Genomic DNA, 422766 nt, shown 5'->3' on the forward strand with positions numbered 1-422766 from the left:
AATTCTTCGGCGGCTTGTAAGGCAGACCTTTTCCTTTTTCGATATCCTCCAGAATACGGTCAAAGAACTTACGCGCCCCTACATTCGTTTTTCCACCACGGCGGCCGCAATTTAGCACAAGGTTCCTGACGTTAGATTCCATAACTTCAATCTGCTTGGCATGCGGTGTCCAATCGGCAAAAGGATTAACTTCCAGAATGATCATCTGTCCACCTCCGCACAACAATCTGTGTAGGCTGCTCATCTTGGTCTGATTTCTTCAAGAGATGGAGTTTTTCTTTTTCTATTGCTAGTCTTTCATTGACAATGCCCCGCTTATAGTCTGCTTCCAGCATCTCATGCTTCTGCTTAATTGCTCTAAGCAGCTTATCAGTGACGCGGGTGAGTGCTTCTTCAATGTTTAAAATATCGTCGATGGCACGGAACTCCGTTTCCTCAATCTCTGTAGTGACCAATTCCTCACGCTGCACCGGAACCACTTTCGTCTGGCCAGTCTTTTCATCGTGCACAGTGACCGCATCCTTCACTTTGCGCAGTTCCTGCAGAACACGCCGCTGTTTCTCTGTCAGTCCGTTCTCCTTTTGCTTAATACGTTGCATCATCCTGTGCTCGCGCCAGGACAATTCTCGGATTTTTAAATCGATTTGAACAAGCGGATCCGTAGGAATGGCAGCGAACCGTTCCTTTTCTTCGTCATCAAGTAAATCCAACATTAAGGATTCGTACTCGCCAGTGGTTACGGCATTTTTATTTCCTGGCGGTGCGCCACCGCCACTGTTTCCTGCAGCCCGTTTGTTCCCCGGTGGAGCGCCACCATTATTCCCTATTGCGTTTTTATTTCCAGGTGGGGCTCCTTTCCTTTTGGAACGTTTCGTATTTTTTAGAGCGTTCCGTTTTTCTGATTGGAACGTTCCATTTAATCTTTCTTCCCAGTTATCTTTGTTCTTCCATCCTCGGACCGTTCCATCAGCTACGCCTAAAGCAGCGGCAATATCCTTTAAACTTAACGTTCCGCCACTCTCTTTCCACATTTCAAACGCTTTTCTGCGATTTGGATTTCTTTCTCGTCCCACTACATTCCACCCACCTCCATAATCTGGTTTGAGTTGAGTTTGTTTTTATAAGTCATCTCGCTGCAGCTCCAAATCGATTTCAATCAACTTCTTCAAATCATCCACCGTTTTAATTTCAATCCTGCCTTCCTGGAAATCTTTCACCCATCGTGCAATGCCAGCATGGATGATTTTCCGGTACTTTGACTTCGACTCTATGATGCTTTCCATAATCTCGACTTCGTGCTGCAGAAGTAGGTTTGCATCCTCATCAGAATAAGAACGTTCGTTTGCATTTTTCATTGAATATACCCCCGTGTTCCATGTAAAATGGAAACAGGATAGCAGCTTTCCCTTCCGTGGCCACGGTGTTCTGCTATCCTTCGTCGGGGGTACCCGGCAGCTTGTCAGGAGGGCGTTCGCAGCGTCCTCCTTTTGCTTTTCTACTGTTATGCCGCTTCATCGATGCGAGAAACGAGTACCGGCTCAATACCGGTTGCTTCGTAGAATCGCTGCTTAATCACATCACAAAATACCAGGTCCAGTTCAAGCGTCCGGCATTCACGTCCCATCTGTTCGCATGTCATAAGCGTCGAACCACTGCCACCGAAGAAGTCGACAACAATATCCCCTTTCTTGCTGCTGTTGCCAATCGGAATCGCTAACAAATCCAACGGCTTCTGTGTCGGATGAACATATTTCGTCACATCGCCACGCGACACTTCCCATACGGTTTCCGGTTCCGGAATCTCAACCGGTAGCCCGGCCTTCCATACCGTCGTTTGCTTCCGGTCCCCATACCAGGCTGGCGCTTTCCCTTTGATGTGCGCATAAAATACCGGCTCGTGCTTATATCGGTACTGCGCCCAACCAAAGGTCGGTGCGTTCTTCACCCAAATACACTGTGAACGTGTCACAATTCCAGCGGCATTCATCGCGTTCTCAAACTCTCGCTGATAGGAAGATGGATGAAAAATATAAATCGCCGCGTTCGGCTTCATAATCGCGGCGTAGTTCGTAAATATTTGATTTAAAAACACGACAAAATCTTCATCGGACATGTCGTCATTTAAAATCGACTCCCGACCATCTGCAGCCAGGCGTTCTGAATCACTTTCCACAGCCACGTTATACGGCGGGTCCGTGACAACCAGGTTCGCTTTCTTCCCCTGCATAAGCCGCTGCACATCTTCTAAACGTGTAGCATCGCCACAGACAAGCAAATGTCTTCCTAATCGCCATATATCCCCATACCTTGTTTCCGGCTCTTTGATCGCATCCAACGCAGCCTGTACATCATATTCATCGTCGACAACCGGCTCATCCGGTTCTGTATCGGCCGGTAAAGTAGAAAGCAGCTCGTCCAGAGCCTCTTTATCGAAACCAGTCAGCTCAATGCCAATTTCACTCTCAGCCAATTCCTGCAGCAAGATCGCCAGCTTCTCTTCATCCCATCGTCCACTGATTTTATTCAGCGCGATGTTCAGCGCCTTCTCGCGTGCTTCGTCCAGGTTAACCACAGATACTTCGATTTCTGTATAGCCTTGTTCCAGTAGAATTTTAAAGCGCTGGTGGCCACCGACCAGATTGCCGGTGCGCTCGTTCCAAACCAGCGGCTCGACATAGCCGAATTCTGTGATGGAACGCTTCAGCTTCTCGTATTCCGGATCTCTAGGCTGTAAATCCACACGCGGGTTGTACGGCGCTGGGTTGATGCTAGCAATCGATACTTTTCTTATTTCCATATCTATCACTCACCTCTGTTTTAAAGTAAAAGAAAAAGCGCCTATCGTGGCGCTTTTCAATATCCTACTTCATCCCACATATTTTGTTGTATAATTTCCATAAATTCTTTTTGTTGCTCGTATTTATTTTCTTTATTTGCATCTAGTTGTCCATCAACACCTGAGAAAAAGTGTCCTAATTCATCTATGCGTTGTTTTAAATTAAGCAAATCTATACGATATTCTTTATCCAGAGTAGGGGCTAATTTTTTGGTAATTGGATATCTAAACGTAAAAGAAGTCTTATCAAAAGCATGAAATTGATTTATGTAATCTTCTACTACTTTAATTGTTTTATCATCATCATTAGAGTTACATCCTTCTTGGATTAACGGCTTTATCTCATTCCATATTCTTAACAAATTATGACCTGCTTTGTCGATGGTTTTAACTTTATCCTCTGTGCTATGTTCAGAATAATTTAGATAAATTTCTTTCATTGAAAGCTCTAAAAATTGTCTGTAGAGAAAGACAATCGGAAAAACGTATGTATCTAAAACAGCAATATTTTCAGACTTAATAGCCAAATCTACTAAGTTATCAGCTGCTTCTTTATATCCCCTGATATATCCATGAAATTGCGAATCTTGTCCTCCCCATCCAAAATGAGCGATTTGATAATAGCTACCTGATTTAAACAGTTTTTGTCCTTCCTTAGGCCATGGATATGACATTTTAATTACTCCCTCTTTTTTCGAAGTAGTTTACCAAAATAACATCTCTTCTCTATAATTCTTCTCTAATACAAAATAAAAAGTTATGGAAGCTGTCCCCATTCCTCTAAAACAACGTTTTTATTTTCATCTTTCACTATTCTGTAAATCGCTTTGCAATTATGGTTCAAACATACATACACAGTAATCTCTCTTCTTTGTTGTTCATAAGTATCTTGTAATTGCATCATAGCACCACATTTTTTACATTCTTTAAACATACTATCCCCTCCCTCTCAATTCACATTCGACGAGAGGGACTATTTTCCTGCAACTGTAACGCAAAGTTTTAACGTTACAAGCCAACCAGCAAGCAAGGCATTAGATGAAGCACTTTTTCTGTTACACTGTTTCGCTGGCTCGTTTGTAACGTTACGCAAAAGAAAAAGCACCCTTTAGGATGCCTTTTTACTTACCTCCTAGACTTGCCCAAAATTTGATACAAAATTTACCATGTAGAAAGAACCGAAGGTTCTCCTAGGCAGCTTGTAACTGATTTTTTATCAAATCCAGCTGCGTTCCTGCCTTTGCTTCATAGTAAACAAATTCGATCCAACTCTCTGTCTTTTTGTTTTGCCAACTTCGTAGTCCTGTTAAGATATCACCGTGTCCTGTTACACTGCAGAACATGGCTGTAAAAGAAAGCAATGTCCAAAACCGCTTAATTGCAACGGTACTACGTATTTGATAACCGTTAAAGGAAAAGTTGCTTTTCATGGTACGAAAATAAGTCTCAATCGCCCAACGTTTACTGTAGTACGTTAGAATTTGCTCATTAGATAAGGAAACGTCTGTACTTAAGAATGCCCGCATAGTTTGGAGAGTCATTGGCTGGGTCGCATCCCAACACAGTAGTACCACAGCATTTTCAATGAAATTTAGCTTGCCTTCATAACGATAGACGTGATAAGAAGCGTGACCGACGGTCACAAGGTCGGTATCTTCTTTATGGATGTGCGAGGCAAATTCCTTTATTGACTGCCGAATACCATATGGATAAATAATACGATTGGTTTTTATACCGCTAATGACGTGAAATCCAGATAAAGCGCAGGTTTCGAGTACAGATTGAGCAGGATACCATGTATCCATAAGAACATAAGTAGAAAAAGAACTTTTTGGCACCATAGAAAGCAGTTCACATGCAATATCAATTTTGCTGTTTTGCTCTGATTCGTATCGGCTAAACGCATAAGGGAATGCTTTTTCACCACATCGAATGAATTCCTGAACTACTGCATGCCCCCATACTGACTTACCTTCGGTATGGGAATAGTGAAAATCTGTTCCTTGCATAGGGGACAATGCCTGTGACGAGGGCTTTGTCTTTCTACAGACCGTATCATCGATAATAACGAAAATCGGCTCTTGTGTATGTTTCGCTTCCCTCTTGATGCTCTCCCATGATTGTTGCTGAATTATACGCATCAAATGCTGCTCATTCCACTTCCCATGAGTAAGAAAATGGCTCAGTGTCCGTCGGTCTTGTGAATGGCAGCTTTCACGATGGATATCGGTTAACGTTCCAGAAAAACCTCTGGTCATCACACCATCGAGAAAATGAACCATATGGTTCATTACCGGCTTAGAAAAATAAAGTGGGAAACGCCAGGTACGTAAAATATTGTTGATTTCCTGTTGATGTGCTACCCTATACGTAAGAGGCATATAGTCTTCTCCTTTGCGTAAAAGTGGTTGGTGGTACTTCTATTTTTACACAGGGTGAAGAGATATGTCTCTTTTCTATTCAATTGTAAATTTGTGTAAGTGTTTTTGGGCAACTACAGTTACCTCTTTAATTTCCTCATTAATAATATACTGTAATAAGATACTTCGCTTTAATTGAGCAAAGTTTTTCTTTGCCCAAATTACTGATAAACCAACAAACACAACCATCCCTATCACCATCATATACCATAGTATATCAACAGAGTTATTAAATAGCATATTCATGGCTTGCTGAGTTTCTAGGTCTTCAGGTCTTTCTATAATAGACTCTATAAGCTTTTCAAACAACCCTCCTACAACACCATATAAACCTCCAACCCCCGCTATTACGAAGCTAAGTAAAATCGTTGATACTATTCCTGAGATTTGCAATAAATGCTTTGCTCTATTTTCCTCTATATTTGCAATCACCATTAATTTTTCCAATCTCTTTAGTTTATCCGAATCTGGAAGTTTATGTTGCAGATGTTGTTTTACAGCACTATAGCCGTTTTTACCTCTTACCTTTGTATCTAAAGAGTGGTAAGTATTATGTATTTCCTCTTCAAACAAAAACTTCTTCCCAAACATAAAGTCCCTCCTCTTCTCATTTAATAATAATTTACGTAGGAAAAAAGGAGAAAGATTCATGTTTTTAGCTATATTTTCCTATCTCCAAGGCAAAACAAGAAGCATCACGTGGGTGCTTTATCAAAAATTATTTTTATTAAAGGGATTGTATGATTCCAAATATTTTTTTATTTTTATACGGATATTATGTACTTCTTTTTCGATTTGAGAAATTCCACACCCTTCTTTATACAACCTCTTATTTATCTTATTTTTAATATATATTTCAGAATCCTTAATCTTATCTTTATATAGCCCCTGAGCTAGCTCTTCCATATACTTTCTTGACTCTTCAATAAATATAATATGCATAGAATTTAGCCTTTTTTCTAAATACCTTACTACTTCATTCGATATTTCTTCTGGAATAAACGGATCTGATTTGACACGATTAAGGATTTCTTCCAAAACAGCTTGTGACTTAGTATGAGGTATTCCTATACGAAAATTTTTTGAGTTCAATATTTTCTGTTCATTTTTTTTATAGACTTCTAATATTTTTGATATTATTTCTTTTTCCGGATCTAGTCTTACCCAATAATTTTCAGAGTTAGGATTAAATTCATTGTATAATGAATCTGATAATTTTTCTAAGTGATCCATTACCCTTTTTTTATATTCAGTGTTAACAGTATTTAAAAATCCCTTTTTAGCACTTCTATAAGTCAATACACCAACAATAGCTCCTACTATATAAAACAATATTTGAACTACCTTCAGTATAATATCTAGAAAATCCTTAACTCCAGTTGTATTTAAACCGATTGTTATTTTTAAACACCAAACCACAACTATTAAGAGTATAAAAATCATTACTCCAAGACTTGTATAACTTTTTACTTTTTCTATAAATCCTTTATTCATTTTAATCCCCCCTAACCTATACATCATAAGGCTAAGAGGTATTTATTGTAAACAAAAAGACCGCTCCTTGGAACGGTCTTCATTACAATCTTTATCAAGTTCGGATTTGTCTCATGTTTCTAAGAATACGACGATTCATTGCAACCGTGTTAGTAATTTCGTTAAAGGCTGTGATTGATTCTGTGTTCCTATCTATAGAAGGTACACTAAATTGATCAAGTTTTGACCTCTTTTTTGTAACAAAACCATCTTCTTCAGGATCGAAATATCTCATGGTATCGATAACTGCACCCGGAGAGTTGATCGCTGCTTTGCAGATAAGAGAGTCATTTAAACTTCCTTCAAGTGATGTCCTAAGGTGAATAAAGTCTGTTAAGGATATATCATTGTTCCAAACTGTTTTCATGGCTTCGCTCTCAGCGATATCCGCAGAAAGGATTACTTCTTCTCCTAGTAACCTTCCGTTATTAATTTCCTTAACCTTAACTTCAATAACTCTGTGGGTATCAAATAATCTTAAAAAAGACTCGTTTCCTTCTGGCAGTAGGACAGGAACAAAAGTACAGTTCGAGTTAAAAAGTTCGTTAAATGCACTATTAAATATGTCATTTAATCGGTCTAATGTTCTGCCTGGTTTTAAGTTTTCTGGTGGATACTTTTTGTTTTGGATTAAAAATGCTCTGGTACTAAAGTCGAATGCAAAAAACGTTCTGTCATACGGTTCAACATCTTCCCTAGGAACAATGCTTCTATCTTCTTCAACTTCATATATGTTTGGAACGTATTCCTGGCTAAATGTTCCTGCTATTACACCTCTATCTAATTCGATATCACTATTAATAACATAACGCAAACCATGTTCCGCTACATAAAAGCCTGTGTCTTGCAGGTAATTATAGAGTAATGCTTCTCGATTTTCTACATTCACTTCTTCATAAACTTGATACACAAAAAAATCCACCAGAACCATCCTCTCCCTTGTAAGATGATTCCATTATACTAGATATAACCAAAACGTCAAACTAGACTTTCCTCCAATTGATATACAGATTCAGAAGAAATCCACATTTTCTCCCCTGTCTTTTCTACCACAATCCTTAAATCAATTCCAAATTTGTGTTCTTCTACATCAATAACACGTGCTCGAAGTCCGTTCAACTCACCATTTTCACTATCGATAATTTCAACAAACTTTACACTTTTAAAATCCTCCACACTACATACCTCCCTGCTCATTATTAAATACACCTACCTTCTTCTATAATTATTTTGGAATTTCCTTCTAAGTGACATTTTTATTTTTTATTTTTCGCAATAAGTAAAGAGACCTGTCTTATATTGACAGGCCCCTTCGCTTATCTTCTGACACTATCATCATACCACCCCTATCTCAAAATAGTGCGCCAACTTTGCGCCAAAACTTTGCCATTTTTACGCCAAAAGTTCGCCACTCCCTAAACGGTTAATGGCTCCTCATTCTTCTCGATAACTTCCATCCTCAACATAAATGCCAGTGAATAAATAGCTCGCGCCTTCTCCCGGTCATACGTCCGGCTGGAAATGTTCAATTCGGTATACACCATATAATCAAAGTTCCGATCAACATCATCATTCAGATAGCGCATCTCAATAATTTGACGCTGGCGCTTCGGCAACCTCTTTACCGCTCTCTCTACGCGCTCTGTAAGCTCCCTGATGCGTTCCTCAGCATCCACATTCCAGGAGGCATTGTCACCTACCTGGTCACTCGTCGCGTTCGTCTGACCGTGAAAGCGAGGCTCGTATGAAGGAGTATTTCTTACCTCGCGTCTTTCAAAGCCGATGCGACGATAAATACGCGCAGTATCCAGTACGCCTTCTATTCTTTTCTGCGTAGCTTTCCGGTCAATTTTCGGCAAAAACGACATTTGCATGACGACTCCCCCTGCTCATGGTAAAATATTCTTGTGAGAGTAAGAACAGGGAATCCCTCTCCGGATGGCCGTCCAGAGAGGGGGTTTTTGTTTATTTATCAGGGAAAGAGGATATACTTAAGTAGTAGGATCTCTGTACCTTTTTTCTCTCCCTTACCCTTCTGCATTTCAGAGGGGATTTTTATTTCTGATTAGCGACCGCTATTCTCAATCGACGATTCGCTTCGCTAAACTTATCAACCAGCTTTTGAAGCTCTTCATTGTCCTTCCGCAACCGTTCAACCTCATCCAGCACCGCTTGAAAATACGGTGGTTCTGTTTTCAGCTCGTGCGTTTTCACTTCTCCTCATCCTCCCTTGCTTCATACTTTCTGCAGCTCTGCCACTTCTTCCGGAAGTCCGTTCCCGGCCCGTTGGAGTCGCCATACAACTCGCATTTGAAATACGTTCCGCCCCACTTTTTTCGATACAGGTACCGGCAAGTACCGCATGTTGTCCCTTCTGGCCCCGGACCTAAATGTTTCCGCATCTTATTCGGCTCTTTCTCCATTTCAGCCGGAGAAGGCGTAGGCATATCCGGGAATAAATCAAGCTGCTCTACCTCGTTCATACATTCTCCACCTCCAGCAGTTCTGGATTTTCGTAGATGTTGCCGATAATCTCTAGTTCGCCGGTCTAATACCGGCCTTTTTTATTTCTTCTCACCCTTTGGGTGTCTGTTCATAAAATGTTAGAGACTCTACACCCAGGAGGGAATTTTCATGAATCTATATACAAGTGATATAACGCAAGGATACAGTCCATATCCATTTGCGTTTACACCCGTACAGTATCAAGCCCAACCTGTACCACCTTCATATGCGATGTATCAAACCAATTTACAGGCCGTTCTTCCTCTTTTACGACAAGCAGTACAAGGAGAACGTAACGATGAACTTTTTTACGATTACCTGATTCAAAACGCTCCATCAAATCAGGACAAAGAAATCATTATCTCCATTCGTGATGATGAAAGGCGCCATCGTCAGATGTTTAGGCAGATGTACTATTCTCTAACAGGTCAAACTATTGGGCCGAGCGATAGCGAATCGTTTGAGAAACCAACCACCTATCTTTCGGGAATCGAAAAGGCCTTATTTGGTGAACTAAGCGCAGTAGAGCTTTACCGAAAAATTTACTTTATGATCCCGGGTACAGTATTCAAAAATATGGTGTTTGAGATTTTAACAGACGAGATTAAACATGCTAGTAAATATAATTTTCTGTATGCTAAAAATAAATAGGCTAGCAACGTTCCTTTGCTCTAATCAAGGGAGTGTTTTTTTGTGCCACCCACCGGGTCTCCCCGGCGGGCAACCGATTTATGCAATTACTTTCCACCCACGCCGCTGCCACCTATGCAACTCGTTCCAACGAATTAATTCATAGCGATAAACAACGTGAGCAGAGCCAAACCCTTTCTCTTTGCGACGAAGCAAATAGTAGCGTGCTTTCTTCATTACGCCACCAGCCTCGGCCGCCATACTTGGATAAACAGCAATAACTGATTGAACTCTGAGCGCCGCACATCACGGTAACTCGGAACAGCAAAACAATCTTTGATAGCTCGATGAATTTCACTGAATAACTTCCGGCGCTCTTTCTCCAAATCCGGCACAATCTCTTCCGTTCCATCAAAACAAAGCTGTTTAAATGCTATCTGTTCAGCCAGTTCGTACACACGCTTCGCAATTTCCTTCTGCACCTTGCGTTGCTCATGACTATTGAGTGTAATTTGCTCTTCCACTTTCCGATCCACTTCTGCCAGCTTCATTTCAAGCTGCTGTTGTCCTTGCCACAACTCTTCCTGTCCCTCCAACAAGTCTGCTGTAGTCCGCAAAACTGTTATTAACGCCCGTTCTTCCGAAAGAGGGACGACATTGTTAGATTGGACACTATAGCTTCCTGTTTTGCGGATTGAAGGTATGACCTCTTCTGCAAGCCAATCCGTAAATTTTTCTGCTTCCGGTTTTGTGCTTGCGAAAGTAATTTTATAAACACCAGCTTCGTTAATTACCGTCGTTTCTTGCACTCGACCGATGGCGTCGGTAACTCCGACGGCACGTTTCATCGAATTTTTTAATCTGGCTGTAGCGTCACGATGATTCTTAATTTCGAGCACTTCACAAACATCTTTGGCAACGAACCACGGCTCATTATTTACCATCACGACTCGTACTTCCCGATCTTTGAAATTGAAAATAGTTGGCATATTGCTCATCATTTCTTCACCTCGTAAATTTCAATTTCGGAACGTTGCTCCTTCGCTGTATCCACCTTCACCTTTTCGATTGTTAATTTGCGCACCTGCCGATCGTCGATCCAGGCAATGCCATTAAGGGAGTCCAAATATGCCTTCGCTAGATTATCTGCATCCGGCTCTCGAAGGCCATGGAGATAAGCAATTGCTTTTACTTCTACCAGCCCTTCTGCTCTCTTGATTTTCTCTGCTTTCGCAAGCCACCCGATGTAATTTTTGTACTCAAGGTAGCGCTGCGCTTGCTTATTGACAAACTTACTCCGCTGTGTCATGCGTACCGCCGGAACCGGGCGACCGGGTACAACCAACCGAATCATGCTTTCTTCCTCCGTTGCTCATTCCCAGCAAGTAGTCCCTGTTCTCTCCATCGCTTTTTCCGGCTATAAAGTCCCGACGGAGTGATATCGTACTGTATCGCGATTTGCCAATCTCTAAGCCCTTTTTCCCTATCCTGCATATAGCTTTCCGGTGTAAGCTCTTCGCGCGGTTTCGAGACAACTTCCATGAGTTTGATAGGCTTTGGTCGTACTTTTAGCACCGGTTGTACTTCAATCGACCCCGGCCGTATCTGCACTCCTTCGAGTTTCGAAGCCAGCGCATGCAGTTGTTTTCCGACCGGGCACTGCGTATTGCAGTATGCCTGCAAGCTTTGATTCGCTGCGTCCCAAGCGCTGCCGCTCTTCCCTTTCAGTGCTTGTTTCTTGGTCTCGCAGTTGCCGCAATGCTCGTCCAGTGTCCGGCATATCTGCAATCGAAGCGCTCGTTTTTCCTTCCTGGAAAGAGCTGTGTTACTCATCCGGCTCATCCTCCACTTCGATTTCAATCGCTCGTGTCTGTTTGTTAATCCGAATACCCGTGACTGTCTTGTCCAAATTCTCTGTACGGTTCATCTGCGAAAGTAAACTTTGTAGGCAGCACACCATATTCCGCACCTTTGCTTTGTCTGGAATAAGTACAAAGTATTTCATCTGGCTTCTCCTCCTAAAGATTCCAGTTGAATTTGAGTGATGAGAGTGAAAACGCAGTATTCTTGTACTTTATTCTCCTTCCATCCTAATGCTCACTTTACGCACCACTCATTTCCCTGAATCGTTTAACAGCCAGCTCACGCCGATAACTCGTCGCCTTATTTTCTATGATGATGCTTGTTCCAATGATTCGGTCATGAATCCGCTGCGCCTTGATTTTGTCCTCTTCTGTCGGCTCCAACGGCATAAAACGTATCAACAAATCGGCCGGAAAAAAGTTTGTGGTATACAGCGTCGGCTTTTTCTTGCGGTAACGGCCGTCAATAATCCGGAACATCACATCGAGTACCCAGTCTGTGATTTTCTCAGCACCGATATCGTCCAGAACGAGTAAGTCACAATCCCGAAGCGCCGTCATAATCTCGCTTTCCGTCTCTTTTTCTTTCTTGTTGAACGTGTTTCGAATACGCTCCAGTAATTCAGCCATTGTCTGAAAAACAACGGTAAATCCTTTATCTTTGACTTCGTGTGCCACTGCCGCAGCAAGGTGTGTCTTGCCGTTCCCAGGGATTCCCCAGAGCAGCAGCCCTATTTCTTCCTGGTGGTGCTCGAAGTTTTGGGCATAATCTCGTGCCATTTGATATGCCTTTTCAGCGCCAGGACGTGATTGAAACGTATAAAACTTACACTCTTCAAAGCGCTTACCCAGCTCTGAAATGTTAAACTTCCGCTCAATCATCTTTCGCTGAATAAGGGTCTCTGCTTGCTTTTGGTCATAGATGAACTTGTCAATTTCGCACTGGCAACGACTTTGTACAATACGCACTTTGCCGAACAACTCGATTTGTGTCTTTGGCACAAACCTGCCGCAAATCGGACAATAGTGATCCCCTTCTGCGTCTTTAGAAAGAGAGGGAATTAATTTCATCACGGAACGCTGGATCAAGTTCTCTGCTGGCTGCACTGCGTATGCCTCCTTTTGATTCTCTGATTTCGAACCTATTCTTGCTTTGACGGTTCAACATCCGCATTAGTTTTCTATAAGCCTCATCATCCCTTGTGTTTCTAAGAATCCCTAGCGTGTACTGCTCGCGTTTATCGTCGTGTTTTTCAAAGTGATGCCATACAGCGAAGTTAATTTGATTTGCGGAGTATTTTTTCATCTTCGCAAAAACCTGGAGCAAAACGTTTTTGGAAATCTTGCATGTACTTCTCGTTAGCCGCAGCATGTCACAATAACGAATTAAGAGTTTTCGGTTTACACCGGACGGCAAAACGTCGATGTTCTCATCGACAAAGGTTTCGATGTCTTTTTCTGAAACGAGCGACGTATTAGGTTTATTATTACTGCTGTTTATATTGCTGTTCTTATTGTTGTTACTATATATAAGTTGTCCCGTTTCTCCATTTGCTTGTGCCTTCGCTTGTACCGTTTCGCTGTTTGCTTGTTCCACTTCCATTTTGTTAGTGGGTAAATCCCAGGAAACACAAGGTTTTTCACCATCGTTTACTTGTACCATTTTGCCGCTTGCTTGTCCTTTTGCTTGTGCCATTTCCCCGTTTGCTTGTACCGTTTTTCTATATTTTGAGAGATTTTGATAAGCAGAATAGTTTACGATCATCACCCTAACACCGCGCTTCCCTCGAAGAGTTTCCATTGTGATAACTCCACCTTTTTGAAGTCGAGAAAGCGACGTGCTTATCTCTTTTCTTGACCATCCTGTTTGCTCTTCAAGTTGGGAAAGAACGAGAACAGCTTCTCCCGTATTCCAGTCAGCTTGTTCAAGCAAATGGTAGAAAAGGAGTTTGTCTCTTACATTTTTAATCGAGAGTCGGGGCAGAATCACAAACCCCGACGCTTGCATGATGATGTCTTTTTGCTCTTCCATACCCCGACATCTCCTTTGATTATTTAATAGAATAGAGTGTGAAAAATCCCGCGTATATTACCTCGCTGAGCGTTTAGTACGCGGCATTCTGTCTTCGTAGCCTAACGGGTCTTCCCACGCCCCTGAGCTATTTTCTAACCCAGGGGCTTCATCAAAAGGGAGGTCATCGTCCGATATGTCAATCGGTTTATTCATTGGAGTTGGACTGTCTCCTGCGCTTATCATAGCTAACAGTTCATCCGGACTCGTTTCTTGTAAAAGCTTGATTAAGTCACTCGCTTCTTTAGAAGTAAGCTCTGATACACTTTGCTTATTGTTTAGATATTGAATCAGGCGTTTTATTCCCTCTTCATCAAGCCCTTTCCCTTTGGCGATGGCGAAAATGGCCCTTTGCTGTTTTTCTGAGGCTATACCATTACCAGAAGATTGGTTATTGCTCCGTGAACCATGGGAAGATGAAGCTTGTTGCCTTGGCTGCTGATGCTCCTGCATCGGTATATCATCCATATCTTCAAGATCCTGTGTAAACAGTCCCGATGCTCCTGTAGCCTGCAGTGTCGCTCCAACCAACGCTCGCTTAATCGCCATTTTCTGAAGCGTATTCACCAGCATATAAGGGTCCTGATTTCGATATCGCTTTTCTTTGCTATTTGCCGAACCCTCACATTCAGCTAAAACCATTTCTGTACCATTCGGTAAGGTCTTAACGACCGTTACTTTGTAATTAAAATAAAAGAAGCCGTTATCCCAATCCTTTACCTGTTCAACAGCCTGAACACGGTGACCAAGCCCGTAAAACCTTAGTAGATTTTCAGCTCCTGGCTTTAAAAGCGACGGCTTCGGAGTGCCTGGAACAACACCGTAATCCGTTCCGTTTACGAGCACCTGCTTTGTGATTTGTTTCAGTGCCTGATAGGCTTGGAGAGCCTGCTGTGGCGTCACAGCGACTTGTGAAATATACGTCTGTTGTGGGTATTCCATGAGTTGGTTTTCTGGCATAGCCAATTCAATCACCTCTAGTTAATAAATTCCTTCCAGCAACATGAGCATATGACTCCGTATGGCTCCTCTTCTCTTGCGTGATACACCGGAGTGATTTTCTCCCCCGGCTCAATCGGTGCGCCACACATTTGGCAGTTTTCCATACTTATCACTTTCCTTTGCAAAGCTCACGGAAGGAACAATATCCGCAAGCAAACCCTTCTTCATTTGGATAAAAGACACCAGCACTAATCGCCTGCCCAACGCCCTGAATGGTTGCCTTTAAACGTTCCATTCGTCCTTTATCTATCTCCGTCTCTAATCGAGTAATCTTCGGGCCTTTCTTTAAGTTGACCACGTAATCCAGCCCAACTTTCACTTCCTTTTGCCCAGTAAGCTCTCGATAGGCAAGAGCGTAAGCTGCCAGTTGAATCGAAGAATCTACTACGTCAGCTGTAGGTGATTTAGATGCTGTCTTAAAATCTCGAATCGTTCCATCTGTTTCTGCTAAATCAATAAATCCTTGAAATGGAATGCCCTCGACTTCCATCATGAAGCCCGTTTCTACAAGGAAAGGGCTCAGATTTCGCCCATGTTCCTCATAATAAGCCATGGTCATTTTCAAGCCAGAATCCTTCAATTGACCTTTATCCTCGTCTTCCTTCCACTCCACTTCTTCCTTTTCAGTCTCCCAAGCATCCGAAAAAACATCAGCTACCTGCTCAGTTTCAAAAATTTCACCCGTTTCCATCTTGGCACGGTTTGCTTCTTCAATCGCTTTGTGAAAGGCTCGTCCCAGCAAAAAGCTACTGCCAAAAGTAGTCTTCATCCCGTAAACATACTGATATTCATACTGCTTTGGACAACGCTGGTAAGTCCGAATTTGCGATACAGACAGGTATCCACGCGGTAATTTTACTGGCACGTATATCCCTCCAATATTTGATTTTCAAAGAACTTTCGTGGTACATTGATAAAAAGTGATTTTTTAAGTGAGTGACCTGTTGCAGCAGGTCATTTTTTATTTACCCTGCAACCTTCTCAGTTGCAAAATTAGCAATGTACCCTCGAATACAATTATGTTCATCATGGAGATATCCCTCGTCTGTTTCCCAGACTTCTTCACCTTCATAGACCTCCCCACCACAACAAAGGCATTCTCCAACAACACGCGCTTCTTGTGGATCTGCAAAACCTTGTGAGAATCGGTCTAAGCTTGGCATATTCTTTTCACCACCTTTCTTCAAAGTTGCCAGCGCCCCTACCCCTACCCCTACGCTGGCTGTACAACCCCGATGGCTGCGCCTATGTAATTCTTGATGTTTGGCGACCCGTGCCGGAGTCGAACCGGCAATACCCATCGGGTCAAGAAGCCAGGGCACTTGCCCTAAAATTAGTAGGATTTTCCTCCCTTTTGTCTAATCATGTTAGATAGAGAGGAGGTGAAATTATGAAATCTTTAGGCATGAGTTATAAAGATCTTGAAACTACAGGATTTGTCGAGTATCAAACAGCCGTGCTTGATGTAATGGATGAAGAAGAAAAAGAGATTCAATTAGGTTCACCGTTATACAGTACTTTGTTATCCGAAACTCCACATGAAGCACTTATTCGAGCTGTTGCAAAGATGATTGAAGAAAACAACGCCGTGCTTCTAAAGCAGTTAAAAGCTCTTGGCGTCGTTCAGGACACTGAATGAATTTCTCAATACGTTGTTTTCTTATTTCAATTAAGGCTAGTTCGCCATCAATCCAAGCCGCCGGGCCACGGGCGGCTTCTAACTTCTTCACACGCGCTTCCAGTGCAGTGATACGTTCTTCTATGGTCAAGCTTCTCACCCCACTTTCAAGTTAGTTCTAATTCCAAATTGTGCTTTAGAGTTTCCTCCGGATGCTGTCAAGGCTCTAAGGCAGTTCAGCGAAGCCTACATGGATACAGTTGATATACTCAAGAAGACTGGCTCCTTTAAAGAGTGCTGGAGTATCTCTTTAGAAGGAAACTCTACTCTCCTACCAGGTCCTATAAACGAATTTGAACATGTGTCATTCGGTTACGAGAAAGAAAAAGAACAATCCTATTGGCAACATCGCCGCAAGCCTTATGAGGCTAAAATCCAGAATATCGATGATGAAGAACTTCTATTTTAGTTTGTTATCCGGTTCTTGTTTGCCATCACATTCAGAGCTTGTCTTAAATAGCAAGCAACGTTCTGAGCTTGTTCATAAGTAAGACCGTATGCAGAACAAACTTTAATCAATTCACTAACAACCTTGATTTCATCCGGGGTTGCCTCTTTTTGAGTGGTAACCCCCCTTTTTTCCAGCTTCTCGACCCGCGCTTCCAGCTCGGCAAGGCGTTGCTCAATCGCTTCCACATCATTCCCTCCTCTCTATGTATTGCACTTCTCGGAAGTGCTGCCGGAACCGGGGAAAAGACGTGGGTAAGAGAAAAGGTGGAGTTCAACTTCCCGGCCCCGGCAGCAAGCCCGAGAGCTTGCCGCACACACGAACATGTGTTATTCTTTTTTTGATAAGTGCTAACTAAGCTGTTTCTGTGTTGCCGCACAGGACAGCTTTTTTCTTTTCCAGCCTTTCTCGGTTCTGCCGAAGACGCTCCCTATACGCTTGACTCTGTTCTTCATCCATAAGCGACATGTCATAGGCAGCCGTTCTTTCCAATACTTCCTGTAAACGCAGGTTAATCTCCAACGCGGTTACCGCACGACCTGTCGCTTTTTGCTGCTCGGATATTTGTTCCAAAACCAATGTGCGTTCCGGCATCGTTAATTCCAGCCAATCTTTCGGTTTCATTCCCTTTCACTCGCTTTCGATAAAATGTTTCCATGTCTGCCAGTGTCAAAACACTTCTTCCCTTCGACTGATCGCCATCGCATACAATGTCAATCATGCTTGGACGTTCATCATGCTCGATAGCCATGCTTATCGCTCCCCTTGCTTGACCTGGTACTCATGCTTTTTAATCAGCGCCTCTCGATCCAAGCCAAACTCTTCTTCCAGCACGCCCATCATAATGACTCCCTTGTCTACTACATCCTTAAGCTCAAACCACACCTTCTCGGCTGCTTCCTTTCGCTTTTTCTGGCAGATATGCCTGACAAGGATGATTTCCCCTAGCGCCTGCATCCCTTCTTTCAGCTCCTTCAGCAAAAGCTCTTTCAACGCGGATGGGTGCAGGTCAAAGTTTGGAACAAGCTTTAACAGATTGGAGATAAATCCACCTGTTCGCTCATCAGCTAGCCATAACGTGAAGCGCCAGTTGATCGAAGCAAGTTTTGCATCACTGCTTTCCGGCCACTTCCTTGCCCCACTTTCCACTTTGCTCATCATGGAGCGTTCAAAGTTCAACTGGGCGGCCAGCTCACCCTGGGTGATGTTCTTTTCCTTCCGGTACTGGCGTATGAAGTCACCAATTGTCATCTCGTTTCCTCCTTTCGTCACGTTCCCTTCATTTTGTTTTGTCACTGACTCATGATACGCTTTCCTCAGGCCAGTACCGGACATGGAACCGACGTCCTCGAATCTCTACACATTCGGGCAGCTCGTAATTCACCGCTTGTCCGAAGGTAGCCCGGATGACGGAAAGGACACAATGGCCGTATACGGGTTTGCCGTTATCATAAGCAATCGGCTGGGCTTTAATTTGACGAAGGAGCGCTTTCGCTAATGCTGCATGAGGCCGACCTCTTTTTGTCAGCAAGCCGAGGGCTTCGGCAACTTCAGATGGCGTGTACATATGATTCACCCCCTTTCCAGCAAGGAAGGAATATGATTATGCAGTTGTGTTGTTCTGGCTCTTCCTGGTGAGCCATTGAAAGAACTCGTCACGCTGAACTCGACGAATGCGACCTTCAAAGGTTAGCAAAGGAAAGTCTGTGCGTTTCATAAGTTCGTATGCTGTTGGTTTGGATACACGCAAGATTTCTGCGATGTCTTTGGCTGTTAGAATCATTGGGTAATCTTGAATGGTTTTGGGTTGCGTCACAACCCTTACCTCCTTCCGATTAATTTTGCTAATTAAAATCTGCTAAATATTTTTAAGCTGTTTTATTCCCCAACTTTTTGTTGGGTTGTTTCTTAAAAAAAATTTCTTCTAATGGTACATTGAAGAGTTTAGCTATTCCCAAAGCTATATCCAATTTTGGGGTTCTTACGCCTTGCTCAATCATTCCATAATAACTCTCCGTAATTTCAATTCCATACGAATGTTTCAAAAGATAAACAACATCCTTTTGAAACATATTCCTTTCCTTACGCAAGGCGATTAACTTTAGTCGCTTATTATTCATTTTGCACCTCCCAACTTTTTGTTGTCTTTATATTAAACCAACAAAAAGTTGTATGTCAACACAAAATAACAATTTTTTGTTGTTTTTCGTTAAAAACAAGACTTCACCCAACTAATAGTTGTATAATAAATTTGAAGCATAGCTAGAAAGGATGTTTTTATGGCTGAGCTAAAACAAAAATTGCGTGAACTTAGGAAAAAACATAAATTAACTCAAAAAGAAGTGGCTGATTTCCTAGGGATTACGGAAAGTGCTTATGGATACTATGAACAAGGAAGAAACGAGCCCTCTCTAGATACTATTCGAAAATTAGCAAATAAATATGGCGTGTCGATTGCTTACTTAATAGGAGAATCGACAGACAGCTCAGCACATGAATCTTTACATTCAATTCAAGTATCTGGCCAAAACATTAAATTATCATCAGCGGAGTTCCAAGTTCTCCAAGAAATGAGGAAACATCCTAAGTTTGCAGCTATGTTTCATGACTTAGCCACTGCTCCGGAAAAGAAAGTCAAAACTTTAATCAAGATGTGGGAAGTTATCAAAGCAGACTTGGATGAAGAAGATGATTCAGAAGACATCATTGAAGATTAACATACATAGACTAACGACCTAGATTAACACCAAGAAACCCCTTCAGAAATTGTAGGGGTACTTTTTTGCATTCAGAGGTTGGAATTGTAATGCAACAGAGGGAATTATTACATAAAACACCTTTGGAGTACTGGGAAGAAAGGGCTAATCATGTTCTTTCTCACTTTAATTATCAGGAACCAGACGAAATCGACATCTATGAGATTTGCTATCGATACGGTATTAAGGTTAAGCATCACAATAAGGATACAACCTTCTCTGTTCCTAAAGAGGGGCGCAGAGGGATTATATATCTTCAATCAAATCTCCCCGCTGATGAAGAAAGAGTCGTACTAGCTGAAGAGTTTTGTCATTTGTATGCACATGCTATAGACCAGTTGAGTGCTAGTGAGTATTTCGTCGGGAAGCAAGAGAACCAGGCAAAACGAATGGCAGCATATCTGCTCATGCCTAGCTGGTTTATGGAAAATGTGTATAAGATGGCTGAGTTTAATGAAATCGGGGTTTTGATTGAAGAGATAGCTGATTATTTTGTTGTTCCTGAAGAGTTTGCTCACTATCGATTGCAGTTAGATGCTAGTCGAGAAATGGGACAAACTTTGCGGAGATGGAGAGGTGAATACGGGAGTATTGAGTGGATGGAATAAAAATATTGAGTTACTATGTCATGGCTAAAACCTATAGAAGTGGAGACATTGAAGCAGTTTTATTTCTGATGTGAAATTCTAAGGAGGGTTTTCTAGTGTTAAAAGTTTTTGTCCCAATAGATAATTTTAATATTGAAAGACAGTTTGAATTAGGGGTGTTAAAGCCGATGATAAAATCCCCAATATAGCCGGAATAAAATTCCCCAACCTACAATAAGAACCATAGACATCTGAGAGGAGCTATGGTTCATGATTACGAGAGGGGAATTTTTTATGATCAAGGAGTTATACCGGAAAGGAATGTCTATCTCTGACATTGCCCGGCAGTTGGGGATTGATCGAAAAACAGTTCGTAAGTATCTTGGGGAAAACTCCCCGCCTTTGAAAAAGAAACGAACGAGCCGAGGAAGTAAACTAGACCGCTATAAAGACTACTTGCATAAACGCATGATAGAAGATGGTGTGTTTAACAGCGAGAAACTGTATGGAGAAATCCAGAGCCTTGGTTATACAGGGGGAAGAACGATCCTGAAAGACTACATCAAGCCCTTTCGGGATACGCATAGAGCGAAGTATACCGTACGGTATGAAACGTTGCCTGGAGAACAGATGCAGGTAGACTGGAAAGAAATTGGCACCGTGATCCTACATGGCGAACCAGTCAAGCTGACAATGTTCGTTGCCGTATTAGGATACTCCAGAATGAAGTATGCAGAAGTGACAACGTCTCAAGACCAGGAGCACTTGATGCAGTGTCTCATTCATAGTTTCAAGTATTTTGGCGGTGTTCCGCAACATATCTTGTTTGACAACATGAAGACTGTGACAGATGGACGGGAACAAGGTGTGGTGAAGTGGAATGAACGATTTGCGGAGTTTGCCTCTTACTACTCCTTCACTCCGAAGGCTTGTAAGCCCTACAGGGCTCAAACAAAGGGCAAAGTAGAGCGAGCCATTCAGTAAATTATAACTAGACTTGCCCAAAATTTGATACAAAATTTACCATGTAGAAAGAACCGAAGGTTCTCCTAGGCAGCTTGTAACTGATTTTTTATCAAATCCAGCTGCGTTCCTGCCTTTGCTTCATAGTAAACAAATTCGATCCAACTCTCTGTCTTTTTGTTTTGCCAACTTCGTAGTCCTGTTAAGATATCACCGTGTCCTGTTACACTGCAGAACATGGCTGTAAAAGAAAGCAATGTCCAAAACCGCTTAATTGCAACGGTACTACGTATTTGATAACCGTTAAAGGAAAAGTTGCTTTTCATGGTACGAAAATAAGTCTCAATCGCCCAACGTTTACTGTAGTACGTTAGAATTTGCTCATTAGATAAGGAAACGTCTGTACTTAAGAATGCCCGCATAGTTTGGAGAGTCATTGGCTGGGTCGCATCCCAACACAGTAGTACCACAGCATTTTCAATGAAATTTAGCTTGCCTTCATAACGATAGACGTGATAAGAAGCGTGACCGACGGTCACAAGGTCGGTATCTTCTTTATGGATGTGCGAGGCAAATTCCTTTATTGACTGCCGAATACCATATGGATAAATAATACGATTGGTTTTTATACCGCTAATGACGTGAAATCCAGATAAAGCGCAGGTTTCGAGTACAGATTGAGCAGGATACCATGTATCCATAAGAACATAAGTAGAAAAAGAACTTTTTGGCACCATAGAAAGCAGTTCACATGCAATATCAATTTTGCTGTTTTGCTCTGATTCGTATCGGCTAAACGCATAAGGGAATGCTTTTTCACCACATCGAATGAATTCCTGAACTACTGCATGCCCCCATACTGACTTACCTTCGGTATGGGAATAGTGAAAATCTGTTCCTTGCATAGGGGACAATGCCTGTGACGAGGGCTTTGTCTTTCTACAGACCGTATCATCGATAATAACGAAAATCGGCTCTTGTGTATGTTTCGCTTCCCTCTTGATGCTCTCCCATGATTGTTGCTGAATTATACGCATCAAATGCTGCTCATTCCACTTCCCATGAGTAAGAAAATGGCTCAGTGTCCGTCGGTCTTGTGAATGGCAGCTTTCACGATGGATATCGGTTAACGTTCCAGAAAAACCTCTGGTCATCACACCATCGAGAAAATGAACCATATGGTTCATTACCGGCTTAGAAAAATAAAGTGGGAAACGCCAGGTACGTAAAATATTGTTGATTTCCTGTTGATGTGCTACCCTATACGTAAGAGGCATATAGTCTTCTCCTTTGCGTAAAAGTGGTTGGTGGTACTTCTATTTTTACACAGGGTGAAGAGATATGTCTCTTTTCTATTCAATTGTAAATTTGTGTAAGTGTTTTTGGGCAACTACAGTTATAAATTCATTCTATGTAGGGACATCTTACGATTCGGTAGAGGATCTGAACCAACAGCTTCTTCGATGGCTGGATCGCGTTGGAAACCGCAAGAAAAACGATACGACAGGGGTTTCTCCGCAAGAGCGTTGGGCAGAAGAAAAGCTTCAGCCGATTCTCCAGAAAGCGGACTATGACACAAGTTATCGTTCCTATCGCAAGACGCATTTCGACGGGACGTTCTCCTATCGTGGCGTGAAATGGATTGTGGATCCAGAGTACTCACAAAAAGAGATACTGGTCAAAGAGTCCCTAGATGGACAAGTGACAGCCTACTATCAAGGAGTGCGCATCTCGTGCAAACAGCTTCACGAGAACGTGATTTTCCTTCCGCAAAAGCAAAATGAGAAACAGGACATTGGAGTTGGCCGCTCTCAACCCGCTTCTCATTTTGAGGTACATACTCGTTCGCTTTCTGAATATGACGAGCTCACCGGAGGTGAGATGTCATGATGGAGAAAATCGAAGAGTACTGTCAAAGATTAAATTTACCGACCATATGCGATATGTGGTCGGAAGCAGCAGAACAAGCTGCCAAGAATAATGTACCATACTCTGCGTTTTTATTCAGCCTTCTAGAAGCAGAAATTGCGCAGAAGCATCAACGTACAACGGAAACGTTACTCAAGTTGGCGAAACTACCGTTTCGCAAAACGTTGGACGAGTTTGACTTCTCTGTGCAGACTTCTGTAGATGAACGGCGTATTCGAGAATTGATGACCCTTTCATTCTTGAAACACAAAGAGAACCTCATCTTTCTTGGTCCTCCCGGCATTGGGAAAACACATCTTGCCGTTTCCATCGCTCTTGAGGCAATTGGACAAGGGCATAAGGTATATTTCATTACAGCACAGGAGCTAATCTCCCAGTTACGAAAAGCGGACCAAGAAGGAAAGTTGGAGAAAAAGCTTCGCACATTCGTAAAGCCAAGTTTACTCATTGTGGATGAGATGGGTTATATGCATCTAGAGCACGGAAGTGCCCACTATCTTTTTCAAGTCATCTCTCGCCGCTATGAACGTGGTTCTATCATCATGACCTCCAACAAGTCATTTGGTGAATGGGGAGAAGTATTGGGAGATCCAGTTATTGCGACAGCGATGTTGGATCGACTTCTGCATCATTCTCGTATCTTTAACATGAAAGGTGAAAGCTACAGATTACGGGAAAAGAAGGCTGCATCACGAAAACAGAAGGGTTCGTGAGGAGCCCTTCTGGGGAATTTTAAAACGGCGATTTTGGGGAAGTTATAGCCGGCCTTGACAAGGGGGAGTTTGCTTCTTCCCAGCTCAATTTTTACATGTTGGAGAATATCAAATAGATACAATAAAAAAAGGGGAAGTCGAAGCTTTTAATGACGGAGCAATCGCCTTAACGTTCGAGGGAGAAAGTCTAAGAGATTTAAAAAGTTTGTTGACCAGGGTTACCCCTAATGAACTATTTAATATGTCTGTTGCTTCTATAGACATCGAATGGCCAGAAGAAGGCTATTTTAATAATTCAAAAGAGGAAGATGAACAATTACTTCTTTTAGCATGTAACAAAGTTGATAGGGTTTTAGACATTATCAGAGTAATGTATTGTAGAATGGATAACCCTTTGATGAATCCAGGTCTACCTGGACTAACACCCAGTGGCTACAGTGCTGTTGCTATAGTTAGACCTGATGATTCTAAAAGATATAGAATCATTGGAACACGTTTGTATGGGTTAACCTTAGTTAATGGATTGGGCCTAGAATTGGATAACTATGAAATAGATTCTATCTTTAAGAATTCTTCACTTTTAGATATCGCTCTAAATTGCTCTAATAAATACGTTCCATTATTATGTAAAAGTATATTAAAAAGATTAAGTGAAGCGATGTACATACCATTAATTGATTCTAAATTTACTTATTTAATGACTACACTAGAAATAATCGCTTCTCCTAAATACATAAATTTCAAGAAAGTGAAGTCAAAAATTACTCCTCTGATAGCTAATAATAAACAAAGTTATCATCAATTATCCGAGGAGTTACGAGTGCTTTCTGAAGAAATTCGAACAGAAATTGTACATAACGGAAAAAGCTTAGTTGAAATTCAAAAAGATAATTATAAGAAAATATTACTAAACCTACAATCGATTATTGTTAAATGCGCTATTGCTATGTCCCAATCAGGTTGCGAGTCAATTGAAAATATAGCAGAATACAGAGAAAAAAGAAAAAAAGAGCTAGGCATTTAATATCGCCTCAGGGGGGTGAAATAACTTGGTTTTCCCCCTGAGTGTTTCAATGAAAAGATACCCCTAAATTAATCGATAATTACTTTTTCTTTGCCCCCTCAAAATCTTTAATTTAGCCTATCTTGTTTCCTAATTAGTTTATTTCCATGTCTAAACTCTTCCACAAGGTGCACATTGAGCATATTATTTTCCTGCCAGATCTCTTTGGGTATGTGCTCAAGTACAATAAATTGAAATTCAGACCCAAGTTCGGTATTCATTCGTGTTATAAAATCATTTAATAGTTTAAATACAACTGTAATTTTTTCTCTATCTGTAGCCCTTTCTTCATCATTATCATAATAAGGCCTGCTTGGCTGATCAAGAAATAAGAAAGGTGGAATAAAGGGAACCTCTTGTCTGATAATTAACTCGTGTAATCCTAGAAAAAAACATAAATGTAAAAATAGTTGATTAGAGCTACTACCAATTACTTTTGTTATCTTGGCAGAGCCTTCTTTTCTTAGCCTTAAAACTTTCTCTTTATAAATAAAGGCTGCTTTATAGTTCTTATAATTCTCTAAAGCATCTCCTAATTGATTTAAGTATACTTGAATTAATTCCTCTAATAACCTAATAACAGCGTTACGTTTTTCTTCTTTGTCTCCTAGTTGTTCTAATAAGTTGTTAAGTTCCTCCTCTTTTTCGAAAATTTCTGTGACAAAATCTTCTTCTTCCCATTTTTTTTCGTAAATTTCTAATCTCGTTTTTATTTCGCCAAATAATATATATTTTTCAACTTCATTGGCAAACTCTTTACTGGTTGTAGGATACTTATCAATTTCTTTTTCTATCTTGGAAAGCTCCTTGTTCAACTCTCGAATTTTCTTCTTAATATCAGTTTGAACAGGAGACTTCTTATTAATAGCATCTTTTATTAGTAAAAATTCATTTCTGAGATTATAAATAAATTCTTTTAACTCCTTAGTTTCGATTATTTCCGAAAAGTTATCTTCGATATAATTGATTGGTTTTAGGCTATCGTAACTATTACTCAAAATCTTTTTATACTGCTCATATTCATATTCAAATTTTTTCAGGGTTTTAATCTTCCGAATCAGTTCAAGTCGAGTTTTTTCTAACTTTTCAAGTTGGTTTAACTTCGCAGATACAAAATTATAATTATCGAAAATTACTAGCATCTTCAACTTTTTTATATTCTCAGTTATATCAGTTGAAGAATCATCAATTAGCCCATATTCCTGTGATCTCTTAATTATCTGACTCATCTCTTTTTCAAACAACTCATTTTCTTTTTCATAAGCTGCTTTTTTCCTTTTTAATCTTCTAATCTCTTTTTCAATCTCTATTACTTTTTCGTTTATCAGTGTTTCTTTTACATCACTGATACCTATAGCCAAATCAAATATACGGTTCAACGCCTCTTTATATCTTGAGTTTGTTTGCTTATCAAAAAGTGTATCAGTATGCGTTATGGTGTTCTCGTCTTGTGTATTAAAAAGTAGGAAATAGCGAAAAGATATTTTACTCCCTTTTTCTATATATTTTCCCCCATAAGGGATTTTAACGTTTTCATCGATTGAAAATTCAGGTTCTATTATTTCTCTGATATCATCTTCTTTATTATTAGGAATAGGTACAGTTGGTATATCACCTGTTCCAGAGAAATAGTAATCTTTCGAAGGAGTTCCATGTGATGTAAGACTTGCTCTAGCTATTGTGTATAATTTATTATTTATAGAAAACTGTATTCCATACCAGCTAATATTTTCATTAATAACTTCTTCTGGAATCTTAGGCTTACTAGAAAAGAGACAATAATCGATTATAGACCAAATAACTGTCTTGCCGGTGTTGCTAGCACCCGTAATAACATTTACTTTATTAGGCTTAAATTCTAATGTTCTTATGTTTCCGTTTTTCGTCCATAATATTAGTTTATTTATATAAAATTTCATATTTGCACCCTCAAATGTAAATATAAATCACTAACATCCTGTTTCAATAGATTAGAAATGTTATTCGTCGCCTTCAAAATATCACTAGTTCTCTTTCCTAATGATTCATCTTCAAAATTAAATTCAATTTTTTCATTATAATAAATACTTCCATTACCAAGCTTAACGATTCCCATCTCATTTAATAGCATAATAGAATTAATAGAAACTGGTATTAATTCTATAAATCTCTCATTAAAATTTGCAAGATGATTACCTCTTCGGGCTACAAGTTGTTCTATACTTTTTATAGTAGTCTGTTCCCTTTTTAAGAAGTTAATTAATTCTTTATGTAAGGCTATGGGAAGAATTAACAATGCCTTTGCATAACTGACTTGTCTTACTTTCTTGAGAACCGCAGCAATAGAAATAACCCCAATAGCTTCATTATTATATACCATTCTCATTTTCCATACCTCTTCTCCCACTCTAACAACCAGCCTATTAATAATCTGTCTGACAATGAATAGAATTGTCCATTACTTTTTTCAATTCCTAAGTCAGTTTCATCCACTTGTAATTCAATACTCCGAATCTTATCTAGACATTTCAATGCATTTTGTTTTATCATTTCTTCTTTCTCTTGAGATGTATATTTATCACTTTTCAAAATCCTTTTACTTTCCCTATGTGCCTCTCTAAAGGCATTTTTCCAATAAGCCATGCAATTTCTTTCGAATTCCTCTTTCTCATCCTCTGTTATTAACCCGTCTTGCAGCCAACTTTCTAAAAGTGTAACAACTTGCATTTTGTAGGTTGTAAATTCGACTATTTGTATATAGTCATCCTCTTCAATATCTTCAATATCAAGCAACTGTCGGACAAAAATTTGCTCATTTAAGCTATCCGGCAAAACTATTTCTACTGTCCTTATTGGCAATTTGTTGCTTCTTCCTTTTTGAAAACATTTATGGAATCTTTTCCTAACTTCTTCAAAAGTTATTTGTAATTTTTCTCCCTTTTTTACATTTTCAAACTTCCAAATATTCATAGAGCTATTTATCCAATGGAGCACATCTTCAACTTTATCGTCATCAACATATTTTTCTCTGATTTTATCTTTAATTTTCTCAACCAAATCATCTTGTTCTAAATCAAATTTGATATTTTTAAAAAATAATGCTAACCAATCATCAGATTGCGAAAGCAATTTTTGCACATAAATTTTAGTTATATTTTTCTTTTCATCAGATTCTTTTGTCTCTCTTTCCAAATCGATCAAGTATTTTTTGATATCATCAAGACTTATTTCATTAGCTTGATACTTTTTGATGTTATTTACAAAATCATTACTTTTACTTTCAGCTTTATTAGATACTAATATAAATTCAGTGTTCCTTAGAAACTCTAGGCGACTTTTAGAATCTTTTCGTCCGGAATTTTCATCATTAATAACATTAATCCAGTTATAAATTGTTTTCCATAAATCTTTGTCTCGTTCAGTTAAATTTATAATGCTATTATCTGCTTTCTTTTGTACCGAATGTTTAATTTGCATCAATACATATTTTCCACTATCTAGTTCAATATGTACATCATCTTTAACTTCGTATCCAATAGACTGTCCTCTCTTAAGCTCCAATAAGGTATATAGGAAGTAGTAATACTGATAATCAAATCCTACAGAAGTTTTATCAGCAGAAGTTATTTCTTCATGACTTCTTGGATTACCCATTTTTCATACCTCTTACTTTACTAAAGTTAAATTATTTTTACCTATGATCTATCCCGTTTGTTATAGATATACCGGGCTCCTCTTCATATTCATAGTTAGCACGACACTTACTAACACGAATAATGAAAATATTGTAATAACTCTCCCTATTGTTATAATAAACACTGTATAGACAATATCTTTTGTTTTTGATGATTTGGACACAGTCAGTTTAGTTTCTGTTTGTGGCATAGTATCTGCACTGGCTAACGGGGCAAAAGAAGCACACACAAGTGCTGCCGACATTGTTATGACCCCTGCTTTTTTGACTATTTGTTTCATGACTCCCTCCTAATATTTATTTAATGAGTTTATATTTATATATCATTAATTTACTTTATTTGTATCTATTTTCCTAGTTTTTCTTTATAAATTTTAGGAATTTAGTATAATTTAGAATAAGGGAAGTATATAGAGGTAAACTCTGTAAATAGATTATGAAAATAGACGGAGGAGAAATAGATGGGAACATCGAGAAGGAAAACAAGTGACAAAGTAAAAAAACTGCTTGAAAAACAAAAAGAACAAGATATTAAAAAAGCATTACCTAAAGTTACTTCCGTAGTATTAACCCCTAAACTATTAGGCCACATTTTTAACGAAAAAGAATTTAAAACAATAGTATCTGTTGGTATAGCGGGACTTTCCGCTTTAAAATCAGGTTCATTTTCAGCAGATTATAATTTTGGTGAAGACCTAGTATCTTGTGACCTTCTAAAGGAAAATCCTCTGACATTGAATCAGGTGATTGATAAAATCTTAGAAGCTGCTGAGGAACTGGACCCTAACCTTTCCGAGTTATTAGTAACAGCTTTTAAACTAACTATGGCTAAGATGATTAAGGAAGAGCAAGATGTACATTCCTTTGCTCTCGAACTTTGTATATTTTTGATTTATCTGTTGTTACAACAGGAACTTATAGAAGCATTTAGTGATGTCTTTCAAGAATTCGGACACAAAGAAATCAACCAATTAATTAAAGATTTAGCCCGTAAAATCGCAAATTCCATTCAAACGGATATAAATGATTTTGTTCAAGGAAAGATGGAGCTGGAAGCACTATTGCAACTAATTTCTGATAAGGCTTCCGATACCACTCTTGGGGAGTTTTAAAAATGAAAAAAAGCTTCATGGCAGAACTAAACAGTCCTCCACACTCTTTTTTCGGCAAAGAGCACATCAACTTTGATTACTCACAACCAGAGAGCTATATAATTCTTGATCTAATCGATGTTTTTGGAAGCATCTACTACAAAGATATCACTGTAGAAAAAGATAAGAGTTTATCAGTTCCAAGGAATATTGAGCTACATATCCCGGTAACTAATAAGAAATTATGGGAAAAGACAGTTAGCACTTTGCAAGAAATCGTCAAATTCGTTAGTAAAGACAATCTAAAGATTGAGTTTTATGAAGAAGAAAAAGAATACCTTCCTGAAGGATTCCGCTTTCCATATGAAGGGTATAAAGTGGTCACACTATTGTCTGGAGGGTTAGATTCTTTCAGCGGTGCCTATATGAATATTCATAGCAATCTCAATAGCATTTACTCTGGATATGTCAATAGCAATCAAGAGCAGAAACCACAGAAAACAATAAGCGATTTTGTGAGAAAACAAGATCGCACAAGTTCTATATGTTTATTTCCCAAACTAGATGTTGAAAAGCGGGAACCTACCCAAAGCACAAGGTCTTTATTGTTTTTAACCCTGGCTTGCAGTATAGCCTGTACCAACCAAATTAAAACTGTGTACATATACGAAAATGGGGTTCTATCCTTGAATCCTACATTAAACGGAAGATTTACTACTAGAACAACACATCCTAAAACATTATTTCTGTACAACCAAATATTAAAAATGTTAAATTTAGACTTGAAGATTGAAAATCCTTTTGTTTTTGAAACTAAAGGAGAGATCATCAACAGATTAAGCGATGAATTCAAACAACAGATACGATACACTCATACATGCAGTACCAGTCGTCAAAATCAATATGTCGGTAAACATCAATGCGGTTGGTGTGTACCTTGTTTGTTAAGGAAAATTTCAATATGCGCTTACGATTTAGAACACTATGATACTGAATACCATGTGCCCTATGGTGCAAAGCTAAAAGATATTAAAGAAGAATACAGGCAAAATGAATTTAAATCATCAGTCGAATACTTCCGAGAAGTAAAAGCATTAATTGATAGTGGGGAAATCTTTCTACACATTGATGGATTCGAAAAAGAGTATTACGAATGTACCGATTACCAGGAAAAAACGTATGATATGTTGAAAAGGTTTAGCCTAGAATTCGAAAGGTTTTGGAATAAAAATGAAATTTATTGACTTTCATGTGCATATTGATCACTATGCTGATCCAGTGAAAGTTGCAAATGAGTATGAAAAACTTAATATTTACGCTCTTTTTGTGACTAATCTACCTGAATTATTTGAGAAACATCTGTCTACTTTTAACCACTATAAACATGTCCGACTTGCACTTGGGTACCACCCGGTTCTGGCTGGGGAGTACCCTTTTAACAGGCAATTGTTTGATAAGTTGGTTGTAAATACGAAGTATATCGGGGAAGTTGGTATTGATTTAACTAAAGCGAATAAAGAGTATAGAATGCAACAGATGGAAATCTTTGATTATGTAACACAACCAACATATAACAAAGGCCGTATTTATTCTGTGCATTCGAATAGTGCAGAGGATGAGGTTTTGGAAATTCTTAAGAAGAACAATGTAAAACATGCCGTTTTTCATTGGTATAACGGAAAAATTTCTACCTTGAAGCAAATCATCGATTCAGGGTATTTTTTTTCAATTAACTATCGCATGCTTACATCTCAGAAAGGACAAAAGCTCATCAGTCTAATGCCGCCTGATCGAATATTATTTGAAACCGATGGTCCATTTATTAGATATGAACGAAAAATTATTCAGCCTCAGCTGATAAGCAAGATATACGAGGAATTTAATGGCTCAACTCATAATTTTACCGAACTTGTCTTCAAAAATTTCAAACGATTGCTTCTGGAAAGAGATTTAATTGAAAAGTTAGCCACTCTCAAATAAAATAACCCTCACTTCAATTTCTTTAGAGCTATGAAGTAAGGGTTATTTTACTTTAACGTGTCAATTTTGAAGCAATATAATTTTGTTTCATTGATGGGGATTGTTCTTACTTTCAACTAACCGTTATGAGATTTTCAACTTTTCCATTAGAGCTAAACTGAAACGCTTCCTGAAGAACAGCTTGCATAAGCAGCTCACTTAATAGAAAGAGCGGCCAATTTGCCCGCTTGTCTTGTTTATTGTAACCGTCAAATGAAATCGAACATTTTTTGCTAAATAGGACTGTCTCTACCAATTTATGAAAAAACTATCATGACTGAATAACCTCTCTATCACGTTTTACGCTCACTTTGAACTTACATCGTGGATACCCTGAGCACCCCAAAAACACTCCGTATTGCCCGGTGCGCTCTACTAACGGACTGCTGCAGCTAGGACATATCCCGTTCTCCACTTGCTCTGCGCGCTTTTGAATGTCGGTGACATGCCGCTTCCGCGTTTTCTCGCTCGTAATATTCACTTCCCATAGCACATCTGCCATCTTGTGTACCTGTTCAACCGACAGCTTATGCTCGGTATGCTTCTGGATCGCGGCCAAAAGTTCATTCTCCTGCACCACCACCGCTTTTGTTGCTTCCACTTCTACATCTTTCGTTCCAACAAATACAACGATAGAGACAAACGGCAGCGTACCAACTATATCATTCAGTACGGTCTGCAACATCCTAATATGCCCCTCGTTTTGCTTAATTGGATTGTAAAACTCATGTCGCTGCCCATTCTTTAGAAACTGAACCCAGTTCTTTGCATCCTCATAACCTTTGACATAGCTACTATAGGCTTTCGTTTCGAGGACGAAGATGCCGTATGGTGACAAAACGATATGATCAATTTGTGCGGTGCGGCCGCTGCTGCCCTGGATCATGACGTCATGCAGGCTTATGTACTCGTTTCCCAACCGGGATAGAATGCTTTGTACAATCGCTTCCCCCATCTGGCCTTTGCGTTCAGCTTTTTCGTTCGAGTGGGCCGGTACTCTGTGTAACTTCCTCTTTTTCTTTCCGGCAGACTTGATTTGCGCCAGGATAAATAATAGTAAAATGATACTACCTAGTAAAATATATTCCATTAAAATCCTCCCCACTGCCAACGTTATTAATTGGCTCTCGTATTTTTCTAGCAATATATATCAATAATTTACAATAACCACATCTATTTTCCTATATTTTCATTTATAATATTTGGGAATTTAGTATAATTTAAAGAAAGACAACGGAATTTAAGTGTAATTTTTTATCATACGTCGTCATCTTTTTAAGGGGAATAGGGAACATGAAGCAAACTACACTCATGATTGATGCTGACCAATTGCGTGAGGTTGTTGTTCGTCTGGCCAATGATGTGGTGCGCGAACTGTCCCGGAACCGGAAAGAAAAGATGGTGGATAAACTTGAGTTTCATGCAGCACTGCAAAAGAAACTTCTAGAACTGGCGCCGGATTTCTGCTGCTATGGGGAAAAGGAGCACCCAATTCCTAATATGCAATCCAACGGTCGAAGTGGCCGAATTGATGTTGCCTGGTGGACACTAGCCGATCGAGAATTGTTGGCCGTGTTTGAAATTGATTCAACCGTTCGCACAAAGTCTCTTCGTAAAATTCTACATGCCAACTCCCCTCATCGCTTCTGGGTGTATTATGGAAATGGTGAAATTAAAGATTTGATTGAAACATTAGATACCGAGCACAAAATTACAATCATCGATTTCTCCATAGCATTTGAAAAGCGAAAGAAGAAACTAGAACAAAAAGAAATGGAACAACTGGTATTGGATATATAAAAAATACCTGAAAGAAACACTAAGTTCCTTCAGGCAGTTTATTAATTTCTTCTCTGGATTGTTGATGTCCAGTTGGCCCTAAAAAACACCCCACAGAATAGGGATGATTTTTCATGTATGTATAATTACAATTATTTTGATTTATATTTTATGTATTGCGTAAGAACATTTGTGAACTACCCGCCACCTACGTTTCGCTTAGAGGTGGGGGCTTCTAAGGTAATCGCACCTAACGGTACGAAATTTACTTAGCTATCGAGCCTGTTCCATGCTCTATCTATGATGATGCTAACAGTCGCAATCCTTCATGCTTGATGTTGATAGAAGCGTTCCAATCTCTATCTGCCACAAAACCACAATCACAGTGGAATGTGCGCTCAGAAAGAGATAGAGACTCCTTTACTTGACCGCAACATGAACAAGTCTTGGAAGATGGAAACCACTTATCTATTTTGATGAGTTTCTTCCCTTGCTCTTCCAACTTGTATTGGAGAAATGTCGTAAACATGCCCCATGCATTATCAGCAACGCTTTTGCCGAAATTGAGGGCTTGGGACATTCCCTTCATGTTGAGGTCTTCAATAACCACGCAATCATACCGTTTCGCTAATTTGTGCGATTCCTTATGTAGAAAGTCTTTTCGTTGATTTGCAATTTTCTCATGTAGCTTCGCTACTTTCAGACGCTGTTTGTGCCAACGATTAGAGCCTTTCTTTCTGCGTGATAGAATACGCTGTTCCTTCGCTAATTTTTCCAAGGCTTGGCGATAGAAACAAGGGTAATTGGCTGTCTTACCTTCTTCACTATCGACAAATAAGCCATTCATGGAAAAATCTAAGCCAACAACAGCTTGTACTTCTTTTTGTACAGGTTGATGTTCGTATTCGGTGAGAATAGAAACGTAGTATTTTCCTGTTTTTGTTCGAGAAACCGTACAAGACTTGATGATATGATGCGACGGAATTTCCCGATGTTGCTTCATTTTCACAAGTTTCAGTTTCGGTAATTTGATATAGCCATCCAAAAGCATAATGTTTCCGTTGACCACGTTGGTTGTGTAGGACTGTCTCGCCTTACGGCTTTTGAACTTAGGAAATTCAGCACGACCGGAGAAGAAGTTTTGATATGCCTTCTGCAAATTCAGTTGAGCGTTTGCCAACGCAAGGCTATCGACTTCTTTGAGCCATGCAAACTCCTTTTTGTACTTGGCAGGAGTCGGGTATTTTTGCTTTTTCAAGGCTTCTTTGTCGTCCTTGAACTTCTCATATGTTTCCTTTCGTTCAGCCAACATTTTATTGTAGACGAAACGAACGCAACCGAAGGTTTTCGCAAGAAGTTGCTCTTGTTCTTGTGTTGGGTATAGGCGGAACTTATATGCTTTGTTTGCCATATCGAATCACCTCACTTCATACCTTGATTTTCTATATATTTCTTTATCACTTCGGTGGGCGCACCGCCTGTTGTAAGTAAGCAAAAGCTTCTTGACCAAAAATACTCTTTCCAAAGTTTTCTTTTCACTTGTGGAAAATGCTTTTTGATAAGTCGAGAACTTGCACTTTTATAGGCATTGATGAACTTTGACATTTCAGTATTCGGATGTGCTTTGAACAAAATATGCACATGGTCAATATCGTGATTCCATTCGACTAAGGAAATATTGTAATTTTCACCCAATCGAACAAACATATCTTTCGCATAGTCAGATATGGCATCGTCAATCACTTTTCTGCGATATTTTACAACCAGAACAAGATGGTAATACAACAAAAACACTGAATGATTATTATTGTCTAATTTCATTGATACAACAGCCTTTCGCTTATCTAATACTGATTATATCATAACAAAAAAAAGAGACAACTTTAGGCTACACCTAACCGAAATTCATCTCCCACTTTCACTGGTGCTTCCGCACCTTCACGTTTAGAAGTGGGAGACTTCTTTCGGAGGTAAGTTAAAATCTGACGGCCTTAGTACGCCTCTAGGTGCCAATCTGGACGGTATTCGAATAAGCAGCTCAGAATCAAGTTCAACATAAGAGGGAGTATCTAAATTTGCATCTCTCCAAAAAAAGATTGGAACACGATGTGGAAAATGGAGCGTGGGGCCTGATTTCGTTATTTTAAGAGAAACTGCAAGAGCAGTTCCAGTTGAAGAAACAGCCACAATAAGAGCCGGGCGGATTTTACCTGCTCCCTGTCCCGGCTTGATTGGTGGCTTAAAAGGGAAAAATAAGTCGTATATTTCCCCTGGATTCATTAATCATCCAACCATTTCCTATGTTGAGGATTGTTGGGATCAAAATTCATAACCACACCGTTTTCACTGATTACTAGTGGTTCAACATCAGCAAACAGTTTGTCCACATCAATACTGGAGGAAAGTTTTTGATTTAACATTTCTATGCGTTTTTCAGAGCGAATGCGAGTAGTGCGATTACCAAGAGTAGAAGCACTGCTTTTTGCTTTTAATACTGCTCTTGTCACTCTATAATTCCTCCTTCGTTTCACCTGCATACCACCTTTATCATAATGATAATAACAGTATATGCAAGTGAAAAAACAAATAAGCTGTATAATCCAACATTTTCTACTTATATGTTACCCAATCTAATAGAGGGTGTCAAATAACCGTGACACTATCAAGTTCAGGAATCATCCTTACCACCCTTTCACGTTTCTCTGATAGTAGAAACGTTTGAGGGAGTTATTTTGAGCCACTTTTTCTAAAAAATTTTTTCCCCTGCTACTTTAATGTAACTACGATATCCTCTGCAAAAGAGTATGTCTGTGCCAGCTTCTCCATAATCGCCTCTTTAATTTCCTCCTCCATATCCTTATGGAACATGCGAGGAATCGGGGCGATCAGCTGCGTCATTTCCTCGGAATAGTTTACTTCAATCCCAACATAACAGAGCTTGTCCTTTTCATCCACGTCCAGGATTACACTGGCCGGCAGTACTTCCTGTAACACCTGCTTCTTGTACGTAATATCCGCATCCAGCTTAAACAGGAAATCGTTTTCCCTCTCCTCTACTTCTTTCACTTCGAAGCTAAATTTGAATGGCTCATAAATGAACAGTTCCCCTGGTGACACTTTGAGGAATTCACACAGTGTATTAAACGTATCGTACTGAATTCCCTTCGCATTGTGGTTCATCAGGGAGCTGATTGTCGTCCGTGACATCCCCGTTCCACTGGCAATATCGGCGATTTTTAATCCTCTCTCCGCCATTAAAACAGCTAAATTACACTTTATCATACACAAAACCTCATATTTAAAATACCATATACACTTCATAATAAATAATATATTGTTCATTTTGTCATTGACCAATTTTTTATCACTATGTACAATATAAATCGAAAATAAACAGATTATTGTTTATTATAACGATATTTTTGTTTATTGAGGTGATTCAAGTGATTCAACCGAACTTACCAATCCTGATGGCGAAGCATGGAGTGAGAACGTTAGCTGAGGTTGTAAGACAGACAGGCTTGTCCAGGACAACGCTGACTACGGTCTACTACAGCAGGGGAAAAGGGATTCAGTTCGATACGATGGATGCCCTGTGTGAGATGTTCGGGGTTGGCGTTGGGGAGCTGCTGGTATATAAGAAAACGGAGAAGGAGTTGGATAAACGATAAAGGCGGCCTTGCAGTTGAATGGAATGTCTCAAATTTGCGGGATTGATGTTTCTAACATTATTGGGGGATTCGGCCAAGATAAAAAAGCTATGCTGGTTAAACATATCGCAGAGCTACATGAAAAGAAACTCTTCAAAGTAAACGAACTTATAAATCGGAATCGTAACCGATTTATTGATGCCGTAGATATCATCGACGCCCAAAAATATCCAGAAATTGTAATCCTTTTTAGGGATAACAATGTTCTAAGTAAAATGGAAGTTTCAAAAGCAGACAATATCTACCTCCTTTCAGAAAGAGGATATGCAAAACTCATCAAAATCTTTGATGATGATAAGTCATGGGAAATGTATGACATCTTGCTGGACGAGTATTTCGAGTTAAAAGAACAGGCTCAAAAAGAAATGAATAAGCCTACTGCTGATTTAGTTGAAGTTATTAAAGAAGAATTTAGTGTCGTTGAAATTATTGCCAGATTTTCCGGGGTACAAAAAGGAATTGCTTTATCTGTTGCAATTGACCGAACTGAGAAGAGAACAGGAAAAACACTAGAAGAATATAAAAACCTTCTTCCTGCTGCTGAATATAATACAGGCTTCTTAACAGCATCACAAATTGGTGTCAAACTTAATGGTATGACAGCTCGAAATGTTAATAAGAAACTCTGTGACTTGGGACTACAAATACAAGAAGAATTAGAGTACATATCTCAGAAATCAGGGAACGTGAAAAAACAAAACAATGGCGATTAACAAGCAAAGGCAAACAGTTTGGTGAAGAGTTCCCATACACACGCAACAGCCACAGTGGGTATCAAATCAGGTGGAACGAGTCTGTGATTCCGTTGTTACAAACATTAAGGCATACGATATAAGATTTCAATGAAGAATTAGGGTTGGTTCTCTCCATGGTTATCATAACCATGGTACCCTAATCAGAAAAGGGGAGGTCATTACGCCCCCACCTTTTTATTACTCCCTGTCTCATATCCCATTTCCAGTGTGACCACTTCAGATGTTTACTCATGAAACTTGGCTGTTGTGTCACATCTTACATGTAGAAAGAGACAACGCTCTTTTTCCCCATTATTCATCTTACGGATCTTGTATGATAACGAAAAAGGAAGGTGAATGATTGTGAAAGGATACTTTCGTAAGAGAGGAAGCAAGTGGTCATTTTCCGTGGATATTGGGCGTGACCCGAAGACCGGAAAACGGAAACAAAAAACTGTATCAGGGTTTAAGACAAAAAAAGAAGCTGAAAAGGCGTGCGCCGAACTTATTGCACAAATTGAAAATGGTAACTACATCGACGAATCGAAAGAAACGTACGGGGAATACTTACTGGAATACATGGAGAACACCGCACGACATTCGGTACGTCCCTCAACGTATGACTTCCATCTCTTTATAGCAAAGAAACATATTATTCCCGAAATCGGAAAAGTAAAGCTCAAGGACTTAAAGCCGCGCCATCTTCAAAAAATGTACTCTAAAAAGGTGCAAGAAGGACTTGCAGCGAGCTACATCCGTAATATGCATGCTGTTATAAGCAAATCCCTGCGTAAAGCAGTTGAATGGGGATTAATTAAAGAGAATGCGGCATCTGCAGCTACTCCACCACGCATCGAGAAACGCCAGGTAACAACGTGGTCACTCGAAGAAGCAAATCATTTTCTCTCAATGATTAAAAAGCGAAAGACGGGGAATAGCAAATTTTATATTGCCTATGTATTAGCTATTTACTGTGGTATGCGTAAAGGAGAAATTTTAGGACTGCGCTGGCAAGATTGCGATTTAGAGAATGGGTTTATTCGAATTCAGCAAACCCTAGTAAAAACAAACGGAAAATTATCCTTTCAAGAACCAAAAACGAAAGGATCAATTCGAACAATAGTGGTGCCAGATTTTGCTCTGCAAGCGCTGAAGGCTCATAAAGTAAAACAGAACGAGGTCAAATTACGCCTGGGTGCTGCCTACAAGGATCATGACTTAGTTGTAGCAAACTGGACGGGTACTATGATACTCCCTACCGATATTAATTATGATTTCAAACTCGCCTGTGATTTTGCAGGTGTCCCTCAAATTCGCTTTCATGATTTGCGACATACTCATGCTACCCTCCTTCTACAACTAGGAGAAAACCCAAAAGTGGTTAGTGAACGTCTTGGACATGCAGATGTAAACATTACGCTAAATACGTATTCTCATGTTCTACCTACAATGCAGAAAGATCTCGCACAAAACTTTGATATCGCAATGAAGAATAAGGCCAAAAAATCACTTTAACACACTAAAGGTGGTCAAAATGTGGTCAATCACCTTATTTTTAAGATTAAAAAAGTCGTGAACCCCAGTAATATCAAGGGTTTCACGACTCAACATTCAAGTTTTAAATTACACTTCCATAATGATCGGCAGAATCATCGGGCGGCGGCGCGTCTGCTCATACAAGTAACGTCCAAGAGAGTCGCGTACATTCGTTTTCAGCGATGACCATTCGTTTACATTTTCTTCCATACAACGGTTCAGCGTCTGGCTTACAATTCGATTTGCTTCTTCAAGCAAAGCTTCCGATTCGCGGACGTACACAAACCCGCGGGAAATAATGTCCGGACCCGAAAGAATCGTTCCGTTTTGTTTGCTCAATGTAACTACAACAACTAAAATACCATCTTGCGATAAAAGCTTCCGGTCACGCAAAACAATGTTTCCAACGTCACCGACGCCAAGTCCGTCGATGAGTACGATACCGGCTTGGACTTTCGGACCATAGCGGGCCTTGCCTCCGCTAATCTCAACGGTATCCCCGTTGTCAAGCAAGAAAATGTTCTCTGGCCGAACGCCGCATTGCTCGGCCAAAATGGCGTGTTGGCGCAGCATTCTAAATTCCCCGTGAATAGGAATGAAATACTTCGGTTTCATTAAATTCAGCATCAGCTTCAATTCTTCCGCACTGCCGTGTCCGGATACATGAATATGATTGCCATATATCACATCCGCCCCGATCCGGTACAACTGATCAACCGTACGCGCCACGTATTTCTCGTTCCCCGGAATCGGCGTCGCAGCAATCAGCACAGTATCCCCTGGCAAAATATCAGCTTTACGGTGCGCCGAACGCGCCATGCGGGTCAACGCCGACATCGGCTCTCCTTGACTGCCCGTGGAAAGAATAACTACCTTTTCCGCCGGGAGTTTATTGATTTCTTCCGGCTCTACCAACATGCCCTCCGGAACACTCAAATAACCGAGATCCATCGCAATATTTACAACGTTCACCATAGAGCGTCCGATAACCGTTACTTTCCGGTCATATAATGCGGCTGCATCAATAACCTGCTGAATGCGGTGGATATTAGAAGCGAACGTAGCGACAACGATTCGACCCTTACACTTGTGGAACTGCTCTTTAATCGCCTCACCGACTTCCCGCTCTGAACCAGTAAAGCCAGGGCGTTCTGCATTCGTGCTGTCCGACAACAAAGCAAGGACGCCTCGTTCCCCGATTTGCGCCATTTTTGCCAGATCAGCCACTTGGTTATTAACCGGCGTATGATCGAATTTGAAATCTCCGGTATGTACCACGTAGCCTTCCGGTGTATCGAGGCAAATACCTACGGAATCGGGAATGCTGTGGTTCGTCTTGAAAAACGTTGCCGTGAAGCAACCAAGCTTAACTTCCGATCTGTTGTCGATAAGATGCAGCTTAGCGCTTCCAAGAAGACCCGCTTCTTTCAGCTTCACTTCGATCAGTCCGAGCGTCAGTTTCGTGGCGTACACCGGCACATTAATATGACGCAACACATACGAGAGCGCCCCAATATGGTCTTCGTGCCCGTGCGTAATCAGAATGCCGCGTACCTTTTCCCTGTTCTCCTGCAGGTACGTAATGTCCGGGATAACGATATCGATACCAAGCATTTCTTCTTCGGGGAACTTAAGACCAGCATCGATTACCACGATGTCATCCGCGTACTGGACTACATACATGTTTTTGCCAATCTCGCCCACGCCGCCCAAAGCGAAGATTGACAAAGCTTTTTGGTTAAGTTTCGACAAATTCATTCCTCCTAAATATTCAGTTGTAGTTACAGCTCAACAAACAAAATATTCATAAAAAAACCGAACCAGTCACTTGTTAATATTATACATGATGCGTCAGAGAAAAAACAAGTGCTATCATCTGTTACTATGTACGCCTAGCATGCTAAATATGTAAAACAAAAAAAGAGCAGGAAGACGTTTCATACTCTCCTGCTCCTTTTTTCTACATTATTATTTAAATAGACCTTTCACATAGTCTCTCTCTTCTTCGGTAAGTTCGACGAGTGGTAGACGTACCCCGCCGACGTCAATGCCTTTAAGAGCGAGTGCCGCTTTTACCGGAGTCGGGTTGGCTGCAATAAACAGACCTTCGAATACCGGAAGCAGCTGTCGGTGCAATTGGCTTGCTTTCACAATATCGCCGTCCACAAACGCTTCAATCATCTCAGCCATTTCCTTGCCGATGACATGGCTCGCAACGCTTACCACGCCTTTGCCACCGATGGACATGCATGGCAGCGTCATTTTGTCGTCGCCTGTGTACAGCACAAAATCATCTGCTGTGCGTTCAATAATTTCAGCCATCTGGCTTAAATCATCGCTCGCTTCTTTAATCGCGATGATATTTTCCACATCGTTCGCGAGACGAATCGTCGTCTCCGCTTTCATGTTAATAACGGAGCGACCCGGAATGTTGTATAGCATAACAGGAAGCTTTGTCGTTTGTGCAATGGTTTTAAAATGCTGATAAAGCCCTTCCTGAGACGGTTTGTTGTAATACGGCACAACCAGCATAATACCGTCCACGCCGCACTCCACCGCTTTTTGCGTTAACTCGATCGAAGCCGCTGTATTGTTGCTGCCTGTGCCCGCAATCACCGGAATTCGTCCGCCTACAATTTCCACTACATGGCGATACAAATCGACTTTTTCCTGACCTGTAAGCGTCGGTGACTCACCGGTCGTCCCCCCCACCACAAGGGCCGTCGAACCGTTGGCAATTAAATGCTCAACCAATTCTTCGGCTTTCTTTTTGTCCACATTCAACTGTGCATCGAACGGGGTGACCATTGCCGTTACTAATCGTCCTAAATCAATCACAGTTATCCTCCTCAAAATTGTACCTTATCAAGGTCAAACGCTTTGTGCAACGCACGCACCGCACGCACCATATCCACTTCGCGGACAAGCACCCAGATCGTGGTATGGGAATCGGCAGACTGCAGAATCTGGATGTCTTCTTTCGTCAGCGCTTCAACGATGCGCGCCATAACACCGGGAACGCCAGCCATTCCGGCACCGATGACAGATACTTTCGCGCAATGGCGAGTCAAAAGTGGTTCATACCCCATCTCCTGTAAAATACCAACCGCTTTCTCTACTACTTCATCGCGTACCGTATAAGCGACGCCACGCGGATTGACGTTAATGAAGTCGACGCTAATCCCATTCTCAGCCATCGCTTTAAATACCCGCATTTGCAGATCATATTCGCCCTCTCTGGCCATCACTTTAATCTGTGTTACGTTAGGTACATGCGCAATACCTGTGATCAGCCGATCGTTCATTTCACCTGCCAAACGATTGACTTCCGCCACACTTGTCACAAGCGTGCCCTCGTCATCTGAAAACGTCGAACGAACACGAATCGGCGTATTTGTCTGCATCGCGATTTCCACCGCGCGCGGGTGAAGCACTTTTGCTCCTTGGTACGCCATGTTGCAAATTTCCGTGTACGTAATGGTAGACAGCGAGCGAGCTTCCTCTACAATCCGCGGGTCCGCCGTCATAATACCGTTCACGTCTGTAAAAATATCGACCATCTCCGCTTTCAAGGCGACACCCAGCGCTGTAGCTGACGTATCGCTGCCACCGCGACCAAGCGTTGTTGTATCCCATTCGGTCGTCCGGCCTTGAAAGCCGGTTACGATAACCACTTTGCCCTGTTCCAGTTCACGCTGAATGCGCTGCGGATTAATCGTTAAGATCTGGGCATTTGTATAGTCATCATTTGTCAAAATGCCGGCCTGGCCGCCTGTAAGTACAATCGTATCAAGCCCCTTGGCGTTTAGCATACTGGCCATCGTCGCGGCCGAAATGACCTCGCCGCACGCCATCAGCATATCAAGCTCCCGCTTACCGAGAGTGTTCCCATTTTCTTTAATCAAATCAAGTAAAGTATCGGTCGCGTACGGATCGCCTTTTCGCCCCATAGCAGATACAACGACGCATACTCTGTACCCTGTTTCCAGCGCTTTAAGAATGTGGTAAATCGCACGCTCTCTTTTTTCGGCGGTCGTCAAAGACGAACCCCCGAATTTCTGGACAATTATTCTCATGCTGCTCTCATTGCTCCTTAATTAAGTTCCGTTTCACAAGTTCCTCGGCGATTTGCACTGCGTTCCATGCCGCACCCTTTAACAGGTTATCGGAAACAATCCACATATGCAAGCCCCGCGGATTGTCAAGATCGCGGCGCAGGCGACCGACGAACGTTTCGACTTTATCAGCCGCATCGATCGCCATCGGATATACCTGTTCTTCGGGATTATCCTGAACAACAATGCCTGGCGCGTTCGCAAGGAGTGAGCGTACTTCCGCCAGGTCATAATCGTTTTTAAGCTCTACATATACGGACTCCGAATGACCTTTGATAACCGGAATACGTACGCATGTCGCAGCGACCGCGATCGAGTCATCAGAAAAAATTTTCTTCGTTTCGCGCACCATTTTCATCTCTTCATTCGTAAAGCCATTATCCAAGAACACATCAATTTGCGGAATGGCATTAAAGGCGATTTGATGCTTTTTCGGCAGTGATCCGACCGGCAATACTTCTTTTTTCACTTCTTCGCCGCGAATAATCGCTTCCGTTTGGTTGCACAGTTCCTGAATCGCCTTGGCCCCTGCACCGGATACCGCCTGATAAGTAGACACAATAATACGCTCAATTCCGTATTGTTGACGCAACGGCTCCAGAGCAACCACCATCTGAATTGTTGAGCAATTCGGGTTAGCGATAATACCATGATGCTCCTTGAGCGCATCCGCGTTTACTTCCGGTACAACAAGCGGCACATTCGGGTCCATGCGGAACGCGCTTGTATTGTCGATGCAAATCGCGCCACGCTTTGCCGCTTCCGGGGCGAGCGCCTTGCTTACGCTGCCGCCTGCGCTAAACAGGGCGATTTGTACGCCTTCAAATGCGTCCGGAGTCGCTTCCTCAATAACGATATCTTCTCCTTTGAACTTAACTGTCTTACCAGCCGAACGGGCGGAAGCCAGTACCTTCAAAGACGTAAGTGGGAATTGCCTCTCCTCCAGCATCTTCAGCATCTGTTCTCCTACTGCGCCAGTAGCACCTACAACTGCAACATGATATCCATTCTTTTTCTCCATCTTCCCCACTCCTTCGCATTTTACTGAACATATTGCACAGCCTACATAATATTTTTATAGATGAAAATAGCAAAAATTACTATTGCATATAGCGGTATTTCTCCACCAACATCGGTTGAAGCTGTCTTCCTTCGAGCGCCGCTTCGCACGTCTCCTTAAGCAGTTCCATGCGGGCGACAAGAGAATTCGGCTTTTTGTCCGGCGCATCCTGGCCGTACGGCACCATGTAAATATTCTTGGTTGCAACAAGTTTTGCAATATTCGCCGCATTCAGACCGAGTCCGTCGTTCGTCGATATCGCGATGACGACCGGCCGCAAGTTGCGAAGCGTTGCTTTTGTCGCCATCATTACTGCGCTGTCCGTCATTGCATTGGCAAGTTTGCTGATGGACGTGCCCGTGCAAGGGGCAATGATCATAAGGTCCAACTTTTTCGACGGTCCGAACGGCTCCGCGTCCACAATCGTCGAGATAATTTCATTTCCGGTAATCGCGCGCAATTGCGCCTGCCAATCGCTAGAATTGCCAAAACGGGTATCCGTCGTAGCCACCGTATGGCTAATAACAGGAATAATGTTCGCGCCTGCATCTACCAACCTTTGAATCTCTGGCATTACTTCTGCAAATGTGCAATGCGAACCTGTCAGCCCGAAGCCGATCGTTTTACCCTTGAGATCCATTTTGATTCCTCCCGTTTACCATTTGTTCAAAAACGAGACGTGACAGTATATTGGCAGTAATCTGTCCCGCTGTTTTCGGAGCAACGATTCCAGGTAAACCAGGAGCAAGGATCGCTTTAATCCCCCTCTTCTCCGCATACCGGAAATCGGTGCCGCCCGGTTTGGAGGCCAAATCAATAATTAAAGCGTGGTGTTGCATATTGGCAATCACCTTTGCTGTAATGACAAGGTGGGGGATCGTATTAAAAATCAAGTCCGCGTCATCAACATGTTGGCTTAGTTCATCGATATGGAATGGGGTCAATCCCATCTCGAAGATACGGGCCAAATCTGCCGACTTGCGGGCACCCACGCGCACGTGAGCACCAAGCGCGTGCAAAACGCGCGCCATGGATAAACCAACCCGGCCCAATCCGAGAACCAGACTGATAGAGTTATGAATAGTAAAATCAGTATTTTGGATTGCCATCATAAGCGCGCCTTCCACTGTGGGAATGGAATTATAAATCGCCACATCATCACGGTTCAGAAATTCCTGCAAACTGAGATTGTGAAGCGCAGCCATGTTTCTCAGAAAGCTGCGGGCCATCCCCGTATAAATGCAGCAGCGGGAAGGAAGCACCGTCAAAAGCTCTTCCGTTAATTGCAGGGGTTTAGAACAAAAAATACTTTCAACATACCCCTTATCGTCCGACCCTACAATCGGTAGAATCAAAGCATCCACATCGCGCAAGACATCAGCAGAAAGCGGACGCTTCACCGCTCCAGTGAAGTTGCTCTCCCAATTATCAAAGCCGATGAGGGTTACCGCGGCATCCAATTCGATAAATTTCTTGATGACTTCAAGCTGGCGGGCATCGCCCCCGATGAAGGCAGCATGAATTCCTGTCAGCATAAGATAACCCCTTTCAAACCATTTTACTGCAAACCTGCGCCAAGATAAAGCACAAAACGACCGCCGCAGCCATGGTTTCCCGAAATTCGTTGCATTTCTACCCTCATCGTATTCGTAGGTGCCCGGTGTGGTGACAAATGCCCACCCATCCTTTCCACTATTCTTTTATCAACGTTCCCGGCTTCATTTCGATAATAATCATTTCGCTTCCGATTTTACGGATGGCTTTCCACGGAATCATCATCTCTTCTTTTTTCTTGCCAAATCCAAGTAAACCGCTTGCCGGAATAATAATGGACTCGATTTTGCCCGTATCTGGATCAATAACCAGATCGGATTGCCCCACTACCCCCATTCGCTCACCATTATCCAAATCAATAATTTCTTTTCCGCCAAGTTCGCTGTACCGCATTGAACCGCCTCCCCGCATGCTGAATTTGCTTTTATACAATATAAATAGATAAAACAAGGGGAGGACATTCGTCTTTTCCACAATTAAAAAAAGAGGAAGAAAAACATCTCCCTCTTTCTTTACACTCCTGTATGTCCAAAGCCTCCGCTACCGCGCTCTGTTTCTTCAAGCCTGTCCACTTGCTTCAGATGCACGCGCGGCACCCACTGAAATACAAGCTGGGCGATGCGGTCTCCCCGCTCAATCACAAACGGCTCCGATCCGTGGTTAATTAAAATAACGCCGACCTCTCCCCGGTAATCCGCATCAATGGTACCGGGCGAATTCAGTGTGGTAATTCCTTTTTTGTATGCCAATCCGCTGCGCGGACGCACCTGTGCTTCCAAGTTCGCTGGCATCGCCATCGCAAAACCGGTCGGAATCAGCGCGCGCTCACCGGGCTGAAGCGTTACGGGAGCATCTACCGCGGCTTTAAGGTCAAAGCCGCTCGCAAGCTCCGTCATTTTCTCAGGCAAACCAATGTCTTCGTTACCAGGAAAAACCGTGATCTTTACCGTTACATCTACATTAGCATCGTACAAAGATATCGCTCCTCATATAATCTGGAATTGCTTCAAGCGGACTAACAAGCGCCATTGCCATCGGCTGTGAAAAGATATCTTCCGCTACTTTTTTCACATTCTCTAGTGTAACATTTTCCACACGCTGAATCATTTCGTCCAGCTCTATATGACGCTTAAGTAAAAGCTCATTTTTGCCGAGACGACTCATGCGGCTGTTGGTGCTCTCCAAGCTCAGCATCAAGCTGCCTTTCAACTGCTCTTTCCCTTTCTTCAGTTCTTCGGCCGTAATCCCCTTGTCACGCAATTCGGCGACCGTATGTATCATTACGTTATATACTTCTTCAAGCTGCTTGGTCGCCGTTCCGGTATACAGCGTAAATGTACCTGCATTTTTAAATGCGGAATGGTAAGAATATACGGAGTAGGCCAACCCGCGTTCTTCACGTACTTCCTGGAACAGACGCGAACTCATACTACCGCCGAGCACGTTATTCATCAAAATTAACGAATAAATGTCCTTGTGTCCCACCTCATATCCGGGAAATGAAAGACAAAGATGCGCTTGTTCCGTATCTTTCTGCTTGCAAATCGCGCCAGCTGTAAAATCCGGTTTTACATCCGGTGTTAGTTCTTTAGTAACGCGCTTGTATCCGGAGAAATAGCGAGAAATTTCGCTAAGCAGCTTATCCGATACATTGCCTGCTACCGCAATCACTGTTTGCTCCGGCGTATAACGCGCCTCTATGTAACGGTGGATATCATTGCGAGTAAGACGATTCAGCACTTCCTCCGTGCCAAGAATACTGTAACCGAGCGGGTGGGTCTCATAACACGCCTTAGCCACGATATCGTGTACTAAATCGTCAGGTGTATCATCATACATGCGGATTTCTTCAATTACCACATTTTTTTCCTTTTGTAATTCCTGCTCATCAAATACCGAATTAAAATACATATCGGCCAAAATATCAAGCGCGACCGCCGCATGCTCATCAAGCACCCGCGCATAATAGCATGTATACTCTTTGGAAGTAAAGGCATTCACGTGTCCGCCAATTTGGTCAAATGCTTCGGCGATTTGTTTGGCCGACCGCGTTGCTGTGCCTTTGAAAAGCATATGTTCAATAAAATGAGAAATTCCGTTCCATTCTATGCTTTCAAATTTCGACCCTGTTCCGATCCAAACACCAAGGGCTACAGAGCGAACCGTTGGAATTTTTTCGATAATGACGCGCACGCCGTTTTCTAGCGTGTATTTTTCTATCACTACGCCTTCCTCCTCCAGATGACAAGAATGTCACATATTTTCTTACTATAGCAAACTTATGTTTTTCACTCAATAGGGGGAACGCGCCTGGTAGATAGGGTTTCGCTTACCGTGCCGAGCGCCAATTTCTTTTCTTTTATATACTGAATGAGCCGTGGAAGTGCTTCGGCGGTCGGAGACGTTGGATGCATCAGAATGAGAGCGCCATTATTGATTTTTGGGACAACTGTACGGAACCATATTTCTGGAGATGGTTTACGCCAATCCACTGTATCCGCCGTCCAAAGAATTGTCTTCAAATGATAACGCGCGGCCATATTAACGACCCGTTGGTCAAAATCTCCAGAAGGAGGTGCGAATAACGTCGGTGTAATCCCTGTCGCTTCTGTAATTACCGCGTTTGTTTTTGTGATTTCCTGTTCGATCCTTGTTAAAGAAAGCTTGCTCATATTCGGATGCGAATACGCATGACTGCCAATTTCATGGCCTGATTGGACAATTTTTTTCGCTTCGTCCGGATATTTTTTCGTCCAACTGCCGTCCAAGAAAAACGTTGCTTTTACATTTTCTTTCTCAAGCGTCTTTAAAATAGAATCCAAGTATTCATTCCCCCAAGCAACGTTAATCATAATTGAAACCATTGGCTTGGCCGGATTTCCACGATAGATAGGAGCCGGAGACAGTTGGTCAATCTGGACGGACGGCTCAACTTCGCGGTAAACAATAAGTGACTCGTCCCATTTGCCAGCATGAAGCATCCGCTTTATGCTCGCTTCTTCGTCAATAACCAATCCGTTATAGCCGGGAATCCCTTTCCAAATCGGATCAATGCGCGCGTCCACCGGAGGGACATTTTTCGTTCTCGCAAGCTCCTTTATCTTTGCCTCCCATTGCACCGTTTGGGTCTGAAGCGTCTCCTGATCCTTTTTGCGTGATGCAATATAGGAATTTACGGGTTCCGAAGTCATAACACTATATAAAAGAAAAGTAAAACAAAGCACCGCAAGCAATCTTTTCATGATATCCACCACTCCCGCACACCAATAGGTTTGTACCATCGTATGCGGACAAAGCAGAAAAATGACTATAGCTAGCAACAAATATGCTTTTTTCTGTCCTATTTGATAGAATATAAAAAATTAAATAGCGACTGACTCAGAGTCACACGTCGCTATTTTCTGGCTTACTGTTTATTGTTAACCTGAGCGGCCGCTCGTTCTTTTTGCTTTTGTTCTTTTAATACCGCTTTATGCGAAAGATTAATACGGCCTTGATTATCGATCTCCGTAACTTTTACCATTAGTTTATCCCCAATGGCTACGACATCTTCTACTTTGCCTACGCGCTCTTCCGCAAGCTGGGAAATGTGAACAAGCCCCTCTTTGCCGGAGAATAGCTCCACAAACGCGCCGAATTTCTCGATGCGCTTCACGGTGCCATTATATACTTGTCCGACTTCAACTTCACGCACAATATCTTCGATGATGCGCTTCGCCTTTTCGTTCATTTCCGAATCCACGGAAGCAATATAAACGCGGCCATCCTGTTCAATGTCGATTTTCACGCCAGTTTCTTCGATAATCTTGTTGATGACACGGCCGCTTGGCCCGATAACATCACGGATTTTGTCCGGATTGATACGCAGAGTCGTAATTTTGGGCGCATACGGTGACAGCCCTTTGCGCGGCTCCTTGATCGCCTCTTCCATTTTGTCGAGAATAAACAACCGGCCTTCGCGTGCCTGCTTGAGCGCCTGCTCGAGAATTTGACGGTTAATTCCTTCAATCTTAATGTCCATCTGTAGCGCGGTAACACCTTTACGTGTGCCTGCCACTTTGAAGTCCATATCGCCCAGATGATCTTCCATCCCTTGGATATCCGTCAAAACGCTGATATGCTCGCCATCTTTTACAAGCCCCATCGCGATACCGGCTACCGGAGCTTTAATCGGCACCCCGGCCTGCATCAACGCCAGTGTGCTTGCACAAATACTTGCCTGGGAAGTAGAACCGTTCGATTCAAGCACTTCGGACACAAGGCGAATCGTATAAGGGAACACATCTTCGCTTGGAATAACCGGCTCCAGCGCGCGTTCACCCAACGCACCATGCCCGATTTCACGGCGTCCCGGCGCGCGCAATGGACGGGCTTCTCCTACGCTATAAGGTGGGAAATTATAGTGGTGCATAAACCGCTTCGATTCTTCAAGGCCGAGGCCATCGAGAATTTGCACATCACCAAGCGCCCCAAGCGTACATACGCTAAGCACCTGGGTTTGTCCGCGCGTGAACAGACCGGAACCGTGCGTGCGCGGCAACAGGTCGACCTCGCAGGAAATCGGCCGGATTTCATCCAGCGCACGACCATCTGGACGAACTTTTTCATGCGTAATAAGACGGCGCACTTCTTTTTTCACAATGTCATGCAAAATTTCTAGCAACATCGCTTCCTGTTCCGGATAGATTTCCGCGAAATGCGTGAGCGTTTCTTCATTAATCGCCTCAATCGCGTCGTAGCGCGCCTGCTTTTCCTCAATCCGTACCGCTTCAAGCAGTCGGGCTTCCGCATATTCTTTAACGGCTGCCTCCATCTCCGGATCGATGGAATGCAGTTCCACTTCCATTTTTTCTTTACCGACTTCGGCAACCATTTTCTCAATTTCTTTTACGATTTTGCGAATTTCTTCATGGCCATACATGATCGCTTCTAACATCGTTTCTTCCGGCACTTCGTTAGCGCCTGCTTCCACCATGTTGATTGCGTCATACGTACCGGCTACAGTTAGGTGTAAATCGCTTTTTTCCATCTGTTCGACGGTCGGATTGATGAAGAACTCGCCATTTACACGGCCTACAATAACGCCGCCGATCGGTCCATGAAACGGAATGTCAGAAATGGAAAGCGCGGCGGACGTTCCAATCATGGCGGCAATTTCTGTTGAGCAATCCTGATCTACGGATAGCACCGTATTGACAACCTGCACTTCATTGCGAAAACCTTCCGGGAATAGCGGACGGATCGGACGGTCAATCAGACGGCTCGCCAACGTTGCTTTTTCGCTTGGACGTCCCTCACGCTTAATGAAACCGCCCGGGATTTTTCCAACGGCATATAACCGCTCTTCATAGTTTACTGTAAGCGGGAAAAAATCGAGTTGAGACGGCTTTTTGGATGCCGTTACCGTACTCAGTACCGCAGAATCGCCATAGCGGACGAGCACCGCTGCGTTGGCCTGCTTAGCGAGTTTGCCGTATTCGATCGACATTTTTCGTCCCGCAAGGTCAAACTCGTATATTTTCACATCCATATCCATAAACCTATAAATGCCTCCTCTCTTGCTCAACAAAAAGTATCATTTCGTCATTTTTTTAGTATCTCCTGCACTGAATAGAAATAATAAGGAAAAAATGTATCCAAACATATCCAAAATTTTCAGGCATGAAAAAAGCGGGGAAACCCCGCTTTTGCTTATCGGCGCAAGCCTAATTTGTCAATTAACTCACGGTAACGAGCAATGTCCTTATCTTTCAGATAAGCAAGCAAGTTGCGGCGTTGACCTACCATCTTCAGAAGACCACGACGAGAATGGTGGTCTTTCTTGTGCACGCGCAAATGCTCGTTCAGGTAGTTAATTTTCTCAGTAAGGATAGCGATTTGTACTTCTGGAGATCCTGTATCAGATTCATGAGTACGGAATTCCTGAATCAGCTGTTGCTTCCGTTCTTGCGTCAGTGCCATCCTGTTCACCTCCTCATAAAAATCCCCAATGCCCTAGAAAACCGTCGGTGAGTCGATCTTCCAAGCCATGGTTATTAACTTAACGAAACATATTATATCATACGCACAAGATAGAGTAAACCCCTGTCCCTACACAATTGAATATTTCGCAAACTGTTTTTTCACCGTTTCGACATCTTCGTGAATCTGCACAACCAGCGCGTCGACACTGGAAAACTTCTGTTCTTCGCGAATAAAAAACCAAAACTCTACTTCTATCGCTTTGCCGTAGATATCACCCGCAAAATCAAACAGATGCACTTCCAGCGACTTTTCTTTCCGCTCGTTTTCAAACGTGGGCTTAATTCCCACGTTCATGACACCATAATACGTTTTATCTTCCAGTTCGACACGCACACCGTACACACCGTTCCGCGGAACGATGTATGGAGCAGACAGCTGGATATTGGCTGTCGGAAATCCGATGGTTCGCCCACGTTTTTCCCCGTGCACAACAGTGCCGCGCACCCGGTATGGACGACCAAGGAATTGTGTCGCTTCAACAATTTTTCCACTGTACAAATATTCACGAATCAACGTGCTGCTAATTTTTTCGCCGAACCGGTTTACCGGTGCAATCACCTCAACGCCGTAGCGGCCGTTCGCGTGTTCTTTGAGCGTAATGGCCGTACCTTTCCCCCTATGTCCGAACGTATAATCAAATCCGACCACTACATGTTTCGGACAAAGCTGCACCAAAAACTCGTCAATGAAGTCCTCCGGATAAATGGCGGCGAACGAAATGTCGAAATAAACAACGTAAGCAATATCTACCCCCATTTTCTTCATCTGTTCAAGCTTTTCATCGATAGGCGTTAAGTACTGGGTATACCCGCTTTGACCAAGCACTTCGCGCGGGTGTGGATCAAATGTCATAACCGCCGACTTTACGCCGAGCGATTTCGCTATATCAATCGCTTTTTGAATAACGCGGCGATGTCCAACATGCACACCGTCGAAGTACCCCATAGCCAGTACGCACACCTCGCCCTGAAAATCAGGCGGCAGCGGATAATGCAAACGTTGAATTTCCATTTATGCCTCCCCCTCCGGAAACACTCTGACAGGTTTGGATTCGACACCTTTTTCTCTATCTATATCTATCACTTCGTGTAGCGCAAGAAAAGATCCATCCGGGCTGTATAAGCGAAGCCTGTCCCCGATTTGCCAGTTACCGCCCTTCAAGTGACGCTGATTTAGTCCGTTGAGGATCGCCTTGACACGGCCTGCGGGGACTGTCACTGCCGGATACTGCGTCAGCCCTTGATCAAGTGAATACAGCAGTTCCGCAAGCCTCCCCTCGGCCTGAGCCTGTTCCACTTGTTCTAGCGTTACGCACTCGTCCAAAGTAAAGGGCCCGCTTTTAATGCGCTGCAAACGAGTCATATGGGCCGGAAACCCAAGCGCAGCACCAATATCGACGCACAGCGTTCGAATATACGTTCCTTTGGAGCATGTCACGGTGAACGTAACCTCAGGTTGTTCGCGCTCAAGCGCCATGTTTTCGATTGTCATCTCATAAACGGTGACGCGGCGCGGTTTCCTTTCTACCGTTTTGCCCTGCCGCGCCCATTCATGCAATCGCTTGCCGCCCACTTTTACCGCTGAATACATTGGTGGCACCTGTTCGAATTCGCCAATAAAGCGGGCGAGTACGGCGCGAACTTGCGCTTCGGTTAACGGTGGCTCGACGCTTTTACGCTCAACGACCACTCCGCTAGCGTCCTGCGTATCGGTCGCCGTTCCTATCTTCATCGTCGCCCGATACACTTTCGGCACCTCATGCAGATAATCTGCAACTTTGGTCGCCGGGCCGATGCAAATGGGAAGCACTCCGGTGACACCTGGATCCAGCGTACCGGTGTGGCCCACTCTTTTCATGCGCGTAATTCTCCGCACTTTCATTACGCAGTCGTGCGACGTCATTCCAGCTGGCTTGTATAAAGGAAGGATGCCTGAAAGTATGCTCATGCCCGCTCACCACATTTTCGCAACACCGCGCTTACTTTTTGTGAAACGACTGCTTTAACCTCCGCAAGTGTCCCTTCCACCGTGCAGCCGGCAGCACGAATGTGCCCGCCACCGCCCAGTGATTTGGCGATCGCCGCGACATCGACTTCACTGCGCGAACGAAAGCTGACTTTCACTTTGCCGCCCGCAACTTCTTTATACAGTACGCCTACTTCCACACCTTCGATGTTACGAGCATAAGTAACAAGCCCTTCCGTATCATCATTGCCCGCGCCTGTCTTCGCCATATCAGCGAGCGTAACGGTTAGGTAAGCGGCGCGGTCGCCGTCCATTAGTTCCAGCGTTTGCAAAGCACGACGCAATAGCTCGACATGCGCCTTTGTAATGGTCTCAAGCACCTGCTCTGCGATGCGCGCAGGTTCTACCCCGTGCTTCAATAATTCGGACGCAGCTTCCATCACGCGCGGCGTCGTATTGGAATAGCGAAACCCGCCGGTGTCCGTCAACAGACCGGTATACAGGCAAGTTGCCAATTCAGCGTTAATGGTAAGCTCCATAAATTTCACCAGATCAAAGATGACCTCCGCCGTTGCGGCCGCGTCTATACGCACCAGATTTACATCTCCAAATAAATCATTTGTGGGATGGTGGTCAATGTTAAGCAATTCGCATTTCGGAGCGAACCATGCCGCCACTTCCCCGATGCGGGCGAAATCAGCACAATCGCATGTAATAACGGCATCGTATGTATCGTGCTCTGTCCGGGTGGACATGTTCACAATCGCATCCGCCCCAGGCAAAAAACTAAATTTGGCAGGAGTTTCTCCTTCATTCACAAGCGTCACCCGCTTGCCGAGCTGGCGCAAAAGCCAGCCCATCGCAAGCAGGGAGCCGGTGGCATCCCCATCAGGATTTACGTGATTTACAACGAGAAAATGCTGATGCCGATGAATAAAACGTACAGCCGCTTCCAGGGATGCCTGATAGGAACTCATTGTCTGTCTTCCCCTTTTCCCTGATTAATTTGGTTCAGCAGCGACTCAATTCGACTGCCGTACTCAACGGATTCATCGAACTTGAACACCAAATCGGGCGTATGCCGGAGAGTAATGCGGCGCCCAATTTCAGAGCGCATAAATCCTTTCGCTTTTTCAAGAGCTCGCATCGTATCTACCTTCTGTTCATCTCCGCCGAGCACACTGATAAACACTTTGGCAATCGATAAGTCGCCAGATACTTCCACGCCGGTTATAGTAACGAATCCGATGCGCGGATCTTTTATTTCCTGTTGTAAAATTTGGCTTAATTCTTTTTTAATTTGTTCGCCTACACGATTCGTACGAATGTTGCCCATCATATTCACCTCGTTCTATCTGTGCTTGCGCAGCCAAGGTTATTGGGCGACTTCCTCCATGACGAACACTTCGAGGATGTCCCCTTCTTTGATGTCATTGAATTTTTCAATCGTCACACCGCACTCGTAACCCTGTGCCACTTCGCGCGCATCGTCTTTAAAACGCTTGAGCGTGTCGATTTTTCCTTCATAAATCACAATACCATCACGAATCACACGAATGCCGGCGTCGCGCTGAATTTTGCCGTCCGTTACATAGCAACCTGCGATCGTTCCGACGCGGGATACTTTAAATGTCTGGCGCACCTCGGCCTGACCGATCACCTTCTCTTCGTATACCGGTTCAAGCATACCTTTCATAGCCGCTTCGATTTCTTCGATGACCTTGTAAATGATGCGATGGAGACGAATATCGACTTTTTCCGCTTCCGCGGTCGCACGCGCGTTCGGTTCCGGACGCACGTTGAAGCCGATGATAATCGCGTTGGATGCAGAAGCCAAAATTACGTCGGATTCCGTAATTGCCCCGACGCCTGTGTGAATAATTTTTACGCGCACGCCCTCAATATCGATTCTTTCAAGCGAGCCGCGCAACGCTTCTACCGAACCTTGCACGTCCGCTTTGATAATGACGTTAATTTCCTTCATATCGCCTTCTTTGATTTGATTGAACAAATCGTCAAGCGATACGCGTGCGGAGGCGCGCAGTTCCTTTTCACGGCGGGTCGCTGCCCGGCGTTCACCAATTTGGCGCGCCATTTTTTCGTCCTCGAATACCATGAACTGGTCACCAGCCTGCGGCACGTCATTCAACCCGGTAATCTCCACTGGGGTGGACGGCGGAGCTTCTTTGATACGGCGGCCTTTGTCGTTCATCATCGCACGAACGCGTCCATACGCCGTACCAACAACGATCGGATCTCCGACTCTCAGCGTACCGGATTGCACAAGAACGGTCGCTACCGGACCTTTTCCTCGATCAAGCTCGGCCTCGATAACCGTGCCGCGCGCGCGCTTATTCGGGTTGGCTTTCAACTCTTGCACTTCCGCTACAAGCAAAATCATTTCCAAAATGTCGTCCAATCCTTCGCGCTTAAGGGCCGAAACGTGCACAAAAATTGTGTCACCGCCCCAATCTTCCGGCACAAGCCCATGTTCCATCAATTCCTGTTTTACTCGGTCAGGGTTGGCGGTCGGTTTATCCATTTTATTTACCGCCACAATAATTGGCACGTTGGCCGCCTTCGCATGGCTAATGGCTTCTACTGTCTGTGGCATAACACCGTCATCGGCCGCCACCACAATAATGGCGATGTCTGTAACCTGTGCGCCGCGCGCGCGCATCGTTGTGAACGCAGCGTGTCCTGGCGTATCAAGGAATGTAATTTTCTTGCCGTGTTTTACAACCTGGTATGCACCGATATGCTGCGTAATACCGCCGGCTTCCGTCGATGTTACGTTTGTCTCGCGGATGGCATCAAGCAACGTCGTTTTTCCATGGTCAACGTGCCCCATAATCGTAACAACCGGCGGACGTTCTTCTAAGCTTTCCGGATCATCCACTTCTTCGATATTTTCAAAATCACTATAGTCCACTTCGATTTTTTCCTCAACTTCAATGTCATAATCGGAGGCAATCAAATGGATGGTATCCAGATCAAGTTCTTGGTTAATCGTAGCCATTACGCCAAGTCCAAACAATTTTTTAATAATTTCGGAAGGTGATTTTTTAATTTTTTTGGCCAGCTCCGCTACCGTCATCGAACCGGATACAGTGATTTTATCCACCTTCACCTCCGGCTTTGGTTGTTGTGATTTACTTGGACGTTTAAGCGCTTTATTCGATTCAGCCGATTTTTTGTTATCGTCGAAACGTTTCGGGCGGGCGTTTGACTTCTGCATTGTTTTACCGCGACTCAAATGGTGACGATCTTCACGCGGCGGTTTTGCCCCCACTTTCGGCTTGTTACCCTGCTTACTTTTTCCATTTCCTTTGTTTCCTTGACTTCCGTTTCCTTTACCTTCATTTTTTACATTCCGTTTTGCCTGTTCTTGATTTTTCTCCATCTTACCACTCTTTTCCGTATCGCGCTTTTGTTGTTGACTGTCTGCGCGTTCTTTAACTTGTTTTAAATGTTGTTTTACCTTTTGCACTATGCTGTCTTCCAGCGTGCTCATATGGTTATTAACCGATATGTCAAGTTTATGAAGCAAATTAATTAGCTGCTTGCTACTAATGTCAAGCTGCTTAGCATACTCATACACTCTTAGCTTACTCATGTATCCACCCCCGACAGTTATTGGTGAATCAACTGTGTCAATCTTGCTGCAAAGCCGACGTCAGTTACGCCGATGACGACTCGTTGCTCCTTCCCAAGCGCAGCGCCGAGCGTACAGCGGTCGCCGTACGTCTCGCAGGGGACATGGTAACTGCTGCACTTATCCATTACCTTTTTGCGAGTGTTCGGGGATGCGTCTTCCGCCAAGATGACCAAGCGCACCTGTCCCTGGCGGATCGCTTTGATGACGAATTCTTCACCCGTAATAATCTTGCGGGCCCGCTGCGCGAGGCCGAGCATTTGCTCCACTTTGTTCATTTGCGCACAAGCCTCGCAAATTCGCGTTCTAGCTCCTCATACATTTCATCCGTCACTTCTGCCTTCAAGGCGCGATTGAGAAGCTTCTTCTTCTTCACAATTTCAAAAGCTTCCCAAGAACGGGAAACATACGCGCCACGCCCGGAGGCTTTGCCAGTTGGATCAATTTTGATTTCACCCTCCGGCGTCCGCACGATGCGCAGCAAATCGCGCTTATCGAACATCTCCTGGGTGGCGATGCATTTTCTTTGTGGAGTTTTTCTCGTTTTCACGAAAATCTACTCCCTTTCATCCCCGGCATTTGAAGCAGGTGCTTCTTCCACCGGCTTGTTTTCCTCTTCGTTCTCCTGTTCGTACGCCTCGTTCTGCATCCATTCGTCTTTCGACTCATCGGCTTTGTCTTTGGATACGACGGACACCGGCTCACTGTAGACAAAACCTTCCTCTGCGGCCTGGCTCTCGCTCTTAATGTCAATCTTCCAACCGGTCAGCTTAGCAGCTAAACGCGCGTTCTGTCCACGCTTGCCGATGGCGAGAGATAGCTGATAGTCAGGTACAATGACGCGCGTCATTTTTTCCGCTTCGTATACCGTTACGTGCATGACTTTGGACGGGCTAAGAGCATTGGCTACATACTCTGCGGGGTCTTCTGACCATTTCATGATATCGATCTTTTCGCCCTTTAGCTCCTGGACAATCGTCTGCACGCGCATTCCCTTAGGTCCAACACAAGCGCCAACCGGATCCACATTTGGATCGGATGAATATACTGCAATTTTGGAGCGATCGCCTGCTTCGCGCGCTACCGATTTAATCTCTACTACACCATCAAAAATCTCCGGCACTTCCAATTCAAATAGACGCTTGAGCAAACCCGGGTGCGTGCGAGACACAAAGATCTGTGGCCCCTTCGTCGTCTTTTCAACCTTCGTAATAAATGCTTTAACGCGATCTCCCTGCTTAAATGTCTCGTTCGGCATTTTTTCATTGAGCGGCATAAGCGCTTCTACTTTGCCAAGATCAATATAATAAAAACGATGATCCTGGCGTTGGACAATACCTGTTATAATATCTTGCTCACGATCGACAAACTCGTTATAAATAATGCCACGCTCAGCCTCACGAATGCGCTGCGTTACAACCTGCTTGGCCGTCTGTGCGGCAATGCGGCCGAAATCACGCGGCGTAACTTCCATATCAATAATGTCGTCAACCATGTAGTTAGGATCGATTTCTTGGGCTTCTTCGAGTGAAATTTGCGAACGAGGGTCTGTTACTTCTTCTACCACTGTTTTGCGGGCAAAAACTCGGACGTTCCCCAGCTCGCGGTTAATATCAACACGCACGTTTTGCGCGGAGTTAAAATTGCGTTTATAACCGGAGACCAGCGCCGCTTCAATCGCTTCAATTAGCACCTCTTTGCTAATTCCTTTTTCTCTTTCTATCTCGTTTAAAGCTTCAATGAATTCGGCATTCATCGTTATCCCTTATCCTCCTTTCAAACATTAAAACACAATGGCAAGCCGGGCACTGGCCACTTTTTCCCGTGGAATGACCACGCTTGTTTTCCCTTCTTTAATCTCCAATTGTTTTCCATCGTAAGATATGAGCTCGCCTTCGAACACTTTAGCTCCGTTAATCGGTTCGTATGTGGTAACATGCACATGCCTGCCCACGGCACGTTCAAAGTCTTTTTCTTTTTTCAACGGGCGCTCAGCTCCAGGAGAAGAAACTTCGAGAAAATAAGCTCCTGGAATCGGATCCGCTTCATCCAGCTTCTTGCTTAACTTTTCGCTGACTCGTCCGCAGTCCTCGATATCCACACCTCCTTCTTTGTCGATATAGACGCGAAGAAACCAGTTAGCGCCTTCTTTTGTGTACTCAATTTCGACAAGTTCCAAGTTTTCTTCTTCAAGAATCGGTGTGACAAGTTCTTCTGTCACGGCGATTACGTGTTGGCTCAAGAACATAAACCCCCTAAGCAAAGTTCGATAGAATCGTGCAGCAAATAGCTAGAACGCTTATTTGGCTAAAAGGAAAGAGTGGGTTTCCCCACTCTTCGCGTCATTAGATACGTATACTTAGTATTACCAAAACGCATTATAGCATAATTACCGCGTTCAGGCAACAGGTGCCATCTATAACGTGCCAACAAGGAGCGTTGCCGTTCTTTAGAATAGGGACAACTGGTTCGTTTCCGGCAAACTGTCAAGGCATCCCTGTTGCTGTAGCAATTCGATAACGGAACGCGAGCAACGTGCGCGTTGCTGCAAGTCTTCAATCGACAGAAATTCGCCTTCCTCGCGTGCTTTAACAATGTTAATCGCGGCGCTTGTACCCACGCCTGCCAGCGCGTTAAACGGCGGAATCAGACTATTGCCGTCAATAATAAACCTAGTGGCGTCCGAGCGGTACAGATCAACATTTTTAAAGCTGAAACCGCGCTCACACATCTCCAGACACATCTCAAGCACCGTGTACAGCGATTTTTCCTTCGGTTGCGCGTCATTGCCTTTTTCAGCAATTTCTTTCATACGTGCACGAATCGCAGCGGAACCCTGCACTGCAAGCTCAATATCAAAGTCGTCTGCACGTACGGTAAAATACGTCGCATAGAAATGAATCGGATAATACACTTTAAAGTACGCAATCCGCACCGCCATCAGTACATACGCTGTCGCGTGCGCTTTCGGGAACATGTACTTAATCTGCTTGCATGACCAGATGTACCAATCCGGCACGTTGTGTTTCTTCATTTCTTCTTCCATCTCCGGCGTAAGACCTTTCCCTTTCCTTACGGACTCCATGATTTTAAACGCAAACGAAGGCTCAAGCCCTTTGTGCATAAGATAGACCATAATATCATCGCGGCATCCGATCACGTCTTTTAATTCACATGTACCATTGCGCACAAGTTCCTGGGCGTTGTTGAGCCATACGTCTGTGCCGTGTGACAGACCGGAAATCTGCACAAGTTCCGCAAATGTAGATGGACGGGTATCTTCGAGCATTTGACGGACAAACTTTGTTCCAAATTCCGGAATACCAAGTGTTCCGACATTGCTTTCAATTTGTTCAGGCGTTACGCCTAGCACTTCAGTGCCACTGAAAATCTTCATGACCTTCGGATCGCAGACTGGAATTTTTTTCGGATCAAGGCCTGTCAAATCTTGCAGCATCCGAATCACCGTCGGATCGTCGTGACCGAGAATATCCAGCTTGAGCAGGTTATCGTGGATGGAGTGGAAGTCGTAATGGGTTGTACGCCATTCCGCATTTTTATCGTCCGCTGGATACTGGATCGGGCAAAAGTCATATATCTCCATGTAATCCGGTACGACGATAATCCCCCCGGGGTGCTGACCCGTTGTTCGTTTAACACCTGTACACCCGGCCGCAAGGCGACTCATTTCAGCGTTGCGCCAGTTCTTTCCTTTTTCTTCTGCGTATTTGCGGACAAAGCCATACGCCGTTTTCTCAGCCACTGTACCGATCGTTCCCGCGCGATACACATAATCCTCGCCAAACAACACTTTCGTGTAGTTATGGGCGTGCGGCTGATATTCCCCTGAGAAGTTCAAGTCGATATCGGGAACTTTATCTCCTTTAAACCCAAGGAACGTTTCGAACGGAATATCGTGGCCGTCGCCTACCATCGTCGTGCCGCATTTCGGACAATCCTTAGATGGAAGGTCAAACCCGGAACCATACTCGCCTTTCGTAAACCATTCGCTATGCTTGCACTCTGGACAGCGGTAATGCGGGGGCAGTGGATTTACTTCCGTAATTTCCGTCATAGTGGCGACAAATGACGAACCGACCGAGCCCCGGCTACCAACAAGATAGCCGTCTTCGATTGATTTTTTTACAAGCTTGTGCGAAATCAAATAAATAACGGCAAATCCATGCGTGATAATACTGTTTAATTCTTTTTCCAGCCGTTTCTCCACAATTTCCGGGAGCGGGTCTCCATATAATTCTTTTGCTTTGTTATAGCTCATCGTGCGGATTTCTTCGTCCGCTCCTTCGATTTTCGGAGTGTACAAATCTTTCGGAATAATTTCCAGCTCTTCAAACTGGTCGGCCAGCATATTCGGGTTCGTAATAACAACTTCCTTCGCTTTTTCTTCGCCCAAATACCTGAACTCTTCCAGCATCTCTTCGGTCGTGCGGAAATGAGCATCCGGCTTGTACTGCTCTTTCAGCGGGCTGAAGCCGGTAATGCCGTGAATTAAAATCTCCCGGTAATCTTTTTCGTAAGGATGCACATAGTGCACATTGCCTGTCGCAATAACCGGGATACCAAGCTTCTCACCAATTTCCACGATTTTGCGGTTTGCTTCCATTAGCGCCGCCTCGTTCGGCACCAACTGTTTTTCAATCAGATGGCGATTGATCTCAATCGGCTGAATTTCCAAGATGTCATAGAAACGGGCAACTTCTTCCGCTTCTTCCTGGCTTTTATTCAAGACCGTTTCAAAAAATTCGCCTTTTTCGCAGCCTGAACTAATCAGCAAACCTTCTCGATGCTTTTGAATTTGCGCGCGCGGAATGCGCGGCGTTTTGTACAAGTATTCAGTATGAGACAAGGAAATGAGCTTATACAGGTTCTTCTTGCCTATCTCATTCAGCGCGTAAATATTGCAATGGAACGGACGCGCATTTTGCAGATCAAGCCCAACATGGTTGTTCAAATCGTCCAAGTTGGTAATATCCTGTGCCAGCACGTCTTTTAGCATATGAAAAAAGATATGACCGGTTGCTTCGGAATCATCCACAGCGCGGTGATGATTCTCTAAGCTAACATTGAATTTTTCCGCAAGCGTATTCAGCCGGTGGTTGCGCATGCCGGGGTATAGAAATCGTGCAAGTTCGAGCGTATCAAAGAACGGATTCCCGATCGGAGGCAAACCAACCTTCTTTAAGCTTGCCTGCAAAAAACCCATATCAAACTTCGCATTATGCGCTACAAGCACCGCGTCACCGACGAAGTCGACAAACTCACGAATGACTTGATCAAGTTCCGGGGCATCTTTTACCATATCGTCAGTAATGTTGGTCAGTTGCTGGATATTCAGCGGAATCGGCTCGTGCGGATTGACAAACGATTCGTAGCGGCCGATAATTTCACCGTTTTTCATTTTAACGCCAGCAATCTCAATAATCGTGTTGTTAACAACGGAAAGACCGGTCGTCTCCACGTCGAAAATAACATACGTATCGTCTGCAAGTTCCCTGCTCTGCGGCTGGTGCACGATCACTGCAGAGTCAGGCACCACGTTCGCTTCCATACCGTAGATCACTTTAATGCCGTATTTCTTCGCAGCAGAAAACGCCTCTGGAAATGCCTGCGCTACTGCGTGATCGGTGATGGCAATCGCTTTGTGTCCCCATTCAGCTGCCTGCTTGATTAACCGTTCCGCTGAAGCAACGCCATCCATCGCGCTCATGTTGGTATGACAATGAAATTCTACGCGCTTCTCCGTGGCGTTGTCCATCCGGGAAGCGGTCGGCTGCACCTGGACAATATCTTTTGCCGTCATGACAAGCTCACGTGCAAATGTATCTTCTTGGATTGTACCACGTACTTTGACCCAGATGCCGTTTTTAATCGCCATCAGCTTTGGCACGTCTTCTTTGTCGCGGGCAAAAACTTTTACCTGTAGGGAATCCGTGTAGTCGGTAATGTTAAACATACACAGCGTGCGCCCGCTGCGCAGTTCGCGAATATCCGTACCAAACACCAGTCCCTGAATAACCGTGCGGCCCATCTCTTCTTGAATCTCACGGATCGGGATTGGCTCTTCTTTGATTTCGTAACCGATTTGCAGTTCATTCCCTGCCACGGCAGCCTCTTTGCTCGCTTCGATTTTTTCTTTCTCTTTCTGCTTTTCAAGCAGCGCCTCCATCGCACGGGTTCTATCTTCTTCCTCCCGCTGCTCCACGAACTGTTGATACGTTTCTTCGTTTCGCGCCACGTAATAGGTGACCACCAACGATTCCCCGCACAGCTTTTTTACCGTCTGGTTAATCCAGTCATCCACTTTGCGCTGCTTCATTTTTTCTATCGCAAACGTGTCAAGCACGCCCAGCTTCAATTTGTTATCTTCCACCTCATAAGTAGCGTTCTTTAAATAGGTTGCCGTGGAGTTGATGTGAGGTGTTACTTTCTCCACGATGAGCGGCCAATATTCTTTGACAAAACCCGCTAACGGAACCGGCTGCGCGTAGCGCATATCGCAATCAACGGCGGCGATATTGCTGAACGTTTGCGTTAGCTTAGCATAAAATGCCTGATATACATTCAACGGCAAAAGTTCCGGAAGCTCAAAAAAAAAGTGCCAGCGCTTTTCCTGTCGGTAGACATCCACTTTATCAATCAGGCCGCCGACAAAATATTTCTCGACAAATTCAGGCGGAATGGCCAATTGTTGAAGCAAAAGGTTAAAACGCTCCTGCTTCGCCAAGTGATTCCCCATGATAGCACCTTCCTCCTGCAAGAGTAAGCAGGTACCCCAAAAAAGGAGTACCCTGTCCGCTTCTTATTTATTATTGTAGTGAAGTAGCAAAGTGTTGAATATGGGCCAAAAGTTCGTCCACATGCACATCCTGGCTTTCACCGGTTTTACGCACCTTACATTCCACAATCCCCTCACTGGCTTTGCCGCCCACCGTCACACGAATCGGCAAGCCGATGAGATCCGCGTCTTTGAATTTTACACCAGCGCGCTCCGGACGGTCATCAAGTAGCACTTCATATCCCGCTCGCCCAAGCATTTCGTAAATGGATTCTGCCAGTTGTTTTTGTTCTTCATTTTTCACATTGACCGGCACAACATGGATGTGGTACGGCGCCAGCGACCAAGGCCAAATAATACCGTTTTCGTCATGGTTCTGCTCCACGCACGCAGCCACCATACGAGAAATGCCGATACCATAGCATCCCATAATCATCGGTTGCTCTTTGCCATTCTCATCGAGGAACTTTGCGCCCATCTTCTCGCTGTAGCGTGTACCTAGCTTGAAGACATGACCCACTTCGATTCCGCGTGCAAACGCTATATGGCCGCCACAGCGCGAACATTCATCGCCCTCTACAATATTGCGCAAATCCGCATACGCTTGTACCGTAAAATCGCGACCTGGCACCACATGTGTATAGTGGTAGTCTTTTTCGTTTGCGCCCGCAACCGCACTTCCCATATCCTGCACAGCGAGGTCAGCGTACACTTCCACTCCCTCCGGCAGATGGAACGGACCGACAAAGCCGAGCGGAATGCCTAGTTTCTTCATTTCTTCTTCCGTTGCCATCGCTAGCACGTTGGCATCGACAAGATTCTTCAGTTTCACATCGTTCAGCTCATGATCCCCGCGCACAAGGGCAACAACAAAGCGATCGTCCGCTTTAAAGACGAGCGCTTTAATAAACTGACGCGCTTCCATATTGAAATGATTCATTAGTTGTTCGATCGTTTTCACGCCCGGTGTCGGCACTTTTTCCATCGGCGCTTCTGTCACAGTACGCTCTGCAACAGGCTTGTACACAACTTCGGCCTTTTCAAGGTTTGCCGCGTAGTCGCAAGACGTGCAATAGGCGATGGTATCTTCCCCGATTTCAGACAGCGCCATAAATTCATGCGTGCCCTTGCCTCCAATGGCTCCCGCATCCGCTTCGACCGCCCGGAATGTAAGCCCGGCCCGCGTAAAGATGCGGGTGTACGCATCGTACATGCTTTGGTAGCTTTTGTCCAACCCTTCCCGGCTTACATCAAAACTGTATGCGTCCTTCATGATAAATTCGCGGGAACGAATGACCCCAAAGCGTGGCCGCACCTCGTCACGGTATTTTGTTTGAATTTGATAAAGGTTAATCGGCAATTTTTTGTACGTATTCAAGTTATCCCGCACAAGGCTGGTCACAACCTCTTCATGCGTCGGACCGAGCACAAAGTCGCGATGATGGCGATCTTTGAGGCGCATTAATTCAGGGCCATAGGCATCCCAGCGTCCTGTTTCCTGCCATAATTCAGCGGGTTGAATGGCCGGCATGGAAATTTCCTGCGCACCTGCTCTATCCATCTCTTCGCGGACGATCTCCTGCACCTTGCGCAGAACTCTAAGTCCAAGCGGCAAATATGTATAAACGCCAGATACAAGCTGACGCATCAGCCCCGCGCGCACCATTAGCTGGTGGCTTGCAATTTCCGCCTCTGCCGGCACCTCCCGAAGCGTCGGGAGAAATAGTTTGGATTGCTTCACAACACTCTACCTCCTCATAAATACGACTTGTAACTTCTGTGAAAATGGATGACAGCATGAATATGTTGCTTTCATACCGGGGCTTGTAACTGACAAAACATGATGGTTTTATTAAAAGAAACGTTGAATGTCGTTCCATGTTACCACGAGAATAAGCACCATTAGGAAAGCAAAGCCAAGGAAATGAACCATGCCTTCTTTTTGCGGGTCAATCGGTCGTCCCCGCAACGCTTCAATCCCAATAAACACCAGCCTTCCTCCATCGAGCGCCGGCAACGGAAGCAAATTCATGATCCCTAAGTTCACACTAAGCGCTGCCGCCCACTGAACAAGAACGACAAGCCCGTTTTCCGCTGCTTTGTAGGTATAATTGAAAATCCCCACCGGCCCCGACAGCTCCTGTACCGGAACTTGACCGGTAAACAATTTACCAAGCATTTGGTAAATCAATTTGGAAAACTCGTATGTCGTTACCGCCCCGTACTTGGCTGCGCCGAGCGGAGATTTGGATGTCGGCGAATACACGCCGATCTTCCCGATCTCTCCCTCTTTCACCGGGGTAACAGGCACGGAAAACTGTTCTCCCTCTCGCTCAATAACAAAAGTTAGCTCTTTTCCGGGTGATGCACTCACAATTTGAACAATATCTTTCCACGTATTCATCGGCTTGCCGGCCACGGACAGCACTTTATCCCCTTGTTTCAAGCCGGCCTGCGCCGCTGGCTGATCCGGGATCGTCTGCCCGATGATCGGTTTATCTACAGGAACGCCGTAAGCCAGTCCCAATCCAGTAAGCAATACAAACGCAAGCAAAAAATTAGCCAGCGGTCCTGCAAAAATGGCAGCCGCGCGTTGTCCTACCGTTTTGCTGCCAAACTGACGATCATAAGGCGCGATCTGCGTCTCTTGGTTATGCTGCAAAATCACCGCTTTCGGATGGACAGGATAACTCACTTCTTCCCCGTCCTCTATCCCCCGGATCAACAGCTGATGCTCCAAATCAGCTTCTTTCACCGTCACTACAGTCGCTTCCGGGTGATTGCGGATGTTCGTAAGAATAATGTGCGTCACTTTCCCGTCTTTGTCAAACGTAAGGCCTACATCTTGTCCGTGATGAATCTCAATCACTTCCGGATCCTCTCCGGCCATGCGCACGAATCCGCCAATCGGCAGCAGGCGAAGCGTATACCGCGTTTCGCCCTTTACAAACGAAAACAATTTCGGCCCCATGCCAATGGCGAATTCTCGACATAAAATTCCTGCGCGTTTGGCAAGAAGAAGATGTCCTAACTCATGAATAAACACTAACAGTCCGAACACAAGAACAATGGCTAAAACTTGTACCAACGGGGTTCCACCTTTCCTGATTGTTTGACCTTTCTATTAGACCGGTTGATACTGCGTCGCTACCTGACGCGCCCACATGTCCGCCTCAAAAATCTCATCCAGGTTCGGATGTTCCGCGACCTGGTGCTTTGCCATCACGTGCGCGATCGTATCCTCAATGGCCAGAAACGGAATTTCCTTACGTAAAAATCTCGCTACTGCGACTTCATTAGCAGCGTTCAACACAGTCGGCATCGTACCGCCTATTCGGCCCGCTTCATAAGCAAAACGAAGACAGGGGTAACGCTCAAAATCCAGCGTCGCAAAATGAAGGCTAGAAATTTTTACGAGGTCTAACGGTTCCGTTTCCAGCGGCACCCTTTCTGGATAGCTAAGCGCATATTGAATCGGAATGCGCATATCGGGTGTCCCCAGCTGGGCCATTACCGCTCGATCCGTAAACTCCACCATGGAATGAATAATGCTTTCTTTATGGAGAATCGTGTCGATTTTCGAGTACGGCAAATCAAACAGCCAGTGGGCTTCGATAATCTCCAGCCCTTTATTCATCATTGTAGCCGAATCGATTGTAATTTTAGCCCCCATGCTCCAATTTGGATGGGCAAGCGCCTGTTCCACGGTTACATTCCGAAGCTGATCCCGGCTTAAATCGCGAAAAGATCCGCCAGATGCAGTAATAATCAGGCGTTTTATCGTCCTTCTATCTTCTCCCTGTAAACATTGGAAAATGGCGGAATGCTCGCTATCTATCGGAATGACGGAAACGTCACGCGTTTTCGCTTTTTGCATCACAATATGGCCGGCGGTAACCAGCGTTTCCTTATTGGCCAGGCCAATGCACTTCCCCGCTTCAATGGCGGCGAGCGTCGGCGCTAGACCTGCGCTGCCTACCATAGCAGAAATGACAAAAGTTGCGTCAGGATGAGTCGCTACAGCAAAGGCTCCTTCTTCTCCCCATGTTACCTGAATTTCAGAAGGCAGTTGCAGTTTAATGTTTTCAGCCAGTTCTTTTGTACTTACCGAAACAATACGCGGCTTAAATTCTCTGGCCTGCTCGGCCAAAAGCCCAATGTTTTGTCCCGCCGCGAGTGCCGCAACGGAAAAGCGCTCCGGATGCTGCCGTACCACATCGAGCGCCTGTGTCCCTATTGATCCTGTAGAACCTAGGATGGCGATTTTTTTCATATTTCCTCCTATGGATGGTCTACCTTCTTTCTCTCTTTTTCTCATTTTATAACAAATGAAGCAAATGCAGAACAGGGAAGACAATGATTAAACTGTCAAACCTGTCAAGCACGCCCCCATGACCGGGCAGAATTGTACCCGAGTCCTTAACGTTCAGCGTACGCTTGATGGCCGATTCCATTAGATCACCAATCTGGCCGCTTATCGAAATAATAAATGCGATCAGCACAGCGCGCGGAAGCGTCAGTGAATCTGTTACGAGGGAAAAAATAACCATCGTAAGAATAGCCAATATCACTCCGCCAAGGGCACCTTCCACCGTTTTGTTCGGGCTGATAGATGGCCATAGCTTCGTTTTTCCCCGCGCTTTTCCGACGAAGTAGGCGCCTGTGTCCGTCGCCCACGTACTGAATAAAATAGCCAGTGTCACCATCAGCCCGTTTGTAATCCGGGTTTCATTCATAAAATGGAACCCGATGCCCAAATAAAACGCGCTAAACAAAAGGTAAGCGACCTGGTGGTATTCGACACGGTTTTTAGAGGCAACGGTAATAAACAAAAACGCTAATACAAACAGGAACACGACATCGCCGCGCAACATTTTTTCATCCCATACTACATTTGGGAAAAGCAAAACCCAAAGAAAAACAAGGCCTGTCAGCCCATGCCAATCCACCAGGCGGATTCGGTTCATGCAAATGAGCTCATAATATGCAAGCGTAGCAAGAAAAAAAACAAGGGCAGTATACCAAATTCCCCCCTGATAAACAACAAGAAGAAAGCCTGCCCCTCCAAAAATCCCTGTAATTACCCGTGTTTTCAAGCGTTCCACCTCTTATCCGGCGCGCCCGCTGTTACGTTAGCGCTCCGTATCTTCTGTTGCGCTGCTGATACGCTTTAATAGCCTCAAAAAAATGGTTCCGGGAAAAATCAGGCCAATACACGTCGCTAAACCAGAATTCACTGTACGCAAGCTGCCATAGCATAAAATTACTCAGACGAAGCTCGCCGCTTGTTCTGATAAGCAAGTCAGGATCAGGCAGTCCTCTTGTAGTCAGGTAAGAGCCAAACATCTCTTCATTAATCTGCTCTATATCCAATTTACCTTCTTGCACTTCCTGCACGATTTGCTTCACGGCCGTGACCATTTCCGCACGGCTACCGTAATTCAGCGCAAAATTCAAAATCAGCCCGGTATTGTGGCGTGTTTTTTCCCTTGCTTCACGAACCGCTTTCAACGTATATTCGGGGAGACTTTCCTCATATCCCACCATGCGCACCTGCACATTGCGCTCAATCAGTTCTTTCAGTTCTGTTGCCAGATACTCCTGTGGCAGGCGCATCAAATATTCAACTTCATCCGCGGGGCGCTTCCAATTCTCCGTTGAAAAAGCGTACAACGTCAGCACTTCAATCCCAATTTCGTCCGCTGCTTTCGTAATTTCTTTCACTGTCTTCATCCCGGCTCGATGCCCAGCTACGCGCGGCAAAGCGCGCTGCTTCGCCCATCTGCCGTTTCCATCCATGATAATGGCCACATGCTTCGGAATGTTATGCGGGTTCAGATTCCATTCGCCCGGCAGAGAATCTTCTTCACTTCTTTGCATCCACCTGGTTAGTTTATTAAGCATACGTACGTTCCCCCGTACAAAGGAATATATCATAAACCCCCTCATCGAAGAGGGGGTTTACGCGTTACACTTCCATGATTTCTTTTTCTTTTTCAGAAACGATTTGATCCACCAGATTCACATGTTTATCCGTTACTTTTTGCACCAAATCCTGATTATGCTTCATGTCGTCTTCCGTAATTTCGCCGTTTTTCTCCATTTTCTTAATTGCATCGTTGGCATCTCGGCGAATGTTGCGGATGGCGATTTTCGCTTCCTCGCCCTCTTTTTTCGCCAGTTTCACCAGCTCCGTCCGGCGTTGTTCTGTTAACGGCGGAATCGCGATACGGATGACGTTTCCGTCGTTTGTCGGCGTCAATCCAAGTTCGGATTTAAGAATCGCTTTTTCAATCGGTCCCAGCATGCTTTTTTCCCACGGCTGGATAACAATCAAGCGCGGCTCCGGCGTACTAATATTCGCAGTCTGGTTCACCGGTACTTGAGAGCCGTAGTAATCAACCATTACTTTATCAAGCAAAGCCGGAGTCGCTCTACCGGCACGCAGAGTTGACAACTCGCGTTTTAAAGAAGCGATCGCTTTATCCATTCTTTCTTCGGCTTCTTTTATTACTTGCTGTGGCATCGTCGCTATTCTCCTTTCACAATCGTACCGATTTTTTCGCCCATAATCACTCGCTTAATATTCCCCTCTTCAAGAATCGAGAAAACAATAAGCGGAATATTGTTATCCATGCACAGGCTTGAAGCGGTGGAATCCATCACGCCCAATCCCTTATTTAACACTTCGAGGAACGTAAGTGTTTCGTATTTCACGGCGTTGGGGTCAAGCACCGGATCGGCAGAATATACCCCGTCCACTTTGTTTTTGGCCATAAGGATAACTTCCGCTTCAATTTCAGCCGCACGCAACGCCGCTGTTGTATCGGTAGAGAAATAAGGATTACCCGTACCGGCCGCGAAAATCACGACACGGTTTTTTTCCAGATGGCGCACGGCTTTTCTTCTTATGTAAGGTTCGGCAACTTGCCGCATTTCGATCGAGGTTTGCACGCGTGTCGGAACGCCTACTTTCTCAAGACCATCCTGCAGTGCCAAGCTATTCATAACCGTAGCAAGCATTCCCATATAATCGGCGGTTGTACGGTCAATGCCCTTAGCGCTTCCAGCAAGGCCACGCCAAATATTTCCACCCCCGACCACAATGGCAACCTGCACGCCAAGCTCCACGATTTCTTTGATTTGATGGGAAATGGATGTAATTACGTCGGAATCGATCCCATACCCCACATTTCCGGCGAGGGCCTCTCCGCTTAATTTTAATACAACACGCTTATACGCGGGAAGTGGCATTGAAAAACAACTCCAATCCTTTTTAAATTCTTCGTGAATACAAAGGCAAATTCCTGCTTTTCAGCAGTTTATAAAATAGGGAACACGGTGTGTTCCCTATTCGGTCATTAGGCATTATTGTTTTTTCGTTTGCGCCATTACTTCTTCCACGAAGTTATCAGCTTTTTTCTCGATGCCCTCGCCCACTTCATAGCGAACGAAACGCACAACTTCCGCGTTTTCAGCTTTCAGCAAATCTTTTACTTTCTTATCAGGATCTTTCACGAATGCTTGCTCGACAAGGCAAACTTCTTCATAATACTTGTTCAGGCGGCCTTCCACCATTTTTTGCACAATATTTTCCGGTTTGCCTTCGTTAAGCGCTTGCGCTGTCAAAACTTCACGTTCTCTTTCAAGTTCTTTCGCGTCTACTTGGTCGCGAGTTACGTAAGTCGGACGCGCAGCCGCGATTTGCATCGCAATATCTTTGGCCAATTCTTCATTTGTCGTGTTTGCAAGTTCAACCAGCACGCCGATGCGGCCACCCATATGTAAATATTGCCCGAACAGATTACCTTCCGGCTTCTCAAGAATTTCAAAACGGCGAATGTTCATGTTTTCGCCAATGGTAGCGATTTTCTCATTCAGCACATCTTGCAGTTTTGCGCCTTCTCCCTTGAACGGTTGTTCAAGCGCTTCCTCTACGTTCGTCGGACGCTGGCTCAAAAGATGTTCTGTAATGTCTTTTACAAAGCTTTGAAATTGTTCATTCTTAGCTACGAAATCTGTTTCAGAGTTTACCTCTACAATGCAAGCCGCATTTCCCTGAACAGCCACAGCAGTGAGACCCTCGGCAGCGATCCGGTCAGATTTTTTCGCGGCTTTTGCGATTCCTTTCTCACGAAGAATGTCAATCGCTTTTTCCATGTCTCCATTCGCTTCTTGCAGCGCTTTTTTACAATCCATCATGCCCGCGCCTGTTCTTTCGCGCAGTTCTTTTACCATGCTTGCAGTAATCGCCATGAGAAAATCCTCCTACACCTTAGTTATGTTCAGAAAATAAAAGGATACACTTATGTTGTGCTTCATGTTCTTAGTGTAACAAAAGGGTGGAGAAAGGTTACACCCTCCGCCCACCCTTACATTGCTTGCGGAACTTATACAGTAGCTGCGACCTCTTCACCAGAACCCTGGTTCGCTTCGAGCACCGCGTCTGCCATTTTTGCAGTGAGCAGTTTCACAGCGCGAATCGCGTCATCGTTACCAGGAATTACGTAATCAATTTCATCCGGATCACAGTTTGTATCAACGATACCAACGATCGGGATACCAAGCTTGCGAGCTTCAGCAACTGCAATGCGCTCTTTGCGGGGATCGATTACGAAAATCGCATCCGGAAGTTCTTTCATGTTCCTAATACCGCCGAGGAATTTCTCCAGGCGCTCTTTTTCTTTACGAAGCAAAATCACTTCTTTTTTCGGAAGAATTTCAAAAGTGCCGTCGTTCTCCATTTCTTCCAGTTGGTGAAGACGTGCTACGCGTTTTTGGATTGTAGCGAAGTTCGTCAGCGTACCACCTAACCAGCGCTGGTTGATGTAGTACATACCGCAGCGTTCAGCTTCTTCAGCTACAGATTCCTGCGCTTGCTTTTTTGTACCTACAAACAGGATTTTACCTCCAGAAGCAGCCAACTCACGAACAAAGTTGTATGCTTCCTCCACTTTTTTCACAGTTTTTTGCAGGTCAATGATATAAATTCCGTTACGCTCCGTGAAGATATAGCGGGCCATCTTTGGGTTCCAACGACGAGTCTGGTGACCAAAGTGTACACCGGCTTCCAGTAATTGCTTCATAGAAATTACTGCCATCTTCAACGACACCTCCTTAAATGGTTTTTAAAAATTCCTCCGCCCTTCGCATTTTTAGATGAGACTCACACCTGAAAGCGCAAGCACCCTCACCCAAATTGAAGAACGTGTGTATTTTTACACCGTCTGTAAATATACCATAGGTGTTAAAAAAATGCAACAAGCCGTCAAGAAAATTTTATGACAAATGAAGCAAGGCTATATTTTAGGAAAGAAAACCTTGTTTTTTCAACATTTGCAATACCATCTCAACTTCTCCGTTGCCGATCCCGAGCTTGCGGGCGATATCATGCGAAGACATCCCCTGCACGTATAGATCGGGGATGTCTTTGTAGTCATCCTTCAAAAAAACAGGAATAGAAGTCGAACCGGAAAACATTACACCACTTGAGAGACCAGCTTGATGGTGATATTGAAGCGAAGATAGCGACTGTCGCAACTGCTCATTTTGCCTCGTAAGCGCCTTTACTTGTTCCTGAAGCGTTTTCAGTTCTTCTTTCACTCCGGTCAATTCTAAATCCGTCGTCCGTTTTAACTGGGCAATCGAACGTACAAGCTCCTTATTTTCTTGATCAAACTCGGTGATCAATGTTTGAAGCCTCTCTTCATCTGCCGTGTTCTGCGATCCTCCCCCACTGTTTTTCAAAAGACGCAGCACTATCAGCAGCATAACAACAGTAAGACCGGAAAGCCAAATTTCAACCATGCACATTCACCAACTATACAAATATTCTTGGATATTTTATGAGTTCCTTTGGCGTCCCTCTGTATTTCCTCTCTCTTACTACACAACGAATATCAAAAGATTAAAGGGAATCTAAAGCGAAATATCCAAACTATGTCCTTTATAAGGATGCAGGTTTTGCTTTTCACTCTGAATGAATTTCTTTTTTCGCCTGCGCTTTTTAGCTTCGTCCTGTCCCCTGTAATCAGCTCCTTGCTTTCCGTCACGGGCCACACGGCTTTCAACCGCTTCTTCTGCTTTTGCCACACGCGTTCGGTTCACTTCATCTTTTTGTTCCCGCTCTAAACTAAGATTCATCTGCTCCTGCTGAGGTCTTTCCTTCAAATGCTCCTGAATTTTTCCAATATCCTGCATACGTGGAATCGCAATTTGCAATTCTAGGGCGCGTAACGTCATCCGAGTCCCTTCTTTCCCTTATTTGCTTTCCAACAGCGTTGAGGTAATCTGACCGTCTTCTCCAAGAATGAATGCGACTTTGCTACAATTATCCTTAATGAACCGCACCGCATTACCAAAAACTAACTTGGTTCCGCTGTACATAACATGACGACATTCCACCCGTGCATTTTCCATTCCATTTAATTTTGCTTCGATTTCATCCATTCTTTCTTTTGCCTGAGCCAGTTTCTTTTCAGCCAATAGTTTAGTGTTTTTGAGCTTGATTTGCATGGCCTGCTTCTCAGGAGTAAGCTTCCCTTGCATCGCCAATCGGTCAATAAAACGAAGCCCCTGAGCCGACTTTTCAATCGACTCCATACATTCTTTTATGTCTTTCCGCAAAGTGTGCAATTCTTCACGCAATTGAGGATTCGTCCCTACTTCAACGGTGGTCGGAGTATTCGTGGCATTGCCGATAATGTTAGCCACAACCTTCTGCCCGGCCTGCACGATCCCACCGACAATCAGACCTTTCGTCGACCTACAGATAATGTCACGACCCGCGCTCACGTTGCTGTGCATAATGACCTGTGACACAATGACATCATTTTCTGCTTTGACAACCGCACTCTGAATAAAGCTTGTTTTCACATCAACGCCTGCTGTAATTGTCCCTTTATGATGACCGATAACACCTCCCCTGATTTCAATGGTTCCTTTCGCTTCCAACGTTGCTCTTTCCACAGTACCAGCGATCCGGATATCGCCTCCCGCCCGAATGGTAAAACCAGGGTGCACGTTTCCATGTACAATCACATTGCCGATAAAGTCAATATTTCCAACGCTGAAATCCACGTCCTCTTTTACTTCAAACACCGGAAGAACATTCAGCCTTCCTCTTCCAGTCATAGAAAGCTGGCCATCTATCGCAGCGTAAGCACGCATCTTATCTTGATCAAGCAACACATTTTTTCCGATTCGAAAACGCGCTTCTTTCCCATCTTTGCTCCGCACGCTCTCCCCGCTAACATTTGTTCCCGGTTGCCCTTTGGTCGGTGGAATTTTCTTAGCAAGCAACTGTCCTTTTTTAACATTTAGCAATTCCAGAACGCTATAATAGTCGACACTTCCGTCTTCGCGCTCCTGCGGGCCTTTTTTGCCGGACGAACGCACAAGAAGTTCGATAGAACCATCTTTGCCGGCAACCGGCGGATTTCCACGCGCAACGATCAACCTTTTTCCTGTATAAAGGTAAGGATTTTCGACGACTTGCCGAAGCAGCTCATCATCAATTCCAAATGTAACACGGTTACGGTGTAAAATCGCCAGAAGTTCTTCATATGTGACATTTATTTTATCTTCCAAAAACAATTCCATGGTTGCTTCCATTTTATCTTTGGAAATCTTGATTTTCACCATATCCGCCAGCGCTTCTGAGGTAGAAGTTTGCTCTACTTTACTTTCTGATTCTTCCATATTCAAACTCCTTCTCCCCCTTTTACTCATTTAATAAGTAATCTCTCGCCCGCTGCAACGCTCCCCGCATCCGAAAAATAGCTTTGGAATGCAGCTGGGAAATACGCGAGGCGGACAGCCCCATGATTTCCGCAATCTCCGTTAAAGAGCATTCCTCATAGTAAAACAACGCGACAATTGTTCTTTCTTTTGGCGGAAGGCGATCAATGGCTTCCGCGAGAATTTGTTTCCTTTGTTCCCTGTGAAGCGCCGCCTCCGGTCTCTCTGCTTGCTCATCAATAATCACCGATTGCCGGGAATGCTTCTGATCCTCTTCGTCCTGAATCGGCTCATCTAGTGAAAACATGGAAGCGAATGCTACATCCTGCAATATCTGATTCAGTTCCTCTACGGACATATTTAGATGCCTGCTTACCTCCTCATCGGTAGCGGATCTAAGATATTGCTGCTCCAATTGTGCATACGCCTCTTCGATTTTTTTCGCTTTATCGCGGATAGAACGGGGAAGCACATCATTCTCACGCAAGCCATCAATCATCGCCCCCCGGATCCTCCACATTCCATACGTTTCAAATTGAAGCCCGCGCGTATAATCAAATCTCTTTAAAGCGTCTAACAAGCCCAAGCGACCAAAGCTAATTAAATCATCTCTGTCCACGATATCCGGCAAGCCGATGGACAACCTGTTAGCAACGTAGTTAACCAGCGGTAGATACTCCTCAATTAATTCAATTTCTGCCTGCCGATCCCCTTCTTCCCGCCACCGTTTCCATTTATTCATATCAATTTGTTTCTTAGGTTTTCGCGCCATCATACGCCCACTCCCTTCTATTCATCGGAGAATACACGCAGAGCCCGCGCGATCTCTTCCGGGTTGATATTTTCCCTGTTGCTGCGCGTAATGGTGGGGAAATCAGTAGCGGTGAATTGCGAAAAGTCCGCCCGGGACGGTTGCTTCTCCCGGCTCTCGTCTTCACCGCTCTGCTGACTGCGTTCATATTCAAGATCTTCCGGCGTTATCAAATCTACGTGCCGTCCTTTTGTCTCCGAAGGGATATGCTGCAAAGCTTCTTTGCCGACGGCTTTACCTGCTAGATAACGAAACAAAAACATAAGAAGAAAAAATAGCAAAAAAGCAAGCAGAGAACGTAAAAGGCTCTCCCAAAAGAGGTTATTCATAAGCGAAAACAATAGCGTGAAACCGCCGATCATTCCCGCAACAATAAAGTTCCATTTTATTGAACCTACCCGCATATTACAATTCCTTTACTCCTTGATTTACCGTACGAACGTTTAAAATACCGGTATAGCTATCTAGTTCAATCGTACGCCCGCAATTTCCTCCCGTATCTTCGGCAACAATTGGAATACGTGCCTCATGTAACACCTGCTTGCAAGCCTCCACATTGCGTGGGCCAATTCGCATGGTATCGCTCGCAACAGAAAACGCAAACATTTGCGCTCCTCCGGCCAGCTTTGCCACCAGCTTGCGGCGATTTGCTCCCGCTCTTTCCATATCTTCTATTAATTTTGGAATGGCCGTGTCCGCGTATTTCGCCACATTTAGCGGCCCTTTGCTCAAAGAGGAATCAGGAAGCATAATATGAGCCATACCTCCTATTTTGTTCTGTCCATCAAACAATACAACCCCTACACAGGAGCCTAGACCTGTCGTGCGAATCCGATCTGGAGATTTTGCCACGTTTAAATCCGCCATACCTACTTTAATAATATTCATTCAAAAGGAACCCCTAGCGCCTGGAAAAGTCGAGAGAAAGCGTCTGGATCAGGAATGAGAAAGAAGTGACCGGATATCTCTTCATTCCCCTGAAAAAAGGCCGTGTCAATAGTAAGGGCAAAATCTCCACTGTAACCAACTTCAAGCAAACCATAAGACAAAATTGCACCGGCCATATCAATGGCAACCGCCGGTACTGACGGTTGCATGTTCAGGTTCGTAAAATCGGCCAATGAGGATAAGTAGGAACCAGCAAGAATATTGCCGATTTCGTTAAGCATGGACAGTTCCATATCATCGAAAGAGCCTTCTTCCTTTGTTTCCATTCCCAGCAGTTCTTTCATTAAATTTTTGGCCGATTCTATAGAGATAATAAAAAACATGCTGGCCGGGACATCTCCTAACACCCGCAAAAATACGCACACGACAAGTGCCTCCGCTCCGCCGACAACATCTGCAATTTCGTCAAAAGAAATAATATTCACCTGCGGAATCTGCATATCAATTTCTTTTGAAATCAGCTTTGAAAGAGCGGTGGCCGCATTCCCGGCCCCGATATTCCCTATTTCCCGCAGGACATCAAGCTGAAAATCACCAAAACTTTCGAATTTCATCGCCCTATGCCTCAATATTCTCCAGTTGCTTGATTTCTTCAGTGCTTAATACTTTATCAAGATTAAGAAGAATCAGCAGACGGCGATCCAGCTTCGCCACACCGCGCAAGTATACCGCCTCAACGCCTCCGACCACTGCCGGTGGCGGCTCGATCGCATTGACAGGAATATCAATAACATCATTTGCTGAATCAACAATCAAACCAACTTCCACTTCCCCAACAGCCACAATAATGATCCGCGTCGCCTCGTTATAAGCGGTTTCTTCAATACCAAAGCGGCGGCGCAAGTCGACGATCGGAGTGACAACGCCGCGCAAATTAATGACCCCTTTAACAAAATGCGGCGTACGCGGAACCCGGGTAATATGTTCAAGGCGTTCAATAGACTTAACCTGACCCACCTCGACCCCGTATTCTTCATCTTTTAGACGAAACACGATCACTTTAATTTCTTCTTCAATATCTTTATGATCCAGCATGGTTATTCCTCCTCTATTTAATTAAGGCGTTACAATCGATAATAAGGGCTACCTGACCATCCCCAAGAATCGTCGCTCCGGAAATGGCAAAGACATTCGTAAGATATTTGCCAAGCGATTTCAATACGATTTCCTGCTGACCGATAAAAGAATCTACAACAAGTCCGGCCATTTTGTCCCCTTTGCGTACAATAACAACCGAAATGTCACTTTCTTTCGGCTTTCCGTTATCCGGAATGTTGAAAATCGACTTGAGCGAAACAAGCGGCACAATCCGCCCGCGAAAATCGATGACGTTCTGCTGATGTGCATGCATAATTTCATCTGGCGAAAAGATGGCCGTTTCGATAATGGAACTTAAAGGTACAGCAAATTTTTCATCTTCCACCTGCACAAGCATCGCCGAAATAATAGACAACGTAAGCGGAAGCTGAATCAAAAATGTAGTTCCTGCTCCAGGGGTTGAATCGACGCTGCATGAACCGCCAAGCGACTCGATTTTTGTTTTTACAACGTCAAGCCCGACACCGCGACCGGAAACATCGGAAATTTTGTCCGCTGTGCTTAAACCAGAAGCAAACAACAATTCATCGATTTGCTTATTCGAAAAAGAGCTTACCGCTTGCTCTGTCACAATCCCGCGCTCAATCGCTTTTTTCAGCACTTTTTCGCGATTAATGCCTCTGCCGTCATCCTTTACCTCAATAAATACATGATTGCCGCTGTGATACGCTTTAAGCTGTACTAACCCTTCCTCTGGCTTACCGGCCGCGCGCCGTTCTTCCACCGATTCAATGCCATGGTCAATAGAATTGCGTAACAAGTGAACAAGGGGGTCACCAATTTCATCAATAACGGTACGGTCAAGCTCTGTTTCGGCACCGACAATTTCGAGATTGATTTTCTTGTTTAATTCTTTCGCTAAATCGCGAACCATGCGCGGAAAACGATTAAACACCTGCTCCACCGGCACCATGCGCATCGTAAGGATGATATTTTGCAAGTCGCCGCTAATACGGCTCATGTGCTCCACCGTTTCCATCAGGGCACTTTGTCCAGATTCGCGAGCCAACTGCTCCAGCCTGCCGCGATCGATCACCAGCTCGCTAAACAGGTTCATTAATACATCAAGCCTCTCAATATCGACACGAATGGTCTTACTTGCTGCTGCTTTTTTCAGTACGGGCGTCTGCGACGTCTTCTCTTCTTTGATACTTTCCGCCCCTTTTCGTGCCGTCCGTGCAGCCGTGACTGCTGATACCTGCTTTTCTTCCTGCTTTCTTTTCTCTACCTTATGGGCTGCAAGGTCAATAACTTCCACTTCTACCGCTTCGATTTCTGATACGTTCATTACCGTTTGCTCTATTTTTTCGCGTGGTTCTTTGCTGATCAGAACGATTTCGAACGACTTATCAAACTTTTCTTCTTCAATTTCTTCGACGGGAGGCGTCGTTTTGATGACTTCCCCGAGCGATTCCAAACCGTCATATACCATATACGCACGCGCCGCTTTCAACACGCAATCATCCCGAATTAACGTTTTAATCCAATAGGCGCAAAATCCCGACTGAATCGATTGCTCAATGACTGTAATTTCGTAGGCATCCAAGCTATAGTGACTGGGCGCTGCAACTACCTCCGTTGTGGCGGCTGTTTCCCCGGTCGTCACGATATGTTCGCCTGTATTTTTCTGCGCAGTTCCTGGCGCCTCTCCCCGCAGAATCGCTTTAAGCGCGGAAACAACACGAGATACGTCTTCCTTTCCGTCACCGCCTCCCGCGATGGAATACAACATCGTTTCCAATAAGTCTACGCACTGAAAAATCACATCCATAATGTCCGTGTTAAGTACAAGCTTATGGTTCCGAGCCTGATCAAGCACATTTTCCATTTCATGAGTAAGGGCCGCCATATCTTCAAAGCCCATGGTAGCCGCCATTCCCTTCAACGTATGAGCAGAGCGAAAAATTTCGTTGATCAAATTTACATTTTCCGGCTCATTCTCCAATACGAGCAAATTGTCATTGATCGCCTGAATGTGTTCTTTTGATTCTTCAATAAACATATCTAAATATTGATTCATTTCCATAAACCATCCCCCTCCCTAACTGCTTAAACACCGCATAAGCTGGACAGAAATTTCATGAAGCGGCGCTACAATGTCAACCGTTCCAGCTCGAATGGCAGCCCTTGGCATACCAAATACGACGCATGTTGATTCATCCTGAGCAATCACAGTACAGTTTCCAGTTTCTTTTAACTTTTTTAACCCTGCTGTACCATCGCTTCCCATTCCCGTCATAATAATGGCGTATTTAGCGGGATGATGGATGCGTGCAATGGATTCAAACAACATATCAACAGAAGGTCTGTGTCCTCCACGCGGCTGTGATTGGTTCAGCGATATGTACAGCTCTCCATCAGTACGTTGCCTGATTTCCATATGATAGTTTCCAGGCGCGATGTACGCGTGACCTTCCTTAAGAACCTGATTATCTTCCGCTTCTGTTACCTCAATTTCACACAACGAGTTCAGACGCTGGGCCAACGACTTTGTAAAACCAGGGGGCATATGCTGGACGATTACCACCGCTCCTCTAAAATCGCGGGGAAAATCACGCAATAGCACCTGAAGCGCTTTTGGCCCTCCTGTAGAAGTACCGATCGCTACCAAATTATGCACATTTCTTCTTCCATCTTCTGCATGCCATATTTTTTTCTCGTTGTCGTCTCGAACCGTTTCTTTTTCAGCTAAGACAGAACCCGGATGGTGCTGACCGCCTGACCGAAGCAAGGGGGACACACGAAGCGGCGCTATTTCACTCTTAATAAGCCGGGAAACTTTTACACCCGCTGCCTCTTTCACCTTCTGTACAATCTCTGCGCCTATCTTGTGCAGATCAAGGGAAATGGCTCCAGACGGCTTAGAAATAAAGTCAACCGCTCCCATTTCAAGGGCGCGAATGGTTTCACTTGTCCCGTGCTGTGTAAGGCTGCTCAACATGACAACCGGAAGAGGAGAAACTTTCATAATTTGCTCAAGCGCCTCAATCCCACTCATCACCGGCATTTCCACATCTAACGTGATCACGTCAGGCGACAACTTTTTTACCAACTCGATGGCCTCCAAGCCATTGCGCCCTTTTCCCACTACTTGAATATCGGGATCTCCCGCAAGCAAATCGCTGATTATTTTTCTCATAAAAGCTGAGTCATCGACAACGACAGCTCGAATTGGATACACTGCATGCTCCCTCCCTTCTGCTTTATTTCCATAACACCCGTAGCCGTGAAATAAACCCTTTCATCCCTTCTGTGTTTGCCTCTTTGCCACCCGTAAGATATGCTTCTGTCAAGTTTCGAATGCAGTTCGCCGCTTTGCTTCGAGGGTAAGCAAGACAAAAAGGCTGCTGCTTTTTTACCGCTTTTGAAACATGAACATCGTCGTATATAAAGCCAAGCATGTTCATTTCTAAATTTAGAAATTCCCGGGCTACAAGCACTAATTTTTCTCCAGTCACTTTCCCTTCTTTCCCGCCTACCGCACGATTAACCACAATGTTGAAGCGAATATCATACTTTTGGCTATGCGCCATTTTAACCAAAGCATAAGCATCTGTTATGGCAGTCGGTTCAGGAGTCGTGACCAGGATCACTTCATCCGCAGCGAGCAAAAAGCGAAGCGTGTCTTTGGACATACCTGCACTCGTGTCTAAAATAATTGTATCAGCATATCCGTGCAAATGGGTTAATTGTTCGAAAAAATAATGTAATTTTATCTCGTCAAGCTCAAAAATTTGCGAGAGTCCCGATCCGCCAGCAACAAATTCTAGGTCATTAGGCCCTCTTTCAATAATATCCCAAATAGAGAGCCTCTTGTCTATTAAATCGACAATATTTCTTCGGGTCGAAATACCCATTAACACATCAATATTAGCGAACCCTACGTCCATATCAAAAAGCACAACTTTTTGCCCTTTTTGCTGTAAACACAAAGCAAAGTTAAGGGAAACATTCGATTTTCCCACTCCGCCCTTTCCGCTTGTTACCGCAATCACCCTTGTTTTTGCCGTTTTGGAAGAATAGCTTGAGGACGCGGCTGAGCGTACGCTAAGTTTCTCCCTTAAGCGCTGTGCCTGATCACTCATTCGCATAACTCTCCCAAAAGCATGGTCGCCACTTTTTCCGGGGTTGCGATTTCAATGTCATCAGGTACATTTTGTCCTGTCGTAAAATAAGAAAGAGCGAGTTTGTACTTTACCACCAAATTCAGGATCGAGCCATACGTTCCTGTCTCATCGATTTTCGTAAAAATCACCTTGTCAATCCGCGTTTCTTTAAAACTTTCAACAACAGTTTCCAGATCGCCATGTTTAGCAGTCAGGCTCAACACAAGAAACGTTTCGCTCGGCAAAGGGGACTGTAAAAGCTTGTTAATTTCATCTACATACTCTTTATTACGGTAATTGCGTCCTGCGGTATCCATAAATAGTAAATCACACCCGGCAAGACGCTCCACACTAGTAGCTAGCTCTTCCGGTGAATAAACGACTTTAAGCGGCACATTTAAAATATTGGCGTATGTTTTCAATTGCTCCACAGCCGCCATCCGATACGTATCAGATGTGAGCATTCCAATCCTTTTTTTGTCCCGAAGTACACTTTCCGCGGCCAGCTTCGCCAGTGTCGTCGTTTTTCCCACTCCGGTCGGTCCGACAACATTCACAAATGCAGTCGTATCTCGGAGCGGTCCATGGGCGGAATTGGCTTCCCTTACTATATCAATAATCGTTTCTTTTACTTTTTGGCGCACCTGCCGTTCATCTTGCAACTTTTCCAGTTCCAATTCTTTTATTACTTTTTCGAAAATCAAGCCTACGATATCTTGCGCAACATCTTGACCTATCAGGCGTTGACGAATAGGAAGAAAGGGCTTAGGAAGCGAAGCTCCGGCTGTATCCGCCATCACAAGTTTCCACAGCATGCTTCGCATCTCGTCCAACTCCCGCGAAACGCGGTTTTCCTGCTCCTCTTTTTTCCGATCATGGTTTGATGCGCTTTGCGTCCGAAAAGCCGCCGTTTGAAGAATAGCGGAAAATGGCGCTTTTTCTCCTGTTTCTTCTTTTGTTGCTGGAACGGGCGTAGAAAGCCTGGAATGTTTCGAGGGCGACAACATTGTTTTTTGGGAACGCTCGGCCCCCTTTTCTTCCTCTGGCTCGATAGCGGCGATCACTTCAAGCTGTCGCTTGCGAAACATACCTAAAAACCCACCTGTTTTGATGGGTTTTGTAGTAAGAATGACCGCGTCTTTGCCCAAATCGCTTCGGATTTGCTGTAGCGCTTCTGCCATCGAATTAACAACATATTTTTTTACGCGCATTAGATGCTCACCACCCCTACGCTTTGAATTTCAATTTGCGGCTCCAATTCGTTATAAGATAAAACAGGGACTTCCGGCATCATTCGCTCCACCAATTGGCGCAAATACATGCGAATGGCCGGCGAAGTTAAAATAATCGGCTGCTGACCCATTTGGAGCATACGGTTTACCTGTTCGGATAAAGCGTTAAAAATCCGTTGCGACGTATCTGGATCAATCGCCATATAGTTCCCCTGCTCCGTCTGCTGGATAGAATCAGAAATCGCTTTTTCCAAACTTGGACCCGCGGTAATGACTTGCAGGGGTTCACCCGGGTTAGCAAATTGTAGCGTAATTTGCCGCGAAAGTGCCTGACGTACATATTCCGTTAACAGATCTGTATCTTTCGTATATGTACCGTAATCTGCCAGTGTTTCGAGAATGGTCGGCAAATTGCGAATCGAGATCTTCTCTTTCAGCAGCTTTTGCAGTACTTTTTGTACATCTCCAACCCCCATAATGTTCGGGATTAGCTCTTCTACCAAAGCAGGGGCGGTCTCACGCACATTGTCAATTAACGCCTTCGTTTCCTGACGGTTCAGCAGTTCGTGCGCATACCGCTTAATGATCTCGGTAAGATGCGTAGCTACTACAGAAGGTGGATCAACCACCGTATAACCGGCCATTTCCGCGCGCTCTTTTACTTCTTCCGTTACCCAAAGAGCCGGCAATCCAAAGGCTGGCTCAACCGTTTCAATTCCGACAACGGATTCGTCATCAATCCCAGGGCTCATTGCCAAATAGTGGTCAAGCATAATCTCGCCGCGTGCTACCTGATTCCCCTTTATCTTAATCACATACTCGTTCGGGCGTAGCTGGATATTGTCGCGAATGCGAATAACAGGCACGACAAGACCGAGTTCAAGCGCACATTGCCGGCGAATCATAATGACCCGGTCAAGCAAATCCCCTCCCTGATTCGCATCAGCAAGCGGAATCAGCCCGTAACCAAATTCAAACTCAATCGGGTCGATATAGAGCAGGCTCACCACGCTTTCCGGACTGCGCACATCTTCCATATCCGCCTCTTCCGGCACAGACTCGAGTTCGATTTCTTTTGCTCTTATGCTTTTTTGCAGGCGAAATCCGCCAAATGCAAGCACCCCTGCCACCGGAAACGTGCGCAACACGCCAATCGGTGTAAAGATTCCCATCAAAGCGACAGTGGCCGCTACCACATACAATAATCGCGGATAAGAAAGCATTTGCTTCATTAGATCATCGCCGATATTATCCTCCGATGCCGCACGGGTTACGATAATCCCTGTCGCGGTGGATAACAGCAAAGCGGGGATTTGACTCACCAAGCCGTCACCAACCGAAAGCAAGGTAAAGGTTTTGGCTGCTTCGGCAAAATCCATCCCATGAATAACCATCCCTATGACAAGTCCGCCGATAATATTGATAATAAAAATAACAATGCCGGCAATCGCATCACCTTTGACAAATTTGGTCGCACCGTCCATCGCGCCGAAAAATTCGGACTCCTGACTGATTTTCTTCCGTCTCGCCTGCGCTTCCGCGTCCGATATCGCACCAGCGTTCAAGTCAGCGTCAATGGCCATCTGTTTTCCGGGCATCGCGTCAAGCGTAAAACGGGCCGCCACTTCAGCGACACGCTCCGAGCCCTTCGTGATAACCATGAAATTAATCAATGTTAAAATTAAGAAAACGACAAAGCCGACAATTGCATTCCCGCTGATCACAAACGAGCCGAAAGCCTCAATGACATTTCCCGCTTCCCCTAGCGATAAGATGTTACGCGTTGACGAAACGTTTAACGCCAAACGAAAAATCGTCGTAATCAGCAACAAGGACGGGAAGATCGAAAATTGAACGGGCTCATTAGTGTTCATTGCCACCAAAAGAATCGTTAGAGACAATGAAAGATTAATGATTAAAAGAAAGTCGAGGAGAGGATTCGGCATGGGAATAACAAGCATAATAACGACGCAGATAACAAATCCCATAACAAGTAAATCCTTGCGATTCATCTTTTTCTCCCCCTTTCATTCCTTAAATTTTTCCTTTTACTCTGTAGACGTAAGCCAAAATCTCAGCTACCGCCTGAAACAATTCTTCAGGAATTTGCTGGTTGATTTCTACTTGCGCGTACAATGCGCGCGCAAGCGGCTTGTTTTCTATTGTCACAACTTCGTGCCGTTCAGCAATCTCTTTTATTCGCAACGCAACAAAATCCTGTCCTTTCGCCACCACAGTCGGCGCCTGCATTGTGGTTCCATCATACTTAAGCGCCACTGCAAAGTGCGTCGGGTTCGTGATTACGACGTCAGCGTTTGGCACCTCCTGCATCATGCGCCGCATAGCCATTTCACGTTGCTTCTGTTTAATCTTTCCTTTAATTTGCGGGTCGCCTTCTATCATTTTGTGCTCATCTTTAATATCCTGCTTGGACATGCGAAGCTGCTTTTCGTATTGGAATTTTTGATACATATAATCAAGGATGGATAAAACAACGAGCAACCCGGCGACCATAAATCCCATCTGCAGTGTAAGCTTTCCTACAACGGTCAGCATGTCCCCTACGGATTTAGTCGCCAGCGTCAATAATTCCTCTTTGCCAGCCCACAGTACCAGCCATACTGCTATTCCAACAAACACGACCTTTAGAATGGATTTGATTAAATTAACCAGAGCCTGCAACGAAAAAATTCTTTTTGCTCCTTTAATCGGGTCAAGCTTATCCAGCTTCAGTTGCAAAGGCTTTGTGGTAAACAATAAACCAAACTGAAGATAATTCGCAAAAAAAGCAATGGCCATGGAAATCAAAAAAATCGGCCAGACCATCAGCGCAGCTTGGTATACCATCTCCGTCATTAATTTTTCCGTTGTTTCTTCAGTAAGTTCAAATAACAAATACCTATTAAAAAAAGCTTGAAAAAATTGATAGATTCTATCTCCCATGCTCTTGCCCATAAAGAGTAAAAACAAAAACAAACTGAACAGAACAAGGGCGGCAGGCACTTCCTGACTTTTGGCAACCTGTCCTTCTTCTCTCGCTTTCTTCCGTCTATGCGGCGTTGCTTTCTCGGTTTTTTCCCCTGAAAAAAACTGCAAGTCTACCTGAAAGCGAATCGTGTTCATGGAACTGCCCCCATTATTTCGATCATGCGTGCCATTGCGGAAAACAATACTTCCAGAAGGCGGGTCATAACAAAAAAGTAACCCGGAAAAACAACAACCAGAATCAGAAAGCCTGCGAGAATTTTGACCGGCATCCCCACTACAAAAATATTCATTTGCGGCACCGTTTTCGCCATGATGCCAAGCGCAAGATCAATGACAAACAAAGAGCTTACCAACGGTGCGGCCAGCAACATTCCCGACATGAACATATATGAAAACTTCTCGATCAAAAACGTGGACAATGTCCCATCACTCATCCCGCTAAACCAACGATCCAGCGGCACAACTTGATAGCTTGACAGTACACCTTGAATTAATAAATGGTGACCATTTGCCGATAAAATAAATAACATCGTAAGAATGTACTTAAAGTTTCCCATCAATGGTGCTTGTGTTCCCGTTAGCGGATCAACGACCGACGCCATTGCCAATCCCAGCATCATATCAATAATGGAACCCGCTACCTGGACGGCAGCCAGAAACAAGGCTGCAAGAAATCCAAGCAATAGGCCGGTTAGCACTTCTTTTATAACAAGATATACATAAGTCCAGTCAACCGGAATCACATGATTCGCTTTCACAAGCGGAAAAGCGATAAAAGCAATAAAAAAAGAAAGACCAATTTTGAATACGGCCGGAATGCTTCTTGTCGAAAAAATAGGTGCTGTTACAAAGAAAGCAGTAAGCCGAACGAATACAAGCAAAAACGCAGGCAACAACTCTAGCAATTGCATACTTTCGTTATCCTATAAATTTGTAGAGGTTCGATAGTATATTTGAGGTGAATTCCAGAATATGACTCAGTATCCACGGTCCAAAAATAACGAGTGCAATGAGTGTAGCGACAATTTTCGGGGCGAATGCCAGCGTCGCTTCCTGAATGGATGTTGTAGCCTGGAATATGCTAATAATGAGCCCGGCAATCAGCGCCACACCTACAAGAGGCGCACTTGTTAGCAGAACCGTAAATACAGCTTTTTGCGCAAGTGAAATAATAAACTCCTGTGACATATCCTATCCCTTCACCTCATTGAAAACTTAGTAACAGCGATTTTACGACAAGGTACCAACCGTCGACCAAAATAAACAATAGAATTTTAAAAGGAAGTGAAATCATAACTGGTGGAAGCATCATCATTCCCATGGCCATCAATACGCTCGCTACAACCATGTCGATCACGAGAAATGGGATGAATATCATAAATCCCATTTGCATCGCGGTTTTCAATTCGCTAATCGCATAGGCCGGCACCAGAGCAGTTAAAGGAATGTCTTTTACCGTTTTTGGCTTTGGGGACTTCACATAATCAAGAAAAAGCTTTAAATCTTTTTCTCTTGTATGTTTCACCATAAAATTTTTAAAGGGAAGTACCGCCCGTTCAATCGCCTGCTCCTGAGTAATTTGCTTTTTGAAATATGGTTGCAACGCCTGGCTATTCACCTGGGAAAACGTCGGCGCCATAATAAAAAACGTTAAAAACAGAGCAAGCCCAATTAATACTTGTGTCGGTGGCGCCTGCTGCGTGGACAGCGCCGTTCTAGTAAAGGAAAGCACGATCACGATTCTCGTAAAGCAAGTCATCATGACAAGAATAGAAGGAGCGATCGACAGAACAGTAAATAATAAGAGAATTTGCAATGTCAGCGATACATCTTCCGGTTTGTCAGATGCTCCTATCTTAATATCCAGCCCGGGAATCGATACCTGAGCGGCGGCGCTATGTTCGGGAAGAAAAAATATAAAGAGCGTAGCCAGACTCACAAATATACCCATTCTTTTCATTTCTCTTCTCCCTTTTCCTTCTCCCCATTATTGAACAATTCTTTTTCCATAGATTCCCGCCGCTGTCTTGCCTCTTTTACCTTCATTTGAAACATACTTTCAAAGGCTTCTCCTGTGCCAGCCTTCTTTCTGAACCATCGATTCACCAGCTCTCCCATAAATACAGGGTTCGATGCCGATGCTCCCCGCACTTCCAGAAGATCAAGAAGTTCATTCACTTCATCAGGGTCATCGATATAGCGCAGCAAATGAACGTTTTCTCCCACGCCTACGATATAAAGCGTCGTCCCTATTTGCACAATTTGCAGCGACTTCTGCGACCCAAGCGAACAGCCGCCCAGCATGCGAATTCCCGTTCTTCCAAACAAAGCGTTTGAACGCTTGCTAACAAAGCGAAGCAAAAAATAAATAACCGCAATGATTAACGCCAGTGCAATGATCGTTTGCAGCAACAAAGCAAACATCGAAGTCGACTCCTGCGCCGTCGTCCCCATTTCATCCAGTTTCATTGGTCGTATCCTTTCCCTTTAGAAACACTTCTTCAACATCATCTATGATCCCAACGTTTTCTTAATTGCCTCAATGACGCGATCCGCCTGAAACGGCTTTACGATAAAGTCTTTGGCCCCAGATTGAATCGCGTCAATAACCATAGCCTGCTGCCCCATTGCTGAACACATAATCACTTTAGCATCCGGATTGATTTTCTTAATTTCTTTAAGCGCTGTAATTCCATCCATCTCCGGCATGGTAATATCCATCGTTACGAGATCAGGAGATAATTCTTTGTACTTTTCAACGGCCTGTGCACCATCGCTTGCTTCCCCCACCACGTCGTACCCGTTCTTCGTCAAAATCTCCTTGATCATCATGCGCATAAAAGCTGCGTCATCCACAATGAGTATACGATTGCTCATAATGTAATTTCCTCCTTAAAATATAGATTTTTATTGCAAGTTTTGAATACGATCCCACTGGCTGATAATATCGGTCACGCGCACACCAAAATTCTCATCAATTACAACAACTTCGCCCTTAGCGATCAGCTTGTTATTTACAAGAATGTCCACCGGTTCTCCGGCAAGCTTATCTAATTCAATAATCGAACCAGGCGACAAATCTAAAATCTCCCTAATCTGTTTTTTCGTTCTTCCTAACTCCACTGTAACTTTAAGCGGAACATCCATAAGTATTCCTAGATTTTGTGGATTTCCCTGCTGGGAGAATCCCGTGTCAAACGAAGCAAACTGTACCGGTTGCACATTCGCCGGCGGCGTCTGCTTTCCTCCATAAGCCGGCTGTTGTGGCGGCTGTTGATACCCAGGTTGCTGCGGATAAGGCATTCCTCCCGGACGGCTTTGCGCTGAAGCAGGGGGCTGTGGTGGATAAGGGGTATTCATTCCATAACCTCCTGAAGCTTGAGCGGTCGTTTCGGCGTATGCCGACGCCGGCGAAGAAGTCGGCTGCTGGCTTTCTGGCGCCGATTCCGATGCCGCTGTCGTTGTTTCGTTCCCCATATTGCCCAGCAACGTCGAGACAAGAGAACGGGCAAACGGAACAGGAATCAACTGCATAATATTCGAATCAATTAATTGCCCGACTTTTAGCCGAAAAGAAACTTTTATGAGAATATCATCATCAGGAACATTTTCCACTCCCTTGCCGCGCGGCAAATCCATCATATCAATGCCCGGCGGGGAGATGTTTACAAGCTTATTAAAAACCGTCGACATGGACGTAGCAGCTGAACCCATCATCTGGTTCATCGCTTCTTGTACAGCGCTCAAATGAATGTCCGACAATTCCTCTGGCGGGGAACTTCCATCTCCGCCCATCATCAAATCAGCGATCACTTTCGCGTCTTCCGTACGGATCACAAGCAAGTTAATCCCTTGAAACCCTTCTGTATATTCAACATGTACAGCCACATAAGGTCGCGGAAACTCCGTCTGAATTTCATCGCGCCGGATAATGTCGACTCTTGGGGTCGTAATGTCTGTCACCTGCCCGAGCAAATTGGACAGGGCGGTGGCGGCGCTACCAAACGTGATATTTCCTATCTCACCGAGAGCGTCCTGTTCTAACGGTGTCAAAACTTCATTAATATCCAACGCATCGCTCTCGTTGTCATCATCCATTTCATCTTCTAAATGATTCTGCCGCAGCAAGGCGTCAATCTCCTCCTGAGATAACATTTCCCTACTCATCGTCTTCCACCTCTTCCTCCAACACGTTTTCAATCATTACCGCCACGCGGCCTCTCGATGTTCCCGGTCGCGCGAGATATTTTACCTTCTGCCCGATCCGAACTCTAATTTTATCTTCCGTACGTTGTTCCAACTGAATGACATCCCCAATTGCTAAATTCAAAAATTCACCCACGGAAATGACGGAAGTTCCAAGTTCTGCGATAAGAGGAAGTTTCGCTTTCCGCACTCTTTCTTCAAGAACTTGTTTTTCGACTTCATTGCGCGCTTTTTTCTGCGTGGACAGCCAGTAATGGGCCGAAAGCTTGACCATCAACGGTTCAAGCACGACATGCGGCAAACAAAGGTTAATCATCCCCGTCGTTTCCCCAATCTTCGTGCTAAAAGAAATGACGGCCACCGTTTCGTTTGGAGAAACAATTTGCATGAACTGCGGATTCATTTCAAGAAACTCCAATTCCGGTTCAAGTTCAATCACATCTTTCCATGCTTCCGCAAAATTACATAGCGCCCGACTAAACATCCGCTCCATAATAATGGTCTCGATTTCGGTCAGCGCGCCGAGCTTATTAGGAGCCGCTCCCTGACCGCCCAGCAGGCGTTCCAGCATAGCATAGGCGATATTCGGATTTACTTCCATGACCATTCGTCCCTCTAACGGTTCAGCTTCAAAGATATTCAGAATCGTCATTTTCGGAATGGAACGAATGAATTCTTCATAAGGAAGCTGGTCAACAGACGCAACACTTATTTGGACAAATGTTCGCAGCTGTGCCGAAAAATAAGTGGTAAGCAGTCTGGCATAGTTTTCATGAATGCGTGTCAACGTGCGGATCTGATCTTTTGAAAAGCGAAGCGCACGTTTAAAATCATACGATTTTATTTTTCGCTCCGCTTCTTCTTTTTTTAGATCTTCCGCGTTCATTTCTCCGGAAGAAATCGCTGCGAGCAAAGCATCTATCTCTGCCTGGGACAATACCTCTGTCATAAGTGTCACCCCCTTCTCCTCATCTGGTAGGCACGAAACGAATAGTATAAATCATCGTTATATACATTTTATACATCAACAATTCGATGAGTGGTTATTACATTGACTACTTTTCCTTCCTCCAAAAGCTGATTCAGTTCTTTCTTAATAGCCTCTTCCACTTTCTTCATTCCGGCCGGCCCCTGAATTTCTTCCGGCTTCATGGAGGAAAGGGTTTTTAAAATGATATGTATTACCTGCGGCTTACGAAGCTCCAGTTCATGCTTCGTTTTTTCATTTTGCGCCTGGATGGCAAATTTCGCGAGAATTAAGTCACCTGTGAGCAGGTTCGTACGGATTTCTTCCGTTTCCAGCGTGGCTTTCTCGAATTCCTCAGCGCTAACTTTTGCTTCAACCTGCTGAATCTGCATAGCCGATTCAGGTTTTTTGTAAGTCTGCCACAGGATAAAGCTGACGACAACGATAAGTGTGATCGACATCAAAATAATTAGCGTTATACTCAGCAGTCTGCTGTTAGCCATTCTCCATCCCCCCTTTTTCGATTTCTGTATGCTGTATGATGCTTGCTTTTATGGCATTGATGTCTCTGTAAAATTCTTTAAGAGTGTGAATGACCTCAGGAATCGACTCTCTAATCACGAACTTTTTGCCATTGATAAGCGTGATCATTGTGTCCGGCGTCGCTTCCAAACTTTCAATAAGCAAAGCATTGAGCACATACTCTTTTCCGTTTAACCGGGTCAAACGAATCATATCGCTCCCTCCACATAAAACAGGGGAGGAGCGGCCCTCCCCTGCTGCATCATCGTCGTTTTATCGTTTTAAATTTACGAGTTCTTCCAAGATCGAATCTGACGTAGTAATGATTCGGGAGTTCGACTGGAAGCCACGCTGTGCCACGATCATCTCGGTGAATTCCTCGGCCAAGTCAACGTTGGACATTTCAAGTTGGCCAGCAATTAAAACTCCACGCCCTGATGTTCCCGGCAAACCTACCAAATCAGTAAAATTCTTTTTGGTATCTGCTGCCGGCGCCCACTTATACATTGAATTCCCGATTTTTTCAAGGCCGCTAGGGTTTGTGATATAAGCAATTCCTATTTTTTTATCATCAGAACTCGAATTCGTTATAGTGGTTCCGTCTGATTTTTGAATAGAAACCGTTATCGTACCATCCTGACCAATCGAATAAGATTTGATATTGTCGGTACCTGCCGTTCCTCCACCTATATCATAAAGATTAATCTTGCTTCCACTCTTACTTAAAACGTACTGTCCGTTTGTTGTAACTAAATCACCTTTTGCATCAACGATAAAGTTTCCGGCACGCGTAAAATTGAAATCATTCGTTCCTGTTCCTACCACAAAAAAGCCGTTTCCTTGAATAGCAATATCCGAAGGCAATCCTGTGGTCATAGGTGCACCTTGCGTATGAAGTACATCGATTGAAGATATGGTAGCGCCCAGCCCGATTTGTTTTGGATTTACCCCTCCTACAGGCGGTGTTCCAGAAGGATTAGGTGCTGTTCCACCTGCTAACGTTTGGCTCAAAATATCCTGAAACATTACACGGCTCTTTTTAAAACCTACAGTGTTTACATTGGAAACATTATTTCCGATAACATCCAGCTTATTTTGGAAATTGCGCATCCCGCTAATACCCGAATACATGGAACGTAACATGTCTTTTACCTCCTTTATTTCGTGCGCCGCGTCAATCGTTCGGCGGCGCAGGGCTTCCCACTAAAGGTCCGGCCCTTTATCATTTTTATAAAATAATTGCGCTGTCAATGTTGGTAAACACGCTTTCCTGCATCGAGTCCCCGTCAACCGCCGTGATTACTTTTTTGTGTGGAACACTTACAATGTATGCCACATTGTTCATCAGTACGAGCGACTCTTTTGCCCCTTTGTTCTGCGCCTTTTCTACCGCGCCTGCCAGTCTGGCGATTTCTTCGCCGCTCAGCGTAATTCCGCGCTCCTCCAGTCGCTTGCGCGCATGATTCGAAAAATCGATCTCGGCTGTTGCTTCCGTCAGCTTCTGCTGCATAACCGCATCAAACGAAGTCCCGGTGTTCGACTGTTTCGGTTTTGCAACAGCATGCGTAAACGGCTGCGGATAAAAGATGTGCCCGGCTTTAATCCTGTTCATCGTCCTGCACCTTCATTCGTTTGCCGCTGTTCTCCGCTGCCATTTCCTTCTGTCTCTTTGGTCCGGCTTTCATTTTGGCCACCTGAACCCTCAGACAAACGTTGCGACTCCTGTTCTGCGGCCGGGGCGGCTTGCATCTCCACCGTTTCTACCACACCAACATCAATTTTTGAGCCGTCCGCCAATACGAGCTGCACTTTGCCATCCTTGAAACTAATCGCCTTGACAGTGCCTTCTTTCGGCGTTTCTTTTATTACTTCATTGCCATTTTCGTCCGATTCCTTTACGTGTTCTGTCCACGTGACTTTCTTGCCAATCATACTGGACAAACCATTCAAACTTTGCACTTCCATGAACCTTGTAAACATATCGTTCAGATTGACCATCTGTTCCAGCATACTGAATTGGGCCATCTGTGCGATAAACTCTCTGTCCTGCAACGGTTGGGTCGGGTCCTGATGCGTCAACTGGGTAACCAGCAAACGCAGGAAATCTTCTTTTCCCAGCGATGATTGTTCCTCGAATGTTTTTGGTTTCGCTCCATATGAAGTACGGTAATGAGTGGCATCGATAACCGTCATCTTTTTCCCTCCCTTCTTGTGCGTTTCACTACGCTTCAGTCAACATCTCCGCTCGTTCTTCTAGCAGTTCTTCTAAGTTAAAAACAGCTTCGTCCGACGTTTCTTCCTTTGGCTGCTCATGTTCCTGGCGCCCGGAACCCCCTTCTTTTTCCTGATCTAACGTACGGTTATCTGATTCGCTTGATGTGACCGAAACATGATTGACCTCTATTTTTTCCACCTGAAGCCCCTGCTGAATGAGCGCCTGTCGCAACTGGTGCAGCTGCTGTTCAATCGCTTCTTTGCCGGCGGAAGTAGCAGCCGTAAATTGTGCGGTAATTGCGCCATTTAATGCCGTAATCTTCACGTCAACTCGGCCCAAATTTTCAGGGAAGAGACGAAGCGTCGTTTCCATCGCGCCCGTACCCTGGTTCAACCGCATATGCTTCACGATATACACTTCCATCTCATTCGCGAAAAATCTTGCAGGAACAAGTGGCACATGCGCATTTCGGTTGCTAAAAACAACGCTTGCTTCTGCTTTTCCTGCTGCAGCTGTTCCCTGCATTTGGTGGTGCATAGCTTTCGTAAGCGTGCCTTCTTCCAGCGCAAATCCAGACTCCCGTTTACCGGAACCAGCCTCCGATTGTATTCCCGTACCTGGCACGTTTTGCTCACTATTGCTTCCAGCATTCAACATGCCCGCCACTTTCTGCTCACTACTGCTTCCAGCATTCAACATGCTCGCCACTTTTTGCCCGCTATCGCTTCCAGCATTCAACGCCCCTATTCCATTCATGTTTCCAGAACGTACCGTCGCAACTTCACCGCTTTGTTCTTTCAGAAACAAAAGCGCTGCTTTTAGTCTGGTTATCAGTTCTGGCGGTAAAACATTCCCTTTTGTCTCTCCTATTCCATCAAGTACATTCTGTGTTTTTTGTACCATCAAAGAAAGCTCCTGAACCTTCTCTCTGCTTCCGAATGGAATGAGATTAGGAAATTGTTTCCAGTCTGCTTCAGCTTGCGCGACACCAAGCAGATCGCTTCGGCGCTGTGTTTGTCCGGTTATCTGCTGCAATTGCTGCAATAATACATAAAGCTGCTGCAACGCCGCGAATATTTCCTGTGTTGCTTCACTGCTGTCCGTTTCTTTTGTCTTTTGAACCTGCTCTTCAATAACGGTTACCAGCTTTTCAATTTGCACAACTACTTCCGACACCGCATTTTGCTTTTCTTCTGCACCATCTGATAAAGGTTGCAAAAAGAGCGCGCTTAACGCTGTTTGCATTTCGCTCGCAAATAAACCGGAAACACTGCCCACATTGTTTGTTTTAGCAGCGCTCGGCACGTTTTTAGTAAAAAAGCTAATTCTATTTATTAGAATATCATCCATTTATTTCATTCACCCCCTTTCTAGCAAAAATACATGTATTCAGATGTATTTCTTCTTTACTATCAATATGTCAACAGCTTTTGACTAATTTTTGCGGCCACGGCTGCACCGTTCGGATTCTCTGCCAGCTTTGATAAAATTTGGCCGCGCTGCTCGGCATTCATCTGGCTCAAAACGAGCACCGCTCTTTTTTCATCCGCTTTAAACAGCTTTTCTACTAAATCAGCTGCGCTTGCCGGTTGCATGCTTGAAATAGAAGAAGCCAATTCACGCACAGAAGCGTTATATTTAAGTTCCAAAAGCTGCTGTTGTATGGCACTCGGTTCAGCCAAGTCCTCAGGTGATGCTTCTTTTAGCAACAAGGATAAGTCGGCTGCTTTTTTCGGATCCATCTTCGCCATAATGGCTGAACGTTCTTCCGCCTTCATGGTCAAAAGAAGTTGGGCCGCCTCCTCCGGCGCCATTTTTTCTAGTATCGGCGCTGCTTTTCCCGCAGACATTGACGTATAAATCTTGGCGAGATTCTTTATTTTCTTTTGCTCTTCTTCAGTCGCTTTTTTTTCTGCCGCTTTCGTCGCCTCTTGGTGCTTCTGCGCTTGCTGCAGCACCTGGTCCATTTTTTGCTTCTCTAATTCAGCTTTTCTTTTTAAGTCTGCAATTTCTCTTTCTTTCGCCTCGAGTTTAATTTCCAGTTCGCTAATTTTGCTATCTTTTTCATCCGCTTTATTCCCGTCTTCTGCTGGGGCAGATGAATCAACGGCAGCATCAGGGATCACTTTTTCCAGAACGGGAACTTTGTTCAACTCTTTCGCCAGTATGCCCATAACGTTATAACCAAACATCTGGGCAATCACAGCCGAAAGCACAAGAGTAAATAATAGCGGAATAAAAATAATGTAAAAAAACCATTCCAGTTTGCTATATTTCCGTTCTTCTGCCATTTCTTCCATAAAAACACCCCTAGCGCGGATTCACTTTTTGCCTATAATAACGAGCGACCGCCATTTCATCTAACTCTTTTTGCTCCGCCTGCCGCGTCTCCGCTTTATATCTTTCGAAAACATGATCTTTCAGTTTTTCCCATACTTTATGCTCTATCGCCCGCTCAGACAGAATAAACTGTTTTGCTTCCACTTCTTTTTCCGCCTGTGCCTTTGACTCATTTGCCTGTATAATGAGACGCTGCAAGTGCCCAATATACTCATAATTTATTTTCAATTCCGCAAGAGATATGTTTTTGCCCTGCTGCATTATACGTCGTTCCATCTCCTGTTTGTTTTTTTCAAGAGAAACAAGGCGCTGCTGCTCTTTTTGTAACAGTTGCACAGATTTACTGTAATCCATCTGCGCTTGTTCCTTCTCCTTTTCTTTCATATTCAGGATTTTTTGAAATGTATAAGTAAACGCCATGATAACCACCCGCTTACTTTGGAATAAAGTCAGTCATCAGCTGACGAATCGCTTCCTCCAAATTCGAATGTTCTTCTATACCTTGTCCGGTATACCGCATAATTGCGTCTTTATAACGGATGGCCTGATCAATGTCCCTGTTCGCACCGCTTTTGTATGCGCCAATATTAATTAAATCTTCGGCGTCTCGATATACTGCCAATAAGCGTTTCAATTCATTGGCTGCAGCGTAGTGTTCAGGCGTGACAATTTCTTTCATCACCCGGCTTACGCTCGCCAACACATCAATCGCAGGATAATGACCAGTATGAGCAATACGGCGGCTTAAAACGATATGACCATCGAGAATCCCCCGCGTAGAATCGGCAATCGGATCATTCATGTCGTCGCCCTCTACAAGTACGGTATAAAAGGCCGTAATCGAACCTTTATCTGATGTGCCTGCCCGCTCTAACAAGCGCGGCAACAAAGCAAAAACCGACGGCGTATATCCCTTTGTTGTCGGAGGTTCTCCAATCGCCAGTCCTACTTCGCGTTGCGCCATCGCGAACCGCGTCACCGAATCCATCATCATCATGACATTTAATCCCTGATCCCGAAAATATTCGGCAATTGCTGTCGTCAGCAAAGCCCCTTTAATGCGGATAAGCGCTGGTTGGTCGGATGTGGCGACCACGACGACTGAACGTTTTAATCCCTCTTTTCCCAAATCGCGTTCAATAAAATCCGCCACCTCACGTCCCCGCTCACCGATCAATCCAATTACGCTTACATCCGCTTCCGTATTTCTCGCAATCATGCTAAGAAGCGTACTTTTTCCAACGCCGCTCCCCGCGAAAATACCAATACGTTGCCCTTTACCAACTGTCAGTAAGCCATCAATAGCTCGTACCCCTACCGAAAGGGGTTCGCAAATCCGTGGGCGCGAAAGCGGATTGGGCGGCTGATTGTCAACCGGGTATTCGACCATCGCATTGGACAGTTGTCCTCCATTCATTAACTTGCCTGTCCCATCCAGCACTTGCCCGAGCAATTCCATACCTACTCGAACCGTTAACGGCTTTCCGGTAGCCACAACATCGCATCCAGGGCCAATCGCCCCTAATTCTCCCAATGGCATGAGCAATACTTTATTATCTTTAAATCCGACAACCTCAGCAGGAACAGGGGCCGGAGAAGATTCAGGATAAATATTGCATATTTCCCCTATTTTTACATTTGGCCCCATAGACTCTACCGTCAAACCGATCACTTGTGAAACTTTTCCGTTAACACGAATCGGATTTACTCTCTGTAACACATCCAAATACTTGTTAAGCTGCAGCATGATTACGACTCGCTTTCATTTCCGATCGTTTCTAGGAGCGCTTTTTTTATTTCTTCTAATTGCGTGTCCACCCGCGCATCCACACTTCCCATTGTAGTCCGAATCACTGCTCCACCGTCGGAGATTGACCCATCAGGCACGATGGTTACTTCTACTTGGCTGTCCAAAACCTCAAGCAGCTTTGCACGATTTTCCTGAACGTACGGGTAAACATCCGGGCTTACCGCCACAACCATTGATTTGTACTCTTTGGTATGGGATAGTGCCTTGTGAATAAGAGCGAGTACATTATCCTTATCCATCTCAAGATGCTCCCCGATCACTTTCCGGGCAATGGCCAGCGTCAAATTAAGCACAAAAGGTTCAGCTTCCGCTATCATTTTTCGCTTAACAGCAGGCGCCTCTTCAAGAATTGCGGCTGCTCGCCGAAGCATTTCCGCATATTCCTCGTAAATAAGGCGACGGCCTTCTTCTTTGCCTAGCTCAATTCCCTGTGCAAAACCTTCTTGCTGAATATGTGTGCGAATTTCTTCATCTTCCTGCCGTTTGGCGGCCCACCATGCATCAATGTCTCGCCGGGCTTCCTCTATGAGCTCCTTTGCCTGTTGCTTCGCTTCTTTAATGATGCAAGTTGCCTTTGCTTCCGCTTCTCTTACGATTTCGTCCCCCTGCGGGGTTGAATATTCTTGAATTGTAACGGCTGAATCATGGTGCGGTTTGTTTTCTTTCCGGTACGGCAACTCAATTACTTTCTTATTTTCGGCAGTAAGGTAGAAAGAAGATTTTATTACTCTAGACAATAATCTCATCTCCTCCGCCGCGGGCGATGATAATTTCGCCGGCTTCTTCTAAGCGACGAATGATTGCCACAATACGCGTCTGCGCTTCCTCCACATCACGCAAGCGAACAGGCCCCATATATTCCATCTCTTCTTTGAACGTATCCGCCATTCGCTTGGACATATTGCGAAATACGACGTTCCGCACTTCCTCATTTGCAACTTTAAGCGCAAGCATAAGATCGGAATTATCCACATCATGAATGACGCGCTGAATGGAACGGTCATCAAGCGAAACAATATCTTCGAATACGAACATTCTCTTTTTGATTTCTTCTGCAAGCTCCGGGTCTTGAATTTCCAATGCATCCAAAATGATGCGTTCCGTACTGCGATCCACATTGTTCAGCATATTGACCACAGATTCAATACCTCCTGCCTGCGTATAGTCCTGCACAACCGTAGAGGACAACTTCTGCTCCAGCACGCTTTCTACCTGACTAATCACTTCGGGAGATGTACTTTCCATAAGCGCAATCCGCCGCGCCACTTCCGCTTGCATCTCCTGCGACAACGCGGAAAGAATAGCAGCAGACTGTTCAGGTTCAAGATAGGAAAGAATAAGCGCAATGGTTTGCGGATGTTCATTTTGAATAAAATTCAAAATTTGCGCAGGGTCGGCTTTACGCGCAAAATCAAAGGGACGAATTTGCAAATGCGCTGTCAACCGTTGAATAATATCGTGCGCTTTTTGCTGACCTAACGCTTTTTCCAGAATTTCTTTCGCGTAACTAATACCACCCTGAGAGATGTATTCTTGAGCTACACAAATCTGATGAAATTCTGTTAACACCGATTCTTTCTCCGAGCTGTCCACTTTTCGCACGTTTGCAATTTCAAGAGTTAATTGTTCAATCTCCTCTTCACGCAAATGTTTAAAAACCTGAGCGGAAACTTCAGGCCCAAGCGATATCAAAAGGATAGCCGCTTTCTGTCTCCCGCTCCATTCTCTCGGCGCACGTGCCATTTACATCCCTCACTCCTATTCCTCTACTAACCAAGTGCGCAACAAATTAACAAACTCTTCCGGCTTCTCTTTGGCAAGCTTTTCAAGCTGCTTGCGCACAATCACGTCCTCCCCATCTTCGGCCTGCTGCAGATCCGGAATTTCAAACGATCGTTGCTCTAATTCCTCTGCTTCCACTGCAGCCGCGTTTCTTCGTCTGCGCATGACTATGAATACCACGACAGCTCCTATTACCAAAAGCCCAATGCCGCTTGCAAGCAAAATGGTGAGCCAATTATTTTTCTCTGACGCCACTTCCGGCTTACCGTTAAACGCCTGGGCAAACACTTTCACCCGTTGATCAATCTGCTCCTGCGTAAGCTGAGTGCCCTGAGACGATAGAGAAGCACGTACGACATTCCCAATAATTTGTTGAATTTCCTCCTGCACCTGCGGCGTTAAACTCGCCGGGTCGTTTGGATTTGGGGGCTCTACTCCGACACTAATGGAAATGTCTTCAATTTTATACGGCTGACCAACAATATTTTGCTTAATCCGGTTGACTTCCCGGTTTACACGTTCTTCCATCTTTTCATATTCGCTGCCTTCTCCACCTGTGGCTCCTGCATAACCCGGAATCTGTGTCTCTCCGGTTCCGGCGGTACCTCCGGCCGGGACACCTTTACCCGAGTACGTTTCCTGGATTTTTTCTGCACTAATAATAATTCCTTCATTGTTTTCCTTGTCCACAGGCTCCACCAATTGTTCTTCGCGCTGTATCTTATCAAAATTCAACTTTACATATGTATATACAAATACTTTATCGCGCCCAAGAATGGTGCCCAACATATTTTGTAAGTTTTTCTGGATATCATTTTCAATATCCTTTTTGATTTTGCGCTGTTGCTCATACTGGGTAAGAGCAAACGCATCGCCTTCATCTTCCATCATCTCTAGCATTTCGCTATACTGGTTCATAATGACGATATTTTCTTTTGGTAGATTCGGCACGCTTTTAGAAACAAGATTATACAACGCGTTAATCTGCGGCTGCGTAAGCGATTTGCCCGGTTCTACCTGAACCACGATAGAAGCGGTCGCTTTAGCCCCGTCTTCGCGGACAAACACCGTTTCTTCCGGCATCGTCAAAATGACTTTGGCATCGCTCACACCGTCGACCGTTTTCAGCAAATCCGCAAGCTGGTTTTGCATCGCGTCGCGCTCTACAACATCGAATTGGCGATCGGTCATTCCCATGCCAATATTCTGGCTAAAAATATCAAGCCGGACTCCTTCGCCTTTCGGAACCCCTTTGGCCGTCAAATCAGCCGCCAGATTGTATTTGTCTTTTTCAGGGACAAGCACACGATTGCCTTCAATTTTATATTTACCGCTGTATCCCATCGCATCCAGTTCCGTCTTGATCTGCGCCACGTCCACTTCCGTCAAGTTTCCGCCGAACAGCGGCACATAATTCGGTCTGGAGGCTATATAAATTGCTAACGTTGCCGATATAATAAGAAAAGCGGTAATTGCGCCTAGCATTATTTTTTGTTTCTTTGAAAGGCGGCCTGAAAACTCTATGATTTTCTCCCGCCATTGCTGCAATTTCTCGTTCATCCTCCACCCCGCCAATTACCTTCATAAATTACTAACTAGTGCTAGATTTGCATTCTCATTATTTCCTGGTAGGCTTCTACCACTTTGTTACGAAGCTGCATCGTCAGTTCAAGTGCGATGCCTGACTTTTGCGAGGCGATCATGACCTGGTGTAAATCTTGGATCTGCCCTGCGGCCAGCCCTTGGTTCATTTTCTCGCTTGCTTTCTGAAGTGCATTCACTTCATGGAGCGCATTTTTCAAATAAGAAGCAAACGATGTTGTGACTTCATAAGGCGTAGGGGCACCTGTTGGCACTTTATCTTGAACGGAAATTGACGGCAGCTCTGCTCCAATTCTCTCTACCATATTCCCTCTCCTTACTTACTAATCTCCAGTGCTTTCATCGCCATCGCTTTCGCGGCGTTAATCGCGGTTACATTTGATTCATACGCCCTTGTCGTAGACATCAAATCGATCATCTCTTTCAACATATCCACATTTGGAAGCGCCACATATCCTCTTTCATCCGCATCCGGATGGGTCGGATCATACATCATTTTCGGAGGCGTTCGATCCTCTACGATGCGTGTAACCCGCACACCGTTTATCGGCATCGGCCCGGTCCGTCCCACAGCCGCTTGCAAAAAATTTTCGAAACTAGAAGCGCCTGTTTTTGGTTCGATAATAGCCATTTTTCTTTTGTAGGGCTCCCACCGTCCATTTACGTATTCTCCGCGCGTCGTATTCGCGTTCGCAATGTTGCTGGATATGATATCCATTCTCAGACGGTTTGCCGTTAATGCGGAAGCGCTCGTATCAAAACTGCCAAATAGTGTCACTATGCCTTCCCTCCTATTACCGCTCTCAGTTTTGTAAACTGTCCAGCAGTCTGTTGGACTAAGGCGTTATACCAAAGCTGGTTTTTCGCCAAATTCGTCATTTCAAAGTCCAAATCGACATTATTCGCTGTATTTTGCATAGGTCCAATAGAAGAGTCGATTTGAAGTCGGGGGCGAACGTCCATCAAAGAAGATGTGCCAAAAGCAATATGTTTTTTATCCGTCCTGTATGCAGAAAAAGTAGTCTCCGTTCTTGAAAGCGCCCTTTGCAGCTCACTTTCAAAGGTCACTGACTGTGATTTATAATAAGGAGTATCCACGTTCGCAATATTGTTACTAATGGCCTTTTGACGCATGGTCGCAGCGTCCAGTGCTTTTTCCAAAATTGTCAATGTCTGTGTCATAAGCATCTTTCTTCCCCTCCCTCTTGCCATAAATTGGGTCAAATATCCCCCGTAATATTCTATAGAAAAGGATAAAAATATTGCCAATTCGACAAAATATAACATATACAGGTAACAACTTTAATATTAGCAGATTGTCTAAAATGAACAAGGCCCTATACGAAAGATAGGGCCTTTTTACCAGACGAAAGTCTTATCTGTTTTACGAAGTTTTTAATTTTTCAAGTTCAGGTAAAAGCTTTTCATTTAAGATTTTAATATAGGTACCTTTCATACCGAGGGAACGTGATTCGATAACGCCGGCGCTTTCCAATTTGCGCAACGCGTTTACGATAACGGAGCGTGTAATGCCTACACGATCGGCAATTTTACTTGCAACCAGCAATCCTTCTTTTGCATCCAATTCCTCAAAGATATGCTCCACCGCTTCTAGCTCACTGTAAGATAGAGAGCCGATAGCCATTTGCACAACCGCCTTGCTTCGAGCTTCCTGCTCGATTTCTTCAGCACGCTCCCGCAAAATTTCCATGCCTACTACAGTCGCACCCACTTCGGCCAGCACAAGATCGTCATCCGTAAATTTCTCGTTCAAGCGTGCCAGAACAAGCGTTCCGAGGCGATCCCCCCGCCGATAACCGGAACGATGGTTGTTAACCCTTTCTTAAATAAATCTTTCATTTCTACCGGAAATGCAGTATACGGACTATCGATGTCAAGGTTAGCCGACGTTTCGTCAAGGCGCAGCAGCTGTGTGCTGTAATCACCTGGGAAACGACGTTCTTCAAGCATTTTGCGGATACGGTCATTGTCTACTTCCTGCGCGATAGCATAACCAAGAATTTTTCCTTTACGGCTAAGAACGAAAATGTTTGCTCCGATAATCTCGCTCATGACCTCTGCCATTTCCATAAAGTTTACCGGATGTCCTGCCGTTTTTTGTAACAAACGATTAATGCGACGAATTTTTGATAACAAATCCATTATTATACTTCCTCCTTCAAATTTTACAGAATATAGCGACTTAAGTCTCGATCTTCTACGATGTCTTTCAATTTTTCTCTCACATATTCCGGGGTAATCACAACTTTCTCTAGCGTAATATCAGAAGCTTCAAATGATAAATCCTCTAATAACTTTTCCATGATCGTATGCAGTCGTCTAGCCCCGATATTATCTGTGTTTTGATTCACCTCGGCTGCGAGTTTAGCAATCTCTTTAATAGCTTCGTCAGAAAATTCAACTTTTATTCCTTCTGTTTCCAATAAAGAGACATATTGTTTTATCAAAGCGTTTTTCGGTTCGGTTAAAATCTGGACAAAATCTTCTACCCGCAGGCTATCTAATTCCACACGAATCGGGAACCGTCCCTGAAGCTCCGGAATCAAGTCAGACGGCTTCGCCATATGAAACGCACCGGCGGCAATAAATAAAATGTAGTCGGTTTTCACCGGACCATATTTCGTCATTACCGTCGAACCTTCCACAATCGGCAGGATATCGCGCTGTACGCCTTCACGCGAAACCTGGGCAGAGTTGGTCTCTTTACCGGCAATTTTGTCTATCTCATCAATAAAGATGATCCCGCTCTGTTCCGCGCGTTCGATTGATTCTTGGATGACTTCATCCATATCAATCAATTTTTGTGCCTCCTGCATGATCAGCACTTTACGTGCTTCCCTTATGGGGAGTTTTCGCTTTTTCATTCTTTTGGGCAAGAGGCTTCCTAGCATCTCCTGCATATTGATACCCATTTGATCCATTCCTGAGCCTGAAAACATATCAAACATCGTCGGCGCCGTATCTTCTACTTCAATTTCTATGACGGTGTCCTCCAGCTGTCCCATCGCCAGTTGATGGGCTACTTGGCGCCGCTGTTGCGATACTGAAAGATCATCCGCATCGCCAGTTGCAGATTGGTACGTATTCTGGTTTCCCCCGAATAACATCTCCAACGGGTTTTTAAAAGATTTATTGGCGTGCTTGCCTGGAACGAGAATATGCACAATCCGTTCGTTCGCCATCGCTTCTGCTTTATCTTTCACCTGTTCGGTTTTCTCCGCTTTGACCATGCGTATAGCTGTCTCTACCAAATCTCGCACCATTGACTCGACATCGCGCCCCACATAGCCTACTTCCGTAAACTTTGTGGCTTCCACTTTAATAAACGGCGCTCCGGTTAACTTGGCAAGACGTCTTGCAATCTCCGTTTTACCCACCCCGGTCGGACCGATCATCAGAATGTTTTTCGGCACGATTTCGTCGCGGATTTCTTCCGGAAGCAAACTGCGGCGGTACCGGTTCCTTAAAGCGATCGCCACCGAGCGTTTCGCTTGCTTTTGTCCCACAATGAAATGATCAAGCTGTTCAACAATTTGTTTCGGGGTTAAACGTTCAGGGTTTTTCAAGGGCACAGCCTCCTCGTCATTCATGAATTTCTTCCACAACAAGGTTATGATTTGTATAGACGCAAATATCAGCTGCCGCCGTCAATGCCGCTGTTGCAATCTCTCGTGCGGTTAAATTCGGAGCGTGCTTTTTCAGCGCGCGGCCTGCCGCAAGCGCGTAATTGCCTCCCGAGCCGATAGCCAGAATCCCGTCATCTGGTTCAATGATTTCTCCAGTTCCCGAGATTAAAAGCATATGTTCCTTATCCATCACAATCATGAGCGCTTCCAGCTTGCGCAACACTTTGTCAAGCCGCCAGTCCTTCGCAAGCTCCACCGCCGCCCGCGGCAAATTGCCGTGGTGTTCATCGAGTTTGGCCTCAAACTTCTCAAAAAGCGTAATCGCGTCAGCAACAGAACCGGCAAATCCAGCCACAACTTGACCATGATAAAGGCGCCGCACTTTTTTGGCCGTTTGTTTCATAACCACAGCGTTGCCCATCGTTACTTGCCCGTCGCCAGCCATCGCTGCTCCTCCGTTATGACGCACGGCAAAAATGGTGGTGGCGTGAAAAGTCATATCCATTGACTTCCCTCCATAATCTATTGGTTTTACGCCCGCGGATGAGCCTGATTGTAAACAAATCGCATCCTCTCCCGCGTTACGTGCGTGTAAATTTGCGTTGAAGAAATGCTTGCATGTCCAAGCATTTCTTGCACGCTTCGCAAATCCGCACCATTCTCCAGCAAGTGGGTAGCAAACGTATGGCGAAACGTATGCGGACTTACTTTTAAAAGCTCGCTTGTTTGTTTCACATATTTGTTAATTATGCGGCGCACGCTGCGGTCTGTGAGCGGCTCCCCCCGAACGTTAACAAACAAAGCATCGTTTTTCATCTGTTTGCATAAGAACGGGCGACCGCGCTGTATGTATTGTTTATAGGCAACAAGCGCGTGTTGCCCGAGCGGAACATATCTTTCTTTTGCGCCCTTTCCGAATACGAGAGCCGTACCTGCAAGTGTATCAACGGAACGGATGGTCAAGCCAACAAGCTCCGACACGCGCATTCCACTGGCGTATAGCATCTCGAGTATGGCTCGATCCCTTAGCCCGAGCGGTGTCTTTGTATCCGGCAACTGCAAAATCGCTTCAACTTCTTTCGGAAATAAAAAATTCGGAAGCTTCTTTTCCAGCTTTGGCGTTGCGGTCATCGCGAACGGATTGTGCCCCACCAGTTCTTCACGTAGTAAAAAACGGTAAAAACTTCGCAGGCTTGATAATTTTCGCGCAATTGAGCGACGAGCGTAGTTTTGCCTGTGCAATTCCGTCAAATAACTGCGAACATGAACATAAGAAACAGCAGCATATGCTGTTACGTCATGCTGCTTCATAAACGCCGCAAAAGCCCGGATGTCTTTCTCATAGTTCGCAATCGTCAGAGGCGAAGCGTTTTTTTCAATCTGCAAGTACTGTTTAAACAGCAAAAGCAGGCGATCAGACTCCAAGGCTTCCATTTGTGTACCTCCTACCCGAGCAACAATGCATACGGGACGCAGCAACGCCGCATCCCGTACACATCATTTCCAAAAATACTTTCCCCACAGGGAGAATCCAGCTTTTAACCGTCGTTAGTATAACATAACCCCATCGCTAGCTGCAACTTAAATTGTGAACGCTTCGAGAAAAATTCTGAATTTTATCTAACGCCCGCTTCGCATACTGTTCATACCGTTCTTTTTTGTTGCGGATGTTGCTTTCAAGCGGCGGAAATAAGCCAAAATTTGCGTTCATAGGCTGGAAATTGTCCGGGTTTGCCGTTGTGATATAATGCGCCATACTGCCCATCGCCGTCTCCGGCGGAAATACCAGGGGCTCAAGCCCGCGCGCAAGACGCGCGGCGTTAATACCTGCAATCAATCCGGAAGCGGCGGACTCTACATATCCTTCCACACCAGTCATCTGTCCAGCGAAAAACAAGGTATCTCTGTCTTTATATTGGTATGTCGGCTTTAACAAACGTGGAGAATTGATAAACGTATTACGGTGAATCACGCCATAACGCACGATTTCCGCATTTTCAAGCCCGGGTATCATCCGAAATACCCGCTTTTGTTCCGGCCACTTAAGGTGCGTCTGGAAACCGACAATATTGTATAATGTGCCGGCACTATTGTCCTGGCGTAACTGCACGACCGCGTACGGCTGTTTTCCGGTGCGCGGATCAATGAGCCCGACCGGCTTCAGCGGCCCGAATAACATCGTCTGTTTACCGCGCTTGGCCATTACTTCAATCGGCATGCACCCTTCGAAGAAAATCTGCTCTTCAAATTCTTTAAGCGGCACTTCTTCTGCTGTAATCAGTGCCTCATAAAATGCGTCAAATTCTTCTTCCGTCATCGGACAATTAAGATAAGCTGCTTCTCCCTTACCATAACGGGAAGCCAAAAACACTTTGTTCATATCGATCGTTTCTTTGTCAATGATCGGCGCCGCCGCATCATAGAAATACAAATACTCTTCGCCCGTCAACTCTTGCAGTTTCTTGGACAAATCAGGTGATGTTAGCGGACCGGTAGCAATAACGACAATCCCATCTGGAATCTCCGTGATCTCTTTATTGCACACCTCGATGCGTGGATGATTGCGCACGCTTCTTGTTACGGCATCGGCAAATTCGTGTCTGTCCACTGCAAGCGCTCCTCCAGCCGGCACAGAACAATTGTCGGCCGAACGAATAATAACGGACGAAAGGCGGCGCATCTCTTCTTTTAAAATGCCCACAGCATTGGTCAACGAATTGGCGCGCAGTGAGTTACTGCACACCAGCTCCGCGAATTTATCGGTGTGATGGGCCGGAGTTTGGCGCACAGGGCGCATTTCATACAGAATGACATCAACACCCTGTTCGGCGATTTGCCAGGCCGCTTCGCTGCCTGCCAACCCAGCTCCGATGACTTTTACTTTTTCCATCGCTCCGTAAAACTCCTTATTTTTATGATGTTTCTTCTTGGTAGTCGCAGGCCAAGCATTGAACAGTCGGCCCTTTATTTTTGCCTTTGCCCTTTTTCTCGACAAGCATGTTGCCGCACTTTGGACATGCACGTGGTAATGGCTTATCCCATGAAACAAAGTCACAATTCGGATAATTTGTGCAACCGTAGAAAATTCGGTTCTTCTTACTTTTACGCTCCACAATTTGTCCGGTTTCACATTTCGGGCAATTTACGCCGATTTCTTTGACGATCGGCATTGTATTGCGACACTCCGGAAACGCAGAGCATGCGAGAAACTTGCCGTAGCGCCCAACCTTATACACCATTGGGCTGCCGCATTTATCGCACATGATGTCCGCCACTTCGTCTTTAATCTCTACTTCCCGCATATATTTTTCCGCAACTTCCAGGCGTTTGGAGAATCCTTCATAGAACTCTTCCAACACCTTATCCCACTGCACTTTTCCTTCTTCAATATGATCAAGTTCATCCTCCATTTTGGCGGTAAACTTCGTATCGAGAATTTCCGGAAAGAATTCTTCCATTAATTCAAGCACAATTTCTCCAAGCTCGGTCGGAACAAAGCGGCGATCCTGTAATGCTACGTACCCACGTTTCTGAATCGTTTCAAGCGTCGGTGCGTACGTGCTCGGACGTCCGATCCCCAACTCTTCGAGCGTTTTAACAAGCCTCGCCTCGGAGTAACGCGGCGGTGGCTGAGTGAAATGCTGTTTTGGCTCTATCTCTTCCAGCGCAAGCTCCTGTTTTGCTTCAAGCGGCGGCAGCATCTTGTCTTCTTCTTTCTGAACGTCATCCGTTCCTTCTACATACACTTTCATAAAACCCGGAAACTTCACCTGCGAACCGCTGGCACGGAACACAGCGTCTCCAGCAACGATGTCCGCCGTTACCGTATCGAGCACCGCCGGGGCCATCTGGCTGGCGATGAAGCGTTCCCATATCAAACGATACAGCTTTAGCTGGTCGCGCGATAAATACGCTTTGAGCGAGGCCGGGTCTTTATGGATGAGCGTCGGACGAATCGCTTCATGTGCATCCTGTGCCCCTTCTTTTTTCCCGAACTGACGCGGTTTAGCAAGGGCGTACTCTACGCCGTATTCCTCGGTAATATATTTTTTCGCTTCCTCCTGCGCCACAGGCGAAACCCGCGTCGAATCGGTACGCATGTACGTAATCAGGCCGACCGTGCCTTCTTCGCCGATGTCAATCCCTTCATATAGCTGCTGTGCGATCATCATCGTTTTTGCAGCGCGGAAATTCAGCTTGCGCGCCGCTTCCTGCTGCAAGGAGCTTGTCGTAAACGGCGCGGCAGGGTTCCGCTTGCGCTCCCGCTTCTTGATCTCAGCAACGACATACGGCTTCCCTTCAATCCTCTGCAGTAATTCTTTGACTTCCGCTTCGGATTTCAGCTCGACTTTTTCTGTGCCGTATCCGTAAAATTTGGCTTCAAACGTTTCTTTTCCGGCTTTTAGGTGTGCGGTAACCGACCAGTATTCTTCCGGTACAAACGAGTTGATTTCCTTTTCCCTGTCAATAATAAGCTTTACGGCTACGGATTGCACCCGCCCAGCACTAAGCCCCTTTTTGACTTTCTTCCACAACAGCGGAGAAATGTTATACCCTACCAGCCTGTCAAGAATCCGGCGCGTCTGCTGGGCGTTTACCAAGTCCATGTCGATTTTGCGTGGATGTTTGAACGCCTCCTTGACCGCTTGCTTGGTAATCTCGTTAAAGACAACACGACAAGGCTGATCCTGATCTATGTTCAAACTGTGGGCCAAATGCCAGGCGATCGCTTCGCCTTCGCGATCGGGGTCCGCCGCAAGATACACATGCTTCACCTTTCTGGATGCATCACGCAACTCCTTTAGCACGTCCCCTTTGCCGCGAATCGTAATGTACTTCGGCTCAAACCCTTTTTTAATATCGACTCCCATTTGACTTTTCGGTAAGTCTCTCACATGGCCCATCGATGCTTTGACAATATATTTCTTCCCAAGATATTTTCCAATTGTCTTCGCCTTTGCGGGAGACTCCACTATCACCAGTGAATCTGCCAAGCATGTTTCCCCCTTTTGCTACAGAAAACTTGGCGTGCGCAGCCGATTTGGCATAAGCGCTGCCTTCTTCGCTTTACATGTATACGAATGTAAGAACACATGCGTTCTTATTCGTGAACAAGTGAAAAGAATTCCTCCTATTATTAATTACAAAACTTGCATTTGTCAAACGTATTATTCTTTCATCCGGATAAAAGCCGGTCCGGGCAATTGCTCAATTTTCTGTTTTACTTGCAAAGATAGCAGAAGATAATGCAAATGGCTAGAGGAAAACGCCGTTCGACATAAAATCTCTTCATACGATACGGATTCCCCCCCTATAAGCTCGAGTACGATTTTCTCTTCTTCGCTCAGCTTTATTGAGGATGATAACGTGTGATCGGTTGTATTTTCATTTGTATCCGAAACCATCCAAGGGTATTCACTTACAATATCATAAACATTGTGCACCAATTTTGCCCCCTGTTGGATCAGCCAGTGGCAACCAACACTTTTCGGAGAATAAACTGAACCTGGCAAAGCGTACACATCCCGTCCCTGCTCCGCGGCCAAATCGGCCGTAATAAGCGAACCGCTGCGCGCCGCCGCCTCAATGACAAGCACTCCCCTCGCAAGCCCGCTAATAAGGCGATTTCGCTCCGGAAAAAACCTCCGTCGCGGTTCTACACCGGGCGGATATTCTGAAATAATAAGACCCTGCCGCCGAAGTTCAGCGGCCAGCTTCCGATTTTCGTTTGGGTAAACAATATCAATGCCACATCCCAGTATAGCGATGGTAGCTCCTCCAGCTTCCAATGCGCCGCGGTGAGCTTCGCTGTCAACACCGCGTGCAAGCCCTGAAACAATGCAAAATCCTTTCGCCGCTAAGTCTCTAGCAAACTGGCGCGCCGCGTTCTTACCATATACTGTTGGCGTGCGCGTCCCGACGATAGCAAGTGCGGGATAGGACAGAAGTTCCTTGTTTCCGGTTATGTATAAGACCTCGGGAGGATCAGGAATTTCTCTCAACAACGCAGGATATAGCGGATTCAACCAGGTCAACACCGTAATTCCATGGTCACACCAACGTCTAACATAATCCATCGTTTTCTCCATGTCAAATTCCGCTTTAATTAGCTCCGCTTTTTTGGTAGAAATTCCAAGCAATTCCCTGATATCCGTGACGGAGTGCGCCGCAAAATCCAGCGCCTCTGTGAGCTTGCGAGCACGACGCACCACATTCCGCCCCACTCCACGAATATTTGATAAAGCAAGCAGTATGTATTCTCTTTCTTCCATCTTTTCCTCACCTCGCATTTTCTTTCCTTTTTATTTCGAGGAAATAAATGGAAATCCTTCTAATTCGACTTTTGATCCTACATTTTTGTATGTTCTTACCTGATAAAAAAGGAGCGCCGAATCAGCACTCCTTTTTTCTGTACGCCTCACGCGTATTATTTAACTGTCATGCATGCTTCCAACAAGCCACGTTCTTTTAAGACATCAATCATCGTTTGACCGATTTCAGCCGGCGTTCTTGCTACACGGATGCCGCACGCTTCCATTGTCTTGATTTTCTCAGCAGCGGTTCCTTTGCCGCCGGAGATAATGGCTCCCGCATGACCCATACGCTTTCCTGGAGGCGCAGTTTGGCCTCCAATAAAGCCTACTACCGGCTTCTTCATGTTCGCCTTCACCCACTCAGCAGCCTCTTCTTCGGCTGTACCGCCGATTTCACCGATCATGATCACCGCTTCTGTATCCGGATCTTCATTGAACAGTTTCAAGCAATCGATGAAGTTCGTGCCGTTTACCGGGTCGCCACCAATACCTACCGCCGTAGACTGGCCAACACCGTTCGTTGTCAATTGATGTACCGCTTCGTATGTAAGCGTTCCGGAGCGGGATACGATGCCAACTTTACCAGGCGCATGGATATATCCCGGCATGATACCGATTTTGCACTCACCAGGAGTAATAACACCAGGGCAGTTCGGTCCAATCAAACGGGTTTTGCTACCTTCCATGTAGCGTTTTACTTTTACCATATCAAGTACTGGGATACCTTCTGTAATACAAATAACAAGGTCTAGCTCAGCGTCTACCGCTTCCATAATGGCGTCTGCCGCAAAAGGCGCCGCAACATAAATAACAGATGCATTCGCTCCTGTTTCTCTTACTGCTTCAGCAACTGTATCAAAAACGGGGAAACCGTCAACTTCTGTACCGCCTTTTCCAGGTGAAGTACCTCCAACCATTTGCGTACCGTATTCACGGCAACCCTTCGCATGGAATAAACCAGTAGCACCAGTGATACCCTGGGTGATTACTTTTGTATCTTTATTGATAAGAATACTCATGACTCGTAAGCCCCCACCTTTCTTATTTTACCAAGGAAACGATTTTTTCCGCGCCGTCTGCCATCGATTCTGCTGCTACAATGTTAAGGCCGGATTCATTCAGGATTTTCTTACCAAGCTCTACGTTTGTACCTTCGAGACGCACAACAAGCGGACGATCTAGACCCACTTCTTTCGCTGCCTCTACAACACCTTCAGCGATAACATCGCACTTCATAATACCACCAAAAATATTAACGAAAATGCCTTTTACATTCTCATCAGAAAGAATTAACTTGAATGCTGCTGTAACTTTCTCGGTTGTCGCGCCGCCGCCAACATCAAGGAAGTTCGCAGGCTCGCCGCCATAAAACTTGATAATGTCCATAGTTGCCATCGCAAGACCCGCACCATTAACCATGCAACCGATGTTACCATCAAGCGCAATGTAGTTCAAATCATACTTGGAAGCTTCGATTTCTTTCGGATCTTCCTCATCCAGGTCACGCAGCTCCAAAACGTCTTTATGACGATAAAGCGCGTTGGAATCGAAATTCAGCTTCGCGTCAAGCGCCATTACATTGCCGTCGCCTGTTACGACAAGCGGATTGATTTCTGCAATGGAGCAATCTTTATCAACAAAAGCTTGATACAAGCCCATCATGAATTTCACGGCTTTGTTTACCAATTCTTTCGGAATGTTGATGGAAAACGCAAGCTTGCGCGCCTGGAACGGAAGCAGACCTACAGCCGGATCGATGACTGCTTTAAAGATTTTTTCCGGCGTTTTTGCCGCTACTTCCTCGATTTCCGTACCGCCTTCTTCAGACGCCATCATAACGACGCGACTCGTTTTGCGGTCAACTACAAGACCTACGTAGTATTCTTTTTTGATATCGCAGCCTTCTTCAATGAGCAAACGCTTTACTTCTTTCCCTTCAGGGCCTGTCTGATGCGTAACAAGCACTTTACCGAGAAGCTCCTGCGCATATGTACGAACTTCATCCAAGCTTTTCGCGATTTTGACACCACCTGCTTTGCCGCGGCCGCCAGCGTGAATTTGCGCCTTAACTACATATACGTTCGAGTTAAGAGCCTTCGCTGCCTCTACCGCTTCGTCTACCGTGAACGCTACTTTTCCGTTCGGCACGGCAACGCCGTACTGCTTAAGTATCTCTTTTCCTTGATACTCATGGATATTCATTCTCCATCCTCCTAACCTCATTTTACATAAAATAAACGCATCAAGCTTCTCCTTGTGTAAGCCTGTCTGCGCATACAGTATAGCTTATTCGTCATCATTCGGCAAATCCCTGCTTTCTTTTCGCGCTTTTCTGACGTTTTTCAACTACCGTTTTACTTTTTGTGGGAAATGAGAAAAACTTGCGAGTGTTTCCTTGTTTACTCATGAAGAAAAAATGAAAGAAGCAGACGCCTAGCATCTGCTTCTTAATGGGAAGGTAACGGCAATTCTCTTTTATTGATTTCCTCGATTAAAAGCTGAATAAATTCCTGTTCCAGACCCAAATGGACTGCTTTTAGATAAGCGTCAAGCAATGCTTCGTCTGAAAGTAGGTGCATGAATAACTCCCCCCTCATCTTCTATTTTCCATATTGTAACATCGACCCTTTTTTTAGAACAAGCATTCCATTATCCACAAGGTTCTGTGAATAAGTTGTGTACAAGAATTCAAAATGGTTGTAAAACTTTATTTCTTTCTGTAGATATAGTTATCCACAGAAATTTATGTCGAAAAATTTTTTCCAGCTTACCCTTTCCACTGCTTTTGATCCAGCGTACGATACTGAAATGCTTCAGCCACATGTGCTTCTAACACCTGTTCGCTGTCTTCCAGATCCGCGATCGTACGCGCAACTTTAAGGATTTTGTCGTATGAGCGGTTGCTAATGCCGCTCGTTTGATAAAGAACAGAAAACCAGCGTTGCGCGGAAACAGAAAGCGATACGTACTTTTCAACCCATCTGCCGAACAGCTGAGAATTAAATTGAAATCCGGTATCACGGTAACGGTGTCGCTGCCGTTCCCGCGCCACCATGACCCTCCCACGCATTTCAGCAGATGTTAATGATTTATCCCGCCCCATTTCATCAATACGAACACGCGGAACTTCCACTTGAATATCCATTCTGTCCAGCATCGGTCCGGAGAGCTTTTTCCAATATCTCTTAATTTCCCGCGCCGTACATGTACAGTATTGATAATCACTTTCAAATCTGTAAAAACCGCAAAAGCAGGGATTAAAGGAAGAAATAAGTAAAAAACGACAAGGAAAGACGAGCTTCGCTCCATGGCGGATAATAGTAATCTGTCCATCCTCAAGCGGCTGACGCATCGCTTCGAGCACCGCACGTGAAAATTCGGTCCACTCATCTAAAAACAAAACGCCGCAATGCGAAAGACTCATCTCGCCCGGTTGCGGATACATGCCGCCCCCTAGCATCCCGACAGGGGTAATGGAAGCATGTGGGGCGCGGAAAGGCGGATAAGGCGCCTGCTTCAAGCGCTCTGTAAGCAAACCGCAGGCGCTGTAAATCGTATCCACAACAAGAGACTCTTCTTCATCCAAAGGGGGCAAAATCGAAGGAAATCGCCTAGCCAACATCGTTTTTCCGGTGCCCGGTGGCCCTATCATCGCCAAATGATGAAACCCGGCTGCCGCTACCTCCATGGCTCGCTTAACGTGCCGCTGTCCCTTTACATCGCTGAAACAGTTTATCTCCGCGCGAATCGATACCGGATCGCTGGATAACATGCTTTTTCCTGCTTCCTTTCTCAGTGTTTCATCCGACCATCCAAAGCAAGCCATGCATTCCGCAAGCGTGTGCACACGAAGAACAGGAACCTTGACCCGTTTCACATCTTCTTCACACGCCGCCGGAATAACCACGCCGGAAAATCCCGCTTGCTTGGCGGCAAGAAGCATCGGAAACAGGCCATGAATCGGGCGTAACGTTCCTTCCAACGAAAGTTCACCGAGAAATAGCCAGCGCTCCAGTTTGTTACGAACCTCGACCTGGCCGCTTCCTAACAAAATTCCCACGGCGATCGCCAAATCAAGCATGGAGCCAGCCTTTCTTACATCAGCTGGCGCAAGATTTACCGTAATGCGCTGCACAGGAAAGGTAAAACCGCTATTTTTAATAGCAGACTTGACACGGTTGCGGGCCTCGCGAACAGAAGAAGCGGCCAGCCCGCCGATTTCAAAATAAGGCAACCCGTTCGAAATATCGACCTCCACTTCAACTCCGATTCCCTGAATCCCTAATACAGTAGCGCTATGTACACGGGTAAACAAAGTAACCAACCTCCTCTTTTGTAAAAAATTACCATATAATGACAAAGAAAAAAAGAGAAAACGCAAAAAAACCTGAACGACATCCAGCCGCTCAGGTACAAAAAAGGAGGTGTTACACGTCGAGTACACTATTACTATATGCGCAAAACTGCACAAGCATGTGGACAGGTGCCGCGGAAGAAATTTCTTTTCTTTGCCTATTTTTCAAAAGGCATGAGGAATATGAGTAACTTTATACGTTTTGTCCCTATAGCAAACAATTGAAATGACGTCAAAACGAACAGAAGGCGCGCTGGCTACATAACCGTACCGCTGTAAATACGCCGTTGCTACCTTGCGAATTGTTCGCTGTTTTGCCGGTGTCACCGCTTCACTGCCATGTCCAAAACGAACTGTCGTGCGCAGTTTTACCTCGACAAATACAAGAGTATCTCCTTCGCGCATAATCAAATCAATTTCCCCGTCACGTGTGCGGAAATTGCGCCGTTCAAACACAAACCCTTTCCCTTCAAGATATCGGCGAGCCCATTCTTCTCCCTCAGCACCGCGCTGCCGGTTCATTTTTTTCGGGGTCATCGGCATTCGCTCCGTCTGTCTGTCTCATAGACAAACGCTAAGATTTCAGCCACTACCTGATAAAGTTCAACAGGAATCTGTTCGTTTAACTCAAGAGTAGCTAACACTTCCACCAAAGAAGGGTCCTCCTGAATCGGCACCCCATGTTCTTTCGCCTGCTCTAGAATTTTTTCGGCGATCCTTCCTTTTCCTTTGGCAATCACGCGGGGCGCATCAGCTTCGGCAGGATTATAGCCTAAGGCAACCGCGCTTTTTCGTGTATATTTTGCTTTCATACGCGTACATCCACCCCCTGATAATGGGTAAGATTTGAAGAAAGAAAACCATGCGCTGCTGATTGGCTCCGATCGTTTTGCCGCTCAGGCAACGTCATAACTCGCAACAATGACAGTCTGTACCCTTGAGCGGCAAGATTTTTCTCCAGCGAATCACGCAACACATTCACTAGCGCGGGAAGCTCTTTCCGGTTATTGTATAGATAAATCGATACAATTTTGTTTACGACGGAAACGTCAAGCGTCGTCTCCCCAATATTTTGCATGGTCAAATAAAAAAATAGACGGCAATTTTCTGGATCGAGCTGTCCCGGGCCTTTTTTGCGTGATTCAATCTGGATCAGCGCATTTTCCTCATGCTTGCCTCCGGGCAGTGGCAACTGAAGGGCTACCTGAACAAACGAGACGTCTTCCTGTACTCCGGCCATCATTAGCTGTTGACCGGTAAGTTGCTGGACGAGCTGCTGCATTTGCTCCCGCAACGGAGCGGGTAATGCTTTCGCTTCCGGGTGCTGTAAAAGTTGAAGCAGCGAGCCTTTCACGCTTCCTGCCTGCTTCCCCCAATCCTGCGCTTCCCTATCTATCGCTTGCGCCAGGGCGCGTTCATGGAAAAAGCCAAGACGCTCAAACAACTCTATCATTAACCGCTTGATCCCTCCTTGGGTAGAAGCGGCTAAAGGGGCCTTAGAAACACTTTCGTCCCCAGATTCCTGCAACAACAAAGCCGGTTGCTCTATAGAAGAAATTGTTCGTTGTACCTGCCCCTCGAATTTTGTCGGCGATGAAACAAGCTTTTCCTGTACCTGGGCAAGAATCACCCGCGCAGCCGCAAGCTGTCCGGCCGCCTGTTGAAGCGGCTCCTTTATGCCTGCTGCAATCGATTCCGGGCGTGTAAGCAAGTCATGCATATTCTGAAGAAGATTTTTCATTCCTGCTTCCAAATTGCTGTTTCCTGCAAATGACCGTAACGCCAATATGGTTTCCTTGGTAATTGGAAGCGCTTTTTGCATGGCAAACAAAGCCGCGTCTTCCGCAGTCGTACCACCACCCACCTCCCGTATCGCTTGCATCACAGCACGCAGCGAGCCACCGGATAGAGGAATGCGAGCGTCAAGCGCTTTTTGCAAAAAGGCGAGCCATTCTTTTGTTAGCGGAACTCCGAGTCCTTTCGCCAAGCCTTCCATGCTTGCTTCCGTAGCCTGATTCTGCTTTTCCGGCTGGCTAATCACTTTCAGTGAAATTGGCCCCCCGCCTGGCTGTACTTGCAGCCATGTACGCTGTCCCAATTCTAACGGCGTTTCCAGACGCGCCGTAACCGTCATGCCCCCCAGTTGCACCATCGCCATATTATTTGGAAATAGCTTTAGTACTTTCCCCTGAAACACTTGCCCTGGAACAAGTTCTACCGCGGATAATTGCGTCCGTTGCATTTGCTGAAATACATGGTTCAGCACAAAGCTCTGTATCATTCTCTCCCTCCTTGCCCTGAAATGCATACAAAAAGACGCTATGACTGAAGTACGCCACCGAAGCTACGTCTATGAATCGGACATGGTCCCTTCTCTCGCAATGCGGCGAGATGCTCCGCCGTACCGTACCCCATGTTGGAAGCAAACCCGTATCCCGGATATTGCCTGTCATATTCTTTCATAAGCCGGTCGCGTTCCACTTTTGCAACAATAGAGGCAGCGGCAATGGAAATACTTTTTCCATCCCCGCCGATAAGCGGTCTCTGCTCCAAGGAAAGCTGTGGAATTGTGACTGCATCATTTAGCGTAATATCCGGCACAACTTGCAAACCGCGTACCGCTTCGTGCATGGCGCGAAGCGTCGCCTGAAAAATGTTCATTTCGTCGATAAGGGGCGCGTCGCTCATCGCGATTGACACCGCAACAGCCCCTTCCATAATCCGTTCGTACATAACTTCCCGTTGAGCAGGAGACACTTTTTTTGAATCGTTTAGTCCCGGCAAATAAAAATCTTGCGGCAAAATAACGGCAGCAGTAACGACAGGCCCTGCAAGCGGGCCGCGGCCCACTTCGTCCACACCTGCGATATGCCTGTACCCCCTTTTCCATAATTCGCGTTCGTATCGGCTCATCTCAAGCCAACGTTCCTGCTGTTTTCGTGCCTTCTCCTGGTTTCGCTGCCACCTTCTATATACCGCTTGCACACCGCTTCGCGCATCAGCCATAAACAGAGCCTGCACTTCTGCCGGCAACTCCTTGCAAGTCTCTAGCCATTCCTTTATTTCTTTTATCGTCATGTCGGCGATATTCAATGAGATTCCGCTCCTTTTTTATCAATATTTCTTGTGTTAACGCCATAAGAAAAACGTGTAGCCGAAGCCACACGTTTATTTTCTTCTACAAAATATAAAACAGGCAATTCATCAATAGGGCGTAAGCTCATCCATGCTCACACGTGCCATTTCAAGCGTAAACTCGTCATCCGGGCGCTCCAGCGAAATCCGACCAATCTTGCCGCCGCGCAATTCACGCAGAATCAGTTCGGCTACTTTATCATAATCAATATGGCCGCCACTCACCAGACAGCCACGTTTACGACCGATTTCCGTCAAAATCTCCAGTTTACTTTCGGGCAGTTCGGCAAGCTGGTAGCGCTCTTTGAGCGCGTTGCTGTAGTACATTCGCAAGTACGCAACAACAAACAGCGCCACTTCCTGAAAATCTATAATTTCATCTTTAATGGCGCCGCTGGCAGCAAGCCTAAGCCCCACGAGCGGATCTTCAAATTTGTGCCATAAAATTCCCGGTGTGTCCAATAGCTCTAGCACCTTGCCGACTTTCACCCATTGCTGGGCCTTCGTAACCGCCGGACGATCCCCTGTTTGCGCCACTTTGCGGCCAGCCAGCCGATTCATTAGCGATGACTTGCCGACGTTCGGGATTCCAAGAATCATGGCACGAATCGCCCGATCCTGCATCCCTTTAGCACGTCGCTTCTGCATCGTTTCCTCAACGAGCACCTCGCATTCCTGTGGCAATTTACTCACGCCGCGGCCGGAAAGAGCGTCAATCGGAATTGCCTTAATGCCGTTTTCAGCAAAATGCCGTACCCACGCCTTCGTTATCTCTTCAGCCGCCAGATCGGATTTGTTCAATAAAATTAAACGCGGTTTTCCAGAAACAATCTCATCGATCATCGGATTGCGGCTCGATAAAGGAAGACGTGCATCCAGAAGTTCGATCACGACATCAATCAGCTTCAACTTCTCCGTCACTTGTCGGCGCGCTTTAGCCATATGACCCGGAAACCATTGAATCGTCATATGCCTTCACCTGCATTTCTTGTTAGTTCAAACGAATCTTATCAAGCGGCCAGATTATCAGCTCTGAACGACCCACTACGCTTTTCACAGGCACGGGCCCAATAACACGGCTATCCGTACTGTTGCGGCGATTGTCACCCATGACGAAAATATGGCCCGGCGGCACTTTCTCCGGTCCGAAATCTTCCGTCAACACATAGCCTGCCGCTCTCGCCTCTTCTTTATACTGTTTTAAATACGATTCATCGACCGGCTTTCCATCTATGTAAAGCTGATCGTTCCTTACTTCCACGGTCTGCCCTTCCGTGGCAATGACCCGTTTAATATAATCTTTCTCCCGGGTTGCATGGAAGACAACAATATCGCCCGGTTTCGGGTCTTGAATATAATAAATTAATTTATTTACGATCAAACGCTCCCCATTTTCTAATGTCGGCATCATCGAAGAACCATCAACAAGAAACGGAGCAAACAAAAACGTACGGATGAAAAGCGCAAGCACGACGGCAACACCAAGCGCTTTCAGCCACTCCCATGCTTCGCTTTTTCCCTTTCTTTTTTTGGTTGACTCAGAGGAGGTCTCTTCAACCATCACGAATCCTCCTTACGTGCCGTAAATTCGGCCTTTTTTCCTATCCACGGCTATTCATTCACCGAAACGTAACACGAGCGCAGGAAGAAGGGGCGGATTTCTGAACCCCTAACTCTGGTTACTCATTTCCGAATCGCTAAAAAAGGAGCTTGTTACCAAGCTCCTTTTTCCCGTATTAACGGTGAATTTCTTTAATACGTGCCGCTTTACCCACACGATCGCGCAGATAATAGAGCTTCGCACGACGAACTTTACCTTGACGTACTACTTCGATTTTTTCGATTTTCGGAGAATGGAGCGGCAGTGTACGCTCAACACCGACACCATAAGAAACTTTACGAACCGTGAAAGTCTCGCTGATGCCACCTCCGCGGCGCTTAATTACAACGCCTTCGAACACCTGAATACGTTCGCGTTGCCCCTCAATTACTTTCAAATGCACACGTACAGTGTCACCGGGGCGGAAGCTAGGAATATCTTGTTTCATGTTCGCTTGCGTAATTTCACGAATAATATGATGCATGAGTTTTCCTCCTTCCAACAGATGTTCATTCCATATGAGAAGTAAGCGGCTATGTTCGAGTCTGCGAACCTCCCGATAGGAAGAGGACCATCTTAATCCGAACCAAAATGGCTCACAAGATTTATCATACCATAACCGAAAACTGGTTACAACTCCCGTTTTATCTCTTCAAGCAATTTTTTTATTTTCGGTGTCATCTCGATCGTTTCCAACAGATCCGGCCGGCGCATAAGTGTGCGACGAAGCGATTCTTTGAGCCGCCATCTTTCGATGTTTTCGTGATGGCCAGATAATAGTACATCCGGTACTCGCCAGCCGCGAAATTCGGCCGGGCGCGTATAATGCGGATGCTCCAGCAGGCCCATACTGTATGAATCAGCAACCGCTGATTGCGCATTTCCGAGCGCTCCTTCCTGCAAACGTACCACACTATCAATAATAACCATGGCAGGAAGTTCGCCCCCTGTTAACACATAATCGCCGATAGAAATCTCGTCGGTCACCAGGTGCTCGCGGATGCGTTCGTCGTAGCCTTCATAATGACCGCAAATAAAAATCAAATGTTTCTCTTCCGCTAGCTCCTCCGCCATTGCTTGATTATATCGCTTCCCCTGTGGGCACAGTAAAATAACGCGCGGCTTGCCACCCACAGAATGCTCCGCGCCTTCTTCCAGCGATCCAGTCAGCGATTCTACCGCCCGGAAAATCGGCTCCGGCTTGAGTACCATACCGCCTCCGCCACCATACGGCATGTCGTCCACTTGTCCGTGCTTATTATCTGAAAATTCACGAAAATTGATGACACGAAACGATACAATCCCTTTTTGTGCGGCTTTACCGACAATGCTCGCTCCGAGCACACCTTCGAACATCTCCGGAAACAGCGTTAAAATGTCAATTTGCATCCTATCCTCCTAGACAAGCCCTTCAAGGAGATGAACGGTAATCTTCTTATTGTTTACATCTACTTGTTTCACCACGTCATCAATATACGGAAGCAAAATATCTTTTCCTTTATCTTGCTTTACTACCCAAACGTCATTGGCTCCAGGCTGCAAAATCTCCTTGACCACGCCGAGGCGTCTTCCTTCCTCCGTAAACACTTCGCTGCCGAGGATATCCTGGAAATAAAATTCACCTTCTGAAAGCGGCTTCCTGTCTTCTGCCTTCACCTTAAGCAGCCCGCCCTTATATTTTTCCACATGCTGAATGGAAGGATGATCTTTAAATGTCAACAAATAAAAGTTTTTATGCTGGCGCGCGGACATAACCGTCAGCGGCACCGGGTCTTTCATTGCCGGATGAAACAAATACAGCACACTGCCTTTTTTATACCGATCTTCCGGAAAATCGGTTTCTGAGACAACGCGAACTTCACCGCGGATGCCGTGCGTATTTACCAGCTTACCTACGGTAAAAAATTCCTCGATCACTTAATCCAGGCTCCTTTCGCGAATTTCTTTTACAATCCCGTCCTTAAGCACGATTTCCGTTCCTGTCATTACCTTACCCCAATCGTCGCCGACTTTTACTTCCACATCACTTTCCACCGTCGTATAATGAATCTCACTGCCGAGCGGAAGGTTTTCCAACTGCTCAAGCTGAAACGAAATTTGCGAAAGCTTTTCCTCACGCACCTGCCGTTCCTTCGCAAGCCTGCGCTGAACGATATCAAGCGCTTCTCTTCCTTTACGTTGCGCCTCCTGAAGCAGCTTCTTCGCCTGGAAATTTAGTTGCTCCAGCTCTAGTTCATACCGTTTTCGCATCGATACAAACTCATCCCGCATTTTGCAGCGTGACGCTTCAGTAATAACCATCATGACCTTCACTTTACGCTTGACAATGAGCATGCCGCATTTCCTCCTTATTTGCGGACTATGTATACAATTTATCGCATAAAGACCGGATAAATGGAAGAAAAAGCTGGGAGAGGGCCCCAGCTTTCTTCTTTGTTTAATTATACAATTTCAATGGTCACGCGCTGGTTTTCTTTTGCTGCCATCGCATTGACTACGGTGCGAAGAGACTTAGCAATACGACCCTGCTTTCCGATCACCTTTCCCATATCGTCCGGATGAACGGACAAGCGGTATATGGTGCTTTGCTCTTGTGTCACCTCTTCGACCGAAACGGAATCTGGATGATCGACAAGAGCTCTGGCAATCACTTCAATTAATGATTTCACCCGCTAGTCCTCCCGCTGCAATATTCATTGCCTTACTTCTTGCTATTGCGCATTTCGTGGAACTTCTGTAATAGACCTTGTTTGCGGAACAGGCTGCGAACCGTGTCTGTCGGCTGTGCGCCTGTAGTTAGCCATTTCAGCGCTTTTTCTTCATCAATGTTAACTTGCGCCGGTTGCGCTACCGGGTTATACGTTCCGATTTCTTCGATAAAGCGGCCGTCACGCGGAGCGCGGGAATCCGCCACTACCACACGGTAAAACGGAGCTTTCTTTTGACCCATACGCTTTAAACGAATTTTTACTGCCATTTGTTCATTCCCTCCATGTTGTGATTTACACACTAATTTATTATTATAACAAAGTCATTCATATAAGAAAAGACTTAGTTTTAAAAATATAACCTGTTAGCTAAAGAACGGAAACTTGAAGCCCCCGCCTTTCTTCTTTGCTTTATCCGCCATTTTCGTAAATTGCTTCATCATTTTGCGCATATCTTCAAATTGTTTAATCAAGCGGTTCACTTCTTGAACGGTCGTGCCGCTGCCCTTGGCAATTCGCTTACGGCGACTTGAATTAATAATCTCTGGATGCCGCTTCTCTTCCGTTGTCATCGACCGGACGATCGCCTCTACCCGGTTCAACGCCCGCTCATCGATTTTCAAATCTTTCATGCCTTTCATTTTGTTCATTCCCGGCATTAAGCCCAACAATTCTTCAAGCGGTCCCATTTTGCGAACATGAGCCATCTGCTCCAGAAAATCCTCAAACGTAAATTCGGCATGGCGCATTTTGCGTTCAAGTTCTTTCGCTTTTGCTTCGTCCACTTCCATCTGCGCCTTCTCAATGAGTGTCAACACATCTCCCATACCGAGAATACGGCTGGCCATGCGATCCGGATGAAAGGGCTCAAGGGCATCCATTTTTTCTCCCATACCGACGAACTTAATCGGAGTGCCAGTAACGGCTTTAACGGAAAGAGCCGCGCCGCCTTTCGTATCGCCATCTAGCTTCGTTAACACCACACCGGTAATCGACAATTGATCGTTGAAGCTTTCCGCCACATTGACGGCATCCTGGCCGGTCATCGCGTCCACGACAAGCAAAATTTCATGCGGCTTCGTTATTTCTTTCATTTCCCGCAGTTCACCCATGAGCGCTTCGTCAATGTGCAGACGGCCCGCCGTATCGATCAGCACATAATCAAGATGCTGCTCTTTCGCATGCGCAATTGCGGCCTGTGCAATCTCCACCGGGCTTACCTGCTCACCCATGGAAAACACCGGGATGTTCAGTTGTTTGCCAAGCACCTCAAGCTGCTTAATCGCGGCCGGACGGTATATGTCGCAGGCGACAAGCAATGGGTTGCGATTCAGCTTGCCGCGCAGATAATTAGCTAATTTTCCGGTGGTCGTCGTTTTTCCCGCTCCCTGTAAACCGACCATCATCACAACGGTCGGTGGCCGATTCGCCACCGCGATTTTGCTCTGACCGCCGCCCATCAACTCGGTCAATTCATCGTTCACAACCTTAATGACCTGCTGGCCAGGCGTCAGACTCTTGAGCACTTCCTGACCTACGGCGCGCTCTTTGACACGGGCTACAAAATCTTTCACAACTTTGAAGTTAACGTCCGCTTCGAGCAGAGCCAAACGAACCTCGCGCATCGCTTTGGTTACGTCTTCTTCCGTCACTTTCCCTTTGCCACGAAGCTTGTCAAATGTGGCTTGCAGTCGGCTGGCTAAGCTTTCAAACGCCATGGTCCGCCTCCTAATCTATCTCCATTTCTAACGCGAGCAGCTGACGCGTAAGCTGAAGCGCCCGCGAATGTTGCCACGCTTTCTCCGACAATTCCCTCTCCAGCTCTTCAAGCAAGGCGCGCCGCCTCTCGTAACGAGCCAGAAGACCGAGCTTGCTCTCGTAATCTTCCATCGTCCTGGCGATCCGCTTCACCTGTTCGAACACCGCCTGGCGACTAATGTTCTCAAGCTCGGCAATCTCGCCAAGCGACAGATCTTCGCGGTAATACATATCAAAATATTTGCGCTGCCTTTCTTTCAAAAGCTTGCCGTAAAAGTCGTACAATAAATGCAGACGCGTAGTTTCCTCCAGCATGGGACCCGTCCCCCGTGTACGGAAATTCATGCGAATAAACACAAACTGTAAAGCCTGTATCCTTTACAGGAAATAATCATACAAAAGCTCGCTCTCTCTGTCAAGTATTTTCTCTTTACTCTTCTTCTTTTTCGTCAGCGATTTCTTTTTCGATGGATGTCGCGAACAGCGCGTGCACAAATTGCTCCGCGTCAAATGGCTGCAAGTCATCCATTTTCTCGCCCAGACCGACAAATTTCACGGGTACATTCAGCTCGTTACGAATCGCAACGACGATGCCGCCTTTTGCCGTACCATCCAATTTGGTAAGAACGATACCTGACAACTCAGCAGCCTGGCTAAATGCTTTCGCCTGACTCAAGGCATTTTGCCCGGTCGTAGCGTCGAGTACGAGCAGCGTTTCATGCGGAGCCCCCGGCACTTCGCGCTGAATCACGCGTTTAATTTTCGCAAGCTCTTCCATTAGATTCACCTTGTTCTGCAAGCGGCCTGCCGTGTCGCACAGCAGAACATCAGCTTCGCGGGCCCGTGCCGTGTGGATGCTGTCATAAATGACCGCGGCCGGATCGGAACCTTGCTGCTGCTTTACGACTTCTACACCAACGCGTTCCCCCCATACTTCAAGCTGGTCAATCGCTCCCGCCCGGAACGTGTCGCCCGCCGCTAGGAGCACTTTTTTGCCTCGGCTTTTAAACATATGCGCCATTTTACCGATAGTTGTCGTTTTCCCAACGCCGTTGACGCCAACAAATAAAATAATGTTCAATCGTCCATCTTCAACGTTTAAAGACGTATCCTCATCTTTGTCCTGCAACAAATTCACCAGTTTTTCCGACAGGATCGGCTGCAAATCGTGCGCATTTTCAATTTTCCGCTTGCGCGCCTCGCTTCGCAACTCATCCACAAGTTCCATAACCGTGCTGACGCCGACGTCAGCGGAAATTAAGATTTCTTCTAGTTCTTCATAGAATTCTTCATCAATCCGCTTGTAGCGACGTACGAGGTCTTCCAATTTTTCAAACGCGCTGCGCGTTTTCGTCAAACCTTCCTTAAACTTGTTTGTAATCGTCTCGGCCTGGCCGGAGATTTTTTCCTTCAGCTTTTTAAAAAAACTCATGGCGTGCTTCCTTTCTTCCTGTAATTTACGATACCATCGTCTCGTCTTCAAGACGAACGGATACGAGCTTAGATACGCCGGACTCCTGCATGGTAACACCGTATAGAACGTCAGCGCCTTCCATTGTGCCGCGCCGGTGAGTTACGACGATGAACTGCGTTTTTTCGCAAAACTCTCGCAAATACTGTGCAAAACGGGTTACGTTCGCTTCATCAAGCGCTGCTTCCACCTCATCCAGCACGCAAAATGGGACCGGCTTAACCCGCAAAATGGAAAACAGAAGCGCGATAGCTGTTAATGCTTTTTCTCCGCCGGACAAAAGCGCCAGATACTGCAACTTTTTACCCGGAGGTTGCGCCACAATCTCGATACCTGTCTCCAGCAGGTTGTCCGGATCTGACAGCTGTAGGTCTGCACGCCCGCCGCCGAACAGCTGCGTAAACACCAGTTGGAACTGTTCGCGGATCGCTTCGAACGTTTCTTTAAAACGGCGGGACATTTCCGCTTCAATATCGGCGATGACCTGATAAAGCGTCGCTTTCGCTTCGCTCAAATCGCGGTGCTGTAAAAGCAGGAACTCCTGCCGCTCGCGCAGCCGCTCATATTCTTGAATGGAGCCGAGATTGACCGTGCCAAGCGCAGCGATTTGCTGCTTAATGCTGTTCACAAGCTTGGCCGCTTCACCGACATCGTCTGGTAGCGGATATTTTGCCTTTGCCATTTCATAACTTAACTCATATTCTTCACGCAATTTTTGTAGCAGGTTATCAAGCTCCACGTCCATGCGTTCCACTTTTACTTCATGCTTATGCAAATTTTCTTCAATTTCTTTCAACTGGCGACGTTTTTCTTTGATTTCAGCTTCCTGCTCCGCAAGCTGTGCCTGCACTTCCTGACGTTTTTTTCGTTGCTCCTGAATGTGCATGCTGTATTGTTCTTTTTCCGTCCTTAAGGCGCGAATTTCCCGCTCCAGCCTTTCTTCTTCTTCGTCGCTAGTCGCGCTATCGGAATCAAGCAGCAATAGTGTCTTGGACGTCGCCTCTAATTCCGTGCTAACCTCTTTATACTCCTTTTCCAGCCGATTATATTCGGAAAGACGTGCCTCATACTGCTCCTTGCGGGTTGCAACCTGCACTTTCAATTCGGTAATGCGTGCGCTAAGCGTCTCCTTATTTGTCTCTTTTTCTTTTTTGTTACGTTCAGCCGCCTCAATTTCCTGCTGCTTTTCCTGCTCAGCGATCGCCATTTCCTCCAGCTCTTCTTCCAATACAGCGATACGATGTTTTGCCTGCTTATACTCTTTTTCCAGCAATGCCTGATCCTGCTGGAAAAACTCCCAACGTTCGGCAATGTTTTTCTCGGACGCTTCCAGTTCGCGCAGAAGGCCCTTTATTTCCTGTTCCCTTAAGCGCAGACGTTCGCCTTCAGCCCGTATCTGCTCTTGCTTTTGCATCCATGCTTCTTCGTCGGCTTTTGCCGCTTCGAGCCGGGCGTATAGCTCCTCGTTTATCCGCTTCTGACGGACGATTTCTTCCTCAAGTTGTTCAAGTTGGCGCTGGCGCCCCAGAAGATGATTTGACTTCTGCTGGATGGCGCCGCCGCTCATAGAACCACCCGGATTCACCACATCGCCTTCCAGCGTCACGACCCGGTAGCGGTACCCTAGCGTTCGGGCTACGGCATTCGCCTGTTCAAGCGTTTTTGTTACTACAACATTGCCGAGCAAATTATAAACAATATGTTCATAGCGTTCCGCGCAACTAACAAGCTCGGCCGCCACGCCGATCACGCCGTCCATTTCCATAACGCGGGTGCGCTCAGCAGCCGGAAGCTGGCGCGGCCGAATAACGTCAAGCGGAAGGAACGTGGCACGCCCGGCTCGTCTATTTTTTAAAAGCGCAATGGCTTGCCGTCCCACCGCCTCGTCCGTAACAACGACATGTTGCAGAGCGCCGCCGAGCGCGACTTCAATTGCGGTTTCGTACTGCTTATCCGTCGAGATCAGCTCCGCCACCGCGCCTTCAATCCCTTTGAACCCTTGCTGGCGCGCCTTTAGAATTTCTCTTACTCCCTGCATAAAACCGGAGAAATCGGCCTGCATCTCTTTCATCGTATCGCGCCGTGACAACAATGCATTCAATTTATGTTCACCTTCACGCAACGCTTCCAGCCAATGGGATTTTCTGTCGGTCCGTTCTTTTTGCGCGGCCGCCTCTTTTTTGAACGCTTCAATGCTTGCGGCAAGACGCGCGGAAATATCGGCCAGCTCCTGTTCAAGTTCCTCCCTGCGTGCATTCAAGCTTTCTTTCTGGTCAATTAGCTGCCGGTTGCTTGCCTCAAGCCGCTCCCATTTCTGCTTGTTCGCTTCAATCGACTGTTGCCAGTGGCGAATTTCGTTACGCATCGACGCCATTTGGTTCAAAATTTCAAAGTAATCGGCTTTCAGGCGTTCTACGTCCCCGTCGGAAAACGCGGCAAAATTCATATAGCGCCTCTGTTCAAGCGCAAGCTCTTTTTCAAGCGCCGTTACTTCTTTACCCGCCGCTTCCAGCTGCTGTTTCGCCACGGCGATTTGGTCGCGCAACGCATCCTGCTTTTCCGTTAAAGCAAAAGCCTTATTGCGCGCATCCTGCTTATTTTTGCTATAGTTGCGCAAACGTTCGCGCAGCACTTCCCTGACGCCCTCTTTTTTTTCAACTTCTTCTGTAACCATAAGCAGACGCTGCTGCAATTCTTCGAGCACTTGATCCTGCTCGCCCACAAATGCTCGTAAATCAGCGGTTTGGGCATCCATCCGATTGATGCTTGCAGCGCACTCAACCTGTTCACCCACAAGCTTATCAATGCGCGCTTTTGCTTCTTCCCACTCTGCATACAGCAAATCAAATTGCTTTACGTATAATCCGATTTCATGCTGGGCCAGCGTCTCCTTCAACGAAAGATAGGCGCGCGCTTTCTCCGCCTGTTTGGCGAGCGGCTGAATTTGCTCCTCGAGTTCTTTCATGATATCCTGCACGCGCACAAGATTTTGTTCAGTCTCATCAAGTTTTTTTACCGCCTCTTTTTTGCGTGCTTTGTATTTAACAATGCCAGCCGCTTCTTCAAAAAGCCCCCGCCTGTCTTCGGAGCGGGTGCTTAGTATTTCTTCGATTCTCCCCTGTCCGATAACAGAATACGCTTCCTTGCCCACACCGGTATCCATGAATAATTCCACGATGTCACGCAGACGGCAACTTTGCCGGTTAATATAGTACTCGCTTTCACCGGAGCGATATACTCTCCGCGTTACGGTAATCTCGGAAAAATCAATTTTAAGCTGCTGATCAGTATTGTCAAGCGTCAGCGATACTTCGCAGAAATTCAGCGGCTTGCGCGAATCGCTACCTGAAAAAATAATATCTTCCATTTTTGCCCCGCGCAGCGACTTAGCACTCTGCTCGCCAAGCACCCAGCGAATCGCGTCGGAAATATTGCTCTTGCCGCTGCCATTAGGCCCGACAACGGCCGTTATACCAGGTACAAACTCCAGCTCCGTACGATCGGCGAACGACTTGAATCCAGTAATTTCGAGGCGCTTTAGATACATAAATTCGCTCCTCATCCTCCCTTGCGCCGCACAAAAGCGCGAATGTATCCATCCTGTGCAGCTTTCTCTTTTCATCATGTATCACTGTCGTCACTCCGTGCAAAAAAGAGGAAAAAAGGTTGGAAGCAGAGCGGCCGCAAGCCAACATCTATCCAACCTCTTCTGCATCCCCATTCGTTTCCCTTTGTCTTCTAGCCGCCATGCTACAGTTCGCAAAAAGAGAGGCGCTGTTCGTGGTTTCCGCCTGTTCTCCAGCTGATTTGCCAGCGCGGACGATTCCTATCCAATACCAGCACAACCTGCTTTTCCTTTTTTTTCAGGCAAGATACAAAAGTGCGCCAGTTTCTCCCTTTGCGCCCGCGTAGCGCCGTCTCGTCCGCCGGGTGAACCGTAACTTCCACAGACGGCCCCATATCTGGCACGATCCTTTCCATCATTCGCTTCAGCAAACGGAAAAATAATTCCTCTTCAACTAGCTGGCGAAACGAAGGATGGAACGGACCGGCCAGCACGGTGCCTTCGCTGCGCAAATCATCCGAAGAATGAAGGCCCATACGGATAACAGGAATGCCAGCTCGAAGCAGCGGAGGCCACATTTCCGCCGTCCATTGCACCGCCTCTTCAAGCGAAAGCGGCTCATATTGGCGGGTAAGATACAGCCATTCCAGTTCCGTACCTGCAATAACCAAAGCTGGATAGATACGCACGAAATCCGGTTTGAGCTTTATAATCTCCTCTACTGTACGCACGCTTTTGGCAAGCGTATCTCCCGGAAGGCCCGGCAAAATTTGTAGGCCGAGCCGTATAGAGGGATATCGCCGAATGATGTCCACAGCTTTCGCTACTTGAGCAGCCGTATGCCCGCGTTTGGAGAGCGCAAGCACTTCGTCATCGAGCGACTGGCAACCTAGCTCGATGGTGGTCACTCCATAGGGAAGCAAATACTCCATAATATGAGGGGCAATATAATCTGGGCGCGTGGAAAGGCGAATACCATGAACGAGTCCCCTATCCACGTATTCTTTTGCTATCGTCAAAAGCATCGTTTGATAGCTTCGAGGCAATCCGGTAAAGCTGCCGCCAAAAAACGCAATTTCTGCGTTCTGTTCCGTGCTGACAGTTGACAGTTGTTGTTCAATCGACTGCCGCACCGCCTCTTCTGTCAGCCTGTTCTCCCGTTTCTGTCCGGTAATCCGCGACTGGTTGCAAAACACACAATCTTTCGGGCAACCTTGATGAGGGACGAACAATGCGATGTTCACATGCTGTTTCATACGTCTCATCTGCCCCTCTTATTCATTGCTTGACAGCAAGACGCTTCAGCGCCATCGCCGCCGCATGCTGCTCCGCTTCTTTTTTCGAACGACCCGTACCCTGGCCCAGTACAGTGCCGTTCAAGAGTACTTCAGACACAAATTCGCGGCTGTGTGCCGGGCCTCTCTCCTGTACGATACGATATTGAATTTCACCGAGACCATCGCGCTGTACAAACTCCTGGAGCTGGCTTTTGTAATCTGTGATACGGGTAAACTCACCTTTATTAACCCGCGGATAGACGTATTTTTCAAGGAAGCGGAACACCGCGTCAAGCCCCTGATCAAGATAAAGCGCACCGATAAACGCCTCAAATACATCCGCCAGGAGCGCTGGCCTGCATCTGCCTCCGGTCATCTCTTCGCCCTTGCCCAGCAAAATCATATCGCCAAATTTTAGCTGATTAGCAAACAACACAAGGGAAGGTTCACAAACGATAGCCGCCCGCAGCTTGGTCAATTCTCCTTCGGTCATTTTCGGAAAATGAGTATACAAAAATTGAGAAACGGTTAGTTCCAGCACCGCGTCACCGAGAAACTCCAAGCGTTCGTTATCCTGGAACAGTTTGCCACGGTGCTCGTTGACATATGAAGAATGGGTAAACGCCTGACGGAGCAGCTTTTCATTTTTAAAGCGCACCCCAATCTCTTTTTGCAAAGCTTCAAAGTCCACTCCTTATTCACCACCAAATGGGTATCAATCTACATACTTTTTAAAGACAATGGTCGCATTATGTCCTCCGAAGCCGAGCGAATTTGATATCACAACATTTACATCCATTTTTCTCGCTTCATTCGGCACGTAATCTAAATCGCACTCCGGGTCCGGTGTTTCATAGTTGATCGTCGGTGGTACAATCTGATCGCGCAACGTTAGTACGCTCGCTACCGCTTCGATGCCACCCGCTGCCCCAAGCAAATGACCTGTCATCGATTTCGTAGAACTGATCGCCACTTTGTATGCATAATCTCCTAGCGTTTTCTTAATCGCCATTGTTTCAAATTTATCATTGTAATCGGTAGAGGTGCCGTGCGCATTAATATAACTTACTTCTTCCGGCTTGAGCCCCGCGTCTTTGAGCGCCGCGATCATCGCCCGCACCGCACCTTCCCCTTCCGGAGCCGGTTGTGTTAAGTGGTACGCATCCGCGCTCATACCGTATCCGACGATTTCTGCAAGAATCGTCGCGCCGCGCTTTTTGGCGTGTTCAAGCGACTCAAGCACAATAACGCCCGCACCTTCGCCCATAACAAATCCGTCACGGTCTTTGTCAAACGGACGGCTTGCTTTCTGCGGTTCGTCGTTGCGAGTGGAAAGAGCTTTCATGTTAGAAAAGCCGGCCACTGCCAGCGGGCGAATCGGCGCTTCCGCGCCGCCGGTAATCATAACATCGGCGAATCCGCGCTCGATAATTTTGAATGCATCACCGATAGAGTGTGTTGCGCTGGCACATGCGGTAATGGCGGCGCTGTTTGGGCCTTTGGCGCCAAGGGTAATCGAGACTTGACCGGACGCCATGTTGGCGATCATCATCGGCACGAAAAACGGGCTGACACGGCGCGGGCCTTTCTCCATTAGAAGAGTACACTGTTCCTCTAAAGTAGCCAGTCCGCCAATGCCTGAGCCGATATATACCCCTATATTTTCAGCGTTTTCTTCTGTAATCTCAAGCCCCGCATCCTTCACAGCCATCTTCGCGGCGGCGATCGCAAACTGCACAAAGCGATCGGTACGCTTAATTTCTTTTTTGTCTATAAATTCTTCCGGATTGAAATCTTTTACTTCCGCCGCGATTTTAACGGGATATTCTGTCGTATCAAATGCGGTAATGTAATCAACGCCAGATTTGCCAGCCAAAAGCCCTTCCCAAAAAGCTTTTGCGTTATTGCCAAGCGGCGTTACCGCCCCTACTCCTGTTACTACTACGCGATTTTTCATCGTTTCACCTCAAGCTATAGAGATATCCTTATGTTTATATGTGCTGGCGATTTACGCTCTCGCTTTATTCTTACTTTATAATGAGGAGAAAGTCCCGCATGCACATACGGGACTTCTACCTGAAGCAGCAAAACCTACTACTTGTGGGACTCTATGTATTTAATTACATCCCCCACAGTTGTGATTTTTTCTGCATCTTCATCGGAGATTTCAAGGTCGAATTCATCTTCAAGCTCCATTACAAGTTCGACGACATCAAGAGAATCAGCGCCAAGGTCGTCTTTGAATGAAGCGTCTTCTTTAACTTCAGATTCATCAACACCGAGTCGGTCTACGATGATCTTTTTCACACGCTCAAACGTATCTGCCACAGCCTTCACCTCCTCTCAAAGCGGTGATCATTTGTTTATTATACGATTTCCTACATGTACATGCCACCATCAACATGGAAAACCTGACCGGTAATATAATCGGCTTTGTCGGACGCAATGAACGCCACAATGTGTGCGATATCTTCTGGCTTGCCAGGACGGCTAAGCGGAATTTGATGTAAGAGCGCTTGTTTCGCTTCATCGCCAAGCACTACGGTCATATCCGTATCAATGAAACCGGGAGCCACCGCGTTCACTGTAATATTACGGCTCGCAAGCTCCCTCGCCGCCGACTTAGTCATGCCAATTACCCCGGCTTTTGCGGCTACATAATTCGCCTGGCCGGCGTTGCCCATAACCCCCACAACGGATGAGATATTAATAATGCGCCCCGTCCGCGCTTTCATCATCGGTCGCGTTACCGCCTTCATGCAGTTAAACACACCTTTTAAATTGGTGGCAATCACTTCATCAAATTCCTCTTCCTTCATGCGCATCAAAAGATTATCGCGCGTGATGCCCGCGTTATTGACGAGAATGTCCAGCTTCCCCAGTTCGTCCAACGTCCGCTTCACCATCGCATCCACTTCGCCCGCATTAGCCACATTCGCCTTCACCACGATCGCCCGGCGGCCCAACTTCACGATTTCATCGGCCACTTCACGCGCCGCGGCTTCGTTTCCTGCATAATTGACGGCCACATCCGCCCCCTGACGCGCTAGTTCAAGCGCAATCGCACGACCAATGCCACGGGATGCACCTGTAACGAGCGCCACTTTTCCTTTCAGCATTCCTCTGGCCTCCTAATCTTTATGCCTGCAGTTCTGCAAGCGCTTTTTCAAGTGTCGTGATATCTTGAATGGCAAGTGTTTTTACTTTGCGATTCACTTTTTTCACCAATCCTGAAAGCACAGTGCCCGGGCCGAGTTCCACGAACAGCTCAACGCCTTCTTCAAGCATAAAATGTACGCTGTCTTCCCAGAGTACAGGCGATGCGACCTGCTGAATCAATGATTCTTTGATGTCCTCTTTCGTCCGCACCGGACGTGCGGACACGTTGGCGACAACGGGCACCGCTGCGTCTTGGATTGTATAATCATCAAGTTTGCGAGCAAGCTTTTCCGTCGCCGGCTCCATTAGCATGGAATGGAAGGGGCCGCTAACATTCAGCGGTATTATGCGCTTCGCTCCGCCTGCTTTTGCCGCTTCACCGGCTTTCGCTACGCCCTGCGCGCTGCCGGAGATTACAATTTGTCCTGGGCAATTTAAGTTAGCGAGCTGCACAGGCGCGCCTTCCTCTGTTATCTTCCGGCATACATCGGCGAGCATTTCGCGTTCCATGCCCATGACAGCCGCCATCGCGCCCTGACCTGCAGGAACAGCTTCTTCCATGTACTGACCACGCGCACGCACAATTTGCACTGCGTCAGCAAACGACAACGCACCTGCCGCTACAAGCGCCGAGTATTCCCCCAAGCTATGCCCGGCTACATAATCCGGCACAACGTTCAGTTTCTCTTCCAGCACGCGTAACACAGCTACGCTCGTGGTTAAAATAGCAGGTTGAGTATTGGTCGTCAAACGTAGCTTTTCTTCTGGCCCTTCAAAGCAAAGAGCGGAGAGGGAAAATCCAAGCGCCCGGTCTGCTTCATCAAATACGGCTTTTGCTGCACTTTCCTTTTCATACAGATCGACTCCCATGCCAACAAACTGAGAGCCCTGACCGGGAAAAATAAACGCCGTTTTACTCATGATTGAACCTCCTTTTTCTCGGTCGTACACCATTTCATAACGGAAGCTCCCCATGTTAAACCGCCGCCGAACCCTACAAGCACAAGGGTATCGCCTTCTTTGATCCGCCCTTCGCTGACCGCTTCATCCAATGCGACCGGGATGGAGGCCGACGACATGTTACCGTACCGGTTCAGGTTCACAACCACCTTGTCATAAGGCAAACCGAGACGCTTAACCGCCGAATCAATAATGCGAAGATTCGCCTGGTGCGGAACAAGAAAATCTACATCCTTTTTGGTAATACCTGCTTTTTCAAGCACCTGATCTGACGCTGTATTCATCGCACGCACGGCGAATTTGAATACTTCGCTGCCAGCCATGTAAATGTAGTTCTCACGACTACCCGGCTTCACCTTTGGTACCGGAATGCGGGAGCCGCCCGCTTCCAGCTTCAGCAGCTCCGCACCACCGCCATCAGCTCCAAGTTCAAACGACAAAAATCCCATGCCGTCTTCCACCGGACCGAGCAGTGCCGCACCTGCGCCGTCGCCGAACAACACGCACGTATTGCGATCTGTCCAATCAACGATTTTCGACAGGTTTTCTACGCCAATAACAAGCGCGTAACGATATAGACCGTTGGCGATAAATTGGGCGGCAACCGATGTGCCATACAAAAAACCGGAACATGCTGCCGACAGATCAAACGCCGCCGCACGCTTCGCCCCCAATCGCTCCTGCACAAGGCAAGCCGTGGATGGAAAGAACATATCTGGCGTAATCGTCGCAACGATAATCAGATCAATCTCTTCAGGAGCAATGCCCGCCTTGTCAAGCGCCTGGCGAGCCGCCGCCACCGCCATATCGGAAGATGTCTCATCCTCCCGTGCGATGCGCCGTTCCTTAATTCCTGTCCGGGTGACAATCCATTCATCCGACGTATCTACCATTTTCTCTAGGTCCGCATTCGTTAATACCTTCTCCGGCAAATAACGGCCCGTGGCTAAAATGCCTGCAGACCGAACTGCTTTAAACATTGCCATCCCCGCTTTCCTCTTGAATTTCTCTCGCAATCAATCCGTTAATATCCTGTTCAATAAACTTCTTCGCCTGTCTTACCGCAATATGAATGGCGCGAGGGTTGGAGGAGCCGTGCGCTTTAATGCAAATCCCTTGCACGCCCATCAAAAGTGCTCCGCCATATTCTGAATAATCCATCTGTGCTTTCATCCGCCTGAGTCCTGGGCGAAGCATCATCGCGGCAAGCTGGCTGGTAATGGTACGCGTAAATTCTCCCCTCATGACCGACATCATCGTTTTGGCCGTGCCTTCCATCGTTTTCAGCAAGATATTGCCGGAAAAACCATCGCAAACGACAACATCGCATACGTGTTCCATAATGTCCCGCGCTTCCACATTGCCAATAAAATTCAGCGAACTTTCTTTCAACAAACCGTAAGTTTCTTTCGTTAAATCATTGCCTTTTTTCTCTTCGGTACCGACGTTAAGAAGTCCAATGCGTGGCCGTTCCACGCCCATTACTTTTTCCGCGTAAATGTTGCCCATAATCGCATATTGTAGCAAATGCTTCGGATGAGCATCCATGTTGGCTCCCGCGTCAAGAATCATCACGCCCGCAGAATCCACCGTCGGTACAATCGGACTGAGCGCCGGGCGATCAATCCCTTTAATACGTCCGGTAATAAGCAAAGCCGCTGTCATGAATGCGCCCGTATTTCCAGCGGAAATGATCACATCAGCTTCCTTATTCTTCACCATCGTTACGCCAACAACCATCGAAGAGTCACGCTTGCGACGTACCGCTTTCACTGGTTCCTCGTCAGCCGCAATCATTTCGCTGGCATGTCTAATTTCAATATTTTTTGGCGCCTGGGATAGCATCGGGGCAAGCCGTGCCTCATCACCCACAAGCACGATGCGGACGTCCGGCATTTCCCGTGCAGCCTGAATGGCACCTTCCACATTCGAGGTAGGAGCGAAATCTCCCCCCATCGCGTCTATTGCAATAATCATACATCCTCCTGTTTATGACTGGCCATAGCGTCAAAATCCCGCATGCGGAACACGCGAAACGTTCCACTAAATACAAGTTCATCCTGTACCCTCGTCTCAACTCGCACTTTGCTCTGATCACCTTTCGTCTCGCGTACGGTAGCTTTGGCGACCAGCTTCTCGCCAAGGCGAACAGGACGAATATAGCGAATACGTGCCGCGGCAGTTAAAACAACGTCCGCATCAATAACCGCGACAGCCAGTGAATTAGCTTGGGCAAAAATATGATGCCCACGAGCAATTTGTGTCCGAGAAAAAATATGTTCTTCTGTAATCTCCAGCAAAGAAATACCCGAGCGATCCAGCTCGATATGAATTAACTCTCCGACGACCTCCTCAATCGGAAGAGACTTTACTTCATCCAGTTTCTTTTTCGCCATGTTTTTGATCCGTTCCCGGACTTCCGGAATGCCAAGTTCCAGCCGGTCAAGCCGGATCGTCTGGATGCTCACGCCAAAATGTGCGGCAAGTTCTTCGTCCGTATAAAACGGACTTTCCGCAAGCAAGTTGTGCAGTGCCTCCTGGCGAACTTTTTTCGCAAGGCGAGCCATCTTGCTTCACCACCTAAGTCGCTCCACAATACTCAGCCGTTCTTATTACCAGCTACTAATAGCAGTATATAAAAAAACCGCTAAAATAACAACGTTCTTTTTATGATTTTTTCCACTTATTTTCGCGTGTGGATCATAAATTCCTGCTTCATCAGAAAAGTAGTCAAAAATCGAGCAAATCAGACAAAGAAAAACCGACGGGCATAGCTAGCGAGTTTTTTACCGCCTAGCGGGTATACATCGGCCGTATCAAAGAAGTTTGCGCCTGCCTCAAACGCTTTATCCATAATGGCAAAGAAAGTTTGCTTGTCGGCTTGATTCCAAAAGTCATGGTCCCCAAACAAATTATAAATCAATTGGTCCCGTTTATCGTTCCAAATTAAATAAATATTGACAAAAAAATAAGAAAAATATAAATTGATATTGATTATCATAATCATTTAAATCCTACAAAATTCAAAGTAGAGGTGAAAAAAGGGATGGATACAAATGAAATTGTGTTAGAAAAAGTTGAATAATTGTACAAAAGTCTTTTCCAACACAATGGATTTGGCGAATTAAGGCTTTTTTGTATTAAAAAGAGGGAGTTACGCTTTTTCTAGGAGAGGTGTATTATGTTGCAAAAGAGAAAATGGCACAGGTTTGTTGGATCGCTGTTGAGTTTCGTCTTTGTTTTTACCATGCTCTTTCCCATGGGAACAGGGCTAGCCTTAGAGGCAGAGAATACCTTGGAGACAACAGCAGCTTTCGAGGAAGATAATCCTCTTGCGAACGGGGAAAAAACGACTTCCGCTGATAGCATTATCGTAGAGCCAGTAAAGCCTGGGGCTGGAACTATTGCTTCAGAAGAAGAACGTCCAGGTGAAATTATCGTTAAATATAAAAAAGGAAAAGAAAGGCAAGCAAGAGCTGCCCTTGCCACGATGGGAGTACAGGAAGTAGAGCAAGCAGACAATGGAATGACTCTATATACCCTGCAACCAGGGGAAGATATGGCGCAAGTAATAGAAGAACTGGAACAAAATCCTGCTGTGGAATATGCGGAGCCTAACCAGGAATATATGGTGTTTTCCGATGCATCCAGTCAAGAGGCAATCACAGATGAGTATTTCGAGCAGCAGTGGGCGCTGAAAAACATAAAAGCAGAAGAAGCCTGGGAAAAAACAGCAGGGCTATCGGGCACTGTTAAGGTGGCAGTCATTGACACAGGCGTAGACGATAGCCATCCGGATTTAGTCGGCCGGGTATTGCAAGGAAAAAACTTCGCTGAAAGAAAATCGGATGGTACGCTATATCCGGAGAATCGCGACAGTAAGGATGATCACGGACACGGTACCCAGGTAGCCGGTATCATTAGTGCCCTCTATAATAATCAAAAAGGAATAGCGGGAGCTGTTGGTTCTGCTGATGTTAAGATATATCCCGTTAAAGTTATGCATGATAAAGGATCCGGAAGTACTTTTGATATTGCCAACGGAATTCAGTACGCTGCCGACCAAGGTGTCGATATTATCAATTTGAGTTTGGGCGGCAAATATAGCAAAGCGATTGAGCAGGCCGTCAAGTATGCCCAGAACAAAGGAATACTTGTCGTCGCTGCTGCGGGAAATGCGGCTACCAATGTAGATGCTGTATACCCGGCGGCTCTGCCCGATGTGTTAACGGTAGGTGCCATCACACAGGATAAAGATAAAATCGCCGATTTTTCCAACCAAGGAAGCACCCTTGATGTCGTAGCACCGGGAGTGGATATCATTACTACGACGATAAAAGAAAAAGGGACGCTGGGTGATGAAAGTAAAGGATACTATGTGAAAGTAAGCGGTACATCTTTTGCTGCACCTTATGCAGCAGCGGTAGCGGCGCTATATAAGCTACAGAACCCGGGAGCGGCCGCTTCAGATATCGCTTACGCAATAACGGCGGCAGCTACCGATTTAGGTACCGCCGGACGCGATAACACATACGGGTACGGTAAGCTGAATGCGGCGAAAACACTCGATCCGATCACAGATCCCGAGCAGCGGCCCGCCATTCAAATTCTCGAGCCGACAAAAGATAGCCATGTTATGGGAGAAGTATCCATTCAAGCGCGGGTTTCCGACGAAACTATCAATTCGGTACGTTTTTATCTCGATGAAGTGAAAGAAGAGAATTTGATTTCACTTATTAATAAGCAAGGGGAACAGACGCTTTACAATACGAAATGGGATACGAAAAAAATTGCCGACGGTTCGTACACGGTATGGGCGGTTGCGTACAATGGAGAGGCGGAAATCGGGCGTACAAGCGTACCTGTCATCGTAAATAACAATCCGAAAAACGGTCTTATGCTGAATGTGTTTGACCCTGAGGGAAACAAGGCGCCGGGAGCAAAAGTAAGCATATATACAAAAGCGCCTGTTTCACAGGAAGAGACTCCGTTCCCTTCTTCTGCCACTGCTCCGTATACATATAAGTTACTATGGTCGGGCAGTACAGATAGTTTAGGAGTCGCGCGAGTGCCGGGAACGATTGTGACAGATTTAACAACTGTATCGATCGTCGTATACGGTGGGTTTGATTATGCAGATGCTGCGGAAGGAAATACCGTATTTTTATATAATAAGACAGTAGAAGGCCCCGGAGTCTTTACGATCAGGGGAGAAGAAACGGTTCCGGTTACGCTTAACACGCTTGGTGAAAATCAAAAGAAGCTGGAAAACGTAAAGTATTTTGCAACCCTCATCGATGATAACGGTATAACCGTTGGAACGACTACGGCTTTAAATGAAGAAGGTTCTTCTATCTCAACGGTTTTCATGAATAAAGGAAAATATAATTTATTTGCCTACAGTAAAGCAGCGGAGGCTACGTACTTCTTACATGAACGGGCAAAACAAATCGAACAAGCAACGACCATCGTATTCGACGGTTCAAAAGCGGGTGAAGTCGGGTTAGCGCCCGGCAATAATGAGAATAAAATTGTGAATGGCATTCTTTACATGTTTAATGAAGGAACGGAAGAAACGATCGGGATTAATGACGAAGTTCTCGTCGGCAGGAAGCTGCGGGTTACACCTGGGTCTTATGATTTTTGGGTCGATGTTGAGGTCAAAGACCCAGAAGGCGGGCAAAACTGGATTTATGTATTCGGTACCGGTGAAACCGGAGAGAAGTTAGTGGAAGTTCCGACAAACGGCAAGGTGTCCATCCCTGTAGGCGGAACGCTTACTCTTGCAGAATTTGCCCCGGATTTGGAAGAGTTGAAAAATCACCTGAAAAAGACGGGAAAAGAGTATGTGCCACAGGAAGACGAATTTACGGTTCAAAAAAGTTTCGAATATTTCTTTACAAAGCAAAAATTCACCGATGCATACGGCAATCTTCTTGTCGGTATGTATCGAGGCTCTCTAGAAGGCAGTGGACTGTGGAAAAAGCAGAATATGAACGGAGAGAATCCAACCGTCTCCCGACTTGATGAGCAAAGTAATAGCTGGCAGACGCAAGAATATTATTTTGGAAATATTTACCCTAATTTTAAAGTAACGCGTCAAGCGGATAACTTTACGATATACAATAACAAATTCCGCCAGTTTTATTATTGGGCGTTCTGGGCGGTGGTACTGCCTACCGTTACGCCGGGTAAGTATGATGTTCAATTGACGCTTCAGAACAATCCGCTGGCCGGCAAAGAGCTAACCGCTCATATGGTGAATACGGTAAAAGATGACCGGAAATACAAAACGATAAAAACCACATTGAATGGTAAGCCATTCGCAGCCAATGTAACTATTTATCATTCAGTAGAAGACGGCGGCGAAATGATATGGGAGAAGTCGTTCACAGGTAAAGCTAATGCCACTACAGGAGAGCTTGCCATTGAAGATAACATTAAGCTATCGAGTAAAGAGAACGGAAATCTGGCAAAAATCATCTATATTCTAACAGACAAAGAATATGGGGCCGCCAATAAAGGCGAGTATTTGTTCGCTTTCCGCCAATTCACAACGCTTGAAGAACTGAAAGAGATAAAGCTAGAGAATATGCAGCGGGTTGAAATCAGTGCGCAAGATCAAAACGGAAAAGCAATTCAAACTCCGATTCGCCGAGACCGCGGCATTATTTTCCCAGGGCTGGTTGAAGGAAAGAAAGTTCCTTTCTATCAATTTACCGGCAACGACTATAAAAAAGAAGTTGTATGGTTGGAGCCCGGTACGTATCACTTTGACGGTCACTACATTGTTGAAACTGGGGAAAGAAAGAAAGTGAATTATTACCTGTTCCAAAAAGATGCGGTTGTTTCCGGTAGCGAAGGAGCGGTAAACAAAGTATTGCTGGATGGTACCAAGACAGCAAAAATCACTTTTGAACCTGATACAGCGGGATATCATGATTTCAGGGGAGTAAGTCTTTTCCCGTTTAACCCATATCGTCATGAAATGAATGAACTCAACACCGTAGGTCATACTTTCTATTTAGCTGCAGATATTCCATATCATCTAGATACGAAATTAACGCTGGGAGATAAGGAGAATCCAGCGTATACATGGAATTATTTCTTGGAAGAAGCGAAAGAGCAGTCATTTGCACGCGGGGCAGAAAAAATCTGGCAGATCGGTAAGTTTGTACCGCAATTATTGCTCGATAAGACGACTATAAAAAGCACAGAAGCGGTGACCGGACGTTCCGGAATTGTGGACAAACATGGAAACAAAGTTGTCTACACATTCATTGATGAAGATAGCAGTTGGAGCGCCGCTGCAGGTGAGACAGAGGAACAAGGCTCACTTGCTGTCCGCTTGCAGGCAAATGGACAGATCAAAGTCAGTAAGGATGTAGAATATAGCGTCAACCATGAGGAAACGAAACCCACTGGCCCGTCCGTAACGGAAATCTATCCATATCTTCGTGTCTACAAGAAACAAGCAGATGGAAAAGAAACAAGAATTTTTAATGAGAGCAAGGCTGCTTACTATAATGGCTTTAGCGAATCGTTAGGAAACCTTGAGCCAGGAAATTACCGAGTAGAGGTGGCATTTGCTTCCGGGCCGAATGGACCAGTGACTACCACACTGCAAGAGGGTACATTTACTGTGCTAGGTAGCGGCAGCGGTGGATCAGGCAGCGGCGGCTCGGGCAGCGGCGGAGCAGGTGGCGGCGGTGGAAGCATGCAGCCGATGCCAACTCCGGCTAAAGAGGAGACGAAGTCAGTAAGCGATAACCAGATAAATCAAGCGGTGAAAAATGCGCTTGATAACAATGCATCTGTCATTCGTATCGAATCAGATAAAACAGCGGCCATTTCCTTGACAGTTAATCAACTTAAGACAATTAAAGACACGAAAAAAGCGTTGGAGATAAAATTCAATAATGTTACGTTTACAATTCCTTCTGCCGTACTTACTGAATTGCCGATAAAGGATACAGCCACTATTGAATTCTCAGCTACAGCTTTAAACGAGGCAGATGCGAAAAACGTGACAGACGCAGCGGAAAATGCGGCGATGGTGAAAAAAGTCGTCGGAACCATTTTTGAGCTGCGAGTGACTGCGATTACGAAAGCTGGTAAAGCTGTAGGTATCAAAACATTTACAGAGCAGTTGCAGGTAAATTTTCCCGTTCCGAAGGAGGAGCATGCCGCTGCACTGGCTGGTCAGGTTCATGCGCACCGTTTCAATCCGGATACGAAGAGATGGGATTATATCGGAGGGACGTATAATCCTACCACTCGTACGATCAGCTTCACCACCGGCAAGTTTGGCAGATTTGCCCTGTTGATTACGGATGAGGTTATGCAAACATTTGAGTTAACCGATTTGAGAGGTCACTGGGCGGAACAGGATATTCAGTTTATGGTCAGTCAAGGATACGTGAAAGGTATTGGGGGTGGCAAGTTTGCTCCGAACAGCCCGATTACCCGGGCCGAGTTCACGGCTATGCTGGCGCGTATCTTAGGATTGCAGGAAGATAAAGACAGCGCGATAACGTTCAAAGATCTCAGTCCTAAACATTGGGCTTACGAATCGGTACAGGCTGCAGCTAAAGCAGGATTAATCAGCGGTTATAAGGATGGTCGTTTCTATCCGGATCAGAAAATTACCCGTCAGGAAATTTCCGCTTTGATGGCCCGTGCTCTAAAGTATAAACAAGTGGAAAATGAAGTAAGCGAGAATGAGAAGAGCGAATTGCTTCGCAAATTCAAGGATCGAAAAGAAATTTCTCTATGGGCAGAGAAAGATGTGGCCGCAGCAGTGAAAGCAGGCATTGCGGCAGGACGAAGAAGCGATGAATACGCTCCACAGGCTTATGCCACCCGTGCAGAAGGCGCGGTGCTACTGAAACGGGCTCTGGACAAAATAAATAAAACAAAGTAGAGAAAGAGCGATTCGGTGTCAATTGGAACCCCTTGCTATTAAGGGGTTCTTTATTTTTTAAAGTTAATCAAACCAGAGATAATCAACTGCCCTGTTTCTATCCAACAAATAAAGGAGGCAGAATGAGTAAAGTATTATTCTGCCTCCCATGTGTCAACCATTAAGCATTGTTAACAACTTGTGTTCCTTTGTAAGTTCCGCAGCTTTTGCATACGCGGTGAGCAAGCTTCATTTCGCCGCACTCAGGGCATTTTACCATGCCAGGCACTTCCAGTTTGAAGTGAGTCCGACGCTTTCTTTTGCGAGTTTTTGAAGTCCGTCTAAAAGGTACTGCCATGAATCCCACCCCCTTCACAAGATCGCAATCAAAGCATCTATTTGATGGGACAAGTTATCCATCAAAGCACAACAATTATCATACCTGATTTTTGTACAAATGAAAAGCTTTTATTTATCTTGCTTTCCAAAAAGTTCACCCAGCACAGCCAAACGTGGATCAATGCGTTCCACAACGCAACCACAATCTTTTTCATTACGATTCGCTCCGCATTCCGGGCACAGGCCTTTGCAGTCATCGCTGCACACAATCGTGTGCGGTAAAGACAAGAGTACCGTTGCTTCTAGGTATGGTGTCACATCAATTTCATCACTCTCAAGCGGATGAATTTCCATCTCTTCATCGACTCCGAATTCAATCTGATCTTCATCCATAAACATTTCCTTACTACTTGCATTATAGGAGTAAGGAAATCGTTTTAAACACCGGGCACATTCTATCGTAAGCTCGCCGGACACTTGTCCTTCGATAATGAAAAGCCCCGATGTCGCATGCGCTTCTCCTATAAAACGTGCTGGCTTTGCCTCCACAATTTGCGGGTGCTTCCGCTTCAAATGCAAATCGACGGTTTCTTCAAGGGGAAGCTTTCCACCGCGTAGTTGAAGCAATTGATTTTTCCTAAACTTCACCATTTGCCACCTCATTTCGAGCAACGAAAATTATTATATCTTTCCTCTCACTATTATGTCAAGGAAACAATCTTGACAACCTTCCTCCCTTATCAGGTGCCGCTCCAGCAAGGAAAGAAAGAAGCGTTGCCAAGGGACGATTCATCCTTTATATTGAAACAAAAACGAAGGTGAATGACATGAAAACGGTAGGGATCGTTGTCGAATACAACCCGTTACATAACGGTCACGCATACCATTTTGTAGAAGCCAAAAAACGGACGGGCGCCGATGCAATCGTAGCTGTGATGAGCGGACATTTTCTCCAACGCGGCGAACCGGCCATCGTAAACAAATGGGCTCGCGCGAATATGGCGCTTCGGCTCGGCGTCGATCTTGTGCTAGAACTTCCATTCGTCTATGCGACGCAAAACGCTGAACGATTCGCATTCGGGTCCATTGCTACGTTGCACGCCACCGGAGTCGTGGACGCCGTCTGCTTCGGCTCCGAAAGCGGAGAAATCAGCTGGATGAAAGAGCTGGCGGCGCGTCTCGCGGAAGAACCATCCGCTTTTCAAACGGCACTTAAGCAAGAACTGTCACAGGGAAAAAGCTATCCTGCTGCGTATGGGCGGGCGATTAAAATGCTGTTACCAGATACCGAAGAAGCCGAAAACACCAGGCATGCAGCAGAGCCGAATAATATTCTTGGTCTAAATTATTGCCTGGCGCTTCACCGTCTGCAAAGCCCGATGAAAGCCGTTACTATTAAACGACAAAAAGCCGGATACCATCAGACAGACATCACTGATAAAAACATCGCCAGCGCTACCGCGCTACGGCGTATGATATTCGAACGAGAAAACGTCGGACTCGATGTTCTTCTGCCATACGTGCCTGCAGGTACGCTTGAAGTATTAAAGCAAGAAAAGGCAGCCGGACGCTTCCCCATGTCATGGGAACGGTTTTTCCCTTACTTGCAACACCAGTTGCTCACTCGCTGGCCAGAAGAGCTGGCCACCATTCATGAAATGAATGAAGGAATCGAACGCCGTCTGCTACAGGTTCTTCCGGGAACCGATTCGTTCTTCGAACTCATGAACGCGCTTAAAACAAAGCGGTACACATGGAATCGGCTGCAACGCTTGCTTTTGTATAGTATGCTCAACCTAACGCGCGAAAAAATGGCGCGCGCGGAATGCGCACCAGGCCCAACCTATATTCGTGTTCTCGGCTTTAACGAAATAGGACGAAAACTGCTGAAAAAAATGAAAGAAGTAAGCGCCTTGCCCGTAATTACCCGTGTTCCCAAAAACAGGCATCCGATGCTTTCGCTTGATGTACAGGCGGGCGCTATTTACGCGCTCGGCTATCCTCAATGCATAAGAAAAAAAGAAATGCAGCGGGAATTCTGGCAACCCCCACTGCAGTATGAAAACCATGTCTAGTCTTTATTGCTTAGGCGGTAAGCTTTCTAAATAGCGGATAGCATCATCCACCGTGCGCACGGGCACGATTTTCATACCGGTGTTAAGCTTTTCGGCTTCCGCTTTCGCGTCGGCATAATTGGAGCGCGCTTTGCTGCCCGGTGGCACCGGATTGTCCGGCACAAAGAAAATATCGGCTTTCATTTTGTCGGCGGCCCGCACTTTGTGCTCAACCCCGCCGATCGGACCTACCGTTCCATTCTCATGAATCTCTCCTGTGCCGGCAATGCGGTATCCTTTCGTCAAATCACCTGGCGTAAGCTGGTTGATAATTTCCAGCGTAAACATCATGCCGGCAGAAGGGCCGCCAATATTCTCGGTTTGAATGGTTACCCTTTTCGGCAACTCTACATCCCGGGCTGTTACCGCGCCATCCGGGTCAGGGTAGGCGATGCCAATGCCGCCCCGTATTTTTTCGCCTGGCGCCTGCGGCAATGCTTTTAACGTCATCTCTACGGTTTTCGCGTGTCCGTCGCGGATATATGTAAGCTTCACTTTTTCCCCGGCCTGTCTGCCTTTTAGGGAGGTGAGCAATTGCTTAGCGTTTTTGATGTTCTTTCCGTCCACCCCAATAATCACATCACCAATCTTCAAATATTTTTCTGCCGGCATATTCGGAATTAAAAAAACGACAAGCGCGCCACGCTCATTGATTTTGACTGGCAGCCCCGCTTTGCGGAACGCAACGATCATCGCATTTTCCTGCGAATGTTTCATTTCCTGCAACTCACGTCGATTGTACTGCTCATCCGTTTCATGGGGGCTGTGAATAGCCTTTTCATTAATCAGTTCCGCATACGGGCTAATTTTGGCATACAAATAGCCCAGCACGTTGGCTTTGCCCATACGAACCGTCGTCAGCATAAGCACGCCTTTTTCATCTTTCTCTCCTCCTTCGACGGTTACCATCGGTTCAAGCTCGATAGCTGAGCCTGGTTGGACAATATAATAAGGCGTTGGACTAAACGCTATTGCGGCCAGCACCGCTGCGATCAGTACGGCCACAATAAACCGTGTCCAACGGCTTGCAAAAAAACGCCGGTGGCGAATCATGCTTGTTTCCTCCATTCTTCTATTTTCTCTTGAATATGCGGTATCATCAACCGCGCCGCTTTTCGTCCTTCTTCAATAATCTGAGCGACATTCGTAAAGGAAGTCGAGCTAAACCGACCTACATCCGGGCGGATCATAATGTCCGCATGTACGGTGCGGTGGCGGAAAATTTCCCGCTCCATTACATCAATCGTCTGGAATATCACATCAAAAAGTGAACGAATCGGGCTGCCTGAAGGCGCGAGTGAAACATCGACCCCAATGGTCAAGTCTGCACCCATGCTTCGGACAAGCTCAATCGGCACGCGATCCACGACACCTCCGTCCACTAATAACCGATTTCCTATTTTATGCGGAACAAAAATACCCGGAATGGAAACGCTGGCGCGTACCGCTTCGTACACAGGCCCTTCCGTAAAAACCACGCGTTCACCTGAAATGAGATCCGCGGCAACAATGGACAGCGGGCGATCCAACTCTTCAATATTTTTGCCGCGTGTCAGCAATTCTACAATATGGCGTAACTTCTCCCCGACGACAAACCCCATGCCAGGAACACATAAATCAAGCCAATGCTTCCGTTTTAAATGAACGGCCAGCTTTTCCATCATGGAAGGCGTAAATCCGCATGCATACAGCGAAGCAACAAGGCTTCCCATACTGCTTCCAGCCAAAAAGGCCGGTCTAATGCCGTGTTCTTCCAGTATTTCCAGCACTCCGATATGCGCAAATCCGCGCGCACCGCCCGATCCCAAGGCCAAACCGATTCGCGACATCATCTTCCCTCCATTTCTCCGTTTTCTTTTCTCCGCCGTATGCCCGTATTAGGAGCAGGTCTAATTTAGAATGCAAGCTCGTACATATATAAGTGTGAGAAGAAGTTGGATAAAGTAAGGAGAATTTGCATGCGTACGATAAAACCTTATATGGTCACCCTTCTGTTCGCCCTATGCTCCTTTTTTCTTGCGGCAAGTTTACTACTCTTCCCGAAAACGTCGTTTTTGGCCGCACTACGCGGCTTGAAAATCTGGTGGGATGTCGTCTTTCCGGCATTGCTTCCGTTTTTCATCACCTCAGAGATTTTGCTCGGCCTAGGCCTCGCCAATTTCATGGGCGTTCTGCTTGAACCGCTCATGCGCCCGATATTCAACATTCCCGGATCAGGTTCATTCGTGTGGACGATGGGCTTTGCATCCGGCTATCCGATCAGCGCCAAGCTCACCGTCCGTCTGCGCGAAAAAAATCTCATTTCACGTGCCGAAGGTGAACGCCTCGTATCCTATACTACGACATCTGATCCTGTCTTTATTACCGGCGCGGTCTCCATCGGTTTTTTTCACAATGCGAAGATCGGACTTATCCTGCTAATATCACATTACCTTTCCGCCATTCTCGTCGGATTCATCATGTCTCTCCATGATCGCAAAGCTGCCCGTACACCATATAATCCAGATACATCAAGGCCAATTTTTTTACGGGCGCTCGTCGCCATGCACCGTGCCCGCTTACAGGATGGACGGACGTTCGGCAAGCTCATGGGCGATGCCGTAATGACATCGATCCAAACTCAGCTCGTTGTCGGCGGGTTTATCCTTCTTTTTTCTGTCCTGCTCGCCCTATTTATGAAGCTCGGTTTAATCGCTCTATTCTCTAATATACTTGGCGCCACACTTTCTTTCTTCGGATATCCGTTCGAAACGGCCCAGGCGTTCATCTACGGCTTATTTGAAGTCACGCTCGGCGCGAAACAGGCAAGCGAACTGTCCACCTCCCAGCCGCCCGCGCTCATAATGGCGGTGACAAGTGCCATTCTGGCTTGGGGTGGGCTTTCTGTGCATGCCCAAGTGGCCAGCCTGCTTGCAGAAACGGATATTCGCTATTTGCCGTTCCTGTTTGCCCGCCTGTGCCACGCACTATTTTCCTTCCTGTTCACGTATACCATCGGCTCATTCCTGTATAAGAAGCTACAGCAAAGCGCCAACGGAGCGCTTCCGGTATGGCTGTCTTCATTTGACCCAGCGCGCGATTCACTCTGGACATTATCCTCCCCCCAGACGCTTTCCCTGCTGGTATGTGCAACGCTTATGCTCTCTACCTGGCTGTTCCTTCTGCTCGGCGCTTTCACCTCCAAAAAATAGAAGCGAAAAACCCCGTTTTAACGGGGTTCTCCAAATTTTTCACGCAGCGCCTTTTCCACCACCGGCGGCACCAGACTGCTAACGTCTGCACCGTATTTGCCAACCTCTTTTACAATGCTGGAACTTAAGAAAGAGTACTGATTATTCGTCATCATAAAAAACGTTTCGATGTTATGATCCAACAGGCGGTTGATAGATGCCATCTGCATCTCATATTCAAAGTCCGAAACGGCGCGGAGACCCTTGATAATCGCTTTCGCGCCTTTCGTATGCATGTACTCGACAAGCAGGCCATTAAATGTGTCCACTTCCACGTTCGGCATCCCTTTCGTCGCCTCGCGCAAAAGTTCTAGCCGCTCTTCAATCGTAAAAACCGGATTCGTTTTATTGCGATTAATTAATACCGCCACAATCACCTTATCAAATACTTTCGCACCTCGCTGGATAATGTCAAGGTGCCCGTATGTAACCGGGTCAAAGCTTCCCGGGCAAACCGCAATACTCATCTATACCCACTCCTTTTTATCCCTCATTCTTATAAATGGTAATCGTCGTTTGTCCATACGTTACTTCTTTTATCTTAACGACACCGCCAATCCGGTTGCATAGCATATCTTTGGCATCGTGCTCTGCGACAATAACGGCGCCCGGCGCAAGCAACCTGTAATCAATCATCATCGCAATCTGGCTTTCGATTTGCTGCTCGGCATACGGAGGATCAAGGAACACAATACGAAACGAAAGCTTCCGCTTTTTAAGCGCATTCAAAGCCCGGTTCGCATCGTTTCGGTACACTTCTGCCTGATCGCGCAGACCGGTCGTCCCAAGATTTTGAAAAATAACGTGAACCGCCTTACGGTTTGCATCGATAAAAATGCAGCGTTCCGCCCCCCGGCTCAATGCCTCGATGCCAAGCCCGCCCGTGCCTGCGTACAAGTCAAGAACCAGTCCCCCTTCAAAATAAGGACCTATCATACTAAAAATCGCCTCTTTTACTTTATCCACCGTTGGGCGTGTACTTTTGCCGGGCACAGCTTGCAGCGGATGCCCTTTTTTCGAGCCAGCTATCACTCGCATCGCTTCCACTCCACTATTTTCCGTTTTTAACCGTCGTTAGTATAACACAAACAAAATATCTTGGTAAATAATTAAAGCCTTTTCTTACTTTTGTATGTATATTATGAGCTGAAGCCGACCAAAATAATAACAGCAGCACGGAAGCCCGTGCTGCCGACAACCGCGGAGAAGACTTACGTTTCCCCATAAGCTCTTCCTCCGGTTTCTCCTCTCCCATTATGCAAGCCAAACGATTACGCGTTTGGCTTGCCCGCCCTGTATGATTGCCGGGCGGTTTTTTTTTTATCTTATTTCCCATAGAATAGAATGTGGTAAGATAGAAAACACGGAGAGAGGTGAAGTTCATTGCAACATTTTGTAAATAGTATTATTCAAGCAGTGATTTCCCATGAGCATTGGGAAATGTACGTCCGTCTGCTGTTGAGCGCTTTTTTTGGATTTGCGATCGGGCTGGAACGTACAAGCCGTTCCAAACCTGCCGGTATTAAAACATATACGTTTGTCACGGTCGCTTCCACGCTGCTTACGCTTGTGTCCATACACACGGTGGAGCGCTACTCCGTCGCCGGGCATACAATGATGGATCCCATGCGTCTCACCGCTCAGATCGTAAGCGGGCTCGGCTTTCTTGGTGCCGGTCTTATCATTCAGCGTGGCCGTTCTGTCAAAGGGCTTACATCCGCTGCCATGGTGTTTTTCGCGGGCGGCATCGGCATCAGCATCGGAGCCGGCTATTATGGCATGACAGCGTTCGCCATGCTCCTCATGTATCTTGTCATTATTATCGGGCACCGATTGGAACACTCTCCCCTGCTTTCCACCCACCAGGAAGAAGACGAGGAAGAGGAAGAAGAACACGCAGAATCTTAGTCTTTTATTCTTTCTAGGAAATACTCATCCCGCTTTAAATATTCGCGTAGCTTCGCATACTCCGGACCAACCCAAAAAGCAGGACGGCTCACCATATCGGCCGCCTCCTGACGGGCTACTTCAAGCATCCGATAATCCTGCACAACATCAGCCACTTTAAACTCTGGCAACCCGCTCTGTTTAGTGCCAAAAAAATCTCCGGGGCCGCGTAATTCCAGATCGCGACGCGCCACTTCGAAACCGTCGTTCGTCTCAGTCATAATGCGCATCCGCTCCTTGCCGACTTCCGTTTTTGGATCGGCAATCAAGATGCAGTATGACTGTTCCGAGCCACGGCCCACGCGGCCACGCAACTGGTGCAATTGGGCGAGCCCAAAACGTTCGGCATCATATATAACCATCAAAGAGGCATTCGGTACGTTGACTCCGACTTCTACCACCGTCGTCGAAACAAGCACATGCACCTCGCCCCGGCTAAACTGCTGCATGACTTCATCCTTTTCCTTTGCGGGCAGCCGCCCGTGCATCAACCCCACCTTATACTTTCCGGAGAAATAATGGCTTAACTGCGCATGCACATCGATAGCATTCTGTAAATCCAGCTTTTCTGATTCCTCGATCAATGGGGAAATGACATATGCTTGGCGCCCTTTATCCAATTCTTTACGCATAAAGGCCAAGATCCGATCCAGCATCTCATGCTTCACCCAGTATGTTTCTACCGGCTTGCGGCCGGCCGGCAATTCATCGATGGTCGATACGTCCATATCTCCAAACGCGGTAATGGCAAGCGTCCGCGGAATCGGGGTTGCAGTCATAAACAGCACATCCGGATGCAAGCCTTTTTCCCGCAAAATACGACGCTGCTCTACCCCGAAACGGTGCTGCTCGTCCGTAATGACCAGTCCAAGTTCTCTGAAATACACATCTTCTTGAATGAGAGCATGCGTGCCAACCACAATATGAATCATCCCGGATTGTAACCCAGCCAGAATGTCGCGGCGCTGACGCGCCGTTGCACTGCCGGATAATAAGGCGATTTCAATCCGATGCGGCTTAAGCAATTGCTTAAGCGTCGCATAATGCTGCTCGGCAAGAATTTCTGTCGGCACCATCAATGCGCCTTGAAATCCCGCAGAAGCGGTGGCAAACAGGGCAATGGCTGCCACTACTGTTTTTCCGGAGCCCACGTCTCCCTGAAGCAGACGATTCATCCGGTATTTCGCCTGCATGTCATCCAGTATCTCTTTGATCACCCGCTTCTGGGCGTTTGTCAGTGAAAACGGCAAGCTCCGAACAAAAGCGCGCACCTTGTCGAGCGGTATTTTCTGCGCCATCCCATCGCTCGCTCTCCGGTTCATCGCATGGTAAGCTGCAAGCTTTAACTGAAATAAAAACAACTCCTCGAATGCCAGCCTGCGCCGACCCTGTTTTCCGGCTGCAATGCTTGTCGGAAAATGAATATTGCGAATGGCCTCCGCCCGGGAAGCAAGCTTATATTTTTGCACGAGGTAAGGCGGTAGAATTTCTTCCACCGCTCCCCCGTATTCTCTTAACGCTTCCGCCACCCAGCGGCGCATTTGTTTTACTTGAATATTGGCGGTCGTCGAATAGACCGGCTCAATGGTTCCTTCTTTCGGTACCTTTTTTCCCGTATCAAGAAAATAGTGTTCACTTACTGTTATTTGCAAACGCGCCCGCTCAAACTTTCCGGATAGCATAATCTCGCGCCCGGCACGCAGCTGTTGCTTCAAAAAGTGGCGGTTGAACCAGATGGCGGTCAGCACCACCCTGTCTACCACCACTTTCACCGACAAACGCGATTTCTTCTGGCCATAGAACCGGACGACGGGCTCGCCATATACCGTTCCGACAATCGTAATCTTTTCCCCGTCTTCCGCCTCGCTTACATCCCGCACCCGGTAGTCTTCGTAACGATACGGAAAGTGTTCGAGCAAATCTTCGATGGTGCGGATGCCGAGCGCTTCGAGATCAAGCGCCCGCTCCGCCCCGATGCCTTTGAGCGCGGTGACGGGCTGCAATAATTTGTTACTCACTTTTTCCCTTAAGCGGCCCACCGAAAATTTTCGCCTCCAATGCTTTTCCTGTCGGCGTAGCCGCTAACCCTCCTAACGCAGTCTCTCTTAAAGCATGCGGCATCGTTTTGCCGATCCGGTACATCGCATCAATAACTTCATCACAGGGAATCCGGCTCTTGATACCGGCCAAAGCCATATCGGCTGCCACGGTGGCGATCGCCGCCCCCATAGCGTTCCGCTTTACGCATGGCACTTCAACTAAACCGGCTACTGGATCGCATACAAGGCCGAGCAAATTTTTCAGCGCAATGGCGGTTGCATGCGCCGATTGTTCCGCGGTGCCACCGGCCATTTCAACAATCGCCGCAGCAGCCATAGCTGTAGCCGATCCTACCTCCGCTTGGCAACCGCCTGTAGCGCCCGCAATAAAAGCATTATTGGCAATCACATAACCGATAGCGCCCGCGGTAAACAAATAACGTACCATGGCTTCGAGAGTCGCCTGCAAACGCGGCGCAATCGAGAACAATGTGCCTGGAATAATGCCGCAGGCGCCCGCTGTCGGTGTTGCTACAATCGTGCCCATCGCCGCGTTCACTTCGTTGGTCGCAATCGCCTTGCTTACCGCATCCAACACCTCCGCTCCAGCCAGCGTTTTTCCTTTTTTGATATATGCCTGCAACTTTCGAGCATCGCCCCCGCTTAATCCGCTGCGTGAAGCCACTTTCTCCATAGTTCCGCGCTGTACCGCCTGCTCCATTATTTCAAGATTTCGGTACATTTCCTGCATAATGGCCTCCCGTGTCCGGCCTGAAACTTCTATTTCAGCCAAAATCATAATTTCTGAAATGGGTTTATTCTCGTGAGCAGACAGCTGGACAAGCTCAGCAACCGTCTTAAACTGCATCTTCTCATTCTCCTTTACGGATTTCTTTTTTCGTTTTCATGTTTGTTTCAAGTCTAAAGCGACAGCAGCGACGCTTTCAGCACATGGGGAATCGCTTCAATTTCGCGCACTGCATCCTCCGGCAAATCCTGGTCTGTTTCTATTACCATCAATGCCTCGCTTCCTTTGGATTTACGGGCCACTTCCATTGCCGCGATATTCATTTGCCATCTTGTTAACACATTGGAAACGCTGGCAATCATGCCGAATCGGTCTTTATGCAGTACAAGCAAAGCAGGAGAATTTCCTGAAAGCTTTACCGTAAAACCGTTAATTTCCGTAATCTCAATTTTTCCCCCACCGATGGAGATTCCCGTAATTTCAAGGCTTTCTTCCTTATCCTGCAACTTGATCCGCGCCATGTTCGGATGGGTAATTTCTTCTTCTTCATCTATATGAAACACTACCGACACGCCGGAGCGGCGGGCAATCTCCAGCGAATCAACGATCCGTTTATCCGATGTATCAAAACCCAGCACACCGCCGACAATCGCAATATCCGTTCCATGACCTTTGTGCGTCTTGGCAAACGAACCGAAAAAAGTAATATCGATTCTTTCCGGCGCCCTGCCGAACAACACGCGTGCCACTCTGCCAATACGAGCCGCCCCCGCTGTATGTGAACTGGAAGGTCCGATCATCACCGGGCCAATAATGTCAAATACGGAGCGATATTTCAAAACGTTTCCCCCTTACAATAAAAATATTCCTATCATCAAGCATGATAGGAACGCAATATCTATTATTCATATTATACTTTATACAGCATCAAGGCTGACAACCCCAACCTCCATAGCAAAACTATTCTTACAATTTTTGTCTTCCCGCATCCGCCTTAACCTACGACGGTTCATTCACATAGAGTGCAGGCGCATCCTCTAACGATGTAAAGGATAAACCATTGACAGATTGCTTGCTTTTAAACAGCGCGTATGATATTATGTTTAAGTATGCAAAGAGAGTCATTTTGTGTGACTGCATCTCAGGGAGGTGGAAATAAATGGCACGTGTATGTTACGTAACTGGAAAGCGGGCAGGAACCGGTAATAAACGCAGCCACTCCAACCGCGCAAACAAGCGCAAATGGGGCGTAAACGTGCAAAAAGTGCGCATCCTAGTGGATGGTAAGCCGAAGCGCGTATACGTAAGCACAAAAGCGTTACGCTCTGGTTTAGTTACCCGTGTTTAATAAAGGAAACCGTAGCGCATCAAGTTGCGTCCGGACGGGACCTGCTATTTATGGCAGGTTCTTTTTCATTGTTTGAGAAGCATCCTCCTTTCCTTCATACTCCCTCAGTTCGCCATGGCGTTGACAAGCTGTTTTCACGTCAGGACTTGTGGTTAACAGACCACGATCGTTTTCTTTCTTATTAAGACAGAAAAGCACCTGATTTATGGTGCTTTTTCATGTCTTGCGCCGCCTCATCGTTTTCCTCCGCCGAGAATCGCGCGAATCAATCCTCCGAGAAACTTCGGCAGCTTAATGGTATAAAACTTCATGATGACCCCTCCCCTTAATTCAGGTACAATTTAGTATATTCACCTTGGTTCCTCAGATGTGTATCATCTGCGATTTTCATTTATTCGCTCGATTTAACATATGATCGATTCAGGGGATTTATGAAAACCGATAAAAAAGAATAAAAAAATTCTCCTTTCTTTAACATAAAGAAAGGAGAATTTCCGGGCCTTCTGTCATTCGCACGCCTGCCTGATTTCCCGAATTGCCCGAGCGCGATCCTGCTGTCCGAAGATAGCGTTACCGGCCACAAGGCAAGTCGCGCCTGCTTCCACGACAAGCGGCGCTGTCTCTGCGTTGATACCGCCATCAATTTGAATCTCTACTTTATCTTCCAGGCCGCGCTCCACAAGCAACTCTCTCAGTTGCTTTATCTTGCGCACAACTTCCGGGATAAACTTCTGGCCGCCAAAGCCCGGGTTGACCGACATCAACAGCACCATGTCAATGTCTTCGAGTATGTGCTCAAGCGTGGATACCGGCGTCGCCGGATTTAGCGATACGGCCGCCTTCACGCCCTGATTTTTAATATGGTAGATCGTGCGGTGCAGATGCACGCACGCTTCCTGATGCACGGTAATCATATCGGCGCCGCTCTTTGCAAATTCAGGAATGTAGAAATCCGCATTCTCAATCATTAGATGAACATCAAGCGTCAGGTTCGTATGCGGACGGATTGCCTTGACAACCAACGGACCGATAGTCAGATTCGGCACGAAATGCCCATCCATTACATCGACATGAATCCAATCCGCTCCTCCCTGTTCAACCTCTTTAATTTCCTCTCCCAAGCGGGCAAAATCCGCGGAAAGAATGGAAGGTGCAATCTTAACCATATGTCTAGTACCTCGGCTTTCTATCCTTAATTTCCTGTAAAAACTCTACGTAATGCTGATAACGCGCAGGCTGGATTTCCCCCGCTTCGACAGCGGCGCGCACGGCGCAATTCGGCTCGTTTACATGCAAGCAGCCCCGGAACTTGCATTCACCAAGCCTTGAGCGCATTTCCTTAAAATACAGCCCCAGTTCGCCCGCTGCAATCGCCTGAAAATCGAGCGAACTAAAACCGGGCGTATCCGCCACCCAGCCGCCTTCCGGCAAACGGATTAATTCCACATGGCGGGTTGTATGACGCCCGCGACCCAGCTTCTGGCTAATCGGCGCCGTCTCAAGGTTTAATTCGTTGAACAACGCGTTTAAAAGCGAAGACTTCCCGACGCCGGATTGTCCGGCAAAAACAGAGAGATGTCCGCGCAGACGGGCGCGGATTTCTTCTATTCCGCTTTTGCTTTTCGAACTGGTTACAGCGACCGGATAGCCGATAGCTTCACAATAGGCCCAGACGCGCTCAATTTCGCTTATGTTCGGCACTAAATCGGCCTTTGTCAAACAAATCACTGCATCCACTCCGGCCGCTTCTGTGTGCACAAGAAATTTATCCAGCAATTGCGGATTAAAGTCGGGTTCGACAAGGGAAAATACGAGTATCGCCTGATCGATATTAGCGATGGGCGGACGGATTAATTCGCTCGTCCGCGGCAAAACTTCGGTTACTGTCCCTTCTGTTCCATTCGCTTCGTATACGACTTCGTCCCCGACAAGCGGCGTTATGCCTTTTTTCCGGAATACTCCCCTGGCTCGGCACTGCCAGCACTGATCCCCATCCTGCACATAGTAGTAACCGGCCAGCACTTTTACAATACGGCCCTGCGGCATGAGACCCCTCCAACTATGTTATTGAAAATCGCTGTATCTGACTTGTTTTTCCTGGTACAATTGTCCATCCTTGTACACCTGGATGAGTGCGTCTTTCGAAGGCGAAAGAACGACCGGGATTTGAAACTTGATGCTTTGCGTGATGGTGTAATTTTCTATGGTCTTATTCTCCCCGGTGGCATCCGTTACTTTAATCTCGATGTTTGCTTTTTCGCCTGGATTCAGATAAACATCCACTTCTTCCTTCACGCGGCGCGCTTCTTCCGGCAGGCCGGAACTTACCGTCACACGCACCCACGTGCCTCTCTCCAAGCGATTATCCGGGCGATACGACTGCTCGATAACCATTCCTTCCGGTTTGTAGCTCGGCGCCCGTTCAAGCTGAAGGCGTAAACCTAATCTTTCCATTTTTGCCTTCATTTCTTCTTCTGTCAACCCGACCAAATTCGGCATGGTTACTTTATCCTGTCCATCGCTTACGACCAGCCGAACTTCAGTTTCGCCCGCGACGATTTCTGTGCCGGCAGCTGGCGTTTGCCTGAGAATTGTGCCGGCAGGCTGTTCTTCACTCGGTTCTTTTTCAATTTTATAGTCTTTATATTTACCTGCAAGCTGGCTTTCGATTTCGTCAATATTCTGGCCGACGAAATTTGGCATTGTCGCCTTCGGCTTGCCCTTGCTGACAATAAGCTGGACTTCGGTGCCTTCTTTTACCGGCATGTTGGCCACCGGATTCTGTTTAATAACATGTCCTGCCTCTACCGTGTTATCAAACTGTTCCTGAATCGCCGGCTTCAGATGAACGGCCTCAAGCTTCTGGCGCGCTTCTTCCAGCGGTAGATTTTGCACCGACGGTACGACTACGTCAGGCGGTACGCCCAACCAAGAGAAACCGTAAAATATGCTAGCGCCTACCAGCACAAAAAACAGCAGAATACCACCCGTCCAGCCAATCGCCTTTTTCCACGGAACCGGCCTCGCCCGCTCTTCCGTCTCTTCTTCCTCTTCCTGTACGGGCGCTTTTTCCGCGGCACTCACCGCCGGAATCTCACGAATCGTATGCCCTTCTTCTTCATCCCACGAACGTTTGCGCAGCATCTCAGGTTTGATAGCCGGAATCACGCGAGTAATCTCCGGATCTTCTTCCGGCGCGTATTTCTCCGGCAGAACATAAGGCGCCTCGCTTCTCCGTTCAGAAGTCAAACACGTCCGCAAATCCTCAAGCATTTCGCGCGCCGATTCATACCGGTACATCGGCTCTTTAGCCATCGCGCGAGCGATAATGTTTTCCACGCTTTGCGGAATTTCTGGACGCAACTTGCGCGGCCGCACATACGGTTCCTGCAAATGCTTCAGCGCCACACTAATCGGCGAATCCCCGGAAAAAGGAAGTTCACCCGTCAGCATCTCGTATAATACAACCCCGAGAGAATATAAATCGGACTTGGCGCCGGCCGCAATGCCTTTTGCCTGTTCCGGCGAAAAATAATGAACAGAACCGAGTACGGAACCGGTATGCGTGATCGTGACAGATGAGACGGCCCGGGCAATTCCAAAGTCGGTAACTTTAATGCGCCTGAACTTGTTAATAAGAATATTGTGCGGCTTAATGTCACGATGAATTAATTCATTCTGATGGGCATGGTCAAGCGCATCACAAATCTGGATCGCAATGTCCACCGCTTCTTTCACATCGAGGGGAGCGTGTTCATTAATGTACTGCTTCAGCGTCATCCCTTCCACATACTCCATTACGATGTAGTACATATCATCTTCCTGACCGATATCATATATATTTACTACGTGTGGATGCGATAGGCTCGCCGCCGCCTGGGCTTCCCGATGAAAGCGGGCCACAAAATCGTCATCGTTGCCGAACTGGGAGCGCAGCACTTTAAGCGCGACCGTACGATTCAATAGCGTATCGCGCGCACGATAGACAATGGCCATGCCGCCTTCCCCAATTTTTTGCTCGATCTCATAGCGGCCTCCGATTCGTTTTCCAATCATTTGCAGGCTCCCCCCTTTCATTCTCCAGCCTCCGGTTGATTGCGCAAAAGGATAACCGTAATGTTATCTTCTCCACCCGCTTTTAATGCCCGGGCAATCAACTCGTCCGCCATTTCTTTCAGGGAACCGTTCGCGAGTACGGACGCGATCGTCTCTCCGCTGATTTTGCCGGAGAGCCCATCAGAACAAAGAAGCAGCGTATCGCCCGTATCCCAATGCAAAATGCTAAAGTCGGCTTTCACCTTTTTGTCCGTGCCAAGAGCGCGGGTCAAAATATTGCGTCGCGGGTGGTTGGCCGCTTCATCCTGCGTGATTTGGTGATTGCGCAAAAGCTCATTCACAAGCGTATGATCGTTCGTGATCTGCTGCAAAATTCCGTGACTATACCGGTAAATTCGGCTGTCTCCGACATGTGCGAGAACGCCAAGCTGCCGGTTCATGAGCGCGATAACGACAGTTGTTCCCATGCCGTGGCATTCTTCATGCTCCTGTGCGTACGCGAGAATTCGCTCGTTGGCAAGTTGAATCGCATCATTTAGTTTTTGCTGCAATTCGTTCGGCGTAAGATGGTCGGCCACTTCGCGCAGCGAGTCGCAAATGATGTCCACCGCCATCTGGCTGGCAACATCCCCTGCTTGGTGGCCGCCCATACCATCAGCCACAATTCCAAGAATCCATCCATTATCGTAGCGCTGAACTCGCCCGGAATCCTCATTTGTTTGTCTCACACAACCGATATGCGTTTGTATGACTGACTCCATCCGTATCCTCACCCCTACGTCTGTTTAGCGTGCTGGGCCCGCAGTTGGCCGCAGGCCGCAGCGATATCGCTGCCGTGTTCCCGGCGAATCGTGGCGTTAATACCTTTTGCTTGCAAAATTCTTAGGAACTTGAAAATGTCGTTGCGCGCGGTGCGTACATAGTTGCGTTCCGGGACATAGTTAACTGGAATTAAATTCACATGGCACAGCATGCCATCCAGCAATTCGGCCAGCTCTTCCGCGTGCCCGGGCTGGTCGTTAACCCCGCCAAACAAGCCGTACTCGAAAGTCAAACGGCGCCCGGTTGTTTTAATATAATACTCGCAGGCACGCATCAGTTCATCCATCGGATAGCGGCGGTTCACCGGCATAAGGCGCGTGCGAATTTCCGCATTCGGCGCGTGCAAAGAAATCGCCAGATTGACCTGCATTTTTTCGTCGGCAAACCGGTAAATGTACGGCACGATACCGCTTGTTGATACCGTAATGTGCCGCTGACCGATGTTTAATCCTTTCTTATCATTGATAATGCGGAGGAATGACAACAGCGCATCATAGTTTTCAAACGGCTCACCGATGCCCATCACAACCACATGGCTAGCCCGCTGTCCTTCCGGATCAAGCGCTTTTTGTGCCGTCAGCACCTGGGCGACAATCTCGCCCGCTTCCAGATTGCGTTTCAGGCCGCCGAGCGTTGAGGCACAAAATGTGCAACCGATGCGGCAGCCAACTTGAGTTGTAACGCAAATACTGTTGCCGTAATTATGACGCATGATGACCGTTTCAATGGCATGGCCGTCATGTAGTGAAAAAAGGAACTTCACCGTTCCGTCTTGTGAAACTTGACGTGTAATCTCGCGCAGCGCATCCATGCTAAATGATGCATCCAACTTCTCGCGCAGCGCTTTGGACAGGTTGGTCATCTCAGCGAATGAACCCACCCTCTTGACATATAGCCAATCAAATACCTGCCCGGCGCGAAACGCTTTCTCTCCATTTTGCTGCATCCATTCTTGCAATTCGGGCAAGGTTAAGCTATAAATAAAAGATTTCATGCTTTAAATCACCATATCTTCCTCAAAAAGTTCACATCATATTGTATCACAAATAATTTGCAAAAAGAAAAAGGAAGCATAAAATACGCTTCCTACTATTGTTTCATTTTCAGGCGAGAAATAAAAAAGCCGTCTGTATGGAAATGATGGGGCAAAATTTGCACATACCCCTCGACAAGCGTTGGATACTTCTCCTGCAACGCTCTGGGCATATCCTGGATGAGCGATTTGTCCAGTTCCCATTCCGGATGCCCGGCTAAAAAGCGGCGCACCAGCTCGATATTTTCTTCCGGCTGCACGGTGCATGTGCTGTAAACTATTTTGCTTCCTGGCGCAGCAAGACGGGAAGCAGCACATAATATTTCGTACTGAATTTCGCTGATGGACCGCGCGTCTTCTTGCCATTTGTACCATTTAATATCCGGTTTGCGGCGGATAACACCAAGTCCTGTGCACGGTGCGTCCACAAGAATCCGGTCAAACGTCTCACCAGCCAGCAGATGGGCCGCATCCCGCGCATCCCCATGGCGCGCGCGAATAATCGAAATGCCAAGGCGAAATGCGTTCGCTTCGATCAGCTTGATCTTATGCGGATGCACATCCAGCGCAATAATTTGTCCCTTATTGCCCATGAGCTCAGCAATATGAGTTGTCTTTCCGCCCGGCGCAGCGCACATGTCGAGCACCCTCATGCCTGCTTCCGGCGCAAGCGCCCGCGCGACCAGCATCGAACTTTCATCCTGTACCGTGCAAGAACCGCTCGTGTAGGCTGGCAATTCAGCGATATTGCCGACATCGCTTGCGATGACTCCTTCCGGAGCGATCATGGAAGGCTCTACTTCCGCATCCGTGGCCTGCTTTTCAATCTGGGCGATGAGTTCATCCCTCGTTGCACGAAGAACATTAGCCCGAAGACTCAAGCGCGGCGGCTGATTGTTTGCAGCACACATGTTCTCTGTCTCCACTTCGCCAAAGCGTCGCAGCCATTCTTCCACCATCCACTTCGGATGGGAATGGACAAGCGCGATGCGTTCCACTGGTGGTAAATCGGCCGGAATGTCAACTCTTTCTGGATGGCGCAGTCGGTTGCGCAGCACGCCGTTAACCATTCCGGCAACGCCTTTATGCCCCCACACTTTAGCAATTTCTACCGCTTCATGCACGACGGCGTGGGCCGGAATGCGATCAAGATAGGTCAGTTGATAGAAGCTGATACGCAGCAAGTTGCGCGCCCATCCTTCCAGTTTGTCGAGCGGTTGATTTACAAATTGCGCAAGCATCCAGTCAAGCGTATATAAGCGGCTTATCGTCCCGTAGACAAGCTCTGTTGCCAGAGCTTTATCCCGATGCAGCAGCTTTGTCTGCTCCAGTACGCGCTTTAGTTCCAGATTGCTGTACGCCTGCCGGTTCTCGATATCCGTGAGCACACGCACCGCAAGTTCACGGGCGTTCCCTGGTTCGGGCAGCGCTTTCTTCCGCCTACTCATCGCCAGACCCCGTCGCAAAACACATGCCCGATGCCACGCTTGCGCTTCCCCTCACATAATCCGCTACCGCCATCGCTTTCTTGCCGGCCGGTTGAATGCGTGTCAGGCGCAGCACGCCTTCCCCGGTCTGCACATCGATACCTTCCGGCGCGACCGAAAGAATCGTACCTGGCTCTTCGGCACCTTTCCCGTCTTCTTGCAGTACATACGCCTCCCACACTTTCATTACCTGACCGTCCACCTCTGTGTACGCCACTGGCCAAGGGTTCAGGCCGCGCACTTGGTTAAACAACTGACGCGCGCTTTTCGTCCAGTCAAGCCTCTCATCTTTCCGCTGGATGTTCCAGGCATACGTCACTCGGGCCTCATCCTGCGGCACCGGCTGAATTTCACCGCTTATCAGCTTCGGAATCGTCTCGACGAGCAACCGGGCTCCCGCTTTGCTCAACTTATCGTGCATTGTCCCCACATTATCGCTCTCTTCAATCGTGACACGCACCTGGCTCAAAATATCGCCCGCGTCCAATTTTTCGACCATATACATAATGGTTACACCCGTTTCTTGTTGTCCGTCAATAATGGCCTTGTGAATCGGCGCGCCGCCGCGGTACGCAGGCAAAAGAGAGGCGTGTACATTAATGCAGCCATACTTCGGATACTCAATGATCTCTTTCGGGAGAATTTGTCCGAATGCGGCGGTAACGATTAAATCCGGTTCATAAGCTAGAATGTCTTCCGTGCCGTTCCTTTTTAATTTTTCCGGCTGCAACACCGGAATCCCCAGTTTTAGAGCGGCTTCTTTCACCGGCGGCGGAGTCAGCTGCTTTTTCCGGCCCTTCGGACGATCCGGCTGCGTCACTACCGCGACGATGTTATACTTTTCCTCCGCCAACTTCTGCAAACAGGGCACCGCGAAATCCGGGGTGCCCATAAAAACGATTCGCACAAGCTTCCACTCCTTCTGCGTCCCTTCTATTCTTTTGCTGCATACGTCTTCTCTGCAATATCGATAAACAGTACACCATTCAAATGATCGATCTCATGTTGAATGGCACGCGCAAGCAAGTCTTCCCCTTCAATAATAAATTCTTTGCCATGGCGATCCTGAGCTTTCGCTTTTACCCAACGGGCGCGGCGAACATCGCCCACAAGCCCCGGAATGCTTAAACAACCTTCCGGGCCAAACTGTTCCCCCTTCATTTCGATAATTTCCGGGTTCACCATTTCGATAATCCCATCACCAACATCAATGACAATAACGCGTTTGGTAATACCTACCTGTGGCGCGGCCAGGCCGACACCTTCCGCGTCATACATTGTTTCAGCCATATCATCAAGCAATTTGTGAAGATTTGCATTAAATTTTGTTACTTCTTTACATTTTTCCCGCAAAACCGGGTTCGGATGCTTTACGATCATTCGAATACTCATTATTTTTTCCTCCTACACAAGCGGAAGCATCTTTAATTAGAAGCCACCACCTTCTTGCATTACATCATCATTTGCGGGTCTACGTCTACCGTAAGCGTAATTCCCGTTTTTTTTCGTTCCTCTTCAAATGCCCGCACGATCCTGTGTACGGCAGATGATACATACGGATCATTTTTATATTTTATCATGCATTGGAAACGATATCTATCTTTGATACGAGCAATGGGCGAAGCGACCGGCCCTAGCAAATATGCGCCCGGCGGAATGATTTCGCGGAGACGCTTCGCAAACCGCTCTGCTGTTTTAACTACCAGCGGTACATTTTCATGCGCAAACGTAAACAAGATGAGCCGATAGTAGGGCGGATAGTTTTTCTCATAGCGCTGCTTGATTTCTTCCACAAAAAAAGATTCATAATTGTGCTGGCTTGCATACCGGATGCTATAATGCTCCGTATTGTATGTCTGAAGTATGACTTCGCCCGTTTTTTCATGCCGACCTGCCCGGCCACCTACTTGAGTGATCAGTTGGAACGTACGCTCCGCGGCGCGGAAATCCGGCAAGTGCAGCATACTGTCCGCCGCCAACACACCAACAAGTGTGACGTTCGGAAAATCGAGTCCTTTGGCGATCATTTGCGTACCCAAAAGTACGTCGCCCTTTCCTTCACGAAACGCCTGCAACAACTTTTCGTGTGCGCCCTTCCGTCCCGTAGTATCAACATCCATTCGAATGACGCGAATCCCCGGAAAATAGCGGGCCAGCTCTTCTTCAACTTTTTGCGTGCCCGCGCCAAAGAAACGAATGTGTTCGCTTCCGCATTCCGGGCAAACACGCGGTTCACGTTCCGTAAAACCGCAGTAATGACAGCGAAGCGTCCGGTTGCTGCGATGGTACGTTAACGAAATGTCGCAGTGCGGGCACTGAGCGACGTAACCGCAAGAACGACACATGACGAACGTAGAAAAGCCGCGCCGATTCAAAAACATGACCATCTGCTCATGTTTGCTTAACCGATCGTGAATGGCGGCCATAAGCGGCCTGCTGAACATCGTTCGGTTTCCTTCCCGCAATTCTTCACGCATATCCACTACTATGACTTTCGGAAGCGGCCGGTTATGCACCCTGTCTTTCATTTCAAAGAAACGAATCGCTCCTCTCCTTGCCTCATGGTACGATTCCATCGACGGAGTAGCGCTGCCGAAAATAACGACCGCTTTGTGGCGCATACCACGGTACTGGGCAATCGTACGGGCATGGTAGCGCGGCGTCTCCTCCTGTTTATACGAACCTTCATGTTCTTCATCTAGAATAATAAGACCCAGATTTTGAAATGGAGCGAAAATAGCGGAACGCGCGCCGATGGCGACTTTTACTTCGCCACGCCGAATTTTCCGCCACTCGTCATAGCGCTCCCCTTGCGAAAGGCGGCTGTGCATCACCGCAACCTGGCTGCCGAACCGGCCTTTGAACCGGTTCACCATCTGCGGTGTAAGCGAAATTTCTGGCACGAGCAAAATCGCTTCTCGCCCCTGCGCAATGGTACGTTCCATAATCTCAAGATAGACTTCCGTCTTTCCGCTGCCTGTCACTCCGTGCAACAGGCACGGAAAATAAACAGGCGGATTCATCCCCTCCGTAATACCGTCGATAACGGCCTGCTGCTGGGCGGTAAACACGTGCTTCGTCACAGGCTTAAACTTCCGCCCGGCAAACGGATCGCGATAATCTTCTACCTCCTGGCTATTAAGCAAACCTTTATCCACCAAGCTTTTTATAGCGTGGTTTGAGATGCCAAGCATAGAAAGCAACTCAGGCTGCGAAATGGGGCCGTAAAAATGAATGAAGTGGGACAAAACCTCTTTCTGCCGCACCGCTGTTTTCGGAAGCTTTTCCAGCGCAGTTTCCAGCTCTTCTATGGAAACCGCAGGCGAAAGAATCGTTACGTTTTTTGTGGTGGCCCGATCACCTACCACCTGCTCCACTGTAAGCCGACCTTGCTTAATGCCTTCATCAATCCAGCCTGCGGCATCAGGGAACTCTTTTATTACTTTATTCCAAGACACAGGCTGACGTTTCGCGATATATTGGTAAAATGCTTGTTCTTCCGGAAGTACCGGCACAAACATCTCTCCTGCCGGAGTCAAAGAAATTTGCTTTTCGTAGCTTGAGCGCAAAACCGCTGGAATCATCGCTTGCAGCGCAGCATAGTATGTGCACATGTAACGCTCGCTCATACGTCTGGCCAACCATACCATTTCCTCGGTCAGCGGAGGCTCCACATCAAGCACATCGAGAATATCACGCGTTTTTTTTACTTCCGACACTTCAGACAACTCAATCACAAACCCTTGCAGTTTGCGAGGGCCAAACGGGACGGAAACGCGGCTTCCAACCTGTACAAACGGTGCAAGCGCCGGAGGAATCCGGTAATCAAACGGACGATCCGTATCTATGACCGGCACGTCAACAATAACCCGGGCATACATCACTGCCGTTTTTGCCCCCCGCGTGCCTCAAGCACTTTATCCAGCAAGCAGTCGGCAATCTCCGTTTTTCTCATCTGCGGCAGCGCCTCGCTTTTTCCATCCCGCGTATAAATGGTAACAATGTTAGTATCCACGCCAAAGCCAGCACCGCTTTGTGTCACGTTATTCGCCACGATCATATCCGCGTTTTTCCGCTCTAGCTTGCCTCGCGCGTTTTCTTCCACGTTTTCCGTCTCTGCGGCAAATCCTACAAGGAATTGATGCGTCTTGCGTTTGCCAAGATCCGCAAGAATATCGCGTGTCCGCGTAAGCTCCAGCACAAGATCACCGGATTTTTTCTTCATTTTCTGGCTATGTACAACTTTCGGGCGATAATCGGCCACCGCAGCCGCTTTGACTACAATATCCATGTCATCATAACGCGAAATAACAGCCTGGTACATATCTTCCGCCGACGTCACTTCCACAAACTCCACGCCTGCGGGCGGAGTGAGATCGGTTTTTCCGCTCACCAGCGTTACCTTCGCGCCGCGCTTGGCCGCCGCTTCCGCAATCGCGTACCCCATTTTTCCAGACGAACGGTTCGTGAAAAAACGCACAGGATCGACCGCTTCTCGGGTTGCGCCCGCCGTTACAAGCAGGCGGATGTCCTTCATATCTTGGCGCTCTACCGCAGCGAAAAATCTTTCCATCTCCTGCAAAATATCCATAGGCTCAGCCAGGCGGCCCTTGCCGATCCAGCCACACGCAAGATACCCTTCCGCAGGTTCAATAAACCGGTAGCCGTATTCCGCGAGACGGCGAATATTATGCTGAACCGCCGGATGATTGTACATGTTTACATTCATCGCGGGCGCAATCCATACCGGGGCTTTCGTAGCCAGATAAGCTGTAGTTACAATGTCGTCAGCGATGCCGTTCGCCATTTTACCGATAATGTTGGCTGTCGCAGGTGCAATCAAAAACAAATCAGCCCGATCCGCTACATCAATATGAGAAATCACCGATGGATTCGGTTCTTGGAATATGTCGGTTAGTACCGGATTTCGTACGAGCGCTTGAAAAGTAACCGGCTGGACAAACTTTGTCGCCGCCTCGGTCATCAGAACCCATACATCCGCGCCCTTTTGTGTCAATTTGCTGCATAAATCGGCAATTTTATATATCGCGATACCTCCCGCGACACCGATCACAATCGTTTTTCCCTTCATTTGTTTTCTCCCTCCGTACAGGAACCTGATGCATAAAATACATGCGTGCCTTTTTCCCTCATCATGCAGAAAAAGCGCATATCGTTCCCGCGTATGTTTTACATGAGCCCCGGTTCCGATATGCGCTCTCTTTTGTTTGCCGTCTTACTTTCTTTCAAAATCGATTTTTCCGGCGTGCAGTTCCTCCAGCGCGATGCCGACAAATTTGTGGGAAACAGGCTTTTCAAGCAAAAATTTGTTCTGCTCGCGCATCTGGCGGGCGCGTTTCGCAGCGATGCTCACCAGCGTATATTTGCTGTCCACTTTTTTAAGCAATACATCAATAGAAGGATAAATCATAGCGTCAAAAAACCTCCTTAAGCCAATCACGGTATTTCGTGATTTGTCGCTCTTTTTTCAGATGTTCGGCCGTCACGATGGCTTCGATGCGTTCGCAGGCCTTGTCCACTTCATCGTTGACAACAACATAATTATAATGATCCATCAGCTCGATTTCCGCCTTCGCCATCATCATCCGCTTGTGGATGCTTTCTTCCGTTTCCGTCCCCCGGCCGGTGATGCGGGAGCGAAGCTCTTTCAAATCGGGCGGTGCAAGGAAAATGAATATTCCCTCTGGAAACTTCTGCTTAACTTGCAGCGCCCCCTGTACTTCAATCTCCAAAATAACATCAAGGCCGCTCGCAAGCGTATCTTCCACAAATTTGCGGGGCGTGCCGTAGAAATTACCAACATATTCTGCCCATTCCAGCAATTCGTCATTCTCGATCATTGCTTTAAATTCTTCTTTTGTCTTAAAGAAATAGTTCACCCCGTCTATTTCTCCAGCGCGCGGCGCGCGCGTCGTCGCCGATACCGAATATACAAGCTCTTTCATACGCGGCCGAAGTGCGGCGCATACCGTCCCTTTTCCGACGCCGGACGGCCCTGACAAAACAAGCAACAATCCTCTGTTTTGCGTCATACAATCCCCCGTTCAATTATTCGTCAGAATCATCGTCTTTGCTGGTCAACCGGTGGGCCACTGTTTCCGGTTGCACAGCCGACAAAATCACATGGTCGCTATCTGTGACGATTACCGCACGTGTACGCCTGCCGTACGTTGCGTCAATCAGCATACCACGTTCCCGCGCTTCCTGGATGATGCGTTTAATCGGTGCAGATTCCGGGCTCACAATCGAAATAATGCGATTGGCTGAGACAATATTTCCGAATCCTATATTGATCAATTTAATGGCCATTCATTTACGCCTCCCTGTTTCAGCGGGATTATTGGATTAACTCTTATTCTACTGCTTTATTCTATATTTTGCACCTGTTCTTTCACTTTTTCTAACTCAGCTTTCAAAATGACCACTTTCTGACTGATTTCCAGATGATTTGCCTTGGCGCCAATCGTATTGATTTCCCGATGGCATTCCTGTACAAGAAAATCCAGCTTGCGCCCGATCGCTTCCGTTTCATCCGCGATCTGTCCGAACTGGGAAAAATGGCTGCGCAAGCGCGTAATCTCTTCAGAAATGTCGGCGCGCTCTGCAAACACCGCGACCTCATGGAGCAGGCGCGATTCATCAATGTCATAGCGGCCCTGTATGTATTCTTCAATCCGGGCGAAAATTCGCTCACGGTACGCTTCCGCCACTTTCGGAGCAAGCACAGCTAATTCCTCAACCAAGCGTTTCATAACATTAATGCGGCCCAGAATATCTTCGCGCAGCGCCTGTCCTTCTTTGCGGCGCATGGCAACGAGCATGGCCGCCGCTTCTTCTACCGCGACCAGCATCGGCTCCCGATAGGTCTCCGAGTCAACCGCTTCTTTGCCTACTTCCACCACATCCGGCAAAAGCAACAGCTCACGTGCCGACATCTGGTGGTCCAAGTCGAACATTTTTCCCATTTTTTCTGCCGCCTCTTTATACTGACGGGCCAATTCCCAATTCACAGTGAGCGAAGACGGGGAAACTTCCGTCTCCATCGTAATAAAAACGTCCACACGTCCGCGGCGGACATAGGAAAGAACTTTTTTACGCACCGCGTCTTCCAGCGCGGTCAACTCGCGCGGCATGCGGATCGCCACTTCGCTAAAACGATGATTAACGGAGCGCATTTCCACGGTAAACGAAACGCCTTCCCCTTTTTTCTCCGCACGACCATATCCTGTCATGCTGTGTACCATTATCCTCACCTCCTGCCGCTACCTTTTGCACCATGTTCCTGTAAATACCTCTTCGGCAGGCCCTATCATGTAAACATGGTCGTCCGTTTCAGCCCATTCAATTTCAAGATCGCCGCCTTTCAAATGAACAAGCGCACGGCGATTCGTCCGTCCGGTAAGCGCGCCAGCCACCACCGTGGCGCACGCTCCCGTGCCGCAGGCAAACGTCTGCCCGCACCCACGCTCCCAGACACGCATCTCTACTTCCTGTGGGGACGTAACAGATACGAACTCAATGTTCGCTTTGTTCGGAAATAAGGAATGCTTTTCCAGAAGCGAACCCCATTTTTCCACATCAAAGTCCAAGGCATTATCAACGAAGATGACTGCGTGCGGATTCCCCATCGAGACCCCTGTAAAGGAAAATGTCTTGCCCTCCGCTTCAATCGGATGATCGATCACTTGCTCACGGTCAATCGCAACCGGAATGGAAGGCCCGTATAAAATCGGCGCACCCATATCAACTTTTACCAAGGAAACTTTTTCGTTCTCCACGGTTAACCATACGCGCTGAATCCCGGCAAGTGTCTCCACGGTGAGCGCTTCTTTTCGCGCAATCCCGTGGTCATACGCATACTTGGCTACACAGCGCACGGCATTGCCGCACTGTTCAGCTTCCGAACCGTCCGCATTGATAATGCGCATGCATACATCCGCCTTGTCTGACGGCAATACAAACACAAGTCCGTCCGCACCAATTCCAAAATGCCGGTCACACATCACACGAGCCATATCAGATGCATTCTCCGGCAAAGTCTCAAAATGGGCAACGATAATAAAATCGTTGCCCAACCCATTCATTTTCGTAAAATTCAACTCTCTCTCACCCTTCCCTGCTTGCCGGACTTTATACGCAGCAGGGAGAAACATCCTGTCGCAAACGTCGGTATTCCGGCCAGCAGTACAATAAATAACCATTCGTATGCCGTGAGCGCCACCGTGCCAAAAATCGGCTGTAGCACCGGCAAGTAAATCACCGGTAGCACCAGCAGTACGGAAGAGAGCACCGCCAGCACAAGGTATTTATTCTGCAGCGGATTACGGCTAAAAATTGAAATCTCGCTCCGGCAGTCAAACACGTGGATTAACTGTGCCATCACGAGCGTCGCAAACGCAATTGTCTGTGCCCGCGTAAGCTCGCCGGGATACGCTTCATACGCAATCCAGAACGCCGTAAGCGTTACAAGACCGATGAGCAGGCCGCGCGATACAATTTTCCAGGCCAGTCCACGCGCGAACACATTTTCATGCCGTGAGCGCGGAGGGCGCTTCATCGTCGCTTCTTCCGGTTGATCTACTCCAAGCGCCAAAGCTGGTAATCCATCCGTAACAAGATTGACCCAAAGAATCTGAATCGGAACGAGCGGCAAAGGCAATCCGGCCAGCATCGCAAAAAACATGACCATAATTTCCCCCACGTTAGAGGCGAGCAAATAGCGAATAAACTTGCGAATGTTGTCATAAATCGTGCGCCCTTCTTCAATCGCCGCCTCAATCGTGGCAAAATTGTCGTCGGCAAGCACCAAAGAAGCCGCTTCCTTCGTCACATCAGTTCCGGTAATCCCCATCGCGATTCCGATGTCGGCCGCTTTAATCGCAGGCGCATCGTTTACGCCGTCGCCTGTCATCGCCACAACATGCCCCCTCTTCTGAAGAGCCTTCACGATTCGAAGCTTGTGTTCCGGCGATACACGAGCGTAAACGTATACATTATCCACAATCGACTCGAACTCACTATCGGACATATTATATAAATCCTGTCCATTTAATGTCAACCCGCCCGGCGGCAAAATGCTGAGCTGGTCAGCGATCGCTTCCGCCGTTGTCTGATGATCGCCCGTAATCATCACTGTCTTGATTCCGGCCTGGCGGCAGCGGCGGATGGCCGCTTTCGCTTCCGGGCGCGGCGGATCAATCATTCCCACAAGACCGACGAGCACGAGGCCACGTTCTGCCATCTGCTCGTTACCCGGCGTCTCGCCCGCGCGCAAATCGCGATATGCAATCGCCAGCACGCGCAACGCCTGCCTGGCCAGCGTTTCGTTGGCGGAAATAATATGACGGCGCATTGTCGGCGTAAGCGGAGTCGGATGTCCCTTCCATAAAACATGCGTGCAGCGGCTTAGCAGTACATCGGGAGCCCCCTTGGCGACCAACATCCTTTTGTTGTATCGATCCTGTACGATGACGGACATCATCTTTCGGGTGGAATCGAACGGAAATTCGCGGACTCTCGTCCATGTTTCCTCCATCTTCGCGCGTGTAATATCCGCTTTTCCTGCCGCCACAAGCAATGCACCTTCCGTTGGATCGCCATTTACTACCCACTGCTCTTCCGTTTTCCTAAAAAGCCCTTTTCTTTCCTCCTGCTGATGCTCTAAATGCGCATTATTGCACAAAACGCCAAGCTGCAAAAGTTTATAAAGCGTTCCATGGGCCTGAGCCCGAACCTGCTGGTTGCCCGTAAAAAATTTTCCTTCTGGCTCATAGCCAGTGCCTGTTACTCCAATAATAGAGTTCTCCAGCCACACATGAGTTACCGTCATTTTATTCTGCGTCAAGGTTCCGGTTTTGTCCGAGCAAATCACGCTGGCGCTGCCGAGCGTTTCAACCGACGGAAGCTTGCGGACGATGGCACGACGCCTAATCATGCGTTGTACGCCCAGCGCGAGCGCTACCGTGACAATTGCGGGCAATCCTTCCGGAATCGCGGCGACAGCCAAACTAACCCCGGCAAGAAACATCTCATAAGCTTTCTGCCCATGAAAAATTCCGGCCGCTACTACAAGAGCAGTAAGCGTAAGTGCGACTGCGATAAGGATTTTTCCAAGCTGTTCCAACTTAGCCTGCAACGGTGTCTGGAGCGTTTCCGTCGTTTGTAGCAAATGGGCGATTTTCCCCATTTCCGTCATCATGCCCGTAGTGAGTACTACGGCATATCCTGTTCCGGCAGTGACCATCGTGCCCATAAACCCCATGTTGATTTGATCACCGAGCGGAATCGCTTCATGAGGCAATACCGTGCTTTTTTTCATAACTGGAACCGATTCGCCTGTCAGTGTGGATTCTTCCACATGCAAACCGTTTGCGGACAGAAAACGGACATCAGCCGGGATGCGGTCACCGCCTTCCAGATAAATAATATCACCTGGGACCAATTGTTTGGCAGGAATATGAACAAGTTGCCCGTCCCTTACGCAATATGCCATCGGAGCAGTCAATTCTTTCAGCGCAGATAACGAACGCTCCGCCCGGTACTCTTGAATAAAACCGAGAATACCGTTAATGATCACAATCGCAATAATGGTGATCGCATCCACATATTCGCCCAAGAAGCCAGAAATAAGCGTAGCAACAAGCAACACAAGCACCATAAAATCCTTGAATTGCCCGAGAAACATCATAAGCGGCGAAATTTTCTGCTTCTCCGCCAGCACGTTCGGCCCGATTGTCCGAAGCCGTAACTGCGCTTCTTCTTCGGTCAACCCTTGTTTTACATCCGTTTTGAGAGTGCGCGAAAGTTCCTCTTCTGAATAGCTAAACCAATAATGCTGCCCATTCATGCAGGTGCCTCCTTTGCTCCGATCCTTGTTTTTCAAACCTAATGTATTCTGACAAGCTGCAAAAAATGCTATCTGCATTGAACTTGATATATCGACTTCGCAACAATGGTATAAGAATGTAGATACGTCAAACTATATTTATCATAGATTTACCAACACGCGTGAAAAGTTTATAGTATAATCTACAATGTTAGTCTGCATCGTTTTTCCGCCGCATACATTTGTTTCTTTTGATATTTTGATCGTTGTGCAGCGGTAAGAGAAATAGGAAGGTGAGATAACCATGGCCTTTGACGGCATTGTGACGCGCGCGGTGGCCCACGAGCTGCATGAAAAGCTCGCCACCGGCCGCATTATGAAAGTCTATCAGCCGACCGATACGGATATTGTCATGCAAGTAAGAACACGATCTGGAAACGTCCGGGTTCTGCTTTCGGCAAGCCTGAGTTTTCCGCGTATACATATCACGAATATAAGCTACCAAAACCCGCTGGAAGCGCCGATGTTCTGCATGCTACTTCGCAAATACTGCGAAGGGGCTATTATTGAAGCCATCCGCCAAACGAATATGGAGCGCATCATCCATATTGACCTTAGAAGCCGCGACGAACTCGGAGATGAGCGGCCAAAGCGAATTGTGCTTGAAATCATGGGCCGCCACAGCAACTTAATTCTTATGGACCCTGAGAGCGGAATGATTCACGACGGGATCCACCATGTCACCCCCGCGGTCAGTCGTTATCGAGTTGTTCTGCCCGGACGTCCATATGTGGCTCCGCCACCACAAAACAAGCTTAACCCGCTCGCCGCGACAAAAGAAGACTTTATGCGCAAAATCCATTTTAATGAAGGGAAAATTTCCAAACAAATCGTCGGGGCTTTCGCGGGGATAAGCCCTCTGATCGCGGATGAAATCGTGCATCGTGCAGGACTTGCGACGCAGGATCGGCTATGGTCTGCTTTCTCGGAAACGCTGGAGCCGACCCGACGCCATTCCTATACACCCATGCTTATTCGCACGGATAAAAAAGAATATTTTTCCGTCATTCCTTTAACCCACTTACCAGCGAAAGAAAGCGAAACGTTCCCTACGGTTAGCGAATGTCTTGAAGCGTTCTACCAAGGCAAAGCGGAACGCGACACCGTCAAGCAGCGTATGCACGATTTAGTACGGTTTATCACCAATGAGAGGAACAAAAACGAGAAGAAGATCGAAAAATTACTAGAAACGAAACAGCAGGCGGAAAACGCGCGCAAATACCAGATATACGGTGAACTGATTACAGCAAATCTATACCAAATGACTAAAGGCCAAACGGAAGCAAAAGTGGTAAACTACTACGAGGAAGAGGCGCCCGAGATCACGATTCCGCTTGATCCGGCACTTACGCCAGCGGAGAACGCACAGGCGTATTTTAAGCGGTATACAAAAGCGAAGAATAGCCTCGCTGTCATCGATGAACAAATCGCCGCAGCGGAAGAGGAAGTACATTATCTGGATACCGTACTACAGCAAATTGAGAATGCAGGGCTTTTGGACATTGAAGAAATTCGCGAAGAACTGTCCGAACAGGGCTATCTGCGGAAGCGCCCGGAAAAAATGAAAAAAGGAAAGCCGAAAAAACCTGTGCTTGAACGTTATATCTCCAGTGAAGGCGTAGATATTTATGTAGGGAAAAACAACAAGCAAAACGATTATCTAACTAACCGGCTGGCCTCTCCAAACGACACATGGTTGCATACGAAAGACATTCCCGGTTCGCATGTGGTCATCCGCGGAACAGATTTCGGCGAAACGACGCTGTCGGAAGCAGCAACGCTTGCCGCTTATTACAGCAAGGCGCGTCATTCCAGCCAAGTTCCTGTCGATTATACACTTATACGTCATGTGAAAAAACCGAAAAGCGCCAAACCGGGATTTGTGATCTACGAGCAACAAAAAACACTATTTGTCACACCGGACGAAGAAGTTGTCCGCAAACTAATGAAAACGAAAACTACAACGTCTTGAGGAATGAAGTATGTCAAAGAACTCATTTTTAAAAGGCACGCTGATTCTAACCTTGGCAGCCGTCATTTCGCGCGTACTGGGCGTCGGCCAGCGCGTTCCGCTCCAGCATATTATGGGGAATGACGGGATGACGCTGTACACTATTTCCTACAATATTTATAGCATGCTGCTTATTATCGCCACGCTGGGCGTGCCGAGCGCCTTAAGCAAACAAATCTCGGAATATACGGCTATCGGCCAATATCACGAGGCGTATCAGACCTATAAAGCAGCCCGCAATTTTGCGCTTGTGACCGGTTTTGTCATGTTCGCATTGATGATGATCATCGCGCCATACTACGCCAAATATACGCTCGCACCGCAGGCGGAGCTGGCGATCCGCGCCATCGCTCCAGCGATGCTCCTCTTCCCGTTAATCGCGATCATGCGGGGATACTTCCAGGGGCTGCAGTTCATGCAACCGACCGGTCTGTCGCAAATTATGGAGCAAATTTTGCGCGTCATAACCGCAGTGGCGCTGCCGCTTGTGCTGCTTCATCTAGGCTATAACAAAGACGTGGCTGTCGCCGGCGCTTCATTCGGAGCTGTAACCGGCAGCATTGCCGCCTGCGGGGTCATGATCTATTTCTATAAAAAGCGACGCCCGGAACAAAAGCGTGAACTCGCCACGCAAAAAAGGTATAAAAAACTTACGTATCGGCAAATTTACAGCAAAATGCTCCGCCTGTCGCTGCCGATTACTCTATCAGCATTGGCGGTGCCGCTCATTTACTTTATTGATTCATCCACATCGCTGCGCCTGTTGACGCCGCAGGAAGAGCGCATTTCGTTCGCGGTCGGTCATAAAGAGGCAACCATCGGCAACAAAGAAATAATTCTGCCAGTGGCTCCTTACCTGCACAACAATAATACAACGATGGTGCCGCTTGAACCGGTAGCTGAAGCGATGGGCGGCAAAGTTACGTGGGATAAAAACAGAAAATACGCCTTCTATGAGCGAGGAAAAGTAAAAATAACGCTTACGTTGGGTGAAAATATCAAACTGGACAGCAAGTCACTCGGACCGTTCCAGTATGCGGAAAACACAAACATTCCGTGCGTGCCACTCCGTTTCTTTACCGAGCAGTTGCATACGTACAAGGAAGCGATGGACACGCTCGGCATTCTCGGTGGAAGCGCCCAGTCACTGGCAGGTCTGCCGATTATTCTCGCAATTGCGCTTAGTTCGTCTATTATTCCTGTTGTCTCGTCTGCGCACTCGCGCGATGACGAACGCGAAGTGCAACGCATGAGTTCAATGGCATTGCGTGTGGCGCTCATTACCGGGGTTCCAGCGGCTCTATATTTAACAGTAGCCGCATATCCAGTAAATGGATTTCTGTTCAGCAACACGGAGGAAACGTATTCAAAAGCGGCCTGGATTATCGGTTTTCTCTGCTTTGGAACAATCTTTCAAATTTTGATGATGACCTCGTCCGGCATTCTTCAGGGACTGGGGCGTACCGACCTGCCCATGCGCCATGTCGCGATCGGCATTCTCGTAAAATGGGGCGGCAACTATGCGCTGGCACCGCTGTTTGGGATTTATGGAATTATTGCGGCGACATCGTTGTGCTTCATTGTCGTTATGGCGCTGAATTTGCGTGCAATCAGTCAATATACTCGCCTGATTATTCTCGGCGAAAAGTGGCGCGGATTTTTGCTGTCATCTCTACTGCTTAGCGCCATTGGTCTCAGTATTGTATGGCTCGGACTCAAGGTACAACCGCTCATTCCAATGCCGGCATTTCTGTTCTTTGGTATTGAATCAGCTGTCATCGCCATTTTTAGCCTTGCCGGTTATGGTATCGCGCTGTTCTGGTTAAAGGGAATTGACGTGCAGGAAATCCGCTATTTCCCACGGGTAGCACAGAAAGCATATCACCTTCTGGCACGCTACCGGATTGTCCCAGAGTATACCGCTCCTGTAAATCAACAATCAAGTAGGAGGGGGTGACTAGCCCCCGCCCTCTCATCTATGAAAAAATGCAAGTCCTTCTCGAAAAAATATTTTAATGTACACCACCACTCGGAACTTGAACCCTAGAGATGACGCTCATGCCGGGCACACGCAAAAAAAGTGGACTTCCTTAAGCAGGATGTCCACGTACTGTTCTAAAACAAAAATGAGGCAGCCCCGCTAGGTTTGTCCAGCGAGGCTTCTCATTTATCTATGATAACGACGAAACATATAAGGTTAGCCTTTATACGCTGCGGGATTTTTGCGCCATGCATGGAGTGCCTCCAGTTGCTCGGGGCGGATGGCACCTTTTTCCTGAGCGACTTCGAGCAACGTCGTATAGTTGCTTAATGTTTCAAATGGAAAGCCAGCTTCCGCAAATGCCTGCTCCGCCTGTGGGAACTGATACGAAAAGATAGCGAGTACGCCGAGCACATTTCCACCCGCTTCTTTTACTGCCCTCGCCGCTTCAATCGAACTGCCACCAGTAGAAATTAAATCCTCAATCACAACCACTTTCGCACCCGGCTCTAATCTCCCCTCAATCTGGTTGCCTTTTCCATGTCCTTTCGGCTTAGAGCGTACGTATATCATCGGCAAATTTAATTGTTCTGCTGCCCAGGCCGCATGGGGAATGCCCGCCGTTGCCGTTCCGGCAATCACTTCCGTTTCCGGGTATCTCTCTTTAATAAGCGCGGCGAAAGAAAGACAGATCAAACGGCGCACTTCCGGATAAGACATCGTCAGCCGATTATCGCAATAAATAGGGCTTTTCATACCGGATGTCCACGTGAACGGCGCGTCTGGACGTAACGCCACCGCATCGATTTCAAGCAACTTTGCCGCGATTTGTTTTGCCGTATCTATATTCGTTTGCATATTGGTTCACTCCCTGTTTACTGTCTGTTGACTGTTTCTAAAATATTGAATAGCGCCTGCTTCGGATCCTGCGCCTGCGTAATTGCCCGACCGATGACGATATAATCAGACCCAAGACGAAAAGCTTCTTCCGGAGTCGTAATCCGGTGTTGATCCCCTGCGTCCGTACCCTTAGGACGGATTCCCGGAGTTACAGTCAGAAAAGATGGGCCGCACGCCTCCTTAATCAACGGTACTTCCTTCGGGGAAGCCACTACCCCATCCAATCCTGCCTCCTGAGCCAGCCGTGCATAGCGCACGACACAGTCTTCCACCGTACCGGCAATCCCTACCTCATTATTCATCATTTGCTCCGTTGTGCTTGTTAGTTGGGTAACACCAATAAGCAAGGGCCGCTTCTTTCCTGCCGGCGTTCCTTTTTCCAATCCTTCCCGGGCTGCTTCCATCATTTTGCGGCCCCCTGCCACATGCACGTTCACCATATCCACACCAAGTCCCACAACGCTTTGCATCGCGCCTTTAGCCGTGTTTGGAATATCATGCACCTTTATATCAAGAAACACGGAATGGCCTTTTTCTTTGATTTGCCGTACATAGTCCGGACCTTCCGCATAATAAAGCTGCATGCCAATTTTTACATATACACCTGTACCTGCAAGCGACTGCAAGCAGCCATTCGCTTCTGCGGCACTCGGAAAATCAAGCGCCACCATAATCCGTCCGTTCCTGCTATTCATCGTTTCCACCCCGCTCCCGTTAATTCAGAAATCGACCCCACGTCGAATTCGTCCAGCTTCCTTTCTAGTTCATCAATGATCGTCGGGCAAATATACGGATCGACGAAGTTTGCCGTACCGACCGCAACAGCCGACGCGCCCGCCATGAAGAACTCAATCACATCATCCGCCGATTGAATGCCCCCCATACCGATAATCGGGATCTTTACCTGCTGGCTTACTTCGTAAATCATGCGAATCGCTACCGGCTTAATCGCCGGGCCAGACAATCCGCCGGAGCCGTTGGCCAGAACAGGTCGGCGGGTTTTTAGGTCAATACGCATGCCAAGCAGCGTGTTAATCATACTTAACCCATCCGCGCCAGCCGCTTCCACCGCCTTCGCAATCGTCACCACATCTGTCACATTCGGCGATAGCTTAACAAATACAGGAACTTTGCTTACTTTCTTAATCGCCGCCGTAAGCTGTGCGGCAATGTCCGGGTCTGTACCGAATGTAATCCCGCCACATTTCACGTTCGGGCAGGAAATGTTTAGCTCAATTCCTGCTACATTTGGAACTTCGCTTACCCTTTCCGCCACCTGCACATAGTCTTCCATTACCGTGCCTGCGACATTGACAATGACAGGCAGCTCTGTAAACTGTTCCAGCCACGGCAACTCATGCGCAATGACATCTTCCAATCCTGGGTTTTGTAAGCCGATTGCATTCAGCATACCGCCCGGCGTTTCTGCCACACGCGGCGTCGGGTTACCTTGGCGCTCTTCTACAGTCGTAGCCTTAACAGCGATTGCGCCAAGCCGATTCAAATCATAAAACTGCGCATATTCGCGGCCAAAGCCAAAGCAACCGGACGCTGGCATAACCGGGTTTTTCATGTGAATGCCCGCAATGGTAACCGCTAAACGGTTCGTTCTCGAAGCTGTCATGACAACCGCACCTCCCCAAGCGGAAAGACCGGGCCATCGGAACAGATTTTGCGGTATTTCCTGCCTTCTCCTTTTTCCTGTACCGGGCATACGCACGCGAGACACGCACCGACACCGCACCCCATCCGCTGTTCAAGCGAAATGTAACCTTCCTTGCCAGCTGGCTGGTATTTATCCTGCAATGCACGCAACATGGGAAGCGGTCCGCACGAGTACAGCACGTCCCAATCACTCATACCCAAACCATATTCACCTGTCAGCACATCTGTAACGAGCCCTTGGACTCCTGCCGTACCGTCAATCGTAACGACATGCACATCGCCCAGTTCCGCCAACTCCCTTTCTAAAAATACCTGCGAAGCAGTGCCAAAACCGATGACGGACGTAATGCGTACGCCGCATTGTTTCAGCTGTTTGCCAAGATAATAAAGCGGAGGAACCCCGATACCGCCGCCAACCAAAAGCGCATGCTCGCCCGCTTGACGTCCTTCCACAGGAAACCCTTCGCCCAATGGCCCAAGAATGTCAAGCGGCTGTCCAGGCACGTATTCGCTCAATACACGCGTGCCGTGCCCTTCCACCCGGTAAATCATCGTCAGTCTCTTTTTGTCCGTGTCCACATTGCAAATACTGATAGGACGGCGCAGCAGCGGATCGATGCCAGCGCCGCATTTTACGTGAACGAACTGGCCAGGCCGCGTCATGCGGCCCGCCAATTCCCCTTCCACTTCCATACGAAAAATCCGCTCTGCTATCTGTTCATTGGACACAACGCTCAGCACGCCTTTATCCATGCACGTATGCCTCCTTCGACTGCGGCGCTTCAAACCCTGGCATGGATTCCGCTGTAAACGTAATCGCTTCAAGCACTTTCAGAAGGGCGCGTGCAGTGTCAAGCGATGTCAAACATACGACGCCATTCTCCACTGATTCGCGGCGGATGCGGAACCCGTCCCGCTCCGGCGTTTTGCCTTTCGTCAGCGTGTTAATGACGAAGCTTGCTTCACCTTTGCGGATGATATCGAGCATATTTGGCGAAGCCTCATTCACCTTGCGAACGCGGGTTACGCGCATGCCCTCCGCTTCAAGGAATTTGGCCGTTCCCTCTGTCGCCAGCAGCTTAAATCCGAGTCGGTTAAAGCCTTTGATAAGGTCTTTCGCTTCTTCCTTGTCTTTATCGGCAATGGTCACTAGGAGTGAGCCGTGTGTCGGAATGCTCATGCCGGATGCAAGCAAACCTTTGTAAAGCGCTTTGGCCAGCGTTTTGTCGCGGCCCATGACTTCGCCCGTAGACTTCATTTCCGGTCCGAGCGTCGTGTCAACGCGACGCAGCTTAGCGAACGAGAACACCGGCACTTTTACGGATACGTGTTCCGTTTCTTTTTGATAGCCAGGCTCATAACCCAATTCCGGAATGGTAGCCCCGAGAATCACTTTGGTTGCAATGTTCGCCATCGGAATGTTTGTGATTTTGCTCAAGAACGGTACGGTACGGGAAGAACGCGGGTTTACTTCCAGCACGTACGCTTTGTTTTTATGGATAACAAACTGAATGTTCAACAGCCCTTTGATATGCAAACCGCGCGCGATGCGAGTCGTCATATCGACTAATTCGTCTTTTAGCGACTGTGAAATGGTCTGCGTCGGGTATACGGCAATCGAGTCGCCAGAATGGACGCCGGCCCGCTCGATATGTTCCATAATTCCCGGAATTAACACGTTTTCGCCGTCGCTAATAGCATCTACTTCTACTTCTGCCCCCATCAAATACGTATCCACAAGCACCGGGTGTTCGGGATTCACTTTTACGGCTTCGCGCATATATGTCAACAATTCCTGCTCGTTGTACACAATCTCCATTGCTCGGCCGCCCAGCACGTATGACGGACGAACAAGCACCGGATAACCGAGAGATGCCGCTGCTTCGACAGCCGCTTCGATGGATGTTACCGTTTGACCCGGCGGCTGCGCGATGTCCAGCGAACGCAACAGCTTTTCAAACTTTTCGCGGTCTTCCGCCGCATCAATGCTGGCAAGGTCGGTACCGAGAATTTTTACACCTGCTTTTTCCAGTCCTGCTGCCAAATTAATCGCAGTCTGCCCGCCGAACTGCACAATGACGCCTTCCGGCTTTTCTTTTTCAATAATGTGCAGCACGTCCTCAATATAGAGTGGCTCAAAATACAGACGATCAGATGTGCTGAAGTCAGTCGATACCGTTTCCGGATTGTTATTAATAATCACGGCTTCATAGCCCATTTCTTTGAGCGCCCATACAGCGTGAACGGTTGAGTAGTCAAACTCAATTCCCTGTCCGATGCGGATCGGGCCGGAGCCGAGTACGATTACGCGCGGTTTGCCTGAATCGACGCGTTCGTCTTCCTCTTCATATGTAGAATAGTAGTACGGTGTGGCCGCTTCAAATTCGGCCGCGCAGGTATCAACCATTTTATATACAGGCACGATGCCTGCTTCTTTGCGTTTTGCTTCAATGTCCGCAACCGGAATACCGGTTACTTCCGCAATGCGGCGATCAGTAAAGCCCATGCGCTTCGCCTGGCGCAGCATGTCGGAACTAAGCGCGCCTTCTTTTGCCGCTTCTGCCATTTCTGTTTCAAAGCGCACAATATTTTTGAACTTCGCCAAGAAGAAGGGATCGATTTTCGTCCATTCATGAATTTTCTGTTCGGTTATACCGCGGCGCAAACCTTCCATAACGAGGAACAAACGCTCGTCGTCTGCCTTTATAAGGCGGCGCTCCAGTTCTTCTTGACTAAGCTCTTTCGCCTCTGGCAAATCCAGGCTGTGCAAGCCAATCTCGAGCGAACGCACGGCTTTGTGGAGCGATTCTTCAAACGTGCGCCCAATCGCCATAACTTCGCCTGTTGCCTTCATCTGTGTGCCCAGTTTCCGGTTGGCCGAAGTAAACTTATCGAATGGCCAGCGCGGAATTTTTGTTACGATATAGTCGAGCGTGGGTTCAAAGCAAGCGTAAGTTTGCTGAGTCACCGGATTTTTCAGTTCATCAAGCGTGTAACCAACCGCGATTTTGGCAGCCATTTTCGCAATCGGATAACCGGTCGCTTTGGATGCCAGTGCAGAAGAACGGCTTACGCGCGGATTGACTTCAATAACGTAATATTGGAAGCTGTCCGGATCGAGCGCCAGCTGTACATTACAGCCTCCCTGAATATTCAAAGCGCGGATGATCTTGAGGGACGCAGAACGCAGCATATGATACTCGCGATCCGAAAGGGTTTGGCTCGGTGCTACAACGATACTGTCGCCGGTATGGATCCCAACCGGATCAACGTTTTCCATGTTACATACGACAATCGCATTGTCATTCGCGTCGCGCATGACTTCGTACTCAATTTCCTTAAAACCGGCAATGCTTTTTTCGACAAGACACTGGTGAATCGGGCTGTATTTTAGACCGCTTGCTACGATTTCGCGCAATTCTTCCTCATTGGATGCAATGCCGCCACCGGTTCCGCCGAGCGTATAGGCCGGACGCACAATAATCGGATAGCCGATTTCCTCGGCAAACGCAAGCGCCTCCTCCACTGTATGAATGATATCGCTCGGTGGAACCGGTTCGCCGATCTCCTGCATCAGGGCGCGGAACTGTTCCCGGTCTTCCGCTTTCTTGATCGCTTCAAGATTCGTGCCTAAAAGCGTTACATTTTCCTCTTCTAAAATGCCTGCTTCATGCAGTTCCATGGCGAGATTCAGGCCGGTTTGTCCGCCGAGCGTGGCAAGTAGACCGTCCGGCTTCTCCTGACGGATAATGCGCGCGAGAAAGCCTTTCGTCAGTGGTTCGATATAGACTTTGTCCGCCATGTTCGTGTCAGTCATAATGGTGGCCGGGTTGCTGTTGACCAGAATGACTTCAAATCCCTCTTCTTTCAGCGCCTGACAAGCCTGCGTTCCGGCATAGTCGAATTCAGCGGCCTGGCCGATGACAATAGGGCCTGATCCAATTACAAGAATTTTCTTGATGTTATCGAGTCGCGGCATAATTCTTCTCCTCCTTTGTGAATTTGGCAACTTGCTCTAAGAAACGGTCAAACAGATAATCGGAATCATATGGTCCTGGTGCAGCTTCCGGATGGTACTGTACGGAAAATGCCGGATATTTTTTATGTGTAAGGCCTTCTACCGTACCGTCATTGAGCGCGATGTGACTAATTTCCAAATCAGTGTCTGTCAATGATTCCTTGCTAACCGCATAGCCATGGTTTTGGGACGTAATATAGGTGCGTCCGGTCGCTAACTCTTTCACCGGGTGGTTGCCGCCGCGATGGCCAAACTTCATTTTATGCGTATCAGCGCCGCACGCCAGCGCGAGCAGTTGATGGCCGAGACAGATGCCGAACAGCGGATATTCACCCAGAATCTCCTGAATCATGCGAATCGCTTCCGGAACGTTTTTCGGATCTCCCGGTCCATTGGACAGCATAATACCATCCGGACGAATGCGGCGGATTTCGTCTGCGGTCACATTATACGGCACCACGATAACGTCGCAGCCCCGTTTGATCAGCTCGCGTAAAATACCGTATTTGGCTCCGAAATCTACAAGCACGATTTTAGAACCACGTCCTGGTGCAGCAAACATATTCTTGGTAGATACGCGGGCCACCTGGTCTTCCATCAGCGGCGCTTTTAGCTTCTCCAATAAGGATTCTACCGGCTCATCCGAGGTAGTAATGAGCCCTTTCAGCGTGCCATGCTGGCGGATAATACGAGTTAACTTGCGCGTATCGACTTCTTCGATGCCCGGAATATTGTATTCTTTCAGCAGCGAATCAACCGTTTGCTCGCTGCGCCAATTGCTGTGAACCTCGCAGTGCTCCCGGACAACGAAACCATGCACGAACGGCCTCATCGTTTCAAAATCATCGCGGTTTATGCCATAATTTCCGATTAAAGGATATGTCATTGTCACGATTTGCCCGCAATACGATGGGTCTGACAGCACTTCCTGATAGCCGGTGATCCCGGTGTTAAAGACGACCTCGCCCAGCGATTCTCCCTGTGCCCCAAACGATTTGCCAGTAAATACTGTTCCATCTTCCAATACAAGTCTTGCTTGTTTTTTCATTATTGTCTCGCTCCTTCGCTGTTCATCTCTTCCGCTTGCCACACGATACGGCCTTCTAGCATGGTCAGCACCGGCCAACCTTTTAACTTCCAGCCAGTAAACGGTGTATTGCGCCCTTTGCTCGCGAATGTTTCCGGATTCACTTCTTTTTCCGTTTCTAAGTCAATTACCGCAATATCGGCGCTCTTGCCTTCCTCCAGCGCACCCCACGGCAGGTTAAATACTTCCGCAGGAACGCGGGTCATCCGATCCACAATTTCCTGTAAGGTAAATTCGCCTGTCAATACTAGCTTCGTATATAAAAGCGGGAATGCAGTCTCCAAGCCAACGATGCCGAACGGTGCCAGTTCAATGCCACGCCCTTTTTCCTCTGCTGTATGTGGTGCGTGATCCGTTACAATCATGTCAATCGTGCCGTCCTTTAATCCTTGGAGCAACGCTTGACGGTCACGTCGTGAACGAAGCGGCGGGTTCATCTTGTAGTTAGCATCCGGACCTGGAATATCCTCGTCGCACAGCAGCAAATGGTGCGGGCAAACTTCCGCGGTTACGCGCACGCCCCGCTGTTTCGCCTCACGAACAAGCCGCACTGATTCGGCTGTGCTGATATGGCATACATGGTAGTGTGCCCCCGTCGCCTCTGCCAGCAAGATATCACGTCCGACATGAATCGACTCCGCCTCAGATGGAATGCCTTTCAAACCATGCTTTTCACTGAACACACCCTCATGCACGCAGCCGCCTTCCACAAGACTATCATCCTCACAATGTGCCACAACCGGCAGCCCAAGGGAGGTAGCTACTTTCATCGCATCTTTCATCATTTTGCTGGATTGTACGCCTACACCATCGTCTGACACTGCGATAACCCCTGCTTCTTTCAACGCGGCCATATCTGTCAATTCTTGGCCCAGTTCACGAACAGTAATCGCCCCCATCGGCAGCACCCTGGCGCTTCCTTCCTCTTTTGCTTTCTGCAGAATCAACCGAACCGTCTCGGGAGTGTCAATCACGGGACGCGTGTTCGGCATGCAAGCAACGGTCGTGAAACCGCCTCGCGCCGCGGACGCTGTTCCGGTAGCAATGGTTTCTTTTGCTTCAAAACCCGGTTCCCGCAAATGTACATGCATATCTATAAAACCGGGGACAATCAGTTTACCCGCCGCATCTAACACTTCGTGACCTGCTTCCTCTATGCTGTCGGCAATTCGTGACACGTTCGTTCCTTCGATAAGAATATCTTTCTTTACTAGCTTTCCATCTACAAGTATTTGACCGTTGCATAAAATGGTACCCATTGTTCTCCTCCTGCCCTAGAATCAAATTTGATTTATAAAAAAAGCTTCTTACCCATTTTTCTTGGTAAGAAGCCTTGTTATATACACACTGAGAAGCGAGGCCCGGTTTCTCTAAGTGTCCGGTCTGAAGCCGGGCACGAAGCCTTTTCTCCATATGCAGTATACATCATGGCATCCTTACCAGACTCACAGGACTGTTTTAAAGGATGATTATGATGCCTGTTTATGCAATTGTTCCTCTTTTGTTTTCCCAAAAGCGACCTCTTTGCCGGGCAACACCGCATGCAGGAAAATACCAAGGAACGTTGCCATTGCAATGTTGTCGATCGTAAGGTTCGCGATGAAGGTGCTAAATGTTACTTCATGGAAGTCCATTTTAAATCCTCCGATTCCGGTTACGAGCACAATGGCCGAGATAACCATATTCCGCTTATGGGAGAAATCGATGTTGTGCTCTACATACATTCGCATCCCCTGCGCCGCGATAATGCCGAACAATACAATCGTTACACCGCCTAATACCGGTTTCGGAATCGTCATCAGGAACGCGCCGATTTTTCCAATGAACGCGAACAGGATAGCAAAGCAGGCGGCTCCGGCAATAACCACGCGGCTGTATACTTTAGTTAACGCAAGAACGCCCATGTTTTCGCCGTAGGTTGTGCTCGGTGGTCCACCAAGGAACGATGCGACTATCACCGCTACCCCATCTCCCGCAAGCGAGCGGTGCAAGCCCGGGTCGCGCATCAAATCACGGTTCATAATGTTGGCTGTTACGAGCAGGTGGCCAATGTGCTCAGCCAGCGTGACAAACGCCACCGGTGCGATTACGAGCGCGGCCAGCAAGGCGCCCGGAGAAGCAAATGCGTCCAATACCTGACCTGTTATGAAATGCTCGTTCACCCACATGCCTGGGCTAATAAACCAGGGCGTTTCCTTGATTTTCGCAAAATCAATCCATTCTGGATGGCGAACCGCCGCGTACGCATAGCCGACGATCATTCCGGTTAACACCGGGAGCACCGATAAAAATCCGCGGAAGAAAATCGTCGCCACAACCGTAGCTGCCAGCGTAACAAACGCCACTTCCACCGCTCCGAGGGAGTAGGCCGGCTTCGCCGGATCGCTTAGCGGGTCATTTAGCGCCCAGCCAACCGCCACGCCGGATACGCTAAGGCCAATTACAACGATAATCGATGCAATAACAACAGGCGGCAACAAACGATTGAGCCAATGAACGCCCGTCCATTTGACAATGGCTGCCACAATTAAATATACGAGACCGGCCATAAAGCAGCCGAGCATTGCAGTGCCGACACCGTGACTGTGGCTTACCGTAAGAATTGGGCCAATAAACGCGAACGAGGAACCAAGATAGTTCGGCAGCTTGCCTTTAGTAATGAGCAGGAACAGAAGCGTTCCAATTCCGCTCGTAAGAAGCGCCACCGATACGTCAAGCCCGGTCAAAAGGGGCACCAGAACGGTTGAGCCAAACATCGCAAACAGGTGCTGCAAGCTTAGCGGAACTACTTTTTGCAGCGCCGGTATCTCATGCACATCAACATAATCCTTTTTTATCATTGAATTTCTTCTCCTTCCTTATCAGCCTCACGGAGCTGAGTTAAAGGTCACTGTTCTTTTTTCTGTGCTCTGTTACTTTTTAAATTTTTCACGAATCGTTACGCATTCGCGGTTATCAATTTCAGCCAGTTCAACAACGATAATCTCTTCCTTCGATGTCGGCACGTTTTTTCCCACATAGTCCGGGCGGATAGGAAGTTCGCGATGTCCTCTGTCGACTAACACGGCCAGTTGAATCATTTGCGGTCTTCCAATATCCATCAACGCGTCCAGCGCTGCCCGTACCGTCCGGCCTGTAAACAACACATCATCTACGAGGATGACTTTTTTACCAGTAATATCAACCTCAATCTTGCTGCCTCTGATCGTCGGCTGTTCTTGTTTATGCGTAAGGTCATCGCGATACAGCGTGATATCCAGCTCACCGACCGGGATCGTCTGTCCTTCGATTTGCTGAATACGGGCTGCAAGCCGCCTCGCCAGATAAATCCCACGCGTGCGAATGCCAACCAACACACAATTTTCTATACCTTTGTTGCGCTCGATAATTTCATGGGCGATACGGGTCAACGCCCGCCGCATCGCAGCCTCATCTAGAAGCACGTTTTTTTCTTTCCATTCGCTCGTCATTGTCACGCTTCTCTCCTTCACAAACGTACCTTTATTTTATCCATAAAATAAAACCCCGACACAAAAAAAGCTTTCTGCGGGCGGCAGAAAGCTTTTTTGTGCTCGACAAAGAATGAGTGAGCGCACAACTCCCCATCCCTATGCCAAACCTATTCGTTCTCCTTGCCAGCCTCACAGGACTGATTTAAAGGTTCCTTTGTAGTTAAAAGAAGTATGACACGAAAACGGGAATATGTCAACTACTTTTTAGAAATAAGGTAAACTCGTGGATTTTTCACTGCTCCATAAACGCTCCAAATCTTAAGCGCTTCAAAATTTGTTCCATATCATCCGGCAATGCAGCATGAAATTCTAGGTACTCTTCGGTCGAAGGATGAGTAAATCCGAGCGTTTTCGCGTGCAACGCTTGCCCCTCAATCTTAAAGAAGCTCTTGGGTCCGTACTTTGGATCGCCGACCAACGGATGGCCAATGTATTTCATATGCACACGAATCTGGTGCGTGCGCCCGGTCTCCAGTTTCAATTCGACAAGCGTATGCTCTTTAAAACGCTCCAGCACGACGAAATGCGAAACCGCCGGCTTGCTATACTCAAATACAACCGCCATTTGCTGGCGATTTTTCGGATCACGGCCAATGGGCGCATCAATGGTTCCTTTATCGTGCGAAATCACACCGTGCACGAGCGCTACGTAGCGGCGCGTCACCGTGTGATCTTTCAGTTGACGCGCCAGCGATTCGTGCGCTTTATCATTTTTTGCCACCATCAGTAAGCCGGATGTATCTTTGTCGATCCGGTGTACGATTCCGGGACGAAGTACCCCATTAATGCCGGATAAATCTTGGCAATGGTAAAGCAGCGCGTTTACCAGCGTGCCGGAGTAATGACCCGGTGCCGGATGTACGACCAGCCCACGCGGCTTATTTACCACAATGACATCGCTGTCTTCGTACACAATATCCAGCGGAATGTTTTCCGGCTCAATGTTCAATTCTCTTGCCGGCGGCACGTGCAGTACGACTTCATCATCTTCCTGTAACCGATAATTTCCTTTGACCGACTTTCCATTAACGAAAAGCAATCCGTCTTTAATCCAGCCCTGCAATTGGCTGCGAGACCAATCATCCTGCACAGAAGCCAAAAATTTATCTACGCGCTCGCCTGCATCCTCCGGCTCGATAATCCAATCATGCCGTTCATAACGTTCTTCGTTATTCATACGTTTTACCCCGTTCATTCATAAGTAGCTCCCGCAGCGCGTCTATCATAAACAGACCTACCCCAATCACAATCACTGAATCGGCAACATTAAAAATCGGAAAATGAATCAATGTAAAATCAAAGAAATCCACAACCTCCCCGGTTAGCAACCGGTCATAAAAGTTGCCGGCCGCGCCGCCCAAAATAAGCGCCAGCGCCCAGGAAACAAGCGTGCTTTCTTTCACCATTTTCCGCAAATACCACACGATCCCGACAATGACAACCAGGGTAATGATGATAAAAAAGGCGCGCTGGTTTTGAAGGATACCAAACGCTGCCCCTTTGTTCCGGTGCGAAGTAAGATGAAACACACCCTCCCACAGGGGGATAGACTGGCCGATTTCCATATAAGTTACAACCAGCCATTTCGTGAAGCGATCAACAAGAAAAACCAGCAGCGCAATCACATAATAATAAATCAACAGCCTTCCTCCCGGTTATGCGTTTACTTCCTGTTTAACTACCGTTGCACAGCGTACGCACAGCGTTGGATGGTCAGCATCATGTCCTACTTCCGGCGTAATCACCCAGCAACGCTCGCATTTTTCGCCTTCCGCAGGCGTTACGACAACCGCGAGACCTTCCAGCTGCACAGCATTTTCCGGGGCCACTTCGGAAGAGGAGTGAAGCGTCACATGCGATACAATGAACAGTTCTTTCAAATGCTCGTCCGCGCCTTTAAGCGCTTTTTCCACCTCTTCGCCTGGATAAATCGCGACGGATGCAGCCAGCGATTGACCGATGACTTTCTCGCGACGTGCCTCTTCAAGAGCCTTCAGCACTTCATCACGAATTTCCACAAGGCGATCCCACTTCGCTTCCAGCGCCTCATCGCTCCTTTCACTCCGCGCTTCCGGCATATCGGTCAGCTGTACGCTTTCCGCGTCAGTTCCCGGAATGTACTTCCACACTTCGTCCGCCGTATGCGGGATAATCGGTGCTACAAGACGCACAAGAGCCAGCAGAATGTCATACATCACAGTTTGCGCGGAGCGCCGGCGAAGCGATTTCTCCCCGTCCGCGTACAAGCGGTCTTTCGAGATATCCAGATAGAAGGAACTTAGCTCGATCGAGCAGAAGTTGTGAATCACATGGTATACCGTATGGAATTGATACTCCTCATACGCTTTACGCACTTTTTCGATGACCTTCTGGGTTTTAGCTATCATATAACGGTCAAGCTCTTCCAGTTGTTCATAAGGCACACGGTCTGCGGCCGGATCGAAGCCTTCCAAGTTACCAAGCAGAAAACGGAATGTGTTGCGGATTTTACGGTACGCTTCGGCAATTTGTTTGAGAATAGCGTCCGAAATGCGCACGTCCGCCTGATAGTCTACAGAAGCAACCCACAGACGGAGAATGTCTGCACCCAACTGATCCATAATCTTCTGCGGCACAATCACGTTCCCGAGCGATTTGGACATTTTCCGTCCCTCGCCGTCCAGCGTAAAACCATGGCTCAATACCGCTTTGTATGGTGCCCGTCCATACACAGCCACAGCGGTGGACAAAGACGAGTTAAACCAGCCGCGGTACTGGTCAGAACCTTCCAGATACAAGTCCGCCGGCCACACCAGTTCTTCCCGTTCGCGCAACACTGCTTCGTGGCTAGAACCTGAGTCAAACCATACGTCCATAATGTCTGTTTCTTTACGGAAGTGCTTGCCGCCGCATTTCGGGCAAACGGTGCCTTCCGGCATCAACTCTTCTACATCTTTTGCGAACCAAACGGAAGAACCTTCCTTACGGAACAGTTCGGAAATATGATGAATCGTATCGTCATTCACCAGCGGCTCATTACAATCGCGGCAGTAAAAAATCGGAATCGGCACGCCCCAGACACGCTGGCGGGAGATACACCAGTCACTGCGGTCCGCGATCATATTATGCAAACGCTGCTCGCCCCAATGCGGTATCCATTTCACATCTTTAATCGCCTGAAGCATCTGCTCGCGGAACCCGTCAATGGACGCAAACCATTGCTCGGTCGCCCGGAAAATAACCGGCTGTTTGGAACGCCAGTCGTGCGGATACGAGTGAGTAATAAAGCCCATATGAAGCAGCGCACCCGCTTCTTTTAACTTCTCAGTAACCAGCTTGTTGGCATCATCGTAGAATACGCCTTCGAATCCCGGCGCTTCTTTGGTCATCATCCCTTTTTCGTCCACAGGGCAGAGTACATCTAGCCCATACTTCTGGCCAAGCATAAAGTCGTCTTCCCCGTGGCCGGGCGCGGTATGAACGCAGCCTGTACCAGCATCGAGCGTAACGTGTTCACCTAACAGCACTGGTGATGTGCGATCATAGAACGGATGGCGACATACGACGCCTTCCAGCTCCGCTCCTTTGTATATAGCGGTCACCTCGTACTGTTCCCAACCGATCGTCTGCGCTACATTTTCAAGCAGTCCGGATGCGACGAGAAACTTGTCGGCTCCTACTTTCACAAGCGAATATTCCAGTTCTGGATGAACCGCAATTGCCAGGTTAGCCGGAATCGTCCACGGTGTGGTTGTCCAGATAACGACTTTATCGCCTTCTGCCAGTTTGCCCTTGCCGTCCGTCACAGAAAACGCGACATAAATGGATGCAGAGCGTTTGTCCTTGTATTCGATTTCCGCTTCCGCCAGCGCCGTTTCCGAAGACGGAGACCAATATACGGCTTTTAATCCTTTATAAATATAGCCCTTTTTCGCCATTTCACCAAAGATTTTAATCTGGCGGGCCTCATATTCTGGCTTCAGCGTAATATACGGGTTGTCCCAATCGCCGCGCACACCGAGACGTTTGAACTGTTCTTTCTGCTTATCCACGTACTTGTACGCGTACTCGGCACAACGCTCACGGAACTCGACGACGCCCACTTTATGCCGATCAATTTTCTCGTTTTTGATAATGGCATGCTCAATCGGCAGTCCATGCGTGTCCCAGCCCGGCACATACGGTGCGTCAAATCCCAGCATCGATTTCGAGCGCACAATAAAGTCTTTCAGCACTTTATTCAATGCGTGTCCGATATGGATATCACCATTCGCGTACGGCGGTCCGTCATGTAGGATAAACTTAGGCCGGCCTTTGGTGCGTGCCTGCACTTTCTCATACATTTTGTTTTCTTCCCACCATGCCTGCATTTCAGGTTCGCGTGTTGGCAGGTTTCCCCGCATCGGGAAATCGGTTTTTGGAAGCTTCAATGTTTTACTGTAATCCATCCTCGTTTCATCTCCTACAGTATAATCATCGCAAAATAGCCTTCCCAGCCCATGCAAACGGGACGAGAAGGCTACGCTATCCCTCATAAAAATCTGGTATATTCTAAGAATTATAGACCAATCAATGCCCTAACGTCAACCGACAGAGTTTTCACATGTTGCTGCTTATTCTGTCATATTTTTCGCAAGGTCTTCTTCAATTTTTTCGAAGTCTTCCCAATCGCCGTTGTCCAGCATTTCAAGCTGCGCTTCCAAGATGGAGCGGAAACGCATGCGATATACGGAAGCGCGACGCTTTAGCTCATCGATTTCGGAAACAAGCTTGCGGGACTTCGCCAACGCCTCGTTAATCAAGCGATCTGCGTTCTTTTCCGCTTCTTTAATAATGAGCTGCGCTTCTTTGCGCGCGTTTGCCTTCAGCTCGTCCGCCGCTTCCTGAGCCATAACGAGCGATTTTTTGAGCGTCTCTTCGATGTTGGAGAACTGGGACAACCTCTCGTTCAACGTAGCCACGCGCTCTTCAAGCTGGCGTTTTTCCTTTAGCAAAATATCAAACTCTTTGATAATTTGATCAAGAAATTCATTGACTTGGTCTTCGTCATACCCGCGAAACACGCGGCTGAATTCCTTATTATGAATATCCAGTGGTGTAAGCGACACGACAGTGCACCTCCCATAAATCTAAAAAGCAAAACATAGAATCAGTCAAATACAACAACTTCCATTTTAATGCGGCCTTTTTTTGTTTCTCCGCCAATAGAAGTTACTTTAAAGCGGCCAAAACCTTTAAACGAAACAATGTCCCCTTCTTCCAGATAAAAAGACGGATCGTTTATTTCACGAAAATTCACCTTCACCCGTCCGTTTTGGATCGGAGCGACCACTTTGGCCCGGGACAAGCGGTATACATCTCCAACTACCGCATCCAGTCGGGGGGATTGTACGGTAAACGACAACGGATGAAACGACTGCTCAGGTACAGAAATCCCCTCAAGTGGAACCTCCTCCACTGTTACACGAACACGGTGAACCTGATTCATATATAAACGCACGTAACCAGCAATTTCTTCCGCCACCAAAAGCTGTGCGCCATCAGTATGAACAAGTATATCTCCAAATTTTTCCCGCTTTATACCTAACCCAATCAGAGCGCCTAAATAATCCCGATGTTCCAGCGTCAAAAAACGATTTGTCCCTTTGACCTGAAGCAGGGCTAACCCAAACTCTTCCCGCGATGGTTCCACATATTCAGGGTAAAAAAGGCCTCTTACTCGCTCCGCCTTTTCGTATCCGCCATATGTTTCAAAATATACGCCCGCTTCTCGGTTCGCAATCGATCTCGCAATAAATGCTTGACGCGGATCAAGAAAATCGGTGCGGAGCACCTGATACCGAGCGCGAACGCGCTCGGTCCATTCCAGCACCCGCTCCACGAACGGATGCTCATCCCGCCGAAAGTGCTGGTATATGCTCATCTAGTTACACCAGCGACATCAGGATGCTGATAAGCCCGATCTGGGCGAAATATAGCGCAAACAGCGCCACAATCGGCGAAATGTCAATCATGCCAAGCGGCGGGATAAAGCGGCGGAAAATTTGCAGATACGGCTCCACTAGCCGTCCCAACATTTCACCAAAAGATGTTTCGCGTACCTGGGGAATCCAAGACATTACAATATAAATAATAATCATATAATAGTATACATTGAATCCAAAATGGATCAGGCTGATAATTTGCGCCATTTCCTCACCTCGACTACTTTAACCTCTATCATCATATATCATTTCCGTAATATTTCCTTGTACTTCCATATGTTCAGGTAAGCACAAAAACGTCTTGTGTCCAACCCGTTGAATGCTGCCGTTAATAGCGTACACCGTACCGCTTAAAAAGTCGATAATCCGCTTTGCCTGTTCGCCCGGTACACGCTGCAAATTGATGACAACGGCGCGTCTGGAGCATAGGTGATCCGCAATCTCCTGTACTTCTTCATAAGATTTCGGTTCAACCAGCATGACACGGGGCGCCTGCTCTTTTACGGCGTGCAGGCTGACGACGTTATTCATCTGGCGGTTTTTGCGCGGCTTTACATACGCCTCTTCCTCTTCATACTCCTCCGCCTCATCGATAATTTCTTCATACACTTCTGCCTCGCCCCCAAGCCCGAAAAACTCCTTAATCTTGCTAACGACGCCCATGTTCATCGCTCTCCTTACCTAAATAATTTCAATTTCGTTCGTCGCCGACCAGCGTGGACCCCAAACGGATAAAGGTCGCTCCTTCCTCGACAGCGATATGGTAATCGTTGGACATTCCCATGCTTAAATGATGCAGCGGCATATGTGCATACTGTTTCCGCATCCGATCGCGCAACTGACGCAGCTCCCGGAAAATCCACCTTGTTTCCTCAGGATTTTCGACATATGGGGCCATCGTCATAAATCCACATGCTTCAATGTGCGGCATGTCCTGAATAGCCGCAAGAAAATCAGGTACCTCTTGCGGCGCAAGCCCATGTTTCGTCTCTTCACCGGAAACATTTACTTGCACCATGCATTTTGTCACTACGTCGTGTTGCGCTCCGCGCTTATTTAATTCTTTAGCGAGCGAAAAACGATCCAAGGAGTGCACATATGTAAACCGGCCAACCATGTCTTTCACCTTATTGGTCTGTAAATGACCGATAAAATGCCAGGTGGCTGCTTCCGTGCCGATTGCCTGCCACTTCGGCACGGCATCCTGTGTCCGGCTTTCCCCAATATGATGGATGCCGGCCGAAATAGCCGCACGCGTCGTCTCCAAAGACACATATTTCGTAACCGCTACAATTTGCACTTCGGACGGTTTACGCCCCACACGTTCGCAGCTGGCTTCAATCATTGCTTGTACCCGTCGTAAATTTTCCGCAATATATGACAATGTCTTCCCTTACCCCTCTTTCAATGCGATAAAAGCCGTCATCCGGCCCGTTTTTCCTTTTTCTTTCCTATAGGAATAAAATACATCGCTTCGGCAACTTGTACATAAATGACTCACTTCGATATGAGATGGCAAAATTCCTGCTCTTTCAAGCAAAATTCGATTCGTTTCCTGCAAATTTAACATATACTTTCCTTCGCGCGTCTCTGTCAATACACGAAAGGCTTTTGCACCAAGCACATTTTTAATCTCATCGGCCACTATATCATTCACTTCGTAGCAGCAGGCACCGATAGACGGCCCGATTGCTGCGTATATATTCTCCGGACCAATCGCCCATATTTTCCGCATTGTCTCAACCATTTTCGGACCGATACGCGCGACCGTTCCGCGCCAGCCCGCATGCGCCACACCAATCACTTGCGCTTTTGCTTTTGGTGCATAAAAGAAAAGCGGCACACAATCGGCGTAAAACGAAGCAAGAAACACGTTTCGCTTATCGGTCAGCAGACCATCCGTTTCTGCAATCGCGTCGCTGTGCGCCATTCTGCCCGCGCCTACATCATCGTCCGTTATCACGCGAATATTGCTTCCGTGTACTTGTTCTGCGCACGTCCAAGAAGCAAAAGAAAAACCGTTTGCTTCAACAAGTTTTCGTCTATTTTGAATGACATGCTCCACTGTATCTCCAACGTGCAACCCACAATTCAGACTTTCATATTCTCTCCTACTTACGCCGCCGTTCCTCGTGGAAAAGCCGGCCACAAGCTGCGGCCACTTGCTTTCCCATCCCGTAAGGCGGAGCATAAGCCCCTTCTCCTGCATGACGAATGGCTCCATCCTCTTCCCTCCTCACAATAAGAATCTTACCATTCCCGTTCTTATAAGAAAAGAAAGAATACGGATTTATGAACGGTACGAGCCTTCGTCCATACCCTGTTTCATAAGTGCCACCCCATCATCCAGCCGGACAAGAATTACATCTTTCCCGATTTTTACGATGTTGCGCCACGGAATTGTAATTTCTTCTCCTCCGCCAAACAACCCGAAAAACTTTCCGTTCCCTTTGCCCGGGACAACAATTGCCTCGACGCGCCCCGCTTGTAGGTTAATTTCCAAATCGATCACCTGGCCGAGATTTTTTCCATCTAATATGTTTACCACATCTTTCTCCTGAAATTCTGAAATTTTTACCATTATTTGTTCACCTCGCTTTGCAGCGCCCGGCTTCTCGGTTTATATAACCAGTATATGTACGAGATTTAGTAAATGTCCTAAAAGTATTTTTTATCTTCAAAGCACTTGCCAATAACGTATTATGCTCGTATACTTATTCATGTTACCTTATGAATAAACATTTTGTATAAATCCGTTTGAAATTGCAACATCGTTCTATAGTCTAAATGAGGAAATGCACATTATGTACAAAAATATAGGAGGTCTATACACAATGGGGAAAAAGTTTTTATTCACACTTATCGCCTGCTTGCTCGCGTTTGGACTTGCAGCTTGTGGCAGCAAGGAAAGCAATGGGGGAAATGCGGCAGGGGCAGAAAAAAAGAAGCTCATAGTAGCAACGGATGCTGCGTTCCCTCCGTTTGAATCAATGTCTCCGACCGGAGAGCCGGAAGGATTTGATATTGATTTGATTAAAGCGATCGCCAAAGCGCAAAACATGGAGATCGAAGTAAAGCATACGGGCTGGGATCCGATGATGGCCGGTCTTAAAAACGGTTCCGTTGACATCGCCATCGCCGGTATTACCATTACCGATGATCGCAAAAAAGTGTTTGACTTTACAACCCCTTACTTTACAGCAGAACAAGGGATTCTCGTTAAAAAGAACGCGCCGGCTGTGAAAACGGTAGCTGACCTGAAAGGCAAGAAAATCGGCGTTCAATCCGGTACAACAGGTCAACTCCTTGTGGAAGAAAAACTCGGAAAAGGTTATAGCGGCTTAAAAGGCTACGAAGAGGTAGCGGGCGCGATTGAAGATATGAGGAACGGCCGCATTGACGTGGTTGTTGCCGACAACGCGGTTGTGAAAAAATTCATGGAAAAGCTAAAGCTTGACGATGTGAACATTATTGAAGACACTTCAGCCAAACAAGAACAGTACGGCATCGCAGTGAAAAAAGGGAACAAAGAATTGCTGGATAAGCTGAACAAAGGTCTTGCCGCTATAAAGGAAAGCGGCGAGTTCGACCAAATCTACAACAAGTATTTCAAAAAATAAAAGTAATAATTGAAAAACGGACGCGGTACAACGCGTCCGTTTCTGTTATTGATCCACTATTCACTTCTTCACTGTACGTGCTTATACATCTGCGATATGGCGGCCTTCTCCAGCCTCGATACTTGCGCCTGGGAAATGCCGATTTCTTCGGCAACTTCCATCTGGGTTTTTCCTTCAAAAAAGCGCATAGAAAGAATCAATTTTTCTCTTTCCGTGAGCCGCTGCATCGCCTCCCGCAACGCGATCTCTTCTGTCCACTGGCTATCCCTATTTCGCTCGTCGCCGATTTGATCCATAACAAAAATCGGGTCACCACCGTCCTGATAAATCGGTTCAAACAACGAGACTGGATCCTGAATTGCATCCAGAGCAAACACTACATCTTCCTTCGGAACGTTTAATTCTTCCGAGATTTCCATAATAGTAGGTTCACGGGAATTTTTATTCGTTAGCGCATCCCTTACTTGCAACGCTTTATACGCAATATCTCGCAATGAGCGGGAGACGCGGATGGGATTGTTATCCCTAAGGTACCTGCGGATTTCCCCAATAATCATCGGGACAGCATACGTAGAAAACTTGACGTTCTGGCTCAAATCGAAATTGTCTATGGCTTTCATCAGCCCAATGCAGCCCACCTGAAACAAGTCATCCACGTATTCTCCGCGATTGTTAAAGCGCTGGATTACACTTAACACTAAGCGCAAGTTGCCATTCACTAGTTGCTCTCTTGCTGCATAATCTCCATTTTGCAGTTGGACAAACAATTCCCGCATTTGTGCGTTAGTTAGCACAGGAAGCTTGGATGTGTCCACTCCGCAGATTTCTACCTTGTTGCGTGTCACGTATTTTCCCTCCTAATGGAGCCAGCGTTACTGATAAGTATCTCCGCGAAGGGAAAAATTATGCAGCATCGACATGATACATTCGCTTTCGAATTATCACGCAATTCATGCGGTTATTATAGCATTTTGTTAAACTCTTTCTTAAGCCGTTTAATAATGCGCTTTTCAAGGCGGGAAATGTAAGATTGTGAAATGCCGAGAATATCGGCTACGTCTTTTTGCGTTTTTTCTTCTTCCCCATTTAACCCAAAACGCATTTCCATAATAATACGCTCGCGTTCCGACAGTTTATCAAGCGCTTTATACAGAAGATTTTTGTCCACTTGTTCTTCCAGATCACGGTAAATAATATCGTTCTCTGTGCCTAGTACATCGGACAGCAGCAATTCGTTCCCATCCCAGTCAATATTAAGTGGCTCATCAAACGACACTTCCGATTTAACTTTGCTATTACGACGCAAGAACATAAGAATTTCGTTTTCAATGCAGCGGGATGCGTATGTTGCAAGCTTAATTTTCTTTTCCGGATCAAACGTATTAACAGCTTTAATCAAGCCAATGGTTCCGATACTAACCAAATCTTCGATATTAATGCCCGTATTCTCAAACTTGCGGGCAATATATACAACAAGTCGCAAATTTCGTTCAATCAAGATGGAGCGAACAGCTGGATCCCCGGTGTGTAAACGGCTTAGCAAATAGTCTTCTTCCTCACGGTTTAACGGAGGCGGGAGCGCTTCACTGCCGCCGATATAATGAACTTCTTCGGTTTTCGCGCCAATGCTAATAAGGAATCGGTACCACCACAATTGTACTAGCAAGCGTAGCTTTGCAATCATTGTATCCCTCCTTTTATCGTTAGGAAGCGAGCTCATCCTTTTCTGCCGTCGCTTTTGGATGTACTACCGCCTGATAGCTTCCATCCGCAGATAACGGGGAAGCTCGCAAACCAATCAACATCCGGCGTAAACGATATGTTTTGTTACCCGCATATACCCGCACTTCGTCCGGACGAATAGCAATAAGAAAACTTGCTTTGCTGGATACCGTACAGTACGGGATAAATCTCATTCTTTCTAACCACTTTTCCTCTCCGTCAGGCACGGCGCTTGCAATATCTATTTCTTCACAATATATCTGCCGCAAAATTCCATCCGGCAATACCTCTTTCCACAATTCGGCTTCCATAATAGTGACGGGGATGCGTGACAACGGATCATGCAATTGGTTGCCTGTATCAATAAAGCCGCGGCAGCGAACCGTGTGACCAAACACATCCACTTCAAGACAGACGTGCTGCACATCAACCTGCCGGTTGGCTTTCACGCTATAATACCCGTGACGTGTACACCACCAAAAAATTGGAAAACCAAAAGCAATAAATAGAAATGTCGGATTCGTTCCAGCAGAGCCTGTATGCGTCAATACGATCCCATTTACGACTTCACTCTTGGATTCCAGCATAGTGTGGGTAGCCATGAGCCCACCGCCGATAAAAAAGGAAACAGCGTAAAAGGCACCAAGAAGACGAAGCGTAGTCCATATTCTCGTCCAGCGGAACGCAAGCAAAATCATAATGCAAGAAAAAATAAATTTCGCAAGAAAAGTAAACGCGAAGGATAAGGGCGGAAAAAACAAAAAAACCGTATACGCGGCGCCAACGGCGGAAGCGAGTAACAACCTGCGTTTTCGAAGAGGCTGACGACAAATATGACCGGTTAAAAACAACAACATATAATCAATAACCATATTGATAACAAATACCATGTCGGCATACACCGTCACATTCGTTCTGAACCTCCTCTCCCATTTTCTCGTGTTCTTATTATCACATAGAAAAAGATGGCATTGTCCTTAAATCGTATGAAAAATTAAGACAAAATATGAGAGGAATTTTAGACAGGATATGACATAATAAAGGGAAAAAGAGGAAAAGTAAATCCTGAATATGCCGCACTCGCTTTTTGAAAATGTATGTTCTATAATAAAGATAAGTTATTCCCATTTTTCAAGCCAAAAGCCTTGAGTGATTGCATTTCACTCAAGGCTTTTGCTATTCCAGCTATCTTTCTTTATTTTTGCGTCTGCGATTGCGCAGGAATGTCGGAATGTCAAGATTGTCCATTCCGCTGTATGATGGAGCTTGACGCGGCTCTGGACGGGACAGAATTTGTGGCTCTTCGCTGTCTCGCTCCGGCTCAGCCTGATTTGTACGACGCAGCGGTCGCAAGTTCTGCACGCTTAGCGCCTTATCGCGACCTGCATCTATTTGTGGTCGGCGCGCCATTTGTTGTTGTGACTCTTCAAATCCGGTCGCAATGACTGTCACGACGATCTCGTCTTTCAGGTTCTCGTTAATTACAGCACCAAAAATCATGTTTACTTCCGAATCAGCAGCAGAAGCAACAATATCGGCCGCTTCATTTACTTCATATAGACTCAAATTCGTACCACCAGTAATATTCATTAGCACGCCGCGCGCGCCGTCAATCGATGTCTCAAGCAACGGACTACAAATCGCTTTTTTCGCCGCTTCGGCCGCCCGATTTTCTCCCGTAGCAATCCCAATCCCCATAAGTGCAGAGCCCCGCTCCGTCATAATCGTCTTCACATCAGCAAAGTCAAGATTAATTAATCCCGGTACGGCAATCAAGTCGGAAATGCCTTGCACACCCTGGCGAAGCACGTTATCCGCCTCACGAAACGCTTCAAGCATTGGAGTATTTTTATCAACAATTTCTAGCAGCCGATCGTTTGGAATGACAATAAGCGTGTCAACCTTGTCTTTTAGTCCGATAATCCCCTGCTCTGCTTGCACGGCGCGTTTACGACCTTCAAATGTAAATGGACGGGTTACAACGCCTACTGTAAGTGCTCCGATTTCTTTTGCGATTTCCGCGATGACTGGAGCAGCTCCTGTTCCCGTCCCACCACCCATTCCGGCAGTCACGAAAACAAGATCGGCTCCCCGTAGCGCCTGTTCGATTTGTTCACGGCTTTCTTCCGCCGCCTTCTTTCCAACTTCCGGATTGGCTCCAGCGCCAAGCCCGCGCGTTAACTTGGCGCCAATTTGCAGCTTATGCTGCGCCTTTGACAGATTAAGCGCTTGGTAATCAGTATTGACTGCGATGAATTCAACGCCCTGAATCCCGCTTTCGATCATCCGGTTTACCGCATTGCTCCCACCGCCGCCAACACCGATGACCTTTATCTGCGCTAGCGTATCCATTTCCAAGTCGAATTCTAACATGTATAAAAGTCCCCCTCACTTATCATGCACACAGTTCTAAATAAATTCACTAAACCATTCCTTAACCTTCTTGAAAACTCCCCCATGTTCCTTCAGCTCTTTTGAAGTTTTCAGTGCATTATTCGTTTTTTTGCTTTTCGGCTGAGGCTGTTTCACTTCCGGTTGCTGAGGCATCTGATTCATATAGTATTTGGACGCGTATTTGATCAGCCCCACTCCCGTTGTATAGGATGGATCACGCACACCTATGTAATCCGGAATCGCAATCCGCACAGGGGCCTGTAGCTCATAACGCGCCAACTCTAACAAACCCGGAATATTGGCCACTCCCCCGGTCAATACGAAACCATTCGGTATGCTTGTATCATAACCCATAAGATATAATTCGTCTTCTACCAAATTAAAAATTTCCGCAGCACGAGGTTCAATCACATTAGCCAATTCTAACTGGGTATATTCCTTCTCCACATCGCTCCCTATCCGCTTCACAAGAAAGCGCTCGTCCTCACTCGCTTCTTCGATAAGCGCGCACCCGCTGTTTAATTGAATTTGCTTCGCTTCTTCTGTTGTCGTCCTGAATCCGATCGCAATATCGTTTGTAATATAATCGCCACCGATTGGCAACACGGAAAAAGCGTTCAGCGTTCCTGACTCAAATACTGACACTGTCGTAGAACCGGCGCCGATATCCACAAGCACTACCCCTAAATTTTTTTCATCCTTCGTCAACGCAATCTCACTGGATGCAAGCGGCATAAGGTACATTCCGGCGATGGATAATCCCGCCCGTTCTACGCAGCGTACGAGGTTATGTATGACAGTCTTTGCTCCTGTAATGATCGTACCTTCCATCTCGAGGCGTACGCCCATCATACCTCTTGGGTCGCTGATTTCTCCAAGGCCGTCAACAATATATTGAATAGGAACCACATCGATAATTTCGCGTTCCGGGGGAACGGCTATCACCTGCGCCGCCTTCATTACACGTTCAATATCTTCGTCCGTAATCTCTCTGTTCTCGCTGGACACAGCAACCACTCCGTGGCTCGGCTGCAACTGAATATGGTTGCCTGAAATACCGACCACAACATGACGGATCGGCAAATCGACCATACGCTCCGCTTTTTCTACGGCTTCCCGAATCGATTGCACAGTCTCGTCAATATCTACAATGGCACCTTTTTTTATTCCATGCGAATCCGCCGTTCCAACCCCAATAATATTAATGGTTCCGCTGTTAATTTCTCCAATGATTACTCTGACTTTGGATGTACCAATATCTAAGCTGACAATATATTCACTGCTGTTCAAATTTGGCACCTCCTCTATTTTTATTTTTGGTAGTGTCTAGCGTAGCAATAAAAATGATGTACTGTATTTACTTCCACATCGCGCAGTATTTCCCCTCTTTTTTCAACGCGAAAATTTATAAAAAATATGCGTTAAGGGAGCGTTTTCTCCTCTTTTTCCCTGAACCAGCGCCCGATGAGTATACGGCGGATCACAGCAATATTGTTAAACAGGCGAACGCCAAAAGCAAAAATGGCCGCTAAATACAAATCGATCCCCATATACACGCCAAGAAAAGCAAGCCCGGCCGCCAGTAACGTATTAAAGAAAAAGCCCGACATAAATACTTTAATGTCAAAGGAATTCTGCAAATATGCGCGCAAGCCTCCAAAAATGGTGTCAAGGGCGGCCAGCACTGCGATGGACAAATAGCTGCTGTATTCCTCCGGTACCCGGAATTGAAATGATAGCCCGAGAATCACACCAATGACTAAACCGAGAATTGGTAACCACATTCGCTTACGACGCTCCTTTTTGTTCCATAGGCTTCATATATTTTACTCTTACAGTTCCTTGATACGCGGGAACCGTCACGCTTTCCGATTTTTGAATGATAAACTTTTTATTTAAAAATTGAAACCAGGCTTCCATTGATTCACGGTCCGAACCGGGAAGGCGCAGCGCAGCTTCCAAGCTCTGTGGTTCTCCGATTGCCTTTATAATATAAGGCATCTCAATTGGCTTTGTATCTACCTGAATGCCTTCACCGACGGTACGAATGGAACTGCTCACGATCAACCGATTCCCGTTAATGGCGATCGCTTTGGCACCGTTCGCGAATAACAGGCTTGTCAAATCGGTTAAATCTTGGTCAATAACTGGAGATTGAAGCTTGTTCATTCCTGGGGCGACAGGATTATCTTCAATCGTAATAATCACGCCAGGTCCCGTCACATCGGAAAAACCATTCTCTCTTTTAATGCGGGCAAACTCTTCCTGAATGACAGAAAGCCCCCCGCCTTCATTCATCGACGTTTCATATTCTCTCAACAGTTTTTCATACTTGGAAATGTCATTTAATAGCTTCTGGTGACGCTCCATTTCTTTTTGTACATTCTGACGCAGTTGAAACAAGTCTTGGCGTTCCGTTGCAAAAATCATCTGATTTGAGCGAAATTGGAGCGCTAGCATGAACCCAATAATAATACTTATTACTGTAATTATGAATGGGACCTGTCGATTATTTTTCATTTTTCATCGCTTCCTTACCGCTCCTATTAAATACACCTTAAGATACTAACATTCATCGACGTTATAAGGGAAAAAGTGATGTCAAACTATCATTCCCTTGATGCTTTAGGCTTCTGTCGACGCCTTCGCTTGCGTTTCACCGACATAGGCCGGCAGTTCAATTTTGTCTGAACTGTTGATGGTAATTTCAATCGTACGTTGCTTCAGCATGTCAATGACCCCACCGGGCAATTTTAGAGCTGAAAGAAGAGTTTCCTTGTCACCAATCGCCTTAATCACAAATGGAGGCGCAAGTTTTGTATCATTGACAATCACTGTCGGCCCGACACAGCGGACGCTTGAACCGCCCACCAAACGTTGATCATTGATGGCGATACCTTCCGCACCAGCAGCAAATAATTCGTTGACCACATCCCGAATATTCTGATCGTGCACAATCCCGTCGGCAACATTATTAAAGCTGCGGGCCGATTTACTGTCTTCAAGTGTGACCGTCACCCCCGATCCGACAACCGGTATCAATCCCGCCTTCATTCGCATTTGTTCCAATTCATTCAATACCTGTCGAGAAACTGCCTGTCTTTCCGACAGTTCCTTTTCTTTTTGATTCACTTCCAGCCGCAACTTTTGCAATCTTTTTTCCAGTTCCTCGTTCGTTTCTTTTTCCTGGATAAGCTTTTCATTTAGCTTAACTTTTTTCTCCCACTCACTATCGCTTGAAGCAGGAACATTGCTTGCACCTTCCATGGTCAACTGCACCGAATAAGCAACAATAAATCCAAATACGAGGAACACAAGCGCTAAGTATACGTGGATTCTACGAATCTTAAGGTTGTTTATTACCGTTTGTTTGTTGCTGCTTATACGGTTCAAACCACTTCACCTCTGATAAATTAATAATCCCTTCCGTCTTTCCTTCCCGCTTCAAGCTCTGTACAAATGAAGGGTACCATGCCATATTATCCGCAAAATCCTGGATTACGGTATGAACCTCAAAACCGTCTTTCATAAAAAGAATGAGACGATCTGGATTATTTTTCGTAGGTTCATGCCTAATCTCCGAAATTTGTCGACGAATTCCTGGATCTAACTTGTCGAGTTGCTCCGCAAATTCAGGCAACAGCTGCTCTGTCTTCCACAACCGGATAATCGGCTTGTCCACCATTTCGTCGCTCGACGGATACTGTCGCAAGACAACGCCTTTGTTTGTTACCGGATAAAGTTCGCCGCGGTTATTCATCAAAAACGCCACACGTGGGCGTTCTTTAACCACCAGTTCAATTTTCCCAGGAAACGTTTTACGCACTTCTACGCTTTCAATCGCAGGAATCGCTGATACGATAGAGGTGGCTACTTTCTCTTTATTCACCAGCAAATACTGCATATCAAAATGAAGGTGAGATTGTTTGATCACTTCTCCCGGAGACACAAGTTGGGCTCCGGTTACGGAAATATCCTGTACCCGGCTGATAGAGGATTGAAAAAAAAGAACGAGGAGTAACACGAGAAAAAATAGCAACAGCAGTATAAGCAATTGGCGGTTCGTCCTTTTCTTCCGGTTTTCCTTCCGTAAACGCGGGATTTTTTCTATATTCGCCATTCCGTATTCCTCCGCTTTTAAACCTGTAAACTTACAAAAGCGGCATACTCCCATATGCCGCTTCACATGCACAAAATATGCTTGTTGAAAGTGCCGCTTCACTGAACCCGCCGAATACGAGCCCCCAGACTCACAAGCTGGTCTTCAATCCTATCATAACCGCGATCAATATGATAGGATTGCGTCACTCTCGTTTCTCCTTCCGCAGCGAGCCCGGCAATAATCAGCGCCGCACCGGCTCGCAAATCAGTTGCTTCTACTACCGCGCCCGATAAACGCGGCACACCACGAATAAAAGCCGTATTCAAATCCACGTAAATATCAGCACCCAACCGACATAATTCATTCACATGCCGGAATCTCCCGTCAAACACCGTCTCTTTAATGATACTGCATCCTCGTGCCAGTGAAAGAAACGCCATCATCTGAGATTGCATGTCGGTTGGAAATCCAGGATAGGGTGCCGTCATAATTCGATCAATGGCGCGAAATGATCTGCTGGCCTTTACCGTAATTATATCATGCCCATATGTGATTTCAACACCGCTTTGTTTGACAACATCTAACAAAGACACAAGATGCATTGGGTTGACGTTGCGCAAAGTAATGCTTCCGCGTGTAATAGCCGCCGCCAGCATCATCGTCCCGGTTACAATCCGATCGGGAATCACCTGATAATCTGTGGCATGAAGTCGGGAGACCCCTTCGATGATAATCCGATCCGTTCCAGCGCCGCGTACGCGCGCGCCCAAACGGTTAAGGAAATTTTGCAAATCGATAATTTCCGGTTCACGCGCTGCATTGGAAAGAATGGTCTCCCCTTTTGCCAACACCGCTCCCATCATAATGTTCTCCGTAGCTCCGACACTCGGATAATCAAGAAAGATGACGCTACCTTTGAGCTTATTAGCTGTACAATGAATCAATCCGTCTTGAGTCGTAATTGTGGCTCCGAGAGCTTTCAATCCTTTAAGATGAAGATTGATGCGCCTCTCCCCGATAGCACAGCCGCCCGGACGTGAAAGCGTCACTTGCCCGAATCTCGCCAAAAGCGGCCCCATTAAAAAGATAGAAGAACGCATCTGCCCCATTAGATCTTGTGGAACAAACGAAGAAGAAAGATTCGTCGTATCTACGTGAACAGTCGTTCCTGTATGACTGCATACGGCACCAAGTTTTGTCAAAATCTTAAGCATTACATCAATATCAGAGAGACGGGGTACATCGTAGATGGTGTAGGAACCTCCGGTCAGCACGGTAGCCGCAAGAATCGGAAGTGCCGCATTCTTTGCGCCTTGAATGCGCAATTCTCCTGAAAGAGGGGTTCCCCCCTCTATTACGAATGACTCCAAGATTTCACCTCCGTTTACCCCTCGCCCACCACCAATACTTCCGGAACAAGTTTAATATTATACCGTTCATTTACGATTTTTATTACTTGTTCCATCAGGTCGAGGACATCCTGGGCCGTCGCGTTCCCTCGATTTACGATGAAATTGGCGTGCTTCTCCGAAATTTGTGCACCGCCGACCCGAAGCCCCTTAAGTCCCGCGCTTTCAATTAAACGTCCGGCGTGGTCGCCTGGCGGATTACGAAACACGCTTCCCGCGCACGGCAGCGACAACGGCTGTGTCTGGCGTCTTCTATCTTTATATGCTGCCATATGACGGGCGATCTCTTTACGGTCGCCGTAAGCCAGCTTAAACACCGCGCTTACAACAATGCCCCGCCTCTTCTGCAAGATGGACGTGCGGTAACTAAACCCGAGTTCGTCGGCGGAAAAAATCACCAATTCCCCTGTTTCGAGCAACACTTCAGCCGATTTAAGAATGCGTGAAACGTCAGAATTGTGTGCGCCTGCATTCATATAAATGGCGCCGCCCACCGTACCGGGAATGCCACCGGCAAATTCAAGCCCGGTTAATCCCTCTTTCCCGGCCATGACAGCTAATCGAATAAACGAATAGCCAGCACCCACCTCAATCTCTTCCCCATTAAAAGCGAGGTGATTAAATCCATCAGCCAGTTTAAAGACAACGCCGCGGATTCCTCGGTCCCGCACAAGCATATTTGAGCCTCTGCCCAGCACATACCAAGGTACATTATGCTTGTGAACGAGTTTCATACTGCGAGCTAACGCCATCTTGTCAGTCGGTTCAACGAGAATATCTGCCGGGCCGCCGATTTTCCATGTTGTATGGTTTGCCAGCGGCTCATTGATAAGCACTGTTCCAATGTTAGCTTCTTTCAACTCTCTGATTAGCTCCTGCATGATAGAACCTCCTTGAGTGAATCCCCTGCCTGGTACGCACTGCTTCCACGGGTCACGCGCCTAGAATAATGTATGCCCAACCCGCTCGCTGTGTTACAGCTAGGGGCAGGTGATCGCTTGTAATTCTTTGTATATGAGTGTGGCGGCATTCGGCTGACCAAGCGCTTTTGCCGCCTGGCGCATTCTATCCACTCGCGCGCTGTCACGCAGGATAGCGTCAATTTCAGCAAGAAGAAGAGAACCGTTCAATTGCGACTCAGTAATCACGCGCGATGCGCCCTGTTCTTCCAGCCACCTTCCATTTTTTTCTTGATGATTGTTTGTTACATAAGGAGAAGGAATCAAAATAGACGGCAAGCCGAGCGCAGTAATCTCCGCTAGGAAAGATGCGCCTGCCCGGTTTACGATTAAATCAATACCAGCCAGCACTTCAGGCATATTATAGATAAAAGGACGGATCGTCATATTTTCCGGCACACCGCCCTGATTTTTTATAGCTTCCATTGTTTTATCGTAGTGGACCTCTCCCGTTACATAAATAAAATGGTAAGCCGGATAATCACACAGCTTCGGTGCCATTTGAATCACTGCTTCGTTAATCGCTTTCGCCCCGCGGCTTCCGCCAACAATAAGAACATATTTTTTCCCTGATGGAACATGTAGCGAAACGAGCCCGGCCCGTCCGTCCGCGTGCGCAACTTCCGTAGCCCGTGGATTTCCGGTCACCACCGTTTTTCCCTGTGGAAAGTACGAAGCTGACCCGGAGAATGTAACCGCCACTCGATCCGCATAACGAGACAAAAATTTATTGGTCAGACCTGGAATTACGTTCTGCTCATGAATCAGCGTGGGAATACCAAGCGAACTCGCGGCGTATACAACCGGACCACAAACATAACCGCCGGTGCCTACGACAACATCCGGCTTAAATTCCCGGATAAGACGTTTCGCCCGGCGGGTCGCCTTAAAAAATCGCATGATTGTTTTTACATTCTCAAACGAAAGACTCCGCTTAAAGCCAGTAATATACACCGACTCAAACGGAATCCCTTCTTTCGGCACAATTTCCGACTCCAACCCTTTTTCTGTTCCAATATATAATACGCGGGAGCCCGGCTCGTGCCGTTTGATTTCTTTAATAAGGGCGAGAGCCGGATAAATATGTCCGCCTGTGCCGCCCCCGCTAATAACAATATCCATACTCGCACCACCTGTCTCCTCTATTGTTCATTTTCTCTCTATTTTAATCCGTGCACTTAGATTCGAGAATAGCGTGAAATATTTAGCAGAACCCCAATTCCCGTCAGCATCAGCGTGAGGGAAGAACCGCCGTAGCTCAGAAAAGGTAGGGTGATTCCCGTTACCGGAAACATACCGGTAACAACACCGACATTGATAACCACTTGAATCGCCAGCATACCAATAATCCCCGTCGCAAGCAAGCTACCGAATAAATCGGGCGCCGTAATTGCAATTCTCATACCGCGCCACAGCAGCAGTAAGAATAACAACAGCACTGTCGCACCGCCGATAAATCCAAGCTCTTCCGAAAGGATAGAAAAAATAAAATCGTTATACGGTTCCGGCAAATACAAGAATTTCTGGCGACTCATACCGATGCCAAGCCCCATTAAACCGCCAGGCCCAATGGCGTATAGAGATTGGATAATCTGGTATCCATCGCCAAGCGGGTCTTTCCACGGGTCGAGAAAGGCGGTAATCCGATTTATTCGGTACGGCGCCGCTAAAATAAGGCCAGCGAACCCGAGAACGCCGAGAAAGGCAAGCCCAAACAAATGCTTCATTTTTGCTCCAGCGATGAAAATCATCAATACTGAAGTACCAAGCAATACCGTGCCAGTTCCAAGATCAGGCTGCATCATAATAAGACCAAATGCAAGGCATACAATGCCGAGCGTTGGTGCCAAACCTTTCGTAAACGAAACAATCATTTTCTGGTTATCCGAAAGCCATTTGGCCAGAAAAATAGCCATACCTAACTTCGTAAACTCCGCTGGCTGAATTCCGAATGCACCAATTCCCAACCAGCTTTTTGCTCCGTTAACCTCCTTACCGATAAGGAGTACAATAACAAGCAAAAAGAAGCAAAAGTAAAGGCCAGGTTTTGCCCATTTTTTCCATATCCAGTAATCAATGTTCATCGTCACAAACATAGCGAAAATACCGAGAATCGCAAAAATAAGCTGCCGTTTGGTGAAAAAGAACGGGTCGCCTTTCTGTGCAGCGACAACCGCGCTCGAACTGTACACCATAACGACACCGACCGCCAGCAGTACAAGTGTAACAACAATAATAATAAAATCAGGAGTTGAACGGGCCTTTATCAACATAAACACCTCTTACAGCACAGAATTTACTGCATCCAGCTGCCTGTCCGTTCAATCCCCTGATTTTGGATCAAACGTTCAAACAGCGGTTACAGGCTTGTTTTAAGCTTATGCACGGATTGCTTAAACAAGACCCCCCGCTCTTCGAACGATTTGTACATATCCCAGCTGGCACACGCCGGCGAGAGCAGTACCACATCCCCTTCCTGAGCGATCAGTCGGGCCTGCGCAACCGCGTCAGTAACATTATCGACGCGCTTTCTGCGAATAATCCCTGCTTCTTCCGCCCGAGCCAACAATTTTTCTGCTGTTTGTCCATATGTGATGACCGCTTTAACGCGCTTTTTTAGAAGTGGCACAAGCTCTTTGAAATCAATGCCCCTGTCAAGACCACCTGCAATCCAGATAATTGGCGCGACAAACGAAGCAAGTGCCCGGCTCGCCGCCTCCGGATTGGTCGCCTTCGAATCGTTGTAGTATTTAACCCCATTAATTTCCGCCACAAATTCAAGCCGGTGCTCCACCCCGGCAAATGTGCGAAGTACGCGCCGAATCGCTTCTATACTCGCCCCGGCAGCACGCGCCACAGAGACACCCGCCAAAATATTTTCCAGATTATGTGTTCCTGGAAGCGCCAGTTCATCCAGACGAAGCACTTTCTCTATCTCCGGGGCTTCCGACAGTTTTTGCGCTAATCTTCCGTTTTGCGGGCGCTTAAATACGATTTCGTCTCCACGAACAAAGCTTCCCTGTTCCACCTCTTGCTTTGTGCTGAACCAAAGAAGAGCGGCCTTTATATCAGCCGCAAGCGCCCGACAAATCTCGCTATCATAATTCAGTACAGCCACATCTTCGGCTGTTTGATTCGCAAACAGCTTGCTTTTGCTATGTACGTAGTCTTCCTTTGTTTTATGATAATCCAAATGCGCGTCATACACGTTCAGCAGACAGGCAATGGACGGACGGAACCGTCGCGTGCCCTTCAATTGGAAACTGCTCAACTCTGCCACCAGCGTCTGCTCCGCCTTTGCCTGGGCCGCCTGTTCACTCAACGGTGTGCCAATATTGCCAGCCACAACCGGATGAAGACCGCTTTCCTCCAGCATGCGCCCAATCAGTGTAGTGGTCGTCGTTTTACCATTCGAGCCAGTGATTCCAATAATGGGCGCATCCGACAGTTCATATGCGACTTCCACTTCCGTTATTACTGGAATGCCAAGCGCAAGCGCCTTTTGAATCGGTACGACCGAATACGGAATCCCCGGATTTTTTATTACGAAATCGACGGACGGATTTACAATGTCGTCGGGATGCCCCCCGCAAATAACATCAATCCCTTCCGCCCACAAATCTCTTGCCTCCTCACATTCACTTTCCGGCTTTTTGTCATTTACCGTTACTAAGGCGCCGCAATGCTTCAACACGCGCGCCACAGCGGCCCCGCTTTTGGCGAGGCCAAGCACCAGGACTCTTTTCCCTTGATATAACGCTTTTCCCTCTTCTACTGACATTAGCTCAACACCCCAATATACACGCCCAGGCTTGCGCAAATCAGTCCGGCAAACCAAAAGGTGACCACTACTCGCCATTCGGACCAGCCGCCCAACTCATAATGATGGTGCAACGGACTCATGCGGAATACCCGTTTTTTTCGCGTTTTGAATGAAATAACCTGAATGATAACAGACAGGGCTTCCATCACAAATACCCCGCCAATAATCACAAGCAAGATTTCTGTTTTTGTTAAAATCGCGACGCCTGCCAGCGCGCCGCCGAGGGCAAGAGAACCCGTATCCCCCATAAACACTTTGGCAGGGTGCGCATTAAATACAAGAAAACCAAGCACTGCCCCGACGACCGCAGCCGAAAAAATAGCGATATTCATCTGGCTGGCTGTCCAGGCAATTACCGCATATGCGCTGAATGCAATCGCGCTCGTTCCCGCTAACAACCCGTCCAGTCCGTCTGTCAAATTGACGGCATTAGAAGCGCCGATAGTCATAAGCAATACAAGAGGCAAGTACAGCCATCCCAGCTCTATGCCCCAATCCGTACCGGGAATCGAAACAATTGTGTCATAACCGTTGCGGAGCAGCACATAATAAAATACGCCGCCAATTACGAGTTGACCAAACAATTTTTGTCTTGCGGTCAGCCCGAGATTTCGCTTCATCACGATTTTGATGAAATCATCAAGAAAACCAATTAATCCATAGCCCAGTGTAATAAAAAGCAACAGAAATATCTCGACCGACTGATTCGCGAATTTAATCACTGTAAAAGTCAGCGCAAGCAAAATAATAATTCCGCCCATAGTCGGTGTACCCGCTTTTTTTTGGTGCCCCTTCGGTCCTTCCTCGCGGATTGTCTGGCCAAACTTCAAGCGTCTTAGAATAGGAATGAAGAGCGGAGCGAGAAGAACCGCAATCAAAAAAGCTGCAGCGATCGAAAAAAACAAAACCCGTACTAGCATTGTGCGCCCTCCTTTCTATTTTCTCCTCATCCTACTTTTTCTTTTCTAGTATGGCTTGATAGGCCTCTTCTTTATCATCGAAATGAATGGTTTTGTCTTTTAAAATTTGATACGTTTCATGGCCTTTGCCGGCGATGAGCACCACGTCGCTCGGCGCTGCCCTGTGAATCGCTTCACGAATGGCTTCCCGACGGTCCACGCGCGTAAAGTAGCGCTCTTCATTTACGCCATCGGCGATAAGGCCAGCCACCATCTCGTCTATAATGGCCTTAGGATCCTCAGAGCGCGGATTGTCGGACGTAATCACAGCCACGTCCGCGTAGCGCGCTGCAATAGAGGCCATAATCGGGCGCTTTGTCCGGTCGCGGTCGCCGCCGCAACCAACAATGCAATACACTTTGCCTTCCGCAAATTCGCGGATTGTTTTCAATACATTTTCCAGACTATCCGGCGTATGAGCATAGTCAACGATAACCGTGAAGTCCTGTCCTGCATCCACTCTCTCAAAGCGGCCACGCACACCTTCCACTTTTTCAAGCGTAGCCTTAATCTGCTCAAGCGGTATGCCCTCTACAAGGCAAGCCGCAGTGGCAGCGAGCGCATTGTATATGTTGAAGTTGCCAATCATGCGAAGCGTAAGCGTCATGCTCCCAACAAACGTATCAATCGTCAAGCGCGTACCGTTGGCCGTAATCAAAATATCTCTCGCGCGTACATCCGCTGCATTACGAATACCATATGTAATGATCTGCGCCGGGGTTATCCGCGCAAACGTTTCGCTCGCCGGATCATCCGCGTTCAACACAGCGTATTTCATCCGCTCATTATCATACTCATTGCCAAGCTGTGAAAACAATAGGCCTTTTGCCTGCAAGTAATTCTCCATCGTTTTATGATAATCAAGATGATCTTGCGTTAGATTGGTAAATACGCCTGTCGCAAAACGCACGCCGCGTACACGTCCCATATCCAGTGCATGTGAAGATACTTCAATCGCCGCGTATTCTGCTCCTTTGTCTTTCATCCAGCGAAACGCACGCTGCAAGTCGAGCGCTTCAGGCGTCGTATTTTTCACTTCCCGTACTTCATCACCCAGGCGCATCTCGATCGTGCCGATGATGCCGGTTGGATGACCGGCTTCTCCCAGAATACGCTCAATTAAATACGTGGTCGTCGTCTTGCCGTTCGTTCCAGTTACCCCGATGATTTTCATGTGTTGCGTTGGATGGCCGAAAAACCGGTCTGCCAGCACAGCCATCGCGCGCTTTGTATCCGGCACGTACACAACCGGAACATGCACGCTTACCTCACGTTGGGCAAGTACGGCCACCGCGCCTCGCTCTACGGCTTTCACGGCGAAATCATGTCCGTCGACCGTAAAACCGGGCAAACATATAAACAAGTCGCCCGGCTTTACTTTACGCGAATCAACTTCAATCCCTGTAATGTTTGTTTTCACATTTCCTGTGGCGCGCCACAGGGCAAGAGGTGCCAATAACTGTTCTAGTTGCATTACCCTTCTCCTTCTTTCCGACGGAAAATCCGCTTTCTATCTCTCATGCATATCCGCATATATTTTAATGCTCTTTGTTTCATTTGTCACCCAGGTAGACGCGAATGGTCGAGCCTTCTTCTACTCTTGTTCCCGGTTGCGGTGACTGGTAAGTGACTTTACTGCCTCTGCCTGAAATATCAAGAGGGAAAGAATAATAGGAACCGGTAATATCTTTACGTTCCATGCCGATAAGATTCGGCACCTGAACGATTTTTTTGTCCGTATACTGATACTCTTTCTCCATCTGCTGTGTTCGGGGCAAAACTTTCATATAACGCAATGAAGAATCGAGAATGTTACGTACAATCGGCGCAGCGACACGCCCCCCGAACTGAATGCCCTTCGGATTGTTAATAGCTGTATACACAATGATTTGCGGATCATCCGCTGGTGCAAACCCAATAAACGATACAATATGCTTGTTCTTCGAGTAAACCCCGTTTTCTACCACCTGGGCGGTTCCCGTCTTGCCGCCGACACGATACCCGTCGATATAGGCATTGCGCCCTGTACCGTTCGCTACGACACTTTCCAGCGCACGTCGCACGTTGGCGGACGTCTCAGGCGAAATCACCTGACGCACCACCTTCGGCTTGTTTTCCTCTAGCATCTTGCCGGTTTTTGAATCATACCACGCTTTGGCAATATACGGCTTCATCAGCTTGCCGCCATTAATCGCGGCACCGACCGCCGCCACCTGTTGGATGGGCGTCACCGATACCCCTTGACCAAACGACGTGGTAGCAAGTTCCACTGGTCCGACACGGTTAAGTGAAAATAGCACACCATTTTCCTCGCCAAGCAAGTCAATCCCCGTCCGCTTGCCGAATCCGAACTCTTTAATATAGTGAAACAAGCGCTCTTTGCCAAGACGCTGGCCTAGCAGAACGAAACCGGGGTTACATGAATTTTCTACGCCTTCTAAAAACGTTTGATGGCCATGTCCTCCTCGCTTCCAGCAGCGCAATGTCGCACCCGCCACTTTGATAAATCCAGGGTCGTTGAACGTGTCCTTATCCAAATCAACCTTTTTATCTTCCAGCGCGGCCGCCAAAGTAATAATTTTGAACGTGGAACCCGGCTCATACGTTTTCCAGATCGGCAAGTTTCGGTTATATGTCTCAACCGGATATTCTTTGTACCGGCCCGGATCATAGTTCGGCCGGCTCGCCATTCCCAACACTTCCCCGGTTTTTGGCGAATAAGCGATCGCAAGCGCATCGTCCGGTTGGTATACAACCATCGCCTGGTCTAGCTCCCGCTCAATAATGGCTTGAATATTAGCATCGATCGTCAAATGCAAATCCTTCCCGTCCTCCGGCGGAGTAAATCGCTCCGAAAGACCTGGCATTTTCTGACCGGCTGCATTTGCGCCGAACGATATATAGCCCCACTTCCCTTTTAGTTGTTCATCATACACGCGCTCAATCCCGGTTAACCCCTGGTTATCCACTCCGGTGAAGCCGAGCACATGGGACAAAAACGCGCCACGTGGATAATAACGCTGACTATCTTCCGTCAATTGAATGCCAGGCAAATTCAACGCCTGCACCTGTTTGGCCACCTCCGGGGAAATGCGGCGGCCTCCCGGCACGCGCACAATCAACTGACGCTGGCTAATTTTTTTGAGTATTTCTTTTTCATTTCCTTTTAGAACCTGCGCCAGCTTGCGTGCGGTCATGGATTTGTCTTTGATTTGGGCCGGGATGGCCAAAACGGAAGGTACGCTAATATTGTACGCAAGCACTTCCCCATTCCGATCGAGAATCCGTCCCCGCTTGGCTTCAAACGGAATGTTGCGCGTCCACAATTCTTCCGCCATGTCCGTAAGCCCAGATCCTTTCCATAATTGTACATATCCAAGGCGTGTGATAAGCAATAGGAACATAAAAAACCCAAGCAGCATCGCAATAAAAATACGGCGTCGAACGGTAACTCCGGATACACGCACGTCCTTTCTCCCCCCTCATCGAATGGATACGCGGACGCGTGTATGCCCGTCCGCATATTATACTCTCAACAATAACCCTATTCGATGAAGAAAAAAGATAGAACGGGCTTTCCTTAGTTCGCCGTTTTTATGTTCTGTTCACCACTTTCTTCCTTGTGCTTTTTCGCTTTTTCTCCTTCCGGCTGCGCCGCGCCTGTCGTTGATTTCGGCGCCAGTGTCACCGCCAGCTTGTCGCCTTTTTTCACTTTTGCTCCTGGCTGTATACTCTGAGTGATGACGTAGCCTTCCCCGTTAATGCCGGTCACTTGGATATCGAGCAGCGAAGCAAGCTCCATTACTTCACGCAGCGTTTTGCCCGTCAAATTCGGCATCTGCGTTCCATCTTTAACGGTCAATATATACACAGCACTTCCTTTGGTCAACTCCGCTTTCGCGCTCGGATATTGCCTGACAATCGTTTTTCCGTTTCCAAGAATTTCGGCGCGAAGGCCGGCCTGCCCTAAGATTTGTTTCGCCTGACTAACGTTTTTTCCGATAAGATCCGGCATAACGGTCGATTCATCGCCCATGATTTCTGTCGTGTGGCCATCCGTCTCATCCGGCGAGAGCTTTAAGTATTGGAGACTGCGCTCCATAACAGACTTAAAAATCGGGGCCGCAATAATTTTGCCGCCCGCAGACGGTGTATCAATTTGCGGCTCTTCCACCATCACATAAACAAGCAGTCTCGGCTTATCTTTTGGCGCAAAACCAATAAAGGAGTTAATATATTTACCGCGCACATAATGTCCATTACGCGCTACCTGAGCAGTTCCCGTTTTACCGGCGACATGATAGCCCGGCAGCGCAAACGGTTGGCCAGTTCCATGCTTCTCGTTGACAACCGCATCCAGCAAATCGCGCACTTGCTTTGCCGTATCTTCGGACACAACGCGGCGAACCATTTGCGGCTTAAACTCCTGGATCACCTCGTTCGTTTTCGGGTCACGAATCTCTTTTACAATATATGGCTTCATCAGCTTGCCGCCATTCGCGATCGCACCAACTGCCGCCACCTGCTGAATCGCCGTAACAGTTACACCTTGTCCGAACGTGATAGACGCGATGTCACGCGGATAATATTTCCGATTTGGATCGAATGACCCCCGCGCCTCACGCGGCAGTTCAATCCCGGTTTTCCCACCGAAGCCAAACTTTTGCAGATAGCTAAACAACCTATCTTTTTTCAGTCTGTCGTATCCGAGAATAACAAACGCCACGTTACTGGAACGCTTCACACCTTCCTTAAACGTAATCCAGCCCCAACCAATGCCGCGGTTATGGTCACGAACTGGCGGACTGCCTTTGATCTTGTAAGTTCCGGACTTATAATATTCGTTCGCATTAAACTCCTTCTCTTCAATCGCCGCAGCCAGTGTGACGATTTTAAATGTGGAACCCGGTTCAAATTCCGCGCTGACAACCGGATTCGTGAAATTTTGAATATCCTTGGGAGCATTCGGATTAAAGCTAGGGCGGCTGCCCATCGCCAGAATCTGACCAGTGTTCGGATCTGCTACCACAACGCTAACGCTCTTCATTTTATATTTAGCGTCCGCCTGGTTCAGCGCGTCCTCGACATAGCTTTGGATCTGGTGGTCCAGCGTCAGCACAACTTTATTTCCGTCTTTGGCCGGCTTGTACGACTCCACGCCTCCCGGAAGCTGGTTGCCCAGCCGATCCTTTCTAAATTTCAGACTTCCTTTTTCTCCGCGCAGTTGCTCGTCCATCTGGCGTTCAAGCCCCATCTTCGCTTCTCCATCTAGGTTGGTATAGCCTATCACATGAGAAGCAAATGTGCCGTACGGATAATAACGGCGTGATTCTTCATATAATCCAATGCCTGGAAGGTTAAGCTCCTTTACCTTATCAGCGGTTTCTTTCGGAACTTTCCAACCACCTGGCCTGATTTCTACCTGGTCTACGTCTTTGCGCATAAGACGCTGTAAAATTTTTTCTTTCGGCATGTCAAGAATGGGAGCTAATTTGGACGCTGTTTCTTCAGGATTGCTCACATAGTTTGTATTTTTTTTGTCATTCGGGTACGGCTTTAGACGCGCGATAACGGTATACGCTTTTCCCTGATAAGCGAGAACTTGACCATTGCGGTCTACAATCTCGCCGCGTTTCGGGTTAAGCGCGCTACTTCTCTCCCATGTATCTTTGGCTTTGACAAGCAATTCAGGGCTATCAATATACTGAATCCAGAACGTGCGGAAAATAAGCGCAAAAAAAGAGAGCGTAAATAGCCCCCCTATGAAAAACGTACGCAGGTTAATTTTCTTTCTTATATCTTTCATTTCTATGTCCCCCTAATTCGAGGCCGTACCGCCTTTGAATACGCGAACCGTATTGTCAAGCTTGCTCAAACCCATTTGTTCGGCGATGCTGCGGATTCTTTCTGGCTTGCTCAGTTCATCGATTTTCGCTCTAAGCTCTCCGTTTTCCTCTGTCATTTTTTTCATCTCGCTCTTTGTCTCAAGAATTTGATAGTTATAGTCGGAAATTTGCGCATAGCGAGCGACGATGAGCGTGGATACACCCACAAGAGCAATAATCGCGAAAAAATAGAGCAATTTCTCTCCCGAGCTAATGCCGTAGCGAATTGTAACCCTTTTCTTTTGAATCATGCGCTGCTTCGGCTTCTGTTCGATACGCGCGGCGAGATTTCCCTGATTGTATAAACGCAATGCTACCTCTCCCCCTTTTCCTAATTTGCTAATTTTTCAGCAATCCGCAATTTCGCCGAACGAGCTCTGCGGTTTTCTTTCAATTCGGCTTCTTTAGGTACAATCGGCTTACGTGTAATAATTTTCAAAACCGGTCTATTCTCGCAAACACATTGCGGAAAATCCGGTGGACATACACATCCTTTGCTGTATTCTTGGTACGTCTGTTTACAAATTCTATCTTCCAGCGAGTGGAACGTAATAACACTTGCCCTGCCACCGGGTGCAAGCCGCTCAATCCCTGATTCCAATGCTTCCCTAAACGCGTTTAATTCATCGTTTACCGCAATGCGGATCGCCTGAAACGTTCGCTTTGCAGGATGTGGTCCGGTGCGTCTTGCCGCGGCCGGAATGCCGCGCTTAATAAGTTCAACCAAATCTCCCGTCGTTTCGATGGGACGCTTTTTGCGCTCCTGTACAATTTCTCTAGCAATACGGCGAGCAAATTTTTCTTCGCCATATTCAAAAATAAGGGTCGCCAACTCTTCTTCCGGCCACCCGTTCACAATCTCATGGGCCGTTAGCGGCTGCGTCCGATCCATTCGCATATCAAGCGGCGCGTCCGCATTATAGCTAAACCCCCGTTCAGCTTCATCAAGCTGCGGAGAGGAAACGCCTAGGTCGAACAATATGCCGTCAATTTGTTCGATATATAATTCGTCCAATATGTGCGCAATACGGCGAAAGTTGCTTTTTACCAGCGTCACATGTTCCATATACGGCGCAAGCCGCTCCTTAGCGGAAGCAAGGGCGTAATCATCCTGGTCAATCGCGATAAGACGGCCTCCTTTCGTCAGGCGCGACGCGATTAACGAACTGTGGCCAGCGCCCCCAAGCGTACAGTCCACATAAATTCCGTGCGGCTTAATCACCAGGCCGTCTACTGCTTCCTGATGCAGCACCGTAATATGATGGAACATCATATTTCCTCCTTGTATCCTGCTACAAATCAAAATCAATCATCTTTTCTGCAATTTCATTAAAATATCGCTGGAATGGGCGACATATTCCTTCCACATCGCCCGGCTCCAAATCTCAATGCTGGATACGCCAATAACGGCGCATCCTTTATCAATAAGACCATATTGAAGCAAAACGATCGGTATATTTACTCTGCCCTGCTTGTCCTGTACACATTCAGTCATTCCTGAAAAAAGGCGAGTGAAAGCGCGGACATCCACTTTGCCCCACTTTATACCACATACGTAATTCTAGCTTATAAACGAAAATCCTTCTATAAAAAAATAGGAAGTTTTGCTGAATTAGCGCTAAAATCATAAAAAAAATGTCGAATAGGTAATTACACCCATTCGACATTATAACCTTTTTCCTATTCTTCTTTCCAACTTTCCAAATACGCCTTTTGTTCCTCGGTCAAAGTGTCTATACCCAGTCCCAAAGCTTCTAGTTTGAGACGGGCCACTTTTTCGTCCAATTCATAAGGTACATTCAGTACGCGCGGACCGATTTTTTTATAATGCTCATTAACATAAGCGAGCGATACAGCCTGCAGTGCGAACGTCATATCCATAATTTCTGCCGGATGGCCGTCCCCAGCCGCCAAGTTTACGAGACGTCCTTCTGCAAGCAGATAAATTTTGCGACCGTCTTTCATCACATATTCTTCAATGTCTTTGCGTACTACGCGCTTGGATACCGCAAGCGCTTCAAGCTCTTGCTTATTAATCTCGACATCAAAGTGACCGGCATTAGAAAGAATTGCACCATCTTTCATCACTTCTATATGTTCGCCACGGATAACGTCGCGGTTGCCTGTTACGGTTACGAAATAGTCCCCATGCTTTGCGGCCTCCGCCATCGGCATGACTTCAAAACCGTCCATGTACGCTTCGATGGCCTTAATGCCGTCAACCTCCGTAACGATAACTTTGGCACCCAGCCCCTTCGCACGCAGCGCTACACCGCGTCCGCACCAGCCATAGCCTACAACGACAACCGTTTTGCCAGCCACAACAAGATTCGTCGTGCGGTTGATGCCGTCCCAAACAGATTGACCCGTACCGTAGCGATTATCAAACAAGTATTTGCAATACGCATCGTTTACAGCAATCATTGGGAATTTCAGTTCGCCGGACTTTTCCAGTGCCCGGTTGCGAATTACGCCTGTTGTCGTTTCTTCGCAGCCGCCGCGCACCTGTGCAAGCAAATCCGGACGTTCGGAATGCAGAATGGTGACAAGATCTCCTCCATCGTCAATAATCAGATCCGGCTTCGTTTCCAATGTTTTGATAAGATGCTCTTTATATTCATCCGGGTTCGGATTGTATTTAGCAAATACTGTAATACCATCTTCAACAAGCGCAGCCGCTACATCATCTTGTGTGGAAAGCGGGTTGCTGCCTGTAATCGTCACGTCAGCGCCGCCGGCTTTAATCACTTTCGCCAAGTATGCCGTTTTTGCCTCCAGGTGCAGCGAAATAGCAACTTTCAGCCCTTTGAACGGCTGCTCTTTTTCAAATTGTTCGCGAATGCGGTTTAACACCGGCATGTGTTCTTTTACCCAATCAATTTTCAGATGACCGCTTGGCGCCAGACTCATATCGCGCACAATGCTTTTTTCCATCGTGTTCAAATTGTCAGCCCCCCGTTTTTTAATCAATGCATACGACATAGTGTTCGGGCGAAATGTCGTATAGATACGAAACAAACTCCCTAAACCATGTTATGCCGTATTTATTAAGATAACCAAATATATTGTAAACTCGTTCCTGCGGTTTGTCCAATGGAAAGAGCGATGCTCTAATGCGGTCAAACTGCCGCAGCGCTGCTTCGTGCCGTTTAATAAAAGCGGAGCGGGTTTTCCCTTCGTAGTATGCCACCTGCTCAAGAATTTTCTCCAGGTTTTTCTCACCCAGCTTCTCAAGGCCGCGTTCAATGCCGGCCGCTTCCCGGATCAGCGGCTCGTACAGCGCCTGTATCTCGGCTTTCACTCGTGCAAACTTGTCTTCCAGGTGAAGCGTATCCTGTGCAGCTAGAAATTCTTCTTTTTTCTCCTCCAGCCTGTTCAATACGTCCTCTACGCTTAAACCAAACTTCCGCATACTTTTCTGTACCGCTCCTTCAAACAAACTGAAAGTCAGGCGCGGAACAAGAGGCGGCATGTTAAATCCCAGAAGCATAAAGCTGTTCCTATACAACCCCCAGTATGCAATTTCACCCGGTCCGCCGACAAATGCCAGCGTGGGCAATAAGTACTCCTGCATAAGCGGGCGAGTCACCACGTTTGCACTGAATCGATCCGGTTGTTCTTCAAGCAACGCCAAAAGTTCCTCTTTTTTATATGTTTCACTGCCGTCTCGTGTTTTAAATGTTCCGTCTGGCAACCGCGTAACGCCTATTCTTTCGTTGCCTTTATACAAGAAAAACTGTGCATTCGTCTCGTCGGTCTCTACTTGCCGATGATAACCAAGTGCTACGAGCTTATTTCCTTGCGCAGCAACCGCCTGGTTTAACTCCGCATTCTGTTCGATAACACGGGCAAACACCGGCCTTTCTAATTGGCGGACAAAGGAAAGCGCCGAATCCATAAGAACCAGTCCCTGTTCCCCAAACAGCCAAGCCATCGTTCGCGCGAAAAAGCCTGTCAACGTATCCGAAGCATCGGCAAACTCATACAGCTTTTCTTTTAGCTCATCAGAAAACTCAGTCACAATCTGCTGAATGAAATATTCGTCTACGAATGCACGCAGCGTTTCTGGCTTTATCGGTAACCGGGAAATGGAGACGCGCCCTGGCGATTCTGTCTCCAGCTTTATTTTCTTAATGTCGGAGCCGCCGCTCTGCGTATATACATGGTTCACTTCTTCATAATCATGATCTTCACCTGCGATCCAGAACACAGGAATCATTCGCTTGCCCAGAAGCCGCTCCTGCTCAGCGGCAAGCCGAATAATCGTAATCGCCTTATGAATCGTATACAGCGGCCCTGTAAGCGCGCCTGCCTGCTGACCAGCCACTACGACATATGTATCCGGCTGGCGCAGCTTTTCAATATTCTCCAGCGCACGGGCATGATTGCCAATTTCTTTGTTGAACGCAAGAAGCCCTTCTACAAGTTCGACGCGGTGCAAAATCGGATGCGCCTCGAGCCATGCCAGACGTTCTTCGTAATCCTTCTGCCGGTACGGGTGATATGGATAGAACTCCTTCACCTTTTCGTAGTTATGTATATAATCATGTACAAGTTTTTGATCGAATGATATCTTCACCTGTTTAATTTGCACGTGGCTCATCCTTTCTTCTCTTATCAAAAATAAGTATATCGCTAAACGAGAAAAAAAGAAAACAGCGGTGCGGACATAAAATATTTCTTTGTAAAAAGAGAAAACAAATCTAGGAGAAAGAAGAGATTTACCAATGAATCTTCTTATAGCACAAAAAAGAACTGCTATAGAAGCACTTCTATGCAGTTCTTTTTTTGCTTCGCTTTTTTATTTGTACTATATAGTGTCGCAGTTTTTCTTTTCCGTTAACTGAACGATATGTTGAACCAGTTCAGTCACATATTCTCGGTTCATATCTAATTGATCCGGAAAAAACACACCGATATGTGTGACCGCGGCAATATACGTCAGTACGTGGCGCTCAATCCAAGCTGAATCGTCGGTTACCATTTCGGAAAACAAGCGGCGCAAATGCTTTTTCAACTGTTCAAACGCCTGAATCTGGGCTTTATGTCCTTCATCCGGCAATTCTGCTTCGCGTTTCGAGTCTTCCATAATTTCCCGCCAAAAACTGGAGTGTTGCGATACGAATTTAAGCAAACAATCTGTAATATTGTGCAGTCTCAAAAGCGGTTCCAGTTCTCTGTCGCATGTCATCCGGAAAATAGCCTGCTCCAATTCGCTCCACTGCCCAGTAAGAATCTCCTGATACAGTACCGCTTTATTCGGATAATAGTTATAAATCGTACCGACGGCGATTCCTGCTTCTCTGGCGATGGATCGCATGTCGGACTGACGATACCCATTTTCGATGAAAACTTTATGTGCAGCCTCTAAAATCCGCTGCTGAAAAGACCGATTCATACTCCCGCTCCTCAATTGCTATCGTTATGTTCCATCATAGCACATTCGTACACATTAGAAAACGCCGGGAGCAAAGTACCAATCCTCAGTATGAAATGAAAAGAAGGGCGGAGGTGCCGCTTTACTCCCCACCCCGCTTACACCGGATACACCGGATGTTTGCGATGTGAGAACGTAAGCTGCTTACTACTGTAAGCGGCAAGACGGTCAATCAGTTCCTCGCGCAGGCGGCTTCCTTCCACAATACCATCAATAATAAGTTCCGACGCAAGACGATAAATATCAATATCCTGCTGATACTCTTTACGTTTCTCCATAATGAACGCCTGGCGCTCTTTCGGGTCTTCGATACCATTAATTTTGTTGCTATACACCGCGTTCACCGCCGCTTCCGGTCCCATAACAGCGATCTGGGCGGTTGGCAGCGCAAGGCAGCAATCCGGTTCAAACGCGGGTCCCGCCATCGCGTACAATCCAGCACCATACGCTTTGCGCACAATGATCGAGATTTTTGGCACAGTGGCTTCGGACATCGCGGAAATCATCTTTGCCCCGTGACGGATAATTCCCGCGCGTTCTACTTTCGTGCCGATCATAAAGCCAGGTACATCGGCAAGAAAAATAAGCGGAATGCCGAACGCGTCGCACAAGTTGATAAAGCGCGCCGCTTTGTCAGCCGAGTCAACGAACAAAACGCCGCCCTTAACGCGCGGCTGATTGGCGATAATGCCCACCGGTTTGCCGTTCATACGGGCCAATCCGGTAATAAGTTCTGCCGCAAACAATTTTTTTATTTCATAAAAAGAACCTTCGTCCACAATGGCTTCAATCAATTCATACATATTAAACGGCGCGTTCTGATTGGTCGGCACGATTTCTTCCACGCTGCGGACTCCTGTTCTTGGAGGCCTCGCCTCTTCTACCGGAGGCTTCTCCTGATAATTAGCAGGGAAGTAGGACAAGTATCTGCGCGCAGATGCGATCGCCTCCTGCTCCGAAGAGGCAAGCACGTCACCGCAACCACTCACCGAGCAATGCATACGGGCTCCACCCATTTCTTCCAGCGTCACTTTCTCACCGATTACCATTTCCGCCATACGCGGCGAACCGAGATACATGCTGGCATTACCTTCCACCATAATTACGATATCGCAGAATGCTGGAATATACGCGCCGCCGGCCGCAGAAGGCCCGAACAAAACACACACCTGCGGTATCATACCGGATAATTTTACCTGATTGTAAAAAATGCGGCCAGCTCCACGACGGCCCGGGAACATTTCAATCTGATCCGTGATGCGCGCACCTGCGGAATCCACAAGATATATCATTGGCACGCGCAATTTCTCCGCCGTCTCCTGAATACGAATGATTTTTTCAACCGTACGAGCCCCCCATGAACCTGCCTTAACGGTTGAATCATTTGCCATAACACAAACTGTCTGGCCGTTTACTTTACCCATGGCTGTTACGACACCGTCCGCCGGCAAATCCCCCGCCATGAAATTGGCAAACAAGCCATCCTCAAGCTGAAAATCGTCATCAAATAACAACTTCAGCCGATCGCGTACAAACAGTTTATTTTGCTCTTTATTCTTCGCATGGTATTTCTCCGCTCCGCCCCGTTGAATTTGTTCGATTCGCTCATGAAGCGTCTGTTCCAATGTTTGATTTGCCTGCTGTGTATCGCTCATTGCCGCATTCTCCTTCCTTGCCTGTCTTTTTCATCACCTGCAACACGCGTGAAGGCAGCTCTCGACCCAAAACCCGTTCCATGAATTCCCCCGCCTCCACAAGCTTCTCCAAGTCTACGCCTGTATTCAGTCCCATACCATGCAGCATGTAAACAACATCTTCCGTAGAAATGTTGCCGGAAGCGCCCGGCGCATACGGGCAACCGCCCAATCCGCCAATGGAACTATCAAACGTGCGAATGCCCGCTTCCAGCGCCGCATATACATTTGCAAGCCCCATGCCGCGCGTATCGTGAAAATGACCAGCTAACTTATCGCTTCCAAATTGTCCAATCAACGAAGTGAATCGCTCTTTTACCTGCTTAGGCGTACCTACACCAATCGTGTCTCCAATGGACACCTCGTATACGCCCATTTTCAGCAGCTGTTCCGTCACATGAGCAACTGCCGTAAGCGAAATCTCCCCTTCATACGGGCAACCAAAAGCCGTCGATACGTATCCACGTACGTCCATCCCTTTGTCCGTAGCTGCTTCGACCACCTCCTGAAGCACAGGAAATGTCTCTGCGATAGACTTGTTAATATTGCTTTTGTTATGGGATTCGCTTGCGGACATAAACACCGCGATTTCTTTGATACCGGTCTTGCACGCGCGCTCCAGTCCTTTTAGATTTGGGACGAGCGCGCTGTATACAACGTCGTCATGTATACGTACTCGGTTTAACACCTCTACGGCATCCGCCAGCTGTGGAATCCATTTCGGATTCACGAACGAAGTCGCCTCCACTTTACGAAGACCTGATCTGACTAATCGCTCAATCAGTTCAACCTTGTCAGAAGTAGAAATGACCGTTTTTTCATTCTGTAGCCCATCGCGTGGGCCGACTTCAAAAAGGGTAACCTGATCTTTCACGTTTTCCCCTCCTTACCCTTCTAATTCAATGAGCACATCTCCCTCATTGACAAAATCGCCGGGGTTCACCTTGACAACCTTCACTTTGCCAGACACTTCGGCTGCCACTGGAACTTCCATTTTCATCGATTCAATCATCACCACATCACTACCTGCCTGCACTTCGTCCCCTGTATTTACAAGGACACTGATGACCGTACCCGCCATGTTTGCTATCACTTGTTTCATAATCTACCATCCTTCTCCTTCTATTTATTTGTTGTCCGTTTCATTTGCTGCACAAACTGCGTCGTATACACGCCTGCTACAAATTCCTCGTCACGCAACACTCCAGAAAGTAGCGGCAAATTCGTCTTAATTCCTTCAATTACATACTGCGCTAACGCGTCCTGCGCCCGTTCTATCACTTCTTGCCGCGTATTTCCGCTTACAATCAATTTGCCTATCATCGGATCATAGAATGGTGTAATGACAGACCCCGATTCGACCGCATCATCAACACGAATCCCTTCCCCCTCAGGCTGCACATAACGTGAAATTGTGCCGGGAGATGGCATAAACGTTATCGGGTCTTCTGCATACACCCTAAACTCCATCGCATGTCCCTGCTGTTTCACCTCTTTCTGGGAAAATGAGAGCGCTTTCCCTTCCGCAATCGCAAGCTGCAACTCCACCAAATCAAGTCCCGTTACCGCTTCGGTAACCGGATGCTCGACTTGAAGGCGAGTATTCATCTCCAAGAAGAAAAATTCCTTGTCGCCGTTCATAATAAATTCGACCGTACCGACGCCTGTATAGTTGACCGCTTGCGCCGCGCGTACAGCCGCATCACAAATCAGGTGCCGCGTTGTCTCATCAAGGAACGGAGAAGGACTTTCTTCAATCACTTTCTGATGGCGACGCTGAATCGAGCATTCTCGTTCAAACAAATGTACAATATTTCCATGCTCATCACCAGCAATCTGCACTTCAATATGGTGTGGATTGTCCACATATTTTTCAATAAATATATCATCGTTGCCAAAGTATGCTTTCGCCCGTCCTTTAGCGGATTGGAATGCTTTTCTAACTTCTTCGTCATCCCGGCAAATCTGCATACCGATGCCTCCGCCACCCGCGCTCGCCTTCAGCATTACCGGATAGCCGATCTCCGAGGCAATACGGCAAGCTTCTTCCGCATCCGGAATGTTTCCATTATAACCTGGCACAACCGGCACGCCTGCTTGCATCATTTTGGCACGTGCGCGAATTTTATCCCCCATCTCCTCCATGACTTCCGCGCGTGGCCCGATAAACACGATTCCCTCTTCCACGCATCTTCTGGCGAAACGCCCGTTCTCTGACAACAAACCGTAACCCGGATGGATGGCGTCCGCTTCGTGTTCTTTCGCCGTTTGCAAAATCGCATCCATATTTAAATAACTTTGCGCAACAGGCGCAGGACCGATTAGGGCGGCCGCATCAGCTTCACGCACAAAAGGCATAGAGGCATCCGCTTCCGAATGAACCGCTATCGTGCGAATTCCTTTCGCTTTGCACGTCCGAATAATCCGGCGGGCAATCTCTCCACGGTTTGCAATAAGGATCGTTTTGATTTCCATTTGCTCACCCTTTCATGCATGGTATGTAAAAATAAACGACTGTTATATTACTTTCTACAAATATTTGCAAAAACCTTTTAACTTTCAAAATTTTTACCATAAAAAAAAGAGGCCCACTCCAACCGCAATGTTTGGCCGGTTCGCCTCTTGCTTTTCAAGTATTTACCTGTAGTCTACACGCTCTAAATTACCATTGGCATCCATTTTAAAGCGTGGCTTTGCATCAATATCTTCATTATCGCCAAGGAACGCCATCTTGCGGGCGCGATCCATAATTTGAATAAGCGCTTTATAATCGTCGTTTACAATCTGGTAGTCCGATTTCATAAGGTTCAATTCTTCTTTTAGACTATCGTTTTCAGCGCGTAATTCTTCGATTTTCTTACGGCTTTCCACCACTTCTTTTTCTAATTGCTTCACCCGCTTGAATGCTTCTTTCTGATTGCGTAAAAAACGGATAACAATATCAAACGAAATCTCTTCTTCTAATTCCTGCGTACGCATGATGCCTGTGCTTCCTTCTATGGCAGAAGCCCCATTTGCTAGACTTGTCTGTGCTTCCGCAGAAACAGCGACTGACTTCAGCTTGCGTTTTGCCTTTTTCCGTTCCTGGCGATGCGCTTTCGCAATTTGAATCGCGTCCTCGTAACGTTTGCGCACAGTACTGTTCCAGCGGAAGCCGCAAGCTGCCGCCGTTCTATTCAACCGTTCACCCACTTCTTCAAATGCGGATAATTGAGTACTTCCTTCACGAATATGGCGCAATGTCACTTCAGCCAACACCAAATCATCATCCGGCGTCCAAGCGTCTTGACGTGTTGCTGTCATATTGCAAATCCCTCCGTTTATTTAGCAATTTACTTTGTTATCACTATCTTTATGCACTTGCTAGAGTTCATAGACTGACTTTCTACTAAAATAGTATGTCCAGTCCAAGACATCTTTAAACGGAGAGAATAATACTTTCTTATTTTTTTCGCAAAAATTTCTGAACAATTCCATAATGCGCGTCCGAGCCCCATAACGAAGAGCACAAATCAACTTCCTCTTCAATGCATACGTCGCTTTCCAGACCTGAATCCACCATTTTCGCTACTTTCATATACGCCTCGATGCTGCATAATGGCTTCTCCGCAATCTTAGCAGCGAACCCAAACACTTCTTCACGTAACTTTTCATGCGGAAATACGCGATCGATAAACCCAACTTCCTTACCGTACGCTGCATCGAACATCTCCCCAGTTAAAAGTAACGCCAGCGCACGATTCGTTCCAATCTTCTTCATAAGACGCGTTCCACTGCCCCATCCGGTAATAATATGCATGCCAATTTGTACAAATCCCATCCTTGCCCTGTCACTAGCCATACGAAAGCGGCAAGCAACGGCGAACTCGCAACCACCTCCGATCGCCGCCCCATTTATCATCGCGATCGTCGGCTTTGGATAGCGGTCGATTTTGCTCAAGAGGCGCGCCACCCGCATCAACATCGGATGGGACTTGTCTTTCGTGCGTACGGACAAAAACTGATCCAAATCACCGCCAGAAACAAAGGCTTTATCTCCAGAACCTGTGAAGATCACAACCTTAATTTCCCGGTCAACCGCCAATTCATCCAAACATTTATCCAATTCTTCTACCATTTCAAAACTGATGGCATTGCGCACCTCCGGACGGTTCAATGTTACCAGAGCAATGCCGCCCTGTCTGTCTACTAAAATCGTATTCATCCTCTCTCCCTCCATTAAATTACGCGTTGGTAGTATATTCAACCAGCCTGTTCAACAGACGGTGAATCTCATATTCTTCGAATTTTTCGCGCGCCTGTTCTACGTCCACGCACCATACGCATGTATCCAGCGTTATCTTATGATCAACATCACAAACGATCGTGGCAAGTTCGCGAGAAAGATGCAGCATGTCCAAGCTCTCGATAATTTTCTTGCGCAATCCTGGCGTTAAATCGTCCATATTCGACAAAAGATTCTCAATCGTTCCATATTTAGTAATAAGTTTAATGGCTGTTTTCTCCCCGATACCTTTCACGCCCGGATAATTGTCCGAGGCGTCTCCCATCAATCCTTTGACATCGATCATTTGTACCGGGCTTAAACCTTTTTCTGCACGGAGTGCTTCCAGCGTGTACACTTTATAATTGGACAATCCTTTTTTCATAATTGCCACGTGCACATTTTCTTCAACTAGCTGAAGTGTATCATGATCGCCGGTCAGTATTATTGCTTGCGCGCCCTGCTTAGCAAACGTATGACTAATGGAGCCGATAACATCATCTGCTTCATATCCGGGCACCCCGACATTCGGTACATTAAGGGAAGCAATCATTTCTTTTACAAGGTCGAACTGCGGCAACAAATCATCAGGTGCTTCGCTACGGTTCGCTTTGTATCCTGCAAACTTCTCGTTACGAAACGTTTTCGCCCCCATATCCCAACAGCAAACGACATGTGTCGGTTCAAAAGTCATGATCGCGTCAAAAAAATATTGCATAAAACCATATACAGCGTTCGTTGGATACCCGTTCTTTGCGCGCATCGGCCCTCGGTTCGCCATCGCGTAATACCCGCGGAACAGAAGACTCATGCCATCGACAAGCAGTGCTTTATTCTGTTTCAATCCTATCTCCTCCCTCTGTATTGTAACACAAAAAACCGACAGGCATTCTGCCGTCGGCTTTCTTCGCTTCTATCGTCTGTTATATAAGTTCCGTACTCTATGCCAGCAATTCTTGCATCGCGTTGCGGTTATATCCAATAATCAGATTTTCACCGTCAAAAATAATCGGACGGCGCAACAATCTCGGCTCTTCGCTTACCATTTCCAACAGTTCCGAAACGGTCATCTCTTCGATATTTTTATCTAACTCTTTAAATTTTCGGCTGCGTGTAGAAAGAATATCATCCGTTCCGTTGTTTGTCATTTTGATAATTTCTAACAATTCTTCAACCGAAGGAGGATTTTTAAATAAATGGCGTTCATCGTATGGAATTCCATTCTCTTTCAAGAACGCTTTCGCTTTACGACAAGACGTACAGCTTGGATAAGTATAGAATGTCAAGTGCCCACTCATCCCCGGTCATCTCCTTGTTCACAATTTCACAATTTATATAAAAATATATAGCTGATTAAAAATGTAAAGTGATAAAATAATAAAAATTCCCATTCTTGTTAGTTAACTTAATTATATTATTGTGTTTAATTCTATGTCAATAGTGTTTACAAAAGTTTCATTTACCGCTTTCTCTATTTATACTATAATTAACCCCAGATATTTAAAAAAATAAAGAGGGGGGAATACTCGATGGACAACGAAACTTTGAAGCTAACAAGCGTGCTCGCCGATCCTACTCGCTTTTCCATTTATCAATATATCGTATCCAAGCATGGAACCGTTACCGTTCAGGAAATTGCTGAACAATTTGATATTCACCCAAATGTCGCGCGACTCCATCTAACAAAATTAGAGGACGTCAATCTGCTTACTTCCACCTCCGAAAAAACTGGAAAAGGCGGCCGTCCAAGTCGTCTTTACTCGCTATCCGATCAGATGATTAGCCTACAATTCCCACCGCGGGATTATCAGTTACTTGCCAACATCGCCATAGAAACGCTCGTAACTTTAGGAGAAGAAGGGCAGAAAGCTCTTTATGAAATGGGCCGCAAATTCGGGCATGAGGCAGCGAGACAGGCCATCGAAAAAGAACGCGTGAGCATTACCGAAATGAACATAGAGGAAAAAATCGCTTCCATTCAGCGCCTCGTGGTAGCGCAAGGATTACACCCTGAAATCGAACTCACCGACGGGCAAAATCTCCGCTTCCGCGTATTCAACTGCACATTTAAAGAAGCGGCCATTAATCATCCAGAAAGCATTTGTCGTATGCACCATGCGTTACTATTAGGAATTTTTGAAACGTATTTCGGTAAAAATATTTCTTTAATCGAAGAAAATTCCATGCTGGTAGGGTGCAAGTCCTGCGACTATACAATGCTTCGCCTGTCCTAAGGGTTTATTCGATAGACAAACCTTCACGTTTACAGTCCTTTACTGCTGGATTATAATATTTCATAGATTATCCATATTGTAGCTATAAGGAGGGGAATGAGGATGGCACGCATGTACCGTGTACTTGCGTTTTTTTGCCTGGTGATTGCTTTAATGGGGTTATGGGGTGGACTGCAAACAATGGCGCTCTTATTCTTTGCACAAACAGGGATGTTCTTAGCTCTCAGCTACGTTGATTTGTCTGAAAAAACATACATGATTATTTTCATGACTTATTTATTGTTAGCGTTTACTGGGTTTATGTTCTATGCAACCTTCGGTAATTATCAGAAAAATCTGGATGAGGTCCATGCAAGCGCAGCGATAAATACTGTCGTTTCATTTCTGTAACACGTCGAAAACGGAGCGGAGTTTTGATGCCCCCCTCCGTTTTTTGTTTATTTCAAAAATCCCACGGACGGCAACATGCAAGCTTATGATCGGTCTTTTTCGCTTGAATAAGCACGCAGAACGCCTGTCCCATACCTTCAGGCATAATTAGCTGACGAATAGCGCGGTTTCGTTTCGCTGCTTTGCTGGCAAACGGATCACCGCCCGCGTGTCCTTGAAGACGCGTCAAAATCCCCGCTTGAATTAAGAATTGCTGCTGCGAATAAAATCCTATCGTTTCCAACCCATGAAGCATCCCTGCGTCCATCAGTGCAGAAAAATTCACATGAGAAGTCATATCGCACTCTCCCGGATATTTATACGGGTTCTCGCTTACGGTATGAGCTCGGTAACAAAGCAATGTGCCCGCATTTCTTGAAGGTGCATATAATATCTTCCGTTCGTATCCATAATCCACAGTCAAAACGTATCCCTGCGTAAGCCATTCCGCCATTTCTATCATCCATTGCAAAGCCGCCAAGTTCACTTCCGTACGATATCCTTCAAGAGACGGGATGTTTTCTCTTTTAATATAGACACCCAATTCCGGAACCGAAAGCGGGCCCAGTTTTTCGCTGAATTTTTGTGTGCTGTTTTTATTTTCTGTTACATATACCTCTTGCCACTCTCCATCTCTATATTCAATAAGATGAACAGGAAATGCATCAGCAAGCTCGTTTGAAAACAACACACCTCGCAATTCTGGAATCTCTTTTTTTGCCTGCGCCATACTTTCATACCATCTTATTTCTACCATATCCCGAAACGTTTCCAGCGTTTCTTTCTGTAAACGACGGTGATAGTTGCTTGACTCAATCATGATATAGGTAATGTTTTGCAGCGGAAGAAGACACTTCTCCTTAAAATAATGAAGAATCTGGGCGCTTAGTTGTCCCGTACCGCCTCCTATCTCCACAATCGCTCGCGGCCTATCATCCGGAAGTTTCACAATCATCTCCCAAATGACATCGGCCATCACTTCACCATACACCGAGCCAACGGAAACATTGGTGTAAAAATCCCCTTTTTTCCCAATTTTTTGATTATAACGCTGATAATAGCCGCTTTGTGGATGATAGAGCGCATATTCCATATATGTGCGGAACGGAATCATTTTTTCTGGCGCATTTCGTATTTTATCTTTGATAACTGATATAACATTCATAATGATTCTTTCTTCCCCTTATATTCGTAAATCCTTCCACCACTTTTTCCATAAAAGAATTTATAGACTTTAATAAATCAAACGATGTAAAAGTAGCTATAAATTTTCACGTAGAAAAAGTGAGAGCTAAAACAAGAGTGTATGTTATAGATGATACGGCACGAAAACTCATGCTATAAAGAATATTCATTCATCCTGGTAGTTAGTTTATTAAAAAAATGATGCTGAGAGCAACAAAAAACAAATTACTACTTAACACTATTGACATAGTTTAAAAAGAGATTTATCATTTAATTAACATCCCATATGTAAAACCCAGGGGCAGTGCCCCACCCTATTAGTAGTTTAACTCTAAATTCTAATCCTCCCCCTAAAACACCACCTATACCCCAAGGTGGTGTTTTCCTTTTTCTTAATTCATTATAACATGGCATGAGATTTTTGTTAGAAAAATGACAAGTTTCCAAATAAAATATAGATGACTTATTGTCTTTCTATGCGTACATATGGTAATACATAAAAGTGCCACACGCTCCTCATGGAAAAAGGCAACGTTTGGCACACGCCTTGCAAGTGTTTCCCCGTTTACTCATAGAAAGAAAGGATATGTTACTTTATAGTGATAAAGTAACATATCCTTTCTTATACGACAAAAAAAAAGCATACTCAGGCAAGTATGCTTTTTCAACGCTTTGCATCAATTGGCGCATCCACAGCGGACTCTTCTTCAAGCATTCGATACTTTACGCCTTCTACATCGTCAAACTGTCCGCTTGTTTTGGCAGCATACCAGATCAGCAGGGCGGAGCCGGAGAAGCAAACCATAGTGATGAGTAAAATCCATGTTCCGATGGACATTCCCAACAACATTCTTTCACCATTCCCTTTCTTGACAGTAAATCACCAAACATCCATGAATATCCTCATTCTTCCAAGCCCTTCTATCTTTTAGTTTAGCAATGTTCGTGCCTTTTGTGGAAATGTAACACAACACTAGTGTGAAAAGTATGTGACAATCCTAGTATTACCGTAACGTTCCAGCAATAAACGGATTATGCATTTTCTCAAATCCGATAGTAGTCTCAGGCCCGTGCCCCGGGTATACATGCGTTTCTTCGGGAAGCGGCATGAGCTTCTCCTGAATACTGCGAATCAGTTGCCCGTAGTTTCCGCCCGGCAAATCGGTCCTGCCAATGGAATGGGCAAACAGCGTATCCCCGCTAAATAAATGCTCACCAATCAGAAAAGATACTCCACCTGGCGTATGTCCCGGCGTCTCCAACACACGTATGCTCATACCGGCCAAATCCAGAACATCTCCGTCTGCAAGTTCGTATTCCGCCCGTTCTGTCCTCATTGCATCTCCGACCATCGGCCAGTGTGAAGAACCGTTTAAATCCGGATTTTGCAGCCATTCCTGCTCATTCGGGTGAATATATACAGGGGCACCGGTTTTCTTCCGGATTTCATCCAATCCGCCCATATGGTCAAAATGAGCATGCGTCATCAAAATCGCCCGCACTTTGTATTCGGACGCTTTGTCAAGCAACGAGCCTGGATGCATCCCCGCATCAATAATAATCGCTTCGTTTGTTTCTTCGTTGGCGATAATATAACAGTTCGTTTGCAGCGGTCCTAACGGAAAAGTATAAATACGCAATCAAAACTCCCCCTCTTCTTGTTTTTTTTTAGTGTAACATCTTTCTCCATAAAACGAAAAGCAAAAGCTCTACCCGGAAGCGGATAGAGCTTTTACCATTCTCTTATAGCAAGTCGGCCGCGAGTTGCGCCAGCAAAGACCGTTCACCTTTATGCAATGTAATGTGTCCCGACATTTTCTCGGTTTTAAATATTTCTACCACATACGTCAGCCCGTTGTTTACTTCATCAAGATACGGATGGTCAATTTGCTGCGGGTCACCCATCAGGATGATCTTGCTGTTTTCTCCAACCCTTGTCAAAATTGTTTTTACTTCATGCTTTGTTAAATTCTGTGCTTCGTCAATAATGATAAACTGCTCGGGGATGCTGCGTCCGCGAATATACGTCAACGCCTCCACCTGAATACTTCCAAGACCCGCCAAAATTTTATCCAAATCCCGCGACTGTTTCGTGTTAAACAAATACTCCAGGTTATCATAAATCGGCTGCATCCAAGGACGAAGCTTCTCTTCTTTTTCACCCGGCAAATAGCCGATGTCTTTGCCAAGCGGCACAATGGGTCTTGCTACTAGCAATTTTTTGTATGCGTGTTCATCTTCCGTTTGCATCAAACCAGCAGCAAGCGAGAGCAGCGTTTTGCCTGTACCAGCCTTACCAGTAAGGGTTACAAGCGGTATCTCTTTGTTTAATAGCAATTCCATCGCCATTTTCTGCTGAGCGTTACGCGCTTTGACTCCCCAAACAAATTCGTCACCAAACACTAGAGGAAGCAAATACTTTCTGTCACCGCTGACCCGCCCGATGGCCGATGCCGATGATCCCAGTTCATCTTTCAAGATCAGGAACTCATTTGGCAAAAAAGAGCGACCGGGAAGAAAATTTTGAATTTCAAACAGGGGCATGCTGTAAAATTTTTGAATAATATCAACAGGAACATTGATGATCGTATATCCTTTATAGAGACTGGAGAACTCATGCACCACACGGTCGGATAAAAAATCTTCCGCCACAAGTCCAATCGCATCGGCTTTTACCCGCAGCAATGCGTCTTTTGACACTAAAATCACGGGCCGTGGATGCTGTTTTTGCTGTTCTTCATCATGTAGATTCATAGCCACTGCAAGAATCCGATTGTCATTCGTCATATCGTGAAATAACTCCTGCATCCTGGCAAAAGAGCGATGGTTTAATTCCACCCGTAAACGGCCGCCATTTTCCATCATGACTCCATTGTGCAGTTGTCCTTTCACCCTCAGTTCATCCAGCAACCTGGCTACATGTCGCGCGTTCCTTCCTATTTCATCCATCAACCTTTTTTTCGAATCCACCTCTTCCAATACCACGGCTGGTAATACAACATCGTTATCCTGAAACGAAAAAATCGCCAGCGGATCCTGCAACAATACATTCGTATCTAAGACATAGATTTTTTTCAATGTCTCGCCTCCCAAGGCAATATATATGGATGCTATCCAGCGGCAAACGCATAAAAAACGCTTGCTGAAAGCTTTTTTGTTTGCAAGTACAAATAAAGTGTAACCGTTAATACATTCGCTTTACTTTACTTTATGGTTTACGGAGATTTGTTGTTAGTGTATGTCACAAAAATATTCTAGAAGGAAAAATCATGTATGACTCCTTTCGGTTTGCGAAACACTACGCATAAAGCTTATGCATTTCAATACCGGAAAGGATGTGACAAGATGAAAGAACGTTTGCTCTTGCCACTCATTGTCCTTGCTCTTATATTTGCCGGATGCAGTGCAAATAAAAAGGCAAGCCCTAAACCCGCTCCACAAAGCAATGGAACCCAGCGTGTGCAACAAACAGCACCGAAACCGAAGCAACCGCAAAATGCCAAAGCAACCGCGGATAGACTGGTGAAACTCGCTTCCAGCGTGCCAAAAGTAAACAGTGCCACCGCTGTTGTATTTGGTAAGGTAGCCATCGTCGGCATCGATGTCGATGCCAGGCTTGATCGCTCGCGAGTCGGTACCATTAAATATTCGGTAGCGGAATCCCTTAGGGAAGATCCCCAGGGAGCGAGAGCTTTGATTACCGCTGACCCGGATATCGTACAGCGGCTTAAGGAAATAAACGCGGACATTCGCCGCGGCCGTCCGATTGCGGGATTCGCAGAGGAACTGGCCGATATCGCTGGCCGTATCGTTCCGCAAGCGCCGCCTCGTCTTCTAGAACGCAATCAGCTGCGAAGCACCAAGCAATAATCGAGTAGGAGGGGGTGACTAGCCCCCGTCCTCTCACACCACCGTACGTACCGTTCGGTATACGGCGGTTCATTATGTACGCCGCAAGGCGTGATATCGTTCTTTTAGACTCTTAAGTTGATACGATTCGAAGAATCGTTTATCAAGAGTCCGATGTAAAACAGGGCTTTTGGCGATACGCCAGTATCCCTTACGGGAATTTCCCCACTCATAGGCTTTTCCTCTAGGCACGCCTAAAGCGAGAAGCCTTTTCACTTTTGTTCGGGGAAGTTTCCACTCTTTCCACAAACACATACGCAGTCGCCTGCGCACCCATGCGTCGAGATGTAATCTGACGGATTTTCTGCTTCACCCGCTGTAGTGACTGTTTTGCAATGCGAATCTTTGGTTCAAGGAGAGAAGTAAAACTGAAACCGAGAAACTTGCGTTTCCATGGTCGGTCAACAGCACTCTTTTCTTGATTGACCTTCAATTTTAGCTTCCCTTTGATAAAGGCAGTGACAGACTGTTTCACCCGTTCACCTGCTTTGTGGGTTCGTACGTAGATATTACAGTCATCCGCGTAGCGAACAAATTTATGTCCCCGCTTTTCAAGTTCTTTATCCAATTCATCCAATACAATATTGGAGAGAAGCGGACTCAGTGGGCCACCTTGCGGTGTTCCCTCTGTAGGATTAAGAACTACACCGTTCACCATAACGCCAGATTGGAGGAAACGACGGATAAGCAGGAGAAGCTTCTTATCTTCTATTTTCTCCGCTATTCTTGCCATCAGTCGGTCATGATGGACACGGTCAAAGAACTTTTCAAGGTCAACTACCCATCGATAGCCTTGCTGAATGTATTGCTTTGCTTTTCGTACCGCGTCATGTCCGCGCCGTGAGGGGCGGAATCCATAACTATGTTCGGAAAAATAAGGGTCAAACACAGGGGTAAGTATCTGTGCAATTACCTGTTGGATGAAACGGTCGAGCACGGTAGGGATACCTAACTGTCGGACTCCTCCGTTCGGCTTCGGGATTTCGACGCGACGGACAGGCCTCGGTTCATAAGTTCCCGCCTCAATGGAACGACGAATGTCATGCCAGTGGTCCATGATATATCTACGTAGGGATTTTACGGACATACCGTCCACACCATGACTTCCTTTATTTCGTTCTACCTGTTTCAAGGCACGTAAGAGATTGTCCCGTGCTAACAATTGTTCCATCATTGAACGTACACTCCTTGCGTGAGCGAAAGGTTCCATTTGTGCCGAAGGCACACTCTGCCCTTCCGAAGTCCCCCGTGGAATTCACCACATCCTCCTTCGGATAAGTCCATACGGATTGTCTGCCTTCATCGCGTGTCTTCGAACGCCTGGTCTTTCGTTCTCCATAATGTTCGGCCCTTCCATGTCATGTCGTCACATGGCATGTACTATGACCTCTGCTGACTTCTGTCTGTTCAACTCATTCTCGCGAATGAGGTTACCAAGGATACTCGGCCTATCAGACAGACCTCCCCGGGTAAGAGCGCCATCTTCCCCGCCATCTACCTGCCTCATTTACCTTCGCTCGCCTTCGGCAGTATGGACTTCGCCTTGTTGTGCAGGCTCATCCAACGAACGCTGGCCTTATATGAGATTCGTGTTCCTCAGGCCGGAGGTTTGCCGCCGGCTTCCTTCAGATTCGACCTCACGGTCGACACCCTTGCCACAAGCTAATGGCTACTACTGCCTTCGCCACTCGGGACTTGAACCCTAGAGATGACGCCCATGCCGGGCACACACAACAAAATGCCTAGTCATACGACTAGGCATTTTTAAGCGCTTGCATAACCTGTTTATCCAATTTTTCCGCTGCGCGCGTATCATACGTCTTCTCATAACGCGGCTCAATGGCAATGCGCGAGCCATAAAACATAACATCACGCACTTCCTCAATGGTAATCTCCACCATCGTAAGCTTAAGCGGGACATTTTCCATACGATCCGCTTTAATCCGCGCGCGCCCATGAATCGAATATACGGAACCCTCAGCAAACACACTCAGCGTAACTAGATGATTATGCTGAATGTTTTCAACGATCACTGATTTGCTGTTCACAGCAAACAAAATAGTAGATACTTCCGGCGCATACACCCACGAAATTGCGCTTACATACGGAGCGCCGGATTGTTTGCTGATCGTGGAAAGCATGACAAACCGCTCACCCTGAAGCAGTGAAAGCAATTCCTGGCTTAAAGATTGCGCCACAACTTCTGCCATAAGCAAAACCTCCTTGGACACGAGGATACTTTTATTGTACACTGCGTAGAAACGTATCCTCAACAGCCAATTGGAAAGCAGTATGATCGCTGAAAATGGTGAAAGTCACTCCCCTCCTACACTAGTGCTCGCTTAGAGGCAGGGGGAACCTATGCGATTTTAGATGAAAATAAACTATCGCAAGATATATACCGTTCACTTGGGTTACTCTCCACTCTCTTGACGGGGTGACTTTCTCCGTTTTTTATCTTTAATTATGTTTTATTGTTTATATTGTATAAGTTTCCCACCGCGACACTTTTTTGATTGAATAATAATGTATATAATATAGTTCTCTCCAGTAAAACTTGCGATAGTTTATTTATTCATCCTCTATACTTTTTATAATAATGCAAATTCAATGCCAAATTCCACCCCAAGCTTTTTTAGCACATTTTGCGCACTTTGTTCTTAGAAAATTGATGCATATGCATCAATTTTTGCATCAATCCTCGCATCACCGATGCATATGCATCACTTTTTCTGCTGAACCCCGTACTTATTCAACCTGCGAACGACTGTCGATTGATGAACTCCAAGCACTTTCGCTACTTTTCGGGTACTGCGGTATTTTTCATACAATGCAAGCAAACGCTCTTTTTCACTCTCCTGATCCGCCGCATGAAGAACCATCTTTGAATGCATGCCCACCTCTCGCTTTTCTTCCATCGGAAAAGCGACCGAGGCAAGATTCGCCCCAAGCATCAATTTTGGAAGATGCTTTACTTCAATGATCGGGTCTACAGTCGTTACCACCAGGCGCTCGATGATATTTTCTAATTCCCGCACATTGCCCGGCCACGAATACGCTTGCATCACTTCCAACGATTCATAGGAAATACGCTTATTTGTATGGTGCTTTTCATTAAACTTGTTCAAGAAATACCGGATCATCGGGAACAAATCCTCCCGTCGCTTACGCAACGGCGGCACTTCGATGGGAACAACATTAATCCGGTAATACAAATCTTCCCGAAACGTTCCTGTCTGTACTCGTTCCAGCAAATTAGCGTTTGTTGCGGCAATTAACCGAAAATCGACGGCCCTTTCCTTCACATCCCCAATGCGGGTAACATGTTTTTCCTGCAACACCGTCAACAATTTTACTTGAAGATCAAGTGGCAGGTCTCCGATTTCGTCCAAAAATAGTGTGCCTCCATCTGCAAGTTCAATGAGGCCGGGCTTACCTTTCTGCTGTGCCCCCGTAAAAGCGCCTGATGCGTACCCGAACAATTCCGACTCCAACAAATTGCTAGGAATCGCGCCACAATTGATGGAAATGAACGGGCCGCGTCCCCGATCGCTCCGCTGATGAATCAGCTTGGCAAGCACCCCCTTTCCAACGCCTGATTCTCCGAGAATCAAAATGGACGTATCAACCGGGGCGATGCGGATACACATCTGCAGAATGTTACGCATTTCTTCGCTTTCCGCAATAATTCCTTCGATTTCCATTTGCTGCGCGCGCAATACTTCCAGCTCGGAATGGTATCGTTCAGAAAGCTGCTTCGCTTCTTCCAACTCCGCTTTTACCCGGTTCAGCTGGCTTAAGTCTCGACAATTCATAACAATCTGTAGGATTTCCCCTGTTTCATCGTCTAAAATCGGCGTTCCCGTCGATAAAAGCACGCTACCGTTCGCCGCATGCTGAATCACGCTTACCCTTTTTTTCTTTTCGATAACCAGCCTGCTAACCGCCTGGGAAATGATTCCTCGCCGCTCTAATTCTTCTTCCTTACAACCGATCGCTTCGTACGCCGGCAAGCCTGTCATTCGACTAAAGGCCTGATTAAAATGGCGAATGACGCCGTTCCGGTCGGTTACGACAATTCCATCATGAGACGACTCGATAATTGTATCTAGTTCACGGTTTAACTTTTGCATGGCAGTCAATTCCTGGGAAATCACTTCAAGCTCTGTAATGTCCTGCATGACGCTTGCCATTCCGATTTTTTTTCCCTCATCAGTCACAATCGGAGTATGGTTAATCAACAATTTGCGTCCGCCGTAGTCAAGCCGCACCATATGCTGTTTTTCAAGCGAAAGAAGCAGGTTCAACAATGTCTTATCAGATACTAATTCTGTAATGGATGTGCGGATCATATTTTTTTGCGAAATGCCCAAGAGCCTTTCAGCCGCTTGGTTAATGGATAGCACATGCCCCGTTAAATCAACAGCTACAATGCCATGATACGTAGATTGTAAAATGGCATCTAATTGTGATATGGTTTTCCGCGTCTGGTGTTCGAACGCGCGCAAAATGTCGGTACGCGTCAAAATGCCAACCAACGTGCCAGAACGGTCAATAACAGGCAGGCGACCTGCATCCAATTCTTCATCCCAGTCCTCATAAATTTGCTGATCGTCATACAATGTGACGAGCCGAGTCTGCATAAGTATACCTACCGGTGTTTCCTCAGGCAAATGGTTTTTCATCGCTCGGAATACGTGCGATTTTGTTACAAGGCCGATAAGTTTATGCGCCTCATCCACCACTGGCAGGCCATCAATTCGGTTTTCCAAAAGTAGCGACGCCGCCCGGCTAATCGGGTCTTCCTTATGCAATACAATCGGATTGGGCGTCATGTAATCCCGTACTCTCATCTATTTCCTCCTTCCCTGCTCGACCTGTGCTTTCTTTTCTATACTCTAATTATGTACGAGAATCATAAAATCAGCAAAAAGGAGAGGGGTATCCTCTCCTTACCGGCCATAACGCGGCTCCGCTTCAATCGCCGAAAGCAATTGCTCTACAGCTTCCCTATCGAAAAACTGTGTTTTGGTTTTACCGTCAGATATATATTTTATATGATACATCGTATCGTCTTTTGTAATTTCCAAGCCCTCAAGTTTATAATCTTCCTTAAGGATGGAATAGAAAAAATCACTTGTTTTCTTTGCCGCATTATCCTCAGGCCGGGCATCGGAAACGACCTTTATCTGCAAATAGTCAAACAAAGCATTTTCCAACCGCTTCATCGCACTCTCTCCTTTCCCTCTATTCTTTTATAAGAATGACGTAATCGCCCCGTTCAAGCCAGTAAGACATCCGTTCGGCCACCGGCCCGAAAATACCGAAAACAACCGCCAGCAACTTCCGCGCCTCATCTTTCAATACTTATCGTCCGGTGTCAAGGAAACAGGAGTTAACCACAGCATACTATCACCCCTTATATTCTTTTTCGCGCCACGACTTCGCAACTTTCCTGCGAATACGAACGATAGCAAGCACGGCGACAGCCACGCACAACGCTGGAATCATCGACAATCCTATAGCGTTTAAAATTGTCAGCGGAAACGCGCCAACAAGAAGTAATACATAAATGATCGCTTTTTTAAGAATCGGCAGCTTTTGTGCGAAACCGAGTTCATATGTAACCGCCGTCAATACAAAAATAAGAAAAAATTCTGGATATTTCATATATCTCCCGCCTATGAAAACTTATATATGTTCTCATCTTAAACCAGCCTGCCAGCAAAAAACAACTGCTGAAAAGCATAGATACAAAAAAGAGAGGTGTAAACACCTCTCTTTTTACGCATGAATGTAGTTCGGGTTCACTTTTGGCGTTACAATTTCCATTTCACCCATACCGCGAACTAACTTTTTCACATAGTATTTTTCCGGTTTTAAAATAGAAACCATGTAATCAATAGCAATCTGCGGATCCACTGTTTCACCGCAAGTGTAGCAGTCTAGGGCAGCAAAGCCTTTTTCAGGATAGGTATGAATCGAAAGATGGCTTTCCGAAAGCATAACAAGTACAGTCGCGCCCTGCGGTTCAAACTGTTTCGCCTGCACCGACAACACGGTCGCGCCGCAAGCTTCTGCCGCTTCTACCATATGGTTTTTTAGGAATTCGGCGTTATTCAAACGCTCAAAATCCACTCCCCAAACATCAATTGCAATGTGTCTGCCGAAAGTTAAGTATTCCATCTTCCAGCTCCCCCTTCCTAGGATGAGTATTGTAAACATCTCTAGGACCTACGTCATTCACCACGGGGGCGAGTGAGCGATGAACATTCCCACCCTTTAAGTGAATCCTGGTTCCTAATCACAAATTTTCTTAACGAGAAATAACATAACACGGTTGAAGCAAACATGCAATACTTTTTTATTCGTCTTTAGCCCCATTTTTTATCGCCAGCGCAAGCGCCTGCTTTTCTTCTTCGGACAATGCGTACAATGAAGCCCCGTTCTCAACCGGTTTCGCATATACCCGGGATTCATGACGCCCATAAATGCTTGTCATGACCATTCCGTTGTTATTTTCATCCACAAGCGCGAAAGAAAAGCTTAAGTCGCTTCCTTCGTTTTCAAATGCAGAAAACCGAAGAATGCCAAGCCGGCCTTTTTGTTCCCGGATACGCGCCCGCATACTCTCTGTCAACTGTTCAACCGCCCGCTGAGAATTCTCCAGAGTTTCCATACGATCGAACAGTTTCTCTAACATCTGCTCCAAATTTTCTTTGGAACTGCCTTGCGCCATCCTCCGGAACCGTTTCTGTAACCGTCCAAATTTTACGCTAAGTACAATGTTCCAGATGAAAAGGAGAAGGAACATAATAAGAAAAAGACCGACGATGCCCATGGCGATCTCTTTCGTGAACCATACCTCCACGGCTATACCATCCTTTCACTACAAAAAATCCACAACGTGTTTATTTTATATCAGGGAAAGCCTCATGACTACACCGAATCACCGACATTTAAATAATTATGCCAATTTTACCGGACAAAAATAAACCTAGCTTGTCCGAAACATAAGAAAAAAGCTTTCTCCTAAATAAAGGAAAAAGCTTTTTTCTTATGGTCTTTATTTTCCGCCAAAGCGGATAGCCAGTTGAATGAGCGTGCGCACCGCTACGCCGGTTGCTCCTGTCGGATTGTGACCTCTGTCCTTGTCGGTTGTAGCTGTACCTGCAATGTCAAGATGCACCCAAGGCGTATCTCCAGCAAACGCGCCGATAAAAATGCCGCCTTGGATACAACCGGCTGGACGTCCCGCATCATTCTTAATATCAGCAATTTCGCTCTGGATATATTCCTGATATTCTTCAAAGTTCGGTAACTGCCACATTTTTTCGCCTGCAATGCGCGCTGCTGCCTTTACTTCTTCAAGCCATTGTTCATTATTGGTGATCATGCCGGTTGCGACATGCCCAAGCGCGGAAATGACGGAGCCGGTAAGCGTTGCCACATCAACAAGTTTAGTTGCGCCAAGATGCTTGGCGTATGCAACCCCATCTGCCAGAATGAGTCTGCCTTCCGCATCGGTATGCACGACCTCAATGGTTTTGCCGGAAAAGGAAGTGATAACATCCGCCGGCTTCAGATTGTTGCCCGAAATCATATTTTCGCATGCGGGAATCACCGCGATTACATTGACATGCGGCTGTAGCGCACCAATGGCATCCATCGCGGCGATAACAGCTGCGGCTCCCGCCATATCAGTTTTCATCTCACCCATACCTTCATCAGGTTTTACCTGAATGCCGCCAGTATCAAATGTGACACCTTTGCCTACGTATCCGAGCACTTCTTTGCTGTCAGCCGCCCCATAATATTTCATGACAATCATTTTAGGCGCGTTGGCGCTCGCTTGACCAACAGCCAGCAATGCACCCATGCCAAGCTCTTCTAACTCTTCTCGATCCAGCACTTTAATTTCTAAATTTCGACGATGTGCCACTTCGCGCGCACGCTCCGCTAAGATTGCTGGCGTCATTTTATTTCCTGGCTCATTTACCAAATCACGCGCCAGATTCGTCGCATACGCCGCGACGTCCGCCCTGTCGAGTCCAGCTTGGATCGCGCTTTGTTCCATCTTTTCGTCTACTCCTAAGATAAACTCTTCGATAACGAAAGGCTGCTCCTCACGCTTTTTATAACCTGCGAAGGTGTACGTTCCAAGCGCAACGCCTTCCACAACATTTTGCACAATATCGACTGCATTCCAGAGTTGCTTCTCGACATAATAATTCGATACACCAAATGTAATGTTTTTAACTCCGCGCTTCTGGGCGTAACGGGCAGCGATTCCAATCGCGTCGCGCACTTTAGCCACTGTTAATTCCTTTTCTTTACCCAAACCAAGGACAAGCGTCCGCTTGGCCGGAATCTTGCCCCAGTTATGCAGCAATGTTACTTCCCCGAAGGTTCCACGGATTTCTTTTTCCGCAATCAGTAGCGAAATACGGTGTTCAAGCGCGGTGTCGACAATTTTCGCGTATCCCTTCACCGTGTCTTGATCCTCACAATATGTCACAATCAAACAATCCGTAGCGATGGAAGAAATTGTTTCTTTTGAGATTTTTACTTTCATGCTCTACCCTCCGCAAGTCAAAATGTCTTCTCTGTTAGTATGCGATATCCAAAATGCAAAAAAGCATACTCCGGGTGAAGTATGCTTTACTTATTTCTCCATGGAAAAACTATTTCCTGCTTTCCTTTACAATTATACTTCTAGCATCACCATTTCCTGATGAAGCTTGCTGAGCTTTTGCTTGCAAGCTGCAATCGTCTCTTCATCTCCCGCTTCCATCGCTTCATGCAGCACCGCCAATTCATAGTCAATTTCAAGCGTCAGCACCGGAATCCTTTCTTCAGCATCGCGCCGACAAAGCACTGCCATTACTTCTTCCATCGAGACAGAACACTCCTTCTCGAAAATAACCTCTTTAGAAGCACCGGAAATTTTTATAATTTGTTCCGCTTCTCCATAGCGAATTTTTTGAATGACAAGCTGTCCTCCGAAGAAGATTTTCACTACCGCATGCCCTTTCACCTGTTCAATAAAATACTGCAAAATCTTTTCAAAGCGCGGATCGGAAATATTATAATGGCGATCGCGCAAACGATAGCGCGCGCCCACCTTACGAAACGTTAACCAATGAGTTTTATGTTCTGTCCGGACGGAGAGGGTAAAGTATTTCTTCGTTTCTTTCCATGCGATGCTCATACCTGCTTCGACGATATGTGCCACAAGTTCGTGTATCTGCTCTTCGTTAAACCATAAAGCTACGTCGCTGTACTCAATCTGTTCAAATGTGTGCACAACTACCCCTCCATTCGTAGAATTTTCAAAATATTTAATTTATTATGTTTATTGTACTATATTCATCAAACAAAAGCAATGTGTTTCTATTACCAATCTAGCTTGTCTGCAACAATCGACTTCACTACGACAAGAGAAAAGCATACAGGCAGCCTGTGTTCACATTTTATGCATCGCATGGTACGATGAGAACAGATTTTGACGAGGAGGAACCCGAATATGCACAGCTTCACTGAGCAGGATTTTGCCGTATTTGCTGTTCCAGGGCTCGATGCGCGTATGAAAGCGCTGAGAGCTACAATTCGCCCAAAACTAGAGGAATTAGGAAAAGAAATAGCTTTGTTTTTATCAGCAGAAACAAAAGATGAGATGTTTTACCATGTCGCCAAACACGCAAGGCGTACCGTACATCCTCCAAACGACACATGGGTCGCATGGGCGGCGAACAAACGCGGCTACAAAATGCTACCGCACTTCCAAGTAGGACTTTGGGAAAGCCATATGTTCATCTGGTTCGCCATCATCTACGAATGCCCGATAAAGCCAGCGTTTGCCGAACGCTTGGAAAAAGAATGGACAACCATTGAAAAAAACATCCCCAAATCGTTCGTTTGGTCATTTGATCATACGAAGCCAGACGTATTTCAACACAGTCAAATGGATGAAGACAAAGCACAAGAAATGATACATAAATTAAAAAAGAACAAGAAATCAGAAATTCTCTGCGGCATTACCATCGACCGCGAAAAAGCAATCGTCATGTCAGGAAACGAATTAATGAAAACAGTGGAAAACACGTTCCGTACGCTGCTTCCTCTCTACCGCTTGGCAAAGGAAGCGGGCGGACGCTTACCTTCAACACAAAGCTTTCCGGTAACTGAAAAGGCTACTGACTACGTACAAGCTTAGCCGTTCAGCTTATCGACGTTTTATGATGTTCATACCTGAATCCATTCCTCTCCTTCTCTTCTCCGGCGATTTTGCCTCACTCTAACAAAGCCGTTCGGAAAGCGAGAAAAGCACTCTGTTGTCTTCCTTTCGAGATATCCGGATGTTTTGTGCGCTCCGCTTGAAGAACGAATTGGCTTCGTGGATGAAAAAGACAATAAAGTCAAAAGAAAGAAGGAGAGGATGGCCTTGTTTTTAAATAATCCTTATTAGCGATGTACCTTGGCTCCGAAAATCATCTCCAGCCGCTTGCGGCCTTCCTCCGCCTGGGAAATGATCTCATCGAATAACTCCTGAACCGTCGGAATACTGTGGATCAGCCCGATCACTTGTCCTGCCCAACCATATCCAGCCTCTTCGTTTCCGTTGTAAATATACTCACGGTTTGCTTTGCCGCTAATCATATCCTTCAAATCTTCATACGTCGCTCCTTCCTGCTCGCGTGCAACAATGTTGAGCGCATGCGGCGTCTTCAATACGCGGCCCGGAGCGCCAAGCGTACGCTTAATGATAACTGTATCGGTTTCCTTGCTGGTGAGAATGGCTTGCTTATACGCTTCACTCGCATGAATACACTCCTGAGTAGCGATAAATCGCGTTCCCATCTCAATTCCTTCTGCCCCTAGCGCAAGCGCTGCCAGCAGTCCGCGTCCGTCACCAATACCGCCGCTTGCAAGTACTGGAATCGAAACCGATTCTACCACACGGGGGATAAGTACCATTGTCCCGATATCGTCACGTCCGAGATGGCCTCCGCCCTCCTGACCGACTGCCATCACCGCGTCCGCGCCCAATTCTTCCGCTTTTTGCGCCTGCCGTACCCCAGCCACCAGCACGAGTGTACGAATATCTTTTCCTTGCAGCCGTTCAAAAATCGGCTTTGGGTTCCCGCCAGTCACAGAGATGGCCGGAACTTTTTCCTCGATCGCCACTTCCAGCAATTCTTCATACGGTCTACCATGCTGTCCAATAGCGAAATTCACCCCAAAGGGCTTATTGGTCATCGTGCGTACTTTCCGAATTTCTTCGCGCAATTTCTCCGCCGTACCTAACGTCATAGCCGTAATCTGCCCCAAACCGCCGGCGTTGGAAACAGCCGCTGCCAATTCAGCATACGCCAGATATGCAAGCCCGCCTTGCACAATAGGGTATTTAATGCCGAAAATCTCTGTTATGCGTGTTTTCATACCTTTCCCCACTCCTTCAACACAATTGTATATGATTGTATTCGCGTTCAGCTTCTAAAAATCCTTTCTGATTTTTAAGAACAATTAAAAATAAAAAAATAGATGGAAATCAGTTCCCCTTAACAAAGAAAGATTTAAATTAGAAATGCATTTTGATATACTCTAATTTGTTTGCAATGTAATGAATGATTATACCGCGTAAGGCGACATCACATACAGAAATGGGGAATGCTCTATGGATCAATCAAAAACTCCCCTGTTTACGGGGCTCCTGGAACACGCCCGGCGCAATCCAATCCAGTTTCACATTCCGGGCCATAAAAAAGGAAGCGGTATGCTTCCTGAGTTCCGCGATTTTATCGGAAAGAATGCACTATCGATCGACTTAATCAATATCGCCCCGCTCGATGATCTCCATCATCCAAAAGGGATGATTAAAGAAGCGCAGGAACTGGCGGCAGAAGCATTCGGCGCCGACTATACGTTTTTTTCCGTGCAAGGAACGAGCGGTGCCATTATGACGATGATTATGTCTGTCGTGGGACCGGGTGACAAAATCATCGTTCCGCGCAATGTGCATAAGTCCGTATTGTCTGCCATTATTTTCGCAGGCGCGATTCCGATTTTCGTGCACCCCGTTATGGATACAAACTTAGGAATTGCGCACGGCATTACAACCGAATCTGTACGCAAGGCATTGGAGCAACACCCGACAGCCAAGGCGGTACTTGTCATTAACCCGACTTATTTCGGCATTGCCGCCAACCTGAAGGAAATCGTGGATCTGGTGCACGAATACGACATTCCTGTGCTTGTAGATGAAGCGCATGGCGTGCATATTCATTTCCATAATGCTCTACCGTTGTCGGCAATGCAGGCAGGCGCTGATATGGCAGCCACAAGCGTGCACAAGCTGGGCGGTTCAATGACGCAAAGCTCAATTTTGAATGTGAAAGAAGGCCGCGTATCCGCAAACCGCGTAAAATCCGTAATCAGTATGCTGACGACAACATCCACTTCTTATCTGTTGCTCGCATCGCTTGACGCGGCACGCCGACAACTGGTAGAGCACGGCAAAGAGATGATAGACCATGTGCTTGAGCTGGCAGCGTACGCACGGGAAGAAATCAACGAAATTCCAGGCTTGTACTGTGTGGGCAAAGAAATTCTCGGCAGCGAAGCGACATATGACATGGACCCTTCAAAGCTTATTATTCAGGTGCGCGGAATTGGGCTAACAGGACACCAAGTAGAAGTGTGGTTACGCGAGAAGTATAACATTGAGGTCGAGCTAAGCGACCTGTATAACATTTTGTGTATCATTACGCCAGGTGATTCGATCTTGACCGTAACAACACTTGTACAGGCGCTCCGCGAACTGGCGCGCATTCAGCTCGGCAAAGATTCTATCCAACCACTCCCCGTGCATCTGCCAAACATTCCAGCACTATCGCTGTCACCAAGGGAAGCGTTCTATGCGGAAACAGAAATGATTCCTCTTCGTGAAGCGGCAGGACGCATTATGGCTGAGTTTATTATGGTATATCCGCCAGGTATTCCAATTGTGCTTCCAGGAGAAATCATGACACAAGATAATATTGACTATATACTTGAAAACCTGGAAGCTGGCCTGCCGGTGCAGGGACCGGAAGACGAATCAATTCAGACTGTTAAAGTCATTAAACGGGCACAAGCCATAAAATAAAAACTCGGTATCATATACGAAAACCCCCGCAAGAACCGCGGGGGTTTTTTACGCTCATTATTTCTCCTCATCACAAGTCGGACAGTTACCGCAGGATGTGTACAGCACTTCCACCTTCTCATGCTCATAGTGTTCAATAATTTGTTCGCAATGTTGGCATACGATTGTCCCCATAAATCTCACCCTCCATTTAGTAAATACGCGCTTTTAATGATGTATAATCACTAAATAAACGTACAATATGTTGTATTATTAATATAATATGACATACTAATTGTGTCAATCGTTTTTTAATTAAAAGGCGCACCTATTTTTCAAACAAATATTTGTACAAAAATAAAAAACTCGCGGGCAAGTGCCTCGCAAGTTTTTCTCTGCAACAGTAGGAAGAAAAGCATATATCACTTTATCGATTTAGAGTCATATACACTTTCCTCGCTACTTAAAAAGCCTCCAGACATTTCCTGAAGGCTTGCTTTTACGTATGCGTTTACATTTAATCTTGTCATTAAATACTAGTACTGAGGCAAGGCATGGTCTGTATCTGGAAGATGTCCCTGCAAAAACAAGGAAAGTTCCATCGCTTCCTCGTCGTCCTTAATCGCAAACTTATCTTTCAATACCTCGATGTTTCGCGCATCTTCGGCACAGAGCAGTGAAGAACGCCCCGTCTGCATGCAAATCACCAGAGGCTTTCCAAAAAATTGATTCGTGTAAATAAGCCCAAAATCGTAGCGGGACTTCTCAGATGCAAAGCCCACAAAATTCGCTTTTGTCGTCTCTGACGTCTCGTATAGGCGCTCGAACATTTTCAGAAACCCTCCTTGTAATTTGCTTGAATTTGTCATTAATCATATTTTACTGCAAAAACAATAATTTGACAATTCTGATTTAAAAAATAGTAAATCTGTACCTTCCAAGGGCAAAGGTCATAAATTATTCACTTTCTTTTCAAAAGTTCCTATGTGAAAATTTCAGTAAGTGCAACTCTATTGCTCTATAAAGAATTCAGGAAGAGAATATAAAGGAGTGTAGGCAATGAGTAAGCGCGCATTCATGCAAGTTACGATCCTTATTTTATTCTTTATTGTACCGTTGCTGGACATATTCCGGATTGATGTAACGCATCTGCACTTTTATGTGCTTACAAAAAGCTTTTCCTTCAATGAAGGATACATTCTCTTATTAACTGTTCTGGTGCTTGTTTTTACCTTCGTCTCCATCTCGCAGTGGTTCGGCCGCCAATTCTGTGGTTGGCTGTGTCCACACAACACGTTTTCCAAATACTTAACAAAAATCACTCATTCTAGAACGTTGCGCAATCATCCGGCACTGCGCACCGTTCTCGATATCGGTTTGTCACTCGTATTCGCTCCAATCATCGCTTTTAGCATGATCGCCTATTTTTACAATCCAAAAGACTTATTTCGCGAAATCACTTCTCTTGATACAGGAGCATGGGCGTTCTGGGCATACGTTCTAACAACAATCTTCTTTTTTATTATGGTTAACCGCCTGCGCCACGTGTTCTGTCGCAACGCCTGCCCATACGGGATGCTGCAAATGATTCTGTCCGATAAAAATTCGCGAACCGGCGGGATCAAAAATATGTTCCGCGGCACAGGCTTGGTGCTTACCGTTCTTATGGCTGTCATGGTGTCCATTTTGCTGTTCGCCATCTTCACAAGCACGGGATTCACCGTAAGTATTGACAAAAACTTGCAAGGTGTCCCCTCTGAAAACCATATCATTTATACGTATAATCTGCAGGTAGAAAATCTGCGCGACAAACCAGCCACTTATAAGCTGAAATACAAAAACATTCCAGAAAACTGGGATGTCATACTGCCTACAGAAATAAAAGTAGCTCCCCATTCGGTAGCGAATGAAAGCTTACTGTTCCGCATCGGCCGGAAGAGCATCGGCGAAAACACAACCATCACAATTGTTATCATAAACGAAGAAGGCAAAACAATCGAACGGAAAATCAGCATTTTTCCGATTCAAAAATGAAGGAGCGGCCTTTTCCGCTCCTTTGTCATTACATGGTAGCCATGCGACGCATCTTGTCTTCACTTTCGCGCAACCAGTGAATTTTTTCTGAACCATGAAGCTCTTCTGCTAAAAAGTCCAAACATTCGAAAAAGAGTGCAGACACATTACGACCATAGCGTTCCTCTAGGCTTTCAAGCGCCCGTGTAATGCGAAACACTTCCGGGGCCTGTACTTTACTTTTTTCGATAATTCCCTTTCCTTTTTCAGTCAAGTACACATTGACTACGCGGCCATCTTTGTCACTCTTCTCAATTGTGACGAGTCCCTTCTCCATCATCTTTTTCACATGAATGACAACAGAGGACGGATGCCAGAACGTCCATTCCGCAATCTGGGTGACACGTACTCCTTCGTAACAATACACAATCCATAAAATATTAAGCTGGACAGCCGAATCAAGCCCCAGACTTCTTGCGGCTGTTTCCCAATCCTCTTTATTGATGACGGCAATAGCGCGCAATGTGTTAAGTACTTCATGCAAATCCTGTGATTGGTTGTGGTAATCCATAATTAGCCTCTCCTTCCCCCTCCACAACATGAAAATATATCGAAAATTATTTTATCTACTATACAATAGTATATTTTTCTAAAAATTTAGTCAACAATAGAATCGGCAAAGATGTATAGAAATTCATCCGGTTTTCGGTTGTCAAAGATTGGGTACGGTGCTAAACTCAAGGTAAGATATCATAAGAACCCGGGGTGGGAGTGAGGATATATGAGCAGAAGCGCCTACATAAAATTTGTTGAAGGGTCAACTACAAAGCAAGTCACTCTTGATGATGTAAAACAGAAACTGCAACGTTATATCGAAATGACAACAAAGACAGGGGAACAGCTGGGATGGGAGTACCAGAACTCTGCGTTTCCGTATACGATCGAACAAAAGCCGGAAGCAAGCGGTCAATGGTTTTACTTAAAAGGCACGGACGAAAAGCTGTATCGTTATATTCTGATCGGCGTTGGTTCACGCCAGACGGAAAAGCACGCCATACAACCGGACCTGAAAAGCGAAGGACAGACCAATCCTAACGAAGAACACTATATACAGGTAACGCTGACCGAACAATCTACACACGGGGATAAAGGAAAAGCTAACGAATTTTGCAAATATTTGGCCAAAGAGTACAAAGCCGAACTGCACCTGTTTAATGGTCGCATCATGTACTTCAACCCGCGTAAATAACAGCGATCAACACATGCGTAAAAAAGGGCAGATGCATCTGCCCTTTTTTACCCTGCATAGGGAAGGATCCGATCGGATCGTTTCAGCGAATAGTACCGACCGTCAACCATGCGCACCCCTAATTCTACACAATACTGACGGGTGGATTCGATTCCGTACAAAAGCCAATTTGACGCCTGCACGTTGATATCAAAATCAACATACGAGTCAAGGCCATCATTTTTGATCATCCGGTCTGTTACGTCATACAGCCGAAGTACAAACGGCAATTCAGAAACCGGAATCGCAAACCGCTGCTCAATAGCCTCCTTCTGACGTTCATCAATTTCCCAAGATGCCGTGAGCGACTGTGTATCATTCCATGCGACACGTATATTCGGTCCCTCTACATCAAGCTTAGAGGTGCGCCTTTTAGGCTTCGCTTTCATCCGCTGCTCTCGTTCCTTTCTTTAATAAAATATATGCAGTTTACAACGCTACCCTGTAGTATATCCTGATTATATCACTTTTTTACATAAATATAAATACAGGGATAAGTCAAAATGCTATCGCGAATGAATGATGTTTTCGCCAACGACCTGGTAATCACCGCTGTTACCCAGCTTCATAATCATCTGAACCTTATAGTCACCAGCCTCTTTAAACTGCATCTCTTTTACATTATGCGTATATAAAAAAGCGGTGCCATTCCGGACGGTTGAATAACTCTGGGGATAACTAACGTACTCTTCGGCACCGGAAGGGTTACGAATGACAAGCTTGAATACGAGGGAGTCCGATTTTGGAGCATTGTCCACATCAACAAAAATATCAAATGAGGCTTTGCTTCCTTTGGACACGATCATAAACGGGGACTCGATGGTATAATTCCGTTGTCGCTTCTCATCGATGGATGCCGCCACAATCATATTAATATTTGGCTTGACTACCGTCGTCTTTCCGCTTTCTTCATCTTTCATAACGAAAGCGCCTAGCTGTTCAGCGATCGTCTGTAGCGGAACAACTGTGGTGCCGTTTACAGAAAAAGACGGGGTGCTTTCTTGAAGCTTGTTGCCGTTTATTTCAACAGGCACAATCGGATATTTTCCGAGATATACATTGCTTGAAGCCGCAGCCGTTACGCTGGAAGCAAGTAGCGATAATAGCAGGACTATTGCTTTGCGTTTCATTCTTCAACCTCTTTCCCGATTCTTCGCCTACTATATTTATACGCGTCATTTGTCTTTTTGTTTTGTTTTTCTTTTGTCCCATCTTCCATTTCTTTTCGCTCATCACTTTCCGGGATAAAGATAAAAGAACAATATAAAAAATATTTATGCAAAAAATCAGGCTGCCTGAGTATATCGGCAGCCGAATGCAGAAACATATCCACAACCAAAAAGGATGTAATATTTTTACAATAAAATTATAACTTATATTTTTACCTAATGCAACTTTTTTTCTATAAGTAAATTTTTTTATACGCTCATTCTTTCTTTTGCTTCTTGATAACGTTTTTCTACTTCTCTCCAATTCACCACATTCCACCAAGCAGAAACAAAATCAGGACGCTTATTTTGATACTTCAAGTAATAAGCATGCTCCCACACATCAATGACCATAAGCGGGATTTTTCCTTCCGCAAGAGGAGTATCCTGGTTAGATGTACTCATAACTTCCAACTTCCCGTTATCAAAAACAAGCCAGCCATATCCGCTGCCAAAATGGCGAATCGCAGCTTGGGATACCATTTCTTTCATATTTTTAAAATTGCCAAAACAAGCAGCAATCGCCTCGGCGAGCTCCCCGATTGGTTCTCCTCCTCCAGTTGGACTCATCACCGACCAAAATAAAGAATGATTATAATGTCCGCCACCATTATTACGGACAGCCGTTCTAATAGATTCTGGAATATGCTCTAAATTGCTTAATAGCCACTCTATTGACTTATCAGCCAATTCATGTTGTCCTTCTAAAGCAACATTTAATTGGTTCACATAATTTGCATGATGCTTACTGTGATGAATTTCCAAAGTTCGAGCGTCAATATAAGGCTCAAGTTCATCGTATGCATACGGCAAATCCGGCAAGAAAAACATCCATAAAACTCCTTTCCATTATTCGCGTAATGTATATTCAATAGCAATTATATAAAAATATTTTTCGTTGATCAAACTTTTTTTCCTAAGGGAAACTTTCTGCATAAACACATATCCATTTCCTTCTAGCGTGTCTTTCCGATTCTCTCTGTCCCGTACACTCCACATAGAAAAAGCTACGTTTGGCACACACCTTACGAGTGTTCTCCTGTTTGCTCACAAAAAAAGGATATGTTGCTTTATCACTGTAAAACAACATATCCTTTCTCATACGCCAAAAAACAAGTTCCGGTTACTCCAGAACTCTTTCTCCACAATAGATACAGGTTAAAAATATAAAAGCTTAGCTCCCCTGTTCATTATTAGGTTGAGCGTTCAACTGTCGATCACGTTCCACTTCTTCCTCGTCGCGCAAGCGATGGGCCAGTCGGCTTGAAGCGGAAGCCGCAATGCTCGCCACCAAATCATCCAGGAACGTATGAATCCCATTCCCTCGCTTCGTGTCCAACCGTTTGATAACCCCCACTTTTTGCTTGTCAAGATGACCAAAAGTGGTGACAGCAATGCTTCCATAACCGAATACAGAACCGAGCGCCAATGTTTCATCGCAACCGAATAGCCCTTCATCAGCTTCTATAATCGATTGCAACGGCTCGGATAACATTTTCTTTTCAGCGAGAATATCCAATTCGGTGCCTACGAGAATAGCATGCTGAATTTCTCTTTTTTCCAGCACCGCCCGTACACTCTCAATGCAAACATTCATTTTTAGATTCACATTGTACGGTGCCTGCATCAAATAAACGATTTCCGCGATATCTTCAACGGTAACCCCTCTCTCAGCAAGACGCTGCAATGCTGCATTTTTTACTTCTTTGCTGTGTACTTGTCTTTTCATTTTTTATCTCCTTCCCCAAACCAATAACGCTACAAGTAAAAAAAATATATAATTTCATCATATCACAACCGATCCGTAACGATGGTAATATTCTGGCTATAACAAATATTAAAGAAAAAAGATATAATTATATATATGTTCTTCTTGGTTTCTTTGCCAATAGCAAAACGCGTGAATGTTTCCTCATTTACTCATGAAAAGAAAATATATGTTGCTTTATACTGTAAAATAACATATCCTTTCTTAATAACATAAAAAAACCGGCGCTTAAGGCCGATTCTCGCCTTAATCCTCCGGTTCTTTGTCTTTAGACGCAAGCCTATATTCCGCTTTCCAATCCGCACGCGGCGGATTGATTTTGTTTAGCACGACCACCACCAGATAACTCGCACCAAAAAGCAAGAAAAGGGAAAGTAAAGACAAAATAACAATATAAAAAATAGCCAAAAAACCCCCCCTTTTTTCAATATGTATAAGGGTTTCCATCATCATAAAAAATATACAGAGAATCAATGTTACTTTACAGAAAAAGAAAAAAGGAGCTGATAAATAATGTCAATATATACTGTGAAGTGTGTACATAATGAAACCGAGAAACAGCAAGCTCTTGCTGTTAGACGCCAAGTATTTATTGAAGAGCAGAATGTGCCAGAAGAAATAGAATGGGACGAGTATGACCATCAAAGTGCTGATACACTGCACGTCCTGGCACTTGATGAGAATGGAAATGCCGTCGGTACGGGAAGGTTACGTCCTTATGGCGAGGGGATCGGTAAAATCGAACGGGTGGCTATCGTTTCTTCCTGCCGCAGAAGCGGACTCGGACGTTTGCTCATGGAGAAACTAGAAGCTGAAGCGAAAGCAAGCGGTTATCATACCTTAAAATTGAACGCGCAGGTACATGCCAAGCCGTTTTATGAACGCCTTGGCTATAAGGCACACGGGGAGACGTTTATGGAAGCGGGGATTGAACACATCGCAATGATTAAATCCATGTAACAAAAAGGAATGCTGACGAACATGTCTCTTTCGTGATTTTTATGTTTTTACCAGCTTTTGCTTAATTCACGCAGATAGCGCACGGTGTCTAGGGTGGTCGTGCATGTTCCTAAATCGGCATGAAATATAAGAGCGTTCCGCATGCCGTGAAAGTCTGAGCCTGCTGTCTTTACCAAACCGTATTCATCCGCCATTTCCCCGTATAGACGTCGATCCGCTTCATCGTTATCCGGATGGTGAATTTCAATCCCCTGTAAACCATGGCCGATCAGCCGTCTTACCATATCTGGCTTATCATACAGGCCAGGATGAGCGAGCACAGCTACTCCGCCCGCATCCTTAATCAAGTCAATCGCTTCCTCCGGTGAAATACGCGGCGGGTTCACATACGCAGCGCCAGAAAAACCAAGATATTTATCAAACGCTTCTCCCATGGATGCCACAATTCCTTTCTCCATCAATACTTCGGCAATATGTGGCCGCCCTATGTTCCCCTCTTGTTCTTTCTTGCGGCTTTCTACTTCTTCTACCGTAATATCAATGCCTAGTTCATTCAGCTTCGCAATGATCATCCGATTACGCCTGCTCCGTACCTGGCGCAGCTCTTCGAGATAGGAAAGAAACTTCTCGTCATGAATGTTAATATAATATCCAAGCACATGCACATCCTTCCCTTCATCTACAGAACTGATTTCAACACCTGGTACGATTTCCACTCCAAGGCGTTTTCCTTCCTCCAACGCTTCCGGTAAAGCTGCAACCGTATCGTGATCGGTAATGCCAAGAGCGCAAAGTCCTTTTTGCTTCGCCCGCTCTATTACCTCGCGTACTGTGAATGTTCCGTCAGACGCTACTGTATGAGAATGCAAATCCACTCTTGCCATCATGTCACCTCATCCATCCAATTGTGCATAGCGGATATTTTCCCGGCCAAGGCTAGATGCTAAATAACGCATGCCCATCTCAAGCGCCGTTTCCGCCACGTCCATAACAAAAATTTTCCTACTTTTCAGCATACTCATTCGTTTATTTTCTCCTGTTAATTTTACCTTATACAAGCATAGTCCAGCGGTAAACACTATATATTAAAAAACAAAAAGCAAACAAAAATCCACAAACTAATTTTAGGAATCATCAAGGAATGTGCGTTGCTTAAGCCAAGATACGGAAGGAGGAATTCAGATGCTTTCCTCGTATATGGAAAATACCCCGAACACAGACTTTGTCTATCAATTGGAAAATCTGCAACAAGAAATCACACAACTCCGCGAATCTATGTATAAAATCGCCAAAGAAAAGAACAGTTTATGCCATCCGGAAGTTGTGGAAATCAGCCAACTTCTAGATCAGAAGCTCAATCTTCATGCCCGTGTATCGAATCGCCGTTCACATTAATTTTTTTATCCATTGTCCATACTTTATCCCCTTATGGCAGGAACGGCACAATCATAGACAATATCAAAGAAATGGCAACAATAACCGAGATAATCACATATGCTTTTTTCATACGCATTGGCGTCACCCCTTCACAATCCGCCAACTTCCGGAAAGACAATATAAAAATATCATGTTATTCATCCCATTTCAACGCGATAAACATGATGGACTCCCAAGCGGTTCAGCGTACCATCACTTGGGAGTTTCTTTTAGGCATAGGCAGCGACACCATAAAAACAGGCGTCAGCTTTTGCTTTCATTACAGTTTAATATTTTCAATAGTCTTGCATGAAAAATTTGTTGGCATATGTCTCCATTGCGACTTGATGAAAAAATTATAGCTTTGAAAAGAAGGGAGCTGGTATTGTTTCACTGATTGGGTTTAATTTGCATAAATATAAAATACTTGATACAACTTACTCTATCCTACATGATGCTCAATTCTCAGCTTGTCCGCGACCATGGCAATAAATTCACTGTTCGTCGGTTTTGCTTTGCTGTTGCTCACCGTATAGCCGAACAGTTTGCCGATGGAATCCATGTTGCCACGACTCCATGCTACTTCGATCGCATGCCGAATAGCCCGTTCCACCCGACTTGCTGTCGTATTGAACTTCTTAGCAATTTCCGGATACAAAATTTTCGTAATCGATCCAAGCAACTCCACATCATTGTACACCATCGTAATCGCTTCACGCAGGTATAAATAGCCTTTAATGTGTGCTGGAACACCGATTTCATGAATAATATTCGTGATATTCTGATCAAGGTTTTTTCCTTTCGGCGGCAGAGAAGGCGAACGTAGATTATGGGCAGAAACAGGGGTCAGCCCTGCAACCTGCCGCAAGCGGTTCGCCAAAACTTCCATGTCAAACGGTTTCAAAATGTAATACGATGCGCCCAATTCTACTGCTTTCTTCGTAATTTCTTCCTGTCCAAACGCGGTCAGCATAATAATCTTCGGCATAGTCGGCAATTTCATGCTGCGGATTTGTTCAAGCACCGCCAGTCCGTCCAAGTGCGGCATAACAATATCAAGAATCAACACATCCGGCAACGTATGCTTCAATAAACTCAATACGTCGTTTCCGTTAAACGCAACTCCTACGACTTCAATATCAGGCTGGTCATTCAAATACTCCTGAAGCAATTCTGTAAATTCTCGATTGTCATCCGCCAAAATCACTTGAATCATTCTCAAAATGGTCTCGCCCCTTTTGCGCTACTGCTTTAATTATATTTTCATCACATTGCTTATAAATCCTCTCGTTTCATGTATATATGCGGCTAATTTCTGTATGGAAAAGCAATATGGCTCTGTCCACTTTGTAATTCGACGTTCTTCCTTTATCTCCTGCAAATAAAATCCAATGACTTTTCGACCAATATTTATCTGTTTCGACGAAACTCCAAAAAAAACGCAGGGAGTTAACTCGCCCTGCGCTTTTCTTCTGCTTGATGCCGAAGATCGATCCCCGCATCCTGCAACATCCATTCGATATACGTACCGTATCCACTGGTCGGATCATTTACAAACACATGAGTAACTGCACCAACAAGCTTACCATCTTGAATAATAGGGCTTCCGCTCATCCCTTGAACAATACCTCCGGTTTTTTTCAACAGTACCGGATCTGTTACTTTAATGATCAATCCTTTGGTGGCCGGGTATTTTTGCGGTATCGTGTTTACGATTTCAATTTTGAACTTTTCCACTTTCTGACCATTAACGACTGTATAAATTTCGGCTGGCCCGGTCTTTACCTGCTCGCTCAACGCAATCGGAATCGGCTCTGTTGTAAGTGCGTCATCCGGCAATTGCTTCATCGTGCCGAAAATTCCAAACAGCGTATTTTTTTCAATGGTGCCCAGTTTGACTCGTTCGTTGCGAAACTGCGCATACTTCTCGCCGGGCGCACCGTTTCTTCCTCTTTCAATGGATGTTACATTTGACTGCACAACATGCCCTTTACCGACCGTAATCGGCTTCCCGGTGTCCATATCGGAAATTACATGGCCAAGCGCGCCATACTTTTTGCTTTCCGGGTCATAAAACGTCAGCGTTCCAACTCCGGCAGCCGAATCACGAATATACAATCCCATCCGATATGTGTTGTCCTTATCCTCAAGAGCGGGCTTTAAATCAACGGTAAGCTTTTGCTTTCCCCGAAGAATCTTCAGTTTGATTGTTTTTCCCTGCTTCCCTGCTCCATTCACTATCTTTCCCACTTGATCCATGTTGTGGATGGTCACGTCATTAATTCCGATGATCATATCGCCCACTTTAACATCAGCAAATTCTCCAGGAGAAAACTTCTTGCCTCGGCTTTCCACCTGATGATGGCCAACGACCAAGACACCGGTAGTGTGCAATTGCACACCAATAGACTGTCCGCCCGGTATTACTTTTAGCTGAGGCAAAACCTCCACATCAACCGTTTTTACAGGAATATTGCCAAGCTTTAGCGTCACTTTAGCTTCGCCCGGTTTTCCGGGCTGAATGGTAAGGGGATTGCGTAAATCGACCTTTTTTGACGTAACGGCTTCCTTGACATGCGCCACATCAGGATCAGTCGATTCAAGCGTTGCCGTCACCGGCATGGTGAGCGAAAGCTGAGACAGAGAGCCCTGGAACATGCGGATTTTCTCAGGAAAAGAAGCAAATTGCTGAAAAGGGGTCGAAGAGAAAGTGAGAAGAGCGAGTGCAATTGTAATGCATCCAATCAGCATTTTCTTTTTGTTTCGGGTGGTCAATGGGTCATCACGCTCCTACACGTTCCCTACCTACACCTCCATATATCTGTAGTAATAATGTTGCCGTAGTTGGCTGCGTTTATAACCGCATAGCTCAAACAATCTCTTCCTGCTTACCCTTCCAGCTCCTGCTTGACTTCCTCAGCCTGCGCCAGCATTTCACGGGCATTGTCTTTCGTTGTCTCAGTTACCTGAGCGCCGCCGAGCATGCGAGCAAGTTCTACCACCCGCTCCTCGTACGACAGCGGATTGACTTTCGTCTCCGTTTCTTTCTCATTCATATGTTTCTCGATGCGCAGATGCGTATCAGCCATGCTTGCCACCTGTGGCAGATGTGTAATCGACAATACCTGACGTTTGCGGGAAACCCGCATCAATTTTTCCGCAATCGCCTGTGCGGCCCGCCCGCTTACTCCTGTATCTACCTCGTCAAAAATCATCGTATCCGTGCTCTCCGCATCGGCAAGAATCGTTTTCATCGCCAGCATAATACGGGACAATTCGCCGCCGGAGGCAATTTTGCTGACCGGTCGGAGCGGTTCGCCCGGATTCGGCGCAATCAGAAACTCGACGGTGTCGATCCCCTTGCTCGTCACACGAAAACGGTTACCGTTCACATCAAGTCCACGCTCATCTTCCTGCTGCCGAACGGCGATTTTAAACTGGGCACGGCTCATGTGCAGGTCTTTCAGTTCCTGCTCAATCGCCACGGCAAGTTTTTCTGCGATTTGCTTGCGAATTTGCGAAAGTTCTTGGGCCTCAACCGCTAAATCAAGAGCGACTTCCTTTAGCTTCTTTTGCAGTTCCTCAATGCGCGTCTCCCGATTTTCCATGCTGTCGAGTTCATCTTCAATGGAAGCACCGTATTCCAAAATTTCATCCACCGAAAGGCCGTATTTCCGCTTCAAACGATTGATTTCATCCAGCCTGCTCTCAATCTGTGTGAGGCGCTCCGGGTCGAATTCAATAGTATCGCGGTACGCGCGTATGAGTCGTGCTGCCTCTTCAATCTGGTAAAATGCGCTTTCTAACATTTGATGTGTTTCCCTTAGTTCTTCATCGTATTCAAGAATGGTTTCTAGATGGCTAACCGCATTCCCCACCCAGTCAATGCCACGCTGTTCTCCAATAAGGGAACGATACGCGTCTTCGAGACTATACACAAGCTTTTCGCCACCCGAAAGCTTTTTCTTCTCCTTCATAAGCTCTTCGTCTTCACCTGGCTTCAAGTTAGCGGATACAATCTCCTGTAATTGAAACCGAAGCATGTCCATTCGCTGTACCATTTCCCGTTCATTAGTGGATATATAATCCAATTCGGAACGGAGTTGCTGATACTGCGCGTACAGCTTAGAAAATTCACGAAAGGCGGGAACGATTCTCTCGTCACCAAATGCATCCAGCCAGTCAATATGCCGCTCACCCTGCATAAGCGATTGATGTTCGTGCTGGCCATGAATATTGATCAGCCACGGAGCCACTTCTCTAAGCATGGATAGAGTTACAAGCCGACCGTTCACCCGACATACCGTCTTGCCCGTACTCGCCAATTCACGGCGAATAATCAGCGTATTGTCTTCCACATCAATCCCCATCTCCTTGAGCATGCCAAGCACCGGGGCATCTGCTTCGAATTCGAACAGTCCTTCAATTTCCGCTTTTTTGCATCCGTAGCGAACATATTCAGAAGAGCCGCGTCCACCAAGAAGCATGCTGATGGCGTCAATCAAAATCGATTTCCCTGCTCCCGTTTCTCCGGTTAAAATCGTAAGGCCTCGTCCAAACGAAATGGAGACCTCTTTAATTACGGCAAAGTTGCGAATGTTTAATTCCAGAAGCATTAAACAGTCCCCCTCCGCCTGTTTACAGCATGTTAAGAAAACGCTGCGACATCTCGCCTGCCGCTTCTTTTGTCCGGCAAATAATTAGAATCGTGTCATCGCCGCAAATCGTACCTAAAATCTCGGACCATTCCAAGTTGTCAATCAACGCGCCGATCGCATGTGCGTTGCCCGGCATCGTCTTCATCACAAGCAGATTATCCGCCTGATCGATGCTGACAAAGCTGTCAATCAGGGTTCGCTTCAATTTATGATGGGGGTTAAAACGCTGATCAGCAGGCAAAGAGTATTTATAACGCCCATCGTTTGTCGGCACTTTCACCAGATGCAATTCTTTAATATCGCGTGAGACTGTAGCCTGTGTTACATTAAATCCTGCTTCACACAACAAATAAACCAATTCGTCCTGCGTCTCTACATCATTCCGAGCAATAATTTCTCTGATTTTAATATGTCGTTGACCTTTGTTCATATTCTTTCCTCCGGTACTGCTTTCTTTCATGTTATCCGTTCTCCCTTTGAAGTTTTTTTCGCACAACTTCGAAAAAGCTTCGCTCTTTCCATTTAATTAGCGGAGTAATGTAAGGTGAGCGGCAAATGACAATTTCATCATTAATCTTAAGCGGATATCCAAGCTGGCCGTCGATCGTTAAGCCAATATCATTATGAGTCGCATCAACTACCACATGAATTTCTTCGTTAGCTGGCAGTACAAGCGGACGGGCTGTCAGCGAATGTGGCGCCACTGGCGTTAACAAAATAACATTGATATACGGTACCACAATTGGCCCTCCTGCCGACAAGGAATAGGCGGTTGAACCCGTAGGAGTAGAAATAATGAGCCCGTCGCCGTTGTAGGTACCTACATATAAATCATCAACGTACACGCTGCATTTAATCATTCGACCGAAGCTTCCCTTTGCAATGCCAACATCATTCAGCGCAACGGATTGGTGAACCCGTTCCCCGTTACGGAATACCTCCGTTTGCAGCATCATCCTCTCTTCCACACAGTATTCACCGCTTAAGATGCGATCCACCGCACGTGGCAAATCGTCTGGCTCTGATTCAGAAAGAAAGCCAAGGTGCCCAAGATTAATCCCGAGAATCGGAATGGAATACGGAGCGATTTCGCGGGCTAAGCCGATCAATGTGCCGTCTCCGCCCAATACGAACACAATATCTACTTTTTCATGAAACTGTTCAAGCGGTAAAGATAAATCCTGCCGTCCAATATGGGCAGCAACCACATGGTCTATATATACGCCCGCTTTTTTCCCCTCCAGCAGGCGGACAAGCGCTTCGGCTACAAGCCAAGCATTGTGCTTATCTTTGTTCATTACGATGCCTATTGCCGTCACAAACAACACCTCGATTACGTAGGGTGATACTGCCTGCTCTCTTATTATACATGGTTTTATTTCCGAGTGCATAAAAATGCAAAAAAGCAGGAATCCTCTTTCAAGGCTCCTGCTTTTTACCTTTCTATTTAGAAAGCGGCATGCGCTTCTCGCACGATACGAGCAATATCTTCCGTATGGTCTTCCGGCACCACCGGCCCTTCTGTCCATTCCAAATATAGCAAAAACTCAATGTTGCCCTGGCCACCCGTAATTGGAGAAAATGATAGACCGCGCACCCGAAAGCCAAGCTGCTCGCTAAACCTCATCATTGTGGTGAGCACTTCCCTGTGCACAGCCGCATCACGAACGACACCATGCCTTCCAACTTGTTCGCGCCCTGCTTCAAACTGTGGCTTAACCAATGCTAGCACGCTGGCACCCGGATCTAGGAAATCTTTGAGGACAGGCAAAATCAACCGCAACGAAATAAAAGAAACATCAATCATGGCGAACTGGATACGCTCGCCTTCCCATTCGTCCGCTTTCAAATAACGAAAATTGGTCCGCTCCATCACGACTACTTTTTCGTTCTGACGCAACGACCAATCAAGCTGCCCATAACCTACATCAATCGCGTACACAAGACGTGCACCGTGCTGAAGTGCACAGTCGGTAAATCCACCAGTGGAAGCACCAATATCCATTACCACCGCATCCGTTACATCAATGCCGAATGTTTTGAGCGCTTTCTCAAGCTTTAATCCGCCACGGCTGACGTAAGGATGAACATGTCCTTTAACCGTAATCGACTTATCGACTTCCACTTTCACCCCTGGTTTGTCACAGCGTTCTTGCCCCACAAAGACAAGGCCTGCCATAATGGCGGCCCTTGCTTTTTCTCGGCTCGGGAAATAACCTTCCTGCACCAAGCGTACATCAATTCTTTCTTTTTTGTTCATTGACTACGCCCTCTGCCTCCTTGCCGGCCAAAGCGAACGAACCTTATGTGCTACCTTTTCAGAAGTTAAGCCTACCTCAGCGCGCTGTTCCTTCACACTGCCGTGTTCCACATAGTAATCCGGGATGCCCATTAATTCGACCGTTATATGATGATAACCGGCCTGCGCGTAACATTCGAGTACGGCGCTGCCGAAGCCGCCGTGCACCGCCCCCTCCTCAAGCGTCACAATCGTATAGCCGTCCCGCGCCAACATGAAAAGCAATTCCTCATCCAACGGTTTGGCGAACCGGGCATTGACCACCATCGGATTCATTCCTTCCGCCATCAGCATGTCCGCAGCTTTTTGCGCGATAGGCACCATGTTCCCAAATGCCAAAATCGCCACATGCACTCCTGGACGCAAAATTTCTGCTTTACCGATCGGAAGAAGCTTGAACTCTCCATCTAACGGCACCCCTTCTCCGCTACCGCGCGGATAACGGACAGCAATCGGACCGCCATCATACATAAGCGCCGTGTACAGCATATGCTGCAATTCATTCTCGTCCTTCGGCATCATAATTGTCATATTAGGCAGGCTGCGCATATATGCGATATCAAATACACCCTGATGTGTTTCCCCGTCCGCGCCGACCAAACCAGCTCGGTCAATGGCAAACGTCACATTCAGGTTCTGGCGGCATACATCGTGCACAAGCTGATCGTACCCACGCTGCAAAAATGTAGAATATACAGCAAACACCGGCTTTAACCCCTGCGTCGCAATTCCCGCCGCCATCGTTGTCGCATGTTGCTCTGCAATTCCGACATCAAAAAAGCGTTCGGGATATTTCTGCGCAAAGTGATCAAGACCTGTACCGTTAGGCATCGCTGCTGTAATTGCTACGATGCGGGAATCTTTTTCGGCCAGTTTTTCAATTGTACGTGCGAAAATACTTGTGTAACTCGGCGGGCCTTCACTTTTCAACACTTCACCGCTCTCGATCTTATACATACCCACACCATGAAATGCGTATGAGTCGAGCTCAGCCGGGGCATATCCTTTCCCCTTCTTAGTAATAACATGAACGAGTACAGGGCCTTTTGTGTGAGACGCCTGACGCAAAGCTTCCATCAACGCAGGCAAATTATGCCCGTCCACCGGTCCCAGATATGTAAAGCCCAGCTCTTCAAAAAGAATGCCGGACACGACTACATATTTCAGACCATCTTTAAGCCGCTCGACCAGCTTGGCCATTTTGCCGCCAACTGCCGGTATTTTCTTCAGCAATTGTTCAATCTCTTCCTTAGCGCGTCTGTAATTATGGTTCGTGCGCAGCTTTCCTAAGTGGTTGTGCATCGCCCCGACGTTCGGCGCGATGGACATTTCGTTATCATTCAATATAACAGTAACATCTCTGCCTTCGTGCCCCATATGATTCATCGCTTCCAACGCCATGCCGCCGGTTAGCGCACCGTCACCGATAATCGCAATGACCTTGTGCTTCTCACCTTTTAAATCGCGGGCGATTGCCATGCCCATCGCCGCGGAAAGCGAAGTGCTACTATGACCCGTCTCCCAAACATCATGTTCGCTCTCACTCCGCTTTGGATAACCGCATAATCCTTTATATTGGCGCAGCGTATCGAACCTTTCCATACGCCCTGTCAGCATTTTATGCACGTAAGCCTGATGCCCTACATCCCAAATGAGTTTATCTTTCGGGCTGTCAAAAATATAATGAAGCGCAAGCGTTAGTTCTACTACGCCAAGGTTCGGCGCCAAGTGTCCCCCGGTCACTGATAAATTTTCGATGAGAAACGCGCGAATCTCTTCCGCCAGTTCAGTTAGTTGAGATATATTTAATTTTTTTAAGTCTTGCGGGGAATTGATTGTAGATAACAAGGAAAACCCTCGCTTTCAACGTTTCATTCTAATTTTTCCATACATAGCACACATATCATACCTATTTTTTTATAAACGAATCAACAACATGGTATCACAAACGAACGATAAACTCCAATCTAAAAAAAAGGCCGCAGGTATAAACCTGCGGTCTGCGGTTTTTCTTTAATAGTCCCGTTCAATGATAAAGGCAGCTAAGGCGCGTAAAATACTATTATCTTCAAGAGCAGCTTCCACGAGCGCCAAATTTGCCTCTTCGATCAATTGTTTCAGGAGCGAGCGCGATTTCTCCATTCCGATAAGCGCAGGGTATGTTGATTTTTTGCGCTTTTCGTCACTGCCTACAGGCTTGCCCATTTTCGTTTCATCGCCCGTCACATCAAGAATATCGTCCTGAATTTGAAACGCAAGTCCGATATTGTTCGCATAGCGGGTCAAAAGCGATAACTGTCTTTCCGAAGCCCCGGCAAGAATGGCACCCGCGCGCACGCAAAAGACAAGCAAATCGGCCGTTTTATGCTGATGAATATACCGGAGTTGCTCAGGCGTTAGCGGAATATCCTCACCTTCCATATCCGCACTCTGTCCACCCACCATACCTCTTGGGCCGGCGTAAGAAGCCAGCTCCCGTACAATGCGCAACACACGCCCTGATGGCGCACCCGCTTCTTCCGCACTGCACACCGTTTCAAAAGCGTACGTCAACAGCGCGTCGCCAGCGAGAATCGCTGTTGCCTCCCCATACACTTTATGGTTCGTCGGCTTTCCACGCCGAAAATCATCGTTGTCCATCGCAGGCAAATCATCATGAATCAAAGAGTATGTATGCACCATCTCCACGGCACAGGCGACCGGAATCCCTGCATCAATCGACTTACCGAACGCTTCGAGCGTCGCAAGCACCAGCACCGGACGCAGGCGCTTTCCTCCTGCAAGCAATGAATACGCCATCGCCTGACGCAGTGTTTCCGGAATCTCCGGCGTTTCGATCAAATCCGCCAGCCGTTTCCCGACAAGATCGGCTTTGGTTTTCATATAGTCATGTAGCAGCGCCTGGTTCACTCGCCGTCTCCCTCCAATCGAAACGGAACCGCAATTTGCTCCCCTTCCTGCTCCAGCAACATTTCGATTTTTTGCTCCACATCCTCCAATTTCCGGCTGCACAGACGGGAAAGCTCCATTCCTTCCTGAAACAACGCGATCGCTCTTTCAAGCGGCACCTCTCCTGCTTCTAACTGCTGCACAACGTTTTCCAATTGTTTCATCGCTTCCTCAAATGACATATCCGCCGCTTTCTTGCTCATGACAAATCCTCCTTATGCTTATCCTCTACCTTGCACTGCAGCACCCCGTCAGACAAACGAACGGCCACCTGTTCGCCTGTTGTTGCTTCATTCACACTCTTTATCAATCTTCTCCCGTCTTCTTTAAATACAAGGGAATACCCGCGCCGCATCACCTTGAGCGGGCTTAACGCGTCCAGCCTGGCCAGCTGACGGTCAAGACGCTGTGTCTGCTCGCGCAACAAAACCTGCATCACCCTTTGTAACCGCTGCCACTGGCTTTCCGCGCGTTCTCGGGCGCGCTTGGCCGCTGCAACCGGACTCCGGGAAAGCAGGCGGCTATGCATCTCCTTCCACTCAGCGCGCTTTTGCATTCCGTATTGTCTGACGGCTCGCACCAGCCGTTCCTGCAATCGGTCTAATTCCTGTTCACACTGCATTACGCGCCGGTCAGGCTGACGTAGTACATACGAATTCCGAACCCGTTCCAAGCGCTCACGAAAGCGGTCGACTTTATAGCGAAGCGATACAGCCATCCTTTCCTTAAGCGTTTCAAGCTGACGATGCAATTCCTGAAGATGCGGCACCGCAAGCTCTGCGGCAGCGGTCGGTGTAGCCGCCCGCACATCCGCCGCAAAATCGGCAATCGTAAAATCCGTCTCATGCCCCACTGCAGAAATAATCGGAATCTGTGAACGGAAAATGCTTCGGGCTACCGCTTCCTCGTTAAATGCCCATAACTCTTCGATGGAACCGCCACCGCGCCCAACAATCAGCACATCAATATCGTGCCTTTTATTCATTTCATCTATGGCGCGGCATATGGACGGTACCGCATGCTCTCCCTGCACTTCTACCGGATAAAGCAGCACGTGCGCCACCGGATAACGGCGCCGGATCGTCGTAATAATGTCACGCACCGCAGCACCCGTGGGGGAAGTAATGATGCCAACTTTCGTCGGATAAAGCGGAAGAGGCTTTTTGTGCTTCGCATCAAACATCCCTTCTGTTTCCAACTTTTGTTTCAATTGCTCATACGCCATATACAGGCTGCCAATGCCGTCCGGTTGCATTTCTTTGGCGTACAATTGGTATTGTCCATCCCTCTCATACACAGAAACAGAACCTCGGATAAGCACCCGGGTTCCGTTTTTAGGAACAAACTTAAGATACCGGTTGTACCCGGCAAACATAACTCCTTTGATTCTGCATTCTTCATCTTTCACTGTAAAATACATATGGCCACGGGAATGGTGGACAAAATTGGACAACTCTCCCCGCACCCATACGTTTTGCAGCACTTCATCAAAATCAAACGTATCTTTAATGTAGCGTGTCAAATCTTTTACCGAAAAAATTTGCCGGGTATCCCCCACTGTTATCTTCCTTCCGTATCCTATTGCTTTTGCATGGTACGTGCAAGCTTCTTGGCCGCATCTACCGTGTTTTTCATCAGCATCGTAATCGTCATCGGCCCTACGCCACCTGGAACAGGTGTCAAGAAGCTTGCCACGTCCTTCACCGACTCGAAGTGAACGTCACCGACCAGTTTGCCAACCTCATTGCGATTCACACCCACATCAATAACGACTGCGCCGGGTTTCACATGCTCAGCACGAATGAGTTCCGCCCGGCCGACCGCGACGACGAGAATATCCGCCTGTCGCGTAATGGACGCGAGATCCTGCGTCCGTGAATGGGCGATCGTAACCGTTGCGTTTTCCTGCAATAATAACATAGCTACCGGTTTGCCGACAATATTGCTGCGGCCGATAACAACCGCATGCTTGCCTTCCATCTCGCGCCCGGAACGCTTAATCAATTCAATGATACCGTGTGGCGTACATGGAAGATAACACTCATCCCCAATCAGCATATTTCCTACGTTGACAGGTGTGAAGCCGTCCACGTCTTTCTCCGGACTGATGGCGTCAATGACCGCCTTTTCGGAAATATGTTTCGGCAACGGCAGTTGAACCAAAATCCCGTGAATGTTCGGGTTTTTGTTATATCCTTCGATCATTTTAAGCAATTCTTCTTGCGTTATGGAAGCTTCGCGGCGGATAACTTCCGAATAAATACCAATTTCCTGGCACGCCTTTTCTTTCCCTTTTACGTACGAATGGGATGCAGGATCGTCCCCGATTAAGATAACCGCAAGTCCCGGATGAATTCCCTGCTCTTTCAGTTGCGTAACTTCTTCTCTCAGCGCGGCGCGGATTTCCGCAGCCACTTCTTTGCCGCTGATAATCTGTGCTGACATTTTGCAAATCCTCCCGTCCAATTAGAAATGAGACAAAAGCTCAGCTTTTTGCTCTCTTCCTAAAGTGTAACGAATTGGGAGAAAGAAAGCAAAGGAAATTACGAAATATTCATCTAAAATTTAAAAAAATGTTCGTTTTTATTATGTAACTTCCATTTCGCCAGGCCGATCCGGGCTACGCCGAACGCGTTGTCCCCCGCGTACGCCGGATCGGCAAAATAAAGACGCGCCTTTATCGCTGGGTGTTCAAGCCGCTTGGTAAGGCGATTACGGATGTATGCATTTGCTGAAACTCCCCCGACAATCAAAATATCTTTCGGGTATCCGTCTTCCACCGCCTTGCGTAACACTTTTTCAAGCGTAATCGCCACGCACTTCTCCGCCGCGCGAGCGATATGGGATGCAGGCACCCCCTGCCGAACCGCGCGCATAAGCGCCGCCTCAGGCCCCGAAAAGCTAAACGTATAGCCGGTTACCGAAGACGGAACAAAAAAGCCCTCCCCTTCTGCTTCTTGCGCCATTTCTTCCAAGTATGGCCCTGCTGGAAATGGAAGGCCAAGCGCCACGCCAATCCGGTCGATCAACTGTCCCGCATGCAAATCTTGTGTGCCGCCGATGCATTCAATGTCATATCCTCCTGGAAGACGGGTACAACTTAGCACTTCGCTCGTCCCCCCCGACAGATGCACAGCAAGAAACTTTTCAGCGGAAATCGGCTCTGCCAGCGTATATTCTCCTGCTGCGATATGTCCTTCCTGGTGCGAAGTATAATACAATGGAACATGATAAAAGTGTGCCATCATCTCCGCCGCCATCTGGCCAGCCAGAAATACCGGCATATAGCTGCCTTCCACCGGACGGGGGGAACGGCTGACAGCAATCGCCACCACCCGGCACCCTTCCGTATTCATCCTGCGAGCCAATTCCGGCAAACGCTTCACATGCTGGAACAGCGCCTCTGACTGTTTAAGCCCCCTCTCTCCTGCTTCCACGGACAGCAGTTCTTTTTGCTCGGCGACAATCCGGCCTTGCATATCTACAAGACAAAGCGACGTACGATAGTTGCTCGTATCTACTCCAAGCACAACATCCATCAGCTACAACCCTTTTTGCTCGCTTCTTTCCAAGTCTTTCACTAGGCTGGACAGCACGCCGTTGATAAACTTCGGAGAGTCATCCGTTCCGTATCGTTTGGCTAATTCAATCGCCTCATTCAATGTTACCTTTATTGGGATGTCATCGCGGTACATCATTTCGTAACCGGCGAGGCGCAAAATCGCGCGATCCACGTTTGCCAAGCGTCCAATGGTCCATCCGCGCAAATACTGGCTAATTTTCCGATCGATTTCAGCCTGATGGGCTATGGTGCCTTCTACCAGATCAGTTAGAAAGTCAATGTTTCGCTCCTTCTGTTCGGCTTGTCCCTCGTCTTCCTCAAGCAAATTTTCTAGTACCTGTTTTGGTTCTGCCTGTGTCATATCAACTGAGAACAATACTTGTACCGCTTTTTCGCGGGATGTGCGTCGATTCATCTGTTACCACCTTTTAAATAAGTATTAAAAAAGCTGTAAGAGCGATTATACACCCAGTCAAAGTTATATAGCATATGTTTGCCTGCATGACAAATAACCATTCTCTGAGTGTATCAAATCCTTACTATGTTGGAAATACCTTGGTGTTCTTTTTTCATGGCATCAAAAAGCGCCAAATCCCGCACATACGAAATTTGACGCTTTTTTCTGTAATCTATAAGCTTGAAACTTAACTTCGTCCGGAGGGCATGGCTAACGCTTCGTAAACCTTCCCGGAAGAATGCGATCAAGCACTTCGCCTATATCTTCTTCATTGTCAAATTTGCGGCCAAAATAAAAGCCCGTTGCCACAAATACAGCGAATATAAGCGTCTTGAAAAAACCTACCCATAAAAACAGCAGTCCGAAAATAAACCCTGCTGCCAAGCCAAACACTTTTCCCCGGTTTTCGAGAATAAACTGCCAGAACATAGGCTCCCCTCTATTCTACGCGTCGAACGCGCGCTCCGCTCCCGGGCTGCGCCACTTCAGACACAAGCACCGTCACCTTGGAAATTCCGAGGCCGGCGATTGTTTCCACGCGCTCTTTAATGGTTTGCTGCACTTGTTCTACAAGGCCGGGAATTGGTGTTTCCCCATCCACCGCTACTTTGACATGAATGGAAGTCCGATTTTCTTCGGCGCGAACATGCGCCTTCAAATCGCGGATGCCCCGTATATGACGCGCCGCATTCATAGCAATGCTTTCAATCGTATCTAGCGTAATCTGCACGTCCCCGTATTCTGTTGGGTTGTGCACGGAAGCAGGTGTTCGCACTCGACCCTCACCGCGCACGCTCGTGAACAGAAATTTCAAGCTGATTAAAAGGAAGATAGCTGCCGCGGCGAAATAGGCAAGCCCCACTTCGGACGAAGAATAAATTTCATTAATTGTGTCTGTGATATAATCAGACGAAATGAGATTCAGGCCCGCCGCCATGACAAACAACGAAATGACAACAAGCGCAAGACTGTATAACGTCAAAATAAAACGGTCAAATAAATTCACAGGCGCCCTCCTAGCAACGAAATCTTACACAAAATCCGCCTATCGAACTCGGTGAACTTCTTCGGTGCCAGGTGCTTTTTTCTCTTTCTCCTGCTTTAGCTGAACATCGACAATATGCACATTTACCTGCGTGACCACAAGACCCGTCATATTCTGAATGGACTCGCGCACATTTTCTTGTACTTTGTATGCCACATCCGGAATCTGCTGTCCGTATTCTACAATGATATAAAGATCAATGGTTGCCTCTTTTTCTTTAATGTCAACCCGTACTCCACGGCTGCTCTTGCGCCCCAGACGTTCAACAAAGTCGCTAACGATACCGCTGCTCAATCCCGCGACTCCAGGCACTTCAGCGCTTGCCATGTGGGCAATGACCTCAATAACTTCAGGCGCGATTTCGATTTTCCCTAACTCCAATTGTGAAAATTCGATACCAGTATCCAAAAATAACACCTCCTCCAAAGTGCGCTTCTTTGCTTATTATAGCAAACGTATACCAAAGAATACAATTTGCGCCTTTTGAAGAAGGTATCGGATCTAGTCATTATTCTTTGATTTTTAGGTCGTATGTCTCCAGAAATTTTGTATTAAAGTTCCCTTCCACGAACATTTCATGCTCAAGCAGCTTAAGATGGAACGGTACGGTTGTATGCACACCTTCGATCACCATCTCGGACAATGCCCGCTTCATGCGCTGAATCGCATCGTTTCTATCTTTGCCCCAGGTGATAATTTTTGCCACCATCGAATCATAAAATGGCGTAATCTGATATCCTTGATACACTGCGCTGTCCACGCGTACGCCAAAACCGCCCGGCGGCAAATAAAACTTGATGGTTCCCGGAGAAGGCATAAATTTCTTGGCAGGATTTTCTGCGTTAATACGGCATTCTATTGCCCAACCGTTAATTTTAACATCTTCCTGTTTGAAAGACAGAGGGTATCCCGCGGCCACCATAATCTGCTCTTTAATCAGATCAATACCGGTAATAAGCTCTGTTACCGGATGTTCTACCTGAATGCGCGTATTCATTTCCATGAAGTAGAATCGACCATCTTTGTCCAGCAGAAACTCGACTGTGCCGGCACCATGATAATTGACAGCTTTCGCTGCCGCTACCGCTGCGCTTCCCATCTGTTGGCGCGTTTCTTCGTCCAATGCCGGGGATGGCGCCTCTTCAACAAGTTTTTGGTGACGGCGCTGAATAGAGCAATCACGCTCCCCTAAATGGCATACATTTCCATGTTTATCCGCCATAATCTGAATCTCGATATGGCGTGTATCTTCTAAATATTTTTCAAGATATACGCCCGGATTTCCGAACGCACTTTTTGCTTCCTGTTGTGCCTGGCGAACGGACGCGATCAATTCTTCTTTGGAACGTGCCACGCGCATGCCTTTTCCTCCGCCACCTGCCGTCGCCTTAATAATCACCGGATAGCCGGCCTCCTCAGCGACGCGAACCGCCTCCTCGATATCTTCAATTAACCCGTCAGAACCTGGAACAATCGGAACGCCGGCGTTTTTCATCGTCTCACGCGCAACGTTTTTGTCTCCCATCTTTACAATCGCCTGCGGATCAGGGCCGATAAACGTAATATTGCATGCGGCACAAATTTCAGCAAAATCCGCGTTTTCCGCAAGAAACCCATAGCCAGGATGAATTGCGTCTACGCCAGCTTTCGTCGCAACGCTCATTAAATTCGTCATATTTAAATAACTGTCTTTAGACGCGGTCGGTCCTATGCAATACGCTTCATCAGCCAAACGCACATGCAGCGCATCTTTATCCGCCGTTGAATATACGGCAACCGTCTGAATTCCCAATTCATGACAGGCTCGAATGACACGGACAGCAATCTCTCCACGGTTTGCGATCAAAACTTTCTTAAACATGGAAGCCCTCCTTTATTCCGGCTTCACGAGGAAGAGAGGTTGTCCATATTCTACAAGCTGACCGTCCTCTACCAACACTTTCACGATTTCGCCCGTCACTTCAGCTTCAATCTCGTTGAACAATTTCATTGCTTCCACGATACATACGATCGTATCATTTTTTACTTTGTCGCCTACCTGCACATACGGAGACGCACCCGGCTCCGGCGCTTTGTAGAACGTACCTACCATCGGCGATGTGATTTTGTGCAAACCAGTATCATCAACTGGTTCTGCCGCGACCGGAGCTGTCTGAGAAGCTGGCGCTGGAGCCTCCTCGGTTTTCGGGGCCGGAACAGGAGGAACAGCTTGCGGCGCTGGAGCTGGTACTTCCTGAGGTGCAGGAACAGCTTGTGGCGCCGATTCGACCGCTACATAGGAAACGCTTGCAGAACCACCTTTCTTAATAACAACTTTCATTCCGTCCTCTTCCACTTTAAATTCGGTGATAGAGGACTGATCCACCAGTTTGATGATTTCTCTAATTTCATGAATTTTGAACATAATTTGTCCACTCCTAACTTAATATATGCTCTATGTATGTAAAAACGCTATCATGTATTATATCACAAAGCAATCCTCTTGTTACCATTTTACTGAATTATTTATCAATTTTTGTGTGTTTTTCTCCGGATCATTCTCTTGGCAAAACTACCTGCGCGCAAAACGCCAGGCGGCTCCTTCCCATTACGTTGGACATTTCCTAAGGAGCGCAGGCCTGGCTTTCTGCGCGCTCGTATTTTACCCTATGGCTTGTAACTAACCACAATATTGTTTCCTGGCACCTTCATATGTTGCTTTACAACATTAATAATTTCGACTACTTTGTCCTTTTTCAATGTTTCAGCTTGCACAACAACACGAACCATGTCGTCTTTAGCGATAACAACGACGTCTTTAAAGCTGCCGAGAGACTTCACAAGCTCTTCTACCTGAGTCTGATTATCCTTGAGCGCGGCTAACTCTTCTAATTTTTTCTTCGCCTCAGCAATGGCTTTCGGGTTCGCGTCGCCGTTCGTCATCACTTCCATAAACCGACCCATCTCCTGTTCCTGCTGAGCATCGCGCTGCATTTTATATCCGATGAAATAGTCATCCGAAGGTGTAGTGACCGGCATACCTTCCGGCTTGGGCGCCACTTGTTTCGTCTCTACACTTACCCCTTTCATATCTGTCTTAACATCGGTCGCCAGCGAAGATTGAGGCGCCTTGGATGTATCGCTCATGTTGCCGGTCGCCACCTGAACCTGCCCGGAAGAACCCTGCACCAGATAATAAGCAGATAACACGACAAGAACGGCAAGCATTGACAGTAACCATACCGTTTGTTTTTTCAACACCATGCTTCAGCCTCCTTAAGCTTTTTTTGGTAAAATGGAGATTTTATAGGAAGGAACAGCAAGAACTTTTTGTACCGCCTCCATAATCCATGCCTTTACCTGTAGATTTTCCGCTCCGGCGGCAACGATAACGACGCCGCGCACTTTCGGTTTTACCGTTTTCGTAACGATCGGCTGTTCGCCGGCATCATCCTTCATTGTTACGACTTGCTCCTGGGTCGATTCATTGTTGATATCGCGAGTAGCACCTTTGTCAGCTTCTCTTGTCGTTTGTGTCTGGCTATTCCGATTTTTCTCTACGACGATTTCCTCTGTTGATTCCAAATTGACCATCACAGATACTTCTCCAACGCCGGTAATGTTCTGCAATACTTCTTTGAGCTTCTTCTCATACATCTCTTCGTATTCACCCATCGTGTATGATTCACGCTTTTGCTGTATGAACGCTGGTGCCTCTTGCTGTGCCGGCGGAGAATCATGATTCGTCTTCTGTTTATCAAGCTCCAGAAATGAACTGGACAGCAGGAATGCAACGCCTAATGCGCCTGCAACTACAAGCCACTGCAACGTACCCAGCTTTCCTTTTCCGTCTTTGCTCACTTTATCCCTCCTCTCCGGTGTTTCGCCAGGTTACGAGCACCGTGCTTTCAGGAACATTCCACGCATTTGAAATCGTGGTCGTAATGCTTTTTTCCATATGCGATTGTTCAGTGGTTGCAGCAACCGGTTTATCATTTGTGGAAGAGTTCGGCTTAGCCCCTAGCGAGATATCGATTTTTACAGGCTTCATCGGCTCGATACCAAGCCCTTGTTCCTGTGTACCCGTTTCCCTGGGCTTATCCAACGCTACGATGATAGAGATGCGTTCGATTGGCTGCTTTGCTTTTTGTCCGTCTGGATGCACATGCACATCCACCGTTTCTACCTTCACTCCGTGCTGGGCCTCAATCTGCTTTTTGATGAGTGCGCCGATCTGTTGCTCTACATAACGATTCGCCTGTTCATCATTGTCTGCTGCTAATCTTTTGGCCAACGCTTCGATTCTGGCAAAGTCGGGCGCTCCTTTCCCGGCTTCCCCTGCGGTAAACGACAGTTGTGTCAGCGAAATATCCTTATGAAATAAGTCAAGAATAGGCGACAGCAAAGCTAGCAAGATAATTAGACCCATTGCTAATTTTACGTACTTGCTGTACGCGCTGCTTGGAAGAAGCAAATCAAGAAACGTAGCCAAAAGCACAAGAAGAATGAGTTTTTTCAGCCAAAGAACAAGCATCGCCATCATCTGTGTTTCCCCCTTACCGCATCATAACCGAAACGTTAGCCGCCGAAATTATGATCATGATCGCCAGAAAAAACATTAGGCTGACCGTCGCCAACGCTCCGAAGATGTAAAGCAAGTTCTTTCCGATGATGCCAAGGCAAGATAACACCGGACTGTTGCCAAGCGGCTGCATCACCGCCGAAGATAAGTGATAAATGAGAGCAAGCATTAAAATTTTTAAGCTTGGAAACGCGACAAGGAAAAGCAGAATAAGCACGCCGGCTATCCCCACCGTATTTTTGACGAGCAGCGATGCGCCCACTACGGTATCCGCCGCATCCGCAAACACCCGGCCAACTACCGGAATAAAATTTCCAGCAACATATTTGGCGGTGCGAATGGCGATCCCATCAGCAACCGCCGCCGTCGCACCCTGCAATGAAAGCACGGCGAGAAAAATCGTTAGAAAACTTCCCATCACCCCCAGGCTCACCGTCCGCAACAACTGCGCAAGCTTCGTCAATTGATACTTGACGGAAAACGAGCTTACAATGCTTAAAATCGCCGAAAGAAACAGAAGTGGAAACACAATAGTGGAAATAAGCGTGCCGCTTGTATTCACCAAAAATACAACCATCGGATGGAATAAAGCCGCCGAAGTGATCCCTCCTGTCGATGCCAGAAGCACAAGTACAAGCGGCATAAGCGCCAGCATGAATCCTACCATATCTTGGATGGCGCCCTGAGCAAAATCAACCGCCACCCGGAAGCTATTGACTGCAAGAATGATTAGTACCATATAGGAAATCGCGTACGCGACCATGCTGACTGTATTTTTTTCAAATGCGGTTTGCAACGTTTCCAACACCATCGCGAACACGGTAATAATGAGAATAGCCCCAAGCAGCTTGCCGTTGATCAGCAATTCATGAAACAAAAATGCCCCCAATCCTTTCATCACTTCGGTAAAACTAAATCCTTTCTCTCCTGTCACCATTTCAAACAGGCTCCGGCCGTCGCTTTCTGGCAGATATCCGCCGTATTTTTCGAGCACCTTTTGCCAGAATGCCTCAATTTCTTTCGTGTCGAGCCGCTCCAGCTGACTTTGGACAATCGTGTCCTGCGGCGACGATACCGGGGACGTGGCTTCCGCCGCGTGTACGGGTCGCCACAAAAGCAACGAAAACAGCAGCAATGCCATGTAAAAACCAAACCGCGACCGTTTCTGTTTCATTCTTTCTCACAACCTTTTTATGACGGAAGTAGCTGGACAATCGTTTCGACAATGACGGAAAGAATCGGAATCGCCAGCACCATAATCAGAATTTTGCCGGCCAATTCAATTTTCGATGCGATCGCGCCCTGGCCAGCATCCCTCGTAACCTGCGCTCCGAATTCAGCGATATAAGCAATGCCGATAATTTTTAGAACCGTATCCAGATAAACAATGTTTACATGAGCCTGCATCGCGATCCCTTCCAGCACCCGGATAACATCAGAAATTTTGCCGATAAGAAACAGAAAAATAACAACCCCGGTAAATGTTGCAAGAATAAACGAAAACATCGGCTTCTGTTCCTTAACCACAAGGCTCAAAATGGTGGCGACAATTCCCAGCCCGACAATCTGGATAATATCCATGCGATCGTCCCCTTACTGGAATAAGAAAACTCGTTTAATTTCCTGAAACAGATCGTTAATAAATGAAGCTACCATAAATAATACGACAATGAACCCGATCAGCGTGACCCATTGCGCCCAATCATCCTTGCCTGACTGTTTCAGCACGGTATGAATCATAGCGATGATAATTCCGATGCCGGCAATCTGAAAAATGGCGTTCACGTCATATGCCATGTCCTCCACCTCTCAATAGAGTAAAATGACGATCAAAATCCCACTCAACACCCCCAAGCTCCGGCACATTTTTTCGTAGCGCCTCTGATTATCCCGGGCGTTCATTTCTTCATGTTCCAGATTGGCGAGCGCAAGTTTAAGATGTTTCTGCTGATCCTCACGATCGCTCTGACCAAGAACGGAGCCAAGCTGCAACAAAATCTCTTTCTCCGGTTCCTTCATGGCTGTATCTCTCCATACATACTGCACGGCTTGGTGCCAGCACTCACTCGCCGCTAAATCCGGCTCTTCCGCACTCAATTCCGCCGCGCGCGCGAACAAGCGGGCGACATCTCCCGTCAAGCGGCGCGAAATGGAAGCAAGCGCCTCCAGCAACGGACGAGAGCCGTACACGATCTCGGTCTCCAACAATGTTAGTCCGGCACGCAGCTGGCGAATTTGCAACGGGCGGTGGGCCAAATAGCTCCCCAGTTGCATACCAATAAACGTCCCGGCGAAAATAACAAGCGAAGCGCCAATCAGTTTAAGCATTTTTCTCACCTCCGGCACTCGGTGAAATGCTCATTATACACACCTGCTACCGTTCCCACTTTCGGACGTCGGGAAAGCACAAGATAACGCTGAAAGACGCCCGCTTGCAAAATCCGAGAAAGCGTAGGACGCCGCATAATATCTTTTAAATCGCGACCATGCACGCTTGCGATGACCGTAATCCCGGCATGTATCGCCTCCTCAAGCGCGTATCCATCTTCTGGACGCCCGATTTCGTCTGTAATCAACACTTCAGGCGACATCGAACGAATCATCATCATCATGCCTTCCGCCTTCGGACAAGCATCCAGTACATCCGTGCGCGGGCCGACGTCTTTTTGTGGTACACCAGCCACACACCCGGCAATTTCGGAACGTTCGTCCACAATGGACACCTTTTTTCCAGCCATTTCTTTTGAGCCATAGCTTATCTGTCGGGCCAAATCGCGAAGTAAGGTTGTCTTGCCGCACTGGGGCGGGGAAATAACGAGCGTGTTTTTTAACTGTCCCCCTTCTACCAGAAGCGGCAGCACACCATCCGCCACCCCTCTTTTTTCACGGGCAAACCGGATGTTAAAGCTGGTAACGTCCCGAATAAGTTTCACTCTCCCGTTTTCCAGCACCACTTTTCCAGATAGCCCTACCCTGTGTCCACCCTGGACGGTGATATAGCCGCGCCGCATTTCTTCCTCCATCATGTAAACTGAATGATGACTCAATCTGCTTAACAGTTGCATACCCTCTTCTTTCGTAAACGTTAGCGCTTCCTCGGCCCGTCTTGTGCCTCCTCCCTGCCCGCTTATAAACCAGGAGGCACCTCCCCCCACATATTCAATGGGGCGGCCTACGCGCAGCCGAATCTCTTCCATTTGTTCTATGTCCTGCCACGAAAGATTCTTAAGCTTTACACGCAAGCTGTCGGGCAACATGCGAAGAACCTCTTCCATCACCTGACTCTCCCCTTTGTCCTATCTACTTATCACATTCATATGGGAAGCCTGGACACTTTATGCCTAAGAAGATAGAGTTGGAAATGAAATGAAGGACAAATAAGAGTACCTGCGCCCTGTTTCGGGCACACTATGCATGCTTGCAGAAAAGGGAGGTGTTTACACATGCCTCATCTCAATATCCAAAACGTACCGCTCTATTACGAAGAAGAAGGAAGGGGATTTCCCGTGGTCTTCCTCCACGGAATGGGTCTTTCCCACGCGAATTGGCGCGGGCAAATTCAGCATTTCTCCAAAAAGTTCCGCGTTATCACATACGATATGCGCGGTCATGGACGCAGCGGGATTTCGCACAGGCAAGCGCCAGAAACGTATCTTGAGGTGTTAAGCCGTGATTTGCAGCTGATGCTCGAACATTTAGGCATCCAAAAAGCCCATTTCGTCGCATATTCAACTGGAACCCTGGTGCTGCTTCACTTTTTGCGCGATTTTAGCCATATGTGCGAACGTGCTGTCCTAACCGGAGCCTTTCCATGCTTAAGCGATGCCTATATGTATACGAAAGTTGGAGCCTCCTACTTACTTACACTGCTTCACGCTTCTCGATACGAAGCGCGCAAAGTGGCTCAGGCTAACGGAGCAACCAGCCGACAAGTTGATCTATTCATGAATGAAGCATTAAAAGCGCGTCGTTCGGAAATGCTTGTGCTTTTACGCGCGCTCGTTACATGTAATCTGACTTCGTTTCTGCCAAAGGTAAACATTCCGACATTATTGATTTACGGGGGGAATGAATGGTACATGAGGAAATATCGGCATATGATGCTTACTTCATTACCCCAAGCCGAGGTCTGCCTTATCCCCAAGACATCGCACGCTTGCCCGACAAAAGCGTGTCAAGTATTCAACATGCTTGTGGAAGATTTTCTGACTGGAGAGGGAATGCAATGCGGAAAAACCGTGGAGTAGAATTGCCAGCTCAAAATACGCGGAATACCGCACCGCCCGGTAGGGTGCTGTTCGCTTTAAGCCTTGTACCGCTTATTATGGTACTCGGTAATTCTATGCTCATTCCCGTATTGCCCGCCATAGCAAACGAGTATGACTTAAGCGCTCTGGAAAGCGGCTTGTTAATCACGCTGTTTTCTGTGCCAGCCGGCATGATCATTCCACTAGCAGGCCTTTTATCCGATCGGATAGGAAGAAAAAAAATTATTCTTACGGCACTGGCGCTTTATGGCACGGGCGGCCTTATTGCCGGAGGTTCGGCGCTATTTTTTGCCGAGCCATATCCCTGGATTATAGCCGGGCGTATCATCCAAGGAATTGGCGCAGCGGGAACGGCCCCCATTGCCATGGCGCTTATCGGCGATTTGTATCCGCCCGAACATCGCGGCCAAGCGTTCGGCATTATCGAATCAGCGAATGGGCTCGGAAAAGTACTAAGTCCAATTCTCGGTTCGCTTCTGGCACTTATCGCCTGGTATATGATTTTCTTCGCATTTCCATTCATGATTGCACCTGTGCTCTGGGCGATCGCGCGCTGGGTCGATGAAAAAAAACCGGAGGCCCAGCCTTCGCCTGCACAATATAAACAAGACATACTGCGCATTTTTCAAAAACAGGGCCGCTGGCTTACTCTGAGTTTTTTGCTTGGGGCTGGCCACATGTTTTTTCTGTTCGGAGCTCTATTCTTTCTCGCAGAAATGCTTGATACACGCACAACTTTCTCCGGCATCGTGCGCGGCCTGTATCTTGCGCTTCCGCTTCTTTCGCTGACTCTCGTTTCCGCCTGGGCAGGAAACGCGATCGAACGCCATCCATCCACCATTAAAATGTTCCTTATTTTAGGTACCTGTCTTTTAGGAAGCGTCTGCCTCCTGCTCCCGTTTATCGGGCAGCCATTTGTCGTAATCGCTTTGCTTTTTGTTTCCGGCATCGGCAGCGGATTGGTTTTACCTTCGCTCAATATCCTTATTACCTCCGCCGTCGGCAAGGCGGAGCGGGGTATTGTTACTTCGCTCTACAGCAGCGTACGCTTTCTTGGAATCGCGGCAGGTCCCGCGGCATTCGGCGCTTTACCTAGCCACCCGCTTTTACTGTTCTGGGGAACGGGAGGGGCCTGTTTTTTGCTTGCGCTGTTCGCAGCAAGACTGCTCCGCCGCCCGAGAAAAATCCAAAGCAAGCGAGGCCACTCCCGTCTGATTTTGCATACTTTGCCACAGGCTTCAGAAGATCCAGCATAAAAGAAAGAGCACCAGTACAATAGAATGCTGCCCAAAAGCAAAAGCCCACCGTTATAAACAGTGGGCTTTCTCTATGTTTCCGCTTACGCGCGGGATACGTATTCTCCTGTACGGGTATCGATAACCAGTTTGTCTCCTACGTTTACGAAGAACGGAACTTGTACCACAAGACCGGTTTGCATGGTAGCCGGTTTCGTACCCCCTGACGCTGTATCGCCTTTAATGCCCGGTTCCGTGTCCACAACTTCCAGTTCCACCGTATTCGGCACTTGCACACCGAGGATTTCACCTTCGAACATGACGATATTCACGATCATGTTTTCCAGCAAAAACTTCAGCTCATGCTCGATTTGGCTCGTTGGCAGACTGATTTGATCATATGTTTGCATATCCATAAATACGTGCTCATCGCCGGAAGCGTACAGATATTGCATTTCTTTCGTTTCGATTCTCGCCTTCGCTACTTTTTCGCCAGCGCGAAACGTCATTTCCTTAATGGAACCATTGCGCAGGTTGCGCAGCTTCGTGCGGACGAACGCAGCCCCTTTACCAGGTTTTACGTGTTGGAATTCAATAACAGAATAAATCGCTCCGTCATGCTCGATGGTGATGCCCGGGCGCAAGTCGTTTACTGAAATCATGCATAAACCTCCTACAAGCCAGTTATTTCTTGTTTCCTAACTTTCAAATTATAACACAATCCCCCTACTGGATAACAAGCAGTTCCTTCGGAGATTTTGTAAGAATCTCGCAGCCGTCCCCGGTAATGAGCACATCATCTTCGATACGGACACCACCCATGCCCTCTAAATAAATGCCTGGTTCGATCGTTACAACCATCCCGGGTGCAAGCGGCCGATCTCCGCGCGCCGAAAGAGTCGGTCCTTCGTGCACTTCCAAACCAAGACCGTGACCGGTACTGTGACCAAACATCGAGCCATATCCCGCCGCGGCGATAATATCACGCGTCAGCGCATCCGCTTCCTTGCCGGTCATGCCAGGCCTAATATTCTGTACGCCGTTCAGTTGGGCGCGCAAAACAATGTCATAAATTTCCCGCATTTTCTTTCCCGGCTCCCCCACGGCAATGGTGCGGGTAATATCGGAACAGTATCCTTTGTAGTACGCCCCGAAGTCAAGCGTTACCATGTCACCGTCCTCGATCACTTTATCAGAAGCGACTCCGTGCGGCAACGCAGAGCGGATGCCGGAGGCAACAATAATGTCAAATGATGAACCGGAAGCGCCGAGGGAACGCATATAAAATTCCAGCTCATTTGCTACCTCAAGTTCCTTCATACCGGGCCTTATATATGTGAGAATATGCGAAAACGCTTTATCGGCAATTGCTGCTGCTTCTTTAATAATCTGCACTTCTTCCGGCGTTTTCATGAGTCTCGCTTCTTCTACAATCCCGGCGACAGGCACCAGTTCAATATCCCCGGCCCACTCTTCCAAGCGCTGAAAAAGAGCATATGTGAGATGATGTTTCTCGAAGCCAAGCCTTCTTACGCCGTGATGCTTCGCCCGATTGACTGCCATATCCAACATATCCGCTTGATGGCGCACAATTTCAAAGAAAGGGGCCTGTTTCGTCGCCTGTTCCACATAACGAAAGTCAGTAATTAAATCGGCAGCTTCCATTGTCAGAAGACAGCAGCCGGAAGAGCCGGTAAAGCCGGACACATACCGACGGTTGTATCCGTTTGTGATCAACATTCCATCCAGCTCCTGCTCCTGCATGCCGGAACGAATCATTTGTAACCTTGTTTCCATTTTTATCATCTCCGGTTTAGATGGTTTAGATGGTGTACCAAGCCTTCAAGTGCCAGCTCATATCCATACGTGCCAAGACCGCTAATTTGCCCGACGGCAATAGGCGCGATTACCGATTCTTTACGAAACGCTTCGCGCGCGTGAATATTCGAAATATGAATCTCAACAAAAGGGATATTCACACTTGCAAGCGCATCCCGAATCGCATAACTATAATGAGTAAAAGCCCCTGGATTTATAATGATACCGTCACACAATTCGTGCGCCTGGTGAATCCGGTCGATAATCGCTCCCTCATGGTTCGATTGAAAGCATTCAATCGTGACACCAAGCTCGTGGGCGCGCCGCTTGATGCGTGCTTCCACGTCTTCCAATGTTTCGTATCCGTAAATGCCCGGTTCGCGCCGCCCAAGCATATTTAGATTAGGCCCGTTGATGACAAGAATCGCCGCCATATCTTCACCTACTTTCCTCTACTATCCTTGACATTCATTGTTTTGCTTATTGTAACACACATCATTATTTTCTGAATAACAAAAGCACCTCCCTTTTCATGCAGCGGGAGATGCCACAATGAGTTAATACATTGCTTTCTTCTATTTCTGTTCGGATAAATAGGTAGCTACCGCTTCCAGCTCCTGTTCGTCCTTAATCAAACCGGGTGGCATTCCACCACGTCCCTCTTTGATGATTTGCTTAATTTCATCCTTGGACAGTCTGCTTCCTACATTGTTAAGGGCAGGACCTGAAGCTCCTTGTAAGTTTTGGCCATGACATGAAGTACAGTTTTTCTGCTGAATAATTTTTTGCACGTCCGCTCCTCCGCCGCTTGTTGCGGTGGATTGACTTTGTTTCTGATCAGCTGGGGCTTCTGTCGCTTTATCCCCGCCTCCACAAGCGGACAAACTTACCGCCAATGCCATCAGCAAACTGAAAGTTGTAAATTTTTTCATATTTAATTCACCTCCCCTCATTCATTGTACCTATGCCTTATCACATATTTCAATACTTTCCATGCGTTCCGGAAGCATTCCCCCGTTTTTTCCGCTAGAAACCACCAAATAAATCCGGTAAAATATAGGATAAGGAAGGTGTTTAATTTGTCAAAACAAACAGTACCAGCATACGGCGGGCAAGCCGTCGTAGAAGGTGTGATGTTCAGCGGAAGACGCTATACTGTAACCGCGATTCGCCGTAAAGACAACACAATTGAATATTATGAGGAATTGAAGCATGAGAAGCCTTGGGTCAAGAAGCTGCAGAAAGTTCCATTTATCCGAGGGATTGTCGCCCTTATTTTGGCCAGTGCCAACGGTTCTAAACACCTGAACTTCTCTACTGAACGCTATGACATGGTGCCGGGCGAAGAGGAGAAAAGCGAATCGGCTTCCTCAAAATTGGCGATGATCCTTGGCGTGGCCGTCATCGGTGTACTTTCCTTCTTATTCGGAAAACTTATCTTCACCATTGTTCCGGCTATTCTCGCCGACGTACTGTTCCAAAAAATAACGAACAATGTTTTGCAGAACATAATCGAAGGCACCATTAAGATCGTCCTTCTTCTCACATATATTCTTGTGATCGCAAGAACCCCCATGATTAAAAGACTTTTTCAGTATCATGGTGCAGAACATAAAGTGATTAATGCATACGAAGCTGGGGTAGACTTAACAGTAAAGAACGTTCAACAATTTTCCACGCTACACTATCGGTGTGGCAGCAGTTTTATTATGTTTACGATTCTTGTCGGCGTGGTCATTTATTCGTTTTTTCACTATGATTCTCTCTGGGAAAGAATCTACCAGCGCATTCTTCTCCTGCCTGTTGTCATTGGCGTTTCCTACGAAACACTCCAAGTCACCAACAAGTTGCGCGACATTCCCGTTTTACACATGCTCGGCTATCCAGGGTTATGGCTCCAGAAGCTAACAACACGCGAACCGGATGATAAACAGGTAGAAGTAGCCATTGCCTCATTTATGCGCATGCGCGAACTGGACGAAGCAAGCAATCCCTCCACGACGACAGTCTCGATTAGCTAGCTTTCTAACATATCGTAATCCAATACGAAATGAGGTGTTAGGGTGTCGCGGAAGTCTCAGATCTTCACAGTTGTGTTGCTTGCCCTTGTCGGAGTCGGATTGGCCACTCAGCTTTACAACAATCCTTGGGGTCTGTTCAAGTCCATTCTCGTTTTCGCGGTAATCGCCGGAGTGATGTATTTTCTGGTAAACCGTCTGCTCCTCTCGCGCGGGACAGGGTTCACGGGGGCTCCAACGGATAAGGGATACCAGAAAGCGCTGCGCCAACAAAAACGACGCAATAAGTTAAAACAACCAGGACAGCATGCTTCAGTTTCTATGCCCTCCCCTTTAAAACTTCGGAAAATGAGCCGCCTTAAGCCTTCTCTGCGTCGAGATAATCCTTTCCGGGTCATCGAAGGAAAAAAAAACAAACAGAAAACGAATAAAAAAACCAAAACCTCTTGAGCAAGCTCAAGAGGTTTTTCTTTTGATGCGCAAAGACGGCAGGCGAACCATGAATTGCTTCGCCGCTTGTTTCCCCGATTGGTAGAGCCATTCCCGCTCTTGTTCGGTTAAATCAAATTTGACCGCCGATATACCTTCGGTCGGAATAAAAACGGTACGCGCGGCGTGTTGCTTCTCCACATAGCGCTGGTCGTGCGCCTGCATCATCGTCCGGAGCATGGCGTGCATGTATTCAGGCAACCCATTAATTTTATACGACTTCACCTCGTAACTGGCCGAGAGACGAAATCCGATCGTCGGATAAGCGGACTGGCTGTTTTCTTCAAACAGCCAGAGCGGGAATCGGCTTAAAATCCCCCCGTCCACCACATAGATCGACACACTCTTATTTCTGACAATAACCGGCTCAAAATAAAAAGGAATGCTTGCGCTCATGCGTACAGCGAGCGCCACCGGAAGCGAACAAGGATCAAGCCCGATTTTTCCTGCATCATCCGGTAACACAAGCAAACTTCCGTTCGTAATGTCAGAAGCAATGACTTTGAGCATTCCCGTCGGCAAATCAGCAAATGTGTAGATATTTTTGTTAGCAAGGCAATCTTTCATCCAGTTATATAAATAATCCCCCGTATAAATGCCTTTCTTTATCCAAAGATTCAGCCATGGCCCGATCAGTGGCAACCTCCCCACACCTTGCTTTTTTTGCAGCGCCATATAATCGAATCCACGCATTAATTCGCCCAGTTCAGCGGCCCGGTATCCCGCTGCAAGCAAGGTGGCAATCATAGCACCCGCCGAAGTTCCCGCCACTCTATGCCAGCTGAATCCCTGCCGCTCAAATTCCGCGATCGCACCTACAAAAGCGATCCCTTTAACCCCGCCCCCCTCAAACACCGCGTCAACTTTTTTCACGGTCTCTCCTCCTCAACTCTTTTCATGTTAAATGTACTCCAGCGGGCCAGGTTTCAGAATCGGAAAAATAAGTTTCTAAACAATAAAGAAATAAGGAGCAGCCATTCCAACCGCTCCTTTCCATAAGGTATATATACTATTCTATTCCTTCTTCATCGTTCTGGGCTTCGCGGAATTTACGAAGGTCTTCGATGCGCTCAGGATTTTTCTGGAAGTACTGTACAAGACATTCAATGCAAGTAATCGAATCCCAGCTTAAATGATGTTCGATGCCTTCCACATCTTCGAAAATAACGTCTTCCGAAACACCAATAAGGCGCAAAAAATCTTCAAGTAACGTGTGCCGATCCACAAGGCGTTTGCCCATTTTTTTACCTTTGCTCGTCAACACAAGGCCCCGGTATTTCTCGTATATCAAATACTGGCTCTTATCCAATTTTTGCACCATTTTCGTAACTGAAGATGGATGAACGTTAAGCGCTTCCGCAATATCGGAAACGCGCGCATATCCCTTTTCTTCAATTAGAGTGTAAATTCGTTCTAAATAATCTTCCATGCTTGGCGTTGCCATTCCGTTCCCCCATCCTTACACACTTCTCATCCGAACATTCAGCTCGCTATTCTTTTATAATACCTTACTTTAAAAAAGAAATGCAAGAAATTCAGGTAAAATACTCAATTTTTTCCTATGGAAAACAATAGGCGAGCGTTGCCTCAAGTTGTTCCAGCAAATCGCGATATCCTTCTTTCCAGCCGGCAAATCGGTACAGCGGTGCAATAATCAATCCAAGCGGATATACGGCTTGGCTTGTTTCCCATTGTTGTCTGCAAATAGCAGTAATGGCAATGACCCTTGCAGCCCGTGGAAAGTGGGATCGCATACTCGGCAGCCAGCTTGGACGTATCCAATTTCAACGCTTTGCGCACACCGACAACAAGCGTCCGCTTAGCGTTCCGATATTGTTCTAATTCCTTCTCACCAGGAATGCCTCATACTGATTATGAGACATAATCATGTGAAAAGAAAAGGTTTCACCCCCGGCATGCAACAAATGGAAGCGATAAGAAAAACCCTGACCATAACGCCAGGGCTCTCCTCGTTATCTAAAATTGACAAACTGCAAATCGATCGGCAAATCAGCCGCCTTTAGCATGGTGATAATCTGCTGCAAATCGTCCCTGCTTTTCCCTGAGACACGCAACTGATCGTCTTGAATCTGGCTTTTCACTTTGAGTTTGGTGTCTTTAATCAGCTTATTGATTTTCTTCGCATTTTCTGCGTCGATGCCCTGAGCGATCTTGGCGCGCTGACGCACCGTCCCACCGGCAGCCGGCTCGATTTTGCCGTAGGAAATGTTCTTAAGCGAGATGCCACGCTTGACCAGCTTGCCGCTCAGCACATCTTTTACCTGGCCGAGCTTAAACTCGTCGTCCGAGACAATGACCAGTTCGTCCTTTTCCAAAGTAATCTGACTTTTGCTTCCTTTGAAATCATATCGGTTCTCGATTTCCCGCATCGCTTGATTTATCGCGTTTGTTACCTCTGCCATATCAACTTTGGAAACAATATCAAAAGAGTTCTCCTTGCTCATTCTCTTCCTCCTTGCTATATACTTCCGGTTCTATGTCTTATCGTACCAGATTTTGCAACCGGATGGGAATGAGAATGTTCTTCTCTGCCCTTCAAGAGACGATCGCAAGGGATTTTTTATACAAGTTTATTCACAACATGGATAGCGTGTCCTAAAGCTGCCTCCGCCGCTTCCAGCCATCCTTCCGTCAAGGTCGGATGTGGATGAATCGTCAGGGCCAGATCTTCTACTCGCGCCGCCAGTTCGAGAGCCAGTACGCCCTCCCCGATAAGATTGGAAGCATCGGCACCAACCACATGCATCCCTAACAATACATGGCTTTCCGCATCTACAATCACTTCCACGAATCCGTCCGGCTCATCGGTAGCAAGCGCCCGTCCATTGGCCCGGAAAGGGAACTGTCCCACTTTCACATTACGCCCTTGCCGCTCGGCTTCCTCGCGCGTCAATCCAACTCCTGCAACTTGCGGATCCGAGAAGATGACGTACGGAACAAATGGAGAATCCATGGCGCTCGGCAGTCCGCCAATTACCTCTGCAGCTACCACGCCTTGCTTGGAAGCCCGGTGGGCCAGCGCCGGCCCTAACGTGACGTCGCCGATCGCAAATATGTGGCGGACATTTGTCCGGCACTCTACATCTACCGATATATAGCCGCGTTCATCTATCATAACCCCTGCCTGTTCCAAACCGATTCCCTGTGTATTGGGAACCCGGCCGATAGTGACCAGCGTCTTTTCGCTCACAATCATTTCAGAACCGTGTTTTTCGGAGTAAACACGGAGATGCACCCGATCATCATCAACAGTCACCTGCTCAACCTGTGTCGCCGTCTTAATGGCTATGCCAAGCTTCTTGGCCTTTCGGGCTACTTCTTTTGCTACATTGCCGGCAACCTGGGGAAGAATCCGCTCCGCCATTTCAATAATCGTAACCTGACACCCCAGCTTGGCAAACGCCATTCCCAATTCGATACCAATATAACCGCCGCCGATAATGGATAGGCTGGACGGAACTTCGCGCAGCTCCAGAGCCGCTGTGGAATCCAGAATGTTCGCTCCGTCCACCTTCAGAAACGAAGGGATAGACGGCCTGGAACCGGTTGCAATAATCGCCTGCTCAAACTTATACGTTTCAAAAGCTCCATCGGTTTCTACTCCTACGCGATCATCCGACAAAAAAATGGCATGACCTTTGACGACGGTGACACCATTCTCTTTGCACAAATGACCGATCCCCTTGTTCAGCTGCATGACAATCTCTTCCTTCCAATTCTGCCAAGTACGTAAATCAAAGGAAACATTGTCTGCTGGAAGCCGAATCCCCATTTTGGCAAAATCGGCCAATTTATGATAGTACCCAGCCGTATGAATGAGAGCCTTGGATGGAATACAGCCGCGGTTCAGACATACTCCGCCTAACGTATCCTTTTCAATAAGAACAACGGACTTTCCTAATTGTCCGAGACGGATTGCCGCCGTATATCCACCCGGCCCCCCGCCAATGACGACAACATCGGTTTCTACCGCTACTTCTCCTACAACCATTTATACCATCTCCGCAAATAATCGTTCTGGTTTTTCTAACAATTCTCTGATCCGATTCGTAAATTTCACCGCCGTAACACCATCGATCAGACGATGATCAAACGATAAGGATATATTCATCATCATGCGAATAACACCTTCTGCATCCCGGACAACCATGCGCGGTTCCATCTTATGCAAAGCTAAAATGGCGACTTCCGGATGATTGATAATCGGAGTTGCATACAATCCGCCGATCGGGCCTACATTGCTGATGGTAAACGTACCACCGGTAATTTCGTCCAAAGTCAACTTTCCTTCCCGGGCGCGGGAAGCAAGATCACGGATTTCCTCGGCCAGCTGGAAAATGGTCTTCCGATCCGCATCCTTAATTACAGGAACAAGAAGGCCATCCTGCGTATCTGTAGCAATACCAATATGATAGTAATTCTTTAAAACAATTTCATTCGTGGCGTCGTCAATCGAAGCATTTAATGTTCTAAACTCCTTTAAAGCAATGACAACCGCCTTAATAAAGAACGGCAGGAACGTCAGTTTGATCCCTCTTTCCTCAGCATAATCCTTCAATCGCTCCCTTAATGCCTTTAACGCATCCATTTCCAATTCATCTATATGGGTCACATGCGGAATAATGGTAACGGATTTCACCATATGCTCGGCAATTTTCTTACGGATGCCCTTTAGTGGAATCCGCTCCTCCGCTTCTTGTTCTTTGGGTACTGCTTTTCTAACGCTATCAGCAGGCTTCGCTTTAGTCACATCGTCAACGGCAACCCAATTTTCTGGAACCGTTGCAACTGTTTCGTTCTGCTTATCTTGAGCGAAACGCCGTACATCTTCTTCTGTAACCCGACCCGCAGGCCCGGTTCCCCTGATCTGTTCAATATCTATTTTCATTTCCCTTGCCAACTGACGCACATACGGAGTAGCCAACGCGCGATGTACCGTCGCGGTTGCCGGACTGGCATGGTTTTCGCTCATTTTGACAAGAGAAGCTGGCATTTTTGATTCAGCTGCGGGCGGTGCTGCAGCTTCTGTTTCCTCCTCAATAATGAGAAGAGTTGCTCCTACTTCAACGATGTCTCCTTCAGAAAACATGATTTTTTTGATAACGCCTGTTACTGGCGAACTTAATTCTGCATTTACTTTATCAGTTTGCACTTCCACAACCGGTTGATCGCGCGTGACAAGCTCCCCTTCTCTGACCAACCACTTAGAAATTTCTCCTTCATGCATACCCTCCCCTACGTCAGGAAGCTTAAATTCAACCATGCTTTTCCCCCCTATTTATCTTTCAGCTAAAACAAAACCGTTTCCACAATTCCTTGTCTAACCCTTTCGACATTTGGAAGGTAGTCATCTTCAATGCAGAATTGAGGAACAGGTACATCGAAGCCGGTTACCCGCTTTACGGGCGCCTTCAAATAAATGAGGGCTTCATCATTAATAATGGAGATAATCTCCGCGCCCAACCCTGCCGTTTTATGCGCTTCATGGACGACGAGCGCGCGACCAGTCTTCTGTACCGATTGCACAATCGTATCGCGATCCAAAGGATAAAGGGTACGCAAATCAATGACTTCACACTTCCAACCTTTTTCCTGTTCCATTCGTTTCGCAGCCTGTAAGGCTTCACGCAACATGGTTCCCCAAGCAAAAATCGACAAATCGTTGCCCTCCTGTACCACCCTTGCCTTGCCGAGCGGCACGCGATACATTTCTTCCGGCACCTCTTCTTTAAAGGCACGATACAGTTTAGTAGGTTCGAGGAAAATCACCGGATCCGGGTCTTCAATAGCCGAAATCAACAACCCTTTCGCATCGTACGGATTGCTAGGAACAACAACTTTAAGTCCCGGAGTATGCACAAAAAATGTTTCTACGCTTTCGGAATGCAGTTCAGGCCCGCGAATACCTGCCCCGTAAGGCGTACGAATGACCATAGGCACAGCGAATTGACCGCGGGTCCGGTATCTCATCCGGGCAGCATGGGAAACAATCTGCTCGAATCCAGGATAAATAAAGGCCAAAAATTGTATTTCCGCCACCGGAATCATACCGTTAAGGGCAAGCCCGATGGCTGAGCCGATAATGCCCGCTTCAGCCAACGGCGTATCAACAACGCGCTCGGAGCCGTATTTTTCGATTAATCCTTCCGTCGCCCGAAAGACCCCTCCATTGATCCCGATGTCCTCGCCAAGAAGCATCACGCGCTCATCTTCTGCAAGCTTCTGATCCAACGCTTCCGTTATGGCTTGAATAATTGTAAGTTTTCGGCTCATCATTTCTTCCCTTCCTTATCCAGGATGTTTTGCAATTCTTGTTGCTGCTCCCGAATATGCCAAGGCATCTCAGCGTAAACATGGGTAAACATATCGCCTGGCTTTGATTTCGGATAGCTCTCCGCCTTTGCTAACTCCTCATCTATCTGAATATTGATTTCCTTCAGCCATTGCTCTTCCATGATCTCGTTCCATAAACCTTTTTTCTGCAAAAATAATTGAAGACGTTTGAGCGGATCGCGCTTCTCCCGCCATTCCCGGGAAAGAAGTTCCTGGGCGCGATATTTCTTTGGATCATCCGCCGTAGTATGCGCTCCGTAGCGGAAGGTAATCGCTTCAATTAATGTCGGGCCTTCGCCTTTTATTCCCCTTTCAACCGCTTTCTTTACAGTAAGCCAAACCGCGAAAATATCGTTGCCGTCTATGCGCACGCCTTTCATATCATAGGCATCCGCGCGTTGGGCAATCGTTTTCGAAGCCGACTGTTTTTCAAAGGGAACACTGATCGCATACCCGTTGTTTTGACAGAAGAAAATAACGGGAACCTTGTATACGCCGGCAAAGTTAAGCGATTCGTGGAAGTCCCCCTCTGAAGTCGCACCATCCCCCAAATAAGCGATGCTTACACTCTGTTCGCCTTTCAGCTTGCTGGCCCAAGCCGTGCCAACAGCGTGTACCGTTTGTGTAGCGATCGGAACACATGGAGGCATAATCTTTTTCCCTTCCGGACTTATGGAACCTTCCATATGCCCCATCCAATATAAGAAGACGCGAAACATCATCTGGCCATGGGTAATCGCTGCCGCGTGATCGCGATATGTCGGAAACAACCAATCGTGAGGCGATAAAGCCATCGCACTTCCTACCTGAGATGCTTCCTGACCTTCAAAAGGCGCATAGGTTCCCATCCTACCTTGTCTTTGTAAGATGATGGACTTCCGGTCAAACATTCTAACACGCAGCATATTCTTATACATCCTAAGCATAAGCGCTTCATCAATTTTTCCTTCGATACTTTCGCGAAGCTCCCCTTCAGGAGTTAAAACCTGGTACATCTCCGCCGTATTTTCCTCGCCCGGTACCGGTGTATTCGCTTTCAATTTGCCAGCCTGCTCCGGTAATCCATTTATGCTTACCGACATTTTTACCTCTCCCTTCATAAAATGTGATGACAACTGTATACATTCCATTGGATACATTGACATCCTATTATCGTTCAAGAGTAGAGAAGAAGTCATGATACTTTCTTTAATTAGCAAGAAGTATACCAAGAAGAAGAGGTTATGTTTTCAATATTTTCAGATTTCATATCAGATTAAATGTAAAATAATGATACATTTTGTTTTTCTTTATGTATCAAAATGAGAAAACAAAGTGAGCATCTCTTATTTTTGTTTAAAAATGATACATAAATTTATCATGAGATACCATATGCTTCCATTTTTCTGTATAAAGTAGCCCGTGATATTCCTAACATTTGGGCAGCTTCCGCTTTGTTTTTGCATTTGCTTACTGCCTCTTTTATTAAAGACATTTCCATTTCTCTCAAAGTAGGGAGTTGAATGGTTGGGGAAGAATCGGATGACGCGGAAGCAATATGCTCTGGCAAATCAGCCAAATCGAGGACTTGATTGTCATCCATAATAATGGCGAGTTCCAGAATATTTTCCAGCTCGCGGACATTCCCGGGAAACGGGTAAGCAAGCAAATGCCGGATAACATCTGGATGTACCTTTTTAACCGTTTTGTTCAACTTATGTCTCATCTTCTTTAAAATATGATGAACAAACAACGGAATATCCTCTTTCCTTTCGCGCAAAGCAGGAATTTCTACCCGTACGACATTCAGACGATAATAAAGATCCTCACGAAATTTCTTTTCCTTGACCAGTTTTTCCAGGCTTTGATTGCTGGCTCCTATAATACGTACATCTACTTTTTTCGTTTTCGTTCCGCCTACTCTAATTAATTCCTTAAATTGAAGCACCCGAAGAAGCTTGGCCTGAACAGATGGAGTTAAATCCTCCAATTCATCCAGAAACAATGTCCCCCCATCCGCGAGTTCAAACATTCCCTGTTTTCCTCCCCGCCTTGCACCGGAAAAAGCGCCCTCTTCATAGCCAAATAATTCACTTTCCAACAAAGTTTCCGGAATGGAAGCACAATTTACAGCAACGAATGGCTGTTTCGCTCTCTCGCTATGGTTATGAATAAAACGGGCCAGCATTTCTTTTCCGGTTCCGCTTTCCCCTTCAATCATGATCGTGGAGTCAACCCGCGCTGCTTTTAAAGAAATTTCCACAATTTTTTTCATGGCAGGACTATTTCCGATCAGCATATCATTCCCGTCAGCTAAATCGGCAAGCGATAACTTTTGCTGGAGATCTTTTATCGTATTTTCCGCTTCTGACAATCTGTGATTCAGCCGCAATATTTCGGTTAGATCGCGGAAGATCGATACAGCTCCCAGAAGCTGTTGCGTTTCGTCATAGATAGGCACAATATTTGAAATAACGACGCTGTCTCCTGCACGCGCTGGAATATCCAGCGCCGGGTAACCAGACTGTAAGACTTTTAAAATATTTGTATCAGAAACGACATCTTTTACATATTGCCCAATGAGCTCCTGTTTTGGGATTCCTGTGATTCGCGAGCATGCTTCATTTACATATAAAACTGTTCCCCGCTGATCAACGATAACGACCCCTTCATGGAAGAGGTTCATAATAGCGCCGCCCTCATCAATAAAATTTTTTACGTTCAAAGCGATCACCTTCCTGTTTTATTCTCGGTGCAAAATGTCTCAAAATTTTTATTTTACATCTACTTTTAGAATTTTCTCTAAATCACAATCTAAAATAAACAATTCCACCTGCTCCCCAAGTTTAGTACTTATATCACTGTGGCTTGAAATCACCTGACAACCGGTAATACGTGAAATCATCTCCTCCGTTTCCACGCTGTGTGACTCACGCAAAATACGCCGCATCTCCTTAACCAGCGGCTTCCCTCGCTCAATTTTCACCAGCGTCTTTTCTTCCTGGGTCAGCACCTCTTTTAAACGTACAATCACCATATCTTTAATAATATATGTCTTCGTTTCTCTTGGTCCTCTGCCGAGAATCTCCCGTAAAAATTTGATATACGCTTCACTGATCGTTGCTTCCATCCTGTTTTTTGATGATTGTCCCATAACAACGTCCCCCCTTTTTTTTCTACCTGTTTTTCTTCATAAAAAAAACCGAAAGAAGAGGATGTCTTCTTCCGGTTTTTCGCACTACAAACAAAGCTGTCACGATAGCAAGACAACGTTCCTCCTCTCGACACGCTTACGAGGTTAGCTGACGGATTCGGGCGTGAGAGTCGCCCTACTTGAATTTGCTATTCAAGATTCACCCCGTGCGGCTTATAATTTTGAATACCGCGGTTGGTTCCCCCGTTCCCTATTTGGGACTCAGCGATCAGGTTGGATGTGAATATTTACTTTTTATCAGCACTTCGATTGCCATCATTTCAAAATACATCAATGGGATGGATTTATATTATGTGTGCTGTTCACTTTTTGTAAAGAAGGATTAGCATTTATAAAGCGAAGAAAATCTAAATTTTTTTCAAAAAAACTTTTACTTTTCTTCTATATTCTCTTTTTTTTACTCTTTTTCTTTTGTTTGCTCCACTGCATAAAATAAAAATATTTTTCTTGCATGGCCCTGCTTCAACATAAAAAAAACAGATAATACGAAGAAATCGTAAAAAATAAGGAGATATAGTAAGAATATAAATGATTTTATCATTTTATTATTTTAACAAAACGTAATTTAGCTATTTTTTGTTTAAATTTTGGGTTTTGTTTTTTGTTTCAGTCCTCTTATAATGATTCACATAAAACAATTGCAAATTCGGCCTAATTCCGGAGCATCCGGAAGCGGAGGACCCACGTATTTGGGGTTAATCCTTACTTTTGTAAGGAGGGATGAGAATCGCTCTTTCGCCATCCTACCCGTCAGCTAACTTCGTCGGCTAAAGCGAAGGAGGTCTTGAGACCGCCTATTTGAGCAGTCTTTTTTTATTGTGCTTTACCGCCAGTAAAATGAGCCGCTCTTATATTTTGCAGGTCTTTTTATTTTTGAAAAAATCAAATAACACTGTTTCAAGAAAAAGAACAGGGAGACAGAATGCAAGTCCAACCAGAAGGGATGGGCAGGCATTAGGTAGACCGATCGTGCTTTTTCTCCAGCAGTGAATCGCATGATAAACCGGACTTACATGGGAACTTTTTTATCCGTTGCCTCTAATGGAATGAAAAAGTTCTGGTGTACTGGCGTCTATTACACCCGGTTTTCTTTCATCATGCGTTTCAAACGGAGAAGAGGTATGCATCGGTCTATTTTTTTTTTTAGAAAAAACTACGCGATATCCAAAAAAGGAGGATGGAGGAATGTTTCATGATGTCATCACTATCGCTCTATTTGTAGTATCATTCCTGATTTTTTGGGGATTTGCCTGGTTTTGCGATCGAGCATAAGGAGGTGATTGATCGATGGTTGCACTTAGCATGATTGCATTCCTTGCTATTGTTTATTTAATTTTCGTCCTTATGAGACCCGAAAAATTCTAATGCTACCTCTAATGCTACCAATGTCGATGACGAGGAGGAACGAAAATGAGTATAGGAATTATACAAGTAGCTGTCACTCTATTGATTGCATTACTATTAATCAAACCGGTAGGAAGCTATCTGGTTAACGTATTTAGCTATGAAAAAACCAGACTGGATCGTGTATTTGGGCCGGTTGAACGTTTATTTTATCGGATAATGGGTGTGCATGAAGAACAATCCATGGACTCGAAACAGTATGTGACCGCTGTGCTATTCTCTAACTTCGTTATGATGATACTCATATACGCTGTACTACGTCTCCAAAAATATCTGCCGTTCAATCCGGATGGTATTGATAATATGCCAAGCGCACTGGCTTTTAATACAGCAGCATCTTTTATTACGAATACCAACTGGCAGGCCTACAGCGGAGAAAGCGGACTGTCCTATCTCTCCCAAATGCTGGCCATCACATTTCCGATGTTCACATCTAGCGCAACAGGATTTGCAGTAGCTATCGCTTTTATTCGCGGTATATCTGGCAATAAAAATGAACTGGGTAACTTCTATGTTGACCTTGTCCGTCTAATAACCCGTGTACTCCTACCGCTTTCTTTCATCGCCGCGCTCTTTCTTGTCTTTCAAGGCGTACCGCAGACGTTACATGGTGCAGTGACCGCGACAACGCTGGAAGGGGCAAATCAGGTGATTACCAGAGGGCCGGTAGCTTCTCTGGAATCAATCAAACACTTAGGTACAAACGGCGGTGGTTATTTCGGAACAAACGCAGCGCACCCGTTTGAGAACCCGACACCGCTGACAAACCTTCTGCACATTTTATTTATGCTGCTTCTGCCCACTTCGCTTATTTATGCATTTGGCGTGATGATTAAAAACAAACGTCAGGGCTGGAGTGTCTTTGCAGCGATGAGCGTTATTTTCCTCATTATGCTCGGCACTGTACTCTTTCAGGAATATAAAGGAACGCCAGCGTTACATGCAATGGGCATTCACGGCAACATGGAAGGAAAAGAAGTTCGCTTTGGCTTTTTTGAATCTGCATTATTTACAGCGGTAACGACAGCTGCTACCACCGGCTCGGTTAACAATATGCATGATTCATTGACTCCGTTAGGTGGTTTTGTTCCGCTCGCAGAAATGATGCTCAACAACGTATTCGGCGGTAAAGGTGTCGGTTTATTAAATGGCCTGCTCTATGTCATTTTAAGTGTATTTATCTGCGGCTTAATGGTTGGTAGGACGCCGGAATTTATTGGAAGAAAAATTGAAGCAAAGGAGATGAAGCTGGCCTCCATTGCCCTTCTGATCCATCCGATTCTTATCCTGGTGCCAACTGCACTTGCCTTCCTGCGTCCAGAATCCATGGCATCTATCCTAAATCCGGGTTCGCACGGTATTTCTGAAGTGCTATACGCTTTTACATCCGGCGCAGCGAACAATGGGTCTGCTTTTGCCGGTCTTACAGCAAACACAAATTTTTATAATATATCAATCGGACTTGTCATGCTGTTCGGCCGCTACATCTCCATTATCGCTATGCTTGCTATCGCTGGCTCGCTGGCAACCAAGTCGAGAGTCGCTGCCTCTGTCGGAACTTTCCGTACTGATACGCCGCTGTTTACCGTCATTCTGCTAATGATGATTCTGATCATTGGCGCGCTAACTTTCTTCCCTGCTCTGGCGCTCGGCCCTATCGCCGAACATCTGGGGATGTAAAGGAACCTTTTGTCCGTTTGACTATAAATGAGGAGGATGTTGTATGGCTATCAAGCAGAAAAAGACGCTCAGCAAAGAAATGAGCACTCAAGCCGTTATCGACTCTTTTAAAAAATTAAATCCTGTCATGATGATCAAAAATCCCGTCATGTTTATTGTTGAAATCGGGACATTCATTACTTTTGTTTTATGTGTGGTGCCAGATGCATTCGGTCCGAGCACCGTAAGCCGTGGATACAATGTTACGGTCTTTCTGACTCTTTTGTTTACCGTCCTGTTCGCCAACTTTGCTGAGGCACTTGCAGAAGGACGCGGCAAGGCTCAGGCTAATACGTTGCGAAAAACAAAATCTGATACAATAGCTAAACTCTTGCAAAAAGACGGTTCGATTAAAGAGGTATCATCCACCCAGCTGCGTAAGGGTGATATTGTCCGCGTTGACGCAGGGGAGCTTATTCCATCTGACGGTGAAATTATCGAAGGCCTCGCTTCCGTTGATGAATCAGCCATTACAGGAGAATCTGCCCCAGTAATTAAAGAAGCAGGCGGTGACTTTTCTTCGGTTACCGGAGGGACGCGCGTAGTCTCCGATTATATCATTGTAAAAGTAACGACTGACCCGGGGGAGTCATTCCTTGACCGCATGATTTCTCTTGTTGAAGGGGCAACACGTCAAAAAACACCGAACGAAATCGCTTTGACTACCCTCCTGACCGTACTAACGCTCATTTTCTTATTCGTTATCATAACGATTGTACCGCTGGCTAACTACCTGCACATTAAGCTGGATACCGCAACATTAATTGCACTTCTAGTTTGCCTGATTCCAACAACAATTGGCGGACTGCTTTCCGCAATTGGAATCGCCGGAATGAACCGTGTTACCCAGTTTAACGTGCTGGCGATGTCAGGCAAAGCGGTCGAGGCAGCCGGCGATATTGATACGATGATTCTTGATAAAACAGGAACGATTACCTTTGGTAACCGTATGGCAGCCGAGTTTATCCCTGTAGACGGTGTATCGCAAAAAGATATAACGCCTGGCAGCTCTACAATCCTCCGTTAAAGACGAAACCCCGGAAGGACGTTCTGTTGTAGAGTTAGCAAATAAGCTTGGTGTTACGTGGCCAGAAAATGAATATGCAGATGCAGAGATTATTGAATTTACCGCAGAAAGCCGGATGTCTGGCTTAAACGTAAGCAACGGCACAAAGATTCGCAAAGGGGCGGTGGATGCGATTAAAGCGTTTGTTATAACAGCCAACGGCTCGATTCCGAATGATTTAGAAGAAAAAGCAAACCAAATCGCCAAGGCGGGCGGAACACCGCTTGCCGTGTCCATTAACAATCGCATCTATGGTCTTATCTATTTAAAAGATACGGTAAAACCAGGCTTAAAGGAACGGTTTGCTGAACTGCGGGCGATGGGGATTAAAACCGTTATGTGTACGGGTGATAACCCGCTCACAGCTGCGACGATTGCCCAGGAAGCCGGGGTAGATGAATTCATCGCTGAAGCCAAGCCGGAAGATAAAATCGAGGCGATCAAGCGTGAACAGGCACAGGGCAAGCTGGTTGCCATGACCGGAGATGGCACAAACGATGCTCCTGCTCTCGCCCAGGCTGATGTTGGTCTTGCCATGAATTCAGGTACGATGGCTGCGAAAGAAGCGGCGAATATGATTGACCTGGATTCCGATCCGACAAAGCTTCTTTCCGTGATCGCAATCGGAAAACAACTGCTGATTACACGCGGCTCGCTCACAACATTTTCCATTGCCAACGATATCGCTAAATATTTCGCGATTATTCCAGCATTGTTCATCGTGGCTCTGCCGCAGTTGCAGGCACTCAACATTATGCGACTCACCTCGCCGCAATCCGCAATCCTGTCGGCGCTCATCTTCAACGCTATTATTATTCCCCTGCTGATTCCGGTGGCGATGAAAGGTGCGAAGTATAAAGCGATGGATGCTAACCGATTGCTGCGTCGAAACTTATTGGTCTATGGTCTTGGCGGTATGGTCGCGCCCTTTATCGGTATTAAAGTCATTGATATGATGATCGCCGGACTTATGTAATTTAAACAAAGACAAGGAGGAATGATGATGAAATCGTTATATACTGCCATACGAGCTTCCATTCTCTTCATGATTGTCTGCGGCCTCCTGTATCCCTTACTTACAACAGAAGTTGCACAGATTCTTTTTCCCTTCCAAGCGCAGGGGAGTTTAGTTGAAGATAATGGAAAAGTTAAAGGCTCTGTATTGTTAGCGCAAGCTTTTACATCACCTAAGCTGTTTCATCCACGCGCTTCTGCCGCTGAATACGATCCGACCGCTTCCGCTGCAACGAATGCAGCCGTAGCTTCTCCAGATTATATAAAAAGCATGAAGGAAACGGTAGATGCAATAAAAAAAGAAAATCCTTCTCTGCAGAATAAAATCCCTGCTGATCTTGTAACAACGTCTGGTTCAGGTTTTGATCCTGACCTATCACCGGAAGCTGCGAAAGCACAAGTACCACGCATCGCCAAAGCAACCGGGTTAAGCGAACAGCTGCTGCTTTCCTTGATCGACAAGCATACGAAAGGGCGGCAGCTTGGTATATTTGGAGAACCCCGCGTCAATGTATTCGAGTTAAATCGAGATTTACTTGCACAAAGCAAATAACTTACAACAAAGCCGCCTCTACTAATCTAGAAGCGGCTTTTGGAGGTTTTTATACCATGAAAACATCGGCTAAAAAAAGAAGGGAAACGCCAGAAGAACTTCTGAAACGGATTGAAAAAGAATCCAGAGGCTATTTAAAAATCTTTATCGGGGCAGCCCCTGGTGTTGGCAAAACCTATATGATGCTACGCGAAGGAAACGAATTACTAAAAAAGGGCGTCGATATTATTATTGGTGTTATTGAAACACATGGCCGAGCTGCAACTGCAGCACAAATCGAGAACCTTCCTATTTTCCCACTGAAGAAAGTGGATTATAAAAACAAACAGTTAAAAGAGTTCGATTTAGAAGGAATTTTAGAAAGGAAACCGCAGTATGTGATTGTCGATGAGCTTGCGCATACAAATGTACCAGGTTCAAAAAGTCAAAAACGCTATGAAGATGTCATGGAATTGGTGAAAGCCGGCATAAATGTGATGACTGCGGTTAATATTCAGCACTTGGAGAGTTTAAATGATACTGTAGAGCAGTTAACGGGGATAAAGGTACGGGAACGTATTCCGGACTGGATGTTGAACGAGGCCAATGAAATCCAATTAATTGATACCCCACCGGAAACATTATGCGAACGCTTAAAAGCTGGTCTCATTTATCAACCAGAGAAAATAGAACAGTCACTGAAAAATTTCTTTCGTATTGGCAACTTGAACGCATTGCGAGAAATCGCGTTACGCGAAGTAGCAGATGACGTCGACGAACGTCTCGAATCATATAAACTTGAAAAAGGCATTAATGGAATGAAAGGGGCTAATGAAAAAATTCTCGTCTGTGTTAACTATAGGCCAAATGCAGAACGTCTCATTCGACGAGGATGGCGTATTGCGAGTCGCTTAAAATGTCAGTTATACATTTTAAATATTCCGCTTGTTCCCGTTCATAAAATGGATGAAGCAACAAGAAAGCAACATCGATTGCTTGAAAAACTTGCAAAAGATCTTGATGCCGAATTCCATATTCGCGCACCGGGTAGTCGAAAACCGGAGCAGCTTATTATTGAATTTGTAGAGGAAAAGGGTATTACACAGGTTGTTCTTGGTCAGTCAGCCCGCTCTCGCTGGGAAGAAATCATAAAAGGCTCCATCGTTACTAAAATTATGAAAGGTACAAAACATGTCGATATTTTAATCGTAGCCGATGGGGTTGATCATCGGGAATAAAATTTAGTGATGAACGAATCATTATACCAATGCCCAAGTTATTTTTGTTATCCGGGGAAAGTTTGCAAAAAATAGTATTTTTATTTGAAAATCCACTTCACCTTCCTATTTGGGAAATGTGAAAATTTGGGCTCAACTTATATTTGCCTACAGCATAATCTGAATCGTGACTGTTACACAAAATAAAAAAGGAGTTAGATAGTATGTATCCTCAATCCCCTTATCAAATGTAACCATACTATTCACAGCCTTACCATTCTATAAGTGCTTTAAAAACGAGACATTAAGCATGATTGAACCCTTTGTAAGATATGGCTTACAGGAAGCGAAATTCACATCGCATGCTCATGCCTTAAGAGAAGTAGCAGCTATTAGCTATTTATTAGGAAAAGGATATGATCCAAGAACAGCTCACCGAATAGTCGAATCATGGGAAGTATCGGATTGAGAGCATACCATTGTCTTTTCGTCGAGTTTTACGCAATAGTTACTTTAAAAAATAAAGTATAATCAAATGCAGTATAGGTTCTTGTTTTTTCACCTTGGGTGAAATTACTATTTTGCAAAACGCTCAATTAAAAACCGGCATCATGGAATTATCCAAGATGCCGGTTTTCTTGTTGCTTTACTTACGAGCAACGGGAATAGCCGCATGCTTCGCAATGTTTGCAGCCTTCTTCCGCCACAAGCGCCGCGGCGCCGCACTCAGGGCAAAGATCAAGTCCTTCGCGATAGACATCGCCGTCTTCATCGCGCTCCGGTGCATTCATCGGTACATCATTTGTGGATGCAACTGATTCATCACTATTTTCTCCGTCAAGATAGAACTCAATCGCTTTCGCCACCGCGTCCGGAATCGAATCTACGCGGTTTGCACCAAAGCCAACCGCACCGGAACCCCCGATCCCTTTAAGGTGCTTAATCAACAGACGCGCTTTGTTACCGTCCGGCAGTTCACCGAAACGCAAGAAGAGCGTAGACACGCGGCCAAGCGCTTCGGACATCGCAAATACGTCGCTTCCCGCTTTGCCTACATTTACGATTACTTCAAACGGCGCTCCGTCCACTTCATTTACCGTTATGTAGGCTTTACCGAGCGGAGTCTTCATTTTGTATGTCGCGCCTTTTAGCTTAAGCGGGCGGCGGCGGTAATCTTTCGTCGGCGGTACTTCATCTACGTCTTGAACCGGAGCGGCTTTTTCTGCTTTTGATTCCCGAGCCGTTTCTTTCTTTCCTTCTTTGTTTTCATCTTTCGTTGTTAGAACTTGCACGTCACGGCTGCCGTCACGGTAGATAGTGACGCCTTTGCATCCGAGATCGAAAGCGAGCTCATACAATGCTTTTGTATCTTCAATCGTAAAGTTGGCCGGCGCATTTGCTGTTTTGCTGATGGAGCTGTCCACCCATTTCTGGATAGCGGCCTGCACCCGTACATGGTCTTCGGCAGATAGATCCATCGCGCTGACAAAGTAATCCGGTAGCGTATCGGAATTGTTTTCTTCCATCCATTTTTTCGCGATCGGTACATACTGTTTGTCGAAACCAAGGCGGCTTTGACGGTAATATTCGAAGGCATAGAAAGGCTCAATGCCTGTCGAAGTTCCTACCATCGTTCCTGTACTGCCGGTCGGAGCCTGTGTTAAAACTGTCACGTTGCGCATGCCACGCTCCCGTACCGCATTGCGTACTTCTTCATCAAATTGCTTCATGAAGCCGCTCTTAAGGAACAGCTCCGCGTCGAATGCCGGAAAACTTCCCTTTTCCGCCGCGATTTCTGTAGAAGCAAGGTACGCTTCGCGCGCGATAAAGTTATACAGCTTGTCCAAGAATTCGAGCGATTCCGGGCTGCCGTAGCGAATTTTTAAGTGGATGAGCATTTCTGCCAGCCCCATCGTGCCAAGACCGATACGTCGCTCTTTTTTCTGGTTCGCTTCATTTTCTGGGAAATGATACGGCGTTGCATCAACGACATTGTCAAGGAAACGTACAGAATGACGCACTGTTGTTCTGAGATTTTCCCAGTCTACATCGCCGTCTTTCGTGAATTTTGAAAGATTAATCGCAGATAAGTTACATACACCCCATGCAGGAAGTCCTTGTTCTCCACACGGATTTGTACAAATAATGGGGTTAAAGTACCAGCTGTTAGACATCTGGTTATAGTATTCCATAAATACAACGCCCGGTTCGGCTGATTTCCATGCCGACTCAATAATGGTGTGCCACATGTCGCGGGCGCGGACTTTTTTGTACACGCGTACCGGTTTTCCGAGTTCTTCCCACTTTTGCAGGTTTCCATCCCAAATTTCATCGTATTCCGGATCGGTCGTATCCGGGAATTTCAGCTCCCATTCCAAATCTTCTTTAACAGCTTTCATAAAACCGTTACTGATGCAAACCGACAGGTTAGCGTTTGTAATCAGGCCCATGTTCTGCTTGACTGTAATGAACTCAAGCACATCCGGGTGCCAGTCATTCATCATAAGCATTAAAGCCCCACGGCGCGAACCTCCCTGTTCAATTAACCCGGTCGTATAGCTGAACAGACCACCCCAGGACACGGAACCGCTCGAAGAACCGTTTACGCCTTTTACCTGGGCGCGACGCGGACGAAGCGAAGACAGGTTAATGCCGACGCCGCCCCCGCGGGACATAATTTCCGTCATCTGAGTGAGCGTCTCCATAATACCGCCCCTGCTGTCGTGCGGAGACGGAATCACGTAGCAGTTATACAGCGTTAGCTCATCATTCGCGCCAGCGCCCGCCGCGATCCGGCCACCCGGAACAAGCTTCCAGTCATCAAGAAGCGCGCGGAATTTCTTTGTCCATTCTTTTCTCTTCTCCGGTGTTGTTTCCACGGACGCGATCGTCTTCGCCAAGCGATCCCACATCTCTTCTGGCGTACATTCCAACGTCCGCAGCGCTTTGTCCGCTTCTGTCACCACCATCTCCCCGTTACGCAGTCTAACATGAATGGTATCGCCTTCACGCTTTTCTACAACCCCGACTTCTTTTTTCGGGAACTTCGGATCATCTTTCGTCAAAACAAGTACAGTGTCGCCGACCTGTACATTGTCTGGATTCGGATCTTTTAACGCGTAGCGGTCGAGGAAAATTTTTTCACTTAACCCTTCAAGCTTCGTTTTTCCCGCTGTTTCGGTTGTTGCCTCCATTTTTTATCCTCCCATTATGTGAAATATAAATTGACCAAACTTCTCATGTCTGATACATTTGACTAGTGCCCTCTTAGTCTAAACCAACCTTTACTATTACGTCAATATATTGAGTTTATGTTTAGATTTTACCACAATATATAGTTAATTTCCTATCTTTTTGGTAGAAAGCGTTCGACAAATTTTTTTATGTAAAATCTTTTATAAATTTCTATTTCCTCCATTGTTTTACAAGAAACAGGGAGGGTTACAAAGCATACAAAGCATTTTTCCAGTGCATGCAAAAAGGCGAAAAAACAGCAGGGAGCGGTATGACGTTTCGCTATAATATAAACTGAGGCTTTCTCAAAAGGGGAAGTGAGGAAGTTTTCTATTACTCGAAACGCTATATTTAGATTTATTGGCAAAAATGAATATTTATATGTAGGTATTGTTTCATACTAAAGGGGCTGGCTCATGACTTTTGAGACAGCCCCTCCAAGCGGCCGTTACAGGCCGCTTTTTTCTAGCGTTTGAAATTCCATTCGTCACACCCGTATTTCTCGCGCGCCAGTTGTTCAGCAAGCTCCGCTTCCTCAGCCGTTAGCGTATCGTCCACCAATTCTACACCAAACCCCTTGGCAAACCCTTCCCGAAACGCTTTCCGCGCCTCAGCAAGCGTCACCGGAGTCTTACGCACCTGATTAATCGCCACCGCCTTGTCGGCAAAATTTTTTTTAAGACGGTCTCGTACACGCTCATTCGGATGACGTATAATATCGAACAACATATCGATATCTATATCCAGCAAAATTGAGCCGTGCTGCAAAATAACCCCCTTTTGCCTTGTTTGCGCGCTTCCAGCCACTTTCCTCCCTTCCACGACCAATTCATAAGAAGAAGGGGAGTCAAAGCACGCAGCTGAAGATGGGATGGCAAACTTTGCATCGTCCGGATGAACCATATCTGCCTGAAGCCCTAGCAACCGAAACCCTTCCAGCAATCCTACGCTGATCACACGGTACGCGTCGGTTACGCTGGACGGCATGGCCGGGTGGGATTCAGACACTACGACACTGTATGTCAGCTCCTGATCGTGCAGCACGGTGCGACCGCCCGTCGCCCGGCGTACAAAGCCTAGACCATATTCGCGCACTTTATCCAAATCAATTTCCTTTTCTGCTTTTTGAAAATAACCAATCGATACGGTTGCCGGATTCCAGGTGTAAAACCGGAGCGACGGCTTCGTTTTGCCTTCGCTATGTACAATAAGCACCGCTTCATCAATCGCCATATTCATCGCAGGTGAATGTACCCCCGTATCAATAAAACGCCACTGTTCCATTTCTTTTGCCCCTTTCCGATGTTCCTCCTTACTTATTGTAGCATATTCCACAAATTCTCTCGCTTTGTTCTATTGTTTGGAAAACACCGGAAGCCGATTGAATAATTTCCCGTTTGAAAAAATAAAAGTTGAGGTAAGATATGTACATGAAAAAATTCCGAGAGTATCACAAAGGGGGAATTGCGCGATGAGGGATTTGTGTATTTATTGCGGCGAAGAGCTGGTACTCTGGGAACGAAACCGGAGCTATTGCTCCAAATGCCGGGAGGCGGCCGAAGTCGTATACGCCGATGATACGTATTATGATGACGATGAGTTACGTCATGACGACTACTACATTGATGAGTATGAAGAATTTCGCTACAAAAGATAAGCGACGATCGTTAGTGCAACAAAAAAGGAGGCCTGCTGGTCTCCTTTTTATTCTTTTACATATCCTTCATCTTCTGTATAGTCTTCCAGCAAATCTGGATTGCCTAATACAGATACGACGCGGGCGTCATCCAGCATATCTTCGTATTTTTCATGTAGCGGATCCTCTGTATTAACCCCGATATAGTTGCCCTCCATATCCGCAAGCAAAAAGCCTTCAATCTCTTCCACATAGCCGACCGATTCTTCCGATTCCACATACATATCATTATAATCCAGGCGCGCCTGTTCCCCGAAATCAGAAGGGGTATCCGAAGTACCGTATCTCGCCACTTCTTGCATCGCATCTTCCGCATCATAAAACGTGGCATCCCACGTATCATAGGCGTACGCGGCAAACGGCGGGGCAAGTATATCCTCCTCCGCCGGACGACGGCGCGATACATACTCCTCTTCTGCATGCTGCACGCAGCGCAGCGCGGTCGGCAGCACCTCCAGCCGCTCGTACGGGATATCGGCACCGCATACTTCACACATACCGTACGTCCCTTTATCCATTGCCGTAAGCGCTCGCTCTATGTCGTGTATTTCTTCCTCGCTATGTTCATGTAATGCAATGTCTTTGCCTCGCTCAAACGTTTCGCTACCATGATCGGCCGGATGGTTGTCATAGTTGGACAGATCACCCACTGTTTCCTTCATGGCCGCCCGTCCAATACCATATGCATCATCCGCTTCAAGGCGTTTTTTTATATCCTGAAGCTGGGTCTCGAGCATGGAACGAAAATGAGAAAGCTCCCGGTCTGTTAACATCCCAGAGCATCTCCTTCCTGTCTAGAAATGTAAGCCACCCAACCGCGGCCCTTCTGAATCATAGTATCTGCACTCCGACATACAAAATACCACCCGTGCCGCAAAGGCAGGGTGGTATTTCTTACATTACATATCCAGCAACCCATTTATTCCTTTGTGTACCGCAATACAGGCTTGCGCGCGGCGAGCACCTCATCCAAGCGACCGACCACCGTATTATGTGGCGCCTCTTGTACGATTTCCGGCGTCTCTTCCACCTCTTTTGCAATCTGAATCATCGCTTCAATAAATTCATCGAGCGTTTCCTTCGACTCCGTTTCCGTCGGCTCAATCATGAGGCATTCTTCTACGATAAGCGGAAAATAAATCGTTGGCGGGTGATAGCCGAAGTCAAGCAGACGTTTTGCAATATCAAGCGTACGCACGCCCAATTTTTTCTGCCGCTTGCCTGAAAGAACGAACTCATGCTTGCAGATATGATCAAATGGCAGGTCATAATATTTTGCCAATTTGCGCATCATATAATTTGCATTCAAAACCGCGTGTTCGGACACAAGACGCAGCCCTTCCGGCCCCATCGTGCGGATATACGTATACGCACGTACGTTAATGCCGAAATTTCCATAATACGCCTTAACGCGGCCGATCGATTGCGGGCGGTCAAAATCAAGGCGATACATATCGCCTTCCTTGACCACAAGCGGCTTCGGCAAGAACGGAATCAGCTCTTTTTTCACGCCAACTGGACCAGACCCCGGGCCGCCACCTCCATGCGGCGTAGTGAACGTTTTGTGCAAATTCAAATGCACAACGTCAAATCCCATATCGCCCGGACGTGCCTTGCTGAGAATAGCATTCGCATTCGCGCCGTCATAATACAGAAGGCCGCCTGCTTCATGCACAACTTCCGCGATCTCTACAATGTTTTTCTCGAAAAGACCGAGCGTGTTCGGATTCGTGAGCATCAGTGCTGCCGTATCCGGGCCGACCACCTGGCGCAACGCCTCAATATCCACGAATCCATTCTTATCGGAAGGAACGGTTACGGTCGTAAAACCTGCTACGCTTGCGGACGCCGGATTTGTGCCGTGTGCTGAGTCTGGAACAATGACTTTCGTCCGATTCTCACCCCGGCTTTCGTGATAGGCGCGGATAATCATCAAACCGGTCCACTCACCCTGCGCCCCCGCCGCCGACTGAAGCGTAACGGCATCCATACCGGTAATTGCCGCCAAATCCCGCTGTAGTTCATACATCAGCTGTAGCGCGCCCTGTACCGTCTCTTCCGGCTGATACGGATGGATACATGCAAACCCCGGATAACGGGCCACATCTTCATTAATTTTCGGATTGTATTTCATCGTGCAGGAACCGAGCGGATAAAATCCGGAGTCAACGCCATGATTGCGTCTGGAAAGCTCCGTATAGTGGCGCATGAGCTGCAATTCACTTACTTCCGGCAGTTCCGCCGGCTTCTCGCGCAAATATTCTCCCGGAATGGCAGACGCAACATCGACTTCCGGCACATCGCACGCTGGAAGCGAATAGCCCACACGACCCGGTTTGCTCATCTCGAAAATCAACGCTTTATCTTTCGCAAGCTCCGTTCTCGGCATTGTTTTAAGCATAGCGCCCTCCCTCCAATCCTTTCACCAGTCGGTCAATTTCTTCTTTCGTTCTTAATTCCGTTACAGCAATGAGCATATGCTGTCCAAGTTCCGGATAATCGCGCGACAAATCAAAACCGCCGATAATCCGTTCCTTCAACAACTCTTTATTGATCTCGCATACCGGACGCGGTGTTTTGATAACAAACTCATTAAATACCGGGGAGCTGTACGCCACTTCGTACCCTTCCAATTTTTCGATTTCCCTTTTCGCATATTGCGTTTTCTGTACATTCAAAAGGGCCATCTCCTGTACACCCTGCTTGCCGAGCGCGGTCATTGCCACCGCCGCCGCCAGCGCATTCAATGCCTGATTCGAGCAAATGTTAGATGTCGCTTTCTCCCGACGAATGTGCTGCTCGCGCGCCTGCAACGTCAATACAAAACCACGGCGCCCGCGTTCATCTTTCGTCTGGCCGACAATCCGACCCGGAATCTGACGCATCAACTCTTTTTTCACTGCGAAATAGCCGCAATGCGGTCCGCCGAAAGCCATCGGAATCCCGAACGGCTGTGCATCACCAACAACCACGTCAGCTCCGAACTCTCCCGGCGGCTTAAGGATGCCCAGCGCAAGTGGATTGGCGCTTACAACGAACAGCCCGCTATGTTTGTGTGCAATTTGCTCAATGCTTGCCAGCTCTTCGATTCCACCCAAAAAATTTGGATACTGTACAAGAACAGACGCCGTATTCTCATCAACCGCTTTCGCAAGCTCATCCAAATCAGTCAGTCCATTTTTCAAGCCAACTTCGACCACTTCCAGCCCCTGGCCTTTCGCGTATGTCCGCAAAATAGAACGGGCTTCCGGATGCACGGCGCGGGAAATGACAACTTTTTTGCGCTTCGTTTTACCGGCCGTCATCGCCGCTGCTTCCGCTAGCGCGGTCGCTCCGTCATACATGGACGAATTCGCTACTTCCATGCCAGTTAATTCGCAAATCATCGTCTGAAATTCAAAGATAGCCTGCAATTCACCCTGGCTAATCTCTGGCTGATACGGCGTATAAGCGGTATAAAACTCCGAGCGGGAAATCACATGGTTCACTACACTCGGAATATAATGGTCGTACGTGCCAGCGCCAAGGAAGCAGACGTAATCGAGCGCATTTACGTTTTTCCCTGCCAGTCGACTCATATATTTGGTTAGCTCCGCTTCCGGAATGGCTTCCGGAATGTCAAGCTCTCCTTTAAAACGCACCTCTTCCGGAATATCAGAGAAAAGCTCCGCCACATCTGAAATGCCGAGCTCCGCCAGCATTTCCTGACGATCGGCTTCCGTAGTTGGAAGGTATCGGTATTTCACGACTTACTCCTCCTCTTTGATAAACGCTTCGTACTGTTCTGCTGTCATCAATTGCTCAAGTTCTTCCGGATTGGACATTTTTACAATAACCATCCAGCCTGCGCTATACGCATCGTGATTGATTGTTTCTGGCGCTTCTTCCAGCGCACCATTTACTTCTACCACTTCTCCACTTATCGGCGAATAAATATCGGATACTGCTTTAACCGATTCGACGGTACCCATGCTCTTGTTCGCTTTCACAACAGCACCTTCTTCCGGCAGTTCGATAAATACGATATCGCCGAGCTGTTCTTGGGCAAAATGCGTGATGCCGACACGTACCTGTTCTTTATCGAGCACCTCTACCCATTCATGTTCGTTGCTGTATTTAAAAGCTGCTTTTACTTTGCTCATACTTACATCCTCCGGGTTTCTTTGTTTATTTTTTGTCTTATATTTTGGGCCGCTTATAAAACGGCGTGCTAACGACTTTAGCTTTGAGGCGTTTGCCGCGGATTTCTACGTCCACTTCCGCACCAAGATCGCTATACTCCCGCTTAATCAGCGCAAGTCCGACATTTTTCTTCAGCGTCGGCGACTGTGTACCGGTGGTTACTTCCCCGATTTTTTCTTCTCCCGCATACACCGGGTAGTGCGAGCGCGGAATCCCCCGTTCAATCATTTCGATGCCAACCAGCTTACGCGGTGCTCCGCTTTCTTTTTGCCGCTTCAACACCTCCTGGCCGATAAATGGAACCGGCTTGTCAACCTTAACCGCAAAACTGAGCCCAGCTTCAATCGGGCTAATGTCTTCGCTTAACTCCTGCCCGTACAGCGGCAAACGGGCTTCAAATCGCAGCGTGTCCCGCGCTCCAAGCCCGCACGGCAAAACGTCATCTCCGCCCACTTCCAGGATGTTCTTCCATAATACGCGCGCATCTTCCGGTTTGACATATATCTCGAAACCGTCCTCTCCTGTATATCCGGTGCGGGATACAAGCGCGCATACACCTGCTAGTTTCACCTCTGGCTTAAAGTGAAAGAAACGGATTTCAGATAAATTGGTATCTGTGAGTTTTTGGAGCACCTGTTCGGCCATGGGCCCCTGTAAAGCGAGCTGGGCCGTTTCATCTGATATATTACGCAAAATCATGTCGCCTTCCGCGTGCTGCTGCATCCAGGCTACGTCTTTCTCGATATTGGCCGCGTTAATGACCAGCAAATAATGATCTTCGCTCAACTTATATACCAGCAAATCGTCGACCGTACCACCGTTCGGATAACACATAATAGAGTACTGTGCTTGGCCTACGGCTAGCTTCGAAGCATCGTTTGTCGTGATTTTCTGTATGAATGCGAGCGTATCCTTCCCTTTCACTTCCACTTCGCCCATGTGCGACACATCAAACAGGCCCGCTTTTGTACGTACCGCTTCGTGTTCTTTTTGAATGCTAGAAAACTGGACAGGCAGTTCCCAACCACCGAAATCAATCGTTTTAGCCCCGTATTCCCGGTACAAGGGGTAAATAGGCGTTCGTTTTAAGGCTGACATCGTGTATAAGACCTCCCTTGTTTGTCGCTGGCTAATTAAGAAAAGCTCGCAGGCATTGCCACTCGCCCTTTTTCCATAAAAAAGGACAGAAATAGGGTATCATCCCCATCTCTGTCCTTTGTACCTGAGAGCTACCCGGCTTCTCAAAGCGCCGGTTTCCCCTTTGGTGGCCCGCTCAAAGCGCGAGCTCTCTCCAGAGGCGCGTCCCGCAGAGGTACTTTTGCCTGAGAGATTGATAAGGTGGGTTTGCTCCTTCGGCGACGCATCAAGCGCGTTCTCTCCCTCTGCTTTCATCCGCACGATATTTTATTATTGGCAAAAATCAAATATGTAATCCTTTTCTATGGTACCATGAATTTTAAAAAATGCAATGCTTTTTTTGATAAAATCTTAACAAAAAACAAAAAACAGCTATAAACATTTGTTTTTAAAACAAAAAAATAATATATCTCTTCTAAAAACATGAGAAAAGTGATGTAAACTCGAACATTATCATTCTTTCTTGTTCTCCGTTCCACACGCTTCTCTTCTTTGGAAATAAATAGGCAATGGAAACACCCCACGCGCCTTTCTCTTGTATTACGGTATAAACCGAAATTTGAAAAACTTACTTCTTCAACTCCCTCACCTAACAAAAAATGGAACGCACAAGCCCCGTTTCTTCTGGTGCATCTATTTCTTATTACGTCTCGGCTCGAAGACACATGTATATATAGGTTCCGTCTTGGTTAATACGATGCAATCGCCTTCCACCTCGATCTCAATCGTTCCATATCCCAGAATTTCTTGAATCTCCGGTGGCAGTACTAAATTCCCCTGTTCATCGATCCGGCCAAGCAACGGTTTTTTTTCCATTGATATGTGTGTCCCTCCTTATGGCCTGAAAGTTTCAACTGCTCCCACCCACGCTAATAGTAAAGGTAGGGAGAGCCTGTGCAATTTTAGTTATTCTACCTTTCTTATCCATTATTTCATCTCTTTCTTGCGGATTCAACACCTAAAATATAAGCCTTATATCCTGTTACTATAGAATTATTTTACTAAATCTCAGCGGAGAGCGGAGGAAAAAGTAAATAAAAAACCTTATTATAAAAGTATCCAAAAACCCTTTGTATAAGAAAAAGGAGGGGGGATAGACAGATGTTGTCAAACTGCGCCGCATGCGGCAAAGTATTTATGAAATTTTCAAAACCCGTATGTCCCGACTGCGCAAGCAAAGAGCTGGATACTGCGAAACGCATTCGCGATTATTTAAAGCAGAAAGAAAAACGGAATGCTCCCCTAATCCAGGTTTCTCAAGATCTTGACATTCCGGTTCGTTATATCGAGTACCTGATTCGCCAGAAATACTTTGATCTTGCACGCTACCCAAACTTACAATACCAATGTAAAAACTGTGATACGCTCATCTCATCCGGTGAATATTGTGCAGCATGTGCTGAAACATTGCGTAATCATTTGCTCAGCGTACAAAAAGACAAGACAAAATCCGATAAACAAAACGACGAGTCCCACGAAAATTTCTATAGATCACGGCTATAACTTTCTCGCTTCAGCATACACATGTACAAATACACTCTCTACTATGTGTATGTAACGGATGTGAGGAAATGAAATCGACAATCGCGGGACAGAAAACTTGGTATAATTTTTTATTATTATTTCTGCTCTATATGAATCTCGTGCTTTCTTTCGGTCTCGTGTACTGCGCGCTTGAATGGCTGGGACTTGGGTTTATTCTTGATCATTACGCCTCAGCAGCGCATCAAAACCAATGGTATGACCGGATTACCCGGTCCTTTTATTTTAGCGCGATAACACTTCTCTCCGTCGGGTATGGCGACTTAAGTCCTTTTGGTCTTGCGCGCGGCGTCGCAATGATCGAAGCGATGGTAGGATATGTGCTGCCGGCCGCCCTCGTCATTCGATATGTTATTCCTCCGATCGCTCCCCCTAAACGGTTTCGGCTTCCATCTCACCGCAAGCCGGAAAAGTAAAAAGACGAGGCATGCCAAAGCTTTTGCCCCGTCTTTTTGCTTTAATGAACGTTCAGCTTTTTAAAGTTTCCACCTTTTACGTTATGGATTGAGCCGACTGCAAGAAACGCCGCTTCATCTATATCTTCGATGATCGCTTTAAGCTTTGCTTCTTCCAGACGGGTAATTACGCAGAAAATGACTTTTTTATTGTCCCCTGTATATCCGCCTTCCCCATTCAAATACGTAACGCCCCGGCCCAAGCGCGCGAGCAAGGCCTCACCGATTTCTTCATATTTATCGCTAATAATCCACACCGAACGCGATTCATCCAACCCTTGGATTGTCACATCGATCATTTTAAACGCGATATAATACGCGATCAGCGAATACATAGCGCGATCCCAGCCAAATACAAATCCGGCGCTACCCAAGATAAAAATATTGAAAAACATAACCGTTTCCCCGACAGAAAACGGCATTTTTTTGTTAAACAAAATAGCGACAATTTCTGTACCATCAAGCGAACCACCGTAACGGATCACCATTCCCACACCGATGCCCAAGATGATTCCGCCAAACACAGCCGCAAGCAACGGATCAGCCGTCACTTTCTGAACCGGATGGAGAAGCGTTGTACCTAACGACATCACTGCAACGCCCAGCAATGTGGATATGGCAAACGTTTTTCCAATTTGTTTATATCCGACAAAAAGAAATGGAAGATTAAGAAAAAATAAGAAAATGCCCAGCTTAAGTCCTGTCAAATGTGAAAGAATAATAGAAACACCAACAATTCCTCCATCAATAATATTGTTCGGTACAAGGAAAATTTCCAGCCCGACCGATACGAGAGCAGCACCCAGTATGATAAACAGGGCACGTTTTAAAATTTTGGGTGTCGAAAGTCGTTTGTGCGTGCGCTTGTGTGCTTGAATATACTCCACGAATTTCCTCCTAATACGTAAATTTTTTCACTTATATTATACCAAAACTGCACTCAAAAAAGCACATAAAATACAGGCTTTACTCACATGGGTCTGACAAAAAGAAATGGAGGATGAGTGCCGGTAACTTGTATAAATGTTTGCCTTTTTGCGCATGCTACATTTGCGTAGGCATCGGAAAAAAGAGGGTGGATTTCATATGACAGACATTCCTGTTTCTTTTCAAAGAGACTGGATTGACGGATTGAAGGCGAGAATGGCAGAAGACGGACCTTGGCACCATAGAGAATTGTACCGCCTGGCATGGGAAGCGGCGCGAGCAAGCGCGGTGCATGACTTCAATGAATTGCAGTGCCTGCGTCATCTGCCATATTTTACGCCCCTGCCGCATCAAATTGAGACGGCGCAAAAGGTCATCTGCGATATGCATGGCCGCGCCCTGCTTGCAGATGAAGTAGGTCTCGGAAAAACCATTGAAGCTGGTCTTGTATTGAAAGAATATATAGTACGCGGTCTGGTCAAAAAAGCGCTAATTCTCGTGCCTGCTTCGCTTGTCGTGCAGTGGGTGCGCGAACTAAATAACAAATTTTTGATCTCAGCGGCGGCGCAACGCAAAGAATACATGTGGACTCAATATGATATTCTTGTCGCTTCGATTGATACGGCAAAACGCCCGCCTCACCGCGATATCGTGCTCAATCAATCGTATGACCTGGTTATCGTGGATGAAGCGCATAAATTAAAGAATAAAAACACAAAAAACTACCAATTTATCCAGGAACTCAAAAAGAAATATTGTCTGTTGTTGACCGCCACTCCGATCCAAAATAAACTTGACGAATTGTACAACCTGATTACGCTCCTAAAGCCGGGTCATCTCGGGCAATCAGCGCAATTCCAGCAAAGCTACGTCCAAGGAAAACGTCAAGTAAAAAACAACGAGATGCTAAAAAAAGAGTTAAAAAAAGTGATGGTTCGCAACCGGCGCGCCGATGGCAAAGTCGAATTTACAGCCCGCCACGTCATCACCGTGCCTATCGAACTGTCGCCGGAAGAAAAGCATTTATACGACAGCGTAACCCGCTTTGTACAAGAACAGTATCATAGCGAAGGCAGCGGGTACAAAAACCCGCTCGCGCTTATTACGTTGCAGCGCGAAATTTGCAGCAGCCGGGACGCGGCGCTTGTCACGCTGGTTAATATGCACAACCGTGCGCCCGAAGATTCGCCATTGCGCCAGGAAATCCGCAGACTGCTGGATATTCTTAAGCAAGTGACCACCCATAGAAAAGCGGAAAAAGTCATCGAAATTATCAAGGAAGCGGATGATAAAATTATTATCTTTACCGAATATCGGGCAACTCAACAGTATTTGCAGCATATTCTCGCCCAGCATGGCGTAACGTCCGTTCTCTTCCGCGGCGGCTTTAAACGGAGCAAAAAGGATTGGATGAGCCAATTGTTTGAACACCGAGCTCAAGCGCTAATCGCTACAGAAGCGGGCAGTGAAGGCATTAACCTGCAATTCTGCAATCGGATTATCAATTATGATATGCCTTGGAATCCAATGCGTGTTGAACAGCGGATCGGCCGCGTACATCGCCTCGGGCAGACGAGAGATGTTTATATCTACAACTTGGCTACCCAAGGAACCATCGAGGAAAAAATTCTCCATCTGTTGTATGAAAAAATCAACCTATTCGAAATGGTGATCGGTGAACTGGAAACAATCATCGACCGTCTTCATTTACAGAAGTCATTCGAGAAAAATGTCATTGATATTCTTCTATCTTCACAATGCGAAGGAGAGTTGACAATTAAGATGGACAATTTAAGCCAGGTCATCCAATCGGTACGCGAATCGGTTCAACCGGCCGTGCCGACAACCGATGCATGGAAAGGAGGGGTGCTACCTTGAACCAAGCCCAGGTCCGTTCTTTTCTTGAGCGATATTTCGCCGCCCATCAAGCCCATTATGTCGAACAGCATCCTGCCTATTTCAAAGTAGAACTTCCAATCGAGGTTGATAAAGATCTGGGAAACCGTCCTTTCTATTGGACGTACGTGGAACGGCTAAACCTTGAGCCGCAGCCAATGTGCATGACGTTTATCTTCGATAATGCCTCGCTTCCTGAAGGGGTGAACGGGGAGGATATTACCTTCGGCTCACCGCGGTTGCAGCAATTCTTCGCCTCCGCACAACGCCATGGCCGTTATATCCGCCTGTATGAGCACACTGATCCTCCGAACGGCTCTAACTTACATTTTGCCCTAACTCCATGGCTCGGCATCAACTACAAAATTTCCTTTATTTGTGATCGAAAAAAAGATCGGCTCCTTTCGCTCGGAATAAACCTTATACACGGGCAAATCAAAGAAAACTTTTTCGACTATCTTGAGGCGCGTAACATCCTTCCCGTATTGCCGGATTACGCTTATACCATGCGTCCGATTTTCAGCATTGATTCAGCCGTCCAGCATCTTGAGCGGCACGTGCAAACAGCCATTGACGCAGAAGATAAAACATGGGCCTGCGAAGCCCGCTCACGTCTTGCGGCCGAACTTGCGCAAATCGAACACTTTTACGCAAGAAAAACAGCAACCGAAGATGAAAATGAAGAACCTGTATTGAATCATAAAGAAAAACGAGCGGAAGAACTACGCTGGCAATACGAGCCACGGATTGAGGTAGAAATTATTAACGGCGGAGTGTTTTATCTGTCCCATACACCCGCGCCCCCCGCATGAAAACCCGGGCGCGGCATAGTTACGCGCCCGGGTTTTTACCTCTGTCTTGCCTTCGCTTCCGGTGAAACAACATGCCAAACGCCAGCGGCAGCACTCCGAACCAGCGATACATCCACGCTTCTTTCGGCTTTTTTACCCGCTGCTCCTTCGGCGTCTCCAGATACTCGACAAAACGTTTGGTCAAATATCGCACATATTCCTGTGAAGACATGCGCACACGCCTCCTCAATATCACTTGTTACTTATAGCGTGTCCGTTTCCCCCCGTTTTCAATCGTTCTGCGTCAAAAATCGCCGAAACGCCGGATGTGCCCATAGTTCGTCCACAATCTGAGCCACGCTTTTTCCATCGGTCACAAGCTGGACAGGGGCAAAATCGTACAATCCTTCACGTTCCTGCATAATGCGCCTGACATTCCGCTCTACATCCCCCGCAAGCAACGGCCGGGTCGCATCCGCGTGCAACCGGGCTACAATCGTTTCCGGTGTCGCGCGCAAAGCAACAGCAAGACCATGGCGGACAATCAATTCCACATTTTGCTTCCGGGTTACTACCCCGCCTCCAGTCGTCACTACCTGCGGAATCGAACCGTTCAATACCTGGGCCAACATCTTCGTTTCCAGCGCTCGAAACCCTTCTTCGCCCTGCTCCCTGAAAATATCCCGGATTTCCTTTCCGGTAGCTTCCACGATGCAATGATCAACATCTACTTGCTTCCAGCCAAGCCGCTTGGCGATAGCCTGGCCAACTGTCGTTTTCCCGGTTCCCATAAACCCAATCAGGATAATCTGAGTCGTCAATCTTATACTCACTCCACTTCGTCATGATTCCTGTTTTTTTATCAACCGTACACCATAAACGTGTACGGTGCGCATAAGCAAATGGAGCGCTTCCTACCGCCAACAACCAAAGTTCTTTCGTTCCCCACGGTTCCATTAATACTTTCACAGTTACGTCTCCTATCTGATACTCGCGCTGCGAAAAATCCTGCAAATTCTGAAGCGCTTCCTCTATTCTCAAATACAGCCCTGCTTCTGTAGCATAATGCATCTTCATTCTTTCCTCATCGTTGCGCGGTATTTGCCGCAACGTGCTAAAGACAGACAAATGATGCAGTACAATCAAGCATAAAATCTGCGTATAAACAAGCACAATAAAAAAAGCGGAACCGCGCGAATTGCCGAAACTTTTCAGCATTATATCACTCCATTCCGGCAAATTCTACCCTTTTTCCGATAAAAATGCTTCCTTTCCACTCGGCTTCCCCATTTTTCAATTCGAGGTGAAAGCGGCACCCTTGCTGCTCTGCTTCAAAGTCAAACTTTTTCACATACTGAGCCAAAAAAATATACCCATCTTTCATTTTTCGGACGACTTTATTCCCGACCTGTTGATAAACAATATCGTTCCCCTTCTCGTCCTTAAACCATAACTGATTGTTCTTTTTGTGGAAACGATCGCAGCGCCGAATTTCTTCCTCCGCATAAGCGAAAAATCCGCGCGCTTCCGCCTCCAATATGGCCGCCGCTTTTGCTTTTGCAAACTGCCGCTGCGCTTCGACAAAAGACAAAGAGGCTGCGATCAAAACCAGGCAACAAACAACGGATGCAACCAGTGTTTCCATTAAGGTAATCCCCCGATTGTCGCGGACGGTGTTCCAGGCTTGACGGGCACGAAACGGTAACCAGTAAACCGAACATACCTTCTTCCTAAGCGTCTGCTTTCCCACCGTACTTCCACCTCACATTTTTCCACCCGGTTCGTTACCCTGCCCGGGATCAGTCGCATTTCGTAAAGTGTACCGCGAAACTCTTGGCTTGTTCCGGTTATCGTCAGCCCCGCCTTCCATTGTTCAACAAGCGAATACGCGAACAAATAACCTTGCGTTTCATACATTTTCTCTTCCCGTTCCCTCGCGGTGTAATACAGCGCTTCATGGACAAAGAGAATGACTGCGGACAGTAACGCCATTGCCAGCAGAGCTTCGATATACGTAAATCCTCTTTCGCGCACCTTCGCTTCTCCCTTACTTAACCGTGCTAACCGCAACACGACCGCTAGCCATATACACCGTAAGCCGTTTTTTCATACCATCTGGATAAACAAGATAAAAACTACCTGCCTGCCCTACGTGCCCCAGTTCATTAAAAACGATGGTTCCGTTATTAAAATTAGAGTATATCGTAAATCCCCGGGGCACATTAACGATCCTTCTTCCCATCTGCCAACTTCGCCTCACTACATACTGGTTGTAATCAATAGAAAACTCTATCTTGACCTTTCCCCGCTGGCTTAACGCCTCGTTTGCAGCATATATGATATCCACGCTCAACTTTTCCATAAAACACTGTCCTTGAAGTCGCTGTACCATCTGCAAAAATGAAGGCACGGCTAATGAAAGCAATACGGCCCAGATCGCAAACACGATCGTAACCTCGATAAGACTGAAACCTTGTTCATTTCGCCGTCCCGTGTTTATCACACGTCACCGTCACTTTCTTCTCAGCGGATGAAACCTCCACTTTATACTGCCCTTTAGCAGGACATTTTGGCTCCTCATGCAGATATCCTTTCGCCACCAATTCGCCCAGCGCGTTCGCAGCTGGCGGATATTCGTTTCCATTCTCAATCGCATAGGCTTCCAAAGCCGTAAGGATTAACCGTTGGTTTGCTTCGCAACTACGCGAATACGCATTGGCAACAGCGCTTTTGTAATTGGGAAACGCGACCATTAAAAACGCTCCGATAATCGCGACAACAATCAAAAGTTCAATTAAAGTAAACCCGGCTTCCTTCTTTTTTGCGCGTCCCGAAAGCACGGCTCTTTCCTCCTTTGGCTCTATTTCAGTTCGCCCATCATTTGCAACACCGGCAAAAAAAAGGACAAAACAACGATAAGCACAACTCCTCCGACCAACAATAGAATAAGTGGCTCTAACCATCGCATTGTTTTCTCTACCTGTTGTCTTATCTGCCTCTCCATTTGTTCACTATAAAACAATAAACATTCGGCTACCTTCCCCCCTTCTTCCCCGAGTTCAACATAACGCACCAGTTCTGAAGTGAAGCAGCTATGGAATTGCAGGGCACGGCTGAGAGGATGGCCGCGCTTTAGCTCTGCCTCAATCTGCTGCATGATGTTTCTAACGAATAGCCAGGGCGCTTTCGCCTGAAACAGCTGACAAACTTCCAGCACGGAAATGCCCGCCTCAAGCAAAAGCCCACCTTGCAATGCAAAATAGTGAGTGATTTTCAATTTGAGCCAATAACGCAAAATAGGCACACGCAACATGAAAAACATAAGTGACTCTCTCTTCCAAAACAGCCAAATGACGCCCGTCCCCAATGCCGCCCCTCCCATAACGGCTATGCCGGATGCCGGCAAAACGGAGAGCACGCGGATAAACCATCCTGTTAGCGGCGGAAGCGGAAGATGCATCGTATCGTATATGGAGAACAAATGAGGCAAAGTAATATGAAGCAAAAACCAAAGACATACGCAGGATAACACCAGCAAAAGCAAAGGATAGCTGACAAGTTGACACAGCTGATGTTTCCAGATAGCGCGCCGCCTGTAATAACGCGCAGCGAACGCTAAGCTAGAATCGTAGCGACCGTGTTGCTCCCCAGCAGCCACAAGGGAAAGAAATAAAGGCGGAACGTTTATTTGTTGCAAAGCGGCGGAGAGCGATGCACCACTTTCAAGCTTTTTTTGGACACGCAGCAATTCTTCTCGTTTTCTTGGAGTGAAATGATGCAGAATCAAAGAAAGGCTTTCAAGAAGCGGAATACCGGCCGCAAGCAAGTAAGACAAATGCTGGCTCAAATACGCAAGCGAATCATCGGGCCAGCGCGCCCGTCGGAACATACGCTTGATATTGCCCCTGCTCATCTCCCTCCGTCACCCCTTCCGCCAATTTCTGTTCCAGAAGGGATGAAAGAAATACGAATCCACTTTCCTCCAGATATCGACGCATTACGGCCGCAGAACAACGGTTTAAAATATACGGCTGAAACTCTTCATCAATTTGCAGCACTTCGTAGACGCCGACACGCCCCTGAAAGCCCGTGCTGTGGCAGGCCGTACAATCCACAGCTCGACCGTAGCAACGCAGGCATCGTTTGCGGATAAGACGCTGTGCAATCACCCCGGTAAGCGCCGAACTAACAAGGTAAGGTTCAATCCCCATATCCAACAACCTCAAAACAGTACCTACTGCGTCAAGCGTATGAATGGTGGAAAGAAGCAAGTGACCAGTTAACGCGGCTCGCACTGCCACTTCTGCGGTAGGCTTGTCCCTGATTTCGCCAACCAGAATCACGTCAGGATCCTGCCGCAGCACCGCCCGCAGCCCCTCATGAAAGGACAGACCGGCCCGCGGATGAATTTGCACCTGGTTAATACCCGGGATACGATATTCAACCGGCTGCTCCAAGGACACAATGTTCCGCCCACGCTGCTGCAATTCATGCAACATCGTATACATGGTCGTCGTCTTTCCGCTTCCTGTCGGACCTGCAATCAAAACCATTCCCTGCGCCTTCGCAAGCATCCGGCGCACTCGCAACACATCCGTTTCGTTCATGCCAAGCGAAGCCAACGAGCGATACTTCGTATCATGAGGCAAAAGGCGTAGCACGATCTTCTCCCCGTAAATCGTCGGTAATGTAGCTACCCGCACATCGATAGAGCTGCTTCTACCTTCCCGACTTTTTGTCTGAAATGCGAAGCCACCGTCCTGAGGCAATCTGCGTTCGCCAATGTCCATCCCACTCATTAATTTAATGCGCGAAACAAGCGGCGGTCCCCACCCTTCTTCCTTCCATTCCATCTCCTGCAAATAGCCATCGAGACGAAACCGAACCATGATCCCTTCAGGCACTGGTTCCAAATGGATATCGCTTGCGCCATATTCGATTCCTTTTTCGATCAGTTCTGTCACATATCCCGTTACATCTTCAACCATGATTCCAACCTCCTTTTTTTATAAATTATACCATATATTGGTAAATTTTAAATAACTTTCCTAAAATTTTACACAAAAAAAGCCGCCTTGCTTTTAAGACGGCTTACGTATCGCTTATTCAAGTGAATTTACATATTCAATAAGGGCAGAAATTTCTTCGTCGGACAACCCCTTAACATTTCCGTGCTTCCCTTCTTTATTACGCGTAACAAGCACATCGTAAATCGTTTTGGCGCTACCATCGTGCAAATATGGCGCAGTAGCCCATACTCCGCGCAATGTCGGCGTATCAAACAATTCCTTGCTCCGCGGATTGGTGTAGTTGGCGCGCGGATCGCCTGGTGTACCTTTATCAAGCTGGCTTGCTGTACCAACATCATGAAGGAATTGCGTATTAGCTGTCGTCAGCTTGCCTGTCGCATCCACCGCTTTTACGCTATCGGTCATCGTCTCTCCGGCATGGCACGTAATGCAGCCCGCTTTGCCTTCAAACAACACCTTACCCTGTTGCGCTTTCACAGTTAGTGTACCGTCAGGGTTACGGTACGGACTTTTCGGCACCGGAAACGAATCCGAGTACTCCAGATATGCTTTCAAAGCGGTAAACATTTCTTCAACTTTCGGGGGTAATGGTTTGCCCGGATCATACGCTGTCAAACCGCCCATCTCCCCCTGTACGGTCAACAGATAATCCGTAAAATCATCCCGGCTGCCGTCCCACATAAACAATCCGGTACGCATCGCCAGCACATTGCTCGGTACGTTACGCGGACCTTTCGGGGTCATTAGTGTTAATCCGTTAATGTCCCCGTCCGCATGGCAAGACGCGCAACTCATCCAGTTATTCCCCGTAATCGGTGCCGCAAATTTATCGCTATTCGCGCTAAAAAATATGGTTTTCCCTTTCCGGACAAGCGGCGGCAATGAATCTTTGGCAATCAACCGCAACGTTTCAGGCTTTGCTTTCGCTTCCGCATATGCCTCATTCCCGCCCGTTTCAATGCGAGCTAAACTGTGGCTCATTGCATTGTGCACATACAGTTCGTTTCCATCGTTCGACAGCACCATCCCCCGCGGGTTATCGCCCGGAATGCGCCGCACGATTTGAGTCGCCTTACCGCCCCGGACCAAGTCAAATACAACCAAATCTTCGCTGCCCGACATAAGCACGAACGCTTTGCTTGCATCCGGCATAAATGCTACATCGGCCGGATTAGACACGATTATCGTTTCATTTTTTACATCTCGCACATCCATTTTCTCAAATAATTGTTTACGTTCCTGCTTGATTTCTTCATCTTTTTCAAGATCGATAACCGAAATCGCCGGAAAAACAGTTTCCTCAAAATGAATCGGCGTATCTGTATTTGTTACAAGATGCGGTACCCAAGCGGTCTTACCGTCAGGCGCAATCACGAATTGCTCAACCGTATTTGGAAGCCCCTGGCTCTTTTTGCGATCCTCTTTATCCGGAGAAGGAGCTAAAGCGATTATTTTTCCCACTTTTTCTTTGGAAGTATCAACCACGCTAATATGCCCGGACAAATAGTGAACCGTATACAGTTTTTTTCCGTCCGTGGTTAACGCCAGCCCGCGCGGTCGTTCCTCAACTTTTATCGTTTTTGTTACTTCTCGTTTCTCAGGGTCAATGATAGACAATGTGGAAGAACGGTAATTACTAACATATATTTTTCCTCCGTCCGGACTCGTCACGATGCCAAACGGTTCGATACCGACCGGAATCGACGCCGTCACTTTTTTGACGGCGATATCAATAACATCAACTTTGTTGTCAAACATACACGTAACGTACAACGTTTTTTCATCCGGGCTTAACGCCAATTGACGCGGTTCACGGCCTACCGCAATCTCTGCGGTAACTTTGTTCTGCTTCACATCGATCACCGATACGGTGTTAACATCAATATTAGCCGTGTACAATACATCCCCGGCCCGATTTTTGACAATGCTATTGCTTGAAACCGGGGCATTGCGCGTCACCGTTTCTTGCGTTACAGTCTCTTTCTCGCTGCATCCGCTCAGCATCATTAACAGAACGAACACGGCGGCAATCCAAATTCTCCATTTCCTCATTTTTTCTGCTCCCGCATTTTCTTTTTCTATAATAATAAACAGCAAAAATAGGAGGATAGCCTCCTATTTGCTTTTCACCTCAACCGGAACAAGTACCGGCGCGATACCATATTTACCGTGACCAGCTTGAATCTGTGGCACGTTATCACCATCTGTATTACCGGACTTGTCGCCTTCTTTATAAAAGTCTCCAGTATCCCAGAATTCGCTCGTCTGCATGCCCTGGTCAAGCGCCGGGCCATCAATTACGCGATCGTAAAAATCGACGTAGCGCGAAATAATGGTCTTGCGATCAAGTGCCGGAATCTTTTCTTTATCGGTTTCTATGTTATGCAGGGAAGCAATACCCATACGTAATGCTCCAGAAACACCGCCTGCGACAACGGCATCATACTCGTATTGATCCCCTGACGTTTTATATGCTTTCACTTTATCGTCCCACATGTATTTATCCATAGCCGCGTAAATTTTCCGTGCTGCCTCACGATATTTTGGATCTTTAGTCGCTAGAAACGCAGCCGTCAAGCCACGGATGGCGCCGGTTTGTGCCTTCAGTGTCGGCGCATCTGCGTCTTTGCCTTTGCCCACTGTCCAACCGTTAGCCACCAATCCTTTTTCATCAATCATCTTGGAAATGATAAAGTCAGCCTGCTTGCGGATCATGTCAAGCGCGGCTTTTCCTTCTTTTGTCTCCAATCCTTTGGCATCGTCCCCGCTGGCGTAGCCAACCGGTAAGCCATCAAACGCACGTTGGAAAATGCGTAACGCTTCCATAGCATATGCGGCATCAAATGTATCCATATGCATGCCCTGCTGCTTACCATCATGTTCAGCAATAAACACGCCTTCCTTATCATTCCAGTGCATCATCTGAATATTTTTGAAGATTTGCAACAACAGGTCACGGTTAATGGAATACGGATCATCCGAGCGAATATCGTTATCTGCGCGGTTATCAATATTTTGCTTCGGCGCAGCCGGGAACGGCTTTCCGTCATATACGGCACGGAATGCCGGATTCGTGTTTGCATTAGCTTCCCGCTGATCTGTCATACCAAAGTATTCAGACAAAGCCCATAACATCAGCCACTGATCCTGTAGCAAGCTGCGCGGATCTTTCACTTCAAGCGACGTAGCTGCCGTATATTCCTTATCTCCGTTTTCCGTAACGGCAATGGCATGCGGCAGGTACACAAGCTGCTTCTTCGGATCATAAGAAGCGCCTTCCGCTTTGCCTAGTTTTCCGGTTTGTGGATTATAAAACAGGGAATCCCGGATATATGCAGCCTTGTTCCACATCTGCTCGGACATGATTAAACCTTGAAGACCATCAGTAGAGTCTCCGCCAAAGGCAATGTTCGGGTTTTCGTCATCTTTATCCGTTTTTGGTTCCACTTCCTCTTCCGTGTCTATCGTGTGCATTGCTCCTAAAAAGTCGCTCGCCCATAGCGCTTGTTTCAAAAAGACGGAGCCATACGCAGCCGGAACCAGCGTTTTATCCATCTTATCGCGATCCCACCGCAGCGTTTTAAAGTCGACCTGATATTTCGGAATGTATGTACCGTTCTCACCGTCGGCAAATTTCGATGTGTCCACAGGCTGAATATAGTGCGGATCGCCTTTGCTGTACTCAATAAACGTCGGATACATGTTGCGCGGAATTTCATCCGGCTTATGTCCTGCAGCATTCGCCAACTCAATAAAGCGCTGCGCCAACATTTCATTCTCTTTCTTGCCCGCCTTCTGCGCCAATTGTTTGATCATTGGCGCGTGAATCATATGAAGACCAAGGCCTGATTTTTCCACAACTTCGTACATCGCCTCTTCCGAATACTCATACGATTCAATTCCGGCCGTGTAATCAAAGACAGTCGGCTGATCAACTTTCGCCGCATCCAGCACATCCAGATCTAAGCCAAGCGCTTCTACCATCGGCTCGCCCGACAGTTCAAATTCCGTATAGGCAAACATATTGCCGGCCGTATCAAAAGTATAATCTTTAACCGGTACGGAAACGTTTTGTTTCGCTTCCTGTTTCTTCGCCTTAGTGTCTTCCCCTGTCATGGCTGCCTTTTCATTCGTACCGCAGCCGCTCATAAATGCAAGCACGGAAGCTAAGCTTATCGACATGACCGTGCGAAACGGGTATTTTTTCTTTCTCTCTTGCAAACCCCTTCACTCCTCTATCCTCTATTATGAAAATGATTCTCATTATCTAATTTTAAGTATAATTGTCTTCCTAAAAAAAGACAAGAAAAAATCATCCCCGCTAAAAAACAGGAATGATTTCCTTTTGCTTGCATTGTATTACTTCACAATCAACACCGGGCAGGTCGCTAGCTGCGACACTTTGTGGCTAACGCTGCCGAGCATCATTTCCTTAAAGCCACTCAGCCCGCGGCTGCCGATCACGATAAGCTGATATTTATTTTTATCCGCGTAATCCACGATTTGCCGTGCCGCATCTCCCTTTAGATAGACAGGCGTTGCCGCCACCCCTTTCGCCTCGGCTTTTGCTTTCGCCTTATTTAGCAATTCTTCGGCTTCTTTTCTCATCGCTTCATTAAAATCAATATCATAATGTTTAGAAATATAAGCCATTTCTCCGACCATATACGGCGAAACGACAACTTCTTTTCCCACATGAAGCAAGCTGAGTTCAACTTGCTCTTCTTTTGCGATGGCAAGCGCCACATCTAGCGCTTTTTCTCCCATTTCAGAGCCATCAATTGCTACTAAAATTTTTTGAAACATACATTACTTCCCCCATTCTGCAAAATCCCTTCCCTATTATTTTAAAACAATGTTACACTGTTTTCCAACAAACAAAAAGGGGAACTATAACAATTTTGTTACGAAACGGAATGCTGCCTGTTCTCTCATCTATCGTTCCATTGCTCCTCCCCTGGCGATAGACAAGATTTGCGATTCTTCCATTTTATAGTCGAATTCTTTCGCTTTATCTGGCTTTGCATTATCATAATGTACCGGAATTTCATGGCGGTAAGACTTCTCCACCTTAGTAACAAAGTCAAGCCGGGAAATTCTCTCAATCGTTTCTTCTAACGTATCTGCGGCGATATACATGGATACATAATTCAACCTACGGGATATGTAATGAATATTGCCAAACTTGCGCAAGTTACGAGCCACTTTGATATTCTTGACATACACCGCAAGCCCGACACGTCGCTCTCTCATTCTCCGACTCTCCTTTTTCGTATAGTATCCATCAGCGATGATTGTTATCAAACACTGAGGCTCTAAAAAATGACAACTTTATAAGTTCCCTTAGTTCTAACTTATACGCTATAAAACCTCACTTGCTTGTATCAAGAATATAATATCATCCACTCTGACATTCCTATCTCTGCCCGCAAAAGCGCGGACATATTAAATCAAATGTACATCAGGCCGCCTGATCTCTCAAGCGGCCCTTGCAAGACAGAAGGAGCAGCCTCCCATCTTTATATCCCCTTTTTAACAGTGCAGCCACAACTACCGCCCGTCCCGCACCCGCCGCTACCACAGCCACCACCCGCCAATTCATACAGCGGATTGTTACTCGGCACTTTAATGCTCGCAGAAACCGCGTCAGCGATGGTGCGGCTGATACGGTACAACAACTCATCCAGGTCATTTTCCGCTTTTTTGAAAGCGGCGACAGTTGCTACTTTTTCCATCTCTCTTTTTTTCTGCCGAATCTCGCGAGTGACTCTATCATAATCTGGATGGTATTTTCCGAATCGCTGCACTTCCTCATACGCTTCCTTCATGCGGTTGAAGGAAGCAATCTTCGCTTCCGCCTCCGGGTCCTGTTCCATCCGCCTGCGGAATTCCAGGTACCGTTTCATTTCCTCAGAGGCCACGAGCTGCTCTCCGATGCGATGCGCTCGTTCCATCACTTCATAAAAATCAAGCGGTGATACAGTCGCTGTCTGACCTGACATATTCTCACCTCGGTATCATTGTACCATGTTGCATATTCTCTGCCTAGTCCTCGTTCCAAAGGGCGGGCAGCTCTAATTTTATTCTCCCTACATTCTCCATATTTATGTTCTCCATCCGCCCTTCCGCATCAAGCGTCAGCCGATACGCTCCGCCTTCTGCGCGTATATCAAGCACGCGGGCGTTTTCTATAGGCCGGTTATTAATTTCCAGCTTTAGTCGGATGCCAAGCGAACGCGCAGTCATAAGCAACGTGCGAAGCGTTGAATGATGATATCGTTGGAAATTTTTGTGCCATATCGTCGGTACATCTTTTAATTCAGGCAAAACATCTTCAAAAGCAGGGAATACAGATTCAATCTTATATCCGTTCTCCGCAAGCCCAATAGAATGCGAGGCGTGCGATGGAAACCGTCCCGCTTCACTCGGCTCTTTTGCCGTGCTTTTTTGGTTTATATTTATCTCGCGGAGCGTGAAAGCCTCTCGCAACGCTGCTTCCTGCGACGCATCTACAATAAAATCTTTTTCGCCGATTCTCGCACGCCAATACGGAGCAAATTCCGGCAAAGCGGCTAGCTGTTGCGCCGTTTCTGCATCCGGACAGCGCACGAGCACTACTTGTTCGAGCATGACGCTTGGTTCGCTCCGCATCCATTGCTCTAGTTGCACGCGTACATTATCCGGAACCTCAAGCTGAATTTGCTCAAGCAAACGGATAAGCGCTTCGTTCTCTTCTTCCCCCTTCACCGCCCGCACTGATTGCCGTGTCAGGCGAAACACCCATACTTCCTGCTGCTCTACCAGTTCTGCATACCTGCCAAGACGCCAGCGCACCTCATATGATGCATGCGGCAGCAGAAGCACTTCAAACGTAGGTTGGACATACCCGATACCATAATTCGCTACGGCATTTTCCTCATTGGCTGTCAAATTCATATTCCAGCGCATAGACGCGTCCATTCCTTCTCCCGTCCTAGAAATAAATCCAAAAGCGGTAAGCAAAGCGCATATATTTTCGGCAAACACCTGCCAGTGTTTGGACTGATTGGCCTGGCTTTTCTCCCGCAAAAGCCTATTTTCCGCTGCCTGCAATTCATTCAGGGAAAACGTGTTCACACCTTTCGCTTCCATCCAATCCAAAATGACAGGATTACAAGGCCCCAGCCTGCCTAGCTTTTCTTTCACTTGCTGATAAACACGGCGCTGCACATCCGCTTCCGCGCCATGAAACAGCCGGGCCGCCGCCGTTTCATGGACAATATACTCCAGCCCGGTTTCTGACTCCCGCTCACGCAATAAATCCATCTCAGCAAGCAATTCCAGAAAAAATCGTTCCCGTGCCGCACCGTCTCCACACGCTTCTGGATACAGCGGGGCGAACCATTCTTCCGCATACGGGATAACTGCCTGCCAAACGCGACGCATTTTCATTGTCATCGTTTTCTTTTTAGTAAGCGCGATCGGTTTGTGGCGATGCGTTTGCAGCAGGCGGAAAAGCACATGAACAAGCGGCGTAACAGATTGGAACTCTGCATCTACGGATATTGCTTGCGTTTCTGACAGCACCCGCGGCAAAAGCCAAGCGCGCCATGCTCTCTGCACATCATACGGCGCCAAATATACTACTTCCCCCCACAGACGCCGCAGCGTATAAATAAGTCCGCGCCGTCGTAATCCGGTAAGACCCGCGTATGCAACAATCGGCGACACTGCTTTCGCATATTCCTCCATTTGCCTGTACGTCACAATATCTTCTCCAACGCGAAACAAAAAATGCAACCATACTTCTTTTTCCTCTCTGGATAGTACCTGCCAAGTCTTCTCAATGGTGCGCGCGTCCTTTATGTAAGCTGCTATTTCATCAAGCGGCGCCTCCGCCTCCCCGAATGTGAACGGCCATGCATTCTCTTCCGCGAGTCTCCACAACAGCCGCGTATTAAGCTGCTCAAAAACATCCCTTATCTTCATCGTTCCACCTTCGCTATTTATCATTTTTCCCTCTTGCGGGAAACAAATTGATTTGTTATAATTTCAACAACTTTTCCAAATTATTTATACTCTAATATTCAGAATAACCTGTGATGAGGACACGTGATTTCCTTTCCCGTTCCCCAGAGAGCTGACGGTAGCTGCGAGTCAGTGAACGGCAGGAACATCATATCCCCTCTGAGGTGTCATCCGAACATTGCAGTAGGAGCGACCGGCTTTCCTCCGTTATCGGGAACGGCGTATGATGGTACGCTGAATAAGGTGCCGCTGTATGTAAGTATACACATTTCTGGTATGGAGTTAAAACACAGCGGAATCAGGGTGGTAACGCGAGCAATCTCGTCCCTGTATGGGACGGGATTTTTTTATTATTATTGGAGGTGGTTTCCTTGGGAATTACGAAGTTCAACTTGCACAAGTACAGAAAGCTGGCGAACGTCTGAAAGGAGTGATCCATAAGACACCGCTTCACCTTTCGCAAACATTCAGCCGGATGTGCGGCTGCGAAGTATACTTAAAACTAGAAAACTTGCAGAAAACAGGGGCCTTTAAAATCCGCGGCGCCTATAATAAGCTCGTCAGTCTATCTTTAGAAGAAAGGAAACGCGGTCTGATTACCGCTTCTGCGGGTAACCATGCACAAGGTGTGGCGCTTGCCGCCCAAAAATACGGTATCCCTGCAACCGTCGTTATGCCAGCGCATGCTCCAAAGACAAAAATACAGGCAACAGAAGGATACGGTGCGCGCGTCGTGCTGCATGGCGCCACATATGACGATGCCTGCGCCAAAGCTAGGCAAATTGCAGCGGAAGAAGGGAGTACGTTCGTGCACGCGTTTGATGACCCGGATGTCATCGCCGGGCAGGGAACCATTGCGCTCGAAATATTTGAAGCGAATCCTGATTTGGATGTCATTGTCGTCCCGATCGGAGGCGGCGGTCTTATCAGCGGTATCGCCGCAGCGGCCAAGGCGCTCAAACCTTCCGTCAAGATCATCGGCGTTCAACCTGCAGAGGCAAATTCCGGCTACTTATCCTGGAAGGCAGGAAAACAGGTGCTGATTTCACATCCCGTTTCCATCGCAGACGGACTGTCTGTAAAAATGCCGGGAAAACTCCCGCTCGCCATGATGTGCAAATTCGTAGATGATATTATTCTTGTGACCGAAGAAGACATCAAGCAAACCATGCGCTTGCTGCTTGAGCGAAGCAAAGTGTTAGCCGAGGGCGCGGGCGCTGCTGCCCTATCTGCACTTATTTCAGGCAAGCTTTCCCTGCCAAAGCAAAAAGTCGCTTTCGTAGTAAGCGGCGGCAACGTGGATCTCACCCGTCTATCTATGCTCGCCTCCCAGGCGCTCGTAGGATAGAGACTATCTCAAAAGGTCATTTGATCGCAAACGGAATGCAATATTTTCTATGCGTATATATGGTAACGCAAAAGGGTGCCCCATCATTTTTGGGACACCCTTCTTATTTTTTAGTTATAATAAAAAAAACATTCCACTATTAAGGAGATGATGCAAAATGCAGAAAGATCAGGAATCATTGCTAGAATTTATCAGAGATACATTGAAAAACGGTACGGAAGACGAACAGCAAATTCTCTACCTCGCGCGCCAAGCTATCGAATATATGCGTGATCGCAAACGCAAAACTGCTTATTTGTCCGGTTTTCTCGGATTGCAGGGAGAATATCTGGAAGATGGAACATATCGTTTTGAAGTGCCGATCACCCCGTTTATGCTCAACGGTTTAAACATTGTGCACGGCGGTATTACGGCTACATTGGCTGATGCAGTCATGGGCTCAGTTGCAAGCCGATCGACCGGATATAAAGTAGTAACAACCGAGATGAATGTTCACTATTTATCGCCAGGAACAGGGGATAAACTGATCGCTACCGCGTCCGTTCTCAGAAGGGGCAAAACATTGTGCGTGTGTGAATGCAAAATACATAATGACCAAAGCCGACTCATTCTGGCAGGTACCGGGACGTTTTATCTCATCGAGCCAAGATAGCATTCTTTGCACTCATCCATTGCTGAGCCGTCCATGTAGGTACATGCGGTGTAGCACCGTAGAACAGATGAGGTGATGACACGCCCCTAAACTTGGGTGTTGTCCAAAACGGAAACGGCTCGCGGACGCTAATACCCCAGGTATCTGACCGCTTCAGCCGTGTGGAGTGTCTGTCAAACCGGAAAGTACAGATAGTCCCTGTCCAAATCCAGCGTAAAGGAATAAAATACTACAATTTATTGAGTTTGATAAATCAAGTTTCTAATCTCGTGATCGTTTTCTAATGTTATCGTGTGCTGTCCTTTACTTGTAACATAAAAAGCAATCTCTCTGGTATTACCAACTACTTGATTTTTTGTAATTTTCACCCCGGAACTATGACCTTTAACAACAAATGATTTGTCTTGAGAAATCGTATACGATTGGTTTACTACTATGTTTTTGAAATAGAAATTAAATACTGGCTTGTTTACTGTTACGCCGTTTACTAAAGTCGGCACTGATGATTCAACTCTTACTTCGTATGCATCGCTTAATGATAAAGGAATTACATCCTTTTGAGAAGACACAACTTGGGCAGAATCCTCTACTTTGACATCTGATTTTTCTATGGTCACTTTGTATGCATCACTTAACGACAAAGGAATAGGTGCCTTTTGATTTACAGCATTTGCATCTGGGGATGATGAAGGTGTAGCGATTTCATTAGCACTAACTGATTGACCGCCAAACATCAAAAAAACTGTAAATAATGAAGAAAACATTATCGTTTTTCTCATAAAACCTCCCCTTTTCAAAAATTGTATTTTTTTCAATTTTTATACAAAATATTATAATGTACAATTATATGTTTGTAAATAACTAAAAATGACCTTCCCCTCACTATACAAGTAAAGGAAAGGTCATGGAATCATTTGTATAAGCAAAAAGGCTTTCGGAAGACCGAACAGCCTTTTTGCTTTATTTTACGCGCTGTGCCGCCGACTCGGGCAGCATCTCTTTTTCCTGCTTTGGAAATTCCACGCCTTCTACTTTCACATTGACCTCGACTACGCGCAAACCTGTCATTGATTCAACCGCATCTTTTACATTTTGCTGTAGATTCCGGCATACTTCATCTATTTTCGAACCGTATGAAACAATAACGCGCAGGTCAATGGCCGCTTCAAATTCCCCGACTTCCACAGATACTCCCTTTTGCACATTCTTACCGCTGACCCTACGCGCCAGTCCCTCGGTAATTCCGCCTGACATCCCTGCGATACCCTCGGTTTCGCTTGCTGCGATTCCAGCGATTACGGCCACTACATCGTCCGCAATGCGTACAACTCCGTTTCCTTTTACATCATCAGTCATGGGAATTCCTCCTTTGTGTACCTAGTTAGTTTTCATTTTATTCTTTCAAATGGGCAATGACAACTTGTTTGCCGAAAGCGTCGTAAAATTTTCTAAAATGCGAGCAAGAATTTTGAAAGTTCCTCCATCTTCTCCCGCCGTACGCGGTAACACACAAACGTTCCGCGCTCCTCTGTTTCCACAAGTCCGCTATCTTTCAAGATTTTCAAATGGTGTGAAACGGTGGACTGGGCCATGCCAACAAGAGAAACGATATCACCGCAATAATATTCCTCCTGCTTTGCCAGCAAATCCAAAATGTTCAGGCGTATCGGATGACCGAGCGCCTTGCACACTTTTGCCATTTCCTCAAACTGATTATCCATAGTTCCCTTAACTCCAATCATTGCCTTTTTGTTCTCTTTTCATTATACACATGTTTTTCTTTCTTATCGTTCAAAATATGGATAACTACGCTCAAACTTTGTAAATGGAGGTTCCTATGAACAGAAAAAAGGGTGCATGGCTTGTCTGCCTTTGCGTGGCGTTCGTTTTGTTATACGCAAGTTTTCCCTGGATTCCACACCAGATTACACACGCTTTTAGCAAACAAACGGTGTATGTCGGCTCGTCTGGGCCAGACGTAAAGGAAATGCAAGGTCGGCTAAAGTTTCTTGGTTTCTATACAGGAAAAGTAGACGGCGTATTTTCATGGCGCACATATAACGCGCTGCGTAACTTCCAATACGAATTCGGTTTAAAAATTGACGGTATTCTCGGACCAAAAACGAAATTGAAGCTGTGGCAAGCGACGAAAAATTGGCGTCCTGGCCCGGGTGAAACCGCTGCTTCATCTCCGTCGCCGAAACCAAGCGAAAAGCTGCCAAAAACCAATATGGCCCTATCAAAAAACGAATTAAAAATTATGGCGAATGCCGTATACGGCGAAGCGCGCGGGGAACCGTACATAGGACAAGTCGCTGTAGCTGCGGTTATTTTGAACCGTACAAAGAGCCCATCATTCCCTGATTCTCCAAGCGCCGTCATTTTTGAACCTGGAGCTTTTACGGCAGTGGCGGACGGCCAAATCTGGCTGACGCCAAACAAAACGGCGGAAAAAGCGGTTCAGGATGCTCTTAACGGCTGGGATCCTACCGGTGGCGCTCTTTATTACTTCAACCCGGATACAGCCACATCACCATGGATTTGGACACGCCCGCAGATTAAAAAGATTGGAAAACACATTTTCTGCAAATAAAAAGCAAAGACAGACGTACCTCGCGAGTTTTTTGCTACTTACATGATAAGAAAAAACGTAGCGGGTGGGAACTTAGTTGCTCACCCGCCTGCTTTATTTTTATTCCTGCATTCTTGAATCAAAGCGGCCGGAATGCTTTTTCATGTCCGTCCGCCGCCATTCCCGCCAGATGGCCGGGAAGACATTGATCAAGTAACCCCAAAATGTAATAAACGATTCGCCCGTTTCTCTCACTTTGTATGGGATGTCTACTTCAGCGAGACGATAACCCTGGCGCACAATATTCATTGTCATTACCTGGGCGTAGTTATAATCATGAATAATGTCCATATCTCGCAACACCGGACGCGAAAAAGCGCGAAAGCCGGTTTGTCCGTCCGTAATCCATTTGCGCAGAAGCAACATCTGCAGCGCGGTAAAAAAGTAATTACCAAGCCGGCGATACAATTTCATGCCGCGCACGCGTCGACGAAAACGGGAAGCGAGCACATAATCTGCCTCGCCTTTCAAAATCGGCGCTACCACACGCGGGATATGATCAGCCGGGTATTCGTCGTCCGCGTCGATCATCACCGCAAGATCGGCACCCAGCCGATATGCTTCTTTCAACCCTTCGCGCACTGCAGCGCCTAATCCTCTGTTTTTGGAAAATGTCATAATATGTTCCGCGCCAGCGCGCTCCGCTGCTTCCACCGTACGGTCAGTCGAACCGTCATTGACAACCAGTATTTCCACTTTTACATCCGGATCAAATGCATGCGGCACTTTGGCAATAACCGTACCTACGGATGCTTCTTCATTGAATGCGGGAATAACGATGATAAGCTTCTTCATCTTCTATCGACTCCTCCGCTTTGAATGCTTCTTTTAGGATCGGTCCGCGCGCGTGATCGGGCAGCGGTACGCCTAGCAAAGCGCTAATGGTCGGGGCAAGCGATACAATGCTGCGAAATTCTTCCACCCGCTTCCCACGCTGAATCATTGGACCATGCATGAGAAACGGTACGAACCGCTCGCCAACATCCAGATGACCGTGTCCGCCAATCCCGTTTCCTTGGCCATGATCCGCCATAACAATAAACGCCGTTTCATCCATTTCGCCGCGCTTCATCAGCCAGGCGTGAAAATCAGCGATAAGTTCATCCGCTTCTTTTATTTTCTCTAGATATTCCGGGTATAGCACACCCCGGCTATGTCCGGTCTGGTCTACAGCAATCATCTGTACAACAAACAAATCAGGATTTTCCCGCTCGTAAATGACTTTGGCCTGCTCCATAATCTTTCTATCAACAATATCGTTGTGCGAAACCGCAGTGAAACTTTCAACATAATCACCGAATGCATCGATCAGATGCGCGCACCCGAACAGCACTCCCTTTTTTCCCTGCTTTTTCAGTACGTCGAATATGCTTTCCACTTTCACTAATAAACTCCATACCATATTGGATTTAATGCCATGTTCGCTCGGATACGTTCCCGTAAACATAGAAGAAAAGCAGGTAACGGTGCGAGCTGGATAAATCGTTTCCATCGTTTCATACACGGTTCCTTCCTGCATCAAACGATGCAAAAACGGCGCATCCGCTTCATAAAGACGCTCTTTGCGGCAACCATCAATAACAACCACAACCACCTTTTTTGCCAGCGGCTTTTTCGGCAAATCAGCCGGATCGGTATATGTTGGGTATTCTACCGGCTTCCAATTAAATAAATATTTGTGAATCATGTATGAAGCTACAAGCAGCGCCGCTGAAAACACCACTAGCTTTCCTAGAAGTGCCGCTGGCTCTGGCACATTATAAATCGCTGAAAAAACAAGAAGCTGAAGAAAAAACTTCGGCGCTTGCTCAAAGACATTACCACTGGTGGAGTCCGTATTTTTCAAGAATAGTTTCCAGATACGCAAGAAATTCCACCAGGTTGTACCGATCCGCAAATGATAATACAATGTTCCCCAGAAAAACACGGTGAAAAAAATATACATACCAAGACTAAACAGCAACAGCCCTATATCGAGCACACCAAACAGCCAGGTCGCGGCAAGCAGAGGCAGCCATAAAAACCATCGTAAATACAATGGAAAATCATACGCATAATAAATTACAAACAACGGCAATAAGCAGAGTAGAGCCACAAAAAATTTATCTGTCTGCCAGTCGGTTGCCACATAGTAAAGAAATGCAATGCCCGTTACATATACAGGAGTAAATGTCTTCCCTTCGTTCAACACATTCCAGCAGCGGGCCGCAATAATTTCAAACGCTGACGCTTTTTTCATTGTCGTTCTCCTCTCCCGCAAAGATAAAAGCCGGCTGCGCCGGCTCTCATGCTTCTTTAATCTTTGCCTGACTCTCCTTCGCATACTCCATCCCTTCCGCCGCGTCTTTCCGTTCATTTCTGCCGCGTAAAAGCAGATACAGCCCTAGGAAGTATCCCCAGTAAACCAGGCATTCTTCCAGCGAAGGGGAGGATGCATATCCAAACAACGCTTTAAGGAAAACACCTACATCTCCGGAAATAACAGGCGTATGTCCCGTATCGCGAATATAGTGCTGCTCATCAATCGGATGCTCTGGCATAAACCACGTTAAGTCATATACATGAGGCACGAGCGATCCGAGAATGTTCATATCCTGCAAAATTGAAATCGCCTGCACGATTAATCCAGCGGCAATCAACACAATAAATGCTCCGGTTACTTTGAAGAAAGTTTTAAGCGGAATGCGCATTGTTCCGCGGAAGAACAGAAAGGAGACAACCGCTGCAAGCACGATGCCGCCAAACGAGCCCCACGTTTGCATCGCTTTTCCAATATCGCCACCCGTAATCGCCGCGAAAAAAAATACCGTCTCAACCCCTTCGCGTAAGACGACGAGAAATGCGTGAACTACCATGCCAATCACGTTGCCCGTCGTAATAAACCTATCATATTTGCCCTTCATTTCGCTTGAAATATCCTTCGCTTGCGCCGCCATCCAAAACACCATTTGCGTGAGCAAAAGACCGGAAATGATCATAATCCCCACTTTCATGTAGGTCTGTGCGCCCATCGTAGCGAAGCCATCCAACACTACCTGGAAGACCAAGGCGAGACCAAGCGAAGCAATGATCGCAAGCGCTGCACCTAACCATACGTATTTGGTGAATTCAGGACGGTTGACCCTCTTTAAATAGGAGGTAATAATTCCGACAATGAGCAACGCTTCCAGAGCTTCGCGGAACGTAATTAAAAAAGCCTGCAACTCCATGCTCGCCACTCCCTCAAAATCACTAATCAATAATTATTTTCATTCTCATTATAAGTGGAAGAACGGGTGAAATCAATTATCCATTTCGGATACAATTGCGCCATTCCACTTTCCGATCTGGACGAATCTCATACAAAATAATGCGATGATACGTCGGGTACAGCCAAGGGTTTCCCGTAAAACGTGCGCGTTCCCTGACATATTGCCGCAAGATCGGTTTATGAAAGCCTTCCAAGACCGCATCGGTCATAAACACGGATTCAGGCTGCGCTCTCAGGCTAAGAACCGATGTTTGAAACACAGGCCAGCCGCGCAAACGAACCACCTGTAGCGACGGATGACGATAACGCATCACTCGTTCTTCTTCGTATGTGTACACCACACCTGAAGCCGGCAAATGTAGCGCGGCATAATCCGCAAGCTGCACCATCGGTGACGCCTGCGTCCGCTGATCATGAATCTGTGTCCAGCTCACCGCCGCCATACATGCGGCAAATGCCAGCAAAAAGACTCTCCCTGCTCTCCGCCAGCTTAGGAAACCAAACGCAAGTCCCTGAAGCAAAGGAACAAGCAACGGCAAAATATGGCGCGGTTTCTCTACATTCTGAGCAAAAAACGCCCACCAAAAATACGGAACAATCCACATAAAAAAAAGTCCGGCTTCACGCCAACGTGTACGCGCTGTCCGACGCACTTTCTTTTGCACCATCCACCATCCGACCAGAGCTACCGGCAAAAGAACAAGCACGCCCAGACTTATCCAGTGCTGTCCCGGCCATGGCGCGCCCAGCCCCGCCGCCAGCCACTGGCGTAACATCCAATAGCCAAAACGCTCCATGATATTTCCCCCGGTGTACGCGCCACCCCAATCGGAGAAATGACCGCCAGTAAAAGCGCGCGCAAGCTCCCACAGCCCTTGCATGCTTCCTACGTTCACCGCCATTGCATACACCCATAACAACGACACAAGAGCGGCTCCAAACGCAGCATTCGCCACGTCCATCCACCGCTTTGTATCCCGCCCATATACATATCCGGCCCAAAGCGGTACAGCTCCCAGCATGATATATGACACCCGTACACCGTACAAAAGTCCAAGCAAAATCCCGCTCACCAAAAGAGCCAGTGCTCGTCGCCGTTCGCCAAGCGTTCCATCCAGCGCACGAAGACTGCTTGCGACAAGCAATGTGGCCAGCAATGTACCAAAGCTGTCTGATAACGGCTGCGTCCCGAGCACAACCGAAAGCGGCGCTACAGCCCACAACAAGCAAGCGGCATCAGCCACCCGCTTTCCGCCGCAACGTAAAGAGATGCTATATAACGGGAAAACGGTAAGCGATGCCGCCACGGCGGATAGCGCGGACAGCGCAAGAAAGGGATTGTCAGTCAAACTGCCGAATAAAAACGCAACCAGCATATATATCGGGTAACCGGGAAAATGAGGCTGCATCGCTGCCAAATCATACTCTTGCAGCCCTAGCGCAAAATCCACATCATCCCATCCACCCGGTCCTTGCGCCAAAAACGGCAGACGGACAAGCAACGCCAAGAAGGTTATCAATGCTGCGCGCTTCATCGTTTATCCGCGCCGTTTGCGCATCGTCCGAAAAATAATGAATCCAAGTACGATCACGATCACCGCGAGCGGAACCCAGTTTTTCAAGTCACTGATACCAGTGGATGTTTTTTTCGCGTTTGCCGTATTGCCCGGTCCTTCGCCCGGTTTAAAGTGGCCAACTTCTATGTCTTTCAATTGAAACTTGTCCTGTAGCGTTTTATAAATCTCTTCTTTCTTTTCCTTGTATTTGGCCTGATCCGGCTCTTTTATCCCAACGCCGAACAAGCCCGGGTTGCCAAGCGAAGCAAGCGCTTCATCGAACGCAGCGCGCACTTTTTGGTCAAGCGCTTGGTTTTTTTCTTTCACGATCGGGGAAAGTGCTTCGTATGTAGCCCTTGCTTTTGCAAGCAAAAGTTTATTTTGTTCATAATTTTTAAAGTCTTTTTCTACACTCTCCATGCGACGTGCGATGTTCAGCACGAGCACTTGATGATACGCTTTCAGGGCCGCTTCTTTATCTTTATCCTCAAGCGCCTGAATCATCACTTTCGCCGGCTCAGGCCCCATGTGCATGTCCAGTTCTCCCTTAATAGACTGGAATACTTGAATCGCTCCGCTGTAATCCGGAGGATCCTGATTCAATTTTGCCGCCACTTGTTTGTAGTTTTCCGCTACGGCCTCTTCGTTTGGATTCCCGTATGAATACGCCCACGCCGGCACCGGCGCAAGCGTAAACATAAGCAAGCAAACAAAGAGGGCGGAAATGAACGCTGATTGTTTCATAACCATGCCCCCTGCTCTTTATGATATAATTTTTCAATTATTTACCGTAGGATGTAAGCTTGTCAAGCGCTGGTGTCATTTCTTTATAAATTGCTTCCGCTTTTTGCTTATCGCCTGCTTTCACGGCATTCAAATGTTGTTGCGCCTGTTCAAGCAGCTTATCCGCCTTCGCCTTATCTCCCAGCACTTTCGGTAAATCCAATTTTATCATATCGAGAAAAAGCGCACCTTCTAAAGAAGTAATCACCGCTTTGTCTTGTCCCCAATTTTTGAATGATTCGTCATATTCACTCTTGGCTGTAGCTGTAATTGCACGAATATACGCTGCATTTATTTTGCCACCTTTGATCGTTTTCGGATCGTTGGACAGATCAAACTGTTGGTTAATATAATCCGCAGATTCCTTATCATGCTTTGACAGGTATCCCTGAAGCGATTGGAAGAACGCCCACCCCTCAGCCTGCATCTCTTTCAACTTCTCCTGCTTCTCACCTTCTTGGACGCCTTTTTCAATTTTGTAAGCGTAGCCTTTTTCACCGCCAGAAGCGAGATAGAAACCTTTCATGAGCGATTTATCAACCATTTGTTTGCCGAGATTGTACGCCAGTTTATCACCTTTATCAATAGCGCTGTTCATTTCGGAAAATCCGGTATCAATGGCGCTCAACAGCTGAGTCTGATACGCGTTATCGCGCTTCTCCATCGTGCCTTTCAAAGAAGCTTCATAAACTTCTTTTGCGGTTGCTACCGCTTTTTTCGCTTCTTCTTTATTGTCAAATCTGTCGTCCGCCTGCTTAAACTCGTAACGTGCCGTCAAAAATGCCGTTTTCTGAAGCAGTTTATCGACGATTTGGCCCACTACTGACGCAGGCATCTGTCCCGCTTTACCGGCGGTAAGCGCTGCAGTCAGCTGCTCATCAACCTTTTCTTTATATTCTCCATCCAGCATCTGAACGTGCTGCTTCAGCTTTTCGTCGTATGCTTTCTGCGCCTTATCCCAATCTACCGGCGTTTTGTCTTCACCTTTCTTCACCAAGCTAACAAGTTCTTTTAACGCGGAAGTATAAGCGGTAGCATTAAATTGCCCTTCTTGCGGCTTGTTCGATTCTGTTTTCGTTTCCGTTGCCTGCGCCTGTTTACTCTCCGTCTGCGACTTAGCTGCTTCCTGTCCAGTACCGCATCCAGATAGTACAAACATCGTCGCGACTGCTATAGTGGTCAATACTTTCCATGCTTTCATTATCGAAATCCCTTCTCCCTCTAGGTGCTTATAAAGATAATACAGATAATACAGTAAAATTTATTATCATTTCATGTTCGCTATATAGTTTAGTGCGAATGATAACTATTGTCAATAAAAAGAAAGAAACTTATTCTCCGTTATAACATTTTTTATCGCCCCATCCCTCTGTACTGAAAACCAGCGCGTTCCCAGACGCTTCTGTTATACAAATTACGAAAATCAAACAACACTTTTTTCTTCATTACTCTACCCAGCTTTTCTGCATCAAGCGCAAGAAATTCGGGCCATTCAGTCAATACCAGCACCGCGCAGGCCCCCTTTGCTGTTTCATACGGATTCTTCCCGTATGCCAGCTGTTTCCTCCACCTCTTTTTCGCATTGATGAGCGCCTCCGGATCATACACCGAGACTTGTGCGCCTTCCTTAAGTAACTGTTCGATAATGGCAACAGCCGGTGATTCGCGCATATCGTCCGTTCCCGCTTTGAACGCGAGCCCAAAAACAGCAAGCCTAATGCCTCTTAAATCAGAAAATTCTTGTTTTACTTTTTCCGCCACATAAAGTTTATGCCGTTTATTGCTTTCGATTACCGCTTCTACAATCGTAAGCGGCGCTTCTGCTTCCCGCGCGGACAAGGCGAATGCTTCCGTATCTTTCGGCAGGCACGAACCTCCGTAGCCAGGTCCTGGCGACAGATACTGGTTCCCAATGCGCGGATCGGCTCCCAACGCCTTCACCACAGCTGTGACATCCGCCCCCATCGCATCGCACAGCCGCGCGATTTCATTTATAAAAGCAACTTTCATCGCCAAAAAGCTGTTGGCGCTGTATTTAATCATTTCCGCCGTTCTGAAATCCGTGATTAAAAACGGTACCCCGGCCTTTACTAGTGGAGCGTACAGCGCTCGCATCGTTTCTACCGCTCGTTCGCTTTCCGCGCCGATAACAATCCGAGCCGGATGGAAAAAGTCTCGCAGCGCTTGCCCTTCTCTTAAGAACTCTGGGTTAGCCACCACATCGCAGGACCATCGACCTTGTGCCGTTTTACGCAGCACATCCTGCACCTTTTCACATGTACCAAGCGGAACTGTACTTTTAATAACGACAACCGTATCCGTCCCGCTATGCCGCCCGATGGTTTCAGCCACTTCCAACACCGCTGATACGTCAGCGGCTCCTTTTTCCATCCCTGGTGTTCCTACCGCAATAAAAACGATATCCGCCCATGTGACACCTTCCACAACGTTTGTTTCAAATGAAAGCCTTCCCTCCGCCACCTGCTGGTGCAGCTCTTCTTCCATCTCCGGTTCGTAAAACGGAAGGTCTCCTTCGGAAAGCAATGCGATTTTCTTTTCATCTATATCGAAACAGCGAATTTTGTTGCCGAAATGAGCCAGACCAGTAGCTACGGCTAGCCCCGCATATCCCGCTCCGATTACAGCTATTTTTTTCATTTTCCGTTTCTCCTATCGATATGTGAAAAATTTTTGCTTTTTTCTTCTTCTTTGTTTTACACTATTGTTTAGGTTATTCATCCGCAAACCAAAAATCAAGGAATCGGTGAAGAAAGCGAGGGAATTTTTTGAATCAGAAAATGTTTTTTGCGCTCGTCATCGCGCTGACAGCGCTAAGCGGCTGGGCACATTACTTCACCCAATCATCCGGCCTGCAATTTGTCACAACCTCGGCGGCCATCATTATGCTGGCTGCGCTTCTCGGCCGCGCAACGGAGAATGTCGCCCATTACGCTGGCGAACGCATCGGCGGCTTTCTGAACGCTACGTTTGGCAACGCGGCTGAACTTATTATCGCCATTTTCCTTATTAAAGAAGGTTTGTTCGACATGGTGAAAGCGAGCATCACTGGCTCCATCATCGGGAACTTGCTGCTCGTCCTTGGACTCAGCGTTATCGCTGGTGGCCTAAAATTCAAAGAACAGCGCTTTAACCCGATTCTGGCCGGCCATAACGCGTCGCTCATGCTGCTTTCCGTAATCGCGCTGTTTATTCCGGCCGTATTTCTTAAACAGTTGAAGCCGGAGCGTATCGACACACTGAGTTTGATTATCGCTGGCCTTCTTATTATCGCTTACATACTGTGGCTCATCTTCTCTATGATTACGCATAAAGAAGAACTGGCCGATCAGGCGGTTGAAGAAGAAATCGAGGAAGGTCAGCGCTGGGGGAAAGGATTCTCTATTATTATGCTGGTAGTGGCTACCGTCTTCGTCGCGATTACAAGCGAGTGGCTGGTGCATAGTATTGAAGAGGTGGCACACGCCCTCGGCTGGTCCGAAATCTTCGTCGGTGCCTTCGTGATTGCGATTGTCGGTAACGCTGCCGAACACAGCGCAGCTATCTTCCTCGCATTGAAAAATAAAATCGGCGCGTCCGTGGAAATCGCGGTCGGCAGCAGCCTGCAAATCGCGCTATTCGTGGCACCAACGCTCGTTTTTGTTAGCCTTATCTTCGGCAAACAGATGGATCTTATATTCACGGCGTACGAATTAGCTGCCATCGGCGTAAGCGCGTTTATCGCGTCGTCCATCTCCCGCGACGGAAACACCAACTGGTACGAAGGCGTGCTGCTCATTGTCGTGTATGTTATCCTTGGCGCCGCGTTTTACTTTCTATAAAAGGAGTGAGAAAATATGGCAGACGTTATTACCATCAGCGGCAATGTAAAATACAGCATTACCCTTGATCCAAGCGTCTGGATTTTCGATGATCGGAAATTCAAATTAGAGGATTTCTTTGCGAACATCGGCCAAGAAAAAACTGAAGGTGCTGATGATTCTCTTATGAAAATCGGGCAACGGTGGGATCGCGAATTAACGCAAGGTGTCGCCCCAACGCAACAAAGCGAGAAACTGTTCGCAGAAAAGAAAAAAATCGTGGGCGATTACGGTATGAACCTTGGCCCATTCCTGAAAAACGCGGAACCGAACGAAACCGCTTCTACCCTGGTTTGTAAACGGGAAAGCGGTGAAGAAATACGTATTCCTTTAAGCGAGGCATATGAAGCGGTTGTCTGTTTCGCGATCGACGGCAAACCGATCCGCAAAGATGGTCCCGTTTACCTGTATTATGGGGATGGCCGCAACATGGACAATCCCATTAAAGGGATTACCGGATTCGAAATTATATAATCTATACACAAAAACCTGGAAGAAGCATTCCTTTCTCCGGGTTTTTGTGTATATGGAAAACATCTGTATATATCACACCTGTTAATATTTATTTTCTGAGGCAAACAAACTTCTTGTCGACAAAAAAAGACTCCGCAAAAGCGGAGCCAAAAAACAACAACTCTCAACCATTTGAATAAGTTGTCATAAAAAGAATAATATAAAATTCAGCAAGAAACAATAGAAAATTTAGGAAATCCACCTGTTTTTACGCAAAAATCGACAAAAAATTAGCGCTTTGCCTCTAAAATTTTATGCGGCACCCGATGACGTTCCAAAAGTGCAAGAAACGTTTCTTCTTTCTGGAAAGATAATCGACAACTCAACGTGCTAGCAAAATAAAGATGAATCCTTTCCTCTTCTCCAGCCAAAAAACGAAGACGATACACTTCATCCAAATCCTGAAGGCCGAAGAAGTAAGTAAGCCGTTCAGGCGTAAGCTTTGTCGTAAAGGTCCGGCTCAACAACACGCCGTCCTTCCGGTATTCGCGCTGTTCTGCTTTCTGCGCGCCCATCAGCGTCAAGAATGCCACCGCCCTCTCCATTCCGGCAAACTTAACGATTTCCGCGTCATTATATTCGATCTCTACGTCTGTCAATTCATCCTGTAATGCTTGCAACATACAGTAAAACAGCTTGCGAATCACCAGATTGCCGGGAGAAAGCCTGTGATCATCAAAGCGGTATACGTATTGTGCTTCCTGCTGTTTGTTATTCGTAATTCTGTGCAAGTATAAATACTGCACGACGCTTCCCCTCCGCGTTTTACTGCCGTTCTTTAATGCGCTTTAATGCCGCGTGATCCAGGCGCTTTAACAGCGCCAGCAAAAGCTGTTTAGCCGCCTCATAATCATCGCGATGAATAATGGCTGCGTGGCTGTGGATATAGCGGGCCGGAATGCCGATAACAGCCGATGGAACCCCTTTTCCCGTCAAGTGTACTCGTCCCGCATCCGTTCCGCCCGGAGAAACGAAAAATTGATAACGAATGCCTAACTCTTCAGCCGTATCAATCATAAAATCACGCAACCCTGGCAACGTTACCATCGTCCGGTCCATAATACGCATCAATAGCCCTTTCCCGAGCTTGCCCATCCCTTCCTTGAGACCCGGAATATCCCCGGCCGGACTTGCATCCAACGCAAAGAACACATCCGGCTCGATCATGTTTGCCGCCGTCCCGGCGCCACGCAAGCCAACTTCCTCCTGCACCGTCGCTCCGCCATAAATTATGTTCGGGTGCTTCGCATCTTTCATTTCCTGCATCATTTCCACGGCAAGCGCGCAACCATACCGATTATCCCATGCTTTAGCCATCATCTTCTTCGGATTTCCCATTACCGTGAACGGACAAACGGGCAAAATAGGCTGTCCGGGACGGACGCCAATTTCCTCTGCGTCTTCTTTATTATCCGCTCCGATATCGATGAACATATCTTTTATATCCATCGGTTTATTCTTTCTGCTTTCCGGCAACACATGCGGTGGAATGGAACTGATAACGCCCATGATCGGGCCGTTGTTCGTGATAATCTGTACGCGTTGCGCCAGCAGAACCTGGCTCCACCATCCGCCCAGCGGCTGAAACTGGATAAACCCTTGATCCGTAATGCGTGTTACCATAAAACCAACCTCATCCATATGACCAGCTACCATAATTTTCGGGCCGTTCTCGTCGCCGCGCAGCACACCAAAAATGCTTCCCAAATTATCAAAAACGATCTCATTTGTCGTTTCACTTATGTACTCCTTTATAATGGCACGAACTTCTCCTTCAAATCCAGGAGCACCGCACGCTTCTGTTAACCGTTTAAACAGCGTCATTTGTTTATCCATACAATCTTACCCCTTTACCCTTTTTCGTATCTTTCTTGAGCATACCAGAAAAAAACAAAAAGACCAATTAATCAGCCTTCTGTAAAACAGCCGCCCGGCATTTGCGGGCAATTTCCGGTACGGCAATTCCAAGCAAAATCACAGCTACGCCAAACCATTGCCAAGCGCTTACGCTTTCTTTCAACACCGTATTCGACATAAATACGGCCATAGGAAGCTCTGCAGCACCTAAAATCGTAGCAAGCCCTCCACCGATATGAGGCACGCCGAGCGTAAAAAAAAGCGTCGGAATCACACCGCCGAACAGGGCCAAAAGCAGTGAATACACAAGCAGTCCTTCCGCAAACGCTCCATTAATAAGAAAGACAGGTGGGTAAACCAGAAACGTCACAAGTACCGAACCGGTAAGAATGACAGCGGAACGTGTGTAAGGATGAAGATCTTCTGAAGCTTTTCCGCTAAAAATAACAAACATCGCATACGTAAATGCGGAAAGAAGTCCGTATACCACCCCGATCAGCTTAAGCTCTCCGAATGTCGAGGAAAATATGCCACCAGCCAGTACCGTACCGATGGCAAGCAAAACGAGTGCCCCTATTTTTTCCCAGCCGGGCCGCCTCCGTTCCATTACAGCTTCTGCCAGCACACCGATCCAGGTGAACTGGAATAGCAGGACAATCGCAATCGAAGCCGGGACATATTGCAAAGATTGATAATAAAACACACCGGTCAGTCCGCTCATCACACCGATTCCCATTAGCACAGGCCAATGCTTTTTTTTCAATCTTGGCTTAGAAAATAAAAGCGCAACCGTCCACATGAATGTCATAGCCAAAAACATCTGGCTACCGCTGACTTCCGCTGGCACAAACCCCGCTTGATATGCGAGCTTAACGAATGTTGATAATATTCCGTAACTGCACGCACCGAGAAATACAAGCAGCACGGAACGCCAGTACACCATCTCTACGCCATCTCCTTTCTGCAATGTAGGCTTCTTGTCAACTCTCCACCTATGGCTAACGCTTATAGGTAGGGGGAGTCTGTGCGATTTTAGATAAAAAAACTGCCCTTTTATTGTACTACATTTCTATACAAACAATGACAAACATATCCCGTCCCCGATCAGGGAACCATGTTATCAGGAGGTGCTGGACTGATGAGAAAAGGGATTATCCCGATCGCGCTCGGAACGGCCGTTACGTTGACCGGGCTTAGCATGATGAACCGTCGCCATACGGATATTCAGCCTAACAATTCTTATGCTTGGGGACTGGCCGGCTTTGGGCTTGCTCACATCGTGCTCGGCGCTATCGACGCGGCGCGTGATAACCAAGATGAAGGGAAAGACTTTTTCTAATTGGTAACATCCTTTCTCAATCATTATACCTGTTCAAGCAAAAAAGCCAGCAAATGACTTGCTGGCTTCGCCAATTTCGACAAAAATAGTGTTAACTAAATACCGGTTCAGCAAATTTCGCCAATTTTTCAAAAGAGCTTTTGTCCACATCCGCATGCAAACTATTGCCATGCGAATCCATCGTAACAATGGCAGCAAACCCTTCTACCTGAAGGTGCCACATTGCCTCCGGAATACCAAATTCAAGGAAATCAACACCTTCTACTTTCTTCACGCAATCTGCATAGTACTGGGCTGCGCCTCCGATAGCATTGAGGTATACGCCGCCGTGTTCCTTAAGTCCCTGAAGTGTTTTCGAGCCCATACCGCCTTTGCCGATAACAACACGAATGCCGAATTTCTTCATAATATCCGCTTGATACGGCTCCTCACGGATGCTTGTCGTCGGACCAGCCGCTTTGACGTGCCATTCACCGTTCTCATCTTTCAACATAACCGGACCACAGTGATAAATAACGCCGCCATTCAAATCAACCGGACAGTCGTGATCCATCATGTACTTATGGAAAGCGTCACGCCCTGTGTGAATCAGACCGTTAATAATCACCACATCGCCCACTTTCAGGCTGCGCACTTGTTCTTCTGTAATTGGATATTGCAGGACAACCTGACGGCGCTCTTCCACCTGCACTGGCTGCTCTTGCACACCCTCATTCAGGTCAATTTTTCCTTCTTCTTTATATAACCAGTCCTTAATTGCACCAGTTGCCGGGTCAATCGTTACCCCCTGACGGCGGAACGCCCAACAGTTGTAGGCCACGGATACGAAAAAACTTGCAGGCAGACGATTTATGGCGCCGATTTTACAGCCCAATAACGTTGTTTCACCGCCGAAGCCCATCGTACCGATGCCAAGTGCGTTCGCCTTTTCCATAATGTAGTCTTCCAGTTTCGCAAGTTCCGGGTTCGGATTCACATCATCCACTTTGCGGAAGAGCTGCTCTTTTGCAAGCGCATAACCGGTCGTCCGGTCACCGCCAATGCCCACACCAATAAAGCCGGCGCTACAGCCCTGTCCCTGCGCCTGGTATACGCTATGCAAAATGCATTTACGGATACCATCCAGGTCACGGCCTGCTTTGCCAAGCCCTTCAAGCTCAGTCGGAAGGCTATACTGGATGTTTTTGTTCTCACAGCCGCCGCCTTTCAAAATCAGCTTCACTTCAATTTCGTCTTTCTCCCATTGTTCGAAGTGAATCACCGGCGTTCCCGGTCCAAGGTTTGTGCCGCTGTTCTCACCGGTCAATGAATCGACGGAGTTCGGACGCAACTTGCCGTTCTTTGTTGCGAGTTCAATTGCTTCCTGAATGGCTTTCTTCATTTCAATCTGATTCGATCCTACTGGTGTATGCACTTCGAACGTTGGCATACCAGTGTCCTGACAGATAGGCGATACATTTGTTTCCGCCATTTCAATATTTTGTGCAATCGTAGCTAGAGAAAGAGCCGCACGAGTGCCCGCGTTTTCTTTTTGTCTTGCTTTTGCAATCGCTCTGCGCACATCCGGAGGCAGATTGGTGGATGTTTCGACGATCAGCTTGTATATGCTATCCTTAAACTGTTTCATACACTCCTACCCCTTTTTGTGAAAAATCACTTTCAATTGTTTATTATATCGGACATTTCCCGAAGGGGAAAGGAATTTATCTATGCTGAATCTTTTAGGCTTTTGGGAAAGAAAATATGAAAATCACAGTCCGCCTCGTTTCATTCCCCACCATATCAATACGGCAAGCAAGATAAAGGCTCCCGCTTTTATAAATGGATTCCCTTTTTTTCGAGGCAACCCAACAATCGCTGAAGCAAGAAAACCGCCGATAAGCCCCCCCAAGTGGGCATAATTATCGATAATCTGCGGTGATAAAAAACCGATAGCCAGGTTAATTCCAAGCACAACAAGAATATTTGTCCCAAGCGTTTGAAAAAACAAGGATTTATTCTGTGTGCCAAAATATAACAGCGCGCCAAACAAGCCAAATATTGCGCCAGACGCCCCTGCGGAAAGATTGGGAGAAAACGCAAAGCTCCCTACGACCCCACTGATGCCAGCAAGCATGTAAATGATAAAGTACCTGACCGAACCATATAACTGCTCAGTCAACGTTCCCAGAGAATATAATGCAAACCCATTAAATAGAATATGCATCAAACCAATATGCAAAAACATCGGAGTAATAAAGCGCCACCATTCTCCTTCAAGAATCAGCGGTGTATATTTTGCCCCGAAAAAGAGAAGAACGCGAGGATTTTGGCTTCCTCCGCTCAGTTCCATCAAAATAAACAGCGCGATAATAATGACGAGGAAAAAATACGTAAAGCGCGGCCTGCCGTAAAAAAACGTTTCTCGCAGTTCCCGCTCCCGTTCCACTTCTGTCTGTTCGATGCGCTGCATCCAATACGAAGCCGGAGGATCATTTTCCGAAATCTCTGTTTCCGCAAACAAAGCCGAAGAATACAGCATATGATTTCCCGAGCTTTCCCCCTTGCTTATCCAGCGTCTCTCTAAAAGCGCATAAGCGGCAACATCGAGCGAAACTTGGAATTCGTCTATCCCTTGCTCGGCGCGTAGCGCTTCCCGCATACTATCCGCTACCGATTCATAACATACATATACGATCCTGCCTTTCATAGCCCGCACGCCGAACCGCCTGCGCAAATCTTCTAGGCGCGCGGCACTCTCCCGCACATCATATATCAGCGTGCCTTCCCATAAAAAGTCGGCGAGCCGAAGCTGGATGTAGTGGCACTCTTTTCCTTTCTGCCGCAACAAATGAACGATCCCTTCTTCTGAGTGAAGCACCGTATAATCTTCTTCTACCACAAGCCGATATGAAATTTTCCATATGTACTGATATGCAATGGTGTTGTTCAAAAAATTCTTCCTTTCTATGTAAATATCATTGATCCATCTCTTCCAACATCTCCCCATACTTATATATACTATACATGCATACTAAATGTAATTCCTACATATAAAGGAGGTGGTGGCCTTCATGGAAAAAAGAGCCATCATTGAGCTCTCTGATGTTTCAAAATCATATGCAACATCCGGGCATATTGCCATGCCACTATGCGGTATCACGGCTTCTGTCCCGCAAGGCGCCTTCATTACAATTACAGGCCCTTCCGGAACCGGAAAAAGCACGCTGTTCCGCCTGTTAACTCGCCTTGAAGAGCCTGACAAAGGACGTATCGTCTATCAGGGAAAACCGCTTTCTGACTGGAATCCTCCCGAACTGCGCCGAAACCTGCATTATGTCTTCCAAGTACCCATTTTGTTCCCTGGCACCGTAGCGGACAATCTCGATTATCCCACAAAAATCAGGGGCGGCAAATTAGAAAAACAAGAGATGCAAAAATTGCTAGATCGTGTCAGCCTCCCCCGTGATTACTTATCACGCAACGTTGGAGAGCTATCCGGCGGTGAAAAACAACGAGTCAATATCGCCCGGTCACTGTCGCTTGCACCGGATGTGCTGCTACTGGATGAACCAACCTCTGCACTCGATAAAAAAACAACGGAACATATCGAACAGGAAATCCGCAATTACCACGCGAAAGGACACACTATACTATGGATTACCCATTCTCCGGAACAGGCAACACGCCTCGGAAACATCCAATGGCATCTTGAAGGTGGGCGATTGAAGGAGCGTACGATCAAATGAGTATACTGGCTACCATTATGACTGTTAGTTTCGTATTTATTGCCATACTTTTATCGCTCCAGCTTAGACTAAAGCTTGAACGTGACATGTTTATCGGCACGATCCGCGCGATCATTCAATTAGTCGCTGTGGGATATGTACTGGAATTCGTGTTTTCAAGCCGGCACTGGGCGTTTATTGCTTGCATGCTGTTCATGATGGTTCTTGTTGCAGCCCATAATTCGGCCAAACGAGGCAAAGGCGTTCCGCATGTATTTGCTCGTATTTTTTTCACCATCTCGGTTGTAACTGGATTCACAATTGGTATGATGCTGGCGCTTGATCTGATTCACTGGGAGCCGAAATCCATCATTCCAATCAGCGGTATGGTGATCGGCAACTGCATGATCGTCTCTTCCCTCCTGCTTAACCAAATGCGAGAACGAGCAGAATCAATGCGGGAAGAAATTCTCGTGGCGCTTTCGCTAGGAGCTACAAGCCGCCAGGCAAGCGAACGTATGACCCGCCAGGCAATTCGCGCCGGTATGATCCCGGTTATTGATTCTATGAAAACGATCGGGCTCGTCCAGCTTCCCGGCATGATGACCGGATTAATTATCGCGGGTACAAGTCCCATTGAAGCGGTTCGCTATCAACTATTGATTATGTTTTCGTTTACGGCCGCTTCCGCCCTGACAAGCATTATTCTCGGTTTTCTCGTCTACCCCACCCTTTTCAACCGCAACCATCAATACATAGGTTGGAAATAAGAAAAACAAAGGGGACGTGTTTGTCCCTACAAAAGAGGGACAAACACGCCCCGTTTTTTTGTATGCTATATTATCTCAGTAGCTGGAAGAGCTATCGTCACGCTTATCGTAGTGAGCGGTCGGATAGCACGAAGGCGACATTGGTTGCTGTGCCGAGGCAGTCGGGTATGGCATTGCATAATAGCCTTTTTTGTAATAATGTTCATACATTTTTCTGTGGTAACAATAACGTTTATAATACTTCTTGTAGTGCTTTTTATGATGCATATGCTTATGACACTTGTACTCGTAATACTTCATCTTCTCCATGTGATAGTAACACTTAACGATTTCCACATCCGTCGTCTGAACCATGCCCATGGGATAATGAGAATACACGTGTAACTTCCTCCATTCATGTATTTTTTTAATCTGCTACACTGTATTCACCCATGAGACGGTAAGACACGACACTTGCCCAGAGGCGGCAAATTAGGTGCCTGCCTACTTTAACTTTGTGGAGGTGAACACCATTTGCAAGCGAAAAAGACAAGCGAATCCCGCACGATTATGACCGATATTGTGCTACCCCCAGACACGAACTACCATGGCACAATTTTCGGGGGCAAAGTTATGGCATATATTGATAAAGTCGCTAGCATCACGGCTATGCGACACTGCCGCAGGCAAGTAGTGACCGCATCAAGTGACAGCCTCGATTTTTTGGCGCCGATCTGCACGAGTGAAGCCATCTGCTTAGAAGCCTATGTATCATGGACACACAACACATCCATGGAGGTTTATGTAAAAGTAGAAGCGGAAAATCTGCTTACAGGAGAACGCCGTTTAACTTCACAGGCTTATTTGACGTTCGTCGCCTTAGACGAGAACGGCAAACCAACGCCCGTTCCGCCTGTGCTTCCCGAAACAGAAGAAGAACGCTGGAACTACCGCACCGCCCCTGAGCGTTTCGAAATCCGCAACCGACGTCGCACTCTGGCAAAACAACAGTACACAACCGAGTAGGAAAGAAGAGTCATCCCCGTCCTCTCACCTATGAAAAAATGCAAGTTCTTGTTTGGTCGACACCCTTGTCTTAAGCTAATGGCTACTACTGCTTTCGCCATTCGGGACTTGAACCCTGGAGATGACGCCCATGCCAGGCGCATCACCAAAAATAGCCAAAGGAAGGACTTCCTTTGGCTATTTTATGTAATCAAATGGATTATTGCTTAATGGCATAAAGGCTCAGGTACGGTTCGTCTCCGCCTCCTGTATTCGTCCTATCAAAAATGCGGAAGCCATGCGAACGCAAAACATTCTGAATCTCCTCTTCTCCATACAATTGGTGAAAGATATTGTCAATAACCACATCTCCTTCACCCAGACGGTAAGAAGAAAAAAATACACCACCCGGCTTTAATACTCGATATACTTCATCTAAAGCCTTATGTAAATCCTCTTTTGTAAGATAAATGAGTGAAGCGTTCGCCCACACACCGTCATACCGTTCGCTTCCCGTCGGAATATGGCGGAAATCCCCTTGAATAAATTCCACACCCTGGACTTTTTGTTTGGCCTGCTCAAGCATAACTTCGCTAATATCAAGCCCTTGCACCTGCAGGTCATACCGCTTGAGCCGAAGCGCATCATGCCCCGCGCCGCAACCGAGATCCAACACGCAATTACCGCCCAGAAGCATTTGAAACGCTGAAATAAATTGTATCGTCAGTTCATGATGACGCCATTTCACCCCTGTCTGATTGGCCAGTTTATCAAAAGAAGCCCGATTCCGCTCTACGTAATCCATGCTTTCACCTCCCGCCCCTTTTCCTCAATTCTAGCTAATTAAGGAATAGAATGCTACATGCTGTGAATAGAAACGAGGGATGTAGGCTCATTCACGTGCCATAAGGCACGCCTGAGTCTAGCGTAAATTCCTCTCATGACTGAAGTCACGAGCATCCTTTACGCAAAACATGAAATTTGAAACGGCTGATATACACCTGAAGCACTTCTGCTTTCTTAAAAATAATCTACTTTTTGTTTTCGGTTGAAGAAAATAAAAGCCGTTCATACATGCTAAAAAAACGCTTCAATGTGTATTGATACTTTTCTAAGGCTTGAGACCACGTATCAAGGTATTCATTTCCTACATCAGTGATAGAGTACATCCTTTTGGGAGGTCCCCCGCTGGAAACTTCCCAACGTGATTGCACAAATTTTTCACTCTCTAACTGCCGCAAGATCCGGTATACATAACCAGGATCAATAGAAGAAAATCCGAATTCTACCAAATCATGAACAATTTGATATCCATAGTTACTCATCCGGCGGAGCAAAAGCAAGACACAGGGTATCAGTAAATTTTTCGGCGCGCTCGCGCTACAGACGTAAACTTTATCTTTACTATGTTCGTTTTTGCTATTCCCCATAACATACTTCTCCCCCTTATCGTGTCCTATTCATTTCACTATACGAACAACCAAACAGAAAAATAACATATATTTTTTAATTTTTTAAAGATTTTTGTTTGTATATTTTACCTACCATACGTAATATAAAAGTGAGAGATTAAAAACAGGAGGGATTCGCGTGGCATCCAATCAAACGTTCGATCCAGTGCAAATGTGGAAGAGTTGGTACGACCTTGTGGAAAAAACTTTCGGGAAAACGATAGACGATTTCATTAAGACAACAGAATACGCGTCTATGATCGGAGAATATCAAAAATGGTTTTTTTATTCCCAGGAGCAATACAAGAAGATGGTAGACCAAATTCTCAATGAAAATAACCTGCCCAGCAAAGAAGAAATTGCCCGCGTCGCCCAACTGGTCATCCAGTTGGAAGAAAAGGTGGAAAAACTGGACGAAAGATTGGATGATGAAATATTGTCAACACTGAACGAAATCAAAGAAACACTGAAAAAGAGTAAAAACGCAAACCAAAAAGCAACAATATAAATATTCAGTAAAATTTCAGTAAGATTCTATAAATAAGGCGAGAGGTCAGGAATAGGCAACAAAAAAGACACGAGCCTTTTCTGTTACGAGCCTGACCCCTCATTTCTTCTTTCTATACTTACTGCAAAACACGCCCATTTATTTCATGCCTTAAACATCGTTGCTTCCTTCTCTTCGGTACGCCCAATGGTTGGTTGGACCGTGGCCGTGTCCGATACCGAGCGGATGACTAATAGCGGCCGTAATGAAGACCTTTGCCTGCTTTACTGCCTCCCGAACGTTTTTTCCAGAGGCGAGCCCCGCCGCGATGGCGGCCGCAAACGTGCAGCCGGTACCGTGCGTATGCTGCGTATGGAATCGTTCAGCGGACAATTCTACAAACTCGCGCCCGTCATACAACAGGTCGGTCACAATGTCGTCTGTGCCGTGTCCACCTTTAATTACTACATGTTGCGCTCCCCAATCGTGAAGCAATTTAGCCGCTTCTTTCATCTCTTCTTTCGTTTCAATCTTTTCCATGCCTGTCAACACTTTCGCCTCCGGAAGATTAGGAGTAACGACCGTCGCAAGCGGCAGCAGATGTTCCTTGACGGCAGCCACCGCTTCCGTAACTAACAAAGGGGCACCTCCTTTGGCAACCATGACCGGATCGAGCACATAATTACGCACATTATATTCCTTGAGTTTTTTTGCGACCGTTTCAATAATGATGCTATTAAATAGCATCCCCGTTTTTACTGCGTCCGTCCCGATATCCGAAAGCACCGCATCCATTTGCTGCGCGATAAACTCAGGAGGAACTGGAAACACGCCGTGTACCCCCTGCGTATTCTGTGCCGTAAGTGCGGTAAGTACGGACATGCCGTATACACCAAGCTCCTGAAATGTCTTTAAGTCCGCCTGAATACCGGCGCCGCCGCCGCTATCAGACCCTGCTACTGTTAGTGCTTTATGCACTGTCATTATACACACCTCTCTTCGCTGTCTGCTTCCTGCATTTTCCCTTCATATACAAAAAACGCCCCCCGGTGGAGTGGCGTGTGAGATGCATATATAAGCGCAGCTACGCGGCATCACCCGTCCACTTCCCTCCGCCGGCATTATCCGGATCAGGTTCTAAGGGTCGAAGCAAGCGCTTCTCTCAGCCCAAGAGCTCCCCTAGTGGCGGTTTTCGTATTGAGTTCATTCCAATGGTACTCCTTCTACGCCAAAGCGTCAAGAAGAACCAGAAAAGAATCATCCTCTCTTTTTGACTCTTTTACTCTTCCATAGTCGACAGATCACCAGTCGGCAGACCAAGCTCCCACGCTTTTAGCACACGACGCATAATTTTGCCAGAACGCGTCTTTGGAAGCTTGTCGCGAAATTCGATCTGGCGCGGTGCCGCATGTGCAGCAAGACGCTCTTTAACGAAAAGACGAATTTCTTCTTTTAGAGCGTCACTCGCCTCATATCCTGCACGAAGCGTAATAAACGCCTTAATAATCTCTCCACGCACCGGATCCGGTACCCCGATTACGCCGGCTTCTGCCACCGCCGGATGCTCTACCAGTTTGCTTTCAACCTCAAATGGACCAACACGTTCGCCGGACGTATTAATGACATCATCCACGCGCCCTTCAAACCAGAAATAGCCGTCTTCATCCATATACGCAGAATCACCAGAAATATACCAACCAGTTCTAAAGTATTCTTCATACTTAGCCGGATTGTTCCAGATTTGGCGCATCATAGCCGGCCATGGTGGCATAATCGCGAGGTTCCCCATTGTATTCGGCGGCAATTCATTGCCTTCGTCATCAACAACCGCCATCTTAATGCCGGGCAACGGCTTCCCCATCGAACCCGGACGAATCGGCATGGAACGGTAGTTTGCGCAGATGGTCGAACCCGTTTCTGTCATCCACCAGTTATCATGAATACGTAGGTTCAGCACATCCAATCCCCAGCGGATAACTTCCGGGTTAAGCGGCTCTCCCGCTGAAAGAATATGCCTCAAATGGGAAAGGTTATACCGTTTCGGCAATTCATCCCCTTCACCCATCAGCATACGAAATGCGGTCGGCGCACTGAACCACACGTTCACTTTATATTTCTCCAGCGTAGCGTACCAATCGGCTGGCTTAAAGCGTCCACCGCGCAGCACAACCGTCACACCGTTCAACCACGGCGCCCACATACCCGCTGATGTTCCGGTTACCCATCCCGGATCCGCCGTACACCAGTAAACATCACCTTCGCGCAGGTCGTATACCCATTTTCCGGACAGGTATTGATGCACCATGGCATCATGCACCTGATAAACGCCTTTCGGCTTACCGGTGGAGCCCGATGTGTAATGCAACAGCATGCCTGATTCACGCTCTACCCACTCGATTATATATTCATCGGATATGGACATTAGTTCCTGATACAACGTTTGATTTTCTGCTGTTTTTCCTTCGGCTCCGACAAGAATCACGTGTTTTAATTCCGGCAATTCCTCCACAGGAATGCGATACAGCAAGGACTGTGTCGTTACGACAGCCACGGAACCGCTGTCCAGCAAACGATCGCGCACCGCATCCTCCATAAACGCTTCAAACAGCGGACCCGCGATGGCACCGATGCGTACAATTCCAAGCAAAGCAATATACAGCTCGGGACTGCGCGGCATAAAAATAAAGACCCTGTCACCTTTTTTTACACCTTTCGCCTTCAATCCATTAGCGAATCGGCAGGACAACTGACGCAACTCCGCGTACGTGTATCGTTCTTCCCGCTCTCCATCCATATAAAGCAACGCGATCTTATCGCCATTTCCTGTATCTACATGCCTATCAATCGCCTCGTATACAATGTTTACGTTTCCTGTTTCATGCCAGGAAAAATTCTTCTCCACTTCTTTCCAATCCATGGTACGAACGGCTTCCTCGTAATTTTTTAAATTTGCCGTTTCGTCAAGCATCATAATATCCTGTAGTCCTTCTTTTGTAGCCATGATTTCTACCCCCATCCCCAAACGAATGCAATTTTCCCCAAGCCCTTATCGTTCTATCTATATGTCTTGGTGTTTGTATACATCTTGTTATATAACAATGTACTACATGTATTCGACAAAATAAAGCGTTTACCTTTTTAAAATTATGATTTTTTATATTTATTTTAGTTTTCATTGATGTTTCCTTTACGCTTAATATGCTGTTAAAAGCAGCTGTTAAAATTCACCGTTCATACGATCGAGGTGCCAGCCAAACGCTATACCTAACCGCACGCTTGCGGAAAGGAGGATAGCTATGAGAAACTTTACTCGATACGCGGTAGGCGGGCTGGCTGTCATTTTTGCGGGTGCTTGCTTTCTTCTGGCCCAGCCAGAACAAAGCGAAGCCCCTCCAAAGAAACCGGACACTTCATCTGTTTCACAACAGACAAAACCACATAAATTTTACCGCATTAACTACATCAGCGGACTGAATGAAACACGCACCAGGCTGAACAATAGTGAACACGTCATCACAATTCATCACAACAGCAATGAAACAAGCCACTACATGAAACGCGAAGTGACCGTAAAATTCAAGCGTCCGCCTTCTCCCACCGAGCTCAAACAAATGATACAGGCAATTAACGGCTGGGAAAAAGCGCGATTCGGAAGCATGTATATTTTCAAATCGCGAACCATGTCTGCCGACGAACTGATCGCATATTTCAACAAGCGGCCAAACGTGCAGTTTGCGGAGCCAAACTATCTTTTGCTTCCCAACGCAACGCCAAACGATATGCTTTATCCACGCTACCAATGGAATATGCCTGCCATTAACATGGAACAAGCTTGGGACATTAGCAAAGGGCGAGAAAACGTCATCATCGCGGTCATCGATACAGGGGTCGATCTGACGCACCCCGAATTCCAGGGCAAGCTTGTCAAAGGCCATAATGTGCTCAACGACTCCGATCGCCCTCAGGACGATAACGGCCACGGCACGCATGTCGCCGGAATTATCGCTGCCAAAACAAACAACCGTGAAGGAATTGCAGGCATTGCTTGGAACAATAAAATTATGCCTATTAAAGGTATTGGAAGCGACGGAAGCGGCTCATCGTTCGATATTGCCCGCGGTATCATTTGGGCAGCCGATCACGGAGCCAGCGTAATTAATATGAGTGTGGGCAATTATCACCCGTCTAACGTACTACATGATGCGATCAAATACGCATTTAGTAAAAACGTTGTCATGGTGGCGGCCAGCGGAAACGATCACACCTCCCAACCGAGTTTTCCCGCCGCATATCCGGAAGTTATCAGCGTCGCTGCGATTGATTGGCAAGGAAATCAGGCGAATTTTTCGAATTACGGTTCCTACATCGACGTAGCGGCGCCAGGCGTGGATATTCCAAGCACATATGTGCAGGGTGACTACGCCTCCCTTTCCGGTACTTCCATGGCGTGCCCACATGTCGCCGGGTTAGCCGGGCTTATTCGTTCGCTAAACCCGGAACTAAACAATAGCGAAGTTATGAAAATTATACGTGCAGCTACCTGGGACGCGGGTCAGCCTGGCTGGGATCATTATTACGGATACGGCATTGTAAACGTACCCCACGCCCTGCAGTTGGCCGGCACCCACACGCAAAATACCACGCCTTCAGCCACTAAACCTACACAAAAAAATACATTCTGGGAACAGCTTCAGAAATTGTTTCCATGAGAAAAGCGCGCGGGCAAACGTTTCGTAACTTTTTCTTCTCTAAACTATAAAAAAAGAAAGTATATTACTTTTTACACTTTAAAGCAAAATATACTTTTTTAAGTAATAAAAACCTCCGTCATCCCGAAAGCGGATAACGGAGGTTTTCATTTAACTGTTTAATGTGTTGCACTCATACGCTTCATAGTTACGTAATCTGTCTCATAATATTGAAGCTCGTCACGCAAATATTCGAATACCTTGGACATTCCTAACGTCAGCGCTTTCAATTCCGGCGTCACTTCTTTGTGGAAGATAATCGCATCGCGACCTGTGTACGAATTGCGTCCATCTTCCTCATACACTTCCCCTTTAGGATAGAAAAATAAGTTCACACACGTATGGTACACCAAGTAGAGGGCCTCTTCCGCAAATTCTTTGTTGAAACGGGCACGTCGCAAACAAATACCTAATTTTTCATACGCATTCTCACAATTGACGAGTAAATGGCGGAGATCTGACAGGTAATCCCGGTAATATGACTCATACTGTTCAGGGTCTGAAGACGCTTGCACAAGCTGATTTAATGTTGTGGTGTTCAAAAATTTCTCCAATTCCATACAAACCTTTTTCAGCCTGTTGTAGGACTCCTCACAGATTTCTTTCAACTGAGTCTCTGGCATAAGACACCCTCCAATCTTATAAGATTTCTCTTCCCTCTTACATTGAATTGTAACAAATTTGTTACAACTAACCTAGCATTATTTCGCTAAAAAATAATATTTAAAAATTCTTAATTGTTTATCCCGATCACTAGAATAGCTGCCGATCTTCTTTCCGTCCGCTTCTAATAATTTGCAGAATAAACAATCAATTACGAATTCATCTTCTATACTTTATTTATAAATTAAATATGTTATGATAAATAAGTCGTTCGATAAAGAACGACAAAAAATTCTGTTATTTCTGTTATCTTTTCCAAGGAGGCACTATGAAACAAGCTTTATCATTTAAAGAATTATTTGCGATCGGATTAATGACATTCTCGCTTTTCTTGGGAGCGGGTAACATTATTTTCCCCCCAACACTCGGACATGATGCAGGCTCTAAGATGTGGGAGGCTGTTTTAGGGTTTTTGATAACAGGCGTAGGCCTGCCTCTGCTCGGGGTGGCTGCCGTCGCGCGCGCTGGCGGTAATATCCAGCACATAGGACATCGTATCCATCCGATGTTCGCTACTATTTTTTCTGTACTAACCTACCTATCGATCGGGCCACTTTTAGCAATTCCACGGACAAGTGCAGTCGCGTTTGAAATCGGAGTGGCGCCGTTTTTGCCAGAAGCAGCCAAAACGTCTGCCTGGAGTCTTTTCGTATACTCTGTTGTATTTTTCGGAATTACGTACTGGCTGTGCTTGAACCCAAGTAAATTGGTAAACCGTTTTGGAAAAGTCATCACACCGTTTATGATTGCGCTGCTGGCTATTTTGCTTATCCGTGGTGCGCTGGCGCCGCTTGGCGATTACACGCCGACTACACTGGAAAAACCGTTTTCAAAAGGTTTCCTGGAAGGATATAATACGATGGATACACTGGCAGCACTCGTATTCGGCATCGTAATTGCTAACGCGGTACGTGAACGTGGTATAAGTGAGCAAAAGGCACGGGCAAAGGTAATCATGCAATCCGGTTTCATTGCGGCTATCGGCCTCAGTCTGCTCTATATCGGCCTGACCTATCTCGGAGCTACCAGCGGCCCCGCAGTTGGAGCGTATGAAAACGGGGGACAATTGATTACGCTTCTTTCCAAGCACCTACTTGGACAAACCGGGTTAACCTTGCTCGGGTTTGCGGTTACATTTGCCTGCTTAACGACAGCGGTCGGTTTAATTATAAGCTGCGCGGCATTTTTCTCAAAAATAACAGGCAATCGTTTGTCCTATCGTGCGATCATGACAATGCTTATATTATCTAGCCTGACGATCTCCAATTTTGGTCTATCTACTATTCTAAAGATTTCTGTGCCGCTGCTTGTTACGCTCTATCCAATTGCCATTGTGCTGATTGTGCTAACACTTTGCGGCCGAGCATTCCAAGAACACCGTTCTGTTTATACGGGCGGCGTTATCGGAGCGGCTCTCATCTCGGTGCTTGATGGGCTGACTGTCACCGGCGTGAAAACGGAGCGTATAACCGAAGCGCTAAGTAAGTTACCGTTAATGAGCGACCTAATGAGTCAAGGTATGGGCTGGATCATTCCCGCTCTCCTTGGGATAATCATCGGGGGAATTGTTTCGCTTTCTTCTTTCCGCAAAACAGTCACACAATAAATAGTGTGAAGCTGATGGACATGTGCAAAAACGAGCATTTGCCAGAAGCATATGCTCGTTTTTGTATCCATCTAGAAATCAGGATTCTTAAGCGATCCATTTTCATGTAAACCTGATTTTTCCAGTTCTTCCGGAGACATCATTCCTCCCTCTGCTTTGAATTCAAACCGTTTCGTCACCTTCTCCGATCCTCTCTTTACTTTTACGTACGCAATCCAGTCTCCTCCCATCGGCAGCACAGCTTGTCCCTTATACACGCCCGATTCGGTCATTTTGCCCCGAAACCCGTTTAAACCATGGTCCATATCCGCCATTTCAAGATGCACGATGACTTCTGCATCAGCAACGGGATTTCCATTTCGCGAAACATGTACCGTATATTCCGTCTTTTTTCCTGCTTCCACTTTTTTCGGCGTTGTAAAAGTAACTTGCAATCCGCCATCATTTTGCGAAACTGATTGTTCTTTCTCGTTCGCGCTACAAGCGACGAGAACAAACAAAGAAAGCAGAACAGACCAGCCTATTTTTTTCACACCCAACATATTTCCCATCCTCTTTCGCCCTTTTATTTCCTTTTTATCATAGCCGTTTCTAGTTCGTATTGGTACTCGTAAAAAAGTTCATCCAAACTTTTATTTCCTTTTTATCATAGCCGTTTCCAAATAATAATAAAAGTTTCCGACCATTATATACGGTCGGAAACTTTCGTTCGCTTTCCTTAAAACACAGGACGGACGCCGCTACGCGCTTGGCACTCCTCAGCGCTGGCATCACGGATGTTAATTTCTATCTTATCCATTTTCAAGTGCTGGGCCACTTCATTCAAAATCTCCCGTGAACGATCCACATAACGCTTTTCGATCTCTTTGTTAAAATCAAGTCCTTCATGATACTTGGCTCCAGAGATCATAACATCAGTCACCTTCACCATGCAGTTGCTGCGTTCAATTTCCCCGGATGTAGCGCGCGTAAAAATACGCAAATACACATAATCGCCGATTTTGGATGTCATAAGTGGATAATCATATGCTGCCCAATCATAGTCAAACATGCCGCCGCGATTAAACCCAATGTCATGCAATACCGTGTCAACTAAATCAAACGAAAATTCCTGGCCGATTAAGTTCGTTTCGACAATTTTCATCCGGCATTCACCCACCATACTCTTTTTTCTGTCTTCTTACGCTTTTTATTTATTATAGTAAAAAAAACATAGGGTGACGAGGGATGATTTACTTTTCTTTTACATTTATTTCTTTTTCAACAAGCATCAACATGCTATTTACCTGATTCCGGCGATCCATAAGACCTTCGATATTGATCTTCATACCAAGCACAGCGAAAAGCCCGGCGAAATACTCTTCCACCTCGGTCACCGCTCTCGCTTGCGCCGCGGCAATCTCTTCTTTAAAGGCAGGAACATAGTGACTGCGAAGCACCTCTTCGCCTTGTGCAGTGTATGCCTGCACAGGGATCTGGTATTTTCGCTCAAGATCGGCCTTCATCTTTTCCTGCCCCCCCTGCTCAAAAAACTGCTTCGGATTTTTAAAGAAATTCAATGAGCTTCTCAATTCATCAGTGGTACCTTCCGGGAAATCGGCGCTGAAATCTGGTGTATTGTAAGTTGGATGTTCCCAGGCACGCAATGTAAAATGTTCAAGTTGCATCCGATTCATTAGCTTTTCACGGATTTTTTCGCCTGTTTGTGCCATAAACCTTTCGACGCGCAGCGCAGTCGCACGCATCTCCTGTGCCAGATCAAACGCCAGAAAACGTGACAACTCTTCCAAGCTCAGCTGCAATGTCTTTTGTATCCCGCGCCCATCATCCTTAAGTGAAGCCGGGTTAAACGAATAGCGGAACGCTTCATTGAACCGAAGCATAACACGCTGTTTGACATAATAAACAAGCTCCTGAATTTCCTTTTCCAGCGCCTGAATATCAGCCGCCGTGTCCAGCTCGTGTATTGTTTGCAGCGCTTGTTCCCTGCGCGCTTCCGCCGCTTTTAATTGCTGATCACGCAAAGAAGCGTCCTGACGGGCTGTGGCGATTAAATCGTCCATCGTCTGAAGCACGCGGCGCACCTCAGCAAATGCTTCGTTCAGAGCAATCCTCGTTAGCTCTTCCAACGTAAACGCGATAAACTCATTTTCAAAATGAGAAAGGCCAGAGAAGTGGAGCGCTTCCGCCACGGACGGCAACGGCGCTTCCGCTGCGACGCCAAGTCGCTTGCGAAGAATTCCGGCAGCCGACTCGTTCAACTTCCCATGCGCCCCCATTCGTGCAAGCAACGCTGTCTGGCTGGATACGGGATAAATGCGCGGGCGCACAATACCACAAGTGGCAAGATTTTGCACGACGTGCTCCACCACACCTTCAAGTTCTTCCTGCGAACGGGCCAGATCGGCTGCATTAACGATAAAGAACATTTTATCCATCGCAAACGTATCTTTTACACGCCCAAGCTGGATTAAAAACTCCCTGTCCGCATGGGAAAACGCGTGGTTATAATATGTCACGAACAAAACAGCATCTGCATTCTTAATGTATTCAAACGCTACCCCGGTATGGCGAGCGTTGATCGAATCGGCGCCTGGCGTATCCACGAGAATAATGCCCTGTCGGGTAAGCGGGCAATCGTAATATAATTCAATCCATTCTACAAAGCACGCCTTATGCTCCTGCGCCACGAACTCCCGAAACTCTTCTAGTCCGATTATTAAATCTTGGCCAAGCTGCGACTCGATTTCGCTGTATCCTTTTTGCACTGCGCGCAAGAAACTATAGTGCGGCTTCGCGGTTGGATGCACATCTTTCGCATCCAGCGCTGACGAGCATTCAACTGCTTGTTCGATCGTTTCAGCGCTTATACCGAATACCTCAAGCGAATGCAACACATCATTTGTAATGTCTTCACGTGTTTTCAAACGTACCCGGACACTGCCGTGTGGATTGTTTTCATCCGGCGGCAAAATTTTATTAATTGCTGCCGTCGTTGGGTTCGGCGATACCGGCAGAATCAAATCACCCATCAATGCGTTCGCAAACGACGATTTGCCCGCGCTGAACGCACCGAACAGCGCGACGGTGAAACGGTTTTTCTCGAGGCGTTCAGCCCGCTGTTCCATCGCGCACGCACTTCCCGCAAGCCCTGGAATATCCTGAATAACTTGCGCGCTCCGGCGCAGCATATCAGCCATTTTTAACATGAAAGACTTATAATCTTTTTTAATTGGGGAAGAATAAGAAGCGGATGATTCTGCTTCTTCTTTTTTCACCGCTAAATGAACTGGCCTTTTTACCGTGGCCCTATCGTCTGGAGCTTGCGGCACTTCAACCCGTTCCGCCTTCTGTTGTTCATACGCTTGAAGCGGCGGAGCCTGCTCTTCGCCCGGAATTCCATTGATAAGCACATCGGTCAGGCGCGCTTCTGCCTCGCTTTCTCTTCGATTGAGCGCAACCAGCGCGTCTTGTGCTTCCTTCAACCCGCGGATTTCCTCCAATTCGCGCTTGATATCCTGCGCCTGCTCCTCCGCTTGACGACGTAGCGCCTGCGCCGCGCCTTCGATCATGGTCAGCGCCGCACGGCGGTACAGACTTTTGACCGCGTCTGCAATATCTTTTGAATAGTTCAAAACGGCTTCACCGCCTGTAAGCGCACCCGGTTTTACGGCATGTACCAGCAAGTCTTCGTCAAACTTGACACTGAATTCCATAGCATGTTTCTGATATTCGCTATCATCATATCCATACTTTTCCGGCAGCGTACGAAGCAACTCCTTAATATGCCACTCCAAGTGCGCGGAAGTGTTCTGCGACAATTCCACGTACAAATCGTTCAGCCGTTTGGCCTTTTCTTCTTTTGTTTTGCTTGCCGAAAATAGAAAACCAACTTTAAACCCCGGCTGGCGACTCTCCAAGAACAAGCGGGCCAGTTCCCGGGTTGAAAACGGAATGAGCGGCGCGTTGTCCAAGATGCTCTGCAATTCCCGCTTTCCCTCTTTTTCAAACTTCTCTGCTGTTTCAAAAAGTGAAGCAAGACGAGTAGATAATGCGGCGTATCGCGCCTGTATATTCTCCCCATCCGCTTTTTCTTCAAGCAAGCGCTCAAAAGGCTCGCGCTTAAGCGCGTGCTTTTCATGCAAAAACTTACGATGTTCAGCAATAAGATATAACGTGGCGCGAAAAATACTCGGAATGAGTAACCTTTCCTTCCCTTTGAACATCCGACCTAGTTGCGCGAGCAGCTCCTGCCATTGGTTTTCGGAATGAAACGGATCTTTTAAAGAAGTAAAGAAAACACCATCTGGCTCAATGTCCCAGTGGCGAAAAGCGTCCATTACGCTCTCGCGGTACTGGGTAAAGCTAAGCTCAAAGTCGACATGCTTATCAATCTGGTTAATAACAAGATAAACCGGCACGCCCCGATCTTTTAGTTCCTTCGTAAATTGGAAATTAACTTCTGATTGGACGTGGTTGTAGTCCATCACATAAAACACCGCGTCAGATAAATGAAGCGACGATTCGGTCGAAACTTTGTGGGCATCATCTGTCGAATCGATGCCCGGAGTATCCATAATACTAATGACCTCGCCGAGCAAATTGGACGGATGGTACAGTTCGATCGTCTCGACTTCATCCCCGTTCACCGCGTACGTTTTTAGCTCATTGATGTCATATTCCGGGCCAAAATCGATCGTTTTACCGTGCTTAAAAAAAATGCGAGCCGCTTTTTTTCCGGTTTTGATGCTGACGACGTTGGCGCTGGTCGGAATCGGACTGGAAGGCAGTACCTGACTTCCCATAATCGCATTAATCATACTTGATTTACCAGCGGAAAAATGCCCGCAAAAAGCGACGGTAAATTCTTTCTTTAGCAACTTTTCAAGCAACTGCCCTGCCTTTTTAGCATTTTTTTCGTCTCCCGCGGCAGAAAAATCTTCCTTTACTTTCTCAATACGGTAATACAATACTTCAGCAGGAACCGAAATCTGTTCCTCCTGAACCTGTGTCAGGCGTTCAATTGTCTCAATCATTCCACTCACCGTTGTTCTTCTTATTTGTGTACATTTTATGTCACTAATCTATCATCCCCTCACGCACAACGCAACCTTTGCCCCGCTTATTTTTGCCGTTTGGGATAAGTTTTCCCCCTTTTTCCTACATCATAAAAAAAATCCCTATCCGTATACCCGGATAAGGATTGGTACATGGTTATGAAACTTCTCTTACGCAGAATATGTTAAAAATCGCAGCTACTCGACTGATCCAATTGCCATTCTAGCGACGCGCGGCGCAACGGAAAATTCAGAAAGTCAAGCACAAACAACACGAATGGCAACTTGCCATCGTGTTTATCATGCAAGCGCTTCAATGTCTGTTCATCCAGCTGTTCATCAAGAAATTTCTTCATTTTTCGATATGCATCTTCTTCGTGATCACGAAACCAGCGAAGCGTCGTCGGCCCGGATTGTGCAAGACCATATTTATCCACATATTCGCGGACATCTTCAGGCACATACGTATATGCATATTGACGCGCGGCATCATACAACTCCTGTTTTTCCTCCACTGCCGACAAGCCGTCCGTCAGATAGCTGTACTTACCGCAGTGATAGCACTTCACTTCATATCGATGATTTCCTGTAACTTGTTTTCCGCAATACGGGCATGCGATTTGTTTCATCGAGTTCTCCTTTCTTCGTACCTGACACTATATAACCATTAGATTCTCCCTATACTATAATTTGCCACGTATGAGCGAGCAGATGTTTCGTGACAATATACTTACAAGGATAAATATCCTTGACAAAACTTCTCGTAAGGAGATGAACAAACCATGGCTCAAAACCAACGCACTTCCAACACCAACACTCTTGTTGTACCCAGTGCAGCGCGTGCGCTTGACCAAATGAAGTACGAAATCGCATCCGAGTTCGGTGTACAACTTGGACCGGATACAACATCTCGTCAAAATGGCTCTGTTGGCGGCGAAATTACAAAGCGTTTGGTGCAAATGGCTGAGCAACAACTTGGCGGTCGTTTTTAATCTTCCCTCTCACATAGCATTCCAATACCTTCATGGATGAAAAACAAGCCAGATCATGCAATGGTCTGGCTTTCGTCTGGAGCTTGTCCTACATCCATCTTTCTCCCCAATGCTGGATTGCCTCAATTACTTGCTTTAAGTCCCGTCCCTTTTCTGTTAATTCATATTCAATTCGTACCGGTGTTTCCGGATAAACTTTGCGCTCCAGAATCCCTGCTTCCTCAAACTCCTTCATCCGTTCGGTCAACATCCGATCACTCATCTCAGGAATTTGGGCTTTAATATCTTTAAAGCGTCTTGGACCGCCAAGCAACACGCGAATAATTAATCCTGACCATTTCTTGCCGAGAAGCTCAATGGCCGATTCATACTTCGGACACATTTTGCTGTAATCCACGACACACACCTCCTTTATCATTTTATCATGAATAAGTAACGATACAAATAAATTGACATCAAACGATGATCCATTATTTCTCCTTATGACAACGACCATAAAGGATCATGCGAGTTCCTTCTTTGGAGTACGGCCTAAAATCATAATCGCCATACACGCCCCGTACTTCGAGTCCAGCACGGGAAAGCATTTCCTCCATTTCTTCTCGCCTATACATGCGCACCCGCTCCCAGAACCGGCGCTCGTCTCCATTCTCTGTAATAATGATTTCCTTTATGACAAATCCATCTTCGATTTTGCGTCTCTCTATAATATGCTTGCCACCTACGTTTCGCTCAGATTCAGGCACAAGATGTTCTTGAATATACAACGGATTTAAATAGTCGATAACGAAATGTCCCCTTGGCTTAAGCGCTTGCGCCATTTTTTGCAGCACTTTTTCGTTTTCACTATCTTCTGCAAAATAGCCGAAGCTTGTAAACAAATTAAATAGCACATCAAACTCACTTGTAAACGGAATTTCGCGCATATCATAACGATAATATATAATGTTTCCATCTTTCGTTTTTCGACGGGCTTCTGCAAGCAAATAATCGGATAAATCGAATCCGACAACTTCATACCCGCGCTTGGCAAGCGCCCGGGAGTGCCGCCCATCGCCACAGCAAAAATCCAGCACTTTCCCCGTTTTCGGCAGCGGTAGGTTTTCAAGCAAGCTGTTAATTTCACGCTGCGCCGATGCTTCATCGCGGTGCCGATACAAAGTGGCATAATCTTCCTGAAATGATCTTACAAACCATGCAGTATCCATCACTTCGTCCCTCCGTTCCATTATCCTAAGTATAATCATACCCCAGTTATTCTGTACATTTGTGAATGTGCTTTTTTCTAAGCGCATAATGTATAAAGACCGATAAAAAATGAAGCGAGGCTGCTTCCGTATGAAAGATGTATTTCTTATTTACGCACATCGCGGCTCTTCTATCAACTATCCGGAAAATACACTTCCCGCTTTTGCGCATGCGATAAAAGAGGGGGCAAACGGCATTGAATTGGATGTTCAGCTTACAAAAGACGGACACGTTGTCGTGTTTCATGACTGGATATTGCAGCGCATTACTGGTCAAAAGGGAAAAATCAGCGACTATACGCTAACCCAGCTGCGAAAAATGGACTTTGGCGCTTGGAAACACCCCCGGTTCGCTGGCACCCCTATTCCGACACTGGAACAAGTGCTTACACGCATTGCTGGAAAAAACATTATACTAAACATTGAATTAAAAAACTTTTTCGCGATGAAAAACGGACTCGAACAAAAGGTCATCCAGCTTGTTCACAGTCATAAAATGGCCAGGCAAGTGATCATCTCTACTTTTAACCCGTTCAGCCTCGAACTGTTGCGTAAACACGACTGCAAAACCGACATCGCGTTCCTTTATTTTGGCCAGCTCCGCGAGCCATGGCGCTATGCCTTGGAATACAAGTGTGCGTATATTCACCCACCCGTTCGCGGAGTTAACGCACAACTGTTGGAAATCTGCCGTAGCCATGGACTAAAGATTGTCCCCTACCAGGTAGATACACTCGCCGAGATTAAGCAAATGATTGAACTTGGTACCGACGGAATTATCACGCCCCGTCCTGCTCTCGCCCATCGCCTGCTATACGGGACACAAACGAAAAGAAAAAGGCGAAAGCGCTAGGTACCGAATGGTTATTGCATTTCGCTTCCCGCTTATGCGAGAATAGACACGATTATATGAGCGGCTTTGCCGCCTCTTCCATTCGGGCCGCCAATGATTGTTCAACTCTCAAACCATAAATCATATTCGTACAATAAAGCAGGTGAAAACGATGAAAAAAGCTTGGCTCGCCTTCGCCATCGTTCTTGCACTTATCGGCTATTCGCTCTATAGCATCTCTGGCTCCAAAAAAGAAGAAAAAGCGAAAGTTGGCTTCCACGCTCCCAATTTCAGCCTGATCGGACTTGATGGAAAAACATACCACCTTTCTGAAATAAACAAACCGGTGCTCATCAACTTCTGGGCTTCATGGTGTGGACCATGCCGGGCAGAAACACCAGTTCTTATCCGCCTTTACAAAAAGTATAACGGAAAGTTTGAAATCCTGGCGGTCAATGTCACAGCAAACGATAAACAAGAAAACGCGAAAAAATTCGCTGCTTTCTTCCAAATTCCTTTCCCAGTACTGTTCGACAAAAATGGCGACATCACCGAAAAATATCAGGTCGCGCACTTTCCAACCAACGTATTTATAAATGAAGACGGGGAAATTATCCACATTGCGGACGGCATACTTCCTCCGGAAACACTTGAAAACATCATCCAAAAAATGGTTGGTGAATAAACCTATCCGCCTACATTGTCATCAGCTTGTCTTTCCTTCTCATAGGCGCAAATATACATAATATGGTATGATGGAAGAGCGGAGGTGAGTAAAATGACGAAGCCTAACCCTGACCTGAACCTAGACCCAAACCAAAATGATATCGTGGATTCTTCTATTGGATTCGGTGCTTCATTCGGTATTTTCATGCTCATTTTTATCGGCATGATGATCGCAGAGTATATGATGAAATAATGATTGTTTATTCAGAACTCCGTCATACATGCAGAAAAGGAAGCGCGGGTATTTCTCCGCGCTTCCTTTTCTGTTCGCAAATAAAAAGAACACTTGCATGTTCACTATAAGTGTTCTTAGCTTTTCTTAATTAAAACCCCGCCTATGCCGTTTCATCCTCATGTTTCAAAACCCGCTCTCGCAGGTGGGTGTCCGCAAAGTCATTTCCACTGTCTCATCAATGTGAGCATAGTGTCCATGGCTTAATATAAGACTCCCTTTTTATTGTTACGGTTCGAAACAAAGAAAATGAATCGAACATCGCAGGCATATCATTCACTTTACTAATAATATAATAGCCGATTGGGAAAAGCTTTGCAAGAAGAAGTTTTCGTTTGCTTTTTTACCGCTCTCCTAAAGCGCATCACTTGCATAAATAAAAATAAGTATCATAAAACATTTCATCCACGATAATGATCGTAATTTTTTACCACATTTCAATTCCGTCTAAAACTTTATTATAATGAAAAGAAATAGACATATTGGGGGATATTATGAACGCTGACACACTTGTAACACTTATCGGGCAATACGGTTACGCTGCCTTATTTTTTTGCTTATGGCTTGGAATTATCGGCATGCCGATTCCCGATGAAGCAGTGGTCATGGCCGGAGGATTCGCAGCCTCTCTTGGTCTGCTTCACCCGGTTACCGCTTTTTGTATTACGTATCTCGGAGTCATCTCCGGCCTTTCTATCGGCTATGGTCTTGGCCGAATAATGGGCCCACCGATGCTGAATAAACTCAAGAAAAAGAAAAATATAGATAAATATCTCTCAAAATCGTACGGCTTAGTCCAACGTTACGGTTCTTACTCGCTATGCATCAGCTATGCACTCCCGATTGTCCGCCATCTTGTCCCTTACCTAGTGGGGATCGGGCGCATGCCATTCATCCGTTACGCATTTTTTTCCTATACAATCGGGTTTATCTGGACGCTTGCCTTTTTTATTATCGGCCGGTTGTTTGGCAAATACATCGACAAAATTGGAATGATTGTCCATAATTACGGTCTTTTGGCTTTAGGCGTGTTGCTGGCGGGCATCGTGCTGCTCTGGGTGGCTATCCGGATGCGCAGTAAACCCGCATCCTAAGAATGAGCATATTTTAGAAAGTCCTAAGGAGATTTTGACATGATTTCGATCGTTTTCGCTATGGATCAAAACAGAGTTATTGGAAAGGAAAACAAGCTGCCCTGGCACTTGCCGGCAGATCTCGCTCATTTTAAAAGCCTTACAATGGGGCATGTCATTGTAATGGGCAGAAAAACATACGAATCGATCGGCCGGCCGTTGCCAGGACGTACAAATGTGATTTTGACAAAAAATCCGGACTACCAGGCGGAAGGTTGCGTGGTTCTACATTCCGTAGAGGAAGTGCTGTCCCGCTTTTCCGGAGATCCGATCGATGTTATCGGAGGAACGCAAATCATCACATTATTCCTTCCACTGGCTGATACGCTTTACCTCACGCTTATTAAAGCTAGCTTTCCGGGCGACACCTATCTTCCAACAATCGATATGTCAGAATGGGAACTTATCTCTAAGCGAAAAGGTGTCAAAGATGCAAAAAATCCGTATGATTACTACTTCCTTACTTATAAAAAGAGGTTGCGTCAGTAGCCTCTTTCTTCTTTCTTTGATTTATCTCCTGTAGAATGCGAGGTGAATCAATATAAGCAAGCGTTTATCAACATGCTGAAAATAGAAACTACCCCCTAAGAAGCCGCAGACCGTTTAAAATCACAAGAATCGTGCTGCCTTCATGTCCGATAACGCCGAGCGGCAATGTAAGGGACTGCGCAAAGTTGGAAAGAATCAAAAGAATAATGATGCTCAGCGAAAACGCAATGTTTTGCTTGATCACGCGACCCGCTTTTTTACCAAGACGAATTGCCATAGGAATTTTTTTCAAATCATCGTTCATCAGCACTAAGTCAGCCGTGTCAAGCGCCACGTCACTGCCCGCGTTTCCCATTGCGATGCCGACCGAAGCGGTAGCCAGCGCTGGTGCATCATTCACTCCATCGCCAATCATCGCCACTTTACCATACCGCTCACGCAGCGCTTTAATTCTTTCTACTTTTTGTTGCGGCAACAACTCCGCATATACCTCGTCCACGCCCGCTTCAGCGGCGATGGCTTCAGCGGCCGCCCGTTTATCACCGGTTAGCATGACAACAGTAATCCCAAGGTTCTTCAGCCATGCCACCGTTTCTTTCGCCTCTGGACGAAGCGTATCCTGCACCGCAAGCAGCCCAGCGAGTCCGCTCTCATTTTGTGCAAAGATGACTGTTTTTCCTTCACCCTCAAGGCGGTTTACGATTCCTGTTAGATGTGTAATATCTTCATCGTCTTCGACAAACGCTTCCTTGCCGATTTTCCACCTTTGTCCTTCAAATTCAGCCACAACTCCGAATCCGGTCACCGCCTGCATTCGCTGCGGGCGATGCAATGGTCGTCCGGCTTCTTCCGCCTTCTCAGTCACTGCGCGACCGATCGGATGTTCCGACAAGCTTTCTATAGAACCAACGATCCAAAGAAGTTCTTCCTTACTATATTCTTGCAATGGGATAACATCGGTTACCTGAGGACGTCCTATCGTTAATGTCCCCGTCTTGTCAAACGCTACCGCACGGACACCAGCCAGATTTTCCAAATGAGCCCCGCCTTTGAAAAGTACACCTTTGCGGGCGCTATTGGAAATAGCGGACAACATCGCGGGCATAATAGAAGCTACAAGCGCACATGGGGAAGCAACAACAAGAAAGACCATCGCACGATATAATGCTTCAGACCAACTCCAGCCCAGCACATAGTACGGAATGAGCATAAGCAGCAGCGTAATTCCGACCACCACTTTTGCGTATATGCCTTCAAAGCGCTCAATGAATCGCTGGGACGGCGGCATTTCACTCTGCGCTTCCTGCACAAGCCGGATAATTTTCGAAAACAGACTTGATTCGCTCTCGCTCGTTACCTCAATCACAAGTGAGCCTTCCCCGTTCAGTGTTCCGGCGTATACCGTATCCTCCACATTTTTTTCTACCGGAAGCGACTCTCCCGTAATCGAAGACTGGTTTATAGAAGACGTTCCTTCTCTAATAACGCCGTCCGCTGGAATGCGTTCACCTGGTTTCACGATAATCTTATCGCCTACCCGTAGTTCTTCAATTTTTACCTGTTTTTCCGTTCCATCTTTATACAAACGTGCCGTTTCTGGCTTTAAATCCATAAGCGAAGCGATATCCCGGTAACTGCGCATCATCGTATAGCTTTCCAGCGCGCCACTCAGTGCAAAGATAAAGATGAGAATGGCGCCCTCGAACCAGTATCCGATGCTGGCCGCGCCTACCGCCGCAAGCAACATAAGCAAATTTACGTCAAGTTCCCGTTCATTGATTAGCGTCAAAATTCCCTCTTTCGTTTTCATATATCCGCCGACACAGTATGCCAAAATATACAAAATAAAAGACCATGTGTAAGCATTGTGCTGTATTATCCAAGCTGCAAATGTAAATACGCCACACACAACTGCAGCGATTCCTTCACCATGCCGCTTAAGCGACCGTATCCAGTCTTTTTGTTTCATATCAGATTGTACGAACATAGATGATGTACATGTCGGTTTTGCTTCATTCATCTTCGTTTCCCCCCTGATAATAAATCTCAATTTTTCTGCAGAAAGCACGAATGCTGCTGTCAGGAACGACAGCAGCATAATTCTGCGTTTAGTTAAGAATGATTTTCATTTTTGTCTTAGGCTAATTTTTTTGCTTATAGGCAATTAATTTATAATTATTATAATCTAATTTTCTCCTGCTGAAAAGCAAAAAAAAACAAAAATAGGCTATTTTTTATTGACTAAGTTCCAGCACAGCTTTATAATTGAAGATAATAATTATTTTCAATTAAGGAGTGGAGAATTTATGGACATTTATACAATTGAAGCTGCATTATTTATCGTGCTGCTTATCTCATCTCCGTTCCTTCTGTATTCATTTGCAAACGTGACAAGCGGGAAGGAAAGATAATAACATATATACATATCTTTAAAAAACGCTCTGGAACCAAAAGGTTTCCAGAGCGTTCTTCGTTTTCTACCTAGCTATCTTCATCTTTGAATCGCCAACGTATTCTTAGCCTGTCGTCCACTACCCAAGGAAAGAAGTTAGCATCCAGATATGCTTTTCAAGCGAAGAATGGATGGCAAGTAACATATCGCCTGTTACTTCATCATTTTCTTTTTCTGCCAGTTCCATACCTTCTTTCAATTCCTTGTTTATTTGCTCAAAATCGTTTACAAGCGTCTGCACCATTTCACGTGCGTCTTCCTGGTTTGTTGCTTCTTTCACGGAAGCAAGTTCAAGACATTCACGCATTGTTGCAACCGGGGCGCCTTTCAAGGCAAGCAAACGCTCCGCGAGCTCGTCAATATAACCTGCTGCTTCTGTATAAAACTCTTCAAATTTTGCATGCAAGGTGAAGAATTGGCTTCCTTTCACGTACCAATGATAATTGTGCAATTTTACGTACAATACAGTCCAGTTAGCAATTTGTCGATTCAATACCTCTGTCACATTTTTCATTGTTCTTTCCTCCTTTAATTTAATAACAATAATTATTTATTTGAAACTATTACAATTAAATATATAATTATTATACTCTTTTGTGTAAAAATGTCAACACCTTATAGCTATTATGTTCAACTTTCAATTTCGTTATTTATTTGAACCTTCATATTCGGAGCAGGCGGCTTCCCCGATGCAGGATAGCCCTTTGTTGAGCAAAACGGAAGCCAGATCCCAAACTTCACCTAGAGCCTAACGGCGGTTCACAAAATCCTCCCCGTGCGCTTTCTCCATCTAACTCTTTTCCTTCCATGACGGCCTGATTTAAACGTTGCAACATATAGCCAATCCCTTTGCAATCGCTAAGCGGAAAACGGTATGTATACCCATCACCGAACACCGCAGTGACCACTCTGCGGTGTTTTTTGCCACCGAGCACGACAATTTCCGAAACCGTATCCAATTCTTTTGCTTTCATCTGTGCCTGTAACTGTCTTGTACTAATAATGCCCGGACGTTTCGAATCAAACGCAAGATCATAATTTTCTGGAACAATGTCATCCGGCAACAAAAAACCATATTTAGCCGATAAAATCACCCACCGATCAAAAAAGCGTGCCGCATATCGTCGGCATGCCTTGCCGAATGGACTAATATATGCTTCATCGGCCCGGGTCGGGCCAGCGTCTGGATATTTATCCCATATTTTTCTTGCCCCGCAGGGAACAATACATAATCTTTTCATTCTCCTGTCCCTTTCTGGAATGATCTATCTTTGGTATGAATATCGAAATTGCAAAGGAAGTGTATTATAACCTACACATGTTTTTCTTTTTTGCTATACTCAAAGTAAAGTGAGAAAAATAATCATTCTTCCGTCAGAGTAAAGTTAAACAAGGAGAAGGTGGCAACTATATGAATATTAAAACACAAGCATTAGAACTGCTCAAAGCAGAAGCCAATAAAATCGAACGTTTGATCGAGGTCCAGCGCAATAATCTAACAATGCCAAAATGTCCGCTTTATGAAGAAGTGCTCGATACCCAGTTGTTTGGCCTGTCGCGCGTCATCGATTTTCTGACACGGCTTGACCTGCTAAGCAAAGAAGAAGGAAGAGAAATTCTAGACGGATTGGAGAAGCGGATTTCAGAAAAAATAGGACAGAGCCAGTAATTAAACCGTTGCATGCTTTTTTCCGCTTTCCACACGGCTTCGGGCTTTACTGGAACGAAAAAAAAACAAAAGCCCAGGAAGAAGGAGAAATTTTCATCTATCACAGATGCGATGAAGCACGGATAGATAATACGCCCTTCTTCCTGTGCGCCTTTTTCTATGAAGAGCCCTAACTTGAATACTGCTTCTTTCACACCAAACGAGTACGAGCCTTTATTTATTATCGCGAAACAGACGAAAGCGAAAGAATATACGCTTCTTCACGTAAACCTGTCATGCTGCATAACATACCGGTAAAGAACAGTGCGAACCGTTTGGTCAGAAGCGAAGCTATGATTCTGTCTGAAGAGAACGAAATATCTCTCCAGCATGTTGCAATATAAACGAAAGACACCTCGTTTCACAAAGATAAGAAGCCACTATTTCATATATATCCGAAACTACCTGCACTTTCATGCTTGTCCTTCAAAAAGATAATGATAATCAATTTCAATTATAAAACATACTTTTTCCCTTCTCAACCTAACCTGCGCATTCGGATTCGATAAAAGCTGAAAGACGACATCAACCATATTATACCATACCCAGCTTAAGTAAACATCGAAGACCTATTTTCCCCCTGTAAAAACAAGGTTTTATATTTTCACCCGGTGGTAAAAGAAACAAGGACACCTTTGTTGGCATCCTTGTTTCTTCGTGTAACGCTAGCGCTGTATGTTGCGGTTGACCGCCTCAAGAACTTCTTCCGCCGTCATTCCCTGCGCGTTGATAACGGAGGCTTTCGTTAGCATGTCTGCCATACCCATTAGATTTATATCCTGTCCGGAAACAACGCAACAATCACAGCCCGCGATGTTTGCCTCGTTCATGGCCACCACCTGATGTCCCTGGCTCTCTAGATATTGCTTCACATCTGTTAACGTATTTTCCACTGCAATTTTTGCCATGCGATTCACTCCTTTCATTGCTCCCTCCTTTATTTTGAATTGATCATTAGCAAAATATTCCCTTTTCCAGAAAAATCATCATCTCTTTCAAAAGAGAATACCAACTAGACTTGCCGCGCCAAAGCCGCAGTCCCTCAAGAAGAGTAGAACGTCCTGTAAAAATGCAGAAGACAGCAGTAAAAGAAAGCAATAACTATAAACGAACAGGAGCCGGGAAAACAGTTTTCGTTGGAAGCGCCTCCTGCTTCAACAGCAGACCATACGTTTCCGGACGACGATCACGTAAAAATTGAAGTAGATTACGCGCAAAGTCAATTTCCTTCTTGTCAATTTCCTGAATCAAAATTCCCTCTTCATCATCCAGCGACTGCATAATCTCACCCAGCGGGTTGCTGACAAAGCTTCCACCATAAAACGTCATATTCTTTTCGCGACCCACACGATTTACCGCCGCTACAAACAAACCGTTCGAAATGCCATGCGCAGAAATTGCCTTCTCCCAGGCCCGGCGAGTGCAAAGCTCCGGATGATCCGGCTCGGAACCGATCGCGGAAGGATAGAACAAAATCTCCGCACCTTGTAGCGCCAGAATTCTGGCCACTTCCGGGAACCATTCATCCCAGCAAATCCCAATACCGATTGTTCCATAACGTGTCTTATACACCGGATAACCTGTGTTTCCAGGAATGAAATAATATTTCTCATGGTACTGCGGCCCATCCGGAATATGATTTTTTCGTGTGGTACCAAGGTAAGAGCCATCCGCATCGAATACGACCGCACTGTTAAAGTATACACCGCGCCCTGCCTTCTCATAGAATGGCACAATAAGAACAACCCCTAAGCGCCCTGCCAATTCGCCCATCTTCCGCAATGTTGGGCTATCTACAGGCTCCGCAAGGTCATACCCTTTCACAGAAACCGTTTGGCCGCAATATTGCACATTGAACAATTCCTGTAAGCAAATAATTTGCGCACCTTTCATAGCTGCTTCTTCTATTTTTTCAATCGTATAGGCTACGTTTTGCTCAATATCTTCTCCGCATTTTACTTGAATCAATCCAAGGGTCACTTTTTCACTCATCTTTGTTGCCTCCTGAAATATATTGTCTATGACAAAAATGTTATACAAAAGATTATTTCAAATATTATTCCAATATTGAGAAAATATCTTCTTGCATGCAAAGATCGCTTCCCACAGTTCCTGTGTAACCGGTCGCTCTGGAACGGAATGCGGGTCACGGAAGTCTGCTTCGCAATCCATTAGCCCTTCGATTACACCTAATGTAGCAATGGGTAAGTACGGTAGGCTATATCCGCCCTCCTGAAGGATTACCAAGCGCCCATCGCATATTCTTTCAGCTAACTCCCGCACCACTTTCGCCATATAACGGAATCCCTCACGCGTGACCACCATACGGGAAAGCGGATCCATACAGTTTGGATCTTGTCCAGCGGAAATGAGCAGCAACTGCGGCTCGTATTTCTCAAGAATCGGAAGCACAAGTTGCTCAAATGCGTATTGATATCCCGCATTCCCTGTCCCGGAAGGAAGGGGAATGTTAACGTTATAACCCTCTCCCTCTCCCTCGCCAACTTCTTCAATTTTTCCTGTATTCGCCGGAAAATAGCTATCTTCATGTACAGAGATAAATAGCACGTTTTTATCATGGTAGAAAATATCCTGCGTTCCGTTTCCATGGTGTACATCCCAATCCACAATCGCCACCCGTTCCAGGCCGTATACGTCCAGCGCATACCGGGCTGCAATCGCGACATTGTTGTACAGACAAAATCCCATTGCTTGATCGCTTGTGGCATGGTGTCCCGGTGGACGAATGAGTGCATACGCCTGTTTCACTTCATTATCCATCGCAATATCAACCGCTTTCATCGCACCCCCAGCAGATAGACGGGCAATCTCTTCTGAAACAGGGCAACCATACGCTTCCGGGCCGAACACACGGAGACCTTTACGAGCTGTTTCCTTCATATTGTCGATATGACGCTGTGTATGCACACGCAGCAAATCCCTATCGGTAGCCGGTTCCGGCACAAACGTTTTCATTTTTGCCAGCAGCCCACTTTTCTCCAACATCTCCTTGATGTAGCGAACGCGAAAATGGTTTTCAAATTCCAGACCAACATTCAGCGTTTCGTTTCCTCCTACAACATACACTTGCTCACCTGTATCATGCTTTACATAATCTTCGTGGAAAACAAAACCGATTGATTTCATCCCTGTTCTCTCCTCTAGCGTAGTAACTCAGGAAACAATGGACTGATCTTCTGTTGAATCAACAGAAGATTCAACCTCTTCAAAATGGAGTTGCGGCGGCTTTTTGGTAAAAAACTTCGTTAAATACAGCAGATACACAATTCCTGCTATAATCCAGGCGCTTCCCAGCATAATCGAATGTTTGTCCAGGTTCGTCCAAAGCCAAATAGTAAACCCGGAACCAATCAGCGGCAGTAATACATACAGAAAAGCCCCTTTTATACCGCGCTGTTTATTGCGAATATAATAGTGAAAAATAACGGACAGATTGACAAATGTGAACGCTACTAGCGCACCGAAATTAATAAAAGAAGCGGCTGTCGCTAAATCAACAACAAGCGCTGATAATGAAAATAAGCTAATTAGAAAAATATTGCGGGATGGCGTTTTATATTTCGGGTGTACATAGCCAAATAGTTTCTCTGGCAGTACGCCTTCCCGCCCCATAGCAAATAGCAGTCGCGCTGCACTTGCGTGCGATGACATGCCAGATGCAATCGTCGAAGTAATCATTCCTGCCAGAAACAAAGAAGCAAATAACGCTCCCCCAATGTATTGAGCAATTTCAAAAGCAGCAGAATCTACAACTTTAAACGAAGTAAAATCCGGATACACCACTTGTGTAATGTAAGATACAAAAGTAAAAAGTGCTCCTCCAATGAATGTCACTAGGAAAATAGCTCTTGGTACTGTTTTCTTAGGTTCAATCGTCTCTTCTGAAAGCGTTGTCACCGCATCAAATCCGAGAAACGACAAGCATAGAATCGAAGCTCCGGCCAGCACAAAAGAAAACGAAACATCCTGATTATAAAAAGGTAACACAGAAAACAGCGTGCCCAGCCCCATTCCATTTGTAATTCCTTTTACGGCTAAGGCCACAAAAATTACGGTCACAAGAAATTGAAATAAAACAAGCACTCCGTTGACTTTTGCCGTCATTCGAATCCCCAAAATGTTGATCCCCGTAATCATGGCGATAAACAAAATAATCCAGATCCACGATGGAACTGAAGGAAAGGCAGCCGATAAGAAAATGCCAGATAGCAGAAAATTAATCATCGGCAAGAAAAGATAATCCATTAATACAGACCAGCCAACCAGAAATCCAAGATGAGGGCTGATCGTTTTCTGTGTATACGTATAAGCTGAACCTGCAACAGGATATGCTTTTACCATCTTTCCGTAGCTATATGCAGTAAATAGCATAGCAAGAAGGGCTACTATATAAGCAGCTGGAACCATGCCATGTGTCGTCTGCGCCGCAACTCCATACGTGGAAAACACGGTCATCGGAGCCATGTAAGCGAGACCGAGAATAACAAGCGGAAACAACGTTAATGTTCTACGAAAATGAGGTGCCTGCTTGTTAGACATACACATCCCCCCATCTTTTATTCCTTTTCATATAAACCCTCCTCTCAATTTTTACATAATTTCTTAAATACAAATTTTATGCCAATATAAAATTTATTGAAAATAATAAAAACAGGCTGTACAATGAAGAAAATCAATGAAAAAAATCATTATATATTCAAAATTAAAGAGGGAATCTCGTTAAAAAATAGTTAAAAATCACAGGATAATGAAAAAAATCATCAGATGAATTTTTTCATTATTGTGTATAGTAGGAGGATTTTCAAAAATGATAGAAAATATGAAAGTTAATTATCATTGGAGACTACATACTATAACAAAATCAAATGAACCTCTTTTCAGCTTAAATCAGCTGGAACTTTTGCGTACATTTTTTAATGAAGAAACGCTCCATCTTCTGAAAAACATCATTCAGCAACAAGTAAACACACTGCATGAAAATGAAATTGTACAATTGAAAATATCCTCCTTTGAATTTCTGATTATAAAAGAAAAAGATAAAATATTACTGGCAATATCAAAGGACAAAGAAACAGTGCAGTATGCCAGCACAGAAAACGAAATTTCAACGATAGAAACTTCTTTTATTGCCCATTCAGCAAAAATGAAACAAATAATGGAAATTATCAAAAAAGTCTCCTACGTTGATTCCACCATCCTGCTGCTTGGTAAATCCGGGGTAGGAAAAAGTATGATCGCTAAACTCATCCACAAGTACAGCAGCCGTTCAGACAAAAACTTTGTTTCTGTGAACTGTGGTGCTATCCCTGAACCACTAATGGAAGCAGAATTGTTCGGGTATACGCATGGTAGCTTTACGGGGGGACAGCGGGGAGGAAAAAAAGGAATCTTTGAATCAGCAAATGAAGGTACTGTTTTCCTTGACGAAATTGGTGAACTTCCTTTGAATCTTCAAGTGAAGTTGCTTGAAGTTCTACAAGAAAACTGTATTCGCCCTATTGGCTCAGCTAAATTAGTCCCCATCAATGTCCGTGTTATCGCTGCTACGAATCAAAATTTATTGGAACTTGTCCAACAAAAAAAATTCCGGGAAGACCTGTATTATCGGCTTAATGTCGTTCCAATTGAAATTCCTTCATTGAAAGAAAGAAAGGAAGACATTGTATATTTAGCGCGTCATTTTCTGAACAAACTGGTGAAAAAATACGGCATTTTTAAAACGTTTCATCCAGATGTTGAAGACGTTTTTACACAATATGAATGGCCAGGGAATGTAAGGGAATTAGAAAACATAATCGAAAGAATCTTTATTACAACCGAGGACAATGAAATCCAGCTTACACATTTACCTCCATTCTTTCATTCTTTAAGTACAAAATATACTGAGCCATATCAGAAAAGCGAAATTATACCTTTAAAGGAAGCAAAAAAAAGGCTGGAAAAAGATTTAATTACAAGAGCGTACGAACTTTACAAAAGCACATACAAAGCGGCACAAGCATTAGGGGTCGATCAATCAACGATCGCCAAAAAGCTAAAAGAATTTCGTAATGAAGGAAGGTAAAACAATATCATGCTAACGATTGCACTGGCACAGTTAAAAGGAATTCCATTCGATAAAAAATCCAACCTTACCCGTACCATTTCAACAATACAAATGTGCAAAGAAAAAGGCGTGGATTATGTTCTATTTCCAGAATTGTTTCTGTCAGGGTACTTCATCCAAGATCAGATTCAAAAGTTAGCGGAAACAGCAGAGGGAGAAAGCATTCAAATCATTCAAGAAAAAGCAAAAGAAGCCGGTATCGGTGTGATTATTGGTTTCCCCGAATTTTATAAAAATCAATATTACAATTCTGCCGCCTTTATCGGGAAAGATGGGAGCTTGAAAGGGGTATATCGAAAAGTTCATCTCTTCGATAAGGAAAAAGAATTTTTCACCCCTGGTGAAGAGTTCCCTGTTTTCCGCACAGAAGCCGGAAACATCGCCATCATGATGACTTTTGATGTGGAGTTTCCTGAGATGGCAAGAATTTATGCAATGAATGGAGTAGAGATGATTATGGTGCTAAACGCGCACAGCGTTCCTTATGAGCCGCACCAAGAAGTCTTTTTACGGGCCCGGGCATTAGAAAACCAAATATTTATCGCGGCAGCCAACAAAGTAGGTCTTGAAGGAATGACGCTGTATTTCGGGGAAAGCGCCGTAATCTCTCCTGAAGGCAACTTCTTGACTAGAGGCGGAAACAACGAAGAACTTCTCATCACATCCGTTAATCTGAACGATGTGTATAAAGTAAGAGATGAGCAGCCTATGAAGTATCTTGATAATCGAAAAAATGCATTATATCGAGCTCATGGTCTATTATGAAAAGCACGTTGCTTTTATCCAGAAATTCTTTATACTACACAGGGGGATATTTTTATATCTTTAAAAACTCACTGGGTAAAAAACGAGGAGAATTTCATAGAAAGAAAGGAAGAGATTTTTTTGCATAAAGTTCGTCGTAATGTTACAGGTGCTCTGTTGCTTGCCGGAGCGATAACCCTATTCGCCGGGTGCAGTGAACAAACAGCGGCTACGTCTTCTGAAACACCAAAAACGCCACCCACCTCTTCAGCGTCCAAGTCCAGCGGCTATTCTTCAGAACCTGCCGCTTCAAAAAATCCAGCAAAAAATGAAACTGTAAATGCAAACAACAAGGCTGTGCAAGTCGTCGCCAATCCAGACAATATCGCCGTGTTGGTCAACAAACAATGGATGCTTCCAGACGGCTATAAACCTTCCGATTTGGTAGAACCAAATGTTCCGTTTATTTTTAAAGAAAAACTAGAAAAGCGGCTCATGCGTAAAGAGGCGGCGCAAGCTTTAGAAAAGCTATTCGCCGGTGCGAAGAAAGACGGAATCCACCTGAGCGGCGTCTCCGGCTACCGTTCCTATAAGACGCAAACAGCACTGTTCAACCGCTATATCAAAACCCACGGAGAAGAAGCAGCGCGAAAATTCAGCGCGGCGCCGGGTCACAGTGAACATGAAACAGGGCTTGCCATTGACGTCTCTGGCAGCACCGGCAAATGTGCGGCCGAAGATTGCTTCGCTAATACTCCCGAAGCAAAATGGTTGGCCAAACATGCCCCAGAATACGGCTTTATCATTCGTTATCCAAAAGGTAAAGAAGCAATCACCGGATATAAATACGAACCCTGGCACATCCGTTATGTAGGGATAAACATTGCCAAGGAAATCGCAAGCAAAAATATAACGTTAGAAGAATACGTACAACATATGATACTCGTATCAAAATGATGGAATACAAGGCTGTTGATGAATCATGGTGTCAACACAAAAATCTTGAATAATCAACAGCCTGACTTATCCATCAAAACAATCCCGTCTTTCCCCTTCTTGTCACAAGCGCAGTCATTATCCTGCTTCCACCCTAAACGCTTCATAAAAACGCTTACTTACTGATTTTTTTGAAAAATCCGCAGAATCAATCGCCCTTCTTCGTCCGTATAAACATCAAATGTACTTCCGATAACCCCATATAATTCCGGCGGAATAATAATATAGCCATCTTTTGTTGTCTCCCCGATAAACATCTTTTCACTCATCATATCGCACCTCCCGATACTTTGATAATTAGTCATGAAGTAACGATTTACCTGCAATTTCACGAAAAATCTTACAAAAAAATTTAAAAAATAACAAGGAAAAGCGAAAATTTGCCAAACACTTATATAACAAACTGAATCAGAAATGTTGTGAACTACCCCCCACTTAAAACCTTACGGTTTTTGAAGTGGGGGCTTCTCGACTTATCGTTGCTTTTAGTAGCCAACGAAAACTGACCGAGCTATCCCTCTCGTTCCAAGAGTTCTTTTTGCTATGCTAACGCTAATAAGCGCAATCCTTCATGTTTGATGTTGATAGAAGCGTTCCAGTCTCTGTCTGCCACAAAACCACATTCACAGCGAAAGGTGCGCTCAGAAAGAGATAGAGACTCCTTTACTTGACCACAACATGAACAAGTTTTTGATGATGGAAACCCCTTATCTATTTTGATAAACTTTTTCCCTTGCTCCTCTAACTTGTATTGGAGAAGTGTCGTGAACATGCCCCATGCATTATCAGCAACGCTTTTACCGAAATTGAGGGCTTGTGACATTCCTTTCATGTTGAGGTCTTCGATAACCACACAATCATACCGTTTCGCTAATTTATGTGATTCCTTATGAAGAAAGTCCTTACGTTGGTTTGCAATCCTTTCATGTAGCTTCGCTACTTTCAGACGTTGTTTGTGCCAACGATTAGAGCCTTTCTTTCTGCGTGATAGAATACGCTGTTCCTTCGCTAATTTTTCCAAGGCTTGGCGATAGAAACGAGGGTAATTGGCTGTCTTACCTTCTTCGCTATCAACAAATAAGCCATTCATAGAAAAATCTAAGCCAACAACAGCATGATATGATGTGACGGAATTTCCCGATGTTGCTTCATCTTCACAAGTTTTAGTTTCGGTAATTTGATATAGCCATCCAACAGCATGATGTTTCCGTTGACTACATTCGTTGTATAGGACTGTCTCGCCTTACGGCTTTTGAACTTAGGAAATTCAGCACGACCAAAGAAAAAGTTTTGGTATGCCTTTTGCAAATTGAGTTGAGCATTTGCTAACGCAAGGCTATCGACTTCTTTGAGCCATGCAAACTCCTCTTTGTACTTAGCAGGAGTGGGGAATTTTTTCTTTTTTAGCGTTTCTTTGTCATCCTTGAATTGTTCATATGTTTCCTTCCATTCAGCCAACATTTTGTTGTAGACGAAGCGAACGCAACCGAAGGTTTTTGCAAGAAGTTGCTCTTGTTCTTGCGTTGGGTACAGACGAAATTTATATGCTTTGTTTGCCATATCGAATCACCTCACTTCATCCCTTGATTTTCTATATACTGCTTTATCACTTCAATGGGCGCACCACCCGTTGTAAGCAAGCAAAAGCTTCTTGACCAAAAATACTCTTTCCAAAGTTTCTTTTTACTTGTGGAAAATGCTTTTTGATAAGTCGAGAACTTGCGCTTTTATAAGCGTTGATGAACTTTGACATTTCAGTATTTGGATGTGCTTTGAACAAAATATGCACATGGTCAATATCATGATTCCATTCAACTAAGGAAATATTATAATTTTCACCCAATCGAACAACCATATCTTTCGCATAGTCAGATATGGTATCGTCAATCACTTTTCTACGATATTTCACGACCAGAACAAGATGATAATATAATGAGAACATCGAATGATTATTATTAATTTCATTGATACAACAGCCTTTTATTTATCTAAGACTGATTATATCACAACAAAATAAGGAACCAACTTTAGGCTACGCCTAACCGAAATTCATCTCCCACTTTCACTGGTGACGAAAGCACCTTCACGTTTAGAAATGGGAGACTTCTTTCGGAGGAAAGTTAAAAATGTATAAAAATAAAAGCTATCTGCTCATACTATGAAAGGTGCTTTCACGCACAAATTTAATTATGAAAGGAGTATTCTTTATGCCTAACCAGCAACAAAATAATCAACAAGCTCAAAATGCGGCTACGAATCAGGCGGCGCAAAACGCGGTTACACAGGCCCAAAATGCAGTTACGCAAGCTCAGAGTGCATTAGCACAGGCTCAGGCCGCTGCAAACCCGCAGGCCGTTCAACAAGCACAACAGCAGCTTGAGCAGGCGCAACAACAGCTAGCCCAAGCACAGGCTACAGCTTCAGCTAGCGCAACAAACCAAACACAAGGATAAAATCCTTGTAACCTTCCCCTGCCTGGGGCCGTTTCTCAATGGCTCCAAGCAGGGTACAGGATTATTCATAGCACCTGCTCTTTGAAGATATCATAAAACAGCAGAGCCCGGACAATTTGATAAAATATGAAAATATTCTGGAGCAGGCCAAGCAATTAAATTTTGTGATGTTAAAGACAGGTGTCAGTGGTGGAATCATTACTAATAGAAAAATGATACACGATATTATTAGTGGCGCTTGGTAAGCAAAAAAGAAGGGAAGTGCACAAAGTGGCATGTGGCATGCCACTTTGTGCAAAATATTTAGAAATATATATATATTGTACTCTTCTAAGTAAATGAACGATCAGGACGAACGACAAACCATAGTCCAATAGCAAAGAGAATAGGAACAATACTGATTAATAATGTACCTTCCCACCCAATCGTTTCTGCAAGCCAGCCACAGAGAATAGGTGACAAAAATGCCCCGATGTTTCCCCATAGATTCATCCAACCGGATACAGAACCCGAATACTCATTTCCTAAATCAACTGCAGCTGCCCACGAAGTTACGACAGGGAATCCAAGAGAACCAAGTGCAAGCGTTAGCCATAGTACATTCATCCAGGGAATAGTGACATAAGCAGCTAAATACATAGTAACTGCAAAAATCACCAATCCACCAATGGCTAGAGAGCCGCGAGCAACCATCTTTGATTTCCCTTTTTTCACTAACCAATCCGAGATTGTACCACCTGTCATTACCGTTATAAAAATACATAGCCAAGGTAAACTAGCCGCAAATCCCATGTTTTGAAGGGAGAAACTCCTTGCTTCCATTAAGTACGTAGGCAACCAAACAAGGAAGAAAGTGACGATATAGAGGACGACACAATACTGTAAGCCAAGGGCCCAGAAACGACCATTTTTTAAAAATTGCCCCCACGGTGCAATTTCTTTTTTCTCCTCTTTTACTGTTCTATTCTTGACAATTAATTCAAGCTCTTCTTTACTAACCATCGGGTGCTCTTCCGGTTTATCACGGCCAATCAAGTACCAGATAAAAGCTACGAATATACCGATAAGTCCGAAAATATAAAATACTGCTTGCCATCCCCATGCTTGAAAAATAGCCACCGTGAGTATAGGAGCTATAACCGGACCAAAATACGAGCCTGCTAATAAGGCACTTGCTGCCCGCCCTTTTTCTTCTTTCTGAAACCAATACGTATTAAAAACAGCATTACCTGGATACATTGGTCCCTCTCCTACACCAAAGAGAAAGCGGACTAAAGCCAATAGACCATGAGATTTCACTATAGCTGTAAGGCCAGTGAAAACAGACCACCAAACCAATGCGAGGAATACAATCCGCCGTGCACCGAAACGTTCTGCCAATATCCCTGCCGGAACTTGAGCCAGGGCATAACCCAGGGAAAATATGGAGGCTAAAAAGCCAAATTGCACCTTATCCATATTTAAATCTTCCATCATTGGCTTTGCAATTATCGAAATATTGGAACGATCCATATACGCTATAAGACCAATCACAAAGAAAAGAAATGCTAGCCACCAGCGTATACGGGAAGCTGGTTTTACTTGTACTTGTTTCACTTCATTTACTTCAGGCACTAATCGATTCATAAAATCTTCCCCTTTATCCCTGTTATATATTTAATGTTAAGAAGGCTACAAGAACATTCTTTTAATATAAATCCAATCGTTGATCTGTCAAAACAGGAATATGTTTTCGTGTATCATCAACTTTGCTTAAGTCGATTTCTGCATAATAGATCTGCTCTGAAGAATCTCCTTGTAAAAGGATTTCACCTAACGGATCAATCACCATAGAGCTTCCGGGGAACGATGTGTTTCGACTTTCACCACATCGATTGACAGCCACAACAAAAGATTGATTCTCAATGGCTCGAGCGACCAGCAGCTTTCTCCAATGATCCACTCGTGACGTTGGCCATTGTGCTGCATTAATCAATATTTTCGCTCCTTGATTAACAAGCTTTCGGGAAAGTTGCGGAAACCGTAAATCATAACAAATCATAGTTCCGATGGTTTCGCCCTGATGTTCAAACAATCCAAAGGTATTTCCTGCCGTAAGGAACTTGTCTTCATCCATTAAACGAAATAAATGGATTTTATCGTAACGGAGAACTTGTTCTCCGTGTTCATTAAACACAAACATTGTGTTGGTGACGTTTCCACTCTGTGAATCACGGTACAATACACTTCCTCCTACAATTGCAACGTTGTTTTCTTTAGCAAAGGAGGAGAAAAGTTCTTTTGTCCTCTGACCATCAATATCTGCGATTTGCTCGGCGATTTCTAAAGCGTACCCCGTATTCCACATTTCAGGCAAAACAATAATGTCAGGCGCTTGTTCCATGGCTTGCTTCATTAATCGATGTGCTTTTTCAAAGTTTACATCCGGCTCACCAATCGTTACATCCATTTGAATAAGAGCTATTTTCATAATGCTGACACCTCTTCCACAACAATAGAATATTCATCTCGAATTACTCGGTTTAAAACAGGGTCCTCAAGTTCGTATTCAAACTTACTCCCATACACAAAACCCTCTAAAGTAGGAACAGTACCTGAAAAAATAATCGTATTGGAAAGGTTTTCATATCCGAATTCACGCAACTTATCTAGTAATTCATGTACGGGAAGTAAAGCGGTGAGGTTATTTTCCTGGTACATTCTCCTTCCTGTATTGTCCGTAATCCACGATCTTAGAATCAATTCATCCCAGTGTTGTTCAACATCTTTCAATTTCCAAAAAAGAGTAGCTAAAGGCTTGGGACACGCTTCTTTTGACTTTTGGATATCTTCTTTTTCAATCAAACGATCGGTGTGATCGCTTCCAACAGTGACGAACCACTCGTTTCCATCATTAAAAAGAACATATTCAGCTTCCCCAGAAGTTTCTCCCCCATTTACCCTGATAGAGTCATTAAATGTTAGGCTGGAAAGCTTTTGTGGATAGATTGCGGGGATAGTAGAAGGTGGCGAGACACCAATTTGTTCTAATTCATGAATATGTTCCATCACTTTTTCAATATTTCTTCCCCCATATCCAACTACGATAACATTGCTTACTTGAAAATTTTCCTGCCTTTTGTCCCCATTCCCTAAATCGATGGTCACTGAAATTTCTTTCATGGTTTCTCCCCCTTTTTTATTTTTAAGCTAGAAAGCACAGCCATTCGTGTACACTCAATGTGATCAAGGACAGCTTTCTTCGCTTTTTCAACATCTTTGTTTTTTAAACATTCAATAATTAAGGCGTGTTCCTTTAGAGTCTGTTCTGTTCTATTAGGAGAATGTAAAGCGCTAACACCAAACCATCGTATTTGATCACTTATTGTTTGCATTAATTGTACAAGTCTTCGATTACCACTTAATTCAGCGAGGTAGATGTGGAAATCCTTATCTGTAGAAATAAATGATTTATTATCCTGTTTCTCCTCTACCTGTTTACTATAAAGCTGTTCAAGTTTTTGGATATGATTTGGTGAAATGATGGGAATGAGCAATTCTATAACCAGTACTTCTATTGCTCGGCGAATCTGTATAACCTCTTCTACATCTCGCTCAGTAATGGTACTGACAAATGTTCCTTTCCTAGGTATAGAAGTTACCCATCCTTCTAACTCCAATAGTGGGATAGCTTCACGAATTGGAGTGCGACTTATACCGAGATTTTCACTCAAACTACGCTCATACAAAACTTCTCCAGGGAGAATGATATGGTTAATAATCGCATTCTTAATTCCCTCATAGGCTTGCTGTTTTAGTGATAATGGCTGTTGTACTTTAAATAAACTCATAAAATACTCCTAAATTTTAATATAATGTGTGGTATGTGGCATGCCACAAAAATATTATTAATATTTATTATATTCGTGACAAATCTCATGTCAACATCATCTTACTCTTTCTTACATAAATCTATAGTTCGTAAAAATACGCTTTAGGGAGCACTTTTCGATACAGTAAGGACGCGTGTCACATGCCCATCAAGCAAAGAAAATCGAAAAAATATCTTTTGGCTTAGCCCCTCCGTTCAGTGCAGCTCAGGCTAAGGTTGTTAATAAATCAAGAACTTGCAAAGTAGAAAAAAATCTACCTTCAAAAAAATAGCCGGAGATTTTCTCGTCTCCAGCTCCTTTCTCTTGATTACATTATTTGCGTTTGCGATACACCTTCTTCTTCCCGATTCATATTAACTTTTACTGAGTCCGGAAAGAGATACGAGAATAACACAATGGTAATGCCGCTTGTTGCCAATCCGTACAAAATGGGAACAATTGATGTTGTACCTTCTAACGCCAAACTAACCAAAATGACCACGGAGCTCGCCATAATGGAATAAAACACAGCGCGTGCGCTCACTCGCTTCCAAAAGAATCCGAGAATAATAGGGAAGAACAATGCACCGGAAAGCACCGCAAAAGCAATGTCTAATGCGACTAAAATATCTTGAATCCATAAGGCACAAATCATCGCAAAAATACCGACTGATAACGTTGTAATCCGCGAAACCACCAGGAACTTTTTTTCATTCATTTGCCGCAGAAAAAATCGTCCGATAATATCGTTTACTAGCAAAGTAGAGGATGCAATAAGCGTTCCCGAAGCGGTCGACATGAGAGCAGAAAGCACACCAGCCAACACAACCCCTAACACCCCAGCCGGAAGCGTATGAATCGCCATGCTGGCAAACGCATTTTGTGGATCCTGTAAACCCGGAAGCGCTACAAATGCGCACATCCCAATTAATGCAACCGTAATAGCATACAAAAACGAGTATCCACCTGCTGCAATCATACCGTAACGGGATGTTTTTAGGCTGCGTGCCGTAAACACTCGCTGCCACACGTCTTGTCCAACTACGATACCGAGCGCATACAATAACAAGCTTTTAAAAACATCCGTCCCGCCCATGACACTGAGATCAAAATAGGTAGATGGCAGCTTCTCCTGTAACCCAGCTAATCCACCTACTTTTGATAAACTCATTGGAAGCATAATCACGAAAATACCGATGCTCATGACGATAAATTGGACAATGTCTGTCATTGTAACTGACCACATTCCTCCCAGCACCGTGTACAACAATACAATGCCACCCGCTACTACAATCGAAAGTGTAAAATTCCAACCTAGCCATACTTTTAGAACGCTTCCGATTCCAATGATTTGTGTAACCGTAAGCATCGTCGTATACGTAGCCGCTACCAGCGAACTAATAAGCCTTGCTTCTACACTAAAACGTTTTTCTAGCATCTCGCTAATCGTCAATACCCGTAAGTTAAATATTTTTTTTGCAAGAAAAATGCTAAGTAAAATGAGACCAATCCCTTGCGAGGTGACAAACCATATGCCGGATATTCCTGACTGATACCCTAATTTGGCTGTGCCAATTGTTGCAGCTCCCCCCAATGTTAATGCGGCGATACAGCCAAAATACATCGAGAAATTTAAATTCCGACCCGCCACAATATAATCCTCTGATGTTTTCGCTCTTCTCGCTCCTAACACACCGACTAATGCGATGATAAGTAAATACAAAACGATAACTGATACATCTATACCATTCATGTAAATCTCCCCTCAAAAGCAAATTTCACGTGGCGAACACGAACTCCCCCCTGAATTTTTTATATACAACGTGTAATACATTCCATTTGTATTCCTCTTTACCACTTTCATACAGGCGTTTATTCCAGAAGTATACAGTACATACTCTCCCTTCCTGATACCGCTTTCAATTACGATAAAAACTCTGCTCCTGCTCCTGAAATAACCATGTGTATGAATCACTATATAATATCTGGAATTACTCGTAGTGATTTTTTCTACTTATCTGAATATTAACTCGTCATATTTAGACACATAAGTGTTCTTTTTTTATGATATTGTGTATTTTCTTATGCTAAAGGCTACCAATTAAGAAAAATCGGGCAGAGAACCTGCCCAGTTTCACTTTTCATTCATCCGAATTTAGTAAGCAACTCGATTTTTAACATAACTTCCCGTCAAAAACAACAATGTTTCCATTTTTTATAACTGTATTAACATGATTAATCCCAAAATGATACGGAAGATATGCAAGATTAGAAGCATTAAAAATAACCAGGTCTGCTTGTTTTCCCGCTTCAAGACTGCCAATAGTATTCGCTTTTCCAATAGCATGGGCGGCATTAATGGTGACAGCCGTTATCACTTCTTCCGGGGTCATTCCTAAATTCAGGCATCCTAATGTCATAACCAGTTGTATAGATTCAGTAGGTGAGCTACCAGGGTTATAATCTGTGGATAAGGCAACAGGTATGCCCATCTCAATCATTGTTCGTGCCCGCGCATGTTTTTTTAATCGTAAATTAAAAGAAGTGGCAGGTAAGCATACCGCAACTGTGCCCGCCCGCTGCATCGCTTCAAACCCTTCATCGCTTGCAGCAAGCAAGTGTTCTGCTGAAATGCATCCAAGTTCACCTGCAAGCTGTGCGCCTCCCATTGGCTCAATCTCATCTGCATGAATTTTAATCCCAAAACCTAATTCTTTGGCAGCAATTAAAATCTGGCGCGATTGTTCAACAGTAAATACGCCATGTTCGCAAAATACATCACAAAACTCCGCTAATCCTTGACGTTTAACCTCTGGAAGCATCTCCTGAATCACTACATCTAAATAGCCTGATGGTCGTTCTTTATATTCCAAAGGTACGGCATGGGCTCCCATAAACGTAGAAACCAGATCAACTGGATGTGATTCATTCAACTTTTTTGCCACGCGCAGTTGCTTTATTTCATCTTCTAAAGTTAAGCCATATCCACTTTTTGCTTCCACAGTGGTCGTTCCATGAAGCAGCATAATATCCAGGCTTCCCTTGGCCTTTGTAAACAGTTCTTCTTCTGTTGCCTGACGGGTAGCACGAACCGTACTTAAAATCCCGCCGCCTTGAGCCAGAATATCCAAATAAGAAACACCCTTTAATTTCAAATCTAATTCATGTTCACGTGAACCACCGTGAACCAAATGGGTATGCGGATCAATAAGACCTGGGGTAACCAACTTGCCTTTTGCATCCAGTTCTTCCTCTATTGCCAATCCTGCGATTTGGGCTCTGACCTCTTCTTCTCGGCCAACGGCAACAATCTTTCCATCTCGAACCGCTACAGCCCCCTTTTCAATTGCCCCTACATTGGACATCTCTTTACCTGTTCGAGCTTCCTGCTTTCCTTGCATCGTTACCAGCAGGCCAATATTATGAACCAATAAATCAATTGTATTTTTCTCCATTTTTACCCTCCCATGAAAATCAAGTGCCCGAAGAATTCCCCGGGCAAACTTTCGTTTACACTATGGCACTGTTTTAGATGCCGAGCATTGGTACGCGAACACCGCGCTCCTTAGCTGTTTGAATCGCAAGTTCATAACCAGCATCAGCATGGCGAATGACTCCCATCCCCGGATCTGTGTTAAGCACACGGGAAAGCCTCTCCTCTGCTTCCTTAGAGCCGTCTGCTACAACAACCATACCTGCATGAAGAGAATATCCCATTCCTACCCCACCACCATGGTGAACAGATACCCAGCTTGCGCCTGAAGCTGTATTTACAAGAGCATTTAAAATTGCCCAGTCACCTACTACATCACTTCCATCCTTCATCGCTTCCGTTTCACGATTCGGTGATGCAACAGAACCACAGTCAAGATGGTCACGGCCAATAACAATCGGAGCAGAAATTTCCCCATTACGAACCATTTCATTAATGGCCAGACCCATTTTTACACGCTCACCATATCCTAACCAGCAGATGCGTGCAGGCAATCCCTGGAACGCAACTTTTTCTTTAGCCATTGTAATCCAACGGCGCAGATGCTCATTTTCAGGGAAAAGTTTTAATACGAGTTCATCTGTTTTATAAATGTCCTCCGGATCTCCAGATAGTGCAGCCCAGCGAAACGGTCCTTTGCCTTCACAGAAGAGAGGACGAATATAGGCAGGAACGAACCCCGGAAAATCGAAAGCATCCTTTACACCTTCGTCCAGAGCTACCTGACGGATATTATTACCATAGTCAAATACTACAGACCCCATTTTTTGAAGATCAAGCATAGCCTGTACGTGAGTTGCCATTGATTTTTTCGAAAGCTTTACATACTCTTCCGGATCATTTTTACGTAATTCCGCCGCAGCTTCAAGTGAGTATCCAGCAGGAACGTACCCATTCAGCGGGTCATGTGCAGACGTTTGATCTGTCACAAAATCAGGAATAATTCTTCGTTTTACGAATTCTGGGAAAATTTCAGCTGCATTGCCAACCAATCCGATAGCAAGAGGCTGGCCTTTCGTCTGTGCGTCCTGAGCCAGCTTCAAGGCTTCATCCAAATCATAAACCATTACATCACAGTAACGTGTATCAATACGACGTTGGATACGTGTAGGATCTACATCAACGCCAATAACAACTCCTTCGTTCATCGTAACGGCTAGCGGCTGTGCCCCACCCATTCCACCGAGCCCTGCCGTTAGTGTTAATGTTCCTTTCAGTGTTCCACCTGAATGCTGGCGGGCTGCTTCTGCAAATGTTTCATATGTTCCTTGTAAAATTCCCTGTGTTCCAATGTAAATCCAGCTTCCAGCTGTCATCTGTCCATACATCATAAGTCCTTTTTTGTCCAATTCATGGAACGTATCCCAATTCGCAAAAGCCGGAACTAAAACAGAGTTCGAGATAAGTACGCGCGGTGCCTGTGTATGCGTTTTAAAAATTCCAACCGGTTTACCTGATTGCACAAGCAATGTTTCGTCAGCTTCTAAATCCATTAAGCATTCGACAATTTTATCAAAACACTCCCAATTTCGAGCGGCTTTTCCGATCCCGCCATATACTACAAGATCCTCCGGACGTTCGGCTACCTCCGGATCAAGATTGTTCATTAACATCCGAAGGACAGCTTCTTGTTGCCATCCTTTTGCATTCAGCTTTGTCCCACGAGGGGCGCGAATTGTACGTCCTGATACCTTTTTCATATTCCCTTCCCCTTTCATTATGTTTTTAGCTTCGTTTCATATATCCAGCAAGAAAACTTAATATCACATATAATGTTGTTCTAACGGTAGCTCTGCGTGGATCCTGCATAGGATCTACACAAACGATATCGAATCCTTTTACTTTTGGATTCTGACCTAGCATGAATACAGCGTCAAACAACTGCCAGGATGTCATTCCCGCCGGTACCATCGCTGGTACTCCAGGTGCATACGCTTGATCCAAAACATCCATATCTACCGTTACATAAATCGCATCCGTTCCATTTCCTGCCACTTCCATCGCTTTTTCTACTAAATGTTCAATTCCTTCTTGAAAAACTTGACGTGCTGTAAATTGTGTAATCCCCTTTGATAAAGCGTATTCCCGATAAGGCTTAGAATTTGCGAAGCTATGAATCCCAATTTGAGCGATATGGCGACCATCCACTGTCCCTGATTCGATTAATCCTCGAATGGGTGTACCATTGGAGGGCCCGCCATCCTCCAAATTTCTTACATCCATGTGGGAATCAATTTGAACAATCCCCACTTTTCCAGAAAACCTTTTCTTAAAGGCTTTGACTGAGGGGCATGTAATCGAGTGATCACCACCTGTAATGATAGGAAACAAATCGGGCAATGCTTCGTATACATTGGTTAGTCCCTGTTCAATATTTGCGTGGCAGCGCTGTAAATCAGTCACATGCATCTGAATATCGCCCATATCACGTGCCTGTAACTCCTGTAAATCAACATCATGATCTATACTATATGTCGTTACATTTGCAAATAATTCACGCAACGCGTTTGGAGTCATCGAAGCTCCTGAAATACTTATCGATGTTTTGGACAAAGGAATTCCAATAAAGCCAATATCTATCGGTTCCTCTCCATCCCATGGAGTTAACCATTGAGAAACCTTTGTCTCAAAACGATCACGCCAGTTGGAACGACGAATAATCTCAGGCGGGTTGAGTAGATCAATTTTTTTCAATTGGATTTCCCCTCTCCTATATCCCTTATATTTAAAATCAGCAGTTTTTAGGCCCCCACTCAACTTATTATATTATTTAGAAGAATAATTATTTTCCGTATTTAAATGATGTCTTTATCTTACTAGAAAGCCTTTTCATTTTATCTAGCATAACTTGTGTGAATTTAGCACAATCTTGCTGAACGATATTTTGTAGGACTATGCTGGGTGTATTTTTTAAACGTTCGACTAAAGTAATTCGCATCTGGAAATCCAACTTTGTCTGCGATTTGCTGGATAGACAAATCTGTTGTTTCTAAGTAATATATTGCTTTTTCGATTCTAATTTTATTTAAAAAATCAATAACACTTACCCCTATCTCTTTCTTAAACAAATGACTCAAATGGTACTTACTCAAGCAACAATATTGTGCTATGTCTTCTAAAGAGATCTTTTTTCGAAGATTTTCTTTCATATATCGAATCGCTTGCCGAATCACCGGAGAGACCTCCAATGTTTGGGTTAATGCTACCTGCTCTGTTAACCAGCGTACATACTCACATACTTTTTTAATAAACTTGTCATACCGAATGGTTTGATATAAATCTTGGATAAAATGGGCATTTTCCGACAGAATCGTCTCAGCACTGAATCCTGCCTCCAAAACCAATCTGGAAATCATCATGACTAAGTCCACCACTTCAGACTTGAACATGTTCACATTAAACTTATTGGCCTCTGCTAATCCTTCCAATATAATTTGTAAGATGGGAACAGTCCCATCTACATCTCCAATCCGCACCCGCGCTAATAGCTCTATTCTCTCTTTCTCTATTTTCTCTTTAAGAGAAAAATAATTTTGCCCTGACTCTTCTCTATTTTTCTCCTTTTCAAATTGAAAAATCATTCGATTCCCTTGGAAAAACCGGTTAATCATCGATTTTCTGGCTTCCTTATAAGAATGCTGAAGCATATAAGGATCGTCATAATAAGTTCCAATTCCAATGGAGACAGAAACAGGCATTTCATCTGCTGATTTTTGGATTTTTTTTGCAATCTGAAGAGTTTCTTCATTCAAGTCCTTTGTTATTCGATGTTCTGATGTAAATTCCAAAAGTAATGCCAGTACACCTTCCTCAATCCAAACCCATACAAAGGGAATGGTTACCGCCTTATATATTGCTTCTACTAACCTTTGACCGATCTCTATCCTCCAGTTTAAAGGTTTCTCTATGGATAAATCTGGATAGCGATCAATAGAAATAGCCATAACTAGATGAGGGTGAATATAGATTCCATACGTTTGCTGCATCTCAGAAAAAGACGCTTCATGTACAAACGTTCCGGAAAGCAATAGATGGGAAAAAGCTGCTTCGGCAGGATTTTGTTTCATCTTCCGTTCTCCTTAAAATTATGCCGAACGAAATTGTATTCCGTTTACTACACTTATCATAATGAGGAGTAAAATAAATAAAAAGAGTGATATAACAACCAATAAACTAATGATTGCAACCAGAAATTTTTTCATAATTATCCCTCCTATTCCGAAAGTTTACGCTGTATTTGCAATATGATCCATATGTATATACATATCCGCATAAGTAGTCGTACCTGATTTGATCATTTCTGCAATGCCAAGTAATAAGCCTCAGTAAATATCTTCTACTGTCATTCGATCTTCAGCACATTTTCTTTTCCGGCCAGTCCATTAATCTAAGATCATCATAAAACGAAATCAAAATATTCCTTGTAAAAGTTGACGGCATTTCTTCCGTCATAAGTAAAATGATTGCATTTTTAATCAGAATACTCATTCCACTTCCTATCAAACATATGTTTTTATATTATGATCAAAGTTTATTTCTATATTTCCTGGATAAAGTAAAAAAAGGGAAATCATAAAAATTACATTACTAAATTATTATCCAAACAAATAGCAATGTAAAGGATTTGGCGTAAGTAAGCCGGATAATCAGCGAAAAAGATAAAACAAAAAGCATCCCTCGTTCTAGGAGATGCTTTAAAAATAAAATGAAAATTTTCGTATTTAGTACACAAACATAATAAGAATGCTGGTCACAACTCCTACCCATATACTAAGTAAAACACAATACCCCATAATATCGCGAATACTTAATCCAACAACCCCGAGTATTGGTAATGCCCAGAATGGCTGAATTAAATTAGTCCAAGCGTCTCCCCATGCAACAGCCATCGCAATCTTTCCAGGTTCTACTCCTAATTGCATTCCTGCAGGTATCTGAAGTGGTCCTTGTAGGGCCCATTGCCCACCACCCGAAGGGGCAAAAAGATTAACCAAACCAGCTGTCCAATACGTAAATATAGTAAATGTATCTTTACTTGCCACCGAACTCATCCAATTAATAATCGCTTCCCCCATTCCTGAACTAGTAAGAATGGCGATAATTCCAGCGTAGAAGGGAAACTGAAGAATGATGGAGGAAATAGAAGTCGCAGCTTCTTTAAACGCTGCTGCAAACCGCCCCAATGATCGATGAAAAAATAAACCAGCACTCAAAAAAGTAAGATTAATAATATCAAGATTCAAATCTAGCCCTTCAAAAAACTTATAAACAACATATACAAAACCACATGCTCCCATGATTGTTCCTAACCACGGATTCATCTCTAATTTTTCTGCCGGTGTTAAAGGCTGTTCTATCGTTGCAGCCGTTTCGGTTGTAGCTACCGTATTTTTTTGCAACGGTTTATAACTAATAATATTCGTTTTCGGAGCCATGAAAGCGATAACAATCGGCATCGTAATAAACAGAGCTAGAAAAATGATGATTGTTCCAGGGTGAAAAATAGTCTCCGATGTCGGAACAACTCCCATGATCTTAGCTAAAAAATGATCCGGTGTGGCAATGGTTAACCCAATCGAGCTCGACAATCCAGCAGCATATAAAGCAGTAGGGGAATAAGCAGAAGCCACCAGCAGTGGAAAATGCGCTTTTTCATTTCTTTTCGCTACCTCTTTTGCAAAAATCGCCCCTACTACTACCGCGAGTCCCCAGTTAATGTAATAAGATATAGCAGAAATAATGAATGTCATAACATATGCCTGTGTAGGCGTCTTAGGAATGCTTGCGACTTTCTGTAATGCCTTATTAATAAATGGAACGGAAGCAAGCACCATACCTGTCATCAGTACAAGAACCATTTGCATGGTAAAGGCTAGATACTTCCAAAAACCATCTCCCCAAGCTTTAAAAATAGTCATAGGATCAGACAAGTTCATAAGAATGGCAATAATAAATACAAACAATGTCATAAGTATTGCAATGACAAAAGCATCAGGAAGATAGCGTCTAACCACTTTTGAAAATATATCCGCTATTTTTACTAGCATCTCTGTCCTCCTTGGTAGTATATTTTACTAAAAGATATCAGTCTGCAATGAGAAAATCATTGTGATGTATTTATAAAAATATGTTATTAATTTATACACTATGTATAAATTACAAATAGATTCTAAACATTATCAAACGTTGCCATCTCCGCCCAACGCCTATGAGAAAACAAAAAATAAAAGAGCTGTTGAAATTCTGACATCAACAGCTCTTTGGTTTGCGCTAGGCAAAGGCCAGAAGAAGTCCTCTTACCTCGATGTTTCCGCCTCAATTTGAATAGTTTTTTATATTATCCTCATTGCTTTTCCTACCTTTTCAAAACAAGTAAGTACCTGATCAATCTCCGATTGCGTATGCGTAGCCATCAACGTTACTCGAATTCGGCTGGAGCCTTGCGGTACCGTCGGCGGGCGTATAGCAGGAGCAAACACTCCTTCTTCTTCTAGGCGTGCGGAAAAACGCACCGCCTTTTCCGCTTCGCCAATCATCACCGCAACAATTGGCGTAATACCTTCTACTAAAGTAAATCCCAGTTTCGTGAGACCATCACGTAAAAGCCGGGCATTTTTCAGCAAACGGCGTCTTCGTTCCGGTTCCTCCCGGATAATGCGGATTCCCTCCAGGGCAGAAGCGACAACACCCGGTGAAAGGGATGTCTGAAAAATAAACGACCGGGCATGATTGCGCAAATAATCCACCACTGTCCGTGAAGCGGCTACATATCCCCCTTCTGCTCCGACAGACTTGCTTAATGTGCCCATCAGAAGTTGAATGCGATCGCTTACGCCAAAATATTCGGCCGTACCGGCCCCTGTTTCTCCCAGCACGCCGGTTGCGTGCGCGTCATCCACCATAACCCATGCGCCATGCGCTTGCGCTACTTCCACAATGTCGGGCAAAGGCGCAATATCCCCATCCATACTAAATACCCCATCGGTGACGATAAGCTTCTTCGTCTCCTGTGCGGAACGAATTTTATTTCGTAAATCGTCCATATCGGCATGGCGATATACCACTATTCGCGCTTTGCTTAAGCGACAGCCGTCAATAATGCTTGCATGATTCAGCTCATCGCTAAAAATAACATCACCCGGCCCCATCAGCGCAGAAATAACGCCCAAATTGGCCAGGTATCCGCTGCTAAAAACAATGGCGCTCTCTTTTTGTTTAAATGAAGCAAGGCTAGCTTCCAGCCTTTCATGAAGCAAAAAATTTCCTGTCGTCAGCCGCGCCCCTCCGCTTCCTGTTCCGTATGTTTCAATCGCTTGTATGGCCGCCTTTTTCAATCGTTCATCGCGCGCAAGCCCCAAATAATTATTGGAAGAGAACACACTCTTCTCTTGCTTCCAATCGATCGGGTGCAATGTTCGCAGCAACCCTTTTTCTTTCTTTGCAGATAAGGAATCGAGAAGTGAACGTTCAAACCCATCCATCATGTTTCCCCCTCATCCAATCCAAACCGGCATTTTTTCCAGGTATTCAATGTAGTCTGCAATGTTTGTCTCGGCTGTAACGAAAAAAATACGGCCGCCCGATAACTCTCCCTCTTCTTTTAAATGGAAAATACGGCAATAGCCTTTCGTCGGACTGCTAACATAACCGGTACTATATTCAGGGTCATCAGACCAGCAAAGTTCAGCGACCGTCCCTGCGGCGGAAGCGACCTTGGTCGCCAGGGCTACCGCTTCCGAAACACGGACAGATTCTAACAAGGGTTGCCGTTTTTTCCAGATCGCATGGGACATTCTCTCCCAATCCATGCGGGAAACCCGTACACCTTTTGTCCCTCTCGTATCCATACGTTCTCCGCTCTGGCTATCTAACAATACCGCTCCCCGCAAATTGTAGCTGGATGTTAAGATTTCAAATCCTCTTTCAATGGCCGCATCCGATACGGAAGACTGGCGAAGTAAATCCGCAGCCTGCTTTCTCCCTGCTTGCACGCTCGTTGTGCAATATGTAGAAATGGGAAGCGGAGCAAGCACCGGTATTTCTTCTTGTGCTACCTTTTCAATAGCAATGTTGATAAAATCTGCCGTTCCGCGGCTATGATGAAGAGCTTTACGCAGCAGTGCGCTGACCGCTTCTTCCAGCTCCTCTCTCGTGCTCAACCGCTCTCCACCAGAAATATGAAGTCCCCCATCCTCATGCGCTCTTCCTTCCGCCGCACGCATGCGCAAACTATACAGAGGTTCGTTTACCATTGAACAATACACCTTCTTCCGCCTTTCGCAATATTTTCGTTATGGGCCAGACGGTAAGAGCCGTAAATATCATGCCAGGCAAGGCAGCCACAAGCAAAGGAATAGCCGGAACGTCTAGTGTCAGCGCTAACACCCAGCGAGCAGCCGCCGATCCAATCGGTCCCGCTATAAGAAGGACAGGTAAAGAGGGGCCCAGTAAAGCTACCATCCCACCCGCCACCAGTCGAAATACCATCGAAATTTCTACATTTAAAAGATTGTGCATTCCCAATAAAAACATAATGACACTTGCCAACACACCGGCAATAATGTAGCGCTGAAATCCGAACACGGCGGCAATGGCAACCGCAATCGGAGCGGAAAGCTGAAACTCAGCCCCTGGAATGCCCAAAGGAATTTTAAACGCACCCGTAATGGCGATAATGCTCGTTAACAAAGCCAGCAACGTAATTTCTTTTGTTCTTTTTTTCATCTCTCCCTCCTATTTTGTAAACCTATTTATAAAATTAGTTAACATTTAAGATGTATTTAACCACATACGTATGCTAAACGTCAATCATGGTTCACAATATTGAAGCGAAAATACAATAAACTTTATCATTATACGTAATGTTTGAGCAGTCATAAGAAGGTGTTGCAGATTACCATCTATTCTTTTTACCTTAAAAAAGCAAACGCCACTTTATTTTTGGTGTTGTCTATCCTTATATAACGAGTCATTGTAGCGTTGTATAAATAAAAAAATAAGGCCCGCTAAAGGCTCTTTGGTATGTCCAAAGTTTCTGCTAGGCCATAAAATCCCTTGGATTTTTATTTTGTTAGCCTGATGGCGATAGGAAAATCCCCATCAACACTATCTTCCATGACGTTTTTCTTTTGCTTTTTTAAGTTTAACTTCCCTCTTATATTCTTTGATTTCTTTCCGCCTGTTTCGACTAAGGATTTGTTTCTCTTTTTTTCTTTTTTCGTACTCTAACTGGAGTGCCGCTTGAGCGTAAGTCGATATCCCTTTCGTTTTAATTTCCCGAGAAATTTGTCTTGCTAAACGTTTCGGGTTAATCTTTCTAACTTCATGGTTTTCGATAGCGACTTCTTCCGACAACCCATTAATAAAGTCCAATAATCTTCTGTTCACAAATTCAAATACTTCTTGGTCTCGTGGCTCTGGACCAAATACATACCTACCTGCTCTTAATTTTCCATCATGAATCTCTTCAACAACACCTACCCAAAACTGACCGTTAAAATAAACAGTAAACTTCATCTTAATTCCCCCTCTAAACTCATAGCTGGAACGATGGACATCCCGAGGGGGGAAGATTACTGACATTGATGATATGTAAATCCAAATCACCAATGCGCCTGGACTACCAACCAGACCGTGTTTTTACGTTCCATTGTTTATTATATTACATATCCTATATGTCTTCAACCATTTTGCCCGTTCGTTCATGAATGAGAAGCTCAACACAACTCCTGCCATCATTTCACCTCCAACCTTGGGTTGACCCAAAAAACGCATAAATTATCTTATAGAATAACAAAAGTTTTAATTTTTCTTAGCACTCGTCTGGTGAAAAAAGCCACCGATCAAAGAATGGATTTTAATTACGCTCATTTCATTTTATATAATCTCGTTATGATGACGGTTAGATATGAAGAATATTGCTATTGTAGCTATAATTCCGGCGACAACGAACGTATAAAAGCTAAATAATTCATTAAATCCCATGGATATAAACAGGCCAATCAATATCGGTCCGGATATGGCACCAATTCGACCGACACCAAGCCCCCATCCTAATCCTGTACCTCTTACAGTGGCAGGAAAGTATTTCGAAAGATAAGCATGCAATAATTGCGTATTTGCTATTGTACCAATCCCTGTTATACCAATACAACAATATACCAGTATTTCAGATTTAGTTATGGTAACAAACCACATTCCTAAAGCAGCCAGGAAATAAGAGAGACCTATAACCTTCTTTGACCCCCATTTGTCAGCTATTGCACCGCCTAAAATGACCCCTATCGCCGCAGTAAGATTGAGCGTAAGCAAGAATGATAGACTTGAACCAAGCGAGTGGCCTAATTGACGCATGATTTGCGGCAACCATGTATTTAATCCATAAATTAAGTAAAAGCTCATTACATAAGTAATCCAAAATAATATCGTAGTCCCTGCAAATTTTTTGGAAAACAAAGTTGATAACCCATACATAAGGCTCTTATAATTTTGCTTTTCAGAATCATTATTTGTATACTCTTCAGAGAAATCCATCTGGTAACGCTTACAAATATCTTCGGCTTCTTGGACACGACGATGTGAAAGCAAGAAACTTACTGATTCAGGCAAGTACCGGATAATAAACGGAACGGCCAAAATAGGTATAGCCCCTATCCAAAACAAAATTCTCCAACCGAATGCTGTAAGTAATACTAGTGACAATAATACAGCGATGACAGTTCCTATAGCATATCCTGAAAACATTATTGCATAATTTAAGGATCGACGATGCTTAGAAGAATATTCGATCGTTAACGCCGATGCTGTTGGGATAATTCCGCCGAGACCAATTCCTCCAATGAAACGAAAGACACCAAACATTTCTGCGGATGTTGCTATTGCTGATAAAGCCATAGTAATCGAGAACAGAGCGATACTCCATATAAATGTCCATTTTCGTCCAATTAAATCCGTAATTGTACCTACCGCTATAGCTCCAACTAACATTCCAATAAGGGCGTAGCTACCAATCGCCCCCGCTTGTGCAGGTGTAATCCCCCATTCTTTGCTTTCCAATAACTTAGGAAGAACAGCGCCGTAAATTCCTAAATCATAGCCTTCTGCCATAATTCCGAAGAAACAGATGGCCAAGACAAGATATGTTAATTTGGCTGGTACAGTATTGTTTCGTATATCTATTGCGTTTGCATTTTTCTTTAACTCGATTTGATTCGTGCCTATGAATTGTTCACTCATATCTCCCATCCTCCTCAGATCAGGTCTATAAATTTAAAACAGTCAATAATATCATTTTTGGTATGCAAATGATACTGCCGACTTTTTCAAGATATGAAGTGAGCATCAAACCAATTTGTGTTCCAGATGATACCCCTTTGCTTTTAAAATTAAGAAGTAACTATGTGACTATTTTCCGTTACAACACTTTTTCGTTTGATGGTATCATTTTTAAACGCAGGCATCACTTCTTTAGCCACTATTTCTATAGATTTCAACACTTCTTTATGTGGCAGCCCTCCAAAGTTCATGAGCATCATAATATGGTCACAGCCAGCTTCTTGATATTTCCTGAGTCTGTTTATGACATCTTCAGGGGTGCCAATGAGTAAATGTTCGCGTTTTTCAAGATCTTCAAATGTAGCGTTTCTTCCATACTGGCGGGTATCTAAATACAGATTTACATGTTTTTTAGACACTCGTTCCGCTTCTTCGCGTGTTTCGGCTACAAACGTGTGAACTGCTAAAGGAATATTTATTTCACTTTCGTCATGTCCGGCCTGATGATATGCTTCTTTATAGTTATCAATTATCTCTTTTAACTCTGATAAAGAGTTACTGGCGACATAAGGGACTCCCATAATGTTATATCCCATTTTAGCGACAAATTCTGCCCCCCTGCGGCTTAGTGTACCGATCCAAATCGGCACTTTTTTCTGTTTTGGCAGTACCTCTAATTTAATGTTAGAAAATTGATAATAGTCTCCTGAATGGGAAAATTTTCCCCCAGTCCAAGCTTTTTCAATAACAGCTAGAGCATCATTGAATCGAAGCGCCTTATCAGCGGGATCGACGTTGAATCCGGCAAATTCGTGAGGAAGATAGCCGCTCCCAAACCCCAAATTTATTCGACCATTGCTCAATACATCTAATAAAGCGTAATCTTCGGCTACTTGAATAGGATTTTTGAATGGCAAAGTAACTATAGAAATACCAAGGCGAATATTTTTTGTTCGCTGTGCCGCTACAGCGAGTAAAATTTGCGGAGTGGTTAAAATTCCGTATTCACTAAAATGATGTTCGGCAAACCATACTGAATTGTAACCCAATTGGTCTGCATATTCTGTTTGTTCTAAGACTTCATGAAAAAATTGTTCAGGGGTACGATTGAACATTTTTTTGTAGTTGTCAAATACTGTGAATAAACCAAATTCCATAATGATTCTCCTCTCGTTTTATTGTAAAAATAAAAGCCAGTAGCAACTAAAGTCCATAAGAAACCTATCGTTTCCAGAACCTTCGTTTCTACTGGCTACCAATTTGCTTTATTGAGACTGGGTTCATGCCCCGTCCTCGGCAAATCGCCCAGTTAACAACGTAAATATAAAGATTATACTTTAAATAAATTATATAAAAATTTTCTGTAAATTGCAATCCCTTACATCTTTGTTTTAATTAATTTTTTACATTTTCTTTATCTAATTCAATATATCGGTTATACCCTGAAAGAATGGCCTGTATGACGGCTTTTTTTGGCGGAACGATAAATCTGCGTTCGACTGTATTAATAATTTCATCGATGTCTCGTGTAATAGATTTTCCACGAAGTAGCGCCGAAATAAAGTCATTAGTAATATCTCGAATAAAAGTAAAAGTACAGTCTACGATAATATCTGTTTCTGTATCAATAACAAGAATACACCCGATTGATTTTTGCACTTCAAAAATTGGAGTCCCTTTAGGGAGCTGAGCAAATCCGGCCACTAAGACAAAACTGTCCCTTATTTCCATTTTGAATATTTACACCTCACCCTTACACAATAATTTTATCTATGCCCATCATCATAGTTGAAAAATATGTAATTCTTTTATCATGGCGATTCTACTATTAATATTATTTTACCATGGCACGCGAGAAATCCCCTTCCTCCAGAATTTATACTATATTTTGTTTATTAAGGATTTGATTTCCTTTATAATTACTATTAAAGTAACTTTTGATATTATGGGCGGTGAATACACAATGTTAGTACAAAAAAGCAAGTTTGTTATACGTACCTTTAAAATCACTGAAAATGGACTATTATATGGTTATAAACGCTTTTTCTTTAAGCATGACAAACTTATTAAATTCGAAGATATTCCTGAAAATCAGGTATCTTTCTCGGTATTCCCTAAAAAATCCTTTATTGCAGCTATCATTTTTACGTTAATAAGTGCCATGATGGCATGGGACTATTTGTTTGCAAGTTCTAACACTGATAAAGCAGAAGCGCTAGACTCTTTGACTTTTTATTCACCTATCTCATGTTTTTTTTGGATAATGTTTTGGTTTAATTATAATACTTATACTTCTTTATCTGATCATAAAACAGACATTGTCTTTTTTGAAAATATTCCTTCGTCAGAAAAAGTACATGATTTCATAAAAGAATTACAGCAAGCAAAAGAGAAATATATTAATCAAAAATACTACAACCATATTCACTATCATAATTTAGAACCTTCTTCTATTTCCGCAGAAATATTTAGGCTATCACAGCTTAAAGAACAAAATATAATCTCGGAAGAAGAATTTAATGAAATAAAGAAAGAGTTAATACAATCTAAGAAAAATGAAGAAAAGACAATTGGCTTTATGCGTTAATCCATCCATTGAAACCTAAGAATCTAAAGCCCCTCCACCTAAACGGGAGAGCACCGAAAAAGTACCCGACTTTTTTCCGTAAAGCGGAAGATGGGTGCTTTTTCTTGTATTTCCTAATAAGCAATTAAATCCCCTAGCTTTATGTCACTAAGGAAACATTTATGAGTTTAACCATTCGTTATAAATGAATCCGTATGTTAAGAAAGTGAATAGTTAAAGTTAACAAAAATAAAGAATGCCACTGGAAATAATCCAGCAGCACTCAGTTCACAGAAAATGCAATCGTTTTTCAGTGCTCTCTCTTTTAAAGAAAAGTGATTTATAAACTAAAAGTATCTGCGTACCTGTGCAAAGTGGCTTTGGCACCATGACGAACTTAGATCGGTGATTTGTACACCTCTACCTGGAGCAGGTGCATGAATCATCTGATTGTTTCCGATATATATTCCTTCGTGATAGCCGCTACGTGATCCCGAATGGAAAAAGACAATATCACCAGGCTGCATATCGGATTTGCTTACTTGGTAGCCTTGTTTCAGTTGTCCGATAGGACCAGTTGATATCGAGATGCCGAAATGCTTGTACACATATGAAGTAAATCCTGAACAATCGAATCCGGTTTGCGGGGATCTTCCTCCATGTACATACGGTATACCGATAAACTGTTTGGCATAATTAGCGATCTGAAGTCCTGTTGCTGACCCAGTAGTTAAATTAGCACTTTGCGTTGGCCTATTGTTTGTAAATGGATCTGTCTGTTGTTTGGTGCTCACCTGGTGAGGCCATGTATATGCTTCGCCTTGCTGTGATTCAACTTGCTGTGCTTGAGCTTGTTGAGGTACCAAGTTACTCATTCCGGTAAGCAAAACCCCAGTCATTCCTGCAATAGTAATCATGCGTTTTAACAAATTATTACACTCTCCCTTTCCCATGCCTCCGAGGTTAGCTGACGGGTTCGGTTGAAAGGTGCCCGATCGTATACACGATTTCACCCCATAAAATGATTCCCCCGTTCCAATTGATGGACTAGGCATTCATTGAATCCTTTCTTACCTTACCGTATAAAGACGAGCGGTACATTAGTAAAGGGATGGGTGTGTCCCCATGTATTTCCGACAATAATGAGTCCCGGTATATGCACATTAAGTTAATATATTAGACTTGCCCAAAAATAAAAAGAACCGAAGATCTTCCTAATTTTTGATAAAATCAAGCTCTGCTCCTGCTTTCGCTTCATATATGTAGTAAAATTTTTTATCAACACAAATCAATTTTCTTGAGGGAATAAAGTGTGTATCATATACTTATAGAGGTGATATTTTCTGGATGGCAGATACACAACGTGAAAAGTTGTTAAGCATAGGAGGAGATTTGATTGAACGTACGCGAGTACCTCAAACGTATTGGTGTTGATATTGAAGACATTCACGCCGATTACCAGTCGCTTCAATTCATTCAAATGCGTCACATGCTGTCCGTCCCGTTTGAAAACTTGGACATCATAAACTCCCGTCCTATTGAAATAAACCTTGAAGCAATTTACCAAAAAATTGTTGTAAGTAAACGAGGAGGATATTGTTATGAATTGAACGGACTGTTAGGTTGGCTTCTACAAAATGTGGGTTTCTCTGTGTCACTGGTTTCTGGCCGGGTTCATCACGGTGATGGTACATATGGCCCTGAGTTCGACCACATGGCTCTTTTAGTACACCTCGAAAAAGACTATATCGTCGATGTCGGGTTTGGTGATTCCGTGCGTAGCCCTCTTCAGCTTTCGGGAGACATTGTCACCGATGTCAGTGGTTCGTACCGTATCACGAGTGAGTCAAATTCCGAGACCTTATGTTTCCAGAAATTAGTGCAGAATGAATGGATTACAGAATTTAAATTCACGAAAAAACCTCGTAAACTTGACGAGTTTTATGAAATGAATCAGTACCAGCAAACTTCTTCGGAGTCTCATTTCACGAAAAAACTTATCTGTTCTCTTGCTACACCTAATGGTCGAATCACTATTTCGGGTGATTCACTAATCGAGACAATTAACTCCATAAAAACTAAACGGATGATTTTGTCTTCCGAAGAAAGAAACGAAATCTTGAAGCAGCGATTCGGAATAATATTATAACCTGATTCCATATGCAGTGGAAAATAATTCTTCCACTACTTCTCCCTTATCTCTCACCTGTTCTCAAAGTGTATCAACATCATCTACATAGAAATTAAAGCATCCAGGGGGAGGATAATTTTCATGCTCCATGATGGCAAACATGGCTCCACTTTCATTTAGTAGCCACCAAAAATAACCCGGCGCAAGGCCAGGTTATTTTTGGTGAAAATTATGTGGCACAAGTGTGTTGTAAATCATACAAACGGGTTGTTTCTGGAAGACCTGTAGCAACGAATCCCGCCACCCATTTAGATAGCGAGATTTTTCTTTAAGACTCTATCTACCATAAACCAAGTAGTTTCCACCAAAGGGAGCCAACTCCTAGCCAAATAATAATATTAATAATTGAGATGGCTAATCCTATAGCCCACCATTTTCCCTCTGATACATAACCAGGACCAAAGAGAATGGGGGCTGGACCAAAACCGTAATGAGTTATAGAACCAAACAGATTACTGAAAAACGCGAGCATTAATGCCGTAAACATTCCCGGTGCTCCTACAGTAAGAGATACCGCAAGAAATGCAGCATACATTGCACTTACATGTGCAGTTGCACTAGCAAATAAATAGTGACTATAAAAATAAGCCATACCTAATACTAACAAGGCTACCATTGGAGACATACCTGATACTAATCCCTGAATTTCCTTACTAAACCAAGAGATTAACCCAAGATTATTTAGTTGCCCTGCCATCATAACAAGTGCGGCAAACCATACAAGTGTATCCCATGCCATCTTCTCACCTTTAACATCTGTCCAGGTTAATACTTGAGTAAGAAGAAGTAAAGACACACCGACAAGCGCAGCTGTAGTAGCATCCACGCCAATCTTTTCACCAAAAATCCACAACCCTAAGACCGTTACAAATACAAAAACCATTCTCTTTTCTGCTTTGCTCATCGGCCCCATTTCTTTTAATTTTTCTATCGCAAATTTTGCCGCGTTTGGTGTTTCTTTAATTTCTGGCGGATAAATCTTGTAGATGAACCAAGGAATAATAAGTAAGCTAATGAGACCAGGGACAATAGCTGCGAGCATCCAACCACTCCAACTGATTTGTATGCCGGCTTCTTTAGCCATTGATACAATAAGTGGATTAGCTGCCATCGCCGTCATAAACATAGCGGATGTCACTACGTTGACCTGAAATGCAGTCTTTATCAAAAACGAGCCGATTTTCCGCTCTGTCCCGTCTTCAGGTTTTGAATGAAATGAATGAGCCAAAGCGGAAATAATCGGAAATACGATACCACCTGCACGAGCAGAGTTACTGGGCATGGCTGGAGAAAGTATAAGGTCAGTGAACGCCAGCGCATATGAAAGACCTAGTGTTTTCTTTCCGAATTTATTCACAAATATATAAGCAATACGAGAACCTAATCCCGTTTTTGTAACACCGCGAGAAATAATAATTGCACATACAATGATCCAAATGGTACCATTACCAAATCCTGATAGTGCAGTTTTAAGAGGTACTATATCTGTTATAACTGTCATAGTAATAGCAATGATAGAAAGACTTCCCATCGGCATCGGTTTAATAATAAAACCAACGATGGTTGCTACAAAAATAGCAAGTAAATGCCACGCATCAGGTTTTATCCCTTCCGGCGGTGTGATAAACCAGATAATTAAACCGATGGCGATAATTATGGCCAAAGGAATAAATTTAATTTCCCCTGATGTTTTGTCTGCAATGTTCTTTCCCACAATTTTTTCCTCCTATTTTACAAATCAACATTTTCTTGGTATATGTTCATCTTCATTCATGAACATATTTACAATTCATTATCTAACCCCTTTCATATTTTATTTATTCCTAAATTAATATAACGGCGGAATGGGATACTATATTAAGTTAAAACCATTCTATATATTGACAAATCATTGAACATATTGTAGCAAATGGATGGCAGAGCAATCATCTTTCATCCCACGATTGAAGCCGCGAGTTTTCATATGGAATTTTCTTCAAAAAAAACTCCACTGACCGTTTGGATGACTGCTGAAATAATGTGCACCTTCACTCACCCCTAAAAAATTCTTCTTTGACTAATTAACATAATTTCTAATCATTAAAGTTTCATTTCTTTTTTAAATCATTAAAATATTCTATAATCCCACTTTATATAAAAAAGCTAACCAATGCAGGCTAGCTTTTCCCATTTAATATCTGCATGAGGTAAATATCAATTAAAGCACCAGTTATGATTGCTAAAAAAGTTCGTCTAAGTAAAAACAAATGTTTGTCCATATCACTTCTTAGCCTGTCTTCATATGATAGTAGGAGCAGAAGGAGTAGGATTGTACCAGATCGCCTATTCTTATTATGGTTTTCTCCTCACCTTTATTTCTGGAGGCTTTCCGACCGCTCTTGCTTTTATGACGGCAAAGAATCAAAAACAGGGAAAAGTTCTTTTAAAAGCAACCACGTTTCTTTTAATGATTATCGGGGCAGCTATCGGCAGCGCATCGTATATGCTTGCACCGGCCATCGCTGATTTTATGGGAGACAGTCATCTTACTGTGCCCATCCAATATATCGCACCGGCATTATTCATTGTCCCACTCCTTAGTTTGATGAGAGGATTTCTGCAAGGGGTGGAACATTATGGTTCTATTGCCGCTTCGGAAGTGGTGGAACAGATCACTCGTGTGGTCACCATGCTGGCGCTTACGACGCTTTGGATAGGATATGGAAATGACTTTGCTGTAGGAGGAGCGGTATTTGGTGCGTTTACGGGGGCCGCAAGCGCGTTGGTATTTTTGCTTGTCATGTTTCGATTCCGTGTTTGGCAAACATATGGAAGCGAGGAAAATTTTGGGTCGCAGAGGCTTACTATACTACCTGATATATCATGTTATTTGAAAATGGCCATGGCTATTTTGGTTACCCGCCTGATTGTACCATTATCCGAATTTCTGGATGCGCTTATTATTCCGCATCGGCTACAGGATGCTGGGCTAAGCATATCACAAGCTACCAGAATCTTTGGAGAGATTTCCGGAATGGCAACCATAATCGTGTACCTTCCAACTTTAGTTACAGACGCCTTATCTCATACGCTGGTATCCAAAATTGCAGAAGAGTGGAAAGAGAAACAAAGCGCGGCAGTTTTCAGACGTATTCGGTTAGCAATCCAACTAACATGGATGTGGGGGCTGAGCTCATCTTTATTCTTATTTTTTTATGGGTATGAACTCGGGATGCTTTTGTTTGGCAACTCTTCTGTAGGAGGAGCTATTCGTTATCTTTCCCTTATTCCTCTGATTACGGGAATAAGGGAGATAACCACAACCGTTTTATGGGCGCAAGATAAAAAAAAAGAACCGATGATAGGACTTGTTGCCGGCACCGTTTGTTCGATATTGCTCAGTTACGCTCTTGTGGGCATTCCTGGCTTTGGCTACGAAGGTGTAATAATTAGCATATTGTCATTGGAATATATTGCAATGACTTGGAACTTCAGAATGGTAAGAAAGCAGAATAAAGAAATGTCCCTATCTTTCTCCATAGCAAAAGAAACGATTAGGTTGCTTTTAATCGGAATAGGTTATTTTCAACTTCTGCATCATTTAAGTGAAATGTATCTTATACATGCACCCGGATACTTACAAGAAGCTGCGGAAATGGCAGCATTTTATATTGGGATAACGATTTACACCATTTTACGTTTTGTAAAAACAAACAAAATGAAACTGTTTTTATAATGTCCTTGATCAGAACGTGTGCTGTCATGCATTTTTTCTATTTCGTGGAATCTACATTCCTGTCTTTGTAAGCGAGTAGTTGGGAAACTGTTACAAACGTGTATCCTTCTTTTGATAATTTGTTTAAAATGATATCCAGAGCCTGCACCGTTTGCGTTCGATTTCCTCCTGCGTCATGAAATAAAACGATATTGCCTGGCTTTGCGTTTTTGCAGACTTTGTCCACGATTTTTTGAATGCCCGGGTTTTTCCAATCTTTCGTGTCTTGTGTCCATGACCACATCACCAACAGATGATTTCCCTGCTTTGCGGCTTCAACAACCTTTTCGTTATATACTCCGCCTGGTGGACGAAAAAAAGTAGGGGACACTCCGGTGATAGCATAAATAATACTGTCTGTATCTTCAATTTCCTTTTTAAGTCGGGCAAAGGAAATACGATAGAGAGAAGGATGAAAATAAGTATGGTTGCCAATTTCATGACCGTTTTGCTTTAGTTCTTTGATAATCGCAAGATTGTTTTTGGCTTTTTGTCCGACCACAAAGAATGTGGCTTTTGCTTGATACTTATTTAACA

General features: G+C 45.9%; 433 protein-coding genes, 1 other RNA gene, 10 pseudogenes, 6 riboswitches and 1 other annotated feature (2 of these 451 only partly in view). Of the genes and pseudogenes, 73 read left to right on the forward strand and 371 right to left on the reverse strand.

Features of this window, described 5'->3' with window-relative positions:
• From K3F53_RS11025 to K3F53_RS19925, 15 genes and pseudogenes are all read right to left on the reverse strand, one after another.
• On the reverse strand, positions 1 to 205 hold the 5' end (the start) of the coding sequence (locus tag K3F53_RS11025) for a terminase large subunit domain-containing protein (protein WP_220558972.1). The gene continues 1187 nt to the left of window position 1, outside the view; only the first 205 of its 1392 coding nucleotides appear in the window; its start codon is at positions 203 to 205; its stop codon lies off the left edge, out of view.
• A complete protein-coding gene (gene terS / locus K3F53_RS11030) occupies positions 186 to 1073 on the reverse strand; it encodes a phage terminase small subunit (protein ID WP_220558973.1) in 888 nt (295 codons plus the stop codon). Before terS ends, K3F53_RS11025 begins: the two co-directional genes overlap by 20 nt.
• A gap of 45 nt (positions 1074 to 1118) precedes the next feature.
• Entirely contained in the window at positions 1119 to 1355 is a 237-nt protein-coding gene (locus K3F53_RS11035; protein ID WP_057898500.1) for a hypothetical protein, read from the reverse strand.
• 146 nt (positions 1356 to 1501) lie between these two features.
• Entirely contained in the window at positions 1502 to 2797 is a 1296-nt protein-coding gene (locus K3F53_RS11040; protein WP_057898499.1) for a site-specific DNA-methyltransferase, read from the reverse strand.
• Positions 2798 to 2853: 56 nt separating this feature from the next.
• Positions 2854 to 3510, reverse strand: coding sequence for a hypothetical protein (locus tag K3F53_RS11045; protein ID WP_057898498.1), 657 nt, complete (start codon positions 3508 to 3510; stop codon positions 2854 to 2856).
• A gap of 83 nt (positions 3511 to 3593) precedes the next feature.
• Positions 3594 to 3770: a hypothetical protein gene (locus tag K3F53_RS11050; RefSeq protein ID WP_156424015.1), complete on the reverse strand. Its 177-nt coding sequence runs from the start codon at positions 3768 to 3770 to the stop codon at positions 3594 to 3596.
• Between the two features lie 256 nt (positions 3771 to 4026).
• The gene (locus K3F53_RS11055; protein WP_057899168.1) at positions 4027 to 5217 is read right to left on the reverse strand and encodes an IS701 family transposase; all 1191 of its coding nucleotides are present in this window, start codon (positions 5215 to 5217) and stop codon (positions 4027 to 4029) included.
• Between the two features lie 75 nt (positions 5218 to 5292).
• Positions 5293 to 5847, reverse strand: a complete 555-nt coding sequence (locus K3F53_RS11060; protein ID WP_220558974.1) for a hypothetical protein — start codon at positions 5845 to 5847, stop codon at positions 5293 to 5295.
• Positions 5848 to 5967: 120 nt separating this feature from the next.
• Positions 5968 to 6750 (reverse strand): hypothetical protein, encoded by a 783-nt coding sequence (locus tag K3F53_RS11065; protein WP_057898496.1) that lies wholly within the window; start codon positions 6748 to 6750, stop codon positions 5968 to 5970.
• 94 nt (positions 6751 to 6844) lie between these two features.
• A complete protein-coding gene (locus K3F53_RS11070; protein WP_057898495.1) occupies positions 6845 to 7711 on the reverse strand; it encodes a hypothetical protein in 867 nt (288 codons plus the stop codon).
• A 56-nt stretch (positions 7712 to 7767) separates the two neighbouring features.
• Complete coding sequence (locus K3F53_RS11075) at positions 7768 to 7965, reverse strand: hypothetical protein (RefSeq protein ID WP_057898494.1); 198 nt, start codon at positions 7963 to 7965, stop codon at positions 7768 to 7770.
• Between the two features lie 239 nt (positions 7966 to 8204).
• Positions 8205 to 8663 carry an ArpU family phage packaging/lysis transcriptional regulator gene (locus K3F53_RS11080; RefSeq protein WP_057898493.1) on the reverse strand — a complete coding sequence of 153 codons (459 nt, stop codon included), beginning with the start codon at positions 8661 to 8663 and terminating at the stop codon, positions 8205 to 8207.
• 181 nt (positions 8664 to 8844) lie between these two features.
• Positions 8845 to 9003, reverse strand: a complete 159-nt coding sequence (locus K3F53_RS11085) for a hypothetical protein (RefSeq protein WP_156424013.1) — start codon at positions 9001 to 9003, stop codon at positions 8845 to 8847.
• Positions 9000 to 9272 carry a hypothetical protein gene (locus K3F53_RS11090; protein ID WP_057898492.1) on the reverse strand — a complete coding sequence of 91 codons (273 nt, stop codon included), beginning with the start codon at positions 9270 to 9272 and terminating at the stop codon, positions 9000 to 9002. Before K3F53_RS11090 ends, K3F53_RS11085 begins: the two co-directional genes overlap by 4 nt.
• Positions 9269 to 9331: pseudogene (locus tag K3F53_RS19925) on the reverse strand (YopX family protein); the annotation flags it as partial. The gene K3F53_RS11090 and the pseudogene K3F53_RS19925, both read right to left, overlap by 4 nt.
• 92 nt (positions 9332 to 9423) lie before the next feature.
• Here K3F53_RS19925 and K3F53_RS11100 point away from each other — a divergent pair.
• On the forward strand, positions 9424 to 9945 hold the full coding sequence (locus K3F53_RS11100) for a ferritin family protein (protein ID WP_057898491.1): 522 nt from the start codon (positions 9424 to 9426) through the stop codon (positions 9943 to 9945).
• Positions 9946 to 10023: 78 nt separating this feature from the next.
• Here K3F53_RS11100 and K3F53_RS11105 read toward each other — a convergent pair whose 3' ends face one another.
• The 10 genes from K3F53_RS11105 to K3F53_RS11150 all read right to left on the reverse strand — a co-directional run bounded on the left by K3F53_RS11105 (position 10024) and on the right by K3F53_RS11150 (position 16046).
• Positions 10024 to 10161, reverse strand: a complete 138-nt coding sequence (locus K3F53_RS11105; RefSeq protein ID WP_156424012.1) for a hypothetical protein — start codon at positions 10159 to 10161, stop codon at positions 10024 to 10026.
• On the reverse strand, positions 10161 to 10925 hold the full coding sequence (locus tag K3F53_RS11110; protein ID WP_082705948.1) for a BRO family protein: 765 nt from the start codon (positions 10923 to 10925) through the stop codon (positions 10161 to 10163). The genes K3F53_RS11105 and K3F53_RS11110 overlap by 1 nt, the downstream gene beginning before the upstream one ends.
• The gene (locus K3F53_RS11115) at positions 10922 to 11278 is read right to left on the reverse strand and encodes a RusA family crossover junction endodeoxyribonuclease (RefSeq protein WP_057898489.1); all 357 of its coding nucleotides are present in this window, start codon (positions 11276 to 11278) and stop codon (positions 10922 to 10924) included. Before K3F53_RS11115 ends, K3F53_RS11110 begins: the two co-directional genes overlap by 4 nt.
• Positions 11275 to 11757 (reverse strand): zinc-finger domain-containing protein, encoded by a 483-nt coding sequence (locus K3F53_RS11120; protein ID WP_057898488.1) that lies wholly within the window; start codon positions 11755 to 11757, stop codon positions 11275 to 11277. Before K3F53_RS11120 ends, K3F53_RS11115 begins: the two co-directional genes overlap by 4 nt.
• Positions 11750 to 11929 carry a hypothetical protein gene (locus tag K3F53_RS11125; protein ID WP_057898487.1) on the reverse strand — a complete coding sequence of 60 codons (180 nt, stop codon included), beginning with the start codon at positions 11927 to 11929 and terminating at the stop codon, positions 11750 to 11752. Before K3F53_RS11125 ends, K3F53_RS11120 begins: the two co-directional genes overlap by 8 nt.
• 97 nt (positions 11930 to 12026) lie before the next feature.
• Complete coding sequence (locus tag K3F53_RS11130) at positions 12027 to 12893, reverse strand: ATP-binding protein (protein ID WP_156424010.1); 867 nt, start codon at positions 12891 to 12893, stop codon at positions 12027 to 12029.
• The gene (locus K3F53_RS11135; protein WP_057898486.1) at positions 12832 to 13818 is read right to left on the reverse strand and encodes a DNA ligase-like domain-containing protein; all 987 of its coding nucleotides are present in this window, start codon (positions 13816 to 13818) and stop codon (positions 12832 to 12834) included. The genes K3F53_RS11130 and K3F53_RS11135 overlap by 62 nt, the downstream gene beginning before the upstream one ends.
• Positions 13819 to 13875: 57 nt before the next feature.
• Entirely contained in the window at positions 13876 to 14817 is a 942-nt protein-coding gene (locus tag K3F53_RS11140) for a hypothetical protein (RefSeq protein WP_057898485.1), read from the reverse strand.
• Positions 14818 to 14968: 151 nt separating this feature from the next.
• On the reverse strand, positions 14969 to 15724 hold the full coding sequence (locus K3F53_RS11145) for a RecB family exonuclease (protein WP_057898484.1): 756 nt from the start codon (positions 15722 to 15724) through the stop codon (positions 14969 to 14971).
• A 100-nt stretch (positions 15725 to 15824) separates the two neighbouring features.
• Entirely contained in the window at positions 15825 to 16046 is a 222-nt protein-coding gene (locus K3F53_RS11150; RefSeq protein ID WP_220558975.1) for a hypothetical protein, read from the reverse strand.
• A 203-nt stretch (positions 16047 to 16249) separates the two neighbouring features.
• On the opposite strand from K3F53_RS11150, the gene K3F53_RS11155 reads away from it, so the two are divergent.
• Together K3F53_RS11155 and K3F53_RS11160 are read left to right on the forward strand one after the other, a co-directional pair.
• Entirely contained in the window at positions 16250 to 16498 is a 249-nt protein-coding gene (locus tag K3F53_RS11155; RefSeq protein ID WP_220558976.1) for a hypothetical protein, read from the forward strand.
• Between the two features lie 229 nt (positions 16499 to 16727).
• On the forward strand, positions 16728 to 16946 hold the full coding sequence (locus K3F53_RS11160; protein WP_220558977.1) for a hypothetical protein: 219 nt from the start codon (positions 16728 to 16730) through the stop codon (positions 16944 to 16946).
• Here the strand turns inward: K3F53_RS11160 and K3F53_RS11165 are convergent.
• The 6 genes from K3F53_RS11165 to K3F53_RS11190 form a co-directional block, all read right to left on the reverse strand.
• Positions 16943 to 17173, reverse strand: coding sequence for a hypothetical protein (locus K3F53_RS11165; protein WP_220558978.1), 231 nt, complete (start codon positions 17171 to 17173; stop codon positions 16943 to 16945). The two genes, K3F53_RS11160 and K3F53_RS11165, sit on opposite strands and share 4 nt — an antisense overlap.
• Before the next feature lie 166 nt (positions 17174 to 17339).
• Complete coding sequence (locus K3F53_RS11170) at positions 17340 to 17609, reverse strand: hypothetical protein (RefSeq protein WP_057898479.1); 270 nt, start codon at positions 17607 to 17609, stop codon at positions 17340 to 17342.
• 129 nt (positions 17610 to 17738) lie between these two features.
• Positions 17739 to 18236, reverse strand: a complete 498-nt coding sequence (locus K3F53_RS11175) for a helix-turn-helix domain-containing protein (protein ID WP_220558979.1) — start codon at positions 18234 to 18236, stop codon at positions 17739 to 17741.
• 49 nt (positions 18237 to 18285) lie between these two features.
• Entirely contained in the window at positions 18286 to 18552 is a 267-nt protein-coding gene (locus K3F53_RS11180) for a hypothetical protein (protein WP_220558980.1), read from the reverse strand.
• Positions 18553 to 18588: 36 nt separating this feature from the next.
• Complete coding sequence (locus tag K3F53_RS11185) at positions 18589 to 18801, reverse strand: helix-turn-helix domain-containing protein (RefSeq protein ID WP_246615630.1); 213 nt, start codon at positions 18799 to 18801, stop codon at positions 18589 to 18591.
• 52 nt (positions 18802 to 18853) lie between these two features.
• Complete coding sequence (locus K3F53_RS11190; protein ID WP_220558981.1) at positions 18854 to 19105, reverse strand: helix-turn-helix transcriptional regulator; 252 nt, start codon at positions 19103 to 19105, stop codon at positions 18854 to 18856.
• A gap of 159 nt (positions 19106 to 19264) precedes the next feature.
• On the opposite strand from K3F53_RS11190, the gene K3F53_RS11195 reads away from it, so the two are divergent.
• The 3 genes and pseudogenes from K3F53_RS11195 to istA all read left to right on the forward strand — a co-directional run.
• The gene (locus K3F53_RS11195; RefSeq protein ID WP_220558982.1) at positions 19265 to 19702 is read left to right on the forward strand and encodes a helix-turn-helix domain-containing protein; all 438 of its coding nucleotides are present in this window, start codon (positions 19265 to 19267) and stop codon (positions 19700 to 19702) included.
• A gap of 89 nt (positions 19703 to 19791) precedes the next feature.
• Positions 19792 to 20349: an ImmA/IrrE family metallo-endopeptidase gene (locus K3F53_RS11200; RefSeq protein WP_220558983.1), complete on the forward strand. Its 558-nt coding sequence runs from the start codon at positions 19792 to 19794 to the stop codon at positions 20347 to 20349.
• Positions 20350 to 20598: 249 nt separating this feature from the next.
• A pseudogene (istA, locus tag K3F53_RS11205) lies at positions 20599 to 21309 on the forward strand (IS21 family transposase); the annotation flags it as partial.
• A 68-nt stretch (positions 21310 to 21377) separates the two neighbouring features.
• On the opposite strand, the gene K3F53_RS11210 reads toward istA, so the two are convergent.
• Positions 21378 to 22568 carry an IS701 family transposase gene (locus K3F53_RS11210; RefSeq protein ID WP_057899168.1) on the reverse strand — a complete coding sequence of 397 codons (1191 nt, stop codon included), beginning with the start codon at positions 22566 to 22568 and terminating at the stop codon, positions 21378 to 21380.
• A gap of 64 nt (positions 22569 to 22632) precedes the next feature.
• On the opposite strand from K3F53_RS11210, the gene K3F53_RS11215 reads away from it, so the two are divergent.
• The 3 genes from K3F53_RS11215 (at position 22633) to K3F53_RS11225 (ending at position 24957) form a co-directional block, all read left to right on the forward strand.
• On the forward strand, positions 22633 to 23181 hold the full coding sequence (locus tag K3F53_RS11215; RefSeq protein WP_220558984.1) for a hypothetical protein: 549 nt from the start codon (positions 22633 to 22635) through the stop codon (positions 23179 to 23181).
• Positions 23178 to 23933, forward strand: a complete 756-nt coding sequence (gene istB, locus K3F53_RS11220) for an IS21-like element helper ATPase IstB (protein ID WP_057897355.1) — start codon at positions 23178 to 23180, stop codon at positions 23931 to 23933. Before K3F53_RS11215 ends, istB begins: the two co-directional genes overlap by 4 nt.
• Positions 23934 to 24138: 205 nt before the next feature.
• Positions 24139 to 24957 (forward strand): hypothetical protein, encoded by an 819-nt coding sequence (locus tag K3F53_RS11225; RefSeq protein ID WP_220558985.1) that lies wholly within the window; start codon positions 24139 to 24141, stop codon positions 24955 to 24957.
• Between the two features lie 107 nt (positions 24958 to 25064).
• Here K3F53_RS11225 and K3F53_RS11230 read toward each other — a convergent pair whose 3' ends face one another.
• The 4 genes from K3F53_RS11230 to K3F53_RS11245 are packed head-to-tail and all read right to left on the reverse strand — an operon-like array spanning position 25065 to position 28950.
• Positions 25065 to 26915 carry a DUF3732 domain-containing protein gene (locus K3F53_RS11230; protein WP_220558986.1) on the reverse strand — a complete coding sequence of 617 codons (1851 nt, stop codon included), beginning with the start codon at positions 26913 to 26915 and terminating at the stop codon, positions 25065 to 25067.
• Positions 26912 to 27361: a three component ABC system middle component gene (locus K3F53_RS11235; RefSeq protein ID WP_220558987.1), complete on the reverse strand. Its 450-nt coding sequence runs from the start codon at positions 27359 to 27361 to the stop codon at positions 26912 to 26914. The genes K3F53_RS11230 and K3F53_RS11235 overlap by 4 nt, the downstream gene beginning before the upstream one ends.
• Positions 27358 to 28629 carry a dsDNA nuclease domain-containing protein gene (locus tag K3F53_RS11240; RefSeq protein ID WP_220558988.1) on the reverse strand — a complete coding sequence of 424 codons (1272 nt, stop codon included), beginning with the start codon at positions 28627 to 28629 and terminating at the stop codon, positions 27358 to 27360. The genes K3F53_RS11235 and K3F53_RS11240 overlap by 4 nt, the downstream gene beginning before the upstream one ends.
• 60 nt (positions 28630 to 28689) lie before the next feature.
• Positions 28690 to 28950: a hypothetical protein gene (locus K3F53_RS11245; protein WP_220558989.1), complete on the reverse strand. Its 261-nt coding sequence runs from the start codon at positions 28948 to 28950 to the stop codon at positions 28690 to 28692.
• Between the two features lie 180 nt (positions 28951 to 29130).
• On the opposite strand from K3F53_RS11245, the gene K3F53_RS11250 reads away from it, so the two are divergent.
• The 3 genes from K3F53_RS11250 to K3F53_RS11260 are packed head-to-tail and all read left to right on the forward strand — an operon-like array spanning position 29131 to position 31740.
• A complete protein-coding gene (locus K3F53_RS11250; RefSeq protein WP_220558990.1) occupies positions 29131 to 29781 on the forward strand; it encodes a hypothetical protein in 651 nt (216 codons plus the stop codon).
• Positions 29782 to 29783: 2 nt separating this feature from the next.
• Entirely contained in the window at positions 29784 to 31004 is a 1221-nt protein-coding gene (locus K3F53_RS11255) for a 7-cyano-7-deazaguanine synthase (RefSeq protein WP_220558991.1), read from the forward strand.
• Positions 30991 to 31740, forward strand: coding sequence for a TatD family hydrolase (locus K3F53_RS11260; protein ID WP_220558992.1), 750 nt, complete (start codon positions 30991 to 30993; stop codon positions 31738 to 31740). Before K3F53_RS11255 ends, K3F53_RS11260 begins: the two co-directional genes overlap by 14 nt.
• A gap of 310 nt (positions 31741 to 32050) precedes the next feature.
• Here the strand turns inward: K3F53_RS11260 and K3F53_RS11265 are convergent, their stop codons facing one another.
• Entirely contained in the window at positions 32051 to 32869 is an 819-nt protein-coding gene (locus K3F53_RS11265) for an NERD domain-containing protein (protein ID WP_220558993.1), read from the reverse strand.
• A gap of 203 nt (positions 32870 to 33072) precedes the next feature.
• Between K3F53_RS11265 and K3F53_RS11270 the strand changes: the two genes are divergently transcribed.
• Positions 33073 to 33579 (forward strand): hypothetical protein, encoded by a 507-nt coding sequence (locus tag K3F53_RS11270; protein ID WP_220558994.1) that lies wholly within the window; start codon positions 33073 to 33075, stop codon positions 33577 to 33579.
• A gap of 277 nt (positions 33580 to 33856) precedes the next feature.
• Here K3F53_RS11270 and K3F53_RS11275 read toward each other — a convergent pair whose 3' ends face one another.
• The 4 genes from K3F53_RS11275 to K3F53_RS11290 form a co-directional block, all read right to left on the reverse strand.
• Complete coding sequence (locus K3F53_RS11275) at positions 33857 to 34969, reverse strand: RNA-guided endonuclease TnpB family protein (protein WP_057898466.1); 1113 nt, start codon at positions 34967 to 34969, stop codon at positions 33857 to 33859.
• Positions 34970 to 34980: 11 nt separating this feature from the next.
• Entirely contained in the window at positions 34981 to 35379 is a 399-nt protein-coding gene (tnpA, locus tag K3F53_RS11280; protein WP_057898465.1) for an IS200/IS605 family transposase, read from the reverse strand.
• A gap of 458 nt (positions 35380 to 35837) precedes the next feature.
• Positions 35838 to 36065 carry a hypothetical protein gene (locus K3F53_RS11285; RefSeq protein ID WP_057898463.1) on the reverse strand — a complete coding sequence of 76 codons (228 nt, stop codon included), beginning with the start codon at positions 36063 to 36065 and terminating at the stop codon, positions 35838 to 35840.
• Positions 36066 to 36324: 259 nt separating this feature from the next.
• On the reverse strand, positions 36325 to 36840 hold the full coding sequence (locus tag K3F53_RS11290) for a helix-turn-helix domain-containing protein (RefSeq protein ID WP_220558995.1): 516 nt from the start codon (positions 36838 to 36840) through the stop codon (positions 36325 to 36327).
• Positions 36841 to 37001: 161 nt separating this feature from the next.
• Between K3F53_RS11290 and K3F53_RS11295 the strand changes: the two genes are divergently transcribed.
• The 3 genes from K3F53_RS11295 to K3F53_RS11305 all read left to right on the forward strand — a co-directional run bounded on the left by K3F53_RS11295 (position 37002) and on the right by K3F53_RS11305 (position 39517).
• The gene (locus tag K3F53_RS11295; RefSeq protein WP_057898461.1) at positions 37002 to 37229 is read left to right on the forward strand and encodes a helix-turn-helix domain-containing protein; all 228 of its coding nucleotides are present in this window, start codon (positions 37002 to 37004) and stop codon (positions 37227 to 37229) included.
• A gap of 23 nt (positions 37230 to 37252) precedes the next feature.
• Entirely contained in the window at positions 37253 to 37981 is a 729-nt protein-coding gene (locus K3F53_RS11300) for an ORF6N domain-containing protein (RefSeq protein WP_246615717.1), read from the forward strand.
• 378 nt (positions 37982 to 38359) lie between these two features.
• Complete coding sequence (locus K3F53_RS11305; protein ID WP_246615631.1) at positions 38360 to 39517, forward strand: site-specific integrase; 1158 nt, start codon at positions 38360 to 38362, stop codon at positions 39515 to 39517.
• Between the two features lie 108 nt (positions 39518 to 39625).
• Here the strand turns inward: K3F53_RS11305 and K3F53_RS11310 are convergent, their stop codons facing one another.
• From K3F53_RS11310 to K3F53_RS19435, 104 genes and pseudogenes are all read right to left on the reverse strand, one after another.
• On the reverse strand, positions 39626 to 41290 hold the full coding sequence (locus K3F53_RS11310; protein ID WP_057898460.1) for a ribonuclease J: 1665 nt from the start codon (positions 41288 to 41290) through the stop codon (positions 39626 to 39628).
• A gap of 216 nt (positions 41291 to 41506) precedes the next feature.
• Positions 41507 to 42376 (reverse strand): 4-hydroxy-tetrahydrodipicolinate synthase, encoded by an 870-nt coding sequence (dapA, locus tag K3F53_RS11315; RefSeq protein WP_220558996.1) that lies wholly within the window; start codon positions 42374 to 42376, stop codon positions 41507 to 41509.
• An 11-nt stretch (positions 42377 to 42387) separates the two neighbouring features.
• Positions 42388 to 43614, reverse strand: coding sequence for an aspartate kinase (gene dapG, locus K3F53_RS11320; protein ID WP_057898458.1), 1227 nt, complete (start codon positions 43612 to 43614; stop codon positions 42388 to 42390).
• Between the two features lie 7 nt (positions 43615 to 43621).
• On the reverse strand, positions 43622 to 44674 hold the full coding sequence (locus tag K3F53_RS11325) for an aspartate-semialdehyde dehydrogenase (protein ID WP_057898457.1): 1053 nt from the start codon (positions 44672 to 44674) through the stop codon (positions 43622 to 43624).
• Between the two features lie 79 nt (positions 44675 to 44753).
• Complete coding sequence (locus K3F53_RS11330; protein ID WP_057898456.1) at positions 44754 to 45353, reverse strand: dipicolinate synthase subunit B; 600 nt, start codon at positions 45351 to 45353, stop codon at positions 44754 to 44756.
• Positions 45337 to 46248 carry a dipicolinate synthase subunit DpsA gene (gene dpsA / locus K3F53_RS11335; RefSeq protein ID WP_057898455.1) on the reverse strand — a complete coding sequence of 304 codons (912 nt, stop codon included), beginning with the start codon at positions 46246 to 46248 and terminating at the stop codon, positions 45337 to 45339. The genes K3F53_RS11330 and dpsA overlap by 17 nt, the downstream gene beginning before the upstream one ends.
• 157 nt (positions 46249 to 46405) lie before the next feature.
• Positions 46406 to 46660 carry a YlmC/YmxH family sporulation protein gene (locus K3F53_RS11340; RefSeq protein WP_057898454.1) on the reverse strand — a complete coding sequence of 85 codons (255 nt, stop codon included), beginning with the start codon at positions 46658 to 46660 and terminating at the stop codon, positions 46406 to 46408.
• A 119-nt stretch (positions 46661 to 46779) separates the two neighbouring features.
• A complete protein-coding gene (gene dut / locus K3F53_RS11345) occupies positions 46780 to 47241 on the reverse strand; it encodes a dUTP diphosphatase (protein ID WP_057898453.1) in 462 nt (153 codons plus the stop codon).
• Positions 47228 to 48490 carry a M16 family metallopeptidase gene (locus tag K3F53_RS11350; protein WP_057898452.1) on the reverse strand — a complete coding sequence of 421 codons (1263 nt, stop codon included), beginning with the start codon at positions 48488 to 48490 and terminating at the stop codon, positions 47228 to 47230. The genes dut and K3F53_RS11350 overlap by 14 nt, the downstream gene beginning before the upstream one ends.
• 65 nt (positions 48491 to 48555) lie before the next feature.
• Complete coding sequence (locus tag K3F53_RS11355; protein WP_091259643.1) at positions 48556 to 49509, reverse strand: polysaccharide deacetylase family protein; 954 nt, start codon at positions 49507 to 49509, stop codon at positions 48556 to 48558.
• 164 nt (positions 49510 to 49673) lie between these two features.
• A complete protein-coding gene (pnp, locus tag K3F53_RS11360; protein WP_057898450.1) occupies positions 49674 to 51803 on the reverse strand; it encodes a polyribonucleotide nucleotidyltransferase in 2130 nt (709 codons plus the stop codon).
• A 155-nt stretch (positions 51804 to 51958) separates the two neighbouring features.
• On the reverse strand, positions 51959 to 52228 hold the full coding sequence (rpsO, locus tag K3F53_RS11365) for a 30S ribosomal protein S15 (RefSeq protein ID WP_057898449.1): 270 nt from the start codon (positions 52226 to 52228) through the stop codon (positions 51959 to 51961).
• Between the two features lie 129 nt (positions 52229 to 52357).
• On the reverse strand, positions 52358 to 53302 hold the full coding sequence (locus tag K3F53_RS11370) for a bifunctional riboflavin kinase/FAD synthetase (protein WP_057898448.1): 945 nt from the start codon (positions 53300 to 53302) through the stop codon (positions 52358 to 52360).
• The gene (gene truB / locus K3F53_RS11375) at positions 53303 to 54238 is read right to left on the reverse strand and encodes a tRNA pseudouridine(55) synthase TruB (protein ID WP_091259639.1); all 936 of its coding nucleotides are present in this window, start codon (positions 54236 to 54238) and stop codon (positions 53303 to 53305) included.
• Positions 54235 to 55233 (reverse strand): DHH family phosphoesterase, encoded by a 999-nt coding sequence (locus K3F53_RS11380; RefSeq protein ID WP_057898446.1) that lies wholly within the window; start codon positions 55231 to 55233, stop codon positions 54235 to 54237. Before K3F53_RS11380 ends, truB begins: the two co-directional genes overlap by 4 nt.
• Positions 55230 to 55592 (reverse strand): 30S ribosome-binding factor RbfA, encoded by a 363-nt coding sequence (rbfA, locus tag K3F53_RS11385; RefSeq protein WP_057898445.1) that lies wholly within the window; start codon positions 55590 to 55592, stop codon positions 55230 to 55232. Before rbfA ends, K3F53_RS11380 begins: the two co-directional genes overlap by 4 nt.
• 39 nt (positions 55593 to 55631) lie before the next feature.
• Positions 55632 to 57872, reverse strand: coding sequence for a translation initiation factor IF-2 (gene infB / locus K3F53_RS11390; RefSeq protein ID WP_057898444.1), 2241 nt, complete (start codon positions 57870 to 57872; stop codon positions 55632 to 55634).
• Positions 57873 to 57889: 17 nt separating this feature from the next.
• The gene (locus tag K3F53_RS11395; protein ID WP_057898443.1) at positions 57890 to 58189 is read right to left on the reverse strand and encodes a YlxQ family RNA-binding protein; all 300 of its coding nucleotides are present in this window, start codon (positions 58187 to 58189) and stop codon (positions 57890 to 57892) included.
• Positions 58186 to 58461 carry an RNase P modulator RnpM gene (gene rnpM, locus K3F53_RS11400; RefSeq protein ID WP_082705944.1) on the reverse strand — a complete coding sequence of 92 codons (276 nt, stop codon included), beginning with the start codon at positions 58459 to 58461 and terminating at the stop codon, positions 58186 to 58188. Before rnpM ends, K3F53_RS11395 begins: the two co-directional genes overlap by 4 nt.
• Before the next feature lie 6 nt (positions 58462 to 58467).
• Positions 58468 to 59667, reverse strand: a complete 1200-nt coding sequence (gene nusA, locus K3F53_RS11405; RefSeq protein WP_057898442.1) for a transcription termination factor NusA — start codon at positions 59665 to 59667, stop codon at positions 58468 to 58470.
• Positions 59668 to 59694: 27 nt separating this feature from the next.
• Positions 59695 to 60153 (reverse strand): ribosome maturation factor RimP, encoded by a 459-nt coding sequence (gene rimP, locus K3F53_RS11410; RefSeq protein ID WP_175493530.1) that lies wholly within the window; start codon positions 60151 to 60153, stop codon positions 59695 to 59697.
• 207 nt (positions 60154 to 60360) lie between these two features.
• Complete coding sequence (locus tag K3F53_RS11415; protein ID WP_091259637.1) at positions 60361 to 64668, reverse strand: PolC-type DNA polymerase III; 4308 nt, start codon at positions 64666 to 64668, stop codon at positions 60361 to 60363.
• A 70-nt stretch (positions 64669 to 64738) separates the two neighbouring features.
• A complete protein-coding gene (locus K3F53_RS11420) occupies positions 64739 to 66448 on the reverse strand; it encodes a proline--tRNA ligase (RefSeq protein WP_057898440.1) in 1710 nt (569 codons plus the stop codon).
• Positions 66449 to 66559: 111 nt separating this feature from the next.
• The gene (gene rseP, locus K3F53_RS11425; protein ID WP_057898439.1) at positions 66560 to 67795 is read right to left on the reverse strand and encodes an RIP metalloprotease RseP; all 1236 of its coding nucleotides are present in this window, start codon (positions 67793 to 67795) and stop codon (positions 66560 to 66562) included.
• A 36-nt stretch (positions 67796 to 67831) separates the two neighbouring features.
• A complete protein-coding gene (locus K3F53_RS11430) occupies positions 67832 to 68980 on the reverse strand; it encodes a 1-deoxy-D-xylulose-5-phosphate reductoisomerase (protein ID WP_057898438.1) in 1149 nt (382 codons plus the stop codon).
• Between the two features lie 46 nt (positions 68981 to 69026).
• Positions 69027 to 69803, reverse strand: coding sequence for a phosphatidate cytidylyltransferase (locus K3F53_RS11435; protein ID WP_057898437.1), 777 nt, complete (start codon positions 69801 to 69803; stop codon positions 69027 to 69029).
• Between the two features lie 31 nt (positions 69804 to 69834).
• On the reverse strand, positions 69835 to 70611 hold the full coding sequence (locus tag K3F53_RS11440) for an undecaprenyl pyrophosphate synthase (protein ID WP_057900287.1): 777 nt from the start codon (positions 70609 to 70611) through the stop codon (positions 69835 to 69837).
• Positions 70612 to 70675: 64 nt separating this feature from the next.
• Entirely contained in the window at positions 70676 to 71233 is a 558-nt protein-coding gene (frr, locus tag K3F53_RS11445) for a ribosome recycling factor (RefSeq protein WP_057898436.1), read from the reverse strand.
• 5 nt (positions 71234 to 71238) lie between these two features.
• A complete protein-coding gene (gene pyrH, locus K3F53_RS11450) occupies positions 71239 to 71961 on the reverse strand; it encodes a UMP kinase (protein WP_057898435.1) in 723 nt (240 codons plus the stop codon).
• Between the two features lie 114 nt (positions 71962 to 72075).
• A complete protein-coding gene (tsf, locus tag K3F53_RS11455) occupies positions 72076 to 72963 on the reverse strand; it encodes a translation elongation factor Ts (RefSeq protein WP_057898434.1) in 888 nt (295 codons plus the stop codon).
• 134 nt (positions 72964 to 73097) lie between these two features.
• Complete coding sequence (rpsB, locus tag K3F53_RS11460; RefSeq protein ID WP_057898433.1) at positions 73098 to 73808, reverse strand: 30S ribosomal protein S2; 711 nt, start codon at positions 73806 to 73808, stop codon at positions 73098 to 73100.
• A gap of 205 nt (positions 73809 to 74013) precedes the next feature.
• Entirely contained in the window at positions 74014 to 74514 is a 501-nt protein-coding gene (locus tag K3F53_RS11465; RefSeq protein WP_057898432.1) for a DUF6115 domain-containing protein, read from the reverse strand.
• A 111-nt stretch (positions 74515 to 74625) separates the two neighbouring features.
• The gene (locus K3F53_RS11470) at positions 74626 to 74949 is read right to left on the reverse strand and encodes a hypothetical protein (RefSeq protein ID WP_057898431.1); all 324 of its coding nucleotides are present in this window, start codon (positions 74947 to 74949) and stop codon (positions 74626 to 74628) included.
• 18 nt (positions 74950 to 74967) lie between these two features.
• Positions 74968 to 76407, reverse strand: coding sequence for a flagellar assembly protein A (locus K3F53_RS11475; RefSeq protein WP_057898430.1), 1440 nt, complete (start codon positions 76405 to 76407; stop codon positions 74968 to 74970).
• A 22-nt stretch (positions 76408 to 76429) separates the two neighbouring features.
• The gene (locus tag K3F53_RS11480; RefSeq protein WP_057900286.1) at positions 76430 to 77218 is read right to left on the reverse strand and encodes a FliA/WhiG family RNA polymerase sigma factor; all 789 of its coding nucleotides are present in this window, start codon (positions 77216 to 77218) and stop codon (positions 76430 to 76432) included.
• A 17-nt stretch (positions 77219 to 77235) separates the two neighbouring features.
• Complete coding sequence (locus tag K3F53_RS11485) at positions 77236 to 77661, reverse strand: hypothetical protein (protein ID WP_057898429.1); 426 nt, start codon at positions 77659 to 77661, stop codon at positions 77236 to 77238.
• 1 nt (position 77662) lies between these two features.
• Positions 77663 to 78145: a chemotaxis protein CheD gene (locus K3F53_RS11490; RefSeq protein ID WP_057898428.1), complete on the reverse strand. Its 483-nt coding sequence runs from the start codon at positions 78143 to 78145 to the stop codon at positions 77663 to 77665.
• Positions 78142 to 78759: a chemotaxis protein CheC gene (locus tag K3F53_RS11495; protein WP_057898427.1), complete on the reverse strand. Its 618-nt coding sequence runs from the start codon at positions 78757 to 78759 to the stop codon at positions 78142 to 78144. The genes K3F53_RS11490 and K3F53_RS11495 overlap by 4 nt, the downstream gene beginning before the upstream one ends.
• Before the next feature lie 4 nt (positions 78760 to 78763).
• Positions 78764 to 79240, reverse strand: a complete 477-nt coding sequence (locus tag K3F53_RS11500) for a chemotaxis protein CheW (RefSeq protein ID WP_057898426.1) — start codon at positions 79238 to 79240, stop codon at positions 78764 to 78766.
• Between the two features lie 13 nt (positions 79241 to 79253).
• Positions 79254 to 81329: a chemotaxis protein CheA gene (locus tag K3F53_RS11505; RefSeq protein WP_057898425.1), complete on the reverse strand. Its 2076-nt coding sequence runs from the start codon at positions 81327 to 81329 to the stop codon at positions 79254 to 79256.
• A gap of 15 nt (positions 81330 to 81344) precedes the next feature.
• The gene (locus K3F53_RS11510; RefSeq protein ID WP_091259629.1) at positions 81345 to 82484 is read right to left on the reverse strand and encodes a protein-glutamate methylesterase/protein-glutamine glutaminase; all 1140 of its coding nucleotides are present in this window, start codon (positions 82482 to 82484) and stop codon (positions 81345 to 81347) included.
• A gap of 22 nt (positions 82485 to 82506) precedes the next feature.
• Positions 82507 to 83388, reverse strand: coding sequence for a MinD/ParA family protein (locus K3F53_RS11515; RefSeq protein ID WP_057898424.1), 882 nt, complete (start codon positions 83386 to 83388; stop codon positions 82507 to 82509).
• Positions 83385 to 84620 (reverse strand): flagellar biosynthesis GTPase FlhF, encoded by a 1236-nt coding sequence (gene flhF, locus K3F53_RS11520; RefSeq protein WP_057898423.1) that lies wholly within the window; start codon positions 84618 to 84620, stop codon positions 83385 to 83387. Before flhF ends, K3F53_RS11515 begins: the two co-directional genes overlap by 4 nt.
• Positions 84620 to 86653 (reverse strand): flagellar biosynthesis protein FlhA, encoded by a 2034-nt coding sequence (gene flhA, locus K3F53_RS11525; protein WP_057898422.1) that lies wholly within the window; start codon positions 86651 to 86653, stop codon positions 84620 to 84622. Before flhA ends, flhF begins: the two co-directional genes overlap by 1 nt.
• A gap of 22 nt (positions 86654 to 86675) precedes the next feature.
• Entirely contained in the window at positions 86676 to 87764 is a 1089-nt protein-coding gene (gene flhB, locus K3F53_RS11530; RefSeq protein WP_057898421.1) for a flagellar biosynthesis protein FlhB, read from the reverse strand.
• Positions 87761 to 88540 carry a flagellar biosynthetic protein FliR gene (gene fliR, locus K3F53_RS11535; protein WP_057898420.1) on the reverse strand — a complete coding sequence of 260 codons (780 nt, stop codon included), beginning with the start codon at positions 88538 to 88540 and terminating at the stop codon, positions 87761 to 87763. Before fliR ends, flhB begins: the two co-directional genes overlap by 4 nt.
• A 7-nt stretch (positions 88541 to 88547) precedes the next feature.
• Entirely contained in the window at positions 88548 to 88817 is a 270-nt protein-coding gene (gene fliQ / locus K3F53_RS11540; RefSeq protein ID WP_057898419.1) for a flagellar biosynthesis protein FliQ, read from the reverse strand.
• A 16-nt stretch (positions 88818 to 88833) separates the two neighbouring features.
• The gene (fliP, locus tag K3F53_RS11545) at positions 88834 to 89580 is read right to left on the reverse strand and encodes a flagellar type III secretion system pore protein FliP (RefSeq protein WP_082706168.1); all 747 of its coding nucleotides are present in this window, start codon (positions 89578 to 89580) and stop codon (positions 88834 to 88836) included.
• 5 nt (positions 89581 to 89585) lie between these two features.
• Positions 89586 to 90098, reverse strand: coding sequence for a flagellar biosynthetic protein FliO (locus tag K3F53_RS11550; protein ID WP_057898418.1), 513 nt, complete (start codon positions 90096 to 90098; stop codon positions 89586 to 89588).
• A 42-nt stretch (positions 90099 to 90140) separates the two neighbouring features.
• Positions 90141 to 90506, reverse strand: coding sequence for a response regulator (locus tag K3F53_RS11555; protein WP_057898417.1), 366 nt, complete (start codon positions 90504 to 90506; stop codon positions 90141 to 90143).
• Between the two features lie 30 nt (positions 90507 to 90536).
• The gene (gene fliY, locus K3F53_RS11560; RefSeq protein WP_057898416.1) at positions 90537 to 91796 is read right to left on the reverse strand and encodes a flagellar motor switch phosphatase FliY; all 1260 of its coding nucleotides are present in this window, start codon (positions 91794 to 91796) and stop codon (positions 90537 to 90539) included.
• On the reverse strand, positions 91789 to 92784 hold the full coding sequence (fliM, locus tag K3F53_RS11565; protein ID WP_057898415.1) for a flagellar motor switch protein FliM: 996 nt from the start codon (positions 92782 to 92784) through the stop codon (positions 91789 to 91791). Before fliM ends, fliY begins: the two co-directional genes overlap by 8 nt.
• A 68-nt stretch (positions 92785 to 92852) precedes the next feature.
• On the reverse strand, positions 92853 to 93305 hold the full coding sequence (locus tag K3F53_RS11570; protein ID WP_057898414.1) for a flagellar basal body-associated FliL family protein: 453 nt from the start codon (positions 93303 to 93305) through the stop codon (positions 92853 to 92855).
• A complete protein-coding gene (locus K3F53_RS11575; protein ID WP_057898413.1) occupies positions 93298 to 93537 on the reverse strand; it encodes a flagellar FlbD family protein in 240 nt (79 codons plus the stop codon). The genes K3F53_RS11570 and K3F53_RS11575 overlap by 8 nt, the downstream gene beginning before the upstream one ends.
• A 60-nt stretch (positions 93538 to 93597) precedes the next feature.
• Positions 93598 to 94467, reverse strand: coding sequence for a flagellar hook-basal body complex protein (locus tag K3F53_RS11580; RefSeq protein ID WP_057898412.1), 870 nt, complete (start codon positions 94465 to 94467; stop codon positions 93598 to 93600).
• Between the two features lie 85 nt (positions 94468 to 94552).
• On the reverse strand, positions 94553 to 94936 hold the full coding sequence (locus tag K3F53_RS11585) for a TIGR02530 family flagellar biosynthesis protein (RefSeq protein ID WP_057898411.1): 384 nt from the start codon (positions 94934 to 94936) through the stop codon (positions 94553 to 94555).
• Positions 94933 to 95517, reverse strand: a complete 585-nt coding sequence (gene flgD, locus K3F53_RS11590; RefSeq protein WP_057898410.1) for a flagellar hook assembly protein FlgD — start codon at positions 95515 to 95517, stop codon at positions 94933 to 94935. The genes K3F53_RS11585 and flgD overlap by 4 nt, the downstream gene beginning before the upstream one ends.
• A gap of 28 nt (positions 95518 to 95545) precedes the next feature.
• A complete protein-coding gene (locus K3F53_RS11595) occupies positions 95546 to 96889 on the reverse strand; it encodes a flagellar hook-length control protein FliK (RefSeq protein WP_220558997.1) in 1344 nt (447 codons plus the stop codon).
• 62 nt (positions 96890 to 96951) lie between these two features.
• Positions 96952 to 97839, reverse strand: coding sequence for a MotE family protein (locus K3F53_RS11600; protein ID WP_057898408.1), 888 nt, complete (start codon positions 97837 to 97839; stop codon positions 96952 to 96954).
• Between the two features lie 10 nt (positions 97840 to 97849).
• The gene (gene fliJ / locus K3F53_RS11605; protein WP_057898407.1) at positions 97850 to 98299 is read right to left on the reverse strand and encodes a flagellar export protein FliJ; all 450 of its coding nucleotides are present in this window, start codon (positions 98297 to 98299) and stop codon (positions 97850 to 97852) included.
• 13 nt (positions 98300 to 98312) lie between these two features.
• On the reverse strand, positions 98313 to 99626 hold the full coding sequence (gene fliI, locus K3F53_RS11610) for a flagellar protein export ATPase FliI (protein ID WP_057898406.1): 1314 nt from the start codon (positions 99624 to 99626) through the stop codon (positions 98313 to 98315).
• Between the two features lie 2 nt (positions 99627 to 99628).
• Positions 99629 to 100426 carry a FliH/SctL family protein gene (locus K3F53_RS11615; RefSeq protein ID WP_057898405.1) on the reverse strand — a complete coding sequence of 266 codons (798 nt, stop codon included), beginning with the start codon at positions 100424 to 100426 and terminating at the stop codon, positions 99629 to 99631.
• On the reverse strand, positions 100419 to 101432 hold the full coding sequence (gene fliG, locus K3F53_RS11620) for a flagellar motor switch protein FliG (RefSeq protein ID WP_057898404.1): 1014 nt from the start codon (positions 101430 to 101432) through the stop codon (positions 100419 to 100421). The genes K3F53_RS11615 and fliG overlap by 8 nt, the downstream gene beginning before the upstream one ends.
• A gap of 15 nt (positions 101433 to 101447) precedes the next feature.
• Positions 101448 to 103031 (reverse strand): flagellar basal-body MS-ring/collar protein FliF, encoded by a 1584-nt coding sequence (fliF, locus tag K3F53_RS11625; RefSeq protein ID WP_057898403.1) that lies wholly within the window; start codon positions 103029 to 103031, stop codon positions 101448 to 101450.
• A gap of 41 nt (positions 103032 to 103072) precedes the next feature.
• On the reverse strand, positions 103073 to 103378 hold the full coding sequence (fliE, locus tag K3F53_RS11630; RefSeq protein WP_057898402.1) for a flagellar hook-basal body complex protein FliE: 306 nt from the start codon (positions 103376 to 103378) through the stop codon (positions 103073 to 103075).
• Positions 103379 to 103389: 11 nt separating this feature from the next.
• On the reverse strand, positions 103390 to 103851 hold the full coding sequence (gene flgC, locus K3F53_RS11635; protein ID WP_057898401.1) for a flagellar basal body rod protein FlgC: 462 nt from the start codon (positions 103849 to 103851) through the stop codon (positions 103390 to 103392).
• Entirely contained in the window at positions 103851 to 104261 is a 411-nt protein-coding gene (flgB, locus tag K3F53_RS11640) for a flagellar basal body rod protein FlgB (RefSeq protein ID WP_057898400.1), read from the reverse strand. The genes flgC and flgB overlap by 1 nt, the downstream gene beginning before the upstream one ends.
• A gap of 196 nt (positions 104262 to 104457) precedes the next feature.
• Positions 104458 to 105236, reverse strand: a pseudogene (gene codY / locus K3F53_RS11645) (GTP-sensing pleiotropic transcriptional regulator CodY).
• Positions 105237 to 105259: 23 nt separating this feature from the next.
• Positions 105260 to 106660, reverse strand: a complete 1401-nt coding sequence (gene hslU / locus K3F53_RS11650; protein WP_408863238.1) for an ATP-dependent protease ATPase subunit HslU — start codon at positions 106658 to 106660, stop codon at positions 105260 to 105262.
• A gap of 16 nt (positions 106661 to 106676) precedes the next feature.
• Positions 106677 to 107225 carry an ATP-dependent protease subunit HslV gene (gene hslV / locus K3F53_RS11655; protein ID WP_057898397.1) on the reverse strand — a complete coding sequence of 183 codons (549 nt, stop codon included), beginning with the start codon at positions 107223 to 107225 and terminating at the stop codon, positions 106677 to 106679.
• A 26-nt stretch (positions 107226 to 107251) separates the two neighbouring features.
• A complete protein-coding gene (gene xerC, locus K3F53_RS11660; protein WP_057898396.1) occupies positions 107252 to 108154 on the reverse strand; it encodes a tyrosine recombinase XerC in 903 nt (300 codons plus the stop codon).
• Positions 108155 to 108290: 136 nt separating this feature from the next.
• The gene (gene trmFO, locus K3F53_RS11665; protein ID WP_091259621.1) at positions 108291 to 109610 is read right to left on the reverse strand and encodes an FADH(2)-oxidizing methylenetetrahydrofolate--tRNA-(uracil(54)-C(5))-methyltransferase TrmFO; all 1320 of its coding nucleotides are present in this window, start codon (positions 109608 to 109610) and stop codon (positions 108291 to 108293) included.
• Between the two features lie 22 nt (positions 109611 to 109632).
• A complete protein-coding gene (gene topA, locus K3F53_RS11670; protein WP_091259619.1) occupies positions 109633 to 111714 on the reverse strand; it encodes a type I DNA topoisomerase in 2082 nt (693 codons plus the stop codon).
• 174 nt (positions 111715 to 111888) lie between these two features.
• On the reverse strand, positions 111889 to 112992 hold the full coding sequence (gene dprA, locus K3F53_RS11675; protein WP_057898393.1) for a DNA-processing protein DprA: 1104 nt from the start codon (positions 112990 to 112992) through the stop codon (positions 111889 to 111891).
• A gap of 155 nt (positions 112993 to 113147) precedes the next feature.
• On the reverse strand, positions 113148 to 114053 hold the full coding sequence (gene sucD / locus K3F53_RS11680) for a succinate--CoA ligase subunit alpha (protein ID WP_057898392.1): 906 nt from the start codon (positions 114051 to 114053) through the stop codon (positions 113148 to 113150).
• Positions 114054 to 114075: 22 nt separating this feature from the next.
• The gene (gene sucC / locus K3F53_RS11685; RefSeq protein ID WP_057898391.1) at positions 114076 to 115236 is read right to left on the reverse strand and encodes an ADP-forming succinate--CoA ligase subunit beta; all 1161 of its coding nucleotides are present in this window, start codon (positions 115234 to 115236) and stop codon (positions 114076 to 114078) included.
• Positions 115237 to 115481: 245 nt separating this feature from the next.
• Entirely contained in the window at positions 115482 to 115613 is a 132-nt protein-coding gene (sda, locus tag K3F53_RS11690) for a sporulation histidine kinase inhibitor Sda (RefSeq protein WP_062731150.1), read from the reverse strand.
• 188 nt (positions 115614 to 115801) lie between these two features.
• Positions 115802 to 117349 (reverse strand): YifB family Mg chelatase-like AAA ATPase, encoded by a 1548-nt coding sequence (locus tag K3F53_RS11695; protein WP_057898390.1) that lies wholly within the window; start codon positions 117347 to 117349, stop codon positions 115802 to 115804.
• A gap of 204 nt (positions 117350 to 117553) precedes the next feature.
• On the reverse strand, positions 117554 to 117925 hold the full coding sequence (locus K3F53_RS11700) for a YraN family protein (protein WP_057898389.1): 372 nt from the start codon (positions 117923 to 117925) through the stop codon (positions 117554 to 117556).
• Positions 117922 to 118200 carry an EscU/YscU/HrcU family type III secretion system export apparatus switch protein gene (locus K3F53_RS11705; RefSeq protein WP_057898388.1) on the reverse strand — a complete coding sequence of 93 codons (279 nt, stop codon included), beginning with the start codon at positions 118198 to 118200 and terminating at the stop codon, positions 117922 to 117924. Before K3F53_RS11705 ends, K3F53_RS11700 begins: the two co-directional genes overlap by 4 nt.
• Positions 118197 to 119669, reverse strand: a complete 1473-nt coding sequence (locus K3F53_RS11710) for a hypothetical protein (protein WP_057898387.1) — start codon at positions 119667 to 119669, stop codon at positions 118197 to 118199. Before K3F53_RS11710 ends, K3F53_RS11705 begins: the two co-directional genes overlap by 4 nt.
• A 38-nt stretch (positions 119670 to 119707) precedes the next feature.
• Positions 119708 to 120481 carry a ribonuclease HII gene (locus K3F53_RS11715; protein WP_057898386.1) on the reverse strand — a complete coding sequence of 258 codons (774 nt, stop codon included), beginning with the start codon at positions 120479 to 120481 and terminating at the stop codon, positions 119708 to 119710.
• Positions 120482 to 120592: 111 nt separating this feature from the next.
• On the reverse strand, positions 120593 to 121492 hold the full coding sequence (gene ylqF / locus K3F53_RS11720) for a ribosome biogenesis GTPase YlqF (RefSeq protein WP_057898385.1): 900 nt from the start codon (positions 121490 to 121492) through the stop codon (positions 120593 to 120595).
• 22 nt (positions 121493 to 121514) lie between these two features.
• The gene (gene lepB / locus K3F53_RS11725; protein WP_057898384.1) at positions 121515 to 122084 is read right to left on the reverse strand and encodes a signal peptidase I; all 570 of its coding nucleotides are present in this window, start codon (positions 122082 to 122084) and stop codon (positions 121515 to 121517) included.
• A 175-nt stretch (positions 122085 to 122259) separates the two neighbouring features.
• Positions 122260 to 122607 (reverse strand): 50S ribosomal protein L19, encoded by a 348-nt coding sequence (rplS, locus tag K3F53_RS11730; protein WP_057898383.1) that lies wholly within the window; start codon positions 122605 to 122607, stop codon positions 122260 to 122262.
• Positions 122608 to 122753: 146 nt separating this feature from the next.
• Positions 122754 to 123512: a tRNA (guanosine(37)-N1)-methyltransferase TrmD gene (gene trmD, locus K3F53_RS11735; RefSeq protein WP_057898382.1), complete on the reverse strand. Its 759-nt coding sequence runs from the start codon at positions 123510 to 123512 to the stop codon at positions 122754 to 122756.
• A 9-nt stretch (positions 123513 to 123521) separates the two neighbouring features.
• Entirely contained in the window at positions 123522 to 124037 is a 516-nt protein-coding gene (gene rimM, locus K3F53_RS11740) for a ribosome maturation factor RimM (RefSeq protein WP_057900283.1), read from the reverse strand.
• A 3-nt stretch (positions 124038 to 124040) separates the two neighbouring features.
• The gene (locus K3F53_RS11745) at positions 124041 to 124457 is read right to left on the reverse strand and encodes a YlqD family protein (protein WP_057898381.1); all 417 of its coding nucleotides are present in this window, start codon (positions 124455 to 124457) and stop codon (positions 124041 to 124043) included.
• A 107-nt stretch (positions 124458 to 124564) separates the two neighbouring features.
• Positions 124565 to 124792, reverse strand: a complete 228-nt coding sequence (locus K3F53_RS11750; RefSeq protein ID WP_057898380.1) for a KH domain-containing protein — start codon at positions 124790 to 124792, stop codon at positions 124565 to 124567.
• 32 nt (positions 124793 to 124824) lie between these two features.
• Positions 124825 to 125100: a 30S ribosomal protein S16 gene (gene rpsP, locus K3F53_RS11755; protein ID WP_057898379.1), complete on the reverse strand. Its 276-nt coding sequence runs from the start codon at positions 125098 to 125100 to the stop codon at positions 124825 to 124827.
• A gap of 96 nt (positions 125101 to 125196) precedes the next feature.
• Positions 125197 to 126549, reverse strand: coding sequence for a signal recognition particle protein (gene ffh / locus K3F53_RS11760; RefSeq protein ID WP_057898378.1), 1353 nt, complete (start codon positions 126547 to 126549; stop codon positions 125197 to 125199).
• Between the two features lie 10 nt (positions 126550 to 126559).
• A complete protein-coding gene (gene ylxM, locus K3F53_RS11765; protein WP_082705940.1) occupies positions 126560 to 126904 on the reverse strand; it encodes a YlxM family DNA-binding protein in 345 nt (114 codons plus the stop codon).
• A gap of 115 nt (positions 126905 to 127019) precedes the next feature.
• Positions 127020 to 128021: a signal recognition particle-docking protein FtsY gene (gene ftsY, locus K3F53_RS11770; protein WP_057898377.1), complete on the reverse strand. Its 1002-nt coding sequence runs from the start codon at positions 128019 to 128021 to the stop codon at positions 127020 to 127022.
• Positions 128022 to 128046: 25 nt separating this feature from the next.
• Positions 128047 to 131607: a chromosome segregation protein SMC gene (smc, locus tag K3F53_RS11775; protein ID WP_057898376.1), complete on the reverse strand. Its 3561-nt coding sequence runs from the start codon at positions 131605 to 131607 to the stop codon at positions 128047 to 128049.
• Positions 131608 to 131810: 203 nt separating this feature from the next.
• Positions 131811 to 132890, reverse strand: a complete 1080-nt coding sequence (locus K3F53_RS11780) for an elongator complex protein 3 (RefSeq protein ID WP_057898375.1) — start codon at positions 132888 to 132890, stop codon at positions 131811 to 131813.
• A 13-nt stretch (positions 132891 to 132903) separates the two neighbouring features.
• On the reverse strand, positions 132904 to 133593 hold the full coding sequence (rnc, locus tag K3F53_RS11785) for a ribonuclease III (protein ID WP_057898374.1): 690 nt from the start codon (positions 133591 to 133593) through the stop codon (positions 132904 to 132906).
• A gap of 24 nt (positions 133594 to 133617) precedes the next feature.
• Complete coding sequence (gene fabF / locus K3F53_RS11790) at positions 133618 to 134859, reverse strand: beta-ketoacyl-ACP synthase II (RefSeq protein ID WP_057898373.1); 1242 nt, start codon at positions 134857 to 134859, stop codon at positions 133618 to 133620.
• 137 nt (positions 134860 to 134996) lie between these two features.
• Positions 134997 to 135230, reverse strand: a complete 234-nt coding sequence (locus K3F53_RS11795) for an acyl carrier protein (protein WP_057898372.1) — start codon at positions 135228 to 135230, stop codon at positions 134997 to 134999.
• A gap of 50 nt (positions 135231 to 135280) precedes the next feature.
• On the reverse strand, positions 135281 to 136021 hold the full coding sequence (gene fabG / locus K3F53_RS11800) for a 3-oxoacyl-ACP reductase FabG (protein ID WP_057898371.1): 741 nt from the start codon (positions 136019 to 136021) through the stop codon (positions 135281 to 135283).
• A gap of 19 nt (positions 136022 to 136040) precedes the next feature.
• Positions 136041 to 136982 (reverse strand): ACP S-malonyltransferase, encoded by a 942-nt coding sequence (fabD, locus tag K3F53_RS11805; protein WP_057898370.1) that lies wholly within the window; start codon positions 136980 to 136982, stop codon positions 136041 to 136043.
• A complete protein-coding gene (locus K3F53_RS11810; RefSeq protein ID WP_057898369.1) occupies positions 136979 to 138007 on the reverse strand; it encodes a beta-ketoacyl-ACP synthase III in 1029 nt (342 codons plus the stop codon). Before K3F53_RS11810 ends, fabD begins: the two co-directional genes overlap by 4 nt.
• A complete protein-coding gene (plsX, locus tag K3F53_RS11815) occupies positions 137994 to 138998 on the reverse strand; it encodes a phosphate acyltransferase PlsX (protein WP_057898368.1) in 1005 nt (334 codons plus the stop codon). The genes K3F53_RS11810 and plsX overlap by 14 nt, the downstream gene beginning before the upstream one ends.
• Positions 138995 to 139588: a transcription factor FapR gene (fapR, locus tag K3F53_RS11820; RefSeq protein ID WP_057898367.1), complete on the reverse strand. Its 594-nt coding sequence runs from the start codon at positions 139586 to 139588 to the stop codon at positions 138995 to 138997. The genes plsX and fapR overlap by 4 nt, the downstream gene beginning before the upstream one ends.
• 179 nt (positions 139589 to 139767) lie before the next feature.
• Complete coding sequence (locus K3F53_RS19435; RefSeq protein WP_057898366.1) at positions 139768 to 140022, reverse strand: aldo/keto reductase; 255 nt, start codon at positions 140020 to 140022, stop codon at positions 139768 to 139770.
• 180 nt (positions 140023 to 140202) lie between these two features.
• Between K3F53_RS19435 and K3F53_RS11830 the strand changes: the two genes are divergently transcribed.
• Complete coding sequence (locus K3F53_RS11830) at positions 140203 to 145944, forward strand: S8 family serine peptidase (RefSeq protein ID WP_057898365.1); 5742 nt, start codon at positions 140203 to 140205, stop codon at positions 145942 to 145944.
• Positions 145945 to 146104: 160 nt separating this feature from the next.
• Here the strand turns inward: K3F53_RS11830 and rpmF are convergent, their stop codons facing one another.
• Both rpmF and K3F53_RS11840 read right to left on the reverse strand, forming a co-directional pair.
• The gene (rpmF, locus tag K3F53_RS11835) at positions 146105 to 146281 is read right to left on the reverse strand and encodes a 50S ribosomal protein L32 (RefSeq protein ID WP_057898364.1); all 177 of its coding nucleotides are present in this window, start codon (positions 146279 to 146281) and stop codon (positions 146105 to 146107) included.
• Positions 146282 to 146391: 110 nt separating this feature from the next.
• Positions 146392 to 146913, reverse strand: a complete 522-nt coding sequence (locus tag K3F53_RS11840; RefSeq protein WP_220558998.1) for a YceD family protein — start codon at positions 146911 to 146913, stop codon at positions 146392 to 146394.
• Positions 146914 to 147089: 176 nt separating this feature from the next.
• On the opposite strand from K3F53_RS11840, the gene K3F53_RS11845 reads away from it, so the two are divergent.
• On the forward strand, positions 147090 to 148337 hold the full coding sequence (locus K3F53_RS11845) for a nucleotidyltransferase (RefSeq protein WP_057898362.1): 1248 nt from the start codon (positions 147090 to 147092) through the stop codon (positions 148335 to 148337).
• 3 nt (positions 148338 to 148340) lie between these two features.
• Here the strand turns inward: K3F53_RS11845 and K3F53_RS11850 are convergent, their stop codons facing one another.
• On the reverse strand, positions 148341 to 149429 hold the full coding sequence (locus K3F53_RS11850) for a SepM family pheromone-processing serine protease (protein WP_246615632.1): 1089 nt from the start codon (positions 149427 to 149429) through the stop codon (positions 148341 to 148343).
• On the reverse strand, positions 149426 to 150208 hold the full coding sequence (locus K3F53_RS11855; protein WP_057898360.1) for a patatin-like phospholipase family protein: 783 nt from the start codon (positions 150206 to 150208) through the stop codon (positions 149426 to 149428). The genes K3F53_RS11850 and K3F53_RS11855 overlap by 4 nt, the downstream gene beginning before the upstream one ends.
• A 126-nt stretch (positions 150209 to 150334) precedes the next feature.
• Between K3F53_RS11855 and ylbJ the strand changes: the two genes are divergently transcribed.
• The gene (ylbJ, locus tag K3F53_RS11860; protein WP_220558999.1) at positions 150335 to 151567 is read left to right on the forward strand and encodes a sporulation integral membrane protein YlbJ; all 1233 of its coding nucleotides are present in this window, start codon (positions 150335 to 150337) and stop codon (positions 151565 to 151567) included.
• A 17-nt stretch (positions 151568 to 151584) separates the two neighbouring features.
• Here ylbJ and coaD read toward each other — a convergent pair whose 3' ends face one another.
• Together coaD and rsmD are read right to left on the reverse strand one after the other, a co-directional pair.
• Complete coding sequence (coaD, locus tag K3F53_RS11865) at positions 151585 to 152073, reverse strand: pantetheine-phosphate adenylyltransferase (protein ID WP_057898358.1); 489 nt, start codon at positions 152071 to 152073, stop codon at positions 151585 to 151587.
• A 16-nt stretch (positions 152074 to 152089) separates the two neighbouring features.
• Complete coding sequence (gene rsmD, locus K3F53_RS11870; RefSeq protein ID WP_057898357.1) at positions 152090 to 152644, reverse strand: 16S rRNA (guanine(966)-N(2))-methyltransferase RsmD; 555 nt, start codon at positions 152642 to 152644, stop codon at positions 152090 to 152092.
• Between the two features lie 345 nt (positions 152645 to 152989).
• On the opposite strand from rsmD, the gene K3F53_RS11875 reads away from it, so the two are divergent.
• A complete protein-coding gene (locus K3F53_RS11875; RefSeq protein ID WP_322787627.1) occupies positions 152990 to 153514 on the forward strand; it encodes an MgtC/SapB family protein in 525 nt (174 codons plus the stop codon).
• Here the strand turns inward: K3F53_RS11875 and recG are convergent.
• From recG to sdaAB, 3 genes are read right to left on the reverse strand one after another with little or no spacing between them, the layout of a single operon-like run.
• Positions 153511 to 155571: an ATP-dependent DNA helicase RecG gene (gene recG, locus K3F53_RS11880; RefSeq protein WP_220559000.1), complete on the reverse strand. Its 2061-nt coding sequence runs from the start codon at positions 155569 to 155571 to the stop codon at positions 153511 to 153513. The genes K3F53_RS11875 and recG overlap by 4 nt on opposite strands.
• Positions 155564 to 156460, reverse strand: coding sequence for an L-serine ammonia-lyase, iron-sulfur-dependent, subunit alpha (gene sdaAA / locus K3F53_RS11885; RefSeq protein WP_220559001.1), 897 nt, complete (start codon positions 156458 to 156460; stop codon positions 155564 to 155566). Before sdaAA ends, recG begins: the two co-directional genes overlap by 8 nt.
• A gap of 53 nt (positions 156461 to 156513) precedes the next feature.
• Positions 156514 to 157179, reverse strand: a complete 666-nt coding sequence (gene sdaAB / locus K3F53_RS11890; RefSeq protein ID WP_091259598.1) for an L-serine ammonia-lyase, iron-sulfur-dependent subunit beta — start codon at positions 157177 to 157179, stop codon at positions 156514 to 156516.
• A gap of 320 nt (positions 157180 to 157499) precedes the next feature.
• Here sdaAB and rpmB point away from each other — a divergent pair, with 320 nt between their 5' ends.
• The gene (rpmB, locus tag K3F53_RS11895; RefSeq protein ID WP_057898354.1) at positions 157500 to 157688 is read left to right on the forward strand and encodes a 50S ribosomal protein L28; all 189 of its coding nucleotides are present in this window, start codon (positions 157500 to 157502) and stop codon (positions 157686 to 157688) included.
• A 233-nt stretch (positions 157689 to 157921) separates the two neighbouring features.
• Here the strand turns inward: rpmB and spoVM are convergent, their stop codons facing one another.
• The 17 genes from spoVM to K3F53_RS11980 all read right to left on the reverse strand — a co-directional run bounded on the left by spoVM (position 157922) and on the right by K3F53_RS11980 (position 175953).
• A complete protein-coding gene (gene spoVM / locus K3F53_RS19930) occupies positions 157922 to 157999 on the reverse strand; it encodes a stage V sporulation protein SpoVM (protein WP_082706166.1) in 78 nt (25 codons plus the stop codon).
• A 195-nt stretch (positions 158000 to 158194) separates the two neighbouring features.
• The gene (gene rpe / locus K3F53_RS11905; RefSeq protein WP_057898353.1) at positions 158195 to 158854 is read right to left on the reverse strand and encodes a ribulose-phosphate 3-epimerase; all 660 of its coding nucleotides are present in this window, start codon (positions 158852 to 158854) and stop codon (positions 158195 to 158197) included.
• Positions 158855 to 158858: 4 nt separating this feature from the next.
• Positions 158859 to 159734 carry a ribosome small subunit-dependent GTPase A gene (gene rsgA / locus K3F53_RS11910; protein WP_220559002.1) on the reverse strand — a complete coding sequence of 292 codons (876 nt, stop codon included), beginning with the start codon at positions 159732 to 159734 and terminating at the stop codon, positions 158859 to 158861.
• Between the two features lie 18 nt (positions 159735 to 159752).
• The gene (gene pknB / locus K3F53_RS11915; protein WP_220559003.1) at positions 159753 to 161744 is read right to left on the reverse strand and encodes a Stk1 family PASTA domain-containing Ser/Thr kinase; all 1992 of its coding nucleotides are present in this window, start codon (positions 161742 to 161744) and stop codon (positions 159753 to 159755) included.
• Between the two features lie 17 nt (positions 161745 to 161761).
• Positions 161762 to 162505, reverse strand: a complete 744-nt coding sequence (locus K3F53_RS11920; protein WP_057898350.1) for a Stp1/IreP family PP2C-type Ser/Thr phosphatase — start codon at positions 162503 to 162505, stop codon at positions 161762 to 161764.
• Positions 162506 to 162519: 14 nt separating this feature from the next.
• The gene (gene rlmN / locus K3F53_RS11925; protein ID WP_057898349.1) at positions 162520 to 163560 is read right to left on the reverse strand and encodes a dual-specificity RNA methyltransferase RlmN; all 1041 of its coding nucleotides are present in this window, start codon (positions 163558 to 163560) and stop codon (positions 162520 to 162522) included.
• A gap of 95 nt (positions 163561 to 163655) precedes the next feature.
• On the reverse strand, positions 163656 to 165047 hold the full coding sequence (rsmB, locus tag K3F53_RS11930; protein WP_220559004.1) for a 16S rRNA (cytosine(967)-C(5))-methyltransferase RsmB: 1392 nt from the start codon (positions 165045 to 165047) through the stop codon (positions 163656 to 163658).
• Positions 165040 to 165978 carry a methionyl-tRNA formyltransferase gene (gene fmt / locus K3F53_RS11935; RefSeq protein WP_057900280.1) on the reverse strand — a complete coding sequence of 313 codons (939 nt, stop codon included), beginning with the start codon at positions 165976 to 165978 and terminating at the stop codon, positions 165040 to 165042. The genes rsmB and fmt overlap by 8 nt, the downstream gene beginning before the upstream one ends.
• A gap of 41 nt (positions 165979 to 166019) precedes the next feature.
• Positions 166020 to 166478: a peptide deformylase gene (gene def / locus K3F53_RS11940; RefSeq protein WP_057898347.1), complete on the reverse strand. Its 459-nt coding sequence runs from the start codon at positions 166476 to 166478 to the stop codon at positions 166020 to 166022.
• 59 nt (positions 166479 to 166537) lie between these two features.
• Positions 166538 to 168967, reverse strand: a complete 2430-nt coding sequence (priA, locus tag K3F53_RS11945; RefSeq protein ID WP_057898346.1) for a primosomal protein N' — start codon at positions 168965 to 168967, stop codon at positions 166538 to 166540.
• Entirely contained in the window at positions 168967 to 170178 is a 1212-nt protein-coding gene (gene coaBC / locus K3F53_RS11950) for a bifunctional phosphopantothenoylcysteine decarboxylase/phosphopantothenate--cysteine ligase CoaBC (protein ID WP_057898345.1), read from the reverse strand. Before coaBC ends, priA begins: the two co-directional genes overlap by 1 nt.
• A 144-nt stretch (positions 170179 to 170322) precedes the next feature.
• Positions 170323 to 170517: a DNA-directed RNA polymerase subunit omega gene (gene rpoZ / locus K3F53_RS11955; RefSeq protein WP_057898344.1), complete on the reverse strand. Its 195-nt coding sequence runs from the start codon at positions 170515 to 170517 to the stop codon at positions 170323 to 170325.
• Between the two features lie 4 nt (positions 170518 to 170521).
• Positions 170522 to 171139, reverse strand: coding sequence for a guanylate kinase (gene gmk / locus K3F53_RS11960; protein ID WP_057898343.1), 618 nt, complete (start codon positions 171137 to 171139; stop codon positions 170522 to 170524).
• 16 nt (positions 171140 to 171155) lie between these two features.
• A complete protein-coding gene (gene remA / locus K3F53_RS11965) occupies positions 171156 to 171416 on the reverse strand; it encodes an extracellular matrix/biofilm regulator RemA (protein ID WP_057898342.1) in 261 nt (86 codons plus the stop codon).
• Positions 171417 to 171472: 56 nt separating this feature from the next.
• On the reverse strand, positions 171473 to 172351 hold the full coding sequence (locus tag K3F53_RS11970; protein WP_220559005.1) for a YicC/YloC family endoribonuclease: 879 nt from the start codon (positions 172349 to 172351) through the stop codon (positions 171473 to 171475).
• Between the two features lie 18 nt (positions 172352 to 172369).
• The gene (dapF, locus tag K3F53_RS11975; protein ID WP_057898340.1) at positions 172370 to 173206 is read right to left on the reverse strand and encodes a diaminopimelate epimerase; all 837 of its coding nucleotides are present in this window, start codon (positions 173204 to 173206) and stop codon (positions 172370 to 172372) included.
• Positions 173203 to 175953 (reverse strand): calcium-translocating P-type ATPase, SERCA-type, encoded by a 2751-nt coding sequence (locus K3F53_RS11980; protein WP_057898339.1) that lies wholly within the window; start codon positions 175951 to 175953, stop codon positions 173203 to 173205. The genes dapF and K3F53_RS11980 overlap by 4 nt, the downstream gene beginning before the upstream one ends.
• Before the next feature lie 283 nt (positions 175954 to 176236).
• Here K3F53_RS11980 and K3F53_RS11985 point away from each other — a divergent pair, with 283 nt between their 5' ends.
• Together K3F53_RS11985 and K3F53_RS11990 are read left to right on the forward strand one after the other, a co-directional pair.
• Positions 176237 to 177964: an Rqc2 family fibronectin-binding protein gene (locus K3F53_RS11985; protein WP_057898338.1), complete on the forward strand. Its 1728-nt coding sequence runs from the start codon at positions 176237 to 176239 to the stop codon at positions 177962 to 177964.
• A 10-nt stretch (positions 177965 to 177974) separates the two neighbouring features.
• On the forward strand, positions 177975 to 179960 hold the full coding sequence (locus K3F53_RS11990) for an oligosaccharide flippase family protein (RefSeq protein WP_057898337.1): 1986 nt from the start codon (positions 177975 to 177977) through the stop codon (positions 179958 to 179960).
• A 240-nt stretch (positions 179961 to 180200) separates the two neighbouring features.
• Here K3F53_RS11990 and pyrE read toward each other — a convergent pair whose 3' ends face one another.
• The 19 genes from pyrE to K3F53_RS12085 all read right to left on the reverse strand — a co-directional run bounded on the left by pyrE (position 180201) and on the right by K3F53_RS12085 (position 199710).
• Positions 180201 to 180842, reverse strand: a complete 642-nt coding sequence (gene pyrE, locus K3F53_RS11995) for an orotate phosphoribosyltransferase (RefSeq protein ID WP_057898336.1) — start codon at positions 180840 to 180842, stop codon at positions 180201 to 180203.
• Positions 180843 to 180859: 17 nt separating this feature from the next.
• Positions 180860 to 181579 carry an orotidine-5'-phosphate decarboxylase gene (pyrF, locus tag K3F53_RS12000; protein ID WP_057898335.1) on the reverse strand — a complete coding sequence of 240 codons (720 nt, stop codon included), beginning with the start codon at positions 181577 to 181579 and terminating at the stop codon, positions 180860 to 180862.
• The gene (locus K3F53_RS12005) at positions 181576 to 182508 is read right to left on the reverse strand and encodes a dihydroorotate dehydrogenase (protein WP_220559006.1); all 933 of its coding nucleotides are present in this window, start codon (positions 182506 to 182508) and stop codon (positions 181576 to 181578) included. Before K3F53_RS12005 ends, pyrF begins: the two co-directional genes overlap by 4 nt.
• Positions 182505 to 183302, reverse strand: coding sequence for a dihydroorotate dehydrogenase electron transfer subunit (locus tag K3F53_RS12010; RefSeq protein ID WP_220559007.1), 798 nt, complete (start codon positions 183300 to 183302; stop codon positions 182505 to 182507). Before K3F53_RS12010 ends, K3F53_RS12005 begins: the two co-directional genes overlap by 4 nt.
• Positions 183295 to 186528 carry a carbamoyl-phosphate synthase large subunit gene (carB, locus tag K3F53_RS12015; protein ID WP_057898332.1) on the reverse strand — a complete coding sequence of 1078 codons (3234 nt, stop codon included), beginning with the start codon at positions 186526 to 186528 and terminating at the stop codon, positions 183295 to 183297. The genes K3F53_RS12010 and carB overlap by 8 nt, the downstream gene beginning before the upstream one ends.
• Positions 186512 to 187615, reverse strand: a complete 1104-nt coding sequence (locus tag K3F53_RS12020; protein ID WP_220559008.1) for a carbamoyl phosphate synthase small subunit — start codon at positions 187613 to 187615, stop codon at positions 186512 to 186514. Before K3F53_RS12020 ends, carB begins: the two co-directional genes overlap by 17 nt.
• The gene (locus K3F53_RS12025; protein WP_057898330.1) at positions 187615 to 188913 is read right to left on the reverse strand and encodes a dihydroorotase; all 1299 of its coding nucleotides are present in this window, start codon (positions 188911 to 188913) and stop codon (positions 187615 to 187617) included. The genes K3F53_RS12020 and K3F53_RS12025 overlap by 1 nt, the downstream gene beginning before the upstream one ends.
• 210 nt (positions 188914 to 189123) lie before the next feature.
• Positions 189124 to 190494, reverse strand: a complete 1371-nt coding sequence (locus tag K3F53_RS12030; protein WP_220559009.1) for a uracil-xanthine permease family protein — start codon at positions 190492 to 190494, stop codon at positions 189124 to 189126.
• A gap of 72 nt (positions 190495 to 190566) precedes the next feature.
• Complete coding sequence (gene pyrR, locus K3F53_RS12035) at positions 190567 to 191124, reverse strand: bifunctional pyr operon transcriptional regulator/uracil phosphoribosyltransferase PyrR (RefSeq protein ID WP_057898328.1); 558 nt, start codon at positions 191122 to 191124, stop codon at positions 190567 to 190569.
• Positions 191125 to 191398: 274 nt separating this feature from the next.
• Complete coding sequence (locus K3F53_RS12040) at positions 191399 to 192343, reverse strand: RluA family pseudouridine synthase (protein WP_220560916.1); 945 nt, start codon at positions 192341 to 192343, stop codon at positions 191399 to 191401.
• Entirely contained in the window at positions 192336 to 192803 is a 468-nt protein-coding gene (lspA, locus tag K3F53_RS12045) for a signal peptidase II (RefSeq protein ID WP_057900278.1), read from the reverse strand. The genes K3F53_RS12040 and lspA overlap by 8 nt, the downstream gene beginning before the upstream one ends.
• An 18-nt stretch (positions 192804 to 192821) precedes the next feature.
• Positions 192822 to 195593 carry an isoleucine--tRNA ligase gene (ileS, locus tag K3F53_RS12050; RefSeq protein WP_220559010.1) on the reverse strand — a complete coding sequence of 924 codons (2772 nt, stop codon included), beginning with the start codon at positions 195591 to 195593 and terminating at the stop codon, positions 192822 to 192824.
• Between the two features lie 165 nt (positions 195594 to 195758).
• Positions 195759 to 196253, reverse strand: a complete 495-nt coding sequence (locus K3F53_RS12055) for a DivIVA domain-containing protein (RefSeq protein WP_057898326.1) — start codon at positions 196251 to 196253, stop codon at positions 195759 to 195761.
• A 41-nt stretch (positions 196254 to 196294) separates the two neighbouring features.
• Complete coding sequence (locus K3F53_RS12060; RefSeq protein ID WP_057898325.1) at positions 196295 to 197068, reverse strand: YlmH family RNA-binding protein; 774 nt, start codon at positions 197066 to 197068, stop codon at positions 196295 to 196297.
• A 4-nt stretch (positions 197069 to 197072) separates the two neighbouring features.
• Complete coding sequence (locus K3F53_RS12065; RefSeq protein WP_057898324.1) at positions 197073 to 197336, reverse strand: YggT family protein; 264 nt, start codon at positions 197334 to 197336, stop codon at positions 197073 to 197075.
• Between the two features lie 18 nt (positions 197337 to 197354).
• Complete coding sequence (locus tag K3F53_RS12070) at positions 197355 to 197792, reverse strand: cell division protein SepF (RefSeq protein WP_057898323.1); 438 nt, start codon at positions 197790 to 197792, stop codon at positions 197355 to 197357.
• A 28-nt stretch (positions 197793 to 197820) separates the two neighbouring features.
• The gene (locus tag K3F53_RS12075; protein ID WP_281423684.1) at positions 197821 to 198513 is read right to left on the reverse strand and encodes a YggS family pyridoxal phosphate-dependent enzyme; all 693 of its coding nucleotides are present in this window, start codon (positions 198511 to 198513) and stop codon (positions 197821 to 197823) included.
• 9 nt (positions 198514 to 198522) lie between these two features.
• Positions 198523 to 199353: a peptidoglycan editing factor PgeF gene (pgeF, locus tag K3F53_RS12080; protein ID WP_057898322.1), complete on the reverse strand. Its 831-nt coding sequence runs from the start codon at positions 199351 to 199353 to the stop codon at positions 198523 to 198525.
• Between the two features lie 66 nt (positions 199354 to 199419).
• Entirely contained in the window at positions 199420 to 199710 is a 291-nt protein-coding gene (locus tag K3F53_RS12085; protein WP_057898321.1) for a YlmC/YmxH family sporulation protein, read from the reverse strand.
• Positions 199711 to 199963: 253 nt separating this feature from the next.
• Between K3F53_RS12085 and K3F53_RS12090 the strand changes: the two genes are divergently transcribed.
• On the forward strand, positions 199964 to 200749 hold the full coding sequence (locus tag K3F53_RS12090; protein ID WP_057898320.1) for a basic amino acid ABC transporter substrate-binding protein: 786 nt from the start codon (positions 199964 to 199966) through the stop codon (positions 200747 to 200749).
• 68 nt (positions 200750 to 200817) lie between these two features.
• On the opposite strand, the gene sigG is transcribed toward K3F53_RS12090, so the two are convergent.
• The 32 genes from sigG to K3F53_RS12250 form a co-directional block, all read right to left on the reverse strand.
• Positions 200818 to 201594: an RNA polymerase sporulation sigma factor SigG gene (gene sigG / locus K3F53_RS12095; RefSeq protein ID WP_057898319.1), complete on the reverse strand. Its 777-nt coding sequence runs from the start codon at positions 201592 to 201594 to the stop codon at positions 200818 to 200820.
• Between the two features lie 116 nt (positions 201595 to 201710).
• Complete coding sequence (gene sigE / locus K3F53_RS12100; protein ID WP_057898318.1) at positions 201711 to 202433, reverse strand: RNA polymerase sporulation sigma factor SigE; 723 nt, start codon at positions 202431 to 202433, stop codon at positions 201711 to 201713.
• 19 nt (positions 202434 to 202452) lie between these two features.
• On the reverse strand, positions 202453 to 203379 hold the full coding sequence (spoIIGA, locus tag K3F53_RS12105; protein ID WP_057898317.1) for a sigma-E processing peptidase SpoIIGA: 927 nt from the start codon (positions 203377 to 203379) through the stop codon (positions 202453 to 202455).
• Between the two features lie 277 nt (positions 203380 to 203656).
• Complete coding sequence (gene ftsZ, locus K3F53_RS12110) at positions 203657 to 204844, reverse strand: cell division protein FtsZ (RefSeq protein WP_057898316.1); 1188 nt, start codon at positions 204842 to 204844, stop codon at positions 203657 to 203659.
• A 36-nt stretch (positions 204845 to 204880) separates the two neighbouring features.
• The gene (ftsA, locus tag K3F53_RS12115; RefSeq protein WP_057898315.1) at positions 204881 to 206155 is read right to left on the reverse strand and encodes a cell division protein FtsA; all 1275 of its coding nucleotides are present in this window, start codon (positions 206153 to 206155) and stop codon (positions 204881 to 204883) included.
• A 131-nt stretch (positions 206156 to 206286) separates the two neighbouring features.
• Positions 206287 to 206649 carry a small basic family protein gene (locus tag K3F53_RS12120; protein WP_057898314.1) on the reverse strand — a complete coding sequence of 121 codons (363 nt, stop codon included), beginning with the start codon at positions 206647 to 206649 and terminating at the stop codon, positions 206287 to 206289.
• Positions 206650 to 206653: 4 nt separating this feature from the next.
• Entirely contained in the window at positions 206654 to 207385 is a 732-nt protein-coding gene (locus K3F53_RS12125; protein WP_057898313.1) for a DUF881 domain-containing protein, read from the reverse strand.
• A 105-nt stretch (positions 207386 to 207490) separates the two neighbouring features.
• Positions 207491 to 208258, reverse strand: coding sequence for a DUF881 domain-containing protein (locus K3F53_RS12130; RefSeq protein WP_057898312.1), 768 nt, complete (start codon positions 208256 to 208258; stop codon positions 207491 to 207493).
• A complete protein-coding gene (locus tag K3F53_RS12135) occupies positions 208212 to 208985 on the reverse strand; it encodes a cell division protein FtsQ/DivIB (protein ID WP_162265005.1) in 774 nt (257 codons plus the stop codon). The genes K3F53_RS12130 and K3F53_RS12135 overlap by 47 nt, the downstream gene beginning before the upstream one ends.
• Before the next feature lie 98 nt (positions 208986 to 209083).
• Complete coding sequence (gene murA / locus K3F53_RS12140) at positions 209084 to 210337, reverse strand: UDP-N-acetylglucosamine 1-carboxyvinyltransferase (RefSeq protein WP_057898310.1); 1254 nt, start codon at positions 210335 to 210337, stop codon at positions 209084 to 209086.
• Between the two features lie 14 nt (positions 210338 to 210351).
• Positions 210352 to 211257, reverse strand: a complete 906-nt coding sequence (murB, locus tag K3F53_RS12145) for a UDP-N-acetylmuramate dehydrogenase (protein ID WP_057898309.1) — start codon at positions 211255 to 211257, stop codon at positions 210352 to 210354.
• 99 nt (positions 211258 to 211356) lie between these two features.
• Positions 211357 to 212457, reverse strand: coding sequence for an undecaprenyldiphospho-muramoylpentapeptide beta-N-acetylglucosaminyltransferase (murG, locus tag K3F53_RS12150; RefSeq protein WP_057898308.1), 1101 nt, complete (start codon positions 212455 to 212457; stop codon positions 211357 to 211359).
• Positions 212458 to 212513: 56 nt separating this feature from the next.
• Positions 212514 to 213605, reverse strand: a complete 1092-nt coding sequence (gene spoVE, locus K3F53_RS12155) for a stage V sporulation protein E (RefSeq protein WP_091259658.1) — start codon at positions 213603 to 213605, stop codon at positions 212514 to 212516.
• An 89-nt stretch (positions 213606 to 213694) separates the two neighbouring features.
• The gene (gene murD, locus K3F53_RS12160) at positions 213695 to 215116 is read right to left on the reverse strand and encodes a UDP-N-acetylmuramoyl-L-alanine--D-glutamate ligase (protein WP_057898307.1); all 1422 of its coding nucleotides are present in this window, start codon (positions 215114 to 215116) and stop codon (positions 213695 to 213697) included.
• Positions 215116 to 216078 (reverse strand): phospho-N-acetylmuramoyl-pentapeptide-transferase, encoded by a 963-nt coding sequence (gene mraY, locus K3F53_RS12165; RefSeq protein WP_057898306.1) that lies wholly within the window; start codon positions 216076 to 216078, stop codon positions 215116 to 215118. The genes murD and mraY overlap by 1 nt, the downstream gene beginning before the upstream one ends.
• 31 nt (positions 216079 to 216109) lie before the next feature.
• On the reverse strand, positions 216110 to 217591 hold the full coding sequence (locus tag K3F53_RS12170; protein ID WP_057898305.1) for a UDP-N-acetylmuramoyl-L-alanyl-D-glutamate--2,6-diaminopimelate ligase: 1482 nt from the start codon (positions 217589 to 217591) through the stop codon (positions 216110 to 216112).
• Between the two features lie 79 nt (positions 217592 to 217670).
• Complete coding sequence (locus K3F53_RS12175; protein ID WP_057898304.1) at positions 217671 to 219584, reverse strand: stage V sporulation protein D; 1914 nt, start codon at positions 219582 to 219584, stop codon at positions 217671 to 217673.
• Positions 219585 to 219697: 113 nt separating this feature from the next.
• Positions 219698 to 221923 carry a PASTA domain-containing penicillin-binding protein gene (locus K3F53_RS12180; RefSeq protein WP_220559011.1) on the reverse strand — a complete coding sequence of 742 codons (2226 nt, stop codon included), beginning with the start codon at positions 221921 to 221923 and terminating at the stop codon, positions 219698 to 219700.
• Positions 221924 to 221935: 12 nt separating this feature from the next.
• Complete coding sequence (gene ftsL / locus K3F53_RS12185) at positions 221936 to 222313, reverse strand: cell division protein FtsL (protein ID WP_057898303.1); 378 nt, start codon at positions 222311 to 222313, stop codon at positions 221936 to 221938.
• Between the two features lie 20 nt (positions 222314 to 222333).
• Entirely contained in the window at positions 222334 to 223275 is a 942-nt protein-coding gene (gene rsmH / locus K3F53_RS12190; protein ID WP_408863243.1) for a 16S rRNA (cytosine(1402)-N(4))-methyltransferase RsmH, read from the reverse strand.
• Between the two features lie 36 nt (positions 223276 to 223311).
• Positions 223312 to 223533: a division/cell wall cluster transcriptional repressor MraZ gene (locus K3F53_RS12195; protein ID WP_246615633.1), complete on the reverse strand. Its 222-nt coding sequence runs from the start codon at positions 223531 to 223533 to the stop codon at positions 223312 to 223314.
• Positions 223534 to 223682: 149 nt separating this feature from the next.
• A complete protein-coding gene (locus K3F53_RS12200) occupies positions 223683 to 224945 on the reverse strand; it encodes an adenosylhomocysteinase (protein WP_057898300.1) in 1263 nt (420 codons plus the stop codon).
• A gap of 19 nt (positions 224946 to 224964) precedes the next feature.
• Complete coding sequence (gene bshC, locus K3F53_RS12205; protein ID WP_220559012.1) at positions 224965 to 226605, reverse strand: bacillithiol biosynthesis cysteine-adding enzyme BshC; 1641 nt, start codon at positions 226603 to 226605, stop codon at positions 224965 to 224967.
• Positions 226606 to 226812: 207 nt separating this feature from the next.
• Positions 226813 to 227400: a TetR/AcrR family transcriptional regulator gene (locus K3F53_RS12210; RefSeq protein WP_057898298.1), complete on the reverse strand. Its 588-nt coding sequence runs from the start codon at positions 227398 to 227400 to the stop codon at positions 226813 to 226815.
• A gap of 137 nt (positions 227401 to 227537) precedes the next feature.
• On the reverse strand, positions 227538 to 229094 hold the full coding sequence (locus K3F53_RS12215; RefSeq protein ID WP_057898297.1) for an acyl-CoA carboxylase subunit beta: 1557 nt from the start codon (positions 229092 to 229094) through the stop codon (positions 227538 to 227540).
• Positions 229045 to 230007: a hydroxymethylglutaryl-CoA lyase gene (locus tag K3F53_RS12220; protein WP_220559013.1), complete on the reverse strand. Its 963-nt coding sequence runs from the start codon at positions 230005 to 230007 to the stop codon at positions 229045 to 229047. The genes K3F53_RS12215 and K3F53_RS12220 overlap by 50 nt, the downstream gene beginning before the upstream one ends.
• Before the next feature lie 12 nt (positions 230008 to 230019).
• Positions 230020 to 230235 (reverse strand): acetyl-CoA carboxylase biotin carboxyl carrier protein subunit, encoded by a 216-nt coding sequence (locus K3F53_RS12225; protein ID WP_057898296.1) that lies wholly within the window; start codon positions 230233 to 230235, stop codon positions 230020 to 230022.
• Between the two features lie 20 nt (positions 230236 to 230255).
• Positions 230256 to 231602, reverse strand: coding sequence for an acetyl-CoA carboxylase biotin carboxylase subunit (locus tag K3F53_RS12230; RefSeq protein WP_091259656.1), 1347 nt, complete (start codon positions 231600 to 231602; stop codon positions 230256 to 230258).
• 168 nt (positions 231603 to 231770) lie between these two features.
• Entirely contained in the window at positions 231771 to 232436 is a 666-nt protein-coding gene (locus K3F53_RS12235; RefSeq protein ID WP_057898295.1) for an RsfA family transcriptional regulator, read from the reverse strand.
• A 139-nt stretch (positions 232437 to 232575) separates the two neighbouring features.
• Positions 232576 to 233337, reverse strand: coding sequence for an enoyl-CoA hydratase/isomerase family protein (locus tag K3F53_RS12240; protein WP_220559014.1), 762 nt, complete (start codon positions 233335 to 233337; stop codon positions 232576 to 232578).
• 19 nt (positions 233338 to 233356) lie between these two features.
• Positions 233357 to 234241, reverse strand: coding sequence for a 5'-3' exonuclease (locus K3F53_RS12245; RefSeq protein WP_409338413.1), 885 nt, complete (start codon positions 234239 to 234241; stop codon positions 233357 to 233359).
• Between the two features lie 97 nt (positions 234242 to 234338).
• On the reverse strand, positions 234339 to 234695 hold the full coding sequence (locus K3F53_RS12250; protein ID WP_057898293.1) for a Spx/MgsR family RNA polymerase-binding regulatory protein: 357 nt from the start codon (positions 234693 to 234695) through the stop codon (positions 234339 to 234341).
• 231 nt (positions 234696 to 234926) lie between these two features.
• Between K3F53_RS12250 and K3F53_RS12255 the strand changes: the two genes are divergently transcribed.
• The gene (locus K3F53_RS12255; protein ID WP_057898292.1) at positions 234927 to 235631 is read left to right on the forward strand and encodes a helix-turn-helix transcriptional regulator; all 705 of its coding nucleotides are present in this window, start codon (positions 234927 to 234929) and stop codon (positions 235629 to 235631) included.
• 102 nt (positions 235632 to 235733) lie between these two features.
• On the forward strand, positions 235734 to 236021 hold the full coding sequence (locus tag K3F53_RS12260) for a DUF2626 family protein (protein ID WP_082705934.1): 288 nt from the start codon (positions 235734 to 235736) through the stop codon (positions 236019 to 236021).
• A 52-nt stretch (positions 236022 to 236073) separates the two neighbouring features.
• Here K3F53_RS12260 and K3F53_RS12265 read toward each other — a convergent pair whose 3' ends face one another.
• The 4 genes from K3F53_RS12265 to K3F53_RS12280 form a co-directional block, all read right to left on the reverse strand.
• Positions 236074 to 237225: a class I SAM-dependent methyltransferase gene (locus K3F53_RS12265; protein WP_057898291.1), complete on the reverse strand. Its 1152-nt coding sequence runs from the start codon at positions 237223 to 237225 to the stop codon at positions 236074 to 236076.
• Positions 237226 to 237909: 684 nt separating this feature from the next.
• Entirely contained in the window at positions 237910 to 238083 is a 174-nt protein-coding gene (locus K3F53_RS12270; protein WP_204244858.1) for a cbb3-type cytochrome oxidase assembly protein, read from the reverse strand.
• 166 nt (positions 238084 to 238249) lie between these two features.
• Positions 238250 to 238885: an MBL fold metallo-hydrolase gene (locus K3F53_RS12275; RefSeq protein WP_057898289.1), complete on the reverse strand. Its 636-nt coding sequence runs from the start codon at positions 238883 to 238885 to the stop codon at positions 238250 to 238252.
• A gap of 103 nt (positions 238886 to 238988) precedes the next feature.
• Positions 238989 to 240323: a PhoH family protein gene (locus tag K3F53_RS12280; RefSeq protein WP_057898288.1), complete on the reverse strand. Its 1335-nt coding sequence runs from the start codon at positions 240321 to 240323 to the stop codon at positions 238989 to 238991.
• Positions 240324 to 240590: 267 nt separating this feature from the next.
• Here K3F53_RS12280 and K3F53_RS12285 point away from each other — a divergent pair, with 267 nt between their 5' ends.
• On the forward strand, positions 240591 to 241115 hold the full coding sequence (locus K3F53_RS12285) for a YhcN/YlaJ family sporulation lipoprotein (RefSeq protein ID WP_057900273.1): 525 nt from the start codon (positions 240591 to 240593) through the stop codon (positions 241113 to 241115).
• Between the two features lie 72 nt (positions 241116 to 241187).
• On the opposite strand, the pseudogene ltrA reads toward K3F53_RS12285, so the two are convergent.
• From ltrA to K3F53_RS12335, 10 genes and pseudogenes are all read right to left on the reverse strand, one after another.
• Positions 241188 to 242328, reverse strand: a pseudogene (gene ltrA / locus K3F53_RS12290) (group II intron reverse transcriptase/maturase).
• 192 nt (positions 242329 to 242520) lie between these two features.
• A complete protein-coding gene (locus K3F53_RS12295; protein WP_217639398.1) occupies positions 242521 to 242661 on the reverse strand; it encodes a hypothetical protein in 141 nt (46 codons plus the stop codon).
• Between the two features lie 247 nt (positions 242662 to 242908).
• Positions 242909 to 243364 carry a pyridoxamine 5'-phosphate oxidase family protein gene (locus K3F53_RS12300; RefSeq protein ID WP_057898287.1) on the reverse strand — a complete coding sequence of 152 codons (456 nt, stop codon included), beginning with the start codon at positions 243362 to 243364 and terminating at the stop codon, positions 242909 to 242911.
• Positions 243365 to 243877: 513 nt separating this feature from the next.
• A complete protein-coding gene (locus K3F53_RS12305) occupies positions 243878 to 246007 on the reverse strand; it encodes a sigma-54-dependent Fis family transcriptional regulator (protein ID WP_220559015.1) in 2130 nt (709 codons plus the stop codon).
• 99 nt (positions 246008 to 246106) lie between these two features.
• Positions 246107 to 246382 (reverse strand): hypothetical protein, encoded by a 276-nt coding sequence (locus K3F53_RS12310; protein ID WP_057898285.1) that lies wholly within the window; start codon positions 246380 to 246382, stop codon positions 246107 to 246109.
• Positions 246383 to 246566: 184 nt separating this feature from the next.
• Positions 246567 to 246824 carry a YlaH-like family protein gene (locus K3F53_RS12315; protein WP_057898284.1) on the reverse strand — a complete coding sequence of 86 codons (258 nt, stop codon included), beginning with the start codon at positions 246822 to 246824 and terminating at the stop codon, positions 246567 to 246569.
• A 114-nt stretch (positions 246825 to 246938) separates the two neighbouring features.
• On the reverse strand, positions 246939 to 247340 hold the full coding sequence (gene speD, locus K3F53_RS12320; RefSeq protein WP_220559016.1) for an adenosylmethionine decarboxylase: 402 nt from the start codon (positions 247338 to 247340) through the stop codon (positions 246939 to 246941).
• Between the two features lie 178 nt (positions 247341 to 247518).
• A complete protein-coding gene (locus K3F53_RS12325; protein WP_057898282.1) occupies positions 247519 to 248025 on the reverse strand; it encodes a DUF4446 family protein in 507 nt (168 codons plus the stop codon).
• 195 nt (positions 248026 to 248220) lie between these two features.
• Entirely contained in the window at positions 248221 to 249729 is a 1509-nt protein-coding gene (locus K3F53_RS12330; RefSeq protein ID WP_057898281.1) for a leucyl aminopeptidase, read from the reverse strand.
• A gap of 132 nt (positions 249730 to 249861) precedes the next feature.
• Positions 249862 to 250461: a hypothetical protein gene (locus K3F53_RS12335; protein ID WP_057898280.1), complete on the reverse strand. Its 600-nt coding sequence runs from the start codon at positions 250459 to 250461 to the stop codon at positions 249862 to 249864.
• A gap of 219 nt (positions 250462 to 250680) precedes the next feature.
• Here K3F53_RS12335 and K3F53_RS12340 point away from each other — a divergent pair, with 219 nt between their 5' ends.
• Positions 250681 to 251370, forward strand: coding sequence for a YktB family protein (locus tag K3F53_RS12340; RefSeq protein ID WP_057898279.1), 690 nt, complete (start codon positions 250681 to 250683; stop codon positions 251368 to 251370).
• Positions 251371 to 251618: 248 nt separating this feature from the next.
• Here K3F53_RS12340 and K3F53_RS12345 read toward each other — a convergent pair whose 3' ends face one another.
• Positions 251619 to 252596, reverse strand: a complete 978-nt coding sequence (locus K3F53_RS12345; RefSeq protein ID WP_220559017.1) for an NAD(P)H-dependent flavin oxidoreductase — start codon at positions 252594 to 252596, stop codon at positions 251619 to 251621.
• 235 nt (positions 252597 to 252831) lie between these two features.
• Between K3F53_RS12345 and K3F53_RS12350 the strand changes: the two genes are divergently transcribed.
• On the forward strand, positions 252832 to 254301 hold the full coding sequence (locus K3F53_RS12350; protein ID WP_057898277.1) for an aminotransferase class I/II-fold pyridoxal phosphate-dependent enzyme: 1470 nt from the start codon (positions 252832 to 252834) through the stop codon (positions 254299 to 254301).
• 57 nt (positions 254302 to 254358) lie between these two features.
• Here K3F53_RS12350 and K3F53_RS12355 read toward each other — a convergent pair whose 3' ends face one another.
• The gene (locus K3F53_RS12355) at positions 254359 to 254475 is read right to left on the reverse strand and encodes a GapA-binding peptide SR1P (protein ID WP_057898276.1); all 117 of its coding nucleotides are present in this window, start codon (positions 254473 to 254475) and stop codon (positions 254359 to 254361) included.
• A gap of 341 nt (positions 254476 to 254816) precedes the next feature.
• Positions 254817 to 255110, reverse strand: coding sequence for a DUF3055 domain-containing protein (locus K3F53_RS12360; RefSeq protein WP_057898275.1), 294 nt, complete (start codon positions 255108 to 255110; stop codon positions 254817 to 254819).
• 229 nt (positions 255111 to 255339) lie between these two features.
• Here K3F53_RS12360 and K3F53_RS12365 point away from each other — a divergent pair, with 229 nt between their 5' ends.
• A complete protein-coding gene (locus tag K3F53_RS12365; protein WP_057898274.1) occupies positions 255340 to 256314 on the forward strand; it encodes a 4Fe-4S binding protein in 975 nt (324 codons plus the stop codon).
• Positions 256315 to 256342: 28 nt separating this feature from the next.
• Here K3F53_RS12365 and K3F53_RS12370 read toward each other — a convergent pair whose 3' ends face one another.
• Positions 256343 to 256864 (reverse strand): MarR family winged helix-turn-helix transcriptional regulator, encoded by a 522-nt coding sequence (locus K3F53_RS12370; RefSeq protein WP_057898273.1) that lies wholly within the window; start codon positions 256862 to 256864, stop codon positions 256343 to 256345.
• A 210-nt stretch (positions 256865 to 257074) separates the two neighbouring features.
• Here K3F53_RS12370 and K3F53_RS12375 point away from each other — a divergent pair, with 210 nt between their 5' ends.
• On the forward strand, positions 257075 to 257542 hold the full coding sequence (locus tag K3F53_RS12375; RefSeq protein ID WP_091259560.1) for a DUF1885 family protein: 468 nt from the start codon (positions 257075 to 257077) through the stop codon (positions 257540 to 257542).
• Between the two features lie 47 nt (positions 257543 to 257589).
• On the opposite strand, the gene K3F53_RS12380 is transcribed toward K3F53_RS12375, so the two are convergent.
• From K3F53_RS12380 to K3F53_RS12400, 5 genes are all read right to left on the reverse strand, one after another.
• Complete coding sequence (locus K3F53_RS12380) at positions 257590 to 257970, reverse strand: DUF4912 domain-containing protein (RefSeq protein WP_057898271.1); 381 nt, start codon at positions 257968 to 257970, stop codon at positions 257590 to 257592.
• 117 nt (positions 257971 to 258087) lie between these two features.
• The gene (locus K3F53_RS12385; RefSeq protein WP_057898270.1) at positions 258088 to 258711 is read right to left on the reverse strand and encodes a stalk domain-containing protein; all 624 of its coding nucleotides are present in this window, start codon (positions 258709 to 258711) and stop codon (positions 258088 to 258090) included.
• 288 nt (positions 258712 to 258999) lie between these two features.
• Positions 259000 to 259620, reverse strand: a complete 621-nt coding sequence (locus tag K3F53_RS12390) for a superoxide dismutase (protein ID WP_057898268.1) — start codon at positions 259618 to 259620, stop codon at positions 259000 to 259002.
• A 343-nt stretch (positions 259621 to 259963) separates the two neighbouring features.
• Entirely contained in the window at positions 259964 to 260518 is a 555-nt protein-coding gene (locus tag K3F53_RS12395; protein WP_057898267.1) for a phosphatidylglycerophosphatase A family protein, read from the reverse strand.
• Positions 260519 to 260803: 285 nt separating this feature from the next.
• Positions 260804 to 260965 carry a hypothetical protein gene (locus tag K3F53_RS12400; RefSeq protein WP_156424006.1) on the reverse strand — a complete coding sequence of 54 codons (162 nt, stop codon included), beginning with the start codon at positions 260963 to 260965 and terminating at the stop codon, positions 260804 to 260806.
• A gap of 105 nt (positions 260966 to 261070) precedes the next feature.
• Between K3F53_RS12400 and K3F53_RS12405 the strand changes: the two genes are divergently transcribed.
• Complete coding sequence (locus K3F53_RS12405; RefSeq protein ID WP_057898266.1) at positions 261071 to 261517, forward strand: GNAT family N-acetyltransferase; 447 nt, start codon at positions 261071 to 261073, stop codon at positions 261515 to 261517.
• A gap of 47 nt (positions 261518 to 261564) precedes the next feature.
• Here K3F53_RS12405 and K3F53_RS12410 read toward each other — a convergent pair whose 3' ends face one another.
• Together K3F53_RS12410 and K3F53_RS19700 are read right to left on the reverse strand one after the other, a co-directional pair.
• Positions 261565 to 262404: a PHP domain-containing protein gene (locus K3F53_RS12410; protein ID WP_057898265.1), complete on the reverse strand. Its 840-nt coding sequence runs from the start codon at positions 262402 to 262404 to the stop codon at positions 261565 to 261567.
• Between the two features lie 6 nt (positions 262405 to 262410).
• Positions 262411 to 262539, reverse strand: a complete 129-nt coding sequence (locus tag K3F53_RS19700; RefSeq protein WP_257721586.1) for a hypothetical protein — start codon at positions 262537 to 262539, stop codon at positions 262411 to 262413.
• Between the two features lie 160 nt (positions 262540 to 262699).
• On the opposite strand from K3F53_RS19700, the gene K3F53_RS12415 reads away from it, so the two are divergent.
• Positions 262700 to 262912 (forward strand): aspartyl-phosphate phosphatase Spo0E family protein, encoded by a 213-nt coding sequence (locus tag K3F53_RS12415; protein WP_057898264.1) that lies wholly within the window; start codon positions 262700 to 262702, stop codon positions 262910 to 262912.
• A gap of 463 nt (positions 262913 to 263375) precedes the next feature.
• On the opposite strand, the gene spo0A is transcribed toward K3F53_RS12415, so the two are convergent.
• From spo0A to spoIIIAA, 26 genes are all read right to left on the reverse strand, one after another.
• Positions 263376 to 264155, reverse strand: a complete 780-nt coding sequence (gene spo0A / locus K3F53_RS12420) for a sporulation transcription factor Spo0A (protein ID WP_091259557.1) — start codon at positions 264153 to 264155, stop codon at positions 263376 to 263378.
• A 227-nt stretch (positions 264156 to 264382) separates the two neighbouring features.
• Positions 264383 to 265684: a SpoIVB peptidase gene (gene spoIVB / locus K3F53_RS12425; protein ID WP_220560932.1), complete on the reverse strand. Its 1302-nt coding sequence runs from the start codon at positions 265682 to 265684 to the stop codon at positions 264383 to 264385.
• A 137-nt stretch (positions 265685 to 265821) separates the two neighbouring features.
• Positions 265822 to 267549: a DNA repair protein RecN gene (recN, locus tag K3F53_RS12430; protein WP_057898262.1), complete on the reverse strand. Its 1728-nt coding sequence runs from the start codon at positions 267547 to 267549 to the stop codon at positions 265822 to 265824.
• A 22-nt stretch (positions 267550 to 267571) separates the two neighbouring features.
• Positions 267572 to 268021 (reverse strand): transcriptional regulator AhrC/ArgR, encoded by a 450-nt coding sequence (gene ahrC / locus K3F53_RS12435; protein ID WP_057900271.1) that lies wholly within the window; start codon positions 268019 to 268021, stop codon positions 267572 to 267574.
• Between the two features lie 31 nt (positions 268022 to 268052).
• Complete coding sequence (locus K3F53_RS12440; protein WP_091259550.1) at positions 268053 to 268910, reverse strand: NAD(+)/NADH kinase; 858 nt, start codon at positions 268908 to 268910, stop codon at positions 268053 to 268055.
• A gap of 128 nt (positions 268911 to 269038) precedes the next feature.
• Entirely contained in the window at positions 269039 to 269851 is an 813-nt protein-coding gene (locus K3F53_RS12445; protein ID WP_220559018.1) for a TlyA family RNA methyltransferase, read from the reverse strand.
• Positions 269852 to 269854: 3 nt separating this feature from the next.
• Entirely contained in the window at positions 269855 to 271738 is a 1884-nt protein-coding gene (dxs, locus tag K3F53_RS12450) for a 1-deoxy-D-xylulose-5-phosphate synthase (protein WP_057898260.1), read from the reverse strand.
• A 165-nt stretch (positions 271739 to 271903) separates the two neighbouring features.
• Positions 271904 to 272800 carry a polyprenyl synthetase family protein gene (locus K3F53_RS12455; protein ID WP_057898259.1) on the reverse strand — a complete coding sequence of 299 codons (897 nt, stop codon included), beginning with the start codon at positions 272798 to 272800 and terminating at the stop codon, positions 271904 to 271906.
• Positions 272797 to 273042, reverse strand: coding sequence for an exodeoxyribonuclease VII small subunit (xseB, locus tag K3F53_RS12460; RefSeq protein WP_057898258.1), 246 nt, complete (start codon positions 273040 to 273042; stop codon positions 272797 to 272799). The genes K3F53_RS12455 and xseB overlap by 4 nt, the downstream gene beginning before the upstream one ends.
• Positions 273039 to 274397 carry an exodeoxyribonuclease VII large subunit gene (gene xseA / locus K3F53_RS12465; protein WP_057898257.1) on the reverse strand — a complete coding sequence of 453 codons (1359 nt, stop codon included), beginning with the start codon at positions 274395 to 274397 and terminating at the stop codon, positions 273039 to 273041. The genes xseB and xseA overlap by 4 nt, the downstream gene beginning before the upstream one ends.
• 20 nt (positions 274398 to 274417) lie before the next feature.
• Positions 274418 to 275284, reverse strand: a complete 867-nt coding sequence (folD, locus tag K3F53_RS12470) for a bifunctional methylenetetrahydrofolate dehydrogenase/methenyltetrahydrofolate cyclohydrolase FolD (protein ID WP_057898256.1) — start codon at positions 275282 to 275284, stop codon at positions 274418 to 274420.
• Positions 275285 to 275397: 113 nt separating this feature from the next.
• Positions 275398 to 276381, reverse strand: a complete 984-nt coding sequence (locus tag K3F53_RS12475) for a tRNA (adenosine(37)-N6)-threonylcarbamoyltransferase complex transferase subunit TsaD (protein ID WP_091261144.1) — start codon at positions 276379 to 276381, stop codon at positions 275398 to 275400.
• Complete coding sequence (nusB, locus tag K3F53_RS12480) at positions 276382 to 276816, reverse strand: transcription antitermination factor NusB (protein WP_057898254.1); 435 nt, start codon at positions 276814 to 276816, stop codon at positions 276382 to 276384. It lies immediately after the preceding gene.
• Positions 276817 to 277068: 252 nt separating this feature from the next.
• On the reverse strand, positions 277069 to 277287 hold the full coding sequence (locus K3F53_RS12485; RefSeq protein ID WP_057898253.1) for a DUF2273 domain-containing protein: 219 nt from the start codon (positions 277285 to 277287) through the stop codon (positions 277069 to 277071).
• A 10-nt stretch (positions 277288 to 277297) separates the two neighbouring features.
• The gene (amaP, locus tag K3F53_RS12490) at positions 277298 to 277864 is read right to left on the reverse strand and encodes an alkaline shock response membrane anchor protein AmaP (protein ID WP_057898252.1); all 567 of its coding nucleotides are present in this window, start codon (positions 277862 to 277864) and stop codon (positions 277298 to 277300) included.
• A 39-nt stretch (positions 277865 to 277903) separates the two neighbouring features.
• On the reverse strand, positions 277904 to 278320 hold the full coding sequence (locus K3F53_RS12495) for an Asp23/Gls24 family envelope stress response protein (RefSeq protein WP_057900269.1): 417 nt from the start codon (positions 278318 to 278320) through the stop codon (positions 277904 to 277906).
• Positions 278321 to 278411: 91 nt separating this feature from the next.
• Positions 278412 to 279764, reverse strand: coding sequence for an acetyl-CoA carboxylase biotin carboxylase subunit (accC, locus tag K3F53_RS12500; protein ID WP_057898251.1), 1353 nt, complete (start codon positions 279762 to 279764; stop codon positions 278412 to 278414).
• Positions 279765 to 279776: 12 nt separating this feature from the next.
• Positions 279777 to 280307, reverse strand: coding sequence for an acetyl-CoA carboxylase biotin carboxyl carrier protein (accB, locus tag K3F53_RS12505; RefSeq protein ID WP_057898250.1), 531 nt, complete (start codon positions 280305 to 280307; stop codon positions 279777 to 279779).
• 242 nt (positions 280308 to 280549) lie between these two features.
• The gene (locus K3F53_RS12510; protein ID WP_220559019.1) at positions 280550 to 281146 is read right to left on the reverse strand and encodes a SpoIIIAH-like family protein; all 597 of its coding nucleotides are present in this window, start codon (positions 281144 to 281146) and stop codon (positions 280550 to 280552) included.
• 12 nt (positions 281147 to 281158) lie between these two features.
• Positions 281159 to 281743: a stage III sporulation protein AG gene (spoIIIAG, locus tag K3F53_RS12515; protein WP_057898248.1), complete on the reverse strand. Its 585-nt coding sequence runs from the start codon at positions 281741 to 281743 to the stop codon at positions 281159 to 281161.
• A gap of 1 nt (position 281744) precedes the next feature.
• Positions 281745 to 282425 carry a stage III sporulation protein AF gene (spoIIIAF, locus tag K3F53_RS12520; protein WP_057898247.1) on the reverse strand — a complete coding sequence of 227 codons (681 nt, stop codon included), beginning with the start codon at positions 282423 to 282425 and terminating at the stop codon, positions 281745 to 281747.
• 13 nt (positions 282426 to 282438) lie between these two features.
• Positions 282439 to 283638 (reverse strand): stage III sporulation protein AE, encoded by a 1200-nt coding sequence (gene spoIIIAE / locus K3F53_RS12525; RefSeq protein ID WP_236781980.1) that lies wholly within the window; start codon positions 283636 to 283638, stop codon positions 282439 to 282441.
• 17 nt (positions 283639 to 283655) lie between these two features.
• A complete protein-coding gene (spoIIIAD, locus tag K3F53_RS12530) occupies positions 283656 to 284045 on the reverse strand; it encodes a stage III sporulation protein AD (protein WP_057898246.1) in 390 nt (129 codons plus the stop codon).
• Between the two features lie 12 nt (positions 284046 to 284057).
• Positions 284058 to 284261 (reverse strand): stage III sporulation protein AC, encoded by a 204-nt coding sequence (gene spoIIIAC, locus K3F53_RS12535; RefSeq protein ID WP_057898245.1) that lies wholly within the window; start codon positions 284259 to 284261, stop codon positions 284058 to 284060.
• A 12-nt stretch (positions 284262 to 284273) separates the two neighbouring features.
• Positions 284274 to 284792: a stage III sporulation protein SpoIIIAB gene (spoIIIAB, locus tag K3F53_RS12540; RefSeq protein WP_057898244.1), complete on the reverse strand. Its 519-nt coding sequence runs from the start codon at positions 284790 to 284792 to the stop codon at positions 284274 to 284276.
• A 5-nt stretch (positions 284793 to 284797) separates the two neighbouring features.
• A complete protein-coding gene (spoIIIAA, locus tag K3F53_RS12545) occupies positions 284798 to 285739 on the reverse strand; it encodes a stage III sporulation protein AA (protein WP_057898243.1) in 942 nt (313 codons plus the stop codon).
• 168 nt (positions 285740 to 285907) lie between these two features.
• Between spoIIIAA and K3F53_RS12550 the strand changes: the two genes are divergently transcribed.
• On the forward strand, positions 285908 to 286711 hold the full coding sequence (locus tag K3F53_RS12550) for an alpha/beta fold hydrolase (protein WP_057898242.1): 804 nt from the start codon (positions 285908 to 285910) through the stop codon (positions 286709 to 286711).
• Positions 286690 to 287988, forward strand: coding sequence for an MFS transporter (locus tag K3F53_RS12555; RefSeq protein ID WP_220559020.1), 1299 nt, complete (start codon positions 286690 to 286692; stop codon positions 287986 to 287988). The genes K3F53_RS12550 and K3F53_RS12555 overlap by 22 nt, the downstream gene beginning before the upstream one ends.
• An 83-nt stretch (positions 287989 to 288071) precedes the next feature.
• On the opposite strand, the gene efp is transcribed toward K3F53_RS12555, so the two are convergent.
• The 4 genes from efp to cccB form a co-directional block, all read right to left on the reverse strand.
• Positions 288072 to 288629 (reverse strand): elongation factor P, encoded by a 558-nt coding sequence (gene efp, locus K3F53_RS12560; protein ID WP_057898240.1) that lies wholly within the window; start codon positions 288627 to 288629, stop codon positions 288072 to 288074.
• Positions 288630 to 288693: 64 nt separating this feature from the next.
• Positions 288694 to 289764 carry a M24 family metallopeptidase gene (locus tag K3F53_RS12565; protein ID WP_220559021.1) on the reverse strand — a complete coding sequence of 357 codons (1071 nt, stop codon included), beginning with the start codon at positions 289762 to 289764 and terminating at the stop codon, positions 288694 to 288696.
• Positions 289765 to 289769: 5 nt separating this feature from the next.
• The gene (gene aroQ, locus K3F53_RS12570) at positions 289770 to 290219 is read right to left on the reverse strand and encodes a type II 3-dehydroquinate dehydratase (protein WP_057898238.1); all 450 of its coding nucleotides are present in this window, start codon (positions 290217 to 290219) and stop codon (positions 289770 to 289772) included.
• Positions 290220 to 290360: 141 nt separating this feature from the next.
• Positions 290361 to 290717 (reverse strand): cytochrome c551, encoded by a 357-nt coding sequence (cccB, locus tag K3F53_RS12575; protein ID WP_057898237.1) that lies wholly within the window; start codon positions 290715 to 290717, stop codon positions 290361 to 290363.
• A gap of 147 nt (positions 290718 to 290864) precedes the next feature.
• Between cccB and K3F53_RS12580 the strand changes: the two genes are divergently transcribed.
• Positions 290865 to 291806, forward strand: a complete 942-nt coding sequence (locus K3F53_RS12580; RefSeq protein WP_057898236.1) for a DUF1385 domain-containing protein — start codon at positions 290865 to 290867, stop codon at positions 291804 to 291806.
• 42 nt (positions 291807 to 291848) lie between these two features.
• The gene (locus tag K3F53_RS12585) at positions 291849 to 292253 is read left to right on the forward strand and encodes an SA1362 family protein (protein ID WP_057898235.1); all 405 of its coding nucleotides are present in this window, start codon (positions 291849 to 291851) and stop codon (positions 292251 to 292253) included.
• Between the two features lie 6 nt (positions 292254 to 292259).
• Here the strand turns inward: K3F53_RS12585 and K3F53_RS12590 are convergent, their stop codons facing one another.
• The 11 genes and pseudogenes from K3F53_RS12590 to K3F53_RS12640 all read right to left on the reverse strand — a co-directional run bounded on the left by K3F53_RS12590 (position 292260) and on the right by K3F53_RS12640 (position 301779).
• A complete protein-coding gene (locus K3F53_RS12590) occupies positions 292260 to 293165 on the reverse strand; it encodes a patatin-like phospholipase family protein (RefSeq protein WP_057898234.1) in 906 nt (301 codons plus the stop codon).
• 136 nt (positions 293166 to 293301) lie between these two features.
• Positions 293302 to 293736, reverse strand: coding sequence for a transcriptional regulator MntR (mntR, locus tag K3F53_RS12595; protein WP_057898233.1), 435 nt, complete (start codon positions 293734 to 293736; stop codon positions 293302 to 293304).
• 115 nt (positions 293737 to 293851) lie between these two features.
• Positions 293852 to 294046 carry a spore photoproduct lyase family protein gene (locus tag K3F53_RS12600; protein WP_057898232.1) on the reverse strand — a complete coding sequence of 65 codons (195 nt, stop codon included), beginning with the start codon at positions 294044 to 294046 and terminating at the stop codon, positions 293852 to 293854.
• A pseudogene (locus K3F53_RS12605) lies at positions 293970 to 294152 on the reverse strand (spore photoproduct lyase family protein); the annotation flags it as partial. The gene K3F53_RS12600 and the pseudogene K3F53_RS12605, both read right to left, overlap by 77 nt.
• 113 nt (positions 294153 to 294265) lie before the next feature.
• A complete protein-coding gene (locus K3F53_RS12610; RefSeq protein ID WP_057898231.1) occupies positions 294266 to 294757 on the reverse strand; it encodes a YajQ family cyclic di-GMP-binding protein in 492 nt (163 codons plus the stop codon).
• A gap of 116 nt (positions 294758 to 294873) precedes the next feature.
• Positions 294874 to 296304, reverse strand: a complete 1431-nt coding sequence (gene lpdA, locus K3F53_RS12615) for a dihydrolipoyl dehydrogenase (protein WP_057898230.1) — start codon at positions 296302 to 296304, stop codon at positions 294874 to 294876.
• Entirely contained in the window at positions 296305 to 297576 is a 1272-nt protein-coding gene (locus K3F53_RS12620; RefSeq protein ID WP_057898229.1) for a dihydrolipoamide acetyltransferase family protein, read from the reverse strand.
• A 26-nt stretch (positions 297577 to 297602) separates the two neighbouring features.
• A complete protein-coding gene (locus K3F53_RS12625) occupies positions 297603 to 298586 on the reverse strand; it encodes an alpha-ketoacid dehydrogenase subunit beta (RefSeq protein WP_057900267.1) in 984 nt (327 codons plus the stop codon).
• Positions 298586 to 299641: a pyruvate dehydrogenase (acetyl-transferring) E1 component subunit alpha gene (gene pdhA / locus K3F53_RS12630; RefSeq protein WP_057900266.1), complete on the reverse strand. Its 1056-nt coding sequence runs from the start codon at positions 299639 to 299641 to the stop codon at positions 298586 to 298588. The genes K3F53_RS12625 and pdhA overlap by 1 nt, the downstream gene beginning before the upstream one ends.
• 362 nt (positions 299642 to 300003) lie before the next feature.
• Positions 300004 to 301350: a sigma-54 interaction domain-containing protein gene (locus tag K3F53_RS12635; RefSeq protein WP_220559023.1), complete on the reverse strand. Its 1347-nt coding sequence runs from the start codon at positions 301348 to 301350 to the stop codon at positions 300004 to 300006.
• Positions 301351 to 301398: 48 nt separating this feature from the next.
• Positions 301399 to 301779, reverse strand: a complete 381-nt coding sequence (locus tag K3F53_RS12640; protein WP_091261134.1) for a Na-translocating system protein MpsC family protein — start codon at positions 301777 to 301779, stop codon at positions 301399 to 301401.
• A gap of 119 nt (positions 301780 to 301898) precedes the next feature.
• Positions 301899 to 302056: riboswitch (cyclic di-AMP (ydaO/yuaA leader) on the reverse strand.
• Between the two features lie 421 nt (positions 302057 to 302477).
• A riboswitch (cyclic di-AMP (ydaO/yuaA leader) is annotated at positions 302478 to 302623 on the forward strand.
• A gap of 518 nt (positions 302624 to 303141) precedes the next feature.
• Between K3F53_RS12640 and K3F53_RS19935 the strand changes: the two genes are divergently transcribed.
• The 5 genes and pseudogenes from K3F53_RS19935 to K3F53_RS12665 all read left to right on the forward strand — a co-directional run bounded on the left by K3F53_RS19935 (position 303142) and on the right by K3F53_RS12665 (position 308812).
• Positions 303142 to 303204, forward strand: coding sequence for a potassium-transporting ATPase subunit F (locus tag K3F53_RS19935; RefSeq protein WP_408863346.1), 63 nt, complete (start codon positions 303142 to 303144; stop codon positions 303202 to 303204).
• Positions 303205 to 303255: 51 nt separating this feature from the next.
• A complete protein-coding gene (kdpA, locus tag K3F53_RS12650) occupies positions 303256 to 304923 on the forward strand; it encodes a potassium-transporting ATPase subunit KdpA (protein WP_220560940.1) in 1668 nt (555 codons plus the stop codon).
• 43 nt (positions 304924 to 304966) lie between these two features.
• A pseudogene (gene kdpB, locus K3F53_RS12655) lies at positions 304967 to 307004 on the forward strand (potassium-transporting ATPase subunit KdpB).
• A 21-nt stretch (positions 307005 to 307025) separates the two neighbouring features.
• Positions 307026 to 307595, forward strand: coding sequence for a potassium-transporting ATPase subunit KdpC (kdpC, locus tag K3F53_RS12660; RefSeq protein ID WP_236781979.1), 570 nt, complete (start codon positions 307026 to 307028; stop codon positions 307593 to 307595).
• Positions 307596 to 307651: 56 nt separating this feature from the next.
• Entirely contained in the window at positions 307652 to 308812 is a 1161-nt protein-coding gene (locus tag K3F53_RS12665) for a universal stress protein (protein WP_220559024.1), read from the forward strand.
• 629 nt (positions 308813 to 309441) lie between these two features.
• Here the strand turns inward: K3F53_RS12665 and K3F53_RS12670 are convergent.
• Together K3F53_RS12670 and K3F53_RS12675 are read right to left on the reverse strand one after the other, a co-directional pair.
• Positions 309442 to 311985 (reverse strand): adenosylcobalamin-dependent ribonucleoside-diphosphate reductase, encoded by a 2544-nt coding sequence (locus K3F53_RS12670; protein ID WP_091260381.1) that lies wholly within the window; start codon positions 311983 to 311985, stop codon positions 309442 to 309444.
• 505 nt (positions 311986 to 312490) lie between these two features.
• A complete protein-coding gene (locus tag K3F53_RS12675; protein WP_057898222.1) occupies positions 312491 to 313309 on the reverse strand; it encodes a lipoate--protein ligase family protein in 819 nt (272 codons plus the stop codon).
• A 187-nt stretch (positions 313310 to 313496) separates the two neighbouring features.
• Between K3F53_RS12675 and K3F53_RS12680 the strand changes: the two genes are divergently transcribed.
• Complete coding sequence (locus K3F53_RS12680; RefSeq protein ID WP_057898221.1) at positions 313497 to 313682, forward strand: hypothetical protein; 186 nt, start codon at positions 313497 to 313499, stop codon at positions 313680 to 313682.
• A gap of 47 nt (positions 313683 to 313729) precedes the next feature.
• On the opposite strand, the gene K3F53_RS12685 is transcribed toward K3F53_RS12680, so the two are convergent.
• The 6 genes from K3F53_RS12685 to K3F53_RS12710 form a co-directional block, all read right to left on the reverse strand.
• Positions 313730 to 314494, reverse strand: a complete 765-nt coding sequence (locus tag K3F53_RS12685; RefSeq protein WP_057898220.1) for a TraR/DksA C4-type zinc finger protein — start codon at positions 314492 to 314494, stop codon at positions 313730 to 313732.
• A 146-nt stretch (positions 314495 to 314640) separates the two neighbouring features.
• Positions 314641 to 316122, reverse strand: coding sequence for an aminomethyl-transferring glycine dehydrogenase subunit GcvPB (gcvPB, locus tag K3F53_RS12690; protein WP_236781978.1), 1482 nt, complete (start codon positions 316120 to 316122; stop codon positions 314641 to 314643).
• Complete coding sequence (gcvPA, locus tag K3F53_RS12695; protein WP_057898219.1) at positions 316115 to 317467, reverse strand: aminomethyl-transferring glycine dehydrogenase subunit GcvPA; 1353 nt, start codon at positions 317465 to 317467, stop codon at positions 316115 to 316117. The genes gcvPB and gcvPA overlap by 8 nt, the downstream gene beginning before the upstream one ends.
• 3 nt (positions 317468 to 317470) lie before the next feature.
• Positions 317471 to 317863: a glycine cleavage system protein GcvH gene (gcvH, locus tag K3F53_RS12700; protein ID WP_220559025.1), complete on the reverse strand. Its 393-nt coding sequence runs from the start codon at positions 317861 to 317863 to the stop codon at positions 317471 to 317473.
• A gap of 37 nt (positions 317864 to 317900) precedes the next feature.
• A complete protein-coding gene (gene gcvT, locus K3F53_RS12705) occupies positions 317901 to 319001 on the reverse strand; it encodes a glycine cleavage system aminomethyltransferase GcvT (protein WP_057898217.1) in 1101 nt (366 codons plus the stop codon).
• A 104-nt stretch (positions 319002 to 319105) separates the two neighbouring features.
• Positions 319106 to 319203, reverse strand: a riboswitch (glycine riboswitch).
• Positions 319204 to 319295, reverse strand: a riboswitch (glycine riboswitch).
• A 378-nt stretch (positions 319296 to 319673) separates the two neighbouring features.
• Positions 319674 to 319856, reverse strand: coding sequence for a hypothetical protein (locus tag K3F53_RS12710; protein WP_057898215.1), 183 nt, complete (start codon positions 319854 to 319856; stop codon positions 319674 to 319676).
• Positions 319857 to 320141: 285 nt separating this feature from the next.
• Here K3F53_RS12710 and K3F53_RS12715 point away from each other — a divergent pair, with 285 nt between their 5' ends.
• Complete coding sequence (locus K3F53_RS12715; RefSeq protein WP_057898214.1) at positions 320142 to 320543, forward strand: hypothetical protein; 402 nt, start codon at positions 320142 to 320144, stop codon at positions 320541 to 320543.
• A gap of 68 nt (positions 320544 to 320611) precedes the next feature.
• Positions 320612 to 320998, forward strand: a complete 387-nt coding sequence (locus K3F53_RS12720; RefSeq protein ID WP_057898213.1) for a potassium channel family protein — start codon at positions 320612 to 320614, stop codon at positions 320996 to 320998.
• A gap of 41 nt (positions 320999 to 321039) precedes the next feature.
• Here K3F53_RS12720 and K3F53_RS12725 read toward each other — a convergent pair whose 3' ends face one another.
• Positions 321040 to 321924: a YitT family protein gene (locus K3F53_RS12725; RefSeq protein WP_057898212.1), complete on the reverse strand. Its 885-nt coding sequence runs from the start codon at positions 321922 to 321924 to the stop codon at positions 321040 to 321042.
• A gap of 199 nt (positions 321925 to 322123) precedes the next feature.
• Between K3F53_RS12725 and K3F53_RS12730 the strand changes: the two genes are divergently transcribed.
• Together K3F53_RS12730 and K3F53_RS12735 are read left to right on the forward strand one after the other, a co-directional pair.
• A complete protein-coding gene (locus tag K3F53_RS12730) occupies positions 322124 to 323842 on the forward strand; it encodes a DEAD/DEAH box helicase (protein ID WP_220559026.1) in 1719 nt (572 codons plus the stop codon).
• Positions 323839 to 324672, forward strand: a complete 834-nt coding sequence (locus K3F53_RS12735) for a YqhG family protein (RefSeq protein WP_057898211.1) — start codon at positions 323839 to 323841, stop codon at positions 324670 to 324672. Before K3F53_RS12730 ends, K3F53_RS12735 begins: the two co-directional genes overlap by 4 nt.
• Positions 324673 to 324691: 19 nt before the next feature.
• Here the strand turns inward: K3F53_RS12735 and K3F53_RS12740 are convergent, their stop codons facing one another.
• The 15 genes from K3F53_RS12740 to K3F53_RS12810 form a co-directional block, all read right to left on the reverse strand.
• Positions 324692 to 324883, reverse strand: coding sequence for a YqzE family protein (locus K3F53_RS12740; protein ID WP_057898210.1), 192 nt, complete (start codon positions 324881 to 324883; stop codon positions 324692 to 324694).
• Positions 324884 to 324941: 58 nt separating this feature from the next.
• Positions 324942 to 325472 (reverse strand): shikimate kinase, encoded by a 531-nt coding sequence (locus tag K3F53_RS12745; protein ID WP_236781977.1) that lies wholly within the window; start codon positions 325470 to 325472, stop codon positions 324942 to 324944.
• Positions 325372 to 325869, reverse strand: coding sequence for a hypothetical protein (locus K3F53_RS12750; RefSeq protein WP_057898208.1), 498 nt, complete (start codon positions 325867 to 325869; stop codon positions 325372 to 325374). The genes K3F53_RS12745 and K3F53_RS12750 overlap by 101 nt, the downstream gene beginning before the upstream one ends.
• A gap of 4 nt (positions 325870 to 325873) precedes the next feature.
• Complete coding sequence (locus K3F53_RS12755; protein ID WP_057898207.1) at positions 325874 to 326296, reverse strand: ComGF family competence protein; 423 nt, start codon at positions 326294 to 326296, stop codon at positions 325874 to 325876.
• Positions 326296 to 326685 carry a hypothetical protein gene (locus K3F53_RS12760; RefSeq protein ID WP_057898206.1) on the reverse strand — a complete coding sequence of 130 codons (390 nt, stop codon included), beginning with the start codon at positions 326683 to 326685 and terminating at the stop codon, positions 326296 to 326298. The genes K3F53_RS12755 and K3F53_RS12760 overlap by 1 nt, the downstream gene beginning before the upstream one ends.
• A gap of 13 nt (positions 326686 to 326698) precedes the next feature.
• Positions 326699 to 327154: a prepilin-type N-terminal cleavage/methylation domain-containing protein gene (locus tag K3F53_RS12765; protein WP_057898205.1), complete on the reverse strand. Its 456-nt coding sequence runs from the start codon at positions 327152 to 327154 to the stop codon at positions 326699 to 326701.
• Complete coding sequence (locus tag K3F53_RS12770) at positions 327129 to 327491, reverse strand: competence type IV pilus major pilin ComGC (RefSeq protein ID WP_057898204.1); 363 nt, start codon at positions 327489 to 327491, stop codon at positions 327129 to 327131. Before K3F53_RS12770 ends, K3F53_RS12765 begins: the two co-directional genes overlap by 26 nt.
• Before the next feature lie 20 nt (positions 327492 to 327511).
• Positions 327512 to 328564, reverse strand: a complete 1053-nt coding sequence (locus tag K3F53_RS12775; RefSeq protein ID WP_082705926.1) for a type II secretion system F family protein — start codon at positions 328562 to 328564, stop codon at positions 327512 to 327514.
• Complete coding sequence (locus tag K3F53_RS12780) at positions 328512 to 329639, reverse strand: GspE/PulE family protein (RefSeq protein WP_057898202.1); 1128 nt, start codon at positions 329637 to 329639, stop codon at positions 328512 to 328514. The genes K3F53_RS12775 and K3F53_RS12780 overlap by 53 nt, the downstream gene beginning before the upstream one ends.
• 114 nt (positions 329640 to 329753) lie before the next feature.
• On the reverse strand, positions 329754 to 331733 hold the full coding sequence (locus K3F53_RS12785) for a beta-propeller fold lactonase family protein (RefSeq protein ID WP_057900262.1): 1980 nt from the start codon (positions 331731 to 331733) through the stop codon (positions 329754 to 329756).
• Between the two features lie 63 nt (positions 331734 to 331796).
• Positions 331797 to 333863, reverse strand: coding sequence for a hypothetical protein (locus K3F53_RS12790; protein ID WP_057900261.1), 2067 nt, complete (start codon positions 333861 to 333863; stop codon positions 331797 to 331799).
• A gap of 177 nt (positions 333864 to 334040) precedes the next feature.
• On the reverse strand, positions 334041 to 334487 hold the full coding sequence (locus K3F53_RS12795) for a universal stress protein (RefSeq protein WP_057898201.1): 447 nt from the start codon (positions 334485 to 334487) through the stop codon (positions 334041 to 334043).
• 129 nt (positions 334488 to 334616) lie between these two features.
• Positions 334617 to 334934, reverse strand: a complete 318-nt coding sequence (locus K3F53_RS12800) for a YlbG family protein (RefSeq protein WP_057898200.1) — start codon at positions 334932 to 334934, stop codon at positions 334617 to 334619.
• 266 nt (positions 334935 to 335200) lie between these two features.
• Positions 335201 to 335683, reverse strand: coding sequence for a YlbF/YmcA family competence regulator (locus tag K3F53_RS12805; protein ID WP_057898199.1), 483 nt, complete (start codon positions 335681 to 335683; stop codon positions 335201 to 335203).
• Positions 335684 to 335726: 43 nt separating this feature from the next.
• The gene (locus tag K3F53_RS12810) at positions 335727 to 337673 is read right to left on the reverse strand and encodes a helicase-associated domain-containing protein (RefSeq protein ID WP_057898198.1); all 1947 of its coding nucleotides are present in this window, start codon (positions 337671 to 337673) and stop codon (positions 335727 to 335729) included.
• 77 nt (positions 337674 to 337750) lie between these two features.
• Positions 337751 to 338020 (forward strand) — a binding site (T-box leader).
• On the opposite strand from K3F53_RS12810, the gene ilvA reads away from it, so the two are divergent.
• Both ilvA and K3F53_RS12820 read left to right on the forward strand, forming a co-directional pair.
• On the forward strand, positions 338020 to 339036 hold the full coding sequence (ilvA, locus tag K3F53_RS12815; protein ID WP_057898197.1) for a threonine ammonia-lyase: 1017 nt from the start codon (positions 338020 to 338022) through the stop codon (positions 339034 to 339036). (Overlaps the previous feature by 1 nt.)
• Positions 339037 to 339193: 157 nt before the next feature.
• Positions 339194 to 339688, forward strand: coding sequence for a PaaI family thioesterase (locus K3F53_RS12820; protein ID WP_246615635.1), 495 nt, complete (start codon positions 339194 to 339196; stop codon positions 339686 to 339688).
• Positions 339689 to 339924: 236 nt separating this feature from the next.
• Here the strand turns inward: K3F53_RS12820 and K3F53_RS12825 are convergent, their stop codons facing one another.
• The 3 genes from K3F53_RS12825 to K3F53_RS12835 all read right to left on the reverse strand — a co-directional run bounded on the left by K3F53_RS12825 (position 339925) and on the right by K3F53_RS12835 (position 341409).
• Entirely contained in the window at positions 339925 to 340467 is a 543-nt protein-coding gene (locus tag K3F53_RS12825; RefSeq protein WP_057898195.1) for a hypothetical protein, read from the reverse strand.
• 181 nt (positions 340468 to 340648) lie between these two features.
• Positions 340649 to 341044 (reverse strand): Asp23/Gls24 family envelope stress response protein, encoded by a 396-nt coding sequence (locus tag K3F53_RS12830; RefSeq protein WP_057898194.1) that lies wholly within the window; start codon positions 341042 to 341044, stop codon positions 340649 to 340651.
• Between the two features lie 92 nt (positions 341045 to 341136).
• On the reverse strand, positions 341137 to 341409 hold the full coding sequence (locus K3F53_RS12835) for an ArsR/SmtB family transcription factor (protein WP_162265004.1): 273 nt from the start codon (positions 341407 to 341409) through the stop codon (positions 341137 to 341139).
• 116 nt (positions 341410 to 341525) lie between these two features.
• Here K3F53_RS12835 and sleB point away from each other — a divergent pair, with 116 nt between their 5' ends.
• Complete coding sequence (gene sleB / locus K3F53_RS12840) at positions 341526 to 342281, forward strand: spore cortex-lytic enzyme (protein WP_091260368.1); 756 nt, start codon at positions 341526 to 341528, stop codon at positions 342279 to 342281.
• 99 nt (positions 342282 to 342380) lie between these two features.
• Here the strand turns inward: sleB and K3F53_RS12845 are convergent, their stop codons facing one another.
• The 7 genes from K3F53_RS12845 to K3F53_RS12875 all read right to left on the reverse strand — a co-directional run bounded on the left by K3F53_RS12845 (position 342381) and on the right by K3F53_RS12875 (position 350567).
• A complete protein-coding gene (locus K3F53_RS12845; RefSeq protein WP_057898191.1) occupies positions 342381 to 343115 on the reverse strand; it encodes a glycosyltransferase family 2 protein in 735 nt (244 codons plus the stop codon).
• Complete coding sequence (locus tag K3F53_RS12850; protein ID WP_220559027.1) at positions 343078 to 344559, reverse strand: alkaline phosphatase family protein; 1482 nt, start codon at positions 344557 to 344559, stop codon at positions 343078 to 343080. The genes K3F53_RS12845 and K3F53_RS12850 overlap by 38 nt, the downstream gene beginning before the upstream one ends.
• 46 nt (positions 344560 to 344605) lie before the next feature.
• A complete protein-coding gene (locus K3F53_RS12855; RefSeq protein WP_057898189.1) occupies positions 344606 to 345529 on the reverse strand; it encodes an FTR1 family iron permease in 924 nt (307 codons plus the stop codon).
• Between the two features lie 76 nt (positions 345530 to 345605).
• Positions 345606 to 347105, reverse strand: a complete 1500-nt coding sequence (locus K3F53_RS12860; protein WP_057898188.1) for a glycosyltransferase family 39 protein — start codon at positions 347103 to 347105, stop codon at positions 345606 to 345608.
• Positions 347106 to 347108: 3 nt separating this feature from the next.
• Positions 347109 to 347870 (reverse strand): hypothetical protein, encoded by a 762-nt coding sequence (locus tag K3F53_RS12865; protein WP_057898187.1) that lies wholly within the window; start codon positions 347868 to 347870, stop codon positions 347109 to 347111.
• Positions 347871 to 347907: 37 nt separating this feature from the next.
• The gene (locus tag K3F53_RS12870; protein ID WP_220559028.1) at positions 347908 to 349110 is read right to left on the reverse strand and encodes a hypothetical protein; all 1203 of its coding nucleotides are present in this window, start codon (positions 349108 to 349110) and stop codon (positions 347908 to 347910) included.
• A 152-nt stretch (positions 349111 to 349262) separates the two neighbouring features.
• A complete protein-coding gene (locus K3F53_RS12875; RefSeq protein WP_057898185.1) occupies positions 349263 to 350567 on the reverse strand; it encodes a UDP-glucose dehydrogenase family protein in 1305 nt (434 codons plus the stop codon).
• Positions 350568 to 350695: 128 nt separating this feature from the next.
• Between K3F53_RS12875 and cax the strand changes: the two genes are divergently transcribed.
• Both cax and K3F53_RS12885 read left to right on the forward strand, forming a co-directional pair.
• A complete protein-coding gene (cax, locus tag K3F53_RS12880) occupies positions 350696 to 351748 on the forward strand; it encodes a calcium/proton exchanger (RefSeq protein WP_246615636.1) in 1053 nt (350 codons plus the stop codon).
• 15 nt (positions 351749 to 351763) lie between these two features.
• A complete protein-coding gene (locus K3F53_RS12885; protein ID WP_057898183.1) occupies positions 351764 to 352261 on the forward strand; it encodes a hypothetical protein in 498 nt (165 codons plus the stop codon).
• Between the two features lie 269 nt (positions 352262 to 352530).
• On the opposite strand, the gene K3F53_RS12890 is transcribed toward K3F53_RS12885, so the two are convergent.
• The 3 genes from K3F53_RS12890 to K3F53_RS12900 form a co-directional block, all read right to left on the reverse strand.
• On the reverse strand, positions 352531 to 353046 hold the full coding sequence (locus K3F53_RS12890) for a hypothetical protein (protein ID WP_057898182.1): 516 nt from the start codon (positions 353044 to 353046) through the stop codon (positions 352531 to 352533).
• 19 nt (positions 353047 to 353065) lie between these two features.
• A complete protein-coding gene (locus K3F53_RS12895; protein WP_057898181.1) occupies positions 353066 to 354136 on the reverse strand; it encodes a M42 family metallopeptidase in 1071 nt (356 codons plus the stop codon).
• Between the two features lie 67 nt (positions 354137 to 354203).
• A complete protein-coding gene (locus tag K3F53_RS12900; protein ID WP_322787657.1) occupies positions 354204 to 355124 on the reverse strand; it encodes an EamA family transporter in 921 nt (306 codons plus the stop codon).
• Between the two features lie 171 nt (positions 355125 to 355295).
• Here K3F53_RS12900 and K3F53_RS12905 point away from each other — a divergent pair, with 171 nt between their 5' ends.
• Complete coding sequence (locus K3F53_RS12905; protein WP_057898179.1) at positions 355296 to 355496, forward strand: hypothetical protein; 201 nt, start codon at positions 355296 to 355298, stop codon at positions 355494 to 355496.
• 91 nt (positions 355497 to 355587) lie between these two features.
• Here K3F53_RS12905 and K3F53_RS12910 read toward each other — a convergent pair whose 3' ends face one another.
• The gene (locus K3F53_RS12910; RefSeq protein ID WP_220559029.1) at positions 355588 to 357123 is read right to left on the reverse strand and encodes a fumarate hydratase; all 1536 of its coding nucleotides are present in this window, start codon (positions 357121 to 357123) and stop codon (positions 355588 to 355590) included.
• A gap of 123 nt (positions 357124 to 357246) precedes the next feature.
• Complete coding sequence (locus K3F53_RS12915; protein WP_057898177.1) at positions 357247 to 358428, reverse strand: rhomboid family intramembrane serine protease; 1182 nt, start codon at positions 358426 to 358428, stop codon at positions 357247 to 357249.
• Between the two features lie 121 nt (positions 358429 to 358549).
• Here K3F53_RS12915 and K3F53_RS12920 point away from each other — a divergent pair, with 121 nt between their 5' ends.
• Together K3F53_RS12920 and K3F53_RS12925 are read left to right on the forward strand one after the other, a co-directional pair.
• Positions 358550 to 359224: an ABC transporter ATP-binding protein gene (locus K3F53_RS12920; RefSeq protein ID WP_220559030.1), complete on the forward strand. Its 675-nt coding sequence runs from the start codon at positions 358550 to 358552 to the stop codon at positions 359222 to 359224.
• Positions 359221 to 359973, forward strand: a complete 753-nt coding sequence (locus K3F53_RS12925) for an ABC transporter permease (RefSeq protein WP_057898175.1) — start codon at positions 359221 to 359223, stop codon at positions 359971 to 359973. Before K3F53_RS12920 ends, K3F53_RS12925 begins: the two co-directional genes overlap by 4 nt.
• Before the next feature lie 75 nt (positions 359974 to 360048).
• On the opposite strand, the gene K3F53_RS12930 is transcribed toward K3F53_RS12925, so the two are convergent.
• A complete protein-coding gene (locus tag K3F53_RS12930) occupies positions 360049 to 360351 on the reverse strand; it encodes a hypothetical protein (protein WP_139184944.1) in 303 nt (100 codons plus the stop codon).
• 171 nt (positions 360352 to 360522) lie between these two features.
• Here K3F53_RS12930 and K3F53_RS12935 point away from each other — a divergent pair, with 171 nt between their 5' ends.
• Entirely contained in the window at positions 360523 to 360978 is a 456-nt protein-coding gene (locus K3F53_RS12935) for an acyl-CoA thioesterase (RefSeq protein ID WP_057900260.1), read from the forward strand.
• A gap of 199 nt (positions 360979 to 361177) precedes the next feature.
• On the opposite strand, the gene K3F53_RS12940 is transcribed toward K3F53_RS12935, so the two are convergent.
• Together K3F53_RS12940 and K3F53_RS12945 are read right to left on the reverse strand one after the other, a co-directional pair.
• Positions 361178 to 361762 (reverse strand): class I SAM-dependent methyltransferase, encoded by a 585-nt coding sequence (locus K3F53_RS12940; protein ID WP_057898173.1) that lies wholly within the window; start codon positions 361760 to 361762, stop codon positions 361178 to 361180.
• A gap of 226 nt (positions 361763 to 361988) precedes the next feature.
• Positions 361989 to 362387, reverse strand: a complete 399-nt coding sequence (locus K3F53_RS12945; protein ID WP_057898172.1) for a helix-turn-helix transcriptional regulator — start codon at positions 362385 to 362387, stop codon at positions 361989 to 361991.
• Positions 362388 to 362547: 160 nt separating this feature from the next.
• Here K3F53_RS12945 and K3F53_RS12950 point away from each other — a divergent pair, with 160 nt between their 5' ends.
• The gene (locus tag K3F53_RS12950; RefSeq protein ID WP_057898171.1) at positions 362548 to 362916 is read left to right on the forward strand and encodes a restriction endonuclease subunit S domain-containing protein; all 369 of its coding nucleotides are present in this window, start codon (positions 362548 to 362550) and stop codon (positions 362914 to 362916) included.
• A 150-nt stretch (positions 362917 to 363066) separates the two neighbouring features.
• On the opposite strand, the gene thiD is transcribed toward K3F53_RS12950, so the two are convergent.
• Both thiD and acsA read right to left on the reverse strand, forming a co-directional pair.
• On the reverse strand, positions 363067 to 363879 hold the full coding sequence (thiD, locus tag K3F53_RS12955) for a bifunctional hydroxymethylpyrimidine kinase/phosphomethylpyrimidine kinase (protein WP_057898170.1): 813 nt from the start codon (positions 363877 to 363879) through the stop codon (positions 363067 to 363069).
• A 106-nt stretch (positions 363880 to 363985) separates the two neighbouring features.
• Positions 363986 to 364086, reverse strand: a riboswitch (TPP riboswitch).
• 88 nt (positions 364087 to 364174) lie between these two features.
• Positions 364175 to 365896, reverse strand: a complete 1722-nt coding sequence (gene acsA, locus K3F53_RS12960; protein ID WP_057898169.1) for an acetate--CoA ligase — start codon at positions 365894 to 365896, stop codon at positions 364175 to 364177.
• A 295-nt stretch (positions 365897 to 366191) separates the two neighbouring features.
• On the opposite strand from acsA, the gene K3F53_RS12965 reads away from it, so the two are divergent.
• Positions 366192 to 367604, forward strand: a complete 1413-nt coding sequence (locus K3F53_RS12965; protein WP_057898168.1) for a S8 family peptidase — start codon at positions 366192 to 366194, stop codon at positions 367602 to 367604.
• A 158-nt stretch (positions 367605 to 367762) separates the two neighbouring features.
• Here the strand turns inward: K3F53_RS12965 and K3F53_RS12970 are convergent, their stop codons facing one another.
• On the reverse strand, positions 367763 to 368266 hold the full coding sequence (locus K3F53_RS12970; protein WP_057898167.1) for a DUF3907 family protein: 504 nt from the start codon (positions 368264 to 368266) through the stop codon (positions 367763 to 367765).
• A 308-nt stretch (positions 368267 to 368574) separates the two neighbouring features.
• Between K3F53_RS12970 and brnQ the strand changes: the two genes are divergently transcribed.
• Entirely contained in the window at positions 368575 to 369912 is a 1338-nt protein-coding gene (brnQ, locus tag K3F53_RS12975; RefSeq protein WP_220559031.1) for a branched-chain amino acid transport system II carrier protein, read from the forward strand.
• 71 nt (positions 369913 to 369983) lie between these two features.
• On the opposite strand, the gene K3F53_RS12980 is transcribed toward brnQ, so the two are convergent.
• The 4 genes from K3F53_RS12980 to K3F53_RS12995 form a co-directional block, all read right to left on the reverse strand.
• A complete protein-coding gene (locus K3F53_RS12980; protein ID WP_057898165.1) occupies positions 369984 to 370454 on the reverse strand; it encodes a FixH family protein in 471 nt (156 codons plus the stop codon).
• Positions 370455 to 370630: 176 nt separating this feature from the next.
• Positions 370631 to 371056, reverse strand: coding sequence for a YugN family protein (locus K3F53_RS12985; RefSeq protein WP_057898164.1), 426 nt, complete (start codon positions 371054 to 371056; stop codon positions 370631 to 370633).
• Between the two features lie 88 nt (positions 371057 to 371144).
• Positions 371145 to 374957, reverse strand: coding sequence for a dynamin family protein (locus K3F53_RS12990; protein ID WP_057898163.1), 3813 nt, complete (start codon positions 374955 to 374957; stop codon positions 371145 to 371147).
• 197 nt (positions 374958 to 375154) lie between these two features.
• A complete protein-coding gene (locus K3F53_RS12995) occupies positions 375155 to 375598 on the reverse strand; it encodes a hypothetical protein (protein ID WP_057898162.1) in 444 nt (147 codons plus the stop codon).
• Between the two features lie 153 nt (positions 375599 to 375751).
• Here K3F53_RS12995 and K3F53_RS13000 point away from each other — a divergent pair, with 153 nt between their 5' ends.
• Positions 375752 to 375961 carry an alpha/beta-type small acid-soluble spore protein gene (locus K3F53_RS13000; protein ID WP_057898161.1) on the forward strand — a complete coding sequence of 70 codons (210 nt, stop codon included), beginning with the start codon at positions 375752 to 375754 and terminating at the stop codon, positions 375959 to 375961.
• A gap of 88 nt (positions 375962 to 376049) precedes the next feature.
• Here K3F53_RS13000 and K3F53_RS13005 read toward each other — a convergent pair whose 3' ends face one another.
• Together K3F53_RS13005 and K3F53_RS13010 are read right to left on the reverse strand one after the other, a co-directional pair.
• Positions 376050 to 376358 (reverse strand): winged helix-turn-helix transcriptional regulator, encoded by a 309-nt coding sequence (locus K3F53_RS13005; RefSeq protein ID WP_057898160.1) that lies wholly within the window; start codon positions 376356 to 376358, stop codon positions 376050 to 376052.
• Between the two features lie 73 nt (positions 376359 to 376431).
• Positions 376432 to 377169, reverse strand: coding sequence for a class I SAM-dependent methyltransferase (locus tag K3F53_RS13010; RefSeq protein ID WP_057898159.1), 738 nt, complete (start codon positions 377167 to 377169; stop codon positions 376432 to 376434).
• A 130-nt stretch (positions 377170 to 377299) separates the two neighbouring features.
• Between K3F53_RS13010 and K3F53_RS13015 the strand changes: the two genes are divergently transcribed.
• From K3F53_RS13015 to K3F53_RS13025, 3 genes are all read left to right on the forward strand, one after another.
• Complete coding sequence (locus K3F53_RS13015; RefSeq protein ID WP_057898158.1) at positions 377300 to 378061, forward strand: glycerophosphodiester phosphodiesterase; 762 nt, start codon at positions 377300 to 377302, stop codon at positions 378059 to 378061.
• Between the two features lie 151 nt (positions 378062 to 378212).
• On the forward strand, positions 378213 to 378725 hold the full coding sequence (locus K3F53_RS13020; RefSeq protein ID WP_057898157.1) for a TlpA family protein disulfide reductase: 513 nt from the start codon (positions 378213 to 378215) through the stop codon (positions 378723 to 378725).
• A gap of 93 nt (positions 378726 to 378818) precedes the next feature.
• Positions 378819 to 378959 (forward strand): YqzM family protein, encoded by a 141-nt coding sequence (locus K3F53_RS13025; RefSeq protein ID WP_082705921.1) that lies wholly within the window; start codon positions 378819 to 378821, stop codon positions 378957 to 378959.
• Between the two features lie 131 nt (positions 378960 to 379090).
• Here the strand turns inward: K3F53_RS13025 and ssrS are convergent.
• Positions 379091 to 379271: non-coding RNA, 6S RNA (ssrS, locus tag K3F53_RS13030), on the reverse strand.
• Between the two features lie 221 nt (positions 379272 to 379492).
• Between ssrS and K3F53_RS13035 the strand changes: the two genes are divergently transcribed.
• A complete protein-coding gene (locus tag K3F53_RS13035) occupies positions 379493 to 380092 on the forward strand; it encodes a DedA family protein (protein ID WP_057898156.1) in 600 nt (199 codons plus the stop codon).
• 39 nt (positions 380093 to 380131) lie between these two features.
• On the forward strand, positions 380132 to 380620 hold the full coding sequence (locus K3F53_RS13040; protein ID WP_220559032.1) for a dihydrofolate reductase: 489 nt from the start codon (positions 380132 to 380134) through the stop codon (positions 380618 to 380620).
• Between the two features lie 88 nt (positions 380621 to 380708).
• Here K3F53_RS13040 and K3F53_RS13045 read toward each other — a convergent pair whose 3' ends face one another.
• From K3F53_RS13045 to K3F53_RS13055, 3 genes are all read right to left on the reverse strand, one after another.
• Positions 380709 to 382640, reverse strand: a complete 1932-nt coding sequence (locus K3F53_RS13045; RefSeq protein WP_057898154.1) for a heavy metal translocating P-type ATPase — start codon at positions 382638 to 382640, stop codon at positions 380709 to 380711.
• 511 nt (positions 382641 to 383151) lie between these two features.
• Positions 383152 to 383586 (reverse strand): Dps family protein, encoded by a 435-nt coding sequence (locus tag K3F53_RS13050; RefSeq protein WP_091260354.1) that lies wholly within the window; start codon positions 383584 to 383586, stop codon positions 383152 to 383154.
• Between the two features lie 223 nt (positions 383587 to 383809).
• Complete coding sequence (locus K3F53_RS13055; RefSeq protein WP_057898152.1) at positions 383810 to 384313, reverse strand: DUF6884 domain-containing protein; 504 nt, start codon at positions 384311 to 384313, stop codon at positions 383810 to 383812.
• A gap of 170 nt (positions 384314 to 384483) precedes the next feature.
• On the opposite strand from K3F53_RS13055, the gene K3F53_RS13060 reads away from it, so the two are divergent.
• Complete coding sequence (locus tag K3F53_RS13060) at positions 384484 to 384741, forward strand: DUF1507 family protein (RefSeq protein ID WP_057898151.1); 258 nt, start codon at positions 384484 to 384486, stop codon at positions 384739 to 384741.
• A 704-nt stretch (positions 384742 to 385445) separates the two neighbouring features.
• Here K3F53_RS13060 and K3F53_RS13065 read toward each other — a convergent pair.
• The 4 genes from K3F53_RS13065 to K3F53_RS13080 form a co-directional block, all read right to left on the reverse strand.
• Entirely contained in the window at positions 385446 to 385688 is a 243-nt protein-coding gene (locus tag K3F53_RS13065; RefSeq protein ID WP_057900259.1) for a YkuS family protein, read from the reverse strand.
• 193 nt (positions 385689 to 385881) lie between these two features.
• Positions 385882 to 386772: a carbon-nitrogen hydrolase gene (locus K3F53_RS13070; RefSeq protein WP_057898150.1), complete on the reverse strand. Its 891-nt coding sequence runs from the start codon at positions 386770 to 386772 to the stop codon at positions 385882 to 385884.
• Positions 386773 to 386829: 57 nt separating this feature from the next.
• Positions 386830 to 387927 carry a class II histone deacetylase gene (locus K3F53_RS13075; RefSeq protein ID WP_057898149.1) on the reverse strand — a complete coding sequence of 366 codons (1098 nt, stop codon included), beginning with the start codon at positions 387925 to 387927 and terminating at the stop codon, positions 386830 to 386832.
• Positions 387928 to 387954: 27 nt separating this feature from the next.
• Positions 387955 to 389340 carry an APC family permease gene (locus K3F53_RS13080; RefSeq protein WP_091260352.1) on the reverse strand — a complete coding sequence of 462 codons (1386 nt, stop codon included), beginning with the start codon at positions 389338 to 389340 and terminating at the stop codon, positions 387955 to 387957.
• 268 nt (positions 389341 to 389608) lie between these two features.
• On the opposite strand from K3F53_RS13080, the gene K3F53_RS13085 reads away from it, so the two are divergent.
• The 3 genes from K3F53_RS13085 to K3F53_RS13095 all read left to right on the forward strand — a co-directional run bounded on the left by K3F53_RS13085 (position 389609) and on the right by K3F53_RS13095 (position 392608).
• The gene (locus K3F53_RS13085; protein ID WP_057898147.1) at positions 389609 to 390865 is read left to right on the forward strand and encodes a sigma-54 interaction domain-containing protein; all 1257 of its coding nucleotides are present in this window, start codon (positions 389609 to 389611) and stop codon (positions 390863 to 390865) included.
• Between the two features lie 9 nt (positions 390866 to 390874).
• A complete protein-coding gene (locus K3F53_RS13090; protein ID WP_057898146.1) occupies positions 390875 to 391672 on the forward strand; it encodes a nitrilase-related carbon-nitrogen hydrolase in 798 nt (265 codons plus the stop codon).
• A 120-nt stretch (positions 391673 to 391792) separates the two neighbouring features.
• Positions 391793 to 392608 carry a M15 family metallopeptidase gene (locus K3F53_RS13095; RefSeq protein ID WP_057898145.1) on the forward strand — a complete coding sequence of 272 codons (816 nt, stop codon included), beginning with the start codon at positions 391793 to 391795 and terminating at the stop codon, positions 392606 to 392608.
• 158 nt (positions 392609 to 392766) lie between these two features.
• Here K3F53_RS13095 and K3F53_RS13100 read toward each other — a convergent pair whose 3' ends face one another.
• The 3 genes and pseudogenes from K3F53_RS13100 to tnpA (K3F53_RS13110) all read right to left on the reverse strand — a co-directional run.
• Complete coding sequence (locus K3F53_RS13100; RefSeq protein ID WP_220559033.1) at positions 392767 to 392919, reverse strand: hypothetical protein; 153 nt, start codon at positions 392917 to 392919, stop codon at positions 392767 to 392769.
• 269 nt (positions 392920 to 393188) lie between these two features.
• A pseudogene (locus K3F53_RS13105) lies at positions 393189 to 394207 on the reverse strand (RNA-guided endonuclease TnpB family protein).
• Positions 394208 to 394290: 83 nt separating this feature from the next.
• A pseudogene (tnpA, locus tag K3F53_RS13110) lies at positions 394291 to 394589 on the reverse strand (IS200/IS605 family transposase); the annotation flags it as partial.
• Positions 394590 to 394854: 265 nt separating this feature from the next.
• Between tnpA (K3F53_RS13110) and K3F53_RS13115 the strand changes: the two are divergent.
• A complete protein-coding gene (locus K3F53_RS13115; RefSeq protein WP_057898143.1) occupies positions 394855 to 395100 on the forward strand; it encodes a hypothetical protein in 246 nt (81 codons plus the stop codon).
• A 330-nt stretch (positions 395101 to 395430) separates the two neighbouring features.
• Here the strand turns inward: K3F53_RS13115 and K3F53_RS13120 are convergent, their stop codons facing one another.
• The 18 genes and pseudogenes from K3F53_RS13120 to K3F53_RS13200 all read right to left on the reverse strand — a co-directional run bounded on the left by K3F53_RS13120 (position 395431) and on the right by K3F53_RS13200 (position 415449).
• A complete protein-coding gene (locus K3F53_RS13120) occupies positions 395431 to 396726 on the reverse strand; it encodes an MFS transporter (RefSeq protein ID WP_057898142.1) in 1296 nt (431 codons plus the stop codon).
• Between the two features lie 61 nt (positions 396727 to 396787).
• Positions 396788 to 397570 (reverse strand): carbon-nitrogen family hydrolase, encoded by a 783-nt coding sequence (locus K3F53_RS13125; protein WP_057898141.1) that lies wholly within the window; start codon positions 397568 to 397570, stop codon positions 396788 to 396790.
• On the reverse strand, positions 397567 to 398262 hold the full coding sequence (locus K3F53_RS13130) for a DUF2848 family protein (protein WP_057898140.1): 696 nt from the start codon (positions 398260 to 398262) through the stop codon (positions 397567 to 397569). The genes K3F53_RS13125 and K3F53_RS13130 overlap by 4 nt, the downstream gene beginning before the upstream one ends.
• On the reverse strand, positions 398259 to 398930 hold the full coding sequence (locus K3F53_RS13135) for a GntR family transcriptional regulator (protein ID WP_057898139.1): 672 nt from the start codon (positions 398928 to 398930) through the stop codon (positions 398259 to 398261). The genes K3F53_RS13130 and K3F53_RS13135 overlap by 4 nt, the downstream gene beginning before the upstream one ends.
• 349 nt (positions 398931 to 399279) lie before the next feature.
• Complete coding sequence (locus tag K3F53_RS13140) at positions 399280 to 400704, reverse strand: sodium:solute symporter family protein (RefSeq protein WP_057898138.1); 1425 nt, start codon at positions 400702 to 400704, stop codon at positions 399280 to 399282.
• A gap of 421 nt (positions 400705 to 401125) precedes the next feature.
• On the reverse strand, positions 401126 to 402406 hold the full coding sequence (gene hutI, locus K3F53_RS13145; protein ID WP_057898137.1) for an imidazolonepropionase: 1281 nt from the start codon (positions 402404 to 402406) through the stop codon (positions 401126 to 401128).
• A gap of 73 nt (positions 402407 to 402479) precedes the next feature.
• Positions 402480 to 404144 (reverse strand): urocanate hydratase, encoded by a 1665-nt coding sequence (gene hutU, locus K3F53_RS13150; protein WP_057898136.1) that lies wholly within the window; start codon positions 404142 to 404144, stop codon positions 402480 to 402482.
• 25 nt (positions 404145 to 404169) lie between these two features.
• A complete protein-coding gene (locus K3F53_RS13155; protein WP_220559034.1) occupies positions 404170 to 405138 on the reverse strand; it encodes an agmatinase family protein in 969 nt (322 codons plus the stop codon).
• 164 nt (positions 405139 to 405302) lie between these two features.
• A complete protein-coding gene (locus tag K3F53_RS13160; protein WP_057898134.1) occupies positions 405303 to 406511 on the reverse strand; it encodes a helix-turn-helix domain-containing protein in 1209 nt (402 codons plus the stop codon).
• Positions 406512 to 406682: 171 nt separating this feature from the next.
• Positions 406683 to 406851: pseudogene (locus tag K3F53_RS19440) on the reverse strand (amidohydrolase family protein); the annotation flags it as partial.
• Between the two features lie 314 nt (positions 406852 to 407165).
• Positions 407166 to 408491: a short-chain fatty acid transporter gene (locus tag K3F53_RS13165; RefSeq protein ID WP_057898133.1), complete on the reverse strand. Its 1326-nt coding sequence runs from the start codon at positions 408489 to 408491 to the stop codon at positions 407166 to 407168.
• Positions 408492 to 408776: 285 nt separating this feature from the next.
• Positions 408777 to 409928 (reverse strand): 8-amino-7-oxononanoate synthase, encoded by a 1152-nt coding sequence (gene bioF / locus K3F53_RS13170; protein WP_246615637.1) that lies wholly within the window; start codon positions 409926 to 409928, stop codon positions 408777 to 408779.
• A gap of 9 nt (positions 409929 to 409937) precedes the next feature.
• A complete protein-coding gene (locus K3F53_RS13175; protein WP_057898131.1) occupies positions 409938 to 410696 on the reverse strand; it encodes a 6-carboxyhexanoate--CoA ligase in 759 nt (252 codons plus the stop codon).
• Entirely contained in the window at positions 410674 to 411168 is a 495-nt protein-coding gene (locus tag K3F53_RS13180) for a hypothetical protein (RefSeq protein ID WP_057898130.1), read from the reverse strand. Before K3F53_RS13180 ends, K3F53_RS13175 begins: the two co-directional genes overlap by 23 nt.
• 381 nt (positions 411169 to 411549) lie before the next feature.
• On the reverse strand, positions 411550 to 411960 hold the full coding sequence (locus K3F53_RS13185; RefSeq protein WP_220559035.1) for a YjdF family protein: 411 nt from the start codon (positions 411958 to 411960) through the stop codon (positions 411550 to 411552).
• A 360-nt stretch (positions 411961 to 412320) separates the two neighbouring features.
• Complete coding sequence (locus K3F53_RS13190) at positions 412321 to 413679, reverse strand: MFS transporter (RefSeq protein ID WP_220559036.1); 1359 nt, start codon at positions 413677 to 413679, stop codon at positions 412321 to 412323.
• 149 nt (positions 413680 to 413828) lie between these two features.
• Positions 413829 to 414875 carry an LLM class flavin-dependent oxidoreductase gene (locus tag K3F53_RS13195; protein WP_220559037.1) on the reverse strand — a complete coding sequence of 349 codons (1047 nt, stop codon included), beginning with the start codon at positions 414873 to 414875 and terminating at the stop codon, positions 413829 to 413831.
• 238 nt (positions 414876 to 415113) lie between these two features.
• Entirely contained in the window at positions 415114 to 415449 is a 336-nt protein-coding gene (locus tag K3F53_RS13200; RefSeq protein WP_057898127.1) for a DUF3870 domain-containing protein, read from the reverse strand.
• Positions 415450 to 415681: 232 nt separating this feature from the next.
• On the opposite strand from K3F53_RS13200, the gene K3F53_RS13205 reads away from it, so the two are divergent.
• On the forward strand, positions 415682 to 416305 hold the full coding sequence (locus K3F53_RS13205) for an SHOCT domain-containing protein (protein ID WP_057898126.1): 624 nt from the start codon (positions 415682 to 415684) through the stop codon (positions 416303 to 416305).
• A gap of 326 nt (positions 416306 to 416631) precedes the next feature.
• On the opposite strand, the gene K3F53_RS13210 is transcribed toward K3F53_RS13205, so the two are convergent.
• On the reverse strand, positions 416632 to 417213 hold the full coding sequence (locus K3F53_RS13210; protein ID WP_220559038.1) for a C40 family peptidase: 582 nt from the start codon (positions 417211 to 417213) through the stop codon (positions 416632 to 416634).
• An 8-nt stretch (positions 417214 to 417221) separates the two neighbouring features.
• Positions 417222 to 417348, reverse strand: a riboswitch (cyclic di-AMP (ydaO/yuaA leader).
• Positions 417349 to 417680: 332 nt separating this feature from the next.
• On the opposite strand from K3F53_RS13210, the gene K3F53_RS13215 reads away from it, so the two are divergent.
• On the forward strand, positions 417681 to 418433 hold the full coding sequence (locus K3F53_RS13215; protein WP_082705918.1) for an arylamine N-acetyltransferase family protein: 753 nt from the start codon (positions 417681 to 417683) through the stop codon (positions 418431 to 418433).
• Positions 418434 to 418755: 322 nt separating this feature from the next.
• Here the strand turns inward: K3F53_RS13215 and K3F53_RS13220 are convergent, their stop codons facing one another.
• Positions 418756 to 420189, reverse strand: a complete 1434-nt coding sequence (locus K3F53_RS13220; RefSeq protein ID WP_236781974.1) for an anion permease — start codon at positions 420187 to 420189, stop codon at positions 418756 to 418758.
• A gap of 552 nt (positions 420190 to 420741) precedes the next feature.
• Between K3F53_RS13220 and K3F53_RS13225 the strand changes: the two are divergent.
• A pseudogene (locus tag K3F53_RS13225) lies at positions 420742 to 422190 on the forward strand (oligosaccharide flippase family protein); the annotation flags it as partial.
• Positions 422191 to 422227: 37 nt separating this feature from the next.
• Here K3F53_RS13225 and K3F53_RS13230 read toward each other — a convergent pair.
• Positions 422228 to 422766 carry the 3' portion of a polysaccharide deacetylase family protein gene (locus K3F53_RS13230; RefSeq protein ID WP_057898123.1) on the reverse strand. Its footprint extends 202 nt past the window's final position, so 539 of the gene's 741 nt are visible here — the last part of the coding sequence; the start codon falls outside the window, past its right edge — the gene reads right to left on this strand; the stop codon is at positions 422228 to 422230.

This window comes from Aneurinibacillus thermoaerophilus (assembly GCF_019603355.1).
Taxonomy (GTDB): Bacteria; Bacillota; Bacilli; order Aneurinibacillales; family Aneurinibacillaceae; genus Aneurinibacillus; species Aneurinibacillus thermoaerophilus.

Excerpts from the sequence above, each read along its gene's own strand:
- K3F53_RS11035 (WP_057898500.1), bottom strand. The coding sequence starts at position 1,355 with ATGAAAAATGCAAACGAACGTTCTTATTCTGATGAGGATGCAAACCTA.
- K3F53_RS11040 (WP_057898499.1), bottom strand. The coding sequence starts at position 2,797 with ATGGAAATAAGAAAAGTATCGATTGCTAGCATCAACCCAGCGCCGTAC.
- K3F53_RS11045 (WP_057898498.1), bottom strand. The coding sequence starts at position 3,510 with ATGTCATATCCATGGCCTAAGGAAGGACAAAAACTGTTTAAATCAGGT.
- K3F53_RS11050 (WP_156424015.1), bottom strand. The coding sequence starts at position 3,770 with ATGTTTAAAGAATGTAAAAAATGTGGTGCTATGATGCAATTACAAGAT.
- K3F53_RS11055 (WP_057899168.1), bottom strand. The coding sequence starts at position 5,217 with ATGCCTCTTACGTATAGGGTAGCACATCAACAGGAAATCAACAATATT.
- K3F53_RS11060 (WP_220558974.1), bottom strand. The coding sequence starts at position 5,847 with ATGTTTGGGAAGAAGTTTTTGTTTGAAGAGGAAATACATAATACTTAC.
- K3F53_RS11065 (WP_057898496.1), bottom strand. The coding sequence starts at position 6,750 with ATGAATAAAGGATTTATAGAAAAAGTAAAAAGTTATACAAGTCTTGGA.
- K3F53_RS11080 (WP_057898493.1), bottom strand. The coding sequence starts at position 8,663 with ATGCAAATGTCGTTTTTGCCGAAAATTGACCGGAAAGCTACGCAGAAA.
- K3F53_RS11090 (WP_057898492.1), bottom strand. The coding sequence starts at position 9,272 with ATGAACGAGGTAGAGCAGCTTGATTTATTCCCGGATATGCCTACGCCT.
- K3F53_RS11100 (WP_057898491.1), top strand. The coding sequence starts at position 9,424 with ATGAATCTATATACAAGTGATATAACGCAAGGATACAGTCCATATCCA.
- K3F53_RS11105 (WP_156424012.1), bottom strand. The coding sequence starts at position 10,161 with ATGAAGAAAGCACGCTACTATTTGCTTCGTCGCAAAGAGAAAGGGTTT.
- K3F53_RS11110 (WP_082705948.1), bottom strand. The coding sequence starts at position 10,925 with ATGATGAGCAATATGCCAACTATTTTCAATTTCAAAGATCGGGAAGTA.
- K3F53_RS11115 (WP_057898489.1), bottom strand. The coding sequence starts at position 11,278 with ATGATTCGGTTGGTTGTACCCGGTCGCCCGGTTCCGGCGGTACGCATG.
- K3F53_RS11120 (WP_057898488.1), bottom strand. The coding sequence starts at position 11,757 with ATGAGTAACACAGCTCTTTCCAGGAAGGAAAAACGAGCGCTTCGATTG.
- K3F53_RS11125 (WP_057898487.1), bottom strand. The coding sequence starts at position 11,929 with ATGAAATACTTTGTACTTATTCCAGACAAAGCAAAGGTGCGGAATATG.
- K3F53_RS11135 (WP_057898486.1), bottom strand. The coding sequence starts at position 13,818 with ATGGAAGAGCAAAAAGACATCATCATGCAAGCGTCGGGGTTTGTGATT.
- K3F53_RS11140 (WP_057898485.1), bottom strand. The coding sequence starts at position 14,817 with ATGCCAGAAAACCAACTCATGGAATACCCACAACAGACGTATATTTCA.
- K3F53_RS11155 (WP_220558976.1), top strand. The coding sequence starts at position 16,250 with ATGAAATCTTTAGGCATGAGTTATAAAGATCTTGAAACTACAGGATTT.
- K3F53_RS11160 (WP_220558977.1), top strand. The coding sequence starts at position 16,728 with ATGGATACAGTTGATATACTCAAGAAGACTGGCTCCTTTAAAGAGTGC.
- K3F53_RS11170 (WP_057898479.1), bottom strand. The coding sequence starts at position 17,609 with ATGAAACCGAAAGATTGGCTGGAATTAACGATGCCGGAACGCACATTG.
- K3F53_RS11175 (WP_220558979.1), bottom strand. The coding sequence starts at position 18,236 with ATGACAATTGGTGACTTCATACGCCAGTACCGGAAGGAAAAGAACATC.
- K3F53_RS11180 (WP_220558980.1), bottom strand. The coding sequence starts at position 18,552 with ATGTACACGCCATCTGAAGTTGCCGAAGCCCTCGGCTTGCTGACAAAA.
- K3F53_RS11190 (WP_220558981.1), bottom strand. The coding sequence starts at position 19,105 with ATGAATAATAAGCGACTAAAGTTAATCGCCTTGCGTAAGGAAAGGAAT.
- K3F53_RS11195 (WP_220558982.1), top strand. The coding sequence starts at position 19,265 with ATGGCTGAGCTAAAACAAAAATTGCGTGAACTTAGGAAAAAACATAAA.
- K3F53_RS11200 (WP_220558983.1), top strand. The coding sequence starts at position 19,792 with ATGCAACAGAGGGAATTATTACATAAAACACCTTTGGAGTACTGGGAA.
- K3F53_RS11210 (WP_057899168.1), bottom strand. The coding sequence starts at position 22,568 with ATGCCTCTTACGTATAGGGTAGCACATCAACAGGAAATCAACAATATT.
- K3F53_RS11215 (WP_220558984.1), top strand. The coding sequence starts at position 22,633 with ATGTCTCTTTTCTATTCAATTGTAAATTTGTGTAAGTGTTTTTGGGCA.
- istB (WP_057897355.1), top strand. The coding sequence starts at position 23,178 with ATGATGGAGAAAATCGAAGAGTACTGTCAAAGATTAAATTTACCGACC.
- K3F53_RS11230 (WP_220558986.1), bottom strand. The coding sequence starts at position 26,915 with ATGAAATTTTATATAAATAAACTAATATTATGGACGAAAAACGGAAAC.
- K3F53_RS11235 (WP_220558987.1), bottom strand. The coding sequence starts at position 27,361 with ATGAGAATGGTATATAATAATGAAGCTATTGGGGTTATTTCTATTGCT.
- K3F53_RS11240 (WP_220558988.1), bottom strand. The coding sequence starts at position 28,629 with ATGGGTAATCCAAGAAGTCATGAAGAAATAACTTCTGCTGATAAAACT.
- K3F53_RS11245 (WP_220558989.1), bottom strand. The coding sequence starts at position 28,950 with ATGAAACAAATAGTCAAAAAAGCAGGGGTCATAACAATGTCGGCAGCA.
- K3F53_RS11250 (WP_220558990.1), top strand. The coding sequence starts at position 29,131 with ATGGGAACATCGAGAAGGAAAACAAGTGACAAAGTAAAAAAACTGCTT.
- K3F53_RS11255 (WP_220558991.1), top strand. The coding sequence starts at position 29,784 with ATGAAAAAAAGCTTCATGGCAGAACTAAACAGTCCTCCACACTCTTTT.
- K3F53_RS11260 (WP_220558992.1), top strand. The coding sequence starts at position 30,991 with ATGAAATTTATTGACTTTCATGTGCATATTGATCACTATGCTGATCCA.
- K3F53_RS11265 (WP_220558993.1), bottom strand. The coding sequence starts at position 32,869 with ATGGAATATATTTTACTAGGTAGTATCATTTTACTATTATTTATCCTG.
- K3F53_RS11270 (WP_220558994.1), top strand. The coding sequence starts at position 33,073 with ATGAAGCAAACTACACTCATGATTGATGCTGACCAATTGCGTGAGGTT.
- K3F53_RS11275 (WP_057898466.1), bottom strand. The coding sequence starts at position 34,969 with ATGGCAAACAAAGCATATAAGTTCCGCCTATACCCAACACAAGAACAA.
- tnpA (WP_057898465.1), bottom strand. The coding sequence starts at position 35,379 with ATGAAATTAGACAATAATAATCATTCAGTGTTTTTGTTGTATTACCAT.
- K3F53_RS11290 (WP_220558995.1), bottom strand. The coding sequence starts at position 36,840 with ATGATAAAGTGTAATTTAGCTGTTTTAATGGCGGAGAGAGGATTAAAA.
- K3F53_RS11300 (WP_246615717.1), top strand. The coding sequence starts at position 37,253 with ATGTCTCAAATTTGCGGGATTGATGTTTCTAACATTATTGGGGGATTC.
- K3F53_RS11305 (WP_246615631.1), top strand. The coding sequence starts at position 38,360 with ATGATTGTGAAAGGATACTTTCGTAAGAGAGGAAGCAAGTGGTCATTT.
- dapG (WP_057898458.1), bottom strand. The coding sequence starts at position 43,614 with ATGAGAATAATTGTCCAGAAATTCGGGGGTTCGTCTTTGACGACCGCC.
- K3F53_RS11325 (WP_057898457.1), bottom strand. The coding sequence starts at position 44,674 with ATGGAGAAAAAGAATGGATATCATGTTGCAGTTGTAGGTGCTACTGGC.
- K3F53_RS11330 (WP_057898456.1), bottom strand. The coding sequence starts at position 45,353 with ATGGATCTCAAGGGTAAAACGATCGGCTTCGGGCTGACAGGTTCGCAT.
- dpsA (WP_057898455.1), bottom strand. The coding sequence starts at position 46,248 with ATGCTGACAGGAATTCATGCTGCCTTCATCGGGGGCGATGCCCGCCAG.
- K3F53_RS11340 (WP_057898454.1), bottom strand. The coding sequence starts at position 46,660 with ATGCGGTACAGCGAACTTGGCGGAAAAGAAATTATTGATTTGGATAAT.
- K3F53_RS11355 (WP_091259643.1), bottom strand. The coding sequence starts at position 49,509 with ATGAAAAGATTGCTTGCGGTGCTTTGTTTTACTTTTCTTTTATATAGT.
- pnp (WP_057898450.1), bottom strand. The coding sequence starts at position 51,803 with ATGGATATGGATGTGAAAATATACGAGTTTGACCTTGCGGGACGAAAA.
- rpsO (WP_057898449.1), bottom strand. The coding sequence starts at position 52,228 with ATGGCACTGACGCAAGAACGGAAGCAACAGCTGATTCAGGAATTCCGT.
- K3F53_RS11370 (WP_057898448.1), bottom strand. The coding sequence starts at position 53,302 with ATGGAAATTCAACGTTTGCATTATCCGCTGCCGCCTGATTTTCAGGGC.
- truB (WP_091259639.1), bottom strand. The coding sequence starts at position 54,238 with ATGAGCATACTTTCAGGCATCCTTCCTTTATACAAGCCAGCTGGAATG.
- K3F53_RS11380 (WP_057898446.1), bottom strand. The coding sequence starts at position 55,233 with ATGAGTTCCTATCAGGCATCCCTGGAAGCGGCTGTACGTTTTATTCAT.
- rbfA (WP_057898445.1), bottom strand. The coding sequence starts at position 55,592 with ATGGGCAACATTCGTACGAATCGTGTAGGCGAACAAATTAAAAAAGAA.
- infB (WP_057898444.1), bottom strand. The coding sequence starts at position 57,872 with ATGAGTAAGCTAAGAGTGTATGAGTATGCTAAGCAGCTTGACATTAGT.
- K3F53_RS11395 (WP_057898443.1), bottom strand. The coding sequence starts at position 58,189 with ATGAACAAAGTGGAGCAAATGCTCGGCCTCGCGCAGCGGGCCCGCAAG.
- nusA (WP_057898442.1), bottom strand. The coding sequence starts at position 59,667 with ATGAATGCCGAATTCATTGAAGCTTTAAACGAGATAGAAAGAGAAAAA.
- K3F53_RS11415 (WP_091259637.1), bottom strand. The coding sequence starts at position 64,668 with ATGGGGAATCACTTGGCGAAGCAGGAGCGTTTTAACCTTTTGCTTCAA.
- K3F53_RS11430 (WP_057898438.1), bottom strand. The coding sequence starts at position 68,980 with ATGAAAAAAATCGCCATCCTAGGTTCTACAGGATCAATAGGGACACAG.
- K3F53_RS11440 (WP_057900287.1), bottom strand. The coding sequence starts at position 70,611 with ATGCTTAATAAACTAACCAGGTGGATGCAAAGAAGTGAAGAAGATTCT.
- frr (WP_057898436.1), bottom strand. The coding sequence starts at position 71,233 with ATGCCACAGCAAGTAATAAAAGAAGCCGAAGAAAGAATGGATAAAGCG.
- pyrH (WP_057898435.1), bottom strand. The coding sequence starts at position 71,961 with ATGCCACTTCCCGCGTATAAGCGTGTTGTATTAAAATTAAGCGGAGAG.
- tsf (WP_057898434.1), bottom strand. The coding sequence starts at position 72,963 with ATGGCGATTACTGCAAGCATGGTAAAAGAACTGCGCGAAAGAACAGGC.
- rpsB (WP_057898433.1), bottom strand. The coding sequence starts at position 73,808 with ATGGCAGTAATTTCTATGAAGCAATTACTGGAAGCCGGTGTACACTTT.
- K3F53_RS11465 (WP_057898432.1), bottom strand. The coding sequence starts at position 74,514 with ATGGTTGAAATTTGGCTTTCCGGTCTTACTGTTGTTATGCTGCTGATA.
- K3F53_RS11470 (WP_057898431.1), bottom strand. The coding sequence starts at position 74,949 with ATGACGTTACGCGCCCTAGAATTGCAAATTGCGATTCCACGTATGCAG.
- K3F53_RS11475 (WP_057898430.1), bottom strand. The coding sequence starts at position 76,407 with ATGGAAGAATCAGAAAGTAAAGTAGAGCAAACTTCTACCTCAGAAGCG.
- K3F53_RS11480 (WP_057900286.1), bottom strand. The coding sequence starts at position 77,218 with ATGGCGCGAAAACCTAAGAAACAAATTGATATGAATAAATGGAAACGG.
- K3F53_RS11485 (WP_057898429.1), bottom strand. The coding sequence starts at position 77,661 with ATGCGGGTAGGTTCAATAAAATGGAACTTTATTGTTGCGGGAATGATC.
- K3F53_RS11490 (WP_057898428.1), bottom strand. The coding sequence starts at position 78,145 with ATGAATATTATTAAAGTAGGTATGGCGGATTTAAACGTGGCAAAATCT.
- K3F53_RS11495 (WP_057898427.1), bottom strand. The coding sequence starts at position 78,759 with ATGAAATTCGAAAGTTTTGGTGATTTTCAGCTTGATGTCCTGCGGGAA.
- K3F53_RS11500 (WP_057898426.1), bottom strand. The coding sequence starts at position 79,240 with ATGCTGGATCATAAAGATATTGAAGAAGAAATTAAAGTGATCGTGTTT.
- K3F53_RS11505 (WP_057898425.1), bottom strand. The coding sequence starts at position 81,329 with ATGGAAATGAATCAATATTTAGATATGTTTATTGAAGAATCAAAAGAA.
- K3F53_RS11515 (WP_057898424.1), bottom strand. The coding sequence starts at position 83,388 with ATGAGTGATCAGGCACAGCGCTTAAGGGAGAAACTTAGCGTACGCTCA.
- flhF (WP_057898423.1), bottom strand. The coding sequence starts at position 84,620 with ATGCGCGTAAAAAAATATGTTGTTAATTCGATGGCAGAAGCGCTACAG.
- flhA (WP_057898422.1), bottom strand. The coding sequence starts at position 86,653 with ATGAATCGCAAGGATTTACTTGTTATGGGATTTGTTATCTGCGTCGTT.
- flhB (WP_057898421.1), bottom strand. The coding sequence starts at position 87,764 with ATGAACACGATTCGCTTTCAGGTAGACTTGCAGTTTTTTTCAGGGGAA.
- fliR (WP_057898420.1), bottom strand. The coding sequence starts at position 88,540 with ATGCAATTGCTAGAGTTGTTGCCTGCGTTTTTGCTTGTATTCGTTCGG.
- fliQ (WP_057898419.1), bottom strand. The coding sequence starts at position 88,817 with ATGTCACAGGAGTTTATTATTTCACTTGCGCAAAAAGCTGTATTTACG.
- fliP (WP_082706168.1), bottom strand. The coding sequence starts at position 89,580 with ATGGGTATATTTGTGAGTCTGGCTACGCTCTTTATATTTTTTCTTCCC.
- K3F53_RS11550 (WP_057898418.1), bottom strand. The coding sequence starts at position 90,098 with ATGAAACTGGATGAAATGGGGACGACGGCGCAGGAGTCGACTTCGATG.
- K3F53_RS11555 (WP_057898417.1), bottom strand. The coding sequence starts at position 90,506 with ATGAGCAATCGTATACTCATTGTGGATGACGCAGCTTTTATGCGCATG.
- fliY (WP_057898416.1), bottom strand. The coding sequence starts at position 91,796 with ATGAGTAGGGAAATGTTATCTCAGGAGGAGATTGACGCCTTGCTGCGG.
- fliM (WP_057898415.1), bottom strand. The coding sequence starts at position 92,784 with ATGACAGAGGTATTGTCCCAGGCAGAGATAGATGCTTTGCTCGCAGCG.
- K3F53_RS11570 (WP_057898414.1), bottom strand. The coding sequence starts at position 93,305 with ATGGCTAACAGCAGACTGCTGAGTATAACGCTAATTATTTTGATGTCG.
- K3F53_RS11575 (WP_057898413.1), bottom strand. The coding sequence starts at position 93,537 with ATGATTCGTTTGACCCGGTTAAACGGAAAAGAGTATGTGCTCAATGCT.
- K3F53_RS11580 (WP_057898412.1), bottom strand. The coding sequence starts at position 94,467 with ATGTTACGTTCCATGTATTCGGGTATTAGCGGGATGCGCAATTTCCAA.
- K3F53_RS11585 (WP_057898411.1), bottom strand. The coding sequence starts at position 94,936 with ATGAACAGGATTAAAGCCGGGCACATCTTTTATCCGCAGCCGTTTACG.
- flgD (WP_057898410.1), bottom strand. The coding sequence starts at position 95,517 with ATGACGGTTATCGATGCCACTCATTACCGTACTTCATATGGAGCGAAA.
- K3F53_RS11595 (WP_220558997.1), bottom strand. The coding sequence starts at position 96,889 with ATGGATGATATTCTAATAAATAGAATTAGCTTTTTTACTAAAAACGTG.
- K3F53_RS11600 (WP_057898408.1), bottom strand. The coding sequence starts at position 97,839 with ATGGAAGAAATGGCAGAAGAACGGAAATATAGCAAACTGGAATGGTTT.
- fliJ (WP_057898407.1), bottom strand. The coding sequence starts at position 98,299 with ATGGCGTTTACTTATACATTTCAAAAAATCCTGAATATGAAAGAAAAG.
- fliI (WP_057898406.1), bottom strand. The coding sequence starts at position 99,626 with ATGCTGCAGCTTAACAAGTATTTGGATGTGTTACAGAGAGTAAATCCG.
- fliG (WP_057898404.1), bottom strand. The coding sequence starts at position 101,432 with ATGGCACGTGCGCCGAGAGAATGGAGCGGGAGACAGAAAGCGGCTATC.
- fliF (WP_057898403.1), bottom strand. The coding sequence starts at position 103,031 with ATGAACGAGAAATTGCAGCAATGGCGGGAGAAAATCATAGAGTTTTCA.
- fliE (WP_057898402.1), bottom strand. The coding sequence starts at position 103,378 with ATGGTAGAGAGAATTGGAGCAGAGCTGCCGTCAATTTCCGTTCAAGAT.
- flgB (WP_057898400.1), bottom strand. The coding sequence starts at position 104,261 with ATGCTTATGACACAGACATTGACAATTTTGGAAAAAGCACTGGACGCT.
- hslV (WP_057898397.1), bottom strand. The coding sequence starts at position 107,225 with ATGGATATGACTTTTCACGCCACCACCATTTTTGCCGTGCGTCATAAC.
- xerC (WP_057898396.1), bottom strand. The coding sequence starts at position 108,154 with ATGGAAGCCTTGGAGTCTGATCGCCTGCTTTTGCTGTTTAAACAGTAC.
- trmFO (WP_091259621.1), bottom strand. The coding sequence starts at position 109,610 with ATGGAAAAAGTAAAAGTCATCGGAGCTGGGTTGGCAGGCAGCGAAGCG.
- dprA (WP_057898393.1), bottom strand. The coding sequence starts at position 112,992 with ATGGAAGAAAGAGAATACATACTGCTTGCTTTATCAAATATTCGTGGA.
- sucD (WP_057898392.1), bottom strand. The coding sequence starts at position 114,053 with ATGAGTATTCTTATCAATAAAGATACAAAAGTAATCACCCAGGGTATC.
- sucC (WP_057898391.1), bottom strand. The coding sequence starts at position 115,236 with ATGAATATCCATGAGTATCAAGGAAAAGAGATACTTAAGCAGTACGGC.
- sda (WP_062731150.1), bottom strand. The coding sequence starts at position 115,613 with ATGCACCTACTTTCAGACGAAGCATTGCTTGACGCTTATCTAAAAGCA.
- K3F53_RS11700 (WP_057898389.1), bottom strand. The coding sequence starts at position 117,925 with ATGACCCCGAAAAAAATGAACCGGCAGCGCGGTGCTGAGGGAGAAGAA.
- K3F53_RS11705 (WP_057898388.1), bottom strand. The coding sequence starts at position 118,200 with ATGAAAGCAAAATATACACGAAAAAGCGCGGTTGCCTTAGGCTATAAT.
- K3F53_RS11710 (WP_057898387.1), bottom strand. The coding sequence starts at position 119,669 with ATGATACAGAGCTTTGTGCTGAACCATGTATTTCAGCAAATGCAACGG.
- ylqF (WP_057898385.1), bottom strand. The coding sequence starts at position 121,492 with ATGACGATTCAATGGTTTCCGGGTCATATGGCTAAAGCGCGCCGACAA.
- lepB (WP_057898384.1), bottom strand. The coding sequence starts at position 122,084 with ATGGTTGAAGAGACCTCCTCTGAGTCAACCAAAAAAAGAAAGGGAAAA.
- rplS (WP_057898383.1), bottom strand. The coding sequence starts at position 122,607 with ATGCATCATATTATTCGTGAAATTACGCAAGCGAACATGAAACAAGAT.
- trmD (WP_057898382.1), bottom strand. The coding sequence starts at position 123,512 with ATGCAAATTGACATTTTAACGCTGTTTCCGGAGATGTTCGAAGGTGTG.
- K3F53_RS11745 (WP_057898381.1), bottom strand. The coding sequence starts at position 124,457 with ATGCTCATTGTCAAGCGTAAAGTGAAGGTCATGATGGTTATTACTGAA.
- rpsP (WP_057898379.1), bottom strand. The coding sequence starts at position 125,100 with ATGGCAGTAAAAATTCGTTTAAAGCGTATGGGTCAAAAGAAAGCTCCG.
- ffh (WP_057898378.1), bottom strand. The coding sequence starts at position 126,549 with ATGGCGTTTGAAAGCTTAGCCAGCCGACTGCAAGCCACATTTGACAAG.
- ylxM (WP_082705940.1), bottom strand. The coding sequence starts at position 126,904 with ATGCTGGAGGAAACTACGCGTCTGCATTTATTGTACGACTTTTACGGC.
- ftsY (WP_057898377.1), bottom strand. The coding sequence starts at position 128,021 with ATGAGTTTTTTTAAAAAGCTGAAGGAAAAAATCTCCGGCCAGGCCGAG.
- smc (WP_057898376.1), bottom strand. The coding sequence starts at position 131,607 with ATGTATCTAAAGCGCCTCGAAATTACTGGATTCAAGTCGTTCGCCGAT.
- K3F53_RS11780 (WP_057898375.1), bottom strand. The coding sequence starts at position 132,890 with ATGAGACGTATGAAACAGCATGTGAACATCGCATTGTTCGTCCCTCAT.
- fabF (WP_057898373.1), bottom strand. The coding sequence starts at position 134,859 with ATGAAAAATCGCGTAGTAGTAACAGGAGTAGGGGCGGTAACGCCGCTT.
- fabG (WP_057898371.1), bottom strand. The coding sequence starts at position 136,021 with ATGCTGAAAGGAAAAGTGGCGCTCGTTACAGGTGCATCCCGTGGCATT.
- fabD (WP_057898370.1), bottom strand. The coding sequence starts at position 136,982 with ATGAGTAAAACGGCGTTTATTTTTCCCGGTCAGGGCTCTCAGTTTGTT.
- K3F53_RS11810 (WP_057898369.1), bottom strand. The coding sequence starts at position 138,007 with ATGGCAATGTTTAAAGCAGTTCGGTCTGCAGGCATTTTAGCCACGGGC.
- plsX (WP_057898368.1), bottom strand. The coding sequence starts at position 138,998 with ATGATTATTGCAATAGACGCGATGGGGGGAGATTTCGCTCCTACCTCG.
- fapR (WP_057898367.1), bottom strand. The coding sequence starts at position 139,588 with ATGGCTCGCCTTGCGAAAAAAGTTCGCCAGGAGGCACTGCACAACTTG.
- K3F53_RS19435 (WP_057898366.1), bottom strand. The coding sequence starts at position 140,022 with ATGATAATCAATATCAATTTATATTTTTCTTATTTTTTTGTCAATATT.
- K3F53_RS11830 (WP_057898365.1), top strand. The coding sequence starts at position 140,203 with ATGTTGCAAAAGAGAAAATGGCACAGGTTTGTTGGATCGCTGTTGAGT.
- rpmF (WP_057898364.1), bottom strand. The coding sequence starts at position 146,281 with ATGGCAGTACCTTTTAGACGGACTTCAAAAACTCGCAAAAGAAAGCGT.
- K3F53_RS11840 (WP_220558998.1), bottom strand. The coding sequence starts at position 146,913 with ATGGTGAAGTTTAGGAAAAATCAATTGCTTCAACTACGCGGTGGAAAG.
- K3F53_RS11845 (WP_057898362.1), top strand. The coding sequence starts at position 147,090 with ATGAAAACGGTAGGGATCGTTGTCGAATACAACCCGTTACATAACGGT.
- K3F53_RS11850 (WP_246615632.1), bottom strand. The coding sequence starts at position 149,429 with ATGATTCGCCACCGGCGTTTTTTTGCAAGCCGTTGGACACGGTTTATT.
- K3F53_RS11855 (WP_057898360.1), bottom strand. The coding sequence starts at position 150,208 with ATGATGTCGCGAATCGGTTTGGCCTTGGGATCGGGCGGTGCGCGCGGA.
- ylbJ (WP_220558999.1), top strand. The coding sequence starts at position 150,335 with ATGCGTACGATAAAACCTTATATGGTCACCCTTCTGTTCGCCCTATGC.
- coaD (WP_057898358.1), bottom strand. The coding sequence starts at position 152,073 with ATGAGTATTGCGGTTTGCCCGGGAAGCTTTGACCCGGTTACATACGGG.
- rsmD (WP_057898357.1), bottom strand. The coding sequence starts at position 152,644 with ATGCGAGTGATAGCTGGCTCGAAAAAAGGGCATCCGCTGCAAGCTGTG.
- sdaAA (WP_220559001.1), bottom strand. The coding sequence starts at position 156,460 with ATGCAGTTTAAGACGGTTGCTGAGCTTGTCCAGCTGTCTGCTCACGAG.
- rpmB (WP_057898354.1), top strand. The coding sequence starts at position 157,500 with ATGGCACGTGTATGTTACGTAACTGGAAAGCGGGCAGGAACCGGTAAT.
- spoVM (WP_082706166.1), bottom strand. The coding sequence starts at position 157,999 with ATGAAGTTTTATACCATTAAGCTGCCGAAGTTTCTCGGAGGATTGATT.
- rpe (WP_057898353.1), bottom strand. The coding sequence starts at position 158,854 with ATGGTTAAGATTGCACCTTCCATTCTTTCCGCGGATTTTGCCCGCTTG.
- rsgA (WP_220559002.1), bottom strand. The coding sequence starts at position 159,734 with ATGCCGCAGGGCCGTATTGTAAAAGTGCTGGCCGGTTACTACTATGTG.
- pknB (WP_220559003.1), bottom strand. The coding sequence starts at position 161,744 with ATGATTGGAAAACGAATCGGAGGCCGCTATGAGATCGAGCAAAAAATT.
- K3F53_RS11920 (WP_057898350.1), bottom strand. The coding sequence starts at position 162,505 with ATGGAGTCAGTCATACAAACGCATATCGGTTGTGTGAGACAAACAAAT.
- rlmN (WP_057898349.1), bottom strand. The coding sequence starts at position 163,560 with ATGAAATCTTTTATTTATAGCTTAACCTTGCCCGAATTGCAAGAATGG.
- rsmB (WP_220559004.1), bottom strand. The coding sequence starts at position 165,047 with ATGAGTAGGCGGAAGAAAGCGCTGCCCGAACCAGGGAACGCCCGTGAA.
- fmt (WP_057900280.1), bottom strand. The coding sequence starts at position 165,978 with ATGGGCACCCCGGATTTCGCGGTGCCCTGTTTGCAGAAGTTGGCGGAG.
- def (WP_057898347.1), bottom strand. The coding sequence starts at position 166,478 with ATGAGTATTCGAATGATCGTAAAGCATCCGAACCCGGTTTTGCGGGAA.
- priA (WP_057898346.1), bottom strand. The coding sequence starts at position 168,967 with ATGTATGCCCGGGTTATTGTTGACGTGCCGGTCATAGATACGGATCGT.
- coaBC (WP_057898345.1), bottom strand. The coding sequence starts at position 170,178 with ATGAAGGGAAAAACGATTGTGATCGGTGTCGCGGGAGGTATCGCGATA.
- rpoZ (WP_057898344.1), bottom strand. The coding sequence starts at position 170,517 with ATGATTTATCCTTCTATTGATGTATTGCTTAAAAAAGTGGACAGCAAA.
- gmk (WP_057898343.1), bottom strand. The coding sequence starts at position 171,139 with ATGACGCAAAACAGAGGATTGTTGCTTGTTTTGTCAGGGCCGTCCGGC.
- remA (WP_057898342.1), bottom strand. The coding sequence starts at position 171,416 with ATGGCCATTAAATTGATCAATATAGGATTCGGAAATATTGTCTCAGCC.
- K3F53_RS11970 (WP_220559005.1), bottom strand. The coding sequence starts at position 172,351 with ATGGTACACAGCATGACAGGATATGGTCGTGCGGAGAAAAAAGGGGAA.
- K3F53_RS11980 (WP_057898339.1), bottom strand. The coding sequence starts at position 175,953 with ATGAATGGGCAGCATTATTGGTTTAGCTATTCAGAAGAGGAACTTTCG.
- K3F53_RS11985 (WP_057898338.1), top strand. The coding sequence starts at position 176,237 with ATGGCCTTTGACGGCATTGTGACGCGCGCGGTGGCCCACGAGCTGCAT.
- K3F53_RS11990 (WP_057898337.1), top strand. The coding sequence starts at position 177,975 with ATGTCAAAGAACTCATTTTTAAAAGGCACGCTGATTCTAACCTTGGCA.
- pyrE (WP_057898336.1), bottom strand. The coding sequence starts at position 180,842 with ATGCAAACGAATATAGATACGGCAAAACAAATCGCGGCAAAGTTGCTT.
- pyrF (WP_057898335.1), bottom strand. The coding sequence starts at position 181,579 with ATGAATAGCAGGAACGGACGGATTATGGTGGCGCTTGATTTTCCGAGT.
- K3F53_RS12005 (WP_220559006.1), bottom strand. The coding sequence starts at position 182,508 with ATGACAGCTTCGAGAACGAACCGTTTAGCGGTTACCATTGCGGGCATT.
- K3F53_RS12010 (WP_220559007.1), bottom strand. The coding sequence starts at position 183,302 with ATGGATAAAGGCGTGCTGAGCGTTGTGTCCAATGAACAGATAGCAGAG.
- carB (WP_057898332.1), bottom strand. The coding sequence starts at position 186,528 with ATGCCGCGACTCGATAACATCAAGAAAATTCTTGTAATTGGATCAGGC.
- K3F53_RS12020 (WP_220559008.1), bottom strand. The coding sequence starts at position 187,615 with ATGAAAAAACAAGCAAGACTTGTATTGGAAGATGGAACAGTATTTACT.
- K3F53_RS12025 (WP_057898330.1), bottom strand. The coding sequence starts at position 188,913 with ATGGGTACCATTTTATGCAACGGTCAAATACTTGTAGATGGAAAGCTA.
- K3F53_RS12030 (WP_220559009.1), bottom strand. The coding sequence starts at position 190,494 with ATGATAAAAAAGGATTATGTTGATGTGCATGAGATACCGGCGCTGCAA.
- pyrR (WP_057898328.1), bottom strand. The coding sequence starts at position 191,124 with ATGACGAGCGAATGGAAAGAAAAAAACGTGCTTCTAGATGAGGCTGCG.
- K3F53_RS12040 (WP_220560916.1), bottom strand. The coding sequence starts at position 192,343 with ATGAATAACGAAGAACGTTATGAACGGCATGATTGGATTATCGAGCCG.
- ileS (WP_220559010.1), bottom strand. The coding sequence starts at position 195,593 with ATGGATTACAGTAAAACATTGAAGCTTCCAAAAACCGATTTCCCGATG.
- K3F53_RS12060 (WP_057898325.1), bottom strand. The coding sequence starts at position 197,068 with ATGAGCATATACCAGCACTTTCGGCGGGATGAGCATCCGTTCGTGGAG.
- K3F53_RS12065 (WP_057898324.1), bottom strand. The coding sequence starts at position 197,336 with ATGGCGCAAATTATCAGCCTGATCCATTTTGGATTCAATGTATACTAT.
- K3F53_RS12070 (WP_057898323.1), bottom strand. The coding sequence starts at position 197,792 with ATGGGCGTCGTTAGCAAGATTAAGGAGTTTTTCGGGCTTGGGGGCGAG.
- pgeF (WP_057898322.1), bottom strand. The coding sequence starts at position 199,353 with ATGGAGCCATTCGTCATGCAGGAGAAGGGGCTTATGCTCCGCCTTACG.
- K3F53_RS12085 (WP_057898321.1), bottom strand. The coding sequence starts at position 199,710 with ATGGTAAAAATTTCAGAATTTCAGGAGAAAGATGTGGTAAACATATTA.
- K3F53_RS12090 (WP_057898320.1), top strand. The coding sequence starts at position 199,964 with ATGGGGAAAAAGTTTTTATTCACACTTATCGCCTGCTTGCTCGCGTTT.
- sigE (WP_057898318.1), bottom strand. The coding sequence starts at position 202,433 with ATGATTGCAAAGCTACGCTTGCTAGTACAATTGTGGTGGTACCGATTC.
- ftsZ (WP_057898316.1), bottom strand. The coding sequence starts at position 204,844 with ATGTTAGAATTCGACTTGGAAATGGATACGCTAGCGCAGATAAAGGTC.
- K3F53_RS12120 (WP_057898314.1), bottom strand. The coding sequence starts at position 206,649 with ATGTGGTTACCAATTCTCGGTTTAGTCATTGGTGTGATTCTCGGGCTA.
- K3F53_RS12125 (WP_057898313.1), bottom strand. The coding sequence starts at position 207,385 with ATGAAAAATAATCGACAGGTCCCATTCATAATTACAGTAATAAGTATT.
- K3F53_RS12135 (WP_162265005.1), bottom strand. The coding sequence starts at position 208,985 with ATGGCGAATATAGAAAAAATCCCGCGTTTACGGAAGGAAAACCGGAAG.
- murB (WP_057898309.1), bottom strand. The coding sequence starts at position 211,257 with ATGCAGGAGCTAATCAGAGAGTTGAAAGAAGCTAACATTGGAACAGTG.
- murG (WP_057898308.1), bottom strand. The coding sequence starts at position 212,457 with ATGGATATTGTTATTAGCGGGGGCGGCACAGGCGGACATATTTATCCG.
- murD (WP_057898307.1), bottom strand. The coding sequence starts at position 215,116 with ATGTCAGTAGAAGAGGGAAAAGCGTTATATCAAGGGAAAAGAGTCCTG.
- mraY (WP_057898306.1), bottom strand. The coding sequence starts at position 216,078 with ATGCTAGTACGGGTTTTGTTTTTTTCGATCGCTGCAGCTTTTTTGATT.
- K3F53_RS12170 (WP_057898305.1), bottom strand. The coding sequence starts at position 217,591 with ATGCAACTAGAACAGTTATTGGCACCTCTTGCCCTGTGGCGCGCCACA.
- K3F53_RS12180 (WP_220559011.1), bottom strand. The coding sequence starts at position 221,923 with ATGAAAGATATAAGAAAGAAAATTAACCTGCGTACGTTTTTCATAGGG.
- rsmH (WP_408863243.1), bottom strand. The coding sequence starts at position 223,275 with ATGATGTTCCATCATATTACGGTGCTGCATCAGGAAGCAGTAGACGGC.
- bshC (WP_220559012.1), bottom strand. The coding sequence starts at position 226,605 with ATGAGCCACGTGCAAATTAAACAGGTGAAGATATCATTCGATCAAAAA.
- K3F53_RS12210 (WP_057898298.1), bottom strand. The coding sequence starts at position 227,400 with ATGAATCGGTCTTTTCAGCAGCGGATTTTAGAGGCTGCACATAAAGTT.
- K3F53_RS12215 (WP_057898297.1), bottom strand. The coding sequence starts at position 229,094 with ATGAGCGATACACAGCAGGCAAATCAAACATTGGAACAGACGCTTCAT.
- K3F53_RS12225 (WP_057898296.1), bottom strand. The coding sequence starts at position 230,235 with ATGAAACAAGTGATAGCAAACATGGCGGGTACGGTCATCAGTGTCCTT.
- K3F53_RS12235 (WP_057898295.1), bottom strand. The coding sequence starts at position 232,436 with ATGACAGCAACACGTCAAGACGCTTGGACGCCGGATGATGATTTGGTG.
- K3F53_RS12240 (WP_220559014.1), bottom strand. The coding sequence starts at position 233,337 with ATGAATACGATTTTAGTAGACAGACAGGGCGGCATTGCTCTGGTAACA.
- K3F53_RS12250 (WP_057898293.1), bottom strand. The coding sequence starts at position 234,695 with ATGAGTGGGCACTTGACATTCTATACTTATCCAAGCTGTACGTCTTGT.
- K3F53_RS12255 (WP_057898292.1), top strand. The coding sequence starts at position 234,927 with ATGGACAACGAAACTTTGAAGCTAACAAGCGTGCTCGCCGATCCTACT.
- K3F53_RS12260 (WP_082705934.1), top strand. The coding sequence starts at position 235,734 with ATGGCACGCATGTACCGTGTACTTGCGTTTTTTTGCCTGGTGATTGCT.
- K3F53_RS12265 (WP_057898291.1), bottom strand. The coding sequence starts at position 237,225 with ATGAATGTTATATCAGTTATCAAAGATAAAATACGAAATGCGCCAGAA.
- K3F53_RS12270 (WP_204244858.1), bottom strand. The coding sequence starts at position 238,083 with ATGTCCATCGGAACATGGATTTTACTCATCACTATGGTTTGCTTCTCC.
- K3F53_RS12285 (WP_057900273.1), top strand. The coding sequence starts at position 240,591 with ATGAAAGAACGTTTGCTCTTGCCACTCATTGTCCTTGCTCTTATATTT.
- K3F53_RS12295 (WP_217639398.1), bottom strand. The coding sequence starts at position 242,661 with ATGAGGCAGGTAGATGGCGGGGAAGATGGCGCTCTTACCCGGGGAGGT.
- K3F53_RS12300 (WP_057898287.1), bottom strand. The coding sequence starts at position 243,364 with ATGGCAGAAGTTGTGGCGCAATCTTTAAGCCAGGAATTGCTTTCACTG.
- K3F53_RS12305 (WP_220559015.1), bottom strand. The coding sequence starts at position 246,007 with ATGAGAGTACGGGATTACATGACGCCCAATCCGATTGTATTGCATAAG.
- K3F53_RS12310 (WP_057898285.1), bottom strand. The coding sequence starts at position 246,382 with ATGAAGCGGTTGGAAAATGCTTTGTTTGACTATTTGCAGATAAAGGTC.
- K3F53_RS12315 (WP_057898284.1), bottom strand. The coding sequence starts at position 246,824 with ATGAAATATCCAGAATTTTTTCTTATTTTTGTATTGACGGCGGTTACA.
- speD (WP_220559016.1), bottom strand. The coding sequence starts at position 247,340 with ATGGAATACTTAACTTTCGGCAGACACATTGCAATTGATGTTTGGGGA.
- K3F53_RS12330 (WP_057898281.1), bottom strand. The coding sequence starts at position 249,729 with ATGAAAGTAAAAATCTCAAAAGAAACAATTTCTTCCATCGCTACGGAT.
- K3F53_RS12340 (WP_057898279.1), top strand. The coding sequence starts at position 250,681 with ATGCACAGCTTCACTGAGCAGGATTTTGCCGTATTTGCTGTTCCAGGG.
- K3F53_RS12345 (WP_220559017.1), bottom strand. The coding sequence starts at position 252,596 with ATGAAAACACGCATAACAGAGATTTTCGGCATTAAATACCCTATTGTG.
- K3F53_RS12350 (WP_057898277.1), top strand. The coding sequence starts at position 252,832 with ATGGATCAATCAAAAACTCCCCTGTTTACGGGGCTCCTGGAACACGCC.
- K3F53_RS12355 (WP_057898276.1), bottom strand. The coding sequence starts at position 254,475 with ATGGGGACAATCGTATGCCAACATTGCGAACAAATTATTGAACACTAT.
- K3F53_RS12360 (WP_057898275.1), bottom strand. The coding sequence starts at position 255,110 with ATGTTCGAGCGCCTATACGAGACGTCAGAGACGACAAAAGCGAATTTT.
- K3F53_RS12365 (WP_057898274.1), top strand. The coding sequence starts at position 255,340 with ATGAGTAAGCGCGCATTCATGCAAGTTACGATCCTTATTTTATTCTTT.
- K3F53_RS12370 (WP_057898273.1), bottom strand. The coding sequence starts at position 256,864 with ATGGATTACCACAACCAATCACAGGATTTGCATGAAGTACTTAACACA.
- K3F53_RS12375 (WP_091259560.1), top strand. The coding sequence starts at position 257,075 with ATGAGCAGAAGCGCCTACATAAAATTTGTTGAAGGGTCAACTACAAAG.
- K3F53_RS12380 (WP_057898271.1), bottom strand. The coding sequence starts at position 257,970 with ATGAAAGCGAAGCCTAAAAGGCGCACCTCTAAGCTTGATGTAGAGGGA.
- K3F53_RS12385 (WP_057898270.1), bottom strand. The coding sequence starts at position 258,711 with ATGAAACGCAAAGCAATAGTCCTGCTATTATCGCTACTTGCTTCCAGC.
- K3F53_RS12390 (WP_057898268.1), bottom strand. The coding sequence starts at position 259,620 with ATGTTTTTCTTGCCGGATTTGCCGTATGCATACGATGAACTTGAGCCT.
- K3F53_RS12395 (WP_057898267.1), bottom strand. The coding sequence starts at position 260,518 with ATGAAAAGACAAGTACACAGCAAAGAAGTAAAAAATGCAGCATTGCAG.
- K3F53_RS12405 (WP_057898266.1), top strand. The coding sequence starts at position 261,071 with ATGTCAATATATACTGTGAAGTGTGTACATAATGAAACCGAGAAACAG.
- K3F53_RS12410 (WP_057898265.1), bottom strand. The coding sequence starts at position 262,404 with ATGATGGCAAGAGTGGATTTGCATTCTCATACAGTAGCGTCTGACGGA.
- K3F53_RS19700 (WP_257721586.1), bottom strand. The coding sequence starts at position 262,539 with ATGAGTATGCTGAAAAGTAGGAAAATTTTTGTTATGGACGTGGCGGAA.
- K3F53_RS12415 (WP_057898264.1), top strand. The coding sequence starts at position 262,700 with ATGCTTTCCTCGTATATGGAAAATACCCCGAACACAGACTTTGTCTAT.
- spoIVB (WP_220560932.1), bottom strand. The coding sequence starts at position 265,684 with ATGCTGATTGGATGCATTACAATTGCACTCGCTCTTCTCACTTTCTCT.
- recN (WP_057898262.1), bottom strand. The coding sequence starts at position 267,549 with ATGCTTCTGGAATTAAACATTCGCAACTTTGCCGTAATTAAAGAGGTC.
- ahrC (WP_057900271.1), bottom strand. The coding sequence starts at position 268,021 with ATGAACAAAGGTCAACGACATATTAAAATCAGAGAAATTATTGCTCGG.
- K3F53_RS12445 (WP_220559018.1), bottom strand. The coding sequence starts at position 269,851 with ATGAACAAAAAAGAAAGAATTGATGTACGCTTGGTGCAGGAAGGTTAT.
- xseB (WP_057898258.1), bottom strand. The coding sequence starts at position 273,042 with ATGAGCAAGAAAGCGGCGGATATGTCATTTGAGGAAGCGATGAAACAA.
- folD (WP_057898256.1), bottom strand. The coding sequence starts at position 275,284 with ATGTCAGCACAGATTATCAGCGGCAAAGAAGTGGCTGCGGAAATCCGC.
- nusB (WP_057898254.1), bottom strand. The coding sequence starts at position 276,816 with ATGAATCGACGCACATCCCGCGAAAAAGCGGTACAAGTATTGTTCTCA.
- K3F53_RS12485 (WP_057898253.1), bottom strand. The coding sequence starts at position 277,287 with ATGTTCTGGCAGTTTATTCTCGAAAACCGGGGAAAAGTGTTTGGCTTG.
- accC (WP_057898251.1), bottom strand. The coding sequence starts at position 279,764 with ATGTTTAAGAAAGTTTTGATCGCAAACCGTGGAGAGATTGCTGTCCGT.
- accB (WP_057898250.1), bottom strand. The coding sequence starts at position 280,307 with ATGTTCAAAATTCATGAAATTAGAGAAATCATCAAACTGGTGGATCAG.
- K3F53_RS12510 (WP_220559019.1), bottom strand. The coding sequence starts at position 281,146 with ATGGTGTTGAAAAAACAAACGGTATGGTTACTGTCAATGCTTGCCGTT.
- spoIIIAF (WP_057898247.1), bottom strand. The coding sequence starts at position 282,425 with ATGATGGCGATGCTTGTTCTTTGGCTGAAAAAACTCATTCTTCTTGTG.
- spoIIIAE (WP_236781980.1), bottom strand. The coding sequence starts at position 283,638 with ATGAAACAGAAACGGTCGCGGTTTGGTTTTTACATGGCATTGCTGCTG.
- spoIIIAD (WP_057898246.1), bottom strand. The coding sequence starts at position 284,045 with ATGGATATTATCCAGATTGTCGGGCTGGGAATTGTCGCCACCATTTTG.
- spoIIIAC (WP_057898245.1), bottom strand. The coding sequence starts at position 284,261 with ATGGCATATGACGTGAACGCCATTTTTCAGATTGCCGGCATCGGAATT.
- spoIIIAB (WP_057898244.1), bottom strand. The coding sequence starts at position 284,792 with ATGCTTAAACTGATTGGCGCTTCGCTTGTTATTTTCGCCGGGACGTTT.
- spoIIIAA (WP_057898243.1), bottom strand. The coding sequence starts at position 285,739 with ATGGAAGAGGTTCTTCGCATGTTGCCCGACAGCTTGCGTGTAAAGCTT.
- K3F53_RS12550 (WP_057898242.1), top strand. The coding sequence starts at position 285,908 with ATGCCTCATCTCAATATCCAAAACGTACCGCTCTATTACGAAGAAGAA.
- K3F53_RS12555 (WP_220559020.1), top strand. The coding sequence starts at position 286,690 with ATGCGGAAAAACCGTGGAGTAGAATTGCCAGCTCAAAATACGCGGAAT.
- efp (WP_057898240.1), bottom strand. The coding sequence starts at position 288,629 with ATGATTTCAGTAAACGACTTGCGCCCGGGCATCACCATCGAGCATGAC.
- K3F53_RS12565 (WP_220559021.1), bottom strand. The coding sequence starts at position 289,764 with ATGGAAACAAGGTTACAAATGATTCGTTCCGGCATGCAGGAGCAGGAG.
- aroQ (WP_057898238.1), bottom strand. The coding sequence starts at position 290,219 with ATGGCGGCGATTCTTGTCATCAACGGGCCTAATCTAAATATGCTTGGG.
- cccB (WP_057898237.1), bottom strand. The coding sequence starts at position 290,717 with ATGAAAAAATTTACAACTTTCAGTTTGCTGATGGCATTGGCGGTAAGT.
- mntR (WP_057898233.1), bottom strand. The coding sequence starts at position 293,736 with ATGGCAACGCCAAGCATGGAAGATTATTTAGAACGAATTTACACTCTA.
- K3F53_RS12600 (WP_057898232.1), bottom strand. The coding sequence starts at position 294,046 with ATGCGATCCCACTTTCCACGGGCTGCAAGGGTCATTGCCATTACTGCT.
- K3F53_RS12610 (WP_057898231.1), bottom strand. The coding sequence starts at position 294,757 with ATGAGCAAGGAGAACTCTTTTGATATTGTTTCCAAAGTTGATATGGCA.
- lpdA (WP_057898230.1), bottom strand. The coding sequence starts at position 296,304 with ATGGTTGTAGGAGAAGTAGCGGTAGAAACCGATGTTGTCGTCATTGGC.
- K3F53_RS12620 (WP_057898229.1), bottom strand. The coding sequence starts at position 297,576 with ATGGTTGAATTTAAGCTTCCTGACGTAGGGGAGGGTATGCATGAAGGA.
- K3F53_RS12625 (WP_057900267.1), bottom strand. The coding sequence starts at position 298,586 with ATGAGCCGAAAACTTACAATTATTCAAGCCATAACGGAAGCGTTGGAT.
- pdhA (WP_057900266.1), bottom strand. The coding sequence starts at position 299,641 with ATGTACCAGGTTTTAACTCCTGAAGGGGAGCTTCGCGAAAGTATCGAA.
- K3F53_RS12640 (WP_091261134.1), bottom strand. The coding sequence starts at position 301,779 with ATGGGACAATCATCAAAAAACAGGATGGAAGCAACGATCAGTGAAGCG.
- kdpC (WP_236781979.1), top strand. The coding sequence starts at position 307,026 with ATGATGATGAAATCGTTATATACTGCCATACGAGCTTCCATTCTCTTC.
- K3F53_RS12665 (WP_220559024.1), top strand. The coding sequence starts at position 307,652 with ATGAAAACATCGGCTAAAAAAAGAAGGGAAACGCCAGAAGAACTTCTG.
- K3F53_RS12670 (WP_091260381.1), bottom strand. The coding sequence starts at position 311,985 with ATGGAGGCAACAACCGAAACAGCGGGAAAAACGAAGCTTGAAGGGTTA.
- K3F53_RS12675 (WP_057898222.1), bottom strand. The coding sequence starts at position 313,309 with ATGGAACAGTGGCGTTTTATTGATACGGGGGTACATTCACCTGCGATG.
- K3F53_RS12680 (WP_057898221.1), top strand. The coding sequence starts at position 313,497 with ATGAGGGATTTGTGTATTTATTGCGGCGAAGAGCTGGTACTCTGGGAA.
- K3F53_RS12685 (WP_057898220.1), bottom strand. The coding sequence starts at position 314,494 with ATGTTAACAGACCGGGAGCTTTCTCATTTTCGTTCCATGCTCGAGACC.
- gcvPB (WP_236781978.1), bottom strand. The coding sequence starts at position 316,122 with ATGCTTAAAACAATGCCGAGAACGGAGCTTGCGAAAGATAAAGCGTTG.
- gcvH (WP_220559025.1), bottom strand. The coding sequence starts at position 317,863 with ATGAGCAAAGTAAAAGCAGCTTTTAAATACAGCAACGAACATGAATGG.
- gcvT (WP_057898217.1), bottom strand. The coding sequence starts at position 319,001 with ATGTCAGCCTTAAAACGAACGCCTATTTACCCCTTGTACCGGGAATAC.
- K3F53_RS12710 (WP_057898215.1), bottom strand. The coding sequence starts at position 319,856 with ATGGAAAAAAAACCGTTGCTTGGCCGGATCGATGAACAGGGGAATTTA.
- K3F53_RS12715 (WP_057898214.1), top strand. The coding sequence starts at position 320,142 with ATGTTGTCAAACTGCGCCGCATGCGGCAAAGTATTTATGAAATTTTCA.
- K3F53_RS12720 (WP_057898213.1), top strand. The coding sequence starts at position 320,612 with ATGAAATCGACAATCGCGGGACAGAAAACTTGGTATAATTTTTTATTA.
- K3F53_RS12730 (WP_220559026.1), top strand. The coding sequence starts at position 322,124 with ATGACAGACATTCCTGTTTCTTTTCAAAGAGACTGGATTGACGGATTG.
- K3F53_RS12740 (WP_057898210.1), bottom strand. The coding sequence starts at position 324,883 with ATGTCTTCACAGGAATATGTGCGATATTTGACCAAACGTTTTGTCGAG.
- K3F53_RS12750 (WP_057898208.1), bottom strand. The coding sequence starts at position 325,869 with ATGCTGAAAAGTTTCGGCAATTCGCGCGGTTCCGCTTTTTTTATTGTG.
- K3F53_RS12755 (WP_057898207.1), bottom strand. The coding sequence starts at position 326,296 with ATGGAAACACTGGTTGCATCCGTTGTTTGTTGCCTGGTTTTGATCGCA.
- K3F53_RS12775 (WP_082705926.1), bottom strand. The coding sequence starts at position 328,564 with ATGAGCAGGGGCAATATCAAGCGTATGTTCCGACGGGCGCGCTGGCCC.
- K3F53_RS12780 (WP_057898202.1), bottom strand. The coding sequence starts at position 329,639 with ATGGTTGAAGATGTAACGGGATATGTGACAGAACTGATCGAAAAAGGA.
- K3F53_RS12785 (WP_057900262.1), bottom strand. The coding sequence starts at position 331,733 with ATGAGGAAATGGAGAATTTGGATTGCCGCCGTGTTCGTTCTGTTAATG.
- K3F53_RS12790 (WP_057900261.1), bottom strand. The coding sequence starts at position 333,863 with ATGTCGATAAGCTTAGCTTCCGTGCTTGCATTTATGAGCGGCTGCGGT.
- K3F53_RS12795 (WP_057898201.1), bottom strand. The coding sequence starts at position 334,487 with ATGTTTCAAAAAATTTTAGTAGCAATTGATGGCTCTGAAATGGGAGAA.
- K3F53_RS12800 (WP_057898200.1), bottom strand. The coding sequence starts at position 334,934 with ATGAGAGAGCGACGTGTCGGGCTTGCGGTGTATGTCAAGAATATCAAA.
- K3F53_RS12805 (WP_057898199.1), bottom strand. The coding sequence starts at position 335,683 with ATGTCAGGTCAGACAGCGACTGTATCACCGCTTGATTTTTATGAAGTG.
- K3F53_RS12810 (WP_057898198.1), bottom strand. The coding sequence starts at position 337,673 with ATGATAAATAGCGAAGGTGGAACGATGAAGATAAGGGATGTTTTTGAG.
- ilvA (WP_057898197.1), top strand. The coding sequence starts at position 338,020 with ATGGGACGGGATTTTTTTATTATTATTGGAGGTGGTTTCCTTGGGAAT.
- K3F53_RS12820 (WP_246615635.1), top strand. The coding sequence starts at position 339,194 with ATGCAGAAAGATCAGGAATCATTGCTAGAATTTATCAGAGATACATTG.
- K3F53_RS12825 (WP_057898195.1), bottom strand. The coding sequence starts at position 340,467 with ATGAGAAAAACGATAATGTTTTCTTCATTATTTACAGTTTTTTTGATG.
- K3F53_RS12830 (WP_057898194.1), bottom strand. The coding sequence starts at position 341,044 with ATGACTGATGATGTAAAAGGAAACGGAGTTGTACGCATTGCGGACGAT.
- K3F53_RS12835 (WP_162265004.1), bottom strand. The coding sequence starts at position 341,409 with ATGGATAATCAGTTTGAGGAAATGGCAAAAGTGTGCAAGGCGCTCGGT.
- sleB (WP_091260368.1), top strand. The coding sequence starts at position 341,526 with ATGAACAGAAAAAAGGGTGCATGGCTTGTCTGCCTTTGCGTGGCGTTC.
- K3F53_RS12845 (WP_057898191.1), bottom strand. The coding sequence starts at position 343,115 with ATGAAGAAGCTTATCATCGTTATTCCCGCATTCAATGAAGAAGCATCC.
- K3F53_RS12850 (WP_220559027.1), bottom strand. The coding sequence starts at position 344,559 with ATGAAAAAAGCGTCAGCGTTTGAAATTATTGCGGCCCGCTGCTGGAAT.
- K3F53_RS12855 (WP_057898189.1), bottom strand. The coding sequence starts at position 345,529 with ATGGAGTTGCAGGCTTTTTTAATTACGTTCCGCGAAGCTCTGGAAGCG.
- K3F53_RS12860 (WP_057898188.1), bottom strand. The coding sequence starts at position 347,105 with ATGAAGCGCGCAGCATTGATAACCTTCTTGGCGTTGCTTGTCCGTCTG.
- K3F53_RS12865 (WP_057898187.1), bottom strand. The coding sequence starts at position 347,870 with ATGAAACAATCAGCGTTCATTTCCGCCCTCTTTGTTTGCTTGCTTATG.
- K3F53_RS12870 (WP_220559028.1), bottom strand. The coding sequence starts at position 349,110 with ATGAAAGCATGGAAAGTATTGACCACTATAGCAGTCGCGACGATGTTT.
- K3F53_RS12875 (WP_057898185.1), bottom strand. The coding sequence starts at position 350,567 with ATGAAAAAAATAGCTGTAATCGGAGCGGGATATGCGGGGCTAGCCGTA.
- K3F53_RS12885 (WP_057898183.1), top strand. The coding sequence starts at position 351,764 with ATGGCAGACGTTATTACCATCAGCGGCAATGTAAAATACAGCATTACC.
- K3F53_RS12895 (WP_057898181.1), bottom strand. The coding sequence starts at position 354,136 with ATGGATAAACAAATGACGCTGTTTAAACGGTTAACAGAAGCGTGCGGT.
- K3F53_RS12905 (WP_057898179.1), top strand. The coding sequence starts at position 355,296 with ATGAGAAAAGGGATTATCCCGATCGCGCTCGGAACGGCCGTTACGTTG.
- K3F53_RS12910 (WP_220559029.1), bottom strand. The coding sequence starts at position 357,123 with ATGAAACAGTTTAAGGATAGCATATACAAGCTGATCGTCGAAACATCC.
- K3F53_RS12920 (WP_220559030.1), top strand. The coding sequence starts at position 358,550 with ATGGAAAAAAGAGCCATCATTGAGCTCTCTGATGTTTCAAAATCATAT.
- K3F53_RS12925 (WP_057898175.1), top strand. The coding sequence starts at position 359,221 with ATGAGTATACTGGCTACCATTATGACTGTTAGTTTCGTATTTATTGCC.
- K3F53_RS12935 (WP_057900260.1), top strand. The coding sequence starts at position 360,523 with ATGACCGATATTGTGCTACCCCCAGACACGAACTACCATGGCACAATT.
- K3F53_RS12940 (WP_057898173.1), bottom strand. The coding sequence starts at position 361,762 with ATGGATTACGTAGAGCGGAATCGGGCTTCTTTTGATAAACTGGCCAAT.
- K3F53_RS12945 (WP_057898172.1), bottom strand. The coding sequence starts at position 362,387 with ATGGGGAATAGCAAAAACGAACATAGTAAAGATAAAGTTTACGTCTGT.
- thiD (WP_057898170.1), bottom strand. The coding sequence starts at position 363,879 with ATGACAGTGCATAAAGCACTAACAGTAGCAGGGTCTGATAGCGGCGGC.
- acsA (WP_057898169.1), bottom strand. The coding sequence starts at position 365,896 with ATGGCTACAAAAGAAGGACTACAGGATATTATGATGCTTGACGAAACG.
- K3F53_RS12965 (WP_057898168.1), top strand. The coding sequence starts at position 366,192 with ATGAGAAACTTTACTCGATACGCGGTAGGCGGGCTGGCTGTCATTTTT.
- K3F53_RS12970 (WP_057898167.1), bottom strand. The coding sequence starts at position 368,266 with ATGCCAGAGACTCAGTTGAAAGAAATCTGTGAGGAGTCCTACAACAGG.
- brnQ (WP_220559031.1), top strand. The coding sequence starts at position 368,575 with ATGAAACAAGCTTTATCATTTAAAGAATTATTTGCGATCGGATTAATG.
- K3F53_RS12980 (WP_057898165.1), bottom strand. The coding sequence starts at position 370,454 with ATGTTGGGTGTGAAAAAAATAGGCTGGTCTGTTCTGCTTTCTTTGTTT.
- K3F53_RS12985 (WP_057898164.1), bottom strand. The coding sequence starts at position 371,056 with ATGAAAATTGTCGAAACGAACTTAATCGGCCAGGAATTTTCGTTTGAT.
- K3F53_RS12995 (WP_057898162.1), bottom strand. The coding sequence starts at position 375,598 with ATGAAACAAATCGCATGCCCGTATTGCGGAAAACAAGTTACAGGAAAT.
- K3F53_RS13000 (WP_057898161.1), top strand. The coding sequence starts at position 375,752 with ATGGCTCAAAACCAACGCACTTCCAACACCAACACTCTTGTTGTACCC.
- K3F53_RS13010 (WP_057898159.1), bottom strand. The coding sequence starts at position 377,169 with ATGGATACTGCATGGTTTGTAAGATCATTTCAGGAAGATTATGCCACT.
- K3F53_RS13015 (WP_057898158.1), top strand. The coding sequence starts at position 377,300 with ATGAAAGATGTATTTCTTATTTACGCACATCGCGGCTCTTCTATCAAC.
- K3F53_RS13020 (WP_057898157.1), top strand. The coding sequence starts at position 378,213 with ATGAAAAAAGCTTGGCTCGCCTTCGCCATCGTTCTTGCACTTATCGGC.
- K3F53_RS13025 (WP_082705921.1), top strand. The coding sequence starts at position 378,819 with ATGACGAAGCCTAACCCTGACCTGAACCTAGACCCAAACCAAAATGAT.
- K3F53_RS13035 (WP_057898156.1), top strand. The coding sequence starts at position 379,493 with ATGAACGCTGACACACTTGTAACACTTATCGGGCAATACGGTTACGCT.
- K3F53_RS13040 (WP_220559032.1), top strand. The coding sequence starts at position 380,132 with ATGATTTCGATCGTTTTCGCTATGGATCAAAACAGAGTTATTGGAAAG.
- K3F53_RS13045 (WP_057898154.1), bottom strand. The coding sequence starts at position 382,640 with ATGAATGAAGCAAAACCGACATGTACATCATCTATGTTCGTACAATCT.
- K3F53_RS13050 (WP_091260354.1), bottom strand. The coding sequence starts at position 383,586 with ATGAAAAATGTGACAGAGGTATTGAATCGACAAATTGCTAACTGGACT.
- K3F53_RS13055 (WP_057898152.1), bottom strand. The coding sequence starts at position 384,313 with ATGAAAAGATTATGTATTGTTCCCTGCGGGGCAAGAAAAATATGGGAT.
- K3F53_RS13060 (WP_057898151.1), top strand. The coding sequence starts at position 384,484 with ATGAATATTAAAACACAAGCATTAGAACTGCTCAAAGCAGAAGCCAAT.
- K3F53_RS13065 (WP_057900259.1), bottom strand. The coding sequence starts at position 385,688 with ATGGCAAAAATTGCAGTGGAAAATACGTTAACAGATGTGAAGCAATAT.
- K3F53_RS13070 (WP_057898150.1), bottom strand. The coding sequence starts at position 386,772 with ATGAGTGAAAAAGTGACCCTTGGATTGATTCAAGTAAAATGCGGAGAA.
- K3F53_RS13075 (WP_057898149.1), bottom strand. The coding sequence starts at position 387,927 with ATGAAATCAATCGGTTTTGTTTTCCACGAAGATTATGTAAAGCATGAT.
- K3F53_RS13080 (WP_091260352.1), bottom strand. The coding sequence starts at position 389,340 with ATGTCTAACAAGCAGGCACCTCATTTTCGTAGAACATTAACGTTGTTT.
- K3F53_RS13085 (WP_057898147.1), top strand. The coding sequence starts at position 389,609 with ATGATAGAAAATATGAAAGTTAATTATCATTGGAGACTACATACTATA.
- K3F53_RS13090 (WP_057898146.1), top strand. The coding sequence starts at position 390,875 with ATGCTAACGATTGCACTGGCACAGTTAAAAGGAATTCCATTCGATAAA.
- K3F53_RS13100 (WP_220559033.1), bottom strand. The coding sequence starts at position 392,919 with ATGATGAGTGAAAAGATGTTTATCGGGGAGACAACAAAAGATGGCTAT.
- K3F53_RS13115 (WP_057898143.1), top strand. The coding sequence starts at position 394,855 with ATGCCTAACCAGCAACAAAATAATCAACAAGCTCAAAATGCGGCTACG.
- K3F53_RS13120 (WP_057898142.1), bottom strand. The coding sequence starts at position 396,726 with ATGAATCGATTAGTGCCTGAAGTAAATGAAGTGAAACAAGTACAAGTA.
- K3F53_RS13125 (WP_057898141.1), bottom strand. The coding sequence starts at position 397,570 with ATGAAAATAGCTCTTATTCAAATGGATGTAACGATTGGTGAGCCGGAT.
- K3F53_RS13130 (WP_057898140.1), bottom strand. The coding sequence starts at position 398,262 with ATGAAAGAAATTTCAGTGACCATCGATTTAGGGAATGGGGACAAAAGG.
- K3F53_RS13135 (WP_057898139.1), bottom strand. The coding sequence starts at position 398,930 with ATGAGTTTATTTAAAGTACAACAGCCATTATCACTAAAACAGCAAGCC.
- K3F53_RS13140 (WP_057898138.1), bottom strand. The coding sequence starts at position 400,704 with ATGAATGGTATAGATGTATCAGTTATCGTTTTGTATTTACTTATCATC.
- hutI (WP_057898137.1), bottom strand. The coding sequence starts at position 402,406 with ATGGAGAAAAATACAATTGATTTATTGGTTCATAATATTGGCCTGCTG.
- hutU (WP_057898136.1), bottom strand. The coding sequence starts at position 404,144 with ATGAAAAAGGTATCAGGACGTACAATTCGCGCCCCTCGTGGGACAAAG.
- K3F53_RS13160 (WP_057898134.1), bottom strand. The coding sequence starts at position 406,511 with ATGAAACAAAATCCTGCCGAAGCAGCTTTTTCCCATCTATTGCTTTCC.
- K3F53_RS13165 (WP_057898133.1), bottom strand. The coding sequence starts at position 408,491 with ATGCTAGTAAAAATAGCGGATATATTTTCAAAAGTGGTTAGACGCTAT.
- bioF (WP_246615637.1), bottom strand. The coding sequence starts at position 409,928 with ATGATGGATGGGTTTGAACGTTCACTTCTCGATTCCTTATCTGCAAAG.
- K3F53_RS13175 (WP_057898131.1), bottom strand. The coding sequence starts at position 410,696 with ATGGTAAACGAACCTCTGTATAGTTTGCGCATGCGTGCGGCGGAAGGA.
- K3F53_RS13180 (WP_057898130.1), bottom strand. The coding sequence starts at position 411,168 with ATGAAAAAAAGAACAAAAGAAATTACGTTGCTGGCTTTGTTAACGAGC.
- K3F53_RS13185 (WP_220559035.1), bottom strand. The coding sequence starts at position 411,960 with ATGAAGTTTACTGTTTATTTTAACGGTCAGTTTTGGGTAGGTGTTGTT.
- K3F53_RS13190 (WP_220559036.1), bottom strand. The coding sequence starts at position 413,679 with ATGAGTGAACAATTCATAGGCACGAATCAAATCGAGTTAAAGAAAAAT.
- K3F53_RS13195 (WP_220559037.1), bottom strand. The coding sequence starts at position 414,875 with ATGGAATTTGGTTTATTCACAGTATTTGACAACTACAAAAAAATGTTC.
- K3F53_RS13200 (WP_057898127.1), bottom strand. The coding sequence starts at position 415,449 with ATGGAAATAAGGGACAGTTTTGTCTTAGTGGCCGGATTTGCTCAGCTC.
- K3F53_RS13205 (WP_057898126.1), top strand. The coding sequence starts at position 415,682 with ATGTTAGTACAAAAAAGCAAGTTTGTTATACGTACCTTTAAAATCACT.